Here is a 323714-nt window from a genome sequence, read left to right as displayed (position 1 = left end):
CCCCCCCGGCGCGCGCCCACCCCCCGCCCGCCGCCCCTCCCCCCCCCCCCCGTCCAAAAAAATCAACCCCGGGGTCCCCCCCCCACCCCCGCCCGCCCCCCCCCGTAAACCAAACCGGCCGCGCTTATGGGCCCGCCCCCCCTTTCGTATGGTCATCGCGGCTGTAGCTAGAATACCGCCAGATACTTCAGCAGCGAGATGATGCCGATGATGATCACCACCACGCGGGCGATCTGTTTCGCCCGACCGTCAAGCGGCAGCAGATTGATCAGGTACAGCACCAGAATGACGACCAGGAAGGTAATCAGAACACCGATCAACATCATAGATTCCTTTCAACCCGCGGCCCGCCCGCCACCAACAACGACCTCCCGTCCGTAGAGTTCCAATAGAGGAACTGGGGTTTATATCCGGTCGCACAGGTCGGTTTGGTCGCAGCAAAAACAAAGAGGCCGGCTGACGCCGGCCTCGGTTTTGTTCACGGTTGACGACTTAGTTCGACGCGACCACCGGCATCTTGCCGAATGCGGCCCGCATCGATGCTGCCGACACTGGCGAATAGTTGACCGCGCCTTCGCGGCGGTCGATGCTGCTTGCGACCTTCAGGCCGTCTTCGTTGGCGACGATGTCACCGCGGCGAAGCGTCGGATCGTCCTCGACCTTCACCTTTGCAAGGCCGAAATGGTCCTTTCCGTTGCAGGTGCAGCCATCGACGATCTGAGCCCGAAACTTGAAGGCGTTCGGCTGCTCCGAATACGGCTTGCCGCCCGAGGTGCGGGCGCCGTCGATCGTCGAGCCGTAGACGACCTTGGTTTCGCTGGCCGGGCAGAAGCTGTTGCAGGTCGCTTCCTTGGACGCATCGCCGGTGGCCGAAATCGGGAAATAACGACCGTCACACGTGCGCACGCAGAAGGCTTGACCACCGCCACCGCCGCTGCTGGCGTAGGAGCGCTTAACCGGACGCGCACGACGCGGAATGTAGCCTTCGCTGGCATAAGGAAGTGCCCGCTCCGGCGCATAAGCAGCCGGAGCCTGATAGCCATGGAACAGAGCCGAGAAAAAATCCTGCGCAGAGGCGCTGGCGCTGAACCCCATAGCAATCGTCACAGCGACGGCGCCGGTGGCAAAACTTGCTGCAAAGCGGATCATCTGGACCTCCGTCGTCCGGGTTAGTCGACCGAGGAGATCGAAACGTTCAGGGCCTGCCGCTCGGGTCGGTTCTTGCGGGCCTCGAGGTTGGGAGAGGATTTGGGCAGCACCACCACGCGCGTGCCGATGCGGGCACGGCTGAACAGGTCCTCGACGTCTTCATTGGTCAATCGGATACAGCCGGAGGACACGAACTTGCCGATCGTCGACGGATCGTTGGTGCCGTGAATGCGGTACTCGGTGGAGCCGAGATACATCGCACGGGCGCCAAGCGGATTGCCCGGACCGCCGGCCATGAAACGCGGCAGGTACGGCTGGCGAGAAATCATCCGGGCCGGCGGATGCCAATCGGGCCATTCCGCCTTGCGGGTGATCGTCTGGGTGCCGGCCCAGGTGAAACCTTCCCGGCCGACGCCGACCCCGTAGCGGATCGCGCGGCCACCGCCGAGCACGTAGTACAAATAAGTGTTGGCAGTATCGATCACGATGGTGCCGACAGGCTGATTGCTGTCGTAGCGGACGATCTGACGGCGCAGCCGGTCGGACAGCTGCGCGTCCTCGTCAGTCATCGCATCGCCAGGCTCGACCGAAGGCGGGGCTGCCAGCACCTCGTCTTCGCCGCTGAAGGGGCCGGCTTGCGGCGCCGCGGCGTAGCCCAGCATCTGCGCCGAAGCCGCGCCGGGGATTGCGGTCGTCAGCAGGAGCGCGGCGGCGACAGCCAATAGCGGCCGCGTCACCAGGTTGCGCCGCGATGCGATCGTGGTAGTAATCATCGGAATGTCCCCGCATTGTCGCCGCATCTTCTGCGATGCTGCTGAGCAACGCGATCGCCTCATAACTGTTCCGGCTCTTCGGCGTCGGCCGATGAACTACCTGGATCAGCGGGCGCCCCCTTCCGGAACTTTCCATCCGACTTTCTGTTGAAGCTGCGAGCTGCCGCGTGGTTTTTCCGGCCGTACAACCGGCACCTCGCGCGCCGCATCCTCAACGCGATTTCGAACGCAGAAGCTGGTGGGGTCCTGTGCGCATTGTTCCCGTCGAGCCTGCCGGCACGCCGCTTCCTGACAGTACGGAAGAAAGGCCGCCGCTGATCAGGCGCACGGAAGTCGTCGCTTTCGCCCTGGTGGCTCTGCTGATCATCGTTGGCACCGGCCTGCTTTATGTCGCCAAGCCGTTTTTCCTGCCGATCGTGACTGCGTTTGTGGTCGGCACCATGCTGTCGCCTGCCGCAACCTTTCTGGAGCGCTGGCGATTGCCGCGGCCGGTGTGTGCGGTGGTGATCGTCGGCCTCGCTCTGACCACCGTCGGCTTCATGGTGGCTCTGATTTCGGCACCGGTGGTCGAATGGAGCGGCCGCCTGCCCGAGCTCGGCGGGCTTTTGAAGGAAAAGCTGAGCTTCCTTGAAAAGCCCATGGGGTTTTGGCGGCAATTACAGACGTCGATCGGCGGCTCGGAATCGACAGCGTCGACGCCGATCCAGATGCCGCAGATCGACTGGATGCAGCCGACGCTTGAATTCGTTTCGCCGACCATCACCGAATTCCTGCTGTTTCTCGTCACCCTGGTGCTGTTTGTCGCCAGCTGGAAGGATCTGCGCCGCGCGCTGGTGATGAATTTCGGCGACCGCGATGCGCGCCTGCGAACATTGCGGATCCTGAACGAGATCGAGATGAGCCTCGGCGGCTATCTGCTGACGGTGACGACTATCAACCTGTGCTACGGGGCAGCCACTGGGGTGATCTGCGCGCTGGCCGGGATGCCCAATCCGGCCGCCCTCGGTGCTCTCGCAGCGATCCTCAACTTCATCCCGATCATCGGCCCCTCGGTGATGTTCATCATCCTGGCCCTGGTGGGTGTCGTCGCCATGCCGACGCTCGGAGAAGCGCTGATCGGGCCGCTCGGCTTCGCGTTGTTGACCTTCGTCGAGGGGCACTTCATCACGCCGACGATCATCGGCCGCCGGCTGGAGCTCAACGCGCTTGCCGTTTTCGTCGCGCTCGCGTTCTGGACGTGGCTGTGGGGCCCGATGGGCGGCTTCCTGGCGTCGCCGCTGCTAATCGTCGGGCTGGTCGTGAAGGAGCACCTGATGCCGGCCGATGCGCCGCATCTGCCCGGCACGAAAGACACCGAGTAGACCGCGCCGGTGGCTGATCGACCCGGGCGGCACGCCTCGGAGAGACTGCTTCACTTTCCTATCCCCGCGTCATGCCCGGCCTTGTGCCGGGCATCCACGCCTCGCTGAAGCAAAATGCAGCAAAGGAGTGTATGGCCGGGACAAGCCCGGCCATGACGGAGTTTGTGACCAAATTAGCCGACCGCAAAATGTGGCTGATAAGTCGGCTTTAGTTTTGAGTCAGACTCTCAGGATGACGGTGGCGATTCCAGAAAATGCACAACTGCTCTAAGCCGTCGCCGGCGCGGAGTTACAGATAGCTGCTCCCGAACGGCAAAATGCCCGGCTTTTCGGGCCGGGCCATTCTAAGCGTGATTGGGTCCTGGTTACGATTCAAGCGGGCGCTTAGGTCACGCACCGGCCGGGCTCGAGGTTCTTCGCCACCTCGGTTAGGACACTCACCACCGGCTCACAGGCCACAATCCGGCGCGGAGCTGCGGTCGGGCGCTGTGCCGCGGGACGCAGGGCCTGACCGACTTGCGCATCGGGGACGCGGACCAGGACGGACTGGCCGACCAGGGTCACACCATAGGTCTGGCTCGGAAGTGCGCCTTGGGAGGCCAGGCCGCGGTCGGCCTTTCCGCTTCGGTTGACGTTCTGAACGACTGCGGAGCCGTCGCTCTGCAAGCGCGCGTGCTGGCCCAGATCGCCGCCGACCGCAAGTTGCGCAACGCCCAAGGAGCCCGCAACCGCAAGGATGCCGAAAATACCCCGCAAGATGTGTGACATGGCCACCCGCCGCTAATCTACAACTCGCGGCACCATCGCCGCATCTTGTTTGCGACGGATTGTCAATACCCGTCGTACAAATTAATCGTCCGAGCCGCAAATCGGTTCGAAATTGGTTGATCAACTAAGTGTGTGAGAAATGTCGCTGAGCGCCCGGAACGAATTCTGGTGCGAGAGTGTTGCATGTGGGCCGGTTAGTCCCCCCTGCCCCAATTAACCGGCGATACAGGGCGCAGCTGTGGTGATGCCAGCTGCGCCCTGTTCTTTTTGGTGAACCCGACGGGTGTCCGCCACGCACGAAAAAGCCGCCCGCGCCAGGCGCGAGCGGCTCGATCGATGAAGCCAGCGGACTTAGGAAACGGCTGCGTTGGGCGCCCGATTGCGCGAGTTGCGCTGGAAAAACAGCGCCTGACTGGCCACGGCCGATACCATTGCAGGCTGAAACGGCTTCGAGATCAGGAACGCCGGCTCCGGGCGCTCACCGGTAAGGAAGCGCTCGGGATAGGCCGTGATGAACACCACCGGCACTTCGAAGGTCTTCAGCAGCTCGTTCACCGCATCAAGTCCCGAACTACCGTCGGCAAGCTGAATGTCGGCGAGGATCAGGCCCGGCTTCTGGGTCCGCGCCAACGCAATCGCGTCGGAGTGCGTCCGGGCGACGCCGATGACGTTGTGGCCCAGGTTCTTGACCAGGCTCTCGAGATCCATCGCGATGAAGGTCTCGTCTTCGATGATCAGCACATCGGTCGCGATTTCTTCGGCCATCTCCCGGCCTGCAGCGTCGGCGAGCTGCCGAACTTCGCTGACGTCGGTGTTGAGGACGAAGGCCACCTCCTCCTCGGAGAAGCCTTCCAGGGACAGCAGCAGGAAGGCCTGACGCGGGAGCGGAGTGATCGCCGACAGCCGCCGCTCGGGGGGCATCGGCAGTGATCTGACCTCGGAGTCGTCGTTGAGCGCAACCGAATTCCAGATCTGGGCAAACAGGCGAAACAGCGCCGCGCGCGGTCCATGCCGCTCGTCCAGCAGGCTCGGGTCCTGCAGCAGCGCTTCAAGCATTGCCGCCACATAGGCGTCACCCGAAGCCTGGCTTCCGGTCAACGCTCGCGCGTAACGGCGCAGCAACGGTAAATGCTCAGCAACCAATTGCGATCTCGACATCCCCACTCCAATCTCGAAGCTTGTCTCGGCCCATGATCCCTCGGGGCGGCCGGGCTCCCCTGCAGCACTGACTACGCCGAACCGATCTGAAAGTTCCATCGCGCCCGGGAACTTTGGTGACGCTACCGAATTAGGCTCCCAAGTGACACGTCAAAACCTTCAAAAATCAAGCAAAACCCTAGCGATTGGGGGGACTTGACCATGGGGAAAACATTGGATCAGTCATGGCAGAATTCAAGGCTAACACCATGAAGAAGTCGGCGCCTGGAAGCAAAGGCGGGTTGAACCAGGAGATCCAGGCCCGGATCGGCCACCAGTTGCGAGCCATGTACGACGACGTCGTCCGGCAAGGGGTGCCAGATCGTTTTGCGGACCTGATCAAGCGGCTTGAAGAGGCCGAGCAACCGAGTGCCGGTGCCGCGGCGGCCGATAGCGAGAGGAGGGACTAATGCCTCTCACTGATTCCCTTCGGGACGACATTTTGGCGGCGGTGCCCAGTCTGCGCGCTTTCGCGATCTCGCTGAGCGGCAACGGCGATCGGGCCGACGACCTGGTCCAGGAAACGCTGCTGCGTGCGCTCGCCAACATCGACTCCTTCCAGCCGGGATCGAATTTGCCGGCCTGGCTGTTCACGATCTTGCGCAATCTGTTTCGCTCCGATTATCGCAAGCGACGCCGGGAAGTGGAAGACGCCGATGGCAGCTACGCCAAGACGCTGAAGTCGCAGCCGGGCCAGAACGCTCATCTGGAGTTCGAAGAATTCCGCAGCGCACTCGACAAGCTTCCGCAGGATCAGCGCGAAGCCTTGATCCTGGTGGGCGCGTCGGGATTCTCTTATGAGGACGCCGCTGCGATCTGCGGCTGCGCCGTCGGCACGATCAAGAGCCGCGTCAATCGCGCACGCTCCAAGCTGAGCGCATTGCTCTACGTGGATGGCGCCGAGGACTTCGGCCCGGACGATACGGTACGAGCTGTGATCGGCAGCAACGGCTGATCTTTGCACCTCGGCGAATACGACAGGAGCGGCCCGCGGGCCGCTTCTTTGCGTCTGATGGTTGGGTCGTGGAGATTGACGGCACCACCGAAGCCGTCGTCCTCCTCGTCATTGCCGGGCTAGTCCCAGGCGTCTGCAATACTCCGCTCGACAGAGTGAAGATCACGGCCCAATCCTGGGCGGGACACGGGAAAATCTGGCGTGCACCCATCGACCGAATTTTCGCCAAGCTCGTGCTGGGCGACACCACGGCGTCGCGCCGCTGCGGCCAAGGGCGGCGCGGCGGATGGCGGTCAACTGCGCCGAAGCGGCGCCGAAATCTGACCGGTGCGGTCGCGCTCGTTCATGTCTACGACCGTCTCCATCGGTGCGATGAGTTCGTACACGTAGCTGACGTCGGTGAAATAGCGCTTGGCCGTCCCGCCGAGCGCTTCCGGTGCGACGCGCTCGAGCAGGATCACCCCGAATTCGCTCTCCGGACGCCGAGTCGCCTCGCTGGTGTTGAACTCTTCCCAGCGGAAGTTGAAGACGGAGTCGGCGCCCTCGCCGGTGACTTCCCACGTCGCGACGATATGCGGATGCTTGCCGACCAGCGACAATCCCTCATCGGAGTGCGACGCCAGTTCGAAAAACAACAGGGACAAGCTTTGCGCGGCTCGCGCGCTGACGGCGATGTCCGGGCCGTTCACCGCGATCCGATCGGCATGGGGAATGGCGCGCGCCTCGAACAATCCCTTCAGCATCACGCCCTGCCACTGGCTCTCGCTCAACAACGAGACCACGTTGGACATCGCGTGAATACGTCCGATCAGGAGTTCGCGTGCAACGTCCATATCGGCGCCGTGCCGCAATGTCCGGGTCACGATGGACTGGATCACTGCCAGGATGTTTTTCACCCGATGGTTCAGTTCGTCGATCACCGCCGTCAGGCGACGCTCGAAGCCGATCCGCATTTCAATCTCGCGGCGCAGCCGGACGTTGCTGTTGCTGACGTAACCGAACAAGCCACAAATGATGAATGTGAGTGCCAGTCCGGTGGCCGCCACGATTGCCGCAACCTGCTGAGCGCGCACAAACGGGCTCACCTTCGCGTAGTAAGCCAGCGACCAATCCCGATCGCCGAAGGTGACGGTTCTGACGATGGTTGGGGGCGGTTGATCGCGACCGACCGGCCGTTCGCTGATCTTGCCTCGGTCGTCGGCGACGAGCTCAACGTCCGGCTGGCGGGGGTCCTTCAAAACCACGGAAAACAACGACATGTCGTCGTTGGTGAGCATCAGGGCCGACAGATCGTACGAGAAGGTGATGAAGCCGACGGCCTGCGAGGTATCCTCGTTCATCACCGGTGCCGCTAACACGATACCGAGCGGATTTCCCGGCACCTGCAGGCGGGCCGGATCGGACGCCTCGGGCTTACCGTCCGCCAATGACTTGGCGAACATCCGGCCGAGCACCGGATGATCATCCAGGGAGCGGCCCAGCAGCGCTGTCGTCTCGGGATTTCGCGGCTCGATATCCAGCACCACGTCGAGCGGCTCTGTCTGCGTCGCGGGATCGATCAGGCTGCCGTCCGAATGCCGGATCTTGATGTCTTTATAGCCTGCGCTCGCGAGTTCCGCCTCGGCCGCTGCAAAATCGTTGCCCTTCAGCCGCACGACCCAGCTTGCCAGCAGGAAGTCTGTCTTGAAGGCGTAGATCGAGGAGCGCAGCGGCTTCAGCATGTCGGCCTTGATCACGGCAGGCGTGCGAAACAATCCTGAGGCGACACGGCCGAGCAATTCGCGCTCGGTCAACCGGTCCTGAACCTGACTGGCATGAACGTCAATGGCACGGCCGAGCGCGATGCGCTCGACAGCCGCCTCCTGGTCATAGATGCGAAAGGCCGCAAAGCCGGAAAGCAGAATCCCGACGATCGCCACCAACGCGATGATGAAACCCAGCCGTATCAACGCTTCAACTCGATCAACGAAGGAGGCAATGGTACCCCCGGATCAGACATGTCGATTGCGGCCATCGTGAACAAACAGGGACCGCAATCCACTCGGACCATTGCTGCTGACATCCTGCGTTTACAGTGAGACTGTCCGGGTCCGAAGAGGCGCAACAAAATCATCACCGGATGGTTCCGGTCCAGACAGGGTTCGCGAGGCCAACAGGTTAGATCGTAGTTGTGGCAACGGCCGAACTCGGCATCAAGCCACCTCTGGTTTCGATAAAGCTGATGATGCGATCCAGCCCCTGCTGAGCCTTGAGATTGGTCATGATGAAAGGCCGTTCGCCGCGCATGCGCCGCGCATCGGTGTCCATCTTCTCCAGCGAGGCCCCGACGTATGGGGCGAGATCGATCTTGTTGATCACCAGCAGGTCCGAACGCGTGATACCGGGACCGCCTTTAGAGGGAATCTTATCTCCGGCCGACACGTCGATGACATAGATCGTCAGGTCAGCGAGTTCGGGCGAGAATGTGGCCGCCAGGTTGTCGCCGCCCGATTCGATCAGCACCAGATCGAGCCCGGGGAATTTGCTGCGCATATCCGCGACGGCTGCGAGGTTCATCGAGGCGTCTTCGCGGATCGCGGTATGCGGGCAGCCGCCGGTCTCGACGCCGGCGATGCGATCCGGCGTCAACGATCCCGATCGCACCAGAAACTCGGCGTCCCATTTGGTGTAGATATCGTTGGTGATCGCCGCAATGTCGTAGCGCTCACGCATCGACTTGCAGAGCAGGTCCATCAGCGCGGTCTTGCCGGAGCCGACCGGGCCGCCGATGCCGACACGCAGAGGACCGTGATGAGCTGACATAAGGTTCTCCCGCTACAATGGCTTGCCGGCATATGGCAGCGTCAAGAAAAGCTGACACCGCCGGGGACGGTGCGAATAAGAACGATGCAGCAACGGATTGCAAGCCGCTGGTCGTCCAAATAGCGGACCAGTCCGGCTTCCGGTCCAGCGCCACGCGTGATCGTAGCACTGATGCCCGATTGATGGGTCGGCCTCGAGCGGCCACGCGACGAGATCACTGCCGCACGATCAAGTCTCCCGAACATTCGCCAGTGTGCCGGTGCGATCGCCACGTTGGGACGCTCCCCCCGCCCGACACGCCTTGTTCGCGTTTGGTGCGCACCAACGTGATGCGGCGGCTGATCCGATGCTCTGACGTCGAGCGGTCTTTGGCACGAGGCGGAGAGAATTGTCCGCCGGGACCACCTTGATGTCTCGCATCAGCGAGACTTATCCACTGCCGCAGCGGTCAAAGACTTATTCGGATTGACGCCCGGGCTGCACCGGACTCAAACAAGCCGGTCGAGGATCGTAATGACTGCAACAGAACCGCCGAACAACCAACTCACACCGCCTCTAGTGCCCACAAGTGCTCAACCGCTCGGTCAAAAGTCTCAAGATCGGACTGAGCAGCCCGCACCAATGCTATCAGACGGTCCCTTGAGCACGACGGGACAAAGCGCGACTGCACCAGCGCCCCCACGCACCGCACCGGCCGCAGCTGTCGTGCAAGTGAAGCCCGCGGAACACACCACACCTCAGAATGCACCGCACGCCGATGCCGAGCGCCTCGAACTCGCCGAACGCATTGCTGCGTTCCGGAATTTGCAGGTCAGACTGCGGCACGAGCGTGAAACGTACTACAATGCAGAACTCGGCCGTACACGATCCCTGTTGTCCAAGCCGCTGAAGCCGCGCCGCTGACACGCGGGACCTCCCCATTAGTCGCACTACGTCTTTGGTTGGACCGATATCCCGCAAAGTGGGCGTTTGGCCGAGCTCTGATGCTATCTGCGCACCATCGTGACGAATCAGCGCACCTCGCGCCGCAGACAGCCATCGAAAGCCGCAATCGCGTCCTTCCAGCATTCTACCAGCCACGTAAGCCCAGTATTTACTACCTAAGCGGTGCTGATTTTCGCCCGAATCCCAACTAAGCATACTTAAGCGAATGATAACCGCCGACTTGTGGTGAGTTAGATTTCTTGAAATTCAGAATTGTCGACACGAAATGAGTGTAGTAGAAGGGCGCTTCACTAAAGGAGCCTACGCGTGGCAAAGAAAGCTAAAGCCAAGACCGCCAAGACTGCAAAGACTGCAGCAAAGTCGCCGAAGAAGGCGAAGACCGTAGCCAAGTCTGCTGCGAAGCCCGCCAAGAAGACGAAGATCACTCGGCGCGAATATACCAAGGAAGACATCAAGGAGTTGCGCGCGCACTCGAAGGCGCGGACCCCGGTCTCCGAAATCGCCAAGCTGACCAAGCGGACCGTCGGCTCGCTGCGTCAGAAGGCGCTGAAGCTCGGTATCGGCCTCGGCCACCAGCGCTGAGACTGCGACAACCGCTTCGCGAAGCGCATCACGACTGCCGATCGGCGGCTCCCCGCCGCCCTTTCGGGTCTCAGTCGCGCTTCGCGAGCGGCTGTAACGTCTTCCTCGCCCACACTTTATTGTCGTGAAACGCCGCACCACCGTGCGGCGCAACGGAATCCGCGCTGGTCAGCACGTTGATTCCGCGCCCGCCCGCGTGCGCGCTGTTTGGAAACACCGATTCGGCGATCAGCACACCGCGACGCAGGCCATGATCAAGTCGGGCCGTCAGCATGGTTTCGCCCCGGATATTGCCGAGGGTGACCAGATCCCCTTCCTCCACTCCGATCGATGCCGCGTCCGCCGGATGGATCAGCACCGATGGCGCGCCTTCGCGCGCGCGCGAGGACGGCGTCTCGTTGAAAGTGGTATTCAGAAAGCTTCGCGCCGGACTGGTCGCCAACCGGAACGGGTGCTCGTCGTCGACCTGTTCGGTAATCGCCCAGTGGTCAGGCAAGCTCGGCATCTGCTGCCACGGACCAAATTTCAACTGCCGCGGGACTTTGACGTTGCCCCAATCCGCCCGGAAGTGGAACTTACCGTCCGGGTGAGCGAAGCCGTCAAGGAAGTGCGCCGTCCTGAAATCAGGCTGCAGATCTCGCCACAGGTCTGCCTCCAGCTGCTCGATCGAGCCGCGGCCGCTCTTCTTCAGCGTCGCGTCGATCACTTCGCGCGGCGTCATCGCAAACGCCCGATGCGTCACCCCCAGCCGCGCCGCAAGCCCTTGCAGTACCTCGTGGTTTGACCGGCATTCGCCTGGTGGATCGACCAGACGGGCGCCGACCGAAATATGCTGATGGCCGCCGCCGTAATACACGTCGTCGTGTTCGAGAAACATCGTGGCCGGCAAGACCAGATCGGCCATCAACGCCGTTTCGGTCATGAACTGCTCATGGACCGCGACGAACAGGTCCTCGCGGGCGAACCCAGCCCGGACCAGGGCTTGCTCCGGCGCGACAGTCATCGGATTCGTATTCTGGATCAGCATCGCCTTGACGGGCGCACCGCCGCGAAGCGCTTCTGCGTCACCCGTCAGGATACGCCCGATCTTCGACTGATCGAGGACCCGGGTCGCGGGATCCAGCGTATCGAGGCCTTCGATCAGCGTCTTGTCGAAGCCGAAGATTGCGCCGTTGTTGAAGAAAGCGCCGCCGCCCTCGTGCTGCCAGGCGCCCGTCACTGCGGGGATACACAATGCCGCGTGCATCTGAGCCGCGCCGTTGCGACTGCGGGTGAAGCCATAGCCGAGCCGAAAGAAGCTGCGCTGGGTCTCGCCGACGGCGCGCGCGAAGGCTTCGATCTCCGGCACCGGCACACCGCAGATGTCGGACGCCCACTGCGGCGTGCGGGTCGCAAGGTGCGCCTCGAGCTCGGCCGGGCAGTCGGTGTAACGATCGAGATAAGCGCGATCGGCGTAGCCGTCGCGAAACAACACGTGCATGACGCCGCAGGCGAAGGCGCCGTCGGTGCCCGGCCGCAGGATGATCCGGATATCAGCCTGCTTCATCGTTTCGTTGTCGTAGATGTCGACGGCCGCGATCCGCGCGCCGCGCTCCTTGCGGGCTCGGGCGGCATGCGTCATCACGTTGACCTGGGTCGACACCGGGTTGGTACCCCAGATCACGATCAGATCGGATTTTGCCATCTCCCGCGGATCGACGCCGGCAACCTTGCCTGTACCGGCCGCATAGCCCGACCAGGCGATGTTGGAGCAGATCGTCGAATAGAAGCGGGAGTACTTCTTGGCGTTGGCGAGCCGGTTGATGCCGTCCCGCATCACCAGCCCCATGGTGCCGGCGTAGTAATACGGCCAAACGGCTTCCGCGCCGAATTCAGCTTCGGCCGCGTTGAAACGGGCCGCGATCTCATCCAGCGCCTCGTCCCAACCGATGCGGACAAACTGGCCCGAGCCCTTCGGACCGGACCGGCGCAGGGGATGAGTGAGGCGATCCGGATGGTGGATCCGCTCGGCGTAGCGCGCGACCTTGGCGCAAATGACCCCCGCCGTGTAGGTCTGCTGCTTTGAGCCGCGCAGCCGACCGATGGTCGACCCGTCGATCACTTCGACATCGAGGGCGCAGGCCGAGGGACAATCATGCGGGCACGTCGAGTGATGAATAGCGATCTTCGCGAGCGAGGTCATTTGCGAGCTATTATCACGTAACACCACCTTTGAGAACGCCTGCCCTGCCGCAACCCCCATGCTGTTCGTTCGACCGAATTCGTTCGCCGCTTGCAACTTCTCAGCGGCTGCGCAGTTGAGCCCGCTGACCACAGATCGGGCAGCATGTGAATTCGGCCAAACTCTTCGAAATCGAGCGGCTGGCGAAGGAATACGCCGCTTGGCGTGCAGTTTCCGAGGACGACCGAGCGCCGGCTGCGGCGTGGTGGTGGAGCACGGCGCTGGCACTCCGGGACGAGACGGCAGTGCTACCGGATAATTTGCACGGCGACTTCGGGCTGCCCGCGGGCAGTTCTTACGCGGATCTGGCGGCTCGCCTGCTGGAAGACATCGCAGTGCAGAAGAGGCTAGCCTCGCCCGGCGGGTTCCCAATGAAGCCGAAAAGCAAAGGCAGCTCGAAGACAGATCGGGCCTGACTTTTGATCGAAGGCGCGAGGGGTGACAAGACGCCAGACCTTGCGGTGCGGTTCACTCAGCAGGCCTTGAACGAAAGGGCATGCTGAGAAGGCCGGTGGTGTGAGCTGGAAAGACCGGCAGGATTCTGGACAACCGGGGTCACAGACTTTGAATTAAGCCGCGGCGAGTGCGTCGAATCGCTTCGGATCCAGAACGCGTACTCCGTCGGGAACGATCACGATCAATTTTTCCCGCTCCAGCTTGGTGAAGGTGCGGCTCACGGTTTCGATGGTCAGGCCCAGGAAATCAGCGATGTCCTGCCGCCCCATCGGTAGGCTGACCGTTTTGGTGACGCCTTCCAGCCGCGCCAGGCGGTCGCGCCAGCCGACCAGGAAGGCCGCGACCTTTTCTTCAGCAGAGCGGCGGCCGAGCAGCAGCATCTGATCCTGCGCCAAACTGAGTTCGCGAGTCGCGAACTCGTTCATGCGCAGCAGCATTTGCGGGCGGTTCTCAATGAAGCGCAGGAAAGGACCGCGGAAGAACTTACAGACGGTCACGCCGCCGATCGAGTCCGCCGAGAACGAGTAGCGGGGCGATGGCGCCATGCCGAGGAAATCTCCCGGCAGCGCGAAGCCGATGATCTGTCGGCGACCGTCGGGCAACAGCTTGTACAGTCGAGCGATGCCTTCGACCAAGCTGTAGACCGCGTCGGCGACTTCGTCTTCGGAGAACAGCGCCTCTTTCGGTCCGTAGCGAACGTGCTGAGCGAGGCGTTCAAATTCCTCGTGCTCGAGTTGCTCCAGTTCGCCGCAAATCGCGAGCGGACGGACCGAACAATGCGTCGCGCAGCGAAAACCGTCGCAGGTCGAGTTCGGAAAAGCGAGGTGCGGCATCCATCACTCCATACGTCGTCAGGTCTACACGTCGGGTCAAACTCAAGGGCCGCGCACTGCCGTCGATTCATCGCGCACGATGCCGGAAAGCGAATATGTCGCCAAATCGTCAAGACTGCTTGACACAGATCAAGGCCGCGCTGCGCTGCACAGCGAAAGGTCCTCGAAGAGGTCGCCTCCTGTGATCGAGCGTCTGATGCGAATCATTGCCGCTTGGATGTCCGCAACGCTCCTGACGGTGAGTTCGGCGTCGGCGATGACTCGTGCGGAGCATCGTGGCTTCGCATTTGCGAAGGCCCACTGCGCCAAGTGCCATGCGATCGGCCGCAGCGATACCAGTCGGCTGAAGCCGGCGCCGCCATTTCGTACTCTGCACACCCGCTATCCGGTCGAGACCCTGGCGGAGGCCTTCGCGGAAGGCATCTACACCGGCCATTCGAAAATGCCGGAGTTCGAACTCGATCCGGACCAGATCAACGACCTTTTGTCGTACCTGAAGACACTGGACTGAGCGGCTTCGCGTCGCCCGAACTTCCCGCCAAGGTATTCACGGTCCATGGAATTAGCTCCTTGGCGACCGTGTCGAACGATGCATCGAACGCCTTGACGGCCGCCGCCGGCTCGGGCTTCTCGAGCTTCACGGCATGCTGAAACAACCGCGCCGCGACTATCTTGCCGGCCTTGTCGATGATCTTTGCGCCGAAGCTCACGTCGGCCACAGGATCCGCTTCTCCCGTCACCTGAAAGTTTCGAATATCGATCAGCAGCTGGTAGTCCGGGGTCACCGCATCGTTGGGCCGCAGCGGCGGATGAGCGATGTCGTAGTTCTCGAAGCTCTGGATCAGCTTCTCCTGCACCATTTTGGGGATGCTGTCGCTCCACTGCGCACCAGCGAAGGCCGGCAGATCCAGGTTGGGCGCGACCAGCATCTTCTGGCTGTCGAACAGCACCACCGTGGTCGGCTCCGGAATGGTGAGTTGACCCCGGGGTGCGCCGGTCGGGGCTGAGAACCCGGACGCAGGCTGCAGGTCGTACACGACCTTCTTGACCACCGGCTCGTTGGCGCCGGTCATCCGTTCGACGCCTCCGAGAATGCCATCAAGTGCCCCGGTTTTGCTGGAGAGCCATTCCGAGAAGGTCTTCAGATTGCCGATGGTGTCCTTGAGTGGCTGAGCATTTTCGCCGAGCACGGTGTCGACCTTGCGTAGCGCCTCGCGCGCGGCCTGGGTCATGCTGAGGCCAGCCCCCGGCTCGGCGACCAGCGTGGTGGCGATGGCGGAGCCGGTGAGATCCTTGCCGCCTTCCAGCGCCACCACCGGCACGCCGGTCAGCCCCTGGAAGTCGAGCCCGACCTTGGTGTCCGGCCGCACCGGCGTATCCGTGGCGACGGCGATAGTCGCATTCACGCGGCGCGGATCGTCGGTCGCCAGACTCAGCGCCGTGACCTCGCCGACGCGAATGCCGTTGAACAGCACCGCGGCGCCGACCAGCAGCCCGGGGACCGGATCGCGGAACTGGATGTGATAGCTGGTGCGCGCCCCGATGCCGCTGGTGTTGTGCAGCCAGAACACAAAGCCGAACACCGCCAGGATGGCTGCGAGCACGAACGCACCGACGACGACAAAGGGAGCTCGGGTTTCCATGGGCGTCCTAGTCCTGCTTAGGCTGCAGCATCGCCGAGCGCTTGCCATGGCAATAGGCGCGCACCCATGGATGCTCGGATTGCAGCAAATCGTGCATCGGGCCGATCGCGACGATCTTGCCGTCGGCCAGCGCCGCGACGCGGTCGCAGACCACGTTGAGACTGGCGAGATCGTGCGTCACCATGAATACGGTGAGCCCCAGCGTGGTCTGCAGCGTCTTGATCAGTTGGTCGAAGTCGCCGGCCGCGATCGGATCGAGGCCGGAGGTCGGCTCATCGAGAAACACGATGCCGGGATCGAGCGCCAGCGCGCGGGCCAGCGCGACACGCTTGGTCATGCCGCCGGACAGCTGCGCCGGGTATTTGTCCCAGTCGTCGGGGCCGAGGCCCACCATCTCGAGCTTGGCGGTGGCGATCTCATCCTGCAGCTTTTCCGACATGGTGAGGATCTCACGCAGGGGAAACTGCACATTCTGCCGTGCCGTCAGCGACGAGAACAGCGCGCCCTGCTGAAACAGAATGCCCCAGGTCGCCGCCACGGACGCGCCAGCCTGTCCAAATCCGCGATCGGTCGTTCGCCCCATCACTTCGATATGGCCGCTTTGCCTGGGGATCAGCCCGATGATGGTGCGCATCAGCACCGACTTGCCACCGCCGGAGGCACCAACGAGACCCAGAATCTCACCGCGGCGCACGTCGAGCGATAGATGATCGAGCACAATCTGACGGCCGAAGCCGACCACGAGGTCGGAGACGCGGATGGCGTAAAGTTCGGCGAGCGCGTCCATCGTCACATCCCGATCGATGCGAAGAACACGGCGAACAGACCGTCGAGCACGATCACCAGAAAGATCGACTTCACCACCGAGGTGGTGGTCTGCAAGCCGAGCGACTCGGCGCTGCCCTGAACCCGCAGGCCCTCGCTGCAGGCGACGATGCCGATCACCAGCGCCATGAACGGCGCCTTCCACATCCCGACTTCGAAGCTGTTGAGCGACACCGCCTCGTGCAGCCGGGCGATATACACGGCCGGCAGCATGCCGCCGTAGAACCACGCCGTCAGCAGGCCGCCATACAGCGCCGCCATCGAACCGATGAAGGTCAGGATCGGCAGCGCGATCACCAGCGCGATGATCCGCGGCAGGATCAGCACCTCCACCGGGTCGAGCCCCATGGTGGACAGCGCGTCGATCTCCTCGCGCATTTTCATCGAGCCGAGCTCGGCCGTGTAGGCGCTGCCGGAACGGCCCGCCACCATGATGGCGACGATCAGCACGCCGATCTCGCGCAGCACCAGAATGCCGACCATGTCGACGACATACGATTCGGCGCCGAACTTGCGGAAGTGGAAGATGCCCTGTTGGGCGATGATGGCGCCGATCAGGAAGGTGATCAGCACCACGATCGGGATCGCCTGCCAGCCGACCCGGTAGACCTGGTAGGTCAGTGACGTCAGGCGTAGCGACCGCGGCCGCCGCAGCACCCCGAGCAGCGCCATTGCCAGCGCGCCCAGCATGTCGAGGAACACCGAGAGGTCCTGGGTGGCGCTGTAGGCGGAACGGCCGAGCTGATCGAGCCGCGCGATGATCGGATTGACCGCGGGCCGCGGCGTCGGTTCGCGGCGGTTGACCTGACGTACTTCCTCGATCAACCCCGCATAGCGATCGCCGACGCCGACGAACAAAGCGGTACGCCCCGCCTGCGCGGCCTCGCGCGAGACCTTCTCGAGCAGCCACGCTCCGACCGTGTCGATCTCGGCAACGTCGCTCAAGTCGATCTTGAGCGACCTTGCGGCGGCAACCTGTGAGGCGATCCCGGCGAACAGCCGCTCCAGCGCGGCCGAATGAGTTGCAATCCACGCACCGCCCGGATGCAATTCGAGCACGTCGCCATCAGTCGCGGTGTTCAATACGGGCGCAGGACTCACGGCCATTCTGCCCCGATCTCCAACGCCGTCATGTCCTGCTCCGATACGAATCGACCGCAGCCGCGCGGTCTCTCGAGACGACAGCTTGCGTCGCGACCAGCGATTGATGCAAATCAATTATGGCATCGGACCGCTGCGTAAGCTTTGCGCAACGAGGACGACAGGATCGATCCGATGACCAAGGGCTCTCCGTCCGCTATTCTCAACACATCGCTGCCCGCTCGCTTCCGCCAGATTCGGCTCGAACTTGCGCGCGAGCCCGGGCACCCGGAAGGCGCGTCGCAGATCGCCTATGTGATTGTCGCGCCGCTGGACGAGAACGACCACATCGACGCGGAGACCTGGCGCAGCCATCGCGAGGCCTGCCGCGTCGCGCGGCAACGGCCGCAGCAGGCCGACAGCCTTGGTCATCTGGTCCATCGCCCCGGCGGTTCGTGGGCGTTTCAGTACGACGCCGATGCGGCGATACCGGATGAGACCGGGTATCATTTTGGCGACGAGCGTTTCGTGCAGGGCGAATACGTGTCGATCCGCGAAGAAGGCGACATGCATACGTTCCGCGTCGTGTCGGTCAGCCGGCTGTAGCAGCTTCCCGTCGGCTTCCACGCCAGACGTTTGCCCGGTCAGGCCTGCGCCGCGGCGCGAGCCGTTTCGTCGGTCAGCGCCAGCGTCACGTTCAGGATGTCCGGCTCGGAGGGATCCGCCTTGACGTCGAAGCCGAGGTGGCGGCACATCCGCAGCATCGCCATGTTCTCGCGCAGCACCTGGCCGCAGACGTATTTCAGCCCTTCGGCACGCGCATACTCGATGATCAGCTTCATCAGCGCCCATCCCAGACCCTTGCCCTTGAGATCGGAGCGCAGCAGAATTGCGTATTCGCCGCTCTCGTAGATCGAGTCCGAGTGAATGCGCACCACGCCGAGCGTCTCGCCGGTGGCCTCGTCGATCGCGATAAACGCCATGGCACGGGCATAGTCGATCTGGGTGAGGCGGGCGATGAAGGCGTGGCTGAACTCCTTCATTGCCGCGAAGAACCGCAGCCGCAGATCCTCCGGCGTGACGTGCTTGAGAAAGGCGTGAATCGCCGGCTCGTCGTCGGGCCGTAGCGGTCGCGCCAGCACGCGCCAGCCGTCCTTTAACTGCAGATGACGCTCCCATTGCGACGGATACGGCTTCACCGCAAAGGTGGTGTTGCCAAGACCGGCGAATTTGCGCTGCGCCGGGCGAACCATGACCCGTGCATCGATCACCACCACGCCGCTCTCATCGGCCAGCAGAGGATTGATGTCGAGCTCGTGGATTTCGGGAAAGTCCGCCGCCATCTGCGACAGCTTGACCAGCGTCAGCGCCACCACCCCTTCCTTGACGGCTGGCACGTCACGATAGGCTTGCAGCAGCTTCGAGACGCGGGTGCGGGCGATCAGCGAATTGGCGAGCGGCAGGTCGAGCGGCGGCAGGGCCAGCGAGCGGTCGTCGATGATCTCGACGCCAGTGCCGCCGTGACCGAAGGCGATCACCGGTCCGAAGGTGGGATCGTCCGCGATGCCGACGGTGAGCTCCCGCGCCTTCGGGCGGATGATCATCGGCTGCACAATGACGCCGTCGATCCGCGCGGTCGGGCGCAGTTTCGCTGCCCGGCCAAGTATCTCGACAACCGCCGAACGCACCGCCTCTGCGCTGGTGAGGTTCAGAACGACACCGCCGACGTCGGATTTGTGCGTGATGTCGCGCGACATCACCTTGACCACCACGGTGACGCCCTGAGCCAGAAACGGCTCGGCCCACGCCACCGCGGCGTCGGCATTCGGCGCCGCGAGTGTCGGCACCATCGGGATCTGATAGGCCGCGAGCAGCGCGCCGACCTCGATCGGATCGAGCCACGACCGTCCTTCCCGAAGCGCCTTCTCGATCACCAGTCGGGCCGCCTCGGTGTCCGGATCGAACTCCTTTGGCAGGCTCGGCGGCACTTCGGTGAGAAGCTGCGCCGCCTCACGGTAGCGCACCAAATTCATGATGCTGCGGACGGCGTCGTCCTCGGTGGGGTAGTTCGGAATTCCAGCGGCGTCGAACGCGTGGGCGATAGATTCTTCGGCACCGACCCAAACGGCGAACACCGGCTTGAAGAAGGTTCGGCGCGCGCGCTCTTCTCCAGCCAGCCGGATCACCGCCTTGGCGATCTCGCTGGGTGACGCCATCGCGGTCTGGACGTTCATCACCAGCACTGCGTCATTGTCCGGGTCGGCAAGCAGTATCGACAACGCCGTCGCGTAGCGCTCGGCGTCGGCGTCGCCGGTGATATCGACGGGGTTGGAGCCCGACCAGCTCGGCGGCATCGTGGCGTTGAGCTTGTCGCAAACCTCCTTCGACAGCGTCGCCGGGATGCCGCCGAGTTCGGCGAGCCGATCGACGGCCAGCACGCCGATGCCACCTCCATTGGTGAGGATCGCGACGCGCTTGCCGCGTGGGGCGCTGACGCGGCCGAGCGTCTCGGCGCAATCGAACAATTCGCGCAGATCGAACACCCGCAGCATGCCGGCGCGGCGGAACGCGGCGTCATACACCGCATCCGCCCCGGCAAACGCGCCGGTGTGGGTCTCCGCGGCCTGGGCGCCGTGAGCCAGGCGTCCCGACTTCACCACGACCACCGGCTTGACGCGCGCCGCGGCGCGGGCCGCTGACATGAACTTGCGGGCGTCGGTGATCGCCTCGATGTAGAGCAGGATCGCACGGGTCTCGAGATCGGCCGCGTAGTAGTCGAGCATGTCGGCGATGTCGACGTCGAGCTGATCGCCGATCGATACGATGCCCGAGAAGCCGATGTCCTTGACGGCCGCCCAGTCCACCATGCCGGCCGCGATGGCTCCCGATTGCGAGATCAGCGCCAGGTGCCCCCGGCGCGGCATATGGGCCGCAAAGCTGGCGTTGAGGTTTGAGGATGGCACCATCAGACCGAGACAATTCGGGCCGATCAGCCGAATGCCCGATTTGCGCGCGGCCGCGTTCGCCGCCTCCGCGTAGGAGCCTTTGCCCCGGCCCATTTCGGCGCTGATGATGATCGCGCCGGCCACCCCTCGTTCGCCGGCGTCGGCGACGATTCTGGCCACGAAGCGCGACGGCGCGGTGATGACAATCAAGTCCGGCACGAACGGCAGATCCGCAAGCGTGCGGACGGTCGTGAACCCGCCGATTTCTGCATAGCGTGGATTGACCACGCCGATCTCGCCCTTGAAGCCGGCGCTGCGTAGATTTTCGAGGACGGCGCGACCGAGCGATGCCGGACGCGGGCTGGCGCCGACCACCGCCACTGCAGCAGGCGCCAACAGACTGCTCAATCGGTAAGTCGACATCTGACCTCGGCACCGGGCGCCGGAGGCCTGCATCTGCGGTTGGAATCCCGACGCCCGCAAACTATGTAGTACAGATACGCGTGGGTTTCCAATTCTCCTCGCCGCGACTGAGCGCCGCGACGATGCTGGCGCTGCGAGGATGCTGGCGCTGCGACTATCGCGCCGCCTTGGTGAAACTGGCCAGCGCCTTGATGACGTCCTCGCGAGAGATGATGCCGTCGAGCTTCCGGTCGTCTTCCAACACCGGAATGCTGCGCGTTTGGTGCTCGACCATCAATTGCAGCACGCGAGTCAGTTTGGTGTCGGCACGAACATAGATGAAGTCGGGCGTCATGATGTCACCGATGGTGCGGTTCATCAGATCGTCGTAATGCGGCAGCATCTGCGTCGGATGGAACGCGAAGCATCGCAGGAAGTCGTATTTGGTCACCAAGCCGATCGCGCGAGCATTTTCGACCACCGGATAGGCATTGTAGTCGTCGCGTTCGAATTGGTCTTCAAGCTCGCGCATCGTCATGTCCCGCGACACGGATTTCACCGAGCGGGTCATGTGGTCGGCAACGGTTGCCTCGAGAAATTTATACAAGAGCAGATTCCAATCGCCTGCGCGTCACGTCGGGCGAACAAATATACACACACACCTGCTACTCGCCCTTTCGGGCAAATTGACCGCAGCTTTGCGGAATTAAATTGATCAAGGTCAATCGGCTGCGGTTTTCCCGGACGACTTGTGACCCAGGTTAAAAAGCGCGCAAAATGCGATGCGATCCTGATCCGTCATTCGACGGTCCGCTGTTGTCTGGTTCCGCCATGAATGATCCAATCTTCGTTTCCGAGCGCGCTCGCCAGGAAGAGGTCTTTCGTTTCATCGCGGCCTCTGCGAGCCATGGCGGCGCCCCGGTCAAGCGGATCGATACGCACGGCGCCGCCGTATTTCTGGTGGGTGACCGCGCATTGAAGATCAAGCGGGCCGTCCGGTTTCCCTTTCTCGACTATTCGACCCTGGCGCGTCGCAAGGCGGCCTGCGATCAGGAACTCGAAGTCAATCGCCGCTTCGCGCCGCAAATCTATCACCGTGTCGTGCCGATCACGCGCTCTGCCGAGGGAAAGCTCGAGATCGGCGGCGCAGGGAAACCGCTCGAGTGGGCGGTCGAAATGCAACGCTTCGACGAAAGCCGCACCGTCGACCACCTGGCGAGCGAGCGGCCGCTCGCCTCCGATCTGGTCGACGCGATTGCGGACGCCATCACTGCGTCTCATGCCGCCGCCCCGAAAGCCGACACCGCGACCTGGATCGCATCGCTGTTGCCGATCATCGACGACAACACGTCAGCCTTCAAAGCCGCGAACTTCCCGGCCGACGCGGTTGCTGCGCTCGACGGCGCCACCAGATCCGCCTTCGAACACGCCCGTCCCTTGCTCGAGCAACGCGGCGCGCAGGGCTTCGTGCGCTGGTGTCACGGCGATCTGCACCTCGCCAACATCGTGCTGATCGATGACCGCCCCGTGCTGTTCGACGCGATCGAATTCGATCCGGCGTTCGCCTCTGTCGATGTGCTGTACGATCTCACTTTTCCGATGATGGACCTGCTCCATCATGGCCGCAGCGAGGCTGCGGCGGAATTGCTGAACCGCTATCTCGTCACCGGCGAGGATGCCCATCTCGATGCTCTCGGCACGCTTCCTTTGCTGATGTCGCTACGCGCCGCTGTCCGTGCCAAGGTGACACTGTCGCGGGTCAGCAATGACAGCGAAGCGGCGCGGCGCCATCGATGCACCGCGGAGTCCTATTTTGCACTTGCCGGGCGGCTCATCGCGCCGCCGCCGGCGCGCCTGATCGCAGTCGGCGGCTTGTCCGGGACCGGCAAATCGATGCTTGCGCGGGCGCTCGCGGGGCGCGTGCCGCCCCTACCAGGCGCCGTGGTCCTACGCTCCGACGTGATCCGCAAGCAGCTGTTCAATGCCGCCGAAACCGAGCGGCTGCCCGTCAAGGCCTATGCTCCGGAAGCGACCGCCGAAGTCTATCGTCGCCTCGGCGAGCGCGCCGCCCGCGTGTTGGCACAGGGGCATTCGGCGATCGTCGACGCGGTGTTTGCAAAGGCCGACGAGCGCGCCGCAATCGCTGCCGCGGCTCGCGTGACGAGCGTCGACATCGCCGGACTTTATCTGGTCGCAGATCTGCAAACCCGGATTGCCCGGGTCGCGACCCGCGTCGACGACGCCTCCGACGCCACGCCGGAGATTGTCCGCCAGCAGCAGGCGTACGATACGGGCACGATCGAGTGGATCACGATCGACGCCTCGGGATCGCCCGAACAGACGTTCAACCGCGCCGTTTCGGCGTTGAAGCTCCGCGATCAGCGCTGAAGCACGTAGTCCCCTGGCGCATCCGGTAGCGCTGCAGGGTTGGCGTCGGGCAGTCCCATGCGCGGCGGGAGCGCCGCATCACCGGACCGTGCCGCGAGCCAATGCACCCACTCGGTCCACCACGAGCCCTCGGCGTGCGGTGCCTCCGCGAGCCAGACATCGGGCCCGACATACGGACCATCGGCCTCCTTCACCATCACCTGATAACCCCGTGCTGTCGGTGACGGAGGCGAAACGATACCGGCATTATGGCCGCCACCGGTGAGGCAAAAGGTGATTTCAGCGTCTGCCAGCAAATGGATCTTGTAGGTCGAGCGCCACGGCGCGACATGGTCACGCACGGTGCCGACCACGAAGATCGGGGTGTGAATGTCGGACAGGGCAATCGCCTTGCCTTCGACGATATAGCGGCCTTCGGCAAGGTCGTTGTTAAGGAACAGCTTGCGCAAATACTCGGAATGCATCCGGTAAGGCATCCGGGTCGCGTCTGCGTTCCACGCCATCAAATCGTTGGACGTGGAACGCTCGCCCATCAGATATTCCCGGACCATCCGCGACCACACAAGGTCGTTCGACCGCAGAATCTGAAACGCACCGGCCATCTGCGTGGTGTCAAGCACGCCCCGCTTCCACATCACGTCTTCCAGGAACGCCACCTGGCTCTCATTGATGAACAGCGTAAGCTCGCCGGCTTCGGTGAAGTCCGTCTGCGCCGCGAACAGCGTGATCGACTTCAGGCGGTCGTCGCCGTCGCGCGACATCGCGGCCGCGGCGATCGACAGCAACGTGCCGCCAAGGCAATAGCCGGCCGCATGAACCCGCTGGCCCGGCACGATCGCCCCGACCGTATCGAGCGCAGCCATGACTCCAAGTCGCCGATAGTCGTCCAGAGAGACATCGCGCTCCTTCGCGGTCGGATTTCGCCACGACACCATGAAAACGGTGAAGCCCTGCTCGGTCAGGTACTTGACCAGCGAATTGTGGGGCGACAGATCGAGGATATAGTATTTCATGATCCAGGCCGGCACGATCAGGATCGGCTCCGGGCGGACTTCGCTGGTCGCCGGCGCGTACTGGATCAACTCGATCAGATCATTGCTGTACACCACCTTGCCGGGCGTCACCGCGACGTCGCGCCCGACCTGAAAGTCCGCGTTCGGCTCGACCTCGTTGGAGACGGTGTGCAGCAGATCTTCCCACCAATTATGTAGTCCGGCCGAAACATTGCGGCCTGCAGTGGCCAGCGTCTGTTGGATGACCTCCGGATTGGTGGCGGCGAAGTTCGACGGGGCGAACACGTCGAGCATTTGACGCGTGGCGAATTCGACAATCTTTTCGTTCTGCCGCGACACGCCGCGGTTGCCGGTGGTGGCGCCGTGCCACCACTCCTCGGCCAGCAAAAAACTCTGCGCCATCAGGTTGAAGGGAGCCTGCCGCCATTCAGGCGCGCTGAAGCGGCGATCCTGCGGCTGTGGGGCGATCAGTGACCACGGTGCCGCAGGAAACAGCGCTGCTTCCGTCAACCGCGATGCGCGTCCCAGCGCGTCATGCGCGAGCTCGAGCCGGCGTGCCGGCGACCAGAACAGATGCGACCACCAGTCGGCGTAGGAAAGCAACAAGGCGGTCGGCGACAGCCCACCCGTCAGCGGTGCCAGGGTCGCGTGCAAGGCGCGATCACTGTCACGCGCACGGGATGTCGTGACCGGCTGCGACGAAGGAGGCTCGATGGAGCTTCCTTGGACCTGTTTTTGCAGCATCTTCGCCTCATCTGATTGCACGTCGATTCGACGTGAAAGTCGTACTGGCGCTGGCGGCGCTCCGCCGTCGACAAATAGGATGATGGCAGCGTCATCGCATTGTCATGCGCCAGTGACGTGCAGACGGCCTTGCTCGACGGTTAAAGCAGGTGGACCAAAGGTATGTACGACCTTCCATGGCATGTGCCGGTCGCGTCCGCCGCTCTCAATCCGGTATTCTAAGAGGCCATCTTGTTGCCGCCGCCCGACGACTTCATCGCGCCAGGAAGGCACAACGCTCCGTCTGCTCCAGCAGGTGCTGAGTGACGCCGCCGAGAATCCATTCCCTAAATCGTGAATGACCATATGCGCCAGCAATGATGACACCTGCTCCTGCGTGGTGGGCCACCCGCTCGAGCTGCGCGGACACGTCGCCGACTTCGGCCGGGACTTCGGCGACGGCATGGATGTGATGTCGCGACAACCAGTCGGCGACGTCATGCACCCCCGCCAACGCCTCGCTCCGATCGCCGTCTTCCTCGACGATCTCGACGACGGTTACGCAACTCGCCTGACGCAGCAGCGGCAGCGCGTCGACCACCACGCGGCGGGCTTCGGGATTGTCTTTCCATGCCACCATCACGCTCGACAGATCGACCCGCGAAATGCCTGCCGGTACGACCAGCAACGGACGGCCGACGCGCATCACCAGGTCGGCTGGATCGGCTTCCGTGAAAGGATCCGTGAGCTGCCCGGCACCGCCGCTACCCATCACCACGACGTCGGCCGCGCGGGCCTGCTGCACGATGTATCTCGCCGGCTGAGCGATCGAGCACCGCCAATGCAATTCGCGGGCGTGACCACGCATCGCGTCTCGAAACTCGGTTTCAAGCTCCGCAAGCCGGCGTCGGACCGCCGCCCTGCCCTGCTCCAGCAACCGCTCGGCGACGTCACCCGACGTATAGTAAAGCGGTGGGGTGAGATCGGACGCGGCGACTCCGATCAGCCGAGCCTCGAACCGCTCGGCCAGTTCCCGCGCGATTCCCAAGGGACCCGCATTCGGCTGATCGCACGACAGAGCGACCATCACGGTCGAATACGGCATCGCCACCTCCCCTGTTCCGGCGCCCTGATGTGACGCCAGACCGGACACCCTTGTTGCTGCAGTTGAGCGATGTTTGTCCGACACGACGGTGCGACACGATGAGCTAGATCAAGGTATCACCGCCCAAGCCGGATAAAGTTCGCGACAACGCACCATACGTGATCGGGGCTTTTCCATGCTGAACGATGTCGTCGTGCACATTCCAGCCGACCGGCCGGCAGACGGGCTCGTCGACTGCGCGGTCTCGGTCGCCCAGACGTTCGAGGCGCATCTGGACGGCTTCGTCTGCACCTATCAGCCGATCAATCCGGCCATCGTGGTCGGGGCTTCGACCGCGTACTATGCGGCCGTCAACCAGTACAACACCGACAATGACGAAGCCGCGGCCCGGCTCGACCAGTTCGAGATCACGGCACGCGGCGCGGGCATCACTCACGGCGCTCGCAGCGTCTGCGATACGCCGGTGCTGGCGAACGAATCGCTGTCGGAAATCTCTCGGCTATACGATCTCAGCATCGTGCCGCAGCCGGATCGCGCCAAGCCGGGCCACCAGGATCCGCTGCCGGAGAGCATCTTGTTCAACTCCGGCAAGCCGATGCTGATGGTGCCTTACATCCACAAGGGACCGCTGTGTCTGGACCGCGTGCCGATCTGCTGGGACGGTAGCCGGCCCGCCGCACGCGCCGTGCAGGACGCCATGCCGTTCCTGCGCCGCGCCAAAACTATCGACATCCTGGCAGTGAACGAAGACGCCCAGGACATCGGCCAGGCCACCACCGCCGCGCTGGTGGCGCATCTGCTGCGCCACGACCTCGCTGCCGCCGCGCACCACTTCACGGCCCCGCCCGGCAACGTTCACAACACGATCCTGTCGATGGCCGCAGACAGCGGCGCCGACCTGCTGGTGATGGGCGGCTATGGCCATTCACGACTGCGCGAATTCATTCTCGGCGGTGTTACCCGCGGCATCTTCAAGTCGCTGACGCTGCCGGCCCTGATCTCGCACTGAACACCGCCGTCCGCATCGCGGGCGGCATTCTTCGAAGGCGGCACCGATGTGCCGGAGGGGATTGCGACATGCGTGCAAGTCAGATCATGACGTCACCGGTGGTGACGATCAGTCCGGAAGCCTCGATCGTCGAGGCGGCGAATGCGATGCTCGACCACCACGTCAGCGGCCTGCCGGTCCTGGACGGATACGACCGGCTGGTCGGGATCATCTCGGAAGGCGACTTCATCCGCCGCGCCGAACTCGGCACCCAGCACAAGCGCGGCCGCTGGCTGCGGATGCTGCTCGGTCCGAGCACCTGCGCTGATGATTTCGTCCACGAGCACGGCCGCAAGGTCGGCGAAGTCATGACCCACCACCCGCACACGATCACCGAAGATACGCCGGTCGAGACAATCGTGCGCACAATGGAAAAGCATCACGTCAAACGATTGCCCGTGATGCGAGGCGACAGGCTGGTCGGCATCGTCACCCGCAAGAACCTGCTGCGCGCGGTCGCCCAGCTCGCCCGCGAAATTCCGGACCCATCGACCGCTGACGACAAGATCCGGGACAGGATCATCGCGGAAATCGAACGCAACGACTGGCGCCCGTTTGGGCTCAGCGTCGTAGTGCGCGACGGCGTGGTCCATCTCAACGGCGTGATCACCGAGGAGAGTTCGCGGCAGGCGGTGATCGTCGTCGCCGAGAATGTCTGCGGGGTCAAAGAGGTGCACGATCATTTGTGCTGGGTTGATACAATGTCGGGCTTCTATCTCAATTCGCCCGAGGACGACCGTTCCGCCAAGAAGACGGCTTGAGAGCCACGCGTCTCCGCGCTCCGGGACTTGACACCCTCAACCGATGCGGCAAACCAAAGGCGTTTGCCCATCGGTTTTTTGCTGCGCCATAGCGTCCGTTGCGGATCAGAACACCTGTATGATAAGACCAATCCTATAAGTTCCGAAGGTACTGCGTGACCGATCAAGCTCAATCATCGGAGGCCCTTGCGCGCGACCGCCGGCTGCAGCAGGGCATCGATCAATACGGTGTGGGGAGCTGGGAGCTCAATCTCGCCACCCGGGAATTATCGTGGTCGGTGACGGCTCGGCGCCTGTTCGGGGTTGCCCCGGATGCGCCGGTGAATTTCGATACGTTTCTGTCGCTGATCGATCTGGAGGACCGTGAGCGCGTCGCGCAGGCAATCCAGCGCGCGATCGATCATGGTGACAACCTCGACTTGATGTATCGGGTCGCGGACCGCCAGCCGAGCCACTGGCTGCGCTCGCGTGGCGGCCTGGTCAAGGAAGACGGCGGTGCCGGCTATCTGTGCGGCATCGTGCTTGACGTCGATCAACAGAAGGTGCTCGAACAGGAATTACGGCTGCAGCAGAGCCAGCTTCGCTCGATTCTCGACACCGTGCCGGACGCGATGATCCTGATCGATGGCCGCGGCATCATGCGTTTCTTCTCGAGCGCCGCCGAGCGGATGTTCGGACTGACGGAAAAGGAAGCGATCGGCCAGAACATCAGCATCCTGATGCCGCGACCGGACGCCACCCGCCACGACAACTACATCAGCCGCTACAACTCCACCGGCGAGCGACACATCATCGGCATCGGGCGCATCGTTACCGGCCAGCGCAAGAACGGTTCGACGTTCCCGATCCACTTGTCGATCGGCGAAATGGAATCCGGCGGCGAGCGCTACTTCACCGGCTTCATTCGTGACCTCACCGAGTATCAGCAGACCCAGGCGCGGCTGCATGAATTGCAGGCCGAGCTGGTGCACGTCTCGCGGCTGACTGCGATGGGCGAGATGGCGTCGGCGCTGGCGCACGAGCTCAACCAGCCGCTGTCAGCGATCAGCAACTACATGAAGGGCTCGCGCCGCCTGCTCGCCGGCAGCCGCGATCCCAATACGTCGAAGATCGAAAATGCGATGGAGCGCGCCGCCGAGCAGGCGTTGCGTGCCGGCCAGATCATCCGCCGGCTGCGCGACTTCGTCGCCCGCGGCGAATCCGAAAAGCGCGTCGAGAGCCTCGCCAAACTGGTGGAGGAAGCCGGCGCCCTGGGCCTCACCGGTGCCCGCGAGCAGGGCGTGGTGTTGCGATTCCGGATGGACCCCTCGAACGATTCGGTACTGGTCGATCGCGTGCAGATCCAGCAGGTAATGGTCAATCTGTTCCGCAACGCGCTGGAGGCGATGTCGAATGCGCCGCGCAAGGAGCTGTCGATCTCGAACACGCGGGTCGCCGACGACATGATCGAGGTCACCGTCTCGGACACCGGTGCCGGCATCCCGGACGACATCAAGGCGAAGTTGTTTCAAACCTTTTTCACCACCAAGGACACCGGAATGGGCGTTGGACTGTCGATCAGTCGCTCGATCATCGAAGCCCATGGCGGGCGGATGTGGGCGGAGACCAACAGCGCGGGCGGCGCAACTTTTCGTTTTACGCTGCCGATCGCACCGGGCGAGGACCTGAACGATGGCGCGTAAAGGCATTGTCTATGTGATCGACGACGACCAGGCGATGCGGGAGTCGATCGACTTTCTTCTCGCCGCCGCCGACTACGACGTCCGCTTGTTCGAATCCGCCGCCGCGTTTCTGGACTCGCTGAGCGAAATCGCGTTCGGCTGCGTGCTATCCGACGTCCGGATGCCGGGCATCGACGGGCTCGATTTGTTGAAGCGGCTGAAGGCCGGGCGCAGCCGGCTGCCGGTGGTGATCATGACCGGCCACGGCGACGTACCACTGGCGGTCGAGGCGATGAAGCTCGGTGCGATCGACTTCATCGAGAAGCCGTTCGACGACGACCGACTGATCGGCCTGATCGAGACCGCGTTGAAGCAGGCCGTCGATGAAGCCCGCACCGAGGCGCTGTCGCAGGATATTGTCGCACGGATCCAGTCGCTCAGTCCGCGCGAACGCCAGGTGATGGACGGACTGATCGCCGGCATGTCCAACAAGGTGATCGCCCGCGAATTCGACATCAGTCCGCGCACCATCGAGGTGTATCGCGCCAACGTCATGACCAAGATGCAGGCGTCCAGCTTGTCGGAACTCGTCCGGATGGCGATGCGCGGCGGCGTCATCAAGGATTGAAGCGTTTGAGGCAGATCAATCTGCCACTGGTGATCGCAGCTATCTTTCCGCGCATGAAGTTTACTACAGCCGGGCTGGGTGCGTAGGAGCAAGTGATGAGCTGCGCGCCCGCAAAAATTGTTGTTTACGTTGTCGACGACGATCAGGGCGTGCTCGGATCGCTGCGGTTCCTGCTGGAAACAGACGGTTTCGAGGTTCGTACCTTTCGCAGCGGACCGGCGCTGCTCGACTCGCTGGGCGACGGCCGCGCAGACTGCATCGTGATCGATTACAAGATGCCGGGAATGAACGGCGTCGATCTCGCGCAGCGGTTGCGTGACCTGAAGGTCGAAACCCCGGTGCTGATGATCACCGGCTACCCGGACGAAACCATCTCCAGCCGTGCTGCCGCCGTAGGCGTCCGCCATGTCGTGTTGAAGCCGCATCTGGAAGAAAGCCTCGCGTTCCACATCCGCGACGCCCTTCAGAATGCCGCAGCACCGGCTTATACCCCCACAGCCTAAGCTCCTAAGCCACTGATTCGATTGATTGCCCCCCGGACGACCGGCGCGGATCGGCGGCCCAGCTCCGTAAAACCACTTAGGGAACCCACCCTAAGATAAGGGGCGAAATATTCGCCCCCTGAGTTCTTCACTACAACAACGCCATCCGATCCAGATACCCGCAGGAGATGGCAAAATGCTGAACCAGTCGCTTAGGGCCCCGACCGTCGCTAAGGCTCCGGTGGACCCTTCCCGTTCACCGGCTGATCAGTTCTTTGCAACCACCGGTCACGCCGGACTGATCGCCTCCGAATTCACCTATAAGAAAGAAGAGGAAATCTACGGCGAGGATGAGCCATCCGAGTACGTCTACCAGGTCGTGTCCGGCGCCGTCCGCAGCTACAAGCTCCTCTCCGATGGCCGCCGCCAGATCGGCGCCTTCTATCTTCCGGGTGACGTGTTCGGGCTGGAGTCGGGACCGACCCACCGCCTCACCGCCGAAGCGATCGTCGACACCACCGTCCGCCTGCTGAAGCGTCGCAGCCTCGAACAGGCCGCCGCCACCGACGTCCACGTCGCCCGCAGCCTGTGGTCGATGACCGCCGGCGAGCTGCGCCACGCCGAAGACCACATGCTGTTGCTCGGTCGCAAGAACGCAATGGAGCGAGTGGCCAACTTCCTGCTGGAGATGGATCGCCGCCTCGCGGTCGCCGGCATGATGGCTCTGCCGATGTGCCGCCGCGACATCGGCGACTATCTCGGCCTCACTCTCGAAACCGTGTCGCGCGCGCTGTCGCAGCTGCAGAGCCAGGGCATCCTCGGCTTTTCCGGCGCCCGCCAGATCGAACTGCGCAACCGCCAACAACTTCGCAATCTGGACGCGTAACGCGCTCACCTTGTTCGGATCGGATCGAGAGTGCCGGCCCTCGCGGGTCGGCACTTTTCGTTTGAGGAGAGGTCAGAAGAGCGGGCCGAGTTCGCGGGGTGGACTGCGCGAAAGAGGAGTAAGCTCAGAAGATTTTTCTCTCACGAACTCATTTCATGGGAGAACGAACGCGTCGCCCACGTGCGTTTCGCCAGTTCGCAGATTTTTATTTCCCATACTTGATTGACTTGGCGGCCCCTGCCCGACCTGATGGACGTCCCGGTGAACCTCTGCGCGGACACGCAGCGGCGGTTCGCCCTCATCGTCGCAGGGATTTTGCCATGACCGAGAAGCTTCACCCCGAGACCCTCGCGCTGCATGCCGGCTGGCGCGCCGATCCGTCGACCGGCTCGGTCGCCGTGCCGATCTTTCAAACCACGTCGTACCAGTTCAACAACACCGAGCACGCTGCGAATCTGTTTGCGCTGAAGGAGCTCGGCAACATCTACACCCGCATCGGTAACCCGACCACCGACGTGCTGGAGAAGCGCGTCGCGGCGCTGGAAGGCGGCGTCGCTGCGCTCGCCGTTGCTTCAGGTCAGGCCGCCTCGGCGTTCGCGCTGCAAAATCTCGCGCGCGCCGGCGACAACGTCGTCAGCTCGACCGACCTCTATGGCGGCACCTGGAATCTGTTCGCCAACACGCTGAAGGACCAGGGCATCGAAGTCCGCTTTGTCGATCCGTCCGATCCGGACGCGTTCGAGCGCGCCACCGACGATCGCACCCGCGCCTACTACGCCGAGACGCTGCCGAATCCCAAGCTTGCGGTGTTCCCGATCGCCGAAGTCGCCGCAATCGGCCGCAAGTTCGGCATCCCGCTGATCGTCGACAACACCGCGGCGCCGCTGCTGGTGAAGCCGCTTGAACACGGCGCCGCCATCGTCGTGTATTCGGCGACCAAATATCTCGGCGGCCACGGCACCTCGATCGGCGGCCTGATCGTCGACGGCGGCAATTTCGACTGGGAGAAGTTTCCGCAGCGGCAGCCGGCCCTGAACACACCCGACGCCAGCTATCACGGCGCGGTTTGGGTCGAGGCCGTGAAGCCGCTCGGACCAATCGCCTACATCATCAAGGCTCGCACGACGCTGTTGCGCGATCTCGGCGCCGCGCTGTCGCCGTTCAACGCGTTCCAGATCCTGCAAGGACTGGAGACGCTGCCGCTGCGGATTGAACGACACGTGCAGAACGCCCAGGCGGTCGCCGACTATCTTTCGACCCGCCCGGAAGTCACCAAGGTGATCCACCCCTCGAAACAGAGCGGCATCGCCCGTGAACGAGCCGACAAATATCTGAAAGGCAAGTTCGGCGGCCTGGTCGGCTTCGAACTCGCCGGTGGCCTCGAGGCCGGGCGCAAGTTCATCGACGCGCTGCAGCTGCTCTACCACGTCGCCAATATCGGCGACGCCCGCAGCCTGGCGATTCACCCGGCGACCACCACACACTCCCAGCTGTCGACCGAAGACCAGCTCGCGACCGGCGTCTCGGACGGCTATGTGCGGCTCTCGATCGGCCTTGAGCACATCGACGACATCATCGTCGATCTTGAACGCGGCCTTGCGGCAGGACGCCTCGCCCGCGCCGCCTAAGGAACCTCGCTGCCTGCCTCCGGTTGTCGCCGAACAGTGTTCGATGACTGACCGGAGGCGACATGCAGAAGATCACGGGCGAATTTTCCACCAGACGGGCCGCCGAACTTGCGGTCGAGCGTTTGGTGCAGGAACACGGTGTCGACCGCAAGCAGGTCGTCGTGCAGGCCCGCGGCCAGGACAACAGCGCCGGCACCAAACCCGCCGGCGCGGACCGCGAGAGCGGCCACCCGGGCGAGGAGAAGCACGGCGATCCGGAATTGAACGACGTGATCGAAGTCTCGGTCTCCGGCGGCGATGCCAGCGTGATCAAAGCCGCGATGAAGGATGCCGGCGCGAGTTCGGTGAGCTGAAGCCGTTCATGATGCCATTGAACCAATCCGACACTCGCTGAAGGCATTTTTCGTCTCCACACGTCATGCCCGGCCTTGTGCCGGGCATCCACGCCTTGCTGACGGAAATCAAGAAAAGGCGTGGGAGAGAAGGCGTGGATGGCCGGGACAAGCCCGGCCATGACGAAGAAGCAGCAGCCGTCACGGGGTGATCCCCGGCAGTAATCCGATCAACATCATCGGCGCAACGCCGAACAACAGGATTAGCGCGCAACAGATGACCAGTAGACCACGGTCGAGTGCAGGTAGCGGCTCGGCTTCCTGAGGGCACTTGCCGACCAGTGGCGCCGTAAAGAATCGCGCGTAGTAGAAGAAGCCCAGCGACGAGCCGGCGACGACGATAGCCAGCAGCGTCCACAAGCCGCCGTCGACCAGTACGCGCAGCAGATACAGCTTCGCGATGAATCCGCCGGCGACGGGTAGACCGGCGAGTGATAGCATCGACAGCGACAGCGCGATCGCTTGCAGCGGCCGCCGCTTCACCAGCCCGTGCAGATCGGGCAGCGTCGGCGCGTGGCCGAGCAGCCCGGCGACACACAACGCAGCCAGCATCGCCGGCGCATAGGCGCCGAGATAGAACAGCGCCGCCTCGCCGGCGAGCGGCTGCCCCGATGCCAGGATCAGCGCGACATAGCCTGAGTGTGCGATAGTCGAATAGCCGAGCATGCGCTGCAATTGCTTCTGCCGCAGCGCCAGCAGATTGCCGACAATCACGGATGCGGCGCCAAGTGCCGCAAGCCCGCTGCTCCACACCGGCTCCGGCAGATGCGCGGTGAGCACCAAGCGCAGGATGACGATGGTCATCGCGGCTTTCGACACAACGCCGGCCAGCACCGCGGCGCTGGCCGGCGATGCCTCGAACGCATCAGGCGTCCACATATGGAACGGCACCAGCGAAAACTTGAAGCCGAGCCCGGCGAGCAGCAGCGCGGTGCCGAGCGCCGCCAGCGCGCCGTGGCCGGTCCAGCCGGCGAAATCGAGCGCGCCGGTCTCCGCGTAGATCAGCGCGACGCCGAGCAGCAGCGCCGATGACGCCAGCCCGCTCATCACCAGAAACTTGTAGGCGGCCTCCAGCCCCTGCCGTGACAGCCGATAGGCGAACAGCGCGATCAGCGACAGGCTGACGATCTCGATGCCGAGAAACAGCGTCGCGGCATGGCCAGCGCCCGCAAGCGTCACCGCGCCGATCGCCACCAGCACCAGCAGCGACGGCGCTTCCTTGGCCGGATGGCCGGTGCGCAGAAACACCAGTGCACCGAGCGAAGCCAGGCAGATGTAGACGATGCCGAATCGCGCGATCGCATCGTCGGTGAACAGCGCGCCCGTGGGCGCCGCCGGCGCGCCGATGCGGACCAGCACCAGCGCCCCGGCCGCAGCAAGTCCCGCGGCGGCGGCGGCCTGCGCGGCTTCGATGCGCGCCAATGGCACCAGCATCATCGCCGCGATGGCGGCGACGGCCAGCACGATGAGCGGCAAAAGCGCGGCGAACTGGGCTGCGGTCATGGTGCGGCGATCACGGCGTGTGCGGCAGCGCGGCCTTGATGGCCGGCTCGAGCAGCGCCAGCAGGCTCTGCGGGTAGAGGCCAATCACCAACGTGGCGAGACCCATCACCACCACAGGCGCGTACTCGCGCCAGCTCAGATCGGCGAGCGGCCCGGCCGGCTTCGGCAGACCGAACACCAGTCCCTTCAGCAGCCGCGTCGCGTAGATCACCGAGACGATCAGCGTCGACAGCGCCAGCAGCGCGAACACCCAGTTGACCTGGAAGATGCCGACCACCACCAGCGCCTCGCCGACGAAATTCGCCGTGCCGGGCAGCGCCAGCAGCGCCGAGCAGAACAGCGCGAACGCCGCGGCGAATTTCGGCGCGACCTGCTGCAGGCCCCCGAGCTGGCGCAGGTCGCGCGTATGCGTGCGCTCGTACAGCGCGCCGATCAGCAGAAACAGCGCTGAAGCGGAGAACGAATGCGCGATCATCTCCACGGCGGCACCGGCCATCGCGTAGTGTACGCCGGCCGAGATACCCATCAGCACGATCGCCATGTGGGCGATCGACGTGTAGGCGACCAGCCGCTTGGCGTCGTTCTGGCCGCAGGCGACGAGGCCACCATACAGCGCACCGGCCGCGCCGAGCGCGATGCCGTAGGGCGCGACGGCGGCGAGGCCGTCCGGAAACAGCATCGGGGCGAAACGGAATAGGCCATAAGCACCGGTCTTCAGCAGAATGCCGGCGAGCAGGATCGAGCCGGCGGTCGGCGCCAGCGTGTGCGCCTCCGGCAGCCAGGCGTGGAACGGCGGCACCGACAGCTTGACCATGAAGGCGAGCGAGAAGCCGAGCAGCATCCACACCTGCGCGGAGGTGGAGAGCTTCATCTCGGCGAGTTCGAAGGCGCTGAAGGTCATGTGATCGGCCATCGCCGCAAGCGCGAATGACGCCGCCAAGAGGCCAAAGCCGGCGACCGCGTTGAAGATCAGGAATTTCAGCGCCGCGCCTTCCTTGTCGCCATGGCCCCATACGGCGATCAGCATGAAAGCCGGCACCAGCATCGCCTCCCAGAAGAACGCGAAGATCAGAAGGTCGAACGAGATGAAGACGCCGACGGTCGCCGCCACGGTCCAGCACAGGCTGGCGTGAAACAGGCCGGATTGCGTCCGGATCTCCGACCACGATGCCATCACCGAGATGATGCCGAGCCCGGCCGCGATGGCGATCAGTGCCGCCGACAGCCCGTCCAACGCAAAGTCGAGCGCGATGCCGAACGACGGCACCCACGGATAGCTGACCTTGGCATACCAACGCCCCTCCGGCGCAGCGGCGACGATCGCGACCAGCAGCACCAGCATCAGCGCGAAGGTCGCGATCGACACCCAGCGTTCGCGTTCGCTTTTGCCGGCGACCAGGAATGCGACGAGGCCACCAAAGGCCGGCAGCAGGATGAGCGCAATCAGCGCCATGATGTCCCCCAGGCAAATAACAATAGCGCGGCGCAGCCGAGCGCTATCCACAGTGAATGATCGCGGACGCGGCCGGTCTGCACCCGGCGCGCCTGCGCCCAGGCGAGCTCGAAGCTGCCCGCAAAGCCCATCCAGGCGCGGTCGATCGCATCGGGTCGAAACCGCGCGACGAAGCCGCTGACGAACAGCCGCGCCGCGGCGACGACGAATCGGCCGACCGGATCGCCCGACACCAGCCGCACCACCGGCGTTTGGCCTTCGGTCGCCCGCGTCAGAAAATCGCTCGGCACCGCTGGCGCTCTGTCTCTTGCCAACAGATCGTCCGCCGGCAGGCCGGGCACCTCGACGCCCTCGCGGCGTAGCTCCGCGGCGCGCGCGAAGGCTTCGGTGCCCTCAGCATTGCCGAGCACGCTGGCGACGCGGCGGAAGCGACGGACGATGTAGTAGTAGTACAACACGTCGACGCGGAAGATGCGGACGTGGCGCAGCCGATGCGCGACGCGTTCGAGTTCGCGCGGATGCCGCACCAATTGCCGCGCCAGCCCCACGCCGAGGATCGGCGCCGCGGCACCGAGCAGTGTCGGCAGCAGCGGAAGATGATCCGGCGTGCCACCCGTGAAGCCGATCAGCGCGCCGACCGACAGGCCGCCGACCACCGCGACGGCGGTGAGCACGACCAGCGGAATCATCACCGCCGCTCCACCCCAAGGCGGCGCGGCGAGATCGGCGGACTGACTGCCGGCGACGAACACAACACGAAACGCGTAGGCGCCGGTCAGCATCGCGGCGGTCGCGGCGAGCAACCACAGCGGCACGCCCCACGGCCCGCTGCTCCACACCGCGGCGAGCACCGCTTCTTTCGAGTACCAGCCGGCAGTGATCACCGGCAGGCCGGCGAGAGAAGCAGCGCCGATCGCGAAGGTCCAGAACGCCCAGGGCTGGCGATAGCGCGCCCCGCGCAGCGCTTCGATCGCGGTCGAGCCGCCGGAGGCGTGACTCATCACGCCAGCACTGAGAAACAGCAGCGACTTGAACGCCGCATGGATGGCGAAATGCGCCAGCGCCACCGCCGGCGCGCCGAGCCCGAGCGCCAACACCATGAAGCCGATCTGGCTCATCGTCGAGAACGCCAGCAGCTTCTTCACATCAGTCTGGATCACCGCGATCAGCGCGCCGCCCGCCGCGGTGACGATGCCGAGCATCGCCACCATCGCGGAGATTTCTGGCGCAGCCGCGAAAAGCGGGGCGAGTCGCGCCAGCAGGATCACGCCGGCCGCCACCATGGTGGCGGAATGCAGCAGGGCCGACACCGGCGTCGGGCCGGCCATCGCGCTCGGCAGCCAGGTGTGAAACGGAAACTGCGCCGATTTGCCGAGCGCTCCGAGCGCGATCAGGCCGGCAACGGCCGCCAACCGCCACGAGTCCATCGTCGGGACCACAGCCAGCATGCCGTCGAGCCGCGTGGTGCCGGCGGGCAGAAATAGCAGCATCAGGCCGGCGAGCAGCAGGCTGTCGGCGATGCGCGTGGTGATCAGCGCCTTGCGGCCGGCCGCGACGGCTTTGGGCAACTGATCGTAGAATGCGATCAGCATGAAGCTGCACAGCCCGATGGTTTCCCAGCCGAGGAACAACAGGATCACATCCCCGGCGAACACCACCGCCAGCATGCCGGCGAGAAACAGGTTCATCACCGCGAAGAAGCGGCGCAAATCCGGCACCGGCTCGGACGCCATGTAGGCGCCTGAGTAAATCAGCACCAGCGCGCCGACCAGCACCACGGTGCCGCCGGTCACCATGCTGAGCGGGTCCATCGACATCGCGATCTGCGCGACGAACACGCCGGTGTCGATCGACAGGATCGGCACGACCGCGCCTGCCACGCAGCCGCCGTCGAGGCAGCTCAGCGCCACCGGCACGAACAGCAACGCCGGCAGCACTGCGGCGCCGACGCCGAGCGCGATCACCGCCGCACGCGACAGCCCGATCGGCAGCAGCGACAACACGATGAAGCCGAGCAGCGCCGGAGCCGGGACGAAGGGAAGCAGATGCGCCATGCTCACCCCTTCATGCCGCTGATCAGATCGCTGTCGTCGCTGCCCGCGACACGGCGGATGCGCAGCAGCAGCGCGAGGCCGACCGCGACCTCGGCGGCGGCGAGCGTCAGCACGAGGATGAACATGCCCTGCCCCTGCGGATCGGCGTGATACGCGCCGGCGGCCACGAAGGCGAGCGCCGGGCCGCTGAGCGCGACTTCCAGCGCGACGAGCTGAAACATGATGCCGCGCCTTGCCAGCACGCCGAACACGCCGGTGGCGAACAGGCCGGCGGCGAGGATCATCAGGCCGATCAGATCGGAGCCGGTCATGATCCGCTCCTCGGGCTGCGATCGCTGCGGCCGATATGGCGGACGCCGATCAGGCCGGCGAGCAGCAGCAGCGAGGCGAGTTCGATCGCGACCGCCCATGGCCCGAACAGCAATCGGCCGACCTGCTGCGCCGACACCGGCGCCGCGGCCGTGTTCGCGGCGATGCCGAACTGGCCGAACAGGAACGGCGCGATCACCAACACCGACATCGCCAGCGGCACCGGCCAGGCGCCGCGCAGCGCCAGCCGCTCGCGCGCACTCGCTTGCGGCGAGGTCGGCAGCGTCATCACTACGAACACGAACAGCACGACGATGGCGCCCGCATAGATCATGATCAGCAGCACGGCCGCGAACGCCGCGCCGAGCGCAAAGAAGCACACGGCCAGCGCCAGCAGCGTCACCACCAGATACAGCAGCGCATGCACCGCATTGGGCCGCGTCACCGCGAGCCCGGCGGAGACGAGCGCGAAGGCACCGGCATAGAGCACGAGCACGAGACTCATGGCAGCAGCCCTTTCAGGTCCACAGGCGGCGCTTCGTGCTCCGCCTCGCCCTTGTCCTTGCCGGCGATCGCCTTGCCGGCCACCGACCAGTAGCGAGTGCCGCGCACCTTGCCCTCGCCGGCAATCAGGAGATCGTGCTTCTCGTACACCAGCGCATCGCGCCGCCATTCGCCGAGCTCGAAATCCGGCGTCAGCTGGATCGCCGACGTCGGGCACGCTTCCTCGCAGAAACCGCAGAAGATGCAGCGCGCGAAATTGATGCGGAAATGTTCGGGGTACCAACGACCGTCCTCGGCCACCGCCTTGGAAAGATCGATGCAGCCGACCGGGCACACCGCCGCGCAGAGATTGCAGGCGACGCAGCGCTCCTGCCCGTCCGGATCGCGGGTCAGCACGATGCGGCCGCGGCTGCGCGGATACAGCTTCGGCTTCTCCTCCGGATAGAGCTGCGTCTCCGGTTTGACGAACAGCTTGCGGCCGACCCGCAGCAGGGCTTCCAGCCATCCGATCATGACGCGCTCCTCGCCACCACGACGATGCCGGTGAGCAGCAGATTGAGCAGCGACAACGGCAGCGCGATCTTCCAGGCGAAGCCGAGCAACTGATCGTAGCGCGGCCGCGGCAGTGTCGCGCGCAGCCAGACGAACACGACCGCGATCACCCCGGTCTTGATGCCGAACCACACCGGGCCCGGCAGCCACGGCCCGAGCCAGCCGCCGAAGAACAGCGTGACCGCGAAAGCCGACACCAGCAGCACCGCGAGATACTCGCCGAGGAAAAACAGGCCGAACGACATGCCGGTGTATTCGGTGATAAATCCGGCGACGAGGTCGTTTTCCGATTCCGGCAGATCGAACGGCAGCCGGTGCGCGGCGGCGACGCCCGCGATGGTGAACAGCGCCGCGCCGAGCGGCTGCAGGGCGACGAACCAGACACCGCGCTGCGCCTCGACAATCTCGCTCAGCGACAGCGAGCCAGCGATCATCACGACGCCCATCAGCGACAGGCCGAGGAACACTTCGTAGGCCAGCATCTGCGCGGCAGCGCGCATGCCGCCCATCAGCGAAAAACGGTTGTGCGAACCCCAGGCGCCGAGCAGCACCGCATAGGCGGTGAGCCCCAGCATGCCGAGCAGAAACAGCACGCCGACATCGACCGGCGCCAACGCCAGCCCGTCGCCGATCGCCACCACACCAAAGCCGATCAGTACCGGCGTCGCAGCGACGGCCGGCGCCAAAATGTAGGTGAATTTGTCAGCGCCGGGCGGCGGAACGTCTTCCTTGGTGAGGATCTTCACCGTGTCGGCAACCCATTGCAGCGAGCCGAACGGCCCGACACGGTTCGGACCGTAGCGCTCCTGCACGAAGCCGAGCAGCCGCCGCTCGACCCAGGTGAAGGTGCCGGCGATCACCAGCAGCGCCATGATCAGCGCCACCGAGATGGCCGCGGTGAGCATCGTCCCGATCATGGCGCCGCCTCCACCCGCAACCGGTGCAGCGGCCCGCGCGGCACGACGAGGCCCGCGCTGATCGCGACGCAGCCGCGCGGCAGCGAGGCGTCGAGCGAGACAGGCACGGCACAGGGCTGGCCGTCGATCAGTACAGCTGCGCCGTCTGCGAGGCGGAGTGTTGCGGCGTCATCGGGATGCAACAGCAAGCGCGGCTGCGGCCGCCGCGCCGTCAACAGCGGGCCAGCGCGGCTGAGATCGAAGCCGGTGAAGGCATTGTGCAGCGGGATCAGCAGCAGCCCGTCGCCTTCAACTGGCGCGGGCGCTGCCGCATTCGGCAAGGATGCTTCGCCCGCTTTCAGCAGCATCGCGCCGGGGTCGCCGCCGCGCAGCGGGCCGCCGATCTCCTCGACGAACCGCGTGACGTTGTTGGCCGAGTGCTGGCCCGCGGTCTTGTAGCTGGTAATCAGCGGCGGCGGCACGGCGGTGCCGCGCGCGCCCTTGATGCCGAAGGTCAGCGGCGAATCCGGATCGAGCGGCGGCGCCGCATCGGCGAACTGCCCGGCGCGGTCGTCCGCGGTCCGGCCTGAATAGGGCCGCGGCGCACGCGTCACCTGCCCGTAGGCCATCATGAAGTCGGCATCCGGCGCGGCATCGGCGACGCCGACCAGATCGGGCCGCTCGACAATCAGGTCGCCGATCAGCGCATCCAGGCTATGCCAATCGCCGGCCCCGAACGCATCCAGTCGTCGCCACGACGACGGCGCCGTTTCCGATGGCGGCAGCGCGGCGATGAAGCGCTGAGCGCGACCTTCGTAGTTGACGTAGGTGCCGGTGCATTCGGTGAAGGCGGCGACCGGCAGCGCGACCGACGCCCGCGCGGTCGTCTCGCTCGCCATCGCATCCAGCGCGACCACGGCTTTGGCGGCCACCAACAGCCGCTCGACGCTGGCGCGCAGGGCGCGGTCGAACAGGTCGGCTTCGAGCACGATCGCGGTCTTGGCCGCGCCGCGCTCGAGCAACGCCGCGGCGCTCTCGATGCCGTCGCCACCGAGCAGCGCCAGACCGATACTGTTGGCCTCCGGCGGCAGCAACGCAATATGCACCTTGTCGCCGATCGCTGCGGCAATGGTAGCTGCAGCTTCGACGATCTCGGGGGACATCAGCGAGCAGCCGGCGATGATCAGCGGGCGCTGCGCGACCGCGAGGATTTCGGCCACACGGTGCGCGTCCGTGCCGCTCGCTGGCTTGCCGCCGAACGCATCGGCCACAGCGGCTCCGAATGTCGCGATCGCCAGCGGATCGCGGCGTAGGGCCAGCGTCGCGATGTCGTCGAGGTCATCAGCGAGCGGCGTAACCAGCATGATCGGCGACCGGCGGCCTTCGCCTGCGGTGCGCACGGCCGGATCGAGCCATGGCGGCACGCCCTTCTGTGCAGCGAGCTCACGCTCGGCGCCGCGCGCGGCCTGGCGCAGCGCCAGCGCCAGACGCGGCGACGCGTTGGTGAGATCCTCGCCGAGCACCAGCACCGCATCGGCGCGTTCGACCTCGGCCAGCGACGCCACCTTGGCGGGCCCGGCGCGGACAATCTCGACGATGCGCCGCACCAGCCGCGCTTCGGCATCCGAGACGCCAGCGAAGAAACGCTCCGGCCCCACCAGCCGCTGCAGCGCGTAGTTGGCTTCCAGCGACGCGCGCGGCGAGCCGATGCCGATGGCGCCCTCAGCCACTGCCGCATGCGCCGCCGCGCAGGCGTCATGCATGCTCGCCGGCTCGCCGTTCAGCAGTGGCTCGCGCAGCCGCTGCTTCGACACGACGTGCAGCGGGCCGTAGCGGCCGCGGTCGCAGATGAAATAGCCGTTGAGTGCGCCGTGATAACGGTTCTGCACCCGGCGCACCCGCCCGCCGCGCTGGTCGACCAGGATGTTGCAGCCGAGCGAACAATGCGGGCAGACGGACGGCGTGGCCCGCATGTCCCATTTGCGCGCATAGTCCTGCGACCAGCCCTTGTCGTTGAACACGCCGGTCGGACAGACTTCGGCGAGATTGCCGGCGAACGGGCTCTGCAGCGCGCCGTCCTCGGCGCGGCCGAAATACACGTTATCGTGCGCGCCGAAAGCGTCGAGATCGCGCCCGCCAGCATAATCGCGATAAAACCGCGTGCAGCGATAGCAGGCGATGCAGCGGTTCATCTCGTGCGTCAGCAGCGGGCCGAGATCCTGATTTCGGTGCGTGCGTTTGTCGAAGCGATAGCGGCGGACATTGTGGCCGGTGGCGATCGTCATGTCCTGCAGATGGCAGGAGCCGGCCTCTTCGCACACCGGGCAATCGTGCGGATGGTTGACCATCAGCCACTCGATCACCTGCGCGCGGAATGCCACCGCTTCGGGATCGCTGATTGAGACGCGCTCGACATCGGCCACCGGCGTCATGCAGCTCATCACGATGCGGCCGTCTTTGTCTTCCGGCCCGGCATACACCTTCACGGCGCACTGCCGGCAAGCGCCGACCGAGCCGAGCGCGCCGTGCCAGCAGAAATACGGCACGTCGATGCCGTGCGCCAGGCACGCCGACAGCAGGTCGTCGCCGTCCTTGGCTTCGATGATGCGGCCGTCGATGTCGAGCTTCCTGGTCATGCGCGGCCCACCGGACAATGTCCCGCAAGGTGGGCAGTGAAAATATCGCCGAAGCGTTCGAGGCCGCTGCGCAACGGCGTCAGCGCGCCGGTGTTGAGATCGCAGTAGCTGCGGCCGGATGGACCCGACAGCGCGACGTGCTGATGCAGCACGTCGATGTCGGCGCGCGTACCCTTGCCGGCCTCGAGCGCGTCGAGCAGCTTCGCCACCCACGGCAGGCCGTCGCGGCACGGCGTGCATAGCCCGCAGCTCTCGCGCGCGTAGAAGCGCAGATGCCGCCCGATCGCGGCGACGGGACAGGCGTGGTCGTCGAGCACGATCAGCGCGCCGGTACCGAGCGAAGAGCCAGCTTTCTTGGTGTGGGCGAAGTCGAGCGGCACGTCGAGATCGGCGGCTTCGAGAAACGCCGTAGCGCCGCCGCCGGGCTGGAAGGCCAGCAGCGAGCGCCCCTGGCGAATGCCGCCGCACAACTCGAGCAATTCGCGCGCGGTCGTCCCCATCGGCGCTTCGATGAGTTGCGGCCGCGTCACGCAGCCGGAGATGCCGTACAGTTTGGTGCCGCCCTCCTCACTGCGCGCGAGCGAGCGATACCAGTCGGCGCCGTTCGCGATAATCGACGGCATCGCCGACAGCGTCTCGACATTGTTGACCGTGGTCGGCCGTCCCCACAGCCCACTCACCGCCGGATAAGGCGGCCGATGCCGCGGCACCGGGCGCTCGCCTTCGAGCGCCGCGATCAGCGCGGTTTCTTCACCAACGATGTAGCGGCCCGCCGACGCGTGCACCCGCATCGCCAGATCGAAGCCCGAGCCGAGGATATCGCGGCCGAGCAGCCCAGCGCCTTCGGCCTCGGCGATCGCCCGCGTCAGCGCCGCTGCCGCCGCGCGATATTCGTCGCGCACCAGGATGATCACTTCGCTCGCGCCGATCGCGTAGGCGGCGATCAGCGCGCCTTCGACCAGCTGATGCGGCAGCGCCTCCATCAGCAGGCGATCCTTGAATGAGCCCGGCTCGGTCTCGTCGCCATTGACGCACAGATAGCGCGGCCCGGGTCCTGCCTTCTCGGCGCCGCTACGCATGAAGCGCCATTTATTCGCGGTCGGAAAACCCGCGCCGCCGCGGCCGCGCAGGCCGGCGGCCTCGACCATCGCGATGATCGCCTCGGGACTGTGGCGCTTCAGCGCCTGCGATGCCGCCGCGTAACCACCGAGCCCACGCCAGGCGGCGAGGCTGTGTGGCTGACGATCGGCGCGGGCGCGGCCGGTGAGCGGCTTGTCGCTCATCGCGCACCTCCGATTAGCGCGTCGATAGCATCCGGCGTCAGCGGTCCAACTAATTTGCGCTCAGGCCCGACCAGCGCCACCGGCGCACGGTCGCAGCCGCCGACGCAGCAAATGTTGATCAGCGTGAATTTGCCGTCGGGCGTAGTTTCGCCGAAGCCGATGCCGAGCTTCTGCATCACCGCATCGCGCACCGCGTCGCCGCCGCACAGATAGCAACTCAACCCGTCGCACAGCAGGATCACGGTGTCGCCGACTGGGCGGCGGAAGATCTGGCTGTAGAACGTGGCGAGACTCTCGATCTCGGCGGTGGTGACGCCGAGCGTGCGCGCGGCCTCCGCCAGATGCTTGTCCGACACCCAGCCTTCGGCTTCCTGCACCAGCTTCAGCGCGTCGAGCATCGCGGCCTTGCCGCCGTGGGCAGCGGCGGCCTGCGCGATCGCGGTCTTGATCGGGGGGCTGAGGCTCATCGGTCGACGTCCGACATCACGTAGTCGATGCTGCCGAGGTAAGCGACGAGATCGGCCACCATCATGCCGGGCGCCACCGCGGAGATCATCTGCAGATGCGGGAACGACGGCGTGCGGATGCGGGTGCGATAGCTCGACGGCTCGCCGTCGGAGATCAGCGCAAACTGCGTCAACCCGCGCACGGTCTCGACCTGACCGGTGGTTTCGCCGGGCGGCAGCACCGGTCCCCAGCTCGCGCCGACGAAGTGATGGATCATGGTCTCGATGTCGTGCAGCATGCGCTCGCGCGGCGGCGGCGTGGTCAGCGGATGATCGGCCTTGATCGGGCCGGGCGGCATGTTGTCGACGCATTGGCGGATAATCTTCAGCGACTGCCGGATCTCCTCGACGCGGACCACCGTGCGATCGAAGCAATCGCCGTTGACGCCCGTCGGAATCTCGAACTCGAAATGCTCGAAGCCGGCGTAAGGCCGCGCCTTGCGCACGTCCCAAGCCTGACCGGTCGCGCGCAGCCCCGGCCCGGTGACGCCCCAATCATGCGCCATCGCGGTGTCGTAAGCCGCCACGCCCTTGGTGCGGGCGCGGAAGATTTCGTTGCGCAGCACCATGCCTTCGTAGTCGTCGAGCCGCGACGGCATCCAATCGAGAAATTCGCGGACAAGCTTGTCCCAGCCGTCCGGCAGATCCATCGACAGGCCGCCGATGCGGAAGTAACCGGGATGCATTCGCGCGCCGGTGATCGACTCGATGACGCGATAGCCGCGCTCGCGGTCGGTGAACATGTAGAACACCGGCGACATCGCACCGGTGTCCTGCGCCATGGTGCCGTAGAACAAGAGGTGGTTCATGATGCGGAACATTTCCGACAGCATGATCCGCACCGTCAGCGCGCGATCCGGCACCGTGATGCCGCAGGCCTTCTCCACCGCCTGTAGATACGGCATCTCGCCCATTACGCCGCCGAGGTAATCGACGCGGTCGGTGTAGGGCAGGAAGTTGTGCCAGGTCTGGCGCTCGGCCATCTTCTCGGCGCCGCGATGGTGAAAGCCGATGTCGGGGCGCGCTGCAACGATCTCCTCGCCGTCGAGCGCCAGCACGATGCGAAACACGCCGTGGGTCGCCATCGAATGCGGGCCGTAGTTGAGGATCATCAGTTCGACGCCGTCGCGATGCGTCGGCAGGCCGAATTTCTCCGGGTCGGCCGCGAGCGCGTGCTCCTTGGCGTCGAACAGCGCCGCCGTCATGTTGAACAACGGCCGCTCGGTGGCGCGACCCGGCTGGGTCTTGCGCATCGGATGGCCTTCCCAGCCGGGCGGCAGCAGAATGCGCAGCGAATGCGGCTGCAGCTCGAACTCGACGCCGAACATGTCGTAGGCTTCGCGCTCGTACCACAGCGCGTTGGGAAACACGGTGCCGATCGACTTGGCGCGCGGATACTCTGCGTCGAGTGGGGTCTTGATCCGGATGTCGGCGTTGCGGTCGTGCGACAGCAGATGGCTGGCGATGGTGATACCGCTCGGCGGCTGCCCCTCGCGGTGCTTTCGCGCGGTTTCGTCGATCGCCCAGAGATCGACCAACATTTTGAATGGCTGTTCGATCTCGTCCTTCAAATAACGATGCACGGCGATCGTCGCTTCCGGACGGATCCACACCGTCGGGAAATGATCGCGCGTGATCTGCTCGCCCAGCACCGCGTCTCCAAACCGCGCACTGAGCTCGCCGACGAGTTTCGACGTGCTCACAATCGCTCCGGAGGATCGAGAAGGGTCTGCGCCATGCGTTCGTCGTGGCGCTGGTCGCGCCGACGCGGCGCATCGAATCCGAGGCCGGCGGTGTTGCCGATGGTGACGCCGAGCGGGCGTCGTTCGCTGCCGATCTGCTGCTGCAGCATGATCAGCGCATCGAGCATCGCCTCCGGCCGCGGCGGACAGCCGGGGATGTAGACGTCGACCGGAATGAAGCGGTCGACGCCCTGCACCACCGAATAGATGTCGTACATGCCGCCCGAACAGGCGCAGGCGCCCATCGCGATCACCCATCGCGGCGCGCGCATCTGCTCGTAGAGCCGCAGCAGCGGTGCTGCCATCTTGTGAAACACGGTGCCGGACACGACCAGCAGGTCGGCCTGCCGCGGCGAAGCGCGGATCACTTCGGCGCCGAAGCGCGCCTGATCATAGACCGGCGTCAGCACCGTCACCTGTTCGACGTAGCAGCACGACAGCCCGAAATTGAACGGCCACAGGCTGTGCTTGCGCGACCACGCGGTGAGGTCCTCGAGCGTGGTGAACAGGCTCGATAGCGCCATATGCTCTTCGACCGAGACCGGCTCGGCGGGCGAGAGCGGATTCGGCGTGAGCGTCATCGCTTGCGCTCCTTGTGCCAGTCGAGCGCGCCGTCGGCCCACAGATACACCAGCGCCAGCAGCAGCACGCCGATGAACACCGCAGCCTCGATCAGCCCGAACCAGCCGGTGTCGCGCGCCGCAACCGCCCAAGCGAACAGGATGGCGGCTTCCATGTCGAAAATCACGAACAGCGCCGCGATCAGGAAGTACGGCGCGTTAACGGGCCCCTGCTGCGGCGCCGCTGGCAGAACGCCGCCCTCATAAGGAACGTCAGCGCGGGCGCCCGAGCGTTTCTCGCGCAGCCAGGCGGCAACCAGCATGATCGCGGCGACGATCCCGGCCGACAACGCCACGTGGATGGCGAGCGCGGCGCCCGGATCGATCGGGAAGATCAGCTCGCTCACCGCTGGCTCCTTTTTGAACGGCAGGGACGCAGGCGGACTCCAGGCGCAGGGCCTGGGCCGCGATGCATCGTCACCATGTCATCCGGAGCGTCAATGACTGTTGACGCCGATCAAGGTCCGACCCGCGCGGTTGAGAAATCCCGGTTCGATTTCCAAAGCTTGGCGAGCGGTAAAATTCGTCGAAAAGGCTGCCGCGCAGTGCTTTCTGAGCGCGGCAGCCTCGGAGCCGGCGGCGCTTGGATCGAATCGCGCGCAGACTGCGGCACCATGCCGCCCGGTTCGATCGACCTGCCGCTTCTCCGCCGGGCGTCGCCGCGTCCCTGCACAGCTTCGTTCGCCACGTACATTCCGCTGCGGCGGCAAATCATCTAATCCTACGGCTTCATCGTTCGGGGGCGGTCGATGTCGCTGCTACGTCTCTACACCCGTGTGCTCGGGCTGCTCGGCAAGGAGGCGCGACTCGGCTGGGCGCTGGCCGTCGCCAACCTGCTGCTGGCGGTCGCGCAATTCGCCGAGCCGGTGCTGTTCGGCCGGATCGTCGACGTCATGAGCGGCAATCTCGCCACCGGCGCGCTGGTGCCGGAGAGCCGCTCGCCCTGGCCGCTGCTCGCCGCCTGGGCGTTGTTCGGGCTGTTCACCATCGTCTGCTCCGCCGCCGTCTCGCTGCACGCCGACCGGCTGGCGCATCGCCAGCGCCAGGTGATCCTCACCAGCTATTTCGAACACATCCTGCAGTTGCCGCTGACCTTCCACACCGGCACGCATTCGGGCCGGCTGATGAAGGTGATGCTGCAGGGGACAGATGCGCTGTGGCGCGTGTGGCTCGGCTTCTTCCGCGAGCATTTCGCCGCGGTGCTGTCGCTGCTCGTGCTGTTGCCGCTGTCGCTGACCATCAACTGGCGGCTGGCGTTGCTGCTGTTCGTCCTGTGCGGCGTCTTCACGGTGCTGACCACGCTGGTGGTGCGCAAGACCTACGGCATGCAGAACGAGGTTGAGCAGCAGTACAGCGACCTCTCCGCCCGCGCCTCCGACGCGGTCGGCAACGTCGCGCTGGTGCAGAGCTTCGTGCGGATCGACGCCGAGGTGCAGGGACTGCGCTTCGTCGCCGACAAGCTGCTCGCCGCGCAGATGCCGGTGCTGTCATGGTGGGCGCTGGTGACCGTGATCACCAAAGCCTCCACCACCATCACGGTGCTGGCGATCTTCGCGCTCGGCATCTGGCTCAATCAGCAGGGCCTCACCAGCGTCGGCGAGATCGTGATGTTCGTGTCGTTCGCGACGCTGCTGATCCAGCGGCTCGAACAGGTGGTGAGCTTCATCAACACCCTGATGATGGAAGCGCCACGGCTGCAGGAATTCATCACGGTGTTCGACGCCGTGCCGGCGGTGCGCGATCGGCCCGATGCGATCGACCCTGGCCGAGTCGCGGGCCTGGTGGAGTTCGACGACGTCTCGTTCTCCTACGACGGCAAGCGGCCGGCGGTCGAAGACCTGACGCTGACCGCGCTGCCGGGCCAGACCATCGCGCTGGTCGGCGCCACCGGCGCCGGCAAGTCCACCGCGATCGCGCTGCTGCATCGCGCGTTCGATCCACAGTCCGGCACGGTGAAAGTCGACGGCATGGACGTGCGCGGCCTGACGCTGGCCGGGCTTCGCCGCAACATCGGTGTGGTGTTTCAGGAGGCGCTGCTGTTCGACCGCTCGATTGCCGACAATCTGCGGGTCGGCAAACCCGACGCCACCGACGAGGAGCTGCGCCGGGCTGCCGAGCGCGCGCAGGCGCTGCAGTTCATCGAGCGCAGCGAGCGCGGCTTCGACACCAACGCGGGCGAACGCGGCCGGATGCTGTCCGGCGGCGAACGCCAGCGGCTGTCGATCGCCCGCGCGCTGCTCAAGGATCCGCCGATCCTGATCCTCGACGAGGCGACCTCGGCGCTCGACGCCGTCACCGAGGCCAAGGTCAATCTGGCGCTCGACGAGCTGATGAAGGGCCGCACTACCTTCGTGATCGCGCACAGGCTGTCGACCATCCGCCACGCCACCCGCATCCTGGTGTTCGAGAACGGAAAGGTGATCGAAAGCGGAACCTTTGATGAACTCGTCGCTCAGCGCGGCCATTTCGCCGAGCTGGCGCGGGCGCAATTCATGATCCAGGACGACGCGCGCGCCGCCGTCGCGACAGCGGCCGGCGACACAGCCGCGCAGACCTGAGCACCGCCGAATTTCGGCCCCTTTCATCCCCGATTAACCGCAGCCTCACTCTGTTCGACGAGCATGAGCCGGTATAGGGTCGGGTCTGCTGGGCCAACGCCTGAAACCCGAACGTCAACCCGTAAAGACCTCGTCCTCCGGACGGATCTCAAGGACCGGAATCGGATAGTGCACTTCTTCACCGCGCAGCCTCGCAAATCGCCGGTCGTCTGGACTTTCCTCGCCGCCTTGATCGCGCTGACGGCGTTGCCGCGGCTCGCCGCCGCTGAGGCGCTGCTGCTGGTCGAAGCCGATAGCGGCAAGGTGCTGCAGGCGGAGAACGCGACGTATCCCTGGCATCCGGCCTCGGTCACCAAGATCATGACCGCCTACGTCACGCTGAAGGCGGTGAAGGAAGGCAAGCTGACGCTCGACACCCTGCTGACGGTGTCGCCGACCGCAGCCGCGCAGTCACCGTCGAAGATGGGCTTTCGCCCTGGCACGCAGCTCACCGTCGATAACGCGTTGAAGATGATGATGGTGAAGTCGGCCAACGACATGGCGGTCGTGCTGGCCGAAGGCGTCGGCGGCTCGATCGACGGCTTCTCCGAGCAGATGAACGCAACCGCGCAGCGGCTCGGCATGACGCAGACCCACTACGTCAATCCGAACGGGCTGCCGGCCGAAGAGCAAGTGACCTCGGCGCGCGACCTCGCGATTCTGGCCCGCGCGATGATCCGCGACCTGCCCGAATACGAGTACTTCGTCCACATTCCGGCAATCCGCTTCGGCAAGCGCGTCACCCACAATTTCAACAAGCTGATCGGTCGCTATCCGGGCGCCGACGGTTTCAAGACCGGCTTCATCTGCGCCTCGGGCTACAATCTGGTCGCCAGCGCCACCCGCAACGGCCGCCGGCTGATCGCCGTGGTGCTCGGCGCCAATTCGGGCCAGGATCGCGCCGTCAAGGCCGCGCAGCTGCTCGAGCGCGGCTTTTCGGCCAACACGCTGGCGTGGCTGACGCCGTCGCTCGGCACCGTGGACAACCTGGCGCCGATCGACGCGACGCCCCCCAATTTGCGCGACGAGATGTGCGGGCCGAAGCGCAAGCGCCCGGCCAGCGACGAAGACGAGCAGGTCGCCAGCGTGATTGCCAATGGCGAGACCGCGCTGTCGATGTTCTCGCCGCCGGTGCTGCGCCCGGTCGATATGATCGCCGCCGCGCCGGCGCCGACCGAACCCGTGATCGTCTACACCGGCCCGACCCGAACCGGCGCAGCGCTGATCGCCACGGCGGCGCAGGACGCCGATCAGCAGACGGCCGAAAGCCACAAGAAAAAGACCGTTGCGAAGAAGAAGGGCCCCAAGTCCAAGGACGACGCCAAGGAGGCCGTCGCAACCGAGAAATCCAACGGCCGCACCTCGGTGACGATCGACACCTCGGCCAAGCCCAAGGCCAAGAGCGCCGCCAAGCCATCCGCGGCCAAACCCGCAGCACCCAGGCATGCTGCCGCCAAGTCGGACGCTGCAAAGCCCGACGCGGCCGACAAGCCGACGACGGCGAAGCCGAAACCGAAGCCCGCCGCCAAGCCCGCAGCTAACGCCGCGAGCGACAGCAAGCCTGCCAAGCCCGGCACCTGACCGTCCGCCGATCCGCCTTGCCGCTGCGGTGTTAACTGAGCTTTGCACCCGCCGATCTGCGGCGGCCGGTCAGCTTGCGTTCGGGCGCCGCTTCCCTCAATACTCCCCGCGTCATCGCCACGCTTGACCTGCCGCGCCTTTCGGCGAATTCGCTGCGGCGAAGCGGTGTGCGACAATCAACAAGGCGGAGCTGCACGCTCCCCGGCGATGTGAGGAAAACACCATGGAGCGGGTCTGGCTCAAGCATTATCCGCCGGGCATTCCGGCCGACATCGACGTCACGCGCTATCCGTCGCTGGTCGAGCTGTTCGAGGAGAGCTTCAAGAGCTTCGGCGACCGCAAAGCCTTCATCTGCATGGACAAGGCCATCACCTACCGTGAGCTCGACGAGATGTCGGTCGCGCTCGGCGCCTATCTGCAGGGCAAGGGGCTGAAGAAGGGCGCGCGCGTCGCGCTGATGATGCCCAACGTGCTGCAATATCCGGTGGCGATCGCCGCCGTGCTGCGCGCCGGTTTCGCCGTCGTCAACGTCAACCCGCTGTATACGCCGCGCGAACTCGAGCATCAGCTGAAGGATTCCGGCGCCGAGGCCATCATCGTGCTGGAGAACTTCGCCCACACCGTCGAACAGGTGATCAGCAGGACCGCCGTCAAGCACGTCGTCGTCGCCACGATGGGCGACCTGCTCGGCCTCAAGGGCATCATCGTCAATCTCGTGGTGCGCAGGATCAAGAAGATGGTGCCGGCGTTCTCGCTGCCCGGCGCGGTCAGCTACAACGACGCCGTCGCGGCCGGACGCGGACAGAAGTTCACCAAGCCGGTGATCGGGCCGAACGACGTCGCCTTCCTGCAATACACCGGCGGCACAACGGGCGTCTCCAAGGGTGCGACGCTGCTGCACAGCAACGTCGTCGCCAACGTGCTGCAGAACGACGCCTGGCTGCAGCCCGCGCTCGCCAAGCCGCCGCATGTCGACCAGCTGTTCATCGTCTGCGCGCTGCCGCTGTATCACATCTTCGCGCTGACGGCCTGCTACCTGCTCGGCCTGCGCGCCGGCGGCGTCAACCTGTTGATCCCCAACCCGCGCGACATTCCGGGCTTTATCAAGGAGCTGTCGAAATATCAGGTCAACAGCTTCCCCGCCGTCAACACGCTGTACAACGGCCTGCTGCACGCCCCGGGCTTCGACAAGCTCGACTTCTCCAAGCTCAAGATCTCCAACGGCGGCGGCATGGCGGTGCAACGTCCGGTCGCCGAAGCGTGGCTGAAGATGACCGGCTGCCCGATCGCCGAAGGCTATGGCCTGTCCGAGACCGCGCCGGTGCTGACCTGCAATCCGGCGACCGTCACCGAGTTCAATGGCACGATCGGAATTCCGGTGCCGTCGACCTATCTGTCGATCCGCGACGACGAGGGCAACGAAGTGCCGTTCGGAACGGCCGGCGAAATCTGCGCCAAGGGCCCGCAGGTGATGTCGGGCTATTGGAATCGCCCGGATGAGACCGCGCTGGTGATGACCGCCGACGGATATTTCCGCACCGGCGATGTCGGCATCATGAACCCGGACGGCTTCACCAAGATCGTTGACCGCAAGAAGGATATGATCCTGGTCTCGGGCTTCAACGTCTATCCCAACGAAGTCGAGGAAGTGATCGCCAGCCATCCCGGCGTGCTGGAATGCGCGGTGATCGGCGTTCCGGACGAGCGCACCGGCGAGTCCGTCAAAGCCTTCGTGGTGAAGAAGGATCCGGACGTCACCGCGGAAGACATCATCAAGTTCTGTCACACCGAGCTGACGAACTACAAGGTGCCACGCAAGATCGAATTCCGCACCACGCTGCCGAAGACCAATGTCGGCAAGATCCTGCGCCGCGAACTGCGCGACGAGAAGAAGGATCAGGCGGCGGCTTAGCCCCAAGCACGTCATTCCGGGGCGCGCGTCTTCGCGCGAACCCGGAATCCAGAAGCGTTCTGCGATGATGCCTCTCCGAGAGGCCGAGATTCCGGGTTCGCTCGCCAAAGGGCGAGCGCCCCGGAATGACGAACTTTGAGGCTGTGCTCCACCCACGATGACGAAGGCGCGGAGCAAGCAAGCTTCGCGACGCCCGCCGCCGTCCGATTGTTGTCAGTACCATTCCCGCAGGTTAGAACCGGTCGCACCTTTTCAGGGAGAGACCGCAGATGACCATCAAGGTAGGCGACAGTTTGCCCGGCGCGACGTTCCGCGTCATGACCGAGGACGGCGTTCAGACCAAGACCACCGACGACATCTTCAAGGGCAAGAAGGTCGCGCTGTTCGCCGTGCCCGGCGCTTACACCGGAACCTGCCACAAGATGCATCTGCCGAGCATCTTCCTCAACGCCTACGCGATGAAGGACAAGGGCATCGACACCGTTGCGATCATCTCGGTCAACGACGCCTTCGTGATGAACGCCTGGAAGCGCGACACTGACCAGCGCGACGAGGCGATCTTCCTGGCCGACGGCAATGCCGACTTCACCAAGGCGATCGGCATGGAAATGGACGGTTCCGGTTTCGGCCTCGGCATCCGCTCGAAACGCTATTCGATGCTGGTGGAGGACGGCGTGGTGAAAACGTTCAACCTCGAGCCGAACCCCGGCAAGGTCGAAGTCTCCGGCGGCGACACGCTGCTCGGGCAGCTGTGAGCTGAACTAACGACGCGGTAAACGTCATCCTGAGGTGCGCGCGCAACGCGCGCCTCGAAGGATGAGCCGCACGCATTCGTAGCCGCATCCTTCGAGGCTCGCTACGCTCGCTCCTCAGGATGACGACGCGCAGTGCGTAGTAAGCGCGGCTAACTAATCCGCGCCTTCAACCGATTCTCCGCCAAGCCGTCGCGCGCCAGCTGATCGGCTCGCTCGTTTTCCGCGTGGCCGGCATGGCCTTTGACCCAGTGCCAGCGAATGCTGTGGCTCTTCAGCGCGGCGTCGAGGCGTTGCCAGAGGTCGACGTTTTTGACCGGCTTCTTGTCGGCGGTTTTCCAGCCGTTGCGCTTCCAGTTGTGGATCCAGCTGCCGATACCGTTCTTGACGTATTGGCTGTCGGTATAAAGATCCACCGAGCACGGCTTCTTCAGCGCTTCCAGCGCCGAAATCGCCGCGAGCAGCTCCATGCGATTGTTTGTCGTTTGCGGTTCGCCGCCCTTGAGCTCTTTTTCGACGTCGCCGAATTTCAGGATGGCCCCCCACCCCCCGGGGCCGGGGTTGGCGGAGCAGGCGCCGTCGGTGTGGATGATGACGGGCTTCGCCTCGTCGCTCATGCCACCGCTCCCGCAGCTTCGACACCGTAATCGCGGATGGTGGCAACAGTTTGCTGGAAGCGCAGCTTGCGGACGTATTCCATCGGATCCTTCGGCTTGACCAGCGCACCCTCAGGCACGTCGAGGAAATCCACCAGCCGGGTCAGCAGAAAGCGCAGCGCGGCGCCGCGCGCCAGCAGCGGCAGCGCGGCCTGCTCGGCCTCGCTCAGCGGCCGGGCGCGCTGATACGCGCTGAGCAGCGCCCGCGCCTTGGTGGCGTTGAACGCCAGGTCCGGCTCGAAGCACCAGGCGTTCAGGCAGATCGCCACGTCGTAGGCCAGGATGTCGTTGCAGGAGAACGGAAAGTCGATCAGTCCCGACAGCTTGTCGCCGATGAAGAACACGTTGTCGGGAAACAGATCGGCGTGGATCACACCGGTCGGCAGTTGCTGCGGCCAGGAGGCTTCCAGATAGTCCAGTTCGGCGGCGATGAAATCGCGCAGGCCGGGCTGGATCTCGTCGGCGCGCGGCGCGGCCATGTTGAACAGCGGCCGCCAGCCGGAGACCGACAGCGGGTTTCTGCGGTAATGCGGAAAATCGAGACCGGCGAGGTGCATCCGGGCCAGCGCTTCGCCGACGCCGGCGCAGTGCACGACGCCGGGGCGGCGCGGCCAGACGCCTTCGAGGAAATTGATGATGACAGCCGGCCTGCCCGACAGCGTGCCGCAGATCGTGCCGTCGCGAGTCTTGGCCGGCTGCGGGCAGCTGACGCCGCGCGCCGCCAGATGCGCCATCAGCGCCAGGAAGTACGGCAGATCGTCCTCGGCGACGCGCTTTTCGTACAGCGTCAGGATGAAGCTGCCGCGCGTGGTGTGCAGCAGGAAGTTGGTATTCTCGACGCCTTCGGCGATGCCCTTGTAGGACAGCAGGTCGCCGAGATCGTAGGGCGCCAGAAATGCGGCGAGGTCGTCGGCGGCGACGTCGGTGTAGACCGCCATGGCGTGTCCCGGTGCGCGAGGAATCGTGGCGGTTTGGTAGACCAATGCGGCCGGCTTTGAAAGGCCGGGCCGCCGGAGCCAGGCCCCTCGCCGCGCTACTCGGCGGCGGCGTCCGGGCGCAGCACGCGCGGCAGCGGGAAGAACTCGTTCTCCTCGGCGGCCGACACCGTCTCGACGCTGAGCTCGAAACGCTCGGCGAAGGCGCCCATGATCTCCTCGACGATCACCTCGGGGGCCGAAGCGCCGGCGGTGAGGCCGAGGCTGGTGATGCCCTCGAACTGCGCCCAGTCGATATCCGAGGCGCGCTGCGCCAGCACCGAGACCCGGCAGCCCTCGCGCTCGGCGACTTCGCGCAGCCGCTGCGAGTTCGACGAATTCGGCGCGCCGACCACGATCATGGCGTCGACCACCGGCGCCACCTTCTTCACCGCCGCCTGGCGGTTGGTGGTGGCGTAGCAGATGTCTTCCTTGTGCGGCCCGGAGATGTTCGGGAAGCGCTCGCGCAGGATCGCCACGATGCCGGCTGTGTCGTCGATCGACAGCGTGGTCTGCGTCACGAAGGCGAGATTGTTCGGGTCCTTCGGCGTGAAGGTCGCGGCGTCCGCGGCGGTCTCGATCAGCGTCACGGCGCCGGCCGGCAGCTGGCCGACGGTGCCGACCACCTCGGGGTGATGCGAATGGCCGATCAGCAGGATCTCGCGGCCGCGCTTGAAGTGAATCGCCGCCTCGCGGTGCACCTTGGTGACCAGCGGACAGGTGGCGTCGACCGAGAAGAAATTCCGCTTGATGGCATCTTCCGGCACCGACTTCGGCACGCCGTGGGCGGAGAACACGACAGGCGCCGAGGTCTCCGGGATCTCCTCGAGTTCCTCGACGAAGATCGCGCCCTTGGCGCGCAGGCTGTCCACCACATATTTGTTGTGCACGATCTCGTGGCGGACATAGACCGGGGCGCCGTACAGCGCCAGCGCGCGCTCGACGGTGTCGATCGCCCGCACCACGCCGGCACAGAAGCCGCGCGGCGAGCACAGGACGATCTTCAGAGGCGGTTTGGCCAGCATATTTGCGCGTTCCGGGAAGCTTGCCCACAGGCCGAAAAACGGCGGCGACGAACGATAACCTGGCGGCCCCTGGGGACCTTACGAGTGGTTCGTCCTGATCCAAGGAATTGGGACGGCAATGCGGCTCTGTCAAGGCCGATCGCCGCTGCACTTTCGCAGCACCATTGCGCCGCAGGGCCCGAACGGCATATATAAGCGCCAATTCCCGTCATCACCGATGACCCGCCTTGCCTCAGAAGTCCCAGGGGCAAGGGATAAAGGAGATTTGCCATGAGCAACGCACCGCTGATGCCGAAGGCCACCGCCGTCTGGCTGCTCGACAACACGGCGTTGTCGTTCGACCAGGTCGCCGACTTCACCAAGATGCACCCGCTCGAGATCCAGGCGATCGCCGACGGCGATAGCGCCCAAGGCATCAAGGGCATGGACCCGATTTCGTCCGGTCAATTGACCCGCGACGAGATCGAGAAGGGCGAGAAGGACCCCGAGCACCGCCTCAAGCTCGCCGAGAGCAAGGTCGTTCTGCCGCAGGCCAGCAAGAAGAAGGGCCCGCGCTACACCCCGGTGTCGCGCCGCCACGAGCGCCCGAGCGCGATCCTGTGGCTGGTGCGCAACCATCCGGAACTCAAGGACGCGCAGATCATGCGCCTGGTCGGCACCACCAAGACCACCATCGCCTCGGTGCGCGACCGCACCCACTGGAACGCCGCGACGCTGACCCCGATGGACCCGGTGACGCTCGGCCTGTGCTCGCAGCTCGACCTCGACTTCGAGGTGCAGCGCGCCGCCAAGGAGAAGCCCGCCGACCAGCAATACGGCGGCGCCACGCTGCTGCCGGCCTCCGAGACCACCCGCAAGGACGAGTACGAGCCGTCGTCGGGCAAGAGCGAAGACGACCTCAACGTCGACGCCGTGTTCGCCAAGCTCAAGACCATCGGCGGCAAGAAGCACGACGACGAGGACGAAGACGGCCTCTGAGGAAGCCCGGCCGGCGCGCCGCGCCTGGAGCTCAACACGATCGATTGCGGCAAGCCGCAGCCTAACCTCTCCCCCGCATAGCGGGGAGAGGTCGGATTGCGCAGCAATCCGGGTGAGGGGCCCGGCACAGGCTCTCACCATCGGCAGCCTCTCCGGCTGCACAGCTCTTCCCACATCGTTTCCTCCGACGGCCCGCGGCGCGGACCATTGCCGTGCCATGCCCCTCACCCCACCCCTCTCCCCGCCAAGAGCGGGGCGAGGGAGCGCAGGCGCCGCGCTGGAGACCAGGGGCGCACCTCGTTCGCAGCTCGTAGGATGGGTTGAGCGCAGCGAAACCCATCGCCGCGCACCCCGACGCCGCTGCGCCAACGCTTGCGCATCGCCACGTGCCGCCTGCGGCGCCCTCCGCACACTCATCTCACCTTCCCCGACGCCCGCGGTCCCGCCTGATCGCCACCGCCGCACAACGCCAGCGCCGCGTCGCGGCGGCGGCGCTGGATGTCGGCGTAGAGCGCGTCGATGATCTGCCACTGCCGCTCGGTCGGCCGCTCCATCGGCTGCGCGGCGCAGATCTGCGGCGTGCAACAGGCGCGGGCGCGGCGACACTCCTTCACCGGGCAGCGCTTGTGCGCCTGCACGACATCAGCGATCGCGCGCTGCAGCGTTCGACGCGCCGCGATGTTGTCCATCTCGGCCCGCGTCGCCAGCCGCTCCGCCTCGGCGTGGAGATCGAGCGCGGTGAGCCGCGCCTGGTCCCAATCGACCGCTGTGGTGGGTACAATCCGCATCGCTCCCTCCTGATGCTGATACCAGCGGGCGTGCGCGCGTGCGGCGGCGTTGCCCGCAAAAGCCTTGCGTGAGTGGTGGGTTCAGGGGGCCTCCGGTCGGCCATCGGGCCGAGGGAGGCGGAGCGCCGAAAGACGCGCCTTTGGTAGTGCCGCGGTCTCAGGCTTCGGATCGCCGAAGCGCGAGCGCCGCGGAAACGTCTTTCGACGCTCCACCGTGGCGACTTTTGGCTGAAGGACCGTGCTTCCGGGACACAGCGAGCTTGCGGGCTTTCCCCGGCCTCTACCGTACCCGTCCAGCCTCTGTCGCGGCGGCCGCTCGTAGTAGCGGCGGACGGCGACCCTCAGCCTCCCGGAGGTACAGGGCGACGTCCACCCCACACCCGCAGGCGCCACACCCCGCCCCGCGACGACCAGCGTCCCGGCAACGCGCCCCTCGATGGGGCGGAGTGGTTAGGAATATAATCTAGATTCTACCAGAATGTCAACCGCCATTTTGGACGCCGATGCTCTTAAGCCAAAGCTGGCACAGCTCTCGGACGAACTGCCGTGCCTCCGACAGCGACATAACCGACTCACCCTTCCGCTGGCGCTTTTCTCGAACTCTCTCGCTCTTCTCGCCATGGCGCGCACCGTTCGCGACCTCGGTAAAGATCTTGATCTTCTTTGAAGGCCACCCGACGATCTTCTTTCCTTCTGGGCCAAAGCGGACTGATAAGTCCGCCTGCATTGTCTCGTGGGCCTTATAGAGATCAAGCCAATCAGGCGTGTCGCGTAAATAGGTAAGCACCTCCATGACGACTTCATCAGAGAGCGCTAGACAAATTTGAGATTGTTGCTCCGTGGGAGCGGTCTTTTGCGCGAAGCTTATCTTTCCAGCTCTCCCACGAGCGAAGGCCGTAGGCACGTTGATCGTAACGCCCCAATTGCCGTTCGCAGATTGGCGGTGATGTATGCCTTGGTGCCGTATTGGCTGTCGTACCGGGTTATCGATAAAGAGCACGCCGTTCACGAGGTCAATTAGCCGCTGTGACATTCGAGCTAACTCAGACTCGTCCTTAAGCTCGTTAAGCACCTCGGACAACAACACATACTTTTCGCTCGGTGAGATGACGATTCGACAAACTTGAACTGCTCCCCCACCCAACGGAAAAGCATCGCAGGCATCTTCAAGATCAAATTCCTGCCCTTCTAAAGCGACAGCAATGCGGCCCTCTTGCGGTTCGACTAACATGAAGAATCCTCTTTTACCCATCGCTGCCCAGGCCCGGAGGGCGGATTAGCACAGCGTAATCCGCCGCTAATCTTAAAGCATGTAGCACGTAGGGCGGGTTAGCCGAAGGCGTAACCCGCCGATCTCCGCGGCCTGCATTCGGCTAACCCGCTGATGAGTTAGTCCGAACGAACCTCACTGCTCGCGTCGCCCTCACCCCAGCCCTCTCCCGCAAGCGGGAGAGGGAGCGCGCTGCGGCGCGGGGCGTGGGCGATGATTAGCTCGTAGGACAGATTAGCGCAGCGTAATCCGCCGCCTTCATTGACGGCGCGTATCGGCAGGTTACGCCTTCGGCTAACCCGCCCAACGATGTGCTCCGTGTTAGACTCACTGCCCCCGTCGCCGTCACCCCAGCCCTCTCCCGCAAGCGGCAGAGGGGGCGCTGCGGCTCGGGGATGCTCGCGTTCCCCACTTGGCGATCGGGCGACGCGATGGCCTCCCCTTGCCAAACGGCGGCGCCGGCCTAATCTGGTCAGCATGACCAGATCGACCCCACCTCAGTTTCCTGATCGAACCGGCCGCTGGCAGCTCCAGGATGCCAAAGCGCGGTTCAGTGAGGTGGTTCGGTCGGCGCGCGATGAGGGGCCGCAGATCGTGACGGTGCATGGCCACGACGAGGTCGTGATCATCGCGGCGGACCATTATCGCCGGCTGAGCGGCAGCCGTAGCGGCGCGGCGCTGGTCGAAGCGATGCAGGCTTCGCCGCACCGCAAGCTTGAACTGGCCCCGAAGCGTGCGCGGATGCCGGTTCGCGACGTCGATCTGTAGCCGCGGGTCGTGGCCGGGTGGCTGCTTGACACCAACGTGTTGTCCGAGCTTCGCCGGCCGAAGCCGGAGCGCAAGGTGGTCGCCTTCGTCTCGGCACAGCCGCTCGACTTGCTCTATGTCAGCGTCGTCACGCTAGCCGAGCTGCGTTTCGGCATCGAGCAGGTCGGGGACGCGTCCCGCCGTGCTGACTTGAACGATTGGCTTACCCACCGCGTGCGCCCAATGTTCGATCAGCGGGTGCTTGAGGTGTCAGAGGACGTGATGCTGAAGTGGCGATTGCTCGTCGCAGGGGCGCAAGGCGCGCCACACGTTCTCGCAGCCGGACCTGCTGATCGCCGCCACCGCGCTGCATCATGGGCTGACAGTCGTGACGCGCGACACCAGCGAGTTCAAGCGGGCCGGCGCCGCGGTTGTCGATCCTTGGATCTGAGCGGACTCCCTGCCCGCGTCGCCCTCACCCCAGCCCTCTCCCGCAAGCGGGAGAGGGAGCGCGCTGGGCGCGAGGCGTCGGCTTCGGCTTGCAGACATTGTCAGCGCAGTGAGAAGTTGACCGGGACGGTGAAGCTCAGCGAGGCTTGGGTCATCTCCGGCGGGAACGACGGCAGCGGCTGGGCGCGGCGGATCATCGCCAGGGTTTCGGCGTCGAGCGCGGGGTGGCCGGAGGAGCGGGCGAGGCGGCTGGCGAGGACCTGGCCGCTGCGGCCGACGGTGAAGCTGAGCAGCGCGGTGCCCTGCTCCCCGGCGGATTTCGAGGCGGAGGGGTATTGCTTGTAGCGCGCGAGATGTGCGGCAAGGCGATCGCGGTAGGATGGCAGCGCGGCGGCGGCCGCGGCACGGCCGGCCTGCGCGGCGGACTGCAGCGAGGCCTGGCGCTCGGCGCGCGGCGCGGCAGTGGTGCGCGGCGCCGGCGGCTCGCGCGAGTCCGGCTTCGCCTCCGCGCGCTTGCGCTTTGGCTCGTCGCGGGCGACGCGCTTCGGTTCCGGCTTGGGTTTGGAAACCGACTTCGTCGGCTCGGCTGGCTTGGCGTGCTCGACCGGTTTGGCTGGCGGCGGCAGCGCGACCTCAGGCGCCGGCGCGACTGGCACAGGCTGCGGCTCTGGCTGAACTTGTGGCTGCAGCTGTGGCTGCACCTCGGCCTGCCGCCGCTCCGGCTCGTCAGTGAGTTTCTCCCGCTCGGCCGGCTCCGGCGCCTGCTGCATCGTCGGCCCGGGCGCCAGATCCTGCGGCTGCACCGCCGGCGCGGCGGGCGCCGGCGACAGATCGACCAGGATGGTCGGCATCTCGACGCCGGGCGGCGGAGCTTGCTGATACCAGGCGAGCGCGGCGGCGATCAGCGCCAGATGCGCCGCGACGATGGCGATCGCCGACGCCAGCCATTGCGAGGCGCGGCTATGGCCGGGCGCATCGTGCAGCGCGTAGGCATTGGCCGGCTCGTTCATGGCGTGTCGCGCCCGTCGAGGCCGACCAGCGCCACCTTGAGATAGCCGGCGTCGCGCAAGAGGTTCATCACCGCCATCAGCTCGCCATAGCTGACCGCCTTGTCGGCGCGCAGGAAGATGCGCTCGTCTTTGTTGTTACTTGTCGCACTCGCCAGCGCGTCGCTCAGCGCCTCGCGCACCACCGCGGTCTCGCCGATCGCCAGCGTCAAGTCGGACTGCAGCGTCAGATACACCGGCTTGTCCGGGCGCGGCTGCGGCGCGGCCGTGCTCGCCGGCAAATCGACGCCGAGATCGACGGTGGCGAGCGGCGCCGCGACCATGAAGATGATCAGCAGCACCAGCATGACGTCGATGAACGGCGTGACGTTGATCTCGTGCGCGAGCGCGAGATCGTCGTCCGCGGCCTGCCGCCGTCCGAGCCGCACGCCCATGCCCTACTCCGCGGCCCGCGCCATCAGCCGCGCCGAGCGGCCGCGATCGCGGCTGACCAAGAGCAGCACCTGCGCCGAGGCGTCGCCGAGCAGCGCGCGATAATTGGCGATCTGCCGGACCAGGTAGTTGTAGATCACCACCGCCGGCACCGCGGCGACGAGGCCGAGCGCGGTGGCGAGCAGCGCTTCGGCGATGCCCGGCGCCACCACGGCCAGATTCGTGGTGTGCGCCTCGGAGATGCCGATGAAGGCGTTCATGATGCCCCACACCGTGCCGAACAGGCCGACGAACGGGGCGACGGCGCCGATGGTGGCGAGGATGCCGGTGCCGCGCGCGATCTTGCGCGCCATCGCGGCTTCAGCGCGCTCCAGCCGCAGCGCGACGCGCTCCTTGAAATAGTCGTCGAACGTCCAGCCGGATAGCTGCGCTTCGCGCGCCGCGGTCTGGATCAATTGGCCGACGCCGTCCTGCGCCTCGGCGCCGCGCAGCTCGGCCAGCGTGGTATCGGCCTCGAGCTGCGCCAGCGCGGCGCGGGCGCGCGCGGTCTCGCGGCTGAGCTCAATGGTCTTCGACAGCCACACCGTCCAGGTCGCCAGCGAGGCGAGCGCGAGGCCGACCATCACGGCCTTCACGACGATATCGGCGGCGGTGAACATGCCCCACGGCGACAGATCGCGCGGCAGCGTCGCCAGCGTGGCCGCCGCCTGCGCGCCCGGCCCGATCAGCAGCAGCGCCGCGGCCATCAGGCCGAGCGTGGCAGCGCTGCGGATCATCGAGGGAACTCGGAGCTGCGGCATCTTCCACTTTCGGTACAAACGACAGGGCCGCGACCTATCGCACGGATCGGCGCGTCGAAAAAATCAATTCTGGCCGGCGCTTGGCCGCTTAGACCGATGCCTGTTGCACAATCGCGCGGCGCACGGATTGTTCTGCCTCAAAGCGGGGTCGGGTGATCGTGGATCGGACGATGCGGCGCCCAAAGGCGCTGTTCTCACCCTGCGGGCCTGACCGAAAATGCAGCCTCTCAAGTCAGGCACTTTCGTCCCCACGCGTCATGCCCGGCCTCGTGCCGGGCATCCACGCCTTGCTGACGGAAATGTACCAAAGGCGTGGATGGCCGGGACAAGCCCGGCCATGACGGAGGTTGTGAGCGAACGGTGAAAGTTTCGAATGTCGGCGCCGCCGCGCCGCCGTGCGGAATTAGCGCCGCAGATCGGATTTGCGGTCGCGGCGGCGACCTGCCAGACTATCCGGAACAACACCCGGCGCATGCCGGACAACAAGAAACGGGAGGATGCATGGGCGGCTATGAGACGCTCGTGGTCGAACGTCCCGATCCGGCGGTCGCCCGGATCGTGATGAACCGGCCGGAGGCGCGCAACGCGCAAAATCTGCAGATGACTTACGACCTCAACGCCGCGTTCGACGACGCGGTGCAGGACGATGCGGTCAAGGTGATCATCCTGGCGGGCAACGGCCCGCATTTCTCCGCCGGCCACGATCTGCGCGCCACCAGCAAAAACGAAGCCGGCATCGATTTTCCACCGGTCGGCGCCTGGGGCGGGTTTCGCGAGCCGGGCGCGCACGGCCGCATGGCGCGCGAGCAGGAGATCTATCTGCAGATCACGCGGCGCTGGCGCAATCTTGCCAAGCCGACCATTGCCGAAGTGCACGGCAAGTGCATCGCCGGCGGGCTGATGCTGGCCTGGGCCTGCGACCTGATCGTCGCCGCCGATACCGCCGAGTTCTGCGACCCGGTGGTGACGATGGGCGTGTGCGGCGTCGAATGGTTCGTGCATCCGTGGGAGCTCGGCCCGCGCAAGGCCAAGGAGCTGCTGTTCACCGCCGACAGCTGGAGCGCGCAAGACGCGTACCGGCTCGGCATGGTCAATCACGTGGTGCCGGCCGCTGAACTAACGACTTTCACGATGGCGCTGGCGCAGCGCATTGCCGCCAAGCCGGCTTTCGCGCTGAAGATGACCAAAGAGGCGGTCAACCGCTCGGTTGATATCATGGGGCAGCCGGCCGCGATCGACCAGGCGTTCGCGCTGCATCAGCTGTGTCACGCTCACAATCTGCAGGAGTTTGGAATGATCGTCGATCCGTCGGGACTGCATCCGTCGGTGCGCAAGCAGGTGAAGGTGTAGGCGATGGATCTGACGCCGAGTGACGAACAGCGGCTGCTGCGCGAAAGCGCCGACCGCTTCATCAACGAGACCTACACGGCCAAGCTGCGCGAGCACAACGGCAGGGAGCCGTTCGGCTTCAGCGAGGCGATCTGGAAGCAGTTCGCCGAGCTCGGCTGGCTGGCGCTGCCGCTGCCGGAAGCGCATGGCGGGATCGGCGGCGGCGCGATCGAGGTCGGCATCCTGATGGAAGCGTTCGGCCGCGGCCTGGTCAGCGAGCCGTATCTGTCGACCGTGGTGCTCGGCGCCGGCCTTGTCGCCGAACACGGCCGCGACGAGCAGCAGGCAGTGCTGCTGCCGCAGATCGCCGAGGGCACGCTGCGGCTCGCCTTCGCGCATGCCGAACGCGCGGCGCGGGCGGATCTGTCCCGCGTCGATACCACGGCGCGCAAGGACGGCGACAGCTACGTGCTGAATGGCGCCAAGGTCGCAGTGCTGGACGGCGCGTCGGCCGATCAGCTGATCGTCTCGGCGCGGCTGGCGAACAATGGCAGCGGCTCGCTGCGGCTGTTCCTGGTGCCGCGCGATGCGGCCGGGCTGACGCTCGCGGACTATCCGCGGCTCGGCGGCGGCCGCGCCTGCAATCTGACGCTGGAAGACGTGCGGGTGCCGGCCGACGCGATGCTCGGGGCAGATGCCGATGCATATCCGGCGGTCGAGGCCGTTGTGGATCGCGCACTGGCGGCGATGTCGGCCGAAGCGGTCGGCATGATGCAGACGCTGACCGACAAGACGCTGGACTACACCAAGGTGCGCAAGCAGTTCGGCCGGCCCCTCGCCGCCAATCAGGTGGTGCGGCATCGGCTCACCGACATGTCGGTGCAGGTCGATGAAGCCCGCTCGATGGCGCTGCGGGCGGCGCTGAAGGCCGACGCGGACGCTGCCGAGCGCGGCCGCGCCGCCTCCGGCGCCAAGGCCAAGATCGGCAAGGGCGCCCGCTTCGTCGCCGAGCAGTCCGTGCAGCTGCACGGCGGCATGGGCGTCACCGAAGAGCTCGACGTCGGCGCGTATTTCAAGCGCCTGCTGGCGTTCGAGACGCTGTTCGGCGGCAGCACGCATCACTATCGCCGCCACGCCGCGCTCAGCGGCCGGCCTGTCTAACCCAAGCGAGGCATCGACATGGACATGACCTTCGGCGAAGCCGAGCTCGCCTTCCAGCAGGAAGTCCGCGACTTCATCGCGGCCAATCTGACGCCCGACATGAAGCGGGCGGAGTCGCTCAACCCGTCGGTGTTCTCCGAGCCGGAGACCGGCGTGCCGTGGCAGCGCGCCCTCAACGCCAAGGGCTGGGGCGCGCCGGGCTGGCCGGTCGAATATGGCGGCACCGGCTGGACGCCAGCGCAGCGCTGGATCTTCGAGACCGAATGCGCCCACGCCGGCGTGCCGACGCCGACGCCGATGGGCGTCAAGATGGTCGGGCCGGTGATCATCGGCTTCGGCTCAAAGGAGCAGAAGAACTACTTCCTGCCGCGGATCCTGTCCTGCGAGGATTATTGGTGCCAGGGCTATTCCGAGCCGGGGTCGGGCTCGGACCTGTCGTCGCTCAAGACCCGCGCGGTGCGCGACGGCGACGACTACGTCATCAACGGCACCAAGATCTGGACCACCCACGCGCACAACGCCAACATGATGTTCGCGCTGGTGCGCACCAGCGACGAGCCGCGGCAGCAGGACGGCATCAGCTTCGTGCTGATCGACATGAAGAGCCCCGGCATCACCATCCGGCCGATCCTGACGATCGGCGGCGACCACGAGGTCAACCAGGTGTTCTTCGACGACGTCCGGATTCCGGCGTCTAACCTGGTCGGCGAGGAAGGCAAGGGCTGGACCTACGGCAAGTACTTGTTGGAATTCGAGCGCGGCTCCGGCATCGCCTCGGCCAAGCTGCGCAAGGCGCTGAACCGGACGGCGGCGTTCGCCGAGTCGGAAGCGACCGGCCGGGCGATCGAGGATCCGGAGATCGCGATCCGGATGTCGGAGGCCGAGGTCGATATCGACGCGCTGGAAATGACCGAGTTGCGGGTGCTGTCGGCGCTGCAGAACGGCCAGAACCCCGGGGCGGTGTCGTCGATCCTGAAGCTGCGCACCAGCGAGATCTACCAGGCGGTGAGCCGGCTCGGCGTCGACGTCATCGGCAATGACGGCCTCTATGTCGAACCGACCCGCCCGCTGCACCGCCTCAACGCCCCGCCGGCGATTCCCGAAGACGAACTCGCCGTGATGCCGACGCATCTCAACGGCCGCGCCTACACCATCTTCGGCGGCACTTCGGAGATTCAGCGCGACATCATCAGCAAGCTGGTGCTGGGGTTGTAGGCTTTCCCGTCATTGCGAGGAGCGCAGCGACGAAGCAATCCACGTCCCGCGCGCGGCGCTGGATTGCTTCGCTTCGCTCGCAATGACGGGGAGCGGGCCGTCAGATACTCCGCTGATCCTTGACTCGCACGGCCTTGCCCTGCGAGCGCGGCACGTCGCCCGGGGACTTCACCACCACCTTGCAGGTGACGCCGATCAGCGACTTGATGTGGTGGGTGACTTCGGCGGCCTTCTTCGCCAGCGCCGCCTCGTCGCGCGGCGTGTCCGGGGCGATCTCGACCTCCACCGTCATGGCGTCGAGCGCCTTGTCGCGCGTCAGCACGATCTGGTAGTGCGGCGCGATGCCGGGGAAACCGATCAGCACCGACTCGACCTGCGACGGGTAGACGTTGACGCCGCGGATGATCAGCATGTCGTCGTCGCGGCCGGTGACGCGCATGATGCGGACGTGGCTGCGGCCGCAGGCGCACGGCTCGGTGCAGAGGCTGGTGATATCGCGGGTGCGATACCGGATCATCGGCAGCGCTTCCTTGGTCAGCGTGGTGATCACCAGCTCGCCGACCGAGCCCATCGGCAGCACCTGCAGCGTCTCCGGATCGATGGTCTCGAACAGGAAGTGATCCTCCCAGCCGTGCAGGCCGTTCTGCGCCACCGCGCATTCGCAGGCGACGCCGGGGCCCATGATCTCCGACAGGCCGTAGACGTCGACCGCCTTGATGCCGAGCCGCGCCTCGAGGTCGCGGCGCATCGCATCAGACCACGGCTCGGCGCCGAACAGGCCGACGCGCAGCGGCGCGTCGCGCAGGTTCACGCCCATCTGCTCCGCGACCTCGGCGATGTTCAGCGCGTAGCTCGGCGTGCAGCACAGCGCGTGGGCGCCGAAATCGGCGATCAGCTGCACCTGCCGCTCGGTCCCTCCGCCCGACGCCGGCACCACGGTGCAGCCGAGCCGCTCGGCGCCGTAATGCGCGCCGAGACCGCCGGTAAACAGGCCGTAACCATAGGCGTTGTGCACAATGTCGTCGGGCGAGATGCCGGCACTCACCATCGAGCGCGCCATCAGATCGGCCCAGACGTCGAGATCGTTGCGCGTATAGCCGACCACGGTCGGCTTGCCGGTGGTGCCGGACGAGGCGTGGATGCGCGGCAGCTGGGTGCGCGGTACCGCGAACATCCCGAACGGATAGTTGTCGCGCAGGTCGGTCTTCTTGGTGAAGGGAAACCGCGCGAGATCGGCGAGCGAGGCGAGGTCGCTCGGCTTGACGCCGGCTTCGTCGAAGCTGCGGCGATAATGCGGCACGTCGCGATAGGCCCGCTCCAGCATCCTGCGCAGCCGGTCGAACTGCAATGCCGCGAGCTGCGGCCGCGGCATCGTCTCGACGGCGCGGTCGTGCATGGCGACGACGGGTTCACGCAAGGCGGGCTGGGCGCTCATCGAAACAATCCTTTGTCAGTATCCGTCGATGCAAAACGATGCAGTCGCCCCGCATGCGGCGAGCTCCCTCTCCCGCTTGCGGGAGAGGGTTGGGATGAGGGCGCCCCAGGCACTGAGGCTCGGCCTCGCGGAGACGCCCCCTCACCCGGCCCGCATCTAGCGATGCGGACCGACCTCTCCCCGCGCGCGGGGAGAGGTTGGCGCTGTGCCTGGTGAAAAGCCGATGTCACGACGCTGCCGCGGCGACGGGCGCTTTGGCGAGCTCGGCGCCGGCGGCGAGCGCGTCCAGGTTGAGGTCGAGGAATCCGCGCGGCGAGTTGGCGCGGATCACCTGCTCGACCGACTTGCGCTTGCACAGCGCCGTCGTCTCCAGCAGTGCGCCGAGCGCGACGATGTTGGTGACGCGTTCGCTGCCGAGTTCGATCGCGGTGCGGCTGAGTGGCAGCGACAATGTTTTGCCGGCGCCGTCCGGCAGCTCCGGGCACAGCCGCGAATCCGCGATCACCAGCGCGCCGGTTTTCAGCTTCGGCCAGGACGGCTTCATCGCGATGGTGTCGAGCAGCACCAGATAGTCGAACGCCACCGGCAGCGGGTAGTCGACCTCGCCGCTCGCCACCACCAGATCGGCGTTGCAGAAGCCGCCGCGCGAGGTCGGCTCGTAGGTCTGCGACTGCGCGACGTGGCGGCCTTCCAGCGCCAGCGCGTCGGCGAGCAGCTTGGCGCTGAGCACCAGCCCCTGCCCGCCGGTGCCGCCGAAGCGCAATTCGATCCGGGATTTCGGCATCGTCTCGCTCCTGTTACTTGGCGGCGCGCGCGGCCGCCGCGGCGCGCAGTGCCGCGCCGTATTCGGGCCGTGTGTTGCGAGCCAGAATGCCCGTCGGCAAGTCTGTGGAGCGGAACGGCTCGTCGACGCTGTCGCGATAGGCCGAGGGGCGCATTTCGCTCTTCTGCCGCAGCACCATCTCGGATGACGAGCCCATGTCGTTCTTGCGGCCGTACACCTCGGTGCAGTCCGACAGCACCTCGACGAAGGCAAAGCCGGGATGCTGCAGGGCGTCCTTGATCAGCTCCTTCATCTTCGGCACGTGGCGCGTCACCTCGCGGCCGACGAAGCCGGCGCCGGCGGCGATCGCCAGCGCGCAGGCGTCGAAGTTCGGCTCGGTGTTGCCGTGCGGCGTCGTAGTGGTCAGCCGCGTCTCGGAAGTGGTCGGCGACACCTGGCCGCCGGTCATGCCGTAGATCTCGTTGTTGAGCATCAGGCAGGTCAGCTTGAGATTGCGCCGGCAGGCGTGGATCAGATGATTGCCGCCGATCGCCAGGCAATCACCGTCCCCGGTGATCACCACGACATGCAGGTCCGGCCGCGCCAAAGCGAGCCCGGTCGCATAGGCCAGCGGCCGGCCGTGCGTCGTATGAAAGGTGTTGGCGTCGATATAGGCCGACAGCCGGCCGGCGCAGCCGATGCCCGACACGACGGCGAGCTTGTCGCGGTCGATCTTGAGTTCATGCAGCGCCCACAGCAGCGCGCGCAGCGCCATGCCGTGGCCACAGCCGGGGCAGAGAAAATGCGGCATCATCTCCTTGCGGAGATAATCGCGGACGTCGAAATGCGGCGCGTCGCGAAACATCTCAGGCCTCCGTGGCGAGCTTGGACGCGGCGGCGGCGATCTGCGCCGGCGTGATCGGCTCGCCGCTGATCAGATGCAGCCCCTCGACGCGGCGATCGCGGAGTAATCGCTCGATCTCGAGCCGCAGCTGGCCGATGTTGAGCTCGGGCACCAGGATCGCACGGGCGTGCTTTGTCGCCTCGCGCAGCGCGATCTCCGGGAACGGCCACAGCGTGATCGGCCTGAACAAGCCGACCTTGTGGCCCTCGGCGCGGCAGGCATCGACGGCGCGTCGCGCGGCGCGGGCGCTGATGCCGATGGCGACGATCACCACTTCGGCGTCCTCGCAGCGCACCGCCTCAAAGCTGTCGATCAGATCGCGGAAGTGATCCAGCTTGGCGTAGAGCCGGCCGAGATTGCGCGTGACCGTTTCCGGATCCTGCGACGGGAAACCGCTCTCGCTGTGCGTCAGACCGGTGGTGTGGGTGCGATAGCCATCGCCGGGCCGCGGCATCGGCGGCACGCCGTCGGCGTCTGCCGCATAGGGCTTGTAGCTGTCGCGCGGGCCGCTCGCCCATTTGCGGGTGGCATGCACCAGCGGCCGGCCGCCGAGCGTGACCGTCTCGGACGACTGTGCGATGACTTGGTCATAAAGCAGCACGACTGGCGTGCGGCAGGTCTCGGCGAGATCGAAGGCGCGGATGGTCTCGCTATAGATTTCTCGCGCCGAGGCCGGGGCCAGCACGATGATCGGATAGTCGCCGTGGCTGCCATAGCGCGTCTGATAGATGTCGGCCTGCGAAGGCCGCGTCGGCATGCCGGTCGACGGGCCGCCCCGCATCACATTGACGACGACGCAGGGAATTTCCGCGCCGGCGGCGTAGCCGATATTCTCCTGCTTCAGCGAGAAGCCCGGGCCGGAGGTGGCGGTCAGTGCTTTGACGCCGCCCATCGAGGCGCCGACCACGGCGGCCATCGCGGCGATTTCGTCTTCCATCTGGATGAACACGCCACCGGCCTTCGGCAGCAGCACCGACAGCCGCTCGGCGATCTCCGAGGACGGCGTGATCGGATAGCCGGCGAAAAATGTGCAGCCGGCGTCGATCGCGCCCTGGGCGCAGGCGGCGTTGCCGGATAGCAGCTTGGCGGCGGCGGGCTTGGCGTGCGAACGATCGGGCGCGTTCATCGCGCGGCCTCCATCACCGCGGCTTCGGTGTCGAGATGGGCGCGGATCGCGAAGTCGGGACACAGCCACTCGCAGAGCCGGCAGCCAGTGCATTTCTCCGGCGCGATCAGCTTGGCGATGCGATCGGCGTCGAGCGTCAGGCAGCGCTCGGGGCACAGCTTCACGCAAATCTCGCAGCTTTTGCACCAGGCCTCGGTGATCTCCAGCCGCGCCGTATAGGGCGTATGAGTCGGCGCCGGCGTCGCCGCGACGTCGCCGGTGGGCGACGAAGTCTTCGCCTCCGCGATCCAGGCGCGGCCGAGCTCGAACGCCGCACTGTTCACCGCGATGGTCTTCTTCGGCACGAAGCTGGTGACCGTCCGCTCCCATTCCGGCAGCGAGAATTCCAGCACCGTCGACAGCGCGCCAAGTAGCACCACGTTGGCGGCGCGGTCGTTGCCGAGTTCTTCGGCCATCCGGGTCGCATCGATCGCGTAGGCTTCGGAGACGTAGGCCGAGACCTGCTCGGCGGTCTCGGTCGCATAGCGCATCACTGCGCCAGGCTTGCGGCTGCGGCAGGCGAACGGCGGCACGATGCGCTTGGTGTCGCAGATGAACACGCCGGTGTCGCGCTTCAGATGCGGCAGCCAGCGCAGACCCTCGGCCCATTCCAGCGCGATCAGCACGTCGGCCTCGCCCTTGGGAATGGTCGGCGACCACACTTTCGGCCCGAACCGGACGTGGCTGAACACGATGCCGCCGCGCTTGGCCATGCCGTGGACTTCGCTCTGCTTGACCTCGAAGCCGTGCGCCTGCGCCAGCGACGCCAGCACCTTCGACACCATGATGACGCCCTGCCCGCCGACGCCGACGATCAGCACGTTGAACGGCTCGGCCAGCGCCGCGTTGAAGGCGACCGGCTCGCTGTCCGCATTCACCGCGATGTTGCTTTGCTCGTTCATGGCGTCACCGGCGTTGCGATCTTGATGCAGTCGATAGTGCAGACCTGGGCGCACAGCGTGCAGCCGATGCACAGCGCCGGATCGATCTTGACCCGGTGCCGGCCCTCGAACCATTCGTCGCTCCAGGTCAGCGCCGGGCAGCCGAGATTCATGCAGGACTGACACGCTGTGCACTGGCTGGTGACGACTTCCAGCGGCGGGCCCTTGATCTTGATCGGGTCGAGCACGCAGGGCCGATTGGAGATCAGCACCGCGACGCCGCGATACGCGATCGCCTCGCGCAGCGCCTGATGCGTCGCGGCGAGATCGTAGCTGTCGACCGTCTTGACCCATTGCACGCCGCAGGCGCGGATCAGCACTTCGTAGTCGATCTGCGGCGCCGGATCGCCGCGCAGGGTCTTGCCCGTGCCGGGATGCTGCTGGCCGCCGGTCATTGCGGTGATGTGGTTGTCGAGCAGCATCACGGCGATGTTGGCCTGGTTATAGACCGCATCGATCAGCGCCGGGATGCCGGCATGCAGGAAGGTGCTGTCTCCGATGGTGGCGACGATGGGCTTGGTCTCGCCGGCCTTGGCCATGCCGATCGCGTTGCCGATCGACGAGCCCATCGCCACGCAGGTGTCGATGCCGCGCAAGGGATCGAGCACCGCCAGCGTGTAGCAGCCGATGTCGCCGGCGACGCGGGCGCCCGAGGCGCGCACCGCCATGAAGCTCGAGGTATGCGGACAGCCGGCGCACAGCACCGGCGGCCGCACCACCGGCTCCGGCACCCAGACGTTGAGCGATGGCGGCGCCGGCAGAATGCCGGCCTGCACCAGCCCGGCGCGCACCACCTCGGGCGAGAATTCGCCGGCGCGCGGAAACAAGCGCTTGCCCTCGACTTTGATACCGAGCGCCGCGATCTCCTTTTCGATGACCGGCTCCAGTTCCTCGACCACGAACACGCGCTCGACCGAGCCGCAGAAGTCGCGCAATAACTGTTCCGGCAGCGGCCAGGACGCGCCGAGCTTCAGCACGGTGGCATTCGGCAGCACCTCGCGCACATACGGATAGCAGGTGCCGGCGGTGACGATGCCGAAGGCGGGATCACCCTTTTCCCACTGCGTGAGACCCGAGACCGCGAAGTAATCTTTCAGCCTGGCCTCGCGCTCCAGCACCGCGACGTGACGGCCGCGCGCATGCGCCGGAATCATCACGTTCTTCGAAGGCTGCTCCAGGAACACCCGCGCCGACACCTCGCAGCGCAGCCCGACCGAGACGGTGCTGCGGGTGTGCGACAGCCGCGTGGTGCTGCGCACGATCACCGGCGTGTCGAACTGTTCGGAAATATCGAAAGCCAGCTTGGTGAACTCGTACGCCTCCTGCGCGTCGGACGGCTCGAGGATCGGCAGCGTGCCGAGCAGGCCGTAGATCCGGCTGTCCTGCTCGTTCTGCGACGAGTGGATGCCGGGATCGTCGCAGACGATCAGCACCAGCCCGCCATTGACGCCGATATAGGCGAACGACATCAGCGCGTCGGCGGCGACGTTGAGACCGACATGCTTCATCGCGCACAGCGCGCGGCTGCCGGCGAACGATGCGCCGATCGCCACATCGAGCGCGACCTTCTCGTTGGTCGACCATTGCGCGTGCAGATCTTCGGCCGGATAACTGCCGAGGCTTTCGAGGATCTCGGTGCTGGGCGTGCCGGGATAAGCGGCGGCGACGCGGACGCCGGCTTCCCACGCCGCACGGGCGATCGCCTCGTTGCCGGTCAGGGGGCGCAGCTCCTTCGGCCCGCCCTCCAGCGCCGTCGCGGCTTGCCAAGGTGTATGCATCGAGAGCTCCCCCCAGCGAACGCCATCGCGGCGATTAGAACTGCTGTAAAGGGGCCCTGTTTCCCAAATTTACCTTCCGTCGTATTTGCGCTAAGTCAACGGCCGCGGCGATCATGATGATCACTACGACCACGGACTAATCGTCGTCCACGATGATTTGTGCTGGAGTATCAGCAGTGCACTTGCAGCGCAGCTCCGTGCTAATCAGGAATCGATCGCAAGGCGATCGCTGGTTGAACTTTGGTTGGTAGTGAGGACGCAATGACGACGGTCCCCGACAAACACGTCGAAGCCCGCATGGCCCGGATCGAAGCCGCCGTGCAGCGCGTGCAACTCTTCATTGTGCTGGTGGTGGGTGTCGCGGCGATCCTGTGGTGCCTCGACCTCGCGGTGCGCCTCAATCCCGATCCGGATTCGCTGGTCTGGTTCTACGGCGGGCAGGCGGTCGCGGCGCTGATCGGCATGGCCATCGCTTACGCAGCGGCGAAGCTGATCGGCTATCCGCTGCAGGTTCTGCAGCGCGCCTAGCGCTCCGTCGCGCGCGCGACGATTTTTCGCGCCGCGGCGTTCCTGCGTGACACACAATTCGGCTCCAAAGCTGCTACATTGTCCCCGCGGATGGGTGCCGCTGCAGGTTGAGATGCGTCGAGTTGTCAAGAAAGCTGTGGTCGCTCCACGCAGCGCGGAGCGCAGGACGGCTGTGAAAAGCGCCCGATCATCGGCACGCCGGGCGGTCTCCGAGGCGATTGTTCTTCCTGCCGCGAGCACCACAACCGACGCGTTCAAGTCGATTGCGGCCGCACTGATCGCGCGGATCGCATCGCTACGCCCCGCCGTCGAGCAGCGCGACCCGACCGGCGTGCACCAGATGCGGATCGCGCTGCGGCGCACCCGGGTGATGATCACGATCTTCGCCGCATTGGTGCACGGCCCCGAGACCGAGCGGTTGAAGCGCGAGCTGAAATGGCTGACCGGCCGGCTCGGCCCGGCGCGCGACCTGCATCTGATGGACCTCAAGCTGCAGGAGACCAGCAGCGCCAGTTCGAACGCCTTCCGCAAGCGCGTCGCAACCGATCGCGCCAGCGCGTTCACGACCGCCGGCCGCGCCGTCGCCGACGAGCGGTTCGACAAGCTGCTGGCCGATTTGCAGCGCTGGGCCGATGCCGGCGAACGGGCACAGACCGCGCAGGATGTTCCGGCGAAGGCCAAGACCTTCGCCAAGCGCACGCTGAAGCGCCGCGCCAAACGGCTGATCGGCAAGCTCGACCGGCTGGATGAGCTGAGCGACGAACAACGCCACCGGGTGCGCATCGCCGCCAAGAAGCTGTACTACACGGCCGGCTTCTTCGAGAGCCTGTTTGCCGGACGCAACAGCGGCAAGCACCTGGCGAAATTCAGCAAGCGGCTGAAGAAGCTGCTCGACGCCCTCGGCGCGCTGAACGACGCAGCGGTACAACGCGACCTGGCGAGCCGCGTTGCGAACAAATCGCGCGGCGCCAAGGCGGGTGGCCACGCCAGGCCAGCGGCTGACGCGGCCGAGGATTTGGCATCCGGCGGCGGCGACGCTCGTGACGCTCAGCTCAAGGCGGCGCTGAAGGCCGCCCGGCGGCTGGCGGAGACGCCGATTTTCGGGGATTGACCGCGCGGCTTCGGCTCGTTGTCATGCCGCATGGTCTTGTCGTGAATCGGGACCGCCCACGGCAACGCCAATAGGACTCGATGCAGCCAGAACCGCACCCGCTCGTCGAAATCGTGCCGGCCTCACGCTTCGCCGTGACCCGGCGCTGGCTGGCGCGCGTCTCCGGCTGGGCCGCCAAGGCGACGTTCCGGATCCGGCGCGGATCGCCGGAACTGACGATCGCGGAACTCGGCAAGAGCTGGCCGCTGACCGAGCCGCAGCGCGCCGCGCTGCTGCAGCTCGGCGCCGCCAAGCCGGGCGCGGCGTTCATCGACGAGAAGGTCGGCGACATCAACCGCGCCGCGTTTCACCGCTCCGCCTTCGTGCTCAACGCCGCGACGCATCTGTTGTTCGTCGACATCGGCGCACAGCTGCTGCTCTCGCTGTGGGAGCTGAAGGCCGCGCTGGTGATCGGCAATCTGCTGCTGGCGTTGCTGGCGCACCTGCAGATGCGCGCGCATTTCCGCGCGCTGCTGGCCGGGCCGCGGGCGCTGCCGAACAAACGGCGGATGTGGGGCCTGCTGCGCAACCCGCGCTACAACAAGGCGGTGAAGAAGAGTTCGAAGCCTTACGCGCGCAGCGCCTGGAAAGAGAAGACGCTGTACCGCACCGCGTATTTCGGCAACGCGCTGCTGATCTTCCTCGGCTCGCAATTCATCCTGCCGCCGGAGCGGCTGATCTTCCCGTTCGGCTTCCTGATCGGCAAGATCACCGGACTGATCACCACCATCGTCATGCTGTTCGACGTCTGGCGCGGCATCCGCGCCGGCGACGACGCCAGGCTGGCGCGCGAACGTGAAGTGTCGGTGTATCGTAACTTGAAGATTTGAGCGGCGTCAGCGTTGGTCTGAGCGCGCCTCACTCCGCGCCTTCTCCGCCTCGCGCTTCCTGTCCAACCGCTTGCCTTGCCATTCCAGCACCAACCAGCCCGCGGCGAACATCCCGAGCATCAGGATCTCGAAGTAATTGAAGGCGCTGTCGCTATTCATGGCGCGGCTTGTCGCGCTCGGCGCGAGCGCGATCGAGGCGCTTGCCCTGGCGTTCGAGGATCAGCCAGCCGGCGATCAGGCAGACGAACACGGCGGCAAGTTCGATCAGTCCGTAATAGTCTTCCATCGCCGCCTCCCGCGATGCGCGGTTGACTGTGTACTCAGCTCCAGCTCACCAGCGGCGGCATCGAGCTCATGATAGTTTCGGTGTTGCCGCCGGTCTGCAGGCCGAACATCGTGCCCTTGTCGTACAGAAGATTGAACTCGACATACAGGCCGCGGCAGGCGAGCTGCTGGGCGCGCTCCGCGTCGGTCCAGGGTTCGACCATGCGCTTGCGGACGATCTTCGGGTAGATGTCGAGCAGCGCCGAGCCGACGTCGCGGGTGAAGGCGAAGTCGCGTTCGAAATCGCCGCTATTGAGGTGATCGTAGAAAATGCCGCCGACGCCGCGCGCCGTGCCGCGATGCGGCAGGAAGAAGTAGGTGTCGGCCCACGGCTTGAATTTCGCGTAGTAGGTCGGATCGTGCGCGTCGCAGGCGGCCTTCATGGCGGCGTGAAAGATCGCCGCGTCCTCGGCGTCCTGGCTGCGCTGCTCCGGCAGCATCGGCGTCAAATCCGCGCCGCCGCCGAACCAGCCCTGCGACGTGGAGAGGAAGCGCGTGTTCATGTGCACGGTCGGCACCCGCGGACTGCGCGGATGCATGATCAGGCTGATGCTGGTCGAGACGTAGTCCAGCGTGACGCCGTCGCCCGGCAGGTTCTTCGCCATCTCCGGCGTCAGCCGGCCGTTGGCCGACGAGGTGTGGATGCCGATCTTTTCGAACAGCCGGCCGTTCGACAGAAAGCCGCCGACGCCGCCGCCGGCGCCGGTCTTGCGCTGCCACGGCTTGTAGCTGAAGGTCGCGGGTTCGCCGGGAAACAGCTCGGCCGGCGCCTCGCGCTCGAGCGTTTCGATCTCGGCACAGATCCGGTCGCGCAGGCCTTCAAACCAGGCCCGCGCGCGGGTGCGGCGCGCTTCCACCGGGTCGTCCGAAGTTGCTGGGTTGCGGTCGAGGTCGGCGTCGATGGTCATGGCGATGATCCGTTGCAAGTGAGCATCGGTACCACGCCAGTGTGGCGGCTTCGAGAGTTTTTGCAAACGGGTGGCGGCTACCGCGCTCGGTGTTAGGCCACAGCCTATCCCGGACGTCATAGCCGGGCTTGTCCCGGCCATCCACGCCTTCGCCTCTGCTCAGCAAGGCGTGGATGCCCGGGACGAGCCCGGGCATGACGACCTTATTGAACCTATTAGCTAACTACACCCGGCTGCGTTGCAGCATCTGGTCTCGGCGTTCGAGCTTGGTGAACAGCTCGACCAGCCAGGCGACTTTCTGTTCGAGCGGCTTGACCTTGGGACGCGCCGGCATTTCACGGACCGGGTGGGCAATTACCGCGTCGATCAGGAAGCGGGTCTCTTCCATGTCGCCGAATTTCGCCGGCAGATACTTCGCCGGCGCCCATTCGGTTTCCTGGAACGCGAGCAAGCGCGCCAGCACCGCGAGCTTGCGGCCGGTCGAGACCACGGCGCGGCTCGACACCGAGTCGAGGCCGCTTCGTTCGACCTCGCGGCCGATCTCGGCGTACAGCGCACGCGCCGCGAAGATGCCGGGCCGGCACGAGCGCGGCAGGTGGGCGATGCCGAGCGTGGCGCGATCGTACAGCGCGTCCGCGGTGTCGATCAGCCGCTTGACGATGCCGGCGATCTCCGGCGTGAATTTTGGATCGGCGAGCCAGCTCTCCGGATCGAGACCGGCCTCGCGCATCCATTGCAGCGGCATGTAGATGCGGCCGTTGCGGGCGTCCTCGCCGATGTCACGGGCGATGTTGGTGAGCTGCATCGCGCAGCCGAGGTCGCAGGCGCGGGCGACGATGTCCGGCCGGCGCTGGCCCATCACCAGCGTCATCATCACGCCGACGGTGCCGGCGACGCGCGCGCAGTAAGCGTACAGATCGGACAGCGTCTCGAAGCGGCGGCCCTGCGAATCCCATTCGAGGCCTTCGATCAGCGCCTCGGGAATCGCCGGCGGAATCGAGAAGCGCGCGATCACGTCCGCGAAGGCGCGGTCGGACGGATAAGCGCGCGGCAGGCCGCGGCAGGCGCGATCGAGCCGGTCCTTCAGCACGTCGACCGCGGCGGCGCGGTCGAGGCCGAGATCGACGGCGTCGTCGGCGACGCGGCAGAACGCATAGAGCGCGATCGCCGGATCGCTGATCCGCCGCGGCAGCACCTTGGAAGCCGCGTGGAAGGTGTGCGAGCCTTCCTTGATCATCTCGCGGCAGGCCAGCATGTCGGATTGGGCCAGCAGATCGGATTGCAAACTCATGACGTCACCAGACTGTTGGCCTCGGGGACCAGGGAATCGAGCACGCGCGCGGAGGACAGCACACCAGGCAGCCCGGCGCCGGGATGGGTGCCCGCGCCGACCAGATACAAATTCTTGACGTCTTCGCTCTGGTTGTGCGGCCTGAACCAGGCGCTCTGCCACAGCACCGGCTCCAGCCCGAACGCTGCGCCGCGGAACGACGACAGCCGGTCCTGAAAATCCAGCGGCGTGGTGATCTTCGAACTCACCACCTGCTCCTCGAGACCCGGCAGCACGGTCGCTCCCAGCATCTTGGCGATCGACGCGCGATACGGCTCGGCCTTGCTGTGCCAGTCGATATCGCCGAGCAGATTCGGCACCGGCGACAGTACGTAGAACGTATCGCAGCCGGGCGGCGCCAGCGACGGATCGGTCGCGGTCGGGCGATGCAGATACAGGCTGAAATCGTCGGCCAGCACCTTGCGGCCGAAAATGTCGCTGATCAGCTCGCGATAGCGCGGCCCGAGCAGGATGGTGTGGTGCTTGACGTCCTCGTAGCGCCGCTTGGTGCCGAAGTACCAGACGAACAGGCTCATCGAGTAGCGCGAGCGCTCGATCTTGGCGTCAGTCCAGCGCCTGCGCGCCTCGGGCGCCAGCAGATAGCGATAGGTCGAGGCCGAATCGGCATTGGACACGACGATGTCGGCCTTGATGACTTCGCCGTCAGCGAGCTTGACGCCGGTCGCCGCGCCGTGCTCGACGACGATCTGGCGAACGTCCTGATTGTACAGGATGCGATTGCCCTGCCCTGCGATCAGTTTGGCGAGGCCGGCGACCAGCGCGCCGGTGCCGCCCATCGCCGAATGCACGCCCCACTGCTTTTCGAGGTAAGTGATCAGGCAATACACCGAGCTCGACATGAACGGGTTGCCGCCGATCAAGAGCGGATGGAAGCTGAACACCTGCCGCAGCTTCGGATCCTTGAAGTGCTTGGCGACGAGGCTGTAGACGCTGCGATAGCTCTCCAGCCGCAGCATCGCCGGGGCGATCTTCAGCATGTCGGTGAAGCGGCTGAACGGCTGGTCACCGAGCTGCTCGAAGCCGACCTTGAAGATCTCGTGCGACGCCGCCATGAAGCGGTCATAGGCCGGCACGTCGTCCGGGCAGAACCTGGCGATCTGGTCGAGCACCGCGTTGCGGTCGTCGGAGTAGTCGAAGAACGTGCCGTCGTCGAAGCGGATCCGGTAGAACGGCGACATCGGCTTCAGCGTGATGTCGTCCGACATCCGCTTGCCGCACAGCTTCCACAGCTCCTCGAACAGGTATGGCGCAGTGACGATGGTCGGGCCGGCGTCGAACGAGAAGCCGTCCTGTTTGTGGACATAAGCCCGGCCACCGGGCTGATCGAGCTTTTCCAGGACGGTGACGCGATACCCTTTGGCGCCGAGCCGGACCGCAGCGGCCAGGCCGCCAAAGCCGGAGCCGATCACCACCGCATGCGGGGCACGATCATCAGGGGTACGGGGCGCGGGTTTGGGACCGGGATCGAGCATGGGGACCACTGTAACGAAAAATTGACAGCCGAACCAGTCTAAATGTGTAATGCGAAACTTACAGTCCCGTCTTTGATCTATTCGACATTTTGCGCGGTCAGGCGCGAAAATCGCGCAATCAGGTCGGCGATCAACTGCGGCTGCTCCTCATGCGCCAGATGGCCCAGCCGCGGGATCCGCTCGATGACGGCTTTGCGCTGGATTTCCTGCACCTGACGGGCGACCGACGGCGGAATTGCGCGGTCGCCTTCGGCCGCGACCAGAACGAGTTGCGGCTTCAATTGGGGGAGCGCGCGCAGCAGCGGCTCCAGGTCCCAGTTCGCCATCATCCGCAACGCGGCGGCGACGTGGCCGGAATTGCCGACGAGCTTGCCGTAGAGCTTCAGTCCCTGCGCGTCGAGCGTCGAGCCGGTATTGCCGATCAGGCGCTCGACCGCGCCGCGCGAGCCGGCCTGCCAGGCGAACAGGCTGGGCACGAACGGATTCAGCACCAGCATCTTGGCGAGCGGCGAGAAGAAGTTCGCCGCAGGCCCGCCGTAAGGCAGGAAGGCGCCGTTGAGGCTGATCAGCAGCTTCGGCGCGATGGCGCCGTCGAGGCACATCCGCGCGGCGATCGCGGCGCCGGCCGAGTGACCGACCACGATCTGCGGCGAGACGTTCAGCACGCGCAGCAGCGCCGCGAGATCGGCCGCCATGCCGGGCAGCGACAGCCGGTGCGCGCGCGGCGACTGGGTGAAGCCGTGGCCGGGCAGATCCGGCGCGATCACCTGATAGTCCTTGGCCAGCAGCGGCATCAGGCCGCGCCAGGAATGCGTCGCGGCGCCGGTGCCGTGGATCAGCAGCAGCACCGGCGCCCCCGCCGGCCCCATCTGCTGCACATGCCAGCGGAAGCCGCCGGCCTCGACGAACCGGCTCGCCTCGCGATGCGGCCAGTCGGCGCCGTCGCGGCTCCAGACGAGGTCGCTCATGGCGCGAACTCCGACGCGGAGTGAGCAGCCGTGCCGGCTTGTTGCGGTCGATTTCTGGTTCGGCGCTCAACTCCGTCATGGCCGGGCTTGTCCCGGCCATCCACGCCTTGCCGCGCGGCGAGGCCCCAAGGCGTGGATGCCCGGGCCTTCGCCGCGCCGAAGCGGCTACGGCCGCGCAGGCGGGACAAGCCCGGGCATGACGTGGGGAGAGGTCGTGCCCAATCGCTGTTGGGGCGTCTCATCGCCATCGCCGCTACAGCGTCACCACGCTCGGCCCGGTCACGCGCGCGAGGAATTCGTCGTAGGCGCGCATGAATTCGCTCGGCACTTCAAAATGCGGCATCGCACCGGTCTGGAACACGGTGATGGTCCAGTTCGGCCGGCCTTCGACCGTGTTCTTGAAGCCGTAATCGACGAAATCGCCGCGCACGCCGTGGCTGAACCACACCGGCATCGGCAGGTCCTGATAGATTCGCAGGATGTCCTGGCTGAACAGGAAGCCCGAGACGAAGTAATAAGGCGCGTGCTGGGCGCCGGGCTGATGCGTCGTCAGATAGTCGTAGTCGAGCATGCCCTGATCGATGTTGGGCGAGCCGAACGCCTTCTTCAGAAACCAGGCGATCACCGGCTTGGCGGTAAGCGCCTTGAAGATGCTCTCGCTCCACAGCGGATTCTCGAAAAACGAATGCAGCCACGGAATCGCGCGCGAGCCGCGGCTCCAGCGCTGGTTCTTCTTGTCGAAGCCGGTCGGCGCCACCAGCGCGAGCGTGCGAAACGCGGCCGGCGTTTCGCTCGCCGCACGGGCGAGAAACTCACTGCCGAGCGACAGCGCCAGCGCGTCAATCTTTTGATCCGGATGCGCCTTCTGAATTTCGGCAACTACGGAATGTATCGCATCCGTCATCATCCGAATGGTGTATTGACGCTTGGTACGCGACGAATGTCCAAACCCGGGCAATTCCACCGCGTAGACCGGGCGCCTGGCTGCGTAGTGCGTGAAGATCGGCCGGACCTCATAGGCCGAACCGGCGGCGTTGATGCTGTGAATCAGCAGCAGCGGCGGCTCCGAGGACGGCTCGGCCGGCGCGGCCGACCAATAGGTCAGCCGTCCGCCGAAACTGTCGATGTCGTGCTTTTCGCCCGGCACCGGCGGCGGCAGCGCCGGCTCTTGGCGGCGGGTTTCGGGGGGTGTGGGGGATGCTGGGGTGGTCGCAGTTTCGCTCATCTCGAAATTCCTATTCGCGGCGGCCTCCGCCGCAGGTCGGCGTGGTCAAGACGGTGTTCGCAGTGTATCAGACCGTCAAGGTCGCTTGTCGTAAAACAGTGGGTAGATCTCTTGACACAGAATCTGGTGACGAAACCGTTCATGGAAGTGCTTTCCGGCAACCGGCAGGCTTCTCCCCCGATGTGGATGATGCGGCAGGCCGGTCGCTATCTTCCGGAATACCGCGCCACGCGCGCCGAGGCCGGCAGCTTCCTCGATCTGTGCTTCAACGCCAAGCTCGCCGCCGAGGTCACGCTGCAGCCGATCCGGCGCTTCGGCTTCGACGCCGCGATCATCTTCTCGGACATTCTGGTGGTGCCCTACGCGCTCGGCCGCTCGGTGCGGTTCGAAGCCGGTGAAGGCCCGCGGCTCGATCCGTTGAATTCACCGGACCTGGTCGGCACGCTGAACGGCGCGATCGATCTGACCAAGCTCGAGCCGGTGTTCGAGGCGCTGCGCATCGTGCGCAGCGAACTGCCGAAGGAAACTACGCTGATCGGCTTCTGCGGCTCGCCGTTCACGGTCGCCACCTACATGGTGGCCGGCCATGGCACGCCGGATCAGGCTCCGGCGCGGCTGATGGCGTATCAGCACCCCGGCGCCTTCGCCAAGATCATCGACGTGCTGGTCGAGAGCTCGATCGCGTATCTGTTGAAGCAACTCGAAGCCGGCGCCGACGTGCTGCAGCTGTTCGACACCTGGGGCGGCATTTTGCCGCCGCGCGAATTCGAACGCTGGGTGATCGAACCGACGCGGCGCATCGTCGAGGGCGTGCGCAAGCAGGTGCCGGGCGCCAAGATCATCGGCTTCCCGCGCGGCGCCGGCGCGTTGCTGCCGGCCTTCATCGAGCGCACCGGCGTCGACGCGGTGAGCATCGACTGGACCGCCGAGCCGAAGCTGATCCGCGAGCAGGTGCAGACCAAGGTCGCGGTGCAGGGCAATCTCGATCCGCTGCTGCTCATCGCCGGCGGCGCGGCGCTCGACGAAGGCGTCGACGACGTCCTGAAGAACTTCTCCGCCGGCCGCCACATCTTCAACCTCGGCCACGGCATCACCCCGGATGCGTCGACCGCTCATGTCGAACAGATGGTGAAGCGGGTGCGGGCGTTCAAAGGTTGAGCCGCTCTCGTTCAACAAACCAAAGCCGGTGCGCAAGCGCCGGCTTTTTTGTTGGCATCGTGACCCTGTGACTTGGCACGCAGGTAATACCTGTTACTCCGTCATGGCCGGGCTTGTCCCGGCCATCCACGCCTTTCCGGCATTTCCTTCAGCAAGGCGTGGATGCCCGGGACGAGCCCGGGCATGACGTGGGGAGGTGTGGTGCCGAATGAACTAAGCGCCGCGTCGATCAGCCCGCCCGCGCCGCGGCGGTCACCGCTTGTGCCAGCACCGTTGCATCCGCGTGCGGCAGCGGCAAATAGCGGGCGTCCATTTCCTTGGCGAAGGCTTCGGCTTGCGGGCCCGGGCGCGGCGACATGTCGATCACCACCGAATTGATGCCGGCGACGCGGAATTGACGGGCCGAGGTCTTGGCGTCTTCCTCGGCCTGCGGCCGGCCCGGCGCGCCGTCTCGGGCGATGTTGGCGCGGCCGTCGGTGAGCACGATGACGGTCGGGGTCTGGCCTTTGCGCTTGATCGAGTCGGCCATCATGAAGGCGGTGTCGAGCCCGGCCGCGAGCGGCGTGCCGCCGCCGCCCGGCAGGCCGGCGAGGCTGCGCTTGGCGCGCGCCAGCGACCGCGTCGGCGGCAGCAGCACTTCGGCAATCGTGCCACGGAACGACACCATCGCAACCTGATCGCGGCGCACGTAGCAATCAGCGAGTAACAACTCGACCGCGCCCTTGGCTTCGGCGAGACGATGCAGCGCCGCCGAGCCCGAGGCGTCGACCACGAAGATGGTGATGGTCTCGGTGCGCTGCTTGAAGCGCGCGATGCGGAAGTCGTCCTTTTCCACCAGCACGCGCGGCTTGGTGCCGGGACGCGTCTCGGCCTGGCGCCGGCGCAGCGGCTGCCACGGCGCGGCGGCGCGCAGCGTTTCGATGACGTTGAGCTTGGAGCCGTCGCGCAGCTCGCCGCGCAGCGAGCCGGCGGGACGGCCACGCTTCTTCGACTTCTGCAGCTCGCCCGCCTTGCCGGCGGAGCGCGACCGCGAGCGGCCGGCGGAGGCGCGCAGCGCCTCTAACACACCGGGCGGCATCGCGGCCTTCACCGCGGCGAGGATGACTTCGTCGAGCGCCTTGTCCAAATCCGGCGTCGGCGGCTCCTGCTGATCGTCGTTGTCCTTGTTATCATCCGGCGGCGGCGGCTCGGGCGGCGGCGGCTCGTCGGCCTGATCTGGCTGATCCTGCTGCGGGAACACCGTCGCGCGCGGTGCCAGCACAAGGCGCGCGGCGAGCGTGATGTCGTCCTGCTCGATGGTGCGGCGATCGAACAGAGCGGCGCTCGCCTTGGCGGCGCGGATCGCAAGTAGCGGCGCGCGCAGCGACACGATGCCGAGCGCGGCCGCTGCGGTGCAGATCGCCTCGATCTGCTCGCTCTCGACCTTGATGCCGGCGAGACGTTCGCGCGCCGCCATGATGGCGTCGAGTTCGACCGGAAAATCCTCGGTGTCGCGCCAGGCGAACTGATCGAGATCGAGATGAAAGCCGAGCCGGTCGCGCAGCCCAGCCGGCGCGAACTCGTCGTCGATGCCCTCGTCGAGCGCGACGACACCGAACCGCGCCGGCATCCGCAGCGACAGGCCGTCGCGCTCCACCGCGGTTTCCTGCGCGTCCATCGCCGCGGTGAGATACACGTTGGTAGAGGACTGCAGCCGCTCGGCCATCGCCACCACCAGCACGCCGCCGTCGGCTTCCGCCAAGAGGCCACGCTCGGCGACCGGGCGACCGGCGAGCAGCGTCGCCGACAGGTCCAGTCCGCCGAGCAGGCGGCCGTCGGCGATATGCAGGGGCAGATTCCGATACGGCTGATCCGGTGGCAGCGCGGCGCGCAGCAGCGCCATCCAGCGGTCGCGCACCGGGCCGGCGCGCGAGCGCAGCAGCACGCCGCCGGTGCCGACCGGATCCACCGCGAACAACTGCGCCGCGGTCACCGCATCGGACCATGCGGGCGAGATGCTCATCCGAAGATTTCAGCGAGCGCCCGATCGACACGCACGCTCGACCCTGCGTCGTCCAGCGGATTGCGGCGCAGCCGATGCCGCAGCGCCGACGGCGCGATGCGCTTGAGGTGATCGTCGGTGACGGTTTTGTCGTGCTCCAGCGCCGCAAGCGCGCGGGCGGCGCGCATCAGCGTGAGCTCACCGCGCAGCCCATCGGTGCCGAGCGTCATGCAAAGTTTCGCTGCGCGCTCCAGCGCCGAGTCGGGCACGGTCACGTCCGGTAGCCGCTCCTTGGCCTGCGAAATCTTGCGACGGAGCTTGCCTTCTTCCTTGGTCCACGTCTCGATGAAGGCGCCGGGATCGTTCTCGAACGTATCGCGGCGACGCACGACTTCGATGCGTTCCGGCAACGTATCCGGCGTCTTGACTTCCACCGACATGCCGAAGCGGTCGAGCAGTTGCGGACGCAGTTCGCCCTCTTCCGGGTTGCCGGTGCCAACCAGCACGAAGCGCGCCGGGTGGCGGATGCTAAGGCCTTCGCGCTCGACCACGTTCTCACCGGAAGCGGCAACGTCGAGCAGCAGGTCGACGAGATGATCCTCGAGCAAATTGGCTTCGTCGATATACAGGAAGCCACGATGCGCGCGGGCGAGCAGCCCCGGTTCGAACGCCTTCTCGCCCTTGGCGAGCGCGCGCTCCAGATCGAGCGCGCCGACAACGCGGTCCTCGGTGGCGCCGAGCGGCAGATCGACCACCGGCACGGGCACCTGCGCGGTCTTGACCTTGCCGTGCTTGAGCTTGTCCTTGCACTCGTCGCAATAGCGATCGGGCTGATCCGGATCGCAATTATAACGGCAGCCGACGACCGTCTTCATCTTCGGCAGCAGCGCGGCGAGCGCGCGCACCGCGGTCGACTTGCCGGCGCCGCGGTCGCCGAACGCCAGCACGCCGCCGACCTTCTGATCGACCGCCGCGATCAGCAGGGCGAGCTTCATCTCTTCCTGGCCGACGATGGCGGAGAACGGGAATACGATCGCCATGGGATGAGTTACTCCGGCCGCGTTTTTTCGATGATCGCGGCGGCGCCCTTGCCGAGCAGATCGAGGCCGACACTGCGGCCGAGCTCGCGCGGGCGATCGGCTCGCCCGGTGCGGGTGGCTTCGATGAACAGCCCGCCTTCCTGATCGAGCACCGAGGCGCTCAGCGTCATCTCCGAGCCGTTGATGGTGGAGTAAGCGGCCATCGGCGAGTTGCAATGGCCGTCCAGCACCCACAAGACTTCACGTTCCGCATCGCAACAAAGCCGCGCTTTGGGATCGTCGATCAGCGCCAGATATTTGCGGGTCTGCCAGTCATTGATCGGACACTCGACCGCAACGATGCCCTGCCCGGCCGATGGCAGCATCTCGTCCGGCGTGAAGTCGTGCGCGATGCGATCGGCAAAGCCGACGCGCTCGAGACCGGAGCGCGCCATGATCAGCGCATCGGCGGGACCGACCTCGCCGCCGTCCGGCAGCCGCTGCTTCTCGCCATTGTCGAGCTTGCGCAGGCGTGTATCGGCGGCGCCGCGGAAGTGAATGACGTTGACCTCGGGGAACAGCCGCCTGGCGTAAGCGGCGCGGCGCACCGCGTTAGTGCCGATGGTGTAGCCCTTGCCGCGCGAGGCCTTCAATTCGTCCAGCGTCAGGCCCTTGCGCAGCACCAGCGAGTCGTTGGCCGGATCGCGCGCCAGGGTGGCGGCGACGATCAGCCCGGGTGTCTCTTCATTGGCCGGCATGTCCTTGAGCGAGTGCATGGCGCACTGCAACTCGCCGCGCAGCATCGCGGCGCGGATCTCCGCCACGAACGCCCCGCCCTTGCCGCCGTGCGGCAGCAGCTTGCTGACCTGATCACTGTCGCCGACGGTCTCGAACTTCACGATCTCGACGTCAAGTTCGCTCGCGGCTGCACGCAACTGCTTGGCGATGTCCTCGGTCTGGGCAAGCGCCATCACGCTCTTGCGCGTCCCAATGCGGACTGGAATTTTCACCACACGCTCCATTCGACGACCGCGAAGGGCCCGCGGCGATTGACGGCCGAACAATACCAGTCCGGGCCAAATTGCAAACAGATGACTACCGGATTTTTCGTAAGACCGGGCGGGGTGCCGCGGTCGTTGATCTCGAACAATTCGGGCGCCAGCGACGGCCTTACACTGCCTGTGCAGGTAAAACCTTTCGGCTTCTGTCCATCGCGCCACAATGCTACTCAAGTCAATCGGCGCAATGTTGAGCAAGGTCAAAATACCCATGACGGCAGAAGTTCGGATCGGTGACGGCGATGGTAGACTTTCGCCGCATCCATTGCGGGCGGTCGTACTCGGCGAGGTTCACGCGCGCCCTTTCACGGCCCTCTCGGTGCCGGCGCGCGTGCTGCACTTCGCGTTCGATACTACGAGTGACAGGGCGGCAGCCGACCGCGCGGCCATGACGCGCTTCTGCGAGTCGCGCGGACTGCAGGGGCCGACGATCGGCGAGAAGCACCATCGCGCCAGCTTCGGAACGACGACGCTGCGCTGGGAGCAGCACTCGGAATTCACCACCTACACCTGGGAGTTCACCGCCGACGCGACCACGACACCGTTTCATCCCGATGCGTCGTCCCTCGCCTCGCCGATGCGGCTGCTGCCGCAACCTGGTCCGTTGCTGGTGGCGGTGGACCTGCACGTGCTCGCCGACAACCCGCCGGTGACCGCGCCGGAGCGGCTGTTCAATCGCGCCAGCCTGGCAGTGGCGGAAAACTCCGATGGCGCGGCGTTGTACGCGACCGACTTCCAGCCGGGCCCGTCGGGGTTTGTGCGGGTGCTGGTGGTCGACCGCGGCATGGCGCCTGAGCGCGCCGGCGCGCTGGTGCAACGCGTGCTTGAAATCGAAACCTACCGGACGCTGGCGCTGCTCGGCCTGCCGGAAGCGCAGCGGCTCGGCCCATCGATCAGCAATGCCGAACGTCGCCTCGCCGAAGTCACCGCCGAGATGCGCAGGGCCGGCGACCTCGAAATCAACAACCGCCTGTTGCGGGAGCTCACCGAACTCGCGGCGGAAGTCGAGGCCGGCGCCGCCGCCAGCCTCGGCCGGTTCAGCGCCAGCCGCGCCTATGAGGAAATCATGACCGGCCGCCTCGCCACGCTCGGCGAACGCAAGGTCGGCGGCCTTCCGACCTGGTCGTCGTTTCTGGCGCGCCGGATGAAGCCGGCAATGCGCACCTGCGCCACCACCGAGGCGCGGCAGTCGGACCTATCGCTCAAGCTCGCGCGCGCCGCCAATCTGTTGCGCACCCGCGTCGATGTCGAACTCGAACAGCAGAACCAGGAACTGCTGAAATCGATGAACGCGCGGACCCGGCTGCAGTTGCGGCTGCAGACCACCGTCGAAGGCCTGTCGACCGCGGCGATCACCTACTACGTGGTCGGGCTGTTCGGCTACCTGGTGAAAGGCCTGCACGAGGCCGGTCAGATCAAGGTCGACCCTAATCTGGTTACAGCAGGCTTCGTGCCGATCGCAGCGCTCTCGATCTGGTGGACGGTGCGCAGCATCCGCAGGAAACACATCGCGGGTGAGGACTGATGAAGTCCGGCCACAGCTTCGGCGCCGTCCGCATCGTCGTCGCGTTGCTGGCGGTAATCGCGGTAGCGCTGGCACTGTGGCAGCTGCAGCGCGGCAAGGGTGACCTGATCGTCGCCCATGCGACCGTCGGCGATACGCCGCTGACGGTGTTTCGCGCTCCGACCACCACGCGCGCGCCCGTCGTGGTAATCGCTCACGGCTTCGCCGGCTCGCAGCAATTGATGCAGCCGTTCGCCCAGACCATGGCACGCAACGGCTACATCGCCGTCACCTTCGATTTCACCGGCCATGGCCGCAATCCGGTAACGATGAAGGGCGACGTCGACGAGCCGACCAGGATCACCGGCGTGCTGGTCGACGATCTGGCGCGCGTCACCGACTACGCGCGAGCGCTGCCGCAGAGCGACGGCCGCGCTGCCGTGCTCGGCCATTCGATGGCCTCGGACATCGTGGTGCGCTACGCGATGGCGCACCCGGAGATCGTCGCGACCGTCGCAGTGTCGGTGTTCACCCGGGTCGCAACCGCGACGAGCCCGCGCAATCTGCTGGTGATCGTCGGCGCGCTCGAGCCGCAGATGCTGATCGACGAGGGCCTGCGCATCGTCAATCTGTCGACCGGCGGCGGCGCCGTTGCCGGCCGCACCTATGGCGAATTCGACAAGGGTACCGCACGGCGGCTGGCGCTGTCCTCCGGAGTCGAACATATCGGCGTGCTGTACAGCCAGGACTCACTGCGCGAGGCGCTCGCCTGGATGAACGACTCCTTCGGCCGCACCAGCAGCGGCTGGATCGACCGAAGGCCGATCTGGCTGGCGCTACTGTTCGGTGGACTGATCGCGCTGGCGTGGCCGCTGTCGGCGCTGCTGCCGCAAGCCGCGCCGGTGCCGATGGGCGCCAGCCTCGCCTGGAAGCCGCTGCTGATCGCAGCCATCGCGCCCGCGGTGCTGACACCGCTGCTGCTGTGGAAGGCGCCCACCGACTTTCTGATCATCCTGCTCGGCGATTACCTGACGCTGCATTTCCTGCTGTATGGCGCGCTGACCGCCGCGATTCTCTGGCTCATCCGGCTACGCCAGCGCAAGGCGGCGACGCATCCGCCGCACCACGCCGGCCACAGCCTTGCGCGGCTGGAATCGCTGCCGGACCCGGCGCATCCACGGACCTCGATCGCCGCTCTGATCATCGCGGCGACAGTTGCGATCGCCTATAACATCATCGGCTTCGGCTGGCCGCTCGATACCTATCTGTTCTCCTTCATGCCGATCGAACCGCGCGTGCACCTGATCGCAGCGGTCGCCTGCGGCACCATCCCGTATTTCGTCACCGCCGAATGGATGGCGCACGGCGAAGGCGCGCGGCGCGGCGCCTATGCGCTGGCGAAATTCTGCTTTCTCGCCTCGCTCGCCGCCGCGGTGGCGCTCAATCTGCACAAGCTGTTCTTCCTGATCATCATCGTGCCGGCAATCCTGCTTCTGTTCGTCGCCTTCGGCCTGATCAGCAACTGGACCTACAAGGCCACCAACCATCCATTGCCGGGCGCACTGGCGAACGCCATCCTGTTCGCCTGGGCGATCGCGGTGACATTCCCGATGGTGATCCGATGACGGAGATCGAGCTGTGGCCGGATGCGGGCCGACGGCGCTGGCGCCTGATCACCGACATGGTGATGGGCGGCGTGTCGCAAGGCACGCTGCACGCGCCGAGCGCCGGAGAGCACGCACCGGTGCGGATGCGCGGCGCGGTGTCGACCGAGAACAATGGCGGCTTCATTCAGATCGCGCTGGACCTTCAGCCGGACGGCGGCGCATTCGACGCCAGCGCCTTCACGGGCATCGGACTCGAAGTCTTCGGCAATGGCGAGACCTACGGCGCGCATCTGCGCACCACCGATATGGTCCGGCCGCAGCAATCCTATCGCCACGCCTTTGTGGCGCCGCCGCATCCAACGGTGCTGCGGCTGCCGTTCGCGGAATTCCAGCCGCATCGCATCGAGACGCCCTTCGTGCCGGCCCGGCTGCGGCGGGTCGGGCTGGTGGCGATCGGGCGGGCGTTTGATGCAGATCTATCGGTGGTCCGGCTTTGGCTCTATTGATCGCTGACGCCTGACTTATGGCGAATGGCGAGGCTGTGCAGCGCTCTTTTAGAACGGCCGCATCGGCACGCGAAGGCGCCGCAACGTGCCGCGGCGAAGGAATGTGCATGGACAGCCGCGTCGTTCCCGATCAGCTGATCACCCCACCGCTCAACGCGCCGGCGCCGCGCGAATTGTGCACCGATTGCGGCGTGTCGCGGATGAGCGACCCCAAGCAGTGCGGCCAGGCGTGCCAGTTCATCAAGCCGAACTATCCGGCCATGGAGCACACGGTCCACGGCCGCACGCGCGATGCCGGCAAACCGGACGAAGCGTTCTTCGGCCCCTACCGCCGCATGCTGCAGGCGGCGATGAAACGGCCACGCGACGGCGCGCAGTGGACCGGCATCACCACCAGGATCGGGGAGCGGCTGCTGGAAACCGGCGCGGTCGACGCGGTGCTGACGATGGCGGCCGACCCGGACGACAAATGGAAGCCGCGGCCGGTGCTGGTGACCCGCGCCGAGGACATGGCGCAATGCCGCGGCATGCGGATGGGCTACGCGCCGTCGCTGGCGCTGCTCGAGCCGGCGCGCGCCGCCGGCTACAAGCGCCTCGCTGTAATCGGCATCCCCTGCCAGATCTATGCGCTGCGCTCGCTGGAGCAGACGCTCGGCTTCGAGCGGCTGTATGTGATCGGCACGCCCTGCTCCGACAACACCACCACCGAAGCGTTTCACGGCTTCCTCGAGCTGCTGTCGGACAAGCCCGAGACCATCACCTATCTGGAGTTTCGCGCCGACTATCATGTCGAGCTGCGCTTCGACGACGGCCGCGTGGAGGAGATCCCGTTTCTGCTGCTTCCGATCTCCAAACTGCCGTCCGACTTCTTCCCGATCACCTGCCGCACCTGCGTCGACTACACCAACACTCTGGCCGACATCACGGTCGGCTACATGGCCGGACGCGGCGAGCAGTGGCTGCTGGTACGCAACCAGCGCGGCGAGGAATTGCTTCGCCTGCTCGGCGACGAGGTCCGGCTCAGCGAACCGACCAGCGCCGGCAAGCGCGCCGCGCCGGTGAAGGGCTTCCTCAAGAACACCGAGCTTGCCGCTGGCGGCCTACCGGTGCGCGGCATGCCGAACTGGCTGCGGCCGTTGATGGGCTGGCTGATGCCGAAGGTCGGCCCGCGCGGCCTGGAATTCGCCCGCGCCCGGGTCGAGATGAAGGCGGTTGAAACCGTGCTGCATCTGCGCCGGGCCTACAAGCACAAGATCAAGAACATGGTGCCCGCGCATGTCTGGGCGTTGGTGAAGCCGTATGGACTGACGCCCCAAGACGGCGAACAGCGCAAGTAACTTCGCAGCGGCTGGGCGTCTGCCTGCGGAGGCGAAATGGAGAACTCCGCGGGCGGTTCGGAGGAGGCCACTATTGAGTTCCGACGTCATTTCGAGGAGCGAAGCGACGAAGCAATCCAGAGGCTCAGTGCACGGCGCCCGGATTGCTTCGCGGAGCCTGTCATCGGGCGGCGCAGTGCGCCGACCCGGTGGCTCGCAATGACGCAGCACAAGCTTGGCCATGACCGACAAACCCAGAGGCGTTGGTAATCGGATAGGCCCTGAGGCGTCCGGCATAATCCGGACAGAACCACGCTCCGCCCTCCCGGTTGTTTGCGCACGGAACCGCGCCTCAAGCGCGCGTCCGCAATCACCCGATGGAGGCTTACTTGGATACCAACATTCTCGATCACTTGAAAACGCTGCACACCGCCGCGATCGACGCCCGCAACGGTTACCAGGAAGCGCTCGAAGACGCCGAGGGCAAAGGGCTGACGTCGCTGTTTCGTGACATGATCGCGTTGCATCACTCCAATGCCGATGAACTCGCCGCGTTGCTGATCGGCGCCGGCGAACAAGCCGACGACAGCGGCTCGTTCATGAGCGTGGTGCACAGGACCATCATGAGCGTGCGTTCGCTGTTCGACGGCCTCGACGGCAGCGTGCTGCCCGGGCTGATCGATGGCGAGAAGCGCAACGTCTCGAAATACGACGACGCGATCGCGGCCGCCGGCGCCGACGCCACCGTGCTGCCGACACTCACAGCGCAGCGCAGCAAGATCCAGGACAAGATCACCCTAATGGAGCAGCAGAACGCCGCCTACGAGGCCGCGAAGGCGTAGTTGGAGCACTGTCGCCCTCGCGACGATGCTCATCTGCTACCAGTCAACCGCTCTCCTCGTCATGCCCGGGCTTGTCCCGGGCATCCACGCCTCGCTGAGATCGCGGCGAAAAAGGCGTGGATGGCCGGGACGAGCCCGGCCATGACGGACGGGATGTGGGATCTCTCAAGGCAATAGCTTCCGCTGGTCGATTTGCCGAGAGCACAAGCAAACGGGGGCCGAAAGGCCCCCGTTTGTCGTACTGATCAGATATCGCGCTTACTTGGTCAGCGTGCCGGTGTTGCCCGGGGAGTTGCCGACGCCGGCGTCGGAGCCGGTCGGGGCGACGCGGGTGTCGGTGCCGGGATTGGCCGGCTGATACTGCTTCGGCTCGTTCTGGATGTTCTTGGGCTGCGCCATGCCGGTGGTGCCGCTGGTCGCGGCCGGAGCCGTTACTTGCGCGGTCTGGGTGTCGTTGCGCGAGCTGACACCGGTGGCCAGCAGGCCCATGGCAATCAGCGCGAACACGGTGATGCCGATCAGTTCCGGCAGGGCACCGTCCGGCGCGGCACCACGACCGTTGCCGTTGCCTTCCAGCGTATCGGCCGCGACCGCGCGGTTCGAGCGCGACTTGATGAAGTTGAGGAACGCGAAGCCGACGATCGCGATTCCGGCCGCCAGCGTGAAGAACATCAGCCAGCTAATGGGTTGGTCACCGTTCATGAAAATCTCCGTCAAATGGGTTGAACACTCGAATGTCACCTGTCGACTGACAACCGGAGGTTTTCTCAAAGGTTCCAACGCCGGCCAGTGCCGGCCTGCGGCGAATGACGCCTGAGATGCTCCGCTGGAATCGAACCAGCGGGGTCGAACGAGAGCTTTTTCGGTACTGATCGAATCAGAACCGGAGCTCTAGGGCTTCCTTAGACGCGTCTTCACGCGAACCGGTATCCACGTCGCTCGACAACGCTCTAAACAGCGTCCTTGGGAAGCTGCGCGTGCAGCGGCACATCGTGGGGCTGCACCACAGGATCATCGGACTTGTCGCGGCCGAGCACGCGCTGCACTACGACGTAGAACACCGGCACCATCAGCAGCGCCAGGATCACCACCGCGATCATGCCGCCCATCACGCTGGTGCCGAGCGCCTGCTGGCTCTTGCCGCCGGCGCCCGTGGCGATCGCCATCGGCAGCACGCCGCAGACGAAGGCGAGGCCGGTCATCAGGATCGGCCGGAAGCGCAGATGACAGGCTTCCATAGTGGCGTCGCGCAGCGACTTGCCCTCCTTGCGGAGGTCCTTGGCGAATTCGACGATCAGGATCGCGTCCTTTGCGGCCAGTCCGATGATGGTGATCAGACCCACCGTGAAGTACACGTCGTTCGGCAGCGAACGCATCATCGCCGCGATCACCGCGCCGGTGATGCCGAGCGGCACCGTGAGCAGCACCGCGACCGGAATGGTCCAGCTTTCGTACAGCGCAGCGAGCACCAGGAACACGACGAGCGCCGACAGCCCCAGCAGGAACGGCGCCTGCGAGCCCGACAGCTTTTCCTGCAGCGACTGGCCGGTCCAGTCGTAGCCGAAGCCGCGCGGCAGCTGTCCGGCGAGCCGCTCCATCTCGGCGATCGCATCGCCGGTGGTGAAGCCGGGCCTCGCCTCGCCGCTCATGCGGATGGCCGGATAGTAGTTGAAGCCGACGACCTGGGTCGGGCCCTTCGACCATTCGATGGTGGCGAAGGACGACAGTGGCACCAGCTGGCCGCGGCTGTTCTTGACGTTGTAGGTCAGGATATCGTCGGCTTTCATCCGGTCGGGAATGTCCGCCTGCACGATGACGCGCTGCATACGGCCGCGATTCGGGAAGTCGTTGACATACGCCGAGCCGAGATTGGTCGAGATGGTGTTGTTGATGTCCTCGAAGGTGACGCCGAAGGCGCTGGCCTTTTCGCGGTCGATCACCAGGTTGATGACCGGGGCCGGCGGCAGACCTTCGACATAGACGTTCTGCAGAACCGGGCTGGCATTGGCGGAGGTGACGAGTTGCTGGCTGGCCTGCACCAGCGCCTCATAGCCCTTCTGGCCGCGGTCCTGCAGGCGGAAGCTGAAGCCCGAGGAGTTGCCGAGGTTGTCGATCGGCGGCGGCTGCTGCGCCGCGATACGCGCGTCACGCACCGAGCCGAGTGTCTTGTTGGCCTCGGCGACAATCGCGGCCGCGGACGAATTGGCATCGCGCTCCGACCAGTCCTTCAGCGTGACGAAGGCCTGCGCGGCGTTCATGCCCTGGCCGAGGAAGCTGAAGCCGGTGAGGAACGTGACGTTCTCGACGCCCTCGCGCTTGAGCAGATAGTCCTCGACCTTCTTGATGACGTCGTAGGTCCGGTTGTAGGACGATTCAGACGGGGTCTGCAGGTCGACGGTGATGAAGCCCTGGTCGTCGATCGGCAGAAAGCCGCCGGGCATCCGCACCAGGCCCCAGCCGAGCACGCCGACCAGCACCGCGTACAGGATCATCAGCCGCCCGGTGCGGCCGAGATTCCAGCGGACCACGCTGGAATAGCGTTCGCGGGTGCTGTCGAGGATGCGATTGAAGCGGCCGAAGAAGCCGCGTTCGGCGTGGGCGTGACCCTTCACCACCGGCTTCAGCAGCGTCGCGCACAGCGCCGGCGTCAACGACAGCGCCAGCAGCGCCGAGAACGCGATCGCCGACACCATGGTCACGGAGAACTGCCGATAGATGATGCCGACCGAGCCCGGGAAGAACGCCATCGGCACGAACACCGCGATCAGCACCGCGGTGATGCCGACGATGGCGCTGGTGATCTGCGACATCGCCTTGCGGGTGGCTTCCTTGGGCGGCAGCCCCTCCTCGGCCATGATGCGTTCGACGTTTTCAACCACCACGATGGCGTCGTCGACCAGGATGCCGATCGCCAGCACCATGCCGAACATCGTCAGCATGTTGATCGAATAGCCGAACAGCAGCAGCGACACGCAGGTGCCGAGCAGCGCCACCGGCACCACGATGGTCGGAATGATGGTGTAGCGGATGTTCTGCAGGAACAGGAACATCACCACGAACACCAGCACCACCGCTTCGAGCAGCGTGTGCACCACCTTGGTGATCGAGGCCTCGACCACCGGCGTGATGTTGTAGGGGATCTCGTATTTGATATTGGCCGGGAAGAAGCGCGACAGCTCCTTCATCTTGGCCTCGACCGCGCTCGCGGTGGCGAGCGCGTTGCCGGTCGGCGACATCAGCACCGACAGGCCGGCGACCGGCTTGCCGTTGAGACGGGTGTTGAACTGATAGGAGAAGCCGCCGATCTCGATGCGCGCGACGTCGCGCAGCCGCACCGTCGAGCCGTCCGGATTGGCGCGCAGCACGATGGCGCCGAACTCGTCGGCGGAGGAGAGCTGGCCCTTGACCAGCACCAGCACCGAAATCTTCTGGCCCTTGTCGCTGGGCTCGGCGCCGATGGCGCCGGAGGCGACCTGGGCGTTCTGGGCCTCGATCGCCTTGGTCACCTCGGCGGCGGTGAGATTGTAGCCGACCAGCTTGTCGGGATCGATCCAGATGCGGAGCGCGCGCTCGGTCGAGTACAGCGTGGCGCGGCCGACGCCGGGGATGCGGCGGATTTCGCCGAGCACGTTGCGGATCATGAAGTCGCCGAGGCCGACTTCGTCGAGCGAGCCGTCGGTCGAACTCAGCGTGATGATCTGCAGCACCGCGCTCGAGGCTTCCTCGACCAGGATGCCCTGCTGCAGCACCGCGCGCGGCAGCCGCGCCTCGATGCGCTTGATGCGGTTCTGCACGTTGACCGACGCCATCTCGGTGTCGGTGCCGGGCTCGAAGTTGGCGATGATCTCGACCTGCCCGAGCGAGTCCGAGGTCGATTCGAAGTTGAGAATGCCGTTGGCGCCGTTCAGCTCTTCTTCGATCAGCCGGGTGACGCTGTTGTACAGGTTCTCAGGCGACGCGCCTGGATATTGCGTCGACACCGAAATCGAGGGCGGCGCGATGATCGGATACTGCGCGATCGGCAGAAACGGAATCGAGATGACGCCGAGCAGACAGATGAACAGCGCAACGACCCAGGCGAAAATCGGCCTGTCGATAAAAAAGGCGGGCATCGGCGCTTATTGCACCTTCTTGGTCGGTCCGGCGGGCTGGGTCGTGGCGGTCTGGGCGGGCTGCGACGCCGCGGCCTTGGTCTCTTCGGCACTCACCGGCACCACGGCGTCGCCGGCCGCGAACTTCTGAAAGCCCTCGACCACAACCTTGGCGCCCGGCTTCAGACCATCGAGGATCAGCCATTGGCCGTCCTGCTGGGAGCCGACGCGCACCGGCTGCACCGCGACCCGGTTGTCGTCCTTGACGACGAACACTTCACTGCCGCCGCCGGCATTGCGCTGGATCGCCTGGTCGGGCACCGCGATCGCGTCGGCGTCGTAGCCCTGCTCGATCCGCACCCGGACGTACATGCCCGGCAACAGTTCGCGGTTGGGATTGTCGAATTCGGCGCGCAGCGTCACCTGGCCGGTGTAGGCGTCCACCTTGGCTTCAGAGAACAGCAGCTTGCCGGCAATCGGATAGACCGAGCCGTCGTCGAGCACGAGACGAGCGCGCGCCGCGTCCGGCGCGATCTGGTCGAGTTCGCCGGACTCGAAGGCGCGGCGCAGCCGCACCATTTCGGCAACCGGCTGGGTGAAGTCGGCATAAACGTGGTCGAGTTGCTGAATGGTGGCGAGGTTGGTGGCGTCGTTCTGCACCACCAGCGCGCCTTCGCTGACCAGCGCGGCACCGATGCGGCCGCTGATCGGCGCCCGGATGGTGGCGTATTCGAGATTGAGCCTGGCACGGGCGACCTCGGCCTCGCGCGCCGCAACTTCGGCCTCGGCCTGGCGGGAGTTGCTGGCCGCGACTTCGTTCTGCGCCTTGGAGGCGGCCTGATCGCGCGCCAGCGCGGCGACGCGCTTCGCATTCAGTTCAGCCTGCTCACGCGCGGCAGTCGCCTTGGCGAGCGCGGCTTCGGCCGCCTTGAGATCGACTTCGAACGGACGCGGATCGACCTGATACAGCGGATCGCCGGCCTTCACCTCGCTGCCCTGCTGGAACGAGCGCTTGGTGACGATGCCGGACACGCGCGAGCGAACATCGGCGACGCGCACCGGCGCGATTCGGCCCGGAAGTTCGCGAACGATCGCGCGGGCGTGCGCCTTGACGGTGATGGTGCTGACCTCGGGCTTGTCCGGCACGGCCGCATTGGCCACCTTGGGTTCGTTGCAGCCGGCCAGCACCGGCGCCAGACACATCAGTGCCGTCGCCGTGAAGGCAAACTTGATCATTCCCCGCATCGAACAAACCTCTTGAAAAACCGCCCGGCAAGCTGCCGGCATCGCGACACGCGTGCTGAAGGCACGCGGCGCTGCACCTGCGCATTGCTACAGGCGTCTGATGAACGGAAATTAAGTTTGAATTGGTGCGGCACAACATTAAACGCCGGCGGCGCAATGTCACAGCTATAGCAACTATTTGATTTGGATCGACTTTTAAGATTCACGCTGTCGTGAGCGAGACTTGAGTTCCCCGCTCTCAACGCGTTGTGATGGATGCAGCCTCATGGTGCTGCCTGCAACCACCCCCGATCCGTCAGGCGCGGGCCGGCTTTACCCTCATAGCGGGAACGGCGGACCTCCCGATGCGCGAGCTGGGCCTGCGGCGCGATTCGGGACCTGACCTGGCTCAGCGGGCGTAGACAAACGCAGGATCGTCGAGGTCGATCTTCGGCAGTTCGTCTTTTTCGGTCCAATAGTCCTGGCTGTGCTGCCATTCGGGCTTAGTGCCGCGCTTCGGCAACAGGTGCATGCCGCGCATCAGATAGCCTGGGTTGAAGTTCTCTGGATCGATCCAGGGCAGCAGTTCCATGCCGGCATCTTCGGGCCGCAGCGCCGGCACGACACTGCGGTGGCCGTGCTGCTTCATGTGGGTCAGCAGGCGGCAGACGAAATCGGCGACCAGATCCGCCCGCAGCGTCCAGCTGGCGCGGAAATAGCCGAACACCCAGGCCATGTTGGGCACGCCGGTGAACATCATGCCGCGATAGGTGACGGTGTCGGCGAAGTTCAGCGGCTGGCCGTCGATGCTGAAGGCGATGTCGCCGAGCACGTTGAGGTTGAAGCCGGTCGCGGTGACGACGATGTCGGCCTCGAGCGTGTCGCCGGACTGCAGCTTGATCCCGGTCTCGGTAAAGCGTTCGATCTCGTCAGTGACCACCGACGCCTTGCCGGAGGCGATGCCCTTGAACAGGTCGCCGTCCGGCACGAAGGCGATACGCTGCCGCCACGGCCGGTAGCTCGGCATGAAATGCGGGTCGAGATTGTAGTCCGGCCCGAGATGCGCGCGGACGCCGGCGAGCAGTTCCTGCTTCACCACCTCCGGCTCGCTCATCGAGCGCCGCGTGAAGGTCGCCTGATCGAACAGAATCTTGCGGCGAACGATCTCGTGGATCCACTCCTCGGAAACGCCGAGTTCGCGCAGCGTATCGGCGATCTCGATCTTGTTGCGGCCGGGAATGAAATAGGTCGGCGAGCGCTGCAGCACGGTGACGTGGGCACACCCCGGCGCCAGCGACGGCACCAGTGTGGCGGCGGTCGCGCCCGAGCCGATCACCACCACCTTCTTGCCGCTGCAATCGAGGTCATCGGGCCAGGTCTGCGGATGCACGATGCGGCCTTTGAACTCGGCCATGCCGTCCCATTCGGGCGTGTAACCTTCGCTGTGGCGATAATAGCCCTGGCACATCCAGAGGAAGTTCGCGGTGACGCGGACCTGTTCGCCGGTGGCGGTGCGCTCGGCCACGATGGTCCAGCACCGCTCGGCGCTCGACCAGCTCGCCGACTGGATGCGATGGCCCTAATGGATGTGGCGACCGAGATCGTTCTCCTCGATTACTTCGCCGAGATAGTCGCGGATCTCCGCCGCGGTCGCGATCGGCTTGCCGGTCCACGGCTTGAAGCGATAGCCAAAGGTGTAGAGATCGCTGTCGGAACGAATGCCCGGATAGCGATGCGTCAACCAGGTGCCGCCGAAGCTGTCCTGTGCTTCGAGCACCGCGAAGCTGGTGCCGGCGCATTGCCGGGTCAGATGATAGGCGCCGCCGATGCCGGAAATGCCGGCGCCGACGATCAGCACGTCGACATGGTCGGGCAGGAGATCAGGCGAACGACCGGCCAAGTGATCGGAAGACTCCGCCGCGTGAGCAGAGGGCCTGACGCGCGGGGCAGCGGCTTCGGCAGACTGGGTCATGTTTCCTCGACTTTTTTGTCGTTGGAAACAGATTGCCGCCTGCGACGCGCTTTGCCCAGCATTTTCTGCGGCGAAGCCGAGCTTGCGCAGCACCGCAAAGCGCGCCCCGATTGCGAATTTTTCGCCGCGCGAAAGACTCACTTTGTCAGCTGCGATGCTGCCTGAAATGCAAAACGCCGCGGGCATCGCTGCCCGCGGCGCGTTGAGGCCTAGAGGCCGCTGGCTGGCTCAGATGTTGAGCAGCAGCGGATAGCCCGAGAACGACTTGTACTCGCCTTCCTGCTTCAGCAGCAGCGGCGTGCCCGAGAACGACTGATACTCGCCCTCCTGCTTCAGCAGCAGCGGCGTACCGGAGAAGCTCTGGTACTCCCCTTCCTGCTTCAGCAGCAGCGGCGTGCCCGAGAAGCTCTTGTACTCGCCTTCCTGCTTCAGGATCAGCGGGGTGCCGGAATAACCTTCGTACTCGCCCTTCTGCTCGAGAATCAGCGGAGTACCGGAGTGTCCTTTGTATTCGCTCATGATCAATTCCTTTACTTAGAGAGCACTGGCAGGCCCAGCCAGGAGGAGAAGATGGTCGGATTGTTGATCAGCAGCGGCTCGCCCGAATAGGATTTGTACGGACCGCTGCTGTCCAGCAACAGGGGAGTCCCGGAAAAGGACTTGTAGGGACCGCTGCTGTCGAGCAGCAACGGCGTTCCGGAGAACGACTGATATGGGCCCTTGCTGCTGATGACGAGCGGCGTCCCCGAGAAGGTCTTGTCGCTGTCGACGAGCAGCCAGTCGCCGGAATAGGATTTGTACTTGCCCGAGGTGTCGAGCAGCGTGCTGAGATGCAGCATGTTCGAGAACGGCGTCGCTTCGCTCTGTTCGGCGGTCGCCGACGACGATTTCTGAATGCTGATCTTGTTGGGACCGTAGCGGTCGAGGATCTCCGCGGCCTTGGCGGCGAAGCCGAACTCGGCCTTCACCGCGACCACGACGGCGCCCTTCTTGACGTAGTCCGCATAGAGGCGTGCTTCGCCGCTGGGAACGTAAGCCTTGCCGAGCGCCGCAATGATGTCGTCCACCGAGCTGGATTTGCCGCTTTGGTAACCGGTGACAATCGAGTAGCGATAGCTGGCGTTCTTCAGGTCGGCTTCCAGCGCCGCGAGCTTGCTGCTGGAATCATACAACCGGGTGATGATTTGCGTCATGGTGGCTCCGTTCTAGTCTCAGGACCGCGAGGGTTGGCCCTGCATCAATAGGGTGTCCCGTCGCCTGATCAGCGGGACCATCGTGACGAGCGTCGCGAACAGCAGCAGCAGTTCGAGGCAGTAGACGAAATTGTAGCCGGCTGCCGGTCCGAGCTGCGGCGCCAGCGCCGTCACCGCGTCCCGCAGAATGCCGCCGAGCGCGATCGCGACGCCGGCCGCCGAGGCCTGCACCGCACCCCAGGCGCCGAGCGCAAGCCCAGCCTGGTCCTTCGGGGCAGCGTTCATCGTCGCCGTCAGCGTGCCGTGGCCGAACAGACCGGCACCGAAACCGATCAGCAGCGTGCCGAAGCCGAACATCAGCGCCGAGGCAGCGCCCTGCAGCTCCGCCGCGAAGATCACCAGCAGGAATGCCGGGATACCGACCAGCGCGCCGGCGCTCGCCATCCGGAACGGGTCGGCGCCGCGGCTCAGCACGCGCGAGGCGAGACCGAAGCCGAACAGACCGCCGACCGCCAGCGCGGCAGTGAGCTTAGTGGTGTCCCCGACCGACAGATGCAGGATCTGCCCGCCATAGGGCTCGAGCAGCACGTCTTCCATGCTGAACGCCATGGTGCCGAAACCGACCGCGACCAGCCGGCGCATCGCGTTGTCGCCGGAGATGAAGGCATCCCACGATTGCCGGAAGCCGCCGGCCGGCGCGCCGGGATGAGCGGTGGCCACCTCGCCGCCGGTCCGGCGACGCGCCTCCATCTTCCAGGAGGCGACCGCGTTGAGCACGATGGTGACGACGGCCGACCCCTGAATCACCTGAATGAGGCGGCCGGGCGAGAAATCAGCGAGCAGCATGCCGAAGATGATCGCGCTCGCGATCATGCCGAACATCAGCATGGTGTACATCAGGCCGACGACCTTCGGCCGCGTCTCGGGCGCGGCGAGATCTGTGGCGAGCGCGAGACCGACGGTCTGCGTGGTGTGCACGCCGGCACCGATCAGCAGAAACGCCAGCGCGGCGCCGACCTGACCGATCCACACCGGCGCGTGCCCGGCCTCGCCGCCGCCGGACAGCACCAGCAGCGCGAACGGCAGGATCGCCAGGCCACCGAACTGCACCAGCGTCCCCTTGTAGAGGAACGGCACGCGGCGCCAGCCCAGCACGGATTTGTGGACGTCGGATTTGAAGCCGATCAGCGCCCGAAACGGCGCGAAGATCAGAGGGAGCGAAACCATCACGCCGACGATCGAGGCCGGCACGTTGAGTTCGACGATCATCACCCGGTTCAGGGTGCCGACCAGCAGCACCAGCGACATGCCGACCGCGACTTGAAACAGCGACAGGCGGAGTAACCGGGACAGAGGCAGATCCGGCGTCGCCGCATCCGCGAAAGGCAGAAAGCGAGGCCCCAGCGAGGCCCAGACCTTCATCATCTTTTGGCTGACTGTGTTCATCGTCCAGCAAATCCAGCTTGCAAGAGGCCGGCGACGTTGATCAGCGTGATGGAGATCAGCATGACCGAACGGACGACCCGAACGAACAGCACCACTTTGCGCCCGGAGATGAACTGCGGCAGATCAAACCGCCGGCGCGATCACCTCGGCTACAAAGCAAGCGACCGGGACCCGTGGATCCCGGTCCAGCCACACAGCTTCGAAAGAAGCTGCAATTAGCCGATGGTGACCGAGCTCTCGATCGCCGCAGTCTTACCGTTCCAGTACTTCGGGAACCAGGTGGTGTGCGACAGCACGGCGTAGTGAACGAGGATGGCGATCACGGTGACGCTGCCGAGCAGGAGCGGCAGGCCGACGGTCGGCTTCACGACAGTCCAAATGCGACCTTGATTCATCTTAGATACTCCTTAGTGCAGCCAGGGCGAGTAAACATACGCCAGGAAGTGCGCGACGATCGCGATCGCGCCGAAAATGCGCGTGCCGTCGATGACGTGCTTGTGGAGCTCTTCCGATTCCGCGATCGTCAGGCCAGTCGGCCAGACCTTGTTGGGATCGTCTGCCATAGTAAAAACCTCCTAAGAGACTTTCGATCAGTTTCGTGCTGAACCCGCACGGAGGTAGTTTCGCTGCTACGCCGAACAGAGTTCGTGTGGTCTCAGCAATTTTGATGTTCGCCTCGTCACCCGTCCGCGCCGTCAGCTTGCGCCTGAACGCGGGACCGATGCGGGGCTCGTCCAATCCCGGGTGCGGTCAGGCTCATCGCCCTTTCGATCACATCCGAGTGATTGTAAGATGATCCTGACACACATCTTTGTCAATTTAACATGACACTCAGGGGTGTCCGTGTCATACCGGACATCCTCAAACCGGTCCGCCGAGTCCCGGACACGGAAAATTGAGAGAAATGTGATGCAGATTGGCATTGACAGTTTTTCGGAATTGAGAAGCACGAATTTTGGTGGTGACAGCCAGAATTTCTGCGATCGCGAAGCCATTCATCTGCCTGGATCGATCCAGCCCCATGGTGCGCTGCTGGCGCTGGCTCCGGACGATCTGCACGTCGTTCACGCCGCCGGGGATACGGCGCCGCTGTTCGGCGTACCCGCCGACAGGCTTCCCGGGACTTCGGTCGCGACGCTGCTCTCCGCCGATCGGATCAGCAAAGTCCGCGCCCTGCTGGGACCTGGCCGCAAGCTCGAACGACCGCTGCACGCCTTCGTGCTGACTACGCCAGAGGTGAACTGCTCCGACGCCGTTGCGGTCGACGTCGTCGTGCATCAGGCGTCCGGGCTGCTGGTCCTGGAGTTCGACCCGCGCCGGGAAGCAGCGCCGGAGAATTCGCTGGCGCTGGTGCAATCGATGATCCGCCACGTGCAACGCGCCGACGGCGTACAGGCGTTCTGCAACGCCGTAGCCGAGGAAGTCCGCGCCGTCACCGGCTTCGAACGGGTGATGGTGTACCGCTTCGCTTCCGACAGCAGTGGCGAAGTGATCGCCGAATCGCGCGCAGCGGGGATCGAAAGCTTCCTCGGCCTGCGCTACCCAGCCTCCGACATCCCGCAGCAGGCGCGGGCGCTGTATCTGGCGAATTGGATGCGCGCGATTCCCGATGCGCGCTACGCGCCGGCGCCGATCGTGCCGGCCGCGGACCCGCAAACCGGACAGCCGCTCGATCTCAGCCAGAGCGTGATCCGCAGCGTCTCGCCGGCACACCGTCTGTACCTTGCGCATATGGGCGTCGTTGCGTCGATGTCGTTGTCGATCATCCAGCACGGCAAGCTGTGGGGACTGATCGCCTGCCATCACGGCTCGCCGCGCTATCTGCCCTACCGGCTGCGCGAAGCCTGCGAGATGTTCGCCGAGATGGCCTCGTCGCAGCTCGAGGCCAAGGTCGGCGCCGAGCAACTCGCGGCGCGGCTGCGCAGCACGCGGATCCACGAAGAGCTGGTGACGCGGATGAGCCAGGAATCCGATCTGGCCGAAGGGCTGATCCGGTTTCATCCCAATCTGCTCGACTTCATCCCGGCAACCGGCGTCGGGCTGTGGATCGACGGCCACTTCACCGGGATCGGCGTCACGCCGGACGCGGCGCAGACCGAAGCGCTGATCGGCTGGCTCGGCGCGACCTCGAACGAGGGGATCTTCCACACCGACAGCCTGCCGCTGCTCTATCCGCCGGCCAACGCTTTCGCGGATCGCGCCAGCGGACTGCTCGCGTTGTCGCTGTCGAAGTCGCCGCGGGACTACGTGCTGTGGTTTCGGCCCGAAGTGGTGCGCACCGTCACCTGGGCCGGCAATCCGCACAAGCCGGTCGGCGTCGGCCCCGGCGGAGAATTTCTGACGCCGCGGCGAAGCTTCGCGGCCTGGCAGGACTCGGTGCGGCTGCACGCCGAGCCATGGCTCGTCTCCGAGATCGAAGCCGGGCACCGACTGCGGGTGTCGCTGCTCGAAGTCGTGCTGCACCGGATCGACGGCATCGCGCGCGAACGCAAATCGGCGCGGCTGCTGCAGGAGCAGCTGATGCGCGAGGTCGAATTCGGGCTGCGCCGCTCGCAGGACGTGGCGCAGACCCTGCAGGAGGAGACCCGCCGACGCGTCTCGGTCGAGGCCGATCTGTCGCAGGTGCTGCGGCGGACCGTGGAAGATCAGGAAGCCGAGCGGCTGCGGATCGCCCGCGAACTGCACGACACGCTCGGCCAATCGCTCACTTTGCTGCAGCTCGGCTTCGAAACCATCGGCCAGGCCGCCCCGGACAATGCCGACCTTCAGGGCCGCATCAGCGGCATGAAGACGCTCACCGCCGATATCGGCCGGCAGGTGAACCGGCTGGCGTGGGAGATCCGGCCGACCGCGCTCGACGATCTCGGAATTCAGACCGCGATCCAGCATCTGCTCGACGCCTGGAGCGAAAAAGCCCAGGTGCAATTCGATCTGCACATGACGCTCGGTGACCGCCGTCTGCCCGCCGCGATCGAGACGACGTTGTATCGCGTGCTGCAGGAAGCGCTGACCAACATCGTCCGCCACGCCGCCGCGACGCATGTCAGCGTCATTCTGCGATTGACCGACCAGCAGGTGATGATGGTGGTCGAGGACGACGGCCGCGGCTTCGTCAATCCCGACGTCGACCGCCCGCCGGAGCGGCTCGGCCTGCTCGGCATCCGCGAGCGGCTGACGCTGGTCGGCGGCTCGCTCGAAATCGAATCCGCGCCCGGCAAGGGCACCGCTTTGTACGCACGTATTCCGTTGTAAGCAGGGAAGCACATTCATGGACCAGCAGGCCCCTCCCCGATTGCGCGTATTCCTCGCCGACGATCACCCGGTCGTGCTCAGCGGCATGAAGGCCCTTGTTGCCGGCGATCCGGCCATCGAGGTCGTCGGCGAAGCCAATGACGGACCGAACGCGCTGCGCCGCGCGATCGAGCTGAAGCCGGACGTCGCCGTGCTCGATCTGTCGATGCCCGGGCTCAACGGCATCGAGGTGGCGCGCAAGTTTCTCGCCGCCTGCCCCGAATGCCGCGTGCTGGTGCTCACCGTGCACGAGGACGGCGCTTACTTGCGGCAGTTGCTCGATCTCGGCGTATCCGGCTACGTGCTGAAGCGCTCGGCCACCGACGAGCTGATCCGCGGCATCCATGCGGTCGGCACCGGCGGCATCTATCTCGATCCCGCCATCGCCGGCCGCGCCATCGGCCGCACCGCGCCGCACGTTCAGAATGGCGACGAGCACAGCGCCGTGTCGGAACTCTCCACCCGCGAGATCGAAGTGCTGCGGCTCGCCGCGGTCGGCCACAGCAACAAGACCATCGCTGCCAAGCTGCAGATCGGCGCCAAGAGCGTCGAGACCTACAAGGCGCGCGGCATGGCCAAGCTCGGCTTCCACAACCGCGTCGAGGTGGTGCGGTTCGCGCTCAGCATGGGCTGGCTGTCCGACCCATAGGAGTTCGCGCTCCCCGCGTTTGCCCGCGCCCGCGCGAGCCGCTAGCCTCCCGCCGAACCGAAGTCCTGCACGCGACGTCGTCGCAGACGACAGGACGAAGAGTGGGAGGAATTGAATGACTGCCGATCAGCGGACCGGACCATCGCGCGCCAATGCCTTTGCCGGTCTTCGCGTCCTCGACTTCTCCACCACGATTGCCGGCCCGCACTGCACCCGGATGCTCGCCGACATGGGCGCCGAGGTGATCAAGATCGAATCGTCCGACGGCGACACGATGCGCAACCGCCCGCCGGTGCGGGACGGCTACAGCACGGCGTTCGGCCAGCTCAACGTCGGCAAGAAGAGCATCGTGCTGGACCTGAAATCCGCCGAGGGGCGCGAGGCGGTGCGGCGGCTGGTGACGACCGCCGATGTGCTGGTGGAGAATTTCCGCCCCGGCGTGATGCGGCGGCTGAAGCTGGACAACGCATCGTTGCGCGGCCTCAACCCGAAACTGATCTACTGCTCGATCTCCGGCTACGGCCAGACCGGCCCGTCCGCCGAGCTGCCGGCCTATGCGCCGGCGATCCATGCGGCGTCCGGTTACGATCTGGCGCATCTCGCTTACCAGCCCAATCGTCACCAGCCGGACTATTGCGGCATCTACTTGGCCGACGTCGTGTCCGGCATCTACGCCTATGGCGCGATCGCCTCGGCGCTGTATCAGCGCAGAACCACCGGCGAAGGCCAGCACATCGACGTATCGATGCTGGAATCGATGCTCAGCCTGACGCTGAATGAGCTGCAGAGCGCGCAGTTTCCGGTCAAGAAGCAGACGCGGCCGCAATTCGGCCCGGTCGAGACCGCCGACGGCTATGTGATGATCGCGATCGCCAGCGAGAAGTCGTTCCGCAGCTTCATGCAGGCCGGCGGCCATCCCGAACTGATCAGCGATCCGCGCTTCGCCGAGTATCATCACCGCCGCGAGCACTGGGCCGAGCTGATGGACATCATGGAGACCTGGTCGCGGACGCTGACCTCGCAGCAGTGCCTCGCCGCGCTCGACCGGCATGGCGTGCCGTGCTCGGCCTATCGCACCGTGGCCGAAGCGATGGCCGACCCGCAGACCGCGCATCGGCAAGCCTTTGCAGACGTCGAAGACGGCGGCGGCACGTTCAAGGTGCTCAACCAGCCGTTCCGGCTGTCGGGAGGCAATCCGGCGCCGACGCCGAGGGTCGCCACCCTCGGCCAGCATACCCGCGCGGTGCTCGCCGATGCTGGCTATTCTGCCGATGAATTAGCCGCGCTCGGCGTTGGATAAGATGCGCTGAGATTGCTCGGCGTGCCGGTGGATTGTGCGCAAGATAGTTAGCTTTGCCTCCGTCACGCCCGGGGCTCGTCCCGGCCATGCACGCCTTCACCGAGTTTCGTCAGCAAGGCGTGGATGCCCGGCACAAGGCCGGGCATGACGGGGAGAGGTCGAGGATCGGGGCTTTCGGTGTGCCGGCGATGATCGAGAGCTAAGCCGCCCGGCGCAATTGCACCCGCCACAAGTCGGGGCCTTCTTCCAGATAGGTCCACTGGCAATCGTCACCATGCACCGCTTGAAAGAAGTACTTCAATGGTCGCGGGTCGTGGTCGACCACGATCTGCAGGCCCTGCCCCGGAGACAGGCTGTCGAACAGGCGCGGGATGATCTCGTGGCGCTGCTGATGCGGGATCTGGCGGACGTCGAGGACACGTTCGGCGGTCGCGGCTTCGGTCATGGTCGGTGGTCCTTTTGCGGTTGGAAGCAATTCGAATTCAGTGCGGTTTGCCTCGCGCGAGCAGCGTCGGGCCGTAGCTCACGGCGAAGCCGAGGAAGGCGACGGACCAGCCGAGCGCCGCGACGTGCAGCAGCGGATCGCCCCAGGCCGGCGCCAGCGCGGCGCCGATCCGCGCCGCCACTGCGAGCAGCGCGGCGAGATACACGACCTGGGTCGCCGCTGAAGCGTGCAGCTTCTGCCCGGTGTGGCCGAGCGAGGCGCGGGTCATCACCGCCAGCGTCATGACGCCGGCTCCGCCGACCATCCAGGCATGCAGGCCGGCGCTGGCGGGCGCCAAGCCGAACGCCGCGCAGGCGCCAAGCAGGAAGCCGACCGGCACGAACACGTAGCCAACATGCAGCACCAGCAGCAGCCGATCGCGCAGCGTACGGTCGCCGGCCCAGCGCGCCAGCCGCACCAGATGCAGCCCACCGGCCATCGCCAGCGCCGTTCCGGTGACCGCGCCCGCCGGCTGCACGATCCACAGCAGCAGCGTCGCGGCCGTGAAGGCGAGGATCACCATGTCGACCTTGTTGAACGGCACCGGCAGCCGGCCGGGATTCTCGCGCACCAGCCAGTTGCGGGTGAAGCTGGGCGTGATGCGGCCGCCGATCAGCGCGATCAGCATGATCACCACGGCGATGCCGGCGCGAATGCCGTAGTCGGCCGCGCCATTGAAATGCGCCTCGAGATGGAACGCGACGTTGCCGATCAGCAGCAGCGACAGCAGCGCGACGACGTTGAGGTTGCGCCAGTTCTTGCCGGCGACGATCTCGCGGGTGGCAGCGAGCGCCACCGCGAGCAAAAAGCCGGCATCGACCAGCAACGCGATCAGCCAGCCGGTGTCGGCCGAGAACGTCACGCACAGCCGGCCGGCGAGCCAGATCAGCACCAGCGTCAGCAGCGGCCTTCCCTGCAGCGGGAGCCGGCCGGTCCAATTCGGGATCGCGGTGAGCAGGAAGCCGGTGATGACCGCCGGCAGATAGCCGTACAGCATCTCGTGGACGTGCCAGTCGCGCGGCGCGAACGCGGTCTGCAGCGTCAGCTCGCCGTGATACACCGGCAGCCACAGCAGCACCGCGACCGCCGCAAACAGCGCGCCGAGCATGAAGAACGGGCGGAAGCCGGCGGACAGCACGGTCCAGCCGCTATGCGACCGGGTACGCGGCACCGGCTTGCGCTTCGGCGCAGTGGAGGATTGGACTGTCGTGCTGCTCATGGCGTTCACCGGATCGACCGGCGACCTTCCGCCGGCTTCTCCTGTGTAAGCCGCCGCCCACCGGACTGGTTGTGCCAGCACAAACTCGCGAACGATTGGCGAGGAGCATCCCCTTAGCGTCATTGCGAGCGAAGCGAAGCAATCCAGCCCAGTGCACCGGTCTAGATTGCTTCGTCGCTTCGCTCCTCGCAATGACGGAGCGTTACGGCAGCGGCGAGACGCCGATCACGATGGGATGCAGCCACAGCAGCGACAGCCACGCGGCTAAGCCGACGCCGACGCGCAGCAGGCTGATCTTGCGGAGATCCGGGCGGAAGCGGCCGGTGATCAGGGCGGCGAATGGCCAGAATGAGGTGCGGGCGGCGAGGCGCGCCCATGTCTCAGCACCGAGTTGCCGGCGCTTGCGGCGGTCGATGATCACCATCCCGAACAGCGCGATCAGCGCGAAAAAGCCGAACAGCGCGACATGCGCGAGGTCGCCGTTCGGCACCGCATGCGCCGCGGCCCACAGGCCGATCGCAGCCAGCAGCGGATGCCTGACGACGCCGACGATGCCCGGATGATCGGAGTCGAAGCGCTTGCGCGGATCGCCGCCGAACGACAGCGGATTGGCGGCGCCGACGCCAAAGGCGGTGAGCTGGCACGCCAGCGGCAGCGCGAGATTGGGCACGAGCATCTGCCAGCGCTCGAACGGCCACAGTTCGACGAACGGCGCGCGTGCTGCGGCGACGATCAGCCAGGCCAGCACGAGCAGGGACTCGATGCTGTACGCAAAGAGGAAGCCGCCCTCGCCGAGCGCGCCGACCAATTTCGCCCGCACTGCCGGCCGTGCCGGCAGCGCGTGGCTGAGCAGGAACAGCGCGAAGGCGGCGACGAATTCAGTCCAGCCGGTCAAGAGGGATGCCCACGTGTTGCCTCGCGGCTCGTCATTGCGAGGAGCGAAGCGACGAAGCAATCCAGCTCAGTGCATGGAGCTGGATTGCTTCGCTTCGCTCGCAATGACGGAGAGACGTTTTGCTCGCCGACGATCGATCGCCATCCCGGTTCCGGCGTTGTCGCAGATCAACCTGCGGCGAACATCGCGCTCAGGGCGGCCTGGGCTTCGTCTTGAATCTGTCGAAGATGCTCCGCGCTGACGAAGCTCTCGGCGTAGATCTTGTAGACGTCCTCGGTGCCGGACGGGCGCGCGGCGAACCAGCCGTTGGCGGTCGTCACCTTGACGCCGCCGATCGGCTGATTGTTGCCCGGCGCCTTGGTCAGCGTCGCGGTCACCGGCTCGCCGGCGAGCTCTTTGATGCCGAGCTTGTCGGCGGTCAGCGTCTTGAACAGCGCCTTCTGCGCGGGATTGGCCGGCGCGTCGATGCGGGCGTAGAACGGGGCGCCGAGTTCGGCGGTCAGACGCTGATAGATCTCGCCCGGATCGGCCTTCATCACCGCAGTGATCTCGGCCGCCAGCAGGCCGAGGATGACGCCGTCCTTGTCGGTGGTCCACACCGTGCCGTCGCGGCGCAGGAACGAGGCGCCGGCGCTTTCCTCACCGGCAAAGCCGAAGCTGCCGCCGATCAGGCCGTCGACGAACCATTTGAAGCCGACCGGGGTCTCGACCACCTGCCGGCCGATCTTGGCCGCGACGCGGTCGATCATCGCGCTCGACACCGCGGTCTTGCCGATCGCGGCCTGCGCGCCCCACTCCGGCCGATGCGCGAACAGATAGGAGATCGCGACCGCCAGATAGTGGTTGGGGTTCAGCAGCCCGCTGGAGCGGGTGACGATGCCGTGGCGGTCGGCGTCGGTGTCGTTGGCGAAGGCGACGTCGAAATCGTCGCGCATCCCGATCAGCCGCGCCATCGCGTAAGGCGACGAGCAGTCCATCCGGACCTTGCCGTCCCAATCCGCGGTCATGAAGCGGAAGGTCGGATCGACCGCCTTGCTGACGATGGCGGCGTCGATCTTGTAGCGCTCGATGATCGGCTGCCAGTAATGCACCGCCGCGCCGCCGAGCGGATCGATGCCGATCTTCACGCCGGAGGCGCGGATCGCCTCCATGTCGACCACATTGGCAAGGTCTTCGACATAGGGGGTGACGTAGTCCCGCCGGTGAACGTTCGAAGCCTTGAGGGCGCGCGCATAAGGGATGCGCTTGACGCCTTTCAGCCCGTCGGCGAGCAGCGCATTGGCCGCTTTCTCGACCACCGAGGTGATGTCGGTGTCGGCCGGGCCGCCGTTCGGCGGATTATATTTGAAGCCGCCGTCTTCGGGCGGATTGTGTGACGGCGTGACCACGACGCCGTCGGCGAGACCGCTGCTGCGGCTGCGGTTGTAGGTGAGGATCGCGTGCGAGATCACCGGGGTCGGCGTGTAGCCGCCGTGCGCGTCGATCATCACCTCGACGCCATTGGCGGCGAACACTTCGAGCGCGCTCACCAGCGCCGGCTCGGCCAGCGCGTGGGTATCGATGCCGATGAATAGCGGCCCGTCGATGCCGGCGCCGCGACGATGATCGCACACCGCCTGGCTCACCGCGACGATGTGGTCCTCGTTGAAGGCGTTGTTGAAGGCCGAGCCGCGATGCCCGGAGGTACCGAAGGCGACGCGCTCGCCGGGCACGCTCGGGTCGGGCTTTCCGGCGAAATAGGCGGTCACCAGCCGCGGCACGTTGACCAGCTTGTCGGGATCGACGGGCTTGCCCGCCAGCGGACTGACTTCCGCAGCCATTGCGCACTCCATCACGCGAACCAGACCGATCCCTCGCCCGCCACGAGTCCGCCGTCAAGGGTTAGTGGCCTCCTGTGAGCCTGACCGGAAATGAGTCCCCAAATCGGGCACTTTCGCTTCCGCGCGTCATGCCCGGCCTTTGTGCCGGACATCGGGACGAGCCCGGCCACGACGGAATTCGTTGGCAAACGAAGGCAGTGAGGGAGGAGGTCAGACCTCGCTGCGAACCTTGAGTCGGGCTTCAAGGCCCCATCGCGCGCGGGTCGTTGTGCAGGATCCTCGGATCGATCGGGCTGACCTTGCTGTTGGTCGGCTCGGACAAAAACTGGTCCAGCGTCGCCTGGATCCGCGACTTGACGCTCTCCGGTCCGCGATCGCTCAGCTCGTTGTGCTGAGCGCCGGTGTCGATGATCTCGATGCCGGCCTGCTTGGCGATCTTGGAATCGGGCAGCACTCCGGGATCGGTCTTGAAGTGTGGATCCTCGGATCGGAACGACAGGATTTTCGCCGCGCCGGAGGTGACAAACGGCACCCGCAGGTTGTCGAGCGTCACGACGCGTCGCACCAGCTCCGGATGCTGCTGGGCGAAGAACATCGATATGTCGCCGCCGTTGGAATGTCCGAGCAGCGTCAGGTGGTCGTAGTCGGCGTAGGGAATCCGCTTCTTGAGCTGATCGATCGTGAAAATGATGTTCTTCTCGCCGCGCTCGTAGACCTTCAGCCGGCCGACGTAGAGCGAGCCCTGCGTCGTCATCAGCGGCGCGTCGGTCGGTAGATCGTGCTGAATGCTGGCCACCAGAAAGCCGCGCGCCGCTAGCACGTTCGCTAGGAACGAGTATTCGGTGTTCTTCACGGTGTTACCGTGGCTGACGATCGCGACCGGCAGCATCGTCATGCCGGCTTCGGCCTTCATCTCGGTGTCGCGGCGCACGGCCAGATCGACCGCGATCGGGCGCTGCCGCACCTCGTCGTAAAAGCTGATGTTCTCGTGTCGGATCGCCCAGTGGCTGAACGAAAAATACGCCACAGCCGCCACGGCGCTCAGTCCCACAAAGACGGTTAACGGTCGCTTCATCGAGTATCCCTGCGGCGCCCTATCCCACTACTCCATTTGGGATGTCACACTAGCCCGGAAAGATGATCGATTAGAATGAGATAGATTAAATTTTCGACAGCCGGCATCGCTGCAGTGCGAAATCTTCGAATGATCTCTTTCGAGGTTACGAAGTCATTTCCAGCAGCAGCCGTGTCACCTGATGGGTGGTGTAGGGCTTTGGCAGGAAGCGCCCGCCTTCCGGCAGGTCCTTCTCCGCGACTTTCACCCGTCCCGATGTCGCGATGATCTGGATCGGCGGCCACCGGCCCCTGACGGCTTGCGCGAGCTTCAGCCCGTCCATCGAGCCCGGAATCTGGATGTCCGTGAAGACCACGCGAATGTCGTCACGCGCTTCCAATATCTCGATAGCTTCGTCGGCGTTGCTCGCCTCTATCACGGCAAACCCCGCTTGATGCACGATATCGACGGCATTCATCCGCAGCAGCGCTTCGTCCTCGACGACCAGCACGACCGGCTTGGTGCTCACCACATTCGGCATCCTTGACCTCGTTCAGAGATCAATCAAGGGTCGGGCGCGACTTTCGTTCCGGGAACTTGTTCGCTTTTGGAGTGATCTCCACGAGTGTTTGGGCGAAGTGATCAGCAGCCACGAGCCCGCGCGTGATCACAGCAGTTTGCCATCCGGGCCGAAGAATGGATGCGGCCCGTCAAAGGCTCCGATCGGCACCTGGTGAGTGACCAAATCGCCGAAGCTGCCGCCGGCAAACCAGGCGTGCAGATGCAGAGCCGGCGGCTCGACCCGGAACGACGGCGGCAGAGTCCCCCCGAGGTCGAGCGCCACAGCATGGTTGGGCGCCGGGCAGATCGTGGCCGGCACGCCGGCAAATTGGGTCAGCGTTGCGCGGTGGACGTGGCCGGCCGCGATCAGCCGCACCCACGGATAACGCTCGACGATGGTGGCGAACTCGGCCGCGTTGCGCAGGTTCTGCCGGTCCATGTGCCCGATGCCGGTGCGGAAAGGCGGATGATGCAGAAACAGCAGCGCCGGGCGCTGATCGGAGCAGGACAGGATGGCGTCGAGCCATTGCAGCGTCGCTGCGTCGAGTTCGCCATGCGGCTGTCCCGGCACGCTGGAATCCAGCAGCACGATATCGAGATCGCCGACCGGCTGCAGCTGATTGAGCGGCCCCTCCGCCGGAAACAGCGGCTGAGGAAAGCAGCCCCGCATCAGCTCGCGCGAATCGTGATTGCCCGGGATGGCGACAATCGGAATCTGCAGCGGCGCCAGCAGCCGAGCCAAATGCGCGTATTCCTCCTCGCTCGGCGTATCCGCCAGATCGCCCGAGATCACCACGAGGTCGGGCCGCGGCGTCAGCGCGTTCAGCGTCGCCACGCAGCGCTCCAAAGCCTTGGCGGTGTCGACCTTGCCGTAAGCGAGGCTGCCGGGCGCCTTGATATGCAGATCGGAGATTTGCGCGATCAGAATCGGCTTCTGCGTCATCGTCTTTCCCTATCAGTCCTGTTCACATCGCGTCTTGCAGCAGCCGGATCGCCTCGGGTGCGACAGCGAGGCCGACCGTGTCGCCAGCGCGAATCTCGAGATTGTTGGGCGCCTCGATCGTCAGCGCCTTTTCGGCTGCGCCGACAATCGCCAGGCGCAGACGATCGCCGATGAAGCTGACACTGTCGACGCGGCCTCTGAGCATCGCGCGATCCGGGGGCACCACGCTGATAGTTTCGGGCCGGATCATCGCCACCGCGCGCGGCTGCGATTCTGCGCCAATGACTGCGAGGCTGCCGCCCGGCAGGCGCAGCCGGCCCTGCGCGATCTCGGCCTCGAGGATATTGGCCGCGCCGACGAACTCGGCGACGAAGCGGCTGACCGGCCGGAAGTAGATCTCACGCGGCGCGCCGACCTGGGCAATCTCGCCCTTGCTCATCACCACGATGCGGTCGCCGAGCGCCATCGCCTCGGCCTGATCGTGCGTGACGTAGATGGTGGTGATGCCGAGCGAGCGCAGCAGCCGATCGAGCTCGCCGCGCAGCCGATCGCGCAGCGCTGCGTCCAGCGCGGTCAGGGGCTCGTCGAGCAGCAGCACGGCCGGCCGTATCGCGACCGCGCGTGCCAGCGCAACGCGTTGGCGCTGGCCCCCGGAAAGCTGATCGATCCGGCGATGCTCCAGCCCGGCGATGTTGGTCAGCGCCACCAGTTCGGCGACGCGGATGTCACGCTCGCGCCTGGCGACACCGCGGATTTTCAGCCCGTAACCGATGTTTTCGGCGACGGTCATGTTGGGAAACAGCGCGTAGGACTGAAACACCATGCCGACATTGCGTTTCTCGATCGGAACCGACGTCACATCGGCGCCGTCAAACAGCACCCGGCCGCCACGGTCCGGCTGCTCGAGCCCGGCGATGATCCGCAGCATCGTGGTCTTGCCGCAGCCGGAGGGACCGAGCAGCACCAGCGTCTCACCGCGCGCGATGTCCAGCGTTGCGGGCTGCAGCGCTCGGCTGCCATCGGCAAAGGTCTTGCCGCAGGTCTCGATCCGCACCGACACGCCGTGTCCGGTATCGATGGTCATGACTTTGGTCCCCGCCCGGCCAGGAGCTGCATCGCCACCAGCAGCGGGACGATCATGATGAAGAAGATCAGCGTATAGGCGGACGCCACCTCGAGCCGCATCGACGCGTAGCTGTCGGCGAGGCCGACCGGCAGCGTCTTGGTCAGCGGTGTGTGCAGCATCCAGGTAAGATTGAACTCGCCGAGCGACAGCGTCACCACCATCAGCGCACCGGCCAGAATGCCCGGCATCGCGTTCGGCACGATCACCTCGACGAAACGCCGCGGCGGCGAGGCGCCGAGCGAGGCCGCGCCTTCGTCGAGCGTGCGGATGTCGATGGTGGCGAACACCGCCATCACCGAGCGCACCATGAACGGAATCGTGAACACGACATGGCCGGCGAGAATGAACAGCCAGGAGCGCCGGAAACTGCCGACGCCGCCATAGCTCAGCAGCAGCGCCAGGGCTATGGCGAGGCCCGGAACGGCCAGCGGCAGCGTGATCACTTCCTCGATCAGCCGGGACAGCCGGCCGCCGCGGACATGCAGCGCATAGGCGGCCGGCACGCCGACTACCAATGTCACTGCGAGCGTCGCGAGCGCGATCATGAACGACAGCCCGATGGTGTCGGCATAAAGATCCCAGACCTGCGCCACCCACTGCAGCGTCAGTCCCGACGAGATGCCGCGGAAGTAGTTCACGGTGACGCCGGCCGTGATCGACAGCAGCACCGGCACCACCAGGAACGCCGCGACCAGCAGCGTGAACAGCAATTGAGCCGTGAAGATCAGCCGACCCTGCATCGCCTAGCCGGTCGCCGCGACTGTGCCGCCGCTGAGCGCGCGCGCCAGCGCCAGGATCGCCCAGGAAATCAGTCCGAGCCCGACCGACAGCGACGCGGCGGTGGCGAAGTTGGCTGCCAAAGTGAACTCGGTGTAGATCAGCATCGGCAGCACGTCGATATTGGTCGCCAGCGTAAACGCGGTGCCGAACGCGCCCATGGCCGTCGCAAACGCGATCGCGCCGGATGCGACGAACGCCGGCATGAGTGCCGGCAGCACCACGTCGCGCTGCACCGCCCAGGGGCTGGCGCCGAGCGAGCGCGCCGCCTCCTCGAGGCCGCGGTCGAGCTTCTGCACCGCCGCCATGATGGTGAGGATCACGCGCGGGATCGAAAAATACAGATAGCCGAGAAACAGCCCCCAGATCGAATAGGCGAACACCAGCTTGCTGCCGGTGACGAGCCGCGTCAGGTCGCCGATCACGCCCTGCCGACCGGCGAGCAGGATGATCAGGAAGCCGATCACCACGCCCGGAAACGCCAGCGGAAAGGTCAGCATCGCCACCAGCACGGCGCGCCCCGGGAAACGATGACGCTGCAGGAAGATCGCCGCGATGGTGGCGATCACCAGCGTCGCCAGCGTGGTCGCCGTGGCGAGCAGCACGGTGTTGATCAGCGTCGCGCGATAGCGCGGCTCCAGCACGATCGCCAGATAGCCGGCCACGCCCTGCGGCCCCTCGGCACCGACCACGACCAGCCGTGCCATCGGCAGCACGAAGAACGCCGCAGTGAGCACCAGCAGCGGCGACATGCAGGCCAGCGAGAATGAGCGTTGCGACATTGGGCCTTGGTTCGATGCGTATGAGGACTTCGACGGTTTCAGAGGACTCGCCATGGCCGCGCTTGTCCCGGCGATCCACGTCTCGTTCGCACGGCTTCAGCGCCGCGGCCGCTGCAAGGCGTGGAGGCGCCGCGGGACAAGCCTGGGCCTGACGAATCTTGCTGCGATGGCGTCAACGCACCTCGGCCAGATAGCGATCGGTAAACGACTTCTGGCCCGCTTCCATCCTGGCCCAATCGACGCTCTTGGCACGGGCGTAGTCGCTGTCCGGCAGGAACTTCGCCTTGACCTCGGCGGGCAAATCGATCGGCCGGGCCGGACGCAAGTAAGCGTTGGTCCAGATCGCCTGGCCCTTGTCGGACAACAGATAGTCCATCACCTTCCTGGCCTTGTCGGCGTTCGGCGCGTCCTTCACCAACGACACCACATAGGGAAACACTACCGATCCCTCGCACGGGATCACGAACGCGAAGTTACCCTTCTCGGTGTATTTGGCCCGATAGGCGTTGAAGTCGTAGTCGAACAGGATCGGGATTTCGCCGGACACGACGCGCGCATAGGACGTCTGCTTCGGCACGATCGCGTCGTTGCCATGCAGCGATTTGAAGAAGTCGATCGCCGGGGCAAAATTCGTCTCGCTGCCGCCGAGCGCGAGGTTGACTGCCACCGCGCCGACAAAGCCGACCGCCGCGGAGGGCGGATCGAGATAACCGACCATGCCCCTGTAGTCGGGCTTCAACAGATCTTTCCAGCACGCCGGCACCGGCTTGCCGCCGAGCGCATCGACATTGACGAACAGCCCGAGCGTGCCGGAGTGGATCGCGGTCCAGCCGCCGTCCGGATCCTTGAGGCCGGCCGGCACCTCGTTCCAATGCTGCGGCTTGTAGGGCTGGGTAACACCCTGCGCCTTCGCCTTGATGCCGAAGTTGACGCCGAAATAGCCGATGTCGGCGATCGGGTTGCTCCTTTCGGCGAGCAGCTGCGACAGCGCCTGGCCCGAATTCTTGTTGTCGAACGGGATATCGAAGCCGAGGTCCGTCTTGACCGACTTCAGCATCGAGGCCCAGTCGGCCCATTGCGGCGGGCAATTATAGCAGATCACATCCGCAGCCCTGGCGGGCGCGACGACACCGACCAGCGACAGCAGCGCCGCGGCGAAACCAGCAAACTTCATGATCATCCCCGATGAGCAGGCGCGCGAAAGGAGGTCCCCCGCCGCACCGGCTTCACCTATCGGCGGCAGATGACAGGTTTGCGACATACCAGAATGCCTTCAGCGCCCAACCGATGAGAAATCAGTTCAGACTGCTGGGGAACTTTCGATCACGCTCGAAATTGTTTTCGGACCCTGAAGATACGCCCGCCGGCGCGGCTATGAGTCGCGCGACTGCGGCAGTTTGGCCGCCCGACATGCTGGCCGCGAATTGAGGCGGGCTTCTCGGTCGCGGTGCCGCAGCACCACAGCCACAGCGAGGGGATGTTTTATGCCGATGTCAGCCAAGACCAATGCGTGCCGGCCGTGGGACGACGAACAGGTCGAGCGGCTCAAAGAATTGATCGCCAGCGGCGCGTCGGCGGTGCGCGCCGCTGCTGCCTTGAAGCGCGCCCGCTCGTCCGTCCAGGTGAAGGCGCGCAAGCTTGGCATGCCGTTCATGGCGAGCCGCGACGTCAAACGATTGCGCGACGCCAAGATCGCTGCTGCCGAGAGTACTCCGCTACGCGCCCAGGCGGCGCCGTCGGAGCGTTGATCGGCTGCGCGCTCGTCAAGATTGCTGATAAAAATCAGCGATCGATGCGTCAGGTTGTCGCCCTGCCGCACACCATTATTACGCTGATACTATATCCGATTACCTCTAGCCGAAGTGCTAGTTCAGCACATCGATTAGCAGTCAAGATTTTTGCGGCGAATTCACAGATTTCAGCACATACTTGCAGCGGCTCATGCCGCCTCACGAATCAATTGGAAAGGCACCTGCAACGCGGGTGAAAGGGTATCCCGATGCAATACTGGATCATTGCATTTACAGCCGCGCTCGTCGTGGTCATTGGCTATGCGGCCGGCCCTGTCGGCGCCGCCATTTCGCTGCTCGCCTTCGCGGGCTCCTTGTACCTGATGTGGGCTCGCAAACTCGGCTTCGCCGGCGCGTGGACGCGGTTCGGACTCGACCGCTTTACCGCGCCGTTCTGGAAGGGCGAGAACTGGGAGCGGTTCAACGCGCTGTTCGCCGACGGCGAGAGCGTCGTCAAGGCCGGGACCATTGCGGTCGCCCTGATCGCCCTGTCGTTGATCCTGCCGGCCGGACAGGTCGGCCTGGTCGCCGCAGCGGTCGCTGCCTGGTACGCCTTCGAGGTCTACCGCAGCCAGCGTCCGCTGGTGCGGCCGGCCGGTGCCATCGAATCCAAGCCGGCGCCCGACAAGGTGATCTACACCGCCGCTCCGCAAGTTGAGCCGGCTCAATTCAACTGAAACTCGCGCCAAACGATCTCGCAGGCGATGGCGGCTCCGCTCGCCGTCGCCTGCAGGGATGGCATCGACAAATTTGGGCGCGCGTCGATAATTGCTTAATTTTTTGGCATAATTCTTCGATTGTATGCAATGAGCCTCCGGCCTGCCGCGGCTCGCTCTGGTCCCAATTTCGACAATTCGGGTAGTCGGATCCGACGCTTAGCCAGCGTGGCCTGCTCCTGCGAGCAGCTGGCACGAACCTTGCGAACGCTTCTCCGAGCTTAGCCCTTGTGCCTCGGAGCCCCGTATGAAGCGTCGCGACTTCCTGAAATCCGCCACCGCCCTTGCCGCCGGCGCCATGGTGCCCGCGCCGGCGATCTGGTCTGCCGCCAAGGCAGACGCCCGATCGGAATCGCTTCTGGTGGTGTCGGAGAGCGGCCCGAACAATCTCGACATTCACGGCGTCGGCACCAATGTGCCGGGCTACGAGGTGTCCTGGAATTGCTACGACCGCCTGATCACCCACGAGATGAAGGAAGGCCCCGGCGGCGTTCCGTATTACGATAAGGACAAGTTCAAGGGCGAACTCGCCGAAGACATGGTGGTCGGCGACATGTCGGCGACCTTCAAGCTGAAGAAGAACGCCACCTTCCAGGACGGCACGCCGGTCACCGCCAAGGACGTCAAGTGGTCGCTCGACCGCTCGGTCAGCGTCGGCGGCTTCCCGACCTTCCAGATGAGCGCCGGCTCGCTCACCAAGCCCGAGCAGTTCGTCATCGTCGACGACCACACCGTGCGGGTCGACTTTCTCACCAAGGACAGGCTGACGATCCCGGATCTCGCGGTGATCGTGCCGTGCGTCGTCAATTCCGAACTGGTGAAGAAGAACGCCAGCGAGAAGGACCCTTGGGGTCTCGAATACACCAAGCAGAACACCGCCGGCTCGGGCGCCTATCGCGTGGTGAAGTGGACCGCTGGCACTGAAGTGATCATGGAGCGCAACGACAAATGGGTCGGCGGCCCGCTGCCGAAGATCAAGCGCGTGATCTGGCGCATGGTGCCGCAGGCCGGCAACCGCCGTGCGCTGCTGGAGCGCGGCGACGCCGACATCTCGTATGAATTGCCGAACCAGGACTTCGCCGAGATGAAGCGCGACGGCAAGGTCAACGTGGTGTCGCTGCCGATCAGCAACGGCATCCAGTATCTCGGCATGAACGTCACCCAGCCGCCGTTCAACAATCCGAAGGTACGCGAAGCGGTGGCCTATGCGGTGCCGTATCAGAAGATCATCGACGCGGTGATGTTCGGCCTCGCCAATCCGATGTTCGGCGCCGCGGCCGACAAGCCGACCGAAGTGAAGTGGCCGCAGCCGACCAAGTACAACACCGACATGGCCAAGGCCAAAGCGCTGATGGCCGAGGCCGGCTACGCGAACGGGTTCGACACGACTCTCTCCTTCGACCTCGGCTTCGCCGGCGTCAACGAGCCGATGTGCATCCTGATCCAGGAGAGCCTGGCGCAGATCGGCATCCGCTGCACCATCAACAAGATCCCGGGCGCCAACTGGCGCACCGAGCTGAACAAGAAGGTGATGCCGCTCTACGTCAACATCTTCTCGGGCTGGCTCGACTATCCGGAATACTTCTTCTACTGGTGCTATCACTCCGGCAAGTCGATCTTCAACACCATGGGCTACGACTCGCCCGAGATGGACAAGCTGATCGACAGCAGCCGCATCGCCGCCGCGACCGGCGACACCGCTACCTACGACCGCGACGTCAAGGGCTTCGTCGACCTCGCCTTCACCGACATCCCGCGCGTGCCGCTGTACCAGCCCTACCTCAACGTCGCGATGCAGAAGAACGTCAGCGGCTTCGCCTATTGGTTCCACCGCCGTCTCGACTACCGGACGATGGTGAAGGGCTGAGTTTGAGGTGGGCGCTCTCCTTCCCCCTCTCCCGCTCGCGCGAGAGGGCCGGGGTGAGGGCGACGCAGGCACAGCGCCTGGGGACCCCCACCCCCGACCCCTCCCCGCAAGGGGGAGGGAGCAAGCTTCGCTGCGCGGCGGGCGCCGTGCGTACTTGGAGTAAGTGATCAATGCTGACTCTCATCGGCAAGCGCCTGATGTTCGCGATCCCGAGCCTGATCGGCGTGGTGATCGTGACGTTCCTGCTGACCCGCGCCCTCCCCGGCGATCCGGCCGCTTACTTCGCCGGCCCCGCCGCCAGCAAGGAAGCGATCGAGCAGATCCGCAGTAAGCTCGGGCTCGACAAATCGCTGCCGGAGCAGTTCGTCCGCTACACCACCGAGCTGGCGCAAGGCGATCTCGGCCAGTCGCTCACCACCGGCCAACCGGTGGCTACCGAGATCCGCAACCGCCTGCCCGCCTCCGCCGAGCTGACGCTGCTCGGTCTCGTCATCGCCATCGTCATCGCCATCCCGCTCGGCATCATGGCGGCGACGCGGCCGGGGTCGTGGATCGATCATCTGTGCCGCGTCACCACCACCGCGGGCGTGTCGCTGCCGGTGTTCTTCACCGGACTGCTGCTGGTCTACGTCTTCTATTTCAAGCTCGGCTGGGCGCCGGCGCCGCTCGGTCGACTCGACGTGTTCTACAGCGCGCCGACCACCGTCACCGGCTTCTATCTAATCGACAGCCTGATCGCGCGCGACTTCGAGACCTTCCGCTCGGCGCTGAGCCAATTGCTGCTGCCGGCCGCGACGCTGGCGATCTTTTCGCTGGCGCCGATCGCCCGCATGACGCGCGCTTCGATGCTGGCGATCCTGGCGTCGGATTTCGTCCGCACCGCGCGCGCCAGCGGCCTGTCGCCGCGCAAGGTGACGATGACCTACGCGTTCCGCAACGCGATGCTGCCGGTGATCACGACGCTCAGCATGGTGTTCTCGTTCCTGCTCGGCGCCAACGTGCTGGTCGAGAAAGTTTACGCCTGGCCCGGCATCGGCTCCTACGCGGTCGAGGCGCTGATCGCGTCGGACTTCGCACCGGTGCAGGGCTTCGTGCTCACCATGGCGGTGATGTACGTGCTGCTCAATCTGGTGATCGATATTCTCTACGGCGTGATCGACCCGCGCGTGCGGCTGGAAGGCTAGGAGCATGACCATGACCAGCGTCGCCCCTCCCCTCGGCGAAACCTCGGCCGCCAAACCGGTGCGCCGCTCGGCGCTCCGAGATATGCTGGCGCACACCCGCTACGTGCTCGGCGACAATCGCGTCACCGCTTTCGCGTTCGGCCTCCTGGTGGTGATCGTGTTCGCCGCGCTGTTCGGGCCGTACCTCGTGCCCTATGACCCGCTGGCCAGCAACACTGCGCAGGCGCTGAAGCCGCCGTCGGCGACCAACTGGTTCGGCACCGACCAGCTCGGCCGCGACATCTTCAGCCGCGTCGTGGTCGCCACCCGGCTCGATTTGTTCATCTCGGTGGCCTCGGTGGCGCTGGTATTCCTGATGGGCGGCCTCGCCGGCATCGCGGCCGGTTACTTCGGCGGCTGGACCGACCGCATCGTCGGCCGCATCGCCGACACCATCATGGCATTCCCGCTGTTCGTGCTGGCGATGGGCATCGTCGCGGCGCTCGGCAACACCGTGCAGAACATCATCATCGCCACCGCGATCGTCAACTTCCCGCTCTACGCCCGCGTCGCCCGCGCCGAGGCCAATGTGCGCCGCGAGGCCGGCTTCGTGATGGCCGCGCGGCTGTCCGGCAACAGCGAGATGCGCATCCTGCTGGTGCACATCCTGCCCAACATCATGCCGATCATGATCGTGCAGATGTCGCTGACCATGGGCTACGCCATCCTCAACGCCGCCGGCCTGTCGTTCATCGGCCTCGGCGTCCGCCCACCGACCGCCGAATGGGGCATCATGGTCGCGGAAGGCGCGAGCTTCATGGTGTCGGGCGAATGGTGGATCGCGCTATTCCCCGGCCTCGCGCTGATGATCGCCGTGTTCTGCTTCAACCTGCTCGGCGACGGCCTGCGCGACATCTTTGACCCGCAGCGGAGGACGTGATGCCGAGCTATCCCGAGCTTACGTTCGTCATCCCCGCGAAGGCGGGGACCCATACGCCGCAGCGAGACTGTTCTGCGATGATAGCGGCACCTTCATTCGATCGCGAGACCAGGGGTTATGGGTCCCCGCCTTCGCGGGGACGACAGACCGAGACGTGGAGCGTTCGATGACCACCCGGCCCCTGCTCGAAGTCCGCGACCTCACCGTCGAATTCGCCACCCGGCGCGGCATCGTCAAGGCGGTGCAGCATGTCGATATCACCGTCGGCAAGGGCGAGACGCTGGCGATCGTCGGTGAATCCGGGTCCGGCAAGTCGGTGACGTCCTACGCGGTGATGCGGATTCTTGATCGGGCCGGCAGGATCGCCGAGGGCTCGGTGATGTTCGGCGGCATCGACATCAAGGCTGCCAGCGAGCAGCAGATGCGCGACCTGCGCGGCCGCGAGATCTCGATGATCTTCCAGAACCCGCGCGCCGCGCTCAACCCGATCCGCAAGGTCGGCGACCAGATCGAGGACGTGCTGCGCCAGCACGTGCAATCGACCTCCACGGATCGCGGCGAGAAGGCGATCGCGGCGCTGGAAGCGGTGAAAATCGCGCGGCCGCGAGAGCGCTACCACGCTTATCCGTTTCAGCTGTCCGGCGGCATGTGCCAGCGCGTGGTGATCGCGCTGGCGCTCGCCTGCAATCCGCAGCTACTCATCGCCGACGAGCCGACCACCGGGCTCGACGTCACCACCCAGAAGGCGGTGATGGATTTGATCGTCGAGCTGACGCGGAGCCGCGGCCTGTCGACCATCCTGATCACCCACGACCTCGGCCTCGCGGCTGCCTACTGCGACCGCGTGGTGGTGATGGAAAAGGGCCGCGTCGTCGAGACCGCGCTCGCCGCCGACATCTTCGCCAACCCGCAGCATCCATACACGAAGAAGCTGATGCGCGCGACGCCGCGGCTCGGCGTCGGGCTGCGGGATTTGCTGCCCGAGGGAGAGAGCACCGCGGCGGCCGCAAACGTTGCCGTCATGGCCGGGCTTGACCCGGCCATCCATCCCGCTTCGGACGAATCTTCGCCAAGAGTGATGGACCCCCGGGTCAAGCCCGGGGGTGACGACGGTGTGAGTGGCAAGCGTGCAAAGGGTGACGCCGACACTTCGAAGACTTCCGCCCCCCTCCTCGTCGTCGAAAAGCTGGTCAAGGAATATCCCCGCCAGGGCGCCACCGCGACGTTGAGCCGGTTGTTTTCGCGCGGCCCTGCTGTCGAGCCGGAGGCCTTCCGCGCCGTTGACGGCATCAGCTTTCAGGTCGGCCATGGTGAGAGCGTCGGACTGGTCGGCGAGTCCGGCTGCGGCAAGTCGACGACCTCGATGATGGTGATGCGGCTGCTGGACCAGACCTCGGGGCGGATCACCTTCGACGGCGAGGAGATCGGTGCGATCCTGCCGCAACGGTTCGCGCGGCTGCCGCAGCGCAAGGCGATCCAGATGGTGTTTCAGGATCCGACCGACAGCCTCAACCCGCGCTTCACCGCCGCGCGTGCCATCGCCGATCCGATCCTGCAACTCGGCGACGTCAAGGGCCGCGCGGCGCTGCGGGCGCGCTGCGAGGAGCTGGCCACCCAGGTCGGGCTGCCGCTCGATCTGCTCGACCGCTTCCCGCATCAGCTCTCCGGCGGCCAGAAAGCCCGCGTCGGCATCGCCCGCGCCATCGCGCTGCGGCCGAAGCTGATCATCCTCGACGAGCCGACCGCGGCGCTCGACGTGTCGGTGCAGGCCGTGGTGCTCAACCTGCTGCAGGATCTCAAGCAGTCGATGGGGATGAGCTATCTGTTCGTGTCGCACGACCTCAACGTCGTGCGGCTGCTGTGCGACCGCGTCATCGTGATGCGCGCCGGGCGCATCGTCGAAAAGGGCACCAGCGAACAAGTGCTCGGCGATCCGCAGGACGCCTACACCCGCGAACTCCTCACCGCCATCCCGCACCCGCCGCTGCCGGTGACGTGATGATCTTTCCCCACCCTATCCACGTCATTCCGGGACGCGCCCCTTGGCGCGGGCCCGGAATCCATACTCACTGTCGGTGGTTATGGATTCCGGGCTCGCCGCGGAGCGGCCCCGGAATGACAAACGCTGATGATCTTGACGAGGCTCGCTTTGACTGACTCTCTTGATAGCTACATCGACGCCGTCGGCTCCGCCCTCGGCCTGGCCATCGACCCGGCCTGGAAGCCCGCCGTGCGCGGCAATCTCGAAATCTCGCTGAAGCTGGCGCGGCAGGTCGATGAGTTCGCGCTGCCCGACGAGACCGAGCCGGCGAGCGTGTTCAGTGCCTGAGGTGAAACCTTCGATGTCCAGCGACTGGATGACCGCCGCCGAGATCGCCGCTGCCGTCAAGGCAAAGACGCTCACCGCGCTCGCCGCCACCGAGGCCGCGCTGGCGCGGATCGGCAAGGCGGATGGCACACTCAACGCCTTCACCGATATCGTCGCCGAGCGAGCGCGCAAGCGTGCTTCCGCGATCGACACCGCGCTTGCCAGTGGCGACAGCGTCGGCCCGCTCGCCGGCGTGCCGTTCGCGGTGAAGAATTTGTTCGATGTCGAGGGGCTACCGACGCGCGCCGGTTCGAAGATTAATCGCGACCTACCGCCCGCACCCCGCGACGCCGTGCTGATCGAGCGGCTGGAAGCCGCGGGCGCCGTGCTGATCGGGGCGCTCAACATGGGCGAATACGCCTACGACTTCACCGGCGAGAACGTCCACGACGGTCCGTCGCGCAATCCGCACGACCCGACGCGGATGACCGGGGGCTCCTCCGGCGGCTCCGGCGCCGCGGTCGGCGGCGGCGAGGTGCCGCTGGCGCTCGGCTCCGATACCAACGGCTCGATCCGCGTGCCGTCGTCGTTCTGCGGCATCTTCGGGCTGAAGCCGACCTATGGACGACTGCCGCGCAGCCGCAGCTTTCCGTTCGTCGCCAGCTTCGATCATCTCGGTCCGTTCGCGCGCAGCACCGCGGACCTCGCTCTGGCTTACGACGCCATGCAGGGCCACGACGCCGGCGATGCCGGCTGCGCGGAGCGCCTGCTTCAGCCCGTCTCCGCTTCGCTGGCGCAAGGCCTGGATGGCCTGCGCATCGCCCGTGCCGGCGGTTACTTCGCCCAGAACCTGTTTCCCGAAGCGCGCGAGGCCATCGACCGCGTCGCCAAAGCCCTCTCGATCACCACCACCGTCGAGCTGCCGGAAGCGGCGCGCGCCCGCGCCGCGGCGTTCGTCATCACCACGGTCGAAGGCGCTTCGCTGCATCTCGACCGACTTCGGCAGCGGCCGAATGATTTCGATCCGGCGGTCCGCGACCGGCTGATCGCCGGCGCGATGATCCCGGCGCCGCTGGTCGACCGCGCCCAGAAATTCCGCCGCTGGTATCGCGCGCGTGTGCTCGAACTGTTCAAGGACGTCGACGTCATCATCGCGCCGGCGACGCCCTGCACGGCGCCGAAGCTCGGACAGCAAACCTTTGTGCTCGACGGCGTCGAGCTGCCGGTGCGCGCCAATATCGGCATTCACACCCAGCCGATCTCGTTCATCGGCCTGCCCGTGGTGGCGGTGCCGATCCCGCTCGAGCCGCTGCCGATCGGCGTGCAGATCATCGCCGCGCCGTGGCGCGAAGATATCGCGCTGCGCGTCGCGCATGCGCTCGAACAAACCGGCGTCGCCCGCGCGCTACGCCCGCAAACCTTCTGAATGGATTCTGAGATGGACATCGATCTGCCCGACGTACTCGCCGAAGTCGGCGAGGCCTTCGCCCGCTACGAGACTGCGCTGGTGACCAACGACGTCGCCGTTCTCGGCGAGCTGTTCCGCAATGATCCGCGCACGCTGCGCTACGGCATGGGCGAGAACCTCTACGGCTATGACGAGATCCAGAATTTTCGTTCCGGGCGCTCGCCGGTCGGGCTGATGCGCCGCACCGCGCGCACGGTGATCAGTTCCTACGGTCGCGACACCGCGGTGGCGTCCACCTTGTTCTATCGGGACAACGCGCCCGGCAAGGTCGGTCGGCAGATGCAGACCTGGATCCGCTTCCCCGAAGGCTGGCGCATCGTCGCCGCTCATGTCAGCGTCATCGACGAGCCGCCGGCAACGTCATGAGCCTCGATCCGCTCCCCCTGCCTCGTATCGCCGTACAACCGCCAGGCACGACCGTAGCCAAGAGGCCGGCCGCGGTGATCGGCAAGACGACGCGTGCCGAAGAGCTGCGCCTGCAACTCGCCGACGAAATCGTCCGCGGCACACTGGCGCCCGGCGCTCCGCTCGACGAGACCGAGATCGCCGCCCGCTTCAAGGTCTCGCGCACGCCGGTGCGCGAGGCGCTGCGGCAGCTCGTTGCCAGCGGCCTCGTCGAATCGCGACCGCATCACGGCGCGGTGGTCGCACGCCCCTCGTTCGAACGGCTCACCGGCATGTTCGAGGCGATGGCTGAACTGGAAGCGATGTGCGCCGGCTTTGCGGCCGAGCGGATGTCGCCGCTGGAGCGACGTGATCTCGAAGCGATCCACGCCGAATTGCGCCAGCTCAGCCACCACGGCAATCCCGAGCGCTTTCACGAAGTCAACCAAAACTTTCACAACGCGATCTACGCCGGCTCGCACAACGACTACATCGCCGAGATCACGCTGGCGACGCGGGTGCGCGTGCAGCCGTTCCGGCGGGCGCAGTTCCGCAATCTCGGCCGATTGGCGAAATCGCATGCCGAGCACGACCGCGTCGTCGTCGCGATCATGCGCGGCGATCGGGCCGGCGCGGCGGCGGCGATGCGCAGCCACATCGAGCTGGTACGCGACGAATACGAAATCTACGCCGTGTCGGTGTAAGCGGAGAATGACGTGACCGAAACCATCGCCGAAATCGTCGCCGCGCATCGCGCCGGCACCGCCACGCCGGCGCAGACCGTCGCACGCTGCTATCAACGCATCCGCGCCCACGGCGACCCGGCGATCTTCATCACGCTGCGCGACGAAGCCGACGCGATCGCCGAAGCGGTCGCCCTCGCCGCCAAGGATCCGTCGCTGCCGCTGTACGGCGTGCCGGTCGCGGTGAAGGACAATATCGACGTCGCCGGCCTGCCGACCACCGCCGCCTGCCCGGCCTTCGCGTATCAGCCGGCGCAGGACTCCACTGCGGTGGCGCGGCTGCGTGCAGCCGGCGCGATCGTGATCGGCAAGACCAATCTCGATCAGTTCGCCACCGGCCTGGTCGGCGTGCGCTCGCCTTACGGCATCCCGCGCAATGCGATGCGCGCCGATCTGGTGCCCGGCGGATCGAGTTCGGGCTCGGCGGTCGCTGTCGGCGCCGGCCTGGTGCCGCTGTCGCTCGGCACCGACACCGCCGGCTCCGGCCGCGTGCCGGCGATGCTGAACAACATCGTCGGCCTCAAGCCGAGCCTCGGACTGATTTCGAGCACTGGCCTGGTGCCGGCCTGCCGCACGCTGGATTGCATCTCGATCTTCGCGCTGACGGTCGACGATGCCGTCGCGGCGTTGCGCGTGCTGGGTTATCCTGATCCCAACGATGCCTATTCGCGCGAGCGGCCGGTTGCGCCGCTGACGACGAAGCCGGACAGGCTGAAGCTCGGCGTTCCGCGCAGCGGCCAGTTGCAGTTCTTCGGCGATCAGCAGGCTGAGGCGGCCTACGCGGCCGCGCTGCAGCGCTGGACGAGGCTCGGGGCCGAGTTGATCGAGGTTGATATCGAGCCGCTCTATGAGACTGCACGGCTGCTCTATGAAGGACCTTGGGTGGCGGAACGCTATCTGGCGATCCGCGAGCTGATCGACTCGACCCCCGACGCCCTACATCCGGTGACGCGCCAAATCACGCTCGGCGGCAAGACCGTCAGCGCGGCTGATACGTTCGCCGCCCTTTATCGCTTGCAGGCCTTGCGCAAGATCGCGGACCAGACCTTCGCGGGTTTCGACGCGCTGGTGTTGCCCACCGCGCCGACAATCTACACGGTCGACCAGGTGCTGGCAGATCCGATCACGCTCAACAGTCGGCTGGGGACGTACACCAACTTCGTCAACCTGCTCGATCTCTGCGGTCTCGCGGTGCCGGCATCTATCGGTGCGAACGGGTTACCATTCGGCATCACGCTGTTGGCGCCGGGCGGACGCGATGCGGAGCTCGCCAGTATCGGCCGCATCTTCCATGCCGACACCGCCCTGCCGCTCGGCGCGACGGGAAAGCCGCAGCCGGCGCTGGCGGCCGTCAAAGCCGCGCCCACCGCCGAGGGCATCAACATCGCGGTGGTCGGCGCACATCTCTCCGGCATGGCGCTCAACAGCGAACTGACGAATCTCGACGGCACATTGATGAGCGCCACCGAGACTGCAGCCGACTACAAGCTGTATGCCCTGAAAGGCACGGTGCCGCCGAAGCCCGGCATGCTGCGCGTTGCTACGGGCGCAGGCGCGGCGATCGCGGTGGAAGTCTGGACGCTGTCGCCGGCCGCATTCGGCCGCTTCGTCGCCGCAATTCCGCAGCCGCTGTCGATCGGCACGATCACGCTCGCCGACGGCACGATGGTCAAAGGCTTCCTGGTGGAACCAGCGGCGCTGGACGGCGCGCGAGACATCACGCATTTCGGCGGCTGGCGCGCCTATATGGCGGATCTCGCCAAGGTGGGGTAATCACATTGTTAGCAAGCTAACGGGCAGCGCTTAGCGCGGTTCATCGATCGATCGAGGCGCTCCTGGCATCCCCACCTGCATTGGGTGGTCATCCCGGGAGCCTGGCCGGAAACTCGGGCCGAGATCACAGTCAATTTCCAATTCGCTTGATTTGCTCACAGACTCCGTCATGGCCGGGCTTGTCCCGGCCATCCACGCCTTTCCTGCGTCCCCGTCAGCAAGGCGTGGATGCCCGGCACAAGGCCGGGCATGACGCGTGGAGACGGAACTGGCTGAAACCGAAAGGGGCAAATTTCGGTCAGGCTCTGAGGATCCTCGCCATGAGGTTTGTGCTTGTGGCGACGCCACTTGTGCCGGCTCTAAGTCTTATAGAAATAGAACCGCCAGTGCGCTGCCCCGAGATTTACTCAGCTCACAGCGACCACTTGGCCGCGTCGGCCGGCTTCTGCTTGTAGATCGTGCCGGCGAAGTCGACGTGCAGCTCGGTCCACGGACCGCGGCCCTGCCGCGCCAGGACTTCGAAGTGTTTCGGCTTGCGCTGCGGCTGCCCCTTCGGGCTCCAGCCGGCTTCCTCGACGACCACAAGCACACGGTGCGGATCGGCCGGCAGGTCCGGGTGACGATGACCCGGCGGGTGATGCGGCTTCTTGTGATGGATGAGCACGGCATCCCGGCCCTGCGCCGCAATTCGCGTCACTTTGATTTCGGAGGGGCGGCGTTCGCCCTCCAGCTTCACTTCAAGTCCGGCGCTGAGCGGAAACGCTTCGGCGCCTTTTGGGCCGAGGTCTGCGAGATGGGTTTCGCCGTGTGCTTGCAGCGTAAACCGGTGAGCGAAGACGTGCTGGATCACGCCCGAGAGGGCGATTTCGTCGTGGTGCGGCATCATTTTCTCCGTAGAGCGCCCACCGCGGGCGCGCTGCAGAGCTAGGCGAGAGATCGGTCACGAGTAAGGCGGCGCCTCGGCACCCTGCGCACGAAATCGCGAGCGCATGACAAGGCTGTTAGTTATCCTATCAATTCGTCACAGCTTCAGCGGAAATACAATTCCTGATTGCGCCGCTCGAGTTCATTGGAATAGGTGCGCAGCACGTGCGCCTCGCTGACGGTGCCGACGACACGGCGATCCTCTGCGTTGTCGATCACCACGAGAATGTCGACTTCGCCGCGATCGAACGCCGCGAGCATGTCGCGGATGCTACTGCTGGGAAACAGGAACTGATCGTGCTGCTGCGCGACGCCCGCCAGCGTGGCGCCTTCCGTCGCGTCGATGTCGTGGACGTCCGGCGAACCGACCACGCCGGCATAGCGGCCGTCGGCGTCGAGCAGCACCAGGTGCTTGACGCGTCCCGGCGGAAACAGCTTCTGCGCCTCGGCCATCGGCAGGTCGGCGCGGGCCGTGTCGAAATCCGTCCGCATCAACGTTGCCGCAAATATCTGATCGACCCAGCCGACATCCTGCGGCCCCCGGATCGCCTCGCCGCGTAGATGGAAGCGCCAGGTCGCGAAGCTGTAGCCGAACAGCTCGCGCACGATCATCGCGCTGACCGACGCCGCGACGACGCCGCCGACCGTGACGGAGAAATCGCCGGTGAGTTCGAGCGCCAGACAGATCATGCTGAACGGCGCGCCGAGCACGCCGGTCGCCACCGCGACCATGCCGGCAACCGCAGCAGTGCCGGGCTGCAGGGCGAACGTCGGAAAGATCGGGCCGAGCACGGTGCTGTAAAGCTGGCCGATCAATGCGCCCAGCATCAGCGAAGCGAAGAACAGTCCGCCGCGATAGCCGGCACCGAGCGAGATCGCCGAGGCGGCGGTCTTCAGCAGCAAAGTGGTGGCAAGCATCAGCCAGGTGGGGTTGCTCAGCAACAGGATCTGCATGGCGCCATGGCCGGAGCCGAGGACGGTCGGAGTCAGCATCGCGAGCCCGCTCAGCAGCAGCGCTCCGACCACGAAGCGCAGCGCCCCCCGCAGCGCGGTGAGCCGCTGGAAGGCGCGCTCGGAGAACGCCACCGCCAGCATCACCACGATGCTGAACAGCGCGCCCAGCACGCCAATCACCATCATCTGCCCGATCATCTCGACCGAAACCGGCGACGGCACGCCGGGCACGACCAGAAACGACGGATGCACCAGCTGACGCATCACCAGCCAGGCCGCAACCGAGCTGGCGATCACCGGCACGAGGCTGGCTGACGTGTAGGCGCCGAGCACGACCTCGAACGCGAAAAACGCACCGGCGAGCGGCGCCGTGAAGGCCGCGCTGATCGCACCGGCCGCGCCGCAGGCCACCAGCAGCCGCATGTCGGCGCGGCGCGCAGCCAGACGCTTGCCGATCTGCGAGCTGAACGCCGCACAGATCTGGGTGTAGCCCGCTTCCAGACCGACCGACGCGCCGCAGCCGTTGGACAGCAGCGTTTGCAGCGAGATCAGCAGGCTGCCGCGCATCGACACCCGCCCGCCATACAGCGCGTTGGCTTCGATGGCGTCGGCGAGCTGACCCTTGAAGCGCTGCACATAGAACGCGCTGATCACCGCCAGCAACAGGCCACCGCACAGCGGCACCAGCACGATGCGCTGCCAGGGGATGACGCCGTTGGCGCTGAGCCGCGTGCCGTATGGGATGCTGAACAGGATGGCGTGGGCGAATTCACTGGCACGCCAGATGATCGCGACCAGCAGGCCCGACAACAGCCCGATCACCACCGCGACCAGCACCAGCCCGACTTCGCGGGTCCGGACGAAATTCCGGAAGCCGGCCGGCAGCCGCCACGCCCCGCTGGCTGCAGGCGCGGGCGCACCGGCAGCCTGCGCCTCCGCACCGGACCCCACGCTCACCGATCGCCCCCGTCCGACACGAGCTCCTCCAACATGACGCGAGCCACACCTGTTCGGGCATAGTGATAGAATGAAGGCGCACGCCGTAGGGAGCCGACGTGCGGCGGGCGCGGCCCGGTTCTACGCATTGGCCCAAGTCTTGCCCAGCGCAGAGCAGGCCACCGAATTCGGCACCACCCTTGTGTTCGATTTTCGTGACTTTGGCTGTATGGTCCAGACATATGGCGAGGAGGACTGGAATGAGGCGCAGAGCGGTGGTCGGCGTGATCGGCAACGCCCATCTCGTCGATAATCGGTTTGCAGTCCAGCACGTCGGCGAGCGCAATCTGCGCGCCGTCTCGGAAGTCGCCAACGCGCTGCCGCTGATGTTCGCCGGCTGTCCGGAGATCACCGAGATCGAGGAACTGCTCGAGATCGTCGACGGCGTCCTGCTCACCGGCGGGCGCGCCAACGTCCATCCGACTCATTTCAACACCGAGCCCAACCCGAAGCACGAGCCGTATGACGAGGCCCGGGACGGGCTGGCGCTGCAGCTGGTGCGGACCTGCGTCGAGCGCGGCATCCCGCTGCTCGGCATCTGCCGCGGCCTGCAGGAGATGAACGTCGCGTTCGGCGGTTCGCTGCATCCGGAAATCCGCGAGATCCCGGGCCGGATGAACCACCGCATGCCGCGGCTGGAAAACGGCGAGATCCACCCCGACGCCACCGTGGTGTTCGCCGATCGCCACGACGTTCAGCTCAAGCCCGACGGCGTGTTCTCCAGGCTGTTCGGCCGCGACGTTGTCCGGGTGAATTCCCTGCACGGCCAGGGCATCCTCGAGCCCGGCGGCCGGGTGGTGATCGAAGGCATCGCCGAGGACGGCACCATCGAGGCGATCCGGATCGAGGGTGCGCCCGGCTTCGCGCTGGGCGTGCAATGGCATGCCGAATACGATCCGCAGCACAACCCGATCAACCGCGCCATCTTCCTCGCCTTCGGCGAAGCGCTGCGCGCGTATCAGACGAGCCGCAATCAGCCGGTGAGTTTGCGGAAGTCGGGGTGAACTCGCGACACCGATTTCGATTCGCGCGCAGCATCGTCATCCCGACAGTCTGACCGACACTGCGGCCACTGACTTGGGACACTGACGCCTCAACCCGTCATGCCCGGCCTCGTGCCGGGCATCCACGCCTTGCTGAGGGGAACGCGGAACAGGCGTGGATGGCCGGGACAAGCCCGGCCATGACGCAACTCATCAGGACTTGAAACACTGCAAAAGCCCGTCAACTCGGGCCGTTGTTACTTCCGTCCCAGCCTGCGGCTGACGTCGCGGACGGCGCCGTTGGCGGCGCTGGTGGTGAGGGCCGCGTAGGCCTGCAGCGCGGCGGAGACGACGCGCTTGCGATCCTTCGGCGTCCAGGCGGCATCGCCGCGGGCGTTCTCTTCCTCGGCGCGCTTAGCGAGCTCGGCGTCGGAGACGTCGAGCGAGATGCTGCGGTTCGGGATGTCGATCGAGATCCGATCACCATTGCGTACCAGGCCGATCAGGCCGCCCTCCGCCGCTTCCGGCGAGACGTGGCCGATCGACAGGCCCGAGGTGCCGCCGGAGAAGCGGCCGTCGGTGATCAGCGCGCAGGCTTTGCCGAGGCCCTTCGATTTCAGGTAGCTGGTCGGATACAGCATCTCCTGCATGCCCGGGCCGCCACGCGGACCTTCGTAGCGGATCACCACGACGTCGCCGGCAACGATCTTGTTGGTCAGGATCGCCGACACCGCGTCGTCCTGGCTTTCGAACACCTTGGCGGGCCCCGAGAACACCAGCACCGACGCATCGACGCCGGCCGTTTTCACGATCGAGCCGTCGAGCGCGATATTGCCGTACAGCACCGCGAGACCGCCGTCCTTGCTGAAGGCGTGCTCGGCGTCGCGGATCACGCCGTTCTGGCGGTCGAGGTCGAGCTCGTCGTAGCGGCGGTCCTGGCTGAACGCGGTCTGGCTCGGCACGCCGCCCGGCGCGGCGCGGAAGAAGGTGCGCACCGCCTCGCTGTTGCTCTGGCGGATGTCCCAGCGCGCCAGCGCGGCGCCGAGCGTCTCGCTGTGCACGGTCGGGCATGACGTGTCGAGCAGGCCGGCGCGGTCGAGCTCGCCGAGGATCGCCATGATGCCGCCGGCGCGGTGCACGTCTTCCATGTGCACGTCGGACACCGAGGGCGCGATCTTGCTCAGACACGGCACCCGGCGCGACAGCCGGTCGATGTCGCTCATCGAGAAGTCGAGTTCGGCCTCGCGCGCCGCGGCGAGCAGATGCAGCACCGTGTTGGTCGAGCCGCCCATCGCGATGTCGAGCGTCATGGCGTTCTCGAACGCCTTGAAGCTCGCGATGTTACGCGGCAGCACCGAGGCGTCGTCGTTCTCGTAATAGCGGCGCGCCAGATCGACGATGGTGTGGCCGGCCTCGACGAACAGCCGCTTGCGGTCGGCGTGGGTGGCGAGCACCGAACCGTTACCGGGCAGCGACAGGCCGAGCGCCTCAGTGAGGCAGTTCATCGAATTGGCGGTGAACATGCCCGAGCACGAGCCGCAGGTCGGGCACGCCCCGCGCTCCATCGTCTGCACGTCTTCGTCGCTCATGCTGCTGTCGGCAGCGGCGACCATGGCGTCGATCAGGTCGACCGAATGAGTCTTGCCCTTCAGCACCACCTTGCCGGCTTCCATCGGGCCGCCGGAGACGAACACGGCGGGGATGTTGAGCCGCATCGCGGCCATCAGCATGCCGGGGGTGATCTTGTCGCAGTTGGAGATGCACACCATCGCGTCGGCGCAGTGCGCATTGACCATGTACTCGACGCTGTCGGCGATCAGTTCGCGCGACGGCAGCGAATACAGCATGCCGTCGTGGCCCATCGCGATGCCGTCGTCGACCGCGATGGTGTTGAACTCCTTGGCGACGCCGCCGGCCGCTTCGATCTCGCGCGCGACCAGCTGGCCAAGGTCCTTGAGATGGACGTGGCCAGGCACGAACTGCGTGAACGAATTGACCACCGCGATGATCGGCTTGCCGAAATCGCTGTCCTTCATGCCGGTGGCGCGCCACAGGCCGCGTGCGCCGGCCATGTTGCGGCCGTGGGTCGTCGTTCGGGATCGATACGCAGGCATGAGAAAAATGTCCGTGAGATGTTCGCCATCAGCTCGGGGCCGCAATTGCGGTCAACACCCGAGAGGACGAACCGTTGCCATGATGATCTGGCAACAGCCTTACTTGAGAACGGTCGGCCCCTCAATGGCCTGCGCGCAATGCTGCGCTGCAGCGGAAATCGCAGCAGACCACGGCGGAGTTAGCCTCAAGCGTCCGTCGTCACCTCCGGCACTTTCACCAGATGCAGATAGCTGGGGTCGAACTGGCCGATCTGCGCCAGACGGGGCCAGTCCAGCACCTCGAGCTCGCCGCCGCGGAATTCAATCGCCTGAGCGTTCCGGAGCTCGGCAAGGGTACGGTTGACCGTCGCAATCGCCATGCCCAGCGTCTCGCCGAGCTGCGCCAGGCCAATCGGCAGCGACATCACGTTTCCGCGCGTCAGCCGTGACGCCTGAGCGCGGTAGAAGAGCTCGCAGAACAGGTGAGCCATTCGGGCGGCCATGTCGCGCGAGCTGTTGTTGGTGATGGCCTCGCGGAAGATTGCGGCGTCGATCAGCGTTTCCCGCCACACCGCGAAACCGACCTGAGGGTGGGTCTCGAACAGTCGCGTCAGCTGCTTGTGCGGGATCGATGCCACCACGGCAGAGCCGATCGAACATACGGCGTGATCCATCCGGTCGAGAAATAGCGTCTGCGAGTCCGGCATGTCGCCAGCAAGATGAAACGAGAGGTATTGGCGGCGGCCGTTCGTCAGCAGGTGATAGCGCGCCACCATGCCTTCGACGACAAGCGCCGAGACCTTGGCAGCGTCACCCTGGTGGATGAAGTCTTCGTTACGGCCCAGCTCGCAGACCGTGAAACTCAGCGACTGAATCGCGACTGCATCCTCGTCGCTGATCTGGCTATGCTCCCTGAGTTTGTCGATCAGGATCCGATGGATGCGCTCCACGCATGTCTCCGTTGCAGAACAGTATCATTTGATACGTCGATGAGTGCTCTGCAGCACTAAACTCCTGGAACGTGAGCGGGTTTCATGAGGCCGAGCTTGTCGCCAACAGAAGTTGGCCTGGAGACAGCCGACTTTCATACGCCACGATGGAGACCGCTCGTTGCCCTATCGCCAATTCCTCGACCGCATTCGCCGCCTGTTCGACGGGCCGAGCGAACATCTCGATCTGATCGCCGATTCCCTGGCGCAGGGCCGGCTCAAACAGCCGGTCAAGCCGATGTCGGACTACGAGTTGGCGCAGGCAATTCGTGAATTTCAGGGTTTACCGCCCACGACCAGCGCAATTGAAAAGCTCAGCTCGCATCTGGCTAACGATGACGATTGAGACTGCGGCGAGGTGACGCAGCCCGGACCGCGTCGCGCGTCCGCTTGCCCGGCCGTCGAGGCTTCGTAGGAAGTAGCAGGCGCGATCTTCATGCCAGAACGCTGCGGCCTCGCACCGCCTGCATCCAGCTAGGGCCGCAGCGCAGCCCCCTTCGGCAGGCTGCCTTTTCCGGCAGCCAGATCTTTGCGTAGCTGGACTCGCCCACCCTGGATGACCGTCAGTTGCGGCCGCGGCTGCGTGACCGCTGCCAATTCGAGCTGGTGCTGATCCGGCTCGAGCGGCGTGGACCCGGCCGCCGGTTGGTGATCCCGCTCTCGCTCAGCGAGCTGTGCGTTGGCCGGATACCGGCCTTCGAGCTCATCAAGCACGGCGCGGCCCGCAGCGGTGATCTGCCAACCACGTCCGTCTCGCACCACCAGCCCTTGCGTAAAGATGTCGAGGCCGGGCATCCGAGCCGCATAGCTACGCATCCGGCTGGTCCAATCGACACTCCCGGACAGCACCGCCAAATCGGCGTTCAAGGCCGCGGGTGCCGCCAGGCCGTCAGGATAGGTCGATAAGACCTTCAAGATCGCCACATGCACTGACACAACCGACACCCCGACTCACTTCGGCAAAGTATCGGCGGTTCTACAGCAAAATCCAGTCACCCGTCACTTATCCACACACGTCGGACTAACTTGCGTTGCCTATTCGCCAGATCAGCAACTGAACGGACCGCCGTGGCTGACTCATTCTGCACATATTCGAATCAAATGAGCTGTCGGGGACGGTATATGTGCCGACACTGCGGTGCTGTTTCCGCACTGCAGCGACGGAGGCGCTGATTGACTTATCACAAGCGCCCGACTTCACTTGCGAACAGCCAGCCAGCCAGAAGAGCCGGCGGCGCCGAGGGAGGACACGAAATGGCATTCGCCTATTACGACTGGATCGCTCACCATGCCGAGGTCCGGCCGGATCGCACCGCTGTGGTGGATCTGGCGACGCAGCGCCGGCACAGTTACGGTGCTCTCGACGAGCGCGTCGATCGGCTCGCTGCGCATCTCCAAACGCTTGGAGTCGGCCGCGGCGACCGCGTCGCGGTGCTGGCCGCCAACACTTCCGATACGCTCGAAGTGCAGTTCGCCTGCTTCCGCTTAGGTGCGATCTTCGTGCCGCTGAATGTGCGGCTGACGGTGCACGAACTCGCTTTCATCGTCGGCGATGCCGCGCCGCGCGTGCTGGCGCACGACAATGATTTCGTCGCGATGGCCGGCGAGCTGCAGGGCAAGTGCAGCATTCCGCGTCTGCTGCAATTCGGCGCGCCGTATGAGGCCGCGCTCGCCGCCTCGCCCCGGCTCGCTCGTACCGAAGCGGTGACGCTCGATGACGTCTCGACCATCATGTACACGTCCGGTACCACCGGCAAACCGAAGGGCGCCATGATCACGCACGGCATGACCTTCATCAACGCGGTCAATCTCGGCATCCCGACCTTCATCTCGCAGCGCACCGTGTTTCTCTGCGTGATGCCGCTGTTCCACACCGGCGGGCTGAACTGCTACACCAATCCGGTGCTGCACGCCGGCGGCACGGTGTTGCTGATGCGCGCGTTCGATCCCGCCGAAACGCTGCGACTGATCGGCGATGCCAGCATCGGCCTGACGCATTTCTTCGGCGTGCCATCGATCTATCAATTCATGTGTCAGCATCCGGCGTTCGCCAGCACCGACTTGTCGCGACTGCAGGTTGCCGGCGTCGGCGGCGCGCCGATGCCGGTGCCGCTCTTGAAGATCTGGCAAGACCGCGGCTGCGTGCTGATGCAGGGCTACGGCATGACCGAGACCAGCCCGGCCGTGCTGATGCTGGATGCCGACGACGCCGCGCGCAAGGCCGGCTCGGCCGGCAAGCCGGTGCTCCATGCGGAGTTGAAGATTGTCGGGCCGGACGGTGAGTTGGTCGCGCCCGGCGAGATGGGCGAACTCTGGGTCAAGGGCCCGAACATTACGCCCGGCTATTGGAATCGCCCTGACGCCAACCGCACCAGCTTCACCGACGGCTGGCTGCACACCGGCGACGCGGCGCGCGTCGATGAGGAAGGCTTCTACTACATCGTCGACCGCACCAAGGACATGTACATCTCGGGTGGCGAGAACGTCTATCCGGCCGAGGTCGAGGACGTGCTGTATCAGCTGTCCGAGATCGCCGAAGCGGCTGTTATCGGGGCGCCGGATCCGCAATGGGGCGAAACCGGCGTGGCGATCATCGCGGTGAAAAGCGGCCACGAATTACCCGAGACGACGCTGCACGCACATTGCCGCGAGCGGCTGGCGCGCTTCAAATGCCCGCAGCGCGTGATCTTCGTCGAAGCCCTGCCCCGCAACGCCACCGGCAAGGTGCACAAGCCGACGCTACGCGAGCGGTTTCTGACACGGGAGACGGCAGACGCCTAACGCAGTCTTCCTTCGCAAGCGAACAAATCCGCAGCGTCAGTTCAGGTCGCTTAGTTCGCCGCAAACTCCGTCATGGCCGGGCTTGTCCCGGCCATCCACGCCTTTGTTGCATCTCCGTCAGCAAGGCGTGGATGCCCGGCACGAGGCCGGGCATGACGAGTGGAGATGAAGTGCCGGGCGAGCTATCGCCCGGTGAACCGCGCCGCGCGTTTTTCGACGAAGGCGGCGGCGCCTTCGCGGAGGTCAGCGGTGACGAAGGCCTGGCCCTGGCGCTCGGCCTCGTCGTCGAGCGTGTCCGCCAAGGACGCGTCCCAGGCGCGTTCGATCTGCGCCTTGATCAGGCCGATGCTGATCGGCGGGCCGCTCGCCAGTTGCTCGGCGATCGCCATTGCCTCGGTCATCAGCGCGGCGTCATCGACGGTCTGGAAGATCAGCCCCCACTCCGCCGCCTGCTCGGCGCTCAGCGGCCGACCGAGTAGCGCCAGCGCGCGGGCGCGCGCCACACCGATCGAGCGCTGCAGGAACAGCGAGGTGCCGGCATCGAGCGCAGCGCCGAGCTTGACGAAGCTGAGCACAAACTTCGCCGACCGCGCCGCCAGCACGATATCGCCGGCAAGCGCGAGGCCGACACCGGCACCGGCGGCCGGGCCGTTGACGGCAACGACGATCGGCTTGTTCGCGCCGCGCATCTTCTCCAGCAATGGGCTGAGCTCGGCGCGCATCCATGGCGCGACATTGGCACCGGCATCGAAGGTCTCGCCGCCGAGCTGCGCGCCGGCGCAGAAGCCTTTGCCGGCGCCGGTGAGCAGCAGCGCCCGCACCGACGCATCCGCCAGCGCGGCGTCCAGCGCCGCGTTGAGATCGGCGAGCAGGCCGGGGCGCATCGCGTTGTACTGCTCGGGATTATCGAGCGTCAGCACCGCGACCGCGCCGCGCGTCTCCGACTTCACCCACGCCATGCCGTCTCTCCCTGCCCTGTGCCCACGCTTGCTTACAGCGACCGCGCGATCAGCAGCTTCATCACTTCGTTGGTGCCGCCGTAGATCTTCTGGATGCGTGAATCAACGAACATCCGGCCGATCGGATACTCCTGCATGTAGCCGTAGCCGCCATGCAGTTGCAGGCATTCGTCGACGGTCTCGACCTGCTTCTGCGTCGTCCACCACTTCGCCATCGACGCTGTCACTGCATCCAGATCGCCGGCGATCAGTCGCTCGATGCAGAAATCGACGAACACGCGGGCGATGAACGCTTCGGTCTTGCGCTCGGCGAGCTTAAAGGCGGTGTTCTGGAAGTCGAGGATCGGCTGGCCGAACGCCTTGCGCTCGCGCGTGTAGTCCGTGGTCAGCTTGACCGCGCGCTCCATCGCCGCCACCGCGCCGACCGCGATGATCAGCCGCTCCTGCGGCAGTTGCTGCATCAACTGGACGAAGCCTTTGCCCTCCTCGCCGCCGAGCAGGTTCTCCTTCGGCGCGACGGCGTTTTCGAAGAACAGCTCGGACGTGTCGGAGGCGTGCAGGCCGATCTTGTCGAGGTTACGGCCGCGCTTGAAGCCGGGATTGTCCTTGGTCTCCATCGCGATCAGCGACAGCCCCTTGGCGCCCGGCCCGCCGGTGCGCGCCACCACGATGATCAGATCGGCGTTCTGGCCGTTGGTGATGAAGGTCTTCTGGCCGTTGATGACGTAAGTGTCGCCGTCGAGCTTGGCGGTGGTGCGCACGCTCTGCAGGTCCGAGCCGGTGCCGGGCTCGGTCATGGCGATGCCGCCGATCAGTTCGCCGCGCGCCATCGCCGGCAGCCAGCGCTGCTTCTGCGCTTCCGAGCCGTAGTTCAGGATGTAGTGCGCGACGATGCCGCTCGACACGGTGACGCCGGACAGCACTTCCGGCACGATCGACTCCATGTCCTCGAAGATCGCCGCGTCATAGGCGAAGCTCGCGCCGAGCCCGCCATACTCTTCCGGCACGCTCGGCACCAGCGCGCCCATCTCGCCGAGCTTCAGCCAGGCGGAGCGATCGACCATCTTCTGCTTGCGCCATTTCTCGGCGTGCGGCGCCAGGTCCTTTTCCAAGAACTTGCGAAACTGGTGGCGGAACGCCTCCAGCTCCTCGGTCATCCAGGGCGATCGGTACTGCATTTTTCCTCGCTACAGAATAAGTCCGCCGCCACAGACGACGACCTGCCCACTGATGTAGTTCGATTCCGGGCTGCAGAACAGATAAACGGCGTCGGCCGCTTCTTCCGGCGTACCGCCGCGGCCGAGCGGGATCATCCGCGCCATGGCGTCGAGCAGTTGCGGCTGCACGCCGACCTTGATGTCGCGGCCGGCGACGTCGATGGTCTTCTGCTGCGCTTCGATCGGCTGCGTCAGGCGGGTGGCGATTAAGCCGAAGGCGACGCAATTGACGTTGACCTTGTAGCGGCCCCACTCCTTGCACAGCGTCCGCGTCAGCCCGATCAGCGACGCTTTCGCCGACGAGTAGCTGGCCTGGCCGGCGTTGCCGTAGAGCCCGGCGATCGAGGAGATGTTGACCACCTTACGGAACACCTCCTGCCCTGCCTCGGCTTCCTTCTTGGCGAAGATGCGGATCGGCTCCGCGGCAGCGCGCAGGATGCGGAACGGTGCCACCAGATGCACGTCGAGCATCGCCTGGAACTGCTCGTCGGTCATTTTCTGGATCGTCGAGTCCCAGGTGTAGCCGGCATTGTTGACGATGATGTCGAGGCCGCCGAACTGCTCCACCGCCGCGCCGACGAAGCGGTCGGCGAAGCCCGGCTCCGACACGCTGCCATTGATGGCGATCGCCTGACCGGCGGCGGCCTTGATCTCGGCTGCGACAGCGTCGCCCGGCGCATCGTCGAGATCGTTGACGACGACGCGCGCGCCTTCGCTGGCGAGCTTGAGCGCAATGGCGCGGCCGATGCCGCGGCCCGATCCGGTGACCAGCGCCACCTTGCCTTGCAGTTTGGACATCTGATTTCCTTCAGATCCTGGTTCAGGGATTTATGAGTGTGTCGTCATGGCCGGGCTTGTCCCGCCTGCGCGGCCGAAGCCGCTTCGGCGCGGCGAAGGCCCGGGCATCCACGCCTTGCGGCCGATGTCACAAGAGAAGGCGTGGATGGCCGGGACGAGCCCGGCCATGACGGATGATCGGTACTAAAGAGCCACCACGGCCTCGCCGGCGAGCTTGGTCTCGCCGTGCTGGTCTTTGGTAGTGAGCGCGATGCGGGCGCGGCGTTCGCCGCCGGCTTCGAACAGCTCAGCGATTGTGCCCTCGCAGGTCAGCTCGGCCCCGACCTGGGTGATCGCCGCAAAGCGCGTCGAGAAGGCGCGGATCCGGTCCGGCGGAAACGCGTCGCTCAGCGACTGGCCGAGATAGCCCATCACCAGCATGCCGTGGCTGAATACGTCGGGAAACCCAGACGCCTCGGCGAAGTCGATATCGACATGGATCGGATTGTGGTCGCCCGAGGCGCCGCAATACAACGCCAGCCGATGCCGGCTGATCGCCGGAAACTGCTTGTGCACCACGCGGTCGCCGACCGCCGCTGTGTTGGTACCAGTCATCGCGTTCACCCGTTACGAACGACGATCGTCCGGGCCGTGTCGGCCACATGGACGCCGTGCTGATTGGTGACCGCGGTCTCGACCACGATCAGCGTCATGGCGCCGCCTTTCTTGTCAGCGACGCTGGCTACGCTCGACTGAAAGGTCAGCTTGTCGCCGACCACGACGGGGGCGTGATAGGTAAAGCTCTGCTCACCGTGCAGCACCTTGCCGAGATCGATATCGAGCGCCGTCAGGAATTCGAACGGCTTGTCGTTGTCGAGCATCTCCAGACAGAACAGATAGGTCGGCGGAATCGGGATGCCCTTGTAGCCGGCGGCCTCGGCCGCGGCGGCGTCGCGATACACCAAATTGCTCTCGCCGAGCGTCTCGAAGAAGTAGCGCAGACGGCCCGGCTCGACATCGGCGGTCACCGGCGTGAACCGGTGACCGACAGCGGATTGATCGACCATGATGACGCTCAGGCGCGTTCGTACAGCGTGACGACGCAGGCGCCGCCGAGGCCGAGATTGTGCTGCAGGGCGCGCTTGGCGCCTTCGACCTGGGTGGCTTCCGCGGTGCCGCGCAGCTGCCGCGTCAATTCGTAGCACTGCGCGAGGCCAGTGGCGCCGAGCGGATGCCCCTTCGACAGCAGACCTCCCGACGGATTGGTGACAAACTTGCCGCCATAGGTGTTGTCGCCGTCGTCGATGAACTTCTCGGCGCCGCCTTCGGGGCAGAGGCCGAGCGCCTCGTAGGTGATCAGCTCGTTATGCGCGAAGCAATCGTGCAGCTCGACGACGTCGATGTCGCTGGGGCCGACGCCGGCCTGCTCGTAGACCTTGTTGGCTGCGGCGCGCGCCATGTCGTAGCCGACCACCCGCATCATGTCGCCCGCATCGAAGGTCGAGGACGTATCGGTGGTCATCGCCTGCGCGGCGATGCGGACGTTGGTAGCGAGGCCGTGCTTCTTGGCGAAGGCTTCCGACACCAGCACCGCGGCGGCGCCGCCGCAGGTCGGCGGGCAGGCCATCAGCCGTGTCATCACGCCCGGCCAGATCACCTGATCGCCGAGTACGTCGTCGGCGGTGACTTCCTTGCGGAACAACGCCAGCGGGTTCTTCGCCGCGTGGCGGCTCGCCTTGGCGCGCACCTTGGCGAAAGACGACAGCGGCGTGCCGTGCTTCTGCATGTGGCTGAGGCCGGCGCCGCCGAAGTAGCGCAGCGCCAGCGGAATGCCGGGCGCATCGATCAGCCGATCGGCGGCAGCGTCGAAATCCTCGAACGCGCTGGGGCGGTCGGCGAACACGGTGCCGAGCGCGCCGGGCTTCATCTGCTCGAAGCCGAGCGCCAGCACGCAATCCGCCGCGCCGGATGCGATCGCCTGCCGCGCCAGATACAAAGCGGTGGAGCCGGTCGAGCAGTTGTTGTTGACGTTGACGATCGGCACGCCGGTCATGCCGACCTGATACAGCGCGCGCTGGCCGCAGGTAGAGTCGCCGTAGACGTAGCCGACGAAGGCCTGCTCGATGGCGTCGTAACCGACACCAGCATCGCTGAGCGCGCGGCGCGCCGCCTCGGCACCCATCAGGTGATAGGGCTCGCTGGCGCCCGGCTTCATGAACGGAATCATGCCGACGCCGGCGACATAGACGGGTGCAGCCATCTGATCTCTCCCAATCTTACTCGTTGGACTTTTTCTTACCCGTGAGTAATATAAGTCACCGTCGCCGGAGTCAACCGGCGGCCGCTTGACGGATGCATGATGGACGGACGCCCCGCCAACGATCAGACCTCTCCCTGGATGACATTCGAGAACCGCAGACGCGCCCGCGACGAAAAGCGCGAGGCGGTGCTGCGCACGGCCGTGCAATTGTTTCTCGAGCAGGGCTATCATCGCGCCACGCTCAATGAGGTCGCCGAGCGGCTGAACATCACCAAGCCGGCGCTGTACAACTACTTTCGCAGCAAGGAGGACATCCTGTTCGAATGCTGGGCGCTGGGGCAGGAGCAGGTCGACGGCTTCATCGCCGCGATCGACGGCAGCCGGCAGAACGGCCTCGGCAAGCTGCGCGCGCTGGTGCATTCCTACGCGGAGACGATGGCGACGGATTTCGGCGCCAGCCTGGTGCGGTTCGATCCGCGCGATCTCAGCCCCGCCAATGCCAGAACCGTGCGGGCCGCCAAGCGCGGCATCGACCAGAGCTTCCGCCGCTACATCACCGAGGGCATCGCCGACGGCTCGATCAAGCCGTGCGATCCGAAGATGGCGGCGTTCGCCATCGCCGGGTCGCTGAACTGGATCGGGCATTGGTACCAGCGCGGCGGCGAACTGACGCCGGATGCGATCGCCGATGATTTCGCCGAGAGGCTGACCGAAGGACTTGCGGCAGCCACGAGCAAACGACCAGCCGGGAGAACATCTGCTACCAAGACCAAGAAGAGCACCGCCAAGGCGCCCACCTCACGCAAGAAGAAATAATCTCAAGAAACAGACCAAGGGAGGACTTTATGAACATCACTCACGGCCTGCGGCGGGCGCTGCAGATCAATGCGGACGGCCCCGCCACCGTGTTTGGCAGCCGCAAGCGCAACTGGCGCGAAATCGGCGACCGCGTCGCGCGGCTCGCGAGCGGCCTGCGCGCGCTCGGTGTCGGCGAAGGCGAACGCGTCGCTATTCTGGCGATGAACTCCGACCGCTACCTCGAAATGTATCTGGCCGCCGGCTGGTGCGGCGGCGTGATCGTGCCGCTCAACATCCGCTGGAGCGCGCTTGAGAACGAGGACGCGCTGAAAGACTGCCGCGCCGTCGCGCTGGTGGTCGACAAGGCGTTCGCCGCGACCGGCGTGACGCTGGCGAAAGCAATCCCCGGCATGGCGATGATCTATGCCGACGACGGCGATGTGCCAGAGGGCATGCGGAGCTACGAAGACGTCATCGCGGCGCACGAGCCGATCCCGGACGCGATGCGGAAGGCCGATGATCTCGCCGGCATCTTCTACACCGGCGGCACCACCGGCCGCTCCAAGGGCGTGATGCTGAGCCACGGCAACCTGATGGCCAACGCGCTGAATGCGCTCGGCGAAGGCCTGTTTCCCGGCAGCTCGGTGTATCTGCACGCCGCGCCGATGTTCCACCTCGCCAACGGCGCGGCGATGTATTCGCTGCTGCTGTCCGGCGGCTCCAACGTGATGATCCCGTCGTTCACGCCGGAGGGCGTGATGCAAGCGATGCAGACCGAGCGCGTCACCGACGTTTTGCTGGTGCCGACCATGATCCAGATGCTGGTCGATCATCCGGCGCTGAAGAACTACGACCTGTCGTCGCTGAAGAACATCGTCTACGGCGCCTCGCCGATCAGCGAAGCCGTGCTGGCGCGCGCCAGCGCCGCGCTGCCGCATGTGCAGTTCACCCAGGCCTACGGCATGACCGAACTGTCTCCCATCGCCACGCTGCTGCACTGGAAGGAGCATATCGGCGACGGCAAGGCCAAGGGTCGCCAGCGCGCCGCCGGCCGCGCCACGCTCGGCTGCGAGGTGCGCATTGTCGACGCCGACGACAAGCCGCTGCCGTACGGCACGGTCGGCGAGATCTGCGTGCGCGGCGACAACGTGATGATGGGCTATTGGGAGCGGCCCGAAGAAACCGCGCGGGCGCTGGCCGGCGGCTGGATGCATACCGGCGACGGCGGCTACATGGACGAGCACGGTTTTGTCTTCGTCGTTGACCGCGTCAAGGACATGATCATCTCGGGCGGCGAGAATGTGTACTCGGTCGAGGTCGAGAACGCGGTGGCGCAGCATCCGGCGGTGGCGCAATGCGCCGTGATCGGCATTCCGCACGACGCCTGGGGCGAACAGGTCCACGCCGTGGTGGTCACCAAGGCCGGCGCCAGCGTGACGGCCGACGAGCTGATCGCCCACTGCAAGGCGCTGATCGCCGGCTACAAGTGCCCGCGCAGCGTCGAGATCACCGAAACGCCGCTGCCGCTGTCCGGCGCCGGCAAGATCCTGAAACGCGAGCTGCGCCAGCCCTATTGGGACAATCGCGAACGCCGCGTGAGCTGAGCCTCGCGCGTGTTTACAGCATCGGCCGGAGTTGAAACTGGCCGATGCTGCGGAATCGATCGCCCGGGCCGTCCTGCCGGCACGCCGTGATGCGATCGATCGCCAGCGTTTGAAGATCCAGCGCGGCGAACTGCTCGCGCAGCGGGCCAAGCAGATCGTCTTGCCGGCCGCGCGGCAGCGATCCGGTCAGCGTCATGTGGAAACGAAACTCTTCCATGACGTAGGGATAGCCCCACTGGTCGAGGTACTGCACCTGCCGCGGCGACAATTGCGCGGGCTTGCGGCGGGCGCGGTCGTCGGCCGACAGCGGGGCGCGGAAATTGTCGAAGCTGCGCACGCAGTCGGCGGCGAGCTGCTCCAATTCGGCCGATGCGGTCGCCGGCATCAGCGCGATGAAGCTGCCGATCGCCTGCACGACAGGTTCAATCACCGGAATCGCGCGCGGCGTTTCGGCGAAAGTCGCGCAAGCCCACAGCAGCTCGGCCTCGGTGAGCCCGGGCACGAGCGCAGTCGGCGCCTTCAGCGTGGCGTGGAAGCCATACTTGCGCGGATCGGTGGTGACGTCGGCCCAATCCGGAACGGCTTCGAGCATTTTGGGCGGAAACGGCACGTCCTCGCCCGAGAATACGTCGTAGCCCAGCAGCGCTGCGCCGAACTGGTCGAGCGCGCTGCCGGGCGGCGGCAGATAGTAGATGGCATAACGGGGAAAATTCGACATCGTCTGCAGCATAACCCCGTGTCAGGGCGCCGCAACCGCGGCATGCCGCACGTTGTGCGACATCACGAAGCGCTCCGGCTCGTCGATATGCACCAACCGACCGCCGGCGATCGCTGCCACCAGCCGCGGCCGCAGCGCGACGCGGTCGTCGACGATCAGGATGTCGGCGCGTTTGCCGGCGCCGAGCACGCCGCGATCGGACAGACCCGCGGCGCGGGCCGGCCCCTCCGAGATGAGCTTCCAGGCCTGCGGCAGCGGCAGGATGCCGTCATGCACCAGCCGGAACGCCGCCAGCAGCGGCGCCGGATAGTAATAGTCCGACGCCAGCACCGAACACAGGCCCTTGGCGATCATGTCGGCCGCCTTGGTCCAGCCGGTGTGGCTGCCGCCGCGCACCACGTTGGGCGCGCCGAACACGATGAAGTCGCCGGCTGCCGCCGCGGCGCGCGCGGTTTCCTCGGTGGTGGGGAATTCGGCGATGCGCACGCCGAGTTCCCGATAGCCCTGGCGCATCTGTGGCGTATCGTCGTCGTGCGACAGCATCGGCAGCCCGGCATCGCGGGCGCAGGCGGCGAGCCGCGCGATGGAGTCCGGCACTTCCGCGGTCCGCGAGGCGACGCGCTCGACCAAGCGGTCGAATTCCTCGCCGGACAAGCCGGTGCGCTCGACCATGCGGCTGCGGCGGTGCGGACGCGACAAATCGCGCAGGGTCGAATCCATGTGATCGTTGAAGGCGAACAGATCGACGCGGAGCTCGCCGATCCATTGCGCAATCTCGTCGACGGCGTCGAGATTGAAGGTCTCGTGGCGCAGATGAATGCGGGTATCGACGGCGAGCCGCGGCCGCGTCAGGTCGATCGCATCGAGCATGCGGCGGGCATTCGCAGCGCTGCGCAAGCCAGGCTCCCACGACCAGGTGACAGCGTGGAACATCGTGGTGATGCCGTTGGCGATCGCCTGCCGGTCACTGTCCGCCAGCGCCACGTCGATCGGAAAGTCGACGCCGGGCCGCGGCATCATCTGGCGCTCGAAGGCATCGCCGTGCAGATCGACGATGCCCGGCAGCACCAGCAGGCCGGCCGCATTGATCTGCATCGCGCCGTGACCCCCGCTTGCGCCCGTGCTGTCGATCACCCCGCCCGCCACCGTCAGCGACGTCTCGGCCAGTTCGTCCTGCAGCAGCACCCGGCCGCCTTCGATCAGGATATCCATCATCTCGTTCTCCCGTTGCGGCGCGTCAGGCCTGTGCGGCTTCGTATGTGTCGAGAAACGCCTCGACCGGCAGCCTGCGGAAATCCGGCAGCGCGCGGCGCAGCGTGTCGTGATCCCACTCCCACCATGCCAGATTCACCAGGCGGCCCGCGACCTCCTCGGAAAATCGGCGCTTGATCACGCGCGCCGGATTGCCCGCCACGATGGTGTAGTCCGGCACGTCGCGCGTCACGATCGCGCCGGCCGCGATCACCGCGCCGGTGCCGATGCTGCGACCCGGCAGCACGATGGCGCCGTGGCCGATCCAGACGTCATGGCCGATGTTGACATGATGCGCGCGGCGCCAGTCGAAAAACTCGGCATCATCGGCTTCGCCCGGGAAGTAAGCGCTGGCCCGATAGGTGAAATGCGCCTGGGTGGCGCGCTGCATCGGATGGTTGCCGGGATTGATACGCGTCATCGCCGCGATCGAGCAGAATTTGCCGATGCTGGTGTAGGTAATCTGCGAGTCGTTGACGACGTAGGAGTAATCGTCCATCGCCACTTCGTGCAGAATGGTCCGCGCGCCGACTTCGCAATAGGCACCGAGCTTGGTGTCGTGCAGGCGGGCGGATGGATCGACGGTGGGTTCGACCGAGAGTGATTTTACGACCATGAGTTCCGTCACTTGATAAGCGGGGAAGAGGTTCTTCGACACTCTTGATGACGGCGTCGTGACGCGCAGATGACGGACGGCGCCTGTGCACAAGTCTATAACTACGCGACTGTCATATGCCTGCAAAATACCAGCGTTAGCGATAGAGCAACCATTTCTCGGGAGCGGCGGATGCTGGTTGTTGAAGGACTCACCTGTTGCTTCGGCAGCAAGGCTGCCGTGGACAACGCGTCGTTCTCCGTCGAGCGCGGCAGTTTCGTCGGCGTGATCGGCCGCTCCGGTGCCGGCAAGTCGACGCTGCTACGGATGCTGAACCGCCTTGCCGATCCGAGCGAGGGACGCATCCTGTTCGAAGGCACCGACGTCACCGCGCTGCAGGGCCGCGAACTGCGGCAATGGCGGGCCCGCTCGGCGATGATCTTTCAGCAATTCAACCTCGTCGGCCGTCTCGATGTGATGACCAACGTCCTGATGGGCCGCCTCGCTCATGTTCCGGCCTGGCGCTCGTTGGCGCAGGCCTGGCCGGAGAAGGACCGCGCGCTGGCGATGTCGGCGCTCGATCAATTCGATATCGCGCCGCTCGCCGCGCAGCGCGCCGATCAGCTCTCCGGCGGCCAGCAGCAGCGCGTCGCCATCGCCCGCGCGCTGGTGCAGGAGCCCGAGCTGATCCTCGCCGACGAGCCGATCGCCTCGCTCGACCCGCGCAACACCAAGGTGGTGATGGACGCCCTGCTGCGGATCAACAAGCATTTCGGCATCACCGTGCTGTGCAATCTGCACTCGCTCGATCTCGCCCGCAGCTATTGCGACCGGCTGATCGGCATGGCGAACGGCCGCATCGTGTTCGACGACGTGCCGGCGGCGCTGACCGACGGCATCGCCCGCGAACTCTACGACCTCGAGGCCAACGAGGTGATGGGCGCCGCGCCGGCGCACGTGCCGGCGAAGGGCCTGGTTCCCGAACTCGGCACCGTCGCAGCCTAACGCCGCGCGCCCGACACTGAAGCCCGCGGCGTTCGCGGGCCAAACCCGCATCAACCGACAGGGATGTCACGATGACCATCGATCGCCGATCCATTCTGCTCGCCGCTGCCACGCTGGCGTTCGCGGCGTCCACCGCGCTGGCGCAGGACTACAAGACGAAATATCCGGAGCTGACCTTCGCCGTGGTGCCGGCCGAGAACGCTTCGGGCGTCACTGAGCGCTGGACACCATTCGTCGCGTATCTTTCGAAGGAACTCGGCGTCAAGGTGAACCTGCGCATCGCCAACGACTACGCGGCTGTGATCGAAGGCCAGCGCGCCGGCAACATCCAGATCGCCAGCTACGGCTCGGCCTCGTTCGCCCGCGCCCGCCTCACCGGCGTGAAGACCGTCGCCTTCGCCAACGACATCAACGCCGACGGCTCGACCGGCTACTATTCCGTGTTCTTCGTCAAGGCGGCGAGCCCGTACAAATCGATCGACGAACTCAAGGGCAAGAACCTCGGCCTGGTCGATCCGAACTCCACGTCGGGCAACAACGTGCCGCGCTTCGAACTCGACAAGCTCGGCATCTCGGATGCCGAGGGCTATTTCGGCAAGGTCGTCTTCACCGGCAGCCATGAGAACGCCATCCTGGCGCTGGCGCAGGGCACGGTCGACGTCGCGGCCAACCAGTGGACCAACGACAACGACTCGACGCTGCAGCAGATGCTGCATAAGGGCATGCTGAAGAATGCCGACGGGAGCGCGATGAAGAAGGAAGACTTCCGCATCGTCCACAAGTCGGCGCCGATCATCAACGGCCCCTATGCGTACAACTCCGACCTGCCGGAAGACCTCAAGGCGGCGATCGCCAAGGCCTTCATGGATGCGCCGAGCAAGGACAAGGCGGCGTTCGACCGTCTCTCCGACGGCCAGAAGAAGGGTTTCCACGCCGCGACCACCAAGGATTGGGACGGCACGATCGAACTGATCAAGTTCGTCGACGCCCTGCGTAAGAAGAAGGCGTCCTGAGTTTCATCTCGTCCCACGGGCCGGATCCTTCGGGATCCGGCCTTGTTTTTTGCCCATCGAGAGCCCTCCCCGCATGGCCCTGGCCGTATCGCTGCTTCCCGAGTCTCAGCTCGACGCGCTGAACGCGGCCTATCAGAACTCGATTGCGCGGCGGCGCTGGCGCACGCTCGTCGGCTTCGCCATCGCGATTGCCGCGCTCGCCCTCGCGGCGATCGGCGCCGAGGTCGATCTCGGCACCTTCATTGCCAAGATCGGCAATTTCTTCAGCTATTTCGATCGCATCTTCCGGCTCGACAGCGGCGCCCGGGTGTGGACCGATCCGGCCGAATGGTTCTGGGGATGGCATAAATGGCTCGGGCTACTCGGCGAAACGCTGCTGATCAGCTATGTCGGCACCCTCGCCGGCGCCGTACTGGCGGTGGCGCTGAACTTCTTCGCCGCTCGCAACACCGCGCCGCAGCCGTGGCTGCTGTTCGTGACGCGGCGCTTCATGGAAGTCTGCCGCACGGTGCCTGACATTGTGTTCGCGCTGGTGTTCGTGATCGCGTTCGGGCTCGGCCCGATGGCCGGCGTGCTGGCGATCGCGATCCACTCCACCGGCGCGCTCGGCAAGCTGTTCTCCGAGATCGTCGAAAATATCGACATGAAGCCGGTCGAGGGAGTGCGCTCCACCGGCGCCGGCTGGATCGCCTGCATGCGCTTCGCCGTGCTGCCGCAGGTGATGTCCGGCTTCGCCAGCTACGCGCTGCTGCGGTTCGAGATCAACGTCCGCGGCGCGTCGGTGATGGGCTTCGTCGGCGCCGGCGGCATCGGGCAGGAACTGATCGTGTCGATCCGCAAGTTCTATTATTCGGACGTCAGCGCGATCCTGTTGCTGATCATCGTCACCGTGTTCGTCATCGACATTTCCACCGGCTGGATTCGCGGCCGCCTGACCGGAGGCCGGGCATGACCGCCCACGCGCAGACCGACCTTGCGGACCTGAAGGCGCGCCACCCGCATTTGTTCGAACGCCCCGCCGCGGCGCGGCTCGGCGTCCCCGCGATCGCGCTCGCGGCACTGGCGCTATTCATCTTCGGCCTGGTCGAGCTCGACTTCTCGCCGCAGCGGATCATCTCCGGGCTGAGCCAGCTCGGTTGGTTTGCGCTGCTGATGATCCCGCCGGACCCAGGCTCGTCGTTGCCTGCTTATCTCTCCGCGATGGGCGAGACCTTGTCGATCGCGCTGCTCGGCACCACGCTGGCGGCGCTGATGGCGCTGCCCGTCAGCCTGCTCGCCGCGCGCAACATCATTCCGACGCAGTTCATTCGCTTCCCGGTGCGGCGCTTTCTCGACGGGGTGCGGGGCATCGATACGCTGATCTGGGCGCTGGTGTGGATCAACGTCGTCGGGCTCGGTCCGTTCGCCGGCGTGCTGGCGATCGCGGTGTCGGACTTCGGCGCATTCGGCAAGCTGTTCTCCGAGGCGATCGAGACCGCCGACCGCAGGCAGGTCGAAGGCGTCCGCGCCTCCGGCGGCTCGCCGCTGCACGAGATCCGCTTCGGCCTGATGCCGCAGGTGCTGCCGGTGATCGCCGGTCAGGTGCTGTACTTCATCGAATCCAACACCCGCTCGGCCACCATCATCGGCATCGTCGGCGCCGGCGGCATCGGCCTGCAACTCGCCGAGCAGATCCGCGTGCTGGAATGGCAGAAGGTGTCGTTCCTGATCCTGATGATCCTCGTCGCGGTCGCGGCGATCGACTGGATCTCGACGCGGCTGCGGTTCGCGATCATCGGCAAACGGGCGATCGCATAGCGGATCGGCTACTCCGTCTCCACCACGAACTGCACGCGCTCCGCCGCAAATCGCGCGCGGATCGACAGCAGCGGGCGGCCTTTGGCGTCGACGTCGAGGCCTTCGACGATCAGCACCGGGCGGCCGATGCCGAGGTCCAGCCGCGCGGCGTCGCCGGCGTCGGCGATCGCCGCGGTGATCCGCGTCGAGGCGCGGCGATAGTCGCGGATGCCGTGATGCGCCAGCAGCTTGGTCATCGAGCCGAAGCGGCGATACAGCTCCTCCGCGTCGGGAAAACGCTCGGCGGACAGCCAGGTGCTGCCGACGCAGATCGGCGCGCGGTCGGCCAGCCGCAACCCGTCGATCCGGATCAGCGGCGCGCCGACCGGCAGATCGAGCTCGCGCGCCAGCTCGCGCGTCGCCTCCTCGCGGCTCGCTCCCAGCAATTGCGCCCGCGGCTCGCGGCCGCCGGCGCCGACGATTTCGGAAAACCGCGTGCGTGAGCGCAGCGGATAGGCGATGCGGCCAGGCTCCACATAAGTGCCGCTGCCACGCTCCGCCCGCACCAGGCCGCGCTCGGCAAGCGCCGCCAACGCGCGCCGCACGGTGTGGCGATTGACGCGGTGCGCCGTCGCGAGTTCGACCTCGCCCGGCAGCTTTTCGCCCGCCGGATAGCCGCCCTGGGCGATCTCGCGCTCGATCGAGTCCGCCACCTTGCGCCACAACGTGACTCCGGAATCCGACTGCAGTGCCGACATCTTGTCCTTCGCTCCGACCGCGCCGGCCGGTCCAGCATTTCACGACCTCGTCATCAAAAGGTCATGGCGCGCCGATATGAAGTTGTCTAATATCACAGACAACTTGAGATAGGCCAGAGGCAAGATGGCGACGCCCTTCGAGACCAGCACGCAGACCCGACAGGCCGCGATGGCGGTGCTGGTTCATGCCCACGCCGACGACATCGCGGCGCGGCTCGCCGCTATCGAGTTGCCCGCGAGCGAAGCCCTGCGCGCGCCGGAGAACGGCCTGGTGATGGTGCGCGGCCGCGTCGGCGGCGACGGCGCGCCGTTCAATCTCGGCGAAGCGACGGTGACCCGCGCCGCGGTGCGGCTCGCCAGCGGCGAATGCGGCTTCGGCTACACGCTTGGCCGTGACAAGGGAAAGGCCCGGCTGATCGCGCTGTGCGACGCGCTGATCCAACGCCGCGACTACGCAACAACGATTGAAGCGAACGTACTGGCGCCGCTGCGCGCCGAGCAGGCCGCGGAGCGGCGGCGCAAGGCCGAGCAGACCGCCGCCACCAAGGTCGATTTCTACACGCTGGTGCGAGGCGAGGGCTGACGATGAGCATGGCTTTCGAACTCTCCGCCGGCTTCGCCGACAAGGTCACCTCCGCGCAGACGACCTTCCGCGCGGTGATGCAGGCGATGGCGCGGCCCGGCACGGTGCAGCGGCTGGAGACTGGCTTGCAGCAGGTCCCCGCCCCGCTCACCGCGGCCACGGCTGCGATCGCGCTGACGCTGTTCGATCACGACACGCCGCTGTGGCTCGACCAAGCCACGCACGTCGCGGTGGTGACGCAATGGCTGCGTTTCCACACCTCGGCGCCGCTCGTAAATGAGCCGGACGCCGCGGCGTTCGCGCTGATCGCCGATCCGCAGGCGATGCCGTCGCTGCAAGGTTTCGCGCTCGGCAGCAACGACTATCCGGATCGCTCGACCACGCTGATCCTGCAACTCGCCAGCCTCGATAAGAGGCCGGCGTTCGACCTGAGCGGCCCCGGCATTCGAGGCACGACGACGCTGCGCGCGCCGCTCCCCGCCGACCTGCTGGCGCAGCGCGACGCGCTGGCGCCGCTGTTTCCGCGCGGTCTCGACCTCATCCTCGCGGCCGGCGATGCGATCGTCGCGATCCCGCGCACCACGCGGCTCGTCGCTCAAGGAGACAACTGATGTATGTCGCCGTCAAAGGTGGCGAGCGCGCCATCGACAATGCTCACCGGCTGCTGGCCCACGAACGCCGCGGCGATCGTGACGTCCCCGAAGTCACGCTGGCGCAAATCTCCGAACAGCTCGCGCTCGGCGTCGATCGGGTGATGGCCGAAGGCTCGCTGTATGATCGCGAGCTGGCCGCGCTGGCGATCAAGCAGGCGCGCGGCGATATGATCGAGGCGATCTTCCTGCTGCGCGCGTTCCGCGCCACGCTGCCGCGGTTCGGCGCCACCGAGCCGCTCGACACCGGCGTGATGGCGGTGCGGCGGCGGGTGTCGTCGACCTTCAAGGACATTCCCGGCGGCCAGATTCTCGGCCCGACCTTCGACTACACGCATCGCCTGCTCGACCCGCAACTCGCCGCCGGCGGCGAGCCTGAGCAGCCGGCGAGCGCGCCTGCACACACCGAAGCGATGCCGCGCGTCACTGACATCCTCGGCCGCGACGGCCTGATCGAGCCGACCGTGAAGCCGGAGCCCGATGCGCCAGTCGGCGATCTCACGCGCGAGCCGCTCAGCTTTCCGGCCGATCGCGATTTGCGACTGCAGAATCTCGCGCGCGGCGATGAGGGTTTTCTGCTCGCGCTCGGCTATTCGACGCAGCGCGGCTACGGCCGCTCGCATCCGTTCGCCGGCGAAATCCGGTTCGGCGAAGTCGAACTCGAGTTCGTCGCCGAGGATGCCGGCTTCGCGGTGCCGCTCGGCAGCATCGCACTGACCGAATGCCAGATGGTCAATCAGTTCAAGGGCTCGGCTACCGAGCCGCCCTGCTTCACCCGCGGCTACGGCCTCGCCTTCGGCCAGAGCGAACGCAAGACCATGGCGATGGCGCTGGTCGATCGTGCGCTGCGGGCGCGCGAACTCGGCGAGGAAGCGCTGGCGCCGGCGCAGGACGAGGAGTTCGTGCTGTCGCATTCCGACAACGTGCAGGCCACCGGCTTCGTCGAGCATCTGAAGCTGCCGCACTATGTCGACTTCCAGTCCGAACTCGGGCTGATCCGCCGGCTGCGGCAGGATTTCGCCGATGCCGCCGAACAACCCGACGCACTGCCGGAGGCTGCGGAATGAACGCGCCCGACTACAACTTCGCTTACTTGGACGAACAGACCAAGCGGATGATCCGCCGCGCCATCCTGAAAGCCATCGCGATCCCCGGCTATCAGGTGCCGTTCGCCAGCCGCGAGATGCCGATGCCCTACGGCTGGGGCACCGGCGGCGTGCAGGTGACGGCCGCGATCCTCGGCCGCACCGACGTGCTCAAGGTGATCGACCAGGGTAGCGACGACACCACCAACGCGATCTCGATCCGCAAATTCTTCGCCAAGACCGCCGGCGTCGCCACCACCACCAATACGGGCGACGCAACCGTGATCCAGACGCGGCATCGCATTCCCGAGGCGCCGCTGCACGAGGGGCAAGTGCTGGTGTATCAGGTGCCGATCCCCGAGCCGCTGCGCTTCCTCGAACCGCGCGAGACCGAGACGCGGCGGATGCACGCGCTCGCCGAATACGGGCTGATGCACGTCAAGCTGTACGAGGATATCGCCAAGTTCGGCCACATCGCCACGTCCTACGCCTATCCGGTGAAGGTCAATGCGCGCTACGTGATGGACCCGTCGCCTACGCCGAAATTCGACAACCCGAAGATGGACGATTGCGCGGCGCTGCAATTGTTCGGCGCCGGCCGCGAGAAGCGGATCTACGCGATCCCGCCCTACACGCAGGTGGTGTCGCTCGATTTCGAGGACCACCCGTTCACGCGCTATCGGCAGGATGCGCCGTGTGCGCTGTGCGGCTCGACTGAATCCTATCTCGACGAAATCGTCACCGACGATCGTGGCGGGCGGATGTTCGTCTGCTCCGACACCGATTATTGTGAGACCCGCCAGGCGCAGGGCCATCGCGGCAGCGAAAGCGCGCCGCATCAGGAGCACGCCGATGCTTGACCGCACTGCCGTCCCGGCCGATCAGCCGCTGCTCGTCGCCGAGCATCTGTCGAAATCCTACGGCCGGCTGCAGGCCTGCCGCGACATCTCGTTCAAGCTGTATCCCGGCGAGGTGCTGGCGATCGTCGGTGAGTCCGGCTCGGGCAAATCGACGCTGCTGCAGATGCTGTCGGCGCAGCTCGCGCCGAGCACCGGCACCGTCTCCTACCGGATGCGCGACGGCGTGCTGCGTGACCTCGCCGCGCTCGGCGAGGCGGAGCGGCGCTTTCTGTTTCGCACCGATTGGGGCTACGTGCATCAGGACCCGGCGCAGGGCCTGCGCATGGCGGTGTCGGCCGGCGCCAATGTCGGCGAGCGGCTGATGGCGGTCGGCTGGAATCACTACGGCCAGATCCGCGACACCGCGTCGTCCTGGCTGTCCCGCGTCGAGATCGCGCAGGATCGTATCGACGATGCGCCGCGCACCTATTCGGGCGGCATGCGGCAGCGGCTGCAGATCGCGCGCAATCTCGTCACCGAACCGCGGCTGATGTTCATGGACGAGCCGACCGGCGGCCTCGACGTCTCGGTGCAGGCACGGCTGCTCGATCTGTTGCGCGGCCTCGTCACCGAACTCGGCCTCGCCGCCGTCGTCGTCACTCACGACCTCGCGGTGGCGCGGCTGTTGTCGCATCGGGTGATGGTGATGCAGGGTGGCCGCGTGATCGAAACGGGACTCACCGACCAGGTGCTCGACGATCCGCACGAGCCTTACACCCAGCTCCTCGTCGCTTCGATCCTGCCCGCATGAGCCCGCCCATGACCGCGATGATCCAACTCAGCAATGCCCAGAAGTCGTTCGTGATGCACCTGCAGGGCGGCCTCCGCTTGCCGGTGGTGCGCGGCGTCTCGTTCGAGGTCGGTGCCGGCGAATGCGTGGTGCTGGCCGGGCCGTCGGGCGCCGGCAAGTCGTCGATCCTGAAGATGATCTTCGGCAATTATCGCTGCGACGGCGGCCGGATCGACATCCTGCATCGCGGCGCGACGATCGACCTTGCGAGCGCCGAGCCGCGCCAGGTGCTGGAGCTGCGCCGCTTCACGCTCGGCTATGTCAGCCAGTTTTTGCGCGCGGTACCGCGCGTCGCGGCGATCGACGTCGTCGCCGAGCCGCTGCTCGCCAGCGGCGTGGCGAAAGATGAAGCCCGCGCGCGCGCTGGCGAACTCTTGAGACGGCTGAACATCGCCGAGCGGCTGTGGACGCTGCCGCCCGCGACCTTCTCGGGCGGCGAGCAGCAGCGCGTCAATATCGCGCGTGGCTTCATCGCGCATGTTCCGATCCTGTTGCTGGACGAGCCGACCGCGTCGCTCGACGCCGCCAACCGCGCCGTGGTGATGGACCTGGTCGCCGAGAAGAAACGCGACGGCGTGGCGATGATCGCCATCGTGCACGACGACGAGGTGCGCGCCCGGATTGCCGACCGGCTGATCGACGTCACCAGCTTCGCCGCCGCCGCCTGACGAGAGAGACAGTGATGACGGACTCTGACTTCCTGCTTCGCAATGCCCGCATCGTGCTGGCCGACCGCGTCATCGAGCACGGCTGGCTGGCGGTCGCGGATGGCCGCATCGCCGAGATCGGCGACAGCGGCGTACCCGCCGGCGCTCTCGACATGGGCGGCGATCTGCTGATCCCCGGCCTGATCGAGCTGCACACCGATCATCTCGAGGCGCACTACATGCCGCGCCCCAAAGTGCAGTGGAATCCGGTGGCGGCCGTGGTTTCCTACGACGGCCAACTCGCCACCTGCGGCATCACCACCGTGCTGGACTCGCTGCGTGTGTGGCGCGAGGAAGGCGCCGAGGATGTCGACGGCCAGGCGATCGTGCTCGCCGAAGCGATCTCGGCGGCGCGCGATGCCCATCTGCTGCGCGCCGAGCATTTCCTGCATCTGCGCTGCGAAATCCCGATGCCCAATGTGGTGGACGAGGCCAAGGAGCTGATCGACCGTCCCGATATCCGGCTGATGTCGCTGATGGACCACACGCCGGGGCAGCGGCAATTCCGCGACGAGGCCAAGCTGCGCGATTACTATCGCGGCAAGGGCGCCGGTATGACTGACGCCGAACTCGACGTGATGTTCGCGCGCCGGCTGTATTGCAAGGAGAATTACGCCGACGCCAATATGCGGGCGATCGTCGCGCTGGCGCATCAGCACGCCATCCCCCTGGCGAGCCACGACGACACCACCGCGGAGAACGTCGTCGAGGCAATCCGTGACAAGGTCGCGGTCGCCGAATTCCCGACCACGCTGGAAGCCGCGCGCAGCCTGCACGAGGCCGGCATCGACATCCTGATGGGCGCGCCGAACGTGGTGCGCGGCGGCTCGCACTCGGGCAATATCGCGGCGATCGATCTCGCGCGCGAGGGCCTGTTGGACATCCTGTCGTCGGACTACATCCCGTCCAGCCTGCTGATGGCGGCGCTGCAGCTGCCGCTGCGCGCGCCGGCGATCGATCTGCCGGCGGCGGTGCGCACCGTCACCAAGGCGCCGGCCGAAGCGGTCGGTCTTCCCGACCGCGGCGAGATCGCCGTCGGCAAGCGCGCCGATCTGATCCGCGTGCATGTCGCGCACGACGTGCCGGCGGTGCGCAGCGTCTGGCGCGAAGGACACCGGGTGGCATGACCGAGCCCGCGCCGATCGCCCCACCGCACAGCCGGATCGGACCGGGCCGTCTGGTGCTGGTCGTCGGACCGAGCGGCGCCGGAAAGGACACGCTGCTGGAGATCGCCAAGGCCGCCTGCCTCGGAGACAGCAGCGTCACCTTCGCGCGGCGTGTGGTGACGCGCGAGCCCTCGCCGGCCGAGAACAATCTGCAGAGCACGCCCGAGGCGTTCCGCGCCATGATCGCAGCCGACGAGTTCGCGCTGCACTGGCAGGCGCACGGCCACGCCTACGGTCTGCTGCGCAGCATCGACACCGACATCCGCGCCGGCCGCACGGTGGTGGCGAATGTGTCGCGCACCGTGATCGCGCAGGCCCGACACACATACGCCAACGTCGACGTGGTGCTGATCACCGCTCCACCTGATGTGCTGGCGCGGCGCATCGCGCTGCGCGCACGCAGCAGCGACGCGATGAGTTCGGACCGCGTCAATCGCGCCGTGAACGGCAGCGAGGCTGATTTCACGATCATGAACGTGGCCAATCCCGAGGATCACGCCCGCGAATTGCTGGCGATCATCCGTCATGAGCCGGCCGCCTCCAGGAGCACAGCGCGATGACAATTTCATCGATTACGTCCGTCGCCGAACTCGAGCAGTTCTACGGCGTGCCGAACGATGCCTCGACCGAGAAGGTCGCGCACCAAATCACCTCGGCCTATCGCACGCTGATCGAACGCTCACCGTTCGCGGCGCTGGCCACCGTCGGCCCGGAGGGCATCGACTGCTCGCCGCGCGGCGACCTTCCGGGCTTCATCCATATCCACGACGACACGACGCTGATGCTGCCCGACCGGCGCGGCAACAACCGCATCGACTCGCTGCGCAACATCGTGCGCGATCCGCGCGTCGCCTTGATGCTGCTGATCCCCGGCTCACTCAACGCGCTGCGCATCAACGGCCGCGCCATCATCAGCGCCGATGCAGGGCTGCTGGAGACGTTTCGCGTCGAGGGCAAGGCGCCGCGCAGCGTGATGGTGATGACGGTGGAGGAGATCTACTTCCAGTGTGGCCGGGCACTGATCCGCTCCGAGCTGTGGAATCCCGCCAAGCAGGTTGATCCTGCGACCCTGCCGACGCCCGGCCAGATCCTGGCGTCGATGACGGAAGGTCGGGTCGGCGGCGACGACTACGACCGCGCCTGGCCGCAGCGCGCCGCCGAGACGATGTGGTAAGCGCCGGGCGCTGACTTCAGCTCTTGACGATCGAGGGGACGCGCTTCGCCGGCGGCGTGTTGCGCGAGCGTTCGGAACGGACGATGCCGTCGATGATGGTCATGCCGATGCCCGGCAGGTCGCCAAGCCGCACGCTCTCGAGCAGCGTCGCGCCGCCGGAGTGCTGCGCCACGTCCATGATGACGAGATCGGCGGCGCGGCCGACTTCGATCAGGCCGCAGTCGAGCTCGCGCATCCGCGCGGTGTTGCCGGTGGCGAGGCAGAACGCCTGCTCTGCCGGCAGATCGCCGAGCGACGACAGCAGCGACACCATGCGCAGAATGCCGAGCGGCTGCACGCCGGAGCCGGCGGGACCGTCGGTACCGAGAATGACGCGATGGAGATCGCCCATCTCGCGCGCGATGCGCAGCGTGTACAGCGCCGAACGCTCGTTGCCATTGTGGACGAGTTCGAGCCCGGCCTTGCAGCCTTCGCAGATACAGCGGATCTGATCATCGGGCAGCGCGGTGTGGCCGCCGTTGATGTGACCGACCACGTCGGTGCCGGCTTCGAGCACGACGTCCTTGTCGATCAACCCGGAGCCGGCGATCGACGGACCGCCGGTGTGGATGGTCGACTGGATCCCGTATTTGCGCGCCCACTCCACCATCTTCCTGGCGGTGGGGCCGTCCTTGACCCCGCCGAGACCGATCTCGCCGAGCAGCTTGACGCCGGCGGCGGCGAGCTCTTTGAAGTCGTTCTCTTCCATCTCGTGTTCGATCACCGGCGCGCCGGCATGCATCTTGACGCCGCTGGCGCGGAACGCCGAGAAGCTGCGCTGCGCCGTGATCGCCAGCGCCTTGATGCCGATGACGTCGCGCGGCCGGCCCGGATAGTGCACTTCGCCGGCCGAAATCATCGTAGTGACGCCGCCGTGCAGCGACGAGTCGATCCAGTTGAGCTGGCTCTGCCGCGGCGTCCAGTCGCCGGCGACCGGATGCACGTGGCTGTCGATCAGGCCGGGAGTTACTGCCGCCCCACCGGCGTCGACGGTCGTCGTCGCGCCTTCGGTGTCGACATCCTTGAGCCGGCCGATCGCTGTGATGCGGCCGTTCTCGGCCACGATCGTATCGGCTTCGAGGATCGGCTGATTGAGATCGCCGCTGAGCATCAGCCCGATGTTGCGGACCACCAGCTTGGTGGGCCCCTGCGGGGCGGGCGCGTCATGGGCCATCTAGCTCTCTCCCTCACTCATCGACCCACGGGGCCGAGCGGCTGTTTGTTTGTCAGCATACGAACTCGGCGGCGCCGCGCAACGATGATTGCTACGCGGCGAACGCAGGTCACCTTTCGGCGAAAGCTTTCTCGAGCACGAAGTCACCGGCTTCGCCGTGATTACCTTCCTCGAAGCCGAGAGCAACGAGCCGGCTCTTGAGGTCCACCATCATCTGGGTCGAGCCGCACAGCATCACGCGGTCCTGCACCTTGTCGAGCGGCGGCAGGCCGATGTCGGAGAACAGCTGGCCATTGTCGATCAGCTTCGAAATCCGGCCTTCGTGGACGAACGGCTCGCGGGTCACGGTCGGGTAGTAGATCAGCTTGTCCTTGACCTCGTCGGCGAGGAATTCGTGCTCCTGCAGCGCCGTCACCATCGACTCGCCGTACGCTAGCTCGGCAATCTGCCGGCAGCCGTGAACCAGCACAATCTTCTCGAACCGCTCGTAGGTCTCGGGATCGCGGATGATCGACAGGAACGGCGCGACGCCGGTGCCGGTCGCGAGCAAGTACAGATTCTTGCCCTCGCGCAGATTGTCGATCACCAGCGTGCCGGTCGCCTTGCGGCCGACGATGATGGTGTCGCCCTCCTTGAGGTGCTGCATCCGCGAGGTCAGCGGGCCGTACGGCACCTTGATGGAGTAGAACTCCAGCGTCTCTTCGTAGTTCGGGCTGGCGACCGAGTAGGCGCGCAGCAGCGGTTTGCCGTCGACCTTGATGCCCGTCATGGTGAACTCACCATTGCGGAACCGGAAGCCGGAATCGCGAGTGGTGGTGAAGCTGAACAAACGATCGGTCCAATGACGAACGGAGAGAACGCGCTCTTCCATCAGATTGCTCACGGCAGAACTCCGGAGTTGGTGTTGATCGGCCGGGACGCGATGGCATGAGGCGTCAGCCCGACAGATTGTTTGTACACGAATGAAAATAAGATCGCACCCCGCCCCCTGTCAACGCGGCGAACGCCCGTGCCGCGCGGACATTTCAGGCATCGCGCGCCGATTTATCGGGCAACCTGAAGGGAAAGGCATCGATCAGTGGGAGCCTTGGTGGGCGCGCAGGCGCGCCACCGCTTGTTCCACGCCGCCCCAGGCGGGCGCCTGCGGGGCGAAGGAGGCGCGCAGATATTTCACCAGCGCCGCGATCTGGTTATCGTCGAAACTGTGGCGGAACCCGGGCATATCGCCCAGTTCGGCCGCTGCCGGACTAGGTATTCCGTCTAGAATGACCCTAATCAGGTTGTCTGGGTTGTCGGCGTGGACATTGGTGTTGAGCGCCAGCGCCGGGCGGACCCCGAATAGCGTCGGGCCGCTCTCGGCGTGGCAGGACGCACAGGCCCCTTCGTAGAGCCGGCCGCCAAGTGTATCGAGCGGTCGAAGTGCAGATGCCGCCTCGGCCTGCAGCGCCGCGGCGCGTTGCTCCGGATCGGGCTCGGCCGCCGGTGCCAATGAGGCCAGATAGGTCGCCATCGCGCGGATATCGGCGTCGGGCAGCGGTCCAAGTTGTTCGACCACCGCGGCCATCGGCCCCGCCGCCGTGCCGTGGAAGCGCGAGAAGCCGCTGCGCAGATAGGCGAACAGTTCGGCCTCGGTCCACGGGATCGGCGCGCGCGACAGCGCGGTCAGCGCCGGGGCGTGCCAGCCATCGACCTCGCCACCGGCAAGATAGTCGGTCTTGGCCTTCTCGGCGCCCAGCGCATTGCGTGGCGTATGGCAGGCGCCGCAATGGCCGAGGCTTTCGACCAGATAGGCGCCGCGGTTCCATTGCGCGGCGCGGGCCGGATCGGCCTGCATTGGGCCCGGCCGCAGGAACAGCAGATTCCAGCCGGCCATCAGGGGCCGGATGTTGAATGGAAACGCCATCTTGGCCACCGGCGTCTCTGCTTTCATCGGCGGCTGCGACATCAGATAGGCGTACAGCGCCTGCAGGTCGGTGTCGCTGCTACGGGTGAACGACGTATAGGGGAACGCCGGGTAGAGGTGGCTGCCGTCGCGTGCGATGCCTTCGCGCATCGCCCGTTCGAACGCCGCGTAGGACCACGCGCCGAGGCCGGTCTCGGGATCGGGCGTAAGATTGGTCGCGTACACCGTGCCGAATGGCGTCTGCATCGCGCGGCCGCCGGCATTGGCTATGCCGCCGGGGGCGGTGTGACAGGTGGCGCAGCCGCCGAGGGCGGCGAGTTGCCGGCCGCGGGCGATCATGTCGGCCGAGAAGGTCGCGGGATCGGGCGGCGTGATCGGGGCGAGCGCGCCGCGGATCGGCAGCGCCACCGCCGCCATGCCGAACGCGCCGAGTAACGCAGCGCCCGCCATTGCAAACCATGAGCGCTTCCGCGGCGGCGGCGCGGCGGGCTGCTCGGGCTGTGGCAAACCCAAGGCAGCGCGGACGCGGTCCGGCGTGAACGGCGGCTCGCGCAGCCGCACCCCGGTCGCGTCGAAAATGGCGTTGGCGATCGCCGCGGCGGACGGCACGGAGGCGGACTCGCCGCTGCCGAGCGGCGGATCGTTCGGCCGCGGCATCAACACCACGTCGATCACCGGCACTTCGGGGAAAGTGAGGATCGGATAGGCGCCCCACTCCTTGTCGGCGACCGCGGTGTCGGTAAAGCTGACGCTCTCCTTCAGCGCGCGGCTGGTCGACTGGATGACGTTGCCGTGGATCTGATGCTCGATCCCGGCCGGGTTGATCATGAGCCCGGAGTCCTGGCCGACCACGACGCGCTTCACCGCGACGTCGCCGGTCCTGGTATTCACCTCGACATCGGCGACCCAGGCCGACCAGGCGGCACCGTAGCCGGGAAATTTGGAGTGCACGTAGAGCGCGTAGGCGAGCCCCTGTCCCCGCACCACGTCGCCTTCGACGATCTCGCGGCGCGGCCCGGTGCGATGCGCCCAGTTAGCCCGCGCGGCGACTTCCTTGACGAGATCGACGGCGCGTGGATCGTGCAGATAGCGCAGCCGATATTCCAGCGGATCGACACCGGCCGCGGCGGCAAGTTCGTCGATGTAACTCTCATGCGCGAACGAATTCGGCAGCGCCGAAACGCCGCGCAGCCAGGCCGCGCGAACGATCGGCGCCATGTCGTGCACGCGGACGCGGAGGTTATCGTAGGCGTAAGGCGGGATCGCGGTGCGATCGCCCATTTCGAACACCGGATTGTTGGCCGGCACGCGCCCCGTCAGCAGCAGCGCCAGCGTGACGGCGGCGTTCGACGGATAGCGCGTGGCGAAGTCGTAGGCGGCCGGGCTGCCGTCGGCGGTGAGCCCACCGGAGATCTCCATCAGCTGCGCCGCGCCCTTCGGCTCCCAGGCATGCTCCTGCTCGCGCGTCAACTGCACGCGAACCGGCCGCCCCACTGCACGTGATAACAATGCGGCGTCGGCACAGACATCGTCGGCGCAATTGCGGCCGTAGCAGCCGGCGGCCTCGAAGCGGAGGATTTCGACGTCGGCTTCAGGGATGCCAAGCAGGATCGAAATATCCAGCCGCAGCGGATACGGGTTCTGCGTACCGGACCAGATCCGCGCGAAGCCGTTACTGACATCGGCAACGCCGCAGGACGGGCCGATCGAGCCGTGCATCTGATACGGCCAGACGTAGGTGCGATCCATCGGCACAGTCGCAGAACTACGCGCGGCTTCGACGTCGCCCTTGTCGAGCAGCGTGCGCGTCGTCGCCGGATTGGCGCGCAGCGCAGTGGCGAGATCGTCGAGCTTCGGCAGCGGCGGTGGCGGCTTCCATTGAACGTCGAGCACACGCGCGGCTTCGATGGCCTGCTCCTCGCGTTCGGCGACCACACCGACGAAATCGCCCATGGTGACGACCGCCACCACGCCTGGAAGATGCGCGATCGAGGACTCATCGACGCCAAGCAGGCTGTTGCCGATGAAATCGCCGGCGTCGATGCCCGCATAAGGCGGCCGCACCACGCGGCCATGCAGCATGCCGGGCACGCGGACATCGTGCACATAGACGAAATCGCCGGTGGCCTTCGCCGGAATATCCGCGCGCGCAACGCGGCGGCCGACGATGCGATGCTCGCTGACCGGCTTGATCGCGACATCGTCGGCCAGCATCAGCCGATCGCTGCGGCCACGCAGCAGCGATGCGAAGGAGACGCCGCGATTGGAGGCATCGCGCGGATGCACGATGCCGTCGGTGACGGCGAGTTGATCGGCCGGCAACTCCAGCTCCTGCGCGGCGAGCGCGACGAGATGATGCCGCGCCTGCGCCGCCGCCTTGCGCAGCGGCACGGCGCTGACCTGAATGCTGTCGCTGGCGATGGTGGCGCCCTGATTGGGCGTGCCCGAGGTGTGGCCCATCACCATGGTGACGGCACCGAACGGCACGTCGAGTTCTTCGGCGACGATCTGGGCCAGCGCGGTGCGAATGCCGGTGCCGAGATCGACGTGGCCGCTGAAAGCGAGCGCCTGCCCGCTATCGTCGACAAACAGAAATAGATCGAGCGCGCCGTCGGGCGGCGGCGCGGTGGCAACTAATCCCTTCACATGCTGCGACGGCCGCAGCACCGCGAGCGTGCCGGCACGAGTCAGCAGATCCGCTGTGTCCGGCGTCGGCTCGGTCACTTGGCGCTCGCTCATGACGGGGCCGCCTCAGCGAGCGTCGCCTCCGGGGCTACGCCCGCCGCGATCATCACGGCACGGACGATTTCCACATGCGTGCCGCAGCGGCACAAATTGTAGCGCAGCGCCTCTCGGATCTCGCTGACGCTGGGCGTCGGGTTGCGCGCCAGCAGCGCGGTCGCCGACATGATCATGCCGTTGAGGCAGTAACCGCATTGCGCCGCCTGTGCGTCGATGAACGCGGCCTGCACCGGGTGCAGCGCATCGCGGGTGCCGAGCCCTTCCAGCGTGGTAACAGTTCGGCCCTCGGCCGTCTTCAGCGTCACCACACACGACCGCGCCGGGACGCCGTCGATCAGAACCGTGCAGGTCCCGCACTCGCCGAGGCCGCAGCCGAACTTCGGGCCGTTGAGGCCGAGATCGTTGCGCAGCACGTAGATCAATTTGGTGTCGCGCGGCAGGTCGAAGACGTGCTCGGTTCCGTTGACGATCAAATTGACGGGCCCCGCCGAACTCATCGGCGCCGCCTTGCAGATGCGGCCTTGCACCGCAAGCAACGCGGAGCGTGCACCGCAATAAACGACGCTGCACTGTGATGAGTAGCGGGCATTCGGGCTCCACCGCCGTTGCAAGTTGCTCGGACGATTGTTTCTACACCAATGAATTCCGTCAAGCGCGTGTGCACTGCGACAATGTTTGTGCATGTGCTGCCCATTCCTTATGCTTGACTTCAAGGCAGCCCTCCTTTTTCATTAGTATACATATGAAATGAGGCAGCGCCGGATCGCCACGCGCCGACGGCCTGGAGCCATCAGTCCCATGAGCGACAGCAATCCTGCGGCGCAGACGCCGAGCGACGACAAGATCCGCTGCGATGCGTGCCCGGTGATGTGCTACATCAAGCCGGGCGCCAGCGGCGCTTGCGATCGCTACGCCAACCATAACGGCGAACTGGTCCGCGTCGATCCGCATGTCGTGCTCGACCGCGCGCTGGCGCATGGCGCCGCGGTAGTGCCGTTCCATCGCGACGGCTCGTGGGACGGGACGCTGATTTCTCCACCCGAGACGTTCATCACCGCGATCGGCGCCGGCACCACCTATCCGGACTACAAGCCTGCGCCGTTCATCGTGTCGTCCGAAGTGGGCGGCGTCGACATGGTCACGGTCGTCACCGAGGGCATCTTCAGCTACTGCGGCGTCAAGGTGAAGATCGACACCGACCGCTTCCTCGGCCCCGAGCAGGCAACCGTGCGGGCCGGCGGCGAAGCGATCGGCCATGTCACCACCTCCGAATACGGCTCGCAGATGCTGTCGCTCGGCGGCGTGCATCACCTCACCGGCGGCAGCAAGAAGGAAGGCCGCATCACCTGCGAGGCGCTGCTCGATCTATGCAACGGCAAGCCGGTCGAACTGACGATCGACGGCGGCTCCACCGTGATGGTGCAGGCCGGCCAGGCGCCCATCGTCAACGGCGTCAAGGAAGAGCGGATGCGCGTCGGCTGCGGCTCGGCGACGATCGGCATGTTCGCCAAGCAGTGGCTGGGTTTGGTTGACGACGTCGTGGTGGTCGACGATCACATCACCGGCGTGCTGTCGGAACATCAGGCCGGCAAGGTTCTGGGCATTCCCGACACCGGCATCAAGATCAAGGGCCGGCGCTCGACGCCGGGCCGCTACTTCCAGGTCGCCGAGCCCGGCACCGGCTGGGGCGGCACCAATATTTCCGACCCGCTGTCGATCCTCGGCCCGTTCGACCGCAAGGTCGCCTGGCCCGGGCTGCGGCTGTATTTTATCTCGACCACCGGCGAGCACGCCGCGTACTTCGAACTCGACGACGGGCTCATCCCGCGCGAGAAGGAGATGCCGGCGGAGCTGGCGATGCTGTCGCAGCGGGTGAAGGACAATTGCGAACCGGCGCTGTCGACCGTGCTGTTCATGGCGGGCGCCGGCGGTTCGCTGCGCGCCGGCGTGACGGAAAATCCGGTGCGCCTCACCGATTCGGTCAAGGACGCGCTGACCTACGTCACCTGCGGCGGCGCGCCGGTCTATGTCTATCCGGGTGGTGGCATCACCATCATGGTGGACGTTACCAAGATGCCGGAGAATGCGTTCGGCTATGTACCGACGCCGGCGCTGGTGGCGCCGATCGAATTTACGCTGCGGCTGTCGGACTATCAGGAACTCGGAGGCCACATGGCGGAGGTTCGCCCGGTGTCGTCGATCACGCTCGACGACGGGCGGCGCCCGGTCGCGCCGCATGCGGACAATCCGTGGCCGCTGGCGCCCAACGCCGTCAAACGTTACTTCGGCTGATCGCATGGCCGCCCCGCAACCCATCTCGCCGGTTCGAGGACGGCCCATCCAGGCGGCGCTGCTGGCCGATGGCCGCCGCCTGCATCTGCAGGACGGCCCGATCGACCTGATCATCGAGGCGACCGGCGAACCCGAGGCGGTGCGCCACGCCTACGACGCTGCCGTGCGGCGCTTCACCGGCTTGCTCGACGCGCTGTGCGCAGAACTATCAGCGCTGCGTGCGCCGACAGGCGGCAACGCGCCGGCGCTGATTCATCCGGTCGCGCAGCGCATGGCCGCGGCAGTGGCGCCGTTCGCCGATGCGATGTTCATCACGCCGATGGCGGCGGTCGCAGGCGCGGTGGCGGATGAGATACTGAAGGCGCTGCTCTGCCCCGGCATCACCCGCGCCTATGTCAACAATGGCGGCGACATCGCGCTGCATCTGGCGCAGGGCGCGACCTATACGGTCGGACTGGTCGATCGCCCCGACCGGCCGCGGCTGATCGGCTCGGCCGAAATCCCCGCCGATAGTCCGATCCGCGGCGTCGCCACCAGCGGCTGGCGCGGGCGCAGCTTCTCGCTTGGCATTGCGGATGCAGTCACGATCCTGGCGCCGACCTCCGCGATGGCGGATGCGGCGGCGACCGTCGTCGCCAATGCGGTCGATCTGCCGGACAGTCGCGGCGTCGTCCGCGTCGCCGCGCGCGACATTCAGCCCGACAACGATCTCGGCGATCGTCGCGTCACGCGTGACGTGCCGTTGCTGTCCGCCGCCGAGCGCGCGCAGGCGCTGTCTGCCGGCCTCGCCGTCGCGCGCGACCTGATGTCGCGTGGCTTGGTCGCGTCCGCGGCGCTGCATTTGCAGGGTGAGACCGTCAGCACCGGCGATGCCGCCCTTCTTTCCTCGCACTCACAACAAGAGCGTCCCAATGCCTGAGGTCAAAGTCCGCAAGAAGCTGCTGATCACCGAGGAGGTCTTCCACGAAGGCGGCCCGGTGGCGGCGACTCCGCGCAAGCGCGGCGCCATCATCGCCGTGATCGAGAACCCGTTCGCCGGCCGCTACGAGCCGGAGATCGCCGGCTTCATGGACGATCTGACGCCGCTCGGCGTCGCGCTGGCGGGCGAACTGCTGCAGGCGCTCGGCGGCGACGCCAAGGCGATCGACGGCTACGGCAAGGGCGCGATCGTCGGCGCCGCCGGCGAACTCGAACACGGCGCGCTGTGGCACGTGCCCGGCGGCTATGCGATGCGCGAAATCCTCGGCGACGCCAAGGCGATCGTGCCCTCGACCAAGAAGGTCGGCGGCCCGGGCACCAAGCTCGACGTGCCTGTCACCCACGTCAACGCCTCCTACGTGCGCAGCCATTTCGACGCGATGGAAGTCGGCGTCACCGACGCGCCAAAGGCCAATGAGATCGCGCTGGTGCTGGTGATGAGCTGCGGCCCGCGCATTCATGCGCGCGTCGGCGGGCTTGCCGCCAAGGACATCAAGGGCGAGGACGGACTGCGATGAGCGCCAAGATCCGCAAGATCGTCGTCGTCGTCGAAGAGACGGTGACCGAGATGGGCCGGCCGGTCAGCCCGGCCACCCGCCGGGCCGCCGCGATCGCGGTGATCGAGAATCCGTTCGCCGGCCGCTATGTCGAGGATCTGTCCGAACTTATCGCGATCGGCGAGGAACTCGGCGGCGTCTTGACCGAGAAGGCCGTGGCGGCGCTCGGCATCGAAGGCAGCAAGGCGGAGAGCTACGGCAAGGCCGCTTTGGTCGGCGAGAACGGCGAACTCGAACACGCCGCCGCGCTGCTGCATCCGAAGATGGGCGCGCCAGTGCGCAAGGTGCTGGGCAAGGGCGCGGCGCTGATCCCGTCGTCGAAGCGCCGCGGCGGGCTCGGCGCCGAGGTCGACATTCCGCTCGGCCACAAGGACGCCGCCTTCGTACGCAGCCATTTCGACGGCATGCAGGTGAGCGTCGGCGATGCGCCACGCGCCAATGAGATCGTCGTCGCTGTGGCGGTGACGGATTCCGGCCGCCCGCTGCCGCGGGTGGGCGGGCTGACGACCGCCGAGATCAAGGGCGAAGACGGACTACGCTGAACCAGGCTGAGTATCACCAGAAGAGGGCAAGAGCGTATGAAGCAGATAGCAAGACTGGCATTGACGGCATTGTTGTTGACGTCCGGGGCGGCATACGCCCAGCAGGGCGAAATCAAGGTGGGCGAGATCAACTCCTATTCGTCCCTGCCCGGCTTCACCGAGCCTTATCGGAAGGGCCTGGAGCTCGCCGTCAAGCAGATCAACGATGCCGGCGGCATCAAGGGCAAGAAGCTGGTGGTCATCACCAAGGACGACGGCGGCAAGCCCGGCGACGCGCTGACCGCCGCCAACGAGCTGGTGGCGCGCGACGGCGTGGTGATGATTGCCGGCGGCTTCCTGTCCAATATCGGTCTGGCGCTGTCCGACTTCGCCAAGCAGAAGAAGGTGCTGTACATCGCCGCCGAGCCGTTGACCGACGCCATCGTCTGGTCGAAGGGCAACGACTACACCTTCCGGCTGCGCGCCTCGAACTTCATGCAGGCCTCGATGCTGGCCGAAGAAGCCGCCAAGCTGCCGGCCAAGAAGTGGGCGACAATCGCGCCGAACTACGAATACGGCCAGTCCTTCGTCGCCGCGTTCAAGGAGATCCTCACCAAGAAGCGGCCCGACGTCGAATTCGTCGCCGAGCAGTGGCCGCCGCTGGGCAAGATCGACGCCGGCCCGGTGCTGCAGGCGATCGACGCCGCCAAGCCCGACGCCATCCTCAACGCCACCTTCGCGGGCGACCTCGTGAAGCTGGTGCGCGAGGGCAACACCCGCGGTGTGTTCAAGGACCGCGTCGTGGTGTCGTATTTGACTGGTGAACCCGAATATCTCGATCCGCTGAAGACCGAGACGCCGGAAGGCTGGATCGTCACCGGCTATCCCTGGTACTCGATCGATACACCGGAGCACAAAGCCTTCCTCGACGCCTATCAGGCGGCGAACAATGACTACCCGCGGCTCGGCTCGGTGGTCGGTTACTCGACCGTCAAGAGCGTCGCCGCCGTGCTGAACGCTGCTGACGACACCTCGACCGAGAGCCTGATGAAGGCGATGAAGAACCTCAAGGTCGACACCCCGTTTGGACCGGTCGTGTACCGCGCCGGCGACCATCAGTCGACGATGGGCGCCTTCGTCGGCAAGACCACCCAGAAGGACGGCAAGGGCATCATGGTCGACGTCAAGTTCAAGAAGGGCGCCGACTATCTGCCGCCCGAGGCCGAAGCCGCCAAGCTTCGTCCGGCGAACTGAGTTCCTTTTTCGACAATCGCCGCCGCTGATCTCAGCGGCGGCATCCTCCCAGCTCTTCGACGACTTGCAACCTGAACGAAAGGCGCCGCCGTGGAACTGATCGTAGTCCAGGCTCTCAGTGGTCTCGCCAGCGCCGCGTCGCTGTTTCTGGTCGCGTCGGGCCTGTCGATCATCTTCGGCGTCACCCGCATCGTGAACTTCGCTCACGGCGCGTTCTACATGCTGGGCGCCTACATGGCATTCACGTTGACCGACCGGTTCAGCGGCGCCTTCGGGTTCTGGGGCGGCCTGCTCGTCGCCAGCCTGATCGTCGCGGTGCTCGGCGCGCTGATGGAGATGGTGCTGCTGCGCCGGATCTATCAGGCGCCAGAGTTGTTCCAGCTGCTCGCCACCTTCGGCGTGACGCTGATGGTGCAGGATCTCGTGGTGCTGATCTGGGGCCCGGACGATCTGATGGGCCCGCGCGCACCCGGCTTCAGCGGCGCCTTCAGCCTGTTCGGCCGAATGATCCCGACCTATGACCTGCTGCTGATCGTGCTCGGCCCAGCGGTGCTCGGCCTGCTCTGGCTGCTGTTTCACGGCACCCGCTGGGGCGTGCTGGTACGCGCCGCGACGCAGGACCGCGACATGGTCGCCTGCCTCGGTGTCAATCAGAAATGGCTATTCACCAGCGTGTTCGCGCTCGGCGTGTTCCTCGCTGCGCTCGGCGGCGCGCTGCAGATCCCGCGCACCACGGTGTCGCACGCGATGGACCTGTCGATCATCGTCGAAGTGTTCGTCGTGGTGGTGATCGGCGGGCTCGGCTCGGTGACCGGCGCCTTCATCGCGGCGGTGCTGGTCTCCGAGCTCAACGCGCTCGGCATTCTGGTGCTGCCGAAGATTTCGCTGATCGCCGTGTTCCTGGTGATGGCGGTGGTGCTGGTGGTGCGGCCCTATGGGCTGCTCGGCAAGGCGGAGCGCGGCACGCGGTCCAGCACCGGCATCTCGTTCCGGCCGTGGAAGCCGATGACGCTGCTGGAGCGCGGCGGCGTCGCCGCGCTGGTGGTGATCGCGGCGCTGCTCCCGCTGTTCGCCGGCAACTATCTGCTCAGCGTCGGCTCCGAGATCCTGGTGTTCGTGCTGTTCGCCGCCAGCCTGCATTTCATGATGACGGTCGGCGGCCTCGCCTCGTTCGGCCACGCCGCGTATTTCGGCCTCGGCGCTTACGGCGCGGCATTCGCGGTGAAGTTTCTCGGCGCGCCGATGGAATTGGCGCTCTTGGTCGGCCCGGCGTTCGGCCTGATGGGCGCGCTGGTCGCTGGCTGGTTCTGCGTGCGGCTGTCGGGCGTGTACTTCGCCATGCTGACGCTGGCGTTCGCGCAGATCATCTGGTCGGTGGCGTTCCAGTGGGTCGAGGTCACCGGCGGTGACAACGGCATTTTGGGCATCTGGCCATCGGCCTGGGCCTCCAGTCCGCAGGGCTTCTTCTGGCTGACGCTCGGCGTCGCGGTGGTCGGCGTCGCGCTGCTGCGCATGCTGGTGTTCTCGCCCTACGGCTTCGGCCTCCGCGCCACCCGCGACAACACGCTGCGCGCCGATGCGATCGGCATCGACCGCAAATCCACGCAATGGGCGGCGCTGCTGGTCGCCGGCACGTTCGCGGGCGTCGCGGGCGCGCTGTTCGCCTTCCTCAAGGGCTCGGTGTTTCCGGAGTCACTTGCCATCCCGATCTCGGTCGACGGCCTGGTGATGGTGCTGCTCGGCGGCATCGAGACGGTGTCGGGCGCGGTGATTGGCGCCATCGTCTACAAGGCGCTGGCGATCTGGCTGATGAGCCAGACCGACCTCTCCAAGCTGGTACTCGGCGCGATCATCGTGCTGCTGGTGGTGGCGGCGCCCAAGGGCATCGTCGGCTTCATCGAAGATTGGCGCCACCGCGGGCCACGGCCGAAGAACGGCAAACCCGATGCCCTCGCTGTCGCCAAGATGGAGGCCGCGGAATGACCACGCTGCTCGAAGTCCAGGGGCTGGTGAAGTCCTATGCGGGCGTCCACGCGGTGCGTGACGTCAGCTTCACGGTGAAAGCCGGCGAGATCCTGGCCCTGATCGGACCCAACGGCGCCGGCAAGAGCACCTGCTTCAACATGCTCAACGGCCAGATCAAGCCCGACGCGGGCTCGATCAAGCTCGCCGGCGACGAGATTGTCGGCCTGCCGCCGCGCACGGTGTGGCGCCGCGGCGTCGGCCGAACCTTCCAGATCACCGCGACCTTCGCGTCGATGACGGTGCGCGAGAACGTGCAGGTGGCGCTGCTGTCGTTTCATCACCGGCTGTGGTCGATGATCGGCTATGCTGGCGCGCAACACCGCGCCGAGGCCGATGAGCTGCTCGCGCTGGTCGGCATGAGCGAACAGGCCGAGCGGCCGTGCGGCGAGCTGGCTTATGGCGACCTCAAGCGGCTCGAGCTGGCGATCGCGCTCGCCAACCAGCCGCGGCTGCTGCTGATGGACGAGCCGACCGCCGGCATGGCGCCGAAGGAACGCGTCGAGTTGATGCGGCTGACCGCCGGCATCGCACGAGCGAAAAACATCGGCGTGCTGTTCACCGAGCACGACATGGACGTGGTGTTCGAACATGCCGACGAGGTGATGGTGTTGAACCGCGGCCAGCTGATCGCGCGCGGCACGCCCCAGCAGGTCCGCCAGGACCGTCAGGTGCAGGCGATCTATCTCGGCGAAGGCCTGCTCTACGACGCCAAGCACCGCGCGGAGGCGCTGTCATGAAGCTCGAAGTCTCCGAACTGAACAGCCACTACGGCCCGGCCCACATCCTGTTCGACGTCGGCTTCGCGGTCGGCGAAGGCGAAGTGGTCGCCATGCTGGGCCGCAACGGCGCCGGCAAGAGCACCAGCTTCCGCTCGGTGGTCGGGCTGGTACAGCGGCGCAGCGGCAAGGTGACGTTCGAGGGCGAGGACATTTCGCGGCTACCGTCCTACGAGATCGTGCGCCGCGGCCTCGGCTACGTGCCGGAGGACCGGCGGATCTTCACCGAGCTGACCGTCGAGGAAAACTTCGAGGTCGGAAAGCAGAAGCCGCGCCCCGGCGTCGCCGAATGGACGCCGGACCGGATCTACAAGCTGTTTCCGAACCTCGGCGAGATGCGAAAGCGGCTCGGCGGCGACATGAGCGGCGGCGAGCAGCAGATGCTGAGCATCGGCCGCACCCTGATGGGCAACCCGTCACTCGTACTCCTCGATGAGCCGTCCGAAGGGCTGGCGCCGAAGATCGTAGAGCAAATGGCCGATGCCATCCTGGCGATGAAGCGCGAGGGGCTCGGCATCATCATTTCGGAGCAGAATTTGCATTTCGCCAAGCTGATCTGCGATCGCGCCTATATCATCGAGAAGGGCCGCATGCGTTTCTCCGGCACGATCGACGAACTCGAGGCGCATCCGGAAATCCGGGACGCTTACCTCGCGGTGTGACGCAAATTGGCTTCAGATTCGGGTAAGAGCAAAGTGTTGGACAAGCCGCGCCGCAAGACCAAGAGCGCCCCATCCTATCTGCTGGACGCGCAGGTCGGTTTCACGCTGCGCCAGGTGCTGCAGCGTCACGCCACGATTTTCGTCAGCCGCATGGGCGAAGATTTGACGATGACGCAATGGGCCGCGCTGGCGAAACTGTTCGAGAAGGGCCCCTGCTCCCAAAACCTCCTCGGCCGCGCCACCGCGATGGACGCGGCCACCATCAAGGGCGTGGTGGAGCGCCTGGTGAAGCGCGGCCTGGTCGAGACCGCCGCCGATCCGGAAGACGGCCGCCGACTGGTGGTGTCGCTGACGCCCGACGGCAAGGCGCTGACCGAGCGCTCGATCCCAGTGGCGCACGACGTCACCAAGGAAACGCTGTCGCCGCTGGCGAAAGACGAACGCGTGCAGTTTCTGGCGCTGCTGGAGCGGCTGAAGTAAGCGTCAACCACACCCGCTCCGTTATGGCCGGGCTCGTCCCGGCCATCCACGCCTTTTCTGCATTTCCTTCAGCAAGGCGTGGATGCCCGGCACAAGGCCGGGCATGACGCTTGGATAGGAGAGTGCCTAATTTCAAAGGCCGCATTTTCGGCCAGGCTTTCAGGATGAGGCGAAGTGCCTTGGAAAGCCGCTGCTACTCCCGCGCCGCCCCACCCGGCCCCGCCATGCCGAGTCCCGCATAAATCCGCCGCACATAGGCACCGAAGGCGTCGTCGGTCTTGATCGCGAGATCGCGCGGCATCGGCAGGTCGATCGGGAAGTACTCGGCCATCCGCGCCGGCCGCGCCGTCAGCACCGCGCAATGCGAGCCGAGGAACACCGCTTCCTGGATGCTGTGGGTGACGAACAGGATGGTCTTGGCGCTCTCGCGCCAGATCCGCAGCATCTCCAGGTTCATTTGCTCGCGCGTCAACGCATCGAGCGCGCCGAACGGCTCGTCCATCAGGATCAGCTTGGGGTCGTGGACGAAGGCGCGGGCGATCGCGGCGCGCTGCTGCATGCCGCCGGAGAGTTGCTGCGGATACTTGTCCTCGTAGCCGGCGAGCCCGACCAGCGCCAACAGGTCACGCGCACGCGACCGCGCGGCTTTCATCGGCAGGCCGACGATCTCGGCCGGCAGCAGCACGTTCTCCAGAATGGTCCGCCATTTCAGCAGCAGCGCCTGCTGGAACACCATGCCGACGTCGCGCGCCGGATCGAATGGCGTGGTCGCATTGCCGATACTGACCGTGCCGCCATCGGCGCCGTGCAGGCCGGCGAGGATTTTCAGTACCGTGGTCTTGCCGCAGCCGGACGGGCCGACCAGCGCCACCAGTTCACCTTCCTGCACGTCCATCGTGACGTCGGACACCGCAAGAAACTCGCTGCCGCCGCTGCGATACACTTTGCGGACGTTGCGCAGGCTGATGAACGGCGCGGTGTCGCTCATGCCAGCCAGCGCTCCAGATTGGCGGCGACGAAGGCGTCGTCGCTGAGGTCGGCATGCTCGCGGCAAACGCGGTCGATCTCGGCGCCCTGCCCGTTACTCAATCCTTCGTTCGGATCGAGGCACCAGATGCCTTGCAGCAGGCCCTGACGGCGCAACACTTCGTGGCAGCCGGCGATGCAGCCGTGGAAATTGTTGGCGACGTCGAAGAACGCGCTGTTGCAATCGGTGACGCGGGCGTCGAGCGCCAGCAGATCCGCCGGCAGCCTGTCCTGGCCGCGCGCGGCCTTGCAGCCCTCGAACTGCTTGATGGCGGCTTGCGTCCACACCGACCAGTGGCCGAGCAACCCGCCTTTGAAGTAAGCGCGGGTGGTGACACCCTGGTCGCGCAGATCGAACGGCAGCATCAGGTCGAGCAGAATGTGGTCGTCGTTGCCGGTGTACAGCGCCACCCGGTCGAGCGCGCCGGCGGACGCGACGCCGCGTAGCACGTCGAGCGTGCGATAGCGGTTGAACGGCGCCACCTTGATGGCGACGACGTTGTCGATGGAGGCGAAGTCGCGCCAGAAATTCGAGCTCAGCGCCAGGCCGCCGACCGCCGGCTGCAGATAGAAGCCGACCAGCGGAATCTCCTGCGCCACCGCCCGGCAGTGCTCCAGGATCTCCGCTTCGGACGATGCCTTCATCGCCGCGAGGCTGAGCAGCCCGGCGTGGTAGCCGATCGACCGCGCGGTCTGCGCCTCGCCGATCGCCTGCCTGGTGGGGCCGGCAAGGCCGGCCACTAATGCGAGCGGACGTTTGGTCCACGCGGCAGCCGTCTCCGCCGCCGATTCCAGCACCGGCCGATACAGCCCGACGTCGCGGATCGCGAATTGCGTGGTGTGGACACCGACCGCGAGCCCGCCGGCGCCGGCGTCGATGTAGTAGCGCGTCAGCGCGCGCTGATGCCGCGGGTCGAGCTTGCGGGCCGCATCGAGCGCCAGCGGATGCGCCGGGATGACGGTGCCGCCTGCGATCAGGCGGCGGACGTCGGAGTTCATGTCGCTGTGGTGCATGGTGTGGTCCTAACCGTATTCCGGGCCGGCGACGGCGAACGGCAATGCGCCGGGCGGCCGCGCGGCCGCGCCGTGGCGCATGCGCAGGAATGGCCGCTCGATCGCCCAGCCGCGTTGCTGCAGCGCGTCGACGAAGCCCGAGGGGCCCGCGACGGCATCGAGCAGGATCGGCGCCGTCTCACGAGCTACAATGGCATCGACCAGCGCCAGCGCGGACGATACGTCCGGCGCGTACAGCGGCCCGATATGCTGCGCGACGCGACCACTGCGCACCAGCGCAATGGCGCCGTTCGATTCAAGCAGGCGCGTTCCTTCGCGGGTGCTGAGTTCGGTGAGCAGATCGGTGCGATCGAAACCGAGCGCAGCGCGGTCGCTGGCGATCAGGTCGGTCAGTTGGCCCGCGTTCAGCGGCGCAGCTTTCGCATCGGGAGCGCGCTCGGTGAGCCGCAGCCGGCGGAGTTCGAGCACGCCGGAAAAGCCCAGCGGCTCGTAGACCCTCGCTCCGTCGGGCGTGGCGTCGAGCCAGGTCGTCAGCTTCAGTCTGCCCGCCTCGGCGAGGCAGCGATCGACCAGCCGCGTCGCCAAGCCGCGGCGGCGGCAGCTTTGCGTCACCAGCACCATGCTGATCCAGGCGTTAGTCGCATCGTGCGGCAGCAGCGCCGCGGTCGCCACCAGCTGGCAGTCTTCGCGCACGCCGAAGGTCTGACCACGGCGGAGGAAGAACCGCCAATCGGCCTCGCTCTGGTTCCAATGCGCTTCGGTGGACAATGTGAGACCGGCGGCGGCGTCATCGTCACCGAGCCGGACCACGTTGTCCGCCTCAGTAACGGCCATCGCGCACCTCGTATTTGGTCGGCTTGCCGATGTTCGGCATTTCGCGCGCGACCCAGTCGGCGGTCCACGCCACCAGCTGATCGGTGTCGACCACGGCGTGGCCGAACAGCTTCACGGCCTGGCTGGTGTCAGTCAGCCACGCGGTCGGCTGCTCCTCGCCGACGATCACCGGCTCGCGGCCGAACAGCTTGCCGAATCGGGCGGCGAGATCGCGCACCAGCAGCGTCTCGTGGCCGGAGACGTTGATCGGCGTGGTCGGCGTGGTGCAATGCGCGAGGCAACGCAGCGCCTGCGCCGAGGCATCGCCCTGCCACAGGAAATTGACGTGGCCGATGCCGACGTCGATTGGCTTGCCCTGCCACACCTTGCTGGCGATGTCGTAGAGTACCCCGTAGCGCATATCGATCGCGTAGTTGAGCCGGAACAGCCGGCCCGGCGTCTGATACTTGGCCGAGAAATATTCGAGCAGCCGCTCGCGCCCCACGCAGGACTGCGCGTATTCGCCGGGCGGGTCCGGCGGCATCTCTTCCGGCGAACCGCCGCTGTCCACCGGCACGAACGGATAAACGCAGCCGGTCGAGAACGCCACGATGCGCGACTGCCGGAATTCCTGCGCGATCATCGCCGGGACGTAGGCATTCATCGCCCAGGTCAGCGCCAGATCGCCCTCGGCGCCGAACTTGCGGCCCGCCATGAACACGACGTTGGGCGATTTCGGCAGCTTGGCGATCTGCGCCTCGTCAAGTAAATCGCACGCGATGGTCTCGACGCCGCGCGCTTCCAGCGCGGCCTTCGACGCCGGATCGCTGAACCGCGCGACGCCGATGACGCGGCGGTTCGGCGACGCCGCTTTGGCAAGTCCGGCGAGCGTCGGCCCCATCTTGCCGGCGACGCCCAGCACCATCAGGTCGCCGTCGACCTTGGCGAGATCGTCGATCAGCGCCTGAGTCGGCCGGCACAACAGGTCATCGAGCGCGGCGATGTCGGGAATGGTCTTGGGCAGCGTGTCGCGGCTGAGCAGCATCATGGATCCTTGATTGATTAGGTCTGCCTGACGTCGCGCACAACGACGAGGCGTTCGAGCAGCAGCACCAGGCCATACAGCAGCACGCCGAGCAGCGTCAGCAGCACCACCGCCATCACCATCGCGGGCGTGTCGAGCGCGGACTGCACCTGGATCATCAGATAGCCGAGCCCGCGCTCGGAGGCGATGAACTCGCCAACGATGGCGCCGGCGACGGCCAGAATGGCGCCGACCTTCATGCCGGAGAACACGTAAGGCAGCGAGCCCGGCAGCTGGATCTTGCGGAACAGCGTCCAGCGCGAGCCGCGCAGCGATTTGACGAGATCGAGTAGATCCGGCTCGACTTCGCTGAGCCCTCGCGCCGTCGTCAGCAGAATCGGAAAGAAGCAGATGCTGAAGGCGATCAGGATGTTCGGCACGATGCCGTAGGAGAACCACACGATGATCAGCGGCCCGAGCGCCACCTTGGGGATCATGTTAAGGGTGACGAACAAGGGCAGCAGGATCGCGCTGACCAGCGGCGACCAGGTGAACATCACCGCGAGCGCGACGCCGACGACCGAGCCCAGCGCGAAGCCGCCGAGGATCTCGGCGGCCGTCACCAGCGAATTCGACACCCAGGCGTATTGCGCCGAACCGAGCGTCTTGATGGTGTCGAGCGGCGACGGCAGCACGAATTTCGGCACCTGGAAGACGTCGACCAGCACCTGCCACAGCACGATCACCGCGGCGTGCACCAGCACGATGATCGCGGCCGACCGCACCGATTGGCGAGTTGCTTCCGACACGAGCGTTCCTGGAACCCGGTTAGCGATGCCGCAGCCTAGACCGCGGCGAGCTATGTTTCAACCATCTGGTTGATTAAGGTGCGGGCTAGGGCGGTGCTTCTACAGGCACTGCCCGTCATCCTGAAAGCCTGGCCGGAAATGCGCCACTTCAAATCAGGCACTTTCCTATCCGCGCGTCATGCCCGGCCCTGTGCCGGGCATCCACGCCTTCCGTCCTCACCGCAAGCAAAGGCGTGGATGGCCGGGACAAGCCCGGCCATGACGGAGGTCTCGGACATGGCGAGCGTTCGGGATGTTGCCAAAAATCGAATTACGGCCGCAGCGAACGCAATACCAGGTCGACGACGTGACGGCGGCGGGCGGCGCGCTCGCGGGGGGTGTTGAGGTCGCGGCCGAAGATCGCCGACAGCGTCGGGTTGTTGGAGAAGTAGAAGTAGCTCAGCCCGGCGATCGAGATGTACAATTGCACCGGGTTGACGCCCTTGCGGAAAACGCCCTCGGCGATGCCCTCCTTGAGAATCTTCGACACCAGGCTGACGAGCGGCGAATGCATCGCCTCGAGCCGGCCGGAACCGCGCACGTGTGACGCACCGCCGCGGTTCTCGTCATTCAGCAGGACGATAAAGTCCGGGTGACCGGCGAGATGATCGAACGAGAATTCGATCAGCTTGCGGATCGCCCGCTCCGGCGGCAGGCCGTCGAGGTTCAGGCTGCGCTCGTGGCTGCGCAGTTCCTCATAGACCCATTCGAGCACGCCGAGATACAGCGCGTCCTTGTCGCCGAAATAGTGATAGACCAGCTGCTTGTTGACGCCGGCGCGGGCCGCGATCTCGTCGACCCGTGCTCCGGCAAGCCCGCGCGCCGCGAATTCTTGGCGCGCCGCGCTGAGCAGCTTCTGCCGGGTCGCCGCGGGATCGCGCCGCTGCTTGGCGTCGTCGCGCTTGGTAGGATCGCTCTTCGTAAGGTCAGCCTTGGCTCTGCTCATTTTCAACCAGATGGTTGACAATTCGGATGACGATCTGTTGCATGGCGGGCGCCGGAATTGCAAGCCTGCGGGTGCACCGACGCCTCGCGACAACAGGAGAGCTGTTCGATGAACTACTTCCGTCTTGCCGCAGCGGGTGTCGCGATGGCGCTGGCGAGCCCTTCCCTTCCGGCGAGCGCCGCCGAAGCGGTGAACCTGATCCTGAACTGGACGCCGACCGCCGACCATTCGCCGTTCTACTACGCCAAGGCGCAGGGCTGGTACGAGAAGGCCGGCATCGACCTCACCATCGAATCCGGCAAGGGCTCGGGCGTGTCGTCGCTCAAGGTCGGCTCGGGCGGCTCGGCGTTCGGCATCGCCGATCTCGGCACCATGCTGGTGTCCAAAAGCAAGGGTGCCGATGTCGTCGCGCTGATGAGCATCTACGCCAACACCGGGCAGACCTTCTACTGGCTGAAGAGCTACGGGGTGAACGGGCCGAAGGATTTCCCGAGTCACAAGATCGGCAATCCGCCCGGCGACGCGTCGCGCGTGATGTGGCCGGCCTTCGCCAAGGCGGCTGGTATTGCGGCCGACTCGGTGAACTTCGTCAATGTCGGCCCGACCGCCAAGATCGCGGCGCTGAAGGGCCACAGCGTCGATATCATCAGCGACTTCTACAACGAGCACGACCGCAAGGTGATCGAGTTCGGCGACGACCTCGGCTACGTCAACTGGAAGGACATCGGCCTCAATCCCTACGGCAACTCGCTGATCGTCAACGGCGCCTATCTGGCCAAGAACCCGAAGCTGGCGCACGACTTCGTCACCGTCAGCCAGAAAGCATTCGCGGCCTGCGTCGCCGATGTCGATCCCTGCCTCAAGGCGCTGCTCGACAATGCCTCCGGCCTCGACAAGGAAAACCAGCAGCGGCAGTGGGAGCGCATCAAGTACTTGATGACCGACGAGTTCACCACCACCAAGGCGCTGGGCTGGATCGACGGCGAACGGATGAAGAAGGACTACGAGCTGGTCCAGACTTATCTCGGCATGGAAAAGCCGTTCGAGGTCGACACCGCGTTCTCGACCAAGATGCTCGATACCGCGATCAAGATGGACGCCACCAAGGTGACGGTGAAGAAGTAGGCGGGAGGCGGCGGCATTTTGCATCGCTTTGCTCCCCGACCTCTCCCCGTCATTGCGAGCGAAGCGAAGCAATCCAGAGGCTCAGTGCAGGGCGCTGGATTGCTTCGCTTCGCTCGCAATGACGATGGGGCTGATGTGGCCGGACAAACAGACCGTCACACCACGCTGCGATGCCGGTCGATGCAGGTGGCGATCACCTCGTCCATCGAGCGCCCCCACCAGTCTTCGGAGAAGATCTCGATCTCCGAGTAGCCGGCGAAGCCCTGGGCTTCGACGGCGGCACGGATGCTGCGGATGTCGATGACGCCGTCGCCCATCATGCCGCGGTCGTTGAGCAGGTCTTTGGTCGGCACCAGCCAGTCGCAGACATGGAACGCCATCAGGCGGTCCTGCCCGGCGCGGGCGATCTGCGGCAGTAGCTCCGGGTCCCACCAGATGTGATAGACGTCAAGCGCCACGCCGAGCGCGCCGCTGCGTGATGGGTCGAGCGCGTCGCAGAGGTCCAGCGCCTGCTTCGTCGTGTTGACGCAGGCGCGGTCGGCCGCATAGGCCGGATGCAGCGGCTCGATCGCCAGCGGCATCTTCGCCTGCCTGGCGTAGTCCAGCAGATCGGCCAGTGCATCGTGCACTTGCGCGCGGGCCGCGATGATGTCCTTCGACGCGGCGCTGCCGGGCCGCGAATATTGCGGCAGACCGCCGACCACCAGCACCAGGCACGACGCGCCGAGCGCAGCCGCCTCGTCGACCGCTCGGCGGTTGTCGTCGCGCATTGCAGGGCGATGCGCCTCGTCGGCGGTGAACATGCCGCCGCGGCAATAGCCCGACAGCTCGAGCCCGGCATCCTTGACCAGCCGCACCGCGCGGTCGAGGCCGATCGCCGCCACCTGATCGCGCCACGGATCGATGGCGCGGATGCCGGCGCGAGCGCAGGCGTCGATGATCGCGGCGAGATCGCCCTGCTTGCGGACCGTGGCCGTATTCAGCGACAGCCAGCGATGATCATTCGAGAAGTCGCGCATCTCAGGCTTCGATGCCGCGGGTAGCGAGCAGTGATTTCATGCGCTGCGTCGCGAGCTCCGGATTCGCAAGCAGCCCGGCCTTGTCGGCGAGCCGGAACAGCTCGGCGAAATGCAGCGTCGAGCGCGTGCTTTCTTGCCCGCCCACCATGGTGAAGTGATCCTGATGGCCGTTGAGCCAGGCCATGAACACGATGCCGGTCTTGTAGAACCGCGTTGGCGCCTTGAAGATGTGCCGGGACAGCGGCACGGTCGGGCCGAGCACGTCGTGGAAGCCGGCCTCATCGCCGGCGGCGAGCCGCGACAGCGCGTAGGACGCGGCCGGCGCGATGGCGTCGAAAATGCCGAGCAGCGCATGCGAATAGCCCTGCGCGTCGCCGGCGATCAGTTCGGCGTAATTGAAGTCGTCGCCGGTGTACATCTTCACCTTTGGATCGAGCCGGCGGCGCATGTCGATCTCGCGCTGCTTGTCGAGCAGCGAGATCTTGATGCCGTCGATCTTGGCGGCGTCGCGGTTGACGATGTCGACCGCGACGTCCATCGCAGTATCGAGATTGGACGCGCCCCAATAGCCGGCCAGCGCCGGATCGAACATGTCACCGAGCCAATGGATGATCACCGGCTCGCGCACCTGGCCGAGCACGCGGTCATACACCTTGGCGTAGTCGTCCGGAGACTTACCAAGCTTGGCGAGCGCGCGCGACGCCATCAGGATGATGCGGCCGCCGGCCTGTTCGATTGCTTCGATCTGCTGCTCATAGGCGGCGATCACGTCGTCCAGCGATCTGGCATCTTCGACAGGCAGATGATCCGTGCCGGCGCCGGAGAACACCAGCGCTCCGCCGCGCGCCTTCGCGGCGGCGACGGAGCGCTGGATCAGTTCGAGCGAGGTCGGCCAGTCCAGCCCCATGCCGCGCTGCGCCGTGTCCATCGCCTCGGCGACGCCGAGACCGAGGTCCCAGATGTGCTCGCGGAATGCAATGGTGCGATCCCAATCGATCGCCGTCGACAGCCACGGATCGACGTCCGCGAACGGATCGACCACGACATGCGCGGCCGAGAACGCGACACGGTTCAGCGTGCCGCTCAGCTTGGCGGGAAAGCTGCGCGAGGCGGCGAGCCGATAGGTCTCGATCGACCGATCGGCCTTGGGCAGCCGCAGCGTCTGCGACGACAGGGACAGGACTGGTTTGTTCATGGGGTCCTCACACCTGAATGGCGGGAACGTCGATCCAGCGGCGCTCCTTCCAGCTCTGCAGCGCGCATTCGACCAACTGCACGCCCTTGGCGCCTTCGAGCAGCGTGTACTTGTAGGGCGCGTCTTCATAGACGTGGCGGATGAACATCTCCCATTGTTCCTTGAAGCCGTTGTCGTAGGAGACGTTGTCCGGCACCTTCTGCCAGTCGGCGTAGAAATCGTGGGTGCGCTTCTCATCCGGATTCCACACCGGCCGCGGCGTCGCCTGGCGCGCCTGGATCATGCACTCGGTGAGGCCGGCGACTGCCGAACCGTGGGTGCCGTCGACCTGGAAGGTGACGAGGTCGTCGCGATACACCCGCGTCACCCACGACATGTTCATGTGGGCGATCACGCCGCCCTTCAGCTTGAAGGTCGCGTAGGCGGAATCATCGGCGGTCGCCTTGTACTTCTTGCCCTGTTCGTCCCAACGCTCCGGGATGTCCGTGCTGCCCATGCAAGTCAGGCTCTCGACCTCGCCGAACAGATTGTCGAGCACGTAGCGCCAGTGGCAGACCATGTCGAGGATGATGCCGCCGCCGTCTTCGCTGCGATAATTCCAAGAAGGGCGCTGCGCCTCCTGCCAGTCGCCTTCGAACACCCAGTAGCCAAACTCGCCGCGCACCGACAGCATGCGGCCGAAGAAGCCCGAGTCACGCAGCATCGCCAACTTCTTCAGGCCGGGCAGGAACAGCTTGTCCTGCACGGTGCCGTGCTTGATGCCCTTGGCATTGGCGCGCTTCACCACCTCGACGGCTTCCTTGAGGTTGGTGGCGATCGGCTTCTCGCAATAGATGTGCTTGCCGGCGTCCACCGCCTTGCTCAACAGCCCGGGCCGCGCCTGCGTGGTCGCGGCGTCGAAGAAGATGTCGTCGTCCTTGTTCTCCATCGCCTTGTCGAGATCGGTGGTCCAGCGCTCGATGCCGAACTGCTTGGCGAGGCGCTCGATCTTGTCGGCGCTGCGGCCGACCAGGATCGGATCCGGCAGCATGCGGTCGCCGTTCTTCAGCACCACGCCGCCCTGATTTCGGATCGCGATGATCGAGCGGATCAGATGCTGATTGAGCCCCATGCGTCCGGTGACGCCGTTCATGATGACGCCGAGGCGTTTGGTGGCCATTACGTATGCTCCTTGGTGAGATCGGGTGTTGGAAGGACGAGCGGCGACAGCGACGCCCAATCCGGCTGCGCCGCGGCAGCAAAGCCGGGCGCGCCCAGCGACGCGGTCGACAACGCGCCGTCGTGAATGGCGAGGCGGATGGCGCCGTCGTCGCTGCGGTAGAGATCAGGATGCGCGGCGAGGAAAGCCCGCGCCTCGTGGACCGGCGCGGAGGAAAAGCCGTCGACGTAGTGATGCCCGTTGCGCTCGGCATGGGTGACGCCGACGAAGGCGCCGAGCGCCAGATCCTGCTGCACGCCAAGCCCGGCCTGACACGTTAGATCCTCGGCGGTGACGAAGCAGCGTTCGTCATTCGCTGTGGCCTGCGCCGCGCGCGCGGCGTTGAGCAGCGCCTTGTAGATGCCCTTGCACGATTTCAGTGACACGCCCCGATAGCCGAGGCTTCGCGCAGCGGGGAACGCGTCGTAGCCGTCGTCGGCTTCGTCGATGATGAAATCGCGGGACGCCAGCGCGCCGAGCGGCGTCTGCATGGTGCGCTCGCGCGGCATCGGCTGCTCGATGTAGAGCAGCTTGCCGGAAATTGACGCCAGCGCCGGGTCGCGGTCGAGTCGCTCGCACAGCGCCTGCAGCGCGGCCGGGTCGGCATATTGTTCGTTGGCGTCGAGCGAGATGCCGTCCACGGTCGGCAGCTTCTGCAGTTCGCGACCGATCGTGATCAGCCGCGCCGCATCCTTGTCCGGATCACCGCCGAGCTTGAGCTTGTAGTAACGCGCGCCGGAGGTCTCGCGCGGATCGGCAATGCCGCCCTCGCCATCAACCTTGTCGTCCATGCCCACCGTATGGCGGATCGCGACGTGCTTGCCGCGACGCCGTGCCGACAGAAAGCGCGTGATCGCGTCGTCCGTCAGGTCCGGCGTCAGGCGGGCGTCGAGCCCGACGATGTTCGCTGCCAGACCGTCGAAGACGTTGCGGTCCGAGCCGCACAGCACCGCGTCGAAGATCGCCTTGTCGATCTCGGCCGGTCCATATCCGGCCGCCAGTGGCGGGATGTCTTCGCGCGCGCAGGCCTCGAGTTGTGCGGCGTAGCGCGACGCGTGCAGGCCGAACGCGGTGTCGAAGCCGACGGCGGACAAATACAAGTCGCGCGCGATCGCCAGCGAGCGCCGCAGATCGTCGGCGGTGCGTTCCGGCGTGCGGTCCGGACGTTTGTCGAACCATTTCGGCACGATCATCTCGGCGCTGGCGCCGATCGCCGTCTCGCCGTTCTCGAACGCGATCTCGACCCGCACGAAGGCCTGCCCCGCCGCCTCGATCGTCACCGCGCCGAACCGGAACGGCCGCGCGAACGGGATGCGCCGTTCGAACAGCGCTATGTCGCGGACGGCGATGCGCGGCGTCATCGTGATCTCAATCGAGCGCGCTTTGAGTGGAGAAATGCTTGCGGATCCGCGCCACCAATTCGGCGAACACCGGCCCGGCCATCATGTCGAGCGTTCGATCCGCGCCGAGCGGCACGTCGTAGATCGCCGCGATCGAACCGGGGCGTTCGGTCATCACCAGCACGCGGTCGGCGAGGAACACCGCTTCGGGGATCGAGTGGGTGATCAGCAGAATGGTCTTGCCGGTTGCGCGCTGGATCCGGCGCAGCTCGACGTTCATGCGCTCGCGCGTCATCGCGTCGAGCGCGCCGAACGGCTCGTCCATCATCATGATCTTGGGATCGTGCACCAGCGCCCGGCAGATCGACGCGCGCTGCTGCATGCCGCCCGACAACTGCCATGGAAGCTTGTTCTCGAACCCGCCGAGCCCGACCATTTCGAGCAGCTTTTTGGCGCGCGGCAAATACTCGGCGCGCGGCAGTTTCTTCATCTCGATCGGCAGCATCACGTTGCCGAGCACCGTGCGCCACGGCAGCAGCAGCGCGTGCTGGAACACGATGCCGGCGTTGCCGTGCGGCTCGGTGACCTTTTCGCCGTCGACGAAAATCTCGCCGGTCGATGGCGGCAGCAGGCCCGAGATCATCTTGAGCAACGTGGACTTGCCGCAGCCGGACGGGCCGACAACGACGAAGAATTCGCCGTCGTTGATCTGGAAGTCGAGCGGGCGCAGCGAGGGCACATCGCCCTCGCGCGTCCGATAGGTCTTCGACACGCCCGACAACCGGATGCCCGACGCCGCGGCCGGCGCCTCGGACACCACCCGGAGGTGGCTGTCCGGCGCGTCGGCGCTGTTCGACACGATGCTCAAAGCCGGCCCGCCCCTCATTTCGGCAGATAGTCGTTGGTGTAGAACGCCTTCGGATTGTCCTTGGCCTTGGCGTCGAGGCCGCCATATTCGACCATCAGCTCGACGCTCTCCTTCATGTTCTGATCGGTGACCTGGAAGGGGCGCTTATCCTTGGTCTCGGGCGTGGTGTAGAACGGAATGGTGAGTTCGAAGCCCTGGGTCAGCGTGTCGATCTTGCCGCCCTTCGGGTTGGCGTCGAGGATCGCCTGCGCCACGCCCTTGGGATCCTTGGTAGCAGCTTCGACGGCCTTGGTGGTCGCCGACATGAAGCGCTTCACCAGATCCTCATTGGCCTTGATGTAGTCGGTGTTGGCGATGATGCCGGACGACACCAAGTGAATGCCGGAATCGGCGAACTTGATCGGATAAACGTCCTTGCCGGTCGCATCCTTGATCTTCATCGACTGGTCCATCACATAGCCGAGTAGCAGATCAGCCTGCCCGTTGATCACCGCGTTAAGCTTGGTCTGGGCATCCCCCTGCACGGTCTTGAAGTCGCTTTCCTTCAGGCCGGTCTTCTTCAGGAACAGCGGCCAGATCTGGGTGATCGAATCCGCCGGCGTGATCGCCACGGTCTTGCCCTTGATGTCCTCCGGCTTGCGGATGTTCTTGTCGGCGAAGCCCATCGCCGACATCGCGGTGGTCTGCAGCAGCACCCCTGTCGAAATGACGGGCGCGCCCTTGACGGCGGCGCGCATCATGGTCGGCACGTCGACATAACCGAAATTCGCCGTCTTGGCGGCGACAGCCTGCGTGGTCGCGGCCGAACCGCGGCCTTCCTGAATGTCGAGATCGATGCCTTCGGCTGCGTAGATGCCCTTGGCCTTGCCGTAGTAGAACGGCGCGTGCTCGCCATAGACGTACCAGTTAAGCATCAGCACGACCTTGTCGGCCGCCGACGCCGGCAGCACCGCCATCGCGCTCCACACCACCACCGCCGATAGCGCCGTCACAAACCGCATCATATCAAGCTTCCTCCGCTCAAGTTGCCGCGGCCTTGTGTCGGCCGCTGTTGGATTGTCGCAATCAGGCCGCGACGACGATGTCGCTGCGCTGGCTGACGTGCCACGGGATCACCAGCCGTTCGATACGGTCGACGATCCAGAACAGCACGACGCCGAGCAGCGCCAGGATCACCAGCGCGGCGAACATGGTCGGCAGATCGAACGTGCCGATCGAGCGCTGCAGCACGTAGCCGATGCCGGAATTGGAGCCGACGAATTCGCCCACCACTGCGCCCACCACGGCGAGCGTCACCGAAACCTTGAGACCGGAGAAGATCGCCGGCAGCGCATGCGGCAGATTTACGGCGCAAAACACCTGAAAGCGGCTTCCCTTCATGGCCCGCGCCAGATCGACCATGTCGGGATCGACCGACTTGAAGCCCTGCACGGCCGAGACCACGACCGGGAAGAACCCGAGCAGAAATGCCGAGATCACTTTCGGCAGCAGACCGAAGCCAAACCACACCACAAACAGCGGTGCGATCGCCACTTTGGGGATCGACTGCGAAAACACCAGCAGCGGATAGACGTAGCTCTCGATTGTCTTGGAGCCGGCGATCAGCATCGCCACCGGAATGCCGAACAGCGCCGACAGCAGGAAGCCCGCGACGGTCGCGTAGGTCGTCGGCCAGGTCTGACTCAGCAGTTCCGGCCACGATTGCCACAGCACCACGATGACCTCGCCGGGCGACGGCACCTGATAGGCGGGAATCTGAAAGATCCGGATCGCCAGATCCCACGCCGCGATGATCATGACGAGGAACAACAGCGGCCGCAGCCATGCGGCATTGAGCATGCGCGACATGGCGCTGCCCTCGACCTTCTCCGTCACGCGCTCTCTCCCAAACGATTGTTGGCGTCGAAATTAACCCGTTGGATAAATACTGTCCAGCCCCCCGCCTTACGGAATTTCCGCGGATTCAGATTGTGCGAATTTCAGCTGCTGCGCTGCGGGACGTCGCGCCCGCGGCAAAATCGGCGACCGAGCGCCCGGTCAGCGCCGCCAACACCAGCGCCACCATGTGGGACAGCCGCGCGTCGCGGGCGTCTTTCTTCAAGAGGTCACGGCCGAAAATGACGCTGAGCGTGGCGCTGTTACCGAGATAGAAGAAGCTCATGCCGGCAATCGAGATGTAGAGTTGCACCGGATCGACCGCGACCGGGAAATCACCGCGCTTGACGCCGCGATCCACCACCGTCCGGATCATCTCGACGAACGGCGAGTGCATCGACTTCACCTTTGTCGATCGCTTCAGGTTCTTGGCGCCGGCGACGTTCTCGGTGTTGAGCAGAGCCAGGAACTCGGGATTGCGAATGAAGTAGTGCCAGGTGAATTCGATCAATCGCTCGATGGCCGCACACGGCTCGAGATGCTCGAGCTCGAGCCCGCGCTCTTCGGTCCTGATCTTCTCATAGGCGCCTTCGAGCACGGCGAGATAGAGATCGTCCTTGTTGCCGACGTGGTAGTACAACATGCGCTTGTTGGCGCCGGCAGCGGCGGCAATGCGATCGACGCGCGCGCCCGCAAGCCCGTGAGCCGCAAACTCCTTCTTGGCGGCCTCGAGGATGCGCAGCCGCATTCCTTCCGGATCGCGCTGCCACGTGACGGCCCGCTTCGTTGTCTTCACGGCCCGCTTCGTTGTCTTCGCCTTGGCCAATTCGCCGGTCCACCTGCGCCGCCCATCGCGGCTTCGGCGATCTATCACGCCGCGCGGGTCCTGCAAACCGGATCGACGTCGTGGTGTCCTGTCGCGCTTGCCGCAGCTACCAGGGCCTCGGATGATTGCGCGATTCCCGGAACGCGCGAAGCTCTCCCGTCAGCCGGCGCACCACCAAGGCGAACAGTCCTGCCCCCAGCGCCAGCGCTACGACCCAGGTGAGCTGCGACGTATATTGGATACTCATCAACCAGAACGACAAAGACGCCCAGATCGCAATCGAGACGAACAACATCGGAGACCTCGTTGACCAAAGCAGCACGGTGGTGAACGACCGCGGTCGCCACCCGTTTGAGCACGTAATCGTCGGCTGGCCGCCGCGTTCCTATCGGGCTTGGGTCTGATGCACCCAATGTGCCGGCGTCGACGCGGTTCGCGATCGAACAGTCCGGCTGCAGCCGCTGGTGATCAATGTCGCGACGATTGAAGTTGCAGGGAGCCGGAAGTCTCGCCGCGAGAGGTCACGGTTTGCCACAAGTGACCGGGCTCGACGACGTTGTCCTATCGCTGTGCCGACGGCTCGCGCAGCGCCCGCACCAGCGGCTCGACCGCCTTCTGCAACTGCCCGACGAAGTCGGCGACCGGCCGCCGGCTCAGGCGCTCGGTGAAGCCGGCAGTGCCGACGCTGTAGATCACCCCAATGTCCGGAATTGGAATCGGCACCGCGATGGCGCCGAAGCCGACTTCCATTTCGTTCCAGCAGGTCGCGAACTGATTGTCGCGGACCTGCGCGTAGTCGCGTTCGACATCGCCGCGCGCCACCTTCGTCTCCGGCGTGAGTTGCGGCAGCGGCTCCGACAGAATGCGGTCGATCAGCACGTCGGACTGAAACGCCAGGATCGCCTTGGCGGACGCGGCGACATGGGGCGCCAGGATATGACCGGGCACGACGTGACCGCGCAGTCCGCCGTTCGGCGCCGCCCACGCCACCGAGACGACCTGGTGGCCGACAAGGCGTGCAAGATAACAGGTTTCGTCGAACTGATTGGCGAGCTGGTCGAGAATCGGCTGCACTGCAATCGCCAGCCGCGCCGAGTCGGTGCCGGCATGCAGCAGCCGCAACAGTCGCTCGCCGAGTTGGTAGTCCTTGCGGCGGCCCTCTTTGTTGGTGAGCAGCCCGGTGCGAAGCAGGTTCTGCAGCAGCCGGTGCGCCGTGCCCAGCGGCAACTGGCAGTTCGTTGCAATCTCCGTGACGATGGCGCCCTCGCCGGAAATCGCCACCGACTCCAGCACTTTGAAGTAGCGCTCCAACGGCGAGTCGTCCGCGGGCTGTGCCGAAGTTTTCGTCATGATTTGCCTGCCTTGTCGCATTGACTTTGCAAATTACTACTCATAGCCTTTTCGATAATCAAGATTTCTTTCCGATTATTGGAAATATGGAGGAGTTGATGAGCGTCTCGAGCACTCGCCGCCACGTCATGAAGGGGGCCATCTTCGCCACCTGTAGTCTTGCGCTGCTGGCCGTGGCCAATCCGGCCCGAGCCGCCGAGCCCGGCGTGGCGGAGAAGACCATCAAGATCGGCGTGCTCGGCAGCCTCACCGGACCGCTCGCCGTGTTCGGCACCGGCAATCTGGCCGGCGCCACCATGGCGTTCGAAGAGGCCAATGCAGCCGGCGGCATCAACGGCCGCACCATCGAGTGGGTCTCGCTCGATGACGAATCCTCACCGCCCAAGGGCATCGCCGCTTATAAGAAGCTGGTCGATCAGGAGCAGGTTTTCGCCGTGTTCGGCCCCGCCGCCAGCGCGGTCGGCCAGGCGCTGGTGCCGACCTTCAAGCAATCAAAGACTCCAACGTTTATCTCGGTGTTCTCGACTCCCGCCGTCACCGAGCCGCCGATCCCGGTGGTGTTTCGCACCGGACCGATGAACGATCGCCAGCAGGGCACAGCGATCGCCAACTACGTGGTCGATCATCTCAAGGCCAAGAAGATCGCGCTCATCCGGCAGTCGGACGAATACGGCAAGCGCGGCGGCGAGAGCGTCAGCGCCCGCCTGACCGAACGCAAGCTCAGCCTCGTGGCCGACGAGAGCTTCAACATCGCCGACACCGACTTCACCGCGCAGCTGTCGCGCATCAATCAGGCGGCGCCGGACGTGCTGATCGTCTATGGCTATCCGAACCCGTCGGCGATCATCACGCGGCAGGCCAAGCAGCTCGGCCTCAAGGCCACGGTGATGGGCGCCAACTCCGCGGGCAGCCGTAAATATCCGGAGATCGTCGGCGAAGCCGCCGCCGGCACGCAGAACATCGTCACCCTCAAGGTGCTGCCGGAGGGCGACGATCCCGCCGCCGTGAAGTTCCGCGCGGCGTTCGAAAAGCGCTTCCCCGACCTCGCCCGCCAGGGCCGGCCGGATCTCGGCGACGTGCTCGGCTATGGCGGTGCGCAAGTGTTCATCGAAGGCCTGAAGCGAACCGGTGCCGCGCCGACTCAGGCCGGCTTCATCAAGGCGCTCGAGTCGCTGAAGAACTTCGAGACTGAGCTGACGCTGCCGACGACGTTCAGCGCGACCGAACGAGAGGGTAACCAGGCCGCCAGGATCGTCGAGATCCAGCCCGACCTCAGCCGCAAGCTGCTGCCGGTAGTGGTCAGCGCGGACGGTGAGACCGCCAAGTGAGCCACGACTCCAACACGCAGCTGTTCGCTGATGATCTGACCGTCGGTCAGAGCTTCGGCGGCGAGCCGCGCGAGATCGGCGACGCCGCCTTCAAGGCGTTCGCCGAGCTCACTGGCGATCACCATCCGATTCACTACGACGATGCCTATGCGGCAAAGACGCGGTTCGGAAAGCGGCTGGCGCACGGGCTGCTGCTGATGGCGATGACGGCGTTCGGCGCCACCGCGATGTCGCGCCGCTTCGCCGATTGCATGGTCGCGTTCCTCGGCCAGGACGCCAAATTCCTCAAGCCGGTGTTCGTCGGCGATGTCCTGACCAGCCGCTTCACCGTCTCGTCGGTCGAACCGAAGCCCGGCGGGAAGACGGCTGTGGTGCAGTTCGACGTCGAACTCATCAACAGCGCCGGCGACGCCGTGCTGAGCGGTCACCATCGCTATCTGCTGCTGTGCAAGGCCGGCGCGCAAGGGACCTCCAATGCCGGCTGAGACCTATCAGCACGCCGTGGCGAATTTCGATTGGGGCAAAGTGCGGGCAGCGCTCGGCTGGGTCGACGAGGGCCCGGTGTCGCTCGGCCACGCCATCGTCGACCGCCACATCGGCAGCGACCGCGTCGCGCTGATCGCCATCGATGCCGCCGGCGGCGAGCGCCGCTTCGGCTATCGCGAGTTGTCGGAAGCGAGCAACCGCTTCGCCAACCTGCTGCGCAATTTCGGCGTCGTCCCGGGCGACCGCGTGGCCGGCCTGATGCCGCGCGGTCCCGATGTCGTCATCGCGATCCTCGGCGCGCTGAAAGTCGGAGCGGTTTATGTGCCGGTGTTCACCGGCTTCGGACCCGATGCCGTCAAATTCCGGCTCGATCATTGCGGCGCCAAGGTGCTGGTGACTCACGCCGCCGTCGCGGCGCAGGTGCCGGCTGATACGACGGCCACCGTGCTGTGCGTGACGCAGCCGGGGCGCGTACTGCGCAGCGGCTGGATCGATCTGGCGCCGGAACTGGCGCAGCAATCGACGTCGTTCGCGTCCGTGAGCCGCGACCGCGACGATCCGGCGGCGCTGATCTACACCTCGGGCTCGACCGGCCAGCCGAAAGGCGGCGCGATCGCGGTGAACTTCCTCGCGGCGATCTCGCCTTACATCAGCTATGGGCTCGATCTGCGATCCGACGATGTGCTGTGGCCGACCGGCGATCCCGGCTGGGGTTACGGCTTCGTCTGCTATCTCGGCGCGCTCGCGATCGGCGGCACCGTGGTGACGGTCGAATCCAACCCGACGCCTGAAGTGTTCCTGTCGATCCTGGAGCGCTACGGAGTCACTAACCTCGCCACCACGCCCACGCTGCTGCGCGGCGTGCTGGTGATGGACGAGGCCGAACTGAAGGCGCGGCAGATCCGGCTGCACGCGATCTCGAGCTGCGGCGAGCCGCTCAATTCCAAGGTCGTCGAGTCCTTCCAGCGGATCTGGGGCCTGACGCCGATGGATCATTTCGGCGCCACCGAATACGCGCTGCCGATCGGCAATCACAACGCCATCGCCATGGCGGTGAAGCCGGGGTCGATGGGGTTGCCGGCGCCGGGCTATCGGATGGCGATCGTGGACGATGACGGCCGCGAACTGCCCGCCGGCGAGACCGGGCTGATCGCCAAGCAGGCCAATCCGGATTGCCGCTACTGGCTCGAATATTGGAACGACCCGGCCGCGACCCGCGGCCTGCTGCGCAACGGCTGGATCGTCACCGGCGATCTCGGCCGCCGCGACGACGACGGCTACTTCTGGTTCGAAGGCCGCGCCGACGACATGATCAAGAGCGCCGGCTATCGCATCGGTCCGTTCGAGGTCGAAAGCGCATTGCTCAAGCATCCGGCAGTCGCCGAAGCCGCCGTGATCGGCACGCCCGACGACATGCGCGGCCAGATCGTCAAGGCCTTCGTAGTGCTGCGCCCCGGCTTCACCGGCAGCGAGGAGCTGTCCGGCGAACTGGTGACCACAGTCAAGTCCACAGTCGGCCGGCATCAATATCCGCGGCTGATCGAATACGTCGCCGCGCTTCCGAAGACCGAGACCGGCAAGATCCAACGCTTCGCCTTGCGGCAACGCTGACGACAGGAGCCCCTATGTCGAGCTATCAACCGATCCTCCCGAACAGCAGCTGGCCTGCCCGCTTCACGTTCTCGCCCGCAGTGCGCGTCGGCAATCTCGTGTTCCTGTCGGGCACCACCGCTACCGACGACAAGGGCAAGATCATCGGCCCCGGCGATATCGTCACCCAGACCCGGCGGATCTTCGAAAAGTTCGAGATCATCCTCAAGAGCGTCGGCGGCGACCTCAGCAACATCGTCGAGACCACCGATTACTTCCTGTCGCTCGAGGACTACAACAAGACCGCCGAGCTGCGCCGCGAGCTGTTCAAGGGTCCGCCCTGGCCGGCCGCCACTGGCGTTGTCGTCAGCGGGCTGATCCGCCCCGACGCGCTGATCGAAATCAAGGGCATCGCGGCACTCTGATCCCATGCTGGCACAGGTCCTCGTCAGTTCGATCACGGCCGGCGCGGTCTACGCGCTGATCGCGCTCGGCTTCGTGCTGATCCACAAGGGCACCGGCGTCGTCCATTTCGGATACGGCGACCAGGTCACCTTCGGGGCCTACCTGGTGCTGATCGCCCAGATGACGGTCGGGCTGCCGTTCTGGCCCGCCGTCGCCTGCGCACTGCTGCTGTCGGCGCTGCTCGGCGCGCTGATCTATGGCGGCTTCATGTGGCCGCTGCGGCGCGCCTCGCTGCTCGCCCAAATTATTGCCAGCCTGGCGCTCGGCACCGTGCTGCGCGAATTCGTCCGCGCCTATATGGGGCCGAACGCCTGGCCGTTTCCGTTCCTGCTGTCGCAGAACGCCATCCCGATCGGCGGCGTGCTGGTGGTGCCGGCCAATCTGGCGATCGTCGGAATCTCGCTCGGCCTGCTCGCACTGCTGTTCGTGCTGTTCGAAAAAACGCTGTACGGCAAAGCCATCATGGCGGCGTGCGACAATCGCATCGGCGCCAGCCTGATCGGCGTGCGCACGTCGACCGTATTCCTGATGATCTGGATGCTGGCCTCGGTGCTCGCCACTGTTGCCGGCGTGCTGGTCGCGCCGCTGCTGACGCTGTCACCCGACATGGGGCTGATCGGCATCAAGGGCTTCACCGCGGCCGTGCTCGGCGGCTTCAACAGCCTGCCCGGAGCGGTGATCGGCGGCATCACGCTGGGCGTCGTCGAGGCGCTGGTCGGCACCTACATCTCCAGCGCGCTCAAGGACATGATCAGCTACGGCATCCTGATCGCCGTCATCCTCATCCGGCCGCAGGGTTTGCTCGGCGGCCTGCTGGTCAAGAAGGTGTAGCATGTCGCTTCGCTTGATGCTGTGGGTGATCGCCGTCGCGCTCTTCTTCATCGCGCCGCACGTGCTCGCCGAGTTTCATCTGTTCGAGCTTTGCCTGATCGCCGGCACCTCGCTGGCGGTGCTGGGGCTGGTGGTGGTGACCGGCATGGCCGGGCAGATCTCGCTGGCGCAATCGGCGTTCGTGGCGCTCGGCGGCTACGGCGCTTCGATCCTGGCGACGTCGTGGGGCGTGCCGCTGTGGGCCGGCATTCCGCTGGTAGCGATCGTCGTCGCCGCCTTCGGCTTCGTGCTCGGCCAGATGACGCTGCGCGTCGCCGGCCACTATCTGGCACTCGCCACGCTGGCGGTGACGGCGATCGTGCAGCTGGCGCTGGTCCATGGCGACGCGCTCACCGGCGGCGCCGCCGGCATGGCGGTGCCGCCGTTCGAGATCTTCGGCCGCACGCTGGGCAGCGGCCGCGAGCTGTACTACGTCATCCTGCCGGTGACGGCGCTGTTCATCCTGATCACCCAAAACCTCGCGACCTCACGCTTCGGCCGCGCCCTGACGGCGATCCGCCAGAGCGAGACCGCGGCGCAGGCGATGGGACTTGATGTGCTGCGCTACAAGGCCGCGGCGTTCGCCGCCAGCGCGTTTCTCGGCGCGGTCGCCGGCGGCCTGCTGGCGCCGCTGTCGAGCTATCTCGATCCGGCGCAATTCGGGATCACCTATGCGGTGTACTTCCTCGCCATCGCGGTGGTGGGCGGCATGCTGTCGCCGGTCGGCGCGGTGATCGGCAGCGCGGTGTTCGTGCTGCTGCCGAACTATCTGCAGGCGTTCCAATCCTATCTCGGCCTGGTATTCGCGCTGCTGCTGCTCGGCTTCATCGTGCTGCGGCCGAATGGACTCGCGAGCCTGCCCTGGCTGCGCCAGATCAGCACTGCGCTGCAGGGCGCCGTGAGGCCCCGGCCATGACCGCCCCCCTGCTCAGCATTCAGAACGTCAGCGTCCGCTTCGGCGGACTGGTAGCGCTGGATTCTGTCGCGCTCGATCTGGCGCCCGGCGCGATCCAGGCGGTGATCGGCCCGAACGGCGCCGGCAAGAGCACGCTGCTCAATGTCGTCACCGGTATCTACACCGCGTCCGACGGCGGCATCCTGTTCGAAGGCGAGCGGCTCGACGGCGCCTCGCCGCACGCCATCAACCGCCGCGGCATCGCCCGCACCTTCCAGAACACCGAGCTGTTCGGCGAGATGAGCGCGCTGGAGAACGTGCTGATCGGGCTCGATCGCTATTATGCCTATGGCGGCATCACCGCCGCCTGGCAGGGCCGCCGCTATCGTGACATCGAAAAGACGGCGCGTGGCGAGGCCGAGCAGTTGCTGGCGCTGGTCGGGCTCGCCGGCGACGAGCACACCGCAGCGGCGGCGCTGCCGTTCGGCAAACAGCGCCGGCTCGAGATCGCCCGCGCGCTCGCCACACGGCCACGGCTGTTGCTACTCGACGAGCCTGCCGCAGGACTGCGCGCCGCCGAGATCGACGCGCTCAACCGCATTCTGCTCGACCTGCGGTCGCAGCGCGGCATTTCGATCCTGCTGATCGATCACGTCATGCCGCTGGTGATGGCGGTGTCGGACTGGATCACGGTGCTGAATTTCGGCCGCAAGATCGCGGAGGGCACGCCGCAGACGGTGCGCGGCTCGCCGGAAGTGATCGCGGCCTATCTGGGAGAGAAGGCGGCCCATGCTTTCGGTGCGTGATATCCACGCCGGCTACGGCGCCAAGTCGGTGCTGCGCGGCGTCAGCCTGGACGTGCCGCGCGGCGCGGTGGTGACGCTGCTCGGCGCCAACGGCGCCGGCAAGTCGACGCTGCTGAAATCGATCGTCGGCCTGCTGCAGCCGACCTCCGGCACCGTCACCATCAACGACAAACCGCTGCCCAACAAGACGCCCGACCGCGCGCTGAAGGCCGGCGTCTCGCTGGTGCCTGAACAGCGCGAGCTGTTCCTTAGCCTCAGCGTCGCCGACAATCTGCGCCTCGGCAGCTTTCTGCGCCGGCAGACGCGCGAGATCGACGCCGACTACGAGCGGCTGCTGACGATTTTTCCGCGGCTGCGCGAACGCGCATCGCAACCGGCTCGGACGCTGTCCGGCGGCGAGCAGCAGATGCTGGCGATCGCCCGCGCGCTGATGGGCAAGCCTTCCGTGCTGCTGCTCGACGAACCGTCGCTGGGCCTGGCGCCCAAGATCGTTGAAGAAATCTTCACCATCATCCGCCAGATCAGCAGCGACGGCACGGCGGTGCTGCTGGTCGAACAGAACGCCGCCATGGCGCTCGACGTCGCCGAATACGGCTACGTGCTCGATCTCGGCGAAATCACGCTGCAGGGCGACGCGCAGACGCTGCGCAGCTCACCGGTCATTCAGAACAGCTATCTCTGAGGACGCGTCTTCAGAGAATCGTGGCAGGACATGCGCCCTTTGCAATCGGGCACTTCCGCCTCCACACGTCATGCCCGGCCTTGTGCCGGGCATCCACGCCTTGCTGACGGAGATGCAGAGAAGGCGTGGATGGCCGGGACAAGCCCGGCCATGACGGAGTTTTTTGGAAAATCGAGCGGATTGAAGAATGGCCGTGAACTCTGGCCCGCGTTTTGAGGCAGGCTCTGAGAGCCTTGGCCGGAAGTTCGATCCGTGAAATGCGACCTTGCATGTCGTCATTGCGAGGAGCGAAGCGACGAAGCAATCCCGCTCAGTGCACGGCGCTGGATTGCTTCGCTTCGCTCGCAATGACGAAACACAATGCTGATTTTGCTGCCTTCACTTCCAGGCAGGCGCTGAGGACTGAGTGCAACTAGTCTAGAAATACGGCTGCGTCCACTCCAGCTCTTTCGGCTTGATCTTCTGCTCGATGCAGCGCGCGGCGGCGAAACCGGCGATCTCGCCGGTCTGGGTACACCACGGGAAGTTGCGCATCACCATGAACAGCGTGCGATACTCGAACGACAGCGACGCGCCGGTGAGGATCATGTTGTCGATCTTCTTCGGCAGGAAGCTGCGGAACGGCACCTCGAAGTCGTGCTTCTGGAAACCTTCCCAGAAGAACGTCTTGTTCATCGGCCTGCTGATCGCGTCGCGAAAACGGCGGCCGGCGCGAACGTCCTCGATGTTGACGACGTATTCGCCGATCGGGTGGCGGCCGTCGCGGATGCCGACGAAGCGGCCGATATTGGCGATGTTCGCGGTCTCGAAGCCCGGCACGTATTTGTTGAGGAACTGCGCCTCGGCATTGATGAAGCCGCGCAGCTCGCGCTTGGCCCTGGTGTGGTCGGTGATGTTGTCGTCCATGTGCAGCGCCCATTCATAGGGCACGTTCTGCCACAGCACGTAGGTGCCGTTGCCGGCGATCGGGCTCATGTCGAGCGTCGGGTGGCCGATATAGGCTTCGCCGTAGACATTGGCACCGGTCATGCGCGGCCGATACACGCCTTGCGGCAGATCGCCGGCCGCCGAAGCCTCGGCCATCACCTTCTGCAGTTCGGGATCCTTCGCGGTCTCCTGATGCGCGATCAGCCGCTTCAGATCGATGCCGGTCATCATCCACAACAGACCGCCGGGGATGGGGCGCTCGACGCCGTCCCAATCGGCGCCCTTCGGCTGCGGGCCGCCGCCGCGCACGAACGGCGCGCCGGCGCGCGCCACCAATTCGCCGGTGCCGCTGCCCTCGATGAAGATCTTGCCGGCGATCGCCTGCAGGCCGCTGGCGTTCTCGACCAGGATCGCCTTGATGGTGCCGTCGCCGGGGCCGTCAGTGTCGACGATAGCGTCGAGGAAGGTGGTGCCGTAGAGCGCGGTGACGCCGGCCTCCTTCAGCATCGTCGCCATCACACAGCCCGCGCCTTCCGGGTTGAACGACATCCGGCGGAAGTCGCTGCCCTGCGGCTTCTTGCGCTCGTAATGCGACAACGGGTTGCCGGCCCAGCCCGGGTGCGTGCTCTCGGTGGCGGTGTAGATGTGGCCTTCGGCGGCGAAGCGCTCCATCAGTTCGGTGTGAATGCCGCCGACGCCGCTGTCGGCCGCGCCCTGCAGGCCGGCGGTGTGTACGCCGCCCGGCATGTCGAAGCGCTCGATCATGATGGTGCGCGCGCCCATCCGCGCCGCTTGCAATGCCGCAGCAAACCCGCCCGGCCCGCCACCGACGACGACGACGTCGGCTTCGTGCGCGATCGGGATGTTGTAGCTGCGGCTGATGGCGGGAGCGGCGGTGGCGGTGTCGGCCTGATCGGTCATACGAAACTCGTGTTGCGGCACCGCTGCACGGCGCCCGGTGTGGTCTGTGGTCAGCTCGCGAAGAAGCTGTCGTCGATCGCCTTGGGCAGATCCTTCTGGGCCACCAGAATCTCGCTGCTGCGGATCAGCGCCTGCCGAGCCTTCGGATCGGACATCGACTGGAACAGATATTTGAGCCGGCCCGACTGGGTGGCGCTGACCAGCGTCGCCGCGGGCAGCTTGGTGTCCTTCTCGGCAGCGGCGTAGGCCGCCTGCGGATCGGCCTCCATCGAAGCCGCGCCATCGGCGAACACCTTGTCGAGCTTGGCGGCGATGCCGGGATATTTGTCGAGCGCCGCCTGCCGGATCGCGAGGCCGAGGAACGGCATCACCGCGCCTTCGTGTTTCTCATAGGCTTCGCCCATGTTGAGCAGCACGCGCAGCTTGGGGTTCTTGGTCATGCCGATGGTGACGCTCGGCTCCCACGTCAGCGCCGCATCGGCGCGCTCGGCCAGCACCAGCGTGACCCCGCCGAGCGGATGATCGACGGTTTGCACCGACATTTCCTTCTCGAGATCGAAGCCGTAGAACGCCCGCACCATCGACTTCATCAGGCGGAAGGTGCCGGACGAGGTCGGCGCCGCCAGCGTCTTGCCGCGCAGATCCTCGATCGTGCGGATGCTGTCCGACATGGTGACGAGATTGAGCAGGCTGCCCGGATTGATGCCGCACAGATACTTCACCGGCACGCCAGCGAAGGATCGCACCGCAAAAGTGTCCCAATTGCCGAAGCACATGTCGAACGAGCCGGCGACGAAGTCGCCGTAATACGTCGTCAGCGATGAATACGGGATCGGCGGCGCCAGCTCGACGCCGTGCCTGCGATCAAAACCCTGGGCGATGGTGCGCTCCATGAACGCCGGCACGAAGCCCGGCGTAAACGTCGCCCAGCTCAGCTTCGGCAGCTCCTGCGCGTGCGCCAAGGGCGGCAGCGCCGCACTTGCCGCCGTGCCGGCAACGGCCTGAAGAAATTGGCGTCGAGAACCAAGCATTGGAAACCTCTCGAGACTGAGTAAGGGCGCAGATCAGGCGGCGAAGAAGCCGGGCTCAGCCTTGCGCGCCAGCACGCCCTGCCGCGCCAGAATTTCCGACGCCGTCGTGACGGTCTGCTGGATCTTCGGATCGCTCGCCGCGCCGTAGGACAATTTGAAACGGCCAGAGCTGCGCGCCACTTTCAAGGTCTCGACATCGATCTTGGTGCGGGCGGCGTATTTCGCCGCGATGGCGTCGAACTCGGCGTCGATCAGCGCCGCGGCTTCCGCGAACGCGGCGTTGAGATTGGTCGCGAGCCCGGGATTGGCCGCCAAAATCTCCTGCCGGACGTTGACGCAGAAGTACGGCAGGTCCGCTCCGGTCTTGCTGCGGAACGCTTCGCCGGCGCTGTAGATCACGCCGAGATCGGGGCGGCGCTGCATGCCGTTGCTGATCATCGGCTCCCAGGCCACCGCGGCATCGGCGCGGTCGGCGATCACCAGCGTGACGCCCTGCGCCGGATTGTCGGCATTCTGCACCTGCGCCACGGTCTCGATGTCGGTGCCGTCGATGTCCTTGATCATCGCGCGGGTCATCCGATAGACGCCGGACTGCTGCGGCGCCGCGATGGTCTTGCCCTTGAGGTCGGCGATCGACTTCGGGCCGTTCTTCGCCGCAACGATGCCGATCATGTCGGCGGTCATCAACGTGCACAGCAGGCGGCACGGCACGCCGCCGTGATAGCGGGTCAGGATCGGATCCCAACTGGCGATGATCAGGTCCGAGCCGTTGGCGACGAAGTCGTTGAACAGCGTGCCGATCGAGGCATTGAGCACCGGATCGCCGAGTTTGAAGCCGTGCTTGTCGTCGAGCTTGCGGTCGCGAATGACGTCGTAGAACACCGTGGTGAAGCCGGGCGTCGCGGTGGCGCAGCGGATTTCGGGCTTGGTCTGCGCACGCAGAATGCTGGGCCCGGCGACCAGGCCGGCGCCGGCGGTGAGCGCGACGCCGAGAACAGTCCGGCGCGACACATGCGAGCTTTCAAGCTTCTTCGTCATCGTCTTTTCCTCCCAGGGCGGCTTCGATCTGCGCGCGGCAGCGATCGCGCGAGGCTTCGTCGACACGAGCTTCCGCCAGCGGCATCTCCAGCATGATCTCGGCGCCGGGACCGAGCACGATGACGCGATCGGCCATCTCCAGCGCGTCGTCGATGCGGTGCGTGACGATCAGACAGGTCTTGCGGGACTCACGCGCCACCTTGCAGAAGTCCTGCCGCAGCGTGCGCGAGGTGACGTGGTCGAGCTGGCTGAAAGATTCGTCGAGCAGGATCAGCTCGGGATCGACGGCGAGCGCCCGCGCCAGCGAGACGCGCTGCCGCATGCCGCCGGACAGTTCGTGCGGGTACTTGTCCTCGGCGCCGGCGAGATTGACGCTGGCCAGCGCGGCGATCGCCTTGGCACGGGCGCTGTCGCGCCCCTCGCCGAGGATCAGCAGGCCAAGTTCGGCATTCTGAACTGCGGTCCGCCACGGCAGCAATCGGTCGGTCTGGAACGCAACCGCCAGCCTGCCCTTGAGCGCCTCGAACTGCTTGAACGGGTCGAAGCCTGCGACCTGCACAGCGCCGGCGTCGGCGCGTGTCGTGCCCATGATCATGTTGAGCACCGTGGTCTTGCCGGCGCCGGTGCGGCCGAGCAAGGTGACAATCTCGCCGCGCCGCACGTCGAACGACAGATCGTCGACGACGCGATGGCTGCCGAACTGCTTGCGCACGCCGCGCAGCGAAATCACGGAGTCGGCCGCAGCGGCCTGGTTGGTTGAGGCCTGCATGGTCATCGCACCGCTGTATCCGGACGCCAGCCCAGCACCGCCTTCTCGACCGCCGTGACCAGGAGCTGCAGCACGATGTTGAGGATCACCAGGAAGAACGTCCAGGCCAGCACCTCGTCGATATGGAAGGTCGATTGCGCCAGCCCCATGCGCGAACCAACGCCGACCGCGGCGGCTACCAGTTCGGCAAAGATCACCATGCGGGTCGCATAGCCGATCACCGTCTTGGTGGTGAGGATGACATAAGGAACGAGATGCGGCACGACCAGATAGCGCAGCGTCTGCCACTGCGACGGCCGGAAGCTCTCGATCATGTCGACCAGATCCTTCGGCAGCGCGCGGAAGCCGTCATAGATGCTGAGCGCGTAGAACGGCAGCAGGATCATGATCAAAATAAAGAAGATCCGGGTCTCCGGGTTCTTGAACCAGAACACCGCGAGCAGGATCCACGACAGCGCCGGGATGCCGGTGTCGATCACCACCAGCGCGCGCACGAACGGCCGCAGTAGCGGCGACAACGCCATCACCAGGCCGATCAGCACGCCGACGATCAGCGAAAACGTCAGCGCGGCGGCCAGTCGGCCGAGCGTCGCCAGAACGTGGGTGTAGTCGGAGAATGCCAGCCGCCAGATCGCGCCGAACACCTGCTCGGGCGACGGCATGATGTAGTCGGGAACGTACCGGCTCGCGATCTCCATCGCGGCCAGCAGCATCAGCACGACGACGATCGTCGCGAGGGTTTCGCGCACCGACGTCTTCGAAAAAACGCTTGCGACGCGGGCCATTCCGCCCGTCTGTTGATCAGACCGGACGATCGGGGCGACCGCCTGATGGTTTGGCGTCTGCACTCGAACTCTCCTCCCGCCTTCGGCTGCCGCCGAGGCCTCGTTTTGACTTTACTTAACATGTTAACTTGAGCCGTCAACCCGACAGCGGCATAATCCGCCGCGCCTGAGACGAAGGACCACGCGTGCCCCGCCCGATGCCTGCCACCGCCAAGCCGACAAAAGCGCACGTCAGTGCCGTCGAAACCGAGACGATCCCGTTCGAACGCGCGCTGCCGGTCGGCCTGCTGCGCGGGCGCGAAGCGGTGATGCGGCACATGCGGCCGATCCTGCGCGCGCACGGCACGACCGAGCAGCAATGGCGCGTCCTGCGCGCGCTGAACGACGTTCAGCCGATGGACAAGACGACCTTGACGAACCACGCCGCGCTGTTGATGCCGAGCCTGCTGCGGATCCTGAAAGACCTGAAGCAGGCCGGACTGATCCGCCTGGTGCGGTCACAAACCAATCGCCGGCTCACCGGCGTCATTCTCACGGCACGCGGCGCCGACTACGTCGAGGTCGTGACGACCGCGCTGGCGCAAAAAAGCGTGCAGCTGAAGCAGGTCATTGGTGAAGCCACGGTCGAGCAGTTGCTCGACCTGCTCAGAACGGTCGAACTGCGGCTCTCGACGATCCCCTCAGATGAACGAGCCCGATGAGCCCGCCGGTGGAGCGACTCTCGGTACGCACAATTTAAGCGCGAATCGTCACAATCAACGACACGCGGAACCTGCACTGCGACTTGCCGCAAGCCGGGCTTATCCCGCTTGCACATCTACCGCCCAAGTTCATAGATTGTGCCGCGGGATGTTTTGCTGCGGCTTTACGCCTGAGCTTGGAAGAGCGGCAAGCTACTTAGCAGTCCCCGAAATCGAGACGTCTTTCGCAGGAACGCTATGCAACTCTCCCGCCGCTCATTCCTAGCTTCGATCGCAAGCATCGCGTTGATAGGAACGCGCCGAGCAGGCGCGAACGAGAGACGTCCGCTGGTAGGAGCAATTCGATGGGACGCTTGGTATTCCCCAGGCACAACCGCCACCTCTGCCGTCGAACGGACGTTGAGTCCTCTTCAATACCGATGGCGGCTCCCATTCTTTGCGAAAGCGCCGCGCGACCCGACAGCCTCGATTACTCTCCCGCCAGCATCACAACAGTTGATCGATCTTGAGATCGAGCAAGCATCGTACGCTGGCCTGGATTACTGGGCATTCGTCGCCTACGGCAACGGCAATCCGATGTCGACGGCGCTGCACTACTATCTCTCAAGCAAGAAGAGCCACCTTGTAAAGTTCTGCTTCTTTACAGAGCTCGCACGATGGGGGAGCACTCACGAACCGCCTACCCTGGCTCGAGAGCACATCGAGCTTATGAAACGTCCCGAATACGTTCGGGTGAATGATGGTAGACCGCTCTACTTTCTAGGATTCATCGACAAGCGTCTATTGACGCAAAGATGGGGGGGGCCGCACGGGCTAATCGAGCGCCTCGACCAATTCCGTTCCGAAGCCGTCAAAGCCGGCGTCGGCAACCCTTACATAGTGCTGGCTGGACCATTCGACCAGGCGAATAGCTGGACATCCTTGGGAGGCGACGCGATCGGCGCGTACTCCTTGGGAGACGCGCGTGGAAGCGGTGACTACTCGTCGCTCAGGAGATCCGTGGAGGAACGCTGGCGCACGCTGAGCCGCAACAACTTGGCCTTCATACCAACCGTGATGGCAGGGCTCGACCGCCGACCTCGTGTGGAGCATCCAGTGCCGTGGGAGCCATCGCAAAAGCCCAACGCCGGAATGGATTACTATTATGGACAACCCAACAGCCTCGAACTCAGCGATCATATCAAACACGCAATCGAATTCGTGGCAAGCCAGCCCCCCCATCTGCGGGCACCCGCGATCCTTATTTATGCTTGGAATGAGAACGACGAAGGCGGCTGGCTAATCCCCACGCTTCCCTGCAACACGAAACATTTGGAAGACGCACGTCGAGCACTCAAGCCCGCTCCAGAATCGCCACCGCCAAGCTGCAGCTTACGCTAGAACAAACGCTAAGGCTCGACCGGCGCTGCAGACACGGCGAAGCACCGGAGGAGCGTTTTTGTGCTCGGGAGGCTCGACGAGGTTGTACGTTTCGAATGGCAAACGGCGGTGGAGCAGTTTGCCCGCCTACCGCGCCCGAACTGTCACCTGCGTTTTCCCCCTTAAGTTTTCCTCTCAGTTGGAGCTAAAGCCCGCCAGACGAAACCGGCCTAGCGAAGAGAGCAAGCCCTTCTAAGGGAAATCGTCGCGAACAGCAGGCTGGCAAAGTCGCAGAGTTGCCCGCTGACGTCACGAATTTTCACCTCATTCCGTTACGTTCAGCGCTCACAACTACGATTGATTGAACATCGAGCGCATCTTTTCGAAGAGAGCCCTTAGATCGAACTGGCGCTCGAGTTCCAGCAACTTGCCCTCTACGCTACGCTTAATGTTGGCAAGGTGCTCGGCGATTCCTGGAAGATCGAGCAGAGCATCGTACTCGTGCCGCATGGCTCTCAGCACCTCTCCGGGGACGACCTCGATTGCGGCCTTTCCAGCCCTCGCGTCCCAAGCAAAGAACTGCTCAAAATCGCGCTGTTTGCCCGCTACCCCCAGTGAAGGTAATCCTCTGAGCTTCTTTAGAGCAAACTCCTCGAACGACTTATTCCAGTAATGATTGACCTGCCCAATTCCGTAGACAGGATGCATGACCGAGATATCACCAATGGGCCGCAACTCGGAGTCCAACAATTCGCAGCCTGGCAGAAGTGTCGGATAGTGAACCGGCCGCATCGACACGATATCGCTAAGTCGCGACAGGCTTTTGCCATGATGATCGGTCCTGGTTTCGCTAAACCGCTCCAGAACAAACCGGTCTTCCATTTCGAAAGTAAGGCCACTTCCGAACCATCTCCAATTGAAGAAGACGGAAGAGACGGGCGCTCCCTGCCGTTCCTCGCTGATGCGCTTGAATACACCATCCAACGACAGAGGATTAGTATTCAACGGAAGAAAGAACTCATCAATATCCAAATATGACACCCACCTATAGTTTCGCAATTGGGGCAACAGATACAGAGAATGCTCATAGCATTTCTGCTGTGGTGACACTTTTGGTGAAACATCATTCTTGATGAGCGTAATCACCTGATTTCGCGCCAGGGTCTCGAGAAGTTCGAGCGATCCATCTGTGTTATCATTGGTGTAGATGAAGAACGCATCGAAACCGATGGAACGATGATATGCAATCCACTCCAGAATGCTGAGCCCCTCATCACGAGCCGTTGCGACTATCGCTCGCTTATCGGAGGCCTGCACCGCTTGGAGCGCGAGGTAATTTATAAGTTTGAGTGGGCTCCACTTGTCGATCGCCGAAATTAGGCAATCCTCCTGCTGCCCGCTTTCCAAGATGGCGGACGGCACGGCGGTGGCATTGGGCCGTTGAACGGCATTCTTAATTTCATTCAGGTGGGCCAGATACACGCGATCGAGTTCATCCCCCAAGCTTCCGTTCAATTCAGCTTCATTGAACAAAAAATTAAGGCTCGTTTCGACCACAGGCGACCTTGAGTTCCCTGGGAAGAATTTCTCAATGAACTCTTCAATATCCTCCCTTAGCAACTGCCGCCCGACCAAAGGATCGCGCTTTCGATCGTCCGAAAGCGCCACCAGCAATTCATACATATGATTTGTCGCCTTCCTCCAGACTCAGAACGACACAATACCAACTCGATCGCTCAAAAACTACTTTATGAAAACAGGCTGATATGGCACGCCGACATCAAGGTTCGGTTCCTTGGATCGCCGATTTCCACAATGCGGCGTCGCCTTCATACTCCGGACCTGGACTGCGCCCTTCTCCGCCCCCAACGGATTGAAAATGCGATTCCGCCGATTCAACTCGCCCATCGCTCACGGCACTCGCGACGTCGGAATACTTGTTCAGGTACCATTCAGAATCGACAACTGGCCCGCCTCCCTGCCGACCCTCAAAATATCCAAAGCCAACATAGTGCATATGCGCACTCTTGATCGCCCCTCTCTTCATCGCTCGAGCCACGTCTGGATTTTCTCTCAGATAGCGCGCCTCGTCAAAATCAGACTCAGCCAATGCAATTTGTAAGAGCAGCTTGAAAAAAGCCGCCGGTATCGTCACTTGCCCTTTCCCATCAAAAGCGGACTTGTCGATTTTCAACGCGATCATCAGAGATTCGGCAGAAGGTACGAACATTTGATCCACTCTCACTACTTCCGATCGGGATTCGCGATTGCAGTTGGCGGTGGATTTCAGACCGGCTGTTCTGCACCCACGTTTGAAGCACCAAGCAGCTGTGAAGCGATTTCGTGTAGATAGAGCGTCTGAGCATCGGCCTCTCGGCTCGAAGCTCCAAACAAATCGCGCGCGACCCGGTGCATGCTTTGGATCTCATCGAGATGCTTGTGGGCGTTGAGGGAGTGGGTGACGCTTGCGGCGTGTCTGCGATGCACATTCAAGGGATCGGCGACGTAAGCAATTCTCGCGCCGGGGGCAGAAAGGCATTCGAGGTAGATCCGCCAGTCACCTGCCATCCGCAGCCCCTTGAGATCTTCGCGGCAGGCGTCCAGCGCGCGTAGCAAGACCTCGCGCCGCCACAGCACGGAGGACACGTTCAGGATCGTGTTCTTCACCCCGAGAAAGCGTCTGACGAAGTCTCGCCCGTCGAACACCTCGGTTTTCGACAGAGCCCCGGGCTCCAGAGAGGCATAATAGGGTTTGTAGCTTTCATAGACGTGCTGCCCCTCGCCGTCGATCGACTTGGAATCGGTGAAGCCAAAGGCAATGCGGTCATCATTCTGCATCAGGGCGAGCAGGCTCGACAGGAAGCTCGGCTCCGACAGATCGTCCGCCTCGGCGATCCACAGAAATTCACCCTTGGCCATCTCGGCCGCCTTGGCCCACTGTGCGAATACCGAGCCGGAGTTGTGCTCATTGACGATGATGGTCAGATCGCGCTCCCGCTCCTCCGCCAGGCTGGAAACGACCGACACGCTGTCGTCGACCGAGCAGTCATCGAGCACGAGAATTTCCTCGACCGGGTGATTCTGGTCGAAGATCGTGTAGAGCCGCTCCGGCAGACAGTGCGCGTAGTTGTAGTTCGGCACCGCGACCGAGACGGACGGCAGCGCTGGCACCGCCAGACGGACGAGGTCGCGCACGTAGTCCGGGAAGAGAAACCTGCTCTCGACGAGACTCTCCATGCGCGCGCGCTCCGCCTCCGACGGCGGTCGCTGCAGCAAGCGCTGTATGGCCTTGGCCATCGCCGGCACGTCGCAATACGGCACCACCTCGCCGACGCGTTCCTCGATCAGAAGCCCCGGGATGCCGCCGGAGTCGGCGAAGGCGACGACCGGCACTCCAACACTGAGCGCTTCCAACGCGACGGTCGGGAATGGATCCTCCCGCGACGTCAGCGCATAGACGTCGGAGGCCGAATACAGTCCCTGCATGTCCGACCGGAAGCCGGCAAAATGGAAGCGGCCGCTCGCCTTGGCGCGTTGGATCTCGGGACCCAACCATTCGGCCAAGGAGGGATCGATGCCGCCGACCCAGCAGAAATGCACCTCGGGACTGTTCTGTCCGACGAGATTCCAAAGCTGAAGAAACATATCGATGCCCTTGCGCAGATCGGCATACCCGACCCCGAGCACCAATTTGTCCGATCGCGCCAGGCCGAACTCGCGGCGGATTGCGAGTGCTTCGTCCGGCGCCGCGAAGATCTGCTTGTAGCTGCCCTGCGGACGAATCACGAAGCGGTCGTCGTCCCGGCTGAGGTCGAGCGCCTCGGCCAGCTTGTCACGGACAAACCCGGAGGCAAAGACGACGCGGTCGGCAAGGCCGATCGCGATGCGTGCCTGATCCTCCAGCCGCTTCTCCCGCAGGATGCGTGGCAGCTCATGGACCAGCGAAACGGTGCGAAAGCCCATCTCCGCCAGGAGTTTCACCGCGCGGCCACAGGCGGTGGTGTTGACGACTGCGGCGAGGAAGCCCTTTTCCCGAAATTTCTGCAAGGCGGCCGGAAGCTCGCTCGGCTTGCTCAGCACCGTGAGCGGCGCAGAGGCCGCATACTGCGCCTCCATGGCCCCACCTTCCAGCAGAAGGTATTCGGTCTCGATGTTGAAAGCGCTGCGCAGCGTCCGCCCGATGTTGAGCAGAAGATGCTGCGCGCCGCTCGGGAAGGCGTCATGACCGACCAGCAGAACCTTGGGCTGGGACCGGTCCCGCGTCAGTCCCGCCGCCGCACGGCCCGTCGCATTCAGATAGGCCGAACCTAAATGCAGGTCCGGCTCGAGATAAGCGCCTTCGCACCACTCGTTCCAGGCGTTGACGCAAACGAAGGCTTCGCCGAAGAACGTGTGCCGCTGCGCCTCCTCGACCAGTTTCGAAAGCCAGGCCTCGTATTTCTGCGGCGTAGATCCCTGAATGACGAGACCCGTCCCCTGCCTGCGCGCGTCGTTATCCCAACTCGGCACGACGGTCTTGATCAGCGGAAATTTCGGACGCGGCTCTTCGAGAGAACATTTGACGACGTCATCGTAGCTGAAGATCTGGCCGGAAAAGGTGTCGTCCAACACCTTGACTTCATGATTGATCAGCGAAGTGGCCTTCGTGACCTTGTGCGGCGGAAACTCGATAGCGCCGTCGAGTCCCATCAGGCGCGGGTCGACGTCATCGAAGCTCTGCCCCATGACGATGATCGGATCTTCGCGAAACTTGTTCCGGAAGATCGATCGCCAACGCGCGATCACGCGCGCGGCATCCGGGATCAGCCGCGGACGATAGATCATCAGGAGCGGGCGGCCCTGGACGCGAATGTACCGAGGATCGGCGAAGTGGCGGCAGAAGTCACCGAGCAGGCGCTCGTCATCGTCGTCGACATAGTCCTGTGAAATCAGGACCTCGCTCTCCAGTCCGTCCCAGCGGCGCGTCCAGTTCTCATTCGCCCACATCAGGCAGAACGGCATGTCGATGTCGCGCGCTTTCAGAAACTGCTCCAACGGCTTTTCCATGAGCCGTTTTCCGTTGAACCAGTAATAGTAGTAGACGAACCCGTATACGCCCGAGGCCTTCGCGAGCTCGACCTGCCTGCGCATCGTTTGGATATCGAGAAGCGAATAGAAGCCGAGATCGCGAGGAACGCGAGGTTGGTAGTGATCCTTGAAGCGCGGCAAACCTCGGCTGATGTTGGTCCATTCGGTGAAGCCGGTCCCCCACCATTCGTCGTTCTCGGGAAAGGCGTGAAACTGCGTCAGGTAATAGGCCAGCACTTTCGCTCTGGTCTTCGTCGTCGGCGGCAGCGGCCGAAGTTCCTCGAACAGAGCACTCGGCTTGGTGAATCGCTTGATCTCGGCCGGGATGGTCGCCTCGTTCTCGGGTGGCGTCGGATAGACGCCTTCCTCGTGCCGGTGCTCGAGATAGTGCAGCAAGGGATTCTGATCGGTCTTACCTTTGAAGTAGCGTTGGATGTAGAACTGGGTATCGAAATCGGCGGAAGGGTTACGCCCCTCCTTGTAGCCATGGAAAATGAAGTGCTCGAATGGATCGACCTTCGCGGCCGCGATGTCCGGATAGCTGTCGAGATAGTATTGCGCGTCGAATTCCTGAATGGGGCTGAAGGGCCCCACACGATGCTTGATATAGTGGGCCAGCGGACTTTGACCGTCAGGGATGCCGTATTTGTCACGGTACCAACTCGGCTGGAAATATGGACCGGGCCGACGGCCCTCCCGTTCGCCGAACATCGCATAGTGCAGAAGAGGCTGAATTCCCGCCTCCTGCACATCAGGATAAGTCGTAACGTACCAAATCGGATCGAAGATCGAGTTTGGCTTGCGCCCCTCCTTGAAGCCATGGAGGTAGAAATGCTCGAAGGGATCCCCGTCCGACCACGACTCGTCGGAGTAGGTAGTTACGTAAAAATCTTGATCGAACAATCCGAGAGCGATCAGGTAGTTTCTGATGGTCGCCACATTGGCCGTAATGCCTTTGCTGGATCCGATCGTCCTGGCTACAGTATTCAGGCCGTCTTCAATGGCCGGCCCGTCGGCGACTACGGCGTCAGTCGAGCTTCTGGCATTCACCTTGCTGCCGAGTTTCTTCTTGGTTTTCGGTTTCTTCTGGCCCGCATCGGAAGCGAGCTTGGAGAGGAAGTCAGCCATCTTCACGCTCTTGTTTGTCGAACTGCATTGATGTCTCACAGGCCAGATCGTGAGGCACTCTCATCACGACGCGTCGTTCGAGCCGGCTTTGACTTTGCGCACAAGGCCGCCATTCGCCGCGAATTGCGGCGGCTCTGTGCCACCGGTTGATCCCGGTCGCTTCGCGCCCGCAGGTAGATCGAGCCGATATCGACGACTGAAGTGACATGATTGTGACGCGTGGCGATGGCAAGCATCTGCATCGCGAAGGCGTGGCGCCGCGCCGGCACGCTGCGCGACGCGATGACAAAGATGCCGAGTTTGTCGTACCTGTTAGCATGTGGATGCTCTCGCGAGCGCGCCGAGGAGGCGACCGGGCCGCATTTCGCCAGCGGCGAGCCTCTGCGGCGCGGCACGCTGGGGGACGACTGCGAGTGGCACTGCATCGTCCGCCCACACTTGAGCGTGATGGATAATCCGGCCCCCGACGTTTGCGTTTCCAGCTGGCTGTCCGCGCCCGTACTCACACGTCATGCCCAATTTCCATTCCCCGACTCGGCATGCAAAATGCAGACCATGCGCCGAGCAAGGATGTGAAACGCCCTGGGGTCAGAGAATTCGGGAGCAACATCCCGTGGCAGTTCAGTCCCCGTCGTACAACCGGCGGCCGCGAGCCGCTTGCTTGCGCCGCACCATAGCACCGCATATGGCGGTGGTCATCGACGGAATGGACGGCTGGACGGGGGGACCGCGGTCAACCGGGAAGGACCGCCGATCAAAAGAAAAAGCGTAATGAAATCTTGGTCGGAGTGGCAGGATTCGAACCTGCGACCCCTGCGTCCCGAACGCAGTGCTCTACCGGGCTGAGCCACACTCCGACAAGGTGGCCGGCTTATAGCGTCGACCTTCGCACTCCGCAAGCGCGCGAATTGGGTTATGAACGAAGGATGACCCTCGATTTGACAACCCAGACCCTCCCGGCAGGCGCCGAGGCGGCCGAACGGGCCGCCGACTGCCTGCGCCAGGGCGGTTTGATCGGATTTCCGACCGAAACGGTGTACGGCCTCGGCGCCGATGCGGCCAATGCAGCCGCGATCGCCCGGCTCTACGCCGCCAAGGCCCGTCCATCCTTCAATCCGTTGATCGCGCACATCGCCGATCTGGCTGCCGCGCGCCGGATCGCACGCTTCGACGCGACCGCCGAACGGCTGGCGGCGGCATTCTGGCCGGGCCCTCTGACACTGGTGCTGCCTAAGGCAGCCGGCTGCCCGGTGGCGGACCTTGCCACTGCCGGGCTCGAGACGGTGGCGATTCGGGTGCCGGCGCATCCGGTGGCGCTGGCGATCCTGCGGGCGTTCGGCGGCGCCGTGGTGGCGCCCTCGGCCAATCGCTCCGGGCACGTGTCTCCGACGATCGCGGCTCACGTCCGCGCGGATCTCGACGGCCGGATCGATCTGATCGTCGACGGCGGTCCCGTTACGGTCGGGGTCGAATCGACCATCGTCGGCTGCCTCGGCGCACCGGCGCTGCTGCGCCCCGGCGGGGTTCCACGGCAGGCGATCGAGCAGGTGCTCGGCCGGCCGCTGACCACACCGAGAGCCCCTGCCGGCCATGCCGCCGCCCCGCTGGCGCCGGGCATGCTGGCGTCGCATTATGCACCGCGGGCCATGGTGCGGCTCGCCGCCACCGCGGTGCAGCCGGGCGAGGCGCTTCTGGCATTCGGAGCGGACCTGCCGCCGGGTGCCGAGAGCGCCGTGGCTGTCCGCAATCTGTCGCCGGGCGGCGATCTCGCCGAGGCGGCGACGCATCTGTTCGGTTTCCTGCGCGCGCTCGACGGCTGCGGTGCGGCCGCGATCGCCGTGGTGCCGATCCCGAGCGACGGGCTCGGCGAAGCCATCAACGACCGCCTGCGCCGCGCCGCGGCGCCGCGCGGCTGAACTCGGACGACGAGCTGACAGGACGCCCCATGAATATCGCCGCCCCGATCTCCCCCGCGCTGTTGTCACCCGAACTGATCGCGCGCTTCACGGCGATCGTCGGCGCAAAACACGCGCTGACCGACCCGGCCGAACTCGAAGCCTACGTCACCGAAGAGCGCAATCTGTATCACGGCCATTCGCCGCTGGTGCTGCGTCCCGGCTCGACCGCGGAGATCGCCGCGATCTGCAAGCTGGCGCACGAGGCACGGGTTGCGCTGGTGCCGCAGGGCGGCAACACCGGGCTGGTCGGCGGCCAGACGCCACACAATGGCGAAGTGGTGATCTCGCTGAAGCGGATGGACGCGATCCGCGAGATCGACGTCGCGTCGAACACCATGACGGTCGAGGCCGGCGTCATTCTGCAGACCGCACAGGAGCGCGCCGCGAGCGTCGACCGGCTGTTCCCGCTGTCGCTCGGCGCGCAGGGCAGTTGCACGATCGGCGGCAACCTCTCGACCAATGCGGGCGGCACCGCAGCGCTCGCCTACGGGCTGGCGCGCGACATGGCGCTCGGGGTCGAGGTTGTGCTCGCCGACGGTCGCGTGCTGAATCTGCTGTCGAAACTGAAGAAGGACAACACCGGCTACGATCTGCGCGACCTGTTCATCGGCGCCGAGGGCACGCTCGGCATCATCACAGCGGCGACGCTGAAGCTGTTCCCCAAACCGCGCGCGGTCGAGACCGCCTTTGTCGGGCTGCAATCTCCCGAAGCAGCCCTGCAGCTTCTCGGCATCGCCCGCACTGAAGCCGCCGGCAGCCTGACCAGCTTCGAACTGATCGCCGAAATCGCTCTCGATTATTCTGTGCGCCACGCCCACAACCGCGATCCGTTGCAGGCGCGCTATCCGTGGTACGTGCTGATCGAGCTGTCCTCGATGCGTGACGATGCGCGCGGCGTACTGGAAGCGATCCTGGAACGCGGGCTCGAGGAAGGGATCGTCGACGACGCTGCGATCGCGGCATCGCTGCAGCAGCAGGAAGCGTTCTGGAAGCTGCGCGAGGAAATCTCGCCGGCGCAGAAGCCGGAAGGCGGCTCGATCAAACACGACGTCTCGGTGCCGGTTGCCGCGGTGCCGGCGTTCATCGCCGAGGCGAACGCCGCGGTGACCGACCTGATCCCCGGCATCCGGCCGGTGCCTTTCGGCCATCTCGGCGACGGCAATATCCACTACAATGTCAGCCAGCCGATCGGCGCCGACAAGGCGCAGTTTCTGGCGCGCTGGCACGAGGTCAACAACGTCGTGTTCGCCATCGTGCTGCGCCACGGCGGCTCGATCTCGGCCGAGCACGGCATCGGCGTGCTGAAGCGCGACGAACTCCCCGGCGTAAAAGATCCGACCGCGATGGAGCTGATGCGTTCGATCAAGGCCCTGCTCGATCCGCACGGCATCATGAACCCGGGCAAGGTGGTGTAGCGCGCTTGATCGATTAGTCGAAACGACGACGCTTCCTCAAGTGCGGAGTCGTCATCCTGAGGTGCGCGCGCAGCGCGCCTCGAAGGATGCGGCCAAGGTGCTCGCGGCTCATCCTTCGAGGCCCGCAGCGCCGCGCACAGCGCGGCACAGCGGGCACCTCAGGATGACGGCGGTGGCCCTATCAAATGCAAGGTCTGTCGTTCAAAACAACGAGCCCTGCCCGCTATCCTCTGCCGCTGCCTTCGTCCGCGCCGGACGTTTTGCGGGCGCGGCTTTGGGCGCCGGGGTGGCGGCGGCCTCTTCCTCCGAGATCGGCAGGATCAGTTGCGCGTTGTCGTTGGCGACGCGATTGACGGCGCTCGAAACCGGGTACCAGACGAATTGCCCCTCCGGTGGCGGGCGCAGCAAGGAGACGGCGCCGTCGACATTGGTCTCGTCGTTGTCCAGCCAGCGCGCATAGTCCTGCGGTGCGATGGTGACCGGCACGCGATCGTGCAGTTCGGTCATCGCGCCGGCCGCCGCGGTGGTGACGATCGCCAGCGTGTCGAGTTCCTCGCCGTTCGGCCCAACCCAGGTTTCCCACACGCCGGCGAAGCCGATCGGGCTGTCGTCCCGCGGACGAATGAAATACGGCTGCTTGCGCGAACCGACCGCCTTCCACTCGTAGTAGCCGTCGCTCGGCACCAGACAGCGCCGTCGCCGGATCGCGTTACGAAACGCCGGCTTCTCCAGCACGGTCTCGCCGCGGGCATTGATCACCAATGCGAAAGCCTTCGGATCCTTCACCCAGGACGGCAGAAAGCCCCAACGCATCAGCCGAAACCGGCGCACGTCGCCGTCGACGAGCACCACGGGAACCGGCTGGGTCGGCGCGATGTTGTAGCGCGCGGGGAAATTAGGCTGATCCTCATAGGCGAACGCCGCGCGGATGGCGGCAGGAGCCGAAGTAATGACAAAGCGTCCGCACATTGCGCATTTTTCCCAGGGGACCTCTTCAGAGCCTATTAACTCCGGTATCCGAACAATGCCATCGATGGCATCGATGCAAACCAGTCCCTCGCCGCGCCCCAGTTCCTCAGTCGGCGCAGATGCCGCAGCTCGCGCGGCGCAGCTGTCGGCTGCCAATATCAATCCGAAGACCGGCCTCGCCACCGACTATCTCAATCACTTCAACGAAGCCATCATGCTGCTCGAGATGATTCCGGACATGCCAGAGTGCTCGGAGGATTTCCTCGGTTGGCAGCCGCTGTCCTATGCGGAACACTTCAGGCTTTCGAAGTTCAGGGCGCGCGATCTCGCAATCGATGCCTACGAACATGCCGACCCCGGCATCCGCCAGGACTTCGACGAAGTGACCAACAACATGACCGCGATCCTTTCGGCAATCGGCGAAGCGATGCGCGGCGCCACGCAGGATACGACGCGAACCAAGCTGGCCGAACAAGCGGTCGGCTGGATCAAACCGCTGATCAGCCGCGCTGGCGGCATCATCAACGGCCAGGGCAGTGCCGCCGACGTCGACTTCATCATGTCGCACTGAACTCCCGTGACGTCCGCCCCGCCGCGTCATCCGCAACTCGCCGTCAGCGCCTCGATCTTTCGAGAGGACCGCGTGCTGCTGGTGCGCCGCGCGCGATCACCGGCAAGCGGCTTCTACTCACTGCCAGGCGGCCGAGTCGAATATGGCGAGCCGCTCGAGGCCGCGCTGCTCCGCGAGATTGCCGAAGAGACGGCGCTCACGGTCGAAATCGCCGGCCTCGCCGGCTGGCGCGAGGTGGTGCCGGGGCCGGCCAATGCCGGCCACTACGTCATCCTGTCGTTCGCCGCGCGCTGGATTGCGGGCGAACCGGTGGTCAACGACGAGCTCGACGACGCCGTCTGGGTCGCGCCGGAGGCCGTCGGCACATTCAAAGTCACCGAAGGCCTGCCGGCCATCGTCGCGGCCGCGTGGGCAGCGATCAAGGCCTGAGTCCCGCTCGCTTGCCGCTGCGGCGGAAACGGCCTATCAGGCCGCAACGGGATCCCCTCATGCTCAAGCGCCTGCTCGCCATTGCTCTGGTGGCCGCGACCTGCGGCCTCGCCCCGGCACGTGCCCAGGACGGCGCCGCGCCGTTCGATGCCGATCTGCAACGCTTCGCGGAAATCCTCGGGACCCTGCATTATCTCCGTGGAATCTGCGGCAGCAACGAAGGCGCCAAATGGCGCAACGAGATGCAGGCCCTGATCGATGCCGAAACACCCGCCGGCGAGCGCCGGACCCGGCTGATCGCCGGATTCAACCGCGGTTACAATGGGTTCCAGCAGACGTATCGAACCTGCACGCCCGCCGCGAAGGTGGCGATCCGACGCTATCTGGAAGAGGGCTCCAAGATTTCGCGGGACCTGACGGCCCGTTACGCCAATTGAGACACCCGGTGAGACACCCGGCGTTTCTGCGAGGCCGTTAACCTTTCTTAAAGAACTGCCTTAGCCCGTGGCGACGCGCGTGATAGCATTTCGGGATCGCCGATCCGCAGTGGGTCGCGCCCTACCTTGTTGAGATTCATGAGCGTCACGACTTATCCGCACGATCACGACCTGCAGGCAGACCGCGAGCAGAAGCAGACGGCGCTGGGCTATCTGAGCGAAGCCTGGGCCGAGGCTCTTCACGACGGCGTCGACGGCGACTGCCTGGCGCAGGCGAGCCTGTTCACCGCTTTTGCGGAACTGGTCGGCACCTATGGCGAGGACGCCGTGGCCAAATTCGTCGAAGGCCTGCCTGGACGTGTACGCAACGGCGAGTTTTCGGTGGCGCTCGCCAAACAGTAGCCGGCGTCGGCAGACATCCGTTTTCACACTGGCGACTTGGTCCCGCGGCGGAGAGCGCTTAGTTGCGCGCGAACGCCTGCAGGCCCTTGAAGGTCAGCCGTTTCGGATCCTTCACACCGGCCAGATAGAACCGGCGAATTGATTCGGTGACGGCGGTGCGATCACATCCGGTCAAGGCGACAATGGCATCGACCGCGGTCTTTTGAGCTTCCATCTGGAATCTCCCTCAAGCGTATCGGTCACTCGACGACCCGGCGATCGTTGCGACTTCGGAAGGCTGCGCCTCATTCGTTGATTTGCTGTTAACCAACGCTCCCAACCCGCTTCGGGGTGCGCGTCCCGAATCGTGCTGCGATCATCGTTGAAGATGGTCGCGGCGGGGATACGCAGAATCCCGGACTGCGGTTCCACGTCGCAGGCAAAATCCGATGCGGTATTGTGTCCGCTGTGCTGCGGAGGCCACGCCGTTCGGGTAGGTCTCAGCCTTGGAACTTAAGCGTCTCCAGGAAGCGCACCGGCTCGCCGGTCGAGGGCGCGGTCAGTTCGCCCTGCCACATCACCTTGGCGCCGCGCACGAAGGTGCCGACCGGCCAGCCTGTCACCTGCATGCCGTGATACGGCGTCCAGCCGGCGCGCGACGCGACCCAGTCGTCGGTGATGATTTCACTGCGCTTGAGATCGACCACCGTGAAGTCGGCGTCGTAGCCGGCGGCGATGCGGCCCTTGCAGGCGATATTGAACAGCCGCGCCGGGCCGGCGCTGGTAAGATCGACGAAGCGCGCCAGCGACAGCCGGCCGGCGTTGACGTGATCCAGCATGGTCGGCACCAACGTCTGTACGCCGGTCATGCCCGAGGGCGACGCCGGATAGGTCTTGGCTTTCTCTTCGAGCGTGTGCGGCGCGTGATCGGAGCCGAGCACATCGACCACGCCCTGCGCCAGGCCGTACCACAAGCCTTCCTGATGCCAGGCGTCGCGCACCGGCGGATTCATCTGCGCCTTGGTGCCGAGCCGCTCGTAGCATTCCGGCCCGACCAGCGTCAGGTGATGCGGCGTCACTTCGACCGAGGCGACGTCCTTGTGGTCGCGCAGAAACTCCATCTCCTGACGGGTGGAGATGTGCAGCACGTGGATGCGTTTGCCGGTCTCGCGCGCGAGCGCCACCAGCCGCTGCGTCGCCTGCAGCGCCGCGACGTCGTCGCGCCACACCGGATGCGAGCGCGGATCGCCCTCGATGCGCTCACCCTTGCGGTCGTTGAGACGATACTCATCCTCGGCGTGGAAGGCGGCGCGGCGCTGAATCACCGACAGAATGCGCTTCAGGCTCGGATCGTCTTCGACCAGCAGGCTGCCGGTCGACGAGCCGATGAACACCTTGACGCCGGCGCAGCCGCGGGCCCGCTCGAGCTTCGGCAATTCCTCGACATTGTCGCGGGTGCCGCCGATGAAAAACGCGAAGTCGCAATGCATGCGATGCTCTGCGCGCGCGACTTTGTCGGTGAAGGTCTCTTCGGTCACTGTCAGCGGATTGGTGTTCGGCATTTCGAACACCGCGGTGACGCCGCCCATCACGGCGCTGCGCGAGCCGGTCTCGAGGTCTTCTTTGTGGGTCAGGCCCGGCTCGCGGAAATGCACCTGGGTGTCGATCACCCCCGGCAGCACGTGCAGGCCGCGGCAGTCGATCGTCTCGCCGGCCTGCGATGGGTCGAACGAACCAAGCGCCGCGATCCGGCCGTCCTTGATGCCGATGTCGCCGACGCTTGCGCCGTCCTGATTAACGATGGTGCCGCTCTTGAGAATGGTGTCGAACGTGCCGGTCATGGGTCCTCGAAAGCTTGTCGGCGACGCCTTGTGCACGGCTTGTTGCATAAGCCTTGTTGCGCCCGGCCTGGCCGCTTACCTTGGGCAGTCATAGCCGGCCCGGGCGCCTTCCGCAAAGCGCGATCCTGGCCGTCATTTCAGGCAAATCCGACCGGAATTTCGATGAAGGCGACATTTCTCCCCGATCGCGGCGTGATCAAGATCAGCGGCCCCGACGCACGGCACCTGCTCAACGGCCTGGTCACAACCGACCTTACCAAGCTCGTGCCTGGGCAGGGCCGATTCGGCGCGCTGCTGACGCCGCAGGGCAAGATCGTCGCCGATTTCTTCATCACCGAAATGACGGCAGAAGATGACGGCGGCTTCCTGCTCGACTGTCCGAAGACGCTGGCCGAGCCGCTCGCCACCAAGCTGAAATTCTACAAGCTGCGCGCCAAGGCGCTGATCGAAAACCTCTCCGACCGGCTCGGCGTGCTGGCGCTGTGGGACGGCGTCCCGGCGCAGCCGCCGGAGATGGGCTTTGCCGATCCGCGGGCCGAGGGGCTCGGCTGGCGCATCATCGTGCCGGAATTGCTGGCGGGCGCGACGGCGGAAGCGCTCGGCGCCGAGATGGCCGCCACGGCCGACTACGATGCGCATCGCATCGCTTGCGGCGTCCCGTCCGGCGGTGTCGATTTCGGCTACGCTGATGCATTCCCGCACGAAGCCAATATGGACCGGTTGCACGGCGTCGATTTCACCAAGGGTTGCTACATCGGCCAGGAAGTCGTGTCGCGGATGCACCATCGCGGCACAGCGCGAACCCGCATCGTCCGCGTGACCTCCGATGGCGCCGCCCCGCCGCCCGGCAGCGACATCACGGCCGGCGACAAGATCGTCGGCACCATGGGCTCGTCAGCGAACGGTCGCGGGCTGGCGCTGCTGCGGATCGACCGCGTCGCCGAGGCGCGCGAGGCTGGACTGCCGCTCAGCGCCGGCGGCGCCAAGTTGCTGATTGCCGATCCGAACGACCTCGTGCCGGCGCAGCGCAGGACCGGCACATGAGCCGCGGTCCGCGCACCGGCGCCGACGGCATCGTCCGCTGCCCGTGGCCGGGCGAAGATCCGCTCTATGTCGCGTATCACGACACCGAGTGGGGCGTGCCGGAATACGACGACCGCGCATTGTTCGAGAAACTGATCCTCGACGGTTTCCAGGCCGGCTTGTCGTGGATCACCATCCTGCGCAAGCGCGACAATTTCCGCCGCGCCTTCGATGATTTCGACCCGGCCAAGATCGCCCGCTACGACGCGGGCAAAATCGCCGAGCTGATGAATGACGTCGGTATCGTGCGCAACCGCGCCAAGATCGAAGGCACGATCAGCAGCGCCAAGGCCTGGCTGAAGATCCAGGAGGAAGGCCCGGGCTTCTCGAAGCTGCTGTGGGACTTCGTCGGTGGCGCCCCGAAGGTCAACGCCTTCAAGACCACGGCTGGCGTGCCGGCCTCGACGCCGCTATCCGTGAAGATCTCGAAGGATCTGGCAGCCCGCGGATTCAAGTTCGTCGGCCCGACCATCGTCTACGCCTTCATGCAGGCGGTCGGCATGGTCAACGATCATCTGGTCGATTGTCACTGCCACGCGCGCTGCGGGCAGATGAAAAAGCCGACGAGGCGATCCACGGCGCCGACACGGGCAAGCCGTCTCAGCGGCGCTCGGCAACCCGCTTCATCACCAGCGCCGAAAGGCTCACGATGACCTCTCTCAGCGACTCGTTTTCCTGCTGTAGATCACGCACACTCGCACCATGAACCTGCATCGTTGACTTGGTAACAGCCTGTGGAGACCCGTGCTTGGCCTCTGATCGTTCCGCCGCACGGCGACCGGTCATTTCCATGACTTCCCCCTGTCGTACACACCGCCCGCCCACATGCCCCAGAGCTAATCATGGGATCGTGCAAAACCCGGGCCTTGACCGTGGCTTAGTTGGGGCAACGCTGCCTATATGCAGTCATCGGTTGTTGGTTCGACTAAGTTCTAATATATGGCCACATGACTGTTAACCAATCCTTAAAAGAGCGCGTTTGGCAGCGGATGCTGTCGGGACGGCGGCTGGATCTGCTCGCGCCTTCGCCGCTCGATGTCGAGATCGCCGACATCGCCCATGGGCTTGCGCGTGTCGCCCGATGGAACGGCCAGACCAGCGGCACACATATCTTCTCGGTGGCGCAGCATACGCTGCTCGTCGAGGCGGTGATGCGTCAGAAGAATCCGCGGATTGACGCGCGGCTGCGCCTTGCTGCGCTGCTGCACGATGCGCCCGAATATGTCGTCGGCGACATGATTTCTCCGTTCAAGGCGGTGATCGGCGAGTCCTACAAGAGCGTCGAAAAGCGGCTGCTGGGCGCTATTCACATTCGCTTCGGGCTGCCGGCGGTACTCGACGAGTCGATCGAGCGGCAGATCAAGGCGGCCGATCGCGGCGCTGCCTATCTGGAGGCGACTTGCCTCGCCGGATTCACCAAGGCGGAGGCCAAACGGTTGTTCGGCAATGATCCGGCGCTGCCGGCGAGCGTGCAGGACGATTACCTGACGCCGTGGTCGGCCGGAAAGGCCGAGAAGCGCTTCCTCGCGCGGTTCGAATCGCTCTGCGGAAAACCTGGGGCAACCAGCTAACGCCGAAGCTGCGCGGCTAAATTGCGCGACCTGCTCCCGGCGGCGTCCACAGACGGCGACCGCTGGCGTCATCGCGCTTTCACCGCCACCGGCGCAGGATTAAGATCGCCTGCAACTTTCGGAAGGCCTCATGATCCACGTTTGCTCGCTCGCAGCCCTGCACCCGACCGTCGCGGCGACCGGCGCCAGCCATATTCTGTCGGTGATGGCCAATGTCGGCCAGGTGCAGCGGCCCGCTTCGGTGCTTGAGGTCAATCATCTGCGGATCTCGATGGACGACATCACCGAGCACATGGAAGGCTTCGTCGCGCCGAACGAAACCCATGTCGCCGACCTGCTCAATTTCGTCCGCGGCTGGGACCGCGCGGCGCCGCTGGTGGTGCATTGCTATGCGGGCATCAGCCGCTCGACTGCGAGCGCGTTCGCGGCCGCCTGCGCGCTCAACCCGCATCGCGACGAACTGACGATCGCGCGAAAGATCCGCGAGGCCTCGCCAAGCGCCTTCCCGAACCGGCTGATCGTAACGCTCGCCGACCGCGCGCTCGGCCGCGAGGGCCGGATGCTGCGGGCGCTGGACGCGATCGGACCGGGCGATCTTGGCGTCGAAGGCCGGCCATTCCGCGTCGACCTCGAATGACCTGGGCCGCATGAGCGATACGATGTCGAGCGTCGACAAGCTTACTGGCGACAGCCCGCCGATCCCGATCGAGATCGGACTAACCGCCGCGATCGTCGCGATGGACGCCAACGAGCCGCTGATCCTGACGGCGTCCGGCGGCAGCAGCGGCCTCGGCCTCCCCTACGGCCCGTTCGATGCGATCTCGCATCGGACGCTGGAGATCGGGCTGCGCGCCTGGGTCGAGGAGCAGACCGGGCTGCGGCTCGGCTATGTCGAGCAGCTCTACACCTTCGGCGACCGCGGCCGCCACGCGCGGATCGGCGATACGGAGGTCCACGTCGCCTCGATCGGTTATCTGGCGCTGACCCGCGCGGTCGACAACGCCTCGCGGGCCGCCGGCGCGACCTTCGAGCCGTGGTATCGCTTCTTTCCGTGGGAAGACTGGCGCGAGCACCGGCCGGCGATTATCGAACGCGACATCATCCCCGAACTCACCGCCTGGGCCGCGCAGATCGAACAGCCCGACACCGCGCGGGCACTCGCCCGCAAGGACCGGGTCCGGCTGTATTTCGGCGTCGACGGCGCGCAGTGGGACGAAGAGCGCGTGCTCGACCGCTATGAACTCTTGTACGAAGCCGGCCTGATCGAAGAGGCGCGGCGCGACGGCCGGCCGGCTGCGCTGTCTCGCGCCAAGCTGCCGCCGCTCGGCGTCGCGATGCGGTTCGATCATCGCCGCATCCTCGCCACCGCGATCGCGCGGCTGCGCGCCAAGCTGAAGTATCGCCCGGTGGTGTTCGAACTGCTGCCGCCGGAATTCACCCTCACGGAATTGCAGCACACCGTCGAGGCGATTTCCGGCCGCCATCTGCACAAGCAGAATTTTCGGCGGCTGGTCGAAGCCGCCAAGCTGGTCGAACCAACCGGCGAGATGTCGACACGAACAGGCGGACGTCCCGCCGCGCTGTTTCGTTTCCGCCGCGAAGTGCTGCAGGAGCGCCCCGCCCCCGGGCTGCGCGTGCGCGGCCGCCGCTGAGATCATATAACGTCGGCGACCTGCCCTGCGGCCGGGCCGCTCGCCTGGAGAGACCATGTTCGAACTGCTGTCGCTCGTGATCGCCATCGTCGCCCTGGTGCTGGCACGCAAGGCGAACACCCGCTCGCTCATTCTGCAGGCGCGGATCGACGCGCTGCAGGCCGGCCAGCCGCTGACGGCGAAACCGGACGTCGCCGCTGCTGCGGCGCCGGCAGCGCAAGCCCCCGTCCACAGCGAAGCGCCGCCCGCGCCCGGGCTTCAGCCCGAACTAATTGCGGCCGCTGCGGCGACGTCCGCCGAGCCAGCTCCGTCGGCAACCGAACGACCGGCCGCCGCTGCCATGCCGCCCGAGGCCGCGAGCGCGCCGGTCGCCAGGCCCGGCTTCGAAGAACGCATCGGCACCCGCTGGGTGGTATGGGTCGGCGGCCTGACGCTGGCGCTCGGCGGCTTCTTCATGGTGCGCTACTCGATCGAGCAAGGACTGCTCGGCCCCGGCGTGCGCGTGCTACTCGGCGGCCTGTTCGCGCTGGCGCTGCTCGGCGCCGGCGAGTGGACGCGGCGCAAGGAAGACATCACCAACATCCGCGCGCTGCCAATCGCCAACATCCCGGCGATCCTCACCGCCGCCGGCACTGCGGTGGCATTCGCCACCGTCTATGCCGCCTACGCATTGTACGACTTCCTAGCGCCCGCCAGCGCCTTCATCCTGCTCGGCCTGGTGGCGCTCGGCACGCTCGCGGCGGCGCTGCTGCATGGTCCGGCGCTGGCCGGGCTCGGCGTCGTCGCCGGCTTCGTCACGCCGCTCCTGGTGTCGTCGGACAAGCCGGACTACTGGGCCCTCTACATCTATCTCGCAGTGCTTACTGCGGCTTCATTCGGCCTCGCGCGGATCCGGTTGTGGCGCTGGCTGGCGATCACGACGAGCTTACTGGGATTGTTCTGGACGCTGGCGGGGCTCGCGGGCTCGCCGCTGGGACCGCTTGCCTTCCACGTCATTGCCGTCTTCGCGCTCGCCTCGACCTTGGTGGTTGGCGGCCTGTTGTTCGGACCGCCGCAGGACGATGGCAGGATCGAGCCGGTGTCATCGGGCTCGCTCGGCGCCGTCCTGCTGGCGACAGCGTTCGTCGTCGTCGGCGAAGGCCACTCCGACCCGGCGATAATCGTGTTCGCGCTGCTGGTCGCGGCCACGCTCGGCATCGCTTGGCGCGCGGCGTCCGCAACTGGCGCGGTCGCGGCGGCGGCGGTGCTGGCCGCGCTGGTGTTCCTGCTGTGGGTGGCGCGAAGCGCGCCCGAACTGTTGGTGCTGCAGGGCGCGCCGCTGCCCGGCATCGACGCCGATCCGCTCGCCGGTGCGGTGACGACGCATTTGATCGTGGCCGCGTTGTTCGCGCTCGGCTTCGGCGGCGCCGGCCTGCTGGCGCAAGGCCGAGCTAACAACGCCGCAGTGCCGGTGGTGTGGGCGGCGGCAGGTGTCTTCGCGCCGCTGGCGCTGCTGATCGCGCTGTATGCACGGATCGCGCATCTCGATCGCTCGATCCCGTTCGCGATCGTGGCGGTGCTGCTCGCCGCCGCCTTCGGCGCCGCCACCGAAGCGCTCAACAAGCGCGCGCAGCGGCCCGGCCTCGCGATCTCCACCGCGCTCTACGCCACCGGCACGCTCGGCGCCTTGGCGCTGGCGCTGACTTTCGCGCTGGAGAAGGGCTGGTTGACGATCGCGCTGGCGCTGATGAGCGCCGCCACCGCCTGGATCTCGCTGCAGCGGCCGATCCCGTTCCTGCGCTGGCTCGCCGCGATCCTCGCCGCCATCGTGGTGGCGCGGATCGGCTGGGAGCCGCGCATCGTCGGCGATGCGGTCGGCACCACGCCGATCTTCAACTGGCTGCTGTGGGGCTATGGCGTGCCGGCGGCATCGTTCTGGCTGGGTAGCTTCTGGCTGCGCCGGCGCGGCGACGACGTGCCCTTGCGCATGATCGAATCCGCCGCAATCCTGTTCACCGTGCTGCTGACGTTCATGGAAATCCGGCACGCGGTGAATGGCGGCGACGTCTATCGCGACAATGCCGGGCTCACCGAGATCGCCCTGCAGGTGTGCGCAACGCTTGCGATGGCGATCGGTCTGGAGCGGCTGCGCCGTCGCAGCCGCAGCATCGTGCATAACGTCGCTGCGGTACTGCTCGGCATCTATGCCGCGCTTGGCAGCGTGTTCGGTCTGTTGCTTTGGGCCAATCCAGCACTGTGGTCGACCTATATCGGCGGACTGATCATCAACCTGCTGCTGCTCGGCTACGCGCTGCCAGCCGTGCTGGCGCTGCTGCTGTCTTACGCGGTCGCCGGCGCGCGGCGCCCTGCTTACGGCAACAGCTTCGCGGGCCTCGCGCTGCTGCTCGGCCTGGCTTACGTTACGCTGCAGGTGCAGCGCGTGTATCACGGCCCGATCCTGGCAGTCGGCGACACCAGCGATGCCGAGCAATACACTTACTCGGTAGCGTGGCTGATATGCGGCGTGCTGCTGCTCGGCGCCGGACTGCTGTTCAACTCGCAGCGCGCGCGGCTGGCGTCGGCCGCGGTCATCGGGCTGACGATCTGCAAGGCCTTCCTGATCGACATGTCGACATTGACCGGCGTCTACCGGGCATTGTCGTTCATGGGCCTGGGACTGGTACTCGTCGCGATCGGCTGGTTGTACCAGCGCATCCTGTTTCGGTCACGACCAGCGCCGCAGGCGCAGCAGATGCAGACGGAGTGACAGGCCTGCGAAGTAACAAGCCTGCGTTATCTCGGCAGCCTCTTCCCGTCATGCCCGGCCTTGTGCCGGGCATCCACGCCTTGCTGACGGCGACGCAGAAAAGGCGTGGATGGCCGGGACAAGCCCGGCCATGACGCGTGGAGAGGCACGGGGCCAAATCAACGAACGGCTCTAGCCACCGCCAGCAGGAAAGCCGCCCTGGCTGTGATCGATCGACGCCCGGCTTCGACCGGCGATCGCCGTTGGTCGCTCAGATGCAGTGGTGAGCGCAATCTTGACCCGCCTGTTGCGTCGGCCCTTCTTCTCCACGCTAGTCACCGCGAGACCTGCGATCTCGCCCGTCGATCGCACATGGGTGCCGCCGCACGGTTGCCGGTCGACCTCCCCGATGCTCACCAATCGAAGCAGCCGGTCGTTACGCGGGGGCGGCGCTTGCACCGTCCGCACCAGCGAGGGTTGGGCCAACAGCTCGTCCGCGGTCTGGTACTGGATCTCGACCTCCAAATCTCGTCGGACGAGCGCATTGAGACGGTCGGTCGAGACCTGACGATCGAGGGACGTCTCGAGGTCGAAATCCAGGCGGCCGTACTCCGGATAGATCGCGCAGCCCGTCACCGGCGCATCGACGAGACTGCACAGCAGATGCAACGAGGTGTGGAGACACATCAGCCGGTATCGTCTTTCCCAGTCGATGCGGGCCAGCACCTTGGCGCCGATCAAGCTCCGGTCCGGCGGCGTCGCGAGAACATGGGCGATCCGGAGACGGCCGGGGATGTACTGAGTATTCGTGACCAGCAGCGGCGCGCCGCCGTCCAGGACGAGTTCGCCGATATCACCCGGCTGGCCGCCACTTTCCGCGTAGAAAATCGTTTTCTCGAGACATACCGCCCCATCGGACTGATCGACGATGGTGGTTTCCACTTCTCGAACGTAAGCATCGCTTTCGTATAACTTGATCGTTGGGACGATGGTCATGGCGCCTCGGCTGCGGACGAAGGTCACGTTGTGCGAAAATGCAGGCGGCCGGTTTTCACGGCGCTGCAGGGACGAGCCGATCGGTCGAACTCCATCGATGCCGCCGACTCGCGATCAAATTGCATCGAGGTAGTCGGAGACATGATCATAAGCCATGCATAAGATCCGCGTGCCGGGCTCAGACGTCGCCGCCATCTTGAGGCAGCCCGCGATGTTCGCTCCGCTCGACAACCCCACCCCGATCCCTTCGTATTGCATAAGAAGCCGAACACTCGCCAAAGCCTCCTCGTCGAAGACGTCGACGAAGTGATCGACGATGCCGAGATCAAGATTTTTCGGCACACGCCCGATGGCAGTGGCCTGAATGCGATGCGAGCTGAAGACGTTTGCGCGGAAGTCACACCTCTCCGGCTGAACGAGGCAGATCGCGACGTTCGGCCAAACCTCTTTGAGCACGCGCCCGATGCCCGTGATATGTCCGCCGGAGCCAGCACCAGCGACCAAGACATCGATGGGGGCGTGGCGAAAGGCGGCTACGATCTCCCGACCGGTCGATTCGTAGTGTGCCTGGACATTGATCGGATTGGTGAGTTGATCCGGCATGAACCAGCCCGGATTGCACTCGAGCAGCTCTTGAGCCAGCCTGAAATGACTGTCGCGCCCCAGCCGTGAATCGGAGAGACGAACGTCGGCTCCATAGGCTCGAAGGAGTTTGATTTTATCTTTGCTGTAGTTGTCAGGAACGGCGAGAACCAGCCGATAGCCGAGCAGATTTGCTGCGATTGCAAGTCCAATGCCGGTATTCCCGCCGGTCCCCTCCACGATAGTCTGGCCGCTCCCGCGGGTGAGTACGCCCCGTTTCTCGGCATCCATCACCATGGCGAGGGCAATCCGCGCCTTGTGGCTGCCGCCGGGGTTGAAATATTCCAGCTTCATGAACACCGCGGCAGCCAAACCATGGCTCGCTGTCAAGCGATCGAGCCGGACCGTCGGCGTGTTACCGAGAAGTCCCGCGATGCTGTCGACGACGGCGGGTGCGCGAATGCAGTGAGCGGCCGATAGTTCCAGCATTGTCGCGTTCACTCCAAAAAATATTACCACTGTGATACACTCAAACATCGTTGCTACGCCGTCATCTCAGTCGCGCATTCGCACGCGAGGGACGGCGCAGCGAGTTGCCGCCGCATCGCTTAGTCAACTCTTTGACTGTCACCGCCTGACTTCGCTTCCTGCCACCACCTCGCAGACGACCATGCCGCGTCGCGCGTCCAATCTGCTTCATGCTGATTCGTCGGCGATAATGGTGCATTGGCCAAGTCGGCCGAGATCGGCTCAGGACGTTGAAGCCGGTGCACATCCAATACGAGTGCGCGCTTGCCGCCGTCTTCGAGCAGCAAGTGAGCTCGCGGCACTCGGCGCAGCACGGCATCCAGCTCATGCGCGTCCGCGGACCAGACGAGGAGACCGCCATCTCGGCCGATCTGATGGATCGGCAGCGACGCCAACACCTCGTCGTCCTCGGTCACCACGGACAGCGAAGGCTTCGCCGCACCATTGGTTTGCAAGACGAGCATATTTCCATAACGAACGATGCCGCGAACTACGAGGGGCTCCGCGGATTTGTCTCGGGCATGCAGATGATCCGTCTTGTGCTGACAGATCTGCAGCTGATTGATGATCACAACCTTCGAGTTGGCCGGAATGTCCTGAGTGACGGTAGAATAGGGAGCGATGAAGCAATCGTCTCCGATCGTGACATTTCCCAAGATCCGTGCATGGCCGCCGACCTCGACGCGGTCACCCAGCGTCGGATGGCGCTTCCCGGATGCATTGTTGGCGATGCCACGCGCCCCCAGAATGGCGCAGCCGAGCAGATAGCAATCCTGACCGATGATGGTGGTTTCGCCGATCACCGTCCCCCATCCGTGATCGAGCACAAAGCGCGGCCCGATATGGGCGGCCGGATGAATGTCGATGCCCGTTTCAAGGAATGCCGCCGATGAGAGCTTCTCGGCCAACTCGCGCCAACGGGGAAACAGAGCGTGCGCGATCCGGTGAAACATGATGCATTTGAACGAGGGGCGGCTCGTCATGATGACGTTGAGGCGACCGCGAGAAGCAGGGTCTTTGGACTCGTACGCAATCCCATCTTCGACGATGAGCCTCAGCGCGTCCTTGTGTAGCGAAGGGTCATCCGCGAGCGCGGCGAATGCGGAGGGCCCGACGACAAGGCCGACCTCCTTCTCCGCGATATCGTTCGCCACCTTGAGCAAATGGTCACGCATGATTGACCTCATTTCTGGCCGAGTTTCGCGACATAGAGCCCAGCCAGACAGACGGCTGCACCGAGGAGTTCGATAGGTCCCATGGTCTCGCCGAACAGTGGCCAGGCGAACAGCGCCGCCACGATGGGCTGCATCAACACCAGCACCGACGACAGGCTGGCGGGAATGTAGCGCAGGCACGCGGCAAGCAGCCCCTGTCCGCCGAGATGCGCGAGGAGCGCGAGTCCGAGGAGTGGCCAGAGTTCGAGGAGGGAGACAGGCGACAGGCGGCGCTCGAAGATCAACGCCAGCGGGACGAGGACGGACAGCGTCCCGAAGCTCGTCAGATACATGATCCGGCCGGGGGCGATCGTGCGCCGCAGACCGCTGACTAACAGCAGATAGGAGCCGTAGAACAACGCCGTCATCAGAGCCAGCATGTCGCCGAACAACGATCCGGCGCCGGCGCCCAATTTGGGAGACAACAGCATGATGACTCCGGATAGAGCGATCACGAACCCGATCACGAATAGCCGGGTGATCGTCTCGCGATATGCGAGCCACGCTGCGGGCACGACGACGAACGGGACCAGATTGGCGAGCAAGTTGGCGTTCGCCACGGTCGTGTAGTGAAAGGAGATATTCCAAAACGCCAGATCGAGACCAAGGCAGGCGCCCGCCAGCCACAGCAGCATCATCTGGTTGGCATTCACCGGACGGTCTGCAGCTTGGTCGCTTCGCCGTTCCAACGCCTGCCACACATACGCCAACGGCAGCGCCAGACCGATGCGCCACGCCCCGGTCGCGATCGGATCAACAGCGCTGAGCTTGACGAATATGCCGCCGGTGGCCAGGCAGCAGACCGCCACGACAAGACCGGCGAACGCGAGTGGGACGCGAGATCTTATCGCTTCGATCCGAATACTGGTGATCGTCGCGGAAGCGGTTGCGAACAAAGTCATGGGCCAGCCATCGCATTAAATTGAGATCGGACGCCGCGGCTGCGGTCGCCCGTTTCGTCTCATTCGGGCCTGTCAGCCGGAGAGAGCGGGCCCTGCTCCGACGCGACAGGTGTCTCCAGGCAAACGACAACCGTGCTCTGGCGAGGTCGCGCAGAACCGCGATCACCGCCGGAGATACTTCGTGCTCCGATTGCCGTAGCGCTTAGAGCGCTTCATCGTTTGATCGAAACGCGATCGACCTTTCCGCCGGCACTCAGTCATCATCCTGAGGAGCCCGGCGAAGTCGGGCGTCTCGACGGATGGCGCCACGCATCCCATGCGGCCCATAATTCGAGACGGCGCTACGCGCCTGCTCACCATGAGGTTGTGCTGGTGGCAGTCTCGATCGTCAGCACCGAGTCCGTGACCAACAGAACCGCTCAGAGAGTTCGTGTCAGTGACAAGTCAGACCGGGACTGTCTCCCGAGAGACCCCGAGCGCGACAGGCGGATCCCTGCCAGAAGACGGCCAGGATGTTGTCATGCGACCTCCTGCTCGACGGCTTCACCACAACCTTTTTCCTGGTCGATACCGACACTGCGACCAGAGGTTGCTTTGTATCATCCGCAGCGGCATTGTTTGGGTCAATCGAAACATTGTATGGCAAACAATGTGGACGCCAGACCTTACCGGCAGAAGCCCCGTTCGCTACGTCGCCATCGTCGAGGCTCTCGCCGCAGCGATCGCGGACGGAGTGTTACGGCCGGGCGACCAGCTCCCGACCCACCGCGACCTCGCCTGGTCCCTCAAGGTCAATGTCAGCACAGTCTCGCGGGCCTACGCCGAGGCCACCCGCCGACATCTGATTTCCGGCGAGGTCGGCCGCGGGACCTATGTGTTGTCGGAAAGCCGCGAAGCGGCACTGTTCGCGCTGAAGGAGCCGAACGATGACTCCACTCTGCAAGTCATCGACCTGTCCACGAATATTCCGGCGACCGACCCAGCAGCGACGGACCTCGATCTGGCGCTGCTGGACATCGCCGGCCATGGCAGACTTGCCTCCGCGCTCCGCCATCCCACGCCAGCCTTGATCGCCCGCATCCGCGTGACCGCAGCCAGTTGGATCGCCGCGCGCGGCCTTGAACTGCGTCCCACGGACATTCTGCCGACCGCTGGCGCGCAGCAGGCCCTGCTCGCGGTCCTGCTCACGATCTGCAACGCCGGTGAACCGGTGCTGGTCGAGGAATTGACCTTTCCAGGTATCAAGGCATTGGCCCGCCAGCTCGGCCTGCCGCTGCATGGCGTCGCGATGGACGCACAGGGCATGATCCCCGAGGCGCTCGACCGGGTGGCACGCGCGACCTCGGCGCGCGTTGCCGTTCTGGTGCCTGCGCTGCAGAACCCGACCGGCGCGACCATGAGCGAGGCGCGGCGCGCGGAGCTCGCCCAGGTCGCCGAGCGCCGCGATCTGCAGATCATCGAGGACGATGTCTACGGCACCCTGGCGGCGACCCCGCCAATGGCAGTGTTGCTGCCCGGCCGGTGCACGCTGGTTACCAGCTTCTCGAAGTCCGTTGCCGCGGGCTTGCGCTTCGGACTCATCGCGGGTGCCGGGCCGGCCGCCCGGGCCGTTGCGGCCGAGCCGCAGTCGACACTCTGGCCGCTGGCGCCATTGATGGCGGAGATCGCATGCCGCTGGATCGAGGACGGGACCGCACTGCGCCGCGCCAAATGGCAGCGCGACGAGGTGGCCGTGCGTCACCGGCTCGCCTGCCGACTGTTGCCGAACGGGCGAACGGTATCGTCGAGGCCGTCGCCGCACGCGTGGCTCGCGGTGCCGCCGGAGATGGCGGATCCCATCGCCGCATGCCGAGCCGTCGGCGTCGATGTCGTCTCGGCCTCGACCTTCGCGGTCACCCGCGAGGCGCCCGCTCGGATACGCATCAGCCTGACCGCAGCCGAGACGCGCGCCGAACTCAGCCGCGCATTGGACCGCCTCGCAGCCATCGGAATAACGTGGCCGTCGGCTTTTGAAACGTGAAGCGGATGGGATTGCCGGCTGTTGCTTCAGTCCGTCGAGCGGCGCAGCTCGGGCGCGGCTTCGACCTTCGGCGCTTCCAGACGCGTGGCTTCGACACGGGGCGTCGGCACGCTGGCGACGACTTCCTTCGGGGTGGCATCGGCCGAGCGGGCCGGGCGCGGGGCGCGCGGCTGACGGGCGAGCGCACGGGCCATCATCATCTGGCCCGTGCCCTGATGGCGGAAGTCGCAATAGGCGAAGCCCATGCCGGACACCGAGCCGCGGAAGCTGCGCTCGCTGGTCTTGTCGAGATTGAAGCAGGGATCGAACGGGATGCCCTTGATGGATGCGCAGATCGCCTGTCCGCGCACCTGCAGGGTATTGCCGGGGAGCCGCATGAAGCGGTTCGGCCCGGAGCCGGAAAACTGCACCGAGCCGGCAGCGCCGCCGTCGTCGAATACACGGCCGGCGCCGCGGGTGCCGTCAAAGCAGGTGAAGGCGAATACCTTGCCGGAGACGAACCTGCGCGCTTCGTCCGCGTTCATCGATCCTGCCATCGCCGGCAGAACGGTGGCGCCAGCCATCAGGGCTCCGTAAACGAAACGCACGAACATGCCTGAACTCCTACTGGCGCGGGGTTTCTGCCGTTAACCCGCTCCTTACCATACAAACTGCGGCAACATTGGCGCAGCTTGGTTGGTAAAGTCTGAACGCTACGCAATTTTCACCACGATTCGGCCGCGGACCTGGCCGGCCAGAACTTTCGCGCCGGTGTCGATCACCTGGTCGAGGCCGATTTCCTGAGTCATCTGTTCGAGTTTGGCGGGGTCGAGGTCGGTGGCGAGCCGGCTCCAGGCCTGCTGACGGTCCGGCAGCGGGCACATGACAGAGTCGATGCCGTAAAGACACACGCCGCGCAAAATGAACGGTGCCACCGACGCCGGCAGGTCCATGCCGCCGGCGAGGCCGCACGCCGCGATGGCGCCGCGATACTTGGTCATCGCCAGCAGATTGGCCAGCGTGGTCGAGCCGACGCTGTCGATGCCGCCGGCCCAGCGCTCCTTGCCGAGCGGCTTGCCGGGGGCGGACAGTTCGTTGCGGTCGATGATCTCGGTGGCGCCGAGCTCGCGCAGATAGGCTTCTTCGGAAGTGCGGCCGGTCGAGGCGATGACCTGATAGCCGAGCTTGGACAACAGCGCGATCGCCACCGAGCCGACGCCGCCGGCGGCGCCGGTGACCACGATCGGGCCATCCTTGGGTGACAGCCCGTGCTTCTCCAGCGCCAGCACGCTGAGCATCGCGGTGTAGCCGGCGGTGCCGACCGCCATCGCCTGCCGCGCGCTGATGCCGTCCGGCAGCCGCACCAGCCAGTCGCCCTTCACCCGGGCCTTCTCCGCATAGGCGCCTAGATGGGTCTCGCCCATACCCCAGCCGTTGCAGACGACCTTGTCGCCGGCCTTCCACGACGGATGGCTGCTATCAAGCACGGTGCCGGCGAAGTCGATGCCCGCAATCATCGGGAAGCGGCGCACCACCGGCGATTTGCCGGTGACGGCAAGGCCGTCCTTGTAGTTCACCGTCGACCACTCGACCGCGACGGTGACGTCGCCGTCCATCAGCTCGGCCTCGTCGAACTGCGTCAGCGCTGCCGTGGTCCCCTTCTCCGCCTTGTCGATGCGGATCGCCTTGAACGTCGCCATGTCGCTCCCCTTGAAACTGTTCTTGCTGCCGGTGGCAGAGTTAGAGAAAGCCGCGCCCTGCTGTAAAGGGCGCGTTGCAGCGCAGCGATGCAGTTGGGGTTCTAATCTGCCCCGTTCGCCCTTTGGGCCACTGGCGGAACCCCCGACTGCATGCTATATTTGATTTGCTCGAACTGAGAATAAGTGGACTGCCGCGGCGGGACGCTGCGGGATACCAACCGATGACTGCCAATGCCGGCCCACAGTGGCCGGATTTCTCGGAACATATATATGCTCATTTGGAGCATATTAGACATGCGGGAGGCTGAGATGCCGCTTGCCGGATTATACGGGCCCGAAAACTTCAGCCAACCGGCCCATGGCCGTGAGGCTCTCCGTCGCCGCGCCGTTCCGACGCCGTCCGAGACCGCGCGCGCGCTGCCGATGCCTTCGCTGGACTGGACGCCCGCGGTCGAGGCCGCAACCGCGCATCTGTATGCGCGCGTGCAGAATGTGATCCCGCCGGTCGAGTGGCCGTTCATGGCGCCCTACGTCAAGGCCATCAACGAGCTGAAGCGCGAGCGCGACGCCGTGATCCTGGCGCACAACTACCAGACGCCTGAAATCTTCCACTGCGTCTCCGACATCGTCGGCGACTCGCTGCAGCTGGCGATCGAAGCCACCAAGGTGAAGGCCTCGACCATCATCCAGTGCGGCGTGCACTTCATGGCCGAGACCTCGAAGATCCTCAGCCCGGAGAAGCGCGTGCTGATTCCGGATTCGCGCGCCGGCTGCTCGCTGGCCTCGAGCATCACCGGCGCCGATGTGCGTTTGTTGCGTGAGAAATTCCCCGGCGTGCCGGTGGTGGCGTACGTCAACACCTCGGCGGAAGTGAAGGCCGAGGTCGATATCTGCTGCACCTCGTCCAACGCCGTGCAGGTGGTTGAGAGCCTCGGCGCCGACCGCGTCATCATGGTGCCGGATCAATATCTCGCGCGCTACGTGGCGTCGCAGACGAAAGTGAAGATCATCGCCTGGAAGGGCGCCTGCGAAGTCCACGAGCGCTTCACCGGCGACGAACTGCGCGTCTATCGCGAGGCCGATCCGAGCGTGAGCATCATCGCGCATCCGGAATGCCCGCCGGACGTGCTGGCCGAGGCCGACTTCACCGGCTCGACCGCGCATATGATCAACTGGGTGAAGACCAAGCACCCCAAGCGCGTGGTGATGATCACCGAGTGCTCGATGGCCGACAACGTCCAGGCCGAGCTGCCCGATGTCGAGATGGTCCGGCCGTGCAATCTGTGCCCGCACATGAAGCGGATCACGCTGGCGAAGATTCTCGACAGCCTGGTGCACCTGCGCGAGGAAGTGACGGTCGATCCCACGCTGATCGCGCCGGCGCGGCGCTCCGTGAAGCGGATGATCAATTTGAAGAACTGACGCCGCAGCTCACGGCGAAGCGGACGACGGCGCCTCTGTGCGATCTCCGGCCGTCGTCCGCGCAAGTGCGTTCGCGAGACAGCGTGTGAGAGTTGGATCGCCGATGAGGAACACTCCCGATTTTGCATCGCTCGGCCGCCACGGCGATATCGTCATCGTCGGCGGCGGCCTTGCCGGGCTGTTCTGCGCGCTTAATCTGGCGCCGCGGCCGGTGACGGTGATCAGCGCCGCACCGCTTGGCGAAGGCGCCTCGACCGCCTGGGCGCAAGGCGGCATCGCCGCCGCGGTCGGCGAAGGCGACAGCGCGGAATCGCACGCCGCCGACACCATCGCGGTCGGTGCCGGCATCGTCGATGAAGCCGTCGCGCTCGGGCTGGCGCGCGAGGCGGCGCCGCGCATTCACGATCTGCTGGAGTACGGCGTGCCGTTCGACCGCGATCTCGAAGGCCGGCTCGCGGTGGCACGCGAAGCCGCGCATTCGGCGCGCCGCATCGTGCATGTGCGCGGCGACATGGCCGGGCAAGCGATCATCACCGCGCTGACGCAGGCGGTGCGCGCGACGCCGTCGATCCGCGTGCTGGAAGGCTGGAGCGCCGAGGCGCTGCTGACTGACGGCGGCGCCGTCAGCTGCCTGCAGTTGCGCAAGGTCGGCGCACCGTCCGCGCCGGTGCTGATCGCCGCGTCTGCCGTGGTGCTCGCCACCGGCGGCATCGGTCATCTTTATGCGGTGACCACCAATCCGGCCGAAGCCTCCGGCCAGGGGCTGGCGATCGCGGCGCGCGCGGGCGCGCTGATCGCCGATCCGGAGTTCGTGCAGTTTCATCCGACCGCCATCATGGTCGGCCGCGATCCGGCGCCGCTCGCCACCGAGGCGCTGCGCGGCGAAGGCGCGACGCTGATCAACGGCGCCGGCGAGCGCTTCATGCCGGCGCTGCATCCGCTCGCCGAACTGGCGCCGCGCGACATCGTCGCCCGCGGCGTGTTCGCCGAAGTCGCCGCCGGCCGCGGCGCATTCCTCGACGCCACGCAGGCGCTCGGCGCAAAGTTCGCGCAGGAATTTCCGACCGTGTATCAAAGCTGCGTCGCGGCCGGCATCGATCCGGCGACGCAGCCGATCCCGATCGCGCCGGCGGCGCATTACCACATGGGCGGCATCGCGGTGGATCAGCACGGCCGCAGTTCGCTGCATGGCCTGTGGGCGGCGGGCGAAGTGTCGTCGACCGGCGCGCACGGCGCCAACCGGCTTGCGTCGAACTCACTGCTCGAAGCGGTGGTGTATGCGGCGCGGATCGCGGAGGATCTTGCGGGACGCGAGCTCCGGGCCGCGCCAGCGTCGTTCGATTGCGCGCAGCTGGCGAGCGACGGCGCGCATGATCCGGCGCAAGAGCAAGGCCTGCGCATGCTGATGTCTGCCAAAGTTGGAGTGATCCGCGAGCGTAGCGGACTGATTGACGCGGTGCGCGCCCTGGCGGCGCTGGAGCGCGACGCCGCCTCGCCTGCGCTCGCCAACCGCGCGATCGCCGCGCTGCTGGTCGCAACCGCCGCACTGGCGCGCACCGAAAGCCGCGGCGCGCATTATCGCTCGGACTATCCGGCCGAAGATCCGGCGCAGGCGAAGCGAACGCTCACCACGCTCGCCGAGGCCCGCGGGCGCGCCGCCGCGCTGATGACCGACAGCGCCGTCATCCTGCCGTTTCCCAGCCAGCCGCAGACCGCGCTGGTCTGACATCCTCATCCGCCTGCTGGAGCAGCCTTCATGACACCCACCGCCTTGCTGCATCCCGACGCGTTCCTGTCGCCGCTCGCCATCGCCGATGCGGTGCGCCGCGCGCTCGACGAGGACCTCGGCCGCGCCGGCGACATCACCTCGCTCGCGACCATTCCCGAGGCGACGCAGGCGCACGCCATCATGGTGGCGCGGCAGGCAGGCGTGATCGCCGGCCTGCCGCTGGCGATCGAAGCGCTCAATCAGCTGTCGGCCGACATTCATATCGCGGCGCATGTCCGCGATGGCGATGCGGTGGCGGCCGGCGTGCATCTGTTGACGCTGTCGGGCCCCGCGCGGGCGATCCTCACGGCCGAGCGCACCGCGCTGAATTTCGTCGGCCGGCTGTCCGGCATCGCGACGCTGACGGCCGACTATGTCCGCCACACCGCCGGCACCAAGCTGCGGGTGTGCTGCACGCGCAAGACCACGCCGGGCCTGCGCGCGCTGGAGAAATACGCGGTGCGCTGCGGCGGCGGCTTCAACCATCGCTTCGGGCTGGATGATGCGGTGCTGATCAAGGACAACCATATCGCCGTCGCCGGCGGCATCCGCGCGGTGCTGCAAGCCGCGCGGGCGAAGATCGGCCATCTGGTCAAGGTCGAGATCGAGGTCGATACACTGAATCAGTTGCAGGAGGTGCTGGACACCGGCCTCGCCGACGTCGTGCTGCTCGACAACATGGATCTGGAAACGCTGCGGCACGCCGTGGCAATGAGCGCCGGCCGCGTCGTGCTGGAAGCTTCCGGCGGCGTCACCCTGCAATCGATCCGCGCCATCGCCGCCACCGGCGTCGACTACGTCTCCTCCGGCGCCCTGACGCATTCGGCACCGAACTTCGACGTGGCACTGGACATCGACGCGTAGTCGCTCACCTCTCCCGCTTGCGGGAGAGGTCGACGCGCGTAGCGCGGCGGGTGAGGGCCCTCCCCTCCGCGAGTCGCTGAGTCACTGCCTGGGGCGCCCTCACCCCAGCCCTCTCCCGCAAGCGGGAGAGGGAGCGCGCTGCCGCTGCCGCTGTTCAGTGCTTTCGGCGTCGTCGCGGGCGATTAGTTCTTCGCGTTGATCTCTGCCGAGCTCTTCGCGGCTTCGGTGAGTTCTTCGGAGATGGCGGCGGTCTGGGCGGGGTCGCCCCAGCTGGGGGCGTCGCTGCCGTCGCCCCAGTTGCGCGGGCGATAGAAGGTGTGCACGCCGGTCTTGTACATCTTCTTCATCTCGTGGACCCAGGACGGCCGCACCCAGTAAGCGTGATAGTGCGTCGACTTGGCGACTTCCGGCAGCCACAGCTTGCCGTCCAGCATCGCCGCGGCGATGCGCCGGGCGCGGTCCCACATTTCCGGCTCGCGCACCACGTCGGCGACGCGGTCGCAGGCGAAGGTGAACTGGCAGGCATAGCGGCGGTGCTTGTTCTGATACACCACGCCGCAGACATTGCTCGGATAGAAGCCGGAGAAGGCGCGGTTGAGCACAACCTGGGCCACCGCGATCTGACCGCGCACCTTCTCGCCGCGCGACTCGAAGTACACGGCTTCGGCGAGGCACTTCTCGTGCTTGGCGCGCAGCTTCGGCTCGGTCAGGCCGAGCCGCTCGGCCGGGGTGCGGACGTGGTGATCGACATTGACCTCGCCCTTGCCGGCGATGGTCTCGCCGGGGGCGTCCGGATCGAGCGAAGCCGACGGCAGCGGCGATTTCATGTCCGACTCGCCGCCCGGCGTGACGATCATCGGCTCTTCGCCGGGCTGCCATTGCTCGAGCGTCTCCTCCAGGCCGCCGAGCGAGCCGGTGCCGAAGAACAGACTCGAGGTCTTGACGGTGAACGGATCGCGCGACGGCGCTCCGGGCGTGACGACGCCCTCCGCGGCCTTGTCGTGCGACGGGTCGAGCTCATTGCCGTATTGCGGCAACGGCTCGGAGGTCAGCGCTTCGGCGAGTTCGGGATCGAGCGGCGCGGCGCCGGGCGCCTGCGCGGCCATCTTGGCGCCGGCGACGTTCGGCGCGTTGATGTCGGCGGGCTCTGACGTGCTGTCCGCCGGCACATCCTGGCCCGGCTTGAAGATCGCCAGCCGATCGCCCTTCAGGGTGCGATCCACCGCGGGGAAGTCGGAGGCTTGGTATGGCGTCGGCGGCTGCAGCAGGCGATTGCGGCTCAGCGCGCCGCCCAACCCGGACCTGCCGTCCACACTCGCGAGCTGATAGGTCGAGCCCTGCGGCGCCCAAGTGCCGATCGGGCGGCCGAACGAAAACGTCGCGACCTGAACCGATCCGACCGACGAGGCGAACACGCGCTTCTGCCAGCGTTCGGTCACGCCCGGCTGGCGCACCAGCAGCGACGCGATGTCCTGATAGCCGATTTCGGTCGGCATCCCCGCGAAGACGCAGAGGCCGAGACCGAAGGACACAATCCGTGCGCCCTTCGGCCGGTTACGCATGACTGTCATCGGTACGCTCACGCAACGCTTACTCAGATCCGTTGTCGTTTCGGACAAGTTGATCGTTCCTAGTGATATCCAATTAAAGTTGCTCGCGAGTTAATCACCGATGCGCGCAAGACACAGGCAAGCAGCCCTCGTGATCGACCGAGCGCGATCGAACAGCCTGGTAAACGAGGGCTTTCGGAAAAACGTAAACGGACCGTCAACGATGCGGCGATTGACGGTGGCATCTTCACATCACCCCAACCGCCGTCATGGCCGGGCTTGTCCCGGCCATCCACGCCTTTCTGCATCGCTAACGCCGCAAGGCGTGGATGCCCGGCACAAGGCCGGGCATGACGCGTTGAGAGGCGGAGGCAACTAACTGGCGGCAGCTTTTGCGGCCGGCATGGTCCGCCGCAGTGCCACGCCCTTCACCAGCGCGTAGATCGCCGGGATCACGATCAGGGTCAGCAGCGTCGACGACACCATGCCGCCGATCATCGGCACGGCGATGCGCTGCATGATTTCGGAGCCGGTGCCGGTGCTCCACAGGATCGGCAGCAGGCCGGCCATGATCGCCACCACGGTCATCACCTTCGGCCGCACCCGCTCGACCGCGCCGTGCTTGATCGCCTCCGTGAGATCGGCGCGGTCGATCGCCCTGCCCTCCGCGGCGCGGCGGGCGCGGACATCCTCCAGCGCGTGCTCGAGATAGATCAGCATCACCACGCCGGTTTCGGCGGCGACGCCGGCGAGCGCAATGAAGCCGACCACCACGGCGACCGAGAGATTGAAGCCGAGCGCCCACATCAGCCAGATGCCGCCGACCAACGCAAACGGCAGCGACAGCATCACGATCAACGTATCGGCCACCGAGCGGAAGTTGAGATACAGCAGCAGGAAGATGATCAGCAGCGTCACCGGCACCACGATCTTGAGCCGCGCCGCGGCGCGTTCGAGATATTCGTATTGGCCGCTCCAGACGAGGTAAGCGCCGGGCGGGAACGCGACGCTGGCCTTCACGGTGTCGCGTGCCTCGGTGACGTAGCCGCCAAGATCGCGATCGCGGATGTCGATGTAGATATAGACCGCGAGCTGGCCATTCTCGGTGCGAATGGACGTGGGCCCACGCGCCGGCGTGATACTCGCGACTTCGCCGAGCGGCACCGCGCCGCCCGCCGGCATCGGCACCAGCACCTCGCTGGCGATCGTCTGCGGGCTGTCGCGCAGATCGCGCGGATAGCGCATGTTGACGCCGAAGCGCTGGCGGCCCTCCACCGTGGTGGTGACGGTCTGGCCGCCGAGCGCGGTCGCGATCACGTCCTGCACGTCCTGGATCGACAAGCCGTAGCGCGCCATCGCGGTGCGGTCCGGCGTGATCTCCAGATAGTAACCGCCGAGCGCGCGCTCCGCATAGGCCGAGGATGTGCCCGGCACTTTCTTCAGCACCTGCTCGATCTGCTTGGCGAGTTTTTCGATCTCGCCCAGATCCGTGCCGATCACCTTGATGCCGAGCGGGGTGCGGATGCCGGTCGACAGCATGTCGATGCGCGACTTGATCGGCATCGTCCAGGCGTTGGAGACGCCGGGGAATTGTAGCGCGCGGTCCATCTCGGCGGTGAGGCTCTCCAGCGTCACGCCGGCGCGCCACTCCGCCTTGGGCTTGAGATTGATGATGGTCTCGAACATCTCGGACGGCGCCGGATCGGTCGCGGTCGCGGCGCGGCCGGCTTTGCCGTACACTGAGGCGACTTCCGGGAACGAGCGGATGATGCGGTCCTGGGTCTGCAGCAGCTCCGCCGCCTTGGTGATCGAAATGCCCGGCAGCGTCGTCGGCATATACAGCAGCGTGCCCTCGTTGAGGTTCGGCATGAACTCGGTGCCGAGCTGCCGTGCCGGCCAGATCGTGACGGCAAGGATCGCCACCGCGGCAAGGATCACCACCAGCTTGGCTTTGAGCACCGCGTCGATCACCGGGCGATAGATCGCGATCAGTACGCGGTTGATCGGGTTCTTGTGCTCGGGGACGATGCGGCCGCGGACGAAGATCACCATCAGGGCCGGCACCAGCGTCACCGACAGCAGCGCCGCCGCCGCCATCGCGAAGGTCTTGGTGAAGGCCAGCGGGCTGAACAGCCGCCCCTCCTGCGACTCCAGCGTGAAGATCGGCATGAACGACACGGTGATGATCAGCAGGCTGAAGAACAGCGCCGGGCCGACTTCGGCCGCGGCCTCGATCAGCACCTCGACGCGCGGTCGCTCCGGCGGTGCGCGCTCCAAATGCTTGTGGGCGTTCTCGATCATCACGATCGCCGCGTCGATCATGGCGCCGATCGCGATCGCAATGCCGCCGAGGCTCATGATATTGGCGCCGATGCCGAGCAGCTTCATCGCGCCGAATGCAATCAGGATGCCGACCGGCAGCATGATGATCGCCACCAGCGCGCTGCGCACATGCAGCAGGAACACGATGCACACCAGCGCCACCACGATGCTTTCTTCGACCAGCGTGCTCTTCAGCGTCGCGATCGCCGCGTCGATCAGTTGGGAGCGATCGTAGACCGGGACGATCTCGACCGACTTGGGAAGGCTCGAGGCGATCTCGGCGAAGCGCTTCTTGACGGCGTCGATGACGTCGCGGGCGTTGACGCCGAAGCGTTGCAGCACGATGCCGCTGGCGACCTCGCCCTCGCCGTTCAGTTCAGTGAGACCGCGCCGCTCGTCGGGGCCGAGTTCGACGCGGGCGACGTCGCGCAGCAGCACCGGCGTGCCGCCGGCGACCTTCAGCACGATATTGCCGAGATCGTTGATGCTCTTGAGATAGCCCTTGCCGCGGATGACGTATTCGAACTCCGATAGCTCGACGGTGCGACCGCCGACGTCGGCATTGCTGGCGCGGATGGCGTCGCGAATCTTCGGCATGGTGATGCCGAGGTCGCGCATCCGCTGCGGGTCGAGCACGACGTTGTACTGCCGGACGAAGCCGCCGACGCTGGCGACCTCGGCGACGCCTTCGGCACGGGCCAGCGCGAATTTCAGATTCCAGTCCTGGATGGCGCGGGTGTCGGCGAGGTTCAGCTCCTTCGACATCACCGCGTATTGATACACCCAGCCGACACCGGTGGCGTCCGGCCCAATTGTCGGCGTCACGCCGCTCGGCAGCCGCGACGCCGCGCCGTTGAGAAACTCCAGCACGCGCGAGCGCGCCCAATAAATGTCAGTGCCGTCCTCGAAGATCACATACACGAACGACACGCCGAAGAACGAGAAGCCGCGCACCACTTTGGAGCGCGGCACGGTGAGCATCGCGGTGGTCAGCGGATAAGTGACCTGATCCTCGATCACCTGCGGCGCCTGCCCCGGATAGTCGGTGTAGACGATCACTTGCGTATCGGAGAGATCCGGGATCGCATCGAGCGGCAGGTGCTTCAGCGCATAGATTCCGGCCGCAGCCGCGAAGCCGGCGCCGAACAGCACCAGCAACAGATTGCGCGCCGACCAGGTAATCAGACGGGCAATCATGGCTGCGCTCCGTCGGCCGAGAAGGTCTTGAGCGCCGCGTTGAGATTGCTCTCGGCGTCGATCAGGAAGTTGGCGGACGTCACCACCGCCTCGCCCTCGCTGAGCCCGTCGCGGATCTCGACCGCGCCGCTGCCGCGCTGGCCGGTGTGCACCTCGCGCGGCTCGTAGCGGCCGTCGCCTCTGTCGACGAACACGACTTTCTTACTGCCCGAATCCAGCACCGCGCTGTCCGGCACCGCCAGCACCAGCGCCGCGCTGCCCGCGTCGATCTCGGCGTCGACATACATCTCCGGCAGCAGCGCCAGATCCGGATTGTCGAGTTCGATCCGCACCCGCGCGGTGCGCGCCTCCTTGTTGAGCTGCGGATAGATCAGCTTGACCTCGCCATGGAAGACGCGGCCCGGGAACGAGCGCGCGCGGATCATCACCATCTGGCCGGGCGTCACCGCGCCGAGGTCGCGCTCGGCGATCTCGATCGTCGCCCATAGCTTGGAGATGTCGGCGATGCGGAACAGCACGTCGCCGGGCTGCGCCCGCATGCCTTCGATCGCGCTGCGCTCCAGCACCACGCCGTCGCGCGGCGCCTGCCATTCGATTGTCACCGGCGCGGCGCCGGCCTTCTCCATTGCGGCGATCGCCGCCTCCGGCACGTCGAGATTGATCAGGCGTTGGCGCGAGCCGCGGCCGAATTGCGGCACGCTGCTGGTGGTCCTGGAGCCGATCGTCGAGACGTAGTCGGCCGCGGCCGACGCGATTGCCGAGCTGTAGATCTGCATCAACGGCTGGCCCTTGCGCACGCGGCTGCCGGTGGTGACGTCGGCGACGCTCTGCACAAAACTCTCCGCCCGCATCGCGATCACCGAGACGCGGCGCTCGTCGAGCTGGATGACGCCGGGCGCTCGGATCACCACGCGCAGTTGCCGGCGCGTCGCCGGTTCGGACCTGACGCCGCTGCGCTGGATCTTGCCGGGCGACAACTTCACGCCGCCGTCGTCACCGTCCTCGCCCTCGTAGACCGGGATGTAGTCCATCCCCATCGAGTCCTTCTTCGGCACCGGCGAGGTGTCGGCGAGCCCCATCGGGTTGCGATAGAACTTGGCCTTGCGGGTCGTCGACACCGGCGGCGGCGGCGGCATCTGCGGCGCGTCGTCGTCGAAGTTGACATCCGCGCCGGCTGGCACCGGCCGGAAGTCGCGGCCGTCGGCGGTCTTGCGCGGCGTCAGCGAATACGCCGGCTTGCCGTCGGGGTCCTGGTAATAGATCGGCTCGTCGCTGCTCTGCTGCGCCGAAGCCGGCACGATCAGCGACGTCGAAAGATGCAGGTGCTCGCGCACACCCGGCAGGCCGCCCACCGCCACCGCAATCACTGCGGTGGCGGCGGCCGCGAGGCCGATGCGGCTCACTTGTTGGCCGTGATGACCAGCTTGCCTTCGACCGTGCCGGTCTCGCCCTGCACCTTTGCGCCGAGCGACAGCAGCCAGCGGCCTTCCATGCCGAACGCCGCCTTGAACCGGTAGGTGCCAGGCTCGCCGCCCGGCTCGCGCACGATCTTGGTGGCCATCTCGGCCATGCCATCCGGCGCCATGTCGAGCCGCATCGCAAAGATCACCGCGTCCGGCACCGGCTTGCCGGTGACCTTGTTGATGAGCTGCACGGTGACGAGCTTGTCGCGGCCGACCGAGACGGTCGGCTGCGCGAGGCGGAATTCGTAGTCCTTGATGTCGGCGAAGGAGGGCGTGGCAAAGCCGAGCACGGCAGTGCCGACGAGCGCGGCCCGCAGGGCGCGCGAAAATGCGGTCTTCATGTGAGGCAACCTCTGATCAGGGAGTCTGGCCGCGGAAGCGGCAGCAATCGCGCCGCGCGACGTCAGTCACGCGACGATGCGCGGCGCTGGGCGCCGCTCAGACCAGCGATCGAGGTGGATATTCGGGCGGCGGATGGCCCAGGCCGTCGCGGGCGAAGTCAGCGCTCGCGAGGGCGGTGCCGTTGGTCCGAATGGGCAGCGGGACGGCGATCCCTCCCGGCATGCCGGTGAGGAAGCTGGCCGAGCAGCCCGCCATCGACAGACACTTGCCGCAATCGGCCGGCGCTTTCGGCGCCTCGGTCGGACAGCACGGCATCTCGGCAATTTCGTCGAAGCCGGCCGCGGACATCGCGTCCGTCGCGGCGGTCGCATCGTGGCCGGCCATGGCGTGATCCGCCATGCTGTGATCCGCCGACGCCTGCACCGACATGCCATGCGTCACCATCGGCGCGCCAGCCATCGCAGGCCGCGCCAATGGCGCCAGCACGAGGCCGGCAACCATCACGGCCGCGAGCAGCCGGCGTATGGCGAGGAACAGGGTCACGGCCCAAAGGATCGCATATTTCGCGGCAGTGCGGAAGATGCGGGGACGACCGGAGGGCGGCGACTCAGTCTAGGCATTTCGGCCGAGCACCGCCTCTCCCCGTCATTGCGAGGAGCGCCGCGACGAAGCAATCCAGCCACTGCGCGCGGCGCTGGATTGCTTCGCTTCGCTCGCAATGACGGGGAGGGTCATCGTGGTCAGGGGAGAGGACGTGCAATGATGGGGAAGCTGGGAGCCCGCCAGTTGCATCTGCCCCCCGCCCCACCCGGCGTCATTCCGGGGCGCGCGCCCTTAGCGCGCGAACCCGGAATCCCGAAGTTTTGGAGGCGCCGGCGTCGCAGAACCCATCGAGATTCCGGGTTCGCTCGCTGCGCGAGCGCCCCGGAATGACGTGCTTGGGGCGAGGCAAGCGCGAAAGTGTGCGTCGTTATTCCATGCATCCCCCACCCCCGCGGTCATCGCCCGGCTGGACCGGGCGACCAACCTCACCCCGTCATTGCGAGCGAAGCGAAGCAATCCAGCGCTGTGCACTGCGCTGGATTGCTTCGTCGCTGCGCTCCTCGCAATGACGGGGTGAGGCGGTGTGCGCAATGATCGGCACTCATGCCGTCCAGAATGCGAACGGCCGGGCGTGGGCCCGGCCGTTGGCGTTCGTTGCTAGTGCTAGCTGCCGTCGCTCTTACGCCTGACTGGCGATTGCCTTGCCCAGCGCCGCCTGCGCAGCAGCGAGCCGCGCGATTGGCACGCGGTAGGGCGAGCAGGAGACGTAGTTGAGGCCGACCTCGTGGCAGAACGCGACCGAGGCCGGGTCGCCGCCGTGTTCGCCGCAGATGCCTAGCTTGAGGTCGGGGCGGGTCTTGCGGCCGCGTTCGACGCCGATCTTGACCAGTTCGCCGACGCCGTCGCGGTCCACCGAGACGAACGGGTCGACCGCGAAGATGCCCTTCTCGATATAGGTGCCGAGGAAGCTGGCGGCGTCGTCGCGGCTGATGCCGAAGGTGGTCTGGGTCAGGTCGTTGGTGCCGAACGAGAAGAATTCGGCGCTCTCGGCGACGTCGCCGGCCATCAGGCAGGCGCGCGGCAGCTCGATCATGGTGCCGACCTGATACTTCAGCTTGGCGCCGGTCTCGCGGTTGACCGCATGCGCGGTGGCGTCGATGCGGGCCTTGACCAGATCGAACTCGGCGCGTGTCGCGATCAGCGGCACCATCACTTCGAGACCGACCTGCTCGCCGGTGCGCTTCTCGGCCTCGACCGCGGCCTCGAAGATGGCGCGGGCCTGCATCTCGGCGATCTCCGGGTAGGCGATCGCCAGGCGGCAGCCGCGGAAGCCGAGCATCGGGTTGAACTCGGCGAGGTCGCGGGCGCGATCGGCCAGCCGCCGCGGATCGGCGTTCATCGCGCGGGCGACTTCCTCGATCTCGGCGTGACTGTGCGGCAGGAACTCGTGCAGCGGCGGATCGAGCAGCCGGATGGTGACCGGCAGGCCCTTCATGATCTCGAACAGCTCGACGAAGTCGGCACGCTGCATCGGCAGCAGCTTGGCGAGCGCGGCGCGGCGCGCCTGCTCGTCTTCGGCCAGAATCATCTCGCGCACGGTGCGGATGCGGGTCTCTTCGAAGAACATGTGCTCGGTGCGGCACAGGCCGATGCCTTCGGCGCCGAACTTGATGGCGGTGCGGGCGTCGACCGGGGTGTCGACGTTGACGCGAACCTTGAGGGCGCGGACGTCGTCGGCCCAGCTCATCAGCGTGTTGAAGTCGCCCGACAGCTCCGGCTCGATCATCGGCATGCGGCCGGCCAGCACCTGGCCGATCGCACCGTCGATGGTGATGATGTCGCCGGTCTTGAAGGTGCGGTTGCCGACCGTCATGGTGCCGCGGCCGTAATCGACGCGGATCGAGCCGCAGCCCGACACGCAGGGCTTGCCCATGCCGCGCGCCACCACGGCGGCGTGCGAGGTCATGCCGCCGCGGGTGGTGAGGATGCCTTCCGAGGCGTGCATGCCGTGGATGTCTTCGGGGCTGGTCTCGATCCGGACCAGAATGACCTTGCGGCCGTCGGCCTGCAACTTGGCGGCCTCGTCCGACGAGAATACGATCTCGCCCGAGGCGGCGCCCGGCGACGCCGGCAGGCCGGTGGCGATGACGTCGCGCTTGGCCTGCGGGTCGATGGTCGGGTGCAGCAACTGGTCGAGGGAGCCGGGCTCGATCCGGGTCACCGCGTCCTGCTTGCTGATCAGGCCCTCATGGGCGAGCTCGACGGCGATGCGCAGCGCCGCCTTGGCGGTGCGCTTGCCGCCGCGGGTCTGCAGCATCCACAGCTTGCCCTGCTCGACCGTGAACTCCATGTCCTGCATGTCACGGTAGTGCTTTTCCAGCAGCGTGTAGATCCGCGTCAGCTCCTGATAGGCGTCCGGCATCGCCACTTCCATCGACGGCTTGTCGGAGCCGGATTCGAGGCGGGCGTGCTCGGTGATGTCCTGCGGGGTGCGGATGCCGGCGACGACGTCCTCGCCCTGGGCGTTGATCAGGAATTCGCCGTATAGCCGGCTCTCGCCGGTCGAGGGATTGCGGGTGAAAGCGACGCCGGTCGCCGAGGTCTCACCCATGTTGCCGAACACCATCGCCTGGACGTTGACGGCAGTGCCCCATGACTCCGGAATGTCGTGCAGGCGCCGATAGGTCATCGCGCGCGCGTTCATCCACGACGAGAACACCGCGCCGATCGCGCCCCACAGCTGGTCGTTCGGATCCTGCGGGAAGTCCGAACCGGTCTCGCGCGCCACCGCTTCCTTGTACTGGCCGACCAGCTGCTCCCAATCGTCGGAGTCGAGGTCGGTGTCGAGCGTGTAGCCCTTGGCGTCCTTGTAGCTGTCGAGAATTTCTTCGAAGTGGTGGTGATCGAAACCGAGCACCACGTCCGAATACATCGTGATGAAACGGCGATAGCTGTCATAGGCGAATCGCCGGTCGCCCGACTTGCTCGCCAGCGCCTCGACGGTCTCGTCGTTGAGGCCGAGGTTGAGGACGGTGTCCATCATGCCCGGCATCGACGCGCGGGCGCCGGAGCGGACCGACACCAGCAGCGGATTCGCCGGATCGCCGAACTTCTTGCCGGTGAGCTTGCCGACGTGCTCGAGCGCGCGCTCGACCTGGGCCTTCAGCTCCTTCGGATAGGTTTTGTCGTTGGCGTAGAAATAGGTGCAGACCGAGGTCGGAATCGTGAAGCCGGGCGGCACCGGCAGGCCGAGATTGGCCATCTCGGCCAGATTGGCGCCCTTGCCGCCGAGCAGATTGCGCATCTCCGAGCGGCCTTCGGCCTTGCCGTCGCCGAAGGTGTAGACCCACTTGCCGGCCTTCGGCGCGGAGGCGGCAGTCGCGGCCTTGGTCACCGGCGCTTTGACGGTCGACGTCCTGGCTGTCGAAGTTTTGGCAGAGGCCTTGCCGGCCGGCTTCGTCACCGGCTTGCCACGCGCGACGCTCTTCGCCGCGGCTTTGGCCACCGGCTTGGCGACCTTCCCGGCCTTCGGCGCAGCCTTCGCAGCAACCTTGGAGGCTGGTTTGGCAGCCGGCTTGCCGCGCAAGGTCGCCGCCCTGGCGGCGGAGGGCTTCGCGGCTGAAGACTTCGCCGCCGAAGATTTGGTTTTGGCGGCGGTCTTCGTGGTCTTGGAAGCGGCTTTGGCCATGGCTGTCAACGGTCCGCAAGAGGAGTGGGATTTTGGCCGCTATACACCACGTTTCGGCAGATGCAAGCAAGGCGGCCAGCCCATGGCCTCGGCGCGCCCGACTAAAGACGGAAGAAGCGCAGCACGCCCATGCCGATCAGCCCGATGCAGATCAGGTAGACCGCCACCACGATATTCAGCAGGCGCGGCATCACGAGGATCAGGATGCCGGCGATCAGCGCGACAATGGCGGGAATGTTGGCAGTGGTGATGGTCATGGCAGGTCTCCGGGTGAAGAAGGCGGGATCGAATCGCAAAGGATCGCATCGGGGTGTGTAACCGGCGTGGCAGCGCGAGCGATACCGGCCCCTCATCAAGCGCCATGACGCCAGACGTTCCCTGCTTCGGCTCCGTTGGCGCAGATTCAATCTGCCTGCGACAAAATTTTGCGGAACATCGCTGCGCGGTCGGCATTTTCTCCATGACTGCGCGGATCGGATCGCATGGTGCGACCGCGCAACATAATCGTTCAGGCCGATGACCTCGTCACTGAACGAAGTTCGGGCGCATCTGTTGCGACCGGACAGAGAACCCCGCCCCGTCCCCCGCCCGGGCGGGGTTCGTCTGTCTGGGGTTCAGTTGTATGCATGTTCGCGCGTTGCGCGACTGCTGCCATTCGCGCGCCCCACAAGCACTGAGTCCTCATCCTGAGGAGCCCGGCGAAGCCGGGCGTCTCGAAGGATGGGCCATGCAGTGCGCGTTGCCCACGGGTCGAGACGGCGCTGCGCGCCTCCTACCCATGAGGATGTGCTGGTGGCAGGCGTCGGGATAGGCCGCACGCGCAGCCGCATCCTTCGCGGCTCACCTGCGGGCGAGCGCCTCACAGCCTGGCCGGAATTCGATGTGTGAAATGCGGCCTTCAACGCCGTCATTGCGAGGAGCGAAGCGACGAAGCAATCCAGAAGCGCAGTGCACGGCGCTGGATTGCTTCGCTTCGCTCGCAATGACGGAAAGCGCAGCGATGTCCGCCGAGTGTTTCGCAGCGCTCGGCTCAACTACTCTTCAGCAGCGACAGCAATGTCGTGGTGGATTTGTAGCTCTGCACGGCATGATCGCGGAACGCGGGTGTCCAGTTGGTCGCCGTGCGCTCTTCGGCGCTCATCGCCGAATAGGCGTTGAGCAGGCCGAGGCTGAAATCGGCCGGATTGCCGGAGGTCTGGCTCTGCTTCAGCGCGCCGAGGATGCTGGCGCGGTTGCGGCTGTCGAGTTCGCGCTTCGCCGCGGTCGTTTCTTCAAGTGAGAACAGGCTATCCTTGTTGAGCGAGATCGCCGACAGATCGCGGTTGCTCAGCACGGAGAGATCGGCCTGCTGGCCGACCCTGCGGCCGGGATCGTACACCAGTTCCTTGCCGGCGGCCGAGGCGGCCTTGGCCTGCGCATCGAGCACGGCGCGCGCCGACTTGGCGACGCTGGCGAAGTCCTCCGTCGGCATCGCGCTGCCCGACGGATACTGCGCCAGATAGGCGGCGACCGGGTCGTTGCTGATGCCGGACGGAATCTTGCTGGGATCGGCCTGCGTCGCGGTGATGCCCTTGCCGACCGCGGCGCGCTCGGCCTGCCAGGTTGCGGTCGCCTTCTCCTCGCTGCTGGCGCCGTCGAGATAGTCGGCGGCCGCCTTGTAGACCGAATTGTAGTTGCCGGTGAGCTTGGCGGTCTGGGTCGCCGGCGACAGCGCCGCGTTGAAGCCCGCGATCCGCGTCACCGCGGCGAGAGTCTGCTCGGCGTCGCTGAACTTGCCGCCGGCGTTCGAGGCGATCGCATACAGCGCGCGGCGATCGAGCGACGACAGATCGATCGTCGGCTTGCCGCTGGAATCGTACGGCGCGCTGACATTTGCGGCCTTGTACAGCTTGTCGAGCGCGGCGCGGCTGTCGCTGATGACGGTGGTGAAGTCCTTGGTGGCGGTGGCGCTGGCGAGTTGCGCCTTGGCCTGCGCCGACAGCGTCAAATTGGTCGCCGCGTTGCTGGCGCTCGGCAGCGTGTCGTCACTGGTGCCGCTGAGGATGCTTGCCAACGAAGACTGCGCCCCTGCGGTCCGCGCATAGGCGCCGTATTGCGCGTAGCCCGACACCTGGTTGGAAATCGACGTCATGCCGCGTCCCGCCGTCCGCAAAGAAATTAAGGAACCCTTACCGAGCGCCACCCTTTCAGGACATGGTTAACGGAACGTAAATGGCGGGGACTGCTGGGGCGGGCGACTACGCACGCTGGTTTGGGGCAATGGGCATCTCCATCAACCACCGTCATGCGCGGGCTCGACCCGCGCATCCATCGCGCGCGTGAGCGCGCCTGAGAAGCCGTTGCGAAGAGGATGGATTGCCGGGTCAAGCCCGGCAATGAAGGCGGGGGAGAACAGCGGGCCGCGCCATGCTGCTCCGAGAGCCCCAGCCAGACCCTCGCGTCATCCCGGGGCACGAGCGAAGCTCGTGAACCCGGATTCCAGACTCCCCGCACGCGCGGTTACGCACAGCCGCCGACCTGCCGTGCCCAACCACCAGCGTCGGTGATGATGGATTCCGGGCTCGCCGCTACGCGGGGCCCCGAATGACCGAGGCGTTAGTCCTGGATCTTCGAAAAATCTGCCACCGCGCGCGTCGCCGCGCGGATTTCGTTGAGCAGCTTCAGCCGGTTTTCGCGGACGGCCTTGTCGTCGGCATTCACCGTGACCTTGTCGAAGAACGCATCGACCGCCGGACGCAGCCCGGCCATCGCCGTCATCGCCGCGGCGAAGTCCTCCTTGGCGACGGCCGCGCCAGCCTCCGCCTTGGCGCGATCGATCGCGGCGGCCAGCGCCTTCTCCTCGTCCTGCGTGTACAGCGACGCATCCGGCGCACCATCAAACGTGCGGCCGTCCTTCTTCTCCTCGATGCGCAGAATATTGGCGGCGCGTTTGGTGCCGGCGAGCAGGTTCTTGCCGTCATCAGTAGCAAGGAACGCCGCGAGCGCCTCGACGCGGCGGACGATCATCAGGATGTCGTCCTGCCCCTCGAGCGCGAACACCGCATCGACGAGATCGTGTCGGGCGCCCTGGTCGCGGAGTTGGACTTTCAGGCGGTCGGCGAAGAAAGAGAGGAGACTGCCACTGACGTCGTCATGCCCGCGCTTGTCGCGGGCATCCACGCCTTTCTTGGCGTTGGCCAAGGCGTGGATGGCCGGGACAAGCCCGGCCATGACGGCCGAATGTGCAGCTATCAAGTCGAGCAACCGCAGGCGCAGGGAGTTATCCAGCAACAGCCTGATCACTCCCAGCGCCGCCCTTCGCAGCGCATACGGGTCCTTACTCCCCGTCGGCTTCTCGTCGATCGCCCAGAACCCGACCAGCGTGTCGAGCTTGTCGGCCAGCGCCACCGCGATGCTGACCGGGTCGGTCGGGACGCGGTCGGCCGGGCCTTGCGGCTTGTAGTGCTCCTCGCAGGCGGCGGCGACGCTGGCGTCTTCGCCTTGCGCCAGCGCGTAGTACTTGCCCATCAGCCCCTGCAGCTCGGGGAATTCGCCGACGACTTCGGTGAGCAAGTCGGCCTTGCACAGCCGCGCCGCACGCTTGGCCTTCTCGACATCCGCGCCGACCAGCGGCGCGATCTCCGCAGCTAGGCGTTCGATGCGCGCGATGCGTTCGGCTTGCGTCCCGAGCTTTTCATGAAACACGATCTGATTGAACTTCGGCAGCCGGTCTTCCAGCCGGGTTTTCAGATCGGTGTCGTAGAAAAACTTCGCATCGCTGAGGCGCGCGCGGATGACGCGCTCGTTGCCGGCGGTGATGGCGGCGCCGCCGTCGCTGGCTTCGATGTTGGCGGTCAGGATGAATTTGTTGGCGAGCTTGCCGGTCGCCGGATCGGCGACCACGAAGCACTTCTGGTTGGCCCGGATGGTGGCGCGGATCACTTCGTCGGGGATCGCCAAAAAGGCTTCGTCGAACGAGCCCATCAGCGGCACCGGCCATTCGACGAGGCCGGAGACTTCGTCGAGCAGGCCGGCGTCCTCGACCAGCGCGTAGTTCTGCGCCTGCGCCAGCGTCTTGGCGTCGGCCAAAATGATGTCCTTGCGGCGCTGCGGATCGAGCACGACCTTGGCGGCGGCGAGCTTGGCCTCGTAGTCCTCGAACCGGCGCACTTCGAACGCATCGGGCGCCATGAAGCGATGGCCGCGCGTCAGTTGCCCGGCCTTGATGCCGCTGACGTCGAACGCCACCACGTCCGGCTCCTCGGTGTCGATGCCGAAGGTGGCGATGATCGAATGCAGCGGCCGCACCCATTGCAGCGCGCCGGGCTTGGCCGATCGCTCGCCCCAGCGCATCGATTTCGGCCACGGAAAGGTGCGGACGATCACCGGCAGGATCTCGGCCAGCACCTCGATCGCCGGCCGGCCCGGCTTCTCGATCAGCGCGACGTAGAAGTCGCCCTTCTTCGGATCGCGCTGGATCTTGGCTTCATTGAGCGATCCGAGCCCGGTGGCCTTGAGGAAGCCCTGCACCGCCGCATCCGGCGCGCCGACCTTCGGCCCCTTGCGCTCGTCCTTGAGGTCCGGCTGCCGCGCCGGAATGCCGTGCACCGTCAGCGCGAGCCGCCGCGGCGTCGCAAACGCCTTGGCGCCTTCATAGACGAGCCCTTCGCCGACCAGCCTATCAGTGACCAGCCGCTTCAAATCATCAGCAGCCTTGGCCTGCATCCGCGCCGGGATTTCTTCGGAGAATAGTTCGAGGAGGAGATCGGGCATTTAGATTGGATTCCGTGCGTGGGGACCCCCACCCCCGACCCCTCCCCGCAAGGGGAAGGGGAGCAGGAGGCAGTGCCGGAAAGACGAGCCAACTCCGCCAAGGCAGAGTCCATGAAGACCAAGAATCACTGAGCCTCCCGACGACGTCCGCGCGGCTTACGCGGCGCGCGCGGTTTTGGCTCCCCTCCCCCTTGCGGGGAGGGGTCGGGGGTGGGGGGCAACGCGGACTGAATCTCGGCGAGAACACCATCCAGAATGCCGAGGACATCGTGATTCCAGAAGCGAAGCACGCGATAGCCCTCTGCTTCAATGAAGCGACTACGCGCCTGGTCCGCGTCGCGCTGCTGATCGTGCTGACCACCGTCGAGTTCGATCACCAGCCTGGCGCCACGACTGGCGAAGTCGACGATAAACGGACCAATCGCCGCCTGGCGGCGGAAGTGCGAGTTGGCCAGCATCACATCGTGCCGCAGGCGCTGCCACAGCACGCGCTCAGCATCGGTCGGATTGTGGCGCATCGTGTGCGCGAAGTAACGCTGGCGATCGTTGGTCATCGCTGGCGATCCGAACATTGAACTCAGCATCCGTGGACCCCCACCCCCGACCCCTCCCCGCAAGGGGGAGGGGAGCAGAGGCGTCCTCGTTATCGTACACCCCGCCCGCCTTCGGCAGGCGACCCTCCCCCTCCAGGGGAGGGTGAAGAAAGTCGCTCTAATCCGCCCTTCCCGCCTCCGTATGCAACCATGCCTCGCCGCAGGCCTTCGCGAGCTCACGCACGCGCAGGATGTAGCTCTGGCGTTCGGTTACCGAGATCACGCCGCGGGCGTCGAGCAGGTTGAAGACGTGGCTGGCTTTGATGCACTGGTCGTAGGCCGGCAGCGCCATGGCATGGGCTTCGCGCTTGGCGCCGTCGGCCGACATCACCCAGCCGGCCTCGAGATACTTCTTGCAGGCGGCTTCGGCCATCTTGAATTGCTCGAACAGCATGTCGGTGTCGGCGATCTCGAAATTGTGCTTCGAGTATTCCTTCTCGGCCTGCAGGAAGACGTCGCCATAGGTGACCTTGTCGGCGCCGTCTCGGCCGTTGAAGTTGAGGTCGTAGACGCGGTCGATACCCTGGACGTACATCGCCAGCCGCTCGAGGCCATAAGTGAGTTCACCGGCGACCGGCGCGCATTCGACGCCGGCGACCTGCTGGAAGTAGGTGAACTGGCTGACTTCCATGCCGTCGCACCAGCACTCCCAGCCGAGCCCCCAGGCGCCCAGCGTCGGGCTTTCCCAATCGTCCTCGACGAAGCGCACGTCGTGCAGCGCGGTGTCGACGCCGATCGCCTGCAGCGATTTCAGATAGAGCTCCTGTAGGTCCGGCGGCGACGGCTTCAGGATCACCTGGAACTGGTAGTAGTGCTGCAGCCGGTTGGGGTTCTCGCCATAGCGGCCGTCTTTCGGGCGGCGCGACGGCTGGACGTAAGCTGCGTTCCAGCGCTTGGGGCCGAGCGCCCGCAGCGTGGTGGCCGGATGGAAGGTGCCGGCGCCGACCTCCATGTCGTAGGGCTGCAGGATCACGCAGCCGTAATCGGCCCAGAACCGCTGCAGCGTCAGGATCAGGCCCTGGAAGGAACGTTCCGGGCGCATGTGAGGAGGCGTCGAGTCCATGATCGGCTTTGGATTCACGAGGGTTTTTGGAAAGCGGCCGGACCGTATCGACAGGGCTCCGGCAAATCAAGGCGATCGGCCCAGATCAAGCCCTGAGGCGCCTCCAGCGGCGGCGGCGCTACGCTCTTAACCGGCGGTTAACCATGTGCCGCACGTCCCTAACGCCAATTAACTTTCGTTAGCAATCTCTACCTAACCATACCGGGGTGGGACGCATCCGGCTGGGGGGCCGGGCGCGGGAAAGAAAGGGAGAGCTCAATGACAACAATTCAGATGCTTGGCGCCGTGATGGTGGCGCTCACCGTGGCGCCGCTGCTCGGCGGCCAGATCCGGCGGCATTGACGGCTCCGGCGCGGCCAACGCGTCGCGCCGCAACCTTCGCAACCTCCAAGGTTGCTGCCGGCCCTGCGGGTGATGCCCCGCCCGGGGGCCGGCGCCGAATTGCCCGCTAGATGGCGAGGCGCGCTCAGCCGGGGCGATACGCGCCGGTCACCGGATCCAGCCGCAGCGTCGGAATTTCGGCCGGTTGCGGTTCGGCGAAGATCGCCGTCCGCACCTCGTCGAGCTCCTGATTGATCCGTCCGGCCGTGCGGAAGGCCCAGCGCACGGCAGCGATACCCACGAGCGTCCCGGCGAGTACGAGCAGCGGCGGCATTGATCGATCCTCATCTTCAGGTCACGCCCCGAGGCCAGTTTCGCTGACTCGCTGCCGGCTCGCAATCCCGCCCGGCGGGGCGAAACGGCGCGCCAAACACCTTCTAAAAGCCGTATTTGGCCCAGACCGCGCGGGCTTCCAGCGCCGAGATCAGTTGCTCCGGCAAGGCGGCGACGCCGTCGAGCGCGACCTCGGTCCCGGCGCCCGAGGATTTGCGCATCAGGTTCGACAGCAACCCGGTCGGCGGCGCGATCACCGGCGTGCGCACCTTGTCGCCGTAGCGCGCGCGTACCACCGAACGCAGGTCGCCGATCGCGTCGCTGAGGCCGAGCGCCACCGACGTCGCGCCGGCCCAGTACTCGCCGGAGAACAGCTTCGATTCTTCGCCCTTCAGCCGCGCGCCGCGGCTGTCCTTCACTAGCGAGATGAACAGCGCGTGGATCTCACGCTGCAGCGCCTTGATCCGCGCGACGTCGTCCGGATCTTCCGGCAGGAACGGATCGAGCTGCGCCTTGTGCTCGCCCGCGGTGTACAGCCGCCGCTCCACCCCGATCTTCTTGATCAGTTCGGTGAAGCCGAAGGTGCCGCCGACCACGCCGATCGAGCCGACGATCGACGACGGGTCGCAATAGATCTCGTCGGCCGCACACGCGATCATGTAGCCGCCGGACGCCGCGACGTCCTCGACGAACGCGTAGACCGGCAGTTTCTTCTCGGCCGCCAGCGCGCGAATGCGCAGATAGATCAGCCGCGACTGCACCGGCGAGCCGCCCGGCGAATTGATCGCCAGCGCCACCGCCTTGGCGTTGCGGGTGGAGAACGCCCGGTCGAGCAGCTTGGCGACGCCCGCCAGACTGAGGCCCGGCCGCAGCGGCGTCACCGCGCCGATGGTGCCCGACAGCCGCACCACCGGGACTACCGGAATGTCCGAGCGAAAGCGTGCGGGAAGGAGATTACCGAGCATGCCCAGCAGCCCCGAAGGACTGCGGCCATCAGCCGCCGGTTCGTTCATGCAGTCACCCTAATGTTGCTCATATTCGATAGTCGAATTTCGCCGTGGTCTGGAACGCGTTTTGCAATGCAGGGTTCATATAGGAAGCTGGCTGCAGCGACGCAGCGGAGAAGATCATGAAAATCTATCTAATCATGCTGCTGATCGGAGCGATCCTGGCGGCGGTGCATTTCACCGCGACGCCCGACCGCAAGACGCTGCCGCACTAGGATAATTTTGCTCCAGGCGAGAGCGCGCAGCGCCGCGTCCAAAGTCATCGCCTAGTGATCGTGTCGCAGCGCCGTGTTGTCCCGGCGGGAGTTGCCTGCCGACGAGGTTCACACGCCGGGCTGCAGTATTTGCCGATCAGTTAGTTCGGGCCGACCGGCGCCGGCAAAATCTGCTCACCATCCAGCACGCTCTTTGCCTGCGCGGTCGGGCGTCCGTCGGCCTCGTTCAGCATCAGCGGCGGGTGGATCTGCAGCGGCGCTCTGCTGCCCTTCACCGCCTGCACCAGAACCCGGATCGCCGGCGCCTGCGGCCGGCCGTAGACCGGGATCACACCGATATCGCCGAAGCCGCGGCCGAGCGCCGCCAGCACCTCGCCCAGTCCATCGGCGCGCCAGATCAGACTCAGCACGCCGCCGGATCGCAGCGTCCGCCGCGCGGCGTGAACCCAACACTCCAGCGTGGTCGGATTTGCGACATGAGCGGTCCGCCGTGCCGCATCGGGCGAGCCGCGATGCCGGGCGGGATGATTGAATGGCGGGTTCATCAGCACGACATCGGCGTCGTCCGGCACAAGCCCGGCGGCCGTGTAGGCTGCGGCGCCAGCGGCGACGTCGAGCACCAGCACCTCGGCGGGAAAGCCGTTGGCGGCCGCGTTCAGCTCCGCCAGCGCGGCGAGACGCGGCTCGATTTCGACCAACGCCAGATCGAGGCCGGCGACCCGGCTGGCCAGCGCAAGGCCCGCGGCGCCGACGCCGGCGCCGAATTCGACCACACGGTCGCCCGGCCGGGCAACCGTCGCCGCCGCCAGCAGGATGGCATCATGGCCGGCACGATGGCCGGCGATCGGCTGCCGCAGCCGCAGTCGCCCGCCAAGGAAGGCGTCCTCGGAGGTCGGCACCGGCTGGATCGTGGCCGATTCAGTCATCGGCCGCCTCACCCCATGTCCCGCAGCTCATGGGCGAGGCCGGCGTCGGTCATGACCTGACGGGCACTGCGGACATCATCCGAATGGACGAGAATGCGCCGCGGGATGACCCCGACCGAGCCCTCCAGCACGCTCATGTTCTGGTCCATCACCAAATAGTCGATCCCGGCGCCGTCGAGCAGCGCCCCGATCGCCGAAATCAGCACCACGTCGTTGGTCCGCACCAGTTCCTGCAATCTTGCGCCTCCCCTGATCCCTGCATTATAGCTCCCCCCAATCGTCGCGGGCGAGCGGCACGTCGCGGCCGGTCCACTCCCATGCTATAGGGAGCCACGTCGAAGAGCGAAATCGCCGGGCCGCTGCGCGCCGGCGCCCGAATTCGCCTCCGAGCACCGAAATTGAGGAGGTTTTCGCGCGGACCCGCTGTGCCGAAAACCGCCGTCACTGTGGAGACCCAGCGTGGCCGTGATCGTCCCCTTCGAAGGCCCTTCGTCAGCGTCGATCGACCAGCTGGTCGGGCTCGCCGCCGCCGACATGGAGCGGGTCAACGCCACCATCCTGTCGCGGACCGGCTCCGACGTCACCATGATCCCGGAGGTCGCCAATCATCTGATCTCCTCGGGTGGCAAGCGGCTGCGGCCGATGCTGACGCTGGCGATGGCGAATCTCACCGGCTACGCCGGCGACGGCCATATCAAGCTCGCCGCCGCGGTCGAGTTCATGCACACCGCAACGCTGCTGCATGACGATGTCGTCGACGAGAGCGAGATGCGCCGCGGCAAGAAGTCGGCGCGGATGCTGTGGGGCAACGAGGCCAGCGTGCTGGTCGGCGACTTCCTGCTCGGCCAGGCGTTCCGCATGATGGTCGAGGTCGGCAGCCTGCGCGCGCTCGACATTCTCTCCGCGGCGTCGGCGACGATCGCCGAGGGCGAAGTGATGCAGCTCGCCGCCGCCAAGAATACCGCAACGACCGAAGACGAATATCTCGCGGTGATCCGCGGCAAGACCGCCGAGCTGTTCGCCGCCGCCTGCGAGGTCGGCCCGGCGATCGCCGAGCGGCCGAAGGCCGAGCAGTCGGCCTGCCGCTCGTTCGGCATGAATCTCGGCATCGCCTTCCAGCTGATCGACGACGTGCTCGATTACGGCGGCAAGGCCGCCAAGCTCGGCAAGAACGTCGGCGACGATTTCCGCGAAGGCAAGATCACGCTGCCGGTGGTGCTGGCATTCCGCCGCGGCAACGACGCCGAGCGCGAGTTCTGGGTGCGGGCGCTGGAGAAGGGCGACATCACCGACGCCGACCTCGACCAGGCGATCGCCCTGATGGCCAAGCATCGCGCCCTCGAAGACACCATCCAGCGCGCCCACCATTACGGCGCAATGGCGGTCGACGCGCTGGCACTGTTCCCGTCGTCGCCGATGAAGACGGCGCTGGAGCAGGTGGTGGCGTTCTGTTTGGCGCGGTCGCACTGAACGCGGGGCGTCGCTCCACCGCCCTCTCGTCATTCCGGGGCGCTCGCACTTGCGAGCGAACCCGGAATCTCGACCAAGCTCGACAACCTCGGGATTCCGGGTTCGCGCAGCTTCGCTGCGCGCATCGGAATGACGAACGCAAGCTCAGTCGCTTCTGATCAGCTCAAGCTACCCGCATGCACCCACCAACCCGGGTGAGCGGCTTTCAGCACTTCGGCGCCGGCCTTCGCATCCTCATCGCTGGCGAACAGCGCGAAGCAGGTGGCGCCGGAGCCGGACATGCGGGCGAGTTGCACGCCGGGTAATGCGCCGAGCGCCTGTAGCACGGTGCCGACCACCGGTTCGACCTTCAGCGCCGGTGCCTCGAGGTCGTTGCGGCCGCGCTTGACCGCGGCGATCCAGTCGGACGCGGAGGCGTCCTGCTTCGGCCAGCCGGTCGACCCCAGCACGTCGGCGATGCCGACATTGAGCTGGCCGGCGCGCAGGCCGAGCGTCGTGAACACGTCCCTGGTGGCGACCGGCATGCGCGGATTGACCATGACGGCGGACAGCCGCGGCAACGGCAGCGGCGACAGGTTGTCGCCGACGCCGGTCATCACGCAGGGCTGCGACGGCAGGCACACCGGCACGTCTGCGCCGGTGAGCCGTGCCGCCTCGATCAGGCGTGGATCGTCGAAGGCTAGATCGTTGGTGCGGACCAAGAGGCGCAGCGCCGCCGCAGCGTCGGCAGAGCCGCCGCCGATGCCGGCCGCGACCGGCAGATGCTTGTCGAGCACGAAGGCGCCGCTGCGCAGCCCCGGCACGCGCTCGGCGAGCAGCCGCGTCGCCTTCAGCACCAGATTGTCAGTGGTGTCGCCGCAATCCTGCGCGCCGGGCCCCGTGGTGACGAGGCTGAGCTCGTCGCCTGGATGCAGCGTCAGGCGGTCGGCGCAATCGGCGAACGCCACGACGCTTTCGAGGTCGTGATAGCCGTCGACGCGGCGGCCGACGACACGCAGCGTCAGATTGACCTTGGCGCGAGCTACATCGCTCAGCGCGACTACCGAAGCTGCATTCACCTCAACAGGCCCCTACCCCATCGACACCGGACAACGACGCGACACGCTCCAGCTGCCTGCCGGCTCGGTCCGCCGAATGTCCGAGCACAACCGCCGGCACGGCGCAACCGCCCATTGTGGGAATGCGTATTCCGCGACGTTTGGCCAGCGGGGTGCAAGGCCCGAAGGGATCACCGCAACCCGGCACGCCGGCGACGACAAAGGCCATCGCCGCGCGCCTGCGACAGGACGGCTCAGCCGCCCTTGTCGTCTTCCTTCTTCTTCTCGGCCGTGGCGGCCGACGAGGTGTCGTCCGGCAGGCCGTTGGCAAGCTTGGCCTCGATCTTCGGCAGTTCGTCCGGATCCGGCTTGAGATCGCGGGCGTGCGCCCACTGGAAGCGCGCTTCGAGCGTGCGGCCGACGCGCCAATAGGCGTCGCCGAGGTGATCGTTGATGGTCGGATCTTCAGGCTTTAGGTCGATCGCCCGCTCCAGCGTCTTCACCGCATCCTCGTAATTGCCGATGCGGTAGTAAGCCCAGCCCAGCGAGTCGACGATGTAGCCGTCGTCCGGACGCTGGTCGACGGCGCGCTTGATCATCTTCATCGCTTCGTCAAGATTGATGCCCTGGTCGATCCAGGAATAGCCCAGATAGTTCAGCACGTGCGGCTGCTCGGGCTGCATCGACAGCGCCTTCTTCATGTCGGCTTCGGCTTTCGCCCACTGCTTGGAACGCTCCTCGCAGATGCCGCGGAAGTAGTAGTACACCCAGCTGTTCTTCTCGGCGCCGGTCAACGCGTCGATGCCCTGCGAATAGGTCACGGCGCAATCGGCGAACTTCTTGCGACCCCGCTCGATATTGCCGAGCGCCATGATGGCCTCGAGGTCCTTGCCGTCCTCGGCAATCACGTCCTTGAGGATCTTGATCGCCTCGTCGCTGCGCTCGACCGCGTCGAGATCGGTGGCGAGCTGGATCTGGGCGTTACGCTTGAGTGGCGAATCCGCCGGCACGCGCTCGTAGACCTTCACGGCCATCGCCGGCTTCTTCACCGACTCGTACAGATCGCCGAGCGCGAGCAGCGCCAGCGAATGGTCGGGCTTCAGATACAGAGCGAGCTGCAGATAGACCAGCGCCAGATCCTCGCCACCGCGCCGCGTCAGCGACGCGCCGATGCCGTACAGCGCTTCGGCGGCGCCGGCCTGCGGGCTATCAACCAAGGACGGCAGCTTCTTGCCGGCGCGCACGTCGCGCAGCGCGTCGATCACCAGCGGGTGGCGGGCCAGCTTCTTGTCGAAATTCTCATACACCGCGGTCGCCTCGGCGGCGTCCTTGTTGCGCGACAGCCAGCGTGCATAGGCGTCCATCACCCGCAGCGCCGAATCGTCGAGCTTGTAGGCGCGCTCGAACCGCGGCCCGGCGTCCTTCTGCTTGCCCGCGAGTTCGAGGATCATGCCGGAATGCAGATCCTTGAAGATCGGATACCACTCCGGGCCTGCAAGCTTGTCGATGTTGGCGACCGCGCCCTTGACGTCGCCGGCGCCTTCCATCGCCCAGCTGGCGAGCAGCGTCGCGACCAGATCGGTGATCGGCCCGCGCACCGACAGGTTCACGTTCTGAATCGCAGAGGCGTATTTCTTCGTCTTGAGGTCGCGGACGCCGAGCACCAGGCGCGCGACGCGATTGGTCTTGTCGACCTTGAGAATGCGGTCGGCGAGCTTCACCGCCTCCTCAATATTGCCTTCGGCAAGCGAGGAGATGAAGGCGCGGTCGAGCAACTCGTTGTTCTTCGGATCGGTGCGCAGCGCCGAGCGATAGAACGCCGCAGCGGACGCCGCGTCACGCTCGACGCTGGCGTGGCGGGCCGCCAGATAGCTGCCGGCCGTGGTCATCGACCGCAGGTCTTGATTGGTCGGAAACTGCGCGGAATTGTCCGCCGGATGATCCGGCGTCTGCGCCAGCGCGGGTCCGGCCAGCGGCAGCGCCGCCAAGGTGAGGGCGACGGCCATCGAGCGACGGAATCGATGAAGAAGCATCAAAGTTGCCTAGCTCCAGGAAAGGGCTCGGATGTCCCGGCCGCCGAGCCGGCAGCGTCTGACCGACGACAATGCCGGTTTTGACGACCAACCGCAAGGATCGGCCCCGGCGCACATCAGGCCAACCGTCCCGCATAGTGTCGCGGCACGGCCTTGGTCCAGATTGAGACGGTGGCAACATGGCAGGATCGTGACCGGCGCAGGCTGCATACGCCTCGGCCGCTCACGTCCTCGTGGTCAGAGACCGCTCACATCCCCTGGTAATTTGGACCGCCGCCGCCCTCCGGCGGGACCCAGGTGATATTGCCGTTCGGATCCTTGATGTCGCAGGTTTTGCAGTGGACGCAGTTCTGCGCGTTGATCACGAAGCGGGGGCCGGTCGGTTCTTCGACCCATTCGTACACCGCGGCCGGGCAGTAGCGCCCCGACGGACCGGCGAATACGTCGTGCTCCGACTTCTTCTGCAGTTCCATGTCGGCGACCTTGAGGTGCACCGGCTGATCTTCCTCGTGATTGGTGTTCGACAGGAACACCGAGGATAGCCGATCGAAGGTCAGCTTGCCGTCCGGCCTCGGACCGGGATGCGGCTGATGCGACTTGGCGGGATCGAGCGTCGATTTGTCCGGCTTGCCATGCGACAGCGTGCCGAACACCGAGAAGCCGAGAGTGGAGCACCACATCTCGAAGCCGGCCAGCACCACGCCGACCGCGGTGCCGAACTTCGACCACAGCGGCTTGACGTTGCGGATCTTGAACAGATCGCGTCCGATCGCGGAATCGCGCCACGACTCTTCGTAGCTCACCACCTCGTCGTTGCTGCGCCCTGCCGCCAGCGCGGCGGCGACATGTTCGGCCGCCAGCATGCCGGAGCCGATCGCATTGTGGACGCCCTTGATGCGCGGCACGTTGACGAAGCCCGCAGCGCAGCCGATCAGCGCGCCTCCCGGGAACGTCAGCCGCGGCACCGATTGCCAGCCGCCTTCGGTGATGGCGCGCGCCCCATAGGAGATGCGCTTGCCGCCTTCGAACAGCGGCGCGATCGATTTGTGGGTTTTGAATTTCTGGAACTGATCGAATGGCGACAGATAAGGATCGTCGTAGTTGAGATGCACCACGAAGCCGACCGCCACCAGGTTGGTGCCGTAGTGATACAGAAACGAGCCGCCGCCGACATTGTTGCTGAGCGGCCAGCCGAACGAGTGCGCGATCTGGCCCTTGCGGTGCTTGGCCGGATCGATCTCCCAGACTTCCTTCAGGCCGATGCCGAATTTCGGCGGATCGCTGTCCTTGTCGAGCTTGTATTTGGCGATCAGTTGCTTCGACAGGCTGCCCCGCGCGCCTTCGGCGAACAGCGTGTACTTGCCGAGCAGTTCCATGCCGCGGGTGAAGGAGTCCTTGGGCTTGCCGTCGCGGCCGATGCCCATGTCGCCGGTGGCGATGCCGCGCACTTCGCCATTGTCGCCGTACAGCACCTCGGTGGCGGCGAAGCCCGGATAAATTTCGACGCCGAGTTCTTCGGCCTTCGGGCCGAGCCAGCGGCACAGATCGCCGAGCGAGCCGATGAAGTTCTTGTGGTTGTTGAGCATCGGCGGGACCATGATCTCGGGGACCTTGAAGGCCTTGTCCGAGGTCATCACGTAGAAATGGTCGTCCACCACCTGGGTCTTGAGCGGGCAGCTGTCGTCCTCGCGCCAGCTCGGCATCAGCTTGTCGAGCGCCGACACGTCGATCACCGCACCCGAGAGAATGTGCGCCCCGACTTCCGAACCCTTTTCGACCACGACGATCGAGAGCTCCGGGTTGAGCTGTTTGAGGCGGATCGCCGAAGACAATCCCGAGGGACCTGCACCCACGATCACGACGTCGAATTCCATGGATTCGCGGGGCGGCAGCGTTTCGTCGCTCATCTATTTTCTCGCAGGGACAGTCTTGAACGTTTCCAGCCGGTGTTCTTTCTTATTTTTCCGGGAAGGACAACCACCCAAATGTACCTGCCAGGCGATCGTTCCGGCTTTCATGCCGCCATTTTCTCAGGCACAGTTCGCTGTGCGAAACCTTCGGCGCTGCGCGCCCGGTCCCCTTTCCGCTTCGATCGCTGAATCATGACGCCAGAATCCGCGCCGAGCCTGCGACAATTGCTGGCGTTCTATCTCGATGCCGGGGTCGACTGCGCGCTCAACGACGAGCCGGTGAACCGGCTGCTCGACGACGAGATCGTCGCGCCTGCCGAGCCGCAGCCGCGTGAAGCGCCTGCCGCGCGCGCGGAGATCAAGCGCGCACCCGCTCCGGTGCAGCGACCGGGCGCCGCGCCGCCCTCGCCCGAGGCGGCGATCGCGTCGGCCCGGGCGGCAGCGGCAACCGCGCCGACGCTCGAGGCCCTGCGCGCACTGATGGAACAGTTCGACGGCTGCGCGCTCCGATCGACGGCGACCCGGCTGGTGTTCGCCGACGGCAACCCGCAGGCCCGGCTGATGCTGGTCGGCGAAGCGCCGGGCCGCGACGAGGACATCGAAGGACTGCCGTTCGTCGGCCGCTCCGGCAAGCTGCTCGATCTGATGCTGGCGGCGATCGGGCTCGACCGCAGCAAGGTCTACATCGCCAACGTGATCCCCTGGCGGCCGCCGGGCAACCGCACGCCGACGCCGCAGGAGATCCAGATCTGCCTGCCCTTCATCCAGCGCCAGATCGAGCTGGTCGATCCGGACATCGTGCTGACGCTCGGCAACCCGGCGACGCAGACGCTGTTGCAGACCCGCGACGGCATCATGAAGTCGCGTGGCCGCTGGACCGACTACAACACCGGCACGCGCACCATCCGGGCGATCGCGACCTTCCACCCCGCCTATCTGCTCCGCTCGCCGGCGTATAAGCGCATGACCTGGATGGACCTGCGCGCAGTGGCGCAAGCGCTCGAAGCATTGCCCGGCAAGGCGGCGAACTAGGGCTGCTCGATTTCTTCATCGAAGCGATATCGCCCGACCCAAAATCAGCCTGCGTTTTCCGTCATTGCGAGCGAAGCGAAGCAATCCATAAGCGCCGAGCACGGAGCCCTGGATTGCTTCGTCGCTTCGCTCCTCGCAATGACAACATTCGAGGCCGCATTTCACGGATCGAATTTCCGGCCAGGCTCTGAGCAGCCTGGCCGAGCCGGGCGTCTCGAAGGATGGGGCCACTCTGCCAGTCTCAAAAGATAGAAATTATCTAGTCTGAGTTCCAACTAATTGACGATCGTACCTTGCTACCGCATCAAGGCTGCGGGGCTGGAGCAACGATGAGTTCGTCGGACGACGAGTGAAGCGGCTAGCGCGGGCCCTGGTTTCACCGGATCCAGGTGTCGGTTCGTTCGAGGCCACCGCTGCAGAGTGTCCTTGCTGATCAGCATCGCCAACGCCCGACCACTTGTTCGGGCGCGTGATGAGCGCGGCGCCATGGTGAAGAGGTGACGGCCGTCACCGCCAACTTTCGCCCGATAGCGGCGCCATCGACCGCAGCTATCGATTGAGTTTCGTCCCAACGGCTCCGGCCACTATCAGGATTGCCCATGTATCGTTGCCGAGCGCTTGGCGGCGTGAGCCTGCTTGTCTTGTTCGCATCGCTGACAGCCGCGCCGTCTTTGTCACGCGCCCAAACCGCGCCGCCGTCCGGCCAGATGCTGCCACCAGTGTCGGTCGACGCGCCGCGTCCGACGCGGGCCAAGCCGGCCGTGGCCCGCCGCAGCAGCGCCGCCACCGCGCGGCGGCAAGCCAGCCGCGTCGCCCCGCCCCCGGCTCGGTTGCCAGCCGCTGCGGCCGTTCAGCCCAGCGTCGCCTCCGACGCCAACAGGCCGGCTGCCTTCGCGGGCGGCCAAGTGGCGCGCGGCAGCAGGCTCGGCATGCTCGGCAATGCCGACACGTTCAGATCGCCGTTCGCCACGGCGAGCTACACCAACGATGCGATCCGCAATCAGCAGGCCTCGACCGTCGCGGACGCCCTGCTGCTCGATCCATCGGTGCGGGTGACCAGTCCGTTCGGCGGCATGATCGATTCGTTTTACATCCGCGGCTTTCCGATCGCCGAAGGCACCGCGGGCGAAGTGGCCTTCGACGGTGTCTACGGAATCGCGCCGAACTTCCGCACCTTCAACGATTATGTCGAGCGGATCGAAGTCTTCAAGGGTCCGGCCGCGATGCTGTCCGGCGTGTCGCCGAACGGCGGCGTAGGCGGCGTCATCAACGTGGTGCCGAAGCGCGCCGAGGCCGATCTCAGCCGCATCGGCGTCGGCTATGTGTCGAACGGCTTCGTCAGCACCAATATGGATGTCGCGCGTCGGTTCGGCGATCACCGCGAATTCGGTCTGCGCTTCAACGGCCGCATCGGCGGCGGCGATACCGCGATCGACCGTCAAGCCGACCGCCTGCAGGTCGGCTCGCTGGCGTTTGACTACCAGGGCGAACGCTATCGCACCTGGCTGTACGGCTTCACCCAGAACGAGCACATCAAGGCGCCGGTGCGGCCCTTCACGATCTCCAGCGGGCTGCTGATCCCGCCGGCGCCGAACGCGACCAACAACGTCACCCAGCCGTGGGAATGGTCGAACATTCGCGAATCCTCGGTGCTGTGGAAAAACGAATTCGACGTGAGCGAGAGCATCATGGCGTTCGGCAATGTCGGCGGCTCGAACACCAATGCGGAGCGGTTCTTCGGCCTGCCGAACATCACGAATGCGCGCGGCGACACGTCGACGACGTCGCAATATTACAATCTCGACGTCAACCGCTTCACGGTCGACGCCGGCGTGCGTGCCAAGTTCGACACCGGCGTCGTGCAGCATGCCGTAACGCTGCAGGCGTCGCGCTATCAGGACGAACAGTATCGCGCCTTCCCGGCCGGCAAGGCCTACACGTCCAACATTTACGCCCCGGTGCTGCGGCCGGAACAGAGCTACACCATCCCGTCGTTCAAGCCGCGCCTGTCCGACACCACACTGAACGGCGTGGCGCTGGCCGACACGATGTCGATGCTGAATGACAGCGTCCTGCTGACGCTCGGCGTCCGGCAGCAGCAGGTGATCGCGCACAACTTCTCGACCACCACGGGAGCGCAGACCTCGTCCTACGACAAGTCTGCGACCACGCCGATGGCCGGGATCGTGGTGCGGCCGATCGAGCATCTGTCGCTGTATGCGAACTTCATCGAAGGCCTCAGCCGCGGCGATATCGCGCCGATCACCGCCAGCAATTCCGGCGAAGTCCTGGCGCCGTACCGCACCAGGCAATACGAGACCGGCGCCAAGCTCGACCTCGGCCGGATCGGCGCGACGCTGGCGTTCTTCCAGATCACCAAGCCGAATGGCGAGCTCAACAACGGCATCTATTCGGCCGGCGGCGAGCAGCGCGTGCGCGGCACCGAGCTCAGCCTGTTCGGCGAGATCGCGCCCGGGGTCCGCACCGTCGGCGGCGTGACGCTGTTTGATGGCGAGGTGACGCAGACCGCGACTGTCGCCAACATCGGCAAGACGCCGATCGGCGTGCCGAGCGTGCAGATCAACATGACGGGCGAATGGGATCTGCCGATACTGGCGGGCACCACGCTGACCGGTACTGTGATTCACACGGGACGGCAGTACGTCAACGGCAGCAACACGCAGATGCTGCCCGCCTGGACCCGCGTCGATCTCGGCGCGCGCTACGTGACGATTATCCAAGGTCGTAAGACCACCGTCCGCGGTACGGTGCAGAATGTGGCTGGTACCGATTACTGGGCCAGCGTCGCCTCGTTCGGCACTTTCGCGCTCGGCACGCCGCGGGTTTATCTGCTGTCGCTGGACGTCGAACTCTAGGGCCGCTCACCGCCCGCGCGGCCGGACGATCGCCCAGCCGATGCGCAGCAGCGGCTGGCGGCCGGAGATCATGCGGTCGAAGGCGCGTGGCAGTTCGGGGACGATATCGGGAAACCGCGCGGCGATCTCCGGTGGCGGTCTGCCGGCGGTGTCGGCCGCGCGCCAGACGACGATGCCGCCCTGCTCCCGGAACCTTTCGGCCGTCACCCACGGTGTCCGCGCCGGAGTGACGTCGAGAAACAGATGCGGCCGCGAGGCGCCCATCGCGATCAGCCCGGCGAGTTCAGGGTCGCCCGCGACGGCGGGCAGCGGCCGGCCGGTGCGGCGCTCGAAGCTGTCGCCGAAATAGCGCGCGATCTCCTTGGCCGGCAGCGAGGTCGGCAGGCTGGTCGGGCTGAGCCAGGGCTGAACCAGCGCGCTCAGCATCACCACCGCGGCAGGCGCCGCCACCACAGCGGCCCAGGCGGTGCGCAGCACCCGCTGGCGGCGCAGATGAATGACGTCGCCGGTCGCCATCACCACCGCGAGCCCGACCATCAGCAGCGCGATCCCGGCGCCGCCGAGCACATGCGTCAGCCCAAACACGCCGGCCGCGATGCAGCCGAGCAGCGCCGGCGCCAGCGCGAAGACATAGACGTATTGCCGCGCCAGCGGATCGACCGGGGCGCGAACCACCGACGGGGAATCGTCCGGCCGCGGATCGAACCGCCGCGTATTGAGCAGCGCCAGCAGCGCGACGCCGCCGATTGCAAGCAGCAGCCCGCCGAACAATTCCGCGGCGAGCAGCGCGCGTGCGCCGCCGTCCTGCGTGGCCGGCAGCGCCGGCAATGCAAACAGATCGGCGCGGAGCAGCCAGATGCCATAAGGCAGCACCAAAACGGCGACGACGAGCAGCGCGAACAGCGGATCGAGCGACATCAACGCACGGCGGCCGCGCGGCGTGGCGAGCGCGAAGCCGACCAGCAGCAACAGTAGCGCCGGGGCTGCGACGGTCGTCAGCAGCAGCAGGCCGATCTCGATCGACAGCGAGAACCAGGCGCTGCGACGGCCGCGACCGATCACGTCCCAGCCGTGCCACAGAATCAACGCCCACAGCGGCCGGGCCAGCACCAATGGCCCGAACTCGACGCCGGGCGCCGCGAACGCCGTGATGGTCGAGGTCAACACTACCGCGATTACCGCGTGCTGCGGGCCGACCATGCTGCGGGCGAGCTTGAACAGCGCGTAGAACGTAACCACGAAGCAGAGCTGCGCCAGCACATAGACGCCGATGACGTGACCGCCGGCGGCACGGAACGCAATGTCGGCGAGCCAGAACGCCAGCGGCGGACCGAGGTGGGTGCCAACCTGATACTCGCGGCCGTAAGCCAGCACCGTGGCAATGCTGCCAGGCGGGCTCGCGTAGAACAACGTCGGAACCAGGATCCACAACAGCGCCTGCGCCGATACCACCAGCCAGAATACCAGCCGCGGCCGGGCGCGGATCAGTTCGATGATCAGGGAAGCAAAGCGCATGCGGGCCCAGCGAAGTTCGTCGGCTCGTGATAGAGGCCGCCGCCAGCCCAGGCAACCGGCTTGGCCGTTCCGGCCTGACAGCGGGGATTATCACCGATGAAAGCAAGCGGGAGCCGCGAGGACCACCCTCCCCTGGAGGGGAGGGTAAAAGGAGCGCCAGCCTCAGGTTATCTACGGTTACTCCGCGTGGGGCCTTTACGCCGAAGCGACGAGGTGGACGTGCGTGGCTGCCTCAAAGAGATCACCGCTGACGGGCAGCTCGACCGGAACACCTTCGATGCGCTGCCAGGCCGCAGCGACCGGCGCGAAGAAGCGGCGGTGATGGATCGTCGGGCCGAGCCGCGCCAGCGCATCCAGATGCTCCGGCACGCCGTAGCCCTTGTGCGATTCGAAGCCATAGCCGGGGCACTGTTGCGCCAGCCGGCACATCAGCCGGTCGCGCGTCACCTTGGCGATGATCGAGGCCGCTGCGATCGAGGCAATCAGCCCGTCGCCGCCGATCACCGCCTCGCTCTCGCAGCGTGTCGCCAGCCGGTCGCGGCCGTCGACGAAGACGTGCTGGGGCAGTTCCGGCAACGCGTGGACGGCGCGGGTCAACGCCCACAGCGAGGCGCGCAGGATGTTGTCGCGGTTGATCCGCTCCGGCGAGGCGCTGACCACAGAGACCTGCGCGGTGGCGCAGATTTCCTCGAACAGCTCTTCGCGGCGCTCCGCGCTCAGCCGTTTGGAATCGTCGAGCCCCTTGGGAACGCGCTTGGGATCGAGCACCACCGCCGCCGCGACCACGGGGCCAGCGAGCGGTCCCCGTCCGGCCTCGTCGCAGCCCGCAACCGGCCAGACGCCCTTCTTGATCAGCGCCCGCTCACGCCGAAAGCTCGGCGGCGCGACCGCGATCACGCCCTTGCCAAGGCCTTTGGTGGGCGCGGCTTTCGCGGCCGCCGATTTGGCAATGCCGGCTTTCGCGCCGGAGGCCTTGATCGCCTTCGCGACGGCCGGCGCCTTCACAGCACGCTTTGTCCCACCGCCGAGCGACAGGGCTTTGGCCGCAGCCTTGCTGGGCTTGCTGGTGTCTCGAATCATCGCGCGATGCTGCGGGCAGGCCCCGGCGCGCGCAACCGGAAATCCAACGCTATGCCCGCAATTCAACGCGAGCCAAGTTCCGGCATCTGCCCGTAGGATGGGTTGAGCGCAGCGAAACCCATCAAGCCGCGATGACTGAGGCGATGGGTTTCGCTGCGCTCAACCCATCCTACGAGGCTTAGAACAAACTCAGCTGCTGCCCTGCCCGCTCCGGCTTGGCAAAATGGTCGAGCGTCAACTTCGATCGCCGCTTGTTGAGGCCAAGCCTCGCGCAGGCGACCTCGAAGCGGCGGCCGATCATCCAGGCCATTGGGCCGGTGCCCTTCATCCGCGTGCCCCATTGCGAATCGTAGTCGCGGCCGCCGCGCATCTCGCGGATCAGCGTGAAGACGTGACGATAGCGGTCCGGATAGTTGGCCATCAGCCATTCGCGGAACAGGTCGCGGACCTCGAGCGGCAGCCGCAGCATCACGTAGCTGGCTTCCTTGACGCCGGCATGCGCGGCGGCGTCGAGGATGCGCTCGATCTCCATGTCGTTGAGCGCAGGTATCACCGGCGCCACCATCACGGTGGTCGGAATGCCGGCATCGGCGAGCCGCTTCAGCGCCTCGAGCCGCTTGGCCGGCGCCGAAGCGCGCGGCTCCATCGTTCGCGCCAGCTTCGGATCGAGCGAGGTCACCGACAGCGCCACCTTGGCGAGCTGGCGCTTGGCCATCCGGGCCAGGATGTCGATGTCGCGGGTCACCAGCGCCGACTTGGTGACGATGCCGACCGGATGCCCGGTCTTCTCCAGCACCTCGAGGATGCCGCGCATGATCTTCCGGTCGCGCTCGATCGGCTGATACGGATCGGTGTTGGTGCCGATCGCGATCATCTTCGGCTCGTATTCGGCGGCCGCCAGCTCCTTTTCCAGCAGCGCCGGCGCGTCCGGCTTGGCGAACAGCCGCGATTCGAAATCCAGCCCTGGCGACAGCCCCAGATAGGCGTGGGTCGGCCGTGCGAAGCAATATACGCAGCCGTGCTCGCAGCCGCGATACGGATTGATCGAACGGTCGAAGCCGATATCCGGCGACTCGTTGCGGGTGATGACCTTGCGGGCGGTGTCGAGGCCGACCGTGGTCTTAAACGGCGGCAGTTCGTCGAGGCTCTGCCAGCCGTCGTCGAACGCGACCCGCGCCTCGGCCTCGAACCGGCCGCTGTCGTTGGATTGCGCGCCGCGGCCGCGGCGGCGCTGCTTGTCGATCGCCACCTCGATGGCGGGAAACGGCGAAGGTGCGCCCACCGGCTCGGAGGGCGCCGTGACCGGCGGGCGCTTGAGGGCACTGGATGCTCTGCTCATGCGACGAAGATAACTACACGTCAGAACAAATCAAGAACATATTTGGATCGTCCCACGATGGCCGCGCCTGACGCGCCCTTCCCGCAACAACTCGGCCGGATCGCGCCAGATCCGGGCTGATTTCGACGCGCCGAGGTGTTAAGCGTGCGCCACACCGTCGCAATCAGGTCATTCAGCCGACATGTTGAGCGTCATCATCCCCACCGAAGGCGTCGAGCGGACCGCGGTCGCGACACTGGCGGCGCTGGTGCCCGGCGCTGCGGCGGGCGTGATCCGCGAGGTGCTGCTGGTCGACCGCAAGAACGACGGGGTGATCGAGCGCGTCGCCGACATCGCCGGCTGCGGCTTTCTCGCCGTTGAAGGCAGCCGCGCCGCCGCCCTGGCAGAAGGCGCCAAGCGGTCGACGTCGCCCTGGCTGATGTTCCTCCATGCCGGTGCGGTGTTGGATTCCGGGTGGATCGAAGAGACCACCCAGTTCATCCAGGGCGTCTCGCTCAGCGGCCATCCGCGCGCCGGCATTTTTCGCTACGCGCGCTCGCCCTATGCTGAGCCGAGCTGGACCGAGACGTTGCGGACGCTGCGCCGGCAGCTCTCCGGGCCGCGCGCCGATCAGGGCCTGCTGATTGCGCGCGACCACTACGACAGGCTCGGCGGCCATGATCCTCATCGTTCGGAAGGGCGCCTGCTGCGCCAGCTCGGGCGCTCGTCGCGTACAATGCTGCGCAGCCGTATCGTGTTGGTCTAAGAAGTCGCTGAGCGATGTCGTCTCGGCGCTCATTCAAAATATTACTTGCCACTGGCAACCATTTATATGACATTGGCAACAATCGAGGTTGTCATGTCGTCATCCATTGCTGCCGGTCAGATTGCCGCCGTCCGAGAGTTCAACCGGTTCTACACCCGTCAGCTTGGCGTGCTCGGCCAGCACCTGATGGACAGCCCCTATTCGCTGACCGAAGCGCGCGTGCTGTACGAGCTGGCGCATCGCGAGATGCCGCTCGCGAAAGACATGGGCGCCGCCCTCGGGCTCGACGCAGGCTATCTCAGCCGGATCGTCCAAAGCTTTGTCGACGGCGGCCTGATCAAACGCACGCCTTCACCTGCCGGTCGGCGGCAGTATCTGTTGGCACTGACCGCCAAAGGGCGCGCCGCCTATGCGGATCTCGAACGGCGCTCGGTGCGGGATGTCGGCGAAATGCTCGAGCGTGTGCCGGAGTCGGAGCGACCGCGGCTGACGCAGGCGATGGCCGTGATCGAGCGGCTGCTCGACGGCGGCTCGCATGCGCCGCCGGTGCTGCGCAGCCCGCGCCCGGGCGACATCGGCTGGGTCGTGCAGAGCCACGGCGCCGCTTACGCCGCCGAATACGGCTTCGACGCGTCGTTCGAGGCACTGATCGCCGAAATCGCCGGCACCTTCCTGGCGACCTACGATCCGGGTCGCGAGCGCTGCTGGATCGCCGATGTCGACGGCGCGCAGGCCGGCTCAGTGTTTCTGGTTCGCGACAGCGACGAAGTCGCCAAGCTGCGATTGCTGCTGGTGACGCCGCAGGCGCGCGGCCAACGGCTCGGCGAACGGCTGGTGCAGGAAGCGGTCGGCTTCGCCCGGCAATGCGGCTACCGCAAGGTCACGCTGTGGACCCACAGCATCTTGATCGCCGCGCGCCGGATCTACCAGAACGCCGGCTTCACGCTGGTCGCCACTGAACCGCATCGGAGCTGGGGCCAGGACCTGATCGGCGAGACCTGGGAGCTGCGATTGTAATGGCGCCGCGTCGCGACCAGCCGCGGCGCGTTACCCCCGAACTGATCGCGTTCCACGCCCGGCGTGGCCGCGCGCTGCAGCACGCCGCTATTCGTGCTGCGGTGCGCGCCGTGCTGATCCGCCTATTTGGTGCAGCCAGATGGTTGATCGCCTTCAAGCCGCGCGGTCGGCGATCATCGTCTCGACGAACTGCGGATAGCACTCGGCGAGTTCGGAGGTGACGCGGCCGCGCAGCAGCGCCAACGTCTCGGCGTCCGGCTCGGGTGTGGCCGGCACATTCACCGGCGCATCGTAGTCGAAGCCGGTCGCGGCGCGGACATCCTCGGCGGTGTGACCGCGATGCACGCTGCGCAACCGGAAGCGCTTTTTGTCCTTGTCGAACTCGAACAGCGCCAGCGACGTCAGCAGCGCGTGCGGGCCGCCGGTGCGATGGATGCCCTCGCTCGATCCCGGCGCGCTGACGAAGTCGACCTTGTCGACCAGCACGCGCGGCGAATGCTCCTCGCGGAACAGGATCACGCGCGGGATCAGATAGTACATATAGGCCGAGCCGAACGAGCCGGGCCAGCGCACCGTGCTGGCCGGATAGTCGCCGGTGCCGATCAGATTGATGTTGGCCTCGCCATCGATCTGACCGCCGCCGAGAAAGAACGCATCGACGCGGCCCTGCGCGGTGGCATCGAACAGTTCGAACGAGCCGTTGGTGAAGAAATTGTGCTCGCGCGAGCCGAGCACGATGACGCGCACGCGCTCGCGGCCGCGCTGCTCTTTGCGGGCGCGCAGCAGCATCGCGCCCGCGGCCGGGATAGGCGAGGACGCGCCGACCGCGACGGTGCGGACGCCGTCGAGCAGATCGGCGATGGTGGCGATCAGGATTTCGCGCGTGGTCGCGGGCGCTGTGCTCATGCCACCGCCTCGAAGCGCTGGGCGAAGCCTTTCATATAGGCCGCGAAGCCATCGGCCGAGCGCGCCATCTTGGCGTAGCGTGCGACTTCGGCGGTGTCCGTGGCGTATTCGCCCGCGAGCCCGATCGGCCAGGCGCCCTGCCTGGCTTCCGCGATGGCGCCGACATACAGCGCCGGCAGCACGCCCGCCGCAGAGCGCTCGTCGGCCAGAAGCGAGGTCTCGACGATGCGCTCGACCGTGACCAGCGTGGTCTTCGCCGCGTAGGCCATCGCGGCGAGTTCGGCCTGCCGGCCGATCCGCACATTGCCGAGGCGATCAGCCTCGCGGGCATGAAACAGCGCGACGTCCGGCCGGATCGCCGGCACCACGACGATCGGATCGCCGTCCGCGAACGGATTGTCGATCACCTTCCAGTCCGGCCGCATCTTCAGCACATCGCTGCCGATGATGCCGCGGATCGGCATGAACGGCACGCCCTTCTGGCCGGCGACGAGGCCGGCGAGAATCGCCGGACAGGTCGCGTCCATCATCTTGAACGCGCCGCTGCGGATGCCGTCGGCGAAGCGCGGCGCGCCGCCGGCTTCACCCAGCGTCACCGCGCTGGTCTCAAGCGTGCCGACGCAGCCGGCGCCGATCAGCATGTCGGCCTGGATGCCGCTGATCGGAACACAAACGAGGTGGAGGTTCTTCGGGCCTGCGGCGATGAGAGCAGCGGTTGCGGCCATTGCCGGCCCGGCATTGTCGGCGCCGAGCGCTACCGTCATGCCGTCCTTGATCTGCGTAGCCAGCGCCTCGATCGAAACGATCTCTCCCACCGCATCCTCCAATTTCACCGCGCGGATATTTCGGCGCGTGTCATTGGACACGATGGTTTCGCGACACCGCGTGGCTGTCAAGGCAGCCCGATCGCGTGCAGCTCTGCGTCAGCTCTTGGTGCGGCGCAGATGCTCGTCGAGCCGCGGCATGATCTCGACGAAGTTGCACGGCCGCGTGCGATAATCGAGTTGCGCGGCGAGAAGGCCGTCCCAGCCATCGCGGCACGCGCCGGGCGAACCCGGCAGGCAGAAGATGTAGGTCGCGCCCGCAACGCCCGCAGTGGCGCGCGACTGGATCGTCGAGGTGCCGATCTTGGCGTAGCTCATCATGTGGAAGGCGATCGAAAACCCATCCATCCGTTTTTCGAACAGCGGCTCGATCGCTTCCGGCGTCACGTCGCGGCCGGTGAAGCCTGTGCCGCCCGTCGTGATGATCGCGTCGATCGACACGTCCGCGATCCAGCGCCGGACGATCGCCCGGATCGCCTCGACATCGTCGGTCACGATCTCCCGCGCTGCCAGACGATGCCCCGCGGTGGTGAGCCGATCAGCCAGCGTCGCGCCGGATTTGTCGTCGTCGAGCGAGCGGGTGTCAGAGACGGTGAGGACGGCGATGTTGAGGGGGATGAAAGTCTTGGGTTGCTCGGAAGAGGCCATGAACCTAGCTCCAGCGTCATTGCGAAGAGCGAAGCGACGAAGCAATCCAGCTCAGTGCACGGCGCTGGATTGCTTCGCTTCGCTCGCAATGACGAACGTCCGTTATAGCCTCTCCGCCGCAAACGTATTACACGACTGCACCGTGCCCTGCTGATAGCCCGTCATGAACCAGCGTTTGCGTTGTTCGGCGGAGCCGTGGGTGAAGGAGTCAGGGACGACGTCGCGGCCGGCCTTGCGCTGCAGCGTGTCATCGCCGATCGCGCTCGCGGTGGTGAGCGCGGCGTCGATATCGCCGGGCTCGAGGAAGTTCGGCCGCTTCTTCTCTTCCTTGTTAACCCAGACGCCGGACAGACAGTCGGCCTGTAGTTCGACGCGGACCTGCAGCGCGTTAGATTCGGCGCGCGAGCCGGCCTGCTCCTGCAGGCGCGTTACGCGCGGCAAGATGCCTAGGAGATTCTGCACGTGATGGCCGGCCTCATGCGCGATGATATAGGCGGCGGTGAAGCGGCAGGCGCTGCCCGAGCAGCCCTTGAAGCGGGTCTCGACCTGCTTGAAGAAGTTGGTGTCGATGAAGATCTGCTTGTCCGGCGGACAATAGAACGGCCCCATCGCCGACTGCGCCATGCCGCAGCGCCCGCCATTGGTGGAGTCGCGGAACAGCACGATCTTCGGTCCCACGTAGGTCTGGCCGTTGGCCTTGAAGATCTCGCTCCAGCGATCGTCGATCTCGCCCAGCACTCCCGAGATCATCTTGCCCATGTCGTCAGTTGGCGCCCCCTGCTTGCCGGGCGACGAGCGTTCGGTCTGATAGCTCGGCGCGCCGCCGCCGGTGAGGATCTCGGCGCCGCCGATCAACAGCCGCGGGTCGATACCGAACGCCCAGCCGACCAGACCCAGCACCACAATCGTGCCGATGCCGAGACCGCCGCCGCCCATCGGAAAGCCGAAGCCGCCGCCGCCTCCGCCGCCACTCGAGCGCCGGTCGTCGATATTGTCGCTCTGACGGAAATCGTCGTCACGCATCGGTGTGTCCTCGGGTCCAAATCACTGCGGCCAACGCGCGATCACTTTGCCCGCCGCAATCAGCGACGCGCCTCAACAGATCCGCGACAATCAGAATTAACCTGCCCGGCAAATATTGCCTAGTGCGCAGATCGGTGGATGCGGAAGCGGTCGACGCTGGCATCTGCACAAACTGAGATATGCCGGCCGCTGAATGCGACCGCGCCTCCTCCTTGATGTGCAAAATCGACCCTCGCCAGCAGCAACAACAAACCCTGAAGAAACATTCGAGGCCCGTAGTCGTTCCGGGCGACATTTCGATTTCAATTAAGTCGATTTTTACTTTGCCGGGCCAATGTGTCGCCAGTCGGTTGTTTGGTCCCGCGTCTCCGACGGCGTCACATGAGTCAGGTTTGTTGAGTCATGGTTTTGTCGCGTCGCGGGGCGTCTGCAAAGGCGCCCCGCACTCAATTCCAGTACGAGCCCGAGAGCCACATCATCGTTGGTGACTGCGTCGCCGAGATGGAGAAGCTCCAGGCAAAGTCGGTCGATCTGGTGTTCGCCGATCCGCCGTACAATCTGCAACTCAAAGGCGCGCTCAAGCGTCCCGACGAATCGGAGGTCGACGCCGTCGACGACGATTGGGACAAGTTCGATTCCTTTGCCGCCTACGACAACTTCACCCGCGCCTGGCTGCTCGCCGCGCGGCGCGTCATGAAGCCGTCGGCGACGATCTGGGTGATCGGCTCCTATCACAACATCTTCCGTGTCGGCGCGATCATGCAGGACCTCGGGTTCTGGCTGCTCAACGACATCGTCTGGCGCAAGACCAACCCGATGCCGAACTTCCGCGGCCGGCGCTTCACCAACGCCCACGAGACCATGATCTGGGCGGCGCGCGATGAGAACGCCAAGGGCTACACCTTCAACTACGAAGCGCTGAAGGCCTCCAACGAGGACGTGCAGGCGCGCTCCGACTGGCTGATTCCGCTGTGCACCGGCGAGGAGCGGCTGAAGGGCGAAGACGGCAAGAAGGTGCACCCCACCCAGAAGCCCGAAGGCCTGCTGGCGCGCGTGCTGCTGAGTTCGTCGAAGCCCGGCGATCTGGTGATCGATCCGTTCAACGGCACCGGCACGACCGGCGCCGTCGCCAAGCGGCTGCGCCGCAACTACATCGGTTTCGAGCGCGAGCGCGTTTACGCCGACGCGGCCCGCGCCCGCATCGACGCGATCGAACCGCTGCCGGAAGATACGCTGAAGCCGTTCGTCACCGCGCGCGAAGCGCCGCGCGTGGCGTTCTCCGAACTGATCGAGCGCGGCATGATCGCGCCCGGTGCCAGGCTGGTCGATTCGAAAAAGCGCCACGGCGCTTTGGTGCGCGCCGATGGCGCCATCATGCTGGGCGACAAGGTCGGCTCGATCCACCGCATCGGCGCCGTCGCGCAAGGCTCGGGCGCCTGCAACGGCTGGACGTTCTGGCACGTCGAAACCAGCCAGGGCCTCAAGCTGATCGACGACCTCCGCGCCGAAGTCCGCAGCGCGATGGCGGCCGGCTGAGGTTCAGACACTCAAGACACTCTCCCCGTCATTGCGAGGAGCCGAAGGCGACGAAGCAATCCAGCCCGGTGCACGGCGCTGGATTGCTTCGCTTCGCTCGCAATGACGCGCGGCGTGCGCGCCTGGATCCTCCGCACATCGTGCCTCGCCGAGACCGAACTCGCGACAGATTGTACGCGACCGGTTCACCTTCGATTCAGCACGATCGCCTCGGCTGCCCAGTTCTTAACCGTTGCGAAGCGGTCTTCCCGCGACACATAGGTAAACTGATAGGGTTCTCCGATGTCGCCGCGGCTGTCTGACCTCCACCAGCGTGTCCTCGCCATCAAGGACAGCCTGACCGTGCGCACTCAGATCGCGGCCGCGGGCGCCATGACGATTCTTGTCGTGGTCGGATTGCTGGCCGCCAGCGCGGCGTGGCTGAGCTACGCCAACACGGCGACGCTGCTGACCAGCAAGCTGTCGAGCGTGGCCGCGGTTACGGCCGAGCGGCTGCAGCGTTATCTGGTGACGCGTCAGCGCGAAGTGTTGCTGTTCTCCCGGCTGGAGCCGATGCAGAAGCTCTGGCAGAACGACCCCGACGCGTTGCGCAAATCCCTGGAGCAGCTGCAGCAATCGTTTTCGGATTTCGCCTGGATCGGATTTGCGCGGGTTGACGGCACGGTGGTGGCGGCGACCGGGCGGCTGCTGGAAGGCAAATCCGTGGCGGCACGGCCCTGGTTCAAGGAGGGCCTGAACGGCCCGATGGTGGGCGACGTTCACGAAGCGGCGCTGCTGGCTTCGCTGCTGGCGGCAAGGCCCGATGGCGAGCCGCACCGGTTCGTCGACGTCGCCGTTCCGGTGCATGGGCCGGACGGCGCGCTGCTCGGCGTTCTCGGCGGCCACCTCGACTGGGACTGGGCGCGGCGCCTGATCGCCAGCGTCGAGGCGAACGAAGGCGCCCATCGCACCACGATCACGATCTTCTCGGCGTCCGGCGACGTGCTGCTCGGGCCGGCGGCGCCTGCATCCAACGCCGGCGGCGCGGCCCTGAACCGGCTCCACCGCGGTGCAGGCGGCGCGATTGCCGAAGTCGCCGCTGCGGACGGCATGCTGACGGCGTTTCAGTCCAGCCTCGCGTTCGGCGACGGCAACGGGCTGAACTGGATCGTCGCGGCGAGCCAGCCGTCGCAGCTGGCGCTGGCGGCCGCGGCGCAATCGGCCCGCATCGTTCTCGCCATCGGCGCGCTGGCCGGGCTGATCGGCATCGTCATGATCGCGCTGGTGGCTCACCGCATCGCCCGTCCGATCCACTCCATCACCCGGGAAGCGGACCGGATCGGCCGCACCTTCGGCCCGACCATGCTGCAGCGAAAGGGCGGATCAGCCGAGGTCGTGCAGTTGTCGCGTGCGCTGCGGTCGCTGCTGCGGCGGATCGGCTTTGCCGAGGAGCGCATCAAGGAAGCCGAGGCGCGCGCCACTGAAAATGCCCGGCAGTTCGAAGACGACGTCAACCGCCTGCGACGTCTCGCCGACACCGACGCCCTGACCGGGCTGCTCAACCGCCGCGCCTTCCTGGCGGCCGCCGAAGAAGCCATAAAGGTCTGCCGCCACTACAAGCGCGGGCTTGCGGCGCTGATGATCGACGTCGACCACTTCAAACTGATCAATGATCGTCACGGCCACCCCGCCGGCGACGCGGTGATCAAGCGGGTCGCCGACATCATCGCCGGCTGCGTGCGCAACTCCGACAAGGCGGCGCGGTTCGGCGGAGAGGAATTCGTCGTGCTGCTGCGCGAGATCGATGCCGACACCGCCGGCGTCCTCGCCGATCGCATCCGCAGCGCGATTGCCGACGAGGCCATCCGCGCAGGCGGCGAGCGCGTCGACGTCACCGCATCGATCGGCGTCGCGCTATTCGACGAAGCCGATCGCGACGTGCAGGATCTGATCGAACGCGCCGACCAGGGGCTTTATCTGGCGAAGAATTCCGGCCGCAACCGCGCCGTCTTCATGCCGCGCGCCGGCGACTCCGCCAAGGCCGCCTAACTAACTCAGTCAAGCGCATGCGCCAGCACCTTGCGCATCAAATTCGGCAGCGCTTCATCCGCGAGCGTGGCGATCCTGACCCAGCGCATGCCGGCCGGCGCGCGCGTGCCGCTCGGCGCCTGCGCAGTGTAGACCACGAGTTCGAGCGGGAAATGCGTGAACACATGGGTCACGACGCCCGCCTTGCGATGCCAGCGCGTGATGCCCGCGAGCTGCGGCGCCTGCGCACGCGCCTCGCCATCGCTGTGCCCCGCGAGCCATTCGGAATTCGGCACCTCGGTCATGCCGCCGAGCAGACCCTTGGCGGCACGGCTGCGGACGAGCACGCTGTCGCCGCGAATCACCACGAAGGCGGCGCCGCGGCGCAGCTCGCCGGTTTTCTTCGGCGCCTTGCGCGGAAACGTCTCGGCATCGCCGCGCAGCCGCGCCGTGCAGCCTTGCATGAACGGGCACAGCGCGCAGGCCGGCTTTTTCGGCGTGCAGATGGTGGCGCCGAGATCCATCAGCGCCTGCGCGCTGTCGCCGGCGCGCGAGGGGCCGAGCAGCGTCTCGGCCAGCGCCTTGATGCGCGGCTTGGCCTTCGGCAGTTCCTCCTCGACCGCGTAGAGCCGCGACACCACACGCTCGATATTGCCGTCGACCGGCATGGTGCGGCGGCCGAACGCGATCGCGGCGATCGCCGCCGCCGTATAAGGCCCGACGCCGGGCAGCGCGCGCAGGCCCTCTTCGGTATCGGGAAAGCGGCCGCCGTGCTGCGTCGCCACCGTCACCGCGCAGGCGTGCAGATTGCGGGCGCGTGAGTAGTAGCCGAGCCCGGCCCACATCCGCAGCACGTCGTCGAGCGAAGCCGCGCCCAGATCGGCGACGCTCGGCCAGCGCGCCAGGAACTTGGCGAAATACGGACCGACCGCGCGCACGGTGGTTTGCTGCAGCATGATTTCCGAGAGCCACACTGCGTAAGGATCGGCCGGGGTGCCGGCGGGCGGGCGCCATGGCAGCGTGCGGCGATGGCGGTCGTACCAGGCGAGCAGCGCGGCCGGGCGGCCGGCAATCGGATCGCCGCCGCTGTCGCTCTCTGTGTTCTCCGGGGATTGTTTCCGCCGCGGCTTGGCGCCTGCTAGACTCATGGCCCGTATCGTCGCAAAGCCGTTCGCTATGAGCAAGCCCGCGCCATGAGCAAGCCCGCCCCGATCTATAAGCCCGGCCCGATCAGCGCCAAGCCGCTGTCCGGCCTGCTCGGCCCGACCATCAACGAAGCCTTCGCCAAGCAGGGCTTCGCCGCGCGGGAACTCGTCACCCGCTGGGCCGAGATCGCCGGGGCGCAGATCGCGGTGCATTGCGAGCCGTTGAAGATGCAGTGGCCGCGCCCGGTCGAGGGCCAGCCGCAGCAGCCGGCGACTTTAATTCTGCGGGTCGAAGGCCCGATGGCGCTGGAGATCCAGCATTCGTCCGACCAGATCTTGCAGCGGGTCAACCGCTTCTTCGGCTGGAACGCGGTCGGCAAGCTGGCGCTGCGCCAGGCGCCGCTGTCGCGCCGGACCCGCAAGCCGGCACCGCAGCCTCTCGATCCGAAGGCGGTCGCGCAGGTCGCCGCCAGTCTCGACGCCGTCGAGGATGAGGATCTGAAACTCGCGCTCGCCCGGCTCGGGGCCACGATCAAGCGGAAGTGACGCTTGCGCGCAGCCGCGGTTTCCGGCCCGGCATTGCCACAATTACGGTTTCAAGCTAGCTGACGGCTGTGCGGCTCCGGCCGCGCCAGCTTTATGTCTTGCCTTGAGCGGCGCGCCGCCGCGTTGGAGCACCTGATGATCACGCGCCGCACCTTCACCGCCGCTCTGTCGCTGACCGGCCTCGCCGCCGTCGCCGGCGTCTCACCGTTCCGGCTGATCGACCAGGCGTTCGCCCAGAGCACCAAGGCCGCGACCGCCAGCGACGTCGCCAAGCCGATGTCGCTGCCCGACATGGCGCTCGGCCCGAAGGACGCCGTCGTCACCGTCACTGAATACGCCTCGATGACCTGCTCGCATTGCGCGGCGTTCAACGAGCAGGTGTTTCCCAAGCTGAAGGCCGCCTATATCGACACCGGCAAGATCCGCTACGTGTTCCGGGAATTCCCGCTCGACATCAAGGCCGCGGCCGGCTCGATGCTGTCGCGCTGCATCGCCAAGGACGATGCGGCGAAGTACTTCGCCGTCACCGACCTGTTGTTCAAGACCCAGGCCGAGTGGGTGCTCAAGGACACCACCGAACAGCTCAAGCGCATCGGCAAGCAGGCGGGCCTTTCCGCCGCCGAAGTCGAGACCTGCCTGAAGGACCAGGCGCTCTTGGACAAGATCGCCGCCGACCAGAAGTACGCCAACGAAGTGCTCAAGGTGAACTCGACCCCGAGCTTCTTCGTCAACGGCGAAATGCTCAAGGGCGAAACCTCGCTGGAAGAATTCGCCAAGCGGATCGATCCGCTGCTGGAGAAGAAGAGCTGAGGCGCTGGCCTTAGGGAGTAAGGCCGTCATCCCCCGCGCAACATGCGCCGTCATCCTGAGAGCCCGGCCGGAAACGAAGGCCTAATTCTCAGCCCCACTCTTCAGCCGTGTAGTTTGCTCACAACTTCCGTCATGGCCGGGCTTGTCCCGGCCATCCACGCCTTTTGTGCATTTCCCGCCGCAAGGCGTGGATGCCCGGCACAAGGCCGGGCATGACGCGCGGAGAGGAAGGCACTTATCGCGGGTCGCTCGATCAAGCCGGACGATGACGTCAGAGGATGACGCGAGCCTCGTGCTCCGCCGCTGACCTCAATTCACCTGTCAAACAGCCACGCGTAGTTCTTCTCGCGGCTCCGCTGAGCCCGAGCTATGCACCCGTCGCTTCACAGCGAGGGGTGGGGGCGCGCCGCGCGGCGCGAAGGGTGGTGCTTGTCGCGAGGGCTTGCGATCCCTCGCGCGTCGCCTTGCGGCGCGCCCACCAGCGGCGATCTTTTGGCCGAAGGACCGTTCTTCCGGGACCGAGCGAGCTTGCGGGCTTTCCCCGGCCTCCTCTCGACCCGTCCAGCCTCTTGAAGCGGCGGCCGCTCGTAGTAGCGGCGGACGGTGGCCCTCGGCCTCCCGGACGCGCGGGTGCGAACCGCAACGCGCAGGACGCCGCGTCCGCCCGACATCGCCGGCCATCCGGCGTCATCGGGCATCGTGCCGGACCGGTTTCCCCGGCCCGTCGATCTGTCCCGCTTGACGACGCCTCGCGAAGCGCCCCTCACGGACAGGACGTAGCGGATTATAGTCATAATAGGAATTTTGTCAACGCATGATCTTTGACGCTCGGACGCGTTGCGACGAATTGACGATGGCTGGGGCGCTGCAACCCTTGCACCCTGCGTGAGAGTTGCAACCAAAGTGGTGCTCCCCGACAGCGAGATGGACCGATGACGGAGTTCAACCAGAGCGGAGAATGAGCAGATCAAGTTGACAGCCACGTTCGTCAACAACATCGGCGCCGGCTTCATCATCGCCGGCATCGTCGCTCCCGGTCTGTCGTTGCTGAGTGACAGGCCGATGCTATCCGACGCCGCCTTCCTGGGCGCCGGCGTTGGTTGCGCAGTGCTCGGTCTCGCTTTACATTCCCTGGGTCGCAGCGCGCTGCGGAGGATCCGATGACCGACATCCTCTACTTATTGACCGTTCCTATCCTCGTGACACTGATGGCCGCCGGCGTGGTCTGGCACAGCAACCGCCGAGCCGAAGCATCCTTCCGCGCGCGACTGCGCAGTCGCCCCGAGACGGTCGTCTCCATACCACCGGCCGATGTGATCCGCGCTCAGCGGGATCAGGTGTGATCGCGGTCAGCCCGTAGCCTGGATGCAGCGAAGCGAAATCCAGGACAGCGCCAACGTCGCGCACAATGTCGGGCGTTTCGAGCTGCCGCCCTCGATTGCGCTTCGCTTCATCGAGGCTACAAAGTCGACTGCCCCATGCGCAGCCAGTAGCCTGGATGAAGCGAAGCGAAATCCAGGACAGCGCCAACGTCGCGCACAATGTCGGGCGTTTCGAGCTGCCGCCCTCGATTGCGCTTCGCTTCATCGAGGCTACAAAGTCGACTGCCCCATGCGCAGCCAGTAGCCTGGATGAAGCGAAGCGAAATCCAGGACAGCGCCAACGTCGCGCACAATGTCGGGCGTTTCGAGCTGCCGCCCTCGATTGCGCTTCGCTTCATCGAGGCTACGAGATTGGCTCGGTGTGGTGTTATGAGAGATTTTCGCGATGGTCTGGTATCGTCGCAACTTGCTTCCTGGCGGGACGTTCTTCTTTTCGGTGACGTTGGCCGACCGGAGCAGCTCGGCGCTGGTCGATCATATCGATCTGCTGCGTCAGGCTTTTCGCAAAGCGCGACTCCGACATCCGTTTGCCATCGATGCGATCGTGATCCTGCCCGATCATCTTCACACAATCATGACGATGCCCGAAGGCGATGCGGACTTTCCAGCGCGCTGGAAGGCGATCAAGGCCGGCTTCAGCTACCTGCTTGGGAAGGCAGGTATGACGATGCCGCGCCGGCGCAATGGCGACTATCAAGTTTGGCAGCGACGTTATTGGGAGCACACGGTTCGTGACAACAGCGACTTCGAACGCTGCGCCAACTACATCCACTTCAATCCGGTGAAGCATGGCCTCGTGACGACGCCGGGCGCATGGCCGTATTCGTCGTTCCACCGTTTCGTGCGGGCAGGCGTGTTGCCGCCGGATTGGGGTGGGGATGGTCGCATTGATGCAGAGGGGTTCGGGGAGAGGGCGACATAGGTCCCCGGATTGCGCTTCGCTTCATCCGGGCTACAGAGAAGGTGCTGTCTGTAGCCTGGATGAAGCGAAGCGTAATCCAGGATCGGTCCGTGAAATCCCCACCTTTCTCACCCCTCCCCCCCTAAATCCCCCCGTGGAAAAGCCCGGTTCCGCGGTTGCCGTGCCTGTTCCTCCCCGCCATTGTCGCCGGCTACCGCCGCTGCCGGCGGCATGCGAGTCGCGACCGGTCGGACTGCCTATGGTATTGTCCGGCTTGAGAGATTCGCCTGCGCCGGCCGATAACCGGCCCATCGAGTATCGGACCAGATGAAACTCACGCGTCTCCGCCTTCACGGCTTCAAGTCGTTCGTCGAGCCCACCGACTTCATGATCGAGCCGGGTCTGACCGGCGTGGTCGGGCCCAACGGCTGCGGCAAGTCCAATCTGGTCGAGGCGCTGCGCTGGGCGATGGGCGAGACCTCGCACAAATCGCTGCGCGCCACCGACATGGACGCGGTGATCTTCGCCGGCTCCGGCAACCGCCCGGCCCGCAACCACGCCGAAGTGGTGATGTCGCTCGACAATTCGGCCCGCACCGCGCCGGCGGCACTGAACGATTCCGATACGCTGGACATCTCGCGCCGGATCGAGCGCGAGGCCGGCTCGCAATATCGCATCAACGGCCGCGAGGTCCGCGCCCGCGACGTGCAGCTGCTGTTCGCCGACGCCGCCACGGGCGCGCGCTCGCCGGCGCTGGTCCACCAGGGCAAGATCGGCGAAATCATCCAGGCCAAACCCGAGCAGCGCCGCCGCGTGCTGGAAGACGCCGCCGGCGTCGCCGGCCTGCATGCCCGCCGCCACGAGGCCGAACTGCGGCTGAAGGCGGCCGAAACCAATTTGACCCGCGTCGAGGACGTGATCGGGCAATTGTCGACCCAGGTCGACGGGCTGAAGAAGCAGGCGCGCCAGGCGATCCGCTTCCGCGAGGTCGCCGCGAAGGTGCGCAAGACCGAGGCGACGCTGTATCACCTGCGCTGGTGCGACGCGCAGGCCGAAGTCGGCGCCGCCGCGCAGGTGCACGATCTCAGCGTCCGCGACCTCGCCGAGCGCACCCGCGAGCAGGCCGAGGCCTCCCGCATCCAGGCCGACCGCGCCTCGACGCTGCCCGGCCTGCGCGAGGCCGAGGCCCGCGCCGCCGCCGGCCTGCAGCGCCTGACCAACGCCCGCGAACTGCTCGACCGCGAGGAAGCCCGCGCCAAAGAGCGCGTGGTCGAACTCGAGCGCCGGCTGGCGCAGTTCACGTCCGACGTCGCGCGCGAGAAGCAGCAGGCGGTCGACGCCGACGAGGCGCTGGAGCGGCTGCAGATCGAGGACGTCGAGCTGCGCGAGGAGATTCTCGAGCGCGTCGAGAAGCGCAGCGGCGTCGACGAGCGCGTCGGCGAGGCCGAAGCGGCGCTGGGCGAGGCCGAGCGGCTGTTCGCCGAGCTCACCACCCAGCTCGCCGAGCTGACCGCGCGGCGCAATCAGTTCGAGCAGGCGGTGCGCAGCCATCGCGATCGTCTTGCCCGGCTCGACACCGAGATCAAGAACGTCGAGAGCGAGATCGACCGGCTGACCCAGGAAACCGGCGGAGCCGGCAATGTCGACGAGCTCGCCGAAGCCGTGGCGATGGCGCAGGAGACGATCGCCGAGCTGGAAGGGGCCGTGCAGAACGCCGAAGCCGCGCATGTCGCCGCCCGCCAGAAGCTCGACGGCTCGCGCAGCCCGCTGACCGAAGCCGACAAGCGGGTGCAGCGGCTCGAGACCGAAGCCAAGACGATCAGCAAGATCCTCAACGGCGAGACCAAGAATCTGTGGCCGCCAATCATTGACGGCATCACCGCCGCCAAGGGCTACGAGAAGGCGATCGGCGCCGTGCTGGGCGACGATCTCGACGCGCCGGTCGATCCGTCGTCGCCGATGCGCTGGACCGATATCGGCGTGCAGGCCGATGATCCGGCGCTGCCGGACGGCGCCGAGCCGCTGAGCAACCACGTCACCGCGCCGCCGGAGCTGGCGCGTCGCCTGGCGCAGATCGGCGTCGTCGCCAAGGAGCGCGGCGGCGAGCTGGTCGGCCAGCTCAAGACCGGGCAGCGGCTGGTGTCGCTCGACGGCGACGTCTGGCGCTGGGACGGCTTCGTCGCCTCGGCGCATGCGCCGACCGGCGCCGCCCGCCGCCTCGCCGAACGGGCCCGGCTGGTCGACATCGAGAACGAGCTGGAGCAGGCCCGGATCGACGCCTCGGCCAAGCGCCAGGCGCTGGAGATGGCCGAAGCCGAGCTGCGCAGCGCCGCTGCGGCCGAGACCGCGTCGCGCGAAAATCTGCGCGGCGCCCGCCGCGAGGCCGATGCGGCGCGCGAGCGCCTTGCCGCCGCCGAGCGCGAGGTCAACCGCCACGCCGCGCGCAAATCCGCGCTCGCCGAAGCGCAGTCGCGTCTCGCCAGCGACCGCAGCGAAGCCGAAATGGCGCTGGAGGCGGCCGAGAACGCGCTCGGCGATCTCGCGCCCAACGACGACGCCGAGCAGCGGCTCGCCGCGGTGCGCGGCGAGATCGACATGCATCGCCGCAACGCCGCCCAGGTCCGCGCCGAGGCGCAGGCGCTGGCGCGCGAAGCCGAGCTCGCCGACAAGCGGCTGCAGGCGATCGTCGCCGAGCGCAACGAGTGGACCCGCCGCAAGCAGAGCGCGGCGGCGCAGATCGCCACCGTCGACGAGCGCGTTGCCGAATTGACCGCCGAGCGCGCCGAACTCGACAACGCGCCGACCGTGTTCGCCGAGAAGCGCAGCGCGATCATCACCGAGATCGAATACGCCGAGGCCGACCGCCGCAATGCGGCCGACGCGCTGGCCGAGGCCGAAGCCGCGATGGCCGACACCGACCGCGCGGCGAAATCCTCGCTCGAACAGCTCTCCAGCGCCCGCGAAGCCTGCGCCCGCGCCGAGGAGCGGATGGAAGCGGCGCGGCGCCGGCTCGAGGACATCGAGCGCGAAATCCGCGACATGCTGGAGATCGAGCCGCAGGCGGTCGCCTCGCTGGCCGAGATCCAGGAAGGCGCGACGCTGCCGCCGCTCGCAGAGATCGAAGCCGACCTCGACAAGCTGCGCCGCGACCGCGAGCGACTCGGCGCCGTGAACCTGCGCGCCGAGGAAGAGCTCAACGAGGTCGAGAGCCAGCACGGCTCGCTGGCGGCCGAGCGCGACGACCTGGTCGAGGCGATCAAGAAGCTGCGCACCGGCATCCAGAGCCTCAACAAGGAAGCGCGCGAGCGCCTGCTGGCGTCGTTCGAGGTCGTTAACGGTCACTTCAAGCGGCTGTTCACCACGCTGTTCGGCGGCGGCGAGGCCGAGCTGAAGCTGATCGAGAGCGACGATCCGCTCGAAGCCGGCCTCGAGATCATCGCCAAGCCGCCGGGCAAGAAGCCGACCTCGCTGTCGCTGCTCTCGGGCGGCGAGCAGGCGCTGACCGCGATGGCGTTGATCTTCGCGGTGTTCCTCACCAACCCGTCGCCGATCTGCGTGCTGGACGAAGTCGACGCGCCGCTCGACGACCACAACGTCGAGCGCTTCTGCGACCTGCTGCAGGAGATGCGCGAGACCACCGAGACGCGCTTCATCATCATCACCCACAACCCGATCACCATGGCCCGCATGAACCGCCTGTTCGGCGTCACCATGGCCGAACGTGGCGTCTCGCAGCTGGTCTCGGTCGACCTGCAGGGCGCGGTGGATATTCTGGATCAGAACGTGGCGTGAGCGGCGTCAGCTGCTGCCGATCTTCTGTGTGGAGCGAAGCGCTGGCTATTCCCCTCCCCCTTGCGGGGAGGGTCGGCCGAGCGCAGCGGAGGCCGGGGTGGGGGTCCCCGAGCACCGTGCCTGTGTCCACCCCCACCCGACCGGCCTTACGGCAAAGCCGATGCGGAGCATCGGCGTTTGACTTGGAGACGGCGGCCAAAGGCCGCCTATGCACCCTCCCCGCAAGGGGGAGGGGAAACTTAGCTCGCTACGCGGCTTTGCGATGATCTCCCCCGCCCTGCCCGCCGATCTCAAGGCCGCGCTGGAGCAGCTGATGTACGGCACCTCGCGCGGCGATGCCGCGGCGCGCGCGGCTGCTATGTCCCGCACCTATCGCGACGGCGGCACCTCGGCGCCGATCGTCAGTGCGACCGATGCGATCGCCTATGCGGGCGCGCGGATGCCGGGGACGTATGCGGCGGTGGCGGCGAGCCTGAATGCGCTCATCGAGATCACGCCTGACTTCTCACCAAGTACGCTGCTCGATGTCGGCGCTGGGCCCGGCACCGCATCGTTCGCGGCAATGCAGGCGTTCGAGTCGCTGCGGACGCTGACCCTGCTCGACGCCAACCCGGCGCTGCGTGAGCTGGCGTTGACGCTCACGCAGGAGCGTCCGCGCGCCGCGACGCTCGACTACCAACTCGGCGATGCGCGAAAACTGCTGGCGAGCGCGCAGCCCGCCGAGCTGGTGATCGCCAGCTACGTCATCAACGAACTCGGCGACGCTGCGCGCGACCAACTCGCCGATGCGCTGTGGCGCGCCACGACCGGCACGCTGCTGATCGTCGAGCCAGGTACCCCCGCGGGCTATCACCGTATCCTGCAGGCGCGCGCGCGGCTGATCGCGCAGGGCGCGCACGTCGTCGCGCCGTGCCCGCATGACGCGGCGTGTCCCCTGCAAGCGCCCGACTGGTGCCACTTCGTGCAGCGGCTGCCGCGCTCCAGATTGCATCAACACCTCAAGGGCGCCGAACTTCCCTATGAGGACGAAAAATTCAGCTACGTGGCGCTGAGCCGCGCGGCGCCGCCGCTCTGGCCCTCGCGCGTGCTGGCGCAGCCGGAGCAGACCAAGGTGGCGATCACCGCCAAGCTGTGCACGCCGGATGGGCTCAGCACCGCCGTCGCACCGCGGCGCGACAAGGCGGCCTATGCACGCTTCCGTCGTCTCAGCTGGGGCGATGCGATCAGCAGCGAGCCAGAGTAATCAGGCGGGAATAATCGGCGCGCGGCGCTGTTGGTGAGGAGGACGCGCTTGCGTCGCCCCGTTCACCAGGAGTTACTCCGCATGTCCCGCACGCTTACGCTGCTCGCCGCCGCCGGCTTGGCGCTGATCACCACCGCCGCCTCCGCCCAGATGCTCAAGACCGCCGACACCGCCGCCGGCAAGACCTTCGTCGACGCCAAGGGCATGACGCTCTACACGTTCGACAAGGATGCCGGCGGCAAGTCGATGTGCAACGGCCCGTGCGCCACCAACTGGCCGCCGCTGATGGCCGCCGCCGATGCCAAGCCGGCCGGCGACATGACCGTCGTGACCCGCGACGACGGCAGCAAGATGTGGGCCTACAAGGGCAAGCCGCTCTACACCTTCGCCAAGGACACGAAGCCCGGCGACACCACCGGCGACGGCTTCCTCAACGGCGCCTGGCACATCGCCAAGCCGTAAGGCATCGCGCTCACTCTCTCTCGTCATTGCCGGGCTTGTCCCGGCCATCCACGCCTTTCTCGCGTCTCCGTCAGCAAGGCGTGGATGCCCGGGACGAGCCAGGACGAGCCCGGGCATGACGCAGTGCCTACTCGCCGCCTCCTCGCTTCGAAAGGAACGCCGCGCGAAAGGAACGGCGTGCGGGGACCTGCGTTGCAGCCTCGGATCAGGAGGCGCCGCATGCCGATTCATGACCCGCGGACCCGCAGATTATCGCCCAAGGCTGTCACCCGAACGCTGGCGCTCGCCGGCCACGGCCTGATGGGCGTCGCGATCGGCCTCGCCTTCGCGCTGCTGACCACCCGCTCCGACGCTTACGGCATCCGGCCGGCGCTGCTGGCGCTCGACCCGTCCGGCTTCCGGCTCACCGATTTCACCGTGACCTGCGCGCTGGCCTTCGGCGTGGTGACGACGATCACCGGCCTGGCGCTGACGCTGGGCGAGGAGAATTAGTCGCTACGCCGCGTGCCGCGTCGCGGCGCGGTCGACCGTCATCTCCAGCCGCAGCGGGCTGCGGAAGGTGGAGGACGGCATCCAGTCGAGCTGCGGCGCGGCGCGCGTGTAGTCCGGCACGACCTTGTGGAATTCCTCGAACGCGATCTTGATCGCCATGCGGGCGATCGCCGAGCCGAGGCAGCCGTGGACGCCGCCGCCGAAGCCGAGATGGCCCTTCGGCCTGCGCTTCAGATCATAGACATCGGGATCGGCGAACTGCCGCTCGTCGCGGTTGGCGGCGCCGTAGGCGAGGCAGACGAAATCGCCGGCCTTCATGGTCACGCCGTGCAGCGTCAGGTCGCGCTGCAGGCAGCGCTTGAATCGCTGGGCCGAGGTGTTGTAGCGCAGCGATTCCTCGACCGCGTCAGGGAGCAGTGCCGGGTCGGCGGCGACGGCGCGGCGGACGTCGGCGAAATCGGCGAGGTTCAGCGCCAGCATGCTCATGAAGCCGCCGAGCGACTCGATGCCGGCCATGATCAGCGTCGTGGTGGTCAGCAGCACCTCGCGCTCGTCGAGCCTGTCACCGTCGATCTCCGCCGTTGAGAAATGCGAGATCAGATCGTTCTGCGGCGCCGCGCGGCGCTGTGCGATCACGCCGGCCGCGTAGTCCTGCATCCAGGCGTAGGCGGCGAGATGCTCCGGGCCCTTGGCGCGTGTGATCGGGTCGCTCTGCACCATCAGCACGGCCTTGTCGCGCACCGTCTGCTCGTCGCCGAGCGGCAGGCCGAGCGCGGCGAACAACACCCGCACGGTGAATTTCGACGAGAAGTCGGCGATGAACTCGAACTGCTCGCGGCCGCGCAGCGCCTGCGCCGCCTCACGGGCGATGTCGCGCATCGGCTCGGCCAGCGCCTCGAGATTGCGCTTCATGAAGGCGTGCTGGACGAGACCGCGCAGCCGGTCGTGGCGCGGCGGATCGGTGGTGCCGAGCGTGGCGCCGGCGCGGTTCGGCAGCTCGGTCATCAGATTGCCCTGCGCCGAGGAGAACACCTGCCAGTTGGTGCCAGCGCCGGCGACATCGATATAGCGCGACAGCACCCACATCTGCGCCGCCTCGCTCCAATACACCGGATGCTGGTCGCGCAGCACTTTGTACAACGGAAACGGGTCGGCATCGACCGCGGGCGAATAGGGATCGAAGGCGAACATGGCGATGTTTCCTCGGGTGATAGCAATGCGTTGTTTGTTGTCGCTGGATTGCTTCGTCGCTTCGCTCCTCGCAATGACGGCGGCGACGAGTGGCTACGCCGCCCTTGCCAGCTTCGGCCGGTTCTCCAGCAACATGATGCCCGACGCGGTGTTGGAGATCGGCAGATGATAGTTGCGGTGCAGCTCGGTGACGTCGCCGAGCAGCGCGCCGCGCATCGCGACCCAGTTCATGACTTCGACGCCCTGGCTGCCGGCGAGTTCGACCAGCTGGTGCGGGTCGATGCCCAGCAGGCTGTCGATGTCGCCGGTCATCGCGTCCATGCAGCGGCGGTCGAAGGCGGTGTTGATGAAGCCGGCGCGCTCGCCTTCGAGCTGATGCGACAGCCCGCCGGTGCCGATCACCACCACCTTGAGATCTTCCGGATAGCTTTCGATGGCGCGGCCGATCGCCTGGCCGAGCTTGTATCAGCGCCGCAGCGACGGCAGCGGATGCTGCACGGTGTTGACCACCACCGGTACGGTCGGGATGTCGTGGGCGCGCCCGCGGAAGAACAGCTCCATCGGCAGGCTGTAGGCGTGGTCGACCAGCATCTCCTGGCAGGTGACAGGATCGAACTCGGCGCCGACCAGCGTCTCGATGATGTGCCACGACAGCGCGGTGTCGCCGCGGAACGGCTGGCGCACCGGGATGCCCCAACCTTCGTCGTCGTTGCGATACTCGGGGGCGGCGCCGACCGCGAAGGTCGGCATCTTGTCGAGGAAGAAGGCGAGCCCGTGATCGTTGTAGATCACCACCGCGGCGTCCGGCTTGTTGGCGTCGAGCCAGCGGCACGGCGCCTCGAAGCCGTCGAAGAACGGCGCCCAATAGGGGTCCTTCTGCAGACCTTTGGCGATCGCGACGCCGATCGCCGGCACATGGGATGCGGCGAGGCCGCCGATGATCGTCGCCATTAGCTATCCCTCGCCGCGATCAGCTTCGCCTTGAACTGCTCGACCGTCAGTCCGGTCTGCAGCGCGCCGATGTCCTGCATGTTGAGCCCGAGAATGCCGGCGAACTTCGCCAGGTAGTAGGCGTTGCCGCCGAGATCGAGCAGCTTCAAGAGATCGCGCTTGAGCAGCGCCTCGGTCTGCGCCGCCGTCAGGCCGTAGCGCGTGCAATACGCCGCCTCGTCGCGCACGAATTCGGCGCGGTTGCCGGCATCGTTGAACGAGAAGCACATCTTGTTGAGGGCGTAGCCCTTCTGCGCCGCTTCGGGGCCGAAGATCGGCGTGCCGAAGATCTTGCGCCGGCCGGGTGGCCCGTCCGCCGCCCTGGCCCGAGCTGCCTGGCTGGTCGCCTGCCCCATGCCTACTCCTCCCGATCGCCTGCCACCAAACGGCAGCGTTTCGCGAACGATAGGCGGGCGCAGCTACCCCGGATTGAGCCAAATCAAATGATTGTTTCGTCGCCCTCAGCCGCGGCCGCGCAGCCAGGCGCGCAGCCGTTGCAGCAGGCCGATCCGCGCCTCGCCGTCGATCGGCTGCTCCAGCGCCAGCGACGGTGCGTCGGGCAGGTCGGCGATGCCCTCGTCGGCCGCGGCAAGCTCCGGCGCCAAAGCGGTCGCCGCCGCGAGCACCCGCGGACCGACTTCGGCCAGGAACGCCTGCTCATATGCCCGCGTCAGCCGTGCGAGGGCCGCGTCGAGCGGCAGCCAGTCGACGGCGCGGATGTCCTTCATCAGCGGCCGGCTCGGCGCCGCCTCCGCTTCCATCCGCCAGAAGTGCACCACCTTGGAACGGCCGCCGACCTCATAGGCCAGCGTGCCGAGATAGTCGTGCACGGCGGCGACGCGGTGGCCGGTTTCCTCCAGCACTTCGCGCTCGGCGGCCTGGCGCGTCGTTTCGCCGGGCTCGAGCTTGCCCTTCGGCAGCACCCAGTCACCACGTTTGCGCATGCGGACCACGGCGAACAGCGGCGCGTCGCCGCGTCGCACCACAATTCCACCCGCCGCCAGCACCGATGGTCGCAACTCGCATCCCCTCTCCGGGTCGTTCACCCAAGCGCTGTGATAGCGCATCTTGGAGCAGCCCCGCCGGTTCGGTGCCGCCACCCCAATATAGGATTGCTTCGGCCTGGAGCGAGACGCAATCCGGCGCCGGCCCAGATGGGCGAGCTGATCGATACGCGCACCGGTCCGGCTGCGATGGCCGGGCGAGACATCAGCGCGACCTGCGCGAGCTGCCCGCAATTGGAACGGCCTGCACACATTACCGCCATGCCGCACGACTTTAGATATGTGAAACTGTTTTAAGTAGAACCGCCAGAGGGTGGGATGATGGCGATCGACTTCACGCTGACCTCGTATCAGCGACGCCTGCAACGCATCGCCCGCGAATTCGCCAACGACATCCTCGCGCCGCTCGTGAACGCCGCCGACGAGGAGAGCGATCCGCAACGGGCTTTCCAGGCGGTCAAGGGCGCTTACGTCGAGAGCTACAAGCTGGGCTTCGCCACCGGCTTCATCCCGAAGAAATACGGCGGCGGCGGGATTTCCAATCTCGATTTGCAGATCGTGGTCGAGGAGATCTGCGCCGTCGATCCCGGCTTCGCCACCATCCTGCTCGTCAACGGGCTGGCCCTGATGCCGCTGGTGTGGTTCGGCTCCGAGAGCCAGAAGCAGAAATGGCTGCCGCAGGCGACCAGCGATCCGCGGGGTGAGTATCTGGCCGGATGGACGGTGAGCGAAGCTCCGGGCAATCCCGGCGGTACGGCGAATTTCGACGGCGCCGCGGCCTACCCGGCCGGCATCGGACTGACGGCGCAGCACGACCGCAAGAACGGCGAGTACATTCTCAACGGCCGCAAGCTGTGGCCGGTGAACGCCGGCGGCTGGGACCTGCGCGGCGCGGACGTCAACGTATGCATCGTGCGAACCGATCCGCAGGCCGCGGGCTCGCGCGGCCTCAGCGCGATCGTGGTCCCGCGCAACACCGGCGGGATTTCCTACGAGCGGCCGGTGTCGAAGCTCGGCCACCGGCTGTGTCAGAATAATTCCGTCGTGTTCTCGGATTGCCGGGTGCCGGAGGAGAACGCGTTCGCGATCGGGGACGGCGATCTGGTGATCAACAAGGCGTTCACGTGGTCCGGCCCGGTGGCGGCGATCGCGTCGGTCGGCGTCGCGCGCTCGGCTTACGAATACGCGCTGAGCTGGGCCAAGACGCACACCGGCGGCGGCGACCAGCCGATTATCACGCATCAGGCGGTCGCCTACACGCTCGCCGAAGTCGCCATGAAGGTCGAGGCCGGCCGCGCCTTCGCCTGGAAGGCGGCACACTATCACGATCTGCACAACGCCGACGGCCATGCGATCGGCCCGATGGCCAAGGTGTTCTGCAGCGAGATGCTGTTCAACGCGGTGTTTCAGGCGATGAAGGTGGTCGGCGTCAACGCGCTCGACCGGTCGCTGCCGCTCGAGCGCTATCTGCGCGAGGCCGCCGTGTTTCCGCTCTACGATGCCGGCAATCTCGGCATGCAGATGCGCAAGATCTGCGCCGTGATGGCCAGCCCCGATTTCGATCCGCGCGCGATCTCACGCTCGGCCGCGACGCCGTTCGCCAAGACGGCGCCGCCGCCGGAGACTCAGGCCGTCGGCAAGAACCTGAAGCTGCAGGCCTGACCGCCGCGCTGCATGCACTCCTGATGCTCGATCGGCGCGCCCATCAGGCCGGAGAGAAATCCGAGATCGAACTGGCAGACCTCGACATAGTCTTTCGACAGATCGTGGAACACGCAGTTCTTGCACTCGATGCGCGGCAGCTTCTCGCCTTTGCCGGGCGAGATCACCCGCGCGGCGAAGCCGGTCTCGTTCATGATTTTCACGATCTCGACGACGCGCTCGACCCTGGTCTTGCCGACCAGACGCGGAATTGCGGCCGACGACATGTCGACGCCGAGTTCGAACATGTAGGCGCCGAATTTCGATGCGCCGATCTTCTTGCGCAGGCTCTCGAACATGACGCGCGAGAACCATGAATAGCGCTTCGGAAACAGATCGATCCCGCTGTCGGTGAGCGTGTACAGAAAGCGCGGCCGGCCGCCGCTCTTCGACGAGGTGTGCTGCACGTAGCCGGAGCGCTCCATGCCGGCGAGATGCTGCTTCACCGCGCTGCGGGTGAGGTCCACCGCGCCCGCCAGTTCGTCGATCGTCAATCCGGCTTTCACTTCCAGAAGTTTCGCCAGCAGCTTCTGCTGGGTATCGCCGACTATCACCAATCGCCTCCGCTCAGCCCTTGCCCCAGATGTAACCCAAGACCGTCATCGCCGCTGCGTGAATTTCGGCCACATCCTGCACAAAACCCCGACAGCGTGCACGCGCAAAAAGCTAATAGCCAGTTTAAACAGTTTTTACTGCCTAAAACATCTTCTTGTCGTTTGCCGCCCGCGGCCGATGATGGCGGTGTTGAAGCGGGGCGCCGGGCTCTTCGTCTGCAACGATCAGTAATCAGCACAGTGGGAGAACGCGAATGGCGATCGATTTCACGATGTCGGCGGAGCAGCGCAAGATCCAGAAGATGGCGCGGGACTTCTCCGAAGGAGTCCTGGCGCCGGTGATACCAGCGGCCGACAAGGAGCCTGATCCGATGCTGGCCTACCAGATGACCAAGGGCGCCTATGTCGAGGCCTACAAGGCCGGCATCGCGATGGCGATGCTGCCGAAGGAGTACGGCGGCGGCGGGTTGTCGTGCCTCGATTTCGTGATCGCGGCCGAGGAAATCTGCGCCGTCGATCCCGGCTTCGCCTGCACCGTGCTGTGCAACGGCCTCGGCCTGATGCCCGTCGCCTGGTACGGCAGCGAGGAACAGAAGAAGCGCTTCATCGGCGCGGCGACCTCCGACCCGACCGGCACCTATCTGAGCGCCTGGACGGCCGGCGAACCGCCCGGCGGCACCGGCGGCACCGCGAATTTCGACAGCCCGCTGCCGAAGGCCGGCATCGGCATGACGGCGGTGCGCGACGGCGATTACTTCATCCTCAACGGCAAGAAGAAATGGTCGTCGTCGGCGGGCTGGGACGGCCTCGGCAGCAATACGCAGACAGCGATCATTCGTACCGACAGCAGCGTCGGCGGAACCCAGGGGCTCTCAGCGATCGTGGTCGAACGCGGCACGCCGGGGATCACCTGGAAATTTCTCGACAAGGAAGGCCACCGCACCACCTCGAACGCGCTGGTGATCTTCGACAACGCCAAGGTGCCGGTCGACAATCTGCTGCCCGGTGCCGAAGGCAACGGTGACTTCGTCATCAACCGCAACTTCGCCTGGTCCGGTCCGGTGGCCGCCATCGCCGCCGTCGGCGTGGCGCGCGCCGCCTACGAGGACGCCCTCGCGTTCCTCAAGAAGAACACTGCCGGATCGCTGACGCCGATCATCCGCTTCCAGAATGCCGGCTACATCATGGGCGACATCGCGGCGAAGATCGAATCCGCCCGCTACTTCTCGTGGCGTGCGGCGGACTATCTCGACAAGCACGCGCAGCACGCCGAGCTGCTCGGCGCGATGTGCAAGATCAACGTGACCGAGACGATGTTCGAGTGCGTCTACAAATGCATGCAGATCGTCGGCGTCAACAGCCTGTCCACCGAATACAAATTCGGCAAGTATCTGCGCGAAGCCTCGGTGCTGCCGATCTATGACGGCGGCAACATGGGCATGCAGCGCCGCCGCGTGCACGGCGTCATCGCCGAGGAAAGCTTCAACCCGCGCGCAATCATGGACGACGATTTCGTGCCGTTCGAGAAGTCGATGGAGGCGATCGACACCGTCGCCGACCCGATCGCGAAGTCGCGCGGCATCTTGCAGGCGGCGGAGTAAGATCCCGGGACCGGCCGATCTCAGGCCGGTCCCACCTTTTCGGAGTTGCTCACAAACTTCGTCATGGCCGGGCTGGTCCCGCCTGCGCGGCCGTAGCCGCTTCGGCGCGGCGAAGGCCCGGCCATCCACGCCTTTTCTGCATTTCCGCCCGCAAGGCGTGGATGCCCGGCACAAGAGCCTGTGCTCGGGCCGGCGAAGCCGGACCCGAGTGCCGGGCATGACGCGGGGAGAGGCAAGTGCCCGAACCTGAACAGCGCATTTCAGGCCGGCCTCTCAGGATGACGATTCCGCGGTCGAGGCGACGGCTTCGCTTCAATCCATCGATGGATCGATCGCGCCACGTCACGCGCGGACTGGCGGTGAGCGCATCCGCCGGGATAATCTCCCCTGGCACCACCGCAGAGCCGGTGCCGGACCGCAGCGGACACGCCGCGCGGCCGAGAAGAAACGACCACGAGGACACGCGCATGACTTTCTGGGCGGAGCCCGGCATCGGCGGCGAACTGCGCCGCGAAACCCATTACGGCGACCTGACGATGCTGTGCTTCGCCGATCGGCCGCCGCATCTGGCAGCGATGTTCGACGACCTGGTGGCGCGGTTCGGCGACCGCCCGGCGATCGTCGACGATCGCACGCTGAGCTATCGCGAACTCGATGGTGTGGTGCGCGGCATCGCAGGGTCGCTGACCTCGCTCGGCATCGCGCGCGGCGACCGCGTCGCGCTGTTTCTCGGCAATTGCTGGGAATTCCTCGCCGTCACGCTGGCGTGCAACCGGATCGGCGCGCTGCTGGTGCCGATCGGCACAAGGCAGCGCAAGGCCGAGCTGGAATTTCTGCTGGGCAACAGCGGCGCCAGGCTGCTGGTGTTCGAGGCCGAGCTGGCCGACCAGATTCCGTCCGCCACCGAAGCGCCCGAGCTGACGCATCGCTTCGTCGCGCATGGCAGCGCGACCGGCGCGCGGCCGTTCGACGATCTGCTCGCGACAAATGCCGCCGATGTCGCGCCGGCGCCGCTGCACGAGGACGACACCGCCGTGATCCTCTACACCTCGGGCACCACCGGCAAGCCGAAGGGCGCCGAGCTGACGCATCTCAGCATTTTGCACTCGGCCTACGCGTTCGCACGCGCGCATGACCTCACCGAACACGATCGCGGCCTTGTCGCGGTGCCGCTGTCGCATGTCACTGGTCTCGTCGGCGTGTCCTATGCGACGCTGGCGGCCGGCGGCTGCGTGGTGCTGATGCGGCAGGCCTACAAGACGCCGGATTTCCTGGCGATGGCGAGCCGCGAACGGATTACGTACTCGATCCTGGTGCCGGCGATCTACACGCTGGTGGCGATGGCGCCGGAGTTCGATCAGCATGATCTCTCCGCGTGGCGGATCGGCTGTTTCGGCGGCGCGCCGATGCCGGTGCCGACCATCGAGATGCTGAGCAAGCGGCTGCCGCAGCTGCAGCTGCGCAATGCCTATGGGGCGACCGAGACCACTTCGCCGACCACCATCATGCCGCAGGCCTGTTGGCGCGATCACATGGACAGCGTCGGCCAGGTGATCCCCTATGCGCAAGTCCGCGTCGTCGATGCGGACGACCACGAGGTCGCGCCCGGCGAGCCCGGCGAATTGCTGATCGCTGGACCGATGGTGGTGCCGCGCTATTGGCAGCGGCCGGACGCCAACGCGACGGAGTTCGTCGACGGCTATTGGCGCAGCGGCGACATCGGCTCGGTCGACGCCGAGGGTTTTGTCCGGGTGTTCGACCGCAAGAAGGACATGATCAACCGCGGCGGCTTCAAGATCTTCTCGGCCGAGGTCGAGAACGTGATCTGCGGCATCGACGGTGTGCTGGAGACCGCGATCATCGGCACGCCCGACCCGGTGCTCGGCGAACGCGTCAACGCCATCGTGGTGACGAGTGAAGGCGCGAGCCTGAACGAGCGCGACGTCGCCGCCTACTGCGCGGCGCGGATGTCGGACTACAAGGTGCCCGAAAGCATCATCATCCGCTCGGAACCGCTGCCGCGCAACGCCAACGGCAAGATCCAGAAGATCGTGCTGCGCGACACGATCGCGGAGCGGGCGGCGCGGCATGGGCGGGTGTGATATTTGGCGTGAACCTCGGTGCTCATTCGTCCAAAGGCACTCGCACATCCGTCATTGCGAGCTGAAGCGAAGCAATCACGCAGTGCACGAGGCTGGATTGCTTCGCGTCGCTCGCAATGACGGCGAGTCCTGCCCTCGCCCAGCAGCGATCCGGGTGAGGGCACTCCGCTCCGCGAATCGCTGAGTCACTGCCTGGGGCCCCCTCACCCCAGCCCTCTCCCGCGAGCGGGAGAGGGGGCGCGCCGTGCTCGGGGCAACTCTGCGGCTTAACAATGACTTGTTAGTTCACTTGCTTTTTGATCTTCACCTGCACGTCCCGCGGCTTGGCCATGTAGGGCGCGGAGGTGACGAGGACGTCTGCACCCGCTCGCGCATAAGCGGCGGCGTTGCTGGCGTTGATGCCGCCGGCGGCGGCGATGATCGGGCGGCGGGGCGCGGCGGCGAGTTGCGCGGCCAGCGCGGCGACGTCGGCGGGAGCGAATTTCTCCAATTGCAGCACGTCGAAGCCGGCGTCGGCGGCGGCGAGCGCTGCGTCGATCGAGGATACTTCGGTGATCAACTTTTTCTCCGGCGCGGCGGCGCGCAGCCGCGTGACGGTGGCGGCGAGCGGTTCGTCGAGAAACGCGCGGTGCTCGGCGAACACCAGGATGGTCTCGGACAGGCCGAACCGGTGCATGCCGGCGCCGCCGGCCTTCACGGCCGCGACCGCAAACCGTTTGGTACCGGGCGTGCTCTTGCGGGTGCAGGCGATCGCGATGCGGGGCGACACCGTGCGCGCCGCGTCGACGATGTCGGCCGTCGCGGTGGCAACGCCGGACCAGATCTCGATCAGCGTCTGCGCCACCTTCCAGCCGCGCAGCAGAGCCGCCGCCGTGCCATGCGCGCGCAGGATCGGCGCGCCGGCAGCCAGCCGATCGCCCGATTTGGCGGTCAGCTCGACCTCGCAGCCGCACAGCCGCAGCAGCGCGGCGGCGTCTTCGGCCAGCGCCAGCACCATCGCATCACGCGCCGCGAACTCCATCACGCCGGCCTGTCCGCCGATGCCGAGTGCCTCGGTGGTCAGGTCGCCATACGGTACGTCGTCGTCGAGCAGGCGCTCCAGTTCGGCAATGGTGACGGCAGGCATGCGGGCTCCTCGGGCGTGGTCAGGACGCGGCGCGAAACTGCGTGTTACGGCCGTTATGTCCAGGCCTATACGACGCCATCGGCATCGCGACAGCCCGAACCATCGCAGGGGTGAGTCCCCGGACCTGACCGAGCAGCGCTACCGACGCGTTGCCACGCTTCGCGCCGCGGCCGCCCGCGGCCGCAGCACCGTCACCTTGTCCTTGCCGCTCGGCTTGCAGAAGATCCCGTGCAGCGCCAGGATCAGGCTGCGCACCTCGTCGCTGGCCAGCGAATAGAACACCTGCTGGCCGTCGCGGCGCGTCTCGACCAAGCGCTCGGCGCGCAGCCGGGCGAGCTGCTGCGACACCGTCGGCTGCCGCTCCTCAAGCAGCGCCGCCAGTTCGGACACCGACTTCTCGCCTTCGGCAAGCTGGCACAGCATCAGCAGCCGCGACGCATTCGAGAGCGTCTTGAGAAATTCGCTGGCGACCAGCACGTTCTGCCGCAGTTCGCTAGTATCCACGCGTGAGACCGCGGTGCCGGCTGGCTTCCGACCTCGTTTAGGCACAGGCATGTTGAAGCCCCTTGCAGGCTTGCGCCGGTCGATCCCGCATGGGGACACCGCGCCTGCGGTCGTTTTGAAACATCGATGTTGGCTGAACCATTGAAGATGCAATCTACTGTTGCAACACATTTTCAACTGGGCAAGCCTGTTGTTGCGGCATAGCCGCCAAACGAACGTGCCGGCCGCTCGCCCGCGTATCATTCGATCTTCTGCAGCCCGAGACCTTATGCAAAATCCGGAAAGCCGCTTCTATCGTTCGCATGGCCTACGCCTGCACTATCTCGATTGGGGCAACGACACCGCGCCGCCGCTGCTGCTGGTGCATGGCGGCCTCGACCACGCCCGCAGCTGGGACCATCTGGCGCGATCGCTGCGTCCGGATTTCAACGTCATCACGCCCGATCTGCGCGGCCATGGCGATTCCGACTGGGCGCTCGGCGGTAGCTACAGCCTGCCGGAATACGTCTACGACCTCACCAGATTGCCGGCACTGCAGGGACGCGGGCCGATCACCGTCATCGGGCATTCGATGGGCGGCATGGTCAGCCTGATCTATACGGGAACGTTTCCGGAGCGGGTCGGCAAGCTGATCGTGCTCGATGGCGTCACCGTAGCGCCCACGGCGACCAGGCCGCCGGTGCACGAGCGCACGCTGAAATGGATCGGCCAGCTCGACGCGCTGGAAGCGCGCGCGCCGCGGCGCTACCGCGACCTCGCCGAGGCGGCGGCGCAGATGCAGGTGCGCAATCCGCGGCTGTCGCCGGAGCTGGCGCTGCACCTGGCCAGCCACGGCACTAAACTCAATGCCGACGGCAGCTATGGCTGGAAGTTCGACCCGTATCAGCGGGTGATGGCGCCGCATCGGCTCTGGGCCGACGACCATGTCGAACTGTGGCGCCGCATCAGCTGCCCGACGCTGCTGCTGTTTGCCGGCGACGGCCTGATGCGCGGCGCTGCGGCCGGGATCACCGACTACTTCCCCAACGCCCGCGCCGAGACCGTCGACGACGCCGGCCACTGGCTGCAGCACGACCGGCCCGAGGAGGTGTTGCGGCTGATCAGGGAATTTCTGTTGGGCTGAGCGCCCGTCAACCGGCATCAGCTCCGTCATGGCCGGGCTTGTCCCGGCCATCCACGCCTTTGGCGCGGTGACGCAGCAAGGCGTGGATGCCCGGCACAAGGCCGGGCATGACGATGGGGGAGTGCGCGATGCGTCGCCCGGACGCGTCAGTGGTCGGCGAAGATGCGGTAGCGCTGGGGTTGCAGGCCGATGCGGTCGCCGACCTTGAGCGAGTGGTCACGCGGCGCGTCGATCTCGATCAGCGTGTCGCCCTGCCCGCCATTGAGCACGATGTCGGCGCGCTGCATCGGGCCGAAGGCGCGCACCGCCTTGACGGCGCCTTCGAGCACGCCGGTGCCGCTCGGGCCGACTGCGACATCGTGGCGACGCACGAACAGTTTCGACGGCCCGGCGACCGCGTCGGTCGGCGCCAGGTCGAGCACGCGGTCGCCGAGCCGGACGCGGCCGTCCTGCACCTCGACCGGCAGCACGATCGATTCGCCGATGAAGCCGTGCACAAACGCGGAGGCCGGCCGCTCGTAGACGTCGCCGGGCGAGCCGATCTGTTCGATGCGGCCCTTGTCCATCACCACCACGCGGTTGGCGACTTCGAGCGCCTCTTCCTGGTCGTGGGTGACGAAGATCGAGGTGACGTGGATTTCCTCGTGCAGGTTGCGCAGCCAGGCGCGCAGCTCCTTGCGCACCTTGGCGTCGAGCGCGCCGAACGGCTCGTCGAGCAACAGGATGCGCGGCTCGATCGCCAGCGCGCGGGCGAGCGCGATGCGCTGGCGCTGACCGCCGGACAATTGGTTCGGGTAACGATCCGCAAGCCAGCCGAGCTGCACGAGGTCCAAGAGATCGCCGACCCGCTTCCTGATCTCCGCCTCGCTCTTGCGGATCCTGCGCGGCTGCACGCGCAGCCCGAACGCGACATTCTCGAACACGCTCATGTGCCGGAACAGCGCGTAGTGCTGAAACACGAAGCCGACGTGACGCTCCGCGGCGCCGCGCGCCAACGCATCCTCGCCGTCGAACGCGATCGAGCCTGAATCGGGCCATTCCAGCCCGGCGATGATCCGCAGCAGCGTGGTCTTGCCGGAGCCGGACGGGCCGAGCAGCGCCATCAACTCGCCGGTCTCGACCCGCAGGTCGACATCGTCGAGCGCGCGGAAGCTGCCGAAATTCTTGACGATGTTGCGAACTTCAATGGTCATTGGAATTCAGCCCTTGTTCGATGCGGCCTTCCAGCACGGTCTTGACGATCAACGTCACCAGCGCGAGCAGCGCCAGCAGCGAGGCGATCGCGAATGCAGCCACCATCTGGTACTCGTTGTAGAGAATTTCCACCAGCAGCGGCATGGTGTTGGTTTCGCCGCGGATGTGGCCGGAGACGACCGAGACCGCGCCGAATTCGCCCATCGCGCGGGCGTTGCACAGCAGCACGCCGTACAGCAGACCCCATTTGATGTTCGGCAGCGTGACGCGCCAGAACGTGGTCCAGCCGCCGGCGCCGAGCGAGATCGCGGCTTCTTCCTCCAACGGACCCTGCTCCTGCATCAGCGGAATCAGTTCGCGTGCCACGAACGGGAAGGTCACGAACGTCGTCGCCAGCACGATCGCCGGCACAGCGAACAGGATCTGCACGCCGTGCGCCATCAGCCACGGCCCGAACCAGCCCTGCGCGCCGAACAGCAGCACGAACACAAGGCCGGAGATCACCGGCGAGACCGAGAACGGCAGGTCGATCAGCGTGATCAGCAGCGTCTTGCCGGGAAATTCGAACTTGGCGATCGCCCAGGCGGCGATCACGCCGAACATCAGGTTGAGCCCGACCGAGATGCCCGCCGCCACCAGCGTCAGCCGGATCGACGCCAGCGCCTCCTCGTCGCTCAGTGCGTCGAGATAGAAGCTGACGCCTTTGGACAGCGCTTCGGAGAACACCAGCACCAGCGGCAGCACGACGAACAAGGTGAGGAACGCCACCGCGAAGCCGATGACCAGCAGCCGGACCCACGCGGGCTCACTATGCGCGGCGCGCCGCATTGCAGCCGCGGGGACTGCGGCCTTGTCGGCCGATCTGCGCACAGGGCGCCTCACTGGGCTTGTTGCAACCAACGTCATGCTATCACGCCGTGGCCAGCGAGCGGGACTGCGCCCAGTGCTGGATCCGATTGAGAATGAAAATGATCAGAAACGAAAACACCAGCATCACCACCGCGATCGCGGTCGCGTCGGAATAGCGGAACTCCGACAGCCGGATCACGATCAAGAGCGGTGCGATCTCGGAGACGTTGGGCAGGTTGCCGGCGATGAAGATCACCGAGCCGTATTCGCCGACCGCACGGGCGAAGGCCAGCGCGAAGCCAGTCAGCGCCGCCGGCGCCAGACTCGGCAGGATGACGCGGCGGATGGTCTGCCAGCGCGAGGCGCCGAGCGACTCGGCGGCTTCCTCGAGTTCGGCGTCGAGGTCGATCAGCACCGGCTGCACGGTGCGGACCACGAACGGGATGCCGATGAAGATCATCGCCAGGAAGATGCCGAGCGGCGTGAACGCCACCTTGATGCCGAGCGCGGCGAGCGGAGCGCCGAGCCAGCCCTTCTGGGCGAACAGCGTGGTCAGTGCGATGCCCGCGACCGCGGTCGGCAGCGCGAACGGAATGTCGACGATGGCGTCGAAGATCCGCCGGCCGGGAAAGCGATAGCGCACCAGCGCCCACACGATCAGCAGCCCGGCGACGAGATTGACGCAGGCGGCGGCGAGCGACAGCCCGAACGAGATCTTCAGCGCGTGCAGCGTCCGCGGCGCCGTCACCGTCGCCCAGAACTCGGCGAGGCTGAGCTCCGCGGTCTTGAGAAACAAGCCGGCCAGCGGGATCAGGATCATCAGCGACAGCCAGGTGATCGTCAGCCCCATGGTGAGGCCGAAGCCGGGCAAGGAGCGGCGGCGGGACAGCGTGCTCACAGGAGCACCTGTGGGGGGCCCTGAAGTCGCGCGATAAAAGCGACCGAGCTATCCCCGTCATTGCGAGCGAAGCGAAGCAATCCAGAGCGCGGTGCACGGAGCTGGATTGCTTCGTCGCTTCGCTCCTCGCAATGACGCGGAGAGAGGTTGGGGATCAAACGCCAAGGCTGGGGGACTCGGAATCGCCCCCTCACCCCGGCCCTCTCCCCGCGCGCGGGGAGAGGGAGCGCACTGTCTTCGTTGCTAAGCATACCATCCCCAACTCTGCCGATCGCAGCCGTGCTGTGCGCCGGCGACCCGCGCGCCGTTCAGTTCTTATAGATCTTGTCGAACACGCCGCCGTCGGCGAAGTGTTCGGTCTGCGCCTTGGTCCAGCCGCCGAACACGTCGTCGATGGTGAACAGGTCGACCTTGGCGAACGAGCCCTCGTGCTTCTTGGCAATCTCCGCGTCACGCGGACGATAGAAGTTGCGTGCGGCGATTTCCTGGCCGTCCTTGGAGTAGAGATAGTTGAGGTAAGCCTCGGCGGCGGCGCGGGTGCCCTTCTTGTCGACCACGGTGTCGACCACAGCGACCGGCGGCTCGGCCAGGATCGACACCGACGGCGCGACGATCTCGAACTTGTCGGCGCCGAATTCCTTCACCGCCAGATAGGCCTCGTTCTCCCAGGCCAGCAACACGTCGCCGACGCCGCGCTCGACAAATGTCACGGTCGAGCCGCGCGCGCCGGTGTCGAGCACTGGCACCTGCTTGAACAGCTTGCCGACGAAGTCGCGGGCGCCCTCTTCCGAGCCGGACTTCTTCAACGCGTAGCCCCAGGCCGCCAGATAATTCCAGCGGGCGCCGCCCGAGGTCTTCGGATTCGGCGTGATCACGCTGACGCCGGACTTCAGGAGATCGTCCCAATCCTTGATGCCCTTCGGGTTGCCCTTGCGCACCAGGAAGACGATGGTCGACGTGTAGGGCGAGGAGTTCTGCGGCAGCCGCTTCTGCCAATCCTTGGCGAGCAGCCCCTTGTTGGCGATCGCGTCGATGTCATAGGCGAGCGCCAGCGTCACGACGTCGGCCTGCAGCCCGTCGATCACCGAGCGCGCCTGCGAGCCAGAGCCGCCATGCGACTGCTTGAGCGTGACCTTGTCGCCAGCCTGTTTCTGAAACGCGGCGGCGAATGACTTGTTGAAGTCGCTGTAGAGCTCGCGAGTGGGATCGTAGGACACATTGAGCAGCGTCACGTCGGCCGCCTGCGCGGACGTCGCGATCAACAGGCCTGCGAATAGCGGAATGAGTCGGCGAAGCATTTTCAATTCTCCATGATCCGGACGACGTCTCAGTCGTCACCGGCGGAGTTGCGAAACTCAACAACAAAGCCGCTCAAGTCAACGAAACCGCATTTCATTGTTCGATCGGGCGCGACAGCAATCTGCTACGAAGTCTTCATCGTATGAATGCCGCATTCCGTCTTGCTACGCCCCTGCCAGCGCCCCGAGCGCGTATCATCCGCCGATGAGGCCCGGCTGGTACACGGCATGCAGCCGACCGACAGGAAGCCCGAAGCCAGCAAAGGATGCGGCGGCAATTTGCCGAGCGTGTAGATCGCGGCGATCTCCTCGCGCGACACGTTGGCGAACGGGTTGAACTTCAGGCGCACTCCATCGGCTTCGACCACCGCAATCTCCGTGCGTGCGCCGCCCTGGAATCGCTTGCGGCCGTTGATCCAGCCGTCGAACGGCGCCAAGGCGCGGCGCAGCGGCTCCATCTTGCGGATGAAACAGCATTTGTCCGGATCGGAGAACCACAGATCCTGTGCCGGATCGTCGCGCTCTAGATCGGCGGCCAATGGCTTGACCGAGCGCACGTCGGTGAGGCCGAGCTGATCGATCAGCGTATCGCGATATGCGAGCGTCTCTTCGAACAGCCAGCCGGTATCGAGAAACACCACGGGGATCGCCGGATCGACGTCCGCCATCACTTTCAGAAGCGCCGCCGACTCGGTGCCGAACGACGACACCAGCGCGACGCGGTCGCGGCCGAGTTCGCGGACCGCAGCGGCGATGATCTCGGCCGGCGACGCGCCGTGAAGCGCGCTGTTCAGCGCGGCCGCGCGCACCGCCGTGGCATCGGGCGCCGCGGCTGGAGATGGGGAGGTTTGGGTGAGGTTGCTCATTCCCGAATGACTTTCTGCACGGCCGGTTCGACTGCCATCACCGCACCGCGGCACGAAGTGACCGATCAAGGATTGAATAGAAATATTTTCTATCTATGTATCTTACAAGCCAGATCGATAGAAAATTATTCTTTCTGTCGGGGGCTTCCACCGTAGAAATTCCATCCCCTATCTATGCGCCGCAGAGATGTTCGTTCTCCTCACGATAATGACGCCGTCTCGGCCGCGCGACAACGAGGGTCCGGATCGATCCGGACCCGTCTTGCCGGGAGCCTGTACATGACCCTCGCCGCACCCGAACTTCGCGCCGCGCAACCGGCGTCCCTGCCCGATCTTCCGCCACGGGACGCATTGCCCCCAATGGACCACCTCGACGCGCTCGAGGCGCAGAGCATCTACATTTTGCGTGAGGGCTTCGCCCGGCTGAAGAAGCTGGCGCTGCTGTGGTCGCTCGGCAAAGACTCCAATGTGATGATCTGGCTGGCCCGCAAGGCGTTCTTCGGCAAGGTGCCGTTCCCGGCGCTGCATGTCGACACCGGCAAGAAATTTCCGGAAATGTACGCCTTCCGCGAACACTACGCGAAGGAGTGGGATCTCGATCTGCGCGTCGACCCCTGCCCGCCGATCGACAGCGTCGATCCGACGTTGCCGCCGGCGGCGCGCTCCGCGGCGCGCAAGACCGAGGGCCTGAAAATGGCGCTCGCCAAATACGGCTTCGACGGACTGATCGCCGGCATCCGCCGCGACGAGGAAGCGACCCGCGCCAAGGAGCGCGTGTTCTCGCCGCGCGGCACGGAAGGCGGATGGGACGTGCGCGATCAGCCGCCGGAGTTCTGGGATCAGTTCAACGCCTCGCCGCCGCCCGGCGCGCATCTGCGTATCCACCCGATCCTGCATTGGACCGAGGCGGATATCTGGGCCTACACCAAGCGCGAGAACATCCCGATCATCCCGCTGTATCTGTCGCAGAACGGCAAGCGCTATCGCTCGCTCGGCGATCAGGACATCACCTTTCCGGTGGCGTCGACCGCCTCGTCGATCGACGAGATCCTGCACGAACTGCAGACCACCAAGGTGCCGGAGCGCGCCGGCCGCGCGCTCGACCACGAGACCGAGGACGCCTTCGAGCGTCTGCGCGTCGCCGGCTATCTGTAAGTAACAATTCCGACCATGAGTGATGCCATGAACCTCGCGGTTTCGCCCGCCTCTCTCACCACGCCGAACGGCACCACGCGGCCGCTGGTCCGCATCGTCATCGTCGGCCATGTCGACCACGGCAAGTCGACGCTGGTCGGCCGGCTGCTGCACGAGACCGGCTCGCTGCCGGACGGCAAGCTGGAAATGCTGAAGGCGGTCAGCGCCCGGCGCGGCATGCCGTTCGAATGGTCGTTCCTGCTCGACGCGCTGCAGACCGAGCGCGACCAGGGCATCACCATCGACACCACGCAGATCTCGTTCCGCACCCGCTCGCGCGACGTCGTGCTGATCGACGCGCCCGGCCACGCCGAATTCCTGCGCAACATGATCACCGGCGCCTCGCAGGCCGACGGCGCGGTGCTGATCATCGACGCGCTGGAAGGCGTGCGCGACCAGACTCGGCGGCACGGCTATTTGCTGCATCTGCTCGGCATCAAGCAGGTCGCCGTCGTGGTCAACAAGATGGACCGCGTCGACTTCTCGGCCGATCGTTTCAAGGCGATCAGCGACGAGATCACCGACCATCTCACCTCGCTCGGCGTGACGCCGACCGCGGTGATTCCGATCTCGGCGCGCGACGGCGACGGCGTCGCCGAGCGCACCGACAATATCCGCTGGTACCAAGGCCCGACCGTGGTCGAGGCGCTCGACGCGCTGACGCCGTCGCAGCCGCTCGATCAGCTGGCGCTGCGGCTCCCGGTGCAGGCGATCTACAAATTCGACGACCGCCGCATCGTCGCTGGCCGGATCGAATCCGGGCGCCTGCAGGCGGGCGACGACATCGTCATTATGCCGGCCGGCAAGATCGCCAGGATCAAGAGCGTCGAGAGCTGGCCGGTGACACCGGTGGCCGGGCCGCAGGGCGCCGGCCGCTCGGTCGGCATCACGCTCGACCGCGAATTGTTCGTCGAGCGAGGCGACGTCATCGCCCATGCGGGCTCGGCGCCGCGTGATACACGGCGGCTGCGTGCCCGCATCTTCTGGTTGCACGATCAGCCGCTCGAGGCCGGCGCCTCAATCCTGGTGCGGCTCGGCACCCGCGAGACGCGCGCCACCGTGGTGGCGATCGAAAAGGCGGTCGATCCCGGCGATCTCGGCAGCGTCGCCGCCAAGGCGATCGCCCGCAATCATGTCGGCGAAATCGACCTGTCGCTGGCGCAGCCGGTCGCGGCAGACCCGGCCGAAACCTTTCCGCGCACCGGGCGGCTGGTGATCGAGGTCGGCGGCCGCATTGCCGGCGGCGGCCTGGTGCTCAGCGTCGACGCCGGCCAGCGCGCCGCCACCGCCGACATCGTGCCGGTGGAGTCCGCACTGCGGCCCGAAGAACGCGCCGCCCGCTTCCGCCACACCGGCGCGGTGCTGTGGTTCACCGGCCTGCCCGGCTCCGGCAAGTCGACGCTCGCCAAGGCGATCGAGCGGCGGCTGTTCGACCGCGGCGGCTCGCCGATCCTGCTCGACGGCGACACGCTGCGCGCCGGGCTCAACAGCGACCTCGGCTTCTCGCCGGAAGACCGCGCCGAGAATATCCGCCGCCTCGCCGAGATTGCCGCACACCTCGCCGCCAACGGCCACGTGGCGATCGTCGCCGCGGTGTCTCCGGCACTGGACGATCGTGCCGCCGCGCGCCGCATCGCCGGCGAGCATTTCCGCGAGATCTACGTCGCAACGCCGGCGGAGGTCTGCGAGCAGCGCGACCCGAAGGGCCACTATGCCAAGGCGCGCGCCGGCGCGCTGCAGAACTTCACCGGCATCGGCAACGACTATCAGCCGCCGGTCGCCAGCGAACTGACGATCGACACTTCGGCGCACAGCGTGGCCGAAGCGGCCGATCAGGTCGAGGCCATGCTGGCGAGCAGCGGCATATTGGTCGGCGAACTCGTCGACCTCGCCGCTCATATCTGAGGCGGCGGTCGTCGCCGCGGCTCGGACCGCGGCGACACAAACTTGCCGGCCGGTGCGCAAATTGAAAATGGCTTGATCGGCGGCGGCATCGTATCGTCTGATAGTCCCGCCCGCCCCATTCCTGCCAGGAGACCGCATGGCCTTGTCGCGCTTCGAGATCAATCGCCGCACTATTTTGCTGACGTCGGCCGCGATCGCCGCCAATGTGATCAATCCGATGCGCGCCTTCGCGCAGGAGACGCCGCGCAAGGGCGGCGTGTTCAACGTCCATTACGGCGCCGAGCAGCGCCAGCTCAATCCGAGCCTGCAGGCCTCGACCGGCGTCTACATCATCGGCGGCAAGATCCAGGAGCCGCTGGTCGATCTCGATGCCGCGGGCAATCCGGTCGGCGTGCTGGCGGAGAGCTGGGAATCGACGCCGGACGGCAAGACCATCACGTTCAAGCTGCGCAAGGGCGTGACCTGGCACGACGGCAAGCCGTTCACGTCCGAGGACGTCGCCTTCACGGCGATGAACATGTGGAAGAAGATCCTCAACTACGGATCGACGCTGCAGCTGTTCCTCACCGCGGTCGACACGCCCGATCCGCAGACCGCGATCTTCCGCTACGAGCGGCCGATGCCGCTCAATCTGTTGCTGCGCGCGCTGCCGGACCTCGGCTACATCTCGGCCAAGCACATCTACGAGACCGGCGACATCCGGCAGAACCCGGCCAACCTCGCGCCGGTCGGCACCGGCCCGTTCAAGTTCAACAAATACGAGCGCGGCCAGTACATCATCGCCGACCGCAACGACAATTACTGGCGGCCGAATGCGCCCTATCTTGACCGCATCGTCTGGAAGGTGATCACCGACCGCGCCGCCGCGGCGGCGCAGCTCGAGGCCGGCGGGCTGCAGCTCAGCCCGTTCTCGGGCCTGACGATCTCCGACATGGCGCGGCTCGGCAAGGACAAGCGCTTCATCGTCTCGACCAAGGGCAACGAGGGCAACGCCCGCACCAACACCATCGAGTTCAATTTCCGCCGCAAGGAGCTGTCGGACATCCGCGTCCGCCGCGCGATTGCGCACGCCATCAACGTGCCGTTCTTCATCGAGAACTTCCTCGGCGATTTCGCCAAGCTCGGCACCGGCCCGATCCCTTCGACCTCGACCGACTTCTATCCGGGCCCGAACACGCCGCAATACCCCTACGACAAGAAGAAGGCGATCGCGCTGCTCGACGAGGCCGGCCTCAAGCCCGGCGCCGGCGGCAACCGGCTGTCGCTGCGGCTGCTGCCGGCGCCCTGGGGCGAGGACATCTCGCTGTGGGCGACCTTCATCCAGCAGTCGCTGGGCGAGGTCGGCATTCAGGTGGAGGTTGTGCGCAACGACGGCGGCGGCTTTCTCAAGCAGGTCTATGACGACCACGCCTTCGACCTGGCCACCGGCTGGCACCAGTATCGCAACGATCCGGCAGTCTCGACCACGGTGTGGTACCGCTCCGGCCAGCCCAAGGGCGCGCCGTGGACCAACCAGTGGGGCTGGGAAGACCCCACGATCGACAAGATCATCGATGATGCCGCGACTGAAGTCGATCCGGTCAAGCGCAAGGCGCTGTATGCCGACTTCGTCACCCGCGCCAACACCGAGCTGCCGATCTGGATGCCGATCGAGCAATTGTTCGTCACGGTGATCACCGCGAAGGCGCGCAATCACTCCAACACGCCGCGTTGGGCGTCGTCGACCTGGCACGATCTTTGGCTTTCGGCCTGACATGCCTCCCGCGTCATTGCGAGCCAACGGGTCGGCGCGTAGCGCCGCCCGATGACAGGCTCCGCGAAGCAATCGAGGGGCGCAGTGCAAGTCGCTTCTGGATTGCTTCGTCGCGGAGCCTGTGCTCGGACGGCGCGGAGCGCCGATCCGAGTGCTCCTAGGAAGAAAGAAGTCACTCAAATTCTCCGAGAGGCTATCTTGATACTGGCGCCTCCAAAGTCTGTGTCTTCCGCGTCCGCAGCGTCACCCGGGCGCTGGCCAACGTCCGAGTTTGATTGGATCAAGTTGATGCCGCGAACACGGCCTGCTCCTTCTCCCCGCGCGCGGGGAGAAGGGTGGGATGAGGGGGCGTCTCCGCAAGGCCGAGCGCGAGTTTGTTGAGGCATCGGGGTCACAGGATAGCAGGCGCTCAGGCGTGCGGAGGCGCCCCCTCACCCGGATTGCTGCGCAATCCGACCTCTCCCCGCGCGCGGGGAGAGGTTTTCGCGCGGCAGCGTTCTTTCATCGAAAGCGCGTCGACGCCTCCGTCGGTCCGAACTCGCAATGACGAACGCGGCCGGCCGATTTCGATCGACCCCGCTGCCAATTCAGCCAATATAGTCGCATGCGTATCCTGAGCCTCGCGGGGCGGCGGCTCGCCGCCTCGATCCCGACCCTGCTGCTGATCCTGATCGGCATCTTCCTGCTGCTGCAATTCGCGCCCGGCGACACCGTCGATGCGATGATGGCGCAGATGGGCGGCGGCGACGCCGCGACCGCGCGCGAGCTGCGCAAGTTCTACGGGCTGGATCTGTCGATTCCGCTGCAGCTTGCCAACTATCTGTGGCGGCTGGTGCGGTTCGATCTCGGTTTCTCCTCGATCTACGGCAAGCCGGTCGCCACCGTGATCCTCGAGCGGCTGCCGCCGACGCTGCTGCTGATGACCGCGTCGCTGTCGTTCGCGTTCTTCGCCGGCCTGGTGCTCGGCGTGATCGCGGCGCGCGGCGTCAACAAATGGCCGGATACGCTGATCTCGACGCTCGGCCTGATCTTCTACGCCACGCCGTCGTTCTGGTTTGGCCTGATGGCGATCGTGGTGTTCTCGGTCTATCTGCAATGGCTGCCGGCCGGCGGCTTCGAGGACATCGGCGCGGCCGCGACCGGCTTCGCCCGGACGCTGGACATCGCCGCGCATCTGATCCTGCCGACGCTGACGCTGGGACTGATCTTTCTGGCGATCTATCTGCGCATCATGCGGGCCTCGATGCTCGAAGTGCTCAATCTCGACTTCGTCCGCACCGCGCGCGCCAAGGGGCTCGACGAGACCCGCATCGTCGTCCGCCACGTGCTGCGCAACGCGTTGCTGCCGATGGTGACGCTGATCGGGCTGCAGGCCGGCACCATGCTGGGCGGCTCGGTGGTGGTGGAGAGCGTGTTCTCGCTGCCGGGGCTCGGTCGCCTCGCCTACGAGTCCGTGGTGCAGCGCGACCTCAATACGCTGCTCGGCATCGTGTTCGTCTCGGCGCTGCTGGTGATCGCCGTCAACTTCCTGGTCGACCTGCTCTACGCCCGGCTCGACCCGCGCATCTCGGCGGGGACGTAGCGTGACCGACGCCATCAAGCGCTACTTCCGTAGCCCGGCCGCCGTGGTCGGCCTGATCCTGCTGCTCGTGGTGATCGGCATGGCGATCAGCGCCGGCTGGATCTATCCGCGCGATCCGCTGGCGCTGGCCGGCCGGCCGCTGATCTGGCCGTTCAGCAATCCGCGCTTTTTGCTCGGCACCGACAATTCCGGCCGCGACATCGCCGCGCAGATCTTCTACGGCGCGCGGATCGCGCTGCTGATCGGCGGCGCAGCGACCGTGATCGCGATCGTGATCGGCGTACTGATCGGCGCCTTCGCCGGCTATTTCGGCGGCTGGGTCGACACCGTGCTGATGCGCATCACCGAGGCGTTCCAGATCCTGCCGAACTTCGTGCTGCTGCTGGTGCTGGTCGCGGTGTTCGGCTCGACGCTGACCACGGTGACGATCGCGGTCGGCATCGTGTCGTGGCCGGCGCCGGCGCGGCTGACGCGCGCCGAATTTCTCAGCCTGCGCAATCGCGAGTTCGTGCAGGCCGGCCGCACGCTCGGCATGAAGGACCTGCAGCTGATCCTCGGCGAGATCCTGCCCAACGCGCTGCCGCCGGTGATCGTCTATGCCAGCGTGGTGATGGCGGTGGCGATCCTGTTGGAAAGCGCGCTGGCGTTTTTGCGGCTGTCCGATCCCAACGTCGCCTCCTGGGGCAATCTGATCGGGCTCGGCCGCGATGTGCTGCGCGTGCAATGGTACGTCGCGGCGATCCCCGGCATCGCCATCCTGATCACCGTGCTGGCGGTGTCGCTGGTCGGCCAGGGCCTCAACGACGCGCTCAACCCGAGGCTGAAGGGCCGATGACCGCGCCCGCAGTTCTCACGCTGGACAGACTGAGCGTCCGCCTGCCCGCCGGCGCCGACCGCAGCCACGCGGTACGCGACGCGTCGCTGTCGATCGCGCCGGGCGAGATCCTGTGCGTGGTCGGCGAGTCTGGCTCGGGCAAATCGATCATGGCCAACGCCGTGATGCAGCTGCTCCCCGGCGGCGTCGCGCTCGACGGCGGCCGCGTGCTGTTCGAAGGCCGCGATCTGGCGCAGGCCAGCGCCGCGCAGATGCGCAAGGTGCGCGGCGCCGGCATCGCCATGGTGTTCCAGGAGCCGATGACGGCGCTCAATCCGCTGCGCACGATCGGCGACCAGATCGGCGAGATGTTCTCGATCCACACCGATCTGTCCAAGCGCGACATCAAGGCGAAGGTGCTGGCGCTGCTGACCGACGTGCGCATTCCCGATCCCGAACGCGCAGCCGGCGCCTATCCGCACGAACTGTCCGGCGGCCAGCGCCAGCGCGCCATGATCGCGATGGCGCTGGCGCTCGATCCCAAGCTCTTGATCGCCGACGAGCCGACCACCGCGCTCGACGTCACCACGCAGGCGCAGATCCTGCAACTGATCCGTGAACTGCAGAGCCGGCGCAACACCGCGGTGCTGTTCATCACCCATGACTTCGGCGTGGTCGCCGAGATCGCCGACCGGGTGGTGGTGATGCAACACGGCGCCATCGTCGAGCAGGGCGTCGCCGATGACGTGCTGCATCGGCCACAGCATCCCTACACGCGGCAACTGATCGCCGCCGTGCCGCCGCTGACCGCGCCGCCGCCGCGCGCCTTCGGCAGCGAGACGATCCTCAGCATCGACAAGGTGTCGAAGACGTTCCGCACCGGCGGCTTTCTCGGCCGCGGCGCGCGGGTCACCGCCGCGGTCAAGAACGTGTCGCTCAAGCTGCCGAAGGGCGCGACGCTCGGCATCGTCGGCGAGAGTGGCTCCGGCAAGTCGACGCTGGCGCGCTGCATCATCCGGCTGCTCGATCCGGATTCCGGCTCGATCCTGCTCGAAGGCCGCGACTGGGCGACGATGCCGCGCGAGCAGGTGCGGCGCGAGACGCGCCACATGCAGATGGTGTTTCAGGACCCGTTCGCCTCGCTCAACCCGCGCCACAAGGCCGAGGAATTAGTCGCGCAGGGCCCGATCATCCACGGCACCCCGCGCAGGCAGGCGATCGCCGAGGCGCGCCAACTGTTCGAACTGGTCGGGCTCGATCCGTCCGCCGGCGGCCGCCTGCCGCACGAATTCTCCGGCGGCCAGCGCCAGCGCATCGGGCTGGCCCGCGCGCTGGCGCTGAAGCCCGACGTGCTGATCGCCGACGAGGCGGTGTCGGCGCTCGACGTCTCGGTGCAGGCGCAGGTGCTGAGGCTCTTGACCGGCTTGCGCGAGCAGCTCGGCCTGTCGATCATCTTCATCACCCACGACCTCCGCGTCGCCGCGCAGATCTGCGATTTGGTCGCGGTGATGAAGGACGGCGCAGTCGTCGAGCACGGTCCGGCCGGCGACGTCTTCAACGCGCCGCAGCATCCCTATACGCAGGCGCTGCTGGCCTCGATCCCAGGTGGAGATTTTGCGCGTAACCATGCGGTGGAGCCGGCGGTGTAGAACGTAGGACGTAGGATGGGTTGAGCGCAGCGAAACCCATCGATCAGACGGAGCGCGCGGTTGATGGGTTTCGCTGCGCTCAACCCATCCTACGAAGCCGGCATCTGCCTCCGACCTGCGATCTCGTCGCGGTGATGAAGGACGACGAAGTCGTCGAGCACGGTCCGGCCGGCGAGGTGTTCAACGCGCCGAAGCATCCGTATACGCAAGCGCTGCTTGCCTCGATCCCCGGTGGCGATTTCGCGCGGAGTCATGCGGTGGAGCCTGCGGTGTAGGACGTAGGATGGGTTGAGCGCAGCGAAACCCATCGCTCAGGCAGAGCGCGCCGTTGATGGGTTTCGCTGCGCTCAACCCATCCTACGAAGCCGGCATCTGCCTCCGACCTGCGATCTCGTCGCGGTGAT

General features: G+C 65.9%; 293 protein-coding genes, 1 tRNA gene and 3 pseudogenes. 133 read left to right on the top strand and 164 right to left on the bottom strand.

Annotated features, from left to right (window positions below; translation table 11 throughout):
* Positions 1 to 167 precede the first annotated feature (167 nt).
* From D4Q52_RS03430 to D4Q52_RS03420, 3 genes are all read right to left on the bottom strand, one after another.
* On the bottom strand, positions 168 to 323 hold the full coding sequence (locus D4Q52_RS03430) for a Thivi_2564 family membrane protein (RefSeq protein ID WP_119855125.1): 156 nt from the start codon (positions 321 to 323) through the stop codon (positions 168 to 170).
* A gap of 169 nt (positions 324 to 492) precedes the next feature.
* Positions 493 to 1149, bottom strand: a complete 657-nt coding sequence (locus tag D4Q52_RS03425) for a DUF2865 domain-containing protein (protein ID WP_119855124.1) — start codon at positions 1147 to 1149, stop codon at positions 493 to 495.
* Positions 1150 to 1169: 20 nt separating this feature from the next.
* Positions 1170 to 1922, bottom strand: coding sequence for a L,D-transpeptidase (locus tag D4Q52_RS03420; protein ID WP_119855123.1), 753 nt, complete (start codon positions 1920 to 1922; stop codon positions 1170 to 1172).
* A gap of 248 nt (positions 1923 to 2170) precedes the next feature.
* Between D4Q52_RS03420 and D4Q52_RS03415 the strand changes: the two genes are divergently transcribed.
* Positions 2171 to 3283: an AI-2E family transporter gene (locus D4Q52_RS03415; RefSeq protein WP_119855122.1), complete on the top strand. Its 1113-nt coding sequence runs from the start codon at positions 2171 to 2173 to the stop codon at positions 3281 to 3283.
* A 384-nt stretch (positions 3284 to 3667) separates the two neighbouring features.
* Here the strand turns inward: D4Q52_RS03415 and D4Q52_RS03410 are convergent, their stop codons facing one another.
* Positions 3668 to 4051 carry a hypothetical protein gene (locus tag D4Q52_RS03410; protein ID WP_119855121.1) on the bottom strand — a complete coding sequence of 128 codons (384 nt, stop codon included), beginning with the start codon at positions 4049 to 4051 and terminating at the stop codon, positions 3668 to 3670.
* Positions 4052 to 4402: 351 nt separating this feature from the next.
* Positions 4403 to 5209 (bottom strand): response regulator, encoded by an 807-nt coding sequence (locus D4Q52_RS03405; RefSeq protein WP_119855120.1) that lies wholly within the window; start codon positions 5207 to 5209, stop codon positions 4403 to 4405.
* A gap of 224 nt (positions 5210 to 5433) precedes the next feature.
* On the opposite strand from D4Q52_RS03405, the gene D4Q52_RS03400 reads away from it, so the two are divergent.
* Complete coding sequence (locus D4Q52_RS03400) at positions 5434 to 5658, top strand: NepR family anti-sigma factor (protein WP_119855119.1); 225 nt, start codon at positions 5434 to 5436, stop codon at positions 5656 to 5658.
* The gene (locus tag D4Q52_RS03395; protein WP_119855118.1) at positions 5658 to 6203 is read left to right on the top strand and encodes a sigma-70 family RNA polymerase sigma factor; all 546 of its coding nucleotides are present in this window, start codon (positions 5658 to 5660) and stop codon (positions 6201 to 6203) included. The genes D4Q52_RS03400 and D4Q52_RS03395 overlap by 1 nt, the downstream gene beginning before the upstream one ends.
* 293 nt (positions 6204 to 6496) lie before the next feature.
* Here D4Q52_RS03395 and D4Q52_RS03390 read toward each other — a convergent pair whose 3' ends face one another.
* Together D4Q52_RS03390 and ureG are read right to left on the bottom strand one after the other, a co-directional pair.
* Complete coding sequence (locus D4Q52_RS03390) at positions 6497 to 8152, bottom strand: HWE histidine kinase domain-containing protein (RefSeq protein WP_119855117.1); 1656 nt, start codon at positions 8150 to 8152, stop codon at positions 6497 to 6499.
* A 208-nt stretch (positions 8153 to 8360) separates the two neighbouring features.
* A complete protein-coding gene (gene ureG / locus D4Q52_RS03385; protein ID WP_119855116.1) occupies positions 8361 to 9005 on the bottom strand; it encodes an urease accessory protein UreG in 645 nt (214 codons plus the stop codon).
* Positions 9006 to 9710: 705 nt separating this feature from the next.
* On the opposite strand from ureG, the gene D4Q52_RS26150 reads away from it, so the two are divergent.
* Positions 9711 to 9908: a hypothetical protein gene (locus tag D4Q52_RS26150; RefSeq protein WP_147407740.1), complete on the top strand. Its 198-nt coding sequence runs from the start codon at positions 9711 to 9713 to the stop codon at positions 9906 to 9908.
* A gap of 348 nt (positions 9909 to 10256) precedes the next feature.
* Entirely contained in the window at positions 10257 to 10532 is a 276-nt protein-coding gene (locus D4Q52_RS03380) for a hypothetical protein (protein ID WP_119855115.1), read from the top strand.
* 70 nt (positions 10533 to 10602) lie between these two features.
* Here D4Q52_RS03380 and D4Q52_RS03375 read toward each other — a convergent pair whose 3' ends face one another.
* Positions 10603 to 12714 carry a molybdopterin oxidoreductase family protein gene (locus D4Q52_RS03375; protein ID WP_119855114.1) on the bottom strand — a complete coding sequence of 704 codons (2112 nt, stop codon included), beginning with the start codon at positions 12712 to 12714 and terminating at the stop codon, positions 10603 to 10605.
* A gap of 146 nt (positions 12715 to 12860) precedes the next feature.
* Between D4Q52_RS03375 and D4Q52_RS03370 the strand changes: the two genes are divergently transcribed.
* Positions 12861 to 13169, top strand: coding sequence for a hypothetical protein (locus tag D4Q52_RS03370; RefSeq protein ID WP_119855113.1), 309 nt, complete (start codon positions 12861 to 12863; stop codon positions 13167 to 13169).
* Positions 13170 to 13322: 153 nt separating this feature from the next.
* On the opposite strand, the gene aadR is transcribed toward D4Q52_RS03370, so the two are convergent.
* The gene (gene aadR, locus D4Q52_RS03365) at positions 13323 to 14042 is read right to left on the bottom strand and encodes a transcriptional activatory protein AadR (protein ID WP_119855112.1); all 720 of its coding nucleotides are present in this window, start codon (positions 14040 to 14042) and stop codon (positions 13323 to 13325) included.
* Between the two features lie 196 nt (positions 14043 to 14238).
* Between aadR and D4Q52_RS03360 the strand changes: the two genes are divergently transcribed.
* On the top strand, positions 14239 to 14553 hold the full coding sequence (locus tag D4Q52_RS03360; RefSeq protein WP_119855111.1) for a c-type cytochrome: 315 nt from the start codon (positions 14239 to 14241) through the stop codon (positions 14551 to 14553).
* Here the strand turns inward: D4Q52_RS03360 and D4Q52_RS03355 are convergent.
* Genes D4Q52_RS03355 through D4Q52_RS03345 form a run of 3 tightly spaced genes read right to left on the bottom strand, consistent with a single transcriptional unit; the run spans position 14516 to position 17617 of the window.
* On the bottom strand, positions 14516 to 15685 hold the full coding sequence (locus D4Q52_RS03355; RefSeq protein WP_119855110.1) for an ABC-type transport auxiliary lipoprotein family protein: 1170 nt from the start codon (positions 15683 to 15685) through the stop codon (positions 14516 to 14518). The two genes, D4Q52_RS03360 and D4Q52_RS03355, sit on opposite strands and share 38 nt — an antisense overlap.
* A gap of 7 nt (positions 15686 to 15692) precedes the next feature.
* Positions 15693 to 16472: an ABC transporter ATP-binding protein gene (locus tag D4Q52_RS03350; protein WP_119855109.1), complete on the bottom strand. Its 780-nt coding sequence runs from the start codon at positions 16470 to 16472 to the stop codon at positions 15693 to 15695.
* Positions 16473 to 16474: 2 nt separating this feature from the next.
* Positions 16475 to 17617: an ABC transporter permease gene (locus D4Q52_RS03345; RefSeq protein WP_119855108.1), complete on the bottom strand. Its 1143-nt coding sequence runs from the start codon at positions 17615 to 17617 to the stop codon at positions 16475 to 16477.
* 168 nt (positions 17618 to 17785) lie between these two features.
* Here D4Q52_RS03345 and D4Q52_RS03340 point away from each other — a divergent pair, with 168 nt between their 5' ends.
* The gene (locus D4Q52_RS03340) at positions 17786 to 18196 is read left to right on the top strand and encodes a hypothetical protein (RefSeq protein WP_119855158.1); all 411 of its coding nucleotides are present in this window, start codon (positions 17786 to 17788) and stop codon (positions 18194 to 18196) included.
* 38 nt (positions 18197 to 18234) lie between these two features.
* Here D4Q52_RS03340 and D4Q52_RS03335 read toward each other — a convergent pair whose 3' ends face one another.
* Positions 18235 to 20958 (bottom strand): bifunctional acetate--CoA ligase family protein/GNAT family N-acetyltransferase, encoded by a 2724-nt coding sequence (locus D4Q52_RS03335; protein WP_119855107.1) that lies wholly within the window; start codon positions 20956 to 20958, stop codon positions 18235 to 18237.
* Positions 20959 to 21112: 154 nt separating this feature from the next.
* Complete coding sequence (locus D4Q52_RS03330; protein ID WP_182915220.1) at positions 21113 to 21544, bottom strand: CBS domain-containing protein; 432 nt, start codon at positions 21542 to 21544, stop codon at positions 21113 to 21115.
* A 224-nt stretch (positions 21545 to 21768) separates the two neighbouring features.
* Here D4Q52_RS03330 and D4Q52_RS03325 point away from each other — a divergent pair, with 224 nt between their 5' ends.
* Positions 21769 to 23325 carry an AAA family ATPase gene (locus D4Q52_RS03325; RefSeq protein WP_119855106.1) on the top strand — a complete coding sequence of 519 codons (1557 nt, stop codon included), beginning with the start codon at positions 21769 to 21771 and terminating at the stop codon, positions 23323 to 23325.
* On the opposite strand, the gene D4Q52_RS03320 is transcribed toward D4Q52_RS03325, so the two are convergent.
* Positions 23316 to 25082, bottom strand: a complete 1767-nt coding sequence (locus D4Q52_RS03320; RefSeq protein ID WP_119855105.1) for a PHA/PHB synthase family protein — start codon at positions 25080 to 25082, stop codon at positions 23316 to 23318. The two genes, D4Q52_RS03325 and D4Q52_RS03320, sit on opposite strands and share 10 nt — an antisense overlap.
* A 253-nt stretch (positions 25083 to 25335) precedes the next feature.
* Entirely contained in the window at positions 25336 to 26166 is an 831-nt protein-coding gene (locus D4Q52_RS03315; RefSeq protein WP_119855104.1) for a universal stress protein, read from the bottom strand.
* Between the two features lie 175 nt (positions 26167 to 26341).
* Between D4Q52_RS03315 and D4Q52_RS03310 the strand changes: the two genes are divergently transcribed.
* The 8 genes from D4Q52_RS03310 (at position 26342) to D4Q52_RS03275 (ending at position 33613) form a co-directional block, all read left to right on the top strand.
* Entirely contained in the window at positions 26342 to 27175 is an 834-nt protein-coding gene (locus D4Q52_RS03310; RefSeq protein WP_119855103.1) for a universal stress protein, read from the top strand.
* Between the two features lie 68 nt (positions 27176 to 27243).
* Positions 27244 to 27975, top strand: a complete 732-nt coding sequence (locus D4Q52_RS03305) for a CBS domain-containing protein (protein WP_119855102.1) — start codon at positions 27244 to 27246, stop codon at positions 27973 to 27975.
* Positions 27976 to 28130: 155 nt separating this feature from the next.
* Entirely contained in the window at positions 28131 to 29657 is a 1527-nt protein-coding gene (gene fixL, locus D4Q52_RS03300; RefSeq protein WP_119855101.1) for a sensor protein FixL, read from the top strand.
* Positions 29647 to 30264, top strand: a complete 618-nt coding sequence (gene fixJ / locus D4Q52_RS03295) for a response regulator FixJ (RefSeq protein WP_119855100.1) — start codon at positions 29647 to 29649, stop codon at positions 30262 to 30264. Before fixL ends, fixJ begins: the two co-directional genes overlap by 11 nt.
* 95 nt (positions 30265 to 30359) lie before the next feature.
* Complete coding sequence (locus D4Q52_RS03290) at positions 30360 to 30767, top strand: response regulator (protein WP_119855099.1); 408 nt, start codon at positions 30360 to 30362, stop codon at positions 30765 to 30767.
* Between the two features lie 175 nt (positions 30768 to 30942).
* Complete coding sequence (locus D4Q52_RS03285) at positions 30943 to 31632, top strand: helix-turn-helix domain-containing protein (protein ID WP_054164172.1); 690 nt, start codon at positions 30943 to 30945, stop codon at positions 31630 to 31632.
* A 320-nt stretch (positions 31633 to 31952) separates the two neighbouring features.
* Entirely contained in the window at positions 31953 to 33260 is a 1308-nt protein-coding gene (locus D4Q52_RS03280; protein ID WP_119855098.1) for an O-acetylhomoserine aminocarboxypropyltransferase/cysteine synthase family protein, read from the top strand.
* A gap of 62 nt (positions 33261 to 33322) precedes the next feature.
* Positions 33323 to 33613 carry a hypothetical protein gene (locus tag D4Q52_RS03275; RefSeq protein ID WP_119855097.1) on the top strand — a complete coding sequence of 97 codons (291 nt, stop codon included), beginning with the start codon at positions 33323 to 33325 and terminating at the stop codon, positions 33611 to 33613.
* A 180-nt stretch (positions 33614 to 33793) separates the two neighbouring features.
* Here D4Q52_RS03275 and D4Q52_RS03270 read toward each other — a convergent pair whose 3' ends face one another.
* The 13 genes from D4Q52_RS03270 to D4Q52_RS03210 are packed head-to-tail and all read right to left on the bottom strand — an operon-like array spanning position 33794 to position 48057.
* Positions 33794 to 35155: an NADH-quinone oxidoreductase subunit N gene (locus D4Q52_RS03270; RefSeq protein ID WP_119855096.1), complete on the bottom strand. Its 1362-nt coding sequence runs from the start codon at positions 35153 to 35155 to the stop codon at positions 33794 to 33796.
* Positions 35156 to 35165: 10 nt separating this feature from the next.
* Positions 35166 to 36608 (bottom strand): complex I subunit 4 family protein, encoded by a 1443-nt coding sequence (locus tag D4Q52_RS03265; RefSeq protein WP_119855095.1) that lies wholly within the window; start codon positions 36606 to 36608, stop codon positions 35166 to 35168.
* Positions 36599 to 38662, bottom strand: coding sequence for an NADH-quinone oxidoreductase subunit L (locus D4Q52_RS03260; RefSeq protein ID WP_119855094.1), 2064 nt, complete (start codon positions 38660 to 38662; stop codon positions 36599 to 36601). The genes D4Q52_RS03265 and D4Q52_RS03260 overlap by 10 nt, the downstream gene beginning before the upstream one ends.
* Before the next feature lie 2 nt (positions 38663 to 38664).
* Entirely contained in the window at positions 38665 to 38973 is a 309-nt protein-coding gene (nuoK, locus tag D4Q52_RS03255; protein WP_119855093.1) for an NADH-quinone oxidoreductase subunit NuoK, read from the bottom strand.
* Positions 38970 to 39476 (bottom strand): NADH-quinone oxidoreductase subunit J family protein, encoded by a 507-nt coding sequence (locus tag D4Q52_RS03250; RefSeq protein WP_119855092.1) that lies wholly within the window; start codon positions 39474 to 39476, stop codon positions 38970 to 38972. Before D4Q52_RS03250 ends, nuoK begins: the two co-directional genes overlap by 4 nt.
* The gene (gene nuoI, locus D4Q52_RS03245) at positions 39473 to 39988 is read right to left on the bottom strand and encodes an NADH-quinone oxidoreductase subunit NuoI (protein WP_119855091.1); all 516 of its coding nucleotides are present in this window, start codon (positions 39986 to 39988) and stop codon (positions 39473 to 39475) included. Before nuoI ends, D4Q52_RS03250 begins: the two co-directional genes overlap by 4 nt.
* Positions 39985 to 40944 carry an NADH-quinone oxidoreductase subunit NuoH gene (gene nuoH, locus D4Q52_RS03240; RefSeq protein ID WP_119855090.1) on the bottom strand — a complete coding sequence of 320 codons (960 nt, stop codon included), beginning with the start codon at positions 40942 to 40944 and terminating at the stop codon, positions 39985 to 39987. Before nuoH ends, nuoI begins: the two co-directional genes overlap by 4 nt.
* Complete coding sequence (gene nuoG, locus D4Q52_RS03235) at positions 40941 to 43559, bottom strand: NADH-quinone oxidoreductase subunit NuoG (protein WP_119855089.1); 2619 nt, start codon at positions 43557 to 43559, stop codon at positions 40941 to 40943. Before nuoG ends, nuoH begins: the two co-directional genes overlap by 4 nt.
* Positions 43556 to 44842 carry a complex I 51 kDa subunit family protein gene (locus D4Q52_RS03230; protein WP_119855088.1) on the bottom strand — a complete coding sequence of 429 codons (1287 nt, stop codon included), beginning with the start codon at positions 44840 to 44842 and terminating at the stop codon, positions 43556 to 43558. Before D4Q52_RS03230 ends, nuoG begins: the two co-directional genes overlap by 4 nt.
* Positions 44839 to 45309: an NADH-quinone oxidoreductase subunit NuoE gene (nuoE, locus tag D4Q52_RS03225; RefSeq protein ID WP_119855087.1), complete on the bottom strand. Its 471-nt coding sequence runs from the start codon at positions 45307 to 45309 to the stop codon at positions 44839 to 44841. The genes D4Q52_RS03230 and nuoE overlap by 4 nt, the downstream gene beginning before the upstream one ends.
* Positions 45306 to 47051 (bottom strand): NADH-quinone oxidoreductase subunit C/D, encoded by a 1746-nt coding sequence (gene nuoC / locus D4Q52_RS03220; protein WP_119855086.1) that lies wholly within the window; start codon positions 47049 to 47051, stop codon positions 45306 to 45308. The genes nuoE and nuoC overlap by 4 nt, the downstream gene beginning before the upstream one ends.
* Entirely contained in the window at positions 47048 to 47671 is a 624-nt protein-coding gene (locus D4Q52_RS03215; RefSeq protein ID WP_119855085.1) for a NuoB/complex I 20 kDa subunit family protein, read from the bottom strand. The genes nuoC and D4Q52_RS03215 overlap by 4 nt, the downstream gene beginning before the upstream one ends.
* On the bottom strand, positions 47668 to 48057 hold the full coding sequence (locus D4Q52_RS03210; RefSeq protein WP_119855084.1) for an NADH-quinone oxidoreductase subunit A: 390 nt from the start codon (positions 48055 to 48057) through the stop codon (positions 47668 to 47670). Before D4Q52_RS03210 ends, D4Q52_RS03215 begins: the two co-directional genes overlap by 4 nt.
* Before the next feature lie 93 nt (positions 48058 to 48150).
* On the opposite strand from D4Q52_RS03210, the gene D4Q52_RS26145 reads away from it, so the two are divergent.
* From D4Q52_RS26145 to D4Q52_RS03190, 5 genes are all read left to right on the top strand, one after another.
* On the top strand, positions 48151 to 48429 hold the full coding sequence (locus D4Q52_RS26145) for a hypothetical protein (RefSeq protein ID WP_147407738.1): 279 nt from the start codon (positions 48151 to 48153) through the stop codon (positions 48427 to 48429).
* A gap of 30 nt (positions 48430 to 48459) precedes the next feature.
* Positions 48460 to 50268: a glucan ABC transporter ATP-binding protein/ permease gene (locus D4Q52_RS03205; protein ID WP_119855083.1), complete on the top strand. Its 1809-nt coding sequence runs from the start codon at positions 48460 to 48462 to the stop codon at positions 50266 to 50268.
* A gap of 168 nt (positions 50269 to 50436) precedes the next feature.
* The gene (locus tag D4Q52_RS03200) at positions 50437 to 51888 is read left to right on the top strand and encodes a D-alanyl-D-alanine carboxypeptidase family protein (RefSeq protein WP_119855082.1); all 1452 of its coding nucleotides are present in this window, start codon (positions 50437 to 50439) and stop codon (positions 51886 to 51888) included.
* 223 nt (positions 51889 to 52111) lie between these two features.
* The gene (locus tag D4Q52_RS03195; RefSeq protein ID WP_119855081.1) at positions 52112 to 53800 is read left to right on the top strand and encodes a long-chain fatty acid--CoA ligase; all 1689 of its coding nucleotides are present in this window, start codon (positions 52112 to 52114) and stop codon (positions 53798 to 53800) included.
* Between the two features lie 269 nt (positions 53801 to 54069).
* Positions 54070 to 54555: a peroxiredoxin gene (locus tag D4Q52_RS03190; protein ID WP_119855080.1), complete on the top strand. Its 486-nt coding sequence runs from the start codon at positions 54070 to 54072 to the stop codon at positions 54553 to 54555.
* Positions 54556 to 54704: 149 nt separating this feature from the next.
* Here the strand turns inward: D4Q52_RS03190 and rnhA are convergent, their stop codons facing one another.
* The 3 genes from rnhA to ispH all read right to left on the bottom strand — a co-directional run bounded on the left by rnhA (position 54705) and on the right by ispH (position 57207).
* On the bottom strand, positions 54705 to 55169 hold the full coding sequence (gene rnhA, locus D4Q52_RS03185) for a ribonuclease HI (RefSeq protein WP_119855079.1): 465 nt from the start codon (positions 55167 to 55169) through the stop codon (positions 54705 to 54707).
* On the bottom strand, positions 55166 to 56146 hold the full coding sequence (locus D4Q52_RS03180; protein WP_119855078.1) for a homoserine kinase: 981 nt from the start codon (positions 56144 to 56146) through the stop codon (positions 55166 to 55168). Before D4Q52_RS03180 ends, rnhA begins: the two co-directional genes overlap by 4 nt.
* A 95-nt stretch (positions 56147 to 56241) precedes the next feature.
* Positions 56242 to 57207: a 4-hydroxy-3-methylbut-2-enyl diphosphate reductase gene (gene ispH, locus D4Q52_RS03175; protein ID WP_119855077.1), complete on the bottom strand. Its 966-nt coding sequence runs from the start codon at positions 57205 to 57207 to the stop codon at positions 56242 to 56244.
* Positions 57208 to 57477: 270 nt separating this feature from the next.
* Here ispH and D4Q52_RS03170 point away from each other — a divergent pair, with 270 nt between their 5' ends.
* The gene (locus D4Q52_RS03170; protein ID WP_119855076.1) at positions 57478 to 58185 is read left to right on the top strand and encodes a DUF1013 domain-containing protein; all 708 of its coding nucleotides are present in this window, start codon (positions 57478 to 57480) and stop codon (positions 58183 to 58185) included.
* A gap of 413 nt (positions 58186 to 58598) precedes the next feature.
* On the opposite strand, the gene D4Q52_RS03165 is transcribed toward D4Q52_RS03170, so the two are convergent.
* Positions 58599 to 58973, bottom strand: a complete 375-nt coding sequence (locus D4Q52_RS03165; protein ID WP_119855075.1) for a hypothetical protein — start codon at positions 58971 to 58973, stop codon at positions 58599 to 58601.
* A 481-nt stretch (positions 58974 to 59454) separates the two neighbouring features.
* Positions 59455 to 60204, bottom strand: coding sequence for a hypothetical protein (locus D4Q52_RS03160; RefSeq protein ID WP_147407736.1), 750 nt, complete (start codon positions 60202 to 60204; stop codon positions 59455 to 59457).
* A 516-nt stretch (positions 60205 to 60720) separates the two neighbouring features.
* On the opposite strand from D4Q52_RS03160, the gene D4Q52_RS03155 reads away from it, so the two are divergent.
* The 3 genes and pseudogenes from D4Q52_RS03155 to D4Q52_RS26945 all read left to right on the top strand — a co-directional run bounded on the left by D4Q52_RS03155 (position 60721) and on the right by D4Q52_RS26945 (position 61441).
* Complete coding sequence (locus tag D4Q52_RS03155) at positions 60721 to 61011, top strand: type II toxin-antitoxin system Phd/YefM family antitoxin (RefSeq protein ID WP_119855073.1); 291 nt, start codon at positions 60721 to 60723, stop codon at positions 61009 to 61011.
* A 9-nt stretch (positions 61012 to 61020) separates the two neighbouring features.
* Positions 61021 to 61245: pseudogene (locus tag D4Q52_RS26950) on the top strand (PIN domain-containing protein); the annotation flags it as partial.
* Between the two features lie 91 nt (positions 61246 to 61336).
* A complete protein-coding gene (locus D4Q52_RS26945; RefSeq protein ID WP_349627403.1) occupies positions 61337 to 61441 on the top strand; it encodes a hypothetical protein in 105 nt (34 codons plus the stop codon).
* Positions 61442 to 61541: 100 nt separating this feature from the next.
* Here D4Q52_RS26945 and D4Q52_RS03145 read toward each other — a convergent pair whose 3' ends face one another.
* Genes D4Q52_RS03145 through exbB form a run of 3 tightly spaced genes read right to left on the bottom strand, consistent with a single transcriptional unit; the run spans position 61542 to position 63655 of the window.
* A complete protein-coding gene (locus D4Q52_RS03145; protein WP_119855072.1) occupies positions 61542 to 62450 on the bottom strand; it encodes an energy transducer TonB family protein in 909 nt (302 codons plus the stop codon).
* Positions 62447 to 62881: a TonB system transport protein ExbD gene (gene exbD / locus D4Q52_RS03140; RefSeq protein WP_119855071.1), complete on the bottom strand. Its 435-nt coding sequence runs from the start codon at positions 62879 to 62881 to the stop codon at positions 62447 to 62449. Before exbD ends, D4Q52_RS03145 begins: the two co-directional genes overlap by 4 nt.
* A gap of 3 nt (positions 62882 to 62884) precedes the next feature.
* A complete protein-coding gene (gene exbB, locus D4Q52_RS03135; RefSeq protein ID WP_234831049.1) occupies positions 62885 to 63655 on the bottom strand; it encodes a tonB-system energizer ExbB in 771 nt (256 codons plus the stop codon).
* Between the two features lie 525 nt (positions 63656 to 64180).
* On the opposite strand from exbB, the gene D4Q52_RS03130 reads away from it, so the two are divergent.
* From D4Q52_RS03130 to D4Q52_RS03120, 3 genes are read left to right on the top strand one after another with little or no spacing between them, the layout of a single operon-like run.
* A complete protein-coding gene (locus tag D4Q52_RS03130) occupies positions 64181 to 65029 on the top strand; it encodes an enoyl-CoA hydratase (RefSeq protein ID WP_119855069.1) in 849 nt (282 codons plus the stop codon).
* Between the two features lie 3 nt (positions 65030 to 65032).
* Positions 65033 to 66169: an acyl-CoA dehydrogenase family protein gene (locus D4Q52_RS03125; RefSeq protein ID WP_119855068.1), complete on the top strand. Its 1137-nt coding sequence runs from the start codon at positions 65033 to 65035 to the stop codon at positions 66167 to 66169.
* An 18-nt stretch (positions 66170 to 66187) separates the two neighbouring features.
* Positions 66188 to 67384: an acyl-CoA dehydrogenase family protein gene (locus tag D4Q52_RS03120; RefSeq protein WP_119855067.1), complete on the top strand. Its 1197-nt coding sequence runs from the start codon at positions 66188 to 66190 to the stop codon at positions 67382 to 67384.
* A 100-nt stretch (positions 67385 to 67484) separates the two neighbouring features.
* Here D4Q52_RS03120 and D4Q52_RS03115 read toward each other — a convergent pair whose 3' ends face one another.
* The 6 genes from D4Q52_RS03115 to iorA all read right to left on the bottom strand — a co-directional run bounded on the left by D4Q52_RS03115 (position 67485) and on the right by iorA (position 74370).
* On the bottom strand, positions 67485 to 68819 hold the full coding sequence (locus D4Q52_RS03115; RefSeq protein ID WP_119855066.1) for a phenylacetate--CoA ligase family protein: 1335 nt from the start codon (positions 68817 to 68819) through the stop codon (positions 67485 to 67487).
* Between the two features lie 226 nt (positions 68820 to 69045).
* Positions 69046 to 69603: a 2-oxoacid:acceptor oxidoreductase family protein gene (locus D4Q52_RS03110; protein ID WP_119855065.1), complete on the bottom strand. Its 558-nt coding sequence runs from the start codon at positions 69601 to 69603 to the stop codon at positions 69046 to 69048.
* 13 nt (positions 69604 to 69616) lie between these two features.
* On the bottom strand, positions 69617 to 70447 hold the full coding sequence (locus tag D4Q52_RS03105; RefSeq protein ID WP_119855064.1) for a 2-oxoacid:ferredoxin oxidoreductase subunit beta: 831 nt from the start codon (positions 70445 to 70447) through the stop codon (positions 69617 to 69619).
* Position 70448: 1 nt separating this feature from the next.
* Positions 70449 to 71612, bottom strand: coding sequence for a 2-oxoacid:acceptor oxidoreductase subunit alpha (locus D4Q52_RS03100; RefSeq protein WP_119855063.1), 1164 nt, complete (start codon positions 71610 to 71612; stop codon positions 70449 to 70451).
* Positions 71609 to 72553 (bottom strand): 2-oxoacid:acceptor oxidoreductase family protein, encoded by a 945-nt coding sequence (locus tag D4Q52_RS03095; RefSeq protein ID WP_119855062.1) that lies wholly within the window; start codon positions 72551 to 72553, stop codon positions 71609 to 71611. The genes D4Q52_RS03100 and D4Q52_RS03095 overlap by 4 nt, the downstream gene beginning before the upstream one ends.
* A complete protein-coding gene (iorA, locus tag D4Q52_RS03090) occupies positions 72550 to 74370 on the bottom strand; it encodes an indolepyruvate ferredoxin oxidoreductase subunit alpha (RefSeq protein ID WP_119855061.1) in 1821 nt (606 codons plus the stop codon). The genes D4Q52_RS03095 and iorA overlap by 4 nt, the downstream gene beginning before the upstream one ends.
* A gap of 261 nt (positions 74371 to 74631) precedes the next feature.
* Here iorA and D4Q52_RS03085 point away from each other — a divergent pair, with 261 nt between their 5' ends.
* The 3 genes from D4Q52_RS03085 (at position 74632) to D4Q52_RS03075 (ending at position 76878) form a co-directional block, all read left to right on the top strand.
* Positions 74632 to 74898, top strand: coding sequence for a hypothetical protein (locus D4Q52_RS03085; protein ID WP_119855060.1), 267 nt, complete (start codon positions 74632 to 74634; stop codon positions 74896 to 74898).
* Positions 74899 to 75070: 172 nt separating this feature from the next.
* Positions 75071 to 76009, top strand: coding sequence for a CHAD domain-containing protein (locus D4Q52_RS03080; RefSeq protein WP_234831047.1), 939 nt, complete (start codon positions 75071 to 75073; stop codon positions 76007 to 76009).
* An 80-nt stretch (positions 76010 to 76089) separates the two neighbouring features.
* Positions 76090 to 76878: a hypothetical protein gene (locus tag D4Q52_RS03075; protein ID WP_119855059.1), complete on the top strand. Its 789-nt coding sequence runs from the start codon at positions 76090 to 76092 to the stop codon at positions 76876 to 76878.
* A gap of 6 nt (positions 76879 to 76884) precedes the next feature.
* Here D4Q52_RS03075 and D4Q52_RS26390 read toward each other — a convergent pair whose 3' ends face one another.
* The 7 genes from D4Q52_RS26390 to D4Q52_RS03045 all read right to left on the bottom strand — a co-directional run bounded on the left by D4Q52_RS26390 (position 76885) and on the right by D4Q52_RS03045 (position 83126).
* Positions 76885 to 77037 carry a hypothetical protein gene (locus tag D4Q52_RS26390; RefSeq protein ID WP_182915219.1) on the bottom strand — a complete coding sequence of 51 codons (153 nt, stop codon included), beginning with the start codon at positions 77035 to 77037 and terminating at the stop codon, positions 76885 to 76887.
* A complete protein-coding gene (locus tag D4Q52_RS26875; protein WP_283805657.1) occupies positions 77030 to 77164 on the bottom strand; it encodes a hypothetical protein in 135 nt (44 codons plus the stop codon). Before D4Q52_RS26875 ends, D4Q52_RS26390 begins: the two co-directional genes overlap by 8 nt.
* 34 nt (positions 77165 to 77198) lie before the next feature.
* Positions 77199 to 78110: an oxygen-dependent coproporphyrinogen oxidase gene (gene hemF, locus D4Q52_RS03070; protein WP_119855058.1), complete on the bottom strand. Its 912-nt coding sequence runs from the start codon at positions 78108 to 78110 to the stop codon at positions 77199 to 77201.
* A 223-nt stretch (positions 78111 to 78333) separates the two neighbouring features.
* Positions 78334 to 79401: a phytoene/squalene synthase family protein gene (locus D4Q52_RS03060; RefSeq protein ID WP_119855056.1), complete on the bottom strand. Its 1068-nt coding sequence runs from the start codon at positions 79399 to 79401 to the stop codon at positions 78334 to 78336.
* Complete coding sequence (locus D4Q52_RS03055; protein WP_119855055.1) at positions 79398 to 80933, bottom strand: phytoene desaturase; 1536 nt, start codon at positions 80931 to 80933, stop codon at positions 79398 to 79400. The genes D4Q52_RS03060 and D4Q52_RS03055 overlap by 4 nt, the downstream gene beginning before the upstream one ends.
* 77 nt (positions 80934 to 81010) lie before the next feature.
* Positions 81011 to 81901: an alpha/beta fold hydrolase BchO gene (bchO, locus tag D4Q52_RS03050; RefSeq protein WP_119855054.1), complete on the bottom strand. Its 891-nt coding sequence runs from the start codon at positions 81899 to 81901 to the stop codon at positions 81011 to 81013.
* A 253-nt stretch (positions 81902 to 82154) separates the two neighbouring features.
* On the bottom strand, positions 82155 to 83126 hold the full coding sequence (locus tag D4Q52_RS03045) for an alpha/beta fold hydrolase (RefSeq protein WP_119855053.1): 972 nt from the start codon (positions 83124 to 83126) through the stop codon (positions 82155 to 82157).
* 141 nt (positions 83127 to 83267) lie between these two features.
* On the opposite strand from D4Q52_RS03045, the gene hemE reads away from it, so the two are divergent.
* The gene (hemE, locus tag D4Q52_RS03040) at positions 83268 to 84284 is read left to right on the top strand and encodes a uroporphyrinogen decarboxylase (RefSeq protein ID WP_182915218.1); all 1017 of its coding nucleotides are present in this window, start codon (positions 83268 to 83270) and stop codon (positions 84282 to 84284) included.
* Positions 84285 to 84513: 229 nt separating this feature from the next.
* Here hemE and D4Q52_RS03035 read toward each other — a convergent pair whose 3' ends face one another.
* Genes D4Q52_RS03035 through hemC form a run of 3 tightly spaced genes read right to left on the bottom strand, consistent with a single transcriptional unit; the run spans position 84514 to position 88306 of the window.
* Positions 84514 to 86286: a magnesium chelatase subunit D gene (locus tag D4Q52_RS03035; protein ID WP_119855052.1), complete on the bottom strand. Its 1773-nt coding sequence runs from the start codon at positions 86284 to 86286 to the stop codon at positions 84514 to 84516.
* Positions 86283 to 87305 carry a magnesium chelatase ATPase subunit I gene (gene bchI / locus D4Q52_RS03030; RefSeq protein ID WP_119855051.1) on the bottom strand — a complete coding sequence of 341 codons (1023 nt, stop codon included), beginning with the start codon at positions 87303 to 87305 and terminating at the stop codon, positions 86283 to 86285. Before bchI ends, D4Q52_RS03035 begins: the two co-directional genes overlap by 4 nt.
* Before the next feature lie 8 nt (positions 87306 to 87313).
* Positions 87314 to 88306, bottom strand: coding sequence for a hydroxymethylbilane synthase (hemC, locus tag D4Q52_RS03025; RefSeq protein ID WP_425328446.1), 993 nt, complete (start codon positions 88304 to 88306; stop codon positions 87314 to 87316).
* A gap of 247 nt (positions 88307 to 88553) precedes the next feature.
* Here hemC and D4Q52_RS03020 point away from each other — a divergent pair, with 247 nt between their 5' ends.
* From D4Q52_RS03020 to D4Q52_RS02995, 5 genes are all read left to right on the top strand, one after another.
* The gene (locus D4Q52_RS03020) at positions 88554 to 89867 is read left to right on the top strand and encodes a DUF3422 family protein (protein ID WP_119855050.1); all 1314 of its coding nucleotides are present in this window, start codon (positions 88554 to 88556) and stop codon (positions 89865 to 89867) included.
* Positions 89867 to 91471: an alpha/beta hydrolase gene (locus tag D4Q52_RS03015; RefSeq protein ID WP_119855049.1), complete on the top strand. Its 1605-nt coding sequence runs from the start codon at positions 89867 to 89869 to the stop codon at positions 91469 to 91471. Before D4Q52_RS03020 ends, D4Q52_RS03015 begins: the two co-directional genes overlap by 1 nt.
* A complete protein-coding gene (locus tag D4Q52_RS03010) occupies positions 91468 to 91959 on the top strand; it encodes a CIA30 family protein (protein WP_119855048.1) in 492 nt (163 codons plus the stop codon). Before D4Q52_RS03015 ends, D4Q52_RS03010 begins: the two co-directional genes overlap by 4 nt.
* A 107-nt stretch (positions 91960 to 92066) precedes the next feature.
* The gene (locus tag D4Q52_RS03005; protein ID WP_119855047.1) at positions 92067 to 93296 is read left to right on the top strand and encodes a Coenzyme F420 hydrogenase/dehydrogenase, beta subunit C-terminal domain; all 1230 of its coding nucleotides are present in this window, start codon (positions 92067 to 92069) and stop codon (positions 93294 to 93296) included.
* A gap of 368 nt (positions 93297 to 93664) precedes the next feature.
* Positions 93665 to 94117, top strand: a complete 453-nt coding sequence (locus D4Q52_RS02995; RefSeq protein WP_119855153.1) for a PA2169 family four-helix-bundle protein — start codon at positions 93665 to 93667, stop codon at positions 94115 to 94117.
* 258 nt (positions 94118 to 94375) lie between these two features.
* Here the strand turns inward: D4Q52_RS02995 and D4Q52_RS02990 are convergent, their stop codons facing one another.
* From D4Q52_RS02990 to pufB, 9 genes and pseudogenes are all read right to left on the bottom strand, one after another.
* A complete protein-coding gene (locus D4Q52_RS02990) occupies positions 94376 to 94819 on the bottom strand; it encodes a hypothetical protein (RefSeq protein ID WP_119855152.1) in 444 nt (147 codons plus the stop codon).
* A 248-nt stretch (positions 94820 to 95067) separates the two neighbouring features.
* Positions 95068 to 98229: a multidrug efflux RND transporter permease subunit gene (locus D4Q52_RS02985; protein WP_119855045.1), complete on the bottom strand. Its 3162-nt coding sequence runs from the start codon at positions 98227 to 98229 to the stop codon at positions 95068 to 95070.
* A gap of 6 nt (positions 98230 to 98235) precedes the next feature.
* Complete coding sequence (locus D4Q52_RS02980; protein ID WP_119855044.1) at positions 98236 to 99453, bottom strand: efflux RND transporter periplasmic adaptor subunit; 1218 nt, start codon at positions 99451 to 99453, stop codon at positions 98236 to 98238.
* Between the two features lie 388 nt (positions 99454 to 99841).
* Positions 99842 to 101404 (bottom strand): annotated as a pseudogene (locus D4Q52_RS02975) (flavin-containing monooxygenase).
* A gap of 228 nt (positions 101405 to 101632) precedes the next feature.
* Positions 101633 to 101923: a hypothetical protein gene (locus D4Q52_RS02970; protein ID WP_182915217.1), complete on the bottom strand. Its 291-nt coding sequence runs from the start codon at positions 101921 to 101923 to the stop codon at positions 101633 to 101635.
* Between the two features lie 11 nt (positions 101924 to 101934).
* Positions 101935 to 102597: a hypothetical protein gene (locus D4Q52_RS02965; protein ID WP_119855043.1), complete on the bottom strand. Its 663-nt coding sequence runs from the start codon at positions 102595 to 102597 to the stop codon at positions 101935 to 101937.
* 18 nt (positions 102598 to 102615) lie between these two features.
* Positions 102616 to 104043 carry a PucC family protein gene (locus D4Q52_RS02960; protein WP_119855042.1) on the bottom strand — a complete coding sequence of 476 codons (1428 nt, stop codon included), beginning with the start codon at positions 104041 to 104043 and terminating at the stop codon, positions 102616 to 102618.
* Between the two features lie 215 nt (positions 104044 to 104258).
* Positions 104259 to 104438, bottom strand: coding sequence for a light-harvesting protein (locus D4Q52_RS02955; protein WP_011504171.1), 180 nt, complete (start codon positions 104436 to 104438; stop codon positions 104259 to 104261).
* Between the two features lie 12 nt (positions 104439 to 104450).
* Complete coding sequence (gene pufB / locus D4Q52_RS02950; protein ID WP_011157052.1) at positions 104451 to 104606, bottom strand: light-harvesting antenna LH1, beta subunit; 156 nt, start codon at positions 104604 to 104606, stop codon at positions 104451 to 104453.
* A 346-nt stretch (positions 104607 to 104952) separates the two neighbouring features.
* Between pufB and D4Q52_RS02945 the strand changes: the two genes are divergently transcribed.
* From D4Q52_RS02945 to D4Q52_RS02935, 3 genes are all read left to right on the top strand, one after another.
* Positions 104953 to 107295 (top strand): GAF domain-containing protein, encoded by a 2343-nt coding sequence (locus tag D4Q52_RS02945; protein WP_119855041.1) that lies wholly within the window; start codon positions 104953 to 104955, stop codon positions 107293 to 107295.
* Between the two features lie 16 nt (positions 107296 to 107311).
* Positions 107312 to 107983 carry a response regulator transcription factor gene (locus D4Q52_RS02940; RefSeq protein ID WP_119855040.1) on the top strand — a complete coding sequence of 224 codons (672 nt, stop codon included), beginning with the start codon at positions 107312 to 107314 and terminating at the stop codon, positions 107981 to 107983.
* 115 nt (positions 107984 to 108098) lie between these two features.
* Positions 108099 to 109283, top strand: coding sequence for a CaiB/BaiF CoA transferase family protein (locus D4Q52_RS02935; protein WP_119855039.1), 1185 nt, complete (start codon positions 108099 to 108101; stop codon positions 109281 to 109283).
* A 199-nt stretch (positions 109284 to 109482) separates the two neighbouring features.
* Here D4Q52_RS02935 and D4Q52_RS02930 read toward each other — a convergent pair whose 3' ends face one another.
* From D4Q52_RS02930 to D4Q52_RS02880, 11 genes are all read right to left on the bottom strand, one after another.
* Positions 109483 to 109728, bottom strand: a complete 246-nt coding sequence (locus D4Q52_RS02930) for a DUF2249 domain-containing protein (protein ID WP_119855038.1) — start codon at positions 109726 to 109728, stop codon at positions 109483 to 109485.
* Between the two features lie 37 nt (positions 109729 to 109765).
* On the bottom strand, positions 109766 to 110986 hold the full coding sequence (locus D4Q52_RS02925) for an NnrS family protein (RefSeq protein ID WP_119855037.1): 1221 nt from the start codon (positions 110984 to 110986) through the stop codon (positions 109766 to 109768).
* 202 nt (positions 110987 to 111188) lie between these two features.
* Positions 111189 to 111881 carry an NnrU family protein gene (locus tag D4Q52_RS02920; protein ID WP_119855036.1) on the bottom strand — a complete coding sequence of 231 codons (693 nt, stop codon included), beginning with the start codon at positions 111879 to 111881 and terminating at the stop codon, positions 111189 to 111191.
* A 167-nt stretch (positions 111882 to 112048) separates the two neighbouring features.
* A complete protein-coding gene (pgm, locus tag D4Q52_RS02915) occupies positions 112049 to 113701 on the bottom strand; it encodes a phosphoglucomutase (alpha-D-glucose-1,6-bisphosphate-dependent) (RefSeq protein WP_119855035.1) in 1653 nt (550 codons plus the stop codon).
* Between the two features lie 241 nt (positions 113702 to 113942).
* The gene (locus tag D4Q52_RS02910; protein WP_119855034.1) at positions 113943 to 114776 is read right to left on the bottom strand and encodes an alpha/beta fold hydrolase; all 834 of its coding nucleotides are present in this window, start codon (positions 114774 to 114776) and stop codon (positions 113943 to 113945) included.
* Positions 114777 to 114921: 145 nt separating this feature from the next.
* Positions 114922 to 115296: a response regulator gene (locus D4Q52_RS02905; RefSeq protein WP_182915216.1), complete on the bottom strand. Its 375-nt coding sequence runs from the start codon at positions 115294 to 115296 to the stop codon at positions 114922 to 114924.
* A gap of 126 nt (positions 115297 to 115422) precedes the next feature.
* A complete protein-coding gene (locus tag D4Q52_RS02900) occupies positions 115423 to 116259 on the bottom strand; it encodes a phosphodiesterase (RefSeq protein WP_119855033.1) in 837 nt (278 codons plus the stop codon).
* Positions 116260 to 116281: 22 nt separating this feature from the next.
* On the bottom strand, positions 116282 to 117343 hold the full coding sequence (locus D4Q52_RS02895; protein WP_119855032.1) for an ABC transporter ATP-binding protein: 1062 nt from the start codon (positions 117341 to 117343) through the stop codon (positions 116282 to 116284).
* Positions 117340 to 118125, bottom strand: coding sequence for an ABC transporter permease (locus D4Q52_RS02890; RefSeq protein WP_119855031.1), 786 nt, complete (start codon positions 118123 to 118125; stop codon positions 117340 to 117342). Before D4Q52_RS02890 ends, D4Q52_RS02895 begins: the two co-directional genes overlap by 4 nt.
* Positions 118126 to 118128: 3 nt before the next feature.
* Positions 118129 to 118944, bottom strand: coding sequence for an ABC transporter permease (locus D4Q52_RS02885; protein WP_119855030.1), 816 nt, complete (start codon positions 118942 to 118944; stop codon positions 118129 to 118131).
* A gap of 172 nt (positions 118945 to 119116) precedes the next feature.
* Positions 119117 to 120118, bottom strand: a complete 1002-nt coding sequence (locus D4Q52_RS02880; protein ID WP_119855149.1) for an ABC transporter substrate-binding protein — start codon at positions 120116 to 120118, stop codon at positions 119117 to 119119.
* 310 nt (positions 120119 to 120428) lie between these two features.
* Between D4Q52_RS02880 and D4Q52_RS02875 the strand changes: the two genes are divergently transcribed.
* From D4Q52_RS02875 to atzF, 11 genes are all read left to right on the top strand, one after another.
* Positions 120429 to 120692 (top strand): hypothetical protein, encoded by a 264-nt coding sequence (locus D4Q52_RS02875; protein ID WP_119855029.1) that lies wholly within the window; start codon positions 120429 to 120431, stop codon positions 120690 to 120692.
* Positions 120693 to 120943: 251 nt separating this feature from the next.
* A complete protein-coding gene (locus D4Q52_RS02870; RefSeq protein ID WP_119855028.1) occupies positions 120944 to 121411 on the top strand; it encodes a hypothetical protein in 468 nt (155 codons plus the stop codon).
* Positions 121412 to 121697: 286 nt separating this feature from the next.
* A complete protein-coding gene (locus D4Q52_RS02865; protein WP_119855027.1) occupies positions 121698 to 123317 on the top strand; it encodes an ABC transporter substrate-binding protein in 1620 nt (539 codons plus the stop codon).
* Between the two features lie 170 nt (positions 123318 to 123487).
* Positions 123488 to 124501 carry an ABC transporter permease gene (locus D4Q52_RS02860; protein ID WP_119855026.1) on the top strand — a complete coding sequence of 338 codons (1014 nt, stop codon included), beginning with the start codon at positions 123488 to 123490 and terminating at the stop codon, positions 124499 to 124501.
* A gap of 10 nt (positions 124502 to 124511) precedes the next feature.
* Positions 124512 to 125420: an ABC transporter permease gene (locus D4Q52_RS02855; protein WP_119855148.1), complete on the top strand. Its 909-nt coding sequence runs from the start codon at positions 124512 to 124514 to the stop codon at positions 125418 to 125420.
* A 166-nt stretch (positions 125421 to 125586) separates the two neighbouring features.
* Positions 125587 to 127419 carry a dipeptide ABC transporter ATP-binding protein gene (locus tag D4Q52_RS02850; RefSeq protein WP_119855025.1) on the top strand — a complete coding sequence of 611 codons (1833 nt, stop codon included), beginning with the start codon at positions 125587 to 125589 and terminating at the stop codon, positions 127417 to 127419.
* 129 nt (positions 127420 to 127548) lie between these two features.
* A complete protein-coding gene (locus D4Q52_RS02845; RefSeq protein ID WP_119855024.1) occupies positions 127549 to 127749 on the top strand; it encodes a DUF4089 domain-containing protein in 201 nt (66 codons plus the stop codon).
* A 28-nt stretch (positions 127750 to 127777) separates the two neighbouring features.
* Positions 127778 to 129154, top strand: coding sequence for an AtzE family amidohydrolase (locus D4Q52_RS02840; protein ID WP_182915222.1), 1377 nt, complete (start codon positions 127778 to 127780; stop codon positions 129152 to 129154).
* 12 nt (positions 129155 to 129166) lie between these two features.
* The gene (gene hpxZ / locus D4Q52_RS02835) at positions 129167 to 129562 is read left to right on the top strand and encodes an oxalurate catabolism protein HpxZ (RefSeq protein ID WP_119855022.1); all 396 of its coding nucleotides are present in this window, start codon (positions 129167 to 129169) and stop codon (positions 129560 to 129562) included.
* Positions 129559 to 130284, top strand: a complete 726-nt coding sequence (locus tag D4Q52_RS02830) for a GntR family transcriptional regulator (protein ID WP_119855021.1) — start codon at positions 129559 to 129561, stop codon at positions 130282 to 130284. The genes hpxZ and D4Q52_RS02830 overlap by 4 nt, the downstream gene beginning before the upstream one ends.
* A gap of 12 nt (positions 130285 to 130296) precedes the next feature.
* Entirely contained in the window at positions 130297 to 132096 is a 1800-nt protein-coding gene (gene atzF / locus D4Q52_RS02825; protein WP_119855020.1) for an allophanate hydrolase, read from the top strand.
* Positions 132097 to 132508: 412 nt separating this feature from the next.
* Here atzF and D4Q52_RS02820 read toward each other — a convergent pair whose 3' ends face one another.
* Both D4Q52_RS02820 and D4Q52_RS02815 read right to left on the bottom strand, forming a co-directional pair.
* The gene (locus tag D4Q52_RS02820; protein WP_119855147.1) at positions 132509 to 132979 is read right to left on the bottom strand and encodes a hypothetical protein; all 471 of its coding nucleotides are present in this window, start codon (positions 132977 to 132979) and stop codon (positions 132509 to 132511) included.
* Positions 132980 to 133125: 146 nt separating this feature from the next.
* Positions 133126 to 134931 carry a chloride channel protein gene (locus tag D4Q52_RS02815; protein ID WP_119855019.1) on the bottom strand — a complete coding sequence of 602 codons (1806 nt, stop codon included), beginning with the start codon at positions 134929 to 134931 and terminating at the stop codon, positions 133126 to 133128.
* Between the two features lie 239 nt (positions 134932 to 135170).
* Between D4Q52_RS02815 and D4Q52_RS02810 the strand changes: the two genes are divergently transcribed.
* The gene (locus tag D4Q52_RS02810; protein WP_119855018.1) at positions 135171 to 135974 is read left to right on the top strand and encodes a gamma-glutamyl-gamma-aminobutyrate hydrolase family protein; all 804 of its coding nucleotides are present in this window, start codon (positions 135171 to 135173) and stop codon (positions 135972 to 135974) included.
* A 236-nt stretch (positions 135975 to 136210) separates the two neighbouring features.
* Here the strand turns inward: D4Q52_RS02810 and ilvD are convergent, their stop codons facing one another.
* Both ilvD and D4Q52_RS02800 read right to left on the bottom strand, forming a co-directional pair.
* A complete protein-coding gene (gene ilvD, locus D4Q52_RS02805; RefSeq protein WP_119855017.1) occupies positions 136211 to 138067 on the bottom strand; it encodes a dihydroxy-acid dehydratase in 1857 nt (618 codons plus the stop codon).
* Positions 138068 to 138252: 185 nt separating this feature from the next.
* Entirely contained in the window at positions 138253 to 138996 is a 744-nt protein-coding gene (locus D4Q52_RS02800; RefSeq protein WP_119855016.1) for a Crp/Fnr family transcriptional regulator, read from the bottom strand.
* Between the two features lie 160 nt (positions 138997 to 139156).
* Between D4Q52_RS02800 and D4Q52_RS02795 the strand changes: the two genes are divergently transcribed.
* A complete protein-coding gene (locus tag D4Q52_RS02795) occupies positions 139157 to 139381 on the top strand; it encodes a hypothetical protein (RefSeq protein WP_119855015.1) in 225 nt (74 codons plus the stop codon).
* A gap of 128 nt (positions 139382 to 139509) precedes the next feature.
* Here D4Q52_RS02795 and D4Q52_RS02790 read toward each other — a convergent pair whose 3' ends face one another.
* Positions 139510 to 139980: a hypothetical protein gene (locus D4Q52_RS02790; RefSeq protein WP_119855014.1), complete on the bottom strand. Its 471-nt coding sequence runs from the start codon at positions 139978 to 139980 to the stop codon at positions 139510 to 139512.
* Positions 139981 to 140289: 309 nt separating this feature from the next.
* On the opposite strand from D4Q52_RS02790, the gene D4Q52_RS02785 reads away from it, so the two are divergent.
* A complete protein-coding gene (locus D4Q52_RS02785; RefSeq protein ID WP_119855013.1) occupies positions 140290 to 141816 on the top strand; it encodes an acyl-CoA synthetase in 1527 nt (508 codons plus the stop codon).
* A gap of 182 nt (positions 141817 to 141998) precedes the next feature.
* Here D4Q52_RS02785 and D4Q52_RS02780 read toward each other — a convergent pair whose 3' ends face one another.
* From D4Q52_RS02780 to D4Q52_RS02755, 6 genes are all read right to left on the bottom strand, one after another.
* Positions 141999 to 142775: an enoyl-CoA hydratase-related protein gene (locus tag D4Q52_RS02780; RefSeq protein WP_119855012.1), complete on the bottom strand. Its 777-nt coding sequence runs from the start codon at positions 142773 to 142775 to the stop codon at positions 141999 to 142001.
* Positions 142776 to 142807: 32 nt separating this feature from the next.
* Positions 142808 to 143953, bottom strand: coding sequence for an acyl-CoA dehydrogenase family protein (locus D4Q52_RS02775; RefSeq protein ID WP_119855011.1), 1146 nt, complete (start codon positions 143951 to 143953; stop codon positions 142808 to 142810).
* A 9-nt stretch (positions 143954 to 143962) separates the two neighbouring features.
* Positions 143963 to 144790, bottom strand: coding sequence for an SDR family NAD(P)-dependent oxidoreductase (locus D4Q52_RS02770; RefSeq protein ID WP_119855010.1), 828 nt, complete (start codon positions 144788 to 144790; stop codon positions 143963 to 143965).
* 183 nt (positions 144791 to 144973) lie between these two features.
* Positions 144974 to 145384 (bottom strand): MaoC family dehydratase, encoded by a 411-nt coding sequence (locus D4Q52_RS02765; protein WP_119855146.1) that lies wholly within the window; start codon positions 145382 to 145384, stop codon positions 144974 to 144976.
* 5 nt (positions 145385 to 145389) lie between these two features.
* Complete coding sequence (locus D4Q52_RS02760; protein WP_119855009.1) at positions 145390 to 145836, bottom strand: MaoC family dehydratase N-terminal domain-containing protein; 447 nt, start codon at positions 145834 to 145836, stop codon at positions 145390 to 145392.
* A gap of 8 nt (positions 145837 to 145844) precedes the next feature.
* Positions 145845 to 147029: a lipid-transfer protein gene (locus D4Q52_RS02755; protein ID WP_119855008.1), complete on the bottom strand. Its 1185-nt coding sequence runs from the start codon at positions 147027 to 147029 to the stop codon at positions 145845 to 145847.
* A 99-nt stretch (positions 147030 to 147128) separates the two neighbouring features.
* Between D4Q52_RS02755 and D4Q52_RS02750 the strand changes: the two genes are divergently transcribed.
* Entirely contained in the window at positions 147129 to 147845 is a 717-nt protein-coding gene (locus D4Q52_RS02750) for a TetR/AcrR family transcriptional regulator (protein ID WP_119855007.1), read from the top strand.
* A gap of 29 nt (positions 147846 to 147874) precedes the next feature.
* Positions 147875 to 149431 (top strand): acyl-CoA synthetase, encoded by a 1557-nt coding sequence (locus D4Q52_RS02745; RefSeq protein WP_119855006.1) that lies wholly within the window; start codon positions 147875 to 147877, stop codon positions 149429 to 149431.
* 13 nt (positions 149432 to 149444) lie between these two features.
* On the opposite strand, the gene D4Q52_RS02740 is transcribed toward D4Q52_RS02745, so the two are convergent.
* Genes D4Q52_RS02740 through D4Q52_RS02730 form a run of 3 tightly spaced genes read right to left on the bottom strand, consistent with a single transcriptional unit; the run spans position 149445 to position 152016 of the window.
* The gene (locus D4Q52_RS02740; protein WP_119855145.1) at positions 149445 to 150149 is read right to left on the bottom strand and encodes a DUF1045 domain-containing protein; all 705 of its coding nucleotides are present in this window, start codon (positions 150147 to 150149) and stop codon (positions 149445 to 149447) included.
* 21 nt (positions 150150 to 150170) lie between these two features.
* Positions 150171 to 151364, bottom strand: a complete 1194-nt coding sequence (locus D4Q52_RS02735; RefSeq protein WP_119855005.1) for an alpha-D-ribose 1-methylphosphonate 5-triphosphate diphosphatase — start codon at positions 151362 to 151364, stop codon at positions 150171 to 150173.
* A 22-nt stretch (positions 151365 to 151386) separates the two neighbouring features.
* Entirely contained in the window at positions 151387 to 152016 is a 630-nt protein-coding gene (locus D4Q52_RS02730) for a chloramphenicol acetyltransferase (RefSeq protein WP_119855144.1), read from the bottom strand.
* A gap of 171 nt (positions 152017 to 152187) precedes the next feature.
* On the opposite strand from D4Q52_RS02730, the gene phnC reads away from it, so the two are divergent.
* The 4 genes from phnC to phnE (D4Q52_RS02710) all read left to right on the top strand — a co-directional run bounded on the left by phnC (position 152188) and on the right by phnE (D4Q52_RS02710) (position 155810).
* Positions 152188 to 153000, top strand: coding sequence for a phosphonate ABC transporter ATP-binding protein (gene phnC, locus D4Q52_RS02725; protein ID WP_119855004.1), 813 nt, complete (start codon positions 152188 to 152190; stop codon positions 152998 to 153000).
* Positions 153001 to 153071: 71 nt separating this feature from the next.
* Positions 153072 to 154013, top strand: a complete 942-nt coding sequence (gene phnD / locus D4Q52_RS02720) for a phosphonate ABC transporter substrate-binding protein (protein ID WP_119855003.1) — start codon at positions 153072 to 153074, stop codon at positions 154011 to 154013.
* 73 nt (positions 154014 to 154086) lie between these two features.
* Complete coding sequence (gene phnE / locus D4Q52_RS02715) at positions 154087 to 154965, top strand: phosphonate ABC transporter, permease protein PhnE (protein ID WP_119855002.1); 879 nt, start codon at positions 154087 to 154089, stop codon at positions 154963 to 154965.
* Entirely contained in the window at positions 154962 to 155810 is an 849-nt protein-coding gene (gene phnE / locus D4Q52_RS02710) for a phosphonate ABC transporter, permease protein PhnE (protein ID WP_119855001.1), read from the top strand. The genes phnE (D4Q52_RS02715) and phnE (D4Q52_RS02710) overlap by 4 nt, the downstream gene beginning before the upstream one ends.
* Before the next feature lie 8 nt (positions 155811 to 155818).
* Here the strand turns inward: phnE (D4Q52_RS02710) and phnF are convergent, their stop codons facing one another.
* Positions 155819 to 156547 carry a phosphonate metabolism transcriptional regulator PhnF gene (gene phnF, locus D4Q52_RS02705; protein WP_119855000.1) on the bottom strand — a complete coding sequence of 243 codons (729 nt, stop codon included), beginning with the start codon at positions 156545 to 156547 and terminating at the stop codon, positions 155819 to 155821.
* Between the two features lie 124 nt (positions 156548 to 156671).
* Between phnF and phnG the strand changes: the two genes are divergently transcribed.
* Genes phnG through D4Q52_RS02660 form a run of 9 tightly spaced genes read left to right on the top strand, consistent with a single transcriptional unit; the run spans position 156672 to position 163601 of the window.
* Positions 156672 to 157130, top strand: coding sequence for a phosphonate C-P lyase system protein PhnG (phnG, locus tag D4Q52_RS02700; RefSeq protein ID WP_119854999.1), 459 nt, complete (start codon positions 156672 to 156674; stop codon positions 157128 to 157130).
* Between the two features lie 2 nt (positions 157131 to 157132).
* Positions 157133 to 157741 carry a phosphonate C-P lyase system protein PhnH gene (gene phnH / locus D4Q52_RS02695; RefSeq protein ID WP_119854998.1) on the top strand — a complete coding sequence of 203 codons (609 nt, stop codon included), beginning with the start codon at positions 157133 to 157135 and terminating at the stop codon, positions 157739 to 157741.
* Positions 157741 to 158847 carry a carbon-phosphorus lyase complex subunit PhnI gene (locus D4Q52_RS02690; RefSeq protein WP_119854997.1) on the top strand — a complete coding sequence of 369 codons (1107 nt, stop codon included), beginning with the start codon at positions 157741 to 157743 and terminating at the stop codon, positions 158845 to 158847. The genes phnH and D4Q52_RS02690 overlap by 1 nt, the downstream gene beginning before the upstream one ends.
* Positions 158844 to 159725 (top strand): alpha-D-ribose 1-methylphosphonate 5-phosphate C-P-lyase PhnJ, encoded by an 882-nt coding sequence (locus D4Q52_RS02685; RefSeq protein WP_119854996.1) that lies wholly within the window; start codon positions 158844 to 158846, stop codon positions 159723 to 159725. Before D4Q52_RS02690 ends, D4Q52_RS02685 begins: the two co-directional genes overlap by 4 nt.
* Positions 159718 to 160515 carry a phosphonate C-P lyase system protein PhnK gene (gene phnK, locus D4Q52_RS02680; protein ID WP_119854995.1) on the top strand — a complete coding sequence of 266 codons (798 nt, stop codon included), beginning with the start codon at positions 159718 to 159720 and terminating at the stop codon, positions 160513 to 160515. The genes D4Q52_RS02685 and phnK overlap by 8 nt, the downstream gene beginning before the upstream one ends.
* 8 nt (positions 160516 to 160523) lie before the next feature.
* Positions 160524 to 161222 carry a phosphonate C-P lyase system protein PhnL gene (gene phnL / locus D4Q52_RS02675; protein WP_182915214.1) on the top strand — a complete coding sequence of 233 codons (699 nt, stop codon included), beginning with the start codon at positions 160524 to 160526 and terminating at the stop codon, positions 161220 to 161222.
* 14 nt (positions 161223 to 161236) lie between these two features.
* Complete coding sequence (locus D4Q52_RS02670) at positions 161237 to 162388, top strand: alpha-D-ribose 1-methylphosphonate 5-triphosphate diphosphatase (RefSeq protein WP_182915213.1); 1152 nt, start codon at positions 161237 to 161239, stop codon at positions 162386 to 162388.
* A complete protein-coding gene (gene phnN / locus D4Q52_RS02665) occupies positions 162385 to 162987 on the top strand; it encodes a phosphonate metabolism protein/1,5-bisphosphokinase (PRPP-forming) PhnN (RefSeq protein ID WP_119854992.1) in 603 nt (200 codons plus the stop codon). Before D4Q52_RS02670 ends, phnN begins: the two co-directional genes overlap by 4 nt.
* Positions 162984 to 163601: a pyridoxamine 5'-phosphate oxidase family protein gene (locus D4Q52_RS02660; RefSeq protein ID WP_119854991.1), complete on the top strand. Its 618-nt coding sequence runs from the start codon at positions 162984 to 162986 to the stop codon at positions 163599 to 163601. Before phnN ends, D4Q52_RS02660 begins: the two co-directional genes overlap by 4 nt.
* A gap of 16 nt (positions 163602 to 163617) precedes the next feature.
* Here D4Q52_RS02660 and D4Q52_RS02655 read toward each other — a convergent pair whose 3' ends face one another.
* The 4 genes from D4Q52_RS02655 to D4Q52_RS02640 all read right to left on the bottom strand — a co-directional run bounded on the left by D4Q52_RS02655 (position 163618) and on the right by D4Q52_RS02640 (position 169956).
* A complete protein-coding gene (locus D4Q52_RS02655; RefSeq protein ID WP_119854990.1) occupies positions 163618 to 164814 on the bottom strand; it encodes an amidohydrolase family protein in 1197 nt (398 codons plus the stop codon).
* Positions 164815 to 164923: 109 nt separating this feature from the next.
* A complete protein-coding gene (locus D4Q52_RS02650; RefSeq protein ID WP_119854989.1) occupies positions 164924 to 165697 on the bottom strand; it encodes a ferredoxin--NADP reductase in 774 nt (257 codons plus the stop codon).
* A gap of 192 nt (positions 165698 to 165889) precedes the next feature.
* Entirely contained in the window at positions 165890 to 169456 is a 3567-nt protein-coding gene (locus D4Q52_RS02645; protein ID WP_119854988.1) for a molybdopterin cofactor-binding domain-containing protein, read from the bottom strand.
* Positions 169453 to 169956, bottom strand: a complete 504-nt coding sequence (locus tag D4Q52_RS02640) for a (2Fe-2S)-binding protein (RefSeq protein ID WP_119855143.1) — start codon at positions 169954 to 169956, stop codon at positions 169453 to 169455. Before D4Q52_RS02640 ends, D4Q52_RS02645 begins: the two co-directional genes overlap by 4 nt.
* 301 nt (positions 169957 to 170257) lie before the next feature.
* Here D4Q52_RS02640 and D4Q52_RS02635 point away from each other — a divergent pair, with 301 nt between their 5' ends.
* From D4Q52_RS02635 to D4Q52_RS02595, 9 genes are all read left to right on the top strand, one after another.
* Positions 170258 to 171751: a 6-hydroxynicotinate reductase gene (locus tag D4Q52_RS02635; RefSeq protein ID WP_119854987.1), complete on the top strand. Its 1494-nt coding sequence runs from the start codon at positions 170258 to 170260 to the stop codon at positions 171749 to 171751.
* 4 nt (positions 171752 to 171755) lie between these two features.
* Positions 171756 to 172670 carry a UPF0280 family protein gene (locus D4Q52_RS02630; protein ID WP_119854986.1) on the top strand — a complete coding sequence of 305 codons (915 nt, stop codon included), beginning with the start codon at positions 171756 to 171758 and terminating at the stop codon, positions 172668 to 172670.
* A complete protein-coding gene (locus D4Q52_RS02625) occupies positions 172663 to 173247 on the top strand; it encodes an amino acid synthesis family protein (RefSeq protein ID WP_119854985.1) in 585 nt (194 codons plus the stop codon). Before D4Q52_RS02630 ends, D4Q52_RS02625 begins: the two co-directional genes overlap by 8 nt.
* Positions 173244 to 173828: an amino acid synthesis family protein gene (locus D4Q52_RS02620; RefSeq protein WP_119854984.1), complete on the top strand. Its 585-nt coding sequence runs from the start codon at positions 173244 to 173246 to the stop codon at positions 173826 to 173828. The genes D4Q52_RS02625 and D4Q52_RS02620 overlap by 4 nt, the downstream gene beginning before the upstream one ends.
* 36 nt (positions 173829 to 173864) lie before the next feature.
* On the top strand, positions 173865 to 175061 hold the full coding sequence (locus tag D4Q52_RS02615; protein WP_119854983.1) for an ABC transporter substrate-binding protein: 1197 nt from the start codon (positions 173865 to 173867) through the stop codon (positions 175059 to 175061).
* 90 nt (positions 175062 to 175151) lie between these two features.
* Positions 175152 to 177044, top strand: a complete 1893-nt coding sequence (locus D4Q52_RS02610; RefSeq protein ID WP_119854982.1) for an ABC transporter permease — start codon at positions 175152 to 175154, stop codon at positions 177042 to 177044.
* A complete protein-coding gene (locus D4Q52_RS02605; protein WP_119854981.1) occupies positions 177041 to 177823 on the top strand; it encodes an ABC transporter ATP-binding protein in 783 nt (260 codons plus the stop codon). Before D4Q52_RS02610 ends, D4Q52_RS02605 begins: the two co-directional genes overlap by 4 nt.
* Complete coding sequence (locus D4Q52_RS02600) at positions 177820 to 178524, top strand: ABC transporter ATP-binding protein (protein WP_119854980.1); 705 nt, start codon at positions 177820 to 177822, stop codon at positions 178522 to 178524. The genes D4Q52_RS02605 and D4Q52_RS02600 overlap by 4 nt, the downstream gene beginning before the upstream one ends.
* A 36-nt stretch (positions 178525 to 178560) precedes the next feature.
* Complete coding sequence (locus tag D4Q52_RS02595) at positions 178561 to 179004, top strand: MarR family winged helix-turn-helix transcriptional regulator (RefSeq protein WP_234831046.1); 444 nt, start codon at positions 178561 to 178563, stop codon at positions 179002 to 179004.
* Positions 179005 to 179197: 193 nt separating this feature from the next.
* Here D4Q52_RS02595 and D4Q52_RS02590 read toward each other — a convergent pair whose 3' ends face one another.
* The 6 genes from D4Q52_RS02590 to D4Q52_RS02565 all read right to left on the bottom strand — a co-directional run bounded on the left by D4Q52_RS02590 (position 179198) and on the right by D4Q52_RS02565 (position 184675).
* Positions 179198 to 180001 (bottom strand): ABC transporter ATP-binding protein, encoded by an 804-nt coding sequence (locus D4Q52_RS02590; protein ID WP_119855142.1) that lies wholly within the window; start codon positions 179999 to 180001, stop codon positions 179198 to 179200.
* Positions 179989 to 181044: a dihydrodipicolinate synthase family protein gene (locus D4Q52_RS02585; protein ID WP_119854978.1), complete on the bottom strand. Its 1056-nt coding sequence runs from the start codon at positions 181042 to 181044 to the stop codon at positions 179989 to 179991. The genes D4Q52_RS02590 and D4Q52_RS02585 overlap by 13 nt, the downstream gene beginning before the upstream one ends.
* 9 nt (positions 181045 to 181053) lie before the next feature.
* Positions 181054 to 181878, bottom strand: coding sequence for a GNAT family N-acetyltransferase (locus D4Q52_RS02580; RefSeq protein ID WP_119854977.1), 825 nt, complete (start codon positions 181876 to 181878; stop codon positions 181054 to 181056).
* Positions 181865 to 182902 (bottom strand): NAD-dependent epimerase/dehydratase family protein, encoded by a 1038-nt coding sequence (locus tag D4Q52_RS02575; protein WP_119855141.1) that lies wholly within the window; start codon positions 182900 to 182902, stop codon positions 181865 to 181867. The genes D4Q52_RS02580 and D4Q52_RS02575 overlap by 14 nt, the downstream gene beginning before the upstream one ends.
* 17 nt (positions 182903 to 182919) lie before the next feature.
* Entirely contained in the window at positions 182920 to 183690 is a 771-nt protein-coding gene (locus tag D4Q52_RS02570) for an ABC transporter permease (protein WP_119854976.1), read from the bottom strand.
* A 310-nt stretch (positions 183691 to 184000) separates the two neighbouring features.
* Positions 184001 to 184675 carry a TetR/AcrR family transcriptional regulator gene (locus D4Q52_RS02565; RefSeq protein WP_119854975.1) on the bottom strand — a complete coding sequence of 225 codons (675 nt, stop codon included), beginning with the start codon at positions 184673 to 184675 and terminating at the stop codon, positions 184001 to 184003.
* A gap of 108 nt (positions 184676 to 184783) precedes the next feature.
* On the opposite strand from D4Q52_RS02565, the gene D4Q52_RS02560 reads away from it, so the two are divergent.
* Positions 184784 to 185800, top strand: coding sequence for an ABC transporter substrate-binding protein (locus D4Q52_RS02560; RefSeq protein ID WP_119854974.1), 1017 nt, complete (start codon positions 184784 to 184786; stop codon positions 185798 to 185800).
* A 155-nt stretch (positions 185801 to 185955) separates the two neighbouring features.
* On the opposite strand, the gene D4Q52_RS02555 is transcribed toward D4Q52_RS02560, so the two are convergent.
* The 10 genes from D4Q52_RS02555 to D4Q52_RS02510 all read right to left on the bottom strand — a co-directional run bounded on the left by D4Q52_RS02555 (position 185956) and on the right by D4Q52_RS02510 (position 195471).
* Positions 185956 to 186819 (bottom strand): sugar phosphate isomerase/epimerase family protein, encoded by an 864-nt coding sequence (locus tag D4Q52_RS02555; RefSeq protein WP_119854973.1) that lies wholly within the window; start codon positions 186817 to 186819, stop codon positions 185956 to 185958.
* A 1-nt stretch (position 186820) separates the two neighbouring features.
* Positions 186821 to 188014, bottom strand: coding sequence for a dihydrodipicolinate synthase family protein (locus D4Q52_RS02550; RefSeq protein WP_119854972.1), 1194 nt, complete (start codon positions 188012 to 188014; stop codon positions 186821 to 186823).
* 7 nt (positions 188015 to 188021) lie between these two features.
* Complete coding sequence (locus D4Q52_RS02545; RefSeq protein WP_119854971.1) at positions 188022 to 189173, bottom strand: Gfo/Idh/MocA family protein; 1152 nt, start codon at positions 189171 to 189173, stop codon at positions 188022 to 188024.
* Complete coding sequence (locus D4Q52_RS02540) at positions 189173 to 190573, bottom strand: hypothetical protein (protein ID WP_119854970.1); 1401 nt, start codon at positions 190571 to 190573, stop codon at positions 189173 to 189175. The genes D4Q52_RS02545 and D4Q52_RS02540 overlap by 1 nt, the downstream gene beginning before the upstream one ends.
* A gap of 7 nt (positions 190574 to 190580) precedes the next feature.
* Positions 190581 to 191420 carry an ABC transporter ATP-binding protein gene (locus D4Q52_RS02535; RefSeq protein WP_425328445.1) on the bottom strand — a complete coding sequence of 280 codons (840 nt, stop codon included), beginning with the start codon at positions 191418 to 191420 and terminating at the stop codon, positions 190581 to 190583.
* 14 nt (positions 191421 to 191434) lie between these two features.
* Entirely contained in the window at positions 191435 to 192421 is a 987-nt protein-coding gene (locus tag D4Q52_RS02530) for an ABC transporter substrate-binding protein (protein ID WP_425328448.1), read from the bottom strand.
* A 64-nt stretch (positions 192422 to 192485) separates the two neighbouring features.
* Complete coding sequence (locus D4Q52_RS02525) at positions 192486 to 193268, bottom strand: ABC transporter permease (RefSeq protein ID WP_119855140.1); 783 nt, start codon at positions 193266 to 193268, stop codon at positions 192486 to 192488.
* A gap of 115 nt (positions 193269 to 193383) precedes the next feature.
* Complete coding sequence (locus D4Q52_RS02520; RefSeq protein ID WP_119855139.1) at positions 193384 to 194043, bottom strand: TetR/AcrR family transcriptional regulator; 660 nt, start codon at positions 194041 to 194043, stop codon at positions 193384 to 193386.
* Between the two features lie 184 nt (positions 194044 to 194227).
* A complete protein-coding gene (locus D4Q52_RS02515; protein WP_119854967.1) occupies positions 194228 to 194416 on the bottom strand; it encodes a hypothetical protein in 189 nt (62 codons plus the stop codon).
* Between the two features lie 266 nt (positions 194417 to 194682).
* A complete protein-coding gene (locus tag D4Q52_RS02510) occupies positions 194683 to 195471 on the bottom strand; it encodes an IclR family transcriptional regulator (RefSeq protein ID WP_182915210.1) in 789 nt (262 codons plus the stop codon).
* 98 nt (positions 195472 to 195569) lie between these two features.
* On the opposite strand from D4Q52_RS02510, the gene D4Q52_RS02505 reads away from it, so the two are divergent.
* The 8 genes from D4Q52_RS02505 to D4Q52_RS02470 are packed head-to-tail and all read left to right on the top strand — an operon-like array spanning position 195570 to position 202593.
* Entirely contained in the window at positions 195570 to 196799 is a 1230-nt protein-coding gene (locus tag D4Q52_RS02505) for an ABC transporter substrate-binding protein (protein WP_210210125.1), read from the top strand.
* Entirely contained in the window at positions 196796 to 197284 is a 489-nt protein-coding gene (locus D4Q52_RS02500) for a MaoC family dehydratase (protein ID WP_119854965.1), read from the top strand. The genes D4Q52_RS02505 and D4Q52_RS02500 overlap by 4 nt, the downstream gene beginning before the upstream one ends.
* The gene (locus D4Q52_RS02495) at positions 197274 to 198896 is read left to right on the top strand and encodes an acyl-CoA synthetase (RefSeq protein WP_119854964.1); all 1623 of its coding nucleotides are present in this window, start codon (positions 197274 to 197276) and stop codon (positions 198894 to 198896) included. The genes D4Q52_RS02500 and D4Q52_RS02495 overlap by 11 nt, the downstream gene beginning before the upstream one ends.
* Before the next feature lie 14 nt (positions 198897 to 198910).
* On the top strand, positions 198911 to 199300 hold the full coding sequence (locus D4Q52_RS02490) for a RidA family protein (protein ID WP_119854963.1): 390 nt from the start codon (positions 198911 to 198913) through the stop codon (positions 199298 to 199300).
* Between the two features lie 4 nt (positions 199301 to 199304).
* Positions 199305 to 200171 (top strand): branched-chain amino acid ABC transporter permease, encoded by an 867-nt coding sequence (locus D4Q52_RS02485; protein WP_119854962.1) that lies wholly within the window; start codon positions 199305 to 199307, stop codon positions 200169 to 200171.
* Position 200172: 1 nt separating this feature from the next.
* Positions 200173 to 201126: a branched-chain amino acid ABC transporter permease gene (locus tag D4Q52_RS02480; RefSeq protein ID WP_119854961.1), complete on the top strand. Its 954-nt coding sequence runs from the start codon at positions 200173 to 200175 to the stop codon at positions 201124 to 201126.
* A complete protein-coding gene (locus tag D4Q52_RS02475) occupies positions 201123 to 201911 on the top strand; it encodes an ABC transporter ATP-binding protein (protein ID WP_119854960.1) in 789 nt (262 codons plus the stop codon). The genes D4Q52_RS02480 and D4Q52_RS02475 overlap by 4 nt, the downstream gene beginning before the upstream one ends.
* Positions 201895 to 202593 (top strand): ABC transporter ATP-binding protein, encoded by a 699-nt coding sequence (locus D4Q52_RS02470; RefSeq protein WP_182915209.1) that lies wholly within the window; start codon positions 201895 to 201897, stop codon positions 202591 to 202593. The genes D4Q52_RS02475 and D4Q52_RS02470 overlap by 17 nt, the downstream gene beginning before the upstream one ends.
* A gap of 417 nt (positions 202594 to 203010) precedes the next feature.
* Here D4Q52_RS02470 and D4Q52_RS02460 read toward each other — a convergent pair whose 3' ends face one another.
* From D4Q52_RS02460 to D4Q52_RS02440, 5 genes are read right to left on the bottom strand one after another with little or no spacing between them, the layout of a single operon-like run.
* Positions 203011 to 204441, bottom strand: coding sequence for an FAD-dependent oxidoreductase (locus tag D4Q52_RS02460; RefSeq protein ID WP_119854958.1), 1431 nt, complete (start codon positions 204439 to 204441; stop codon positions 203011 to 203013).
* Between the two features lie 50 nt (positions 204442 to 204491).
* Positions 204492 to 205472, bottom strand: coding sequence for an ABC transporter substrate-binding protein (locus D4Q52_RS02455; RefSeq protein WP_119855136.1), 981 nt, complete (start codon positions 205470 to 205472; stop codon positions 204492 to 204494).
* A 33-nt stretch (positions 205473 to 205505) separates the two neighbouring features.
* Entirely contained in the window at positions 205506 to 206510 is a 1005-nt protein-coding gene (locus tag D4Q52_RS02450; protein ID WP_119854957.1) for an ABC transporter substrate-binding protein, read from the bottom strand.
* Positions 206494 to 207285, bottom strand: a complete 792-nt coding sequence (locus D4Q52_RS02445; RefSeq protein ID WP_234831044.1) for an ABC transporter ATP-binding protein — start codon at positions 207283 to 207285, stop codon at positions 206494 to 206496. Before D4Q52_RS02445 ends, D4Q52_RS02450 begins: the two co-directional genes overlap by 17 nt.
* Positions 207282 to 208028 carry an ABC transporter permease gene (locus D4Q52_RS02440; protein WP_234831043.1) on the bottom strand — a complete coding sequence of 249 codons (747 nt, stop codon included), beginning with the start codon at positions 208026 to 208028 and terminating at the stop codon, positions 207282 to 207284. Before D4Q52_RS02440 ends, D4Q52_RS02445 begins: the two co-directional genes overlap by 4 nt.
* A gap of 233 nt (positions 208029 to 208261) precedes the next feature.
* Between D4Q52_RS02440 and D4Q52_RS02435 the strand changes: the two genes are divergently transcribed.
* Together D4Q52_RS02435 and D4Q52_RS02430 are read left to right on the top strand one after the other, a co-directional pair.
* Entirely contained in the window at positions 208262 to 208765 is a 504-nt protein-coding gene (locus D4Q52_RS02435) for a hypothetical protein (RefSeq protein WP_119854955.1), read from the top strand.
* Between the two features lie 495 nt (positions 208766 to 209260).
* On the top strand, positions 209261 to 210145 hold the full coding sequence (locus D4Q52_RS02430; protein WP_234831042.1) for a hypothetical protein: 885 nt from the start codon (positions 209261 to 209263) through the stop codon (positions 210143 to 210145).
* A 330-nt stretch (positions 210146 to 210475) separates the two neighbouring features.
* Here D4Q52_RS02430 and D4Q52_RS02425 read toward each other — a convergent pair whose 3' ends face one another.
* The 4 genes from D4Q52_RS02425 to D4Q52_RS02405 all read right to left on the bottom strand — a co-directional run bounded on the left by D4Q52_RS02425 (position 210476) and on the right by D4Q52_RS02405 (position 217176).
* Complete coding sequence (locus D4Q52_RS02425; RefSeq protein ID WP_119854953.1) at positions 210476 to 211807, bottom strand: glycosyltransferase family 2 protein; 1332 nt, start codon at positions 211805 to 211807, stop codon at positions 210476 to 210478.
* A gap of 97 nt (positions 211808 to 211904) precedes the next feature.
* Complete coding sequence (locus tag D4Q52_RS02420) at positions 211905 to 212354, bottom strand: hypothetical protein (protein WP_119854952.1); 450 nt, start codon at positions 212352 to 212354, stop codon at positions 211905 to 211907.
* 56 nt (positions 212355 to 212410) lie between these two features.
* Entirely contained in the window at positions 212411 to 216319 is a 3909-nt protein-coding gene (locus D4Q52_RS02415; RefSeq protein ID WP_119854951.1) for a glycoside hydrolase family 99-like domain-containing protein, read from the bottom strand.
* A 780-nt stretch (positions 216320 to 217099) separates the two neighbouring features.
* Positions 217100 to 217176 (bottom strand) — tRNA-Pro (locus D4Q52_RS02405).
* Positions 217177 to 217245: 69 nt separating this feature from the next.
* Between D4Q52_RS02405 and D4Q52_RS02400 the strand changes: the two genes are divergently transcribed.
* Positions 217246 to 218235, top strand: a complete 990-nt coding sequence (locus D4Q52_RS02400; RefSeq protein ID WP_119854949.1) for an L-threonylcarbamoyladenylate synthase — start codon at positions 217246 to 217248, stop codon at positions 218233 to 218235.
* Positions 218236 to 218264: 29 nt separating this feature from the next.
* Positions 218265 to 219692 carry an FAD-binding oxidoreductase gene (locus tag D4Q52_RS02395; RefSeq protein ID WP_119854948.1) on the top strand — a complete coding sequence of 476 codons (1428 nt, stop codon included), beginning with the start codon at positions 218265 to 218267 and terminating at the stop codon, positions 219690 to 219692.
* A 201-nt stretch (positions 219693 to 219893) separates the two neighbouring features.
* Here D4Q52_RS02395 and D4Q52_RS02390 read toward each other — a convergent pair whose 3' ends face one another.
* A complete protein-coding gene (locus D4Q52_RS02390) occupies positions 219894 to 220661 on the bottom strand; it encodes an SOS response-associated peptidase (RefSeq protein ID WP_119854947.1) in 768 nt (255 codons plus the stop codon).
* A gap of 64 nt (positions 220662 to 220725) precedes the next feature.
* On the opposite strand from D4Q52_RS02390, the gene D4Q52_RS02385 reads away from it, so the two are divergent.
* From D4Q52_RS02385 to D4Q52_RS02370, 4 genes are all read left to right on the top strand, one after another.
* Positions 220726 to 221232 carry a hypothetical protein gene (locus tag D4Q52_RS02385; protein ID WP_425328447.1) on the top strand — a complete coding sequence of 169 codons (507 nt, stop codon included), beginning with the start codon at positions 220726 to 220728 and terminating at the stop codon, positions 221230 to 221232.
* 6 nt (positions 221233 to 221238) lie between these two features.
* Positions 221239 to 221661: an NUDIX hydrolase gene (locus D4Q52_RS02380; protein ID WP_119854946.1), complete on the top strand. Its 423-nt coding sequence runs from the start codon at positions 221239 to 221241 to the stop codon at positions 221659 to 221661.
* Positions 221662 to 221720: 59 nt separating this feature from the next.
* Positions 221721 to 222098, top strand: a complete 378-nt coding sequence (locus D4Q52_RS02375; protein WP_119854945.1) for a TIGR02301 family protein — start codon at positions 221721 to 221723, stop codon at positions 222096 to 222098.
* Positions 222099 to 222236: 138 nt separating this feature from the next.
* Positions 222237 to 222500: a hypothetical protein gene (locus tag D4Q52_RS02370; RefSeq protein ID WP_119854944.1), complete on the top strand. Its 264-nt coding sequence runs from the start codon at positions 222237 to 222239 to the stop codon at positions 222498 to 222500.
* 58 nt (positions 222501 to 222558) lie between these two features.
* On the opposite strand, the gene D4Q52_RS26385 is transcribed toward D4Q52_RS02370, so the two are convergent.
* Complete coding sequence (locus D4Q52_RS26385; protein WP_182915208.1) at positions 222559 to 222714, bottom strand: hypothetical protein; 156 nt, start codon at positions 222712 to 222714, stop codon at positions 222559 to 222561.
* A 265-nt stretch (positions 222715 to 222979) separates the two neighbouring features.
* A complete protein-coding gene (locus D4Q52_RS02365; RefSeq protein ID WP_119854943.1) occupies positions 222980 to 224320 on the bottom strand; it encodes a dihydroorotase in 1341 nt (446 codons plus the stop codon).
* A 162-nt stretch (positions 224321 to 224482) separates the two neighbouring features.
* Here D4Q52_RS02365 and D4Q52_RS02360 point away from each other — a divergent pair, with 162 nt between their 5' ends.
* The 6 genes from D4Q52_RS02360 (at position 224483) to D4Q52_RS02335 (ending at position 231372) form a co-directional block, all read left to right on the top strand.
* Positions 224483 to 225364, top strand: a complete 882-nt coding sequence (locus D4Q52_RS02360; protein WP_119854942.1) for a YgfZ/GcvT domain-containing protein — start codon at positions 224483 to 224485, stop codon at positions 225362 to 225364.
* Positions 225361 to 226056 (top strand): DNA-3-methyladenine glycosylase I, encoded by a 696-nt coding sequence (locus D4Q52_RS02355; protein WP_119854941.1) that lies wholly within the window; start codon positions 225361 to 225363, stop codon positions 226054 to 226056. Before D4Q52_RS02360 ends, D4Q52_RS02355 begins: the two co-directional genes overlap by 4 nt.
* Before the next feature lie 294 nt (positions 226057 to 226350).
* Entirely contained in the window at positions 226351 to 226974 is a 624-nt protein-coding gene (locus D4Q52_RS02350; RefSeq protein WP_119854940.1) for a YfbR-like 5'-deoxynucleotidase, read from the top strand.
* Between the two features lie 130 nt (positions 226975 to 227104).
* Positions 227105 to 227611, top strand: a complete 507-nt coding sequence (locus D4Q52_RS02345) for a tyrosine phosphatase family protein (protein WP_119854939.1) — start codon at positions 227105 to 227107, stop codon at positions 227609 to 227611.
* Between the two features lie 10 nt (positions 227612 to 227621).
* Entirely contained in the window at positions 227622 to 228626 is a 1005-nt protein-coding gene (locus tag D4Q52_RS02340; RefSeq protein ID WP_182915207.1) for an NUDIX hydrolase, read from the top strand.
* Between the two features lie 55 nt (positions 228627 to 228681).
* Entirely contained in the window at positions 228682 to 231372 is a 2691-nt protein-coding gene (locus D4Q52_RS02335; protein ID WP_119854938.1) for a DUF2339 domain-containing protein, read from the top strand.
* A gap of 171 nt (positions 231373 to 231543) precedes the next feature.
* Here D4Q52_RS02335 and D4Q52_RS02325 read toward each other — a convergent pair whose 3' ends face one another.
* The 4 genes from D4Q52_RS02325 to D4Q52_RS02310 all read right to left on the bottom strand — a co-directional run bounded on the left by D4Q52_RS02325 (position 231544) and on the right by D4Q52_RS02310 (position 235573).
* The gene (locus D4Q52_RS02325; protein ID WP_119854936.1) at positions 231544 to 232347 is read right to left on the bottom strand and encodes an alanyl-tRNA editing protein; all 804 of its coding nucleotides are present in this window, start codon (positions 232345 to 232347) and stop codon (positions 231544 to 231546) included.
* 114 nt (positions 232348 to 232461) lie between these two features.
* Positions 232462 to 233418 carry a PLP-dependent cysteine synthase family protein gene (locus tag D4Q52_RS02320; protein WP_119855132.1) on the bottom strand — a complete coding sequence of 319 codons (957 nt, stop codon included), beginning with the start codon at positions 233416 to 233418 and terminating at the stop codon, positions 232462 to 232464.
* A 119-nt stretch (positions 233419 to 233537) separates the two neighbouring features.
* Positions 233538 to 234632 carry a serine O-acetyltransferase gene (locus tag D4Q52_RS02315; protein WP_182915206.1) on the bottom strand — a complete coding sequence of 365 codons (1095 nt, stop codon included), beginning with the start codon at positions 234630 to 234632 and terminating at the stop codon, positions 233538 to 233540.
* 8 nt (positions 234633 to 234640) lie between these two features.
* On the bottom strand, positions 234641 to 235573 hold the full coding sequence (locus D4Q52_RS02310; RefSeq protein ID WP_119854934.1) for a DMT family transporter: 933 nt from the start codon (positions 235571 to 235573) through the stop codon (positions 234641 to 234643).
* 649 nt (positions 235574 to 236222) lie between these two features.
* On the opposite strand from D4Q52_RS02310, the gene D4Q52_RS02305 reads away from it, so the two are divergent.
* Entirely contained in the window at positions 236223 to 237593 is a 1371-nt protein-coding gene (locus tag D4Q52_RS02305; RefSeq protein ID WP_119854933.1) for a PLP-dependent aminotransferase family protein, read from the top strand.
* 26 nt (positions 237594 to 237619) lie between these two features.
* Here D4Q52_RS02305 and D4Q52_RS02300 read toward each other — a convergent pair whose 3' ends face one another.
* On the bottom strand, positions 237620 to 238186 hold the full coding sequence (locus D4Q52_RS02300; protein WP_119854932.1) for a hypothetical protein: 567 nt from the start codon (positions 238184 to 238186) through the stop codon (positions 237620 to 237622).
* Between the two features lie 99 nt (positions 238187 to 238285).
* Positions 238286 to 239272 carry an MDR family oxidoreductase gene (locus D4Q52_RS02295; RefSeq protein ID WP_119854931.1) on the bottom strand — a complete coding sequence of 329 codons (987 nt, stop codon included), beginning with the start codon at positions 239270 to 239272 and terminating at the stop codon, positions 238286 to 238288.
* A gap of 309 nt (positions 239273 to 239581) precedes the next feature.
* Here D4Q52_RS02295 and nadA point away from each other — a divergent pair, with 309 nt between their 5' ends.
* From nadA to nadC, 3 genes are all read left to right on the top strand, one after another.
* Entirely contained in the window at positions 239582 to 240694 is a 1113-nt protein-coding gene (gene nadA, locus D4Q52_RS02290; protein WP_119855131.1) for a quinolinate synthase NadA, read from the top strand.
* A 103-nt stretch (positions 240695 to 240797) separates the two neighbouring features.
* Positions 240798 to 242420, top strand: coding sequence for an L-aspartate oxidase (locus tag D4Q52_RS02285; protein ID WP_119854930.1), 1623 nt, complete (start codon positions 240798 to 240800; stop codon positions 242418 to 242420).
* A gap of 30 nt (positions 242421 to 242450) precedes the next feature.
* Positions 242451 to 243326: a carboxylating nicotinate-nucleotide diphosphorylase gene (nadC, locus tag D4Q52_RS02280; protein WP_119854929.1), complete on the top strand. Its 876-nt coding sequence runs from the start codon at positions 242451 to 242453 to the stop codon at positions 243324 to 243326.
* Positions 243327 to 243508: 182 nt separating this feature from the next.
* Here the strand turns inward: nadC and D4Q52_RS02275 are convergent, their stop codons facing one another.
* The 15 genes from D4Q52_RS02275 to D4Q52_RS02205 form a co-directional block, all read right to left on the bottom strand.
* Positions 243509 to 244897: a cell wall hydrolase gene (locus tag D4Q52_RS02275; protein WP_119854928.1), complete on the bottom strand. Its 1389-nt coding sequence runs from the start codon at positions 244895 to 244897 to the stop codon at positions 243509 to 243511.
* Between the two features lie 354 nt (positions 244898 to 245251).
* Complete coding sequence (locus tag D4Q52_RS02270) at positions 245252 to 248395, bottom strand: efflux RND transporter permease subunit (RefSeq protein ID WP_119854927.1); 3144 nt, start codon at positions 248393 to 248395, stop codon at positions 245252 to 245254.
* Positions 248392 to 249798, bottom strand: a complete 1407-nt coding sequence (locus tag D4Q52_RS02265) for an efflux RND transporter periplasmic adaptor subunit (RefSeq protein WP_119854926.1) — start codon at positions 249796 to 249798, stop codon at positions 248392 to 248394. Before D4Q52_RS02265 ends, D4Q52_RS02270 begins: the two co-directional genes overlap by 4 nt.
* A complete protein-coding gene (locus tag D4Q52_RS02260; RefSeq protein ID WP_119854925.1) occupies positions 249795 to 250199 on the bottom strand; it encodes a FixH family protein in 405 nt (134 codons plus the stop codon). Before D4Q52_RS02260 ends, D4Q52_RS02265 begins: the two co-directional genes overlap by 4 nt.
* A gap of 97 nt (positions 250200 to 250296) precedes the next feature.
* On the bottom strand, positions 250297 to 250743 hold the full coding sequence (locus tag D4Q52_RS02255) for a hypothetical protein (RefSeq protein WP_119854924.1): 447 nt from the start codon (positions 250741 to 250743) through the stop codon (positions 250297 to 250299).
* A 679-nt stretch (positions 250744 to 251422) separates the two neighbouring features.
* Positions 251423 to 254431, bottom strand: a complete 3009-nt coding sequence (ppdK, locus tag D4Q52_RS02250) for a pyruvate, phosphate dikinase (protein ID WP_182915205.1) — start codon at positions 254429 to 254431, stop codon at positions 251423 to 251425.
* Positions 254432 to 254532: 101 nt separating this feature from the next.
* A complete protein-coding gene (locus D4Q52_RS02245; protein ID WP_119854922.1) occupies positions 254533 to 254688 on the bottom strand; it encodes a DUF3096 domain-containing protein in 156 nt (51 codons plus the stop codon).
* Positions 254689 to 255461: 773 nt separating this feature from the next.
* Positions 255462 to 256562 carry a hypothetical protein gene (locus D4Q52_RS02240; protein ID WP_119854921.1) on the bottom strand — a complete coding sequence of 367 codons (1101 nt, stop codon included), beginning with the start codon at positions 256560 to 256562 and terminating at the stop codon, positions 255462 to 255464.
* A gap of 464 nt (positions 256563 to 257026) precedes the next feature.
* Positions 257027 to 259183, bottom strand: a complete 2157-nt coding sequence (gene glyS, locus D4Q52_RS02235) for a glycine--tRNA ligase subunit beta (RefSeq protein WP_119854920.1) — start codon at positions 259181 to 259183, stop codon at positions 257027 to 257029.
* Between the two features lie 125 nt (positions 259184 to 259308).
* Positions 259309 to 259737, bottom strand: a complete 429-nt coding sequence (locus D4Q52_RS02230) for an endonuclease domain-containing protein (RefSeq protein WP_119854919.1) — start codon at positions 259735 to 259737, stop codon at positions 259309 to 259311.
* A gap of 157 nt (positions 259738 to 259894) precedes the next feature.
* On the bottom strand, positions 259895 to 260839 hold the full coding sequence (locus D4Q52_RS02225) for a glycine--tRNA ligase subunit alpha (RefSeq protein WP_119854918.1): 945 nt from the start codon (positions 260837 to 260839) through the stop codon (positions 259895 to 259897).
* Between the two features lie 466 nt (positions 260840 to 261305).
* Positions 261306 to 261494: a DUF4234 domain-containing protein gene (locus tag D4Q52_RS02220; RefSeq protein ID WP_119854917.1), complete on the bottom strand. Its 189-nt coding sequence runs from the start codon at positions 261492 to 261494 to the stop codon at positions 261306 to 261308.
* Between the two features lie 103 nt (positions 261495 to 261597).
* Positions 261598 to 262506: a S49 family peptidase gene (locus D4Q52_RS02215; RefSeq protein WP_119854916.1), complete on the bottom strand. Its 909-nt coding sequence runs from the start codon at positions 262504 to 262506 to the stop codon at positions 261598 to 261600.
* 349 nt (positions 262507 to 262855) lie between these two features.
* A complete protein-coding gene (locus D4Q52_RS02210; RefSeq protein ID WP_119854915.1) occupies positions 262856 to 263641 on the bottom strand; it encodes a tRNA1(Val) (adenine(37)-N6)-methyltransferase in 786 nt (261 codons plus the stop codon).
* 8 nt (positions 263642 to 263649) lie between these two features.
* The gene (locus D4Q52_RS02205) at positions 263650 to 263877 is read right to left on the bottom strand and encodes a DUF2007 domain-containing protein (RefSeq protein ID WP_119854914.1); all 228 of its coding nucleotides are present in this window, start codon (positions 263875 to 263877) and stop codon (positions 263650 to 263652) included.
* Positions 263878 to 264100: 223 nt separating this feature from the next.
* On the opposite strand from D4Q52_RS02205, the gene D4Q52_RS02200 reads away from it, so the two are divergent.
* Positions 264101 to 265111 (top strand): polyprenyl synthetase family protein, encoded by a 1011-nt coding sequence (locus tag D4Q52_RS02200; RefSeq protein WP_119854913.1) that lies wholly within the window; start codon positions 264101 to 264103, stop codon positions 265109 to 265111.
* Positions 265112 to 265269: 158 nt separating this feature from the next.
* Here D4Q52_RS02200 and D4Q52_RS02195 read toward each other — a convergent pair whose 3' ends face one another.
* The 3 genes from D4Q52_RS02195 to D4Q52_RS02185 form a co-directional block, all read right to left on the bottom strand.
* A complete protein-coding gene (locus tag D4Q52_RS02195) occupies positions 265270 to 266169 on the bottom strand; it encodes a 4-(cytidine 5'-diphospho)-2-C-methyl-D-erythritol kinase (RefSeq protein WP_119854912.1) in 900 nt (299 codons plus the stop codon).
* 233 nt (positions 266170 to 266402) lie between these two features.
* Entirely contained in the window at positions 266403 to 268181 is a 1779-nt protein-coding gene (locus tag D4Q52_RS02190; protein WP_119854911.1) for a tetratricopeptide repeat protein, read from the bottom strand.
* Between the two features lie 248 nt (positions 268182 to 268429).
* Complete coding sequence (locus D4Q52_RS02185) at positions 268430 to 270088, bottom strand: electron transfer flavoprotein-ubiquinone oxidoreductase (RefSeq protein WP_119854910.1); 1659 nt, start codon at positions 270086 to 270088, stop codon at positions 268430 to 268432.
* Between the two features lie 195 nt (positions 270089 to 270283).
* Here D4Q52_RS02185 and D4Q52_RS02180 point away from each other — a divergent pair, with 195 nt between their 5' ends.
* Together D4Q52_RS02180 and D4Q52_RS02175 are read left to right on the top strand one after the other, a co-directional pair.
* Positions 270284 to 271123 carry a uracil-DNA glycosylase gene (locus D4Q52_RS02180; RefSeq protein WP_119854909.1) on the top strand — a complete coding sequence of 280 codons (840 nt, stop codon included), beginning with the start codon at positions 270284 to 270286 and terminating at the stop codon, positions 271121 to 271123.
* A gap of 626 nt (positions 271124 to 271749) precedes the next feature.
* Positions 271750 to 273999, top strand: coding sequence for a TonB-dependent receptor (locus D4Q52_RS02175; protein ID WP_234831041.1), 2250 nt, complete (start codon positions 271750 to 271752; stop codon positions 273997 to 273999).
* Positions 274000 to 274005: 6 nt separating this feature from the next.
* Here D4Q52_RS02175 and D4Q52_RS02170 read toward each other — a convergent pair whose 3' ends face one another.
* From D4Q52_RS02170 to D4Q52_RS02160, 3 genes are all read right to left on the bottom strand, one after another.
* Positions 274006 to 275514 (bottom strand): glycosyltransferase family 39 protein, encoded by a 1509-nt coding sequence (locus D4Q52_RS02170; RefSeq protein WP_119854907.1) that lies wholly within the window; start codon positions 275512 to 275514, stop codon positions 274006 to 274008.
* Positions 275515 to 275709: 195 nt separating this feature from the next.
* On the bottom strand, positions 275710 to 276594 hold the full coding sequence (locus D4Q52_RS02165) for a ribonuclease HII (protein WP_119854906.1): 885 nt from the start codon (positions 276592 to 276594) through the stop codon (positions 275710 to 275712).
* A 178-nt stretch (positions 276595 to 276772) separates the two neighbouring features.
* Positions 276773 to 277933, bottom strand: coding sequence for a PA0069 family radical SAM protein (locus tag D4Q52_RS02160; RefSeq protein ID WP_119854905.1), 1161 nt, complete (start codon positions 277931 to 277933; stop codon positions 276773 to 276775).
* 181 nt (positions 277934 to 278114) lie between these two features.
* Between D4Q52_RS02160 and D4Q52_RS02155 the strand changes: the two genes are divergently transcribed.
* Both D4Q52_RS02155 and D4Q52_RS02150 read left to right on the top strand, forming a co-directional pair.
* Positions 278115 to 278678: a glycosyl transferase gene (locus D4Q52_RS02155; RefSeq protein ID WP_119854904.1), complete on the top strand. Its 564-nt coding sequence runs from the start codon at positions 278115 to 278117 to the stop codon at positions 278676 to 278678.
* Positions 278679 to 278771: 93 nt separating this feature from the next.
* Entirely contained in the window at positions 278772 to 279695 is a 924-nt protein-coding gene (locus D4Q52_RS02150) for a bifunctional helix-turn-helix transcriptional regulator/GNAT family N-acetyltransferase (RefSeq protein WP_119854903.1), read from the top strand.
* 153 nt (positions 279696 to 279848) lie between these two features.
* Here D4Q52_RS02150 and D4Q52_RS02145 read toward each other — a convergent pair whose 3' ends face one another.
* The 4 genes from D4Q52_RS02145 to ypfJ all read right to left on the bottom strand — a co-directional run bounded on the left by D4Q52_RS02145 (position 279849) and on the right by ypfJ (position 283096).
* Complete coding sequence (locus D4Q52_RS02145; protein WP_119854902.1) at positions 279849 to 280601, bottom strand: CoA transferase; 753 nt, start codon at positions 280599 to 280601, stop codon at positions 279849 to 279851.
* Positions 280598 to 281416, bottom strand: a complete 819-nt coding sequence (locus D4Q52_RS02140; RefSeq protein WP_119855130.1) for a CoA transferase subunit A — start codon at positions 281414 to 281416, stop codon at positions 280598 to 280600. Before D4Q52_RS02140 ends, D4Q52_RS02145 begins: the two co-directional genes overlap by 4 nt.
* 108 nt (positions 281417 to 281524) lie before the next feature.
* A complete protein-coding gene (gene moaB / locus D4Q52_RS02135) occupies positions 281525 to 282073 on the bottom strand; it encodes a molybdenum cofactor biosynthesis protein B (RefSeq protein ID WP_119854901.1) in 549 nt (182 codons plus the stop codon).
* A 102-nt stretch (positions 282074 to 282175) separates the two neighbouring features.
* Positions 282176 to 283096 (bottom strand): KPN_02809 family neutral zinc metallopeptidase, encoded by a 921-nt coding sequence (gene ypfJ, locus D4Q52_RS02130; RefSeq protein ID WP_119854900.1) that lies wholly within the window; start codon positions 283094 to 283096, stop codon positions 282176 to 282178.
* 402 nt (positions 283097 to 283498) lie between these two features.
* On the opposite strand from ypfJ, the gene D4Q52_RS02125 reads away from it, so the two are divergent.
* Positions 283499 to 284632: a site-specific DNA-methyltransferase gene (locus tag D4Q52_RS02125; RefSeq protein WP_119854899.1), complete on the top strand. Its 1134-nt coding sequence runs from the start codon at positions 283499 to 283501 to the stop codon at positions 284630 to 284632.
* A 282-nt stretch (positions 284633 to 284914) separates the two neighbouring features.
* On the top strand, positions 284915 to 286660 hold the full coding sequence (locus D4Q52_RS02120) for a sensor domain-containing diguanylate cyclase (protein WP_119854898.1): 1746 nt from the start codon (positions 284915 to 284917) through the stop codon (positions 286658 to 286660).
* 5 nt (positions 286661 to 286665) lie between these two features.
* On the opposite strand, the gene mutY is transcribed toward D4Q52_RS02120, so the two are convergent.
* Positions 286666 to 287787, bottom strand: coding sequence for an A/G-specific adenine glycosylase (mutY, locus tag D4Q52_RS02115; RefSeq protein WP_119854897.1), 1122 nt, complete (start codon positions 287785 to 287787; stop codon positions 286666 to 286668).
* Between the two features lie 45 nt (positions 287788 to 287832).
* On the opposite strand from mutY, the gene D4Q52_RS02110 reads away from it, so the two are divergent.
* The 9 genes from D4Q52_RS02110 to D4Q52_RS02070 all read left to right on the top strand — a co-directional run bounded on the left by D4Q52_RS02110 (position 287833) and on the right by D4Q52_RS02070 (position 297412).
* Positions 287833 to 288330, top strand: a complete 498-nt coding sequence (locus tag D4Q52_RS02110; protein ID WP_119854896.1) for a DUF721 domain-containing protein — start codon at positions 287833 to 287835, stop codon at positions 288328 to 288330.
* A 132-nt stretch (positions 288331 to 288462) separates the two neighbouring features.
* Positions 288463 to 289140, top strand: coding sequence for a DsbA family protein (locus tag D4Q52_RS02105; RefSeq protein ID WP_210210126.1), 678 nt, complete (start codon positions 288463 to 288465; stop codon positions 289138 to 289140).
* A 972-nt stretch (positions 289141 to 290112) separates the two neighbouring features.
* Positions 290113 to 290304 carry a hypothetical protein gene (locus D4Q52_RS02100; protein WP_234831040.1) on the top strand — a complete coding sequence of 64 codons (192 nt, stop codon included), beginning with the start codon at positions 290113 to 290115 and terminating at the stop codon, positions 290302 to 290304.
* A complete protein-coding gene (locus tag D4Q52_RS02095) occupies positions 290301 to 290483 on the top strand; it encodes a hypothetical protein (RefSeq protein WP_119854894.1) in 183 nt (60 codons plus the stop codon). Before D4Q52_RS02100 ends, D4Q52_RS02095 begins: the two co-directional genes overlap by 4 nt.
* Before the next feature lie 424 nt (positions 290484 to 290907).
* Positions 290908 to 291444: an REP-associated tyrosine transposase gene (locus tag D4Q52_RS02090; protein WP_119854893.1), complete on the top strand. Its 537-nt coding sequence runs from the start codon at positions 290908 to 290910 to the stop codon at positions 291442 to 291444.
* A 306-nt stretch (positions 291445 to 291750) separates the two neighbouring features.
* Positions 291751 to 295215 carry a chromosome segregation protein SMC gene (gene smc, locus D4Q52_RS02085; RefSeq protein ID WP_119854892.1) on the top strand — a complete coding sequence of 1155 codons (3465 nt, stop codon included), beginning with the start codon at positions 291751 to 291753 and terminating at the stop codon, positions 295213 to 295215.
* Positions 295216 to 295477: 262 nt separating this feature from the next.
* Positions 295478 to 296458 (top strand): small ribosomal subunit Rsm22 family protein, encoded by a 981-nt coding sequence (locus D4Q52_RS02080; protein ID WP_119854891.1) that lies wholly within the window; start codon positions 295478 to 295480, stop codon positions 296456 to 296458.
* Positions 296459 to 296539: 81 nt separating this feature from the next.
* Positions 296540 to 296920: a COG4315 family predicted lipoprotein gene (locus tag D4Q52_RS02075; RefSeq protein ID WP_119854890.1), complete on the top strand. Its 381-nt coding sequence runs from the start codon at positions 296540 to 296542 to the stop codon at positions 296918 to 296920.
* A gap of 219 nt (positions 296921 to 297139) precedes the next feature.
* Positions 297140 to 297412, top strand: coding sequence for a hypothetical protein (locus D4Q52_RS02070; protein WP_119854889.1), 273 nt, complete (start codon positions 297140 to 297142; stop codon positions 297410 to 297412).
* A 3-nt stretch (positions 297413 to 297415) separates the two neighbouring features.
* Here the strand turns inward: D4Q52_RS02070 and D4Q52_RS02065 are convergent, their stop codons facing one another.
* The 4 genes and pseudogenes from D4Q52_RS02065 to D4Q52_RS02050 all read right to left on the bottom strand — a co-directional run bounded on the left by D4Q52_RS02065 (position 297416) and on the right by D4Q52_RS02050 (position 300660).
* The gene (locus tag D4Q52_RS02065) at positions 297416 to 298603 is read right to left on the bottom strand and encodes a cytochrome P450 (protein WP_119854888.1); all 1188 of its coding nucleotides are present in this window, start codon (positions 298601 to 298603) and stop codon (positions 297416 to 297418) included.
* A gap of 93 nt (positions 298604 to 298696) precedes the next feature.
* Positions 298697 to 299554 (bottom strand): annotated as a pseudogene (locus D4Q52_RS02060) (class III extradiol dioxygenase family protein).
* On the bottom strand, positions 299554 to 299949 hold the full coding sequence (locus D4Q52_RS02055; protein WP_119854887.1) for a protocatechuate 4,5-dioxygenase subunit alpha: 396 nt from the start codon (positions 299947 to 299949) through the stop codon (positions 299554 to 299556). Before D4Q52_RS02055 ends, D4Q52_RS02060 begins: the two are co-directional and overlap by 1 nt.
* A 105-nt stretch (positions 299950 to 300054) precedes the next feature.
* Positions 300055 to 300660 (bottom strand): NUDIX hydrolase, encoded by a 606-nt coding sequence (locus D4Q52_RS02050; protein WP_119855128.1) that lies wholly within the window; start codon positions 300658 to 300660, stop codon positions 300055 to 300057.
* Positions 300661 to 300918: 258 nt separating this feature from the next.
* Between D4Q52_RS02050 and D4Q52_RS02045 the strand changes: the two genes are divergently transcribed.
* Positions 300919 to 302259: an acyl-CoA dehydrogenase family protein gene (locus D4Q52_RS02045; RefSeq protein ID WP_119855127.1), complete on the top strand. Its 1341-nt coding sequence runs from the start codon at positions 300919 to 300921 to the stop codon at positions 302257 to 302259.
* Here the strand turns inward: D4Q52_RS02045 and D4Q52_RS02040 are convergent.
* Entirely contained in the window at positions 302223 to 302852 is a 630-nt protein-coding gene (locus tag D4Q52_RS02040; protein WP_119855126.1) for a helix-turn-helix transcriptional regulator, read from the bottom strand. The two genes, D4Q52_RS02045 and D4Q52_RS02040, sit on opposite strands and share 37 nt — an antisense overlap.
* Positions 302853 to 303106: 254 nt before the next feature.
* Between D4Q52_RS02040 and D4Q52_RS02035 the strand changes: the two genes are divergently transcribed.
* On the top strand, positions 303107 to 304453 hold the full coding sequence (locus D4Q52_RS02035) for an acyl-CoA dehydrogenase family protein (RefSeq protein ID WP_119854886.1): 1347 nt from the start codon (positions 303107 to 303109) through the stop codon (positions 304451 to 304453).
* Between the two features lie 467 nt (positions 304454 to 304920).
* A complete protein-coding gene (locus D4Q52_RS02030; RefSeq protein WP_119854885.1) occupies positions 304921 to 306555 on the top strand; it encodes a class I adenylate-forming enzyme family protein in 1635 nt (544 codons plus the stop codon).
* Positions 306556 to 306835: 280 nt separating this feature from the next.
* Here the strand turns inward: D4Q52_RS02030 and modD are convergent, their stop codons facing one another.
* A complete protein-coding gene (modD, locus tag D4Q52_RS02025) occupies positions 306836 to 307681 on the bottom strand; it encodes a ModD protein (protein WP_119854884.1) in 846 nt (281 codons plus the stop codon).
* A 138-nt stretch (positions 307682 to 307819) separates the two neighbouring features.
* Positions 307820 to 308185, bottom strand: a complete 366-nt coding sequence (locus tag D4Q52_RS02020) for an ArsR/SmtB family transcription factor (RefSeq protein ID WP_425328444.1) — start codon at positions 308183 to 308185, stop codon at positions 307820 to 307822.
* A gap of 268 nt (positions 308186 to 308453) precedes the next feature.
* On the opposite strand from D4Q52_RS02020, the gene D4Q52_RS02015 reads away from it, so the two are divergent.
* Complete coding sequence (locus D4Q52_RS02015) at positions 308454 to 309308, top strand: alpha/beta fold hydrolase (RefSeq protein ID WP_119854882.1); 855 nt, start codon at positions 308454 to 308456, stop codon at positions 309306 to 309308.
* 146 nt (positions 309309 to 309454) lie between these two features.
* Here D4Q52_RS02015 and D4Q52_RS02010 read toward each other — a convergent pair whose 3' ends face one another.
* The 5 genes from D4Q52_RS02010 to D4Q52_RS01990 form a co-directional block, all read right to left on the bottom strand.
* The gene (locus tag D4Q52_RS02010; protein WP_119854881.1) at positions 309455 to 310501 is read right to left on the bottom strand and encodes a sulfate/molybdate ABC transporter ATP-binding protein; all 1047 of its coding nucleotides are present in this window, start codon (positions 310499 to 310501) and stop codon (positions 309455 to 309457) included.
* Positions 310491 to 311408, bottom strand: a complete 918-nt coding sequence (gene cysW / locus D4Q52_RS02005; protein WP_119854880.1) for a sulfate ABC transporter permease subunit CysW — start codon at positions 311406 to 311408, stop codon at positions 310491 to 310493. Before cysW ends, D4Q52_RS02010 begins: the two co-directional genes overlap by 11 nt.
* 4 nt (positions 311409 to 311412) lie before the next feature.
* Complete coding sequence (gene cysT, locus D4Q52_RS02000; protein ID WP_119854879.1) at positions 311413 to 312249, bottom strand: sulfate ABC transporter permease subunit CysT; 837 nt, start codon at positions 312247 to 312249, stop codon at positions 311413 to 311415.
* A gap of 308 nt (positions 312250 to 312557) precedes the next feature.
* On the bottom strand, positions 312558 to 313547 hold the full coding sequence (locus tag D4Q52_RS01995; RefSeq protein WP_119854878.1) for a sulfate ABC transporter substrate-binding protein: 990 nt from the start codon (positions 313545 to 313547) through the stop codon (positions 312558 to 312560).
* Positions 313548 to 313672: 125 nt separating this feature from the next.
* Positions 313673 to 314413, bottom strand: coding sequence for a phosphoadenylyl-sulfate reductase (locus D4Q52_RS01990; RefSeq protein ID WP_119854877.1), 741 nt, complete (start codon positions 314411 to 314413; stop codon positions 313673 to 313675).
* 360 nt (positions 314414 to 314773) lie between these two features.
* On the opposite strand from D4Q52_RS01990, the gene cysD reads away from it, so the two are divergent.
* The 7 genes from cysD (at position 314774) to D4Q52_RS01955 (ending at position 323585) form a co-directional block, all read left to right on the top strand.
* The gene (gene cysD / locus D4Q52_RS01985; RefSeq protein ID WP_119854876.1) at positions 314774 to 315568 is read left to right on the top strand and encodes a sulfate adenylyltransferase subunit CysD; all 795 of its coding nucleotides are present in this window, start codon (positions 314774 to 314776) and stop codon (positions 315566 to 315568) included.
* Between the two features lie 27 nt (positions 315569 to 315595).
* Positions 315596 to 317512 carry an adenylyl-sulfate kinase gene (gene cysC, locus D4Q52_RS01980; protein ID WP_119854875.1) on the top strand — a complete coding sequence of 639 codons (1917 nt, stop codon included), beginning with the start codon at positions 315596 to 315598 and terminating at the stop codon, positions 317510 to 317512.
* A 136-nt stretch (positions 317513 to 317648) separates the two neighbouring features.
* A complete protein-coding gene (locus tag D4Q52_RS01975) occupies positions 317649 to 319265 on the top strand; it encodes an ABC transporter substrate-binding protein (RefSeq protein WP_119854874.1) in 1617 nt (538 codons plus the stop codon).
* Between the two features lie 604 nt (positions 319266 to 319869).
* Positions 319870 to 320847, top strand: a complete 978-nt coding sequence (locus tag D4Q52_RS01970; RefSeq protein ID WP_119854873.1) for an ABC transporter permease — start codon at positions 319870 to 319872, stop codon at positions 320845 to 320847.
* Position 320848: 1 nt separating this feature from the next.
* Positions 320849 to 321682 carry an ABC transporter permease gene (locus tag D4Q52_RS01965; protein WP_119854872.1) on the top strand — a complete coding sequence of 278 codons (834 nt, stop codon included), beginning with the start codon at positions 320849 to 320851 and terminating at the stop codon, positions 321680 to 321682.
* Complete coding sequence (locus D4Q52_RS01960; RefSeq protein WP_119854871.1) at positions 321679 to 323310, top strand: ABC transporter ATP-binding protein; 1632 nt, start codon at positions 321679 to 321681, stop codon at positions 323308 to 323310. The genes D4Q52_RS01965 and D4Q52_RS01960 overlap by 4 nt, the downstream gene beginning before the upstream one ends.
* Positions 323311 to 323444: 134 nt before the next feature.
* Positions 323445 to 323585, top strand: a complete 141-nt coding sequence (locus D4Q52_RS01955) for an oligopeptide/dipeptide ABC transporter ATP-binding protein (protein WP_119854870.1) — start codon at positions 323445 to 323447, stop codon at positions 323583 to 323585.
* Positions 323586 to 323714 lie beyond the last annotated feature (129 nt).

It is taken from the genome of Rhodopseudomonas palustris, assembly GCF_003591005.1.
Taxonomy (GTDB): Bacteria; Pseudomonadota; Alphaproteobacteria; order Rhizobiales; family Xanthobacteraceae; genus Rhodopseudomonas; species Rhodopseudomonas palustris_K.
Note: the sequence above shows the minus strand (reverse complement) of the source record. Positions and strands in the feature narration are given on the sequence as shown.

Bases quoted from the DNA above. Each gene is read 5' to 3' on its own strand.
- D4Q52_RS03430 (WP_119855125.1), bottom strand. From the start codon at position 323: ATGTTGATCGGTGTTCTGATTACCTTCCTGGTCGTCATTCTGGTGCTG.
- D4Q52_RS03425 (WP_119855124.1), bottom strand. From the start codon at position 1,149: ATGATCCGCTTTGCAGCAAGTTTTGCCACCGGCGCCGTCGCTGTGACG.
- D4Q52_RS03420 (WP_119855123.1), bottom strand. From the start codon at position 1,922: ATGATTACTACCACGATCGCATCGCGGCGCAACCTGGTGACGCGGCCG.
- D4Q52_RS03410 (WP_119855121.1), bottom strand. From the start codon at position 4,051: ATGTCACACATCTTGCGGGGTATTTTCGGCATCCTTGCGGTTGCGGGC.
- D4Q52_RS03405 (WP_119855120.1), bottom strand. From the start codon at position 5,209: ATGTCGAGATCGCAATTGGTTGCTGAGCATTTACCGTTGCTGCGCCGT.
- D4Q52_RS03400 (WP_119855119.1), top strand. From the start codon at position 5,434: ATGGCAGAATTCAAGGCTAACACCATGAAGAAGTCGGCGCCTGGAAGC.
- D4Q52_RS03395 (WP_119855118.1), top strand. From the start codon at position 5,658: ATGCCTCTCACTGATTCCCTTCGGGACGACATTTTGGCGGCGGTGCCC.
- ureG (WP_119855116.1), bottom strand. From the start codon at position 9,005: ATGTCAGCTCATCACGGTCCTCTGCGTGTCGGCATCGGCGGCCCGGTC.
- D4Q52_RS03375 (WP_119855114.1), bottom strand. From the start codon at position 12,714: ATGACCTCGCTCGCGAAGATCGCTATTCATCACTCGACGTGCCCGCAT.
- aadR (WP_119855112.1), bottom strand. From the start codon at position 14,042: ATGCCGCACCTCGCTTTTCCGAACTCGACCTGCGACGGTTTTCGCTGC.
- D4Q52_RS03360 (WP_119855111.1), top strand. From the start codon at position 14,239: ATGCGAATCATTGCCGCTTGGATGTCCGCAACGCTCCTGACGGTGAGT.
- D4Q52_RS03355 (WP_119855110.1), bottom strand. From the start codon at position 15,685: ATGGAAACCCGAGCTCCCTTTGTCGTCGTCGGTGCGTTCGTGCTCGCA.
- D4Q52_RS03350 (WP_119855109.1), bottom strand. From the start codon at position 16,472: ATGGACGCGCTCGCCGAACTTTACGCCATCCGCGTCTCCGACCTCGTG.
- D4Q52_RS03345 (WP_119855108.1), bottom strand. From the start codon at position 17,617: ATGGCCGTGAGTCCTGCGCCCGTATTGAACACCGCGACTGATGGCGAC.
- D4Q52_RS03340 (WP_119855158.1), top strand. From the start codon at position 17,786: ATGACCAAGGGCTCTCCGTCCGCTATTCTCAACACATCGCTGCCCGCT.
- D4Q52_RS03335 (WP_119855107.1), bottom strand. From the start codon at position 20,958: ATGTCGACTTACCGATTGAGCAGTCTGTTGGCGCCTGCTGCAGTGGCG.
- D4Q52_RS03325 (WP_119855106.1), top strand. From the start codon at position 21,769: ATGAATGATCCAATCTTCGTTTCCGAGCGCGCTCGCCAGGAAGAGGTC.
- D4Q52_RS03320 (WP_119855105.1), bottom strand. From the start codon at position 25,082: ATGCTGCAAAAACAGGTCCAAGGAAGCTCCATCGAGCCTCCTTCGTCG.
- D4Q52_RS03315 (WP_119855104.1), bottom strand. From the start codon at position 26,166: ATGCCGTATTCGACCGTGATGGTCGCTCTGTCGTGCGATCAGCCGAAT.
- D4Q52_RS03310 (WP_119855103.1), top strand. From the start codon at position 26,342: ATGCTGAACGATGTCGTCGTGCACATTCCAGCCGACCGGCCGGCAGAC.
- D4Q52_RS03305 (WP_119855102.1), top strand. From the start codon at position 27,244: ATGCGTGCAAGTCAGATCATGACGTCACCGGTGGTGACGATCAGTCCG.
- fixJ (WP_119855100.1), top strand. From the start codon at position 29,647: ATGGCGCGTAAAGGCATTGTCTATGTGATCGACGACGACCAGGCGATG.
- D4Q52_RS03290 (WP_119855099.1), top strand. From the start codon at position 30,360: ATGAGCTGCGCGCCCGCAAAAATTGTTGTTTACGTTGTCGACGACGAT.
- D4Q52_RS03285 (WP_054164172.1), top strand. From the start codon at position 30,943: ATGCTGAACCAGTCGCTTAGGGCCCCGACCGTCGCTAAGGCTCCGGTG.
- D4Q52_RS03280 (WP_119855098.1), top strand. From the start codon at position 31,953: ATGACCGAGAAGCTTCACCCCGAGACCCTCGCGCTGCATGCCGGCTGG.
- D4Q52_RS03275 (WP_119855097.1), top strand. From the start codon at position 33,323: ATGCAGAAGATCACGGGCGAATTTTCCACCAGACGGGCCGCCGAACTT.
- D4Q52_RS03270 (WP_119855096.1), bottom strand. From the start codon at position 35,155: ATGACCGCAGCCCAGTTCGCCGCGCTTTTGCCGCTCATCGTGCTGGCC.
- D4Q52_RS03265 (WP_119855095.1), bottom strand. From the start codon at position 36,608: ATGGCGCTGATTGCGCTCATCCTGCTGCCGGCCTTTGGTGGCCTCGTC.
- D4Q52_RS03260 (WP_119855094.1), bottom strand. From the start codon at position 38,662: ATGGCGCATCTGCTTCCCTTCGTCCCGGCTCCGGCGCTGCTCGGCTTC.
- nuoK (WP_119855093.1), bottom strand. From the start codon at position 38,973: ATGACCGGCTCCGATCTGATCGGCCTGATGATCCTCGCCGCCGGCCTG.
- D4Q52_RS03250 (WP_119855092.1), bottom strand. From the start codon at position 39,476: ATGAGTCTCGTGCTCGTGCTCTATGCCGGTGCCTTCGCGCTCGTCTCC.
- nuoI (WP_119855091.1), bottom strand. From the start codon at position 39,988: ATGATCGGATGGCTGGAAGCCCTGCTGCGGGTCGGCCGCAAGCTGTTC.
- nuoH (WP_119855090.1), bottom strand. From the start codon at position 40,944: ATGATCGGGACGATGCTCACCGCGGCCATCTCGGTGGCGCTGATCATG.
- nuoG (WP_119855089.1), bottom strand. From the start codon at position 43,559: ATGACCAGGAAGCTCGACATCGACGGCCGCATCATCGAAGCCAAGGAC.
- D4Q52_RS03230 (WP_119855088.1), bottom strand. From the start codon at position 44,842: ATGAGCGACAAGCCGCTCACCGGCCGCGCCCGCGCCGATCGTCAGCCA.
- nuoE (WP_119855087.1), bottom strand. From the start codon at position 45,309: ATGAGCCTCAGCCCCCCGATCAAGACCGCGATCGCGCAGGCCGCCGCT.
- D4Q52_RS03215 (WP_119855085.1), bottom strand. From the start codon at position 47,671: ATGACGCTCACGCCGAATCCGCTCTCGCCCGCCGAGCCGGTCTCGGTC.
- D4Q52_RS26145 (WP_147407738.1), top strand. From the start codon at position 48,151: ATGACTGTTGACGCCGATCAAGGTCCGACCCGCGCGGTTGAGAAATCC.
- D4Q52_RS03205 (WP_119855083.1), top strand. From the start codon at position 48,460: ATGTCGCTGCTACGTCTCTACACCCGTGTGCTCGGGCTGCTCGGCAAG.
- D4Q52_RS03195 (WP_119855081.1), top strand. From the start codon at position 52,112: ATGGAGCGGGTCTGGCTCAAGCATTATCCGCCGGGCATTCCGGCCGAC.
- D4Q52_RS03190 (WP_119855080.1), top strand. From the start codon at position 54,070: ATGACCATCAAGGTAGGCGACAGTTTGCCCGGCGCGACGTTCCGCGTC.
- rnhA (WP_119855079.1), bottom strand. From the start codon at position 55,169: ATGAGCGACGAGGCGAAGCCCGTCATCATCCACACCGACGGCGCCTGC.
- D4Q52_RS03180 (WP_119855078.1), bottom strand. From the start codon at position 56,146: ATGGCGGTCTACACCGACGTCGCCGCCGACGACCTCGCCGCATTTCTG.
- ispH (WP_119855077.1), bottom strand. From the start codon at position 57,207: ATGCTGGCCAAACCGCCTCTGAAGATCGTCCTGTGCTCGCCGCGCGGC.
- D4Q52_RS03170 (WP_119855076.1), top strand. From the start codon at position 57,478: ATGAGCAACGCACCGCTGATGCCGAAGGCCACCGCCGTCTGGCTGCTC.
- D4Q52_RS03165 (WP_119855075.1), bottom strand. From the start codon at position 58,973: ATGCGGATTGTACCCACCACAGCGGTCGATTGGGACCAGGCGCGGCTC.
- D4Q52_RS03160 (WP_147407736.1), bottom strand. From the start codon at position 60,204: ATGTTAGTCGAACCGCAAGAGGGCCGCATTGCTGTCGCTTTAGAAGGG.
- D4Q52_RS03155 (WP_119855073.1), top strand. From the start codon at position 60,721: ATGACCAGATCGACCCCACCTCAGTTTCCTGATCGAACCGGCCGCTGG.
- D4Q52_RS03145 (WP_119855072.1), bottom strand. From the start codon at position 62,450: ATGAACGAGCCGGCCAATGCCTACGCGCTGCACGATGCGCCCGGCCAT.
- exbD (WP_119855071.1), bottom strand. From the start codon at position 62,881: ATGGGCGTGCGGCTCGGACGGCGGCAGGCCGCGGACGACGATCTCGCG.
- exbB (WP_234831049.1), bottom strand. From the start codon at position 63,655: ATGATCCGCAGCGCTGCCACGCTCGGCCTGATGGCCGCGGCGCTGCTG.
- D4Q52_RS03130 (WP_119855069.1), top strand. From the start codon at position 64,181: ATGGGCGGCTATGAGACGCTCGTGGTCGAACGTCCCGATCCGGCGGTC.
- D4Q52_RS03125 (WP_119855068.1), top strand. From the start codon at position 65,033: ATGGATCTGACGCCGAGTGACGAACAGCGGCTGCTGCGCGAAAGCGCC.
- D4Q52_RS03120 (WP_119855067.1), top strand. From the start codon at position 66,188: ATGGACATGACCTTCGGCGAAGCCGAGCTCGCCTTCCAGCAGGAAGTC.
- D4Q52_RS03115 (WP_119855066.1), bottom strand. From the start codon at position 68,819: ATGAGCGCCCAGCCCGCCTTGCGTGAACCCGTCGTCGCCATGCACGAC.
- D4Q52_RS03110 (WP_119855065.1), bottom strand. From the start codon at position 69,603: ATGCCGAAATCCCGGATCGAATTGCGCTTCGGCGGCACCGGCGGGCAG.
- D4Q52_RS03105 (WP_119855064.1), bottom strand. From the start codon at position 70,447: ATGTTTCGCGACGCGCCGCATTTCGACGTCCGCGATTATCTCCGCAAG.
- D4Q52_RS03100 (WP_119855063.1), bottom strand. From the start codon at position 71,612: ATGAACGCGCCCGATCGTTCGCACGCCAAGCCCGCCGCCGCCAAGCTG.
- D4Q52_RS03095 (WP_119855062.1), bottom strand. From the start codon at position 72,553: ATGAACGAGCAAAGCAACATCGCGGTGAATGCGGACAGCGAGCCGGTC.
- iorA (WP_119855061.1), bottom strand. From the start codon at position 74,370: ATGCATACACCTTGGCAAGCCGCGACGGCGCTGGAGGGCGGGCCGAAG.
- D4Q52_RS03085 (WP_119855060.1), top strand. From the start codon at position 74,632: ATGACGACGGTCCCCGACAAACACGTCGAAGCCCGCATGGCCCGGATC.
- D4Q52_RS03075 (WP_119855059.1), top strand. From the start codon at position 76,090: ATGCAGCCAGAACCGCACCCGCTCGTCGAAATCGTGCCGGCCTCACGC.
- D4Q52_RS26390 (WP_182915219.1), bottom strand. From the start codon at position 77,037: ATGAATAGCGACAGCGCCTTCAATTACTTCGAGATCCTGATGCTCGGG.
- D4Q52_RS26875 (WP_283805657.1), bottom strand. From the start codon at position 77,164: ATGGAAGACTATTACGGACTGATCGAACTTGCCGCCGTGTTCGTCTGC.
- hemF (WP_119855058.1), bottom strand. From the start codon at position 78,110: ATGACCATCGACGCCGACCTCGACCGCAACCCAGCAACTTCGGACGAC.
- D4Q52_RS03060 (WP_119855056.1), bottom strand. From the start codon at position 79,401: ATGAGTTTGCAATCCGATCTGCTGGCCCAATCCGACATGCTGGCCTGC.
- D4Q52_RS03055 (WP_119855055.1), bottom strand. From the start codon at position 80,933: ATGCTCGATCCCGGTCCCAAACCCGCGCCCCGTACCCCTGATGATCGT.
- bchO (WP_119855054.1), bottom strand. From the start codon at position 81,901: ATGAGCGACCTCGTCTGGAGCCGCGACGGCGCCGACTGGCCGCATCGC.
- D4Q52_RS03045 (WP_119855053.1), bottom strand. From the start codon at position 83,126: ATGAGCGAAACTGCGACCACCCCAGCATCCCCCACACCCCCCGAAACC.
- hemE (WP_182915218.1), top strand. From the start codon at position 83,268: ATGGAAGTGCTTTCCGGCAACCGGCAGGCTTCTCCCCCGATGTGGATG.
- D4Q52_RS03035 (WP_119855052.1), bottom strand. From the start codon at position 86,286: ATGAGCATCTCGCCCGCATGGTCCGATGCGGTGACCGCGGCGCAGTTG.
- bchI (WP_119855051.1), bottom strand. From the start codon at position 87,305: ATGGCGATCGTATTCCCGTTCTCCGCCATCGTCGGCCAGGAAGAGATG.
- hemC (WP_425328446.1), bottom strand. From the start codon at position 88,306: ATGGAGCGTGTGGTGAAAATTCCAGTCCGCATTGGGACGCGCAAGAGC.
- D4Q52_RS03020 (WP_119855050.1), top strand. From the start codon at position 88,554: ATGACGGCAGAAGTTCGGATCGGTGACGGCGATGGTAGACTTTCGCCG.
- D4Q52_RS03015 (WP_119855049.1), top strand. From the start codon at position 89,867: ATGAAGTCCGGCCACAGCTTCGGCGCCGTCCGCATCGTCGTCGCGTTG.
- D4Q52_RS03010 (WP_119855048.1), top strand. From the start codon at position 91,468: ATGACGGAGATCGAGCTGTGGCCGGATGCGGGCCGACGGCGCTGGCGC.
- D4Q52_RS03005 (WP_119855047.1), top strand. From the start codon at position 92,067: ATGGACAGCCGCGTCGTTCCCGATCAGCTGATCACCCCACCGCTCAAC.
- D4Q52_RS02990 (WP_119855152.1), bottom strand. From the start codon at position 94,819: ATGAACGGTGACCAACCCATTAGCTGGCTGATGTTCTTCACGCTGGCG.
- D4Q52_RS02985 (WP_119855045.1), bottom strand. From the start codon at position 98,229: ATGCCCGCCTTTTTTATCGACAGGCCGATTTTCGCCTGGGTCGTTGCG.
- D4Q52_RS02980 (WP_119855044.1), bottom strand. From the start codon at position 99,453: ATGCGGGGAATGATCAAGTTTGCCTTCACGGCGACGGCACTGATGTGT.
- D4Q52_RS02970 (WP_182915217.1), bottom strand. From the start codon at position 101,923: ATGAGCGAATACAAAGGACACTCCGGTACTCCGCTGATTCTCGAGCAG.
- D4Q52_RS02965 (WP_119855043.1), bottom strand. From the start codon at position 102,597: ATGACGCAAATCATCACCCGGTTGTATGATTCCAGCAGCAAGCTCGCG.
- D4Q52_RS02960 (WP_119855042.1), bottom strand. From the start codon at position 104,043: ATGAACACAGTCAGCCAAAAGATGATGAAGGTCTGGGCCTCGCTGGGG.
- D4Q52_RS02955 (WP_011504171.1), bottom strand. From the start codon at position 104,438: ATGAATCAAGGTCGCATTTGGACTGTCGTGAAGCCGACCGTCGGCCTG.
- pufB (WP_011157052.1), bottom strand. From the start codon at position 104,606: ATGGCAGACGATCCCAACAAGGTCTGGCCGACTGGCCTGACGATCGCG.
- D4Q52_RS02945 (WP_119855041.1), top strand. From the start codon at position 104,953: ATGCAGATTGGCATTGACAGTTTTTCGGAATTGAGAAGCACGAATTTT.
- D4Q52_RS02940 (WP_119855040.1), top strand. From the start codon at position 107,312: ATGGACCAGCAGGCCCCTCCCCGATTGCGCGTATTCCTCGCCGACGAT.
- D4Q52_RS02935 (WP_119855039.1), top strand. From the start codon at position 108,099: ATGACTGCCGATCAGCGGACCGGACCATCGCGCGCCAATGCCTTTGCC.
- D4Q52_RS02930 (WP_119855038.1), bottom strand. From the start codon at position 109,728: ATGACCGAAGCCGCGACCGCCGAACGTGTCCTCGACGTCCGCCAGATC.
- D4Q52_RS02925 (WP_119855037.1), bottom strand. From the start codon at position 110,986: ATGAGCAGCACGACAGTCCAATCCTCCACTGCGCCGAAGCGCAAGCCG.
- pgm (WP_119855035.1), bottom strand. From the start codon at position 113,701: ATGGCTGCGGAAGTCAGTCCGCTGGCGGGCAAGCCCGTCGATCCCGAC.
- D4Q52_RS02910 (WP_119855034.1), bottom strand. From the start codon at position 114,776: ATGAAGCGACCGTTAACCGTCTTTGTGGGACTGAGCGCCGTGGCGGCT.
- D4Q52_RS02905 (WP_182915216.1), bottom strand. From the start codon at position 115,296: ATGCCGAATGTGGTGAGCACCAAGCCGGTCGTGCTGGTCGTCGAGGAC.
- D4Q52_RS02900 (WP_119855033.1), bottom strand. From the start codon at position 116,259: ATGACGCAGAAGCCGATTCTGATCGCGCAAATCTCCGATCTGCATATC.
- D4Q52_RS02895 (WP_119855032.1), bottom strand. From the start codon at position 117,343: ATGACCATCGATACCGGACACGGCGTGTCGGTGCGGATCGAGACCTGC.
- D4Q52_RS02890 (WP_119855031.1), bottom strand. From the start codon at position 118,125: ATGCAGGGTCGGCTGATCTTCACGGCTCAATTGCTGTTCACGCTGCTG.
- D4Q52_RS02885 (WP_119855030.1), bottom strand. From the start codon at position 118,944: ATGTCGCAACGCTCATTCTCGCTGGCCTGCATGTCGCCGCTGCTGGTG.
- D4Q52_RS02880 (WP_119855149.1), bottom strand. From the start codon at position 120,118: ATGAAGTTTGCTGGTTTCGCCGCGGCGCTGCTGTCGCTGGTCGGTGTC.
- D4Q52_RS02875 (WP_119855029.1), top strand. From the start codon at position 120,429: ATGCCGATGTCAGCCAAGACCAATGCGTGCCGGCCGTGGGACGACGAA.
- D4Q52_RS02870 (WP_119855028.1), top strand. From the start codon at position 120,944: ATGCAATACTGGATCATTGCATTTACAGCCGCGCTCGTCGTGGTCATT.
- D4Q52_RS02865 (WP_119855027.1), top strand. From the start codon at position 121,698: ATGAAGCGTCGCGACTTCCTGAAATCCGCCACCGCCCTTGCCGCCGGC.
- D4Q52_RS02860 (WP_119855026.1), top strand. From the start codon at position 123,488: ATGCTGACTCTCATCGGCAAGCGCCTGATGTTCGCGATCCCGAGCCTG.
- D4Q52_RS02855 (WP_119855148.1), top strand. From the start codon at position 124,512: ATGACCAGCGTCGCCCCTCCCCTCGGCGAAACCTCGGCCGCCAAACCG.
- D4Q52_RS02850 (WP_119855025.1), top strand. From the start codon at position 125,587: ATGACCACCCGGCCCCTGCTCGAAGTCCGCGACCTCACCGTCGAATTC.
- D4Q52_RS02845 (WP_119855024.1), top strand. From the start codon at position 127,549: ATGATCTTGACGAGGCTCGCTTTGACTGACTCTCTTGATAGCTACATC.
- D4Q52_RS02840 (WP_182915222.1), top strand. From the start codon at position 127,778: ATGACCGCCGCCGAGATCGCCGCTGCCGTCAAGGCAAAGACGCTCACC.
- hpxZ (WP_119855022.1), top strand. From the start codon at position 129,167: ATGGACATCGATCTGCCCGACGTACTCGCCGAAGTCGGCGAGGCCTTC.
- D4Q52_RS02830 (WP_119855021.1), top strand. From the start codon at position 129,559: ATGAGCCTCGATCCGCTCCCCCTGCCTCGTATCGCCGTACAACCGCCA.
- D4Q52_RS02820 (WP_119855147.1), bottom strand. From the start codon at position 132,979: ATGCCGCACCACGACGAAATCGCCCTCTCGGGCGTGATCCAGCACGTC.
- D4Q52_RS02810 (WP_119855018.1), top strand. From the start codon at position 135,171: ATGAGGCGCAGAGCGGTGGTCGGCGTGATCGGCAACGCCCATCTCGTC.
- ilvD (WP_119855017.1), bottom strand. From the start codon at position 138,067: ATGCCTGCGTATCGATCCCGAACGACGACCCACGGCCGCAACATGGCC.
- D4Q52_RS02785 (WP_119855013.1), top strand. From the start codon at position 140,290: ATGGCATTCGCCTATTACGACTGGATCGCTCACCATGCCGAGGTCCGG.
- D4Q52_RS02780 (WP_119855012.1), bottom strand. From the start codon at position 142,775: ATGGCGTGGGTGAAGTCGGAGACGCGCGGCGCGGTCGCGGTGCTGACG.
- D4Q52_RS02775 (WP_119855011.1), bottom strand. From the start codon at position 143,953: ATGCAGTACCGATCGCCCTGGATGACCGAGGAGCTGGAGGCGTTCCGC.
- D4Q52_RS02770 (WP_119855010.1), bottom strand. From the start codon at position 144,790: ATGTCCAAACTGCAAGGCAAGGTGGCGCTGGTCACCGGATCGGGCCGC.
- D4Q52_RS02765 (WP_119855146.1), bottom strand. From the start codon at position 145,384: ATGACTGGTACCAACACAGCGGCGGTCGGCGACCGCGTGGTGCACAAG.
- D4Q52_RS02760 (WP_119855009.1), bottom strand. From the start codon at position 145,836: ATGGTCGATCAATCCGCTGTCGGTCACCGGTTCACGCCGGTGACCGCC.
- D4Q52_RS02755 (WP_119855008.1), bottom strand. From the start codon at position 147,029: ATGGCTGCACCCGTCTATGTCGCCGGCGTCGGCATGATTCCGTTCATG.
- D4Q52_RS02750 (WP_119855007.1), top strand. From the start codon at position 147,129: ATGGACGGACGCCCCGCCAACGATCAGACCTCTCCCTGGATGACATTC.
- D4Q52_RS02745 (WP_119855006.1), top strand. From the start codon at position 147,875: ATGAACATCACTCACGGCCTGCGGCGGGCGCTGCAGATCAATGCGGAC.
- D4Q52_RS02740 (WP_119855145.1), bottom strand. From the start codon at position 150,149: ATGTCGAATTTTCCCCGTTATGCCATCTACTATCTGCCGCCGCCCGGC.
- D4Q52_RS02735 (WP_119855005.1), bottom strand. From the start codon at position 151,364: ATGATGGATATCCTGATCGAAGGCGGCCGGGTGCTGCTGCAGGACGAA.
- D4Q52_RS02730 (WP_119855144.1), bottom strand. From the start codon at position 152,016: ATGGTCGTAAAATCACTCTCGGTCGAACCCACCGTCGATCCATCCGCC.
- phnC (WP_119855004.1), top strand. From the start codon at position 152,188: ATGCTGGTTGTTGAAGGACTCACCTGTTGCTTCGGCAGCAAGGCTGCC.
- phnD (WP_119855003.1), top strand. From the start codon at position 153,072: ATGACCATCGATCGCCGATCCATTCTGCTCGCCGCTGCCACGCTGGCG.
- phnE (WP_119855002.1), top strand. From the start codon at position 154,087: ATGGCCCTGGCCGTATCGCTGCTTCCCGAGTCTCAGCTCGACGCGCTG.
- phnE (WP_119855001.1), top strand. From the start codon at position 154,962: ATGACCGCCCACGCGCAGACCGACCTTGCGGACCTGAAGGCGCGCCAC.
- phnF (WP_119855000.1), bottom strand. From the start codon at position 156,547: ATGTCGGCACTGCAGTCGGATTCCGGAGTCACGTTGTGGCGCAAGGTG.
- phnG (WP_119854999.1), top strand. From the start codon at position 156,672: ATGGCGACGCCCTTCGAGACCAGCACGCAGACCCGACAGGCCGCGATG.
- phnH (WP_119854998.1), top strand. From the start codon at position 157,133: ATGAGCATGGCTTTCGAACTCTCCGCCGGCTTCGCCGACAAGGTCACC.
- D4Q52_RS02690 (WP_119854997.1), top strand. From the start codon at position 157,741: ATGTATGTCGCCGTCAAAGGTGGCGAGCGCGCCATCGACAATGCTCAC.
- D4Q52_RS02685 (WP_119854996.1), top strand. From the start codon at position 158,844: ATGAACGCGCCCGACTACAACTTCGCTTACTTGGACGAACAGACCAAG.
- phnK (WP_119854995.1), top strand. From the start codon at position 159,718: ATGCTTGACCGCACTGCCGTCCCGGCCGATCAGCCGCTGCTCGTCGCC.
- phnL (WP_182915214.1), top strand. From the start codon at position 160,524: ATGACCGCGATGATCCAACTCAGCAATGCCCAGAAGTCGTTCGTGATG.
- D4Q52_RS02670 (WP_182915213.1), top strand. From the start codon at position 161,237: ATGACGGACTCTGACTTCCTGCTTCGCAATGCCCGCATCGTGCTGGCC.
- phnN (WP_119854992.1), top strand. From the start codon at position 162,385: ATGACCGAGCCCGCGCCGATCGCCCCACCGCACAGCCGGATCGGACCG.
- D4Q52_RS02660 (WP_119854991.1), top strand. From the start codon at position 162,984: ATGACAATTTCATCGATTACGTCCGTCGCCGAACTCGAGCAGTTCTAC.
- D4Q52_RS02655 (WP_119854990.1), bottom strand. From the start codon at position 164,814: ATGGCCCATGACGCGCCCGCCCCGCAGGGGCCCACCAAGCTGGTGGTC.
- D4Q52_RS02645 (WP_119854988.1), bottom strand. From the start codon at position 169,456: ATGAGCGAGCGCCAAGTGACCGAGCCGACGCCGGACACAGCGGATCTG.
- D4Q52_RS02640 (WP_119855143.1), bottom strand. From the start codon at position 169,956: ATGAGTTCGGCGGGGCCCGTCAATTTGATCGTCAACGGAACCGAGCAC.
- D4Q52_RS02635 (WP_119854987.1), top strand. From the start codon at position 170,258: ATGAGCGACAGCAATCCTGCGGCGCAGACGCCGAGCGACGACAAGATC.
- D4Q52_RS02630 (WP_119854986.1), top strand. From the start codon at position 171,756: ATGGCCGCCCCGCAACCCATCTCGCCGGTTCGAGGACGGCCCATCCAG.
- D4Q52_RS02625 (WP_119854985.1), top strand. From the start codon at position 172,663: ATGCCTGAGGTCAAAGTCCGCAAGAAGCTGCTGATCACCGAGGAGGTC.
- D4Q52_RS02620 (WP_119854984.1), top strand. From the start codon at position 173,244: ATGAGCGCCAAGATCCGCAAGATCGTCGTCGTCGTCGAAGAGACGGTG.
- D4Q52_RS02615 (WP_119854983.1), top strand. From the start codon at position 173,865: ATGAAGCAGATAGCAAGACTGGCATTGACGGCATTGTTGTTGACGTCC.
- D4Q52_RS02605 (WP_119854981.1), top strand. From the start codon at position 177,041: ATGACCACGCTGCTCGAAGTCCAGGGGCTGGTGAAGTCCTATGCGGGC.
- D4Q52_RS02600 (WP_119854980.1), top strand. From the start codon at position 177,820: ATGAAGCTCGAAGTCTCCGAACTGAACAGCCACTACGGCCCGGCCCAC.
- D4Q52_RS02585 (WP_119854978.1), bottom strand. From the start codon at position 181,044: ATGCACCACAGCGACATGAACTCCGACGTCCGCCGCCTGATCGCAGGC.
- D4Q52_RS02580 (WP_119854977.1), bottom strand. From the start codon at position 181,878: ATGGCCGTTACTGAGGCGGACAACGTGGTCCGGCTCGGTGACGATGAC.
- D4Q52_RS02575 (WP_119855141.1), bottom strand. From the start codon at position 182,902: ATGCTGCTCAGCCGCGACACGCTGCCCAAGACCATTCCCGACATCGCC.
- D4Q52_RS02565 (WP_119854975.1), bottom strand. From the start codon at position 184,675: ATGAGCAGAGCCAAGGCTGACCTTACGAAGAGCGATCCTACCAAGCGC.
- D4Q52_RS02560 (WP_119854974.1), top strand. From the start codon at position 184,784: ATGAACTACTTCCGTCTTGCCGCAGCGGGTGTCGCGATGGCGCTGGCG.
- D4Q52_RS02555 (WP_119854973.1), bottom strand. From the start codon at position 186,819: ATGCGCGACTTCTCGAATGATCATCGCTGGCTGTCGCTGAATACGGCC.
- D4Q52_RS02550 (WP_119854972.1), bottom strand. From the start codon at position 188,014: ATGAACAAACCAGTCCTGTCCCTGTCGTCGCAGACGCTGCGGCTGCCC.
- D4Q52_RS02545 (WP_119854971.1), bottom strand. From the start codon at position 189,173: ATGGCCACCAAACGCCTCGGCGTCATCATGAACGGCGTCACCGGACGC.
- D4Q52_RS02540 (WP_119854970.1), bottom strand. From the start codon at position 190,573: ATGACGCCGCGCATCGCCGTCCGCGACATAGCGCTGTTCGAACGGCGC.
- D4Q52_RS02530 (WP_425328448.1), bottom strand. From the start codon at position 192,421: ATGCGGTTTGTGACGGCGCTATCGGCGGTGGTGGTGTGGAGCGCGATG.
- D4Q52_RS02525 (WP_119855140.1), bottom strand. From the start codon at position 193,268: ATGTCGCGCATGCTCAATGCCGCATGGCTGCGGCCGCTGTTGTTCCTC.
- D4Q52_RS02520 (WP_119855139.1), bottom strand. From the start codon at position 194,043: ATGCGGCTGCGCATCCTCGAGGCCGCCAAGAAGGAGTTTGCGGCTCAC.
- D4Q52_RS02515 (WP_119854967.1), bottom strand. From the start codon at position 194,416: ATGTTGTTCGTCTCGATTGCGATCTGGGCGTCTTTGTCGTTCTGGTTG.
- D4Q52_RS02510 (WP_182915210.1), bottom strand. From the start codon at position 195,471: ATGACGAAAACTTCGGCACAGCCCGCGGACGACTCGCCGTTGGAGCGC.
- D4Q52_RS02505 (WP_210210125.1), top strand. From the start codon at position 195,570: ATGAGCGTCTCGAGCACTCGCCGCCACGTCATGAAGGGGGCCATCTTC.
- D4Q52_RS02495 (WP_119854964.1), top strand. From the start codon at position 197,274: ATGCCGGCTGAGACCTATCAGCACGCCGTGGCGAATTTCGATTGGGGC.
- D4Q52_RS02490 (WP_119854963.1), top strand. From the start codon at position 198,911: ATGTCGAGCTATCAACCGATCCTCCCGAACAGCAGCTGGCCTGCCCGC.
- D4Q52_RS02485 (WP_119854962.1), top strand. From the start codon at position 199,305: ATGCTGGCACAGGTCCTCGTCAGTTCGATCACGGCCGGCGCGGTCTAC.
- D4Q52_RS02480 (WP_119854961.1), top strand. From the start codon at position 200,173: ATGTCGCTTCGCTTGATGCTGTGGGTGATCGCCGTCGCGCTCTTCTTC.
- D4Q52_RS02475 (WP_119854960.1), top strand. From the start codon at position 201,123: ATGACCGCCCCCCTGCTCAGCATTCAGAACGTCAGCGTCCGCTTCGGC.
- D4Q52_RS02470 (WP_182915209.1), top strand. From the start codon at position 201,895: ATGCTTTCGGTGCGTGATATCCACGCCGGCTACGGCGCCAAGTCGGTG.
- D4Q52_RS02460 (WP_119854958.1), bottom strand. From the start codon at position 204,441: ATGACCGATCAGGCCGACACCGCCACCGCCGCTCCCGCCATCAGCCGC.
- D4Q52_RS02455 (WP_119855136.1), bottom strand. From the start codon at position 205,472: ATGCTTGGTTCTCGACGCCAATTTCTTCAGGCCGTTGCCGGCACGGCG.
- D4Q52_RS02450 (WP_119854957.1), bottom strand. From the start codon at position 206,510: ATGACGAAGAAGCTTGAAAGCTCGCATGTGTCGCGCCGGACTGTTCTC.
- D4Q52_RS02445 (WP_234831044.1), bottom strand. From the start codon at position 207,285: ATGACCATGCAGGCCTCAACCAACCAGGCCGCTGCGGCCGACTCCGTG.
- D4Q52_RS02435 (WP_119854955.1), top strand. From the start codon at position 208,262: ATGCCTGCCACCGCCAAGCCGACAAAAGCGCACGTCAGTGCCGTCGAA.
- D4Q52_RS02425 (WP_119854953.1), bottom strand. From the start codon at position 211,807: ATGTATGAATTGCTGGTGGCGCTTTCGGACGATCGAAAGCGCGATCCT.
- D4Q52_RS02420 (WP_119854952.1), bottom strand. From the start codon at position 212,354: ATGTTCGTACCTTCTGCCGAATCTCTGATGATCGCGTTGAAAATCGAC.
- D4Q52_RS02415 (WP_119854951.1), bottom strand. From the start codon at position 216,319: ATGGCTGACTTCCTCTCCAAGCTCGCTTCCGATGCGGGCCAGAAGAAA.
- D4Q52_RS02400 (WP_119854949.1), top strand. From the start codon at position 217,246: ATGACCCTCGATTTGACAACCCAGACCCTCCCGGCAGGCGCCGAGGCG.
- D4Q52_RS02395 (WP_119854948.1), top strand. From the start codon at position 218,265: ATGAATATCGCCGCCCCGATCTCCCCCGCGCTGTTGTCACCCGAACTG.
- D4Q52_RS02390 (WP_119854947.1), bottom strand. From the start codon at position 220,661: ATGTGCGGACGCTTTGTCATTACTTCGGCTCCTGCCGCCATCCGCGCG.
- D4Q52_RS02385 (WP_425328447.1), top strand. From the start codon at position 220,726: ATGGCATCGATGCAAACCAGTCCCTCGCCGCGCCCCAGTTCCTCAGTC.
- D4Q52_RS02375 (WP_119854945.1), top strand. From the start codon at position 221,721: ATGCTCAAGCGCCTGCTCGCCATTGCTCTGGTGGCCGCGACCTGCGGC.
- D4Q52_RS02370 (WP_119854944.1), top strand. From the start codon at position 222,237: ATGAGCGTCACGACTTATCCGCACGATCACGACCTGCAGGCAGACCGC.
- D4Q52_RS26385 (WP_182915208.1), bottom strand. From the start codon at position 222,714: ATGGAAGCTCAAAAGACCGCGGTCGATGCCATTGTCGCCTTGACCGGA.
- D4Q52_RS02365 (WP_119854943.1), bottom strand. From the start codon at position 224,320: ATGACCGGCACGTTCGACACCATTCTCAAGAGCGGCACCATCGTTAAT.
- D4Q52_RS02360 (WP_119854942.1), top strand. From the start codon at position 224,483: ATGAAGGCGACATTTCTCCCCGATCGCGGCGTGATCAAGATCAGCGGC.
- D4Q52_RS02355 (WP_119854941.1), top strand. From the start codon at position 225,361: ATGAGCCGCGGTCCGCGCACCGGCGCCGACGGCATCGTCCGCTGCCCG.
- D4Q52_RS02350 (WP_119854940.1), top strand. From the start codon at position 226,351: ATGACTGTTAACCAATCCTTAAAAGAGCGCGTTTGGCAGCGGATGCTG.
- D4Q52_RS02345 (WP_119854939.1), top strand. From the start codon at position 227,105: ATGATCCACGTTTGCTCGCTCGCAGCCCTGCACCCGACCGTCGCGGCG.
- D4Q52_RS02340 (WP_182915207.1), top strand. From the start codon at position 227,622: ATGAGCGATACGATGTCGAGCGTCGACAAGCTTACTGGCGACAGCCCG.
- D4Q52_RS02335 (WP_119854938.1), top strand. From the start codon at position 228,682: ATGTTCGAACTGCTGTCGCTCGTGATCGCCATCGTCGCCCTGGTGCTG.
- D4Q52_RS02325 (WP_119854936.1), bottom strand. From the start codon at position 232,347: ATGACCATCGTCCCAACGATCAAGTTATACGAAAGCGATGCTTACGTT.
- D4Q52_RS02320 (WP_119855132.1), bottom strand. From the start codon at position 233,418: ATGCTGGAACTATCGGCCGCTCACTGCATTCGCGCACCCGCCGTCGTC.
- D4Q52_RS02315 (WP_182915206.1), bottom strand. From the start codon at position 234,632: ATGCGTGACCATTTGCTCAAGGTGGCGAACGATATCGCGGAGAAGGAG.
- D4Q52_RS02310 (WP_119854934.1), bottom strand. From the start codon at position 235,573: ATGACTTTGTTCGCAACCGCTTCCGCGACGATCACCAGTATTCGGATC.
- D4Q52_RS02305 (WP_119854933.1), top strand. From the start codon at position 236,223: ATGTGGACGCCAGACCTTACCGGCAGAAGCCCCGTTCGCTACGTCGCC.
- D4Q52_RS02300 (WP_119854932.1), bottom strand. From the start codon at position 238,186: ATGTTCGTGCGTTTCGTTTACGGAGCCCTGATGGCTGGCGCCACCGTT.
- D4Q52_RS02295 (WP_119854931.1), bottom strand. From the start codon at position 239,272: ATGGCGACGTTCAAGGCGATCCGCATCGACAAGGCGGAGAAGGGGACC.
- nadA (WP_119855131.1), top strand. From the start codon at position 239,582: ATGCCGCTTGCCGGATTATACGGGCCCGAAAACTTCAGCCAACCGGCC.
- D4Q52_RS02285 (WP_119854930.1), top strand. From the start codon at position 240,798: ATGAGGAACACTCCCGATTTTGCATCGCTCGGCCGCCACGGCGATATC.
- nadC (WP_119854929.1), top strand. From the start codon at position 242,451: ATGACACCCACCGCCTTGCTGCATCCCGACGCGTTCCTGTCGCCGCTC.
- D4Q52_RS02275 (WP_119854928.1), bottom strand. From the start codon at position 244,897: ATGACAGTCATGCGTAACCGGCCGAAGGGCGCACGGATTGTGTCCTTC.
- D4Q52_RS02270 (WP_119854927.1), bottom strand. From the start codon at position 248,395: ATGATTGCCCGTCTGATTACCTGGTCGGCGCGCAATCTGTTGCTGGTG.
- D4Q52_RS02260 (WP_119854925.1), bottom strand. From the start codon at position 250,199: ATGAAGACCGCATTTTCGCGCGCCCTGCGGGCCGCGCTCGTCGGCACT.
- ppdK (WP_182915205.1), bottom strand. From the start codon at position 254,431: ATGGCCAAAGCCGCTTCCAAGACCACGAAGACCGCCGCCAAAACCAAA.
- D4Q52_RS02245 (WP_119854922.1), bottom strand. From the start codon at position 254,688: ATGACCATCACCACTGCCAACATTCCCGCCATTGTCGCGCTGATCGCC.
- D4Q52_RS02240 (WP_119854921.1), bottom strand. From the start codon at position 256,562: ATGACGTCGATTTCCAACCAGGTGTCGGGCTACGCGCAATACGGCGCC.
- glyS (WP_119854920.1), bottom strand. From the start codon at position 259,183: ATGCCCGATCTCCTCCTCGAACTATTCTCCGAAGAAATCCCGGCGCGG.
- D4Q52_RS02230 (WP_119854919.1), bottom strand. From the start codon at position 259,737: ATGACCAACGATCGCCAGCGTTACTTCGCGCACACGATGCGCCACAAT.
- D4Q52_RS02225 (WP_119854918.1), bottom strand. From the start codon at position 260,839: ATGGACTCGACGCCTCCTCACATGCGCCCGGAACGTTCCTTCCAGGGC.
- D4Q52_RS02220 (WP_119854917.1), bottom strand. From the start codon at position 261,494: ATGCCGCCGCTGCTCGTACTCGCCGGGACGCTCGTGGGTATCGCTGCC.
- D4Q52_RS02215 (WP_119854916.1), bottom strand. From the start codon at position 262,506: ATGAACGAACCGGCGGCTGATGGCCGCAGTCCTTCGGGGCTGCTGGGC.
- D4Q52_RS02210 (WP_119854915.1), bottom strand. From the start codon at position 263,641: ATGACTGAATCGGCCACGATCCAGCCGGTGCCGACCTCCGAGGACGCC.
- D4Q52_RS02190 (WP_119854911.1), bottom strand. From the start codon at position 268,181: ATGCTTCTTCATCGATTCCGTCGCTCGATGGCCGTCGCCCTCACCTTG.
- D4Q52_RS02185 (WP_119854910.1), bottom strand. From the start codon at position 270,088: ATGAGCGACGAAACGCTGCCGCCCCGCGAATCCATGGAATTCGACGTC.
- D4Q52_RS02180 (WP_119854909.1), top strand. From the start codon at position 270,284: ATGACGCCAGAATCCGCGCCGAGCCTGCGACAATTGCTGGCGTTCTAT.
- D4Q52_RS02170 (WP_119854907.1), bottom strand. From the start codon at position 275,514: ATGCGCTTTGCTTCCCTGATCATCGAACTGATCCGCGCCCGGCCGCGG.
- D4Q52_RS02165 (WP_119854906.1), bottom strand. From the start codon at position 276,594: ATGATTCGAGACACCAGCAAGCCCAGCAAGGCTGCGGCCAAAGCCCTG.
- D4Q52_RS02160 (WP_119854905.1), bottom strand. From the start codon at position 277,933: ATGAGCAGAGCATCCAGTGCCCTCAAGCGCCCGCCGGTCACGGCGCCC.
- D4Q52_RS02155 (WP_119854904.1), top strand. From the start codon at position 278,115: ATGTTGAGCGTCATCATCCCCACCGAAGGCGTCGAGCGGACCGCGGTC.
- D4Q52_RS02150 (WP_119854903.1), top strand. From the start codon at position 278,772: ATGTCGTCATCCATTGCTGCCGGTCAGATTGCCGCCGTCCGAGAGTTC.
- D4Q52_RS02145 (WP_119854902.1), bottom strand. From the start codon at position 280,601: ATGAGCACAGCGCCCGCGACCACGCGCGAAATCCTGATCGCCACCATC.
- moaB (WP_119854901.1), bottom strand. From the start codon at position 282,073: ATGGCCTCTTCCGAGCAACCCAAGACTTTCATCCCCCTCAACATCGCC.
- ypfJ (WP_119854900.1), bottom strand. From the start codon at position 283,096: ATGCGTGACGACGATTTCCGTCAGAGCGACAATATCGACGACCGGCGC.
- D4Q52_RS02125 (WP_119854899.1), top strand. From the start codon at position 283,499: ATGGTTTTGTCGCGTCGCGGGGCGTCTGCAAAGGCGCCCCGCACTCAA.
- D4Q52_RS02120 (WP_119854898.1), top strand. From the start codon at position 284,915: ATGTCGCCGCGGCTGTCTGACCTCCACCAGCGTGTCCTCGCCATCAAG.
- mutY (WP_119854897.1), bottom strand. From the start codon at position 287,787: ATGAGTCTAGCAGGCGCCAAGCCGCGGCGGAAACAATCCCCGGAGAAC.
- D4Q52_RS02110 (WP_119854896.1), top strand. From the start codon at position 287,833: ATGAGCAAGCCCGCCCCGATCTATAAGCCCGGCCCGATCAGCGCCAAG.
- D4Q52_RS02095 (WP_119854894.1), top strand. From the start codon at position 290,301: ATGACCGACATCCTCTACTTATTGACCGTTCCTATCCTCGTGACACTG.
- D4Q52_RS02090 (WP_119854893.1), top strand. From the start codon at position 290,908: ATGGTCTGGTATCGTCGCAACTTGCTTCCTGGCGGGACGTTCTTCTTT.
- smc (WP_119854892.1), top strand. From the start codon at position 291,751: ATGAAACTCACGCGTCTCCGCCTTCACGGCTTCAAGTCGTTCGTCGAG.
- D4Q52_RS02080 (WP_119854891.1), top strand. From the start codon at position 295,478: ATGATCTCCCCCGCCCTGCCCGCCGATCTCAAGGCCGCGCTGGAGCAG.
- D4Q52_RS02075 (WP_119854890.1), top strand. From the start codon at position 296,540: ATGTCCCGCACGCTTACGCTGCTCGCCGCCGCCGGCTTGGCGCTGATC.
- D4Q52_RS02070 (WP_119854889.1), top strand. From the start codon at position 297,140: ATGCCGATTCATGACCCGCGGACCCGCAGATTATCGCCCAAGGCTGTC.
- D4Q52_RS02065 (WP_119854888.1), bottom strand. From the start codon at position 298,603: ATGTTCGCCTTCGATCCCTATTCGCCCGCGGTCGATGCCGACCCGTTT.
- D4Q52_RS02055 (WP_119854887.1), bottom strand. From the start codon at position 299,949: ATGGGGCAGGCGACCAGCCAGGCAGCTCGGGCCAGGGCGGCGGACGGG.
- D4Q52_RS02050 (WP_119855128.1), bottom strand. From the start codon at position 300,660: ATGCGCTATCACAGCGCTTGGGTGAACGACCCGGAGAGGGGATGCGAG.
- D4Q52_RS02045 (WP_119855127.1), top strand. From the start codon at position 300,919: ATGGCGATCGACTTCACGCTGACCTCGTATCAGCGACGCCTGCAACGC.
- D4Q52_RS02035 (WP_119854886.1), top strand. From the start codon at position 303,107: ATGGCGATCGATTTCACGATGTCGGCGGAGCAGCGCAAGATCCAGAAG.
- D4Q52_RS02030 (WP_119854885.1), top strand. From the start codon at position 304,921: ATGACTTTCTGGGCGGAGCCCGGCATCGGCGGCGAACTGCGCCGCGAA.
- modD (WP_119854884.1), bottom strand. From the start codon at position 307,681: ATGCCTGCCGTCACCATTGCCGAACTGGAGCGCCTGCTCGACGACGAC.
- D4Q52_RS02015 (WP_119854882.1), top strand. From the start codon at position 308,454: ATGCAAAATCCGGAAAGCCGCTTCTATCGTTCGCATGGCCTACGCCTG.
- D4Q52_RS02010 (WP_119854881.1), bottom strand. From the start codon at position 310,501: ATGACCATTGAAGTTCGCAACATCGTCAAGAATTTCGGCAGCTTCCGC.
- cysW (WP_119854880.1), bottom strand. From the start codon at position 311,408: ATGACGTTGGTTGCAACAAGCCCAGTGAGGCGCCCTGTGCGCAGATCG.
- D4Q52_RS01995 (WP_119854878.1), bottom strand. From the start codon at position 313,547: ATGCTTCGCCGACTCATTCCGCTATTCGCAGGCCTGTTGATCGCGACG.
- D4Q52_RS01990 (WP_119854877.1), bottom strand. From the start codon at position 314,413: ATGAGCAACCTCACCCAAACCTCCCCATCTCCAGCCGCGGCGCCCGAT.
- cysD (WP_119854876.1), top strand. From the start codon at position 314,774: ATGGACCACCTCGACGCGCTCGAGGCGCAGAGCATCTACATTTTGCGT.
- cysC (WP_119854875.1), top strand. From the start codon at position 315,596: ATGAACCTCGCGGTTTCGCCCGCCTCTCTCACCACGCCGAACGGCACC.
- D4Q52_RS01975 (WP_119854874.1), top strand. From the start codon at position 317,649: ATGGCCTTGTCGCGCTTCGAGATCAATCGCCGCACTATTTTGCTGACG.
- D4Q52_RS01970 (WP_119854873.1), top strand. From the start codon at position 319,870: ATGCGTATCCTGAGCCTCGCGGGGCGGCGGCTCGCCGCCTCGATCCCG.
- D4Q52_RS01960 (WP_119854871.1), top strand. From the start codon at position 321,679: ATGACCGCGCCCGCAGTTCTCACGCTGGACAGACTGAGCGTCCGCCTG.
- D4Q52_RS01955 (WP_119854870.1), top strand. From the start codon at position 323,445: ATGAAGGACGACGAAGTCGTCGAGCACGGTCCGGCCGGCGAGGTGTTC.